This window comes from Nostoc sphaeroides (assembly GCF_003443655.1).
In the GTDB taxonomy this organism is placed as follows: Bacteria; Cyanobacteriota; Cyanobacteriia; order Cyanobacteriales; family Nostocaceae; genus Nostoc; species Nostoc sphaeroides.
In genome coordinates this window covers 4,006,968-4,468,340 of sequence record NZ_CP031941.1, presented here as the reverse complement: position 1 = coordinate 4,468,340, position 461,373 = coordinate 4,006,968, and the positions used below count along the sequence as shown (strand labels likewise).

404 protein-coding genes, 1 tRNA gene, 14 pseudogenes and 1 riboswitch (2 of these 420 running past the window's edge) are annotated in these 461,373 nt (G+C 41.5%); of the genes and pseudogenes, 205 read left to right on the top strand and 214 right to left on the bottom strand.

All coding sequences use genetic code 11. The features are described from left to right. Window positions 1–833, bottom strand: the 5' portion of a protein-coding gene (locus D1367_RS19895) for a M48 family metallopeptidase (RefSeq protein WP_118167913.1). 31 nt of this gene lie to the left of the window's left edge; the window shows 833 of its 864 coding nt (coding positions 1–833); the start codon lies at window positions 831–833; its stop codon lies beyond the left edge, outside the window. Between the two features lie 390 nt (window positions 834–1,223). On the opposite strand from D1367_RS19895, the gene D1367_RS19890 reads away from it, so the two are divergent. Further along, window positions 1,224–1,757 (top strand): DUF4330 domain-containing protein, encoded by a 534-nt coding sequence (locus tag D1367_RS19890; protein WP_118167912.1) that lies wholly within the window; start codon window positions 1,224–1,226, stop codon window positions 1,755–1,757. A gap of 95 nt (window positions 1,758–1,852) precedes the next feature. Here D1367_RS19890 and D1367_RS19885 read toward each other — a convergent pair whose 3' ends face one another. After that, window positions 1,853–2,845, bottom strand: a complete 993-nt coding sequence (locus D1367_RS19885) for a metal ABC transporter solute-binding protein, Zn/Mn family (RefSeq protein ID WP_118167911.1) — start codon at window positions 2,843–2,845, stop codon at window positions 1,853–1,855. A gap of 602 nt (window positions 2,846–3,447) precedes the next feature. Between D1367_RS19885 and D1367_RS30180 the strand changes: the two genes are divergently transcribed. From D1367_RS30180 to D1367_RS19855, 6 genes are all read left to right on the top strand, one after another. Further along, window positions 3,448–3,633, top strand: a complete 186-nt coding sequence (locus D1367_RS30180) for a hypothetical protein (protein ID WP_147337387.1) — start codon at window positions 3,448–3,450, stop codon at window positions 3,631–3,633. A gap of 45 nt (window positions 3,634–3,678) precedes the next feature. Next, window positions 3,679–4,014, top strand: a complete 336-nt coding sequence (locus D1367_RS19875) for a hypothetical protein (protein ID WP_118167909.1) — start codon at window positions 3,679–3,681, stop codon at window positions 4,012–4,014. 236 nt (window positions 4,015–4,250) lie between these two features. Next, window positions 4,251–4,601 carry a YtxH domain-containing protein gene (locus D1367_RS19870; RefSeq protein WP_118167908.1) on the top strand — a complete coding sequence of 117 codons (351 nt, stop codon included), beginning with the start codon at window positions 4,251–4,253 and terminating at the stop codon, window positions 4,599–4,601. 11 nt (window positions 4,602–4,612) lie between these two features. Further along, window positions 4,613–5,152, top strand: coding sequence for a DUF948 domain-containing protein (locus D1367_RS19865; RefSeq protein ID WP_118167907.1), 540 nt, complete (start codon window positions 4,613–4,615; stop codon window positions 5,150–5,152). A 452-nt stretch (window positions 5,153–5,604) separates the two neighbouring features. After that, window positions 5,605–6,414, top strand: coding sequence for a TPM domain-containing protein (locus D1367_RS19860; RefSeq protein WP_118167906.1), 810 nt, complete (start codon window positions 5,605–5,607; stop codon window positions 6,412–6,414). Window positions 6,415–6,539: 125 nt separating this feature from the next. Continuing rightward, entirely contained in the window at window positions 6,540–7,169 is a 630-nt protein-coding gene (locus D1367_RS19855; RefSeq protein ID WP_118167905.1) for a precorrin-8X methylmutase, read from the top strand. Window positions 7,170–7,428: 259 nt separating this feature from the next. Here D1367_RS19855 and D1367_RS19850 read toward each other — a convergent pair whose 3' ends face one another. The 3 genes from D1367_RS19850 to D1367_RS19840 all read right to left on the bottom strand — a co-directional run bounded on the left by D1367_RS19850 (window position 7,429) and on the right by D1367_RS19840 (window position 10,790). Beyond that, window positions 7,429–8,115 (bottom strand): phosphate ABC transporter permease, encoded by a 687-nt coding sequence (locus tag D1367_RS19850; RefSeq protein WP_118167904.1) that lies wholly within the window; start codon window positions 8,113–8,115, stop codon window positions 7,429–7,431. Window positions 8,116–8,146: 31 nt separating this feature from the next. Continuing rightward, window positions 8,147–8,983, bottom strand: a complete 837-nt coding sequence (dapB, locus tag D1367_RS19845) for a 4-hydroxy-tetrahydrodipicolinate reductase (protein ID WP_094350135.1) — start codon at window positions 8,981–8,983, stop codon at window positions 8,147–8,149. Between the two features lie 1,525 nt (window positions 8,984–10,508). Then, complete coding sequence (locus tag D1367_RS19840; RefSeq protein WP_181984894.1) at window positions 10,509–10,790, bottom strand: hypothetical protein; 282 nt, start codon at window positions 10,788–10,790, stop codon at window positions 10,509–10,511. 412 nt (window positions 10,791–11,202) lie between these two features. Here D1367_RS19840 and psbP point away from each other — a divergent pair, with 412 nt between their 5' ends. The 8 genes from psbP (at window position 11,203) to D1367_RS19795 (ending at window position 22,339) form a co-directional block, all read left to right on the top strand. Beyond that, window positions 11,203–11,748: a photosystem II reaction center PsbP gene (gene psbP, locus D1367_RS19835; protein ID WP_118167902.1), complete on the top strand. Its 546-nt coding sequence runs from the start codon at window positions 11,203–11,205 to the stop codon at window positions 11,746–11,748. Between the two features lie 152 nt (window positions 11,749–11,900). Then, a complete protein-coding gene (locus tag D1367_RS19830) occupies window positions 11,901–12,494 on the top strand; it encodes a Maf family protein (protein ID WP_118167901.1) in 594 nt (197 codons plus the stop codon). Between the two features lie 1,441 nt (window positions 12,495–13,935). Next, complete coding sequence (locus tag D1367_RS19820) at window positions 13,936–14,133, top strand: hypothetical protein (RefSeq protein ID WP_118167899.1); 198 nt, start codon at window positions 13,936–13,938, stop codon at window positions 14,131–14,133. A gap of 20 nt (window positions 14,134–14,153) precedes the next feature. Beyond that, window positions 14,154–15,938, top strand: coding sequence for a PRC-barrel domain-containing protein (locus D1367_RS19815; protein ID WP_118167898.1), 1,785 nt, complete (start codon window positions 14,154–14,156; stop codon window positions 15,936–15,938). A gap of 181 nt (window positions 15,939–16,119) precedes the next feature. Beyond that, window positions 16,120–16,863, top strand: a complete 744-nt coding sequence (locus D1367_RS19810; protein WP_118167897.1) for a phycocyanobilin:ferredoxin oxidoreductase — start codon at window positions 16,120–16,122, stop codon at window positions 16,861–16,863. Between the two features lie 1,776 nt (window positions 16,864–18,639). After that, window positions 18,640–20,064, top strand: a complete 1,425-nt coding sequence (locus tag D1367_RS19805; RefSeq protein ID WP_118167896.1) for an HlyD family efflux transporter periplasmic adaptor subunit — start codon at window positions 18,640–18,642, stop codon at window positions 20,062–20,064. Window positions 20,065–20,347: 283 nt separating this feature from the next. Continuing rightward, entirely contained in the window at window positions 20,348–21,502 is a 1,155-nt protein-coding gene (gene devC / locus D1367_RS19800; RefSeq protein ID WP_118167895.1) for an ABC transporter permease DevC, read from the top strand. 126 nt (window positions 21,503–21,628) lie between these two features. Next, entirely contained in the window at window positions 21,629–22,339 is a 711-nt protein-coding gene (locus D1367_RS19795) for a DevA family ABC transporter ATP-binding protein (protein ID WP_118167894.1), read from the top strand. 182 nt (window positions 22,340–22,521) lie between these two features. On the opposite strand, the gene D1367_RS19790 is transcribed toward D1367_RS19795, so the two are convergent. Beyond that, window positions 22,522–23,340: a hypothetical protein gene (locus tag D1367_RS19790; RefSeq protein ID WP_118171590.1), complete on the bottom strand. Its 819-nt coding sequence runs from the start codon at window positions 23,338–23,340 to the stop codon at window positions 22,522–22,524. 104 nt (window positions 23,341–23,444) lie between these two features. Here D1367_RS19790 and D1367_RS19785 point away from each other — a divergent pair, with 104 nt between their 5' ends. Next, window positions 23,445–24,242: an HAD family hydrolase gene (locus D1367_RS19785; protein WP_118167893.1), complete on the top strand. Its 798-nt coding sequence runs from the start codon at window positions 23,445–23,447 to the stop codon at window positions 24,240–24,242. 179 nt (window positions 24,243–24,421) lie between these two features. Here the strand turns inward: D1367_RS19785 and D1367_RS19780 are convergent, their stop codons facing one another. Then, window positions 24,422–25,120, bottom strand: coding sequence for a hypothetical protein (locus D1367_RS19780; protein WP_228674798.1), 699 nt, complete (start codon window positions 25,118–25,120; stop codon window positions 24,422–24,424). A gap of 170 nt (window positions 25,121–25,290) precedes the next feature. Beyond that, complete coding sequence (locus D1367_RS19775; protein WP_118171589.1) at window positions 25,291–25,719, bottom strand: YidH family protein; 429 nt, start codon at window positions 25,717–25,719, stop codon at window positions 25,291–25,293. Window positions 25,720–25,948: 229 nt separating this feature from the next. Between D1367_RS19775 and D1367_RS33365 the strand changes: the two are divergent. Further along, a pseudogene (locus D1367_RS33365) lies at window positions 25,949–26,002 on the top strand (hypothetical protein); the annotation flags it as partial. Between the two features lie 36 nt (window positions 26,003–26,038). Here D1367_RS33365 and D1367_RS19765 read toward each other — a convergent pair. Next, on the bottom strand, window positions 26,039–26,701 hold the full coding sequence (locus tag D1367_RS19765) for a hypothetical protein (protein WP_118171588.1): 663 nt from the start codon (window positions 26,699–26,701) through the stop codon (window positions 26,039–26,041). Between the two features lie 94 nt (window positions 26,702–26,795). After that, complete coding sequence (locus tag D1367_RS19760; RefSeq protein ID WP_118167892.1) at window positions 26,796–27,491, bottom strand: cadmium resistance transporter; 696 nt, start codon at window positions 27,489–27,491, stop codon at window positions 26,796–26,798. 365 nt (window positions 27,492–27,856) lie between these two features. Between D1367_RS19760 and D1367_RS19755 the strand changes: the two genes are divergently transcribed. Next, entirely contained in the window at window positions 27,857–28,825 is a 969-nt protein-coding gene (locus D1367_RS19755; RefSeq protein WP_118167891.1) for a LysR substrate-binding domain-containing protein, read from the top strand. A gap of 113 nt (window positions 28,826–28,938) precedes the next feature. Here the strand turns inward: D1367_RS19755 and D1367_RS19750 are convergent, their stop codons facing one another. Next, the gene (locus tag D1367_RS19750) at window positions 28,939–29,130 is read right to left on the bottom strand and encodes a hypothetical protein (protein WP_118167890.1); all 192 of its coding nucleotides are present in this window, start codon (window positions 29,128–29,130) and stop codon (window positions 28,939–28,941) included. Window positions 29,131–29,307: 177 nt separating this feature from the next. Here D1367_RS19750 and D1367_RS19745 point away from each other — a divergent pair, with 177 nt between their 5' ends. After that, window positions 29,308–29,673, top strand: a complete 366-nt coding sequence (locus D1367_RS19745; RefSeq protein ID WP_118167889.1) for a hypothetical protein — start codon at window positions 29,308–29,310, stop codon at window positions 29,671–29,673. Between the two features lie 395 nt (window positions 29,674–30,068). Continuing rightward, window positions 30,069–30,611 (top strand): REP-associated tyrosine transposase, encoded by a 543-nt coding sequence (locus tag D1367_RS19740; RefSeq protein ID WP_118167888.1) that lies wholly within the window; start codon window positions 30,069–30,071, stop codon window positions 30,609–30,611. A 491-nt stretch (window positions 30,612–31,102) separates the two neighbouring features. Here the strand turns inward: D1367_RS19740 and D1367_RS19735 are convergent, their stop codons facing one another. The 3 genes from D1367_RS19735 to D1367_RS19725 form a co-directional block, all read right to left on the bottom strand. Continuing rightward, entirely contained in the window at window positions 31,103–31,195 is a 93-nt protein-coding gene (locus D1367_RS19735) for a hypothetical protein (protein WP_244945027.1), read from the bottom strand. 233 nt (window positions 31,196–31,428) lie between these two features. After that, window positions 31,429–33,231 (bottom strand): SUMF1/EgtB/PvdO family nonheme iron enzyme, encoded by a 1,803-nt coding sequence (locus D1367_RS19730; RefSeq protein WP_118167887.1) that lies wholly within the window; start codon window positions 33,229–33,231, stop codon window positions 31,429–31,431. Window position 33,232: 1 nt separating this feature from the next. Continuing rightward, the gene (locus D1367_RS19725; RefSeq protein WP_118167886.1) at window positions 33,233–33,625 is read right to left on the bottom strand and encodes a Pepco domain-containing protein; all 393 of its coding nucleotides are present in this window, start codon (window positions 33,623–33,625) and stop codon (window positions 33,233–33,235) included. Window positions 33,626–33,958: 333 nt separating this feature from the next. On the opposite strand from D1367_RS19725, the gene D1367_RS19720 reads away from it, so the two are divergent. Further along, the gene (locus tag D1367_RS19720) at window positions 33,959–34,843 is read left to right on the top strand and encodes an RpnC/YadD family protein (RefSeq protein ID WP_118167885.1); all 885 of its coding nucleotides are present in this window, start codon (window positions 33,959–33,961) and stop codon (window positions 34,841–34,843) included. A gap of 131 nt (window positions 34,844–34,974) precedes the next feature. On the opposite strand, the gene D1367_RS19715 is transcribed toward D1367_RS19720, so the two are convergent. The 3 genes from D1367_RS19715 to ndhC are packed head-to-tail and all read right to left on the bottom strand — an operon-like array spanning window position 34,975 to window position 36,588. After that, the gene (locus D1367_RS19715) at window positions 34,975–35,505 is read right to left on the bottom strand and encodes an NAD(P)H-quinone oxidoreductase subunit J (protein ID WP_118167884.1); all 531 of its coding nucleotides are present in this window, start codon (window positions 35,503–35,505) and stop codon (window positions 34,975–34,977) included. After that, window positions 35,498–36,235: a photosynthetic/respiratory NAD(P)H-quinone oxidoreductase subunit K gene (gene ndhK, locus D1367_RS19710; RefSeq protein WP_118167883.1), complete on the bottom strand. Its 738-nt coding sequence runs from the start codon at window positions 36,233–36,235 to the stop codon at window positions 35,498–35,500. The genes D1367_RS19715 and ndhK overlap by 8 nt, the downstream gene beginning before the upstream one ends. Further along, a complete protein-coding gene (gene ndhC / locus D1367_RS19705; RefSeq protein ID WP_073644368.1) occupies window positions 36,226–36,588 on the bottom strand; it encodes a photosynthetic/respiratory NAD(P)H-quinone oxidoreductase subunit C in 363 nt (120 codons plus the stop codon). Before ndhC ends, ndhK begins: the two co-directional genes overlap by 10 nt. 1 nt (window position 36,589) lies before the next feature. On the opposite strand from ndhC, the gene D1367_RS32865 reads away from it, so the two are divergent. From D1367_RS32865 to D1367_RS19675, 7 genes are all read left to right on the top strand, one after another. After that, window positions 36,590–36,715 (top strand): hypothetical protein, encoded by a 126-nt coding sequence (locus tag D1367_RS32865; protein WP_267255641.1) that lies wholly within the window; start codon window positions 36,590–36,592, stop codon window positions 36,713–36,715. Window positions 36,716–36,937: 222 nt separating this feature from the next. Further along, entirely contained in the window at window positions 36,938–37,273 is a 336-nt protein-coding gene (locus D1367_RS19700) for a rubredoxin (protein ID WP_118167882.1), read from the top strand. A gap of 236 nt (window positions 37,274–37,509) precedes the next feature. After that, on the top strand, window positions 37,510–38,529 hold the full coding sequence (locus tag D1367_RS19695; RefSeq protein ID WP_118167881.1) for a photosynthesis system II assembly factor Ycf48: 1,020 nt from the start codon (window positions 37,510–37,512) through the stop codon (window positions 38,527–38,529). Window positions 38,530–38,818: 289 nt separating this feature from the next. After that, window positions 38,819–39,067 (top strand): cytochrome b559 subunit alpha, encoded by a 249-nt coding sequence (psbE, locus tag D1367_RS19690; protein ID WP_012411800.1) that lies wholly within the window; start codon window positions 38,819–38,821, stop codon window positions 39,065–39,067. Between the two features lie 9 nt (window positions 39,068–39,076). After that, window positions 39,077–39,214 (top strand): cytochrome b559 subunit beta, encoded by a 138-nt coding sequence (psbF, locus tag D1367_RS19685; protein ID WP_012411801.1) that lies wholly within the window; start codon window positions 39,077–39,079, stop codon window positions 39,212–39,214. A gap of 8 nt (window positions 39,215–39,222) precedes the next feature. Then, window positions 39,223–39,345 (top strand): photosystem II reaction center protein PsbL, encoded by a 123-nt coding sequence (locus D1367_RS19680; protein ID WP_012411802.1) that lies wholly within the window; start codon window positions 39,223–39,225, stop codon window positions 39,343–39,345. A gap of 70 nt (window positions 39,346–39,415) precedes the next feature. After that, window positions 39,416–39,535: a photosystem II reaction center protein J gene (locus D1367_RS19675; RefSeq protein WP_012411803.1), complete on the top strand. Its 120-nt coding sequence runs from the start codon at window positions 39,416–39,418 to the stop codon at window positions 39,533–39,535. 218 nt (window positions 39,536–39,753) lie between these two features. On the opposite strand, the gene psaI is transcribed toward D1367_RS19675, so the two are convergent. Together psaI and D1367_RS33115 are read right to left on the bottom strand one after the other, a co-directional pair. Continuing rightward, the gene (psaI, locus tag D1367_RS19670) at window positions 39,754–39,903 is read right to left on the bottom strand and encodes a photosystem I reaction center subunit VIII (RefSeq protein WP_118167880.1); all 150 of its coding nucleotides are present in this window, start codon (window positions 39,901–39,903) and stop codon (window positions 39,754–39,756) included. A 306-nt stretch (window positions 39,904–40,209) separates the two neighbouring features. Then, complete coding sequence (locus D1367_RS33115) at window positions 40,210–43,320, bottom strand: hypothetical protein (protein WP_323808682.1); 3,111 nt, start codon at window positions 43,318–43,320, stop codon at window positions 40,210–40,212. Between the two features lie 425 nt (window positions 43,321–43,745). Between D1367_RS33115 and D1367_RS19660 the strand changes: the two genes are divergently transcribed. Next, on the top strand, window positions 43,746–43,943 hold the full coding sequence (locus D1367_RS19660; RefSeq protein ID WP_118167879.1) for a hypothetical protein: 198 nt from the start codon (window positions 43,746–43,748) through the stop codon (window positions 43,941–43,943). Between the two features lie 81 nt (window positions 43,944–44,024). After that, entirely contained in the window at window positions 44,025–44,504 is a 480-nt protein-coding gene (locus D1367_RS19655; protein ID WP_118167878.1) for a Tic20 family protein, read from the top strand. A gap of 3 nt (window positions 44,505–44,507) precedes the next feature. On the opposite strand, the gene D1367_RS19650 is transcribed toward D1367_RS19655, so the two are convergent. After that, window positions 44,508–45,281, bottom strand: a complete 774-nt coding sequence (locus D1367_RS19650; protein ID WP_118167877.1) for a fumarylacetoacetate hydrolase family protein — start codon at window positions 45,279–45,281, stop codon at window positions 44,508–44,510. A gap of 399 nt (window positions 45,282–45,680) precedes the next feature. Between D1367_RS19650 and D1367_RS19645 the strand changes: the two genes are divergently transcribed. The 4 genes from D1367_RS19645 (at window position 45,681) to D1367_RS19630 (ending at window position 48,295) form a co-directional block, all read left to right on the top strand. Next, a complete protein-coding gene (locus tag D1367_RS19645) occupies window positions 45,681–46,256 on the top strand; it encodes an IS607 family transposase (RefSeq protein WP_118167876.1) in 576 nt (191 codons plus the stop codon). Between the two features lie 74 nt (window positions 46,257–46,330). Further along, complete coding sequence (locus D1367_RS19640; protein WP_228674799.1) at window positions 46,331–46,774, top strand: zinc ribbon domain-containing protein; 444 nt, start codon at window positions 46,331–46,333, stop codon at window positions 46,772–46,774. A gap of 270 nt (window positions 46,775–47,044) precedes the next feature. After that, a complete protein-coding gene (rpsF, locus tag D1367_RS19635) occupies window positions 47,045–47,419 on the top strand; it encodes a 30S ribosomal protein S6 (RefSeq protein ID WP_118167875.1) in 375 nt (124 codons plus the stop codon). A 312-nt stretch (window positions 47,420–47,731) separates the two neighbouring features. Further along, window positions 47,732–48,295 (top strand): Npun_F5560 family protein, encoded by a 564-nt coding sequence (locus D1367_RS19630; RefSeq protein WP_118167874.1) that lies wholly within the window; start codon window positions 47,732–47,734, stop codon window positions 48,293–48,295. A gap of 504 nt (window positions 48,296–48,799) precedes the next feature. Here D1367_RS19630 and D1367_RS19625 read toward each other — a convergent pair. Further along, window positions 48,800–49,153 carry an STAS domain-containing protein gene (locus D1367_RS19625; protein ID WP_118171586.1) on the bottom strand — a complete coding sequence of 118 codons (354 nt, stop codon included), beginning with the start codon at window positions 49,151–49,153 and terminating at the stop codon, window positions 48,800–48,802. Between the two features lie 487 nt (window positions 49,154–49,640). Between D1367_RS19625 and D1367_RS19620 the strand changes: the two genes are divergently transcribed. Further along, a complete protein-coding gene (locus tag D1367_RS19620; protein WP_118167873.1) occupies window positions 49,641–50,273 on the top strand; it encodes a DedA family protein in 633 nt (210 codons plus the stop codon). A gap of 248 nt (window positions 50,274–50,521) precedes the next feature. On the opposite strand, the gene D1367_RS19615 is transcribed toward D1367_RS19620, so the two are convergent. From D1367_RS19615 to D1367_RS19595, 5 genes are all read right to left on the bottom strand, one after another. Next, window positions 50,522–51,724 (bottom strand): argininosuccinate synthase, encoded by a 1,203-nt coding sequence (locus tag D1367_RS19615; protein WP_118167872.1) that lies wholly within the window; start codon window positions 51,722–51,724, stop codon window positions 50,522–50,524. 757 nt (window positions 51,725–52,481) lie between these two features. Beyond that, window positions 52,482–52,988, bottom strand: coding sequence for a PEP-CTERM sorting domain-containing protein (locus tag D1367_RS19610; RefSeq protein WP_118167871.1), 507 nt, complete (start codon window positions 52,986–52,988; stop codon window positions 52,482–52,484). A 120-nt stretch (window positions 52,989–53,108) separates the two neighbouring features. Further along, window positions 53,109–55,079 carry an alkaline phosphatase gene (locus D1367_RS19605; RefSeq protein WP_118167870.1) on the bottom strand — a complete coding sequence of 657 codons (1,971 nt, stop codon included), beginning with the start codon at window positions 55,077–55,079 and terminating at the stop codon, window positions 53,109–53,111. 39 nt (window positions 55,080–55,118) lie between these two features. Beyond that, entirely contained in the window at window positions 55,119–55,358 is a 240-nt protein-coding gene (locus tag D1367_RS19600; RefSeq protein WP_225892188.1) for a hypothetical protein, read from the bottom strand. 193 nt (window positions 55,359–55,551) lie between these two features. Then, a complete protein-coding gene (locus tag D1367_RS19595) occupies window positions 55,552–56,544 on the bottom strand; it encodes a cation diffusion facilitator family transporter (RefSeq protein ID WP_118167869.1) in 993 nt (330 codons plus the stop codon). 855 nt (window positions 56,545–57,399) lie between these two features. Here D1367_RS19595 and D1367_RS19590 point away from each other — a divergent pair. Beyond that, a complete protein-coding gene (locus D1367_RS19590) occupies window positions 57,400–57,702 on the top strand; it encodes a hypothetical protein (RefSeq protein WP_228674801.1) in 303 nt (100 codons plus the stop codon). A 226-nt stretch (window positions 57,703–57,928) separates the two neighbouring features. Here D1367_RS19590 and D1367_RS19585 read toward each other — a convergent pair whose 3' ends face one another. Then, on the bottom strand, window positions 57,929–59,395 hold the full coding sequence (locus tag D1367_RS19585; protein ID WP_118167868.1) for an IS1380 family transposase: 1,467 nt from the start codon (window positions 59,393–59,395) through the stop codon (window positions 57,929–57,931). Window positions 59,396–59,471: 76 nt separating this feature from the next. Here D1367_RS19585 and D1367_RS19580 point away from each other — a divergent pair, with 76 nt between their 5' ends. Continuing rightward, window positions 59,472–59,789, top strand: a complete 318-nt coding sequence (locus tag D1367_RS19580; protein WP_181984893.1) for a PEP-CTERM sorting domain-containing protein — start codon at window positions 59,472–59,474, stop codon at window positions 59,787–59,789. Between the two features lie 104 nt (window positions 59,790–59,893). On the opposite strand, the gene D1367_RS19575 is transcribed toward D1367_RS19580, so the two are convergent. Further along, the gene (locus D1367_RS19575) at window positions 59,894–62,056 is read right to left on the bottom strand and encodes a PhoX family protein (RefSeq protein ID WP_118167866.1); all 2,163 of its coding nucleotides are present in this window, start codon (window positions 62,054–62,056) and stop codon (window positions 59,894–59,896) included. A 505-nt stretch (window positions 62,057–62,561) separates the two neighbouring features. On the opposite strand from D1367_RS19575, the gene D1367_RS19570 reads away from it, so the two are divergent. Together D1367_RS19570 and D1367_RS19565 are read left to right on the top strand one after the other, a co-directional pair. Then, window positions 62,562–63,527, top strand: a complete 966-nt coding sequence (locus D1367_RS19570) for a glycosyltransferase family 2 protein (RefSeq protein WP_118167865.1) — start codon at window positions 62,562–62,564, stop codon at window positions 63,525–63,527. Between the two features lie 356 nt (window positions 63,528–63,883). Further along, window positions 63,884–65,758: a bifunctional serine/threonine-protein kinase/formylglycine-generating enzyme family protein gene (locus tag D1367_RS19565; protein ID WP_118167864.1), complete on the top strand. Its 1,875-nt coding sequence runs from the start codon at window positions 63,884–63,886 to the stop codon at window positions 65,756–65,758. A 675-nt stretch (window positions 65,759–66,433) separates the two neighbouring features. Here D1367_RS19565 and recG read toward each other — a convergent pair. Then, window positions 66,434–68,956: an ATP-dependent DNA helicase RecG gene (gene recG / locus D1367_RS19560; RefSeq protein ID WP_118167863.1), complete on the bottom strand. Its 2,523-nt coding sequence runs from the start codon at window positions 68,954–68,956 to the stop codon at window positions 66,434–66,436. 109 nt (window positions 68,957–69,065) lie between these two features. Next, window positions 69,066–69,911: a hypothetical protein gene (locus D1367_RS19555; RefSeq protein ID WP_118167862.1), complete on the bottom strand. Its 846-nt coding sequence runs from the start codon at window positions 69,909–69,911 to the stop codon at window positions 69,066–69,068. Between the two features lie 178 nt (window positions 69,912–70,089). On the opposite strand from D1367_RS19555, the gene D1367_RS32860 reads away from it, so the two are divergent. Continuing rightward, on the top strand, window positions 70,090–70,215 hold the full coding sequence (locus D1367_RS32860; protein WP_276469590.1) for a hypothetical protein: 126 nt from the start codon (window positions 70,090–70,092) through the stop codon (window positions 70,213–70,215). Here the strand turns inward: D1367_RS32860 and tsf are convergent. From tsf to D1367_RS33360, 3 genes are all read right to left on the bottom strand, one after another. Further along, window positions 70,172–71,116, bottom strand: a complete 945-nt coding sequence (gene tsf, locus D1367_RS19550; RefSeq protein ID WP_118167861.1) for a translation elongation factor Ts — start codon at window positions 71,114–71,116, stop codon at window positions 70,172–70,174. The genes D1367_RS32860 and tsf overlap by 44 nt on opposite strands. A gap of 217 nt (window positions 71,117–71,333) precedes the next feature. Further along, window positions 71,334–72,128 carry a 30S ribosomal protein S2 gene (gene rpsB, locus D1367_RS19545; RefSeq protein ID WP_118171584.1) on the bottom strand — a complete coding sequence of 265 codons (795 nt, stop codon included), beginning with the start codon at window positions 72,126–72,128 and terminating at the stop codon, window positions 71,334–71,336. 192 nt (window positions 72,129–72,320) lie between these two features. Next, window positions 72,321–72,449 carry a helix-turn-helix domain-containing protein gene (locus D1367_RS33360; RefSeq protein ID WP_225892456.1) on the bottom strand — a complete coding sequence of 43 codons (129 nt, stop codon included), beginning with the start codon at window positions 72,447–72,449 and terminating at the stop codon, window positions 72,321–72,323. Here D1367_RS33360 and D1367_RS32320 point away from each other — a divergent pair. Next, the gene (locus D1367_RS32320; protein ID WP_225892189.1) at window positions 72,398–72,586 is read left to right on the top strand and encodes an MAPEG family protein; all 189 of its coding nucleotides are present in this window, start codon (window positions 72,398–72,400) and stop codon (window positions 72,584–72,586) included. The genes D1367_RS33360 and D1367_RS32320 overlap by 52 nt on opposite strands. A 20-nt stretch (window positions 72,587–72,606) precedes the next feature. On the opposite strand, the gene D1367_RS19530 is transcribed toward D1367_RS32320, so the two are convergent. Further along, the gene (locus D1367_RS19530) at window positions 72,607–73,347 is read right to left on the bottom strand and encodes a Uma2 family endonuclease (RefSeq protein WP_118167859.1); all 741 of its coding nucleotides are present in this window, start codon (window positions 73,345–73,347) and stop codon (window positions 72,607–72,609) included. Window positions 73,348–74,749: 1,402 nt separating this feature from the next. On the opposite strand from D1367_RS19530, the gene D1367_RS19525 reads away from it, so the two are divergent. Continuing rightward, entirely contained in the window at window positions 74,750–75,901 is a 1,152-nt protein-coding gene (locus D1367_RS19525) for a pyridoxal-phosphate-dependent aminotransferase family protein (protein ID WP_118167858.1), read from the top strand. A 466-nt stretch (window positions 75,902–76,367) separates the two neighbouring features. Here D1367_RS19525 and D1367_RS19520 read toward each other — a convergent pair whose 3' ends face one another. The 5 genes and pseudogenes from D1367_RS19520 to D1367_RS19495 form a co-directional block, all read right to left on the bottom strand. Next, complete coding sequence (locus D1367_RS19520; protein WP_118167857.1) at window positions 76,368–76,595, bottom strand: DUF2949 domain-containing protein; 228 nt, start codon at window positions 76,593–76,595, stop codon at window positions 76,368–76,370. 506 nt (window positions 76,596–77,101) lie between these two features. Next, window positions 77,102–77,607, bottom strand: a pseudogene (locus D1367_RS19510) (DUF192 domain-containing protein). 190 nt (window positions 77,608–77,797) lie between these two features. After that, window positions 77,798–78,484: a response regulator transcription factor NblR gene (gene nblR, locus D1367_RS19505; protein WP_118167855.1), complete on the bottom strand. Its 687-nt coding sequence runs from the start codon at window positions 78,482–78,484 to the stop codon at window positions 77,798–77,800. 318 nt (window positions 78,485–78,802) lie between these two features. Then, on the bottom strand, window positions 78,803–79,720 hold the full coding sequence (locus D1367_RS19500) for an NAD(+) kinase (protein WP_118167854.1): 918 nt from the start codon (window positions 79,718–79,720) through the stop codon (window positions 78,803–78,805). 129 nt (window positions 79,721–79,849) lie between these two features. After that, on the bottom strand, window positions 79,850–80,848 hold the full coding sequence (locus D1367_RS19495; RefSeq protein WP_118167853.1) for an SDR family oxidoreductase: 999 nt from the start codon (window positions 80,846–80,848) through the stop codon (window positions 79,850–79,852). A gap of 54 nt (window positions 80,849–80,902) precedes the next feature. Between D1367_RS19495 and D1367_RS31020 the strand changes: the two genes are divergently transcribed. Further along, entirely contained in the window at window positions 80,903–81,106 is a 204-nt protein-coding gene (locus tag D1367_RS31020) for a hypothetical protein (RefSeq protein WP_181984892.1), read from the top strand. 40 nt (window positions 81,107–81,146) lie between these two features. Here the strand turns inward: D1367_RS31020 and petM are convergent, their stop codons facing one another. After that, entirely contained in the window at window positions 81,147–81,251 is a 105-nt protein-coding gene (petM, locus tag D1367_RS19490; RefSeq protein ID WP_118167852.1) for a cytochrome b6-f complex subunit PetM, read from the bottom strand. Between the two features lie 207 nt (window positions 81,252–81,458). On the opposite strand from petM, the gene pdxA reads away from it, so the two are divergent. The 3 genes and pseudogenes from pdxA (at window position 81,459) to D1367_RS19475 (ending at window position 83,217) form a co-directional block, all read left to right on the top strand. Further along, window positions 81,459–82,550, top strand: coding sequence for a 4-hydroxythreonine-4-phosphate dehydrogenase PdxA (pdxA, locus tag D1367_RS19485; protein WP_118167851.1), 1,092 nt, complete (start codon window positions 81,459–81,461; stop codon window positions 82,548–82,550). 39 nt (window positions 82,551–82,589) lie between these two features. Then, a pseudogene (locus D1367_RS19480) lies at window positions 82,590–82,928 on the top strand (type II toxin-antitoxin system RelE/ParE family toxin). After that, window positions 82,921–83,217 (top strand): helix-turn-helix domain-containing transcriptional regulator, encoded by a 297-nt coding sequence (locus tag D1367_RS19475; RefSeq protein WP_118167850.1) that lies wholly within the window; start codon window positions 82,921–82,923, stop codon window positions 83,215–83,217. Before D1367_RS19480 ends, D1367_RS19475 begins: the two are co-directional and overlap by 8 nt. 276 nt (window positions 83,218–83,493) lie before the next feature. Here the strand turns inward: D1367_RS19475 and D1367_RS19470 are convergent, their stop codons facing one another. From D1367_RS19470 to D1367_RS19460, 3 genes are all read right to left on the bottom strand, one after another. Continuing rightward, window positions 83,494–83,775, bottom strand: a complete 282-nt coding sequence (locus D1367_RS19470) for a protein rep (RefSeq protein ID WP_244945025.1) — start codon at window positions 83,773–83,775, stop codon at window positions 83,494–83,496. A gap of 207 nt (window positions 83,776–83,982) precedes the next feature. Beyond that, window positions 83,983–86,631, bottom strand: coding sequence for a leucine--tRNA ligase (gene leuS, locus D1367_RS19465; protein ID WP_118167849.1), 2,649 nt, complete (start codon window positions 86,629–86,631; stop codon window positions 83,983–83,985). A gap of 253 nt (window positions 86,632–86,884) precedes the next feature. After that, entirely contained in the window at window positions 86,885–87,262 is a 378-nt protein-coding gene (locus tag D1367_RS19460) for a hypothetical protein (RefSeq protein ID WP_100900715.1), read from the bottom strand. Window positions 87,263–87,390: 128 nt separating this feature from the next. On the opposite strand from D1367_RS19460, the gene D1367_RS19455 reads away from it, so the two are divergent. Further along, the gene (locus D1367_RS19455; protein WP_118167848.1) at window positions 87,391–87,588 is read left to right on the top strand and encodes a hypothetical protein; all 198 of its coding nucleotides are present in this window, start codon (window positions 87,391–87,393) and stop codon (window positions 87,586–87,588) included. A gap of 93 nt (window positions 87,589–87,681) precedes the next feature. After that, window positions 87,682–88,122, top strand: a complete 441-nt coding sequence (locus D1367_RS19450; RefSeq protein WP_118167847.1) for a gamma-glutamylcyclotransferase family protein — start codon at window positions 87,682–87,684, stop codon at window positions 88,120–88,122. A 23-nt stretch (window positions 88,123–88,145) separates the two neighbouring features. Here D1367_RS19450 and D1367_RS19445 read toward each other — a convergent pair whose 3' ends face one another. From D1367_RS19445 to D1367_RS31015, 3 genes are all read right to left on the bottom strand, one after another. Further along, a complete protein-coding gene (locus D1367_RS19445) occupies window positions 88,146–88,760 on the bottom strand; it encodes an anti-sigma factor family protein (RefSeq protein WP_118167846.1) in 615 nt (204 codons plus the stop codon). 154 nt (window positions 88,761–88,914) lie between these two features. Continuing rightward, entirely contained in the window at window positions 88,915–89,571 is a 657-nt protein-coding gene (locus D1367_RS19440) for a sigma-70 family RNA polymerase sigma factor (RefSeq protein ID WP_118167845.1), read from the bottom strand. 367 nt (window positions 89,572–89,938) lie between these two features. After that, window positions 89,939–90,088, bottom strand: a complete 150-nt coding sequence (locus D1367_RS31015) for a hypothetical protein (RefSeq protein WP_181984891.1) — start codon at window positions 90,086–90,088, stop codon at window positions 89,939–89,941. Here D1367_RS31015 and D1367_RS31010 point away from each other — a divergent pair. Together D1367_RS31010 and D1367_RS19435 are read left to right on the top strand one after the other, a co-directional pair. Further along, window positions 90,087–90,248: a hypothetical protein gene (locus D1367_RS31010; protein ID WP_181984890.1), complete on the top strand. Its 162-nt coding sequence runs from the start codon at window positions 90,087–90,089 to the stop codon at window positions 90,246–90,248. The genes D1367_RS31015 and D1367_RS31010 overlap by 2 nt on opposite strands. Before the next feature lie 97 nt (window positions 90,249–90,345). After that, window positions 90,346–91,368: a L,D-transpeptidase gene (locus D1367_RS19435; RefSeq protein WP_267255643.1), complete on the top strand. Its 1,023-nt coding sequence runs from the start codon at window positions 90,346–90,348 to the stop codon at window positions 91,366–91,368. Window positions 91,369–91,676: 308 nt separating this feature from the next. Here the strand turns inward: D1367_RS19435 and D1367_RS19430 are convergent, their stop codons facing one another. The 7 genes and pseudogenes from D1367_RS19430 to D1367_RS32315 all read right to left on the bottom strand — a co-directional run. After that, complete coding sequence (locus D1367_RS19430) at window positions 91,677–92,216, bottom strand: late competence development ComFB family protein (RefSeq protein ID WP_118167844.1); 540 nt, start codon at window positions 92,214–92,216, stop codon at window positions 91,677–91,679. Between the two features lie 122 nt (window positions 92,217–92,338). Continuing rightward, window positions 92,339–93,253 (bottom strand): M23 family metallopeptidase, encoded by a 915-nt coding sequence (locus tag D1367_RS19425; RefSeq protein WP_118167843.1) that lies wholly within the window; start codon window positions 93,251–93,253, stop codon window positions 92,339–92,341. Window positions 93,254–94,248: 995 nt separating this feature from the next. Further along, the gene (locus tag D1367_RS19415) at window positions 94,249–94,947 is read right to left on the bottom strand and encodes a DevA family ABC transporter ATP-binding protein (protein WP_118167842.1); all 699 of its coding nucleotides are present in this window, start codon (window positions 94,945–94,947) and stop codon (window positions 94,249–94,251) included. A gap of 105 nt (window positions 94,948–95,052) precedes the next feature. Further along, on the bottom strand, window positions 95,053–96,219 hold the full coding sequence (devC, locus tag D1367_RS19410; protein WP_118167841.1) for an ABC transporter permease DevC: 1,167 nt from the start codon (window positions 96,217–96,219) through the stop codon (window positions 95,053–95,055). A gap of 132 nt (window positions 96,220–96,351) precedes the next feature. Beyond that, on the bottom strand, window positions 96,352–97,548 hold the full coding sequence (locus D1367_RS19405; RefSeq protein ID WP_118171581.1) for an ABC exporter membrane fusion protein: 1,197 nt from the start codon (window positions 97,546–97,548) through the stop codon (window positions 96,352–96,354). Window positions 97,549–98,473: 925 nt separating this feature from the next. Next, window positions 98,474–99,715, bottom strand: coding sequence for a pentapeptide repeat-containing protein (locus D1367_RS19395; protein WP_228674803.1), 1,242 nt, complete (start codon window positions 99,713–99,715; stop codon window positions 98,474–98,476). Window positions 99,716–100,000: 285 nt separating this feature from the next. Further along, window positions 100,001–100,356: pseudogene (locus D1367_RS32315) on the bottom strand (response regulator); the annotation flags it as partial. A gap of 647 nt (window positions 100,357–101,003) precedes the next feature. Here D1367_RS32315 and D1367_RS19385 point away from each other — a divergent pair. After that, window positions 101,004–101,486 (top strand): hypothetical protein, encoded by a 483-nt coding sequence (locus D1367_RS19385; RefSeq protein ID WP_118167838.1) that lies wholly within the window; start codon window positions 101,004–101,006, stop codon window positions 101,484–101,486. A 177-nt stretch (window positions 101,487–101,663) separates the two neighbouring features. On the opposite strand, the gene D1367_RS19380 is transcribed toward D1367_RS19385, so the two are convergent. After that, a complete protein-coding gene (locus D1367_RS19380) occupies window positions 101,664–103,139 on the bottom strand; it encodes a pentapeptide repeat-containing protein (protein WP_118167837.1) in 1,476 nt (491 codons plus the stop codon). A 317-nt stretch (window positions 103,140–103,456) separates the two neighbouring features. Further along, entirely contained in the window at window positions 103,457–104,200 is a 744-nt protein-coding gene (locus D1367_RS19375; RefSeq protein WP_118167836.1) for a pentapeptide repeat-containing protein, read from the bottom strand. A gap of 226 nt (window positions 104,201–104,426) precedes the next feature. Between D1367_RS19375 and D1367_RS19370 the strand changes: the two genes are divergently transcribed. Next, a complete protein-coding gene (locus tag D1367_RS19370) occupies window positions 104,427–105,638 on the top strand; it encodes an FAD-dependent oxidoreductase (protein WP_118167835.1) in 1,212 nt (403 codons plus the stop codon). A 295-nt stretch (window positions 105,639–105,933) separates the two neighbouring features. On the opposite strand, the gene D1367_RS19365 is transcribed toward D1367_RS19370, so the two are convergent. Further along, entirely contained in the window at window positions 105,934–107,754 is a 1,821-nt protein-coding gene (locus tag D1367_RS19365) for a tetratricopeptide repeat protein (RefSeq protein ID WP_118167834.1), read from the bottom strand. 257 nt (window positions 107,755–108,011) lie between these two features. Here D1367_RS19365 and D1367_RS19360 point away from each other — a divergent pair, with 257 nt between their 5' ends. Both D1367_RS19360 and D1367_RS19355 read left to right on the top strand, forming a co-directional pair. Continuing rightward, a complete protein-coding gene (locus D1367_RS19360; protein WP_118167833.1) occupies window positions 108,012–109,838 on the top strand; it encodes a tetratricopeptide repeat protein in 1,827 nt (608 codons plus the stop codon). Between the two features lie 27 nt (window positions 109,839–109,865). After that, window positions 109,866–110,747, top strand: coding sequence for a hypothetical protein (locus D1367_RS19355; RefSeq protein WP_118167832.1), 882 nt, complete (start codon window positions 109,866–109,868; stop codon window positions 110,745–110,747). 123 nt (window positions 110,748–110,870) lie between these two features. On the opposite strand, the gene D1367_RS32310 is transcribed toward D1367_RS19355, so the two are convergent. Continuing rightward, window positions 110,871–111,056, bottom strand: a complete 186-nt coding sequence (locus tag D1367_RS32310) for a hypothetical protein (RefSeq protein ID WP_228674961.1) — start codon at window positions 111,054–111,056, stop codon at window positions 110,871–110,873. Here D1367_RS32310 and D1367_RS19350 point away from each other — a divergent pair. The 10 genes from D1367_RS19350 to D1367_RS19290 all read left to right on the top strand — a co-directional run bounded on the left by D1367_RS19350 (window position 110,983) and on the right by D1367_RS19290 (window position 120,950). Beyond that, window positions 110,983–111,180: a SemiSWEET transporter gene (locus D1367_RS19350; RefSeq protein ID WP_244945024.1), complete on the top strand. Its 198-nt coding sequence runs from the start codon at window positions 110,983–110,985 to the stop codon at window positions 111,178–111,180. The genes D1367_RS32310 and D1367_RS19350 overlap by 74 nt on opposite strands. 257 nt (window positions 111,181–111,437) lie before the next feature. Beyond that, window positions 111,438–113,093: a B12-binding domain-containing radical SAM protein gene (locus D1367_RS19345; protein ID WP_118167830.1), complete on the top strand. Its 1,656-nt coding sequence runs from the start codon at window positions 111,438–111,440 to the stop codon at window positions 113,091–113,093. Window positions 113,094–113,185: 92 nt separating this feature from the next. Continuing rightward, on the top strand, window positions 113,186–113,374 hold the full coding sequence (locus tag D1367_RS19340) for a CPXCG motif-containing cysteine-rich protein (RefSeq protein ID WP_012411100.1): 189 nt from the start codon (window positions 113,186–113,188) through the stop codon (window positions 113,372–113,374). Between the two features lie 19 nt (window positions 113,375–113,393). Further along, window positions 113,394–113,843 carry an SRPBCC family protein gene (locus D1367_RS19335; RefSeq protein WP_118167829.1) on the top strand — a complete coding sequence of 150 codons (450 nt, stop codon included), beginning with the start codon at window positions 113,394–113,396 and terminating at the stop codon, window positions 113,841–113,843. Between the two features lie 1,128 nt (window positions 113,844–114,971). Continuing rightward, window positions 114,972–115,733: a beta-carotene ketolase CrtW gene (gene crtW, locus D1367_RS19320; protein ID WP_118167828.1), complete on the top strand. Its 762-nt coding sequence runs from the start codon at window positions 114,972–114,974 to the stop codon at window positions 115,731–115,733. Window positions 115,734–116,043: 310 nt separating this feature from the next. After that, window positions 116,044–117,027, top strand: coding sequence for a 7,8-didemethyl-8-hydroxy-5-deazariboflavin synthase subunit CofG (gene cofG / locus D1367_RS19310; RefSeq protein ID WP_118167826.1), 984 nt, complete (start codon window positions 116,044–116,046; stop codon window positions 117,025–117,027). 354 nt (window positions 117,028–117,381) lie between these two features. Then, a complete protein-coding gene (locus tag D1367_RS31005) occupies window positions 117,382–117,789 on the top strand; it encodes a hypothetical protein (protein WP_181984888.1) in 408 nt (135 codons plus the stop codon). Further along, on the top strand, window positions 117,782–119,110 hold the full coding sequence (locus D1367_RS19300) for a P-loop NTPase family protein (RefSeq protein ID WP_118167825.1): 1,329 nt from the start codon (window positions 117,782–117,784) through the stop codon (window positions 119,108–119,110). The genes D1367_RS31005 and D1367_RS19300 overlap by 8 nt, the downstream gene beginning before the upstream one ends. Next, window positions 119,107–120,510 carry a tetratricopeptide repeat protein gene (locus D1367_RS19295; protein WP_118167824.1) on the top strand — a complete coding sequence of 468 codons (1,404 nt, stop codon included), beginning with the start codon at window positions 119,107–119,109 and terminating at the stop codon, window positions 120,508–120,510. Before D1367_RS19300 ends, D1367_RS19295 begins: the two co-directional genes overlap by 4 nt. Window positions 120,511–120,671: 161 nt before the next feature. After that, entirely contained in the window at window positions 120,672–120,950 is a 279-nt protein-coding gene (locus tag D1367_RS19290; RefSeq protein WP_118167823.1) for a hypothetical protein, read from the top strand. A gap of 120 nt (window positions 120,951–121,070) precedes the next feature. Here D1367_RS19290 and D1367_RS32305 read toward each other — a convergent pair whose 3' ends face one another. Beyond that, window positions 121,071–121,235 (bottom strand): hypothetical protein, encoded by a 165-nt coding sequence (locus D1367_RS32305; RefSeq protein WP_225892192.1) that lies wholly within the window; start codon window positions 121,233–121,235, stop codon window positions 121,071–121,073. 7 nt (window positions 121,236–121,242) lie between these two features. Between D1367_RS32305 and hflX the strand changes: the two genes are divergently transcribed. From hflX to gshB, 4 genes are all read left to right on the top strand, one after another. Next, entirely contained in the window at window positions 121,243–122,862 is a 1,620-nt protein-coding gene (hflX, locus tag D1367_RS19285; RefSeq protein WP_225892193.1) for a GTPase HflX, read from the top strand. A 357-nt stretch (window positions 122,863–123,219) separates the two neighbouring features. Further along, window positions 123,220–123,930 carry a hypothetical protein gene (locus tag D1367_RS19280; protein ID WP_118167821.1) on the top strand — a complete coding sequence of 237 codons (711 nt, stop codon included), beginning with the start codon at window positions 123,220–123,222 and terminating at the stop codon, window positions 123,928–123,930. A gap of 262 nt (window positions 123,931–124,192) precedes the next feature. Further along, window positions 124,193–124,465, top strand: coding sequence for a glutaredoxin 3 (gene grxC, locus D1367_RS19275; protein WP_118167820.1), 273 nt, complete (start codon window positions 124,193–124,195; stop codon window positions 124,463–124,465). A 236-nt stretch (window positions 124,466–124,701) separates the two neighbouring features. Continuing rightward, window positions 124,702–125,676, top strand: a complete 975-nt coding sequence (gshB, locus tag D1367_RS19270) for a glutathione synthase (protein ID WP_118167819.1) — start codon at window positions 124,702–124,704, stop codon at window positions 125,674–125,676. Window positions 125,677–126,579: 903 nt separating this feature from the next. Here the strand turns inward: gshB and ftsZ are convergent. The 3 genes from ftsZ to D1367_RS19250 form a co-directional block, all read right to left on the bottom strand. Further along, window positions 126,580–127,893, bottom strand: a complete 1,314-nt coding sequence (gene ftsZ / locus D1367_RS19260) for a cell division protein FtsZ (RefSeq protein WP_118167817.1) — start codon at window positions 127,891–127,893, stop codon at window positions 126,580–126,582. A 60-nt stretch (window positions 127,894–127,953) separates the two neighbouring features. Beyond that, on the bottom strand, window positions 127,954–128,238 hold the full coding sequence (locus D1367_RS19255) for a hypothetical protein (protein WP_225892196.1): 285 nt from the start codon (window positions 128,236–128,238) through the stop codon (window positions 127,954–127,956). A gap of 576 nt (window positions 128,239–128,814) precedes the next feature. After that, on the bottom strand, window positions 128,815–129,669 hold the full coding sequence (locus D1367_RS19250) for a cell division protein FtsQ/DivIB (protein WP_118167816.1): 855 nt from the start codon (window positions 129,667–129,669) through the stop codon (window positions 128,815–128,817). Window positions 129,670–130,436: 767 nt separating this feature from the next. Between D1367_RS19250 and D1367_RS19245 the strand changes: the two genes are divergently transcribed. Then, entirely contained in the window at window positions 130,437–131,768 is a 1,332-nt protein-coding gene (locus tag D1367_RS19245; RefSeq protein WP_118167815.1) for a P-loop NTPase fold protein, read from the top strand. 223 nt (window positions 131,769–131,991) lie between these two features. After that, window positions 131,992–137,043: a WD40 domain-containing protein gene (locus D1367_RS19240; protein ID WP_118167814.1), complete on the top strand. Its 5,052-nt coding sequence runs from the start codon at window positions 131,992–131,994 to the stop codon at window positions 137,041–137,043. Between the two features lie 124 nt (window positions 137,044–137,167). On the opposite strand, the gene D1367_RS19235 is transcribed toward D1367_RS19240, so the two are convergent. Next, on the bottom strand, window positions 137,168–137,515 hold the full coding sequence (locus D1367_RS19235) for a hypothetical protein (protein WP_118167813.1): 348 nt from the start codon (window positions 137,513–137,515) through the stop codon (window positions 137,168–137,170). A gap of 616 nt (window positions 137,516–138,131) precedes the next feature. Here D1367_RS19235 and psbO point away from each other — a divergent pair. Then, a complete protein-coding gene (gene psbO, locus D1367_RS19230; RefSeq protein WP_118167812.1) occupies window positions 138,132–138,965 on the top strand; it encodes a photosystem II manganese-stabilizing polypeptide in 834 nt (277 codons plus the stop codon). 1,474 nt (window positions 138,966–140,439) lie between these two features. Here the strand turns inward: psbO and D1367_RS19220 are convergent. Then, the gene (locus tag D1367_RS19220) at window positions 140,440–141,489 is read right to left on the bottom strand and encodes a tellurite resistance TerB family protein (protein ID WP_118167810.1); all 1,050 of its coding nucleotides are present in this window, start codon (window positions 141,487–141,489) and stop codon (window positions 140,440–140,442) included. 409 nt (window positions 141,490–141,898) lie between these two features. Between D1367_RS19220 and D1367_RS19215 the strand changes: the two genes are divergently transcribed. Beyond that, entirely contained in the window at window positions 141,899–143,827 is a 1,929-nt protein-coding gene (locus tag D1367_RS19215; protein ID WP_118167809.1) for an alpha-amylase family glycosyl hydrolase, read from the top strand. Window positions 143,828–144,167: 340 nt separating this feature from the next. After that, window positions 144,168–144,908, top strand: coding sequence for a hypothetical protein (locus tag D1367_RS19210; RefSeq protein WP_118167808.1), 741 nt, complete (start codon window positions 144,168–144,170; stop codon window positions 144,906–144,908). A gap of 331 nt (window positions 144,909–145,239) precedes the next feature. Here the strand turns inward: D1367_RS19210 and D1367_RS19200 are convergent, their stop codons facing one another. Next, window positions 145,240–145,647 carry a hypothetical protein gene (locus D1367_RS19200; protein ID WP_118167807.1) on the bottom strand — a complete coding sequence of 136 codons (408 nt, stop codon included), beginning with the start codon at window positions 145,645–145,647 and terminating at the stop codon, window positions 145,240–145,242. Between the two features lie 232 nt (window positions 145,648–145,879). Here D1367_RS19200 and ppsA point away from each other — a divergent pair, with 232 nt between their 5' ends. The 9 genes from ppsA (at window position 145,880) to D1367_RS32295 (ending at window position 159,039) form a co-directional block, all read left to right on the top strand. Beyond that, window positions 145,880–149,563 (top strand): phosphoenolpyruvate synthase, encoded by a 3,684-nt coding sequence (ppsA, locus tag D1367_RS19195; RefSeq protein ID WP_118167806.1) that lies wholly within the window; start codon window positions 145,880–145,882, stop codon window positions 149,561–149,563. Window positions 149,564–149,641: 78 nt separating this feature from the next. Next, window positions 149,642–150,076, top strand: coding sequence for an element excision factor XisH family protein (locus tag D1367_RS19190; RefSeq protein WP_118167805.1), 435 nt, complete (start codon window positions 149,642–149,644; stop codon window positions 150,074–150,076). Continuing rightward, complete coding sequence (locus D1367_RS19185) at window positions 150,046–150,405, top strand: XisI protein (protein WP_118167804.1); 360 nt, start codon at window positions 150,046–150,048, stop codon at window positions 150,403–150,405. Before D1367_RS19190 ends, D1367_RS19185 begins: the two co-directional genes overlap by 31 nt. An 867-nt stretch (window positions 150,406–151,272) precedes the next feature. After that, window positions 151,273–152,328, top strand: a complete 1,056-nt coding sequence (locus D1367_RS19180; protein WP_118167803.1) for an early set domain-containing protein — start codon at window positions 151,273–151,275, stop codon at window positions 152,326–152,328. Continuing rightward, on the top strand, window positions 152,241–154,322 hold the full coding sequence (locus tag D1367_RS19175) for a GMC oxidoreductase (RefSeq protein WP_220450963.1): 2,082 nt from the start codon (window positions 152,241–152,243) through the stop codon (window positions 154,320–154,322). The genes D1367_RS19180 and D1367_RS19175 overlap by 88 nt, the downstream gene beginning before the upstream one ends. Continuing rightward, on the top strand, window positions 154,322–155,458 hold the full coding sequence (locus D1367_RS19170) for a cupin domain-containing protein (protein WP_118167802.1): 1,137 nt from the start codon (window positions 154,322–154,324) through the stop codon (window positions 155,456–155,458). The genes D1367_RS19175 and D1367_RS19170 overlap by 1 nt, the downstream gene beginning before the upstream one ends. A gap of 51 nt (window positions 155,459–155,509) precedes the next feature. Then, window positions 155,510–156,766: a cupin domain-containing protein gene (locus tag D1367_RS19165; RefSeq protein ID WP_118167801.1), complete on the top strand. Its 1,257-nt coding sequence runs from the start codon at window positions 155,510–155,512 to the stop codon at window positions 156,764–156,766. An 89-nt stretch (window positions 156,767–156,855) separates the two neighbouring features. Beyond that, the gene (locus tag D1367_RS19160) at window positions 156,856–158,682 is read left to right on the top strand and encodes an alpha-amylase family glycosyl hydrolase (RefSeq protein WP_220450962.1); all 1,827 of its coding nucleotides are present in this window, start codon (window positions 156,856–156,858) and stop codon (window positions 158,680–158,682) included. A gap of 243 nt (window positions 158,683–158,925) precedes the next feature. Beyond that, the gene (locus D1367_RS32295; protein ID WP_244944953.1) at window positions 158,926–159,039 is read left to right on the top strand and encodes a GNAT family N-acetyltransferase; all 114 of its coding nucleotides are present in this window, start codon (window positions 158,926–158,928) and stop codon (window positions 159,037–159,039) included. A gap of 144 nt (window positions 159,040–159,183) precedes the next feature. On the opposite strand, the gene D1367_RS19150 is transcribed toward D1367_RS32295, so the two are convergent. Beyond that, window positions 159,184–159,486 (bottom strand): hypothetical protein, encoded by a 303-nt coding sequence (locus D1367_RS19150; RefSeq protein WP_244944952.1) that lies wholly within the window; start codon window positions 159,484–159,486, stop codon window positions 159,184–159,186. Window positions 159,487–159,564: 78 nt separating this feature from the next. Here D1367_RS19150 and D1367_RS19145 point away from each other — a divergent pair, with 78 nt between their 5' ends. After that, window positions 159,565–161,157 (top strand): dolichyl-phosphate-mannose--protein mannosyltransferase, encoded by a 1,593-nt coding sequence (locus D1367_RS19145; RefSeq protein ID WP_118167800.1) that lies wholly within the window; start codon window positions 159,565–159,567, stop codon window positions 161,155–161,157. A 45-nt stretch (window positions 161,158–161,202) separates the two neighbouring features. Here D1367_RS19145 and D1367_RS19140 read toward each other — a convergent pair whose 3' ends face one another. From D1367_RS19140 to sufB, 6 genes are all read right to left on the bottom strand, one after another. Beyond that, window positions 161,203–161,835 (bottom strand): Uma2 family endonuclease, encoded by a 633-nt coding sequence (locus D1367_RS19140; RefSeq protein ID WP_118167799.1) that lies wholly within the window; start codon window positions 161,833–161,835, stop codon window positions 161,203–161,205. 147 nt (window positions 161,836–161,982) lie between these two features. Next, the gene (locus D1367_RS19135; RefSeq protein ID WP_118167798.1) at window positions 161,983–162,582 is read right to left on the bottom strand and encodes a hypothetical protein; all 600 of its coding nucleotides are present in this window, start codon (window positions 162,580–162,582) and stop codon (window positions 161,983–161,985) included. A gap of 103 nt (window positions 162,583–162,685) precedes the next feature. Continuing rightward, a complete protein-coding gene (locus D1367_RS19130; RefSeq protein ID WP_118167797.1) occupies window positions 162,686–163,948 on the bottom strand; it encodes a cysteine desulfurase in 1,263 nt (420 codons plus the stop codon). A 57-nt stretch (window positions 163,949–164,005) separates the two neighbouring features. After that, complete coding sequence (gene sufD / locus D1367_RS19125) at window positions 164,006–165,388, bottom strand: Fe-S cluster assembly protein SufD (protein ID WP_118167796.1); 1,383 nt, start codon at window positions 165,386–165,388, stop codon at window positions 164,006–164,008. A 71-nt stretch (window positions 165,389–165,459) separates the two neighbouring features. Further along, window positions 165,460–166,251, bottom strand: a complete 792-nt coding sequence (sufC, locus tag D1367_RS19120; protein WP_118167795.1) for a Fe-S cluster assembly ATPase SufC — start codon at window positions 166,249–166,251, stop codon at window positions 165,460–165,462. Window positions 166,252–166,357: 106 nt separating this feature from the next. Further along, entirely contained in the window at window positions 166,358–167,797 is a 1,440-nt protein-coding gene (gene sufB, locus D1367_RS19115) for a Fe-S cluster assembly protein SufB (protein ID WP_118167794.1), read from the bottom strand. Window positions 167,798–168,038: 241 nt separating this feature from the next. On the opposite strand from sufB, the gene sufR reads away from it, so the two are divergent. Together sufR and D1367_RS19105 are read left to right on the top strand one after the other, a co-directional pair. Then, entirely contained in the window at window positions 168,039–168,722 is a 684-nt protein-coding gene (gene sufR / locus D1367_RS19110; RefSeq protein ID WP_181984887.1) for an iron-sulfur cluster biosynthesis transcriptional regulator SufR, read from the top strand. Between the two features lie 80 nt (window positions 168,723–168,802). Beyond that, complete coding sequence (locus tag D1367_RS19105; RefSeq protein WP_118167792.1) at window positions 168,803–169,063, top strand: hypothetical protein; 261 nt, start codon at window positions 168,803–168,805, stop codon at window positions 169,061–169,063. A gap of 105 nt (window positions 169,064–169,168) precedes the next feature. Here D1367_RS19105 and D1367_RS19100 read toward each other — a convergent pair whose 3' ends face one another. Continuing rightward, the gene (locus D1367_RS19100; protein ID WP_118167791.1) at window positions 169,169–169,801 is read right to left on the bottom strand and encodes a hypothetical protein; all 633 of its coding nucleotides are present in this window, start codon (window positions 169,799–169,801) and stop codon (window positions 169,169–169,171) included. Window positions 169,802–170,124: 323 nt separating this feature from the next. Continuing rightward, window positions 170,125–170,451, bottom strand: coding sequence for a YbjQ family protein (locus D1367_RS19095; protein ID WP_100900674.1), 327 nt, complete (start codon window positions 170,449–170,451; stop codon window positions 170,125–170,127). A 610-nt stretch (window positions 170,452–171,061) separates the two neighbouring features. On the opposite strand from D1367_RS19095, the gene D1367_RS19090 reads away from it, so the two are divergent. Next, entirely contained in the window at window positions 171,062–171,742 is a 681-nt protein-coding gene (locus tag D1367_RS19090) for a tetratricopeptide repeat protein (protein ID WP_118167790.1), read from the top strand. Window positions 171,743–171,804: 62 nt separating this feature from the next. Here the strand turns inward: D1367_RS19090 and D1367_RS33440 are convergent, their stop codons facing one another. From D1367_RS33440 to D1367_RS19065, 5 genes and pseudogenes are all read right to left on the bottom strand, one after another. Next, window positions 171,805–173,334, bottom strand: coding sequence for a hybrid sensor histidine kinase/response regulator (locus tag D1367_RS33440; RefSeq protein WP_476739227.1), 1,530 nt, complete (start codon window positions 173,332–173,334; stop codon window positions 171,805–171,807). Window positions 173,335–173,457: 123 nt separating this feature from the next. Further along, window positions 173,458–174,354 (bottom strand): annotated as a pseudogene (locus tag D1367_RS33435) (GAF domain-containing protein); the annotation flags it as partial. Between the two features lie 836 nt (window positions 174,355–175,190). Beyond that, window positions 175,191–175,442 carry a hypothetical protein gene (locus D1367_RS19075; protein WP_118167788.1) on the bottom strand — a complete coding sequence of 84 codons (252 nt, stop codon included), beginning with the start codon at window positions 175,440–175,442 and terminating at the stop codon, window positions 175,191–175,193. A 2-nt stretch (window positions 175,443–175,444) separates the two neighbouring features. Then, the gene (locus D1367_RS19070; protein ID WP_118167787.1) at window positions 175,445–176,293 is read right to left on the bottom strand and encodes a hypothetical protein; all 849 of its coding nucleotides are present in this window, start codon (window positions 176,291–176,293) and stop codon (window positions 175,445–175,447) included. 166 nt (window positions 176,294–176,459) lie between these two features. Further along, window positions 176,460–177,236 (bottom strand): RNA polymerase sigma factor SigF, encoded by a 777-nt coding sequence (locus D1367_RS19065; protein WP_118167786.1) that lies wholly within the window; start codon window positions 177,234–177,236, stop codon window positions 176,460–176,462. Between the two features lie 973 nt (window positions 177,237–178,209). On the opposite strand from D1367_RS19065, the gene D1367_RS19060 reads away from it, so the two are divergent. Together D1367_RS19060 and D1367_RS19055 are read left to right on the top strand one after the other, a co-directional pair. Further along, window positions 178,210–180,057, top strand: coding sequence for a serine/threonine protein kinase (locus tag D1367_RS19060; RefSeq protein WP_118167785.1), 1,848 nt, complete (start codon window positions 178,210–178,212; stop codon window positions 180,055–180,057). 532 nt (window positions 180,058–180,589) lie between these two features. Beyond that, a complete protein-coding gene (locus D1367_RS19055) occupies window positions 180,590–180,805 on the top strand; it encodes a hypothetical protein (RefSeq protein WP_118167784.1) in 216 nt (71 codons plus the stop codon). Window positions 180,806–180,835: 30 nt separating this feature from the next. On the opposite strand, the gene ribD is transcribed toward D1367_RS19055, so the two are convergent. The 3 genes from ribD to D1367_RS19040 all read right to left on the bottom strand — a co-directional run bounded on the left by ribD (window position 180,836) and on the right by D1367_RS19040 (window position 184,418). Beyond that, window positions 180,836–182,017 carry a bifunctional diaminohydroxyphosphoribosylaminopyrimidine deaminase/5-amino-6-(5-phosphoribosylamino)uracil reductase RibD gene (gene ribD, locus D1367_RS19050; protein WP_225892459.1) on the bottom strand — a complete coding sequence of 394 codons (1,182 nt, stop codon included), beginning with the start codon at window positions 182,015–182,017 and terminating at the stop codon, window positions 180,836–180,838. A gap of 521 nt (window positions 182,018–182,538) precedes the next feature. Continuing rightward, on the bottom strand, window positions 182,539–183,075 hold the full coding sequence (locus D1367_RS19045; RefSeq protein ID WP_118167782.1) for a DoxX family protein: 537 nt from the start codon (window positions 183,073–183,075) through the stop codon (window positions 182,539–182,541). Window positions 183,076–183,155: 80 nt separating this feature from the next. Then, complete coding sequence (locus D1367_RS19040; RefSeq protein WP_118167781.1) at window positions 183,156–184,418, bottom strand: NAD(P)/FAD-dependent oxidoreductase; 1,263 nt, start codon at window positions 184,416–184,418, stop codon at window positions 183,156–183,158. Between the two features lie 326 nt (window positions 184,419–184,744). Between D1367_RS19040 and D1367_RS19035 the strand changes: the two genes are divergently transcribed. Next, complete coding sequence (locus D1367_RS19035; RefSeq protein WP_118167780.1) at window positions 184,745–186,382, top strand: Alw26I/Eco31I/Esp3I family type II restriction endonuclease; 1,638 nt, start codon at window positions 184,745–184,747, stop codon at window positions 186,380–186,382. 8 nt (window positions 186,383–186,390) lie between these two features. On the opposite strand, the gene D1367_RS19030 is transcribed toward D1367_RS19035, so the two are convergent. From D1367_RS19030 to D1367_RS19015, 4 genes are all read right to left on the bottom strand, one after another. Next, window positions 186,391–187,590: a DNA cytosine methyltransferase gene (locus D1367_RS19030; protein ID WP_118167779.1), complete on the bottom strand. Its 1,200-nt coding sequence runs from the start codon at window positions 187,588–187,590 to the stop codon at window positions 186,391–186,393. Then, entirely contained in the window at window positions 187,587–189,260 is a 1,674-nt protein-coding gene (locus D1367_RS19025) for an Alw26I/Eco31I/Esp3I family type II restriction adenine-specific DNA-methyltransferase (RefSeq protein ID WP_118167778.1), read from the bottom strand. The genes D1367_RS19030 and D1367_RS19025 overlap by 4 nt, the downstream gene beginning before the upstream one ends. Window positions 189,261–189,319: 59 nt before the next feature. Continuing rightward, a complete protein-coding gene (locus D1367_RS19020; RefSeq protein WP_118167777.1) occupies window positions 189,320–189,523 on the bottom strand; it encodes a helix-turn-helix domain-containing protein in 204 nt (67 codons plus the stop codon). 129 nt (window positions 189,524–189,652) lie between these two features. Further along, complete coding sequence (locus D1367_RS19015) at window positions 189,653–190,252, bottom strand: MBL fold metallo-hydrolase (protein WP_118167776.1); 600 nt, start codon at window positions 190,250–190,252, stop codon at window positions 189,653–189,655. Between the two features lie 297 nt (window positions 190,253–190,549). On the opposite strand from D1367_RS19015, the gene D1367_RS31000 reads away from it, so the two are divergent. Beyond that, the gene (locus tag D1367_RS31000) at window positions 190,550–190,702 is read left to right on the top strand and encodes a hypothetical protein (RefSeq protein ID WP_181984886.1); all 153 of its coding nucleotides are present in this window, start codon (window positions 190,550–190,552) and stop codon (window positions 190,700–190,702) included. A gap of 209 nt (window positions 190,703–190,911) precedes the next feature. Here D1367_RS31000 and modB read toward each other — a convergent pair whose 3' ends face one another. Further along, a complete protein-coding gene (modB, locus tag D1367_RS19010; RefSeq protein WP_118167775.1) occupies window positions 190,912–192,723 on the bottom strand; it encodes a molybdate ABC transporter permease subunit in 1,812 nt (603 codons plus the stop codon). A 166-nt stretch (window positions 192,724–192,889) separates the two neighbouring features. On the opposite strand from modB, the gene D1367_RS30995 reads away from it, so the two are divergent. Beyond that, a complete protein-coding gene (locus D1367_RS30995) occupies window positions 192,890–193,039 on the top strand; it encodes a hypothetical protein (RefSeq protein WP_181984885.1) in 150 nt (49 codons plus the stop codon). A gap of 82 nt (window positions 193,040–193,121) precedes the next feature. Here D1367_RS30995 and D1367_RS19005 read toward each other — a convergent pair whose 3' ends face one another. Then, window positions 193,122–194,024: a class I SAM-dependent methyltransferase gene (locus D1367_RS19005; protein ID WP_118167774.1), complete on the bottom strand. Its 903-nt coding sequence runs from the start codon at window positions 194,022–194,024 to the stop codon at window positions 193,122–193,124. A 523-nt stretch (window positions 194,025–194,547) separates the two neighbouring features. Here D1367_RS19005 and D1367_RS19000 point away from each other — a divergent pair. Continuing rightward, entirely contained in the window at window positions 194,548–196,059 is a 1,512-nt protein-coding gene (locus tag D1367_RS19000; protein ID WP_118167773.1) for a hydroxysqualene dehydroxylase, read from the top strand. 107 nt (window positions 196,060–196,166) lie between these two features. Next, window positions 196,167–196,532 carry a DUF6464 family protein gene (locus D1367_RS18995; protein WP_118167772.1) on the top strand — a complete coding sequence of 122 codons (366 nt, stop codon included), beginning with the start codon at window positions 196,167–196,169 and terminating at the stop codon, window positions 196,530–196,532. Between the two features lie 68 nt (window positions 196,533–196,600). On the opposite strand, the gene D1367_RS18990 is transcribed toward D1367_RS18995, so the two are convergent. Together D1367_RS18990 and fmt are read right to left on the bottom strand one after the other, a co-directional pair. Continuing rightward, complete coding sequence (locus tag D1367_RS18990) at window positions 196,601–197,455, bottom strand: fatty acid desaturase family protein (protein WP_118167771.1); 855 nt, start codon at window positions 197,453–197,455, stop codon at window positions 196,601–196,603. A 332-nt stretch (window positions 197,456–197,787) separates the two neighbouring features. Further along, the gene (gene fmt, locus D1367_RS18985) at window positions 197,788–198,789 is read right to left on the bottom strand and encodes a methionyl-tRNA formyltransferase (protein ID WP_118167770.1); all 1,002 of its coding nucleotides are present in this window, start codon (window positions 198,787–198,789) and stop codon (window positions 197,788–197,790) included. A gap of 319 nt (window positions 198,790–199,108) precedes the next feature. Between fmt and D1367_RS32855 the strand changes: the two genes are divergently transcribed. Then, window positions 199,109–199,231 (top strand): hypothetical protein, encoded by a 123-nt coding sequence (locus tag D1367_RS32855; RefSeq protein WP_267255646.1) that lies wholly within the window; start codon window positions 199,109–199,111, stop codon window positions 199,229–199,231. 533 nt (window positions 199,232–199,764) lie between these two features. Beyond that, a complete protein-coding gene (locus D1367_RS18980; RefSeq protein ID WP_118167769.1) occupies window positions 199,765–201,090 on the top strand; it encodes a hypothetical protein in 1,326 nt (441 codons plus the stop codon). A gap of 403 nt (window positions 201,091–201,493) precedes the next feature. On the opposite strand, the gene D1367_RS18975 is transcribed toward D1367_RS18980, so the two are convergent. The 10 genes from D1367_RS18975 to D1367_RS32850 form a co-directional block, all read right to left on the bottom strand. Further along, on the bottom strand, window positions 201,494–201,781 hold the full coding sequence (locus D1367_RS18975; RefSeq protein WP_118167768.1) for a hypothetical protein: 288 nt from the start codon (window positions 201,779–201,781) through the stop codon (window positions 201,494–201,496). A gap of 589 nt (window positions 201,782–202,370) precedes the next feature. Beyond that, window positions 202,371–202,661: a cell division topological specificity factor MinE gene (minE, locus tag D1367_RS18970; RefSeq protein ID WP_118167767.1), complete on the bottom strand. Its 291-nt coding sequence runs from the start codon at window positions 202,659–202,661 to the stop codon at window positions 202,371–202,373. 36 nt (window positions 202,662–202,697) lie between these two features. Then, complete coding sequence (minD, locus tag D1367_RS18965) at window positions 202,698–203,504, bottom strand: septum site-determining protein MinD (RefSeq protein WP_100900385.1); 807 nt, start codon at window positions 203,502–203,504, stop codon at window positions 202,698–202,700. A 168-nt stretch (window positions 203,505–203,672) separates the two neighbouring features. Continuing rightward, entirely contained in the window at window positions 203,673–204,713 is a 1,041-nt protein-coding gene (gene minC, locus D1367_RS18960) for a septum site-determining protein MinC (protein ID WP_118167766.1), read from the bottom strand. A gap of 196 nt (window positions 204,714–204,909) precedes the next feature. After that, window positions 204,910–206,232 (bottom strand): four-carbon acid sugar kinase family protein, encoded by a 1,323-nt coding sequence (locus D1367_RS18955; RefSeq protein ID WP_118167765.1) that lies wholly within the window; start codon window positions 206,230–206,232, stop codon window positions 204,910–204,912. A gap of 175 nt (window positions 206,233–206,407) precedes the next feature. Continuing rightward, window positions 206,408–207,070, bottom strand: a complete 663-nt coding sequence (locus tag D1367_RS18950) for a hypothetical protein (protein ID WP_118167764.1) — start codon at window positions 207,068–207,070, stop codon at window positions 206,408–206,410. A 388-nt stretch (window positions 207,071–207,458) separates the two neighbouring features. After that, entirely contained in the window at window positions 207,459–207,926 is a 468-nt protein-coding gene (locus D1367_RS18945; RefSeq protein WP_118167763.1) for a DUF29 domain-containing protein, read from the bottom strand. A 225-nt stretch (window positions 207,927–208,151) separates the two neighbouring features. Then, complete coding sequence (locus D1367_RS18940; protein WP_118167762.1) at window positions 208,152–209,375, bottom strand: DNA-processing protein DprA; 1,224 nt, start codon at window positions 209,373–209,375, stop codon at window positions 208,152–208,154. Window positions 209,376–209,381: 6 nt separating this feature from the next. Then, window positions 209,382–211,505, bottom strand: coding sequence for a RecQ family ATP-dependent DNA helicase (locus tag D1367_RS18935; protein ID WP_244944951.1), 2,124 nt, complete (start codon window positions 211,503–211,505; stop codon window positions 209,382–209,384). Window positions 211,506–211,535: 30 nt separating this feature from the next. Continuing rightward, a complete protein-coding gene (locus D1367_RS32850) occupies window positions 211,536–211,667 on the bottom strand; it encodes a hypothetical protein (protein WP_267255647.1) in 132 nt (43 codons plus the stop codon). Window positions 211,668–211,963: 296 nt separating this feature from the next. Between D1367_RS32850 and D1367_RS18930 the strand changes: the two genes are divergently transcribed. Continuing rightward, complete coding sequence (locus tag D1367_RS18930) at window positions 211,964–213,082, top strand: Gfo/Idh/MocA family protein (protein WP_118167760.1); 1,119 nt, start codon at window positions 211,964–211,966, stop codon at window positions 213,080–213,082. A gap of 754 nt (window positions 213,083–213,836) precedes the next feature. Here D1367_RS18930 and D1367_RS18925 read toward each other — a convergent pair. The 4 genes from D1367_RS18925 to D1367_RS18910 all read right to left on the bottom strand — a co-directional run bounded on the left by D1367_RS18925 (window position 213,837) and on the right by D1367_RS18910 (window position 218,311). After that, window positions 213,837–215,126 carry a Glu/Leu/Phe/Val family dehydrogenase gene (locus D1367_RS18925; protein ID WP_118167759.1) on the bottom strand — a complete coding sequence of 430 codons (1,290 nt, stop codon included), beginning with the start codon at window positions 215,124–215,126 and terminating at the stop codon, window positions 213,837–213,839. A gap of 439 nt (window positions 215,127–215,565) precedes the next feature. Beyond that, a complete protein-coding gene (locus D1367_RS18920) occupies window positions 215,566–216,711 on the bottom strand; it encodes a beta-ketoacyl-ACP synthase (RefSeq protein WP_118167758.1) in 1,146 nt (381 codons plus the stop codon). Between the two features lie 88 nt (window positions 216,712–216,799). Continuing rightward, a complete protein-coding gene (locus tag D1367_RS18915) occupies window positions 216,800–217,597 on the bottom strand; it encodes a peptidylprolyl isomerase (protein ID WP_118167757.1) in 798 nt (265 codons plus the stop codon). Window positions 217,598–217,741: 144 nt separating this feature from the next. After that, window positions 217,742–218,311, bottom strand: a complete 570-nt coding sequence (locus D1367_RS18910; protein ID WP_118171578.1) for a photosystem I assembly protein Ycf4 — start codon at window positions 218,309–218,311, stop codon at window positions 217,742–217,744. Between the two features lie 1,162 nt (window positions 218,312–219,473). Between D1367_RS18910 and psbD the strand changes: the two genes are divergently transcribed. The 3 genes from psbD (at window position 219,474) to D1367_RS18895 (ending at window position 222,799) form a co-directional block, all read left to right on the top strand. Beyond that, the gene (gene psbD / locus D1367_RS18905; protein WP_118167756.1) at window positions 219,474–220,529 is read left to right on the top strand and encodes a photosystem II D2 protein (photosystem q(a) protein); all 1,056 of its coding nucleotides are present in this window, start codon (window positions 219,474–219,476) and stop codon (window positions 220,527–220,529) included. Next, window positions 220,513–221,904, top strand: coding sequence for a photosystem II reaction center protein CP43 (gene psbC, locus D1367_RS18900; RefSeq protein WP_118167755.1), 1,392 nt, complete (start codon window positions 220,513–220,515; stop codon window positions 221,902–221,904). Before psbD ends, psbC begins: the two co-directional genes overlap by 17 nt. A gap of 361 nt (window positions 221,905–222,265) precedes the next feature. Further along, window positions 222,266–222,799, top strand: coding sequence for an FG-GAP repeat domain-containing protein (locus D1367_RS18895; RefSeq protein ID WP_118167754.1), 534 nt, complete (start codon window positions 222,266–222,268; stop codon window positions 222,797–222,799). Between the two features lie 118 nt (window positions 222,800–222,917). Here D1367_RS18895 and D1367_RS18890 read toward each other — a convergent pair whose 3' ends face one another. Together D1367_RS18890 and D1367_RS32845 are read right to left on the bottom strand one after the other, a co-directional pair. Beyond that, window positions 222,918–223,073, bottom strand: a complete 156-nt coding sequence (locus tag D1367_RS18890; RefSeq protein ID WP_225892201.1) for a PIN domain-containing protein — start codon at window positions 223,071–223,073, stop codon at window positions 222,918–222,920. Beyond that, a complete protein-coding gene (locus D1367_RS32845) occupies window positions 223,070–223,204 on the bottom strand; it encodes a hypothetical protein (RefSeq protein ID WP_267255648.1) in 135 nt (44 codons plus the stop codon). The genes D1367_RS18890 and D1367_RS32845 overlap by 4 nt, the downstream gene beginning before the upstream one ends. 322 nt (window positions 223,205–223,526) lie before the next feature. Between D1367_RS32845 and D1367_RS30990 the strand changes: the two genes are divergently transcribed. Further along, window positions 223,527–223,706, top strand: a complete 180-nt coding sequence (locus tag D1367_RS30990; RefSeq protein ID WP_181984884.1) for a hypothetical protein — start codon at window positions 223,527–223,529, stop codon at window positions 223,704–223,706. After that, on the top strand, window positions 223,657–224,313 hold the full coding sequence (locus D1367_RS18885) for a Uma2 family endonuclease (protein ID WP_118167753.1): 657 nt from the start codon (window positions 223,657–223,659) through the stop codon (window positions 224,311–224,313). The genes D1367_RS30990 and D1367_RS18885 overlap by 50 nt, the downstream gene beginning before the upstream one ends. 34 nt (window positions 224,314–224,347) lie before the next feature. Here D1367_RS18885 and D1367_RS18880 read toward each other — a convergent pair whose 3' ends face one another. Together D1367_RS18880 and D1367_RS18875 are read right to left on the bottom strand one after the other, a co-directional pair. Continuing rightward, window positions 224,348–225,184 carry an SWIM zinc finger family protein gene (locus tag D1367_RS18880; protein ID WP_118167752.1) on the bottom strand — a complete coding sequence of 279 codons (837 nt, stop codon included), beginning with the start codon at window positions 225,182–225,184 and terminating at the stop codon, window positions 224,348–224,350. 99 nt (window positions 225,185–225,283) lie between these two features. Continuing rightward, the gene (locus tag D1367_RS18875; protein ID WP_118167751.1) at window positions 225,284–229,987 is read right to left on the bottom strand and encodes an SNF2-related protein; all 4,704 of its coding nucleotides are present in this window, start codon (window positions 229,985–229,987) and stop codon (window positions 225,284–225,286) included. 147 nt (window positions 229,988–230,134) lie between these two features. Between D1367_RS18875 and D1367_RS18870 the strand changes: the two genes are divergently transcribed. From D1367_RS18870 to ovoA, 4 genes are all read left to right on the top strand, one after another. Further along, window positions 230,135–230,698, top strand: a complete 564-nt coding sequence (locus D1367_RS18870; RefSeq protein ID WP_118167750.1) for a GNAT family N-acetyltransferase — start codon at window positions 230,135–230,137, stop codon at window positions 230,696–230,698. A gap of 3 nt (window positions 230,699–230,701) precedes the next feature. Next, the gene (locus D1367_RS30175) at window positions 230,702–231,091 is read left to right on the top strand and encodes a hypothetical protein (protein WP_181984883.1); all 390 of its coding nucleotides are present in this window, start codon (window positions 230,702–230,704) and stop codon (window positions 231,089–231,091) included. A gap of 53 nt (window positions 231,092–231,144) precedes the next feature. Beyond that, entirely contained in the window at window positions 231,145–233,301 is a 2,157-nt protein-coding gene (locus tag D1367_RS18865; RefSeq protein WP_118167749.1) for a polyribonucleotide nucleotidyltransferase, read from the top strand. A 431-nt stretch (window positions 233,302–233,732) separates the two neighbouring features. Further along, on the top strand, window positions 233,733–235,082 hold the full coding sequence (ovoA, locus tag D1367_RS18860) for a 5-histidylcysteine sulfoxide synthase (protein WP_118167748.1): 1,350 nt from the start codon (window positions 233,733–233,735) through the stop codon (window positions 235,080–235,082). A 232-nt stretch (window positions 235,083–235,314) separates the two neighbouring features. On the opposite strand, the gene D1367_RS30985 is transcribed toward ovoA, so the two are convergent. Then, window positions 235,315–235,470: a hypothetical protein gene (locus tag D1367_RS30985; protein WP_181984882.1), complete on the bottom strand. Its 156-nt coding sequence runs from the start codon at window positions 235,468–235,470 to the stop codon at window positions 235,315–235,317. A gap of 157 nt (window positions 235,471–235,627) precedes the next feature. Here D1367_RS30985 and D1367_RS18855 point away from each other — a divergent pair, with 157 nt between their 5' ends. Beyond that, on the top strand, window positions 235,628–237,211 hold the full coding sequence (locus D1367_RS18855; protein WP_118167747.1) for a mechanosensitive ion channel family protein: 1,584 nt from the start codon (window positions 235,628–235,630) through the stop codon (window positions 237,209–237,211). Between the two features lie 636 nt (window positions 237,212–237,847). Here the strand turns inward: D1367_RS18855 and ilvC are convergent. Further along, a complete protein-coding gene (gene ilvC, locus D1367_RS18850) occupies window positions 237,848–238,843 on the bottom strand; it encodes a ketol-acid reductoisomerase (protein WP_118167746.1) in 996 nt (331 codons plus the stop codon). Between the two features lie 395 nt (window positions 238,844–239,238). On the opposite strand from ilvC, the gene D1367_RS18845 reads away from it, so the two are divergent. The 4 genes from D1367_RS18845 to D1367_RS18830 all read left to right on the top strand — a co-directional run bounded on the left by D1367_RS18845 (window position 239,239) and on the right by D1367_RS18830 (window position 243,905). Further along, window positions 239,239–240,132 (top strand): DUF4349 domain-containing protein, encoded by an 894-nt coding sequence (locus D1367_RS18845; protein WP_118167745.1) that lies wholly within the window; start codon window positions 239,239–239,241, stop codon window positions 240,130–240,132. Between the two features lie 255 nt (window positions 240,133–240,387). Beyond that, window positions 240,388–241,725, top strand: a complete 1,338-nt coding sequence (locus D1367_RS18840; RefSeq protein ID WP_118167744.1) for an NAD(P)/FAD-dependent oxidoreductase — start codon at window positions 240,388–240,390, stop codon at window positions 241,723–241,725. Between the two features lie 193 nt (window positions 241,726–241,918). After that, window positions 241,919–243,154: an LL-diaminopimelate aminotransferase gene (locus D1367_RS18835; protein WP_118167743.1), complete on the top strand. Its 1,236-nt coding sequence runs from the start codon at window positions 241,919–241,921 to the stop codon at window positions 243,152–243,154. A 112-nt stretch (window positions 243,155–243,266) separates the two neighbouring features. After that, on the top strand, window positions 243,267–243,905 hold the full coding sequence (locus D1367_RS18830; protein ID WP_118167742.1) for a Uma2 family endonuclease: 639 nt from the start codon (window positions 243,267–243,269) through the stop codon (window positions 243,903–243,905). 459 nt (window positions 243,906–244,364) lie between these two features. On the opposite strand, the gene D1367_RS18825 is transcribed toward D1367_RS18830, so the two are convergent. Together D1367_RS18825 and D1367_RS18820 are read right to left on the bottom strand one after the other, a co-directional pair. After that, the gene (locus D1367_RS18825) at window positions 244,365–245,693 is read right to left on the bottom strand and encodes a voltage-gated chloride channel family protein (protein WP_118167741.1); all 1,329 of its coding nucleotides are present in this window, start codon (window positions 245,691–245,693) and stop codon (window positions 244,365–244,367) included. A 68-nt stretch (window positions 245,694–245,761) separates the two neighbouring features. After that, window positions 245,762–247,372 (bottom strand): cation:proton antiporter, encoded by a 1,611-nt coding sequence (locus D1367_RS18820; RefSeq protein WP_118167740.1) that lies wholly within the window; start codon window positions 247,370–247,372, stop codon window positions 245,762–245,764. 95 nt (window positions 247,373–247,467) lie between these two features. Next, window positions 247,468–247,552: riboswitch (Fluoride riboswitch) on the bottom strand. 95 nt (window positions 247,553–247,647) lie between these two features. On the opposite strand from D1367_RS18820, the gene D1367_RS18815 reads away from it, so the two are divergent. The 4 genes from D1367_RS18815 to D1367_RS18800 all read left to right on the top strand — a co-directional run bounded on the left by D1367_RS18815 (window position 247,648) and on the right by D1367_RS18800 (window position 254,255). After that, window positions 247,648–249,723, top strand: a complete 2,076-nt coding sequence (locus D1367_RS18815; protein ID WP_181984881.1) for a potassium channel family protein — start codon at window positions 247,648–247,650, stop codon at window positions 249,721–249,723. A gap of 294 nt (window positions 249,724–250,017) precedes the next feature. Beyond that, window positions 250,018–250,884 carry a zinc metalloprotease HtpX gene (locus D1367_RS18810; RefSeq protein WP_118167739.1) on the top strand — a complete coding sequence of 289 codons (867 nt, stop codon included), beginning with the start codon at window positions 250,018–250,020 and terminating at the stop codon, window positions 250,882–250,884. Window positions 250,885–251,509: 625 nt separating this feature from the next. Next, on the top strand, window positions 251,510–252,787 hold the full coding sequence (locus D1367_RS18805) for a M16 family metallopeptidase (RefSeq protein ID WP_118167738.1): 1,278 nt from the start codon (window positions 251,510–251,512) through the stop codon (window positions 252,785–252,787). Between the two features lie 607 nt (window positions 252,788–253,394). Next, the gene (locus D1367_RS18800; protein WP_118171576.1) at window positions 253,395–254,255 is read left to right on the top strand and encodes a fructosamine kinase family protein; all 861 of its coding nucleotides are present in this window, start codon (window positions 253,395–253,397) and stop codon (window positions 254,253–254,255) included. Window positions 254,256–254,469: 214 nt separating this feature from the next. On the opposite strand, the gene D1367_RS18795 is transcribed toward D1367_RS18800, so the two are convergent. Then, the gene (locus D1367_RS18795) at window positions 254,470–254,808 is read right to left on the bottom strand and encodes a TMEM14 family protein (RefSeq protein ID WP_118167737.1); all 339 of its coding nucleotides are present in this window, start codon (window positions 254,806–254,808) and stop codon (window positions 254,470–254,472) included. Window positions 254,809–255,025: 217 nt separating this feature from the next. Between D1367_RS18795 and D1367_RS18790 the strand changes: the two genes are divergently transcribed. The 5 genes from D1367_RS18790 to D1367_RS18770 all read left to right on the top strand — a co-directional run bounded on the left by D1367_RS18790 (window position 255,026) and on the right by D1367_RS18770 (window position 259,943). Then, window positions 255,026–256,378, top strand: a complete 1,353-nt coding sequence (locus tag D1367_RS18790) for an ATP-binding protein (protein WP_118167736.1) — start codon at window positions 255,026–255,028, stop codon at window positions 256,376–256,378. A gap of 90 nt (window positions 256,379–256,468) precedes the next feature. Next, complete coding sequence (locus D1367_RS18785; protein WP_118171575.1) at window positions 256,469–257,758, top strand: tellurite resistance TerB C-terminal domain-containing protein; 1,290 nt, start codon at window positions 256,469–256,471, stop codon at window positions 257,756–257,758. Window positions 257,759–257,846: 88 nt separating this feature from the next. Continuing rightward, on the top strand, window positions 257,847–259,175 hold the full coding sequence (locus tag D1367_RS18780; protein ID WP_118167735.1) for an ATP-binding protein: 1,329 nt from the start codon (window positions 257,847–257,849) through the stop codon (window positions 259,173–259,175). A gap of 125 nt (window positions 259,176–259,300) precedes the next feature. Beyond that, window positions 259,301–259,609 (top strand): type II toxin-antitoxin system RelE/ParE family toxin, encoded by a 309-nt coding sequence (locus D1367_RS18775; RefSeq protein ID WP_323808683.1) that lies wholly within the window; start codon window positions 259,301–259,303, stop codon window positions 259,607–259,609. Next, complete coding sequence (locus D1367_RS18770) at window positions 259,602–259,943, top strand: helix-turn-helix domain-containing protein (protein WP_118167734.1); 342 nt, start codon at window positions 259,602–259,604, stop codon at window positions 259,941–259,943. Before D1367_RS18775 ends, D1367_RS18770 begins: the two co-directional genes overlap by 8 nt. Before the next feature lie 253 nt (window positions 259,944–260,196). Here D1367_RS18770 and D1367_RS18765 read toward each other — a convergent pair. Both D1367_RS18765 and D1367_RS18760 read right to left on the bottom strand, forming a co-directional pair. Continuing rightward, window positions 260,197–260,406, bottom strand: a pseudogene (locus D1367_RS18765) (Uma2 family endonuclease); the annotation flags it as partial. 56 nt (window positions 260,407–260,462) lie between these two features. After that, on the bottom strand, window positions 260,463–261,644 hold the full coding sequence (locus D1367_RS18760; protein ID WP_118167733.1) for a n-acyl-d-glucosamine 2-epimerase: 1,182 nt from the start codon (window positions 261,642–261,644) through the stop codon (window positions 260,463–260,465). A gap of 286 nt (window positions 261,645–261,930) precedes the next feature. On the opposite strand from D1367_RS18760, the gene D1367_RS18755 reads away from it, so the two are divergent. Next, a complete protein-coding gene (locus tag D1367_RS18755; protein ID WP_118167732.1) occupies window positions 261,931–262,830 on the top strand; it encodes an aspartoacylase in 900 nt (299 codons plus the stop codon). A 232-nt stretch (window positions 262,831–263,062) separates the two neighbouring features. Next, window positions 263,063–268,507 carry an ATP-binding sensor histidine kinase gene (locus D1367_RS18750; protein WP_118167731.1) on the top strand — a complete coding sequence of 1,815 codons (5,445 nt, stop codon included), beginning with the start codon at window positions 263,063–263,065 and terminating at the stop codon, window positions 268,505–268,507. 119 nt (window positions 268,508–268,626) lie between these two features. Here D1367_RS18750 and D1367_RS18745 read toward each other — a convergent pair. Together D1367_RS18745 and D1367_RS18740 are read right to left on the bottom strand one after the other, a co-directional pair. Continuing rightward, a pseudogene (locus D1367_RS18745) lies at window positions 268,627–268,892 on the bottom strand (DUF2887 domain-containing protein); the annotation flags it as partial. Window positions 268,893–268,979: 87 nt separating this feature from the next. Beyond that, on the bottom strand, window positions 268,980–271,352 hold the full coding sequence (locus tag D1367_RS18740; RefSeq protein WP_118167730.1) for an NHL repeat-containing protein: 2,373 nt from the start codon (window positions 271,350–271,352) through the stop codon (window positions 268,980–268,982). Window positions 271,353–272,041: 689 nt separating this feature from the next. On the opposite strand from D1367_RS18740, the gene D1367_RS18735 reads away from it, so the two are divergent. Beyond that, window positions 272,042–273,208: a glycosyltransferase family 4 protein gene (locus D1367_RS18735; protein WP_118167729.1), complete on the top strand. Its 1,167-nt coding sequence runs from the start codon at window positions 272,042–272,044 to the stop codon at window positions 273,206–273,208. A gap of 75 nt (window positions 273,209–273,283) precedes the next feature. Beyond that, entirely contained in the window at window positions 273,284–274,444 is a 1,161-nt protein-coding gene (locus D1367_RS18730) for a glycosyltransferase family 4 protein (RefSeq protein WP_118167728.1), read from the top strand. A 91-nt stretch (window positions 274,445–274,535) separates the two neighbouring features. Here the strand turns inward: D1367_RS18730 and D1367_RS18725 are convergent, their stop codons facing one another. After that, a complete protein-coding gene (locus D1367_RS18725) occupies window positions 274,536–274,805 on the bottom strand; it encodes a hypothetical protein (protein WP_069069307.1) in 270 nt (89 codons plus the stop codon). A gap of 591 nt (window positions 274,806–275,396) precedes the next feature. Between D1367_RS18725 and D1367_RS18720 the strand changes: the two genes are divergently transcribed. Beyond that, a complete protein-coding gene (locus tag D1367_RS18720) occupies window positions 275,397–276,695 on the top strand; it encodes a cation:proton antiporter (protein ID WP_118167727.1) in 1,299 nt (432 codons plus the stop codon). Between the two features lie 257 nt (window positions 276,696–276,952). On the opposite strand, the gene D1367_RS18715 is transcribed toward D1367_RS18720, so the two are convergent. The 4 genes from D1367_RS18715 to D1367_RS18700 all read right to left on the bottom strand — a co-directional run bounded on the left by D1367_RS18715 (window position 276,953) and on the right by D1367_RS18700 (window position 283,283). After that, the gene (locus D1367_RS18715; RefSeq protein WP_118167726.1) at window positions 276,953–277,342 is read right to left on the bottom strand and encodes a hypothetical protein; all 390 of its coding nucleotides are present in this window, start codon (window positions 277,340–277,342) and stop codon (window positions 276,953–276,955) included. Between the two features lie 382 nt (window positions 277,343–277,724). Beyond that, on the bottom strand, window positions 277,725–278,831 hold the full coding sequence (locus tag D1367_RS18710) for a saccharopine dehydrogenase family protein (protein ID WP_118167725.1): 1,107 nt from the start codon (window positions 278,829–278,831) through the stop codon (window positions 277,725–277,727). A 363-nt stretch (window positions 278,832–279,194) separates the two neighbouring features. Next, window positions 279,195–280,709 (bottom strand): C-3',4' desaturase CrtD, encoded by a 1,515-nt coding sequence (gene crtD / locus D1367_RS18705; RefSeq protein WP_118167724.1) that lies wholly within the window; start codon window positions 280,707–280,709, stop codon window positions 279,195–279,197. 441 nt (window positions 280,710–281,150) lie between these two features. Next, entirely contained in the window at window positions 281,151–283,283 is a 2,133-nt protein-coding gene (locus tag D1367_RS18700; RefSeq protein WP_118167723.1) for a pentapeptide repeat-containing protein, read from the bottom strand. Window positions 283,284–283,563: 280 nt separating this feature from the next. Between D1367_RS18700 and D1367_RS18695 the strand changes: the two genes are divergently transcribed. The 5 genes from D1367_RS18695 to D1367_RS18670 all read left to right on the top strand — a co-directional run bounded on the left by D1367_RS18695 (window position 283,564) and on the right by D1367_RS18670 (window position 290,623). Beyond that, window positions 283,564–284,190 (top strand): chloramphenicol phosphotransferase CPT family protein, encoded by a 627-nt coding sequence (locus D1367_RS18695; RefSeq protein ID WP_118167722.1) that lies wholly within the window; start codon window positions 283,564–283,566, stop codon window positions 284,188–284,190. A 63-nt stretch (window positions 284,191–284,253) separates the two neighbouring features. After that, window positions 284,254–284,481 carry a hypothetical protein gene (locus D1367_RS18690; protein ID WP_118167721.1) on the top strand — a complete coding sequence of 76 codons (228 nt, stop codon included), beginning with the start codon at window positions 284,254–284,256 and terminating at the stop codon, window positions 284,479–284,481. Between the two features lie 477 nt (window positions 284,482–284,958). Beyond that, on the top strand, window positions 284,959–285,432 hold the full coding sequence (locus D1367_RS18685; protein WP_118167720.1) for a DUF29 domain-containing protein: 474 nt from the start codon (window positions 284,959–284,961) through the stop codon (window positions 285,430–285,432). A gap of 261 nt (window positions 285,433–285,693) precedes the next feature. Next, window positions 285,694–287,481: an aspartate--tRNA ligase gene (aspS, locus tag D1367_RS18680; RefSeq protein WP_118167719.1), complete on the top strand. Its 1,788-nt coding sequence runs from the start codon at window positions 285,694–285,696 to the stop codon at window positions 287,479–287,481. Window positions 287,482–288,124: 643 nt separating this feature from the next. Then, window positions 288,125–290,623, top strand: a complete 2,499-nt coding sequence (locus D1367_RS18670; RefSeq protein WP_118167718.1) for a CPBP family glutamic-type intramembrane protease — start codon at window positions 288,125–288,127, stop codon at window positions 290,621–290,623. A gap of 327 nt (window positions 290,624–290,950) precedes the next feature. Here D1367_RS18670 and pirA read toward each other — a convergent pair whose 3' ends face one another. Continuing rightward, the gene (pirA, locus tag D1367_RS30980; protein WP_181984880.1) at window positions 290,951–291,106 is read right to left on the bottom strand and encodes an arginine synthesis PII-interacting regulator PirA; all 156 of its coding nucleotides are present in this window, start codon (window positions 291,104–291,106) and stop codon (window positions 290,951–290,953) included. A gap of 111 nt (window positions 291,107–291,217) precedes the next feature. On the opposite strand from pirA, the gene D1367_RS18665 reads away from it, so the two are divergent. The 3 genes from D1367_RS18665 to D1367_RS18655 all read left to right on the top strand — a co-directional run bounded on the left by D1367_RS18665 (window position 291,218) and on the right by D1367_RS18655 (window position 292,619). After that, entirely contained in the window at window positions 291,218–292,066 is an 849-nt protein-coding gene (locus tag D1367_RS18665) for an SAM hydrolase/SAM-dependent halogenase family protein (protein WP_118167717.1), read from the top strand. Window positions 292,067–292,157: 91 nt separating this feature from the next. Continuing rightward, on the top strand, window positions 292,158–292,385 hold the full coding sequence (locus D1367_RS18660) for a type II toxin-antitoxin system HicA family toxin (RefSeq protein ID WP_118167716.1): 228 nt from the start codon (window positions 292,158–292,160) through the stop codon (window positions 292,383–292,385). Between the two features lie 3 nt (window positions 292,386–292,388). Next, the gene (locus tag D1367_RS18655) at window positions 292,389–292,619 is read left to right on the top strand and encodes a type II toxin-antitoxin system HicB family antitoxin (protein ID WP_118167715.1); all 231 of its coding nucleotides are present in this window, start codon (window positions 292,389–292,391) and stop codon (window positions 292,617–292,619) included. A 155-nt stretch (window positions 292,620–292,774) separates the two neighbouring features. On the opposite strand, the pseudogene D1367_RS18650 reads toward D1367_RS18655, so the two are convergent. Further along, window positions 292,775–294,377 (bottom strand): annotated as a pseudogene (locus D1367_RS18650) (peptide ligase PGM1-related protein). 673 nt (window positions 294,378–295,050) lie between these two features. Here D1367_RS18650 and D1367_RS18645 point away from each other — a divergent pair. Both D1367_RS18645 and D1367_RS18640 read left to right on the top strand, forming a co-directional pair. Next, window positions 295,051–295,932 carry an SDR family oxidoreductase gene (locus D1367_RS18645; protein ID WP_118167714.1) on the top strand — a complete coding sequence of 294 codons (882 nt, stop codon included), beginning with the start codon at window positions 295,051–295,053 and terminating at the stop codon, window positions 295,930–295,932. Window positions 295,933–296,149: 217 nt separating this feature from the next. After that, window positions 296,150–296,407 (top strand): hypothetical protein, encoded by a 258-nt coding sequence (locus D1367_RS18640; RefSeq protein ID WP_118167713.1) that lies wholly within the window; start codon window positions 296,150–296,152, stop codon window positions 296,405–296,407. 87 nt (window positions 296,408–296,494) lie between these two features. On the opposite strand, the pseudogene D1367_RS18635 reads toward D1367_RS18640, so the two are convergent. Both D1367_RS18635 and D1367_RS18630 read right to left on the bottom strand, forming a co-directional pair. Then, window positions 296,495–296,637 (bottom strand): annotated as a pseudogene (locus D1367_RS18635) (magnesium transporter); the annotation flags it as partial. 72 nt (window positions 296,638–296,709) lie between these two features. Next, entirely contained in the window at window positions 296,710–298,239 is a 1,530-nt protein-coding gene (locus tag D1367_RS18630; RefSeq protein WP_181984879.1) for an RNA-guided endonuclease InsQ/TnpB family protein, read from the bottom strand. 74 nt (window positions 298,240–298,313) lie between these two features. Here D1367_RS18630 and tnpA point away from each other — a divergent pair, with 74 nt between their 5' ends. Then, window positions 298,314–298,718 (top strand): IS200/IS605 family transposase, encoded by a 405-nt coding sequence (gene tnpA / locus D1367_RS18625; RefSeq protein WP_118167711.1) that lies wholly within the window; start codon window positions 298,314–298,316, stop codon window positions 298,716–298,718. 1,337 nt (window positions 298,719–300,055) lie between these two features. After that, window positions 300,056–303,100, top strand: a complete 3,045-nt coding sequence (locus tag D1367_RS18620) for a PA14 domain-containing protein (RefSeq protein WP_118167710.1) — start codon at window positions 300,056–300,058, stop codon at window positions 303,098–303,100. Window positions 303,101–303,213: 113 nt separating this feature from the next. Here D1367_RS18620 and D1367_RS18615 read toward each other — a convergent pair whose 3' ends face one another. From D1367_RS18615 to D1367_RS18605, 3 genes are all read right to left on the bottom strand, one after another. Then, on the bottom strand, window positions 303,214–304,764 hold the full coding sequence (locus D1367_RS18615) for a mercuric reductase (protein WP_118167709.1): 1,551 nt from the start codon (window positions 304,762–304,764) through the stop codon (window positions 303,214–303,216). A 273-nt stretch (window positions 304,765–305,037) separates the two neighbouring features. Next, window positions 305,038–305,757 carry a TVP38/TMEM64 family protein gene (locus D1367_RS18610; RefSeq protein ID WP_118167708.1) on the bottom strand — a complete coding sequence of 240 codons (720 nt, stop codon included), beginning with the start codon at window positions 305,755–305,757 and terminating at the stop codon, window positions 305,038–305,040. Between the two features lie 46 nt (window positions 305,758–305,803). Further along, entirely contained in the window at window positions 305,804–306,559 is a 756-nt protein-coding gene (locus D1367_RS18605) for a TVP38/TMEM64 family protein (protein ID WP_118167707.1), read from the bottom strand. Between D1367_RS18605 and D1367_RS18600 the strand changes: the two genes are divergently transcribed. Then, complete coding sequence (locus tag D1367_RS18600) at window positions 306,548–306,823, top strand: hypothetical protein (RefSeq protein WP_118167706.1); 276 nt, start codon at window positions 306,548–306,550, stop codon at window positions 306,821–306,823. The two genes, D1367_RS18605 and D1367_RS18600, sit on opposite strands and share 12 nt — an antisense overlap. 35 nt (window positions 306,824–306,858) lie before the next feature. Here the strand turns inward: D1367_RS18600 and D1367_RS18595 are convergent, their stop codons facing one another. Together D1367_RS18595 and D1367_RS18590 are read right to left on the bottom strand one after the other, a co-directional pair. Next, a complete protein-coding gene (locus tag D1367_RS18595; RefSeq protein WP_118167705.1) occupies window positions 306,859–307,569 on the bottom strand; it encodes a TIGR04283 family arsenosugar biosynthesis glycosyltransferase in 711 nt (236 codons plus the stop codon). Next, window positions 307,566–308,105 (bottom strand): CU044_2847 family protein, encoded by a 540-nt coding sequence (locus tag D1367_RS18590; RefSeq protein WP_228674815.1) that lies wholly within the window; start codon window positions 308,103–308,105, stop codon window positions 307,566–307,568. Before D1367_RS18590 ends, D1367_RS18595 begins: the two co-directional genes overlap by 4 nt. 134 nt (window positions 308,106–308,239) lie before the next feature. Here D1367_RS18590 and D1367_RS31830 point away from each other — a divergent pair, with 134 nt between their 5' ends. Continuing rightward, on the top strand, window positions 308,240–308,356 hold the full coding sequence (locus tag D1367_RS31830) for a caspase family protein (RefSeq protein WP_147337385.1): 117 nt from the start codon (window positions 308,240–308,242) through the stop codon (window positions 308,354–308,356). A gap of 16 nt (window positions 308,357–308,372) precedes the next feature. Here the strand turns inward: D1367_RS31830 and D1367_RS30165 are convergent, their stop codons facing one another. The 5 genes from D1367_RS30165 to D1367_RS18565 all read right to left on the bottom strand — a co-directional run bounded on the left by D1367_RS30165 (window position 308,373) and on the right by D1367_RS18565 (window position 310,918). Next, on the bottom strand, window positions 308,373–308,591 hold the full coding sequence (locus D1367_RS30165) for a hypothetical protein (RefSeq protein ID WP_147337384.1): 219 nt from the start codon (window positions 308,589–308,591) through the stop codon (window positions 308,373–308,375). 444 nt (window positions 308,592–309,035) lie between these two features. Next, window positions 309,036–309,518, bottom strand: coding sequence for a PIN domain-containing protein (locus D1367_RS18580; protein WP_118167703.1), 483 nt, complete (start codon window positions 309,516–309,518; stop codon window positions 309,036–309,038). A gap of 5 nt (window positions 309,519–309,523) precedes the next feature. Then, the gene (locus D1367_RS18575) at window positions 309,524–309,763 is read right to left on the bottom strand and encodes a hypothetical protein (RefSeq protein WP_118167702.1); all 240 of its coding nucleotides are present in this window, start codon (window positions 309,761–309,763) and stop codon (window positions 309,524–309,526) included. Between the two features lie 127 nt (window positions 309,764–309,890). Next, the gene (locus tag D1367_RS18570; protein WP_118167701.1) at window positions 309,891–310,457 is read right to left on the bottom strand and encodes a DUF2808 domain-containing protein; all 567 of its coding nucleotides are present in this window, start codon (window positions 310,455–310,457) and stop codon (window positions 309,891–309,893) included. Window positions 310,458–310,480: 23 nt separating this feature from the next. Further along, a complete protein-coding gene (locus D1367_RS18565; protein ID WP_118167700.1) occupies window positions 310,481–310,918 on the bottom strand; it encodes a DoxX family protein in 438 nt (145 codons plus the stop codon). A 140-nt stretch (window positions 310,919–311,058) separates the two neighbouring features. Here D1367_RS18565 and D1367_RS18560 point away from each other — a divergent pair, with 140 nt between their 5' ends. Next, complete coding sequence (locus D1367_RS18560; RefSeq protein WP_118167699.1) at window positions 311,059–313,230, top strand: DEAD/DEAH box helicase; 2,172 nt, start codon at window positions 311,059–311,061, stop codon at window positions 313,228–313,230. Window positions 313,231–313,421: 191 nt separating this feature from the next. On the opposite strand, the gene D1367_RS18555 is transcribed toward D1367_RS18560, so the two are convergent. Then, window positions 313,422–314,291, bottom strand: coding sequence for an SMP-30/gluconolactonase/LRE family protein (locus D1367_RS18555; RefSeq protein WP_118167698.1), 870 nt, complete (start codon window positions 314,289–314,291; stop codon window positions 313,422–313,424). Window positions 314,292–314,336: 45 nt separating this feature from the next. Here D1367_RS18555 and D1367_RS18550 point away from each other — a divergent pair, with 45 nt between their 5' ends. After that, window positions 314,337–315,071 carry a Uma2 family endonuclease gene (locus D1367_RS18550; RefSeq protein ID WP_118167697.1) on the top strand — a complete coding sequence of 245 codons (735 nt, stop codon included), beginning with the start codon at window positions 314,337–314,339 and terminating at the stop codon, window positions 315,069–315,071. A gap of 509 nt (window positions 315,072–315,580) precedes the next feature. On the opposite strand, the gene D1367_RS18545 is transcribed toward D1367_RS18550, so the two are convergent. Then, entirely contained in the window at window positions 315,581–316,519 is a 939-nt protein-coding gene (locus tag D1367_RS18545) for an NAD-dependent epimerase/dehydratase family protein (protein ID WP_118167696.1), read from the bottom strand. A gap of 277 nt (window positions 316,520–316,796) precedes the next feature. Between D1367_RS18545 and D1367_RS18540 the strand changes: the two genes are divergently transcribed. The 10 genes and pseudogenes from D1367_RS18540 (at window position 316,797) to D1367_RS18500 (ending at window position 325,663) form a co-directional block, all read left to right on the top strand. After that, the gene (locus tag D1367_RS18540; protein WP_118167695.1) at window positions 316,797–317,936 is read left to right on the top strand and encodes a glycosyltransferase; all 1,140 of its coding nucleotides are present in this window, start codon (window positions 316,797–316,799) and stop codon (window positions 317,934–317,936) included. A gap of 114 nt (window positions 317,937–318,050) precedes the next feature. Continuing rightward, window positions 318,051–318,806 carry an undecaprenyl-phosphate galactose phosphotransferase family protein gene (locus D1367_RS18535; RefSeq protein WP_118167694.1) on the top strand — a complete coding sequence of 252 codons (756 nt, stop codon included), beginning with the start codon at window positions 318,051–318,053 and terminating at the stop codon, window positions 318,804–318,806. Between the two features lie 720 nt (window positions 318,807–319,526). Beyond that, the gene (gene gmd / locus D1367_RS18530; RefSeq protein ID WP_118167693.1) at window positions 319,527–320,606 is read left to right on the top strand and encodes a GDP-mannose 4,6-dehydratase; all 1,080 of its coding nucleotides are present in this window, start codon (window positions 319,527–319,529) and stop codon (window positions 320,604–320,606) included. A gap of 23 nt (window positions 320,607–320,629) precedes the next feature. Then, on the top strand, window positions 320,630–321,574 hold the full coding sequence (locus D1367_RS18525; RefSeq protein WP_118167692.1) for a GDP-L-fucose synthase family protein: 945 nt from the start codon (window positions 320,630–320,632) through the stop codon (window positions 321,572–321,574). Window positions 321,575–321,641: 67 nt separating this feature from the next. Next, entirely contained in the window at window positions 321,642–322,220 is a 579-nt protein-coding gene (locus tag D1367_RS18520) for a 5-formyltetrahydrofolate cyclo-ligase (RefSeq protein WP_118167691.1), read from the top strand. 38 nt (window positions 322,221–322,258) lie between these two features. Beyond that, window positions 322,259–323,269 (top strand): catalase family protein, encoded by a 1,011-nt coding sequence (locus D1367_RS18515; protein ID WP_118167690.1) that lies wholly within the window; start codon window positions 322,259–322,261, stop codon window positions 323,267–323,269. Window positions 323,270–323,833: 564 nt separating this feature from the next. Further along, window positions 323,834–324,175 carry a hypothetical protein gene (locus D1367_RS18510; protein ID WP_118167689.1) on the top strand — a complete coding sequence of 114 codons (342 nt, stop codon included), beginning with the start codon at window positions 323,834–323,836 and terminating at the stop codon, window positions 324,173–324,175. Continuing rightward, complete coding sequence (locus tag D1367_RS18505; RefSeq protein ID WP_118167688.1) at window positions 324,172–324,597, top strand: HNH endonuclease; 426 nt, start codon at window positions 324,172–324,174, stop codon at window positions 324,595–324,597. Before D1367_RS18510 ends, D1367_RS18505 begins: the two co-directional genes overlap by 4 nt. Window positions 324,598–324,657: 60 nt before the next feature. Further along, window positions 324,658–324,780, top strand: a complete 123-nt coding sequence (locus tag D1367_RS32840) for a hypothetical protein (RefSeq protein ID WP_267255652.1) — start codon at window positions 324,658–324,660, stop codon at window positions 324,778–324,780. A gap of 47 nt (window positions 324,781–324,827) precedes the next feature. Further along, window positions 324,828–325,663 (top strand): annotated as a pseudogene (locus tag D1367_RS18500) (carbohydrate ABC transporter permease). 96 nt (window positions 325,664–325,759) lie between these two features. Here D1367_RS18500 and D1367_RS18495 read toward each other — a convergent pair. Both D1367_RS18495 and D1367_RS18490 read right to left on the bottom strand, forming a co-directional pair. Next, window positions 325,760–326,413: a sugar transferase gene (locus D1367_RS18495; protein WP_118167687.1), complete on the bottom strand. Its 654-nt coding sequence runs from the start codon at window positions 326,411–326,413 to the stop codon at window positions 325,760–325,762. Between the two features lie 454 nt (window positions 326,414–326,867). Beyond that, window positions 326,868–330,842, bottom strand: a complete 3,975-nt coding sequence (locus tag D1367_RS18490) for a hypothetical protein (RefSeq protein ID WP_118167686.1) — start codon at window positions 330,840–330,842, stop codon at window positions 326,868–326,870. 555 nt (window positions 330,843–331,397) lie between these two features. Between D1367_RS18490 and D1367_RS18485 the strand changes: the two genes are divergently transcribed. The 3 genes from D1367_RS18485 to cobT all read left to right on the top strand — a co-directional run bounded on the left by D1367_RS18485 (window position 331,398) and on the right by cobT (window position 334,597). Next, window positions 331,398–332,099 carry a Crp/Fnr family transcriptional regulator gene (locus tag D1367_RS18485; protein ID WP_118167685.1) on the top strand — a complete coding sequence of 234 codons (702 nt, stop codon included), beginning with the start codon at window positions 331,398–331,400 and terminating at the stop codon, window positions 332,097–332,099. A gap of 486 nt (window positions 332,100–332,585) precedes the next feature. Beyond that, window positions 332,586–333,326: a DUF2232 domain-containing protein gene (locus tag D1367_RS18480; RefSeq protein ID WP_118167684.1), complete on the top strand. Its 741-nt coding sequence runs from the start codon at window positions 332,586–332,588 to the stop codon at window positions 333,324–333,326. A gap of 83 nt (window positions 333,327–333,409) precedes the next feature. Further along, entirely contained in the window at window positions 333,410–334,597 is a 1,188-nt protein-coding gene (gene cobT, locus D1367_RS18475) for a nicotinate mononucleotide-dependent phosphoribosyltransferase CobT (protein WP_118167683.1), read from the top strand. A 98-nt stretch (window positions 334,598–334,695) separates the two neighbouring features. Here the strand turns inward: cobT and D1367_RS32290 are convergent, their stop codons facing one another. From D1367_RS32290 to D1367_RS18465, 3 genes are all read right to left on the bottom strand, one after another. After that, a complete protein-coding gene (locus tag D1367_RS32290; protein WP_244944949.1) occupies window positions 334,696–335,373 on the bottom strand; it encodes a hypothetical protein in 678 nt (225 codons plus the stop codon). Between the two features lie 38 nt (window positions 335,374–335,411). Further along, a complete protein-coding gene (locus tag D1367_RS32285; protein WP_244944948.1) occupies window positions 335,412–336,656 on the bottom strand; it encodes a hypothetical protein in 1,245 nt (414 codons plus the stop codon). Between the two features lie 518 nt (window positions 336,657–337,174). Next, window positions 337,175–337,543 carry a hypothetical protein gene (locus tag D1367_RS18465; protein WP_118167682.1) on the bottom strand — a complete coding sequence of 123 codons (369 nt, stop codon included), beginning with the start codon at window positions 337,541–337,543 and terminating at the stop codon, window positions 337,175–337,177. A 356-nt stretch (window positions 337,544–337,899) separates the two neighbouring features. On the opposite strand from D1367_RS18465, the gene D1367_RS18460 reads away from it, so the two are divergent. Beyond that, a complete protein-coding gene (locus D1367_RS18460; RefSeq protein WP_181984878.1) occupies window positions 337,900–339,072 on the top strand; it encodes an extracellular solute-binding protein in 1,173 nt (390 codons plus the stop codon). Between the two features lie 257 nt (window positions 339,073–339,329). On the opposite strand, the gene D1367_RS18455 is transcribed toward D1367_RS18460, so the two are convergent. The 5 genes from D1367_RS18455 to D1367_RS18435 form a co-directional block, all read right to left on the bottom strand. After that, window positions 339,330–339,857, bottom strand: coding sequence for a hypothetical protein (locus D1367_RS18455; RefSeq protein WP_118167680.1), 528 nt, complete (start codon window positions 339,855–339,857; stop codon window positions 339,330–339,332). Between the two features lie 86 nt (window positions 339,858–339,943). Continuing rightward, window positions 339,944–340,717: a class I SAM-dependent methyltransferase gene (locus D1367_RS18450; protein ID WP_118167679.1), complete on the bottom strand. Its 774-nt coding sequence runs from the start codon at window positions 340,715–340,717 to the stop codon at window positions 339,944–339,946. Between the two features lie 67 nt (window positions 340,718–340,784). Continuing rightward, window positions 340,785–341,507, bottom strand: a complete 723-nt coding sequence (locus D1367_RS18445) for a trypsin-like serine peptidase (protein ID WP_228674820.1) — start codon at window positions 341,505–341,507, stop codon at window positions 340,785–340,787. A gap of 96 nt (window positions 341,508–341,603) precedes the next feature. Continuing rightward, window positions 341,604–341,942 (bottom strand): hypothetical protein, encoded by a 339-nt coding sequence (locus D1367_RS18440; RefSeq protein WP_181984877.1) that lies wholly within the window; start codon window positions 341,940–341,942, stop codon window positions 341,604–341,606. A 611-nt stretch (window positions 341,943–342,553) separates the two neighbouring features. Then, entirely contained in the window at window positions 342,554–346,447 is a 3,894-nt protein-coding gene (locus D1367_RS18435) for a CHAT domain-containing tetratricopeptide repeat protein (protein ID WP_118167677.1), read from the bottom strand. Between the two features lie 299 nt (window positions 346,448–346,746). Between D1367_RS18435 and D1367_RS18430 the strand changes: the two genes are divergently transcribed. After that, window positions 346,747–347,370 carry a Uma2 family endonuclease gene (locus tag D1367_RS18430; RefSeq protein WP_118167676.1) on the top strand — a complete coding sequence of 208 codons (624 nt, stop codon included), beginning with the start codon at window positions 346,747–346,749 and terminating at the stop codon, window positions 347,368–347,370. Here the strand turns inward: D1367_RS18430 and D1367_RS18425 are convergent. The 5 genes from D1367_RS18425 to D1367_RS18405 all read right to left on the bottom strand — a co-directional run bounded on the left by D1367_RS18425 (window position 347,365) and on the right by D1367_RS18405 (window position 354,670). Next, window positions 347,365–349,938: a U32 family peptidase gene (locus tag D1367_RS18425; RefSeq protein WP_420845948.1), complete on the bottom strand. Its 2,574-nt coding sequence runs from the start codon at window positions 349,936–349,938 to the stop codon at window positions 347,365–347,367. The two genes, D1367_RS18430 and D1367_RS18425, sit on opposite strands and share 6 nt — an antisense overlap. 224 nt (window positions 349,939–350,162) lie before the next feature. Then, complete coding sequence (locus D1367_RS18420; protein WP_118167675.1) at window positions 350,163–350,912, bottom strand: HEPN domain-containing protein; 750 nt, start codon at window positions 350,910–350,912, stop codon at window positions 350,163–350,165. Beyond that, a complete protein-coding gene (locus D1367_RS18415; protein ID WP_118167674.1) occupies window positions 350,896–351,960 on the bottom strand; it encodes a ParA family protein in 1,065 nt (354 codons plus the stop codon). The genes D1367_RS18420 and D1367_RS18415 overlap by 17 nt, the downstream gene beginning before the upstream one ends. Window positions 351,961–352,078: 118 nt before the next feature. After that, complete coding sequence (locus D1367_RS18410; protein WP_118167673.1) at window positions 352,079–352,696, bottom strand: Uma2 family endonuclease; 618 nt, start codon at window positions 352,694–352,696, stop codon at window positions 352,079–352,081. A 165-nt stretch (window positions 352,697–352,861) separates the two neighbouring features. Beyond that, on the bottom strand, window positions 352,862–354,670 hold the full coding sequence (locus D1367_RS18405) for an ABC transporter ATP-binding protein (protein ID WP_118167672.1): 1,809 nt from the start codon (window positions 354,668–354,670) through the stop codon (window positions 352,862–352,864). Between the two features lie 627 nt (window positions 354,671–355,297). Here D1367_RS18405 and D1367_RS18400 point away from each other — a divergent pair. Next, the gene (locus tag D1367_RS18400) at window positions 355,298–356,020 is read left to right on the top strand and encodes a PPC domain-containing protein (RefSeq protein ID WP_118167671.1); all 723 of its coding nucleotides are present in this window, start codon (window positions 355,298–355,300) and stop codon (window positions 356,018–356,020) included. A 419-nt stretch (window positions 356,021–356,439) separates the two neighbouring features. Here D1367_RS18400 and D1367_RS18395 read toward each other — a convergent pair whose 3' ends face one another. Next, on the bottom strand, window positions 356,440–357,570 hold the full coding sequence (locus tag D1367_RS18395) for an aldo/keto reductase (RefSeq protein ID WP_118167670.1): 1,131 nt from the start codon (window positions 357,568–357,570) through the stop codon (window positions 356,440–356,442). 488 nt (window positions 357,571–358,058) lie between these two features. Then, on the bottom strand, window positions 358,059–358,556 hold the full coding sequence (locus D1367_RS18390) for a bifunctional nuclease family protein (protein WP_109012110.1): 498 nt from the start codon (window positions 358,554–358,556) through the stop codon (window positions 358,059–358,061). Window positions 358,557–358,896: 340 nt separating this feature from the next. Between D1367_RS18390 and D1367_RS18385 the strand changes: the two genes are divergently transcribed. After that, the gene (locus D1367_RS18385) at window positions 358,897–359,574 is read left to right on the top strand and encodes a riboflavin synthase (protein ID WP_118167669.1); all 678 of its coding nucleotides are present in this window, start codon (window positions 358,897–358,899) and stop codon (window positions 359,572–359,574) included. A 171-nt stretch (window positions 359,575–359,745) separates the two neighbouring features. Here the strand turns inward: D1367_RS18385 and D1367_RS18380 are convergent, their stop codons facing one another. Then, a complete protein-coding gene (locus tag D1367_RS18380; protein WP_118167668.1) occupies window positions 359,746–361,311 on the bottom strand; it encodes a M23 family metallopeptidase in 1,566 nt (521 codons plus the stop codon). 90 nt (window positions 361,312–361,401) lie between these two features. Then, entirely contained in the window at window positions 361,402–362,220 is an 819-nt protein-coding gene (locus D1367_RS18375; RefSeq protein WP_118167667.1) for a biotin--[acetyl-CoA-carboxylase] ligase, read from the bottom strand. A gap of 77 nt (window positions 362,221–362,297) precedes the next feature. Between D1367_RS18375 and pgeF the strand changes: the two genes are divergently transcribed. Then, the gene (pgeF, locus tag D1367_RS18370) at window positions 362,298–363,104 is read left to right on the top strand and encodes a peptidoglycan editing factor PgeF (protein WP_118167666.1); all 807 of its coding nucleotides are present in this window, start codon (window positions 362,298–362,300) and stop codon (window positions 363,102–363,104) included. Between the two features lie 236 nt (window positions 363,105–363,340). On the opposite strand, the gene D1367_RS18365 is transcribed toward pgeF, so the two are convergent. From D1367_RS18365 to csaB, 3 genes are all read right to left on the bottom strand, one after another. Next, window positions 363,341–363,793 carry a retroviral-like aspartic protease family protein gene (locus tag D1367_RS18365; protein ID WP_118167665.1) on the bottom strand — a complete coding sequence of 151 codons (453 nt, stop codon included), beginning with the start codon at window positions 363,791–363,793 and terminating at the stop codon, window positions 363,341–363,343. Window positions 363,794–363,870: 77 nt separating this feature from the next. Beyond that, on the bottom strand, window positions 363,871–365,334 hold the full coding sequence (locus tag D1367_RS18360; protein ID WP_118167664.1) for a glycosyltransferase family 87 protein: 1,464 nt from the start codon (window positions 365,332–365,334) through the stop codon (window positions 363,871–363,873). A 730-nt stretch (window positions 365,335–366,064) separates the two neighbouring features. Beyond that, window positions 366,065–367,117 (bottom strand): polysaccharide pyruvyl transferase CsaB, encoded by a 1,053-nt coding sequence (csaB, locus tag D1367_RS18355; protein ID WP_181984876.1) that lies wholly within the window; start codon window positions 367,115–367,117, stop codon window positions 366,065–366,067. Window positions 367,118–367,306: 189 nt separating this feature from the next. On the opposite strand from csaB, the gene D1367_RS30975 reads away from it, so the two are divergent. The 4 genes from D1367_RS30975 to hisA all read left to right on the top strand — a co-directional run bounded on the left by D1367_RS30975 (window position 367,307) and on the right by hisA (window position 369,193). Then, window positions 367,307–367,522, top strand: coding sequence for a hypothetical protein (locus tag D1367_RS30975; protein WP_181984875.1), 216 nt, complete (start codon window positions 367,307–367,309; stop codon window positions 367,520–367,522). Window positions 367,523–367,757: 235 nt separating this feature from the next. Then, complete coding sequence (locus tag D1367_RS18345; protein WP_118167662.1) at window positions 367,758–368,093, top strand: DUF2499 domain-containing protein; 336 nt, start codon at window positions 367,758–367,760, stop codon at window positions 368,091–368,093. Continuing rightward, window positions 368,090–368,383 carry a DUF3593 domain-containing protein gene (locus D1367_RS18340; RefSeq protein WP_118167661.1) on the top strand — a complete coding sequence of 98 codons (294 nt, stop codon included), beginning with the start codon at window positions 368,090–368,092 and terminating at the stop codon, window positions 368,381–368,383. Before D1367_RS18345 ends, D1367_RS18340 begins: the two co-directional genes overlap by 4 nt. A 36-nt stretch (window positions 368,384–368,419) precedes the next feature. Next, a complete protein-coding gene (gene hisA, locus D1367_RS18335) occupies window positions 368,420–369,193 on the top strand; it encodes a 1-(5-phosphoribosyl)-5-[(5-phosphoribosylamino)methylideneamino]imidazole-4-carboxamide isomerase (protein WP_118167660.1) in 774 nt (257 codons plus the stop codon). Between the two features lie 972 nt (window positions 369,194–370,165). On the opposite strand, the gene D1367_RS18325 is transcribed toward hisA, so the two are convergent. Both D1367_RS18325 and D1367_RS18320 read right to left on the bottom strand, forming a co-directional pair. Then, window positions 370,166–371,245 (bottom strand): coiled-coil domain-containing protein, encoded by a 1,080-nt coding sequence (locus tag D1367_RS18325; RefSeq protein WP_118167659.1) that lies wholly within the window; start codon window positions 371,243–371,245, stop codon window positions 370,166–370,168. Between the two features lie 53 nt (window positions 371,246–371,298). Continuing rightward, a complete protein-coding gene (locus D1367_RS18320) occupies window positions 371,299–372,282 on the bottom strand; it encodes a coiled-coil domain-containing protein (RefSeq protein ID WP_118167658.1) in 984 nt (327 codons plus the stop codon). A 522-nt stretch (window positions 372,283–372,804) separates the two neighbouring features. Here D1367_RS18320 and D1367_RS18315 point away from each other — a divergent pair. From D1367_RS18315 to D1367_RS18295, 5 genes are all read left to right on the top strand, one after another. Next, the gene (locus D1367_RS18315) at window positions 372,805–373,557 is read left to right on the top strand and encodes a response regulator transcription factor (RefSeq protein ID WP_118167657.1); all 753 of its coding nucleotides are present in this window, start codon (window positions 372,805–372,807) and stop codon (window positions 373,555–373,557) included. Between the two features lie 53 nt (window positions 373,558–373,610). Beyond that, window positions 373,611–374,927: a sensor histidine kinase gene (locus tag D1367_RS18310; RefSeq protein WP_118167656.1), complete on the top strand. Its 1,317-nt coding sequence runs from the start codon at window positions 373,611–373,613 to the stop codon at window positions 374,925–374,927. 29 nt (window positions 374,928–374,956) lie between these two features. Beyond that, complete coding sequence (gene phoU / locus D1367_RS18305; RefSeq protein WP_118167655.1) at window positions 374,957–375,625, top strand: phosphate signaling complex protein PhoU; 669 nt, start codon at window positions 374,957–374,959, stop codon at window positions 375,623–375,625. Between the two features lie 676 nt (window positions 375,626–376,301). Next, the gene (locus D1367_RS18300) at window positions 376,302–376,931 is read left to right on the top strand and encodes a Crp/Fnr family transcriptional regulator (protein WP_118167654.1); all 630 of its coding nucleotides are present in this window, start codon (window positions 376,302–376,304) and stop codon (window positions 376,929–376,931) included. A gap of 127 nt (window positions 376,932–377,058) precedes the next feature. Beyond that, window positions 377,059–378,753 (top strand): iron uptake porin, encoded by a 1,695-nt coding sequence (locus D1367_RS18295; RefSeq protein WP_118167653.1) that lies wholly within the window; start codon window positions 377,059–377,061, stop codon window positions 378,751–378,753. Window positions 378,754–378,857: 104 nt separating this feature from the next. Here D1367_RS18295 and D1367_RS18290 read toward each other — a convergent pair whose 3' ends face one another. Further along, window positions 378,858–379,118 carry a hypothetical protein gene (locus tag D1367_RS18290; protein ID WP_118167652.1) on the bottom strand — a complete coding sequence of 87 codons (261 nt, stop codon included), beginning with the start codon at window positions 379,116–379,118 and terminating at the stop codon, window positions 378,858–378,860. Between the two features lie 165 nt (window positions 379,119–379,283). Between D1367_RS18290 and D1367_RS18285 the strand changes: the two genes are divergently transcribed. Both D1367_RS18285 and D1367_RS18280 read left to right on the top strand, forming a co-directional pair. Next, on the top strand, window positions 379,284–379,889 hold the full coding sequence (locus tag D1367_RS18285) for a DUF3318 domain-containing protein (protein ID WP_118167651.1): 606 nt from the start codon (window positions 379,284–379,286) through the stop codon (window positions 379,887–379,889). 335 nt (window positions 379,890–380,224) lie between these two features. After that, entirely contained in the window at window positions 380,225–380,416 is a 192-nt protein-coding gene (locus D1367_RS18280) for a hypothetical protein (RefSeq protein ID WP_118167650.1), read from the top strand. A 213-nt stretch (window positions 380,417–380,629) separates the two neighbouring features. Here the strand turns inward: D1367_RS18280 and D1367_RS18275 are convergent, their stop codons facing one another. After that, window positions 380,630–381,028, bottom strand: a complete 399-nt coding sequence (locus D1367_RS18275; RefSeq protein ID WP_118167649.1) for a hypothetical protein — start codon at window positions 381,026–381,028, stop codon at window positions 380,630–380,632. A 712-nt stretch (window positions 381,029–381,740) separates the two neighbouring features. Here D1367_RS18275 and D1367_RS18270 point away from each other — a divergent pair. Beyond that, the gene (locus D1367_RS18270; protein ID WP_118167648.1) at window positions 381,741–383,489 is read left to right on the top strand and encodes an AIPR family protein; all 1,749 of its coding nucleotides are present in this window, start codon (window positions 381,741–381,743) and stop codon (window positions 383,487–383,489) included. 64 nt (window positions 383,490–383,553) lie between these two features. Here D1367_RS18270 and D1367_RS18265 read toward each other — a convergent pair whose 3' ends face one another. The 4 genes from D1367_RS18265 to fabF all read right to left on the bottom strand — a co-directional run bounded on the left by D1367_RS18265 (window position 383,554) and on the right by fabF (window position 387,994). Next, a complete protein-coding gene (locus tag D1367_RS18265; protein ID WP_118167647.1) occupies window positions 383,554–383,964 on the bottom strand; it encodes a type II toxin-antitoxin system VapC family toxin in 411 nt (136 codons plus the stop codon). Then, on the bottom strand, window positions 383,961–384,263 hold the full coding sequence (locus D1367_RS18260) for a hypothetical protein (protein WP_118167646.1): 303 nt from the start codon (window positions 384,261–384,263) through the stop codon (window positions 383,961–383,963). The genes D1367_RS18265 and D1367_RS18260 overlap by 4 nt, the downstream gene beginning before the upstream one ends. A gap of 122 nt (window positions 384,264–384,385) precedes the next feature. Then, on the bottom strand, window positions 384,386–386,413 hold the full coding sequence (gene tkt / locus D1367_RS18255) for a transketolase (RefSeq protein WP_118167645.1): 2,028 nt from the start codon (window positions 386,411–386,413) through the stop codon (window positions 384,386–384,388). Window positions 386,414–386,743: 330 nt separating this feature from the next. Next, complete coding sequence (gene fabF / locus D1367_RS18250; RefSeq protein ID WP_118167644.1) at window positions 386,744–387,994, bottom strand: beta-ketoacyl-ACP synthase II; 1,251 nt, start codon at window positions 387,992–387,994, stop codon at window positions 386,744–386,746. Between the two features lie 95 nt (window positions 387,995–388,089). Here fabF and D1367_RS30970 point away from each other — a divergent pair, with 95 nt between their 5' ends. After that, entirely contained in the window at window positions 388,090–388,254 is a 165-nt protein-coding gene (locus D1367_RS30970; RefSeq protein WP_181984874.1) for a hypothetical protein, read from the top strand. A gap of 21 nt (window positions 388,255–388,275) precedes the next feature. Here the strand turns inward: D1367_RS30970 and acpP are convergent, their stop codons facing one another. Then, window positions 388,276–388,530 carry an acyl carrier protein gene (acpP, locus tag D1367_RS18245; protein WP_118167643.1) on the bottom strand — a complete coding sequence of 85 codons (255 nt, stop codon included), beginning with the start codon at window positions 388,528–388,530 and terminating at the stop codon, window positions 388,276–388,278. A 422-nt stretch (window positions 388,531–388,952) separates the two neighbouring features. On the opposite strand from acpP, the gene D1367_RS18240 reads away from it, so the two are divergent. From D1367_RS18240 to lpxD, 3 genes are all read left to right on the top strand, one after another. After that, window positions 388,953–389,858 carry a CoB--CoM heterodisulfide reductase iron-sulfur subunit B family protein gene (locus D1367_RS18240; RefSeq protein ID WP_118167642.1) on the top strand — a complete coding sequence of 302 codons (906 nt, stop codon included), beginning with the start codon at window positions 388,953–388,955 and terminating at the stop codon, window positions 389,856–389,858. Window positions 389,859–390,136: 278 nt separating this feature from the next. Next, window positions 390,137–390,268 (top strand): hypothetical protein, encoded by a 132-nt coding sequence (locus D1367_RS32835; protein ID WP_267255655.1) that lies wholly within the window; start codon window positions 390,137–390,139, stop codon window positions 390,266–390,268. 157 nt (window positions 390,269–390,425) lie between these two features. Continuing rightward, window positions 390,426–391,478, top strand: coding sequence for a UDP-3-O-(3-hydroxymyristoyl)glucosamine N-acyltransferase (gene lpxD / locus D1367_RS18235; protein WP_118167641.1), 1,053 nt, complete (start codon window positions 390,426–390,428; stop codon window positions 391,476–391,478). A 551-nt stretch (window positions 391,479–392,029) separates the two neighbouring features. Here the strand turns inward: lpxD and D1367_RS18230 are convergent. From D1367_RS18230 to D1367_RS18220, 3 genes are all read right to left on the bottom strand, one after another. Continuing rightward, a complete protein-coding gene (locus D1367_RS18230; protein WP_118167640.1) occupies window positions 392,030–393,262 on the bottom strand; it encodes a BaiN/RdsA family NAD(P)/FAD-dependent oxidoreductase in 1,233 nt (410 codons plus the stop codon). 49 nt (window positions 393,263–393,311) lie between these two features. Further along, the gene (rd, locus tag D1367_RS18225) at window positions 393,312–393,476 is read right to left on the bottom strand and encodes a rubredoxin (protein WP_118167639.1); all 165 of its coding nucleotides are present in this window, start codon (window positions 393,474–393,476) and stop codon (window positions 393,312–393,314) included. 273 nt (window positions 393,477–393,749) lie between these two features. Beyond that, on the bottom strand, window positions 393,750–393,944 hold the full coding sequence (locus D1367_RS18220) for a hypothetical protein (RefSeq protein WP_118167638.1): 195 nt from the start codon (window positions 393,942–393,944) through the stop codon (window positions 393,750–393,752). Window positions 393,945–394,610: 666 nt separating this feature from the next. Here D1367_RS18220 and D1367_RS18215 point away from each other — a divergent pair. Beyond that, window positions 394,611–395,177, top strand: a complete 567-nt coding sequence (locus D1367_RS18215) for an SRPBCC family protein (RefSeq protein ID WP_118167637.1) — start codon at window positions 394,611–394,613, stop codon at window positions 395,175–395,177. A 241-nt stretch (window positions 395,178–395,418) separates the two neighbouring features. Here the strand turns inward: D1367_RS18215 and clpB are convergent, their stop codons facing one another. Continuing rightward, complete coding sequence (gene clpB / locus D1367_RS18210) at window positions 395,419–398,037, bottom strand: ATP-dependent chaperone ClpB (RefSeq protein WP_118167636.1); 2,619 nt, start codon at window positions 398,035–398,037, stop codon at window positions 395,419–395,421. A 593-nt stretch (window positions 398,038–398,630) separates the two neighbouring features. Here clpB and D1367_RS18205 point away from each other — a divergent pair. From D1367_RS18205 to D1367_RS18160, 10 genes and pseudogenes are all read left to right on the top strand, one after another. Further along, on the top strand, window positions 398,631–398,816 hold the full coding sequence (locus D1367_RS18205) for a hypothetical protein (protein ID WP_228674822.1): 186 nt from the start codon (window positions 398,631–398,633) through the stop codon (window positions 398,814–398,816). An 81-nt stretch (window positions 398,817–398,897) separates the two neighbouring features. Then, the gene (locus D1367_RS18200) at window positions 398,898–399,212 is read left to right on the top strand and encodes a helix-turn-helix domain-containing protein (RefSeq protein WP_118167635.1); all 315 of its coding nucleotides are present in this window, start codon (window positions 398,898–398,900) and stop codon (window positions 399,210–399,212) included. Between the two features lie 109 nt (window positions 399,213–399,321). Continuing rightward, complete coding sequence (locus D1367_RS18195; RefSeq protein ID WP_118167634.1) at window positions 399,322–399,696, top strand: hypothetical protein; 375 nt, start codon at window positions 399,322–399,324, stop codon at window positions 399,694–399,696. Window positions 399,697–399,901: 205 nt separating this feature from the next. Next, the gene (locus D1367_RS18190; protein WP_118167633.1) at window positions 399,902–400,156 is read left to right on the top strand and encodes a TIGR02450 family Trp-rich protein; all 255 of its coding nucleotides are present in this window, start codon (window positions 399,902–399,904) and stop codon (window positions 400,154–400,156) included. Window positions 400,157–400,779: 623 nt separating this feature from the next. Further along, complete coding sequence (bchL, locus tag D1367_RS18185) at window positions 400,780–401,646, top strand: ferredoxin:protochlorophyllide reductase (ATP-dependent) iron-sulfur ATP-binding protein (RefSeq protein WP_012410753.1); 867 nt, start codon at window positions 400,780–400,782, stop codon at window positions 401,644–401,646. A 32-nt stretch (window positions 401,647–401,678) separates the two neighbouring features. Then, window positions 401,679–402,512 (top strand): DUF5331 domain-containing protein, encoded by an 834-nt coding sequence (locus D1367_RS18180; RefSeq protein WP_118167632.1) that lies wholly within the window; start codon window positions 401,679–401,681, stop codon window positions 402,510–402,512. Between the two features lie 176 nt (window positions 402,513–402,688). Next, window positions 402,689–404,092, top strand: coding sequence for a ferredoxin:protochlorophyllide reductase (ATP-dependent) subunit N (locus D1367_RS18175; RefSeq protein ID WP_100901325.1), 1,404 nt, complete (start codon window positions 402,689–402,691; stop codon window positions 404,090–404,092). 166 nt (window positions 404,093–404,258) lie between these two features. Beyond that, the gene (locus D1367_RS18170; RefSeq protein WP_118167631.1) at window positions 404,259–404,507 is read left to right on the top strand and encodes an AbrB/MazE/SpoVT family DNA-binding domain-containing protein; all 249 of its coding nucleotides are present in this window, start codon (window positions 404,259–404,261) and stop codon (window positions 404,505–404,507) included. A gap of 9 nt (window positions 404,508–404,516) precedes the next feature. Continuing rightward, a complete protein-coding gene (locus D1367_RS18165) occupies window positions 404,517–405,458 on the top strand; it encodes a nucleotidyl transferase AbiEii/AbiGii toxin family protein (RefSeq protein WP_244944947.1) in 942 nt (313 codons plus the stop codon). A gap of 44 nt (window positions 405,459–405,502) precedes the next feature. Beyond that, window positions 405,503–405,658: pseudogene (locus D1367_RS18160) on the top strand (AbrB/MazE/SpoVT family DNA-binding domain-containing protein); the annotation flags it as partial. A gap of 202 nt (window positions 405,659–405,860) precedes the next feature. Here the strand turns inward: D1367_RS18160 and D1367_RS18155 are convergent. From D1367_RS18155 to D1367_RS18150, 3 genes are all read right to left on the bottom strand, one after another. Then, on the bottom strand, window positions 405,861–407,177 hold the full coding sequence (locus D1367_RS18155) for a hypothetical protein (protein WP_118167630.1): 1,317 nt from the start codon (window positions 407,175–407,177) through the stop codon (window positions 405,861–405,863). Between the two features lie 109 nt (window positions 407,178–407,286). Further along, complete coding sequence (locus tag D1367_RS32830; RefSeq protein WP_267255656.1) at window positions 407,287–407,418, bottom strand: hypothetical protein; 132 nt, start codon at window positions 407,416–407,418, stop codon at window positions 407,287–407,289. A gap of 28 nt (window positions 407,419–407,446) precedes the next feature. Next, window positions 407,447–408,574: a hypothetical protein gene (locus tag D1367_RS18150; protein ID WP_118167629.1), complete on the bottom strand. Its 1,128-nt coding sequence runs from the start codon at window positions 408,572–408,574 to the stop codon at window positions 407,447–407,449. Window positions 408,575–408,829: 255 nt separating this feature from the next. Between D1367_RS18150 and D1367_RS31825 the strand changes: the two genes are divergently transcribed. Continuing rightward, the gene (locus tag D1367_RS31825; RefSeq protein WP_228674824.1) at window positions 408,830–409,012 is read left to right on the top strand and encodes a type II toxin-antitoxin system Phd/YefM family antitoxin; all 183 of its coding nucleotides are present in this window, start codon (window positions 408,830–408,832) and stop codon (window positions 409,010–409,012) included. Between the two features lie 140 nt (window positions 409,013–409,152). Here D1367_RS31825 and D1367_RS18140 read toward each other — a convergent pair whose 3' ends face one another. From D1367_RS18140 to D1367_RS18130, 3 genes are all read right to left on the bottom strand, one after another. Further along, complete coding sequence (locus D1367_RS18140; RefSeq protein ID WP_118167628.1) at window positions 409,153–409,485, bottom strand: XisI protein; 333 nt, start codon at window positions 409,483–409,485, stop codon at window positions 409,153–409,155. Window positions 409,486–409,574: 89 nt separating this feature from the next. Beyond that, window positions 409,575–409,889 carry a XisH family protein gene (locus D1367_RS18135; RefSeq protein WP_323808684.1) on the bottom strand — a complete coding sequence of 105 codons (315 nt, stop codon included), beginning with the start codon at window positions 409,887–409,889 and terminating at the stop codon, window positions 409,575–409,577. A 125-nt stretch (window positions 409,890–410,014) separates the two neighbouring features. Continuing rightward, the gene (locus D1367_RS18130) at window positions 410,015–410,758 is read right to left on the bottom strand and encodes an amino acid ABC transporter ATP-binding protein (protein ID WP_118167627.1); all 744 of its coding nucleotides are present in this window, start codon (window positions 410,756–410,758) and stop codon (window positions 410,015–410,017) included. Window positions 410,759–410,962: 204 nt separating this feature from the next. Here D1367_RS18130 and D1367_RS33110 point away from each other — a divergent pair. Together D1367_RS33110 and D1367_RS18125 are read left to right on the top strand one after the other, a co-directional pair. After that, a pseudogene (locus tag D1367_RS33110) lies at window positions 410,963–411,025 on the top strand (hypothetical protein); the annotation flags it as partial. Window positions 411,026–411,034: 9 nt separating this feature from the next. Beyond that, a complete protein-coding gene (locus tag D1367_RS18125; protein WP_338042150.1) occupies window positions 411,035–411,331 on the top strand; it encodes a DUF4351 domain-containing protein in 297 nt (98 codons plus the stop codon). A gap of 111 nt (window positions 411,332–411,442) precedes the next feature. Here the strand turns inward: D1367_RS18125 and D1367_RS18120 are convergent, their stop codons facing one another. The 4 genes from D1367_RS18120 to D1367_RS18105 form a co-directional block, all read right to left on the bottom strand. Continuing rightward, entirely contained in the window at window positions 411,443–412,594 is a 1,152-nt protein-coding gene (locus D1367_RS18120) for an amino acid ABC transporter permease (RefSeq protein ID WP_118167626.1), read from the bottom strand. 31 nt (window positions 412,595–412,625) lie between these two features. Then, complete coding sequence (locus tag D1367_RS30965; protein WP_181984873.1) at window positions 412,626–412,892, bottom strand: hypothetical protein; 267 nt, start codon at window positions 412,890–412,892, stop codon at window positions 412,626–412,628. A 5-nt stretch (window positions 412,893–412,897) separates the two neighbouring features. Beyond that, on the bottom strand, window positions 412,898–413,815 hold the full coding sequence (locus D1367_RS18110; RefSeq protein ID WP_118167625.1) for an amino acid ABC transporter permease: 918 nt from the start codon (window positions 413,813–413,815) through the stop codon (window positions 412,898–412,900). 106 nt (window positions 413,816–413,921) lie between these two features. After that, window positions 413,922–414,998, bottom strand: coding sequence for an amino acid ABC transporter substrate-binding protein (locus tag D1367_RS18105; protein WP_118167624.1), 1,077 nt, complete (start codon window positions 414,996–414,998; stop codon window positions 413,922–413,924). 354 nt (window positions 414,999–415,352) lie between these two features. On the opposite strand from D1367_RS18105, the gene D1367_RS18100 reads away from it, so the two are divergent. The 3 genes and pseudogenes from D1367_RS18100 to D1367_RS18090 all read left to right on the top strand — a co-directional run bounded on the left by D1367_RS18100 (window position 415,353) and on the right by D1367_RS18090 (window position 416,696). Continuing rightward, on the top strand, window positions 415,353–415,559 hold the full coding sequence (locus D1367_RS18100; RefSeq protein ID WP_118167623.1) for a hypothetical protein: 207 nt from the start codon (window positions 415,353–415,355) through the stop codon (window positions 415,557–415,559). A gap of 47 nt (window positions 415,560–415,606) precedes the next feature. Next, a pseudogene (locus tag D1367_RS18095) lies at window positions 415,607–415,974 on the top strand (hypothetical protein); the annotation flags it as partial. A 77-nt stretch (window positions 415,975–416,051) separates the two neighbouring features. Next, on the top strand, window positions 416,052–416,696 hold the full coding sequence (locus D1367_RS18090) for a DUF3318 domain-containing protein (protein ID WP_094342488.1): 645 nt from the start codon (window positions 416,052–416,054) through the stop codon (window positions 416,694–416,696). 214 nt (window positions 416,697–416,910) lie between these two features. On the opposite strand, the gene D1367_RS18085 is transcribed toward D1367_RS18090, so the two are convergent. Then, the gene (locus D1367_RS18085) at window positions 416,911–417,708 is read right to left on the bottom strand and encodes a 7-carboxy-7-deazaguanine synthase QueE (protein ID WP_118167622.1); all 798 of its coding nucleotides are present in this window, start codon (window positions 417,706–417,708) and stop codon (window positions 416,911–416,913) included. A 197-nt stretch (window positions 417,709–417,905) separates the two neighbouring features. On the opposite strand from D1367_RS18085, the gene D1367_RS18080 reads away from it, so the two are divergent. After that, window positions 417,906–418,955: an anti-sigma factor antagonist gene (locus tag D1367_RS18080; protein ID WP_118167621.1), complete on the top strand. Its 1,050-nt coding sequence runs from the start codon at window positions 417,906–417,908 to the stop codon at window positions 418,953–418,955. Between the two features lie 508 nt (window positions 418,956–419,463). On the opposite strand, the gene D1367_RS18075 is transcribed toward D1367_RS18080, so the two are convergent. The 8 genes from D1367_RS18075 to D1367_RS18040 all read right to left on the bottom strand — a co-directional run bounded on the left by D1367_RS18075 (window position 419,464) and on the right by D1367_RS18040 (window position 426,862). Continuing rightward, window positions 419,464–420,921 carry a YcjF family protein gene (locus D1367_RS18075; protein ID WP_118167620.1) on the bottom strand — a complete coding sequence of 486 codons (1,458 nt, stop codon included), beginning with the start codon at window positions 420,919–420,921 and terminating at the stop codon, window positions 419,464–419,466. A 105-nt stretch (window positions 420,922–421,026) separates the two neighbouring features. After that, window positions 421,027–421,103: transfer RNA gene (locus D1367_RS18070), tRNA-Met, on the bottom strand. A 46-nt stretch (window positions 421,104–421,149) separates the two neighbouring features. Then, window positions 421,150–422,103 (bottom strand): asparaginase, encoded by a 954-nt coding sequence (locus D1367_RS18065; protein ID WP_118171570.1) that lies wholly within the window; start codon window positions 422,101–422,103, stop codon window positions 421,150–421,152. An 88-nt stretch (window positions 422,104–422,191) separates the two neighbouring features. Then, window positions 422,192–422,692: a CGLD27 family protein gene (locus D1367_RS18060; protein ID WP_118167619.1), complete on the bottom strand. Its 501-nt coding sequence runs from the start codon at window positions 422,690–422,692 to the stop codon at window positions 422,192–422,194. Beyond that, window positions 422,689–423,147, bottom strand: coding sequence for a ribosome silencing factor (gene rsfS, locus D1367_RS18055; RefSeq protein WP_118167618.1), 459 nt, complete (start codon window positions 423,145–423,147; stop codon window positions 422,689–422,691). Before rsfS ends, D1367_RS18060 begins: the two co-directional genes overlap by 4 nt. A 324-nt stretch (window positions 423,148–423,471) precedes the next feature. Further along, a complete protein-coding gene (locus D1367_RS18050) occupies window positions 423,472–424,602 on the bottom strand; it encodes a HAMP domain-containing protein (RefSeq protein WP_118167617.1) in 1,131 nt (376 codons plus the stop codon). Between the two features lie 28 nt (window positions 424,603–424,630). Beyond that, complete coding sequence (locus D1367_RS18045; RefSeq protein WP_118167616.1) at window positions 424,631–425,299, bottom strand: response regulator transcription factor; 669 nt, start codon at window positions 425,297–425,299, stop codon at window positions 424,631–424,633. A 6-nt stretch (window positions 425,300–425,305) separates the two neighbouring features. After that, window positions 425,306–426,862: a sensor histidine kinase gene (locus D1367_RS18040; RefSeq protein ID WP_118167615.1), complete on the bottom strand. Its 1,557-nt coding sequence runs from the start codon at window positions 426,860–426,862 to the stop codon at window positions 425,306–425,308. Window positions 426,863–427,285: 423 nt separating this feature from the next. On the opposite strand from D1367_RS18040, the gene D1367_RS18035 reads away from it, so the two are divergent. The 6 genes from D1367_RS18035 (at window position 427,286) to D1367_RS18010 (ending at window position 435,804) form a co-directional block, all read left to right on the top strand. Further along, window positions 427,286–428,563 carry a glycosyltransferase family protein gene (locus D1367_RS18035; RefSeq protein ID WP_118167614.1) on the top strand — a complete coding sequence of 426 codons (1,278 nt, stop codon included), beginning with the start codon at window positions 427,286–427,288 and terminating at the stop codon, window positions 428,561–428,563. Window positions 428,564–428,771: 208 nt separating this feature from the next. Then, the gene (locus D1367_RS18030; protein ID WP_118167613.1) at window positions 428,772–430,040 is read left to right on the top strand and encodes a glycosyltransferase; all 1,269 of its coding nucleotides are present in this window, start codon (window positions 428,772–428,774) and stop codon (window positions 430,038–430,040) included. 56 nt (window positions 430,041–430,096) lie between these two features. Beyond that, window positions 430,097–431,278: a glycosyltransferase family 4 protein gene (locus D1367_RS18025; RefSeq protein ID WP_118167612.1), complete on the top strand. Its 1,182-nt coding sequence runs from the start codon at window positions 430,097–430,099 to the stop codon at window positions 431,276–431,278. Further along, window positions 431,279–433,114 (top strand): ABC transporter ATP-binding protein, encoded by a 1,836-nt coding sequence (locus D1367_RS18020; RefSeq protein ID WP_118167611.1) that lies wholly within the window; start codon window positions 431,279–431,281, stop codon window positions 433,112–433,114. A gap of 64 nt (window positions 433,115–433,178) precedes the next feature. Further along, window positions 433,179–434,192 (top strand): phosphotransferase, encoded by a 1,014-nt coding sequence (locus D1367_RS18015; RefSeq protein WP_118167610.1) that lies wholly within the window; start codon window positions 433,179–433,181, stop codon window positions 434,190–434,192. Window positions 434,193–434,466: 274 nt separating this feature from the next. Further along, complete coding sequence (locus D1367_RS18010; protein WP_118167609.1) at window positions 434,467–435,804, top strand: iron uptake porin; 1,338 nt, start codon at window positions 434,467–434,469, stop codon at window positions 435,802–435,804. Between the two features lie 117 nt (window positions 435,805–435,921). Here D1367_RS18010 and D1367_RS18005 read toward each other — a convergent pair whose 3' ends face one another. Continuing rightward, window positions 435,922–437,193: a glycosyltransferase family 4 protein gene (locus D1367_RS18005; protein WP_118167608.1), complete on the bottom strand. Its 1,272-nt coding sequence runs from the start codon at window positions 437,191–437,193 to the stop codon at window positions 435,922–435,924. Between the two features lie 288 nt (window positions 437,194–437,481). Here D1367_RS18005 and D1367_RS18000 point away from each other — a divergent pair, with 288 nt between their 5' ends. From D1367_RS18000 to D1367_RS17975, 6 genes are all read left to right on the top strand, one after another. Further along, window positions 437,482–438,660: a DNA cytosine methyltransferase gene (locus D1367_RS18000; RefSeq protein WP_118167607.1), complete on the top strand. Its 1,179-nt coding sequence runs from the start codon at window positions 437,482–437,484 to the stop codon at window positions 438,658–438,660. A gap of 170 nt (window positions 438,661–438,830) precedes the next feature. Continuing rightward, a complete protein-coding gene (deoC, locus tag D1367_RS17995) occupies window positions 438,831–439,511 on the top strand; it encodes a deoxyribose-phosphate aldolase (RefSeq protein WP_118167606.1) in 681 nt (226 codons plus the stop codon). 117 nt (window positions 439,512–439,628) lie between these two features. After that, window positions 439,629–440,558, top strand: coding sequence for a DNA repair protein RecO (recO, locus tag D1367_RS17990; RefSeq protein WP_118167605.1), 930 nt, complete (start codon window positions 439,629–439,631; stop codon window positions 440,556–440,558). Then, entirely contained in the window at window positions 440,545–442,185 is a 1,641-nt protein-coding gene (locus D1367_RS17985) for an MFS transporter (RefSeq protein WP_118167604.1), read from the top strand. The genes recO and D1367_RS17985 overlap by 14 nt, the downstream gene beginning before the upstream one ends. Before the next feature lie 351 nt (window positions 442,186–442,536). After that, on the top strand, window positions 442,537–443,694 hold the full coding sequence (locus tag D1367_RS17980) for a glycosyltransferase family 4 protein (RefSeq protein ID WP_118167603.1): 1,158 nt from the start codon (window positions 442,537–442,539) through the stop codon (window positions 443,692–443,694). A gap of 298 nt (window positions 443,695–443,992) precedes the next feature. Continuing rightward, window positions 443,993–444,436, top strand: a complete 444-nt coding sequence (locus D1367_RS17975) for a DUF29 domain-containing protein (protein ID WP_118167602.1) — start codon at window positions 443,993–443,995, stop codon at window positions 444,434–444,436. Window positions 444,437–444,603: 167 nt separating this feature from the next. Here D1367_RS17975 and D1367_RS17970 read toward each other — a convergent pair whose 3' ends face one another. The 11 genes from D1367_RS17970 to D1367_RS17920 form a co-directional block, all read right to left on the bottom strand. Further along, window positions 444,604–444,840: a hypothetical protein gene (locus tag D1367_RS17970; protein WP_118167601.1), complete on the bottom strand. Its 237-nt coding sequence runs from the start codon at window positions 444,838–444,840 to the stop codon at window positions 444,604–444,606. Then, on the bottom strand, window positions 444,837–445,175 hold the full coding sequence (locus D1367_RS17965; protein WP_244945023.1) for a PIN domain-containing protein: 339 nt from the start codon (window positions 445,173–445,175) through the stop codon (window positions 444,837–444,839). The genes D1367_RS17970 and D1367_RS17965 overlap by 4 nt, the downstream gene beginning before the upstream one ends. A gap of 249 nt (window positions 445,176–445,424) precedes the next feature. Beyond that, a complete protein-coding gene (locus tag D1367_RS17960) occupies window positions 445,425–446,240 on the bottom strand; it encodes a peptidase (RefSeq protein WP_118167600.1) in 816 nt (271 codons plus the stop codon). A 10-nt stretch (window positions 446,241–446,250) separates the two neighbouring features. Further along, a complete protein-coding gene (secG, locus tag D1367_RS17955) occupies window positions 446,251–446,484 on the bottom strand; it encodes a preprotein translocase subunit SecG (protein ID WP_118167599.1) in 234 nt (77 codons plus the stop codon). A 155-nt stretch (window positions 446,485–446,639) separates the two neighbouring features. After that, on the bottom strand, window positions 446,640–448,238 hold the full coding sequence (gene gpmI, locus D1367_RS17950; protein WP_118167598.1) for a 2,3-bisphosphoglycerate-independent phosphoglycerate mutase: 1,599 nt from the start codon (window positions 448,236–448,238) through the stop codon (window positions 446,640–446,642). Window positions 448,239–448,736: 498 nt separating this feature from the next. Next, window positions 448,737–450,422, bottom strand: coding sequence for an ABC-F family ATP-binding cassette domain-containing protein (locus tag D1367_RS17945; protein WP_118167597.1), 1,686 nt, complete (start codon window positions 450,420–450,422; stop codon window positions 448,737–448,739). A gap of 155 nt (window positions 450,423–450,577) precedes the next feature. Further along, window positions 450,578–451,408 carry an Rpn family recombination-promoting nuclease/putative transposase gene (locus tag D1367_RS17940; protein ID WP_118167596.1) on the bottom strand — a complete coding sequence of 277 codons (831 nt, stop codon included), beginning with the start codon at window positions 451,406–451,408 and terminating at the stop codon, window positions 450,578–450,580. Window positions 451,409–451,442: 34 nt separating this feature from the next. Continuing rightward, window positions 451,443–451,940 (bottom strand): hypothetical protein, encoded by a 498-nt coding sequence (locus tag D1367_RS17935; protein WP_118171569.1) that lies wholly within the window; start codon window positions 451,938–451,940, stop codon window positions 451,443–451,445. 148 nt (window positions 451,941–452,088) lie between these two features. Then, window positions 452,089–452,799: a DUF4336 domain-containing protein gene (locus D1367_RS17930; RefSeq protein ID WP_118167595.1), complete on the bottom strand. Its 711-nt coding sequence runs from the start codon at window positions 452,797–452,799 to the stop codon at window positions 452,089–452,091. Window positions 452,800–452,907: 108 nt separating this feature from the next. Beyond that, window positions 452,908–453,366, bottom strand: a complete 459-nt coding sequence (locus tag D1367_RS17925; RefSeq protein WP_099101141.1) for a DUF29 domain-containing protein — start codon at window positions 453,364–453,366, stop codon at window positions 452,908–452,910. A gap of 306 nt (window positions 453,367–453,672) precedes the next feature. Next, the gene (locus D1367_RS17920; protein WP_118167594.1) at window positions 453,673–454,035 is read right to left on the bottom strand and encodes a helix-turn-helix domain-containing protein; all 363 of its coding nucleotides are present in this window, start codon (window positions 454,033–454,035) and stop codon (window positions 453,673–453,675) included. A 193-nt stretch (window positions 454,036–454,228) separates the two neighbouring features. On the opposite strand from D1367_RS17920, the gene D1367_RS17915 reads away from it, so the two are divergent. Beyond that, window positions 454,229–454,675, top strand: coding sequence for a hypothetical protein (locus tag D1367_RS17915; RefSeq protein ID WP_118167593.1), 447 nt, complete (start codon window positions 454,229–454,231; stop codon window positions 454,673–454,675). Between the two features lie 88 nt (window positions 454,676–454,763). On the opposite strand, the gene prfA is transcribed toward D1367_RS17915, so the two are convergent. The 11 genes and pseudogenes from prfA to infA form a co-directional block, all read right to left on the bottom strand. Then, window positions 454,764–455,861, bottom strand: a complete 1,098-nt coding sequence (prfA, locus tag D1367_RS17910) for a peptide chain release factor 1 (protein WP_118167592.1) — start codon at window positions 455,859–455,861, stop codon at window positions 454,764–454,766. 103 nt (window positions 455,862–455,964) lie between these two features. Then, on the bottom strand, window positions 455,965–456,207 hold the full coding sequence (gene rpmE, locus D1367_RS17905) for a 50S ribosomal protein L31 (protein WP_069070756.1): 243 nt from the start codon (window positions 456,205–456,207) through the stop codon (window positions 455,965–455,967). A 170-nt stretch (window positions 456,208–456,377) separates the two neighbouring features. Continuing rightward, on the bottom strand, window positions 456,378–456,794 hold the full coding sequence (rpsI, locus tag D1367_RS17900; RefSeq protein ID WP_104906415.1) for a 30S ribosomal protein S9: 417 nt from the start codon (window positions 456,792–456,794) through the stop codon (window positions 456,378–456,380). Next, the gene (gene rplM, locus D1367_RS17895) at window positions 456,794–457,255 is read right to left on the bottom strand and encodes a 50S ribosomal protein L13 (protein WP_114081992.1); all 462 of its coding nucleotides are present in this window, start codon (window positions 457,253–457,255) and stop codon (window positions 456,794–456,796) included. The genes rpsI and rplM overlap by 1 nt, the downstream gene beginning before the upstream one ends. Window positions 457,256–457,371: 116 nt before the next feature. Continuing rightward, window positions 457,372–458,221, bottom strand: a pseudogene (truA, locus tag D1367_RS17890) (tRNA pseudouridine(38-40) synthase TruA). Window positions 458,222–458,331: 110 nt separating this feature from the next. Then, complete coding sequence (gene rplQ, locus D1367_RS17885) at window positions 458,332–458,682, bottom strand: 50S ribosomal protein L17 (RefSeq protein WP_118167591.1); 351 nt, start codon at window positions 458,680–458,682, stop codon at window positions 458,332–458,334. A 31-nt stretch (window positions 458,683–458,713) separates the two neighbouring features. Next, window positions 458,714–459,661: a DNA-directed RNA polymerase subunit alpha gene (locus D1367_RS17880; RefSeq protein WP_118167590.1), complete on the bottom strand. Its 948-nt coding sequence runs from the start codon at window positions 459,659–459,661 to the stop codon at window positions 458,714–458,716. Between the two features lie 311 nt (window positions 459,662–459,972). Continuing rightward, on the bottom strand, window positions 459,973–460,368 hold the full coding sequence (gene rpsK / locus D1367_RS17875; protein ID WP_069070761.1) for a 30S ribosomal protein S11: 396 nt from the start codon (window positions 460,366–460,368) through the stop codon (window positions 459,973–459,975). Between the two features lie 54 nt (window positions 460,369–460,422). Beyond that, window positions 460,423–460,803: a 30S ribosomal protein S13 gene (gene rpsM / locus D1367_RS17870; RefSeq protein WP_099101135.1), complete on the bottom strand. Its 381-nt coding sequence runs from the start codon at window positions 460,801–460,803 to the stop codon at window positions 460,423–460,425. A 115-nt stretch (window positions 460,804–460,918) separates the two neighbouring features. Beyond that, window positions 460,919–461,032 (bottom strand): 50S ribosomal protein L36, encoded by a 114-nt coding sequence (gene rpmJ / locus D1367_RS17865; RefSeq protein ID WP_015129703.1) that lies wholly within the window; start codon window positions 461,030–461,032, stop codon window positions 460,919–460,921. A 118-nt stretch (window positions 461,033–461,150) separates the two neighbouring features. After that, window positions 461,151–461,373, bottom strand: partial view of a translation initiation factor IF-1 gene (gene infA / locus D1367_RS17860; protein ID WP_006276978.1) — the 3' portion only. 2 nt of this gene lie beyond the right edge of the window; the window shows 223 of its 225 coding nt (coding positions 3–225); only part of the start codon is in view: it crosses the right edge, with 1 base visible at window position 461,373; the stop codon is at window positions 461,151–461,153.

Below are 461,373 nucleotides of genomic sequence, written 5' to 3'. Positions count from 1 at the left end.
TTATAACTACCCTTATCCAAGCCATAATTTCCCTTACTAGGTTGAGAGTTAATCGCACGTCTGAGGCCATCAATGCGATCGCTAGTTCCGGGGTGCGTACTCAAAAATGTCGGGACAGAACCACCCTTTTTCAGCAGCTTTTGCATAAAAGTAACCATCCCAGACTGGGCATAACCAGCGCGTGTTAAAGTTCGCAGTCCTCTTTGATCAGCATCAAATTCATCTTGACGACTGCGGGGACGATTCAAGGCAAGTTCTACACCAATCCCTACAGCCGTATTGCGATCTAAACCAGTTGCTGTTGCTAAACCACTAGCGATCGCTCTTTGCCGCATCTGTTTAACCAGGTGTTTCCCGCCAATGTGACCAATTTCATGGGCAATAACACTTGCAAGTTCTGCTTCATTATCTGCGGCTTTCAGTAAACCTGTGTGGAGATATACATAGCCTCCTAAAGTTGCAAAGGCATTAATAGCATCATCATCAACTACTTGGAAGGTAAAAGGAAGGTTGGGGCGATCGCTACTAGCTACTAAACGCCGACCAATTTGTTCTACATAGCGATTAACTTCAGAATTCCGGTAAAGTTTGACTTGACTCCCCAGAATTTCCTGATTAATCTGTTTGCCAATATCAGTTTCCTGGCGATCGGATATATTAGAAAGCTGAAGTACCTGGACTCCCTGCAATATAAGAGGCAAGAAGTCTAAAGTTCTTCCAGGCAAGGGTGTACTCAGGCACAGACTTAGGGCGACTACCACCGAAATTAGGGGATAAAACCAGCGACGCCGCCACACACGGTAATTTGCAACAAAACCTTTCCAATTGAACATAATACGCTCTAAAGATTATTTCGGGAGAACATAAAATTATGGGACAAATTATGAGACGGATTTAGAGTATTCTAAGTTGCATTCTTAACTCAAGACCAAAGAAGTTGTGATCCAGCTAATGCTTACACAAATCTACCGAATTGCGGGGGGGTAAAGATTCTCTCTAGAGATAGGCTTAAACACTAGATATTACTTTCTCGGTGCGTCAGTCTTAACGGACAAAAATTTGGGCGTTAGCTGCTACCCCTGCAAACTTACGAACTCGTGATATGTCGCATAACCGCAACGCCCAGTCGCTTTGAGTTATTAACAAATAGGGAAAATTACTATTCCCATTGAAAACCTTCTTGCTACAATCAATTACTTCGTTATTACCTCGGAAAAGTTTTTATGGCTATTTTAGATTCAAAAGGCCGTTTGTTCGGCAAAATCAACCTCTTAGATTTAGGTGCGGCGCTGGTAACTCTGCTAGTTATATTTGTCGTCTCGTCTAGCATCTTATCTAGCTTGGGTGTTGCCCAAGTTGGCGAGAAACTAGTACCCATAGAAGTAGACTTAGTAGTTCGTGGTTTGAATGTCCGTGATCCTGAGCAATTATTCAACAACGGGTTAAAAAAAGGCGGGAAAACTAATGTGATTATCCGCAATCAACCCTACGGACAGATTGAGATTAAATCCGTTCAACAGCTACCTAGAACAGTCAATGTTTTCCAACCTGATGGCACTGTTAAAGAATTGCCAGATCCAAAAACCAACAATTTTAGTACAGATATGCTTTTGACCTTAGAAGGTAAAGCCAAAAGCACAGAAAGCGGACTAGTGCTAGGTAGCAGTAAAGTTAAAATTGGAATGCCATTTGAGTTGGAAGGCTTTAACTACAACTTTAACGCAACTGTTATTGATATCAGATTAAAAGACCAATAGGATTCACCTTTTCGTTTTCAAAAAAAAGCTGATAAACCGAATTTTATATAATCTACAAAAACTCGGTTTATCAGATTTATCAATGGATGTTATAACTACTTATCAGCTTTTGCTTGAAACATTAAATACGTGCCTCCTAAACCTTCTACAATTGTGCGTGTATTAGCAATCATCATTTTCTGATAAGTGTCCGCCTCGCTTCCTGGTTCACCAAGTCCCTCAGCATACAACTTCCTGTCAGAAATTTTAACTTCAGCTTGTCTTGCTACAGATTGAAGCAAATTAGGGTTAGTTGCCGCCTCTGGAAAAATTGTTGATACTTTAGCCCGTTTAATGTTTGTAACCAAATTTTTGACTCTTGCATCTGTCAGGTTTTCGTTATTACTAATACCTTGCAATCCCCCTGCTAATGGAATACCGTATGCTTTAGCGTAATAACTCAGTGCATTAGATGTTGTAACTAACTTACGTTTTTTGGCAGGAATACTAGAAATTCTTGACTTAATCCAGCTATCTAGTTGAGTGAGTTCATTGGTGATTCTTTTGGTATTGTTCGTATAAGCCTCTGCATCGTTAGATTCTAATTTTCTCAGGTTACTATTAATTAGCTCTACCATCCTGATAGTATTCTTGGTATTGTGCCAAAGATGAGGATTAGTTACATTCTTGTCGCCTTTCTGAAATTTTTGTGGCTTAGACACTGCAAGTTGACCAACAGCTATTTTCGGTGCAGTGTTTTTAGTCACTTTAATTAATTTGATCAGATTTGGTTCTAAATTATAGCCACTATAGAGAATAAGATTAGCTTGCTCAATGGCTCTACGATCTTCCGGCTTTGGTTTATAAAATTGAGGGTTGGCACTAGGGTCAATTAAACAGGTGAGGTTAACTGTATTTCCGGCAACTTGTTTGGTTAAGTCACATAATACACTTGTAGTTGCAACGACTCTGGGAAGATTCTCATTTACCGGAGTGGTAGTCTGAGTGAATGCAGTTCTTGCAGTTTGATTTCCACACCCAACAAATCCAATCGTCAAGGCAACAAGAATAGCTCGGAAGGAATTAGTTGATGGTAATTTTTTTGACATCCTAAACTCCTACTGGATGTATAGAAATAATCATTATCAGTAATGGATTAGTGAAATACCAGGTGGAAGCCTTCAGAGGTTAAAGGCAATACGCTAAGGCTTTGGCTTTAACCTCCCTAACCCGTCCTTAAAAAGGAGGGAATTAGAGCAAGACTTTTTAAAGGGAAAGAAATTAATAAACTTTCTGCTTTCCCCAACGCACATCCAGCAATTTTTGCTTGGTGAACCCCAAATTAGGTTTTTGCAGGCAAAATGTTAGTTGAGGGAACTCCAAAAAATAAATTATTCCACATTAAAGTCGTTGACTGTTGACTGTTGACTGTTGACTGAAAACTCGTGAACCGTCAACGGTCAACAGTGAACAATAGCAATGGAATATTTTTTTACTTGGAAGTCCCTAAGTTCAGGTAACAGACTGGAAAATTGCTAGAGGTAAAAGCACAATAATAAAGGTGATGCTGGAGAGCCTCCGGTAAAGAGTGTAGTGTAGTTCTCTCACCGTCTGTTGAAGGGGCTATACCATTGTGCTTACATTCCCCAAAGGTTGCAAATGATCTAGGATTATCAGGTTAAGGAGAGGAACATAGTAATGGTGGGGCTTATTGAGCATACGGGTTGATTTTGCCTTCCCGATTCGTGAATCTAAGGCAATTGTAGCTGTGGTTTTGCGAACTGTGGGCATCTGGTGGTTACAAGATTGGCGAATTGGCGATTTTTTAACCATCAGCCTTTGTTGGACTAAATTTTACCTTATAAAGCCTTTCAATATCGCTCAGAGCATCATCTAACAGATCGTTATTCCATAAAAAGCTGATATTTGGTGAAGATAAACAATGGTTATTTTAGTTATCCTCGTTAACACCCTCGTTTCGCTGATACTACTCTATGTGGCTTGGCGGGTGGGGCAACTCAAGCGACAGTTAGCATACATAGCAGATAGCTTAACCGTCTATGAAAGTTGTACCCATGCAGCACTGAATAAAGCACCCGAAAATATTTATCTCAGCCAGGAAAATATTTATAACTTACGGCAGAAAAATCAAGTGCTACAAATGCAAATCCAACAAGTGCGGCAAATTATCAGTCTACTTTTGCTAGGACAGCAAATCTGGCAGCGTTATTTTCGTAGGCTAGAGTTAACACCAGCGAAAAGAACTGTTGGAAAATGAGTTATGTCAACACATAAACATTTATAATTAGGGCTGACACAGGGACGCGGTGACACGTTGAGACGGGGACGCCGTGAGTTTTGAATTATAAGTAATTAGTAGTTTTGATATTTTAATGAATAAAAGCAACCTTTTTGGCTGATATTTTGTCACGATAGATTAACTGAATAAAATCGGTGGAGTCTTACAAGGAGAGAAAACCCACCTAAAATGGGTGTAAGGAGAGAAATAACAAGATGTCTAATAACCGTTCTGGAGTATTTTTTGGCGGTTTGATGCTGGGAGCTACCATCGGTGCTTTGACCGGTTTGCTGGTGGCTCCCCGCACAGGGCGCGAAACGCGTAAAATTTTGAAAAAATCTGCCAATGCTATCCCAGAATTGGCAGAAGATTTATCAACGAGTGTGCAAATCCAGGCAGATCGTCTTTCTGCGATCGCACTACGAAATTGGGATGAGACTTTAGATAGATTACAGGAAGCGATCGCAGCAGGAGTAGATGCCAGTCAGCGAGAAAGCCAAGTCTTGAAGCGGCAAACATCTGTTGAAGACTCCGATTCTCTTCCGCAGCAATTAGAACGCTCATAAATGACACAACCGTGATTGATTCCCTGTTTTGGTTGGGACTTTCTTTACTCTTAGTCGCCACAAGTTTGACTGCGGTTTTAGTGGCGGCAATACCTGCTTTGCAGGAGTTAGCACGCGCTGCTCGTAGTGCAGAAAAGCTATTTGATACACTCTCGCGGGAATTACCCCCCACTCTAGAAGCTATCCGCGTCACTGGCTTAGAAATCGCTGACTTAACTGATGATGTCGGTGAAGGTGTAAAAAGTGCTAGTCAAGTTGTCAAACAAGTTGATCAAAGTCTTGATAGTGCCAAAAAACAGGCTCAAAATCTGCAAGTAGGTACACGTACTATTTTTGTTGGCGTGAAAGCTGCTTGGAAAAACTTCACGCGCCAAAAACCCACAAAGCGAACAAGCGATCGCCTGCCAAGCAATGAAAAACCACCACTAACGTTGCGAGAACGAGAAGTGCTAAAGCAAGAAAATCGTCGGAGCAAAGCAGAAGTATACCGCGTTAATGACGGTTACAGCGACGCAGCTAGCTGGGAAAACAATTTCGATGATGAAGATTGAATAAAGCTGCTTTGATTTGACCGTAAATTATTGCTGTTTATTAGGTTGGGTTGAGGAACGAAACCCAACATTTTCAGGAATTTGTTGGGTTTCACTAAAGTTCAACCCAACCTACAAATCTTCAAAACCTACGCAGTATTGAGTCATCTCTCACCTCTAATCATTCCCCTTTTATTGTATGGGGAACTTCGCTATGGCTTAGTCAATTTTGAGTTGTTAAAAACATATATGATTATCATTTTTAAAAATTTTCAGTATTTAGACTGATTGACAAAATGCACTTTATCTGAAGTTATCACAAACGTTACTCTAAATCCCCACTCATCAAAAACGCTTTGCTTTGATCCCTTAGATTAGAGTAAAGTAAACAAGTGTAAAGAAGTATCACTTTTCCACTACTCTTTTAAAACAACTTGTTCGCTTTTACCGTTGATATTTGTATAAAAACGTCCATGCAATCTTGTTTTTGGCGACGAATTCTGGTATCTATTGCAGTATTTTTCCTAGCTGGGTCAATTTGGGTAATGCATTCTCCCCCAGCCCTGGCTTATGACAATCCTGAGTTACTCCCTAACACCTTTACCCCAGTTGTAGATTTAGCAAAATCTCTTCCTATCCTGCAAGAAGAAAAGCTTGTCAAAGATTTAGAGCAGTTTGAAGCCGATACGGGCTGGAAATTGCGAGTATTAACCCAGTATGACCGTACCCCAGGTAGGGCAGTTATAAAATATTGGGGTTTGGATGATAAAAGCATTCTACTCGTTGCTGATTCTCGTGGCGGTAACATCCTCAGTTTTAGCGTCGGCGATGCTGTTTATGAACTTTTACCCCGGACGTTCTGGATAGAACTGCAAACCCGCTTCGGTAATTTGTACTTTGTCCGCGAACAAGGCGAAGACCAAGCCATTCTGCAAGCCTTAGAATCGGTTAAAGGCTGTTTGCTCAAAGGTGGTTGCAATGTTGTCCCCGGACTGCCACGAGAGCAATGGATTCTCACCTTGATTACCTCAGTTATTGGTGGGGTGATTTGTGGATTTGCAGCTCAACCCCGCGAGAAAGGACAAATTTTCGCTTGGCAATGGGCTTTAATTTTCTCACCTTTGTGGGGAATCTTGTTTCTTGCCTTTGGCATTGGGCCAGTAGTGACACGTACAAGCGACTGGTTACCTCTAGTCCGCAATATCTCTGGGTTTCTTATTGGCGTCTTAGTTGCCTACCTATCTCCTGTTTTCAGTCGGTCTTCTTCCAGTAATGAGTTATGAGTGAGGAGTGAGGAGTGAGGAGTGAGGAGTGAGGAGTTTTTAATTAACTTATAACTCCTAACTCCTAACTACTCACTCTCTGAAGCTGATAAGCTGAAAGCTAATATTTGAGAAGCTCAACAAAAATGGAATGGCACGTAACTGATGCTCAAAGTTTAGCAATCATTGATAGTGAAATTGAAAATCATGTTTTTTCACCCGCAGAGTATGAGATTGTGCGTCGGGTAATATACTCTACGGCTGACTTTGAGTATAAGTCTTTGATTCGTTTCTCTGAGCGTGCCTTGCAAGCAGGAGCAGCAGCACTCGCCGCGCGTACCACAATTGTGGTAGATGTGCCGATGGTGCAAGTAGGTATTGCCTACGAGATTCAAAACACCTTTGCCAATCCCCTCTATTGCAGCATGGAAGCTCTGACACGTCCTCAAAAAGAAAAAACTCGGGCAGCATGGGGAATAGAAACCTTAGCAAAGCGTTATCCAGAGGGCATTTTTGTGGTGGGACAAGCGCAAACAGCACTAACAGCACTGGTGGATTTAATTGAAGCTGAGGAAATTAGACCTGCTTTGATAATTGCTACTCCAGTGGGATTTGTAGATGTTGATGAAGCTAAGAGACGGTTACAAGACTCCTTAGTGCCTAACATCACAATTGACAGCCGCAAAGGTAATGCAGTTGTAGCAGCTGCGATCGCTGATGGATTGGTAGACTTAGCTTGGCAAGCCTATGGACAAGATAGAAATCGCGGGAGTTAGGAACATCGGCTCTATCGGACTCTTTATGGCAAATACTATTTTAAAATATTGAAGATCCAGATATTTTTGTTAATTAGTGCCGAGCAAGGAGCCTGGATTCTCCCGTTCCTAAATCTTTTGATTGCTGACTAGTTTAGGGATTTCCAACAAATAAATTATCCAATCTTGTGGGGTGGACATCTTGTCCGCCTTTGGCTATGGGTTCTCGTGTCGCCCACCCCACAAGATGTAGTCGAGTATTTTTTTATTTGGAAGTCCCTTACTCTTCTATAGGACGACGCCGCCGACGCGGCTTTTGTTGTTGGTCTTCACGTAAGCGGCGACCAACTTCGTTAAAGAAGTCTCGCCGTAAATAAGGATAATCGCTAACCCATAGGTCACGGCTAGGAAAGTATATATCGCTGAATTCTTCAATACTGCTCAAATCTGGGCGATTTGACATCACTACCATTTCTGCAATTTGACCGCGAGTTATAACTTTGTGGGCAGGACGTAATGGTGCTACAAACTCAATGCTAAATCCTGTTTCATCACCAACTTCTAAGTTAATCTGTTTTTCTCGGTTTTCTACAATCACCAATTCGCCTTTGCTGTTGACTGTTTCGGTTTTGCCAATCAACTGGTCTGTAATCCACCAATCAAGAACTCGACCACGGAAAAAGCCGCCATACTTATAACGGCGGCATTGCAAATTCCGCATACTTGCTTGAAACACTGGATACCACAACCAAAAAAAAGCGCTAACTACCCCCACCACAAATACTATTGAAGCAAACTCAAGCTTAAAAACGACTGTCACAAGCAAAATAACAACTACGGCAACTACAGAAATTAACAGCCGTTGCAAAAAATTTGAGAACTTCCCCCAATAGTACTTGTACTGCAAACCAGTGCCTATTAGGGGGATAACTTGTTCAAATTTCTGGCGAGTCAGTGGTACTAACATGAGTCTGAGTGATGAATGAGCAATAGTTTGTTTAAAGTATCTTTTCTAATCCATATACTAACGACTTTAGCGCTAAGACTTTGCGAATCGCTAGTAGCACTCCTGGCATATAGCAAGCGCGATCGCTCGTATCATGTCGTAAAGTATAAATCTGTCCTGCTGCGCCAAAAATAACTTCTTGATGAGCAATCAACCCTGGCAAGCGCACGCTATGAATTCTAATCCCTTCATCTGCTATACTGCCCCTTGCTCCTGCTAATTTCTCCGTTTCTTCTACAAGAGCAGGGTTAAAAGTTTTACCCAATTCTCCTAATAACTGCGCCGTTTGAATGGCAGTACCACTGGGTGCATCAGCTTTTTGGTTGTGATGCAGTTCGATAATTTCCACATGGTCAAAATATTTAGAGGCTGCGATCGCAGCTTGTTGCAATAGCACCATACCAATGGAAAAATTAGGAATAATTAGACAACCAGTGCTAGCTTTGTCGGCAAAGTCTGCCAAGTCTTGAATTTGTTCGGGACTTAACCCAGTGGTGCCAACTACAGGACGAATACCATAAGCGATCGCACTGCGAATATTGTCATAAACTGAATCGGGATGGGTAAAGTCTACAATCACCCCTGGAGGAGACTGTCTGTCGCCAGCCACATACCCCAACATCGGTTCCAATTGATTCGTAATTGGCACTTCCAGGGGTTCGCTTAAACCTGCCAACTCTCCAGCGTCTTTATCTTGATGTTCTAAACTGTGGTCAATTGCACCCACTAGGTTTAAGTCTGGCGCTTGCGCTACTGCCTTAATCACCTCACGGCCCATTTTACCAGCAGCACCGTTGACAATAACCGGGATAGGAGCTTGATTCGTCATAGGTCGAGAAATATTTTTTGAGGTAACAAAGGAATTGTAAAGACTTTGGTGATCTAGTAGCTAGCTTCTCAAATCTTTGGCTTAATTCCAACTACCCTGATTTATAGCGTTTCCCGGCAAGCGTGACGTACACTCGTAGGGGCACGGCAGTGCCCATGATGCGTGTCAACTTAACGTAAAAGCCATGTCCCGCAAGGAATTAAAGTTCCTTGGCTTTTAGCTAAAGAACTTTAGTTCGAGGCGGGCGAGTCAAGCTGAAAGTTTTGCTACTTTTAGCTTAAGTTGACACGTATGGGCACTGCCGTGCCCCTACACCTTGCAATATAATTTTTTACCTGATCTGAATGGGAACCGCTATATACAGCTAATCACTCAGTTTTGTACTCTCTACAGCCGATCGGTTCTCATTTTCATCTCACTATCTTAGCCAGTAACTGTTTTATTTTCCCTACTTCACTCACCACACCTTGAAAAATAATCCTATACTGTCCCTGATAAGTAATTTTTATAAAAGCTATCAGTCTTTTTTTGTCAAGTCTAGTTGACTATTTGTAATGTTATTGTTATATTTATTTACATAAGTTAGCAAAGACCAAACTTAACTATTTAACTGGTGTTAGCTAAGAAAAAAAGATTTGGGCATCGGTATATTTCATTGACATTTGGAATTCTCCCATCTACCTCGGCTATCAAGTCGGGGTTTTTTGTGTTTTCAATTAGCCTTTAATTTCTTTAACTTTTCTTTAGTCATCTTTGAGATGACTTTCGCTATTAGCCGTAGGTTTCTAACCTATGGCGGGTGATGGTTCCGGCGCGAGATTGGAGATTATGTATTTGGCAACACTGTGCCAATTTTGGAATTTTGTGCGCTAAGAGCAAAAGCTTTTTCCGGTAAGGTGTAAAAGGGACTGGGGACTGGGGATTAGGCATTGGGGACTGGGTGTAAAACCCTTAAAATTATGGTGGGGGCTTTTACCCACCACCAAATTTTAAAAAACTTTTTCCCTTTCCCCCAGTACCCAGTCCCCAGTATTCCATAGGCGTTCCTCCCCCACCAACTTTTATGTATGCTGGGGGACTTCTCGCCGCGACCAGTTGAATGTTGTTATTACAAACTAAATGTGGAACAACTTAACAAACAAAATGTACCAACTATGTTGATGTTGGGTTGGAGTATTTCTATTCTGATAAGAATGGCAATCATCAAAAAAAAACCTGCGACATCTTCGCTCATCTGAGAAAGATATCAAGCAGGTGGAACTTAATAAGCTGTTCTACATTTAACTTGCATAATTAAAGCGGGCTTTTCGGGCCAGCCCACAAGAGTTTGATTTTATTTAATTATGCAATTTGAATGTTTTTCAGTTTATTTATAATTTGAAAAAGGGATTGATCGGACTAAATAAAGAGCGGGGTATTTATGCCCGCAAACATTTGAGAGTAGCAAAATAAAGAAATGAACATGCAAAGAAACTTGCACGCAACTTATGACTAGCTAAGGATATAGCGAGTTTGAAAACACGCCCTACAAAGCAGGAGGAAGAAATACTGGTACAGATTGAGTAGTTGTGCTGGTTCCAAAGTTAACGTTGAAAGAAGGAAACGATCCGGTAAGGGTGGAAGAACTAGTTGAATTAGCCAGTGTGGCAGAGCCGTTGGGGTTAAAGTTCGCAACGGTAGTTACTCCAGTTGAACTTCCTTGGAACACGGCTGGAGGTGCTGCTTGTCCTCCAACTATGTTTGCTTCTAATGCAGTTTCTAATTCTTCGTAGGTTAAATCTGCGATTATCATTGTGTGAATTCTCATGAATTGTTTGACCTGGACGCTATTACAATATCAGATTTTCAACTAATAGATCAAGCAAATAGATCACAATTGAATTAATCATGGTAATTAAACCTCATGCATCTTGAGAATTGGAGTTTTTCTAGAAAATAAATTCCTCTGAGTAAAGTAAATAAGTGTATCAGGAATGAACCAGGGATGCTCAAAGTAGAATGCGATCGCCCGAGCCAAAATCAGTAAATCCCAAAGTTTTTCTCAAGGGCGATGGCCAGTTCTTTTCTAAGTAGGCGATACATCAGGGAGTATTTGCCGACTTTGGGCATTCATCCCTCCCCATGTAATGCATCATCCGAAGCGTCCCGGTTGGTGGGAGAATAATAACGAGAAATGATACAAGCCTGGTGTTATCTCCAGCCCAAAGGAATCTGTAAAAATGTGGAAACGAATTATATTAATTTTGCTACTGGTGTTGAGCTTTAGCCTGAGTAATTCTGATGTAGCGGCAGCATCTGGACTTAAAAGCTTTGTAGACACTAATGATGGGTATCAGTTTTTATATCCTAACGGCTGGTTGCAAGTTAAAGTTGCCAACGGCCCAGATGTAGTTTTCCACGATTTGATTGAGGTGTCTGAAAATGTTTCGGTTGTGATTAGCCCAGTTCCAGAAGGCAAAACTTTGTCAGAATTGGGAACCCCAACAGAAGTAGGATATAAGTTGGGAAAAGCAGCCCTAGCGCCTCCTGACTCTGGTCGTTCAGCTGAATTAGTCAATGCTGCACAGCGAGAAGTAGACGGTAAAATATACTACCTTTTAGAGTATGAGGTTAAACTTGCCAATCAACAGCAACGACACAACATCGCCAGCGTCGCTGTTAGCCGTGGTAAAGTTTTTACCCTCAACGCCTCAATTCCTGAAAAACGCTGGCCGAAAGTTAAACGAATGATTGATGAGGTTGTAAATTCTTTTACTGTTTATTAATTGGGGAATGGGGAAGAAGCAGGGGAGCAGGGGGCAGGGAGCAAGGGAGAACAGTTTTTCCATCAGCAAAAGCTGCTTCTTGCCCCTCTGCCTCTTTTTAATGCCCACTGCCCCATGCCCTATTCCCAATTAGGAAGTTTGTCAGAAATATCATGAAAATTCCACCTTTTGTACTTGCCTCAGCTTCCCCAGCCCGACGCCGCTTGCTGCAAACTGTTGGTATTGAACCGATAGTTAGACCTAGTGACTTTGATGAGTCGCAAATTGAACTAAGTGAACCAGCAGAATTGGTCAAAACTCTTGCCCAATATAAGGCGCAAACTGTAGCCCCACAGTTTGAATCGGCTTTGATTATGGGTTGTGATTCAGTTTTGTCTATCAATGGTAAAATTCACGGTAAACCAGCAGACACAACTGATGCGATCGCCCGTTGGCAGATAATGCAAGGTAACTTTGGTGACTTGTACACAGGTCACGCCTTAATTGACATATCTCAAAATCGTACTATAGTCAAGTCTCAAGTTACAAGAGTTTACTTTGGCCAAATGAGCGACAAGGCCATTGAAGCTTATGTTGCCACAGGTGAACCCCTTAAGTGCGCTGGAGCCTTTGCAATTGAAGGTTTTGGTAGTTTCTTTGTCGAAAAAATTGAAGGCTGTCACACCAATGTAATTGGACTCAGCTTACCCCTGCTACGGCACATGCTAGAGGAATTGGAATACGATGTAACTGATTTCTGGCAATAGTCGTTTGTCCTTTGTCCAAAGTTAATGACTAATAACTAATAACTAATAACTATAGCGGTTCTCGACAAGCGTGAGGTACAACTTTGACCTCACTTCCATTCCTCTCTCCTTCTAGGCAACGGTGTACGCACAAGTCGGAAAAACTTCATCCACCAAAGATTCGTAGTGCATTACGCTGGCGTGACAAAGCTAAAACGCATTTGTTATTTCGGCGTACTCATTTGTTATTTCGGCGTACCCATTTGTTATTTCGGCGTACTCATTTGTTATTTCGGCGTACTCATTTGTTATTTCGGCGTACTCATTTGTTATTTCGGCGTACCCATTTGTTATTTCGGCGTACCCATTTGTTATTTAGGCGTACCCATTTGTTATTTAGGCGTACTCATTTGTTATTTCGGCGAACCCATTTGTTATTTCGGCGTGTCCATAACGCACCCTACAAAATTACTAGAAGAGTTGAAACCTATACTGGTCACAATACAGTTCAGTTAAGCCCAAAAACCTTGGTAAAGACGCGAAATTTCGCGTCTCTACAGGTCTAAAATTAGTACCAAAAATCCTTAACTGAACCGTATTGATACTGGTCATACTTGTGTGTACACCGTAGCCTTCTAGGGGAGAGGCTTTGAATTTTTCCCCTTCCTCCCCCTTCGGAAAGAGGGGCTACGTCTGTTTGCATAAGCTGTTGTGCCTTTAATTTGCACTAATATTTTTTCAAGATGATTGTGGGGTGAGCATCCTGCCCGCCCTGATAATGCAAGTTGTATACGTAACAGCTTACCTGCACCTCACCGGGTTGAAAATGGCTATAACCTAAGTTTTGTGTGATTTTCTAACCAAAATTAGTCTGACAATCTATAGGAATCATATTTGATTTTTGAAATTATCTATGTAGATGGGGAGTAGGGAATATGGAATCACGCTTTTCGAGTTTAGGGCAAGTTTTTTCAGAAATCAAATCATAGTCCTATACTGTTTCAAATCATTAGGACTTACGCCTCTAGTATGAAATTTAGGGGCAATTCATGAATTGCCCCTACGGCGAATCAAGGGTTTCCCTGCCTTTTTGCGTAAGTCCTAATCATGTTTCAGCGAACGTTTGAACAGCGTATGAGTTCTATAATTTTTGCGAAAAATTTAATTTTTAACGATAGCTTATAAAACATTAATTAAAATTATCTTGGAAGTACTACAATAATATTAAAGCTAAAAATAAAAATATTTATTCCTCAAAATAGATAAAAAAGTTGCATAAAAAATAGCGAACACATCGACTTTGAGAAATATATTTTTTTAATTTATTTCTTTTTGAATAGCCAAGTGAACGATGGGATATGTCGGTAGATAGAGATGTAAGTCTAATTAATATGGAAACAAACTTGTCTGATTTTCACCGCTAGCTTGGCGATAAAAAAACAATAATAAATAAGAGGAAAAAATGCCTAGACTCGTAGGACAACGCTCTAATACTGGAGCAAACATCACCGTTATGATCATCCTTGTCGCCATCTTTGGGGTATTCCTGGAATACTTTGGCGTTATTGACATCGTTCCTGGTTTTGGCAGAGAGGGACGATATTTTCAGCTAAAAATTCAGCCAACCAACGAACAAGTCACTGGACAACCCAATCAATAATAACTGTGAGGAATAGAGAAATGCGTAAAGGTAGTGATGTGATCGATAAAGTAGTTGTCACCTCTGACAAGGGTCAGAAAATTCAGCGAATTCTAGATTTAATTTTTGATCACAAACGCAATCAACTTTTGGGTTTCCTGGTTGAAGAGAAGGGAATGTTTCGGGATGCAAAAGTTATTCCCCTACAAGAGGTACAAGCGATCGGGTCAGATGCGATCATAGTTAAATCAAAAGAATCTATTGTTAAGGCACATCGTGTCCCTGCAATTAAAGAGATTTTGCACCAGAATATCGTACTCAGAGGAACGAGAATTCTGACCACTGAGGGACTTTACCTTGGTGGACTGGTGGATTTGTTCTTCGATGAACATAGTGGACTGGTGGAAGGATACGAAGTTTCTGGCGGTGTATTTGCTGATGCTTACTCCGGGCGATCTTTCGTTCCTGCTCCCGAAGCACTGACAATTGGTGACGATGTTGCCTTTGTGCCTCCAGAAACTGCTCAAATGATGGAAGAACAGGTCGGTGGTATTCGGGGAGCCGTCCAAGCAACTGAAGACAGGTTTCAAGAATCGGCTCAAACGGCTAGCCGCAGGCTACAGTCAGCCAGCCAGAATGCAGGTGAGCAACTACAAAGCTCAGTAGAGAACGTGAACCGCAGGCTACAGTCAGCAAGCCAGAATGCAGGTGAGCAACTGCAAAGCTCAGTAGAGAACGTGAACCGCAGGCTACAGTCAGCAAGCCAGAATGCAGGTGAGCAACTACAAAGCTCAGTAGAGAACGTGAACCGCAGGCTACAGTCAGCAAACCAGAATGCAGGTGAGCAACTACAAGCCGCAACTGATGCTACTAGCAGCAAACTGCAAGACCTCAATCGAAATGCGGCTGCCTCCCTGACAAATAATTTGGTTGACCCTGCCGAGCAAAAAGTATACGTGATTGGCAAACATGTTGAACGAGATGTGCTAACGCCAGACGGTAGTGTACTGCTACTACAAGGGCAAGAAGTCACGCTAGTTGATGCAGAAGCGGCCGCTCGTATGGGTATCCTTGATCAACTCTATCGAGCTACCGGTGGCAGTCTGACTGCAAACATCAGCCGCAATTTGCAAGCAGCAACAGAATCTACTAGCAATCGAATTGGCAGCGCAACGATGAGCAGTGCTGCTAACCTACGTCACTCTGTTAATGGGCTGGCAGCACAGGCGATGCAGCAGGCAAGAGGGCGCAGAATTCTGCAAACGGTGCGTGCTGACGATGGCTTAATTATTGCGGCATCTGGGCAGATTGTAACTGAATCCGTCCTTGCTCGTGCCCAGACTTACGGCAAACAAGCAGAATTACTCAAGGCTGCTGGTCTGGCTCTGGCAACCGCAGTTCGTTCTACCACAAGTGACACATGGTTAGAAACCAAAGTTCAACTGCGCCAGGGGACAAGCGTCGCTCAAGAGAACCTTAACACTTTCTGGCAAGCTTTGAAACAGAAGGCAGAAATGCTACAAAAACGTAGCACACGGGCGATGAGGAAGCAACGAATTGAACTTGCGCTGGGTCGTCCAGTTACCCGCGTCATTCTTGATCCAGAAGACAATGTGATTCTGAATGTCGGTGAATTGATTACGCATTGCGCTGTGCGTCAGGCTGAAGAAGGGGGAGTCCTGAATATCTTACTAAGTTCGGTCTATATTAAAGAGCCAGAAATCTCTGGTCAAGAGCTGCGTGCCGAAGAACATGGAATGGCAGCTTTGCCGCATCACCATAATGGGCGATCGCAACTTGAAGCCAAATCAATCTCAGTAATTTAATACTCGACTTTAATACCTTTTGGTCTTATAACTTTACCTTACTCAGTGTTGAGTGCCGAGTGCTTTTAACTCAGCACTCTTCATGTTGACTGGGTGCAAGTGTTTGCTTATATTGCAGACCATAACAGGTGTGGCACGACAGGTTGTAGACTGGCCAATAGATCGCATTCCCAACTAGAATATGTCATTTACTTCTATACCCTCGCTGCGTGAGCAACAACATCCCCTAATTCGTCAGCTAGCTGATTGTATTGAGGCAGCTTGGCATCAGCACCTGGATTTATCGCCCTACCATTTGCCTGATGAGTTGGGGTATGTCGAAGGTAGACTAGAAGGCGAAAAACTGACGATTGAAAACCGTTGCTATCAAACGCCCCAGTTCCGAAAAATGCACTTGGAACTGGCAAAAATCGGAAATATGCTCGATATTTTGCACTGCGTCATGTTTCCCCGTCCAGAATACAACCTACCGATGTTTGGTTGCGATTTAGTTGGGGGTAGAGGTCAAATTAGTGCAGCGATCGCAGACCTTTCTCCTATCGAATTAGAACGCACCTTACCAGAATCTTATAATTCTGCACTCACACAGCTAACAGTACTTAACTTTTCCCAACCCCGTGAATTACCTGAATGGGGAAATATTTTTTCGGATTTTTGCATCTTTGTCCGCCCCAGTTCTCCAGAAGAAGAAACAATGTTTCTCTCGCGGGTGCGAGACTTTTTAGACATTCATTGTACGCAAGCGATCGCCTCACATCCTGTTTCAGCTGAACAAGTTACACAAAATCTCGCCGGACAACACAACTACTGCACCAAACAGCAGCAAAACGATAAAACCCGTCGCGTACTAGAAAAAGCCTTTGGCCCAGCTTGGGCAGAAAATTACATGACCACAGTTTTATTCGACCTCCCAACATTAAAATAATTCGTAATACTTCGGCTACGCTCAGTACAAGTTCGTAATTCGTAATAACGCTCGTTCCGATGCTCCATAGCGAACGCGAGTGCGTCTCGTAGAGAAGCCTTAGCGACGTAGGAGTGTCTGACTCGCTAACGCTACCGCTAGGCTAACGTCAGGGTTATTTCATTCTCCGACAAGCCCGCCTCAGAATAAATTCTGAGGCTAACAGCATTCATTCGTCTAAAGACGACTAAAAGCTTTTATTAGTCGTCTTTAGACGACTTTTGCTATGAGCCTGGAACTTTAGTTCTGGGCGGTTTATGTCTAGAACGAAATAGCCCTGGCTAACGTAATTAAGTTTTTAGGACTTACGCACTGTACAAATGCATAGTGATGTGCATGAACGATTAATAGGTTGTTTTAGGCTTTTCTTAATTATCGTGTGATGCCTACGGCGGTAAACTACGTAAACAGACCATGCTGTAGGGGCACAGCATTGCTGTGCCCTTACGAAAGATATGGTTTTTAACCTTTATTCATATTTGGTATTTCTTGTCAATGCGTAAGTTCTAGTTTTGTAACAGGGATTTAGACCCCGCTACAAAACTTGTCGCTTGTTAGTTGCTCTTAACTTAAACCCCCAAAATTAGTTAATCATCTCCCCCATTTTCCCGATCTCCCCCATCTGTAGGCTCTGTTACGTTTTCGCGTAATGGATAAATGTAGAATTCATTCAACGAGAGTTTAATGGAGTTCCAAAACAGCAGCAGGGAGAATAGTAGGTCTTTGAAGCGCAATATCACAAAAAAATGGTTTGTTGTCTTGGTAGGTGCAAGCAACTAGAGACAGCTAACTCATTGACCAGAAAGTTAAGGAAACTCTAATGTTAGAAATGCTCAAGTTGACAGATATTTTTTAGTTAATTAATCCTTGATTCACTTAAGGAAGACTAACTTTTGTACCAAGATTGTATCCAGCAAAGGCAACAGTCTATTTTTGACGTTTCTTTTCAATAGTCAATGTAGCAGTACAGTACCGCATCATACCAATTTAGGATTTTGTGTAGAGACAGGATACATCGCCTCTCTACATTTAGATTCATACCAGAGCTATTTCATTCTCATCTAGCCCGCCTTAGAATAAATTCTGAGGCTAATAGCATTCATTCGTCTAAAGACGACTAAGAAAGGCTTTTAGTCCACTTTAGTGGACTTGAGCTAAAAGCCAAAGAACTTTAGTTCTGGGCGGTTTATATTTAGAACGAAATAGCCCTGAGATTCATACTGTTTGTGAATTCTGCTAACTTCCATTGCACTCATGTCTCAATAATACTCAGAGTTATTGAATAGCCAGCTACTATAGCGTTTCTCAGTTTCAATACAGACCTAACCCCCAGCCCCTTCCCTACTAGCGTTGGGGAGAAATATTCAAAGCCTCTCTCCTTTTAGGAGAGAGGAATGGAAGTGAGGTCAAAATGTATTGCATACAAACGAGAAGCACTATAGAAAACACCATTTTATAAGGGACTTCCAAGTAAAAAAATATTCCATTGCTATTGTTCACCGTTGACCGTTGACGGTTCACGAGTTTTCAGTCAACAGTCAACAGTCAACAGTCAACGACTTTAATGTGGAATAATTTATTTTTTGGAGTTCCCTAAAGCCATAGTGTTGAGCGTTTATCACACAATGGATTTTAAACTTTAAACCACTGTTGTTTGTCCTAAGCGGCTGGCTGTTGATTAAAAACCTTTTTATTTTTACTTCCATCAGCACAATTCAGGTAAATGGGCAACATACTATGTCAAGGGTGACTGAAAAGCCAAAGCCAAGTGAGCAGGCATTTAATCAAGAACAACCTAAGATTTGGTGGGGTATCGCTGTAGCTGTGCCAATAGTAATCGCGGCTGGGATACTAGGTACAGCTAAAATCGAGCAGTTAAGAAAACTAACTACATCCGTCCCCATAATGCCATCTACCAATAGCATTAGTGCTGTTGGGCGTTTGGAACCGCGAGGCGAAGTTGTTAAATTGTCTGCCCCATCATCAGGATTAGCACCATCGTCACGAATTCAGCAACTCTTGGTGAGAGAGGGTGAACAGGTAAAGCAAGGCCAAATTGTCGCAATTTTGGATAACCGCGATACTCAAATAGCCGGACTACAAGAGGCAAAAGCGAAAGTGCAAGAAGCCCGTGCGAATTTAGCGCAAATTAGGGCTGGATCTCCAAGAGATATTCAAGCCCAAAGAGCAGTTATTGCTCGCCTACAAGCACAGTTAATTGGCGAAAGGAATGCAGGGCAAGCAACGATCGCCCGGATTGCAGCTCAGTTAAGTGGTGATAAACTTGTCCAACAAGCAACCGTGAATCGCTTAGAAGCTGAACTGAGTGGGCAAAGAGATGCTCTTAGAGCAACGCTTGCACGTATCCGAGCCGAACAGCGCAATGCTCAAGTCGATGCCGGACGCTATGATTTTTTATACAGAGAAGGTGCTATTTCTCAGCAAGAGCGGGACAGAAGACGCTTGAGTGCAGTAACTTCTAATCAACAGGTGGCGGAAAGCCAAGCTACGCTAAAACAAACATTGGCAACTCTACGACAGCAAATTGCCGAAGCCAGAGCTACCCAAATACAAAATTTAGCAACTTTGCAACAGCAGCTAATCGAAGCCAAAGTTAACCGTGATCAAACCGTAGCAACTTTGCAAAGACAAATCGATGAAGAAAAGGCCAAACTGAGCAGAATTTTAGACGTTAGTCCTACCGACGTGCAAGTAGCGCAAGCCCAAGTTAGTAATGCGATCGCAAATATCAGAAAAGCCGAAGCAGAACTAAGGTTAAGCTACGTTCAAGCACCAATCGCTGGAGAGATTTTAAAAGTTTACACCAAATCAGGCGAAGCGATCGGTGCAAATGGCATTGCTGAAATTGGACAAACCAGCCAAATGTTTGTGATTGCAGAAGTCGCCGAAGACAGTATTAGTAAAGTGCGTATTGGTCAAAATGCCACTATCAGCAGCGATAATGGTGCATTTAGCGGCGAATTAAAGGGAACTGTTACTGAAATTGGCAGAAAAATTGGTAAAAAAGATGTGCTGAATACAGATCCAGCAGCAGATGTGGATGCCAGAGTCGTAGAAGTGAAAATTGCTCTATCTCCAGAAGATAGTCAGAAAGTTTCTGGTTTAACTTACGCCAAAGTTGTTGTCGATATTAATAACTAATCAAGTTATATAGCAGTCCTAAATCACTTGTGAAAGTTTTTGTTGATTCTTCTCTCTGTGTTCTCTGCGCCTCTGTGGTTCGATTAAAAAGTAATTTTCAAAACTCACATAGGATTGTTATAGGTGAGCATTCATATCAATTACTGATTTGATATTTTGGATTTACAATGCTCTTAAACGGCTCTTTTGTCAAGTCCAAAGACTTTATAAATTCGGTAAAAAATACCACGAATAGATTCAATGAAAAATCTAAAATTTTTAACTGTGCTTGGATGCATATAAAATGAGTCAAAAAATACCTCTGTCGTGGCTACAACTGACAAGAGAAAAAACTCGCCTAGCTGTGGCTTTAGCAGGAATTTCCTTTGCTGATATTTTAATGTTTATGCAACTCGGTTTTCGAGATGCCTTATATTATAGTAACGTTCGATTTCATAGCAGCTTACAGGGCGATATTGTTTTAATTAACAGTCAATCTAGCGCTGTTCTGGCGATGAGGAGCTTTTCTCAACGGCGATTATATAAAGCTTTAGAGTTACCCGCAGTCCAATCAGTACATCCGATATATTTGGACTTTACAATCTGGAAAAATCCTGTAACAGGCCGTCCTCGTAGTATTCTGATATTTGGCATGAACCCAGAGACTAACATAGTTAACTTACCTGGAGTTCAGGAGAATTTAGATAAACTTAAACTGCCTGATGTAGTTCTATTTGACCGTTCTTCTAGAGTAGAATATGGCCCAATTGCTGCTAATTATGACCAAGGAAAGACTGTAACAGCAGAAGTGCGAAGGCGGCGAATTAAAGTCGAAGGACTATTTACATTAGGTGCATCATTTGGCGCAGATGGTAATTTAATTACCAGTGATATTAACTTTCTGCGGATATTCAGCAATCGTCAAAAAGGATTAATTGATATTGGGCTAATTAGATTAAAGCCGGGAGCTGATGCTAATATTGTTGCCCAAGAATTACGAAAGTATTTACCTAATGAAGTAAATGTTTTAACCAAGCAAGAATTTATTGATTTTGAGCGGAACTATTGGGCAAATAGTACAGCTATTGGGTTTATTTTTACATTAGGGACTGTCATGGGTTTCATTGTGGGGACTGTGATTGTTTATCAAATCCTTTATACAGAAGTTGCAGATCACTTAGCTGAGTACGCTACTCTCAAGGCAATAGGTTATACACAAAACTATTTATTGACAGTAATTCTTCAAGAGGCTTTATTATTAGCAGTTTTAGGTTATTTCCCTGGTATAGTTTTTGCTTTGTTTATGTATAAAAGTGCCAGAGATGCAACACTTTTACCAGTTTTTATGAGTTTTGATCGGGCGGTAATGGTGTTGATTTTGACTATGCTAATGTGCATTATTTCTGGTGCGATCGCAGTCCGAAAATTACGTTCTGCCGACCCAGCAGATATCTTTTAATTAAGTCAACATTAATTAAAAATTCTTGCTGATAACTATAGTTTATAATCAATAATTAAGAAAGCTTGATTTTTGGTAGACACTACAGTTACGTTTCAAAAATATTAACTTGTAACTAATAAAAATATGCTCGAAAAAGAACCTGTAATTGCCATTAAAAATCTTAACCACTACTATGGCAAAGGGTCACTGAGAAAACAGATATTATTTGACATCAACCTAGAAATTTATCCAGGCGAAATTGTAATTATGACCGGGCCATCAGGTTCAGGTAAAACCACATTACTGAGCTTAATTGGTGGTTTGCGGTCTGTACAAGAGGGAAGTTTAAAATTTTTAGGTGAAGAACTCGTTGGCGTCAGTCAAAACAAACTGGTGCAGATGCGACGCAATATTGGTTATATTTTCCAAGCTCACAATTTGCTAGGGTTCTTGACAGCGAAGCAAAATGTGCAAATGGCGGTAGAATTGAATGATAATATTTCTCAAACAGAAGCAGTGGCTAAATCAAAAGCCATGCTGGGGTCTGTTGGTTTAGAAGAACGAGTTGATTACTACCCAGACAATCTTTCTGGTGGACAGAAACAAAGAATTGCGATCGCACGCGCCTTAGTGAATCGTCCCCCACTGGTGCTAGCAGACGAACCAACAGCAGCATTAGACAAACAATCAGGACGCGATGTTGTGGAAATAATGCAGAGTCTGGCCAAAAATCAGGGAACTACTATCTTATTAGTGACACACGACAACCGCATTTTAGACATTGCCGATCGCATCGTAGAAATGGAAGATGGTCTTTTAACGCGTAATTCCCCCAATACAGCTATTCAGTCATGATTCCAAAGTGAGAAATCACAACTGATAATTAAGCTATGACGCAAATAAACATAGCCATTTTACTCATAAGGATCATTCTTTGTCATTGGTCACTTGTATCTACAAAGGACTAATGACTAATGACTAATGACTAATGACCAATGACTAATAACTAATAACTAATGACTAATGACAACCATAATTTATTGTCTAGCCGAGCCTGATTTTTTCATTCCAGGTTGGTTTGGTAAACTTGGGGTATTTGATTGGCGATTAGTACGAAAAGTCACATTCACGCCTTCATTTGATTGCTCCAGAACTAGTAGAGGCGTAGGTTTAGCCTTTTGATCCCACTGCATAGTAGCAATCCGACCTTGAATTGTTGGTTGCCAACTATCTTCGTCTTCCGTAGGGCTTAGGTAAGTTTCTATACAGTCAATAATTTGACTAATAGTTGCAGAAGTCGCTTGCGTCGGTAACTTCATTAACCGGATTTGAATCCGAAATAGTACTCTTTTAGCACAGTTCGGCGGAGTACCAGTTTCATACTCTACATCAAAAATTTCATCTACTTGCCGTGCAGCGCTATTAGCAATTCCGACTGAGCCAAGTTGTGCTTGATTTGGACGCAGGGCTTGAGTAACTTTTTCTTTGATCTGAATCTTGATTTGATTAAGGATTGCAAAATGAAACACTTCCTCTGCCATCCGCATCCGCAGATAATCCAGGTTAAAGTCCCGTGAGTTGACCAAATCGGGATTAGTTTCCATTTTGCGAATTGTTTCCAGCGCCAGCTTAAACTTTTTCTCTAATTCTCGCGCACGGAATTGTTCAAACTTAAGTTTTTTCTCCAGCTTATCCTTCTGGAGCTTACCATATACAATCAAAGCAATCATCGCTAAAGCCAGTCCTCCAGAAGTTGCCAGCAATAATACTGGTATTTGAGGATTACTTGCTGGCACTTCCTGGGATGCTTTTTTAGGCTTTCCTGGGGTTTGGGCAAGAAATATCGAAGTGGGCATGGTTGGAAACTGAAAAACTTGACTCCTGATGTTTAGGATGCCCAAATTTTCCATGCCATCTTGCTGTATGATTAATATTTTTTACAGCCTTTTACAAACCACCTATGTCCAGACATCAGAACATCCCTGCCCTGTCTGAGTTTTCATCTACAAGCTTGAGCAATATTCGTCTGATAGCCACAGATATGGATGGCACCCTGACTAGACGAGGAAAATTTACTTCTGCACTGCTGCAAGCTTTAGAGGATTTAGCAGCAGCTGACATTAAGGTGTTGATTGTCACAGGACGTTCTGCTGGGTGGGTGAGTGGATTGAGTGCGATTATGCCAGTGGCAGGTGCTATGGCAGAAAATGGCGGTTTGTACTTTCCACCTGGAAACCAGAAACCAGTAGTCTTAACACCCATTCCCGATTTAGCTAAACATCGCCAGCACTTGGCTACAACTTTTGAGAATTTACAAATCAAATTTCCTCAAATCCAAGAATCTGCTGATAATCGCTTTCGCATCACCGATTGGACTTTTGATGTAGCTGGTTTGCGTCAAGATGAACTACAAACCCTAGACAATCTCTGTCAACAAATGGGTTGGGGTTTTACTTATAGCAATGTGCAGTGTCACATTAAACCCCAAGGGCAAGATAAAGCTGTGGGATTGTTGCAAGTATTGCGCGAATATTTGCCCCAGTACTCACCACAACAAATTATTACTGTTGGCGATAGCCCCAATGATGAAAGTTTATTTGATCGGCGTTATTTTCCTATTTCTGTAGGCGTGGCAAACGTACTTGAATATGTGAATCAGTTGAAATATCTCCCTGCTTATATTACTAACGCTGCCGAAGGGGAAGGATTTTGTGAGTTATCTAGTTATATTTTGAAAAGCTTGCACATCCCAAGTTAGAGGATGTTTGAAAAGTTTAATTTATTACTAGTTTTGGCGACAGCAAAGCAGTGGTATTGAACAAATAATTATTAATTCATAATTCATAATTCATAAATTTTAAAATGGGTACAGCAGCCCCCAATACGGTTCGGTTAAGCCAAAAGACGCGATAAATCGCCGTCAAGACAAAGGATTAATTATTGTCTTGACGGCGATTTATCGCGTCTTTGTGATTTAGAATTTTCATCAAAAGCTTTTTGTTGGAGAGAAGCTCTAGTTTTGGCGTATCTATCTCGAACCTCGTCTATTTGTTTTCCGTCCCACTTGTCCCCATTGCTAGTTACGGCTATGTCCCTACGCCCAAAATCCACACCAATAACATTGGTTGGTTTAAGTGGCTCAGGAACTTCATCCTTAGTTTGAATATGAATGTAGTAGGAACCATCCCGATGTTTGCACAACTGTGCCGATGTTGGTTTTCTACCTTTGAGTTTACCTTGCTGGTAGTTTCCCACATCCAATTTGATATGCTCCCTGCCTTCAGACAATGTAAGGCTTACAGTCCAATCTTTCTCTCTAAAAGCAAAAATCCTAGCATCGTAATCAGCGCTAGTTGGTTTAAAAATCAAGACTGGCTTATTCTTCTGTTTAGCAGTTTTGCGGTTAGCTCCTACTCTGGCACAAGCCCTGACTGCCAAATTAGCAGACAACCCAAACATCGAGCGCAAGTCTTGATAGACCATATTCTGAATGGTCGTTTTACTTGTTATCTGGGGTTTAACTTGCTGATTAGCATAGTTGCAAGCATCCGCAAACGCTTTCAATGTCGTCTCGATTTGAGCGATTTGTTCAGATGTGGGATTAAGCTTGCAAACCAGTGTCAGTACTTGTTCCATAAGTACGATTATATCACAGGTGACGAATATTTTTTGAAAGGCGAATAAATTCGCCTGCGCCTTACCCCCACGGATAAATCCGGGGGCTTCCACGGCGCGAGGAGCTTGGTGACTACTTCTGGTAAGTGCAATCGGTCGATTGTAATTGGTACACCAGGATTTAGCCTGTGTTACTCTGCAATAACTGGACTTGTTGGATCTAAAGAAGTTGTAAAAACAAAATAGATTACTCCAGCGCCGAGAATCATCACAGCGAGACTGAACAGCAACACCCATCGGTCTGTCGGTTCATAAGTATCTTCTTCGATATCACGACGGACAGCAAAATAGTGTGCCGTTGATAGCCACACCGTAATCAAACCCACCAGCGAGAAGACTAAACCTAACTTCCAGCCGTTGCCAGGACGGGGTATCAAAGGTACTTGGAAAGCACGCAAACGCACGATGACGACACCAAAACCTAAAAGAGCAATCCCTGTCCGCATCCAAGCGAGGTAAGTACGCTCATTTGCCAAGTGATCTCTGACTCTAGACGGATTCAGTCGTCCTGCCTTTTTTTTATCTTTATCTTCTTCTGTAGCTTTCAATTTTAACTGCATCAATAACACCCTTATCCCCAAAGCGGCTCTTATCAAAAAAATACGGAAGTAATAGCAAATCTCTTTCCAGATGATTTGCACCCAGCGCAATAGTTGCGCTAATGAAATATACTTGTTATGATTGTACATTTTTCTCAAAATTTATTTTAATGCAGATATCTAAATAAAACAAGCCTAAGATTGAGGATAGATAAATTAAAAAAACAGCCAATATCAGAGAGGTTTTTCACTAGTGCGTGTCCTGTTTATCCTCTTATTTTGGCTGTTACCCTATTTAAATTGAGAACAATCATTCAAAAATAGATTATGCAGTTCTATCTCAAGACTGATTGGTAGGTGCATTAGTAACTCGTGTATTTATGATAGCCTGCGATATATCTGGGATAAACCAATTAGCCGTTTTGCTGTTAACAACTTTCACAGTCGGAACATTTAAGTCAATCGCACCAGTATCTGGATTCGTCTTAATCACCAACTGAGTTCCATCAAGTATTTTTAGAGCAGCCGGCCCTGTCAATTCTTGACCTTGCCCATTAGGACTAGAAGTGAAATTTGCTACCTTAACATCATTCGCTAGATAGATGCCATCACAATCCCAGTTGTTTTTGGTGGACTGACCATTAGCTAAAAAATACAGATTATTGTCGTATACAGCATCTTCATCTTCTTCATCATTTGGTGTTTTGCCATATACAGCTATGGTATTACCTGTTTGGTTGTCGCATTGACCCCAGTTGATTCCCGTCTCTAAAGCATATTTTTGCAATGTTAATTCTTCGGTTCTCTTTTGAATTTGTTCTGGTGTAAGACCTTCAACTTGAGTTTGAGCATCTTTTGTCTTAGAGAGTTCTTTCAGAGCTTTAGTGACTTCGATATAGTCAGGGTTTTTGCTAAACTTTGGTCGATCAGCAAAAGAAGGTTGAGCAAAGGCGAGATTCACCAAAACCATTAAGACAATTAGCAGAGATTTCCAAATTTTCATGTTTTGACTCCTGTTGATAGGTAAGATATTTTGCAGTTTAGAATTCATTTTAGTGAGAAAATCCATGATGCACCTCTTCTTAGATACTTAGTTTTTATTGTTCTTCACTCGACGGCTGAGTGTTGAAACCTAAAATCAATGAAAATATATAACTAGAAACTACAGATAAAAGAGTCCAAGTAACATTTTCTGTAACAATAAATATACCGAGTCCAATCAATATACAAGGCACAAAAGTATTGCCATTCTCTGTTAAAAAGTTAGCGATCGCAGGCAAATAAGTTAACTTATAAGCGGTATAACACCATACACCCACCATTGTAAAAAATACACTTAGTATCACTAGCAGACTATCTAATTCCGAGTTGGCAAACAGGGGCACGTAGACGCTAATATTATCACTACCATTGGCAAAGGCGATCGCAGCTACATTGCATGTTTGCGGAGAGATAAAACTGGCAATTACAGAAGGACAAGACGCTTCGGTTTCTTCTTCGGCTTCAATGAGTGAATCTTCTTCACGTTTTAGTAAACTACTCACACCAATGATTATTGGCATTAAACCAAGTAGTCTAATCCAGTCTTGCGGTATAATTAGTCCACCGAAGAAGCCGGGAAGGCTAGCAATGATCAATGCAGCAAAACCGAGATACTGACCACCAAGGATGTGACGACTGCGGAACGTTTTATTTATTTGTGAAAAAAGCAACGTCAGAATCACAATATCATCGATGTTGGTCGCAGTGAATGCGGTAATCCCTGTGGTAATTGCAGTTACTAAATCGTTCATTTGTGGAAGTCCTTATTTTCATGCTTGGGCATGGTGCATTGGGCCTTAGGAGTGCTGAGTTAGGAGTTAGGAGCGATGCCCTGAGCAGTTGGACAAGCTCACTGTAACACCTGCCGTTCGCGCAGCGTCTCGTAGAGAAGGGTTAGGAGTTAGTATTATGTTCTCTCCCCATCTCCCGGTTGGTGAGCGAAGTCGAACCACATCTCCCTCTGCTTCCCCTGCTCCCTACTTGGTCGTTTGAGTCCGTGCCGAAGCTTTGATTTATACTTTAGTCAAACTAACCGATAGAATCAAATGCTTTTGTTTGTCAAAATGATAAATGAAAGTGATTAAAAATTTGACACCAAGTTGTAGGGATACCATAAATGGCAGGAATGACGCTTGAGCAGCTAAAAATTTTTCTGGCTGTGGCGCAGCACTTACACTTTACTCGCGCAGCAGAGGAGCTTTATATTACACAACCTGCGGTCAGTGCAGCGATCCACAACTTAGAGCAAGAATACGGTGTGAAACTGTTCCATCGGATTGGCCGCCATATCGAGATTGCTGAGGCTGGTAAATTATTGCAAGTAGAAGCACAGAAAATTCTCGATCAAGTTTCCTTAACTGAAAGGGGATTGCGGGAATTGAACAATCTGCAACGGGGTGAGTTGAAATTAGGGTCAAGTCTGACAATTGGTAACTACTGGCTACCAAGCAAGATTAGTGAGTTTAAAAGTCAGTATCCCGGTATCCAGATTAACTGTAGCCTTGCCAATACAGAAGAGATTTGTATGGGAACGGCGACAGGACAGTTTGATTTGGGTTTGGTGGAAGGAGATGTGAAGCCAGCACTTCAGAGTACTTTAGAGTACGAAATAGTGGGGAGCGATCGCTTACAAATTGTAGTAGGTCGAAAACATCCTTGGTTTGAGTGGGGAGAAATTGACTTAACCCAATTGACTCAAACCCTTTGGGTGATGCGAGAACCAGGTTCTGGAACCCAGCAAAGGTTTGAGGAAGCCCTACAAAATTGGGGAATCAATCTCAGTGAACTGGATGTAATTTTAGTATTCAATAGTGGAGAGATGACAAAAGCCGCGATCGAAGATGGTGTCGGTGCAATTGGAATTTCTGAGCTGATGGTAAAAAAAGAAATCCAGTTGGGAACTCTGCGGGCAATTCGAGTTATTAATAACAGAGAGGGTAATAGTGTGATGCCTAGTTTGGGCTACGCCTACGCAGAAATAGTTCGACCTTTTTTCAAACTCAAGCATCGTCAGCGTTTTCAAACTGCTCTTTCCAAAGTTTTTGAACAAATGTTGATATCATCTATGTTAGATGGCTCACATTAACGCTGAAACTGTTCTAGTTGTTTAATCCTACCTTCCAAAAGCGCGTGCTTAATGAGATTAATCTGTCTTTGTAGAGACGGCGATTTATCGCGTCTCTTGAACGTGTCAGTTTTTTAGACGCGATAAATCTCCGCGACATCAAAACTAGCTTTCGTAACTTCAAAACCAGCTTTTGCGACTTCAAAACCTGCTTTTGTGACTTCAAAACCTGCTTTTGCGACTTCAAAACCAGCTTTTGTGACATCAAAACTAGCTTTTGCGACATCAAAACCTGCATTTGCGACATCAAAACCAGCTTTTCTCAACAAATTTCAGCAAATATACCCGCATCTATCTAGTTGGCTAATGCCATCCAATGCTTTTATAATTCTGTAACTTCACTGTGGCTGGTGCATCTGCTTGTTGCGTATCTTGATGATATATAAATAACTCAGTGTATAAAGTCAGGGTTATTTATAAATAAATCCAAATAGGAAAACTATATGCAACGGAAACGAAACTCCATGTCACTGACTAAAGCTGAACGACGGATTGAAGGAATGCAGACAATTAACCCTCAGTTAGACTTTAGTAATGGGTTTTCAATTGCTACTTACAACACTAAACTAATTGAGTTACGAGAAAAGTTAGCCGCTTATAATCAAGCGCAAATAATAGTAGATAAGACACACAATGCATTAATAGAAGCAGAACGAGAGTTGAATACTTATTCTGAGCAAATGCTATTGAATGTTGCATCTCACTATGGCAAAAATAGTGATGAATATGGGATGGCTGGTGGAACGCGCAGGTCAGACCGCAAGAAACCACGCCCAGTAGTAAACCAAACAGTCCTAAATCAGTCGTGAACAATAAGATCCCCGACTTCTTTGAGAAGTCGGGGATCTGAGTCTCTCGATTTTCACAACTCATTTAGGATTGCTATAGATGGTTTGATATTTTCCCCTTACCTGCTATTCTGATTCCAAGCTATGCGGTTATGAGGTATACAAATCTTGCCAACTGCTGCACCAATTACGATGGAGATGCTGAGTGCGATCGCAGATAGACTAAAGGTATCGTCAAACTCTAAATCATAATCGTAGGTTGGGTTGAGGAACGAAACCCAACATCTACTTTAGTTTATTAGATTGCCCCTCACTCATTTCTTAACTCACATCTCAAAAACAATAAGTTGACGCTATCCTTTATAACCAATACTTTGGAATAAAGCCCGAAATATAACCATCATAAAATTAACTCAATGCAATATCGCCGAGCCACAATCGAAAGTGGCACTTATTTTTTTACACTCGTAACACATAAAAGACAAAGACTATTATGCTTACCTACTAACGTATCTTTATTGAGAAATATATTTCAGCATGTAATGCAACAACACCCATTTATAATTGATGCCTTTGTTTTATTACCGGATCATCTGCACTGTATTTGGAGATTACCACAGGGCGATTGTAATTTTTCTACTCGTTGGCGTTTGATCAAAAGCTATTTTAGTCGCCAGTGCATTACTCTATCACAGGAAAACCTATCTACCTCTAGGCAAAATAAAAAAGAGCGAGGTATTTGGCAGCGTCGTTTTTGGGAACACTTGATTAGAGACGAGGTAGATTTTAAAAATCACCTTGAATATATTCACTACAATCCTGTCAAACATGGTTTAGTGAAAGCTCCACAAGATTGGGAATATTCCAGTTTTCATCGTTCTGTTCGTCAGGGTATGTATGATATTACGTGGGGTGCTGGGCAAGAAATTGTATTTGACTCTGATATTGGTAAAGAGTAGATATCGCCTAAATTGTAGCTGAAATTGTAGGTTGGGTTAAACGAAGTGAAACCCAACATCAGCGTTGCGAAGATGGATAATGTTGGGTTTCGTTCCTCAACCCAACCTACGAATTACTACTAAATTGTAGGTTGGGTTAAAGGTCGTGAAACCCAACATCAGCGTTGGGTATTGTGATGGGTAATGTTGGGTTTCGTTCCTCAACCCAACCTACGAATTACTACTGAAATTGTAGGTTGGGTTAAAGGTCGTGAAACCCAACATCAGCATTGGGTATTGTAATGGGTAATGTTGGGTTTCGTTCCTCAACCCAACCTACTAATTACTCGCAAAATTAATTGAGTCGAACAACTGTTCGGTTTTGCAACCTACCAAGCTATCCGACTCGGTTTTATATTCGGAGGTTGTCGCCTTCCTCGCTGGTTCAGGTCTGGACTCCCTGGTGTACGCTCGATAAATTCCCACTTACCGACTCTGACTTTGGGGAGTACTCACGCCACAGCCACCGCCACCACGCGAAAACCAACATTGTTGTTACGATTCGCGCGCGCGTTCCTATTGCGATTGGCAGAACGGCAAAACAGGGCATTGTTGATCCAACTACCGCCACGCAGCAGCTAAAATCGACCTGCCCCATCCTCAAACTCTCAAACTAAGTGAGAAATTTGATAAAATGTAGTGTATAATAGTTTTGATATCAATACACCGCTTTTAGAAAAAAAACTTTTTATCCGCTTGTGGCGGAGAGGGAATAAGAAGGGAAAAGAAAAAGAAGTGTAGAGGGCAAAATGGGAAGAGGGTAAAGAGCAAGGAATCCTCACGCCACAGCCACCGCCACCACGCGAAAACCAACAAAGTTGTCACGATGCGCGCGCGCGTACCTACCGCGATTGGCAGAACGGCAATTCCAGGCAACGTTGTCCCAAGAACCGCCACGCCGCAGCTTTATGTCATTATCTTTACCAATAAGCCACGCACTACCATCTTTTGGCGCATCTTCTATGTAATTATCATTATACACATCTTCACACCATTCCCATACATTACCATGCATATCGTATAAACCGAAAGAGTTAGGCGGAAATTTTCCTACATCTGTTGTTTGTTTACGATATTCGCCCTTTGGTGCAGAGCCGTAAGGATAGTCACCGTTGTAGTTAACTAAATCTGTGGTAATTGTTTCGCCAAAATAAAACGGTGTCTTGGTTCCAGCACAACAAGCATATTCCCATTCGGCTTCACTGGATAGCCTGTAGGTTTTTCCTGTCTTCTGACTCAACTTTTTACAAAACTCTACCGCCTCATCCCAAATAACTTGTTCTACAGGTCGTTTTTCACCTTTGAAATGAGAAGAATTTATCCCCATAACGGCTTGATACTGTGCCTGGGTAACTGCATATTTCCCCATGAAGAACCCAGGCACTTTTACCTGATGCTGTGGATTTTCTCTTTTAAGTCTCTCTGCTTCCCCTTCTGGCGAACCCATCATAAAGGTTCCCCCTGGTATCTGCACCATTTCCAAGGTGACACCATTCCCTAAATCTTCTGCAAAATATTTCGCTTCCTCATTACGGCGATTGGTGATATCTCCTTTTGCATTTACCGTAACCACTTCAAATTGAAAAGTTTTTAAGGGATTTTTTTCAACTATAGAGATTCCCTTAATGGAATTTTCAATAATAGGACGAGGTGGTGAAGATGGTTGTTGAGATTCCCACCGCAACCTTTCAATTCTTTGAATTGCTTTGATCGCAACCGTATCTTGCCCTGAAGCCGCAGCTAATACCCGAATCCATAATTGCTCTGCTAAATCTAAATTCCTGTCAGCTTCCGCTTGGTAAGCATCATTTTTCAGCGTGGCGATATCTGTTTGAGTTGCATATCGTGGCACAAGTATTAAGTGGGATTTATCCACAGGTTCAGCAATAACATAAGGCGTTTGGTTTGTATTCTTATGCTGGCGAACCAGTTCAGGCACACGAAACTTGAGATACTCAGCCAATCGTTCAACAGTAGCGCATTTACCTTGAATTCCTAACCCTTCTAGTAGTGCAGTAGTAAAAGCACCTTGTTGTAAAGCCTCAATTTCATAAGAATACTCCTGTGGACTACAGGAAAATATGCTGATAACTCCTTGTTGACGTGCTTGTTCTGCGGTTTGTCGCCCAATGCCTTCGCCAGCACGAGTACCTAGACTACGACAAGCATCGAGAATGAGGACAACATTATCAGCACCGCAACGACGTAGACGTTCAGTCACAACGTTAATCGCAATTGCCGTACTTTCAACATCCTCTGGATCGCCATCACAGGGCATGAGATAATCACGGCCAGCGTGTCTCATCCCATGACCACTGAAGAAAAACCAGAAATTATCCCCTGCTCCCATAAAGGGATTGTCAAATAACTGTCGCAAGACTCGCAGCAAGTTAGTGCGAGTTGGGCGAGTAGATTTTCCGTCAACAGGAGGAGAGTCATCAGAGAAGAAAAATATCCGCTCAAATCCGGCTTCATTGCTCAAAAACTCTTGCATTAACAGTGCATCCCGCTTGGCATAGTTTAGCGGTTGCAGATAATCATACTGGTTAATTCCGATCGCGATCGCCCAATTTTTTGCCATCTCACTGTAATTCTTGGCGCTTAAACTTCAGCTTAATAGCTCCTTTACTCCCAGCTTTGACACCACTGCCAATTAATTTAACTTCCCCATCTGCACTAATTTCTACCGACAGTTCAATTTCATCTAGCTGCATCTTGGAGTTGACTTTTGCTTGCTGTTCAGCCTGACTAAACAAACTTCCCACGAGTTTGAGAAAGTGAGTCATATTTTGCTCTAATGTTTGAGCGCTAACCTTAACGGCATCTCCTACCCCTTTGCTACCAGTGGTATCCCTAGTTTCGTCTCGCCAACTGCCTGTATTAATACTCCCGCCTCTAGCACCATCAGGAATCGATATTTGAGGGGTATCATCCGTCACAATCCAAATGCGATCGTCTGGAGGTGTTTGTAACATATTATTTTAAATATTTACATTAAATTTTCCCACATTATGAATACAAAAGTAGAGATAGCGATTCCGATTACTAGGAAATTTTACTGAACATCTCTATTGCACCTCTATCTCTTCCTCCTCTGCGAACCTTTGCGCTTCCCTCAGCGCCCCTCTGCGTTAAAAAGTTTTCACTACCCAGGAATTGCGTAGGCAAAGCCCGTCATAGACATCGCACTCAAATTATCTCAGATTAGGTGCGATCGCTTTCTCTAAGTAGTCCAATTAAAAATCTGAATATCTGTAATCCAGTCTTAAGTACAATTATTTGATAACTTTGAGTGCGTTTACAACCCCATGATCAAACCCGCCGATGTCAGCACCAAACGCTTAATCAGCCTTGCACCTGATAACTGGGTAAAATGGGTAACACAAATTCCTGATATTGTTGCAGGCGAAATTCTCAACTCAGAATTTCAGTGGATAAGTCGAGAAAGTGATGTTTTAATCCGTGTCGAAAGTCCCCAGCATGGAAAATTTCTCGTTCTTAACGAATTACAACTGCGCTATAAACCAGAAATGCCGCGCAGGATGCGTGCTTATGCAGCACTTGCAGAAGAAAAATATAATTTGCCAACGTATCCAGTACTAATTAATATCCTCAAGGCAAGTGATGCTGAAATACCGACAAGTTATGAATTAAATATTGCTGGTTTACGTGCTATTCAAGATTACCGTGTCATTAACCTGTGGGAAGTTGATGTAAACATTGCCTTTGCACAACCATTACCATCACTACTTCCATTTGTACCCATCCTCAAAGGTGGTGATAACGAGTCTACGATTCGGGATGCATTGCGAATATTACGTGCAGATGAACAATTGAATCAACTAGAAACAGTATTAGGATTTTTTGCTACCTTTGTATTAGATAGTGCAATAGTTCAACAAATTCTGAGGTGGGATATGGCACTTTTAGAACAGTCGCCTTGGTATCAAGAAATTTTTAGCAAAGGGGAAGAACGCGGAGAAGCACGCGGAGAACTGCGAGGAAGAAAAGAAGAGTTATATTCAGGAATTGAATTAGCATTAGAAATTAAGTTTGGCAATCAAGGTTTAGAATTGATGCCAATAATCTCTCAAATTACAGATTTGCAGAAATTAAAAACAATTCAACAGGCAATTAAAACTGTAAATACAGTCAATGAATTACAGGAAATTTTGTCAACCAACTTGACATGAAACGCCAAAAACATAACCCCTCTCCGCCACCGGAAAGGGGTTAATCACTGCCGAAACTCAGCACTATCTTGTACAGACGCGATTCATCGCGTCTCTATTCAGCGATTCATCGCCTCTCTATTCAGCAATCTCTAATAAGCGTCCTGCAACTCATAAAAATCAGGCGAGATGTAATCCTTCCGCAAAGGCCAACCCACCCAATCTTCCGGCATCAAAATCCGCTTGAGATTTGGGTGTCCTTCGTAGATAATGCCGTACATATCGTAAGACTCGCGCTCTTGCCAATCTGCGGTCTTCCAAATCCAGTACACAGAAGGCACTACAGGATTTTCCCGTGGTAAGAACACCTTAACCCGCACTTCTTCAGGGCGATCGCTATTATCACCAACTTTAATCAAGTGATACACACTTACAAACTCCTGTCCTGGCCCAAGGTCAACACCACCTTGAAACTGGAGATAATTAAACCCATAAGCATAAAGGGCTGTAGCGGTAGGAAGCAAGAAATCTGCCGCCACCTTAATTATCTCTACACCATTCTTATCTGGTGCTAAAAACTCATGGTCAAAGCCATTTTCCGTCAACCACTGGGAAATTTTACCCGCTTGTACCAATGCTTCTTCTTTCGCTGCTGGTACTGGTTTAGATTCTTCTTCAGCCACGGGTTTGTTCCTCCTTTTGCGCCTTTTCTGTCAGTAATGCAGGTGGTATTGGCATACCAATCGCTTCCGTCAATTCCTTCGGTGGTGCATAGCGAGTTTCTGACTGCAAATACTTACCAGTTAAGATTTGCTCTACTGGCTTCAGGTTATGAGTCGTGCTGTAGTAGCGGTGGGTTTGCTTAATTTTATCCCGCTCTTGCATCGATTCATTGGAGATTTTCTTTCGCAGCTTAATGATTGCGTCGATAATTGCTTCTGGACGGGGAGGACAACCAGGCAAATACACATCTACAGGAATCAGTTTATCAACTCCGCGCACTGCCGTGGGGGAATCAACGCTGAACATCCCGCCAGTAATTGTACAAGCACCCATCGCAATTACATACTTCGGCTCTGGCATTTGTTCATAAAGACGCACCAGTTGGGGAGCCATCTTCATCGTAATAGTCCCTGCCGTAATAATTAAATCGGCTTGGCGGGGGCTAGAACGGGGAATTAGCCCAAAACGGTCAAAGTCAAATCGTGAACCAATTAAAGCTGCAAACTCAATAAAGCAGCAAGCAGTACCAAACAACAACGGCCACAGACTAGAAAGCCGCGCCCAGTCGTAGAGATCATCAACCGTCGTCAAAATGACGTTTTCTGAAAGGTCTTGAGTGATTGTAGTCCGCTCAATGGGGTTGATGATTCGTTCTTTGTCCTGGGTTGTTAAGTTAGAATTCAAGACCATTCCAAAGCTCCTTTACGCCATGCGTAAACTAAAGCGACTACAAGAATTGCAATAAAGACTAGCGCTTCAATAAATGCTAATAGCCCCAAACGGTGGAAAGCTACCGCCCAAGGATACAAGAATACAGTCTCCACATCAAAGACGACGAAGACCAGAGCAAACATGTAGTAGCGGATATTGAACTGAATCCAGGCTCCCCCAATGGGTTCCATGCCAGATTCATAGGTGGTGCGCCGTTCTGGGCTGTAACCACTGGGTCGTAGGAGCTTGGAAGCTGAGAGCGCTAAGGCAGGAACTAGGCTACAGACTATGAAGAAGCCTAGAAGGTACTCGTAACCGCTGAGGACAAACACAATGAGTATCTACCGCTTATGGAGTATTTTAAGTAGTCACTGGGGACTGGGGACTGGGGACTGGGGACTGGGAACTGGGGACTGGGAACTGGTAAATCCTTCTGAATTTACAATCCCTCATCCCTAATACAAAATTATTGACTTTTAATTCCCAATCCCCAATCCCTAGTCCCCAATCCCTTCAATTACGTTACTTTCTTTTACATTATATCTGTTTGGGTTTTCTGAAATCTGGGAAACAGATACACTTCAAGTATTTAATTAGCTTTTGATAGTGATAGAAAAGCCAAACAATTATGTCATAATTTGTAACGTATATTTCAGATTTCTTCTCTGTGAGGCCCTAGCCATGAGCGAACCAGCTGTTGAGACTACGGTGTTAGACCGCTACGAGTGTCGCGCCTGCGGTTATGTTTACGAACCTGAGAAGGGAGACGACAAGGATGATATTCCTTCAGGGACATCCTTTGCAGAACTGCCAACAAATTGGCGCTGTCCAGTTTGTGCTGCTAAAAAAACCGCTTTTGCCAACATCGGCCCTGCGGGTACTGCATCCGGCTTCAAAGAAAATCTCGGTTACGGTTTTGGTGTCAATAACCTAACGCCAACCCAAAAGAATATCCTAATTTTCGGTGCTTTGGCTCTTGGCTTCTTGTTTTTTATCAGTCTCTACGGCTTACAATGACAGCCGTTAAGCAATTCAAAATGACGCTCTCTACGAAACGCTAAAAGCGAACGCAGACTCGCTCTAAGCGAAGCCATGCCGTTGGCGTTCGCGTAGCGTCTCTGAAAGAGAAGCCTCTCGTAGAGAAGGCTTTACGCTGCGCTAACAAAATTCAAAATTCAAAATGAAAACCCAGGATTTTCCAGCGTCCTGGCTGCCAACTCTTACAGAAATTTAGAAATAACTAAGAAATACTGATGCATTCAATTGTGAAAAATTGGCAACGAATAGCTGCCTTGTTAATAGTAGTCATCATCTGCATAGGTTGTAGCAAAGTTCCTTCTGTTAGCTACAACCCTTGGAAAGTCATTTCTGTGCCAACAGACTCGAATTTATTGGATATTGCTTTTACTAAGAACCCTGAGCATGGTTACTTAGTAGGTAGCAATGCCACCCTGTTGGAAACCAATGATGGTGGTAATACCTGGAAACCAATAACACTGCAACTGGATGAGCAAAAGTATCGTTTTGACTCAGTAAGTTTTGCAGGAAAAGAAGGCTGGATTGCCGGAGAGCCTGGACTGTTGCTGCATACAACTGATGAAGGTGCTTCTTGGTCGCGTATTCCCTTGAGTGAAAAGCTACCAGGTAGCCCGATCGCAGTTAAGGCACTAGCAGACAACACAGCTGAGATGGCTACCGATGTAGGAGCCATATATAAGACCACAGACGGCGGCAAAAACTGGAAAGCCCAAGTGGAATCAGCAGTCGGTGTGGTGCGTAACTTAGAACGTTCTCCTGATGGCAAATATGTTGCCGTTTCCGCCAAGGGTAGTTTCTACTCGACTTGGGAACCGGGACAAGATGCTTGGGTTCCCCATAACCGCAATAGTTCTCGGCGCGTAGAAAACATGGGTTTTGCTGACAATGGGCAATTGTGGTTACTGGCTAGGGGAGGTCAAATTCAGTTTAGTGACCCAACTAAACCTGAAGAATGGCAAGAGGCAAAATATCCAGAGTTATCCACCAGCTGGGGTTTACTGGATTTGGCATATCGCACACCCGATGAAATTTGGATAGGTGGCGGTAGCGGTAATTTGCTACGGAGTGGCGACGGTGGCAAAACCTGGGAAAAAGACCGTGAGGTAGAAGAAGTTGCTGCTAATTTGTATAAAATTGTGTTTTTAGAGCCAGAGCGGGGATTTATAATTGGCGATCGCGGCGTTTTGCTTAAATATCTACCAAACCCTGAAACAACTTCTCCAGAAGCCGCTTAGTGGGAAAGGGGGAGTAGGGAGTAGGGAGTGGGGAGTAGGGAGGATGAGGGGATGAGGAAGAAATAAGCAAGTCCGAATGCCCCATGCCCACTTGCCCTGAGCGACTTGTGCCGAGCATCTCGACTTCGCTCGATGGAGCCGGAGCCGAGGTAAGTCGTTCGCGTAGCGTCTCGCAGAGAAGGGATGCCCAATACCTAATTTCTGAGAAGAACTTTGCAACTTGTAACTCTTTCTTAACTTTGTAGGATAATAAACTCAATAACACTCTATGTATAAGGTAGGGATCTAAATGTCAGGTACCACTGGAGAACGTCCGTTTTCGGACATTATTACTAGCGTTCGTTACTGGGTAATTCACAGCATCACCATTCCGGCATTATTTATTGCCGGTTGGCTATTTGTCAGCACCGGGCTGGCTTATGATGCTTTTGGTACACCCCGCCCCAACGAGTATTTCACACCAGCACGCCAAGAAGTGCCCATTGTGAAGAACCGTTTTGAAGCTAAAAAACAAGTTGAACAATTTATTGGAAAGTAGTTTGAGATCATGACTAGCGGCAATAACATCAATCAACCAGTTACCTATCCAATTTTTACCGTTAGATGGCTGGCAGTTCACACATTAGGTGTACCAACTGTATTCTTTTTAGGCGCGATCGCCGCAATGCAATTTATTCATCGTTAGGAGCAATTATGGTAGAAAGATCGCCCAATCCCAATAATCAACCGGTTGAACTAAACCGGACTTCGCTATACCTGGGACTATTACTAGTTTTCGTTCTGGGGATTCTGTTTTCCAGTTACTTCTTCAACTAAGTAGAAGTCCTGTTGTTAATCTTTGTTTATTTAACCTGTGTTGATTAGTTGTTAAGGGAGGAGAGAAGCTGTGTCTGGAAGTGGGAGAATTCCCCTGTGGGTCGTCGCTACGATCGCAGGTTTAGGTATAATTACAGTCTTGGGCATTTTCTTTTATGGTGCCTACGCCGGACTCGGTTCTTCGATTTAACATGAGTTAGTTTGAACCGAACACTATAAGTTAGAATTTTCCAGCATTTGTTGAGAAATCAACGTTAAAAAAACCGCCTGTCTCCATGAGATGGGCGGTATTAATTTTGGTCATTAGTCATTTGTCTTTTGTCCTACCCTGCGGGAAGCCGCTAGCGCGTCTATGTCATTTGTTTTTTACAAATGACTAATGACTAATGACTAATGACTACATCAGTATCAGTTGATATCACTGATATCGTCGCTTTCAATGTATAAAAACAGAGACGCGAAGACTATACCTGGCAAAACCCAACCAATTATGGGAACCAAGATAGAAGACAAGTACGAAGTACTAGCCAAGATAGAAGGCAAAAAAGAAGCTGCCATAGTAAAGGTTCCTATCAAATCACACTACAATTCAAAATGAGCTTACTGCAAATTCTGCCAAATTTTTGAAATTCTTTCATATTTTTAACACAGGGGACATTGGGACATGGGGGAGATGAGGGAGATGAGGGAGATGTGGTTCGACTTCGCTCACCAACCGGGAGATGAGGGAGACAAGGGGACAAGGAGATAAACAAAACTCCTAACTCCAAACTCCAAACTCCAAACTCCTAACTCCAAACTCCTAACTCCTAACTCCAAACTCCTAACTCCTAACTCCTAACTCCTAACTCCTAACTCCCTGAATTACATACCCAGGAGTTCATCTAGCTGCAAGTTTGGCAAGTCTGGAGGAATCACAGTTCGCACTATTGTAACTTTGTGACTCTCCTGTTGAGTTGTTAGATCAAGTGCGATCGCTTCTAAGCGAATTTCCAAACACCCAAAGGGAATATTTAATTGCGTCATCACTTCCAATCCTCCCAAGGCATTAGGTAGCAAATTTGTCAGTAAATGGGGCCCCTCTAGTAACCAGCGAGTTTGATAATCTTCAAGCCATAACTTGACAACAACTTGGGGAGGTGCTTCAGGCAGTACTACGCGCACTATGATAAATTTGCCAGCGATTAGTTCGCCGTCTGGTATATGCAGTTCTGGAATTGGCAAAGGCTCAATGGCTGCCGCAGTTATAGGTGAGGAAGAGGATAAACCTAACAGTGGTTGCTTCTCTTCTTCAAAAAAGTCATTCTTCGCCCCATTGGCTTCCAGTTCACTGTATGTATCATCTACAACGATTTCTTGCGCCAACCAAGCTGAGGCTATATTCATTTTTATTGGAGGAGGGGGGGGCGGTAGTTGTGTTACCGCCATTGAGAGTGTTGGTTCGGATACTTCTACTACCGTATCTTCCCTTGTTTCTAGATCGTCTTCCTTTGCTGTGTCTGCGTCTTCTTCAAAGTTCTCAAGATCAGAAACCGATTGAACTTCTTCCGATATCTCTGTGTCCGCATCCACGTTTAACGGCAAGTTGACATCAACATTGGCAGTTTCAGTACTAAGAGAAAGCTGGGTCTGCTGGGCTGGAACATAGCGATCGCGGTCTTCAGGTTCCAGTTCGTCGATGGATTCAGGTAAAGAGTATCCTTGGCTGTGCATCCACTTCCTAAGCAGGGGAGATGAGGAAAGGTTACCTGTTGTAATGAATTGTGCATTTGGCTGGGCTTCTACCTCAGCAACAGATTCTTCTTGGAATTGGGCATCATCTACTAATTCCAGTGTATTTTCATCAGCTACAGTTGTATCCAACTGCGGGAAGTCTTCATCTGCTGGAACTTCCAATGCATCTGGAGCATTGTTTTTTACTTCTTCTGTATCATCTGGCACAGCTTGTAGCCGTTTCAAGTATGGCAAAGTAGTGTCGAGTATTGGCGTTCGACGTTGCTTGATGACCAACTGCTCCAAGTTGATGGCAACCATAGTAGCAGCATCCGTTTCCACAACTTCCTGTTCTGTAGGGGGTTCTGCAACAACATCTGTGGGAGTGTTGGCATGGGTTTGAATAGGGGGCAGTTTCGGCAATTGAGGCGAAGTGCCTGAATTTTTTAAGTTAGATGCCCGCAGCGTGGCTTCTCGTAGAACTTGTAAGTTAATTTGCGGTGGTAAAGGTGTATTTGGGGATGGATTGAGTATCTGAGACTGGTCTGTTTTTGGAATCTTGACCAGATTGAATAGTTTCAAATCGATCCTTACAGCGCCCTCCGGCTCCGTGACAGCAGCAGACGAGTCCGATGGTGTTATGGGGTCATTTAAGGATGTACTAGGTGTTGCTGCGGCAGTGATTGCCAGTAATTGTGTTACATCTGCTGTAATGGTGAAGGACTGGCTGGCTAACCGGATGACTTCATCAACATCGGCGAATCTACCAGACAAACTGATATCTGCCAAAATTAACTTTGATTCAAAGTCAGCAGCAATATCAATTGAGGTATTGATGGTGAAGGGCAACTCCTGATCTGGTAAGGGTTGCCGTACCTGGGTCAATATTTTCGAGTTTTTGGGCGATCGCAGTTCAATTCCTAGTTCAAGCGCCCGCAGGCTTTTAGAGAATAATGTTTCAGCCTGATCTAGATTTATCTTTTCTTTGAGTTCTACGTGCCCATTGATTGTAAGAGGTTGTCCCCAACCAGCAATGTAAGTATCCTGGTCTAAAGTTAGCAGTAATGGGGGTGGTGGTTGTGTTGCTGGAGAATCTGTAACCTTTTCATCATTGAGCAGGGCTTCAGAATTGGGTAAAGCTAAATCTATTAAATTTTGTAAAATCTGCTCTGCCGTCTCACCTTTGAGCCACACAGAACTCACAGGCTCATCAATATCTTTTGCCGTTTCATCTAGCAGAACAGTGGTATCAGGATTGCTGTCTGTAGTAATTGCCTGTTCTGTAGCGATCGCTTGATCTAAGTTAATTTCGGGTTCATCTGGAGCAGTATATTCTAAGTTCCCTTCATCTAGCACAACAATAGTAACGGAGTTACTGTCTGTAGTAACCGCCTGTTCTGTAGCGATCGCTTGATCTAAGTTAATTTCGGGTTCATCTGGAGCAGTATATTCTAAGTTCCCTTCATCTAGCACAACAATAGTAACGGAGTTACTGTCTGTAGTAATTGCCTGTTCTGTAGCGATCGCTTGATCTAAGTTAATTTCGGGTTCATCTGGAGCAGTATATTCTAAGTTCCCTTCATCTGACACAACAATAGTAACGGGGTTGTCGTCTGTAGTAACCGCCTGTTCTGTAGCGATCGCTTGATCTAAGTTAATTTCGGGTTCATCTGGAGCAGTATATTCTAAGTTCCCTTCATCTAGCACAACAATAGTAACGGGGTTGTCGTCTGTAGTAATTGCCTGTTCTGTAGCGATCGCTTTATCTAGCGCAATTGCGGGTTCTCCTGGGAAAGTGAATTCCCAGTTTTCAGAAACAGTATTTGGGCGATCGGGTGAATTTGATTCTACATTCTCCCCCTGCTCCCCCTGCTCCCCCTGCTTCCTCTGCTTCCTCTGCCTCCCCTCTACTTCCTGGCACAATACTTTAAGTTGGATACTGTATTGCCAAGATTTACCGAGTAGCTCCGACATCAAATCGCCGATACAGCGCAACTCCCAAACTCCCGGATCGAAGTAGGTAAAGGGAATTATCGCCATTAAGCCTTCTGAATTAGTGCGACGCGATCGCTTGAAAATTCGCCGCTTTGGTAGAACTTCCTGGGTTGAAGAGTGAGTTACCCGCACTTCCACGTCTGTATTAGGAAGGTTAGAACGAGCCAAAACTCTATACTCCCCTTCCAAAATTTCCAAATTTGGCGATTCTAGGATATGCCACGAGCGATCGCCTTGTTTCTGTATCAGAAATTGCCAGTGTTCCATTGTGAGTGATGCCCAGACCGACCAGCCGCCCAATTATATTGTGTATTAACTTGCTTGCAAGTTTACCCCAGTATTTTGTAAATGCATCCCTTAAATGGCTATCTAGTTAACTGCCAACTTTTTCTGTATGATTTTTTACCAAAATTTCCATTTGCCATAGACACAACATACAATAAATGTAAGAGTCACTTGACAATTTTTATTAAAGTGTGATTGCCCCGATTTTTGCTACAAAAAGTTAGGATGTCGCTCTTAAGTGTGATTTGCGATCGCTTACTCTGGGTGCGAAGCGCGATCGCAAATCACAACACTTAACCGCGCAGCACGCGCTAAACCTACAAAGCAGCGTTTCTTTGAACCGCTACAAAGCGTATCCTCACCTGAGTGAAATGTGGGTGACAATAAGGATTTACAGGAGGGATTCCATGCTAGTCATTTTAATGGACGAGCAAATCCTTGCCCCTGAGCAAGTTTGCCAGTCTTGTTTACTCGCTGACAGGAGCGGTCAACCCCGTTGGCGTGGGGGTCAACTGCGTTGTGGTCAAGCCATTAGCAAACTCACTCAACAGCAGCCAGACCAGTATGAGTGTCTGATGGGTTTTCGCATCGCCCATATAGAATAGTTGAATTTGCCAGCAAGACCAAGCAACTGCGTTATCCTAAGCTCAAGTAACTATTAAAATTTAACCACAGGAGAACGCATAATGTCTTGGCGCGGATCTACAACAGTTTCAGATCGGATTTTTGCTTCCTTGCCTTATTTGCTGCCCCTAATTGATGGTTTAGTCTTTGGCAGCTCTTTGTTGAAGCAGTTTCCAGCACTACAAGTTCTGCTTTTACCACTGCAACCAGTGCTAATACTTTATGGTAGTTTAGGACAATTTGGACAAATAATTGTGTTCTTTGCCTTGTTACTATTAGTGGTAAGAAACGAAAAAATCAGTCACTTCATTCGTTTCAACACAATGCAAGCGATTCTTTTGGACATAGTTATATTTTTGTGTTCCATACTGGTGCGAGTTTTAGAACAGGTTCCTGGTACTGGCTTTGCAATAGAAACAGTAGCTAACACCATCTTTCTAGGCGTTGTAGTAGCAGTTGGATATTCCGCCGTTCAGTCTCTACTGGGACGTTATGCGGAAATTCCGGCGATTTCCGATGCAGTGTATATGCAGGTGCGTTAGAAATTAACGGGGCGCTACGGTGTTTTCCAGGCGACCAATACCTTCAATTTCGACGCGGACGCGATCGCCTGGATGCAATGGATTTACACCCTCCGGCGTACCTGTAAGCACCAAATCACCCGGTAGTAGCGTCATCACCTGACTGATATAAGAAACTAGAACATCGGGGGAAAACACCATTTGATCGATACAGGCAGATTGGACTGGATTGGTATCGTCATTCACAAAAGTTTGCAATCTCGCTCCTGGATTTAACTCCCGCACGATCCAAGGCCCCAAGGGACAGAAAGTATCAAAACCTTTGGCTCGCGTCCATTGACCATCGCGTTTTTGTAAATCCCGCGCTGTTACGTCATTGGCAATGGTGTAGCCCCAAATTTTGGTTTGGGCTACCTCTGGTGTACATTCAAAGGCGTAATCGCCAATCACTAACGCTAACTCTCCTTCGTAATCAACTCTTTGTGACTGGGGAGGATACTTAATTTCCTTATCAGATGGAATGATCGATGTGGGTGGCTTGAGAAAGATTAGTGGCTCAGAAGGGACTGGAGTTCCCATTTCGGCAGCATGATCTGCATAATTCTTACCCACCGCCACAATTTTTGAGGGAGCGCAGGGAGCCAGAATTTGGTAATTTTCTGGTGTCAAAGTTAAATCAGTGGGTTGTCCTTGTAACCAGGGCGGAGCATCTAGCACCTGCACATTCAGGGATAGTTGTAGTAACCCATAGTAAATCTGTCCTTCTTGATTTTGAATTCGCACATAGCGTTGCGCCATAACCTTAATGAATATCCTTTTATCTGCTTTTTTGTGGCTGTGAGCGGGTAGCAATCATCAGTTAGCTTTTTAGCGAACCGATTCGGCCTTGAGCCTGAAAGCGATCGCTTGCTATAATATATGTCTTAATCCGGTTCGGTTAATATGTTTGGCTAAGAGAGATCCCCTAACGCCCAATTTATCGGGGGGGTCGCCGCAGGCGGGGGGATCTTAAGGGAACCTAATATATTTCTTTAGGGAAAATACCCCAAAGCATTGCTGATAGCTCGATCAATCTTTTCAAAAAAAAAGACTACCTACGTTCACTACCGTCTCATCATTACCCTTGGGGGGTGAGTGAGAGGTTGAATAACAGTAGGTGATTTGCTAACAATCTCTAATATATGCTAATATTTAACTATGGCATATATACCACTCAGAAAAGCAGTCGAATTTCTGGGTTTGCACCCAAACACCTTAAGGAAGTACGCAGATGAAGGAAAGATCAAAAGCATCAAAAACGAAGCAGGGCAAAGACTCTTTGATGTCGAGTCCTACCAACGCGATGCAATTGAGTCTACCCTTGTTTGCTACTGTCGAGTTAGTTCACCAAAGCTTCGAGATGACTTGCAGCGACAAGTTGAATTCATGCAAGAGCGATACCCAAACGCCGAAATCGTCAAAGACATTGGAAGTGGACTCAACTTCAAAAGGAAAGGATTGCAAGCCTTACTGGTCAGATTTATGCGAGGTGATAAGCTCACAATTGTTATTGCCTGTAGAGACAGATTGTGTAGATTTGGATTTGAGCTATTTCAATTCATGGCAGAGCAAAACGGTGGATCAATCGTGGTTCTCTCAAATCCTATTCACTGCCCAGAGTCCGAACTCACGGCCGATCTTCTTGCCATCCTTCACGTCTTCAGTTGCAGAATGCACGGACTCAGAAGTTACACCAAGAAAATCAAAGAAGATGCGACTATTCCTAAACCCTGAACAGAAAGCTTTGTTTTCGTTTAGATAGGTTGGTTTCAAGGATATCTTCATCACCTAGTCAACAAAAAATAAGGTTGAGAAAAGCTGCAAGTAGACTTCGTTGCAAGATTAAAAACTTAGTTAAAGAGTTACATCACAAAACAGCTAGATTTTTGGTTGATAACTTTGATGTAATTTTGCTACCAACTTTTGAAACATCTCAGATGGTATCAAAATCACGTCGTAAACTACGAAACAAATCTGTTCGGCAGATGCTAACGCTTTCTCATTATGAGTTCAAGACTTTTCTTAAGTGGAAAGCTTGGGAACAGTCGAAAACCGTCATTGATTGCAACGAAGCTTATACCTCAAAAACAGTGTCATGGACAGGCGAGATCGTCAAGAATCTAGGTGGAGCGAGAAAAATTTTGTCTCTCTCTACTGGGCTAAAGATGAATCGGGATCTAAATGGTGCCCGTGGAATTTTCCTTCGGGCATTGGTTGATACGCCTTGGTTAAAGAGCCAATTAGCTCTTTAACTTGTGTATTTGTTAGTAAACATTAGCAAAAAAGTATCGGTTTCTTTTGGAATATAGCTAAAGAAATCTGGGGGCTGGGAAGCGACCTAGTTTTGATTAGGGACATCCAAAAAATTCAAATTTCGGCGATTTGACTAATGATTCAAATTTAAAACTGGTAAGATTATAGTTCCTTGTTGCTTCAGATGTTGATTAATACCGACATTTTGAACTATATTAGGTATAAATTAGCATCAGCAGCCATTTCTGTCCATAAGGAGACTGAAAAATATGACTACAAGTTACGAAACAATGTACATTCTGCGTCCTGACCTGGGAGACGAACAGGTAGAGCAAGCAATTACTAAATATCAGAATTTGCTTCGCGACCAAGGCGCCCAGGATATGCAAATTCAAAATCGTGGTAAGCGTCGTCTGGCTTATGAAATCAAAAAACACCGCGATGGCATCTACATCCAGTTAAACTACACTGCACCTGCAACTGCGATCGCCCCCTTTGAACGCGCCATGCGCTTGAGTGAAGAAGTGATTCGCTATTTGACAGTTAAGCAGGAAGCCGAAGAAGAAAAACCTCCTAAAGAGGAAAAAGAAAAACCCACTAAAGTAGCTGCACCTGCACCTGCACCTGCACCTGCAACAGTCTAAGGGAATAGGGAATAGGGGATAGGGATACGAGGAAGAAATAATTAATACCCAATGCCCCATGCCCACTTGCCCTGAGCGACTTGTGCCGAGCATCTCGACTTCGCTCGATGGAGCCGGAGCCGAGGTAAGCCGTTCCCGTAGCGTCTCGCAGAGAAGGGATGCCCCATGTCCAATCCCATTCAATAAAATTTTGTTTTTTCTTTTTTCGTAACTTGCTTGGGAATGCTAAATTAACAAATACTTGCCAAAGGTAGTACTCCCGCAGTTATACCTAAGAGTGGACAAGATTCTGAATGGGAGCTGTAAGCTACTGTGAGCCAATCTGATACACCCAATATTCAAATTCTCTCTACGGAAGTATCGCAGCTACGCCAAGAGTTGCAACTTCGTGATTCCTTAGTGCAACAACTATCTCAAGAACTTTTCCGGCTGGTAAAGGGTAATACTAATTTTATGCCCCAGCAGCCGGATCTTGAGCGCGATCTGACCCAGTTACAGGCTTTGCAAGAACAACTCCAAGCTGTAGAGCAGCAGGTGGCGTTCTACCAAGAGCAAATTACAACTCGTGACTCCGAAATTTACCAATTGCGACAGTCAGTTCAAGAACTCACCGATCGCAGTCGGATGTTGGAGCAAGTAGTACAAGAGTTGCCTCAAATTTATCGGCGGAAGTTTGAAGAACGGATGACGCCAGTCAGAGAAAAGGTAGCAATGCTACAACGGGAAAACCGCCAACTACAAGCAGAACTGCAAAGTGTGAGTTACCGTTTAGCACTTAAAACTCGCAATGCTAGTCACAGTGGCATTGATTTACCAAATTTCCCCCGCCCAGCATCCGACGAAGAAACTAACATTTCCACTCCCCAGAACGCCTAAAGTTATCATTCTGGTGGAATCGAACAGGTAAAAACTTGCCGCGAAAAAGTGTCTTGGATACATCCAACTAGTACACCAAGGCGGAAGTCAACCCCTACGGAGAAATCCTACAAAAAATCATTGTTTTGATTAAGTATTAACACTGGTACTTACTAGACTTTTAGCGTAGGCGTAGCCCGTCGTAGACATCGCTATTCAACTACCATTAGCCCCAAAAGTGTAATATCAGCGTACTACAAAGCGAAGTGCCGAATATGGGTTATAAATAACGCAAAGGCTGATAGTATAACCTTTCTTACGCCCTAGTAGATGGCTTCCGATAAGCAGGTTCATTAATCAGCTTATTGATATTACCTACGTCAAAGCATGAGTTTAGCTCAACATTCAACTCTATAAAAAAAGAAAATCAGCCTGCTAGTACCAGACTGTTCTCTTTGATTTGAGAATATGAAAAAATGCAAATATTGCTTGACTCCACCATCCATCTATAGGTAGATTTATTATCTAGGCTGCTAGCACCAGGCTGTTATCTTTAACGGTGGTAAAAATGTCTTCGTAAGTGGGAAAAATTTCAAACACTGAATCTAGTTGGGTGAGTTCCAAAATTAACCGTACAGGAGCTTGCACGTTGCATAGAACCAAGCGACAACCACTCTGACGTGCAGCTTTCAACCCTTTTACTAAAGGGACTAACCCAGAACTGTCCATGAAATTAACTTCTGCTAGGTCGATAACCCAGAGTTGATGAGCTTGGGGCACTACTCTAGCCATCTGTTCACTCAAAGTCTTACCGCCTTCCAAATCTATGCTTGCTTGGGGTTTAAATAAAATCACTTGAAGTTCTTGTGTGAGAATCATGAATTTAACAGGGTAGTTGGAACACTTGACAAAAAATTGAAAAAAGACATCAATACTCTTCTCTTTCAACAGCAAAATTACTGTTTTACCCAGATATTTGGGCAATTGCAGTGGTGCAGTTGATAGGGATTATTTCAGTATTCATGCCGTATAATTTGTGATAACTTTCATAAATATAGGCATAAACGCCTAACAATTTCGGTATCAACCGTATCTTTTACAAGATTTTTATCATTTCACGGGATATTTATAAATTTTTTATAAATATTTTAATTTTTTTGTAATAAATTATAAAGTTGTGGTATTTACCTCTAAAAAATGCATAGTTAATAGTAAAAAATTAATCGTTACCATCAACTATAATTTATGGATTATTCAGAATTAAACTAATGACTCAATGGCTCTATGTAGCGGTTTAATTGACACCCCGCGCATAAACAAGCAAAGATATAATAAAAGTAAAAATTTGTAAAGGCGGCGGTGCGGGATGTCTTTAGAGCTGATTTCACTAGAAAATATCCAGGAAGTCGCCCACACTTACGGGTATTGGGCAGTTTTTTTGGGAATTTTGCTAGAAAATTTAGGCATTCCCCTTCCTGGCGAAACCGTGACCTTAGTAGGCGGGTTTCTAGCTGGCAGCGATGAACTAAATTTCTGGCTGGTTCTCGGTGATGCAATTATGGGTGCTGTAATTGGTGGCACTTGTGGCTACTGGATTGGTAGAGCTAGCGGTTGGCCTTTTTTAGTAAAAGTTGCTAGCATATTTCGGATTTCCGAAGTGCGGCTGCTGACTATTAAAGATCAATTTAGTCAAAATAGTGCTAAAGCAGTATTTTTTGGACGTTTTCTGGCATTGTTGCGAGTTTTTGCTGCACCACTAGCTGGTATAGCCGAAATGCCCTTTGGAAAATTCTTTTTATACAACTTTTTAGGAGCGGTTGCTTGGGCTAGTTTGATGGTGACATTGGCTTTTTTTGCTGGCAAAATTATTTCTTTAGAGCAATTGGTTGCTTGGGTGGGTCAATTTGCGATCGCAGCGTTACTGATCTTGGCTGCCTTAATTATTGTGCCCCTGTGGCTAGAGTCTCGGCAAGTTAAAGAAGCGAGTAGTGAAGAGTAAAAAGTTAGGAGTTAGGAGTTAGGAGCGATGCCCTGAGCAGTTCGACAAGCTCACTGTAACACCTGCCGTTCGCGCAGCGTCTCGTAGAGAAGGGTTTGCAGTTTGGAGTTAGGAGTTTGGAGTTTGGAGTTAAGTAAAAAGTTATTTTTTTAATTTTTACTTTTTGTATTTTGCATTTTTAACAGACGCGATTAATCGCGTCTCTACTCCTAACTCCTGTACAGACGCGATTAATCGCGTCTCTACTCCTAACTTTTAATTTGCTGCGACCAAATACGAGTTGGTAGCCCCCAAATGTAGATAAAGCCTTCAGCAGCTTTGTGATCGAATTGGTCTTCGGCTCCGTAGGTTGCCAAATCGGGAGTATAGAGGGAATTATCGCTCGAACGTCCAACTATAGTAGAGTTGCCCTTGAACAACTTCACTCGCACGGTTCCAGAGACTCGCTCTTGTGTCTTTTGAATAAAGGCATCGAGGGCAACTTTCAGTGGACTGTACCACAAACCGTTGTAAACGATTTGGCTGTAAGTTTCTTCAATCCCACGCTTGTAATGGGTGACATCTGCCGTCAAAGTCAAGCTTTCTAAATCCCTATGTGCCTGAATTAACACTAACATCGCGGGTGATTCGTAGATTTCCCGCGATTTGATGCCCACCAGACGATTTTCGATCATATCGATCCGTCCGATACCGTGATTTCCTACCGCCTGATTGAGTTCTTCAATTAGTTCAACTGGCTTTTTAGCTATACCGTTGAGGGTTGTCGGAATACCACCGTGGAAGCCAATTTCGATGTACTCTGGCTCGTTGGGAGTATTAGCGATCGCTTTGGTCATTTCATAAATTTCTTCTGGTGGCTCAAATGACGGATCTTCGAGTAAACCAGCTTCAATACTACGACCGAGCAAATTTTTGTCAATGCTGTAGGGAGAGGATTTTTTGACTGGTGAGGGGATACCAAACTTTTCACCATAAGCGATGGTTTCCTCACGGCTCATTCCCCATTCTCTGGCTGGTGCGAGGATCTTTAGGTTGGGGTTTAAGGCGGTAACTGAGACATCAAAGCGAACCTGATCGTTACCTTTGCCGGTGCAACCGTGAGCGATCGCATCAGCACCATATTTTTCGGCTGTTTCTACTAATACCTTGGCAATCAGTGGACGAGCAAGAGCAGTTCCGAGAGGATAACGATTTTCATAAAGGGCGTTGGCTTGAATCGCCCCAAAGGCGTAATCTTTAACGAAGCTGTCTTTGACATCCGCTACGAGGGATTCACTTGCACCGGATTTGAGAGCTTTTTCTCGAACTGGCTCTAATTCATCTCCCTGACCTAAATCTGCTGCTAGGGTAATCACCTCTTCCACACCCCACTCCTGTTTGAGGTAAGGGATGCAAACGGAGGTATCCACTCCACCAGAATATGCCAGGACAACCTTTTTGGCGCGACCCATTAATTTCTCCACTTAGGACAACAAACAATGAGTCATTATTATATCTAAACAATCCATGTATATTTTATTCATGCAACAAGTAATCTGAGAATTCAGATCATGTGGAAAAGCTAACGATTAACCTAAGCCCCTAACCCCCTTCCCGACCCTCTAAGAGGGAAAATTCAAAGTCTCTCTCCTTAAAGGATGAGAGAAATAGAAGAGGGGTTTTCCACATACCATGAAAAGTCAGAACAACTAATAGGTTAATTAACTGCAAACCCAGACATTACTGTTAACTCTTGTCTGATGCTAATAAAACGATGTAGCAATCCTAAATTATTATGTGAATAACAAGATTCCCTAACTTTTTAGAGAAATTGGGAATCTGAGCTTTGAGATTTTTTGACACTCTCCGACCTAAAGGTACGGAGATTCTTAAGAGATTACGCTCTTAATATCCTGATTTATCAGGTTCCCAGGCTGACCACGTTTGCACTAAGTGCGTAGTCATATCTCCTCAAAAATATTTTGGGCGTAGACTTTCCCCCAGTCTGGGGGTAGGTTTTTAAATCTTGTACTGATTAGAATATTTTACCATGTTCTGAAACAAAATTGACTTAAGCCTAAAGGCTTGTGACTTGCTTTCAAAACGCAGCCTAAAGTACGAAGTTCGGACACTTGCGTGTCCTACTTTTCACGGGTTTTCAGCATTTCCCTATAATTTTAAAAATTTGCAGGGTGGATAATCCCACCCCGTTATTCTTGATAATTTGATTTAAGCTTTTGTGCTTGATGGTTTAGAAAATGCTATTTTTTTACTCAAGAACAAACTTAACCCGAATACAGACAATCCAAGCATTAAACTTGGCTCTGGAACACTGGTATAAGTAACTTTCTGAATACCCGTACTAGTTAAATCGTTCAGATTGATAAAATTTTCGCGGTAGACATTAAAAGCGCTAGGTGTAAAATATAACCCTAACCCCGCTTGGTTAAAAATTGTTCCCGAAAAGTCGGTGAAAACTGAAGCTAAAGGATCATCCGCTTCAGTGTATGACTGGCCACCATAGCTAGCAGAAATCTTTAAACCTTCTGCGATCGTTACTTCTTGATCGTCTGCTGCTGCTTGATCAAATGAAAAAGTACCTGTGAGAGTTTTATCGTCGTTGGAAAAATTATAAGTTAGGGCTGCTGCTTGAGCCGGGATAGTCTCCCCTAACGAAAAAATCAAAGCAGTTCCTACCGTTGCAGCTGCTAACTTCTTGAAGATGGAGTCAGTCATTTTTTCCCTTGATAAAAGAACAGGTGCAATAATACCGCAATAGTTTTTTGAGACAGAGACGTGTGTTACCACGTCTCTGCAAAACAAAGCTTTTCAGTTAGTTTTAGTGAAGCGGTGTATTCAATTCACAGGCTTGTTTGTGATCGCAGTTTTCATGGCTTGGAAGATATGACTTTGGTCAACCACGCCCCGAACACCAGGCACACTGTAAGTACCAGAGCTATCTTTAATCTGGAAGCCTTGTCCTAGCGATCGCGTCAAAGTTGATGCGTAAGCACCCTGGTAGTAAACAGGTACAACGCGGCGGCTATGGCTACCCCAGAGATATTTGTAATTTGGATCAGACCCCCAGAAGTGACCAGCATCAGTAGGATTGTGCTTAACGAAGGTGATGTCCTTGGCGTTATACTTCAAGCCTTTAGCCTGATTTGGGTTAGGATTGGGAGTCAATTTAGAGGCAAAGTCATTATTTAGAGTTAGGTAATGGTCATGGTCAGCAGTAACCAACAGCAGGTTCTTGCTCCAACCACCATGATGATCTACCCAACTAATGACCTGCTGGACTGCCTTATCAAAATCATTCATGGTACCAATCAGGTTATCCATGTTGTTGTCATGAGCAGCCCAGTCGATATCGCCTCCCTCAACCATCAACCAGAAGCCATCTTTGTCTTTACCTAAAACGGTTAAAGCTGCTTTGGTTAAATCAGCTAAAGTTGGATTTTCGTTAATCTCTTTAGCGATAAAGCTGGCATCAGTTTCACCGGGAGCCAGAGGACGAACAGTATCGGGTGCAGGAGCATTAGGAGCGATGGGATTACCAGCTGCATCAATGACAGGAACACAATCCCCAGCAGTACCAGTGATTATCTGACCTGATGGACAGGTAGCCGCAGTTCCAGGCTTGACAACAGAGGTATAGAGTGAGAAGTTGTCCAGACCTGTCAAACTATAGTCTCCCTTAGAAGAACTAACGGGAATGTTGCCATTTTGTCCACGCGCACCATACAGACCAAATAATCTGCCTCCCTTGTTGGGGTCAATTTTAGCAGCCGTTTTTAGCAGTGTCTTAGCTGCATTAGGGCCGCGTTCCAAAAAGGTATAGCCGTAACGATTGGACGTAGGATTATTCTTCAGATGCTGGTAAGTGTCTTCGGTAATGTACGTATACTTAAAGACGCCCTCTGCTGTACTTGTGCTTTCTCTATTTTCAAAATCTTTAGGATGACCGCCACCCAACAAAATATTGGGCTTAAAGTTCAGCAATGTTTGTTGCAAAATGCTGTCTTGGTTGGTCTTGCTGGGGTCGTAAACACTGTCATACTTGCTACGACGATTTACGAAAGAAGCCGCAGCACCAGGGGTTGCATGGCTAATAGGTACGGAAGTTACCAAGCCTGTAGACTTACCTTTTTCTTTGGCAATTTCTAGGATGGTTTTCAACTTCTTCTCGTAAATGTCTACCCCCATCGCATTGTTAAAGCTTTTTACCCCTGTATACAGAGTTGTAGCTGTATTAGCAGAGTCGGGATAACTGTACTTGATGTAATCTTTGTCATAAGTACCAGAATTAGCAGGGGTCAAAGGAACCCAAGGAACAGGGCCGCCCTTACTGATGTCATAACCCGCCAGATTACCATCCTCTAGGCTATTGCCATCAAATCTATTGCCAGGGTTAAAAGGAGTAGGCTGGAATGAGAAGTTAGGACGAACAGGACTTGCACCCGTGAGTGGATTAGAGTTATCTAGAGCAGAGTTACCTGTTAGATGGGGCTGGTCTGTTGGATTGGCTGGTGTATTTCCCTGAATTGTTGTGCCGTAAGTAGTCACCAATCCATATCCAGTGAGCTTTTGGAAGCTAAGACCTGAACCTTTACCACTTGTGTAAAAAGGCGCACCTTTGGCAACGGCTGCGGCTCGTGCCATTTCCCAACCCATACCATCGCCAATCATGATAATTACGTTAATTCCATTACCAGCAGCTAGGGTAGGCTGAAAAACAGAATTACCAAATACCAGCAGAACGGTACAAAGCAAGCCAGCCATAGTCAAGGCTAGAAATCGCTTGTACTTTTGCAAAAATGAAATCATTGCAGTGTGCCTTAAAGTTAATTGAGCAAGAGTTAGGCGTTAATTTTGATAAAAATTTGGTTCTAGATGAGTAGCACCAAAGTCTGAGTATGTTGCAGTCACATCTACCTGAGTAGGGGCTGCGGCATAACTTGGATTAGAGGCGGTTGCTGGTTGTTGATTTGATGTTCCTAAAAACAACAAAACTGTCAAAAGCAGACCAGACATGAACCAAGCCAAGGTGCGCTTGTACTGTTTAATTAATGAAATCATTGGGGATTTTTGAATGAAAGTCATCATCAGGAAACCTCTTAGTAAATAACCGAGTTGCAATCAGCGTAGGCGTAGCCCGTCGTAGACATCGCTATGCTTTGACAATTGCAATAATGCTAATAAGCATTATGTTTAAATAAGTTTTAAAAACCAAATATAGGTAGGATAAATTAGCAAAAATATTTTGGTATTTATAGCGGTAATTAGTAAAATTATGTATTTAGCTATGTTCTAGGGTTGAATTGTTTTTCCTTGCAGACAACATGAAAACTAAATCTTGGTTAAATAAAGGATGAATTGGCAACGCTGAAGGTTTTATAGAGCTAGTTAGCTGCAAAGTTATCTCAGCAATATTAAAAGTTTTTCGGATGTGAGTTTCTAACTTAGTAAGTAAGCGATCGCGTTCCTGGATAGTTGCACATTCAACTGTCAATTTGGCGCAAAGCATTACCTTATCTAAGCTAATTGTCCAGATGTGAAGTTTTTCTACTTCAACAACACCAGGAAAAGATTTGAGAGATATTTCCACCTCAAAAGGGTCTATTGATTCCGGTGCATACTCCAAAAAAATCTTTAAACTTTCTTGCACTAAAGGTAAAGCACTCAAACCCGTAAAGATTGCAACGAATATACTTATAGCAACATCTGCCCACCACCAATCCCAAAGATGAACTACTAAAGCAGCTATAATTACGCCAACAGAACTAACAGTATCGGCGATGACGTGAAGCAAAGCTCCCCGCAGGTTTAAGTCGTCGTGAGTGTGAGGATGAAGCAAAGTAATATTGAGCAGATTGACGATTAAACCTAATACTGCAATTGCTAACATTGGTATGCCTAAAATTGCTGCTGGATGTTGCCAGCGTTGAATAGCTTCCAATATGATAAAAGTAGCGATCGCAACTAAACCTAATCCATTCACTAAGGCTGCTAAAACTTCAATTCGTTGATGTCCAAATGTTGCTTTTTTATTAGCTGGTTGCTTTGCCAAAAAACTAGCAAGTAGCGATATACATAAGGCTGTAATATCTGATAATATGTGTCCCGCATCCGCCTGTAGAGATAAACTTTGACTCCATAAACCCACGCTCCACTCAGCAACAAAAAAAACAGCAAGTAAACCTACTGTTATCCACAAATTTTTTCCTTTCTGATAATTATTAACTACTTTTACCTGATTATCTGTACATCCACACCATTGAAGTGAAACCATTATTCAAAAACCTTTTTGTACAGTAGTAACTTCAAAAGTTCCCACCAGTCGTATTTGTGGCGAGGATTTTCTCAATTGGGAATGTATATCCTTAAATATTGTCTTTGAATAGGCTATGGTTAAAAACTTTTTCCCCATGCCTTTTTTATAAAATTACTTACCAATCTCAAAATATGTTTTTTTAGATTCAGAAATAGACGAATACTAAAAAAATAGGTGTCTATTAAAAATTTATCCTACTTAATTTAAGAAATGGTAATGCTTTTGTTAAAATTATAAATCAAAGCAGATTAAAACTTGCAATTTCCAGCAATCATCCTGTTAATTATTTGTTACTAATTACACATGAGTTTATTGGTAATCAAAACTTGCAATCAACTTCCTATTCTGCCTAAGAGGATGATAACCATTATCTTTTGGCATCCTAATGATATAGGTGATAAACAGCTTTTTGATGGGCGATATACTTGGATAAATATAGATTGAGAATAAGAATATTTTTTACTGATTTATCTAATTTTTGAATAAAATTTTAGAAATTATGAGCTTCAAATTTGTTTAATCACTTACTATTAATGAGGTTTGATGAATCATTTTCATATAATTTTATGACAATCTGACAGTAACAAAAATTTTATTAATGACAGCAATCTAAAGTCAGAGGTTTAAACTTTTTGCGTCTGAGTGGATGAGTTGAATTTTCACTTCACAGGAAATTTATATATATGTGACAAGCTTAAAGATTTGATAAAAATACTCTTTTGTTCGATATTTCTTAACCTGTACAGAGTGGTTAAAAGCTTATTTAAATGAAATTACAGGATTATTCATTTTTTAACTTTGGAGTATTTTTTGATGAAATTAGCTAAAAATCTTGCCATTGCTACTATTGCAGCTACCATCTCTGTTGCTGCTATTGGGGCTAAACCGGTGCAAGCTGCTTTAGTTAATTACGATTTCACTGTGAATGCCATATATGGCAATAATCCCGGTCAGTATTTCGGCTCTTTTCAATACGATGACTCGACCTTAACCAATACAGGTCTTGAGACATTGGGAGTTGAGAATGGATTAGCAGTTGCATTCAACTACTTAGTTGCTAACTATACAGAGGCAGATCCCGGATTTCTCACAAGCAATAAAAAATGTCTTACATGAGGTCATGTAAGACATTTTTTTTGATACACCATCAATTCAAATTTAGGTAGGAAAATTAATTAAGTATAAAACTTGATATTAAAGACAAAATTAGCACTATATTTTTATGATTACTGAAACCGAAATGCTCGGTTCATAAAATTAAGCATTTCAAAAGTAGACTTGGATCAAACCAAGCTGAAAGCATCATTAATTAGAGATGAGTGGAAATGCAGCAAAACTAATATTAAGCAGTATTTGGCAGCATTTTTAAGCATCTGTAAGCAGCAGCCCAAATATATTTAGAAGGACTTGAGCTACTAATTGCAATTAAAATTCGCTGTGCGCTTACAGTAATCACTGCGCCTAATTTCAGTAATTTAGTCCGAATAGTTCCGACTTGGGCGTTTTGTAGTTCTGTCTTCGCCAAACATTTTGACCGCAAGGCATTCATCAAAGCGTAAGCTATAGAAGAAAACCACAATCGTAACTGATTGCCCGCAAATGTGTGTGTACTGGTTCTATCGCTAAAAAGTTCCAGTTGTTGTTCTTTAAAGCGATTTTCCATCTCACCTCTAGGACAATATTTCTGGGTATAAAGTTCACCTGGAGCCATCTTATCTGTAGTAATTGATGTGACAACAAAACGGATATTGGTTCCCTTGACTCCAGACTCAACTTTACAGACAACACGGCGACTACGACTCCAAGATTCACGAGTCTGGTAGTTTAAAGATTTATACCAAATTGAGTTATTAATCAAGTTATAAGCAACTTCAGGAAGTTGTTCACCTGGGTTAAATACAGTTTCCAAAAATGAAACTACTGTTGATAGTTTCTGCTCATACTCAAGCGAGGCTCTGTTTTTAGTCGTGGTAGTCATCTGAATTAAACGACTGTTTTGCGCCAATCCAAAAACGTAATCAACTCCCGTTTGGGACTCACACCACTCCATTATGTTATCTCGTGAATAGGCACTATCTCCACGTACTAGAATCTGGACATTACTCCATTGGTCACGTATTTGTTTAATAACTCTTTGTAGCTCTTCTAATGCCCCTGCTGCTGGGTCTACATTTGAAGGTCGTAGTTTTGCTGCCAATAAGTGTTTGCCACAAAAAATATTTTGTGGAGCATAGCAGTATCCTGCGTAATAAGTATTGAAAAAAACTTGCTCCTGAGTTCCATGTACTAAATCATCAGTTACATCCAAGTCTAAAATAATTTGTCGTGGTTCTTTGGCGTAAGATTCTAGAAATATATCCACAAATAGACTTTCAATTTTTGATGGACAATGCCCGATTTTATGATAACGACTGTCTGCTCCTTGCTCTACATCTTCTGGACAATGTTCCAGCCTATTTAATGTGCTTTTGCCTGCTAATACAGTCAGTTCGTTTTCTATACCAATTCTTTTTTGTAATGCTAGAGCAAACATTGGATCATGACGTAACTCTTCATGGTCGTTCAAATCTTCGTATCCCATGACTAAGCCATATATCCGTTGTGCAATTAAGCTTTCGATAGGATGCAACATTCGGTTTGACTGACGGTAATCTTGGAAACATACTGCCAACCGTGATGTTATTTGCAGTTTTCGGTCTAGTTCCGCAATTAAGCTTAAACCAGCATCAGATGTTACCTGTCCCCCGTTGAAATTAACTACGACTGGGGGTGATTTTGGTTGTTCTTTCTGTTCTGTTTTGGGAGCGATCGCTCTGCTGGTCGAGTCATGCTTTAAAACTGCTAAAATGCTTGCTATATATAGATTTTAGCAGTTTTTGACTCTGGTGTTTTCAGACTTTGTGAGAAATCCGGGAGATGATACTGATTTCAATAGTTTTCCTATAGCCAGTTTTAATAATGGCGAAGTTCTGGGACTAAGCTATTTTGTTGCAGACCAGTTTGCGATCGCAAGTAATCCAAATACTCCAGATGTCGGAGGAAACAACTTTTATCTGATTGACCAATCAGTAAATACAACACAAGTAGGTACTGTCAGCTACACTAAAGTACCCGAACCGTTAGCTGTTGGTGGTACGGCTATTGCTGGTGTTATGGGATTGTGGATGCAACGTAAGAAGAGAGCAACAAAAGTTGTGGGTTAATAGTTATAAGTAAATCACCTTATCCTTGCCCGTGTTTCGGTTAAGGATTAAGGTGATTTAAAACTATTTAAAGCGATCGCTAAATAAATCTGTTCCTATCGTCTTTAAAGACCACCAACAACGCCACCGTCATTACGGGTAATTACTACCACTGATGAACGTGGGCGACCTGATGGGCCATACCCTTGACTGTTAGGCCAATTGCTAGCGATCGTGGGATTCGAGGCATCCCCGCGATCGCCTGGGTGCTGGATGTTGATAAACATAGCTTTGCCATCGGGTGTGCTGGTAATGCCAGTTACCTCACAATCTGTAGGGCTGGTTAAGAAGCGCCTAACTTGTTTGGTGTTGGGGTCAGCACACGACATGGTGTTGCTACCGATGTTTACCAAATCACCGATACCATCACCTGCGTGGTCAGTCTGAATCCAAAGGCGGCCGAAGTCGTCGAACCACAGACCATCTGGTGAACTTAAGTCGTCACCTTTAATGTTGCCTTTAAGATTTGGTTCGGGTCTAGTTTTGTCCCCAGCTTCAAAGAAGATATCCCATTTGAAAGTTGTAGCCGTAACGCTGCGTCCATCTTCGCGCCAACGGATGATGTGACCGTAACGGTTGTCAGGACGTGGGTTGGGAGGATTCACAGGAGGACGGGCACCGCCTGCTGCTGTTGTGCCGTCTGGCTGGTTGGAGGAAACTGGAGTTGTGCCCCGACGATTATTGTTGGTCAATGTGCAGTAGACTTCAATCTCTTTATATCCGCCGATGCGAGGACGCACAGCTACCCACTCTGGGCGATCCATCATGGTTGCGCCGACGCGATCGCCAGCTTGTCTTGTCTTGATAAGCACCTCAGCTTGACTTCTGAAACCGTTCTCTGGTGTCAAACCACGCTGACCGTAGACCAAAGGAATCCACTCACCAGTACCGTTGTCATTGAATTTGGCAACGTACAGAACACCGTTATCGAGTAAATTGTGGTTAGCAGAACGATTTCTGGGATTGAAAGGTTGGGCACAAACGAACTTGTAGATATACTCGTTGCGCTCGTCGTCACCCTGATAGAAAGCAACACGGTTCTTGTCATCAACAACAACCTGAGCGCTTTCATGCTTGAACCGACCAAGAGCAGTGCGCTTGACTGGTTTGCTTTGTGGATTGTAGGGATCAATCTCAACCACCCAGCCGAATAAATGGGGTTCGAGTGGGTTGGTGCTGGCATCGAAGCGTGGATCAACCTCAGGCCAGCGATAGCTAGATGATGTTGAAATACCGTACCGATTTTGTCCTGCCAGGATATCGGACTTTTCGATGCCTGGAATTGCAACTACATCTCGTGTGGAATTAGCAAAGTAGCCGTTCCAGTTCTCCTCACACGTTAAGTAAGTGCCCCAAGGAGTGTAGCCATTAGCGCAGTTGTTGAGCGTACCATAAGCGGTATAGCCGTCGTTTCGTGTGCCAGTATCAACGGAGCCAGTTGGCTGAATTGAAAACTTTTTCGATTTTAACAGTGCATTGCCAGCCGCAGGCCCTGATACTCGCATCTCGGTGTTGCCAGTAATGCGGCGACCATAACGCGAATTGCGGTTGAAACTCCACTCATTGCCGTTTTTGGAAATTTCTACAACAGAAACGCCATGAGCAGCCTGAGATTTACGTACTTTGGCAATTGTGACTACATCCAGACCATCAGGATGCAAAATTGATTCCTGGGTATATTCATGGTTCACGCACAGCAGACCAGTATTGATTGGCTTATTTACAAAGCCTCTAAGTGATCTTGCTTGTGAACTTACTGTCCGACCAACAACATTCCCTGGCTGTAAAGGGAAGTAGTGCATTCCATCATTGTGCATACCAAACTGCTTTCCTTGAGCAGCTGCATCTTGAGAGGCATCTGCTAGCCAAGTTGGGCCACCAGGTGCGATCGGATCTCCCCAAGCAATCAGTACTTTAGCTGTATAACCTTCAGGAACACTGACAAGATCCTTTTCCAGCAGCCCTGTAGCTGGGTTGAGTAGATTCGGTGGGATGCTCTTAAAGCCTATGCCAGCGAATCCAGTTCCTTTTGGAATCGGAGCTGCATCAACACTTTGGAGAAAGCCACCAATAGAAACATCGCCCAGAACAGTTAGCACCGACGTACCCACAGCCGTCATGATAAACCGCCGCCGACTAAGACTAACGCGGTCAATCACATCATGAATTGACTCGTTACCAGATGGGTTGAGGGTCAAATTGTTTTTAGGGTGAAAGCGTCCTTTCATTCTTTGTTCTCCACTTAAGGCTTATGAGGTTGCTAGTCAGTTCATCTCTCAATGAACATGAGTAATTCAGTAAAGAGAAACTCTAAATATTTACAGAAATTACTTAGATATTTATTGGAAGTTGATGCATCTTTCACAGCTAATAAATAGCAGTGAATAACAGATTAAGGTTGGCTGATGCTGCTTACGCAAAGAAGATTTATGAAGTTTCTATTAATTTATGTACTAAGTGTTAACATTAGGTTATATATTGATTAATTTGAATTTATCAGTTGTTATTTTTTACGTAAAGATAAGCTTTCAAAGTACAAATACTTATAAGTTTCAAAGCAAAATAATATTTAACAGATATGCAAAAATTTATATTTTCAGGTTTTAAACTTGGTAAGTTTATATAGCTGTTTTTAAATGTCTAGCAAATATTGCATCATCAGCAGATTGACTACTTCTGCCGCTAGAACCAGATAAGGAACAGTGTCAGCGTCTCATCTGTCCTATGCTGAAGATGGATAGTGTTGTGGGTGAGACTGTGTTTTTCAGCGTTGTGATACCGACTTATAATCGCCAACCGATTTTAGAAAAGTGCCTCCGCGCCTTGGAGGTGCAGGAGTTGAGTAAGTCAAGTTCGGTTACTGATTACGAGATTGTCTTGGTGGATGATGGTTCTACTGATGGCACATTGGAGTGGTTAGCAGGACACAAAGAAGAATTTCCCCATGTGCGCTGGTTTGGGCAAGATCATGCTGGCCCAGCTGCGGCGCGGAATCTGGGTGTAGAACAGGCGCTGGGAGATACAATTATCTTTATTGATAGCGATTTAGTAGTGCTAGAGAATTTCTTGCAAGCTCATGCTGAGGCGCTAGTGCAGGGACAAGAGAAATTGGGGAGCGATCGCTTTTTCACTTACGGTGCAGTTATTAATACTTGTAATTTCAACAACCCAACTGCTGAACCCTACAAAGTCACAGATTTTTCAGCAGCTTTTTTTGCTACGGGAAATGTAGCAATCCCTAAACATTGGCTAGAGAAAGCTGGACTTTTTGACACCAGCTTCCAACTCTATGGCTGGGAAGATTTAGAATTAGGTGTGCGGCTAAAAAAACTAGGTTTGACATTAATTAAATGTCCCGAAGCCGTAGGATATCACTGGCATCCAGCATTTAAATTAGAGCAAATTCCGCGATTGATTGACCAAGAAATTCAACGTGGGCGTATGGGAGTTTTGTTTTATCAAAAACATCCCACATTGGAAGTGCGAATGATGATTCAAATGACTTGGCTGCATCGCTTACTTTGGGGAATTTTGTCACTCAATGGCGCACTTAACGAACGCACAATGGCTCCGTTATTGCAATGGCTAATTAACTTAGGTAAACCGCAATTAGCTTTAGAAATTGCCCGAATTTTTCTCAACTGGTACAACGTGAAGGGTGTTTACCAAGCCTATACTGAGATGCAGCAAGCATCGTGAGTTTGGGCTTAATTTAGGCATAATTTTTATGTAATACCAATTAAAAAAAAGAATGCGACAAATACACCATTTGTAGAGACGCGATTCATCGCGTCTTTACCCAAGGATGTGTTGCAATCATTAATTGAATCGGTATAAAATCAAAGGTTTTTAACCCAGATCGGTGGGTTTTGTTTGTGTAGACGCGGTTTCTAACCGCCCGGTGAGTAATAAATTAGACTTAAAAAGGCAAGAGCCAAAGTCAGAGATGTTGCTCTTCTTTGCGCCTTTATGTCTGTGCGTGAAAACAATTATCTTGCCCTAACACCCAGAAATTTGGCACAATAACCAAAATCCCCACTACCAAGTCAAAAACCATGCCTACGACTGGTACAGTCCTCCGTAACCACTATAAAATCATCAAAATCCTCGGAAGTGGGGGATTTGGCGATACTTATTTAGCAGTAGACCTAGACTTACCCAACCAACCCCAGTGTGTAGTCAAACACCTCAAACCCAACTCCGACCCAGCAGTATTACAAATCGTTAGAAGATTATTTGATAGCGAAGCCCAGGTTTTATACCGCTTAGGTAATGATAGCGACCAGATACCGCGACTATTTGCCCACTTTGAAGAACAAGGTCAATTTTATTTAGTCCAAGAATTTGTAGATGGGGAAGATTTAAGCTATGAAGTTATTCCCGGTCAAAAGTTAACACAAATAGCAGTCACCAAACTATTAGAAGAAATCCTAGAAATATTAGCAGTAGTCCACAAAAAAAATATCATTCACCGCGACATCAAACCCCAGAACTTAATGCGTCGTCGGCAAGACGGTAAAATAGTGCTAATTGACTTTGGTGCAGTCAAAGAAGTAAACACCGTGATGGTGAATTCCCAAGGTCAAACTAGTGTCAGCGTTACCATTGGTAGTCTTGGTTATATGCCAAGTGAACAAGCAGGCGGACAACCAAAGTTAAGTAGCGATGTTTATGCGGTGGGGATGTTAGCGATTCAAGCTTTAACTGGGTTACAACCCCACGAACTACCAAAAGACCCTACTGACGGTGAAGTGATTTGGCGCAATTGGGCAAATGTCACTGAAAAACTGGCTCTGGTGTTAAATAAGATGGTGAGTTATCACTTTCGAGATAGATACCCTTCAGCAGTGGAAGCGTTAGAAGCACTCAAACTGTCAACGCCACAACAGCGACAATCAACACCAACCATAACAACACCAACCATACAAACACCACCGCCAACAAAAATAATCTCCCCGAACTGGTCACGGCGAAAGGTGATTCAAACTGTTGGGTTTGCGGGTGCTGGGTTGGGTTTGGCAATTGTATTACCACGTTTTTGGCAATCTGATTCAGGAGAAACTACACCAACAAGTAGACCAGCATCTACACCAGAAATCACAAGATTTGCTAGTAACCTAAAAACCTTTCAATTTGAAACGGTGATTGTGAATGCACAGGGAAATATCACTAATCGCCGTAATGAACAAGCGAACTATTTTGAAGAAGACTTGGGGAATGGTGTCACGTTGGATATGGTGCAGATACCAGGGGGAACCTTTACGATGGGTTCACCGGAAGGAGAAGCAGAGAGAGATAAAGATGAAAGTCCACAGCATCAGGTAAAAGTACCTGGGTTCTTTATGGGTAAGTATGAAATCACCCAGGCACAGTATCAAGCGATTATGGGGACAAATCCTGCCAAGTTTCAAGGTGATGGACGACCTGTAGAACAAGTAAGTTGGGATAACGCGGTAGAGTTTTGTCAAAAGTTGAGTCAGAAAACAGGAAAAAACTACAGGCTACCCAGTGAAGCCAAATGGGAATATGCTTGTCGTGCAGGGACAACTACACCGTTTTATTTTGGTGAAACCATTACCACAGATTTAGTTAACTACGACGGTAACTTTCGTTACGGTTCTGCTCCAAAAGGTGAATATCGTCAACAAACAACAAATTTAGGAAAATTTCCACCAAATTCTTTCGGTTTATACGATATGCATGGTAATGTATGGGAATGGTGTCAAGACGTGTATAATGATAATTACACAGGCGCACCAACAGATGGTACTCCGTGGTTAAGTGGTAAAGATAATAATATAAAGCTGCTGCGTGGCGGTGGTTGGATCTACGATGCCGGGGGTTGCCGTTCTGCCGATCGCCTCAGTTTCGCGCACGCGTCTCGTGCCTACCATGTTGGTTTTCGCGTGATGGCAGTGGCTCTGGCGTGAGTACTCCCTATTGTGAATAATTAGTAATTCGTAAAACCTTAATTTTCTATTAGTCTGCGGAGGCAGACTTAGTTCATGTAGTAACGTAAGTTGCTAGTTAGTGCCCCATAATGGTATCTAGATGATACAAAATCTTTATTTTTCAGTGTTGCTAGATACTAAATTTTAGGGTTTTGTACTGAAAAATAGGCGTTTTTTGATAACTAGCAACTTGGGTTAGTAGCGAATTGTATTCATTGGTGTCAACTTAAGCTTATTTGGCTTATCTTAGGACTTACGCACCGTACAAATTAATCATGGTATGCATTCACGAAAATAGGTCGTTTCAGGCTTTTATTGAGCGTTGCTTGATGATACATAAACTCGCGCTCTCAGGGCACAGCAATGCTGTGCCCCTACCACAGATGTGGTTTTTCAAGCCCAGCATATTTTGTACTTTGCGTCAATGCGTAAGTCCTATATCTGTTAACTTCCTCACCCGCCTTGGAATGAATTCCTTTGGCTTTTAGCTCAAGTCTACTGAAGTAGACTAAAGATTTTTGGAGATATTGTAGTCATCTTAATATGACTTTCGCTATTAGCAAGGAACTTCAGTTCCTTGCGGGACATAACTTTAACGTTAAGTTGACACGTATGATTGTATTAGCCCATACTTTTCAAACATCCTCTAAGATGTTAAGTCAAAATCGCCCCACCCATCAATCGCTCATACCGATATTTCAACTCTTCTTTCATCAAATACCAGCGCTCTAAAGTTGCATCCATCTCTATTATTTTCTCTGCTGCTTGCCGCGCTAAAAGTAAAACTTCTTCATCTTCAACCAAACTCGCCAAGGTAAAATCTGGCACTCCAGATTGACGGGTTCCCAGTACTTGCCCTGGCCCACGAAAACGCATATCCATCTCAGAGATGAAAAAGCCATCTTGAGATTGTTCCAACACCTTCAACCTTTGTTGAGCATCAGGACTTCTGGAACTGCTCATCAACAAACAGTAGGATTGAGCCGCACCACGACCGACACGCCCCCGTAGTTGGTGCAGTTGTGATAAACCAAATCGTTCTGCATTTTCAATGAGCATAACTGTAGCATTAGGTACGTCTACACCTACCTCAACAACGGTAGTAGAAACCAAAATTTGCGTTTGATTATCACGAAATTTGGTAATCGCTTCATCCTTATCGGCTGAACTCATGCGACCGTGGAGCAGCCCTACTTGAAAGTCAGGAAAAATGCTTTCTTGTAACTTTTGATGCTCCTCCACAGCCGATCGCAAATCCAGTTTTTCTGATTCTTCTACTAAGGGTAAAACCACATAAACTTGTCTACCTTGGGCAATTTCTCGCCGGATGAGGTCGTAAGCATGGTTGCGTTGCTGCCCTGATAATACTGTTGTCTGAATCTTTTGTCGTCCTGGCGGTAACTCATCAATCTGGCTCACATCCAAATCCCCGTGTATCGTCAGTGCTAAGGTTCGGGGAATGGGAGTGGCTGTCATAGTCAACACATGGGGTTGCTCACCTTTTTGCTGTAAACGCGCCCGTTGTTCTACCCCAAAGCGATGCTGCTCATCTATCACCACTAACCCAAGTTGATGGAAGTTTACAGGGTCTTGAATTAAGGCATGGGTTCCCACTAACAGAGGTAATTCACCAGTTCCTAACTGAGAATGTATTTGTCTTCGTTTAGCAGCTTTAGTAGAACCTGTCAGTAATTCTACTGGTAAATGCAAGAGGTTAAACCAGCTAACTAACTTGCGATAATGTTGTTCTGCTAAAACTTCTGTGGGAGCCATCAGCGCCGCTTGATAGCCAGATTGAATTGCTGCGAGGATAGCTAGCACGGCGACGACTGTTTTACCAGAACCAACATCACCTTGCACCAAACGATTCATTGGTACGGGTTTTTGCAAATCGTTGAGAATATCGTTGAGGACTCGTTGTTGTGCTACTGTCAGTTGAAAAGGTAGTATTTCGTGAAATTTCTCTACAAGTTGACCGCGTGGAACTAGGATGGCGCTGGTTTGAATCGCTCTTGCTTGCTGTTGACGTTGGAGTAACCCAAGTTGTAGGTAGAAAAATTCGTCAAAAACTAGGCGACGACGGGCAACTTGTAGGGCGGCGCTATCACTGGGAAAATGGATATTAGCGATCGCATCTTTCAATTCCATCAAACCATATTTTTTTCGTAAACCACTTGGTAAGGGGTCTTTCAGGTGAGCCGCAGCAGGTAAAGCAGCAATTACCGCCTGTCGCACTGTATTCGCCACTACGCCTTCTGTCAGCCCATAAATTGGCACTACCCGCCCAATATTTAGCGACTCAATCGAATCTCCTGGATTTGCCAAAACCTCTAGTTCTGGGTTATCCAGTGTCAAGCCGTATTTACTTTCTTTTACCAACCCACACGCCGCTAAAATACTACCTACTGGATAACGGCGTTTTAAACTTTCTTGCCAAGCGCGACTACTAAAGCGCGTACCTGCGTAAAAGCGACCAATTTTAATTTGACCACTATTATCTTTTACAACTAATTCTAAAATTGATAATTTCTGATTTTTAGGACTGGTAAAGCAGTTGCAACGCTTTACTGTCGCCACTATTGTCACCGTCTCACCCGCCTGTAACTCGCGGATATTCACCTGACGCGCATAATCAATGTGGTCACGAGGATAGTAGAAAAGCAAATCGCGGACGGTGTGTAAACCAAGCCTTGCCAAATTATCAGCTTTTTTAAAACCTATTTCTGGTAAATCGCTGAGTTTTTGCTCAATGTTCGGTGCAAGCCTCCGACTCACCTCAGCAACAATTGGAGATTTTGGGTCGCGCCTTTGGTGCGCTGGAAGCGCAACTTGAATTTTGGATTGATAAATTCTCCCCTGCTCCCCTGCTCCCATGCTCCTCTGCTCCCCCTGCTCTCCCTGCTCCTCTTGCTGTAGTTGTGAGAGATACCTACGAGTCTCTGCTACTAAATGTTGTCTTTCTTCAAGTGCTAGATGTGGATAACTAGCAAATTGCACCGCTAGTCCTTGCCAACGGCGGCGTTCAATTTGGGGTAAGCCTGTTGGGAATTTGCCCAAAGTTAGGCTAAGAAATTCACTGAAGCGGTATTCTCTGCCCACCAAGTCTGTAAAGCCGCGTTCGGCTTCTATTGCCAAGGCTTTGTGCAATCTTATCCAATCTGGTTTTTCATTAGTCATTGGTCAGCAGAGTTAGGAGTGAGGAGTGAGGAGTAGAGACGCGATTAATCGCGTCTCTACAGGAGTTAGGAATTAATAACTCATAACTCATAATTCATAACTCATAACTTTATTCAAACCAACTAGCACGCCATGCAGCTTCAGCTTCAGCGATCGCTCTTTCTCGATGTTTCTTTTGATACTCTCGTCCTAGCTTGTTTAGCTGAACTAAAATACTGCGAATTTGCCTGCGCTCAGATGAGAGTGTCACATCAGCAAATTCAATTTCTCCTAGCCGCAGGTTAATAGCCATAACTTGCGTTAGTCCAGAATCTTCTGACTGCTGCTCATTTTCAATTTCAATTACTAAGTTTAATAAGTTGGGTGGCCCTGGCATGACCTCACCAGACGCTTCTGATGCCGCCGCCGCAGCTGCTGCTAAAATCGGTTCTGGTAATTTTTTAGGTAATACCCCAGACTTTTGTATTAAAACATTAGCATCATGCGAAAGTTTTTTCAGTATCTCTTGCGTGACCTCTTCTAAGTTCTGTTGCCATTTTACTAGTTCTATAGGATTAGAGGTGTCGGCAGTGAAAGACTGAGAATTAGAAGTATCGAGAAGTCCAGAAAATAAAGAGGATGTTACTTCCTCATCTCCCTCATCCCCCTCATCCCCCTCATCTCCTCCAACTTCCTCACTTTTCATACAAGCAAGCAACTGCTCCGCAGCCACTTGCCCCAACTTGCGGATGGCTTGTTGCAATTGTTGACGCTGATTCAATGACAAATTCAGAAAGTTTTCAGGATACCCCTGAGTACAAAGGTGGTAACTCGCCAGAATCAACTGTTTTCGTACAGCTAGCCCCAAGGTGTTTAGATAACTAGCATAAGCGCTTTGTAGTTCTACTGCGATCGCCCGAATCGCTTCTTTTATTCCTGCAATATCCCGTTCAATTCGCTCGATTGCTCTTGCCATATCTTTTCGTTCTTGTCCATGTGAACTATTACATAGTACAAATGTACAAATATTTTAGGATAACTTTCCAGAGGATTTTAGATTTTAAATTAAATGCGATATTTCGCGTCTCTAATAAAAAAACACAGGTCAGGCTATTTGCTTGACCTGTCCTTTAAGCAGTTAGGAGTTAAAAATTATGAGTTATGAATTATCTTGTACAGACGCGATTAATCGCGTCTCTACTCAATACTCTTGTACAGACGCGATTAATCGCGTCTCTACTTACTGCCCATTTGTGCAGCAACTTCATCAGCAAAGCTAATTTCTTGCTTTTCAATGCCTTCGCCCAGTATATAGCGGACAAAGCGGGTCACTTGAATGTCTTCGCCTAGTTGCGCCTTCGCTTGCTTCAAGAGGTCTTCCACGGAAATACTTTGATCGCGAATGTAAGGCTGATCCAGCAAAGTCAGTTCTTTCAGGCGTTTTTCAATCCGTCCCTGAACAATTTTTTCTTTGATGTTATCTGGCTTGTTCGCCAAATCATCCTTGCCCATTTCAATGTCTTTTTCCTTTTGGGCAACTTCGGCGGGGATTTGGTCTACGTTCACATACTCGACATTTGGACAAGCTGCAACTTGCATTGCAGTATTCCGTGCCAAGGTTTGGAACTCTTGATTGGTAGCTGCTGACTCAGTTTGAGAACCCAGTTCTACCAATACACCAACTCGACCGCCAGTGTGAATGTAGCTGTCTACTACACCTTGCGTGTCTTCTGCTAATGCAAAATTGACAAAGCGACGCACTTGAATATTTTCACCGAGAGTGGCAATGGTTTGCTTGATGAATTCTTCTACAGTCGCATTTTCATTATCAATATAGGGTTGAACCAACAAAGACTCAACACTATCAGCAGTCGCTGCTTGCTTTGCTAGATTCTTAACTAAAGCTTTAAAAGCCTCGTTACGAGCAACAAAGTCGGTTTGGCAGTTTACTTCTATGAGTACACCCACTCGACCACCGGGCTGAATGTAAGTGTCTACTAGACCTTCTGCCGCAATGCGATCGCTTTTTGCCCCCGCCTTAGAGATGCCCTTTTTTCGTAGCCAGTCTGCGGCTTCTTCTACGTTCCCTTCAGTCTCTATCAGCGCCTTTTTGCAGTCCATCATGCCGGCACCAGTTTTTTGGCGTAGCTCTTGGACGAGTTTTGCAGATATTTCCGCCATGTTGCCTCAATTCCTAACTTGACCTCGAGTTGTAATCGCTCACGGGTGTTGAGTATTTCTATCTTACTCAGGGCTGGGGTAGAAAAAATAATGAAGTTATAAGGTATGACTTTTTTGCCTCTACCTTAGCCTACGATTTGCCGTTTTTCTAGGGCGGCTTGCTGCTAGTGTGCCAGCCACCGCCCTACTTCGGACAGTTCCTTGACCCCTGCTTTACTTATTCCTCTGTTTCCTCGTCGGGAATTACGGCGTCAGTATATTCGGTTTCTTCGTAGTCATCGTCATACTCGCTACCGTCGTAATCTTCGTAATCATCTTCAGCCTCAAGCTGACCGTGACGACCTTCATAAATGGCATCCGCCAATTTTCCGACTATCAGCTTAATTGACCTGATAGCATCGTCGTTTGCCGGGATGGGGATATCTACTACATCGGGGTCACAGTTTGTATCCAGCATGGATACAATTGGAATATTCAGCTTTTGGCATTCTTGAACTGCGTTATATTCCCGCCGTTGGTCTACAATTACCACGATATCGGGCACTTTCCGCATTGTTTTAATGCCGCCTAAGTATTTCTGAAGCTTCGTCATTTCCCGACGTAGCATTGATGCTTCTTTTTTCGGTAATAAATCTAGTGCGCCAGTTTCTTCACGGCGTTCTAAATCTTTCAGACGATCTACCCGTGTTTTGATGGTTGCCCAGTTGGTCAACATTCCGCCCAACCAGCGTTGGTTAATGTAGTGGGAACCACAACGGCTAGCTTCTTGGGCAATAATTCCAGCTGCTTGGCGCTTGGTGCCGACAAAAAGAAATTTCTTTCCTTGTTCTGCGTGCGATCGCATGTAGTTGTAAGCATTATCCATCAACTGGGCAGTTTGCACCAAGTCGATAATATGCACACCATTGCGGGAAGTATAAATGTAAGGAGACATTTTTGGGTTCCAACGCCGGGTCTGATGCCCAAAGTGAACCCCTGACTCCATCATTTGAGCCAATGAAACTACTGGCATATATTTTTCAACTCCGATTCGGGTTAAACCTCCATCCAAGTGCATTTCCCAACTGGGAAACACCCGAATTCTCAGATGTGCGAGATTAGTTAACTTTACTAGGTTAGCATATTCTGAATAGTTATAGTTGGTTGAGATGAGGGGCGAGAAAATAGCGTTCCCCACTCAACAACTGGACACGCCATAACGTTTTCATGTATGGCCTAAAATACTACTCGTTTCTTGCTGATAACGCTTGGGAGTTGTGTGTAACATTCGTTGAAACACAGATGTCATCTGACTCTGGTTACCAAATCCGGCTTCTGCGGCTACCTGTGCCAGCGATCGCTTTTGGTTTTGTAACAGTTGTTACCTATGGGCCATCACCGGGCAGGGCGATCGGTTTTTTTGGAACTTGGCTAGTTTATATCGTCGGTAGTCTGGCTTGTCTTTACTACAGCGTGCAGCAATTTTTATAGTTTAGGGATAACCCTGTGTCTTACTCAATAGTATCGGGGTCTACATTGAGCGATCGCAATCTTGCCTTTAATTGTTCTATCTGCAATTCTGCCTGTTCAGCTCGTTGACGTTCCTGTTCAGCTCGTTGACGTTCCTGTTCTGCCAGTTCTTCTGCTTGCTGTCTTGCTAAAATTTCCTGCCTTAAAGCCTCTACCAGTTCATCAGGTATCAGTAATTTTTCCTCTGTATCCTCTCTATAAAACCCAATTAGCCTTTCCTCAACTACCAAGCGTAGTTGTAAGGGTTCACTGCGTCCATCTTGTATAGATTCGTAAATTTCTCCTCGCAGACGATAGCCACGTAACTGTTGTTCCACCCACTCGCCTTTAGGGTCAAATAGCCAGTATTCTTTGACACCTAGTTGCTCATAGAGAGTCTTTTTGAAGATTTCGTCTTGTCCCTTAGTACTAAAGGATGTCATTTCAAAAATAACTATGGGTACTTGACCCTCTTCCCAAATTTTATAGTTGTCCCGACCGCCGGGTGCAACATCAAAAATCACCATCACGTCTGGGGCTACCCGCAACTTGGGAAAGCCTTGTGCATAGTAAAGAAATTGATTTCCCAATACTGTTGCCTGACGATTTGCTAGATACTGTTTCAGGACTTCTAAGGTAGTTAATAAAGCATAAAGGTGATCGTAAGTTTCTGCCACTGGTTGACTATCAGCACTGGGGTAGAAGATATCTGATTCGACACTAACAGGTAAAGTAGCGGTCATGGTTGTAAACTCAGTGCTACAAGATTATTGTAGAGCAAGCTTAGTTTTCCCTAATTTGGAATGTGCAAGCTTTTCAAAACATATACTAAAAACGGGTTAGAGCTTTAGTTCTAAAATCCCTAATAGATTAACAGGCAAAATTTTCTTTGCCCAGGCAAAAGTCCAGCAATCAGTCGTTTTGAGTATAATCAAATTTTTGGGTGTTCTTCTCTGCTTTGTCAACAAAATTAGAGTTGTACAACTCCTTGGGATTTTGAGGTATCTGAGCCTCACATCTCTATTATCTTCCAGAGAGTCGAACTGTTTTATTTATACACGAAAAAGCGCTTGAGAGTTTTGCTCACTCAAGCGCTTCCCCGTAAAAGCTTATACCAGCTCACTCGTTTGATGCAACATTTGAAATCTGCAACACTCCCTTGGCAGGGAGTATTGCGGGGATAACTTGTGACAAACATGTGGTGAAATGGTATCACTCCTTGCACTAACTAAGAATATCTCTTTTGCAAGAATACGGGGGATCTGGTGAGTGACAGTTTATGAACTGAACACTAGTTAAAAACGACTCACCATGAATGGTAACTAACAAGACAAAGCACGATTGTACCAATTTTCTAAGTATAGTATAAAAACTTATAGTTTATTAGCTATCGCCTACCACTGAGTGCAGTTTTAAAATGTGCAGCAATTAGCAGCATACATCTTTCAAAATTGGCAGCAAATGAACCGGAAAGCATCAGTAGAAAATTGCTATCGAGTAAGCCAGATAAGTTTTTGATCTTGGCATCGAAGCGATTTGGAGGGGAATAAATTATCAGATACTCAATGGATAGAAGTACTCTTTAGAGGATGGCAAGCTAAGAACAAATGTTCGACCCAAGCAGATTGAAAAGTTTGGGTTAGGTATCTTATATCTCTTAGCAAACGGCGACATCCAACCCTTCCGCATAGTGTAGGCGGTTACTTCCTTCGTTGAAGCAAAACACAGCTTTTTCACTGACGATTTCCGCGATATTCAAAATGATTTAGCATGTTTATATAAAAACAACAGAGGCGGATTATGGGTAAGATTTAAGAATTTACTATACCTGTGCCTCATCTAGATAGACGTTTCACCCTTGGTTATAATAGCCGCTCTCCTACAAGCAAACGCCTTAACCTGGCGTCTAAGTGTGTGGTAAGATTGCCTGGAACAGAGGTTTTATCTGAGTTGGAATCTCGTATAAATTGCAAAGGTCAAGCTGACCGATTGTTAACCACGATACTTTTCCTATAGATTTGGAAAATATACAACAAGGCTGGTGACGAACTGAGTGGAATTTGTAGATGAATATCTAGGATTTGCTACCAGAACTTAACCAACTTCCCACAATTTTGACTTTTATTTTACTTTTAGGATAGACACATGAACGATAAGCTGATGCTAATGATTCCAGGCCCAACCCCGGTGCCAGAAGCTGCCTTACTGGCATTAGCCAAGCATCCGATTGGACACCGCACCAGTGAATTTAGCAATATATTGGCAGAGGTGACGGAAAATCTTAAATGGCTGCACCAAACTCAAAGTGATGTACTAACGCTGAATGTGAGTGGTACGGGTGCTGTAGAAGCGGGAATAATTAATTTTCTCTCTTCAGGCGATCGCATTTTAGTTGGTTCTAATGGTAAATTTGGCGAACGCTGGGTAGAAATAGGTCAAGCCTACGGTTTGAATGTAGAAGAAGTTAAGGTGGAATGGGGAAAACCCTTAGACCCCGCAGTATTCGCCGAAAAACTCCAAGCAGATACTCAAAAGCAAATTAAAGCCGTAATCATCACCCACAGTGAAACCTCGACGGGTGTTTTGAATGATTTAGAAACCATCAACCGCCATGTAAAAGAACACGGTGAAGCTTTAATTATCGTTGATGCTGTCACTAGCTTGGGTGCGTTCAATCTACCTGTGGATGCTTGGGGCTTGGATGTAGTAGCGTCCGGTTCCCAAAAAGGTTATATGATTCCGCCGGGATTGGGTTTTGTCTCTGTCAGCCCCAAAGCTTGGGAAGCTTACAAAACTGCGAAGCTACCGAAATATTATTTGGATTTAGGCAAATATCGCAAAGCCACAGCCAAAAATACAACTCCATTTACTCCGCCTGTGAACTTGATTGTAGCGTTACACACCACGTTGCGAATCATGAAAGAGGAAGGTTTAGAGTCAATATTTGCTCGACACGAACGGCTGAAAAATGCTACCCGCGCCGCCATTCAAGGGTTAAATTTACCCCTGTTTGCAGCAGATAGTTCCGCTAGTCCGGCGATTACATCTGTCGCACCACAAGGAATTGAACCGGATAAGATTCGGTCATTCATGAAAAAACGCTTTGATATTGCCCTAGCAGGTGGTCAAGACCATTTGAGTAATAAGATTTTCCGCATTGGTCACTTGGGCTTTGTGAGCGATCGCGATATTCTTAGCTGTATAGCATCCTTAGAAGTTACCCTAAGCGAACTTGGCTACGAAGACTTCACCCCTGGATCTGGTATAGCGGCAGCAGTTAGAGTGTTTACACAATAGTCATTGGTCATTGGTCATTGGTCATTGGTCATTGGTCATTGGTCATTTGCAAAGGACAAAGGACAAATCAAAAGAGCGAGTTGATAATAAAACTTCGCTCTTTTAATTTGTATATAAATGAGTAAAAACAGCCAAAGTTAATAAACGTATATATCGACCTTTGCACAAGGTAGAGTGAGTGTGATACGTCCCAATTCTCATAAATTATACCAAGTTGCTCTAAATAGTATTATTTGCTCTGGAGACAGTCGGATACCTTATTTGACCCCAAACAAAACTAAATTTGGCAACTTAGCATGATACTAAATTGGTATAAATAGTATTCTTTCAGATTCTGATAACAGCCTTTTGGTAGAGACTTTTAATTTAAAATCCAAAATCCAAAATCCAAAATTATTATGACTTTTGACTCTTTTACCCTGAGCGCAGCCGAAGGGTGACTTTTGACTTCCCCAAAGGGGCTGACCTATGCCGTCTCCAGCCAATCATAAATTTGGTCTAATTGCTCTAGAGTAATCAAACCATACTGCCAAAGAATCATTGCCAAAGGGCCTGGGTCTTGCTCCCGATGCCGAAGCGCCACCGCCAGCGATGCTGTGGAAATTGCCAAATCTTCTTGCAAAAAATTAATCAGTCGAGAATATTTTGATGGTGCCATTTGTGTCTCACCTCCTTGTGCAGAATGTATTGTCATATATCAGTTCACCATTGCTTGGTAGCCAGTAGCCAGTATTTTATCTGTCACTTTGCCGTTATCGGCCATACACCCCAGCAGACTTTTTTTGATTTGGCTTTAACAGAGGCAAATCATAGAAACTCTGAAAAATAGAAATTTTCGTACAAATTATCTGCTCAATTTTCAAGCAGTATTTTTATTTAGTTAAATTGGCTCCATTTTGTTTACTTTTGTGCGTTATTTAATTACATAAGTAGTAACAAAGATTTCATAGCCTATACTCTCTTATTGGCGACTATTTACACTTACGCCCAAGGGAATATTTTTGCCAAACCTTAAGACTGCGATTTCAGGTTGGAGACAGTAGAATTTTACATTATTACCACAGTTTTTAAATAGTAGCGTTACAGATGGATTTTTACCATAGGACGTGCCATTTTTTACAAAAAAAATATAGATTCCGATAGTATAGGCTCTGAACAGAGCAATCATCCAAATCTTTATCCCTGCAAAGCACCGAAGTCTCAAGGCTCAATTTTGACAATATCGCCCACTTTCAAATTCAACTCGGCAGCTCTGCCAGAGCGAAGTTCAATCACCTTATCGATTGGTGTATTGGGCCCATAGGTAGGACAAGGATCACTTGCACAAGGAGGTGCAGCAGCCTGAATATATTTAACGACTCCGTTTTGTAAAAATACCATATCCAAGGCCACAGGTACATTCTTCATCCAGAAACTAACTGGTTGTGGTGAAGGGAACCCAAACAACATCCCCCGGTCATCTGGCAAAGCTGGTCGATACATCAACCCCATAGCTTGCTGTTGTGGTGTCTGCGCCACTTCTAACTGAATGATTGTGCCATTAGGAACAATGGCTTTAGCAGAAATTGGTAGTTTTGACCTAAACTTTCTGCTGCTGGAGTTTGAGAAGCAGATGTGGGGCTGGGAGGTTTAGCTGTTGTTGGCACAGAACAGCCCATCAGGAAAATACTCAGCAACATTGAGAGCAAACTTAGTCGATGAGTCATAATTATTTTTTATTTTGTAATTTAGATTTCAATTTTACAGAATTTAAGCTAGAAAACTCACGGATTTTATTCGTCCCTTCAGGGGGCCGCTCATAGCGTTGCCATGCCGTTGGCGCAGCGTCTCCAAGAGTTGGCTTTAGGCTACGCTATCTGCCTCCTATCTTCTTTTGTAAACTTCCGTCACAGTATACTAAGATTCTCTCAAAACGTATCCTACGCCTCGCACCGTTTGAATGAGGCGCTTTTGTCCTTCATCTTCAATTTTTAGGCGCAAGTAGCGGATGTACACTTCAATTACATTCGACTCGCCCAGAAAGTCATAACCCCAAACATTTTCTAAAATTTGTTCGCGGGTTAATACCTCACGGGGATGTTCCATTAAGAATTTTAATAGTTCAAATTCCTTCATTGTTAAGTCAATTGTCCGTCCGCTATGTATGGCACGGCGAGTTGCTATATCTAAAATTAGCTCCCCAAAGCGTAACTGCTCCGTGGTATCCAAATCAGGTTTTAAGTAGAGCCGAATCAACTTCAAAAAGTCTTCTGAGCGATAAGGCTTGAGGATGTAATCATCCGCTCCTGCTTCTAGACAAGCTACACGATCATCGACTGTATCCCTTGCCATTAAAATTAACACAGGCGATCGCATACCAGTGCTTCTCAGATTTTTGCACAATGAGAGTCCTGATTCTCCTGCTAGCATCCGGTCTAAAACAATTAAAGCAGGTTGGCGATCGCGGCAGTGTTGTAAGCCACTGGTCGCATCATGAGCCAAAATTGATTCATAGCCGGCTTCTTGCAAATCACAAGAAAGCTGATTTGCTAGGCTCTCATCGGTTTCAATCACCAAAACACAGGGACTTGGAGCAACTGTCATAACAATTTGGGATATTGGATTTGGGATTGTAAAGATATTCCAGAGAAAATCTTTACATCAGTTATAAAGTGCAATTACGAGTTTTTAGTGATGGAGCAATCCTGATTTGACACGCTGCTAAGAATCTTTTAGCACGTTCAGGTGTCACCCATCTAATTCTGGGATGCAATCTTAATAACTAAATCCAAATACCATCCTTACACCAGTAATTCTGGAAGGAAATCACCGAACTGGGTAGTGGAGAAGAGGAAAATGGGGAAAAAAGGGTAAAAATAACTCCCAACTCCCAACTCCCAACTCCTAACTCCTAACTCCTAACTAAGGCAATTCTACCGAAGTTGGTTTAGCGATATGTGGTAAACCCCAACCTAATTTTTCTCGGAGAATTCGGAAAAACTCAGGCGGTTGCAGGCGAATAAATCGAACACTATATTGCGATCGCTCCATATATACTCTATCTTCTGGTAGTACATAGCAGCCTCCATTACCATCCACCACCATTACCAGCCGAGGAATGTTGACTGGGTAAATGTTGACCGATTCAGTATCTGGAAATACTAATGCTCTAGAAGCTAGGGAATGGGGACAAATGGGTACTAGCTGTAAAACAGGTACGCCAGGGGTGATAACTGGGCCACCAGCACTCAATGAGTAAGCTGTAGAACCAGTAGGCGTAGAAACAATTACACCATCTGCTGCAATATCTACTGCTGCATGACGCCCTATGGCAATTTCAAAATGGCACATAGATGTCAAAGGTTCGCGGTGTAGTACCATTTCATTCAAGCAGAGGGCTTCCCAAAGCACTGCTTCTCCCCGAAATACTTTGACGGTGAGCATGGCTCGTTCTTCAATTTCATACTCACCCGCCATTGTCTGTTCTAGTGCTTGGGGCAATTGATTCAGGAAGGTTTCTGTCAAAAATCCCATGTGCCCAGTATTCACTGTTAGCAGTGGAATACCACAGGGGGCCACCTGACGGGACGCTGCTAAAACAGTACCGTCTCCTCCTAATACCACTGCAAACTCCATATCCGAGTCAAAACCAGGGGGCGTTAGACCGTCAATGGGGGTGTGGCATACAGGACTATCCGGGTTAGAGTAGCCCAATATTCCACCGATACTCGATGTGACACACACATCCCAACCGGCTGCGGTTAGCTTGTCTTTCAACTCGATAGCGACACGGCCCGCTATCGGTTTAACGTCATTGTAGATAATGCCTGCTTTCGGCACACTCAAATATCCAAGTTTAGGCGATGCTCTTTATTATGTAATCCTTACACATTTTGGTCATGTAGTCATTAATCTAGAGTCAAATATCCAGAGTCTAGAATTTAACGACTAATGTCTGTTTTGTAATGACTATTGACTATTGGCTTTTGAAGACTCTTTAAAAGGAGTTTTTTTAGGTTTCTGCTTTTTATTTTTATTTTTCTGGTAATCTAACTCTTTGAGCTTCTTCATTATTCGGCTGAAGTACTCTTGTAGATAGCTTTCTAGGGTTGTGGTTTGTTGCGGATCTAAGCCAAAAACTTTGTATACATCATCCATTGAAGCATTTAACTCTTTACCACTAGCCAATACTTCTGTAAATGCTAGCCTGTCTGCAACGTTCCATCCCCACTGAAAGAACCGCATTAAGCCCCGCACAGCACGTAGCAAGGTTATTGGCATTCGCGTTACTCTGGCATCTTTTCCAGATAAACGTTCGCATAGGTTGATGATTTCTTCTGCACTCCAAGCACGAGTACCGACTACAGGAAAAGCTTGGTTTTGCGTTTCGGGTACACTCAATGCACGGATTGCAAACTTAGCAATGTCCTGAGTATCCATATAGGCGATGGGAGAAGAATTACCAGTTACCCAAACTGGCTGTGATTCCAGAATGGGAATCCCGTACTGACCGATTAATCCTTGCATGAACCCAGCTAGCCGCAAGATGGTATAATTCAAGCCTGACTCAGCCAAGAAGAGTTCTGTACATCGCTTAATTTCCATTAGCGGCACTTCTGGGTATTTATCAGCATCTAATATCGAAAAGAAGATAAAACGCTCTACACCTGCTGCTTTTGCTGCTTGAATCAATGCTACTTTACCGTCCCAGTCCACTTGTTTGATACTCAGTGAATCTGTAGGACGAGATGTTGACGCATCAATAACTTGGGTTACACCAACTAAAGCTTCGGCTAAGGTATCGGGGTAACGCAAATTTCCGGGTACGAGTTCTGCACCCCATTCTTTGAGAAAAGCTGCTTTTTTACTGCTTCGGACAAGACAGCGTACTTTATATCCCTCATCGATTGCACGACGAGCCACTTGTCTTCCTAAGGTGCCAGTGGCACCGACGATTAATAATGTCATGAGGGTTGTAATAAATTTTAATGTTTTATGAAAAGAATGTTATCAGAATAACCTATGCAAACAAAACTTTACATCTTTTCTAAGAAAATCGTTTGTTATGGACAGACTCATGGGAAAATTGCTGTCCGTTTACCGGACAAGCTTTTTTTCATTTCGATCAAAAAGGGAGTGGGGAGTGGGGAGTGGGGAGTGGGGAGTGGGGAGTGGGGAGTGGGGGATGAGGGAGCAGGGGGAGCAGGGGGAGCAGGGGAAGAATAACTCCTAACTCCTAACTCCTAACTCCTAACTCAGCACTCAATTATTCTTCTGTGCCTTGAATTTTTAGTAACAACGCGCCTAAGCCCCAGCCTACGAAGATTAAACCGAAGGACAATAGAGCTGCATTCAAAAGTTCGCCGCCCATTGGTGTGATTCTCCTTATGCAAATTAGTGTGTGTAAACTAGGTCTATCAGAAGCTCTTAAATTGTTGCTGTAGAATTAGACCTGTGTAAATAATCTTAAACTAGTTTAGCAAGTAATCCCTACTCGTTTGGGGGGCAATCCCTACTATAGAGCGGGAGAACAAGGGATAGCGGGAAAGTTTAATGATAATAATTATGAATAAATTTTATGTATCAAAATAATTTCGATAATTTAGTGAATTTTAGCAAAAATAATCGCCCGCGTTTGGCGTTGACGTTGGGAGATCCGGCGGGAATTGGGCCGGAGGTGATTTTGAAAGCTTTAGCAGAACCGGAAATTAGTAAAAAATATGACGTGACAGTGGTGGGAAACCGGGATTTGCTGGGACAAACTTATCACAAACTGAATTTAATCGAGAATTTAGCACCTTTGGTAAATCCAGACGAGTTGTCAGTTATTCATGTGCAGTTAGATGGGGAAATTAAAGATCAAATTATTGCCGGAATAGGTAATGCAGCCAGTGGTGCGGCTAGTTTTGCCTATATGGAATGTGCGATCGCTCAAACACTTGCTGGTAAATTTGATGCTATTGTCACGGGGCCGATCGCTAAATCTGCTTGGAAAGCCGCAGGATATAATTATCCAGGGCAAACGGAACTTTTGGCGCAAAAGTCAGGTGTTGAGCGTTTTGGGATGTTATTTGTGGCGCGATCGCCCCATACTAATTGGACACTCCGCACCTTACTAGCTACCACACATATACCTCTACGTCAAGTAGGTGATACATTGACACCGCAGTTGCTGACACAAAAATTGGATTTGTTGGTGGAGTGTTTGGAGAAAGATTTTGGGATAGAAAATGGGAGAATTGCGATCGCAGGTTTAAATCCCCACAGTGGCGAACAGGGACAACTTGGACATGAAGAACAAGATTGGTTAATTCCCTGGTTGGAGCAAGAGCGGCAAAATAGACCACAATTACAGCTAGATGGGCCAATACCGCCAGATACGATGTGGGTTAAACCTGGTCAAGCTTGGTATGGAAATTCTTTAGTACAAAATCCTGCTGATGGCTACTTGGCACTTTACCACGATCAAGGCTTAATTCCTGTGAAGCTGATGGCGTTTGATCGGGCAGTTAATACTTCTATAGGTCTTCCTTTCGTTCGGACTTCACCAGATCATGGAACAGCATTTGATATTGCGGATAAGGGAATTGCTGATGCTACGAGTATGAAAGCAGCGATACATTTAGCTGCTGAGTTGGTTAATCAAAGATTGGCGGTGAGAAAACTATGAATTATTTCATGATTTATAACTAAACTTGTCCAAATAATCATGGAAGTGCAACCAAAAGAAATTAGGAATTATCTGACAGTAGATGGAAAAAATATTTTTGATGAGTGGCTTGATTCTCTGCGAGATAGAAGAGCAAAAGCTAAAATAAGAGCCAGACTTGACCGAGTTGAAGATGGTAATTTAGGTGATTGTAAGTCAATTGGATAAGGTATTTTTGAATTTAGAATCGACTATGGGCCAGGCTACCGCATATACTTTGGACAAGAAGGTATAACAATTATTATTCTTTTATGTGGTGGAGATAAAAGTACTCAGAAACAAGATGTTGATAAAGCTCAGGAATATTGGAAAGACTATAGGAGTAGAGATAATGCCTAAAAGTGCAAGCTATCACGAAGGACTAGTTAAACATCTCCAAGATCCATTAGAAGCAGCATCTTATATCGAAGTACTTCTAGAAGAGGGCGATCCTAAAATGTTAGGAAAAGCGCTCAAAAATGTGATTGAGGCACAGGGTGGAATTGAGCAGTTTCCAGCGCCAGTTAAGCAATGCTATGAGCAACTCGACTTGATGTTATCTGAGCAAGGAGAAATTGAATTTTATTGTCTGAAGAAATTACTCGAGGCATTGGGATTACAGCTAGCAGTAACAGTGAAGTCAGTATGAGGTGATTTTTTAAAGACAGTTTAAATCGCTCAGTCTTATACCTTACCAATTTATTTTTACAATTTATAAATTGCCTCTCGAAGTTATTTACTAATTTCGAGTGAAGCTAATTTGCATATCCCAGTCATTCACTAGTTGTTTGTCTGGGTTTTTTTGTTTCCTCATGTTGGAAGCTGTCATTTAACAGTATATATAAAAATTCTAATTTATTACTTTAACTCTTTGACTCTTTGACTCTTTGACTTTATCATCGAACCTATTCTTGTATCGCTGATGTCACTCTATATTAAATCTTTGTAACTTGCGCTCCCATCGGAAATACAAACTTTCTCCATCCACCTCGTCTGTCTCTTCACTTTCATCAATGAGGTCTTGGTTTTTCTCCTCTAATTCGCGCATATACTGCCTGAGTATACCCCCAACAGCGATCGCTCTACTTTTATGCAGTTGACGGGTTAACTCTAAAAACCATTCTCTATCACCCACCAAATCTGACTCTTTCACCTGATACTTGAGAATTTCTGGGATGAGTAGTGATGGGTTATGATGCTTTGCGATCGCGCTAGTATGAACAATTGGCTGGTAATCAATCCGTAAGCACTGCTGCCACTTTGTATCAACGCCCCAAAGTAACGCAAGTTATACGATCAAGCCTCAGTAAAAGTATTTAGGGAAATATAGCGGTTCCAGTTGAGTGAGGTACAATAACCCCACCCCCAACCCCTCCCCGCCCTCAATTCGCCACGATTTTATGCAAAGCTGTACTTAGCTAACTACAAAATTCACCAACTTTCCAGGCACGACAATTACCTTTTTAATCTCCTTACCTTCGATGTAACGTTGGGCAATTTCTGATTCACGGGCATATTTTTCCAACGCTGCTTTATCTGCTTTTGCTGGTACTTGAATCGAGCCGCGAGTTTTGCCCATAATTTGAATCACTAAAGTGATTTCATCAGCTACCAAAGCAACAGGGTCAAATGATGGCCAAGTTTGAGTGTGAACTGAATTACTTTCACCCAATAAATGCCACAATTCATCAGCAATGTGTGGTGCAAATGGTGCTAGCAATACTACCAAAGTCCGAATACCTTCTGCGTAAATTGGTGAATTTTTACCGTCAGCATCAGTTAGGGCGTTACTTAACTTCATCAATTCTGAAATAGCTGTATTGAATTGATATTCGTCTTCAACGTCTTCTGTCACCGCTTGAATAGCCGTGTGAATCGCCCGCCGCAATTCCTTTTCTGCCTTAGTTAAATCAGCGAGTTGGGCTTGCTTACGGGATACCCCAGCTGCAATATAATCTGTCACCAAACGCCAAACCCGATTTAAAAAGCGGAATTGTCCTTCCACATCAGCTTCATCCCATTCCAGGTCTTTTTCTGGCGGTGCTTTGAATAAGATAAACATTCGCGCTGTGTCTACACCGTATTTGGCAATTACATCTTCTGGCGCTACACCGTTACCCTTTGATTTAGACATGGTGGCGTAGAGACGTTGCAATGGTTCACCTGTATCAGGGTCGCGGGGGTCGGCTGAATTTACCAGATTAGAAGGAATCCATTTATCTTTGCCGCCCTTGTTGGGATTTAGGTAAGTTAAACCCTGTACCATACCTTGAGTTAACAGGCGTTGGAAGGGTTCATCAAAGTTCAATAATCCTCTGTCCCGGAGTACCTTAGTAAAGAACCGCGAATACAACAAATGTAAAATTGCGTGTTCAATCCCACCCACGTACTGATCAACTGGCATCCAGTCATTAATCTTACTGGAATCAAAAACCTGTTGTTCATTTTTAGCGTCAGGGAAGCGCAAGAAATACCACGAAGAATCAATAAAAACGTCCATCGTGTCAGCTTCTCGTTTGGCTGGAGTGCCACAAGTTGGACAAGGTACATTTACCCAGCTTTCCAACTGAGCCAAGGGTGAACCGCCACGTCCACTAAATTCTACCTCTTCCGGCAATTGTACTGGTAAATCTTTGTCGGGAACTGGCACTATTCCACAGTTAGGACAGTGAATTACAGGTATCGGTGCGCCCCAGTAACGCTGCCGCGAAATTAACCAATCCCGCAAGCGATATTGCACCCGCACTTTACCAAAACCTTGTTGTTGGGCGTATTCAATTATCGCTTGTTTGGCATCGGTGGAAGTCCTACCAGTAAAAGACCCAGAATTAATTAAAATTCCTGGTTCAGTGTATGCCTGGTTATATTCAATTTGGATGAGTTGTGTGACTCCATCAATTTCTGATGTTGGAGTTAAGTCAAAACCTGCAACATCATCTGGGGAAGCGATGACAAAATCAACTGGCAAGTCGTAATTTTTAGCAAACTTAAAATCTCGGACATCGTGGGCTGGTACACCCATCACTGCCCCAGTACCATACTCATACAGTACATAGTCAGCAATCCAAATCGGCACTTCTTCCCCTGTAAATGGGTTAATTGCCACCCCACCAGTGGAAATACCCCGCTTCGGTTTGTCTTCAGAGGTACGTTCCAACTCACTTTGATTGGAAACCTCTTTAATAAAAACTTCTACCGCCGCTTGTTGTTCTTTTGTGGTGACACGCTTTGTTAAGGGATGTTCTGGTGCTAAAACCAGGTAGCTGACACCATAAACGGTATCTGGACGTGTGGTGTACACGGCGATTTTTTCATCTATCCCAACGATGGGAAATTCCAAGTAAGCGCCTGTGGATTTGCCAATCCAGTTTGCCTGCATCAATTTGACGCGTTCCGGCCAACCTGTTAACTTATCCAAGTCATTGAGTAATTCTTCGGCGTAATCGGTAATCTTAAAAAACCACTGCCGCAACAATTTGCGCTCAACTATTGCGCCACTGCGCCAGGAACGTCCTTCGTTATCAACTTGCTCGTTTGCCAATACAGTTTGGTCAATGGGGTCCCAGTTTACTGCTGCTTCTTTTTGGTAAGCTAACCCCGCTTGCAAAAACTGCAAGAAAATCCATTGCGTCCACTTGTAATAATCTGGTGAACAAGTAGCAAGTTCACATTCCCAATCAATGGATAAACCAAGACGCTGCAATTGTTGCCGCATCTGGGCCATATTCTGATAAGTCCACTTTGCTGGCGGTACACCACGGTCAATGGCGGCATTTTCTGCTGGCAAGCCAAAGGCATCCCAACCCATTGGATGTATTACTCGATACCCTTGCATTCGTTTAAGACGGGCAATCACATCGGTAATGGTATAATTACGGACGTGACCCATGTGTAGGCTGCCCGATGGATAAGGGAACATAGAAAGAGCGTAGAATTTTGGCTTGTTGCTAGCTGTGGGCGTTTTATCTAAGCCAAGTTCTACCCATGTTTTTTGCCATTTTTCCTCAATTGCTGCTGGGTTATATCGAGAATCAACAGAATCACGTATTTCCAATGGTTTCATACCTGTTACACTTTACTTCTACTAATTTTCTAGTATTTGAACCTTACTAGTATATTTGAGCCACTATATTGAGGGAATTATCTGTCTAGTAATTTTCTAATTTAATTTACAAAATCAATTTACTATTTCTTTCTACTCCCTATTTGTATCTATCTTATATCTCTAAAGTTCAACAAGTTGAGGTATATAGGACATAAAAAAGTCCCTAAGCTTAGGATGCTGGGGACTAGATGTGTTATGGTTCTAAACTGATTTACTGGGTTAACAGTCCAATCGCCATTTCAAGGTGCATTTTAGCCTTGTGCAAGTTAAGCAAATTCTCTTGGTCGTATCTGTCAGGATAGCTCATAGCTTTGCCTTCCATCGTCAGCTTGATCAGCGCTGCTTGCTCATCAGTAGGTGAATTCATCTCATCTACAACCCCTTCAAGGAATTGAATAACGCTAAAACCTGGTGACTTCAACCCTCTTCCCTGTCTTAGTTGAGCAAGTGCTATCTGTGGGAATGCCATCAATGTGACAATCCAACTAGTTTTGTAGCCTCCATTCCCGGTAGGCTTTAATCCGTAACGCCTACACAAGTCTCTCAACTCAGCAGTGGTTTTGATTTCGAGTTCTGCACGTGTGAACATAAAATAGAATTACCCATTTGTAAAAGTGGTATCGGTAGGTAACAACTTTCCACGGTCTATTGCCTACCGTTTAAACACTCTAATGGTTTGTCTCCACATCACTCAAGCTATATTTACATCTCTCAATAATGCCTAACCCTAAAGGTAAACCTGAAAATTTAGAACCGATTAAGTCTGATAGAGAGAAACCTTTGCCAGAAAAACTTAGTTTCAGAGTTACCAAGGAAATGAAAGAAGAAGTGCAGCAACAAGATAACCCTCCTGAATTCTGTAGAGAAGCTATTCAAGAGAAGTTAGACAGGAATAAGGGCAAGAGTAGTACTTAATTGCTTAACTATTAATCTGAGTAAATAAAAATACCTCTAGAATTAATATCTAAAGGTATTCACTATGATAGGTTTTTATTGCTGTCGATTCAGATGGTTAAATCAAATATAAAATTTTCTGATTTGGTGCGGGTTTTTGTTTACGGCACACTCAAACCCGGTGAAGCTAACTACAAAAGATACTGTGCTGGCAAAGTAGTTGATGTCAAAAGAGCCTTTGTACAAGGCAAATTGTTTGCTTTGCCAATGGGCTACCCAGCGATGACGCTAGGAGATAGCCAAGTTCAAGGATATTTACTATCTTTTTCCAACCCAAGGATTTTAAATGAACTAGATGTGCTGGAAGATTACCAGCCCAATAGACAACCACCAGAAAACCTCTATAATCGACAAATTATCGAGGTTTATGAGCCACAATCGCTCTCTTATAGTTGGGCTTGGGTTTATTTAATGACTCTAGACCGAGTTAACCAATTAGGAGGCTTCCTCCAACCTGATGGCTGGTGGAGTGGCTATGGTTTAACCGCAAAGTAATTATCTGTGAACTGTTAATGCAATTAGTTTATGTCCTGTTTGGTGTCATGGCGTTGCGGCTGCACCGGATAGATTGGATTTTCTGGAGAAGCTACTGCTGCTTTCGGAATTTCAATTACCGGGTTATTTAGTCCCACCATCAACGGGGAAGGTGGAATTATCGACGCTGAGGATGTTTGTATCGGTTCTGTTTGTGGTCGTTGTGCCAGTTGCGGCGCTCTCGAACCAATAGGTACTAAACCAGATACTGCACCGATGACACAAGCAGCAACGGCTGCACTTCCCGCCATCCAGTTTAAACGGGAACGGCGGCGCAAACGTGTCAATACTTGCTCAACTGTTGCTTCTGGTGACTCTTGGGTTGTTGGGACTGGGAGAGTCCGCAAGCCTTGGCGCAGCTTTAAAAGTCGGGCATACAAGCATTGAACTGAGGCATCATTTGCCAGCCATTCTTCTACTTGCTTGCGTTCTGTGGCTGTGACTTCACCATCGAGATAAGCACTCAATAACTCGAAGCGATCGCGCTTCACCATATCCATAAGACCCGTTGATTCATTGGTATGATTGGCCATTCCATCTGACAAATCTTGAGGAAGTTGCAAAGGAGAACGGTCGGAAAACTGAGAATCAGTAGTCATCTTAACATTATTACCAATTCATACACGGGTAAACTGGGCGGGAAATTCGGAGAAATTAGCCAATTTTCCTCCTAAGGACAGAAGCAATCTACGTTGTGGGAATTCTTAATCTATGCTTAAATTCTGCCATTGGGCAGAGGCAAGATACTGTAAGTTAGGAATCTAGATAATTCTGCAAGTGAGCTTGCAGCCTTGTTCTAGCTCTGGCTATTCTTGACTTTACAGTTCCTAAGGAAACTCCAGTTATTTCGGCAATTTCTTCATAAGCCATGCCTTCGATTTCTCTGAGGACAATGGTAGTACGAAACACCTCTGGTAAATCCGCGATCGCTTCTCGCAGTTGCTCGTAAAATTCTCTAGTTGTCAGTTCTTCTTCAGGCCCTGGAGTATCGCCAGCGATTTCCCAATCCATCTCGCCATCCTCTAACGAACGCGGAGCATCCAGTGACAAAGGACTCATTACCCGCTTGCGTTTCCGCAACTCGTCATAAAACAAGTTGGTGGCAATGCGGCTTAACCAGCCCCGAAATTTGGCAGGCTCTTGTAATCGGTTAATATTCCGATAGACTCGAATCCAAACTTCTTGAGCCAAATCGGCTCTGTCAGCCCAATCTGGAGCCAGGTGATATAGAACTCTATCAACTTGACTTTGATAGCGGCGTAATAGTTCTGCAAACGCAACACGATCTGGTCGCAGTCCCGCTTGACAACGCAAAATTAAATCGTGGTTAGGGAGTTTGTCAACTTGCACTGATGCTTCTGGATACTTTGCATCAATCGTTGACCAGGATACAGAGATCGACTGACTCATAGATCATACTGGCTCTAAATCATCCCTATCTATTAGACCTGCTAATGGGACAGAAGTTCCATGCTAAGGTGACGGATTTCTGACTGGAACACTGAGGCAGACAATTTTGGCTACATTTATAGCAATAAGGAGGGCCACTTTTTCCTTATACTGCTGGCATAGCTGCCCAAAACCCATTAATTAATAAAAGCGCGGCAATATGCACATTTTAGTATTTTTCGCAACTGGGTATATACGCTTGATAAAAATAATTAAATCTGGTTATAAGGATGAAGATAAAAATTTTGTAATTCAAGCTTCTTGATACCTTTAAAGTTCAGGTATTAATTTCTGGAAGTTGGGTTGCTGTAGTGACTATAATGGTGATTTATTTTTTTGGTTTTGTTACCAGAATCGTTGCTGATTGTTCTGGTTGTAACCCATAGGTAGCACCATTATGTTGCTCTAGTACGCGAACTTGAAAAAGGAAATTAAGGGAAAATGTAATTGTGACTGCTAACAATAGTTTTTCAAACATGGTTTTTCTCCCACATACACCACTAATCATTGATTGCTACATTTCAAAAGTTGCACCAGAAAGTCTAAGTATTGGCTTACAACCCCCAGAAATTGGGAGTTTTGCTGCTGGGACAATTTGCATAGTTTTAGTTTGCCCAGAGGTGTTGGCAGATTTATAACGGAAATGATAAGTATTGATAAATTTTTGATAATCGGATGATGAACTCATCCAATTGCTCGGCTGGATATGTCAGGGATAAACAATAGGCGATGGCAATGGTAAGAAATGAATCTGTAGGGCGGATGGTAATGTTGCTCTGTTTTGGCACAGCATTTTTATCTTTAGCTGTCCATTGGCGCATTACTACGGCAGAACGGCAGTCTGATAAGTCTGCATCTACTGCGATGCGGCGAGATTCTACCCTAACCAATCCGAAGGGAAGCCGCCCAGAGGGAGTCTACAAGAATCTTTCCCAAGTGAGTTTAGGGGAAATTGCACTGGGTGCATCTGTGCCACCTGATGAAGTTGCCCAAGGCTCAACTGCTCAGAGGGCGTTTACACCAAAGTCCTCTGCTATTAAGCCTCAAAGTAAGTCGGAAATAATTAAGAAAAATGTAGCGAAAGCAACTACTCGCAGGGCTTCTACACTAAAGTATTCTGCTATTAAGCCTCAAAGTAAGTCGGAAATAATTAAGAAGAATGTAGCCAAAGGGACTAATGTCGGCGCAATTGTCCCTCAAACTCAGCCCCAAATCATTAAGAATAATGTAGCCAAAGAAGCTGATCTACCAACTAAGACGCGGCTGGTGGCGCAAGCAGAAAGACAAAATCCAGTTACAGATAGTTGGCCAAAAGCTCTATGGTCTAAGGCTTCAGCCCAACAAGTACCATCTAGTAGGGTAGCAGATGCCAAGACGCAAGTGGTGGTTGATTTAAGCGATCGCCGGACTTATGTATACGCAAAAGATGAGGTGATAGCCAGCTACCCAATCGCTATAGGTAAGAAAGGTTGGGAAACGCCCACAGGTTCTTTCCAGGTGATTCACATGCGACACTATCCAATTTGGCGTCACCCGATTACAGGTAAAGTATTTGAGGCTGGTACAGATAGCCCCTTGGGAGACAGATGGATTGGTTTTTGGTCAGATGGACGGAATGAAATTGGCTTTCATGGCACGCCGGAAATTGACCTGGTAGGAACGGCTGTATCCCACGGCTGCTTAAGAATGCGTAATTCTGATGTTCGATTATTGTATGAGCAAGTTAGTTTAGGGACAAAAGTGTTAGTACGTGAATAATTGTAAAGTCATTAGTCATGAGTCCTTTGTCTAAAACAAATGACTAATGACCATTGGTCACAATTTAAAATAGCATTAATTTTGTCAATTAGAAATTATGCTTAAGTTTTAGTACAGAATCAGGTATGAATTTGGCTACTGTACTGGGATTTTGATGCAAGTATGAATCATACGTATCAAAATTAGGCGATCGCTAACTCAAAAATTGTGTTCACAACCCCATTTTTTGACATCATTTTAAGCACAATTGCTTATTGACAAATAATTAATAACCTTAACTTGTTACCAATGACTAATGACTCTTAAAATTATAATTTTTGCTCAAAATTAGGTGCATAAGTTTGGAGTAAAGCACTAACCTGGCGGACAACTTCATTTCCAGTGTTTTTGCCCAAGGCTTGCCGTTCTGGGAAGAAATTGGGTCGATCGAGGTAACGGTTAATTGCCTCACTTACTTGCTGAGAAATTAAGTCTTGTAGTTGTGCCTGAGCCGTTTGGCGCTGGAAGCTAGCACCTTCTTCTGTAGTAGCATATAAAGGTGGTAGCCGATTGAGAGCGTAGGCAGCAATATCGCCGACATCTAGAGAACTTTCGCTGGTGGCTTCAATTTCTGCGACTCGGGCGATCGCTTCTGTCAGTACCAATTCTTCCATCACGTTAATGAATTGTTTGCGAGGTACCGCCACTACCTCACCAGTTAATAGCGCACCCATCAGCCGATCCAGCGCCATATACTCTTCAATTGAGAGTTCCGAGGCGTTGTCACATATTCTACCGACTTCTGCTTCCATTGCTGGTGTCAAATAACCATCCTGGAGAGCTTGTTCTACAATTTTTTCGATGCTCATAATACTTATCATCATTTATGTTAGCAAAGCTTGGTAGGGAAGGTATCAATTCAATTTATTTTGCCCAATTATCAGCAAAAAAAAACACAAATTATGCACAGACGCGATCAATTCCGCCTCTACTAATTAACGACCTTAGTTCGCCAAGGTGTTGGATCAACAGATTGTCCGTTGACATAGAGACCCCAGTGCAAGTGCGGCCCTGTAGAAGCACCTGTTGAACCTACTGCGCCAATTAGTTGACCAGCTTTCACAAAATCACCTTCTTTAACGTTAATACGACTCAGGTGCATGAAAATACTGGTTACTCCTTGACCGTGGTCAATGCCAACTACGTTACCGTGTACCCTAAACCCTTGGGATACCCTACCTACCAAAGCAACTCGCCCAGAGGCTGGGGCAATTACGGATGAACCGGCAGCCCCAGCGTAGTCAAGACCACGATGATAGTAGTCTTTTGCAAATGTACCATTATAGTAGCGACGTACACCATAGGTTGTACTCATCCGCCCTGCATTTGGCTTCAGAAATACTCCATTCCAATACTTTTCTGGTGTTCGTAGTGCCTTAAAAGCTGCCACGCGCTTTAGTTCATACTCTGTGGCATCCACTCCGGCTTTACCGGGTGGCAAAGTAATGCGTTGTACGGGGAACTTGCGATTAAGCACATTCACTGCTAAGTTTTGTACTTGACCATCTCCTGTAACCCGCAGTGTTCTAGTTCCAGCTTTTTCTAACGGAGTTGTAGGAACAAAAGCCCGATACTGATTGGGAGCAATTTCAAAGGCTGGGTATGTATTATTACCACTAGCTACTGTTAGATTTGTACTATTATCGGGATTATCTCGATTAATCTCCACCGAGATTGTATCCCCTAATTTAGGATTAGTTGGAATAATTTTGACTTGTAAAGCATCTACAGGCAATGCCAAGGTGAGAGGGAGAACAGCAAATATTCCCTTTAACACATTTATTGCTTTGACATTAAAATCGAGCAACTTCTTGTTTGAACTATTAGCGCTATTCTCAATAATCATAGAGCTACAAAAATCCCTTGCTTGTGTTGCAAAATAGACTAGCTTATTTCTACTAGTGTTTCCTGTTTGAAGTAGATGTTGTTGAAAACCATAAATATTAGGAAATCCATGGACACCCAGCTATTTTGTTTCAACTGCTGGTAATATTTCTACGAAAAATGTAATAGAGTACATTGCACACCAAAAAGATTAAATCGGAACACCGTAAACGGTGCTACTAGCCTTCATCAAGAGCCTGAAGTACGAGATACGGTGCTTACGCACCTGTCTCTCAGGGGTTTTCGGCATTTCCCTTATAAAGGCAGGGGGGAAGAGACAAGGGAGGATGATTTGTAACTGTAATTTAGTGAATTGGTGTTAACTCTAAATATCAAGGTGTATTACATTGGTAATAATCTTAAAATTTAACTAGATTGATGGCAAAGACGCTCTCGTGGCAGGCCACAAGGTATCAAATGTTAGGCAACAAAAGAAACCTGTTGGGGTTTAACCACTAGATAATAATACTTGAAGAAAATCTTGGAAGCAACTGGACACTTGTTCAACTGGACACTGATACTACACTGTAAGGTTAAATTTGGTGTAGGCAAATCACCCAAAGCAGGTAAACCAAGGGCAAGGGCAAAGTGTCAGAAATAACCCCAAAAGATTTAGGCAAGGCTAGATTTAGTAAGCTGTTGAGCATTTAATTTGCACAAGTAGGGTGGGCAAGATACCCCATTGGTGTCAACTTAAGCAAAAACTCTTTTAAAACCTTGTTTCCAGCCTCTTGCTGGAAATGCTTATTGTTGGGCTGCTTGCCGCAAGTCTTGAGGCGGAGCCTCTAAGACGGCATTCCCAGTCGGAGACTGGGAACGAGGGAACGAGGGAAGCTTTTTAAGCTCTGTCTAGACTGGTTTTTACGTTAAGTTGACACCTATGCAAGATGCCCACCCTATCATAGATTTTATTGATAGATGGTATAAATTATTTCTAGGATTTTCAGTTGATCAACTCTAAGGTGATAGTTTTACTTTTGACTTGAGTTTGCCATCTTCCATGTGAACGATGCGATCGGCAATGTCTAGGATGCGGTTGTCATGAGTAACCATCAAGATGGTACAGCCTTGTTCTTTTGCCAGTTTTTGCATGAGATTGACTACATCTCGTCCCGATTGACTGTCAAGGGCGGCGGTGGGTTCATCGGCTAGGATTATTTGAGGATGACTAACTAAGGCACGAGCGATCGCTACTCGTTGTTTTTGTCCCCCAGACAGTTTATCAGGATAGTAATGCAAATGATTTCCTAATCCTACCTGTTCTAGCATTTGGGCTGACTTAGCTAGCATTTTTTTTAACCCAAGATGTTTGTGCAATTCCAAAGCCATTTTGACGTTTTGGAGTGCTGTTAAACTACCATGCAAGTTATCTGCTTGGAAAATATAACCGTTACGGCGTCGCGCCTGAATTAGTGTTTCAGCACTAGCACCACAAAGTTCTCGCCCCAACACCCGCAAACTACCAGATTGGGTAGAACGCAATCCACCCACTAAGGTGAGCAAGGTAGTCTTTCCAGAACCAGAGGGCCCAGTCATAATAATAATTTCACCGGCGTTAATCTCTAAGTTTATGTTAGATAAAACTTGCTTACGGAGTGAGCCTTGACCAAAATGGTGGTCGAGATTATGGATGGAGATGACGGATTGACTAGTCATAAATAGATCGATTACTCGTGATGATCGTCATTGGTCATTTGTCCTTTGCAAATGACCAATACTTCGGCAACGCTCAGTACAAGTGACCAATGACGAATGACAAATTTAGAACATGTCAGCAGGATCGGTGGCTTGGAGTTTGCGGGTGGCGATCGCACCGGAAATTGCACACATAATGATAGTCAGCACTAATACCTGCAATGCTCGAATCGCAGTCATGTACATGGGCAAATTTGTGGCACTGCGAGTCAGTTGGTAAAGTGCTAAGGACACTCCTAATCCGGGGAAGAAGCCCAGTGCTGCTAATATCAACGATTCTTCAAGTACCACACCTAGCAGGTAATAATTGCGATATCCCATTGCTTTGAAGGTGGCGTATTCCCGAACGTGGGCATTAACATCGGTGGAAAGGACTTGATAGACGATAATCACGCCCACTACAAACCCCATTGATACACCCAGGCTGAAAATAAACCCAATTGGCGAATTTGTTCTCCAGAAGTTGTTCTCAAATTCAATAAATTCCGCGTGGGTTAAGACTCTGACATCATCTCTTAGGTAGGTTTTCAATGTTGCTGCTACCTTTTTCGGGTCATAACCTGGTTTTACCTTAATCAAACCTAAACTGACACTGCTGGACTGTCGCCCAGAAAATAGCCGCAAAAAGTTTTGATCGCTGGTAATCAAATTGCCATCAGAACCAAAGGAAGCGCCGACTTGAAATAAGCCACTAATGGTAATTGTGCGCCGTTCTATTTCGGTGGTTAGGGTTTTACCTTGGTCAATTTGAGCGATCGCTTTTTGATAATCTCCTCTAGCACCGCGATCGAATAAGACAGCACCTGGTAGCTTGATTGTCTGCAATTGCTGGTTAACATCGGGTAAATTAAAGGCTGGCTTATCTGGATTAAACCCAATAACTAACACCCCCGCCTCACGGTGTGTTTGGGGATTTTTCCAAATTGTGTTGTTGAAATACATTGGTTCTGCTGACTTCACCCCTGGTATATCCATTGCTTGGTAAAGTCGCCGCCGAGAAAATGTAGACAAGCTTGGCAAGTTACGGGCTTGGGGACTGGTTAAAACAATGTCTGCTTGCAAACTGCGATGTAGTCTAGTGTTACTGTCATACAGCGCAGTTTGAAAGCCCAGTTGCATGAACATGAGAAGATCCGCAAAGGCAATCCCTGACAATGCCACTAAAAGACGGCTTTTTTCATGATTCAGTTGCAGCCATCCAAGAGGGGTTCGCCGTCGCAGTTGTTTAATCACATTATAAAAAGTGGGGAGTGGGGAGTGGGGAGCAGGGGGAGCAGGGGGAGCAGGGGGAGCAGGGGGAGATGGAGAAGAACTTAAAACAATGCCCTATTCCCTATTCCCTATTCCCTATTCCCTATTCATAATTCATAATTCAATTACTGCCTTAACTTGCATATTGGTTAAGGTGGCGGCTTTTTGGCTGGAGGCTTCATCTAGTCGGATATGGACTTCGACTACTCTGTTATCGATATTGTTAGCAGGATCTGTGTTAATGACATTCTGCGGCCGCACTTGTAAGCCTTTGCGATCTACGATTCCCTGCAATTTAATGGAGAGGGAATCACCAAATACTCGCACTTGCTGCCCTGAACGCACTTTGTCGATATCGCTTTCGTAGACTTCGGCTATGACATACATCTGGTTGGTTTGTCCGATATCAGCAATGCCATCATTTGATATTAATTCGCCAGGATGGGTATGGATCTCAAATACCTGTCCATTTTGAGGCGATCGCACTTCGGCCTGTTTTAGATTGACTTTTGCCAAATTCATGGCTGCTATGGCACGATTGACTTCTGCTTGGGCAACTTCTACATCTACTCCTCGCACATCAGCAATTCCATTGAGTGTTGCTGTGGCTTCTTTTACCTTTTGCTGGCTAGTTGATTGAGTTCGATTTAACTGCGCTTGTGCTTCTTGCAGGTTTTTTTGGGCGGTTTCCAAGTTTAAACGCTTGTTATCTCGTTGAGAGGCAGAAATTGCCCCCTGTTGATATAGCTGCTGATAGCGTTCGTCTTCTGCTTGGGCGTTACGCACTTCGGCTTGGAATCGCTCAATTGTCGCTGCTTGGGTATTAATATCACCTTGGCGTTCTGCTTCTAAACGAGCGATCGCGGCTTTTTGGGCGGCAATTTCACCGGGTTTAGCACCTGCTTGGATGCGGTTTAAATTTGCCTGGGCTACTTTTACTTGTTCTAGTGCCTGTTCTAATTCTGCATCAGCGCGATCGCGGCTGTTCAAAATCGCAATCACCTGTCCTGCTTTTACTCTATCCCCTTCCTTCACTAACAACTTTTCTACCCGACTTCCTTCCGCAGACACCGCAGCAGATAGTTTAATTACCTTTCCCTGTGGTTCAATCCGCCCTAAAGCTGTTACCGTTTTTAACTGTGGCAATTGTGTTGCTGGCACTTGTGCTTCTGAATTTGCATAATTTTGCCAGCTTTTTAGTATATAAAAACTTATTCCGCCAATCGATAAAAATGCAATTATACCTATACCAACGGATAGACGCAGAATAGACTTAGGGAACGTTCTGTACCCTAGCTTTGAGTTTCGCACCATAGATTACCTCTTAACTAGTGGCGCAGAAAAAACTAAATATTTATCACTGATTTAACTGATTTAAGGATTTCACGGAATGAAGGATATGAAAGTTTTAGGATGAATCAGTTCAAAATTCAAAATAAAAAATAAAAATTCACTCTCCACCATTAATAGACTTATGTTTATGACGAAATACTTTTGTTGTTTTAAAGTACTCAGGTATAGTAAACGTTTTCAAAGCTGTCAGTTGTAACAGCGCCAACAATTAGAGAGAAATTCAGTTAAAAAAACACTTTTGTCAGAAAATACAAACAAATAAATTCTAATTTATAAATAATCTCTTTAAATTTGCTCTCTCTATAATTTTGAGTGATATATTTAACTCCTAAAAGTTATTTCTCCGAATTGTTTTTTAAATTAGACCTCTTGCATAAATTAAACAATTTGAACCCCACCCCTTGATAATGAGTGGGGTTTTAGGGACTTTTGCAAGAGGTCTGTTTGACAATCCCTTTGCTACCAATAGCCGAATTAGTATAAATTCAACATATAGCAGTCCTAAATCATTTGTGAAAATTATATATCTCTTTCTTCTTTCTTCCCTTTGCGTCCAACTCTTACGAGACGCTGCGCGAATGCATCCTTGGCGGTTCGTTTCCTTATCTATATTTTTCACGAATCAAATAGGACTGCTATAGTTAAAAGGGTTGTTAGAAACCGCGTTTATACAAAAAAACCCGCGCAGGCGGGTTATAAGTAGTCAGACAGAATTAATTACACAATGTCATTGCGAATGGAGCGAAGCGGAATGAAGCAATCGCAAGGGCTGGGATTGCTTCGCTTCTCTACGAGACGCTGCGCGAACGCTCGCAATGACTGTAAATATTTTTGTCCGACTACTTAACAAAAGGCTTAATTGACTGAAACTTTAGCTTTATTGTTATTTCCAGTGTTTGGGTATTTTAAAGTTTTCTGGTAGCATTGTTGTGCGATCGCCAAGTGCCTGTTCAATTTGCCGTAATTCAAGGTTTTCACATCCGCTCAAGTTTGCTCTAGAGAGGTTAGCTTCTTGGAAGTTAGCATCTTGCAGGTTGGCTGTACTGAGTAACACAGCTTCTAAGTTAGCTCCAGCAAGTTTTGCGTTTTGCAAGTTACTACCAATCAGGTTGGCATCTTGAAGGTTGCTATCCTCAAGGTTTACTTCTTCTAAGTTGGCATCACAAAGGATTGCTCCTTCTAAATTGGCACCACAAAGGATTGCTCCTTCTAATTTGGCATCACAAAGGATTGCCCCTTCCAAGTTGGCATCATAAAGGATTGCCTTCGAGAGGTTCGCTTTTCTGAGAACTACGCCTTGGAGATTGGCTTCTGGGAGCATTGCTTTTTGCAGGTTGGCTTCATATAAGATTGATCCACAAAGATAGGTTATTGATAAGTCTGCCTCTGAAAGATTTGCTCGGGTAAAATTGACCCATTGCAAGTTAGCTCCTACGAGGATTGCCCTAGAGAGGTTAGCTTCGGTTAAGTCTGCATTACTAAGGTCTGTATTGCGTAAATCTAGTTTCTGATTTACCGGATCTTTATGTGAATCGCGTCGTCCAATGACAGTCAAGGCTGTTTGAATATCTGTAGGAAGTTTTGATGAGTTCTGTAACTCGTCCTCATCTTTCTGATTTATTGGGGCATTCTCGCGGATAAACGCAGCAAGAATTTCCATAATTGTCCAATGGTCTTTGTGAGAATCCTTAGCAATTCGCTCTAATGCATAAATTGCAGCAAACCGCGTTTCAATCTTTTCATTTCCCAACTGTTCAATTGCTTTAGAAAAACGTTCTGGAATAATTTCTTCTAGAGTTTCTTGGGTGTTCTTAATGTCAGTGACTATGTTGTTGTCCCAAGCTATTTTTCCAGCAAGGAGTTTGGTTAACACACTCTGATTTTCACCAAAAGAGAGTCTGGAAGTATAGTAAGCATTAATTATTAATGCTAATCCTCCAATAATGATGGCAACTGTTGTTAATGCTTGATTAATATATTCTATTTTTTCTTGATTTGTAAATCCTGCAATGGTTTCAAAGAATGAAAAAATTAGAGTTAATGTGAAAATAAATATAATTGAGAGAAATACCAAGAAAGTCGTGAGTCCATTTGTCTTCATGAGAGACATGTCATAAGTCTTCATATCTGACTCCTTACGGAAGTAAATTTAGGTTGATTTTAAGAGGATATGCAAGGTTATGATAGAGTACAAACACGTAACTACTTGACAAGTTCTTAAATCTATTCCATAGAAATCATCTATAAAATCTTTGATAAATTATTTTTCAAACATCCCCGGAAGTGCCGTGTTTAGTGGCAGAGACACAACATGGCTATGCCTAAAACGAAGGTATTCCAGGCAATTGAAATGCTTGTATTATTTGTGAAGCATAGGTTAAAATTTGTAACATGAACGAGGTTCATTTAATTACTCAGGTTGATCACCAACACCTAAGTAGATTAGATTAGAAATCGCCATGAGCAATTCGTCTGGTGCTACAGGTTTAACGATGTACTGTTGAAAGCCTGCTTTTAGCGCTTGCTGCTGATTGATTTCGCCTGCATAAGCAGTCAGAGCGATCGCTGGAATCTGTTTTTCCCCTATTTCTGCTTCTAGGGCACGCACCTGTTGCATCAGCATATAGCCGTTCATTTCTGGCATCCCAATATCGCTATAAGTAAGATATCTGGCTTTGACTGTATTAGCACTTGTAATGCTTCATCTTTTGATGCTACTGCGGTGACGATCGCTCCAAACTGTTCCAGCACAAAGCTGAAAAAGTCGCAGCATTGCAAAAAAAAGAAGTAATATTTTCTTTTTTGTCAAGTACCTAAAGATAGTTGTATTAGAGAGATTTTTCAATGAAACTATCTTTAGATAGATATTTTATCTACCTTAGCCTGTTTCTTTTCCACAAGTTGCATGAAAGTTTTTTACAGCCGATGGCCCGTGATGGTTGTAAAAAACATTTATTTTTCTTTAAAGAAATAGCTTTCTGAATATTTATCTAAATATAAGCACAAACTAAGTAAGTCGGTGAGAATAATTCAAACTATATTAGGGAACTCCAAAAAATAAATTATTCCACATTAAAGTCGTTGACTGTTGACTGTTGACTGTTAACTGTTAACTGAAAACTCGTGAACGGTCAACAGTGAACAATAGCAATGGAATATTTTTTTACTTGGAAGTCCCTTAACTAATGTAAAAATTTTTGGAATTAGTTTGTAGTGTTCGCGTAGCGAACACTACAAACATGCAAATTATTTACGCCGTTCTACTTATAACGCCTTTAACTAACTATCGTGTCTTGTCAGCATGGACATTGGGTTGCGTAAGCCGTGGCCCAATCGGAGAGTGCTTCAACTGAATGCTTGTAAAAGCTTATACAGGGCTGTTTTGCCAAGAATAAATACTAAGAGGATATTTTATGAAAACTAAATTTAGCTCACTCGTCATCAAATCAGTGGTTATTTCTTTTGCAACTACTCCAGTTAATATCCAAACTCATACTTATAAACCTTTAGCGGATCTATTTCCTTTACTAGTAGGGACAGAAATATTTCCAGAACAAGAAGAACACTTAGTTGAGCTTCACCATGAGATTCGCTTTCAAATTAATAAAATTTTTACTCCTACACAGCAAAGTCAGTTTGAAGCTACCTTAGAAGAAGGTGGAAATTTTAGAGATGCTTTCTGTGCAATGAATCTTTCTTCACAAGAACAAGCGCAATTGCGTAGAGTTTTTCAGTTGTCTTGCATAAAATTAGCTAATCTGCTTACCCCTCAACAAGAAATAAAAATTCTGCAAAATTTACAGGATCGTTATAGAAACGAAAGTATTAAGAATAAGGAAATAGTAAAGCTGTTGACAGGTTTATTGGAGATTTCTTGGCAACCATCCACAGTCTGAGGGTAAGCCTCAACCTTGAGGTTCTGAGGGTGAAACTTAAGCTTTCCAATGTTTGGGTGGTTGAAGATTTTCCGGTAAGATTGTTGTGCGATCGCTAATCGGAGACTTTTGGTAAAAACTATAGCACTAAGTGAAACTGGTAGAATGCGCCCAAATAACTAATGATGCTGCGATCGCTCAACTTGATTGTCGCCAATCTGTCGGTGCTTCTATATAATCAGGTAGACGAGTGGTGCGATCGCCAAGTGCTTTTACAATCTGGTGCAACTCTAAGTTTTTCGCCCCTGTTAAAATTGTCCCCTCCAGTTTGACATCACTAAGGTCAGCTTCGGAAAAGTTAGCTCCCATCAGGTTTGCCTGAGTCAAGTTAGCTTGATAAAATGTCGCCCTATACAGGTTAGCTCCGATGAGGTTTGCTTGATACAGGTCAGCTTCCGTTAAACTGGCTTCTGAGAGGTTGGCAAAATAGACTTCTGTTTGGTGGAGTTTGGCTGCATTCAAGTTAGCCCCAGAAAGGTTAGCACCATTTAAGTTAGCCCCTGAGAGGTTGGCACCAATCAAACCCGTCATACACAGATTGGCTTTACCCAATTTTGCTCCTTGCAAGTTAGCTAAAAATAGCTTTGCCCCTGAGAGGTCGGCCATTTTTAAGGTCGCTTGTTGTAAGTTAGCTTTATAGAGGTTTGCTCCTTGTAGATTAGCTACACGCAGACTTGCTCCAGAGAGGTTGGCTGAACGCATGTTTACCCCACAAAGATTAGCACGGTTGAGATTAGCCCAACAAAGGTTTGCTCCACAAAGGCTAGCTTTTAGTAATTTGGTTTCATAGAGAATAGACCTAATGAGTTTAGCGCCGTTTAAGTCAGCCTCGCTCAAGTCCGCTCCCCGCAGGTCAGCCCCACTCAGGTCAGAACCACGTAAGTCTGCTTGTTGCAGATTAACTCCTAGCAGGTCTGCCCTTCTAATGTCGATATTACGTAAATCAAGTTTTTGATCTTTTGGGTCTTCGAGTAAATTACGTCTGCCGATGACAGTTAAAGCTGCTTGAATATCAGTGCGGATTTTGGGAAATTCTTCATGGAGATTTTGCTCCAACTGCTGTGTCGGACGCGACCCACCTCGACGCCTACCTGAGTAAGCTTCTCCTTGATATTCCGGGTTTTGTTGCTCTACCCTCACCTGCTGGAGGGGGGCATTCTCTCGCACAAAGGCAGTGAGAATTTCCATAATTGTCCAGTGTTCTTTAGAAAAATCCTGAGCAACTCTTTCTAATGCATAAATTGCACCTGTGCGGGTTTCAACTTTTTCATGACCAAGCTGGGCAATTGCCCCCATAAAGCGCTCTGAAATCAATCTGTCTTGATTAACTTTTGCATTTTGAATGCCAATTTCCAGGTTTTTCTCAGCTGCGATCGCATTTTTCTGCATCGCTTGGGCCCGCTTTGCTGCATAATAAGTATTAAACATTACTGCCGATGCCAGAAAAACTATTGCAGTAGTTGTTAATGCTTGGTTTCTATACTGAATTTTTTCCTGAATTGATAACTCTTTAATACTGGACAACGCGAAAAAAATTACAGTCAATGAGAAGCCAAATATAACTGTTATAGTTATCAACCAATTCAAAAGAGTGTCTGTCTTTTTAGAAGACATGGTAACGATTTTCCTTACAACCTAGAATTATTACTTAGATGGTGAGGAAAAATAGTATAGCATTTAGCAGAAAATTATAATAGGTGTCAGCGAAGAGGCAGGGGGAGATAACCGCACCAATAACTGCTTCTTCGTTGAACAATCATAAAACTTACGCACAGGTAAGGAAAAATCGAACCACGGAGGCACGGTATTTCGACTTCGCTCAATAACCGAACACAGAGTAATAAGAGTTTGAGAGGTATTTTGCGTAAGTCCTGAATCATTTAAAATCGGTGATTTTTTACTTTTGACTTCAGCCTTGTAAGAATAGTGTTTTACTCAGAGAATTTAGCTTCTCTGAGGTTTGCCCCATCGAGTATGGCATCGTTGAGAACTGCCCCATGCAGCCCAGCTAGATATAAGCTTGCACAATGGAGGTTAGCTCCTTCTAGGTTAGCTCCTGTTAGATTAGCTGCACTGAGAATTGCTCCTTCTAGATTAGCTAAATATAAGTTAGTACTTTCTAAGTTAGCTGCACTGAGAATTGCTCCTGCGAGATTAGCTTCTGTGAGGTTAGCTCCAGCAAGATTAGCTTGATAGAGATTTGTCTGTTCTAGGTTCGCCCGATTCAGATTTGCTCCTCTCATATCCGTGTGACTCAAATCAAGTTGCTCATTTTTTGGGTCTTTGTTTACATTTCTTCTAGCGATAACAGTAAGGGCTGCTTGAATATCTACACGAACTTTTGTTGACAGGTTGCTCGTTACTTTCTCTTGGGGCATGTAAGGAGCATTTTCTCGGACAAAAGTAGTAAGAATGTCCATAATTATCCAGTGGTACTGTGGATGATTTTGGGCAATTTGCTCTAAATCATTAATTACAGCTAGACTGGTTTCTATTGTCTTATTACCTAGTTGTTCAATTGCTATTCTTAAACGTTCTTTTGGCGACTGATGCTGAGTTTGGTTAACTTCTCCCTGAAAAGCATGTATCCTCAGACATATTTTTGATAACTGACTGTCATTTGTCGGTAAAATATTTTTTATGCCATGAAAAGCATTAATAATTACTGTCAACATTTTTAAGTGATAAAATGAGGTTTAAAAAATTACTTGTACTTACTACTCTTCATTCTTCACTATCAATTAACCCCGATCGTGATGATTTTGATTGATGCCTGTGATCAAGCATCCATAAATAATTTATGAAAACCACTAATTATAAAGGATAGCCTTATTTTCCCAGATCGGCTACGCAAACAAAAAAAAATTTACAACTCAAACAATATTGTTATTAACTACTTCAATGCAGCAAAAATTACAGCCTATAGTTAAAGATTTAGTGCTGATTGGTGGCGGTCACAGCCATGCAATTGCCCTGAAAATGTTTGGGAGAAAGCCTTTAACTGGTGTCCGTTTGACGTTGATTACCGAAGCCAAAAATACAGCCTACTCTGGAATGTTACCAGGACACATTGCCGGATTTTATAGCCACGATGAATGTCATATTGACTTGCGACCTTTAGCGAACTTTGCTCAAGCACATCTGTATATTGACAAAGTAGTTGCCCTAGACTTGGAAAATCACAAAGTTCTTTGTGCTAGCGGGCTTGTGGTAGATTTTGATGTGCTGTCTATTGATATTGGCAGCACTCCGGCCACAGTGTCTGTATCAGGTGCAGCAGAATATGCGATCGCAGCTAAACCAGTATCGCAGTTATTGGAACATTGGTATGAACTAATTGCAGCTGTAGGTAAAAATCCTCAAGAACCAATTAGGATTGCGATCGCAGGTGGAGGCGCTGGCGGTGTAGAATTGGCGCTGTCGATGCAATCTCATTTACATCGCATTTTACGTCAAACTCAACAACCAATTCAAAATCTGGAAGTTCATTTATTCCAGCGTGGCACGGAACTGATGCCCAATTACCATTCATCAGTCCGCCATCAAATTCAGCAAATTTTAACTGAGCGAGGTATTAAGCTCCATCTTGGGGAAACTGTGTGTAAAATTGCACCTACACCACACAGCGAAACTAAAGAAATATTTGAGATTAAATGCGAATCTGGCTTGACGGTAGAGTGTAATAAAATTTTTTGGGTAACACAAGCGTCAGCGCCCGAATGGTTAAAAATGGCTGAACTAGGAACTGATAAGCAAGGTTTTATTTTGGTAGAAGATACATTGCAATCTCAAACGCACCCGCAGATATTTGCTACTGGTGATATTGCCACAATGGTAAATCATCCGCGTCCGAAAGCTGGGGTATTTGCTGTTAGGCAGGGTAAACCTTTATTTGAGAATTTGCAGCGAATTTTATTAGGTAAATCGCTCAAACCTTATATACCACAGAAACAATATTTGAGTTTAATTGGTACAGGAGACGAACGAGCCATAGCCACACGAGGTATCATTACTTTACCACCTCATAAACTCTTGTGGCGTTACAAAGATTGGATTGATCGGCGCTTTATGGAACGCTTTCGCTTTGAAAAAATGAGTGATATGTCGGCTTAATCACTTATTAAACCTGGAGAACCCCACCCCGCAGGCTAAGGTATACACACAAGTCAATTACCCCCCTTAATCCCCCCTTATAAAGGGGGGAAACAAGAATCTAGTTCCTTCCCGAATATATCGGGAAACAAGAATCTACTTCCCTCCCGAATATATCGGGAAACAAGAATCTAGTTCCTTCCCTAATAAGGGGAAACAAGAATCTACTTCCCTCCCGAATATATCGGGAAACAAGAATCTAGTTCCCTCCCCTTTATAAGGGGAGGGTTAGGGTGGGGTAAAACGTGGGGTTCTTTTATTGAAGCTGTTCAATTAGCTCCATAATTTGTTGATAATACTGGATATTTCCTTCTTGGTAATACAAGTCTGCGGATTTCTGGAAATCCGCAATTGCTCTTTGCGAGTCTCCCAGATTTTGGTAGACATCTGCCCTCAGAATGTAAGCTGAAGCCCAATGAGGCTGACGCTGTAAGGCTTGGTTTAAGTCTGCAAGCGCTCCTTGTAAGTCTTTTAATAAAGAACGGCTACGACCCCGATTGTACCAGTCTTCAGCAAAGCTGGGGTCGATCGCGATCGCTCGACTATAATCTTCTATTGCCTCTTGATAATCTTCTAGGGCATAGTGAGCATTACCGCGATCGCTGTAAAATGCAGCAGATTGAGAATTTATTTGCAATGCTTGGGTATAATCTGCGATCGCACTTTCATATTCTTCTAAAGCATAGTAGGTTGAACCTCGGTTGTAATATGCTTCAATTAAATCAGGATTAATTTTTAATGCTTGATTATAATCTGCGATCGCTCCTTGTTCATCCCCCAAAAGACGACGAGCATTTCCGCGATTGCAGTACGCTTGCGAAAATTCAGGAACTAACTCTATTGCTTGAGTGTTATCATCAATTGCTCCCTGTAAATCTTGCAGGGCTTCACGAGCAATCCCCCGACCGTAATAAGCTGCGGCTAAGTTATCATTAATTTGTAATGCCCGATTGTAATCTTTAATTGCTCCTTTATAATCTCCTAAAGAACGACGAGCCGCCGCGCGATCGCAATATCCTTCTGCTAAATTAGGATTGAGTTGTAATAGGCGATTGCTATCTTCAATTGCACCTTGATAATTTCCCAGTCGGTGCAGAGCGTTCGCCCGAAAGCCGTATACTAAAGCTAGAGTCGGATTTTCTTGTAAGGCTCGATCATAATCTGCGATCGCACCTTCATAATCCCCAAGAGTACTACGAATAAGACCCCGTTCAGAATAGGCTTGCACATCATCAGGATTGAACTTTAACGCTTGGTTAAAATCCTCAATTGCTCGGTGATATTCTTTGAGATGAGCAAGAACCAAACCCCGATTGTAATATGCTCCGGCAAACCTGGGATTTATTTCTAATGCGCGGTTGAAATTAGCGATCGCACTTTGATAATCTGCTAAAGAGTAGTAGGCATTACCTCGATTATGATAAGCCTCCGCCAAGTTTGGATCTAATTGTAATGCTCGGTTGTGGTCAGCGATCGCTTCGTTAAAATTTCCTAAGATATGGTGAATATTACCTCGATTGCTGTAAGATGCGGCAAAATTAGGATGCCATTGTAAAGCTTGCTGAAAATCAGCGATCGCTCCTTGATGATCACCGCTTTCAAAACAAGCTACACCCCGATTATGATAAGCATTGGCAATATCAATATTGATATTATCAGCTAACTGGGTACTAGTTTCGATTGTTTGGATATAATCAGCGATCGCTTTGTCATATTTTTCTAAGGCAAAGTAAGCATTACCCCGGCTGTGGTAAGATTGGGCGAGATTTGGATCGATTTGTAATGCTTGGTTATGATCTGCGATCGCTCCTTCGTAATCGGCTAAAAAGTAACGTGCATTACCTCGGTGAGAGTAGGCTGTGGCAAAATTGCGATTGATTTCTATAGCGCGATTAAAATTAGCGATCGCACTACGATAATCTTTAAGTTGACCACTTAGAATAATGCCTCGATTATGGTAAGCTTCAGCATAGTTAGGATTGAGCTTGATTGCTTGGGTGTAAGCTGCGATCGCCCCTTGATAATCCCCTTGCAAATTGTGATTTAATCCTTGGTTTAATAATTCTTCAGCATTCATATAATTTTTTGCGATTTCGACATTCCCTAGCTTTCAGCCAACGGTATTTTTAACGATATGTTTTGAAAATCGTTCTAGTTACTATTGTGCCTCTTGCTAAGATTTTAATTCCTGATTTTCTGTGAGCTTAGATCAGTGTGACGTATTTCAGGCGACTTAAACAGCAGCAACCACCGCAAATAAGAACAGTGGGTGTCTGACTCGCCGTTTTGTACTGTTATTGCTATAGTAGCGGATAACACATTTAACTAAGTGCTATGACTACTGCTATCAATACAGAAAAAGAGTACCAAAATCGTTTAAAACACTTTACTAGCCTAAAGTCCAAATACCAAGCAACTAAATATAACGATTCATCACCCTCTAGTCTTCTGTATCTTATATTGCGAAAAGTTGATTTAGGAATTGAGTTAACTGAATTAGAGTTCTCTTGGTTGAGAGAGCAAGAACTTTTTAAAACAGTTGAAATCGTTTGCCTACAGCAGCAATATAAGTTAGAAGAACTTAGAAACTTAGAAAATGAGTTTTCCCTTCTCAAATCTCAGTATCAAGTCCCTAAATTATCAGGAGCTTTCAAAAATATCTCTATTATTCTATATCCAATCCTTTGGAAGTTTCATTCAGGGAATCCACTAACGGATTCAGAGATTGAATGGCTAAAAAATAATGGGCTTGGTGCGACAGTAGCACTTGTTAATAAAATGGAATTGGAGAGGCATTTTTTTGCTTTGAAGGCAAAGTATAAAGCTACTAAATACCAAGGTTCATCAATTAATAGTCCACTATATAAAATTCTCAATAAACTAGAAAGCAAACAAAGAATAAGCACCCCTGAATTAGAATGGTTGATAAAGCAAGAGCTATTTGAGACAGCAGAAACTTTTAGGCAACAGGAATTAAAAAAAGAAGCTCAGTTTGCTGAGTTAAAAGATAAATACCAAGCGATTAAACATTCAGACTCATTCTTATCCAGTCCGTTATATCTAATACTCCAAAACATTGACGCTAAAAATAATTTGAGTGAGTCAGAAATTAACTGCCTAGAACAGCAAGGACTTAGCGAAACAATTGCCATTGCTCAAGAATTGGAACAAACACGAGAATTTGCTGCCTTGAAAGCTAAGTATAAAGCAACCGAGTATCAGGATTCAACGCCTAAGAGTCACCTGTATAAAATTCTTAAAAGGCTTGAATTGTCCAATCAGTTAGGTGAACAGGATATTAACTTTCTCAAAAAACGCAAGCTGAGTGAAATTATAGAAATTGCAAATGAAAAATACACCTCTACCCTAAAATCTAAAATAGATTTAGGAGAACTACTTAATCAATCAGAAATTGAGTGGCTGAAAAATAATAGACGTGAAGACATTATTATTCTCGCTCAACAAAAGCACTTTGCTATCCTCAAGAGAAAATATAAATTGATAGATCCTTCACTTCCGCTAGAGCCATTTTACGCGATTATGGTCAAACTAGAGAAAAAAGAACGGCTAGATCCTAAGTTGGTTTTACAGCTTATGGAAGAGGGACTATTATCTAATGATGGGAAAATTGCTCTTGCATATTCTAGACTAGAGGCAGAATTTTACGAGCAGGAATTTCACCGCACTGGGCAGAAATGGCATATTCCCACAGCTAGTAGTTATTGGCGCAAAGCAGAGGAACCTGAGCAGGCATTAAAACTTACTAACTTAGACTTAAGCCAAATCAGAGAAAACAAGCTAAAATCAGCAATTTTAGTTACGAGAGGTGCAGCATTCAGATATATAGCTAACTTAGCTGATGCAGAAATTTGTGCGAAAACAGCTATGGAATTTCACCCTAATAGTCATCAACCTTATACCTTAATGGGTGCTATCTGTTATGACAGAGGTGACTATCCAAAAGGAGACTATTGGTTTGAAGAAGCCATTCAACGTGGGGCGGAAATTGAAGATATAGATGCTGAAAGAAAACGAGTAATCAGGAGTACAAAAGATGAGAATAAACGACATGAAGCAGCAGAATATTTACTGAGAAAAGATTCAAAACGATATGTTTGGGCTAAGTCTTATCTCAAAAAATCGTCAGACAATGGTAAATAAACTGGTTTGCATCATCAAACTACCAACATGATCAGATTTATTCACGACCAATTTGCCAAAGATTATCTCGAACAATTACTCATTCCTTACGGCGAAGTCAAAGCAGCTAGACGAGTCGCAGGAGAAGTTAGAGAAATTGACGTTTATTTCATCCCCAAACCACAACCAAGTAACATACCAGAAACACTCCGATTATTAGGTCAACTTGTCACTACCCCTTGTCTACTTGAACCATTTCGTAATGCAGCATCAGCTACAGAAATTTGCGATTGCCTCTTAAAATTATTAGAGGTACGTGGCGATTTACAACGACAGTCCAATCGAAATAAAACACGGATTTTAGAATCTGACTTACCAAAATTATGGATTCTTACCCCCACAGTATCAGCGCAACTCTTATCAGGATTTGGTGCTAACCCAAAAGTTGGCTACCTGCCTGGAATCTACTTCATGCCAGAATATTTACGTACTGCGATAGTAGCAATTCATCAGTTGCCATCTATCTCAGAAACCTTATGGCTGAGAATCATCGGTAGAGGGAACGTTCAAAAGCAAGCAATTGACGAACTAGAAGCGCTTACTCCTGATAATCCTTTCCGAAAAGCAGCGTTAGAATTGCTGTACAACTTGCAACAAAACTTACAAGTCACCCAAAATCAAGACGAGGAAGATAGGGAATTACTTATGCGATTAGCACCACTTTACCAGCAAGACCGAGAACAGGCTAAACAACAAGGAATTCAGCAGGGAGAACGCTTGGTGGTGGAAAACTTGCTCAAAGTTCGCTTTGGTGAAATAGATAATAAGCTTCAAGCAATTATTGAACCTTTATTGACGTTACCACCAGAAGAGTTTACGCCTTTACTCTTGCAGTTATCCCGTGAAGAATTAATTGATAGGTTTTCCTAGTGTCAATCACATATCCTTTATTGATCAGGGAAAAGATTTAAACTCTTTTCCCTTTTTATTTTTTCCACTTTCTACCCCACTTTACAATGTAAAATTTAAGGCATTAATCCAGTTTTATCATAGTCAATTTATAAGTTTTTTAACCAATGAAAACTTTATTTTATAGGTTTGCATCGCAATGGATTTTCTGACAATTTTAGGATTAGCGGCTGCCACAATAACCACAATCTCTTTTTTGCCACAGATGTTTAAAACCTGGCAAACAAAATCAGCAAAAGATGTTTCTCTGGTGACGCTAATTACATTCATAACTGGTGTTTTTTTGTGGCTAATCTACGGAATATATCTACAATCCTTGCCAATTATTCTTGCTAATAGCGTGACATTGTTTTTTAACTTGATAATTCTATGGCTTAAAATTAAATATAGATAAAGAAGCCCTGGCGACTATAAATCGCGGCTACACAAACTCTCGTCAGCCTACGCGGACTAAAACGAAACACCTAACCCCCTAGTAAAATTCAAAGTCTCTCTCCTCAAAGGAAGAGAGATTTAGAGAGAGGTTTTCCAGATACCGTGAAAACCCACGTTCGCGTAGCATCTCATAGAAAAGAGAAGCAAAAGTGGTTTTTGCCTGTGTAAGCGTGAATTCCATGAAACTCTATTATTCAAACACCCTAAGAAACACCTGTGACATCATCTGTATTTACCTCTGAACGCCTCCTTTTCACCCCCGCTAACCCAGATACCAACGCTATCCCCATCATTTTCGCCTTTCCCAATGAGTACAGCGTAGGTATCACCAGCCTCGGCTATCAGGTAGTTTGGGCAACTTTGGCTATGCGTAATGATGTGCAGGTGAGTCGCCTGTTTACAGATACTCACCAACAACTCCCCAGAACGCCGGAAATAGTCGGATTTTCGATTTCCTGGGAACTGGATTATGTGAATATTTTAAATTTGCTGGAATCTTTAGAAATCCCTATTTTGGCAACCTCTCGTGATGATTCTCATCCGATAATTTTTGGTGGTGGCCCTGTTCTCACAGCTAATCCCGAACCTTTTGCAGCTTTTTTTGATGTAATTTTACTGGGAGATGGCGAGAACCTACTAGGAAATTTCATTGAGGCGTACAAAGAAGTAAGAAATGCCTCAAGACAAACTCAACTAAAAAGACTTGCACAAATCCCAGGAATTTATGTACCGAGTTTGTATGAAGTCGAATATCACAGCATAGATGGTGCAGTAAAGTCAATTAAACCAATTTCTCCCGAAATTCCCGCAGTGGTGCAAAAGCAAACTTATCGGGGAAATACTCTATCGGCATCAACTGTAGTTACCGAAAAAGCCGCATGGGAAAATATTTACATGGTAGAAGTGGTGAGAAGTTGTCCAGAAATGTGCCGCTTTTGTTTGGCGAGTTATCTCACACTGCCTTTTAGAACAGCCAGTCTTGAAAGTTCATTAATTCCAGCGATCGCAAAAGGTTTAGAAGTCACAAATCGGCTAGGATTATTGGGGGCTTCTGTAACTCAACACCCAGAATTTGAGACTTTGCTAGATTATATTAGTCAACCAAAGTACGATGATGTCCGTCTCAGTATTGCCTCAGTGCGAACCAATACCGTAACAGTCCAGTTAGCAGAAACTTTGACGAAACGAGACACGCGATCGCTTACCATTGCAGTAGAGAGTGGTTCTGAAAAAATCCGCCAAATCATCAACAAAAAGCTGCATAACGACGAAATTATCCAAGCGGCGATAAATGCCAAAGCTGGCGGATTAAAAAGCTTGAAACTCTACGGAATGGCAGGAATTCCTGGTGAAGAAACAGAGGATTTAGAACAAACCGTGGCGATGATGCGTAATATCAAAAAAGCTGCGCCAGGATTGCGGTTAACATACGGATGCAGCACCTTTGTACCCAAAGCACACACACCGTTTCAATGGTTTGGGGTGAATCGGCAAGCAGAAAAGCGGTTGCAGTTTTTGCAAAAACAGCTAAAACCACAGGGGATAGAATTTCGCCCAGAAAGCTATAATTGGTCGATTATACAGGCTTTGTTATCGAGAGGCGATCGCAGAGTGTCCCAACTACTCCAACTTACTCGTGACTTTGGCGATTCCTTGGGTAGCTACAAACGTGCTTTCAAACAACTCAAAGGACAAATCCCCGATTTAGATTACTACGTCCACGCCGAATGGTCAACAGAACAAGTATTACCCTGGAGCCACTTGCAAGGGCCTCTGCCACAGTCTACACTACTAAAGCATTTGGCTGAAGCTAAAAGTTATATCAATCCATCCCCCAAAGAACTACAGCCAGTACTGGGGACTAGGAACTAAGGACTGGGGACTAGGAATTAAAAGTTAATACCCAATACCCAGTCCCCAGTACCCAGTCCCCAATAGCCAATCCCCAATACCTTGAAAACTTGATGCAAAACACAGCCGAGTATTACTGCGCCTATTGCGGCGAACCGAACTTAACTTTTATTGACTTGAGTGCTGGAGGACAGCAATCTTATGTTGAAGATTGTCAAGTTTGCTGTAACCCAAATATTTTGTATGTTCGCGTTGATGAAGATACCCTAGATATCGAAATTGATACCGAATCCGAAAGTTGAATTTTAGGTCTTTCTTTCCATGCTGCACTTTAAACATTCCTCAGTAATTAATGCCTCACCAGAAGTAGTTTGGAAATTTCACGAACGGCCAGATATTTTGCAACTGCTGAATCCACCTTGGCAGCCAGTCCAAGTGGTTCGTCGTGAGGGGGGGCTAAACGTGGGCGCTATCACAGAATTTCGCCTGTTTCTCGGCCCACTACCCTTAACTTGGTTAGCCCGTCATACTGAATGTGAAAAATATCGCCTGTTTACCGACGAACAGATATCTGGCCCCTTTGAATCTTGGATACATCGACATGAATTTGAACCGGAAGCTGGCAAAACTAGGCTGACTGATGCTATTTCCTTCTCTATGCCTGGTGGAGGTACAGTTGAATTTGTCAGTGGTTGGTTAGTGCAAGTGCAACTAGAAGCAATGTTTCGCTATCGCCACTATGTAACGAAACGAGAATGTGAGTCACAATAACAGAATCTGCTGGTAGCTAGAATTAATTATCCTGATTCTTCAACCTTTGCCGCGAAACCCACTTTATCAAATCAGGAAACAAGCGATACAAAGCTTGCGAGAAATTCCAAGACCAACCATCGTACCTATAATCAGTACTGTAGGAGTCATACTTGAAGTTTGAAAAACCTATTTACTGTTTATTCCTTTGGTTAATAACACTCTAGAAAGCTTCTAACTTTCGTTAGATTTTTTATCATATTCAAAATAGTTTTTTATTGATATTACAAGTTTTCATTAAGGCTTGTTTGGTAAAAATACCTCTGCTTTATAGGTCAATACGCTTGGGTTAGCGCCAAAAACCTTAAAATGTGTAGGTTGGGGAGCCACTGCGCCCTTGCGGGTTTCCCGACTTGTTCGCGCAGCGTCTCCCCTTGGGAGAAGTAAGTGGCGTTTGAGGAACGAAACCCAACATTTTGGGACTTTGTTGGGTTGCGCTTTGCTTAACCCAAGCCTATAGGCTAGTAAAAGCTATTATTGAACTTTTGTTGGATAAATATTTCCTAAACTCCTTAAAATCTCATTCTTTAGAGTTGCTTCTACTTTGAAACTAGAGACAGATAGCGTCAAATGGTTAAGTTAAGTAATATGAAGAATGTAACTAGGTTCTTAAGGAAATTTAACAATGGCACTTTATCCTACTGATAAGATAACTCCTCAGTCTGAACTTTGGAGCGATCGCTTGGCTATAATTGGTTTTCTAGCTTACCTACTTTGGAATCTCATGGTTCTAGCCTAGTGCGGGACGTACTTCACCTCATTTCCTAAACTCCCCGCTAATTATTGACTATCTTTGGTGCAGGCTTAAATTATATCCAAAGTATCAAAGTCAAAACCTGGCTATATTCACTACTAGAAATTATAGTATATTTACTTAGACTGCCTTACCTTCCAACCGAAAACAGTTTTTAGAATAGCAGTTGCTTGTGCAATAATAGTTCAAGTATCTTAATATTTATACATATTTTCTATCCTTGGCATTGTCCAGTGTAAAAAATTGACCACTAACAGAATTTCTCGGTTAGTTGTTTTTGTCATAACTATCTATATTTTTGGAATTTTCACCTGAATACTAGGCGGAGTAAAAGCGTGATCCAGTTAGAACAACCACCCAGTCATCAAATAAAATTGCCTCCAGTAGTGAGACGTAAATCTCAGTTTAAGGGGCTTTTTATTGCTATTGTCATTGTTAGCGCATGGGTTATTAGCCTGAGTATATTACTTTCCCTTGACATCTCCAAGCTGAAATTTTGGATGTTATTGCCTGTTATACTATGGCAGACATTTTTATATACGGGATTATTTATTACATCTCATGATGCCATGCATGGTGTAGTATTTCCCCAAAACGCTAAAATTAATCATTTTATTGGAACATTGACCCTATCTCTTTATGGTCTTTTACCATATCAAAAACTACTTAAAAAACATTGGTTACACCACCACAATCCTGCAAGTCAATTAGACCCAGATTTTCATAACGGGAAACACCAAAATTTCTTTGCTTGGTATTTTCATTTTATGAAAGGTTACTGGAGTTGGGGACAAATCATTGCGTTGACTATTATTTATAACTTTGGTAAATACATACTCCATATCCCAACTGATAATCTAACTTACTTTTGGGTGCTACCCTCGCTTTTAAGTTCATTACAATTATTCTATTTCGGGACTTTTTTACCTCATAGTGAACCAATGGGAGGTTATGTACAGCCTCATTGTGCCAAAACAATTAGCCGTCCTATTTGGTGGTCATTTATGACGTGCTATCATTTTGGCTACCATGAAGAACATCACCAATATCCCAATATTTGTTGGTGGCAGTTACCAGAAATTTACAAAGCAAAATAATTATTGTTTATCTATAGCGGTTCTCAATTGCATAGAATACAGATCATTTGTAGGGGCACAGCAATGCTCATTGGTGTCAACTTAAGCTAAAAATAGCTTAACTGTTAGCTTCCTCACCCGCCTTGAACTTCAGTTCCTTGCGGGACATGCCTTTTACGTTAAGTTGACACGCACGAGCAATGCTGTGCCCTATTGTGTATTGCTTCCATTCGAGAAGCGCTATAATATCATCGCAAATGGCAGCAACAGTCACACTGTAATCTATATAGTTTGAACAAGACATTTTTTTAACTAATAGATTATCCTGCTTATGCCAATTAATAATTCTCGTCTTGTCACCTACAGCCCTGCTTATACAATCGTTCCTACTTACGAGTGCTTTAATCGGTGTAGCTACTGCAACTTTCGCAGCGAACCGGGTAAAAGTCCCTGGATGAGTCTTTCAGATGCAGAAAGTATTTTAAAGCCACTTCAAAACGAAAAAGTCTGTGAAATTCTCATCCTTAGCGGTGAAGTACATCCCCATTCGCCAAGGCGTGAGGCGTGGTTTAAGCGGATTTATGATTTGTGTGAATTAGCGCTTTCAATGGGGTTTTTACCGCATACCAATGCGGGGCCATTAAGTTTTGAGGAAATGCAAAAGCTTAAGCGTGTAAATGTTTCGATGGGGCTGATGTTGGAACAGTTAACGCCAACATTGTTAAATAGTGTACATCGGCACGCACCGAGTAAATTACCAGAAATTCGTTTACAACAATTGCAATGGGCGGGAGAGTTACAGATTCCCTTTACAACGGGGTTGCTGTTGGGAATTGGGGAAACTGTAAATGATTGCTGGGAAACCTTGGAAGCTATATCTCAACTGCATCAACGTTATCACCATATTCAAGAAGTTATCCTGCAACCTCATAGTCCAGGACATCAGCAAACTTTTGATGCACCACCTTTTAACCCTCATCAATTACCAGAAGTAATTTTTAGGGCGCGTCAGATTTTACCGCCAGATATTACTATTCAAATTCCGCCGAATTTAGTTAAAGATAACCAATGGTTACTCGCTTGTATCGAAGCTGGTGCGCGAGATTTGGGTGGAATTGGGCCAAAAGATGAAGTGAATCCCGATTATCCTCATGTTCAGGAACAGGCATTAAGAGAAATTTTACAACCTGCGGGGTGGGAATTGGTGGCGCGTTTACCAATTTATCCGCAATTTGATAGCTGGTTATCGGGGGAATTGCAACCAGCAGTGAAGCACTGGCGAAAAACTAGACCTCTTGCAAAAAAAAGCCCCTAATACCCCACCCTAACCCTCCCCTTAGAAAGGGGAGGGAACTAGATTTCCAGTCTCCCCTCTTTATAAGGGGGGATTAAGGGGGGTAATTCGATGACTTGTGTTTAACAAGGGGAGGGGAGACAAAGCGTAGCTTTGGCGGGGTGGGGTTCAAATTGTTTGATTTATGCAAGAGGTCTACTCTAACCCCAGTTTCTCTTTATATAAGAACAGGGAAGTAGAAATTTCCCTATTTGGTAGTTCGCTAAACAAACTTTACAAAGTTCGTTGTGAGCGGCTCCAGCCCTCAAACGCAGGACTAAAGTCCTTACTACGAACTTATTCAGGCTACTACTAGTTGACGAGTATTTGAACTGGATGAATCCACCTCTGAACTCCGTTGACGAGTATTTGAACTGGATTAATCCATCTCTGAACTCCGTTAACGAGTCTTTGAACTGGATGAATCCACCTCTGAACTCCGTTAACGAGTCTTTGAACTGGATGAATCCACCTCTGAACTCCGTTAACGAGTCTTTGAACTGGATGAATCCACCTTTGAACTCCGTTAATGAGTATTTGAACTGGATTAATCCACCTCTGAACTCCGTTAATGAGTATTTGAACTGGATTAATCCACCTTTGAACTCCGTTAATGAGTATTTGAACTGGATGAATCCACCTCTGAACTCCGTTAACGAGTCTTTGAACTGGATTCATCTACCTCAACTCTGTATAATCTCGATTATTATGAGCATCATTGCTATATTTTTTACCTATGGTTAATAGTACTGACTTACTCGCAAACCTCTACAACGCCTTTAACCCCTTTGAACCCTTACCCGCAGGTGATCCAAAATATGTAGATTGTCAGGATGTGCGGGGAGATGCCGATATTTTGCAAGAGTTGGGAAATCGGATGCAATTGGCAAATACAAATACTTGCCAATTGTATTCTGGTCATCGGGGTGCGGGGAAGTCTACAGAATTACTCAGGTTAAAGAAGTATTTAGAAAATCGGAAATTTTATGTAGTCTATTTTGCGGCTGATGAAGAGGATATCGATTCTGAAGATGCCCAATATACAGATATTCTCCTCGCCTGTACCCGCCGTTTGCTCAAAGATTTAAAAGGAATTGCCAGCCCTCGTCCAATACTAGACTGGTTGAAAGATCGTTGGGTAGATTTAAAAGATTTGGCGCTGACTCCCATAGAGTTTGAGAAGATGGCTGTAGAAGTGCAGCTTGCTCAATTCGCCAAGTTGACCGCAAATTTAAGAGCTGTTCCTGAATTACGCCAGAAGATTCGCCAAAAAATTGATCCTCACACCGTCACTTTAATTCAGGTGTTAAATGAGTTTCTCGTGGATGCAAAACAGCACTTACCTAATGGCTACAATAAACTGGCGGTAATTGTCGATAATTTAGACCGGATGGTGTTAGTCAAAGACGGTGATGGTCGCACCAACTATGAGGAAGTCTTTTTAGACCGTAGCGAACAACTCCAAGCTTTAGATTGCCATTTGATTTACACTGTCCCCATTTCAATGGTCTATTCTACCAGGGCAACAGACCTCAGAGATATCTACGGCGACCCCCAAATTTTGCCGATGATTATGGTAAACACTCTCAAGGGGAAAGTTTATCAGCCAGGACTCAAGAAAGTTAAGGAAGTAATTAAGAAGCGAGTCCGGCAAATTGCACCGGAATTATCACTAGAAACGGAAATTTTCGACAGTCCCCAAACCTTAGACAGACTTTGTTTAATGAGTGGAGGTCATGTGAGGAATTTGCTATTGTTAACTCAAGATGCCTTTGGACGCACTGAAGAATTACCTGTTTCAGAAAAGGCGGTGCGACGAGCAATTACTCAAGCCAGAGATACTTATCGCCGCGCTGTGGAAAATCATCAATGGTGTCTGTTAGCGGAAGTGTCTTGTTCTAAGCGCATTATTAATGATGACTTGTATCGGAGTTTGATGTATAATCGCTGTCTTTTAGAATACCGCTATTTGGATGATGATGGAGAGATGCAGCGTTGGTATGATATTCATCCATTGATTCAAGGAATTCCAGAATTTAAAGAAGCCGTAGCGAAACTTTCATGAACCCAAATTTAAGTGATTGGGATGATGATTTACCCCCAGAACCAGAAGAAGCTTATCAAGACTTGCTTCGCGCACTGAAGCGAAAATCAGGATTTGGTTTGTTTTTTGTCCAATGTACACCTGGGGAAGCAGACAAGTTTATTGTCAAACTTCCCCAGGAGATTCCGCAGAAAAAGATTGCAGTTTTGCGCTTTGTCGAGGCGATTGATAATTTATATCAGCCAGTAGCAGAGTTTGTTAAAGACAAGCAAGTTGATATTTTATTAATTAAGGGTCTTGAATATTCTTTATATAAATATGAAAAAAGAAGTTTTGGGGAAATTACAGAAGGACAATTTAGCAATTTAACTAGTGTTCCGCATATTTTAAATCACTTAAACCAACAGCGAGAACGCTTTAGAGATGATTTCCCAATTAGCTTTGTTTTTCTTTTGCGTTCATTTTCGATCAACTATTTTATTCATCGCGCCCCAGATTTTTTTGATTGGCGTTCTGGGGTGTTTGAATTACCGACAACGCCAGAAGTGGTAGAACAAGAATCAAATCGTCTGCTGTTGGAAGGAGACTATGAGGAATATTTAAAACTTAGCGCCGAACAAAAAATTGAGAAAGTCTTGGAAATTCAAGAGTTGCTGATCGACAAACATCAGCCAGATAATCAGAAGCCACCTTTACTATTTGAACTGGGAAATTTATTGCTTACTGCTAGTGAATACGAAGCAGCGATCACATCCTACGACCAAGGACTGAAATTTAAACCGGATGACCAGGAAGCTTGGTACAATCGGGGCAATGCGCTACGCAATTTAGGACGCAATGAAGAAGCGATCGCATCCTATGACCAAGGACTGAAATTTAAACCGGATGACTACAAAGCTTGGAACAATCGGGGCATTGCGCTACGCAATTTAGGACGCAATGAAGAAGCAATCACATCCTACGACCAAGCACTTAAATTTAAACCAGATGACTACAAAGCTTGGAAGAATCGGGGCACTCCGCTAAATGATCTAGGACGCAATGAAGAAGCGATCGCATCCTATGACCAAGCACTGAAATTTAAACCTGATTACGACGATGCCTGGAAGAATCGAGGCAATGCGCTATTTAATTTAAGACGCTTTGAAGAAGCGATCACATCCTACGATCAAGCGCTGAAAATTAAACAAGATGACTACGAAGCTTGGTATTATCAGGCGGCTGCATTAATGAAACTAGGTCGCTGGAGAGAAGGAAATAGTAGTATTAGCAAGTTGATTGAAATTAATCCAGATTTTGCAAGAGAAATGTTTAATATCCAGAATAAACGAATTCTCACTAGTTTACTGCGAAAATTGGGATTGCAAAAATTAGCTAAAATTGGGACAAATTTATTGACAAGGATTGGATTTAGGCGCTAATAGAGCGACATTATTATTAGAGTTTATAGTTAAGATGATTTTAACTCATCTTAATGTAGCGATCGCCTTCACACATTGACTGAAAATACTAACTGAAATTAAAAGCGATACTGATACATTACTAAATATAAAATTAACCCATCTTCAGAAACACAAATGAAATGTTAGAAAACGGCCAAGAGCAAAAACAGCTATCTCTCCAAAAAATTGCTAGCCTTTCTTTGGCAGAACGTCACAAAATACTAGAACCTTTTATCGCTGCCATAGCCGAAGATTTTTTGAACGACCCTGAATTAACAGAATTCTCGGTTTTGGATGGTGAAGATTGGGAAACTGAGAATGACAACATAATTCATGTGGAAGAACCCGAAAGCATCCGCAGCCATGACGCTTTTTTGAACGGCTACGCACCAGAAGACGAAGGGCTTTATGACGATTGAAATTAAAAGCGGTCAAATCAATACCCACCGTGAACTAATTCACAATGCATCCCTCAAAGGAGATAGATAGGAGCCTAAACCCTGTTGTAAAATAGACATATAAGGATTCGGGGGGCCATTTTACTGGTCATAAACGCCTATAGAAACTATTTTTGGAAATCTCCAAGGTCTGAAGTCCAGCCAGCTGAAGCAACTACAGCGACTGTACCACCAGCGCATACCAGGCGATCGCATCACCACACCTGATTTTTCCCAGCGTCTGGCAGCAATTAGCACAGAAGTCAATCAGCCTGTGTGCGCCTACATCAACCGTCGCGGACAAGTGATTCGCGTCGGGGTAGGCACACCGCGTCAAACACAAATACCACCCCTAGAATTGCCCCGTTACGGTGCAGAACGACTCAGTGGTATTCGTTGCATCGCCACCCATCTCAAGGCAGAACCGCCCAATGAAGCGGCACTCACGGCTATGGCACTGCAACGCTTAGATGCCCTAGTTGTCCTAAATATTACCGGAACGGGATTTACACGACGGGGAGGCGGTGCGACTGGGTATGTGAAAGAAGCTTATCTAGCTCATCTGACACCCCAAGACTCTCGCACTCTGATTGCTAGTCCTGCTGCTGTCAAAGTAGAGGAAAGCCAATTCGGCTTCGCTCATAATAAACAAATCCAATCCCCAAGCTGGAATATATCGCCACCTCTGGACTTGGATGATCTGGCAGACCAGGATTTAGTAGACTTGGTAGAAAATCTGGAAGCGGAATTCCAGCGCGAATTTATCGCCCAGGAAGTAGATTCTGACCACGATCGCGTGCTAATTGTAGGGCTGATGACCAGTGAAATAACTCCCCTACAATTCCAAGATACCCTAGTAGAATTGGCGCGTTTAGTTGATACTGCTGGGGGAGATGTATTACAGACAATACAACAAAAGCGATCGCGCGTTCATCCCCAGACGGTAGTTGGCGAAGGTAAGGTGCAAGAAATTGCCCTAACTGCCCAAACACTAGGAGTTAATCTCGTCGTCTTTAACCGCGACCTCTCACCCTCCCAAGTCCGCAACTTAGAAATGCAAATTGGTATCCGGGTGGTTGACCGCACCGAAGTAATTTTGGATATCTTTGCTCAACGCGCTCAGTCCCGTGCCGGTAAGTTGCAAGTAGAACTAGCACAGTTAGAATACATGCAACCGCGACTCGCTGGTAGAGGTCGCACCATGTCCCGATTGGGTGGTGGTATTGGGACTCGTGGCCCTGGTGAAACCAAACTGGAAACTGAACGCCGTGCAATTGGGCAGCGCATTTCCCGACTGCAAAAAGAAGTAGACCAGTTGCAAGCCCATCGTTCGCGGTTACGCCAACGACGACAGCATCGAGAAGTTCCATCAGTGGCTCTGGTTGGATATACTAACGCTGGCAAGTCTACTTTGCTGAATGCTCTCACGAATGCAGAAGTTTATACAGCCGACCAGCTATTTGCCACTCTCGATCCTACTACCCGCCGTTTGGTAATTCCTCATGGCGAAGCTGATGATAAACCTCAAGAAATTCTGATTACAGATACAGTAGGGTTCATACACGAATTACCTGCATCATTAATGGATGCCTTCCGCGCCACCTTGGAGGAAGTCACAGAAGCTGATGCCCTACTACATTTGGTGGATTTGTCTCATCCGGCTTGGTTGCGTCATATTCGCTCAGTTAGAGAAATCTTGGCGCAAATGCCCATAACTCCTGGCCCCGCGCTAGTTGTTTTTAACAAGATTGATCAAGCCGATAGTGAGACACTAGCTTTAGCTAGAGAAGAATTTCCCCTAGCGGTGTTTATTTCTGCGAGTCAGCGCTTGGGATTAGAAACCTTACGCCAGCGTCTTGCCCAACTAATTGAATATGCCGTTGACTCTCGGTAAATGCTGTTATTTAAATAATTTCTAATTTTAATCCAACCCAGTATTGCTACTGGGTTGTTTATTATATAACAATACCGTTCAGTTAAGCCCAAAAATCTTGGTAGAGACGCGAAATTTCGCGTCTCTACAGGTTTAAAATCAGTACCACAAATCCTTAACTGAACTGTATTGTATTATATAAAGCCAAAAATAAAGTCTTTTTGAATTAAGGCTGGTATTATAGACAACTTTTAATTGAGTCTCTAGAGTTATAAAAGGCCGTCACTGGATGCATCTGATTTTACATGGATAGCAAACAGCAAAATTCCCATCATTAGCAACTGAATCTTACCATTTTGTTTTGCAAACATTATTAACATGAAACATCCATTTTCCAGGGCAGCAATACCTTCCTTCTTAGCTGCTACTGCTGTTGTGATATCATCTTCTATCTTTGCCCCTGCAAATGCCGCTTCGATGAGTTTCACTATCAATGACTTCACCGGTGCAGATACTCAGGTGAAGTTTACTTTGGATGACGCAATAGCAGGGTCTGGCAAAGTTAAGTTTAAAGTAGATTATTTATCCACTGGCAGCAACACAATTGCTGACATCCGTGGTGTTTTCTTCAACATTTTGGACAATACGCTTATCAATGGTCTGCAAGTAGTAGGTACAGATGTAACAAGCAAACAATTTGATCCTAATGGAAAAATTGACTCTGTTGGTAGCAGTAGTAACAATCTAAACGGTGGTGGCGGCTCCTTTGAGGCTGGGGTAGAAATTGGTGAAGAAGGTATAGGTCAAGGAAAAAGCGACATTCAATCTACCATCTTTACCCTATCCCATAGTTCCAAAGCTTTAACGTTGGCTCAGTTTTCTCAGCAAAATTTTGGAGTGCGCTTAATGAGCGTCGGTTCTGGAAGCAATCGTAACGGAAGTAGCAAACTCAAAGGACAAGCACCTTACTACACACCCCCACCACCTCCACCTAAAAAAGTACCTGAGTCTAGTGCAACAGTCGCTCTTGGTTTATTTGCTTTAGGTGCGCTGAGGGTTGCCAAGAAAAAGCCTCTAGTCTCAGCTTAAATGAGAACTTGAGTGCTAACTGACAACTGAGTTACGCTTTATAAGCAATTCTCACAATTAGATAATAGCCACTCTGTTTTTTAACAAAATTGTTATAAACATAATATCTTAGTCAAGAGTCCAGACTTTATCTCTTGACTAATTTTTTTTGATATAAACCACCACGTTAGCCTTATAAGGATAAAGACAAACCAAGATAGGGTGTCTAGAATCAGTGGCAAAGTTCTAAAATTAAAAAGTATTAAATCAATTTGAGAAGATTATGGCTGCCAAAGTAGAAATTTACACTTGGAGGACTTGCCCCTTTTGCATTCGTGCCAAAAGTTTGCTGAAGAACAAAGGGGTTGAATTTATCGAATACAGCATTGATGGAGATGAGGCAGCCAGAAATAAAATGGCTCAAAGAGCAAATGGACGGCGTTCTTTACCGCAAATTTTCATAAATGATGATCATATTGGTGGTTGTGATGATATCCACGCTTTAGACAATCAAGGCAAGCTAGATGAGCTACTAACTTCTAGCAATAGCCTGTAGGTTGAGAAGATATTGCTAGAAGCTAGCGACAAGCCGCTACGCACGGCAGTCGCTACAACTCTCTTCGAGTAACGCGCTGCCTTATTTACAGACTTTTTTCTCACAAAAGCCATATCTGTCCACAAGAGTTTACCGCCAGGTTCCACTCAGCAGTACATATATACGTCAATTGGTGAGAGCATCAAGAGATAATAATTGAATAACCATTTAATTTCTTGGTGATTGAGGTATAAAGGGTGAAACTGGCTTTTATCATTGATCCCATCCATCTGCTTGACCCGTGTCATGATACCAGTGTTGCCCTAATTGAAGCAGCGCAAATCCTGGGACACGAAGTTTGGATAACTCAGGTAAATCTGCTGAGTGTGGTGGAAAGCAAAGCTTGGGCTTTCCTACAGCGAGTTGAAGTTGTACCAGTGCAGTTGGTAGAGAGACGGTGGGTAGCGGCGAATCCTTGGTATAAGTTGAGCGATTCTTGCTTAACTTCTTTAGAGACAATGGACGCCGTATTTATGCGGACAGATCCACCTGTCAATGATTCCTACCTCTATGCCACCTACATTCTGGATTACATTGACCAAAATAAAACCCTGGTAATTAATAGTCCTAGAGGCATCCGAGGGGCAAATGAAAAAATGTACGCCCTCCAGTTTACCAAAGCGATTCCAGAAACGATTGTCAGTGCTGATAAGGAGTTGATTCGGCAATTTGTGGAAGCAAAGGGGGCAGCAATTCTCAAACCACTAGGTAACAAAGCTGGAGAAGGTATTTTATTTTTGCAATCAGGCGATCGCAATTTTAACTCTATTGTCGAACTCAGTACCCTCCAAGGTCGAGTGCCTGTAATGGTGCAAACCTATTTACCGGAGGCAAAAGCAGGAGATAAGCGAATTATCCTACTCAATGGCGAACCAATTGGTGCGCTCAATCGCCTCTCTAGTGGAACTGATTTTCGCAATAATATGGCAACTGGTGGTACAGTCGCTCAAACCGAAATTACCCCAAGAGAGGATGAAATTTGTACCCAAGTAGCCGAACAGTTACGCCAAGACGGCTTAATTTTTGTGGGTATTGATGTTATTGGTGGCTACTTAACTGAAGTTAACGTCACTAGTCCTACTGGAATTCGTGAGATTGATCGCTTAGATGGGACTCACCTTGGCCATCAGGTCATTCAATGGATTGAACAGAATTTAAAAAGCAAAAAATAATTTAGGGAACTCCAAAAAATAAATTATTCCACATTAAAGTTGTTGACTGTTGACTGTTGACTGTTGACTGTTGACTGTTGACTGTTGACTGTTGACTGTTGACTGAAAATTCGTGAACCGTCAACGGTCAACAGTGAACAATAGCAATGGAATATTTTTTTACTTGGAAGTCCCTTACATTTATTTTTTGCCTTATCTCGTTCCCAGTCTCCGACTGGGAATGCCCGTCCTTGAGGCTCCGCCTCCCGAACTCGCGGCAGAGCCGCAATTGATCTGCATTTCCAGTCGGACACTGGAAACGAGATTTGAAAAGGATTTTAGCTTAAGTTGACACCTATGGGCATTGCGCCTTGCTCCTACGATAAATCTATATGTATCAGGATTTTCGTGAATTGGTATTACCCACGCAATTTAATTTAAGTAAATATATTTATTTATGCCGTATATGAGTTTAATGCATCGCGGGGGTAGATGTAGCGATGACTACGAAGGGCTATGACGCTCTCTACGAGACGCTGCGCATAGCTTGCCTGTAAGGGTACGAAAACTCACTAACGCAACTTTTGGAGACGCTAGGCGTAGGAAGATACCCGTAGGGATACGCTATCGGCGTCGCATCTGTATTTGGGTAGATATTCTTCTTTATTTGTTCCAAAAGCAAAGCTGGACATGTGAGCCACCAGACTCCTGCCCAAGTTCATTGTATTTCTTTGATACTCCCGGCGATAAATCGACTGCCCTTAGTAAAACCCTGAAACTAGCAGATTTTATACAGCACTCAGCCTAACCTGAGACTGCTAATTTAATCTAAAATCTCAACTCGTTCGACTGAGCGACTTGTGCCGAGCGGACTTGTACTGAGCGTAGCCGAAGTAGCCGAGGTAAGCCGAAGTCCAAAATCTTTTAATTCCTTGGTGTACGTCGGTTTCTTAGGAAATCAGGTATGTCCAATCCAGGTTTTTCTTTTGGTTCTGGAATTGGAGTTGGAGTTGGAGTTGGAGTTGGAGATGAGGTTTGGGGATTAACTGCGGGTTGCTGTGTTGGTCGCTTCGAGGTATTAGGTGCTACTCGAACGTTAGCCACGCTTTGTTGTTGCACAGCTTGTATTTCACCTGTAAATCCGGTGGCAATTACAGTAATTCTTACCTCACCTTGGAGTCTGTCATCAATTACAGCTCCAAAAATAATATTGGCGTTGGGATCAACTACCTCATAGATTGCTTCTGCGGCTGCATTTACTTCATGCAAAGTCAGGTCAGTACCACCTGTAATATTAAAGACAACCCCTCTGGCACCTTCAATAGAACATTCTAGTAGTGGTGAAGAAATAGCTGCGATCGCAGCTTCTCTGGCTCTAGATTTTCCAGAGCTAACGCCAATTCCCATCAATGCCGATCCCGCATCTGCCATTACCGCTCGAACATCAGCAAAGTCAACGTTTACCAATCCGGGGATCGTGATGATATCAGAAATACCTTGCACCCCTTGACGCAGTACATCATCTGCATAACGAAAAGCTTCTTGCACAGGTGTTTGTTCGGGGATCACTTCCAGCAGTTTGTTGTTGGGGATAATGATCAGTGTATCTACTCTACTTTTTAGTCCTTGAATACCTTCTTCGGCTTGGCTGGTACGGCGGCGTCCCTCAAAGACAAATGGACGTGTGACTACACCAACAGTCAGAGCGCCCATTTCTTTGGCTACTTCTGCCACTATCGGCGCTGCACCTGTCCCAGTGCCACCGCCCATCCCAGCCGTGATAAATACTAGGTCTGCACCCTCTAAAGCTGTAGCAATTTCGTCTCGTGATTCCTCTGCTGCCTTTTGACCGATAGCAGGATTACCACCTGCTCCTAAACCCCGTGTTAGCTTCTGTCCAATTTGCAATCTACTGGGAGCGCCAGCTAAGGTAAGAGCTTGGGCATCAGTGTTAATTGACCAAAACTCTACCCCAGAGACATCAGATTCGATCATGCGGTTAACGGCATTGCCACCGCCACCACCTACACCAATCACTTTGATGTTGGCAACCCGCCCAGGAACAATCTCGCCAATTCGGCTATTTTCCGCAGAAATCTTCTTATTATCGTGATTTTGTCCGAAGTTCAACCCAGAATTATTAAAGGGATTGGTCGAGTTAACTGCCAGAGAGAACCCCGGCTGTCCCGTAGATTGGGAATTTTTATAGTTAAGTCCTTGGTTATTATCAAGTGTCATTGGATTTGTCAAAGGGTAGATAAACGACTTTTTCAGGTGTTATTCACCTCAGAGTCAACTTTAGTTTGACAGTGCCACAATACTAGGGCACTGTTCTTTATTGTTTTCACTACTGCCAAGCCTAACAGAATTGGCAGTGCGAAAATTTGCTATGGGATAAGCTTTCAGGGCAGCCGATCGCACAGCCAATTCTAGAGAAGTATACCTACATTTATCTAAAAGTGATCTGTATAACATCAAAGAGACATTAATCGCTTCATTATTCTTACCAGAGGGCAGAACTTGTAAAGATACACCACAGCGCATCTGATCTACCTCAATAATATTGTTAATAGATTTCACCATTAGAGATAGCTGCAACTTTAGACACAAAATTTAGCTTACACTTACTTATCCCTAAGGTTGAAGTAAGCCAGAATTTACTTTGTCAGACTATACCTGATTAATTTGTTGTTTGGGGGGTCTTAATGGACACTGTGCTTGAGCAATAGTCTATCTTACAAGAACCCTCACTAATGTGGTCAACAAATCAAGATTTTTCCAGAGGTTTCGTAACCCAATAGGAATTACGGCACCGGGAACTAGTCTAAACTGATTGCCCAGAAACAATGCTTACGCAACTTTGGGCGGCATTTTCCTTTACAGATTGAAAATAAAGCTAAACTGTCTTTGGAATAGAAGGCGTTTTGCACACCATAGCCCATTATCAGATTGTCGGACATCTTGCACCCTACTATTAGATGTTAGGGGTCATAATTGAAAGTGTTCTACTCGCAATAGAGATTTTATGATTTATCTTCTCATTTTAATTAGAAGTTAATGCAGATTTTCGGGCGGTTTGCTCGAAAATTGAAAATAATAAATATATTTATCAGCATAAAGCTTCTTAATTTACTAGGAGCTATGAATACATTAAACACGCTAGATGTTTTTAGGGATTTTGGGAGTTAATTTTTGGTCTTTTTGGTTCATCTGTACTAATGGAATTTCGGGATTTTTCAGATCAATATACTCTATTTGGCCAGAATTAAGTTTTGCTGCTAAAGGACGCATTTGGGCGAGTACTTTAATTTGTTCAGACAACTGGGGGCCTGGAACACCGAGATGCACATTTCCTAGTTCTGTTTTCAAAATTAAATTCGCTGGATTTTGGCAATCAATTTCCATTACCTTGACGGGACTTTGAATTACAGCTTGATGAAGTTGAGTCCAGTAGAGGCAGTATTGTTTGGGCAATCCAATGACTCTGAGATTGGGTAATTTCTTAGTGGGATTGAGTGATGTGTATTTTTCTAAAGGCATCCAGGCCCCGCTTGCATCTAGTAAGCCGATTGTGATTTTTTTGTTGCCAGTGCCCTGATTTTGAACACTTGGTGTCTGAGTCACGGCTACAGGGACTCGTTCTTGGATTTCGATGTTTAATCCTGGAGGAAACAAGCGGCGTCTAACGATCGCTTCGGCAATAGTTGGTTGTTTCTTCAAAGAGTTAGCGATCGCTGTCGGTTCAATCCGCCACAAAGATTGGGGGTAAGCTAGCACCAACAGGGATTGAGTTGTCTCATCTGACAGTAACTGATTGCCTGATTTCATCACCACTTGTTTGGGAGTTTTTAGCACCCACACTGGTTGAACTGCCATCCACAGCAATCCACCCGCAAAACCGGTAATGGCAAAAGTTCGCCAAATAGCCTGAATAATTCTCATCTGCCTCTGCCGACGTAATTTCTTACGACGCTGCGCTAAATTTGTGCGGGAAACTGATATTATGCCAGCCATTCAAACCCCTTTCTGGTTACAATCCAAATTCCTTGACACGAAGTATCAACATTCAAGCCCCCGCATTTATGCGTGGGGTAATAATTGCGAATTGCGAATTGCGAATTGCGAATTGCTTTGACGCGCTTGTATCATTATTAATCTTCAGTAAACACTGTCGGCATCTGTTAGCCGCTCTCCTCAAGACTTTTTTATTTTTAGTAACACTTTACAGTAACTACACAAAGAACGTGGCGCTAGTTATCCTTCCAATTCAAGTTTCCGGTGTCCATTCTTAACTTACTGTTGTCTTTTCGACAAGCGATCGTCAAATATTTTTTCAATGCAAGATATTTATGATTTTGTTTTCTTGACAAATAGAATATTAAATGATACCTAATTCCAACCTGAATCTCTGTATAGCTTGCTATAATTCATACCAGTCCTGATCATCAGCTATACAAACTGGGAACAATACAATTTAGTAGCTTTTTTGACTGATTAACTCAAGCCTACAAGGTTTGTGCCAGGTCAAGCAAAAGCTACAGATTGTCAAAACCTCAATAGCAGGTGTAAAAAGGACAGACATGCTTAAGGTTATTAGGGTCAACTAAATCTCTACCATACTACTGGCAGTGATCTGTAACAAGTGCTGTCTTTTGCAAGATACTACCAGCTTGCGAAGTAATTGTCTGCTTACATCCAGGTTAGAGATTTTTTGTATAAAAAATACGAATTAACTGCATCCACACACATCTACACACGCATCTACATACACCTCTAGATACATGAAAACGACATTAAATTTATCACGTTTTTATAAAGCATGTAACCCAAGCTACACGCTTAATATAAGTAACGTGCTAGATCGCCAATATTACATAGATTTTGCTGATGTCCGGGGTTGCAAGATTGTCGAAGAATTGCAACGGACTATCGTTCGGATTTCTCCTGATGAGCCAACCTGCCAGTTATTTACGGGTCACATTGGCTGCGGGAAGTCAACGGAATTGCAACGCCTGAAGACAGAACTAGAATTAGCGGGATTTCATGTAGTTTACTTTGAATCCAGTCAAGACTTAGATATGGCGGATATTGATATCAGCGATATTCTGCTGAGTGTAGCCCGTCAAGTCAGTGCCAGTTTAGAAGGCATTAACATCAAACTCAAAGGTGGTTACTTTACCAATTTGTTTAAAGAAGTAGGCGATTTTTTGCAAAGCCCGATAGAGCTTTCTGGACAAGCAGAGTTGTCGTTGGGTATTGCCAAAATTACCGCTAAAACCAAAGATAGTACCCAGGCGCGGAATCAACTAAGGCAATATCTGGAACCACGTACCAATAGTATTTTGCAAGCGATTAACGAAGAAATTTTAGAAAAGGCTGTTGAACAGCTGAAGCAACGGGGTCAAAAAGGGCTGGTAGTAATTGTAGATAATTTGGATCGAGTCGATATGCGTCCCTTAGCATCGGGGCGATCGCAACCAGAATATCTTTTTATCGACCGAGGCGAACAGCTACGCCGACTCAAATGCCACTTAGTTTATACAATTCCCCTAACGTTAATTTTCTCCAATGAGTATGAGACACTAAAAAATCGCCTGGGGGGAGGAATTGCGCCAAAAGTATTACCGATGGTATTAGTGCGCCAAAGAGATGGCAGTGACTACGAACCAGGGATGTCACTAGTGCGCCAGTTAGTCTTAGCAAGAGCTTTTCCAGAAGTTCCTTTGAATGAAAGGCTTTTATTAATTACAGAATTATTCGATCACTCCCAAACTTTAGATCGGATATGTCGCGTTAGTGGTGGTCACATTCGTAATTTATTAGGTTTACTTTATAGCTGCCTGCAACGACAAGATCCACCTTTTTCTAAGGACTGCTTAGAAGCCGTGATTAAAGACTACCGCGACGATTTGCTATTAGCTATTGATGAATCCCAGTGGGAATTATTGTTTGAAGTAGTGCAGCAGCAGAGAGTTAAAGGTGAGTCTGACTACCAAAGCTTACTAAGAAGCATGTATCTGTTTGAATATCGTGATCCTCTGGGGCGCTGGTTCGGCATCAGTCCAGCCTTAGGAGAAACAGAAAAAGTTTTAGCTTGGCAACAAAAAAAGTAACACTTACGGTGAGTCATTAGTCCTTTGTCCTTTGCCATTGGACTAATAACTAATACCCAATATAGGGGTTCCCATTCAGATGCGGTACAACATTATATCGCGAGGTGTAAGGGCACGGCAGTGCCGTGCCCCTACGGGTGTACCTCACGTAAACGAGAACCGCTATACCCCATTCCCAATGCCCAATACTTCGACTTCGCTCAGTAAAAGTGCCCAATAACCAATGACTACTGACAAGCAGCTACAAGTCTACACAAAAGAAAATCAGCATACTTTGCAAAGACTGATTAGAGCGATCGCACTTTCCGAAGGTCAATTTGCCCTAATTTTAGTTCGGTGTAACTATAGGCAATTACGTGAGCAAATGTTAGAAAATATTCGCTCCATCAGCAAAGACATCTATATTAGAGAAGTCGTTCTGAATCCATCAACTACTTCCTTACACAACACAATAGTCTCAGATTTATCTTTAGATAATCCTGCTGTCCTTACAGACTCTTTACCATCATCTGTGATGGTTTTCGGTATTGAGTCAACTATCAACTTGGAAAACTTACTTACAGGCATTAACCAAGCAAGAGACATATATGCCGCGACTTTTCCATTTCCAGTGGTATTGTGGTTACAAGATGATGTGGCATCATTGCTTTCAAGATTAGCACCTGATTTTAAAAGCTGGGCTGCAACCACAATTAAATTTGAAATGGCAAAGGCAGATTTAATTGCTTTGATCCACCAAGAGGCAGAATCTCTATTTACCAAAGTTTTAGAAGCAGGTGCCGAAACATTTTTATCTAACGCCTCCTTAGATTTAGATCCTAAGTCTCAACACCGCCACGAAATAGAATCAGCCCGTAATGATTTGCTGCGCCTTTACGGCTTTCAATTAACACCAGGATTAGAAGCTAGTTTAGAATTTGTTTTAGGGCGAGATAAATACGCTAACGATCAAATTAATGGTGCTTTAGCCAATTATCAAAGAAGCCTAGCATTGTGGCAGCAGGAAACGAAGAGAGTCGCAGCATGGGAAAGTAATTCTTCTTTACGCCTCTCATATCTTCACCCTATCCCTCACTCATCTTTACTCAAGCAAGCAATAGTACTATTCCATTTAGGGCTGTGTTATCACCGAATGGCAGACTTACACCAGAATAATAATAGTAGCTATTGCGAACATGCTCTGTTGTGGTTTAAACAATGCCTAGAAATATTGGAGGAGGTACAAAGAGAAGACTTAGTTGCTAAATTTATTTTGCCTGCTTGTGAAATGCTGCAACGTTTACAAGCCTGGGATGACTTAAAAGAATTAGCTCAAAAGTCATTACATCTACATAAAACCTATGGAAGTCCTGCACAAGTTGCTCAAGATTATGGCTTTTTGGCAAATGTGGCAGTTTCTGGGTCGAATTGGATACTGGCTCATGAATTAGCAAATACAGCACTTTCTATCTCCGAAGAAGTAACGCAAGCTTCTCTGCAAGACGCTTTGCGAAGGCGACGACAAGAAAGTTGGTATCTTCTCTTGCTTGCACGTACACAAAGGCATCTAGGTGAGCCAGAGGAGGCTATCAATAATCTGGAATGGGCGAGGGTAGTTTGTGAGCTACAACATCAACCATCCCTTTATTTAGAAATTTTAGAAGAATTGCGATCGCTTTACTTTTTTGAGCGTCATGACTATACAGAAGCCTTTAAGCTCAAGCAAGAAAAAATTCAAATAGAACATCAGTATGGCTTTCGTGCCTTCATTGGGGCAAGTCAATTGCAGCCGCAACACTCTAAAATTAACCCAGCATTAGAACCTCAAAAAATACCGTTTATTTCTGAAGGAGTTGCCCAAGAAATATCTGCTTCTGGACGGCAGCAAGATGTCAATCGTTTGATTGAAAGAATTAGTCGTGCAGACTACAAGCTCACAGTCATTTATGGGCCATCCGGTGTAGGTAAAAGTTCAACTCTCAAAGCTGGTTTAGTCCCAGCGCTCAAAGGTAAAGTTATCGGTGAACGCATTCCTATACCTATTGTTTTGTCTGTTTACACTGATTGGCTCACAGTCTTAATTAGCAGTTTAAATCAAGTGTTGGCATCCACAGGAATACCAGTTAATCTTGACTCTACACCCACTATACTGCTAGAAAAAATTCGGTTAGCAGCCGAGCGCAATTACACAATAATTATCATCTTAGACCAGTTTGAAGAATTCTTCTTTATTAGTAATCTTCCTACGGACAGAATAGAATTTTATCAATTTTTTAGTGAATGTTTAAATATTTCTTATGTCAAAATTATTCTGTCATTAAGAGAAGATTATTTACATTATTTACTAGAATTTGAACGGTTGAGCCAAAAAAATACTATTGGTCTATATGATTTAGGCGTAATTAATAAAAATATTCTCGATAAGGATATTCGCTACTATCTAGGAAAATTCTCTAGCGAGGATGCTAAAGCCATAATTCATAGTCTGACTCAGCGTTCCCATTCTGAATTGAGTGATGAATTAATTAACCGATTAGTCCAGGATTTAACAGGAAAACTAGACGAAGTACATCCAATTGAATTACAAATAGTTGGCGCTCAACTACAAATAGAAAACATTACCACACTCGCACAATATAAGCTTTGCGGCGGCTCGACAAAATTGGTGGAACGCTGGCTTGGGGAGGTTATTAAAGATTGTGGTCAGGAGAATGAAGAGTTAACTTGGAAACTATTATTTGAGTTAACAGATGAAAAGGGCACGCGACCGTTAAAAACTAAAGCTGATTTAGCAGTTGCACTAGTTAATAATCATGATATAGATACAATATCAAGCTTTGACACAGTTGGGGAACTGATTTTAGAAATATTGGTGGGTTCAGGTTTGGTGTTGCGAGTTAGAGAAGAGTTAGGCGATCGCTACCAGCTAGTTCACGATTATTTAGTTGAACCAATTCGCCAAAAGAACAATTATGGTATGCTCGCGGAATTAGAAAAAATTAAACTTGAAAAAACTCAAGCTGAAGTCGCCCAACAACTTAGTCAAAAGCAACTCAATTTGGTATTACAACGGCGACTGCGGGAAGCACGAATAGCAGGCGCAGTGCTGGCAATCATGGGGGGAACAATAGCAGCATTATGGTGGCAAGCCGACTTGCAAAAAAGAGCAGCAATCCGCCAAACTCTACGAGCTGAACGCAGTGAAAGCAACTTGCACATTAGTGCGATCGCTGCTGCTAGTGAAGCTTTATTTGCCTCTAATAAAGAATTTGATGCCCTATTAGAAAGTTTGCGGGCTTGGAGAGAACTTAAACAGGCTGATGGAGTGCAACCAGATACCCGAATGCGGGTGGTGACAGCCCTCGAACAGGCAGTTTATGGGGTAACAGAGGCTAACCGCTTAGAAGGGCATACTGATATTGTCTGGGGAGTAGTTTTCAGCCCAGATGGTCAGTTGCTAGCATCAGGTAGCCAAGATAACATGGTGAAAATTTGGCGTCCTGACGGTACCTTACTCCAAACCCTCAAAGGTCACACTAATGCCGTAACTTGTGTAACTTTTAGCACTGATGGTCAATTTATCGCCTCCGCCAGCCTCGACAAAACAGTGCAAATCTGGCGCAAAAACCGGGTTACAGGTGAATTTGACCGCAAGCCATATAAAACCCTCAAAGGATACGGTGATTCTGTTGACAGCGTTAGTTTCAGTCCTGATGGCGAGTTGTTAGCTACCGCCAGTCAGGATAGAACCGTAAAAATCTGGCGCAAAGACGGTAGTTTAGTAAAAATCCTGAAAGGACATCAAGGCTGGGTTAACTGGGTAAACTTCAGTCCCGATGGTCAATTCATCGCCTCCGCCAGCGACGACAAAACTGTAAAAATCTGGCGACGGGACGGTAGCCTCGTTACAACTTTGCAGGGACATCAGCAGAATGTGATGATGGCTGTTTTCAGCCCCAACGGGAAACTGTTAGCGTCAACAGGGCGAGATAAAACAGTGAAACTTTGGCTCAGGGAAATTAACAGCACTAAAGACGGTTTTGACTTTCGTCTTTACAAAACTTTACGCCACCATACTAGGAGAGTATGGAGTTTGAGCTTTAGTTCTGATAATCAAAAGTTAGCTTCCGCAGGCGAAGACAACACCATAAACCTCTGGAGTATTACTGGTACCTTACTCAAAACCTTCAAAGGACACAGCGATGCTGTTGTCAGCATCGCTTTCAGTCCAAATAACAAATTTCTAGCTTCAGGAAGTTATGACAAAAGCATAAAACTATGGAGTTTAGATGCGCCAAAACCGTCTATTCTTCAAGGGCATCAGAGGCGAGTTTTGAGCGTTGCTTGGAGTCCCGACGGTCAGATGCTAGCTTCTGGTAGTAGCGATCGCACTGTCAAACTTTGGCAACGATACACCAGTAGAGGTGAGGTCAAAACCCGACTTTACAAAACTTTAGTCGGGCATACAAATCAAATTCCTAGTGTCAGTTTTGACCCCAAGGGTGAAATGCTGGCCTCAGGGAGTTATGACAAAACTGTGAAACTTTGGCGGCTTGACGGTACTTTAATCATGACTCTCCACGGGCATACCGATAGTGTGATGAGCGTAAGTTTCAGCCCCGATGGTCAATTTTTGGCATCAGCTAGCAAAGATAAAACAGTGAAACTTTGGAACCGTGAGGGCAAGTTGCTCAAAACCTTAGTGGGGCATGAGGGTTGGGTAAATAGTGTAAATTTTAGTCCTGATAGTCAGATTTTAGCTTCCGCCAGTGATGACCAAACTGTGAAACTGTGGAGTTGGGATGGTACTTTGCTCAAAACTTTTTCGCCCCATGACAGTTGGGTGATGGGTGTTAGCTTTAGTCCCACTGACGAGTTACTGGCTTCTGCCAGCTGGGATAACACCGTGAAACTGTGGCGGCGGGATGGGACGTTGTTAAAAACCTTATTAAAGGGGTACAGCGATAGCATCAATGCCGTAACTTTCAGCCCCAATGGGGAATTACTCGCCGCCGCCAGTTGGGACAGTACAGTGAAACTCTGGAGCCGTGAAGGCAAATTAATTAAAAGTCTCAATGGGCATCGCGCTCCGGTATTAAGTATCAGTTTTAGCCCAGATGGTCAAACACTAGCATCAGCCAGTGATGACAACACGATCATTCTGTGGAATTTACATCTTGATGATCTGCTTGTTCGTGGTTGCGACTGGGTGGGCGATTACCTGAAACACAACCGCAATCTTGAAAAGCGCGATCGCATTCTTTGTGATGGCATAACCAATACAAACCCTTTTTAATTACGAATTATGAATTAATAATTATGAATTAAATTGAAGCCTCAATGGGCAACCGCTCTTGGTTTAGCGGTTGATGAGGCGATCGGAGTTGTTAATTCAAAGCTAGAAATTTATTTCGAGATGATTAGCCGCATGAGCGATCGCTCTCCAAAACTTCATGGTTATTTTCTGCGGGAGCCTCTTGTGGCAAATTCGCTAAAAAGGCCTCTAGTCTCATACGCTCAATATAAGGCCAGCCTCCCTCAGACTCAATATCCTTCAGTAGTGAGTAGAGTTGCCGACGGTTAACAGGCAAACTCTCTTGAAAAACCCCATCCCGGATATCTCGGTGTAACTGCTCCAATTGCCTAAGCATTGCTAAAAGAGCTTCAGTATCGCCTTGACAACCTTGAACTGCATCATACACTACAGTTGCGATCGCTTGCAGTTTACAGGACAACTCCCCTGATTCAAGATTTTTGTTATCGTTCATGCCATCCTTTGCGTATAAATGAGGTCAACTCAAATTTACCGGAGATTTTTAATTTTCCCTAGTTTGCCAATAGTTCTTCTAGAAAATGAAGCTTCTGTAAGCTTCTAGAATCTCGCTTTCCCCCTGCCCCCTGCTCCCCTGCCTCTTGCTAAGGGGTGAATATAACTAGATTTGTATCTTTATCAAAAGCAATTGCGATCGCTCGTAAAAGAGCGTAGTAACCTTTACCATAGCCTCCACGGCAGCTAGATGCGATCGGGATCAGACTTTCTTGGATTTTGAGTACTTTGATTTTGAGTTAAAAAAAATCGTATGATCTGGCTAATTTACCCATCAAACAATGGGCTGTATGTAGTGACGCCACATACATGATACAAAAAGACTTGGGCGACGCCGCTTTTGCTATAGCAAGAGCAAAGTGCGAAGCAGCGACACGTTTAAGTACGTTTAGCAGAGAAAAGTTTGAGTGGCGACTGCCAACCTATACCCCCGGACACTTGTTTGAACTCTAAGAAAGAGCAATGCAGTGTCCGATAAAGGATGGCTTCTCGTCAAAGATCAAAGCTTCGATGCAGTTTTAGAACTTAGATATTAATTTTTGAGATTGAGGTTGACCATGAGGTATCGCGCTTTAATTGTTGCATTTTTGGCTTTGTGCCTGGGGCTAATAACTGCTTGTAGTGATGCTCCTGCTACTAGTAGTAGAGATGTACTCACTTACGATCAAATTCGCGGCACTGGTTTGGCGAATAAATGCCCCCAACTAGCAGAAACAAGCCGTGGCTCCATTCCCATTGATTCTAGCCAGTCATACACCATCAAAGAACTTTGCTTAGAACCAACTAGCTTCTTCATCAAAGAAGAACCTGCTAATAAACGCCAACAAGCAGAATTTGTTGCTGGCAAATTGTTGACCAGATACACTTCCACCATTGACCAGGTGCAAGGCGACCTAAAAATCAACCCAGATAGTAGCCTCACCTTTGTGGAAACTGATGGTCTTGACTTCCAAGCCATCACTGTGCAACTTCCTGGTGGTGAGCGAGTACCTTTCCTCTTCACCATCAAAAACTTGGTTGCTCAAACCCAACCCAGTTTGAGCAGTATTAACACCTCTACGGACTTTGAAGGCACCTTCAAAGTTCCTTCCTATCGTGGTGCTGCCTTCCTAGATCCAAAGGGTCGTGGTGTCGTTAGTGGCTACGATAATGCTGTGGCTCTCCCCGCCCAAGCGGATGATGAAGAACTTACCCGCACTAACGTCAAGCGTGCTGAAAATCTTAATGGCAAGATTTCTTTGCAAATCGCTAAAGTCGATAGCTCTAGTGGTGAAATTGCTGGTACTTTCGAGAGCGAACAGCCATCTGATACTGATTTAGGTGCTGGCGAACCTAAAGAAGTTAAGATTCGCGGTCTATTTTTTGCACGGGTTGAACCGGCTCGTACCTAAACTCTCTGAAGTTAGGTAAGCATCAGGTTTCATCACAAAAGTTAACTTCTTTGCCCCCATTTTCAGGGCTGTTTCATTCCTATAAAAGCATCACAACGACGAAAAGAGACAAAGGTTCAAGGGGAGACAAGAGAAAAATTCTTCCTTCCCTTGTCCCCAGCTTTTCAAGAGGCTTTTAAAGAATGAAACAGCCCTGCCTTTTTTTAGCGATGCGTTACCCACATCTTTCTTCACAATCGTGAAAACATTGTTATATAATTGGCAATACTTCGACTGCGGTTCCATCGAGCGAAGTCGAGATGCTCAGTACAAGGGACTTCCAAGTAAAAAAATATTCCATTGCTATTGTTCACTGTTGACCGTTGACGGTTCACGAGTTTTTCTATGCTTTGAATCATAATGTGAGAAAAATTTTGATCCATAAATTAGAAAAAAGTTAACGAAAATTCAGGCTTTCGCGCTAATCACAAATTAAAACTTTGCATTCATACATGAGTGAGAGTTGAAATTCTGAATCATAACTAGAACGGGAGTTGAAAAAACACAATTGGACAAAACTTGCACAAAAAATCCTTGACAAAATTGGTCTAATTTAAACTTTCAATTCAAAATATGGTTCAAATGCCCATGTTATGGTTTACAACTTTTGTTTTAGTAGATATCTGAGTAAAAATCAAATATTTCATTGTCCAAGCGTTCACGAAGTGTGCCGCAGGTATCGCCCAACAACAGAGCGATCGCCTACTCAAATCGTAGCTGATTAATAATGATAATCAAGCCGAAGGATTTATACGAACGTTGCTCTTATCAGTCTTTTTATGCCTTACACGATAATCATTATTGGTAAAAAACTCGAAAAATAAAAGTGAACTATAAACTGGATACTCATTTTTGAAGCATATCATGAGTTAAAATCTCATTTTTTCTTTCAAATCACATTTTCAGTCAACAGTCAACAGTCAACGACTTGAAGGTGGAATAATTTATTTTTTGGAGTTCCCCAAGTTCGCTTTTTCGCCCATTCGCAATTAAGAAACTTAGATGCAGCAAGACTTTCCTGATTTACATCTGTTGCTTCATTTTAGAGAATTGGTATTACGCACAAGAGATCCCCCAACCCCGATAAATTGGGGGCTTTTAAAATCCCCCCCCTTTTTAAGGCTACCGTGTATACACAAGTCGGCAGACCTCTCCCCAAACCCCTCTCCGACGCAAAGAGGGGCTTTGAAGATTGGCTCCCCTTCCCTCTCTACGAGACGCTGCGCGAACGTAGGGAAGGGGGTGGGGGTTAGGTCTGAGAGCGCTTTGAGCAAAATAAGTCACTTGTGTATACACCGTAGCCTTTTTAAGGGGGTTAGGGGGGATCGAGATTTCAGGTTTTCAATGCGTAAGTCCTAAGTCTACTGAAGTAGACTTTAGCTAAAAGCCAAAGAACTTTAGTTCTAAGCGGGTGACAAAGCCAACATTTTGTACCCTAAGTAAACTCTATAGTCTCAACAAACTCTAAAATACTCTTCTTAATATCTTCAGCTTCTTCTTCAATGGAATCGGGAGTTTCGCCGTCAATAAAGCTGTGCTGACTACTAACTATATACAAAAATTCACCACTGATAAAGGTAAGCAGCCCCCGGTAAGCGTCTAATCTGATTGCAGTTCCATTATTTTCTTGCTTAGAAATCGTGGAACCTTTCGGCATATCGATTAACACGTAGTAAGCGCCTCGCAAAGTGTCTGCCAGATATTCGGTATACTCCACAGAAGCATCTGGGACATTGGCAAAAATCGCCTGGGGTACATACTTGTCTACTAAAATTGTTTGTAAATATTCTTCTTGTCCAACAGATTCCAGTTCCTCTAACTGTTCTATAGGGAAAGGATAATAATCGATTCTCAGCAGAGTACCCATGTCATCAGAAAAGCCAACTACTCCTTCCTGACTTTGAATTCTACCGCCCTGCTGTGGATCAACAGGAATCGGCACGGTAAAATTACTTAAAGGCGATTCATAGCTCTGTTCACTAAAATCTTCTATAACTACTGTCTCATCTTCATCGTCTTCATATTCTTCATCTTCTGCTTCTTTAAAGGCTGCAATTACTTCTTTAATGATTTCCTCTGCTTCTTCATCTTCAAGTTCCAAGGCTGCTTGTAGCTTTTTGAGGTAGGGTTGTTTCGATTTCGGGATGGCGAGTTCATCATCTAAAAGCACTATCACCCCAGCAGCAAAACCATCCAGCACTAATTCATCTGAGAGAGATACTTTGGCGACATTAAACAAAGGCCCAATTCCCTCTTCTTCGGCAATGGAGATCAGTCTATCAACAATTTCGGTGATTTCATCTTCTGAGTATTCCTCGAAAACCTCGAATTCCCAGAGGATACCCGCTAAACTTTCTGCATCGACATCTTCAATCACTGAATCAGCGATCGCAGTCACAGTTGCGATCGCCGCCACTGCTTCCTCTGGACTCAGTGATTCCTCTGATGTCTTTGGTGAGTTAAAAACCTTGTCATATTTGGTCATAAATGATACCTAAATTAATTCCTTGATAGTAATAACAGATTGAAAGTGACAATGGTCAGTTTACCAATGGAGCGAATCTTCTAGAGAAAAAGTTGACTAATCCGTGGTTTACTCAGTATTGCTCAGGTGTAGCTTATCTCCAGCGCTAAGTGAACACGAGCTAGGCTTAATCTAAATATTGTAAATTTTTGTGATCAAGCAATTACCATTAATAACTGCTATATTTGTTTGTTTTTATCCTCTAGCAGATGAATTATATCTATCGATAGAATTATAAACTAGCTAACGATAGATACCTACACCGTGGGCCGGATGTCACAATATCAAAGTTTGTAGTGACACACAATACTCGAAATCTTTGTACTGTTAGTTCTACAAATATGAATTACATTAAATTTTGAGTTCTTTTATGGTACAAACCCCTCCATCTCAGTTTTCACCAGATCAATATAAGGTTGATTCTGCACAAGAAAAAGTAGACGCTATTATAGAAACACCACCATCAGAAACTGAGATTGACTTAGAGTTTCTTTACACCAGAGATATTGAATTTCGTCAAGAAACTATTTACTTTCTTGTGGTCGATCGCTTTTATGATGGCGATCCAGATAACAGCGAAGGGGCAAACTCAGAACTGTACGATCCAAATAGACAAGATTGGGGTAAGTACTGGGGTGGCGACTTGCAAGGTGTCATCGATAAATTAGATTATCTCAAAAACATGGGAGTGACAGCCATTTGGTTAACTCCACTGTTTGAGCAAGTTGAAGAGTTATTTGTTGGAAATGCAGCGCTACATGGCTATTGGACAAAAGACTTTAAGCGGATTAATCCTCGCTACATTGCTGATGGCGAAAATCCTTCTTTAAACGCTACCCAAGAAGAAAAAAATACGACCTTTGATCGGTTAGTTACAGAACTGCACAAGCGGAATATGAAGCTGGTGCTAGATATTGTCTGCAACCATAGCAGCCCTGACACTAGCGGTAGCAAAGGGGAATTATATGATGATGGCGTCAAAATTGCTGATTTCAATGATGATGTCAATCATTGGTATCACCACTACGGCGAAGTGCAAAACTGGGAAGATGATTGGCAAGTACAGAACTGTGAACTATGTGGTCTAGCAACCTTCAATGAAAACAATACTGAATATCGTGAGTATATCAAATCAGCTATTAAACAATGGCTAGACCGGGGTGTAGATGCACTACGGGTGGATACTGTCAAGCACATGCCGATCTGGTTTTGGCAAGAATTCACTGGCGATATGACCAATCACAAACCAGATGTATTCATTTTTGGTGAATGGATTTACAGTAATCCTACTGACGATCGCTCGGTGGAATTTGTTAACCATTCAGGCATGACACTGCTAGACTTTGGCTTGTGTGTGGCAATTCGAGCCGCACTGGGACAAGGTTCAGAAATGGGATTCCAGACAATTCAATACATTTTTGACCAAGATTATCGCTATAACGGGGCAACAGAGTTAGTTACCTTCATCGATAATCATGATATGTGCCGCTTTCAATCGCTGAACCCCGATCCAGCGATGTTGAAGGTTGCGATCGCTTTAATTATGACCTGTCGCGGTATTCCCTGCATCTATTACGGTACAGAACAATATCTGCATGACGACACCGATGGCGGTAACGATCCCTATAACCGCCCGATGATGGAAAATTGGGATACTGAGAGTGAGGTTTATCGTTGCATTAGGCTGCTATCTGGCTTACGACGACTGAATCCAGCCGTATCAATGGGTAGCCACTGGCAAAAATACTTAACAGCAGATGTTTACTGTTATGTACGTCGCTATCGTGACTCTGTGTGTTTTGTAGCTTTAAACCGGGGAGGAGAAGTTACTTTACCAGAAGTAGAAACAGAATTACCCGATGGCGAACATACTTGCGTAGTGACTCGCAATAAATATGAGGTAAAAGACGGCAAGATTTATAACTTGGTATTAGAAGAACGGGGAGTGCTTGTTTTCAGCCACGTAGGGGAACGGATCAAAGCACAGACAATTGTGCGCGTACAACTTAATGGCGTGGATACCCAACCCGGCGAAACCATTGTAGTGACAGGAGATTGCCCAGAGTTAGGCAACTGGGATATCAGCAAAGCATATCCTTTAGAGTACATCAATTCAAATACCTGGTCTGCGGAGATTCCCTTTGATGAGAGTACTGGTAAGCTGATTGCTTATAAATATGCCATGTGGCGGGAAGGGCGATCGCCTCTGCGCGAAAATTTGGTAAATCGTCGCTGGGTGATTGCCAAAGAAGGTACTGTAAAATGGCGTGATACCTGGGCATCGGGAAGAGAATCATAGGATAATTGTAGGTTGGGTTGAACTTTAGTGTTACCCAACAAATGCTCGAAAATGTTGGGTTTCGTTCCTCAACCCAACCTACGCAAATTTATTTTTCTGGCTCAACCCAAGCGTATTGCAGTATATATATTTTAGTTTACAGTGATCTGGATCACACTATTTTCTGAGTAAAATATAGATAATATCAAGCACATAAATACCTAATAACTGTCAAAAAGAGAGCGAAGAGGCTCTACTTTTACAGAAGCAAAGGATGCATAATACCTTTATGAGCAATAAACTCACCAGTTTTTAATTCTTAACCAAGTGATCTAAAAAAATTAGAAAAAGGTAAATAGTAATGCTCGACCTCTTATTAAAAGATAAATTAAGTGCTAAAAATACACTAAAAGTCAAAAAAGAAATTTTAGCACGAGTTCAAGGTCGGGAACTAGAAAGTTTAAATGCCGAAATGAATTTTTATAAAACTGAATTACTTCCTTATTTTATAAAGTTGAATCAATACAATCCTGTTGTTAGTGTTACAGAGCAATTACGGCTTTTATTGGGTGTTTGGACACCAATCTGGTCTACCATATCGTTTCATGAAAGTTTACCACAAAGAATACAAGAGCAGTCATTCCAAATTTTCCAGCATGATGGTTACTGTGCGAGTATAGCTCGCTATATACTGGGAAAAGAGTCATCTTTATCCGATAATTTTCAATCGAAATTACCAGCTTATGATTTCATGATCCTCCAAAAATATGGAGTTAAAAATGGGAAATGGGATCTTCAAAACATTGATAGATTTCAGGCTTTTAAAAATAGAGAAATTCCTTTAACGTTAGAATCAGTCTACAACTGGTTTACTAATGTAGTTAATACTAAAGTAAAACTGAATGCGTCAAAAGAGGATTTGCCTAAAGCCCTCAAATTAGAAAATCTAGAGATAAATCATGCTAATGAATTTCAAAAAACATACTTAGCAACTTCTCAAGTGTTTGAGCATTTATATATAGATATTGACTGGCGACTTGTGAAAACTCAAACAGATGCCTCATATCTACCTAGTTACACAATTTATGTGAAGAGGCAATAAGAAATAATAATTTCTGTAATTCAAACACTTTTGGTAAGATGCCAGGTATAGTCCAATACGCTTGGGTTAGAGCCAAAAACCTTAAACTGCGTAGGTTGGGTTGAGGAACGAAACCCAACATTTATCAGAATTTGTTGGGTAACACTAAAGTTGAACCCAACCTACGATTATCCTTAACTGAACTGTATTGAGGTATAGTCCTCAATCTAAAAATAAGCATAATCAAAAATTTTACTATTTGTTGAGTATTAAAGACAGATATTCCACCGTGCAATGCTGTCTCATCGATTGGTGAATGCCTCAGCTACCTGTTTGATTCAGACAACGATTGTTACTTATTCGGTTGGGCAATACGCGCTTCAATATCTTCCAATGTTTGTAACAATAGACGACTTGCCTGCAATTGCCAACCCCATTTCTGAATTCTAAAAGCTAATACAGTTCCAACTATAGCAGCTAACAAACAGATGGGTTGATTTAAAGAAATTCCGAATAACAAACCCAATCCAGCAATTCCCCAAAATGGTAAAGCTGCTGCTTGTCTTTGTTCTTCCACAATTTGACTAATCATATTAGAAGATTGCTTACTAGCGAGTAATGCCTCTTTGACTTGTCGCTGTTCGGCTGCGGACACTGACAAACCTATTTTGCGCCGTAGTTTTTCAATTTTGCGGGCATCTGTGCTGTACTCAGTTAGCTCATCTTCTGCCATTTTCAGCAGTCGTTCTAGTTGGGCCATTGTGCATTGCATCCAATATTACGATATAGCCATTATCCCGAATAATTGTTATTTATGGACTATAGGAAGCATATTTGATTTCTGAAAAAATATCGGTAGTCTTGTAGTAGTGCGACAATCCCTAAAGAGCTTATTCTATAATACTTTTGACTTTTGACTTTTAATTTTTGACTTCCGCTTTGCGGTTAGTGGTTACGCACTGAGAAACTAAGTATAAATTTAAAAGGTAATTATGACTACAGTATCTAAAAGCACATTATCTCAATCTTCCCAAGAGCGATCGCTCATCTTGTGGTTTGATGAAGTTGGTATTGCTGATATCCCGGTAGTTGGTGGTAAAAATGCCTCATTGGGCGAAATGATTCAACAGCTAACGCCCAAAGGGATTAACGTTCCTACAGGATTCGCCACCACTGCTTATGCTTATCGTTATTTCATTCAATCAGCAGGTTTAGAAGCAAAGCTACGCAAACTCTTTGCTGACTTAGATGTTGAGGATGTCAAAAATTTACGAGAACGGGGGAAAAAAGCGCGATCGCTATTAATTCACACCCCATTTCCTGTAGAATTGCGAGAGGCGATCGCTAAAGCTTACCAAAGTCTTTGTGAACAATACAACGCAGAAACAGATGTTGCAGTCCGTTCTAGCGCCACCGCCGAAGACTTACCAGATGCTAGTTTTGCTGGACAGCAGGAAACTTACCTCAACGTTGTCGGTGCTGAAGGAGTTTTAGCAGCTTGTCATAAATGCTTTGCTTCCATATTTACCGATCGCGCTATTTCTTATCGTCACACCAAGGGCTTTGACCACTTTAGCATTGCTCTGGCTGTGGGTGTGCAAAAAATGGTGCGCTCTGACTTAGCAACCTCTGGGGTAATGTTCTCCATTGATACAGAAACCGGATTTAAGGATGCTGCACTAATTACAGCCGCCTACGGTTTAGGTGAAAATGTTGTCCAAGGGTCTGTAAATCCTGATGAATATTATGTTTTTAAACCAACTTTAAAAGCTGGTTTCCGCCCAATTATCGATAAAAAATTGGGTAGTAAAGAACTGAAAATGATTTATGATGACGGCTCCAAATTTACGAAAAATGTGTCTGTTTCGCCCAGTGAAAGAGGCAAATTTGCCCTGAGTGATGAAGAGATTTTACAACTAGCAAATTGGGCATGTTTAATTGAAGATCATTATTCTCAAGTCCACGGCATTTTCACTCCAATGGATATTGAGTGGGCAAAAGATGGAATTACAAATCAACTTTTTATTGTGCAAGCGCGTCCCGAAACCGTGCAGTCGCAGAAGACAGGAAATGTGTTGCGGAGTTATCGGTTGTTATTGGGGAATAGGGAATGGGGAATAGGGAATGGGGAAAAAACTTCCCAATCTCCACTTCCTGATTCCCAATCCCCAATCCCCCTTATTACGGGGCGGGCGATTGGGGAAGCGATTAGTCAAGGGAAAGCACGGCTAATTTTAGATGTTCAGAAACTCGAACAGTTCCAAGTTGGGGAAGTTTTGGTGACAGAGAGAACTGATCCCGATTGGGAACCAATTATGAAACGCGCCAGTGCAATTGTTACCAACTCTGGGGGTAGAACGTGCTTTGATGGCGAAACCAAAATATTAACTAATAAAGGGTTTATGACCTTGTGCCAGATTTATGAGCAAGGTTATGAAGGTTTGCTAACTCTATCATTAAATACCCAGACAAACAAAATAGAGTGGCAACCAATTCTTGATTCCATGAAAAGACAATCAAAAATGATTAGTGTCAGCGTCTCGCAAACAGGTAGAGTGACTGATAACTACTTACGCTTAACACCAGATCACAAAATGATTAATATCAGAGGTGGCGAATATCTAAAAACTGAAATTCAAGATATGCTTGCAGCCCAAGAAATGGTGGTAGTAGCAGAGAATATTCCGCAGTTGAGTGTAACTGAAAAAGAGAATATCAAGATGGCTTATTTATTAGGGGGTATACTCACAGATGGTTCTATTTATAGAAGCCGTACTCATGGAGAGGTACAGTTTATCCAAAAGGATACTTTGCCGAAGCAGCAATTTATAGCAGCTATGCAGGAATGCATGAATACAGTTCACGATAAACCATTTGTTGCTCATCTCAAAAAAGCATCTTCTGGCTCAATAAGAAGTCAATTAGTAGTAGGTCAAGCAACAGCTTCTAGACTCTACTCGAAAAAAATAGCCTACGATTTGCATGAGAAAGAGCAAAATATAGTGAGTATGTTGCTCAATAACTCTGTGGAATTTGCTTATAATTTTCTGGCAGGTGTGATTGATGGAGATGGTTGTTATTTCAATAATCGCATTCATATATATGCGTCAGAAGAACTGCTATTACAAGCTATAATTGTGGCTTGTTTAAAAATAGGGACTGTTCCTCAAGTGACTAAAAATCGAGGAATACATAATGTCCAGTTGGTTGAAAAATTAGCAGAAATATTGCAATTTACCAACAGGGTTAAAGGAAAAGTTAGCGATAGAGTAATACAAACACGCTTCTTTGCTACCAAACAACTATTTGATGAAAATGCCACAGGACAGATAAAACTCAGAAGAGATAATAATTTCCTGATTTCTGACAAACAACTACATACAATTGGCAAATTCAATCGCCTACTTGCAGGCGATATTCGGATGCATCGGGTGGTTGCAGTTGATGAAAAGATTCATGATGATGTGTTCAATATTACAGTTGCCGAACATCATAACTATGTTGTATTCACCAGCAAATATACACCAGTGATTGTCTGTAATTGCCATGCAGCAATCATCGCGCGAGAATTGGGTGTACCTGCGATCGTGGGATGCGGCAATGCTACAGAAATTTTAAAACCTGGTCAAGAGGTAACAATTTCTTGCGCTGAAGGAGAAGAGGGAAAAGTTTATCCAGGCTTATTACCTTTTGAAGTGGAAGAAGTTCCTTTAGAGAACTTACCCCGTACCCGCACTCAAATTTTAATGAATGTGGGTAATCCCCAAGAAGCATTAAGTTTATCGGCAATTCCCAACGATGGCGTAGGTTTAGCACGGACAGAATTTATCATCGCTAACCAAATCCAAATTCATCCAATGGCGTTGATTCATTATGAATTATTAAAAGATGAATTTGCCAAAGCTAAAATTGCTGAAATTACCGCACTTTACGACGATAAACCCCAGTATTTTGTAGATAGATTAGCCCAAGGCATCGGTAGAATTGCGGCGGCATTCTATCCCAAACCAGTAATTGTGCGCATGTCAGATTTCAAAAGTAATGAATATGCTAATTTGTTAGGTGGGCGACAGTTTGAACCCCATGAAGAAAACCCAATGCTCGGTTGGCGGGGGGCGGCGCGTTACTATGATGAAGGCTACAGAGAAGCTTTTGCCCTAGAATGTGATGCTATTAAACGGGTACGCGAAGAAATGGGTTTGACAAATGTTATCCCGATGATTCCGTTTTGTCGTACTCCCGATGAAGGGCGGTTGGTTTTAGCAGAGATGGCAAAAAATGGTTTAAAGCAGGGTGTTAACGGCTTGCAGGTTTATGTGATGTGCGAGTTGCCCAGTAACGTTATTCTGGCTGAGGAATTTGCTGAGGTATTTGATGGCTTCTCGATTGGTTCTAATGATTTAACTCAGTTAACGCTAGGGATAGATAGGGATTCGGCGTTGGTAGCCAGATTGTTTGATGAACGCAGTCCAGCTGTGAAACGAATGGTAAAAATGGCCATAGAAGCGGCGAAAAAATGCGATCGCAAAATCGGCATTTGTGGACAAGCACCGAGCGACTATCCAGAATTTGCCCAGTTTTTGGTTGAATTAGGAATTGATTCAATCAGTCTGAATCCAGATTCGGTTTTAAAGACAATGCTGGAAGTGGCAAAAGTCGAAGGTACTAATTCGTAATGACGCGACGCACGAGCGTCGCTAACGCTTCGCGATCGCGGACTCGCTACCGCTACGCTAACGTAATTCGAGTAATTTATGCCAGCTAAAGACCGTTACCACCAGAACGTCAAAAATGCCCTAATCAAAGATGGCTGGACGATTACCGACGATCCATTTCATTTGAAGTGGGGAAAAAGGGATATGTATGTTGACTTGGGTGCAGAGAAATTGATTGCTGCTGAAAAGGAAGGACAGCAGATAGCCGTTGAGATTAAAACTTTTCGCAGTGTATCGGACATGACTGATCTCGAACACGCGCTGGGACAGTATCTTGCATACCGTTCTGTGATGAGTAGAACCAATCCCGATCGCGTCCTCTATCTCGCCGTTCGTGACGAAGTATATGCTGATATCTTTGATGAACCAATTGCTAAACTTTTGATAGAGGATTACAAAGTCCATATCGTTGTATTTCAACTAGAGCAAGAGGTTATTTTCAGATGGATACCTTGGAGCAGTACAGGCAATTAATTCGGAATATTCTGATTGAGCATACAAAAATCCCTTTCAGCATTGGCAATATTCAATTTGAAACAGTTTTCGACGGCGAACAAGACCGTTACTTGTTGATGATTTTGGGAAGAGAACCAGCCTATGATTTATCTCCTACTGTGACTCGTCGCGTTCACGGTTGTCTGATTCACATTGATATTATTGATGGCAAAATTTGGATTCAACGTGATGGTACTGAAGAGGGAGTAGCAACGGAACTGGTTAGTGCTGGTGTATCGAAGGATCGGATTGTATTGGGATTTCGGTCTGAAGAACTGCGGAAAGATTCAGAATTTGCGATCGCATAACCAAGGGTAGTTACAATACTGTTCGGTTAAGGGGAGATAGGAGGTGAAGTCAAAGATATTTTGTTTGCGTAGATATTACGATAACAAGAGAAGGGAAAAAAGTTGCTTATACCTTACTATTGGCACGCTCAAAAAACTTAATTGTTAATTGATGAGAATATCTTTAAACTGTGGAGCTATAAATTGAGGATGAAAAACTTAGAACTCAAGACCAGCCCTATAAATATTGACAAATAACCAATACCTTTGCCAATTTACGAGGGTAAGTTTATGTATTAACGTCCTTTCCTCTAGGGTTGGGCAAAAATAATAAGCCCTAAAAATTCCTTCCCGATTTATCGCAAGGCTTTTTTTGGCGTACTGTCGTATTATCAAGGGTTTGAGCCTCTAACCTACCTTGTAAGCTCAAGGCTTATGTATCGGTTATTTTGCCATTTTTGCCAAAATTTTTTTACCCTCTTATTTTGGCGAAGGTATTGATAACAAAATTGTCTATTTTCTTCAGATTATTTAATATCGTAAATATACTCATACTGCTAAAATGTATTTAAACGTTGACATGAGAATTTGCACGAATAACAACCTTAAAAATAACGGCTATGCGAGTTAGTATTTTTACATTGCAAACTTCAGTGGTATAGGAGCTAATTTTAGATTTTTGAATTCAGGGAATACTAAATTTACTTTTCCATTCACTATCCAGATAACGATTAGCTAAAAATACACTTTAACTCCCTTAGTAAGAATTAATGGCTAAAAACTTGGCTCTTAGTACTTCTAGCTATTTGAATTGTTTTTCTACCATAAAATTAGCGGAATAACCATATTTTTCTTAATTCATTATACCAATAGATTTAGTGTGAACTTATGCAAGTAAAAATTTTGGACACAGATCATCAATATATTTTAAATCATTGTACTAAATACCTCGCAAGATCAAACACAGATATTCGTCATAACTACAACAATCAATTTGGTGCAAGTGATCCACGAGGACGTATTTGTGAAGCCTGGCGTTTCCCTATCATTGATAGCTATACAGGCAAAGATACCCAAGAGTCTATTGTTGATTACAATCGTGTTACCTTCATTTATTTTTCATTAAGTTCAGATTTACCAAACTTTGTCGGAGTTACTGGAACCTTTGACAAGCTCTACAACGTGATTGCTCTTAATGAGATCAAATTTTTAGGAGAATCAACGGGATACTATGCAGTAACACTTGTTATTCCTAAAGGAGAGGTACATACTTATAAATTTGTTATCGATAATCAAGTAATACTTGATCCTATTAATCCACAGCAAAAAGTTCTCAATAATGGACAGACGTGGTCACAATTCTTTACTCATCAGTCTACTGATCTTCTTAGTCTACAATCATGGGAAGCCCTAGTATTAAAGCGCTTGACAGATCATATTTTGCCTTTCCGAACAGAAGAAGGGCAGCGTTTTCTAGATTTTTACTATAACTCTCTAGATCGTCAATCAAAGGACAACCAGTTTTTATACGTTTACAAATTCGATCAATCGATAGGTGTGGTCAATTTTATTGATAAGCTCTTAACGAAGGAAGAACGACATCATTTAATTGACTATCAAATTTGTCTTGATATTATTGACAAGCTTTTACGCCAGCGAAATCGTTTTATAGAGCCTGGCTTGATGTCTAAAGAAATGTATGCCGAACTATACGATCAGATGTTTATTGGCGATGTTCCAGGCTGGAATTATAGTCGTTACCAAAGCCCTAAATATTTTTTGCAATTATTGCGTCGTCATTCTTTTACTGGGGCTTTTTCGCATCCTAAATATGGTGGTAATGCTGGCGGTGCAGGTTGGGCGTATTTAGCAGAACGCTATCCATTCAACTGGCGACAATCAGTAGAAGCACCTTTGGGTACAAACCCAGACTATCGGGGTTAAACAAACAACAGAAATATCAATATGCTCTGTTGAAACAGTTGCGATCGCAACCATTAATGGCTACTGGATATTTATTAACTACCATTGGACATGATTTTATGAGTGATTTTGATGTGATCATTATTGGTAGTGGTGCTGGAGGAGCGCCAATTGCCAATAGAATAGCCAAAAAAGGAAAATCAGTTTTAATTTTAGAAAAAGGGCCTCTGTTTCGTCCTCAATATCAAACTAAAGATGGGCTGAGTGATTTCAAACGAGATGAGTTATTCTCCACAGGGACAGAAAAGCGGTTGCAAATCTCTCAAGTAGCTAACAACAATGGGGAATATTATTCTAGTCACGTAGAGCCGGATATTAATGATGAACCGCATATTTATAGGGAAAAAGATGGTAGCGATCGCGCCACTATTGAAGGATATACAGCACAAGTTGTAGGTGGCGGAACTCAGCTTTATGGAGCAGTTCACCTGCGCTTTACAGCAGTAGATTTGAAGTTGCAAAGCTTCAATGCTGGCCGTACTGATATTAAAGCCGATCCCAACGGTGATATTGAACGCGAAGCTCGTGACTGGCCCATTTCTTACGAAGACTTAGAACCTTATTACTGCGAAGTTGAAGAGTTAGTAGGAATCAATGGAAGCGCCGAAAATCAGTTAAAGCCATTTAGCAAAAACTTTTTACAAACACCACTCTCACCCAATCCCATTAGTGAATTTGCGCATAAGGGGATGGTGCAACTGGGTCAAAACTATACTAATCAAGGCAAAACCATTCAGCCTTACCGCACTCCTCTAGCCGTCATCACTCAGGATCATGCACCCAGTGGGCGGAAAATACCACAAAACCCAGAAACGATTAAGACCAGTTATGTTAATCGTTATGGCGATCCTTTAGGGTTGAAATCTAGTACATGGGTTTCTCTGCTGAGTCCAATTGAAAATTTACCTAATTTCCAAATATGGACTAACTGTGTTGTCACTCATCTTGACTGTGAAGGGAGTCGAGTTCATCGCCTCTATTACAGAGATCCGGCGGGACGAGAAAAAACTCTAACAGTTAAACCAGGAGCTATTGTCATAGTTGCTTGTTCGGCTATCGAGTCTATACGATTATTAAAACTTTCGGCGGCGGCTAATCCAGAGTTTGATCGGCGTATTCACCAAAATGACTTGCTGGGCAAGTATTTCCTCACACACTGCTTTGGCGGAGCAGAGACTATTGTTGTTGGCGATCAGCAGCAATATCCACCATTAAAGTTTGATAAATCTGTGAGCCTGGATAGTGATTGGGCGATTGACTACACCTCTAGTGAAGCGTTCCTTAAAGAGAACGGACTATGGGCTGGAGCAGCAATCTACAACAATACTTCTGATCAAGCCTTGCCCATTTCCTTAGGACGTACTCATGGGAGTCAAGACCTTGATACTTTCTGGAAAGCTTTTGATTCAGGTTATTGGGGTTCGATAACTGGTCAAAACAATCCCCGTTTTCTGCATGGACAGGGCATGGTGGATTTCTTTAATGAAAACTTTGGCACTCGCTTATCCGTCAGTTTTATGGCTAATCAAGTTCCTCTCAAGAGCAACCGTATCGAGTTACATCCAACAGTTAAAGATAAGTGGAATCGCCCTGTGGCTTACATTCTTAAAGACTGGCATAGTCACGATAAATACTTAATGGATGTAATGGCAAAACAGTGTGAAGAAATACTGCGTTTAGGAGGGGCAAACCCAGATAGAGACGCAATAGAAGAGGGGGGTATTTATTTAGCTGAAAACGCATTAACTCGTATTGCTAATCACATCTTGGGTGGAGCGAGGTTTGGCAGCGATCGCAATGATTCTGTGCTGGATATCAACTGCCGTGCCTGGGACTTCGATAATCTTTACGTAACAGATGGTTCTTTTATGCCCACCTCTGGTGGTGCTAATCCCACTCATACGATTGAAGCTAACGCATTTCGTATTGCTGACCACTTATTGGCAAGAATTTAATGGCTGACCCTCGATTTAACGAAATTTTTACCCGTCCCGAAAACGACATTTTTCATGTCGTCTTCTTTCCCGATCGCATATATCATGCCCAGTACCTCAATGCAACTCGTAGCCCACGTTACCGATATAATGTTCAAGAAGTTCGAGGTCAACTTGATATTAACGTCCTCAAAGGCGAAGTCTATCTTGATGGCAAATTTTTGTGTAATTTCTTACGAGTAGAGTATCGAGCCAGTCGCTTAATTGAGCAAGCCCGAATCCGTAATCGTTTTGTTCAGGGTGAATTGATGGCTTACATCAATCTTTTGCCAGAAAATTTACCTCCTGTCGGTGCAACTATTAAGCTGAGGCATTGTCCTTGGATTGATGCCCATCAAGTAGAAATTTGGGAAACGCTAGAACCACCTGCCAACACTGACCATGATGTCAAAGTTCTAGACATGATGGGACATCAGGGTTCAATAACAAGAATTTCTGCTTTCAATCCTGCTCTCAAGAATATAAAACAACTCAAGCGCATAGAGTTATCCTTTCGAGAAAATGATCGCGACCTGCCCTTTGGTTTTACGATTGGCAATCCGGCTTGGGACAACAACTTCCGCCGCTCATTCCAAGTTCCCAATACACAAACGCCCAGTTCCCCACAAAATACAGTTGATGTCCTCAATTATTTAATTGATTTCCAGAGGGGATGGTATCTCCAGGCAGATCAGACTAACCCAGTCCGATACCTCAACGCCATGATGAACGATGGCGATCCAGAACGAGCTAGTGAAAACATTATAGAAATGCGCTGGCTTTTGCAGCGTGAATTTGGTAGCTCAGTGGTCTTTTTCCATGAAGTCATTATTCCACCTGGTAAGGTGGAAGGTACTCATCAGCATATTGGCTCAGAAGAACTCTATTACATAGTAGAGGGTGAAGGCATTGCTTATATGGGAGTGGGGGATGACCCACAGACTGAGACATTTCCCACAGTCGAACGCAACATCTTTGGTATTGGTTTCAAGGAATGTAAAGAACTACCCGTAAAACCTGGCAGTATTATTTTTACAAAGAGTGGAGGTATCCACGGCATTCGTAACCCTGGTACTAAGCCTTTGAAGTTCGTTGCTTTTCTTTACCACAGTAGTTAAGCTGCTTCACACCACAATAACTTTACCAAGTTTTTTACTACTACATAAGCTATGTTTATCGTCCATTCTGACCAAGTATTTCGTGTTGAGCCAAACACAAAACCAGATTATAGAAATAATAATCCTCTGTTGAGAGTCATGAGTTTAATACAGCAGGCTCAACTGGCTGCGGAACGTGAATACTATCTTCATGACACTTTACAATATCTTTTTCCCTATAATTATTTACAGCTTTATAACCCCAGTAGCCCTGCTGAAACTAATAATGTAGACCCAACAACTCAGGATGATAAGAATGATTTTCAAAAGCAAAATATCCGCGACTTTCGTACCACTGATACTCATTTGATTCGTGGTTGGATTATAGCCAATAATATAACTTTTCCTTTTCTGCGGGTTTCCTATCGAGGTGGCCCCGACTCTAAACTTTCTCAAGCCACCAATCATAAATTAGGCGACACAATTAAGTTGTGGATTAAAGTGGGTGCGGTAGCAACTTCCTCACTAATCACAGTGCCTTATAACGAAAGAAGCGATCGCTATGAGGTAGAATTTTGGGGCTATACAGGTAACAATCTACGTGATTTACTCGATAGCAAAGGTCGAGCAGCAATTGATCGGGGAGAATTGCAAATTCGCACTGATTTAATACATGGTAGCCTCAATGATTTTAGCCGTGATGTGGTTGCCAATCAGGATATGCGCCAAATTGCACCAACAAGTTCGATGCACCCGATTTTACCGCTTCATATAGAGTTATGTTGGGCAAATTTCCCACAAACAATCTGGGATTCTCAAAATGGAGCTAATTATCATTACGAATTCAATATGATCCAGCGAGGCTGGGATCAATATTTACAGGTCGGCATTAGTCCTAACCCACATGGTGGTTTTGGCTTTTTAGAATTTCGTAACCTGATGTCAAACTACTTTGATTTTAAAGGTAGTGGCGAACTTGCAAGACAACTAGAGTGGTGGAATCTGGATGCTTTTGGCAAGAAGGTGATGGAAGGGAAACGGCGAGAGGAATTTATGGCCGTTGACTACATGGATTTGCATATTCTCAAACCAGAATGTGGCATTGGTTTACATCGTCACCGCGATAATCAAGAGATTTTTTTGATGATGTCTGGGCGGGGCTATATGGTTGTCGGAGACTGGTGTAAGTTACCAACACGGGAACGGTGTTTTGAAATTCGTACTTTAAAGTCGGGTAGTTTAGCAATGCTGAAAGGGGGAAATTTACATGGTCTGATGAATGCCACAGATGAAGATATTTCCCTATTTATGTTTGGTGGATACGATTAATTGCTCACCGCCTAAGATAATTCAGGGAAACTGAACTTGGAAATATCTTTGGCAGATATAGATTTTTTCAAAAAAGGAATTGAGTCAACATGGTTTCTTCTCAGTCTGGTATGGGAGCAATTCCCTTTGCTAGTGGAAGTGGTGTGTCATTTCGTGTTTGGGTCCCTAATGTTGATGGTGTTAGCGTTGCAGGTGAATTTAACAGTTGGTCTCCCACAGCACACCCGTTAGATTCAGAAAATAATGGATTCTGGTCTACTGAGGTAACTGTTGCATCTGTAGGGCAACAATATAAGTTTGTGATCCATGAAGGAACTAACTCAGTTTACAAGAATGACCCGTATGCAAGAGATGTTACCAGTTCAGTAGGTAATTCAATTATTGTTGACCTCAACTTTAATTGGACATCTACCAACTTCTCCATGCCAGCATGGAACGAATTAATCATCTACGAAATGCACGTAGGTACTTTTAATGATGATATTGATCCAGGTTTAGGAACCTTTCGCAGTATCAAGGCTAAACTACCAGATTTGCAAGCTCTAGGGATAAACGCGATTCATGTGATGCCAGCAGCAGAGTTTCCTGGTGATTTATCTTGGGGATACAATCCATCTCATCCTTTTGCGATCGAGAGTGTGTTTGGTACACCTTCAGACTTTAAGGATTTTGTCCAAACTGTTCATAATTTTGGCATTGCCGTCATTGTTGATGTGGTTTATAACCACTTTGGCCCCCGTGACCTAGATATGTGGCGATTTACTAGTTGGAATCAAAATAATAAAGGAGGTATTTACTTTTATAATGATGACCGAGACAGGACTCCTTGGGGAAATACCCGACCCGATTACGGTCGTGGAGAAGTACGCCAATATATACGTGACAATGCTTTGATGTGGTTAGAAGAATGCCGTTGCGATGGTTTACGCTTTGATGCAACTGCCTTTATCCGTAATATTTTCGGCAATAATAATGACCCTAGTAATGATATAGCTGAAGGCTGGAGTTTAATTCAGTGGATTAACAACGAGATTAATGCTCGACAGCCTTGGAAAATTACAATTGCCGAAGATATAAGAAACAATGAATGGATTACCAAAGATACAGGCGCAGGTGGTGCTGGCTTTGATACCCAGTGGTCTCAAGAGTTTGTGCGTCCAGTCAGGGATACGTTAATAACTCCTAATGATCGAGACCGCAATATGTTTGCAATCCGAGATGTTATTTATCATCGCTATGGAACTGATGCGTTTGAGAGGGTAATTTACACCGAATCCCACGATGAAGTGGCTCGTTCTTTGAATCCTCAAGAAAGACCTGACCATTATCGACTTCCTGAAGAAATTTGGCGAGGTAATGCCGATAGTTGGTTTGCTAGAAAGAGATCAACTTTGGGGGCTGTGTTACTGTTTACAACTCCAGGGATTCCTATGATTTTTCAGGGACAGGAGTTTTTAGAATGGGGCAGCTGGGCAGATAATACTCCCTTGGATTGGAGTAAAAAAGATCGATTCAAGGGGATTTGGGATCTTTATCAATCTCTAATTCGCTTACGCCGCAACTGGTTTAACAACACTCGTGGGCTGCGTGGGCAAAATGTGAATGTTTTTCACATTAACAATAACGATAAACTTATTGCTTTCCATCGTTGGGAAAATGGTGGTCGTGGAGATGATGTGATTGTAGTGCTTAATTTTAGCGATCGCAATTACGACAGCTATACTATCGGTTTTCCTAGCCCTGGAACTTGGTATGTTCGCTTTAATAGTGATTGGCAAGGTTTTAGCCCAGATTTTGGCAATTTTCCAGGCTACAATACCACCGCAGGGAGAGCAATTTGGGGAGATACAGATGGATTAACTTTTGCAGGTAATGTAGGAATTGGTGCTTATAGTGGCCTTATATTTTCCCAGTAAGGGTTTGGGGGCGTTGCATAATAACCCTCTTGGGAAAGTTAGAGGGTCAAAAACTAGTGTCGGTTAAGAGAAAAGAGCCCATCAATTATTGTTCCTAATGCTGTGGCCGCGTGATCAATCACGCATTAGCATTGGTAGGGGAATAGATTGACTACCTTGCCATGAGTAGACCATACCTGCAAGTGGTAATCGCGCTGCAAACATAAGCTAATTTTAATTGTAGGAACTATCCTTCTCAAACAATTGCCCGACAAAGATGGTTTACCCACTCAAGATTATGAGGTAGGCTGGCACTTGAGGCGAGCTTCTTGGGGTAAAGGGTATGCAACAGAAGCAGGGCAAGTTATGCTCAATTAAGGATTTAGTGTTTTGAACTTGCCAGTAATTTATGCCGTAGTGAAGCCAGAAAATCATGCTTCAATCCGTGTAACAGAACGATTGGGTATGAAACCAATAGGGCGAACAAACAAGTATTACAATATTGAACTACTCCTGTTTCAACTAGATGCACCTGAAGAGTGGAGGGAGAACAGGGGAGCAGTTCTTCAGCAGAGGGTAGGAGGGCAAAGGAGTGGAGTTCAAAGACTCATCGCCGAGTATCAAAGACTCGTCGCCGAGTATCAAAGACTCGTCGCCGAGTATCAAAGACTCGTCGCCGAGTATTAAAGACTCATCGCCGAGTATTAAAGACTCATCGCCGAGTATCAAAGACTCGTTCACGAGTATCAAAGACTCATTCACGAGTATCAAAGACTCATTCACGAGTATCAAAGACTCATCGGCGAGTATTAAAGACTCATTCACGAGTATTAAAGACTCATCCCCTATTCCTCATGCCCAATGCCCAATGGCTAATGACAAATGACAAATGACAAATGACAAATGACAAAAAAGTGGTTCCGAATTGGGATGGTGAGTATATTTCTTTTGTCACTCGCCTTAAGGTTTTGGGGGCTGGAGCGATTCAACACTCTGGTATTTGATGAAGTTTACTTTGCCAAATTTGGTAATAATTATCTCACGCATACCCCATTTTTTAATGCTCATCCGCCGCTAAGTCAATATATGATCGGCATCGGCATTTGGATTGGCAGCCACATTCCTTTTTGGCACGATACGGTAAATGGGCTGACAGGTTCATTGCGATCGCCTTGGACTTATCGGTGGTTCAATGCCCTTACTGGCTCATTTATTCCTTTAGTTGTAGGTGCGATCGCTTATCAATTAAGTTATCGTCGTAGCTTTGCAATCCTTGCAGGTTTGTTCACAGCTTGTGATGGCATTTTTCTAGTTGAGTCTCGCTATGCTTTAAGTAATATTTATATCGTCATCTTTGGTTTATTAGGACACTGGTTTTTATTATTAGCATTAGATAACCAAAATCGGCGACGTTCTTTTTGGTTAGTTTTTGCTGGCATTGCTTTTGGTGCGTCAGTCGGTACTAAGTGGAACGGTTTATGGTTCCTCTCAGGTGCTTATTTCATTTGGATAGCAGCTTGGGTAATCCATTTGATATATTCTTTTCTTAACTCCAAACTTCTTTTTATATCCCCTTCATTGAAGGAGGCAGGAGTAGAGACGCGATTAATCGCGTCTGCACAAGAGTCAGGAGTAGAGACGCGATTAATCGCGTCTGTACAAGAGTCAGGAGTTAGTACTTATTCTCCCCCATCCTCATCATCACCCCCATCAGTTTCATCTCAGACACCACTACAAAACCTAACTCAGCTAAACATTTTTCATATCCTGTTTTATCTAGGAGTTATCCCAGCTTTGATTTACAGCATCATCTGGATTCCTCACCTTCAACTAGATAAAACTTATGGATTTATTGCAGTACATCAGCAAATTTTGAAGTTTCACTTACAGCTAGGTGGCAATAGTTCTAACGTCCATCCTTATTGTGCTGCCTGGTACAAATGGCCGTTGATGACTCGACCAATGGCATATTATTATCAAACGGCTAAAAGTATCACCGAACCCTTACCTGTGATGGGCCCGCCTTTGCCTGCTGGTGCTGGACAAGTTATTTATGATGTCCATGCAATGGGCAATCCATTTTTGTGGTGGTTTGGTGTTGCTGCCATGTTGTTTTTAGTAGGGATGCTGGTGTCACAACCCGTAATTCTTTGGGTAAAAGAAAAGCGTTTTTCAGTGCCTGCAACTCTTAGTGTTGATACTTGGATTGCCTTGTATTTAGTTATAAATTATGCTGCTAATTTATTACCTTGGGTGAAAGTAACAAGGTGCGTTTTTATCTACCACTATATGTGTGCAGTGGTGTTTGTATTTTTAGCGATCGCTTGGTTTGTTGATCAGTGTCTTCGCAGTTATTATCAACAACTCCGGGCGCTAGGTGTCACCATTACTTTTATCATTCTAGTTGCTTTTATTTTCTGGATGCCCATTTATTTGGGTTTACCCCTCTTACCTCACGATTATAAGCTGCGAATGTGGTTCAACTCTTGGATTTGATTAAAAAAAATAAGCCAGTAATTATATTTATCAATTAGGTAAACTTTAACCTATCTTCCCCTGCACCCAAGCGCGGAAGGATTGCACCAAATCAATTTCATCCATAGTTTTACTTTGCTGGATAAATCTATTCATATCACTAACAGAAATTAAAGGGAAAGCGATACTCGACTTAATTTCAATATATTCACTTGCTACTAGCTGATAAAATTTTAAACCTTCACCGTCATATCTCCATAATTCTGCTACACCTAAAGCCGCATAAATATTAAGCTTATTAACAGCACTGCTAGTAATATCAATTTCAATTGCTAAATCCGGTGCTGGATCTGTTGTTAAATCTAATTCTTGTTTACCTCTAATTAGCGGCTCATTTTGAATATAATAGCAAGTATCGGGTTCTATTCCCTTTGTTATTGTTTTACGTTTTAATGTTGTAGAACCAGCACTTCTAATTTTAGTTTTTAATTCCACTGCTAAAGCGAATATCAATCGGTCAAACTGAATTTTAGGATTTTCGTGTTCCAAAAGTGGAGTCATGATTTCTAAAACACCGCAGTCATAAGCAAACAGAGAACCTCTATCTTCACCTGTATCTCTCAGCAAGGCTTCAAAGGTTTCCCAACTAACGTTGTGTAAGACTGTTCTTTGTTCCGCAGGCGTTGACTTGACAAGCATATTAAAATAATTCGTAATGGGCTACGCCCCGCTTCTCTACGAGACGCTGCGCGAACGCGAACGTAATTCGTAATTCGTAATTAAGATTTCTAACGGTATTTAGACCTACCACAAAACTTGTTAAACCTCCAGAATTAATTAAAATACTTATTCTGTCAGGATGTGAGATAAAATTCCGATAATTTTACCTATATCATTAATATAATACTCGTTCAAGTCAATTTCAATCAGTTGCTCAATAAGTTTCAAAAACTTCCAGTTAGTTCCAGTGGTGACAGTTCCATAAATTGCCTGAATGTTATTACCCTCACGTTCATTAAATAATTTAGCTGCTAACATCTCTGCTACACACTGACCTAATCCGGCATTGATATTTTCTTTTTTAGCTTCTACAATTGTGATAACTGGTGCGTTCAGAATTAGTAACTCTGATGAACGGCTAATAATAAAGTCGCAATTTCCATTTAAACCTTGTGCTGAGTCAACGGTAAAATCGATGCCAGAAAATAAACTTATTTGATTATTTAAATATTTTCTTAAAGCAATTAAAATAGGCGCTATAATCATCTCTGAACGGGATTTTTCCGTATTACTAGCAAGAGCTAAAGGTACATTTTCCCGCAAGACTTCTGCAAGTAATGGTGGACATTCTACTTCATGTACAGATGCAAATATATCAATTTTATCAGAAATAGTTAGGCTAAAGGTTTTTCTAACTCTGTCTAAAGTAAAGTCACTGTATGACACTTTAGTTGCTCCTGTAAAAAATCCAGATAATTAAATTGTGCCAACTATTAGCAAGATATGTTGCTGATATTTGGCACAGTTAGTATCTGAATATTTTGTAACTTTAAGCAAGGAAACCTGCAAAAAAGTCGAGAGTTTCTTTCAGTGCTTTGATGAAAATATCAATTTCTTCACGGGTGTTGTAGAAAGATAGACTTGCTCGTGCGGTTGCAGCAAGACCTAAGTAACGGTGTAATGGTTGTGTGCAGTGGTGTCCAGAACGAATGGCAACGCCTTCTTGATCTAATAATGTAGATAAGTCGTTGGCGTGGACTTCTCCGGCTGTGAACGACGCGAGAGCGGCTCTCCCTTCACCTTTTGCATTGGGTTTGGGGCCGTAAATTCTAATTTGGGGAATTTGCTCTAATTGTTGGAACAAATAAGCGGTTAATTCTGCTTCGTAGGCGTGAATTTTATCCATGCCGATACTGCTAAGATAATCTATCGCAGCACCAAGTGCGATCGCTTCTCCAATTGCAGGTGTCCCAGCTTCAAATTTATGTGGCAATTCTGCATAGGTAGAATGGTCTAAATACACCTCTGCTATCATCTCACCACCGCCAAAAAATGGTGGCATTGATTCTAGTAATTCCAACTTGCCATACAGAAATCCTATGCCAGTTGGAGCGCACATTTTATGACCAGATGCTACCAACCAGTCACAATCTATTTTCTGCACATCAACAGGGAAGTGGGGAACACTTTGGCAAGCATCAACTAAAAATTTAGCACCATATTTGTGAGCGATCGCACCAATTTCTTCCACTGGATTAATGCAACCCAAAGCATTAGAAATATGTACCACTGACACTAACTTTGTTTTTTCGGAAATCAGCTTTTTAAACTGCTCAAAATCAAAAGTTTCTTCTGGTGTTAATTCTACAAATTTCAGTACTGCACCTGTTTTTTGCGCCACCAATTGCCAAGGCACAATATTACTGTGGTGTTCCATTACCGACAGAATAACTTCATCTCCCGGCTGCAAATTGTTCATACCCCAGCTATAAGCGACTAGGTTAATCGCTTCACTTGCGTTGCGGGTGTAGACAATTTCCTGACGCGATGCAGCATTGATGAATTTGGCAACTTTATCTCTAGCACCTTCATAAGCATCGGTAGCTTTAGCACTCAGAGAATGGGCACCTCGATGCACGTTAGCATTATATTGCTCGTAATAATCCCGCAGGGTATTTAATACGAACAAAGGCTTTTGCGATGTCGCAGCATTATCAAGATAAACCAGGGGTTTACCGTTGACTTCCTGATGCAATATCGGGAAGTCAGCGCGAACTTTATCAGCAAGGGTTTTGGTAGGAGTAAAAGTCATTGGTAGATTAGTTATTATTCAGTAGAGACGCGATTAATCGCGTCTGTACAATGGTCATTAGTCATTAGTCAGGGACTTAAGATTATTGACTGTGTTTAAAAGGATTTCTCGCAGAGAAGGAACTGGTATTTTGTTGATGACTTCAGCAGCGAAGGCGTTAATTAACAACTTTCGAGCATCGTTTTCATCAATTCCCCGGCTTTGCAGATAGAATATTTCATCATCTTCCAATTGGCTAACGGTAGCACCGTGGGCGCACTTTACGTTATCCGCAGTGATTTCCAATTGGGGTTTGGTATCAACTCTGGCTTTAGATGATAGTAGCAAATTGCGATTCAACTGAGTTGCATTTGTCAACTGCGCTAGTTTGGGTACAAAAACTTTACCATTGAACACCGCATGAGCGCGATCGCCTACAATACATTTATGCAATTGGTCACTTGTACCGTGGGGATAGTTAAGTGCGATCGCACTGTGAGTATCAGACAACTGCTTACCAGAAATTATCGTCAAACCATTGAGAGTAGTTTGTGTCTGCTCACCAGTTTGCAAAATCTCCAAATTGTGCCGTGACAACTTCGCACCTAAAGTTATGGCATGACAAGTATATCGACTATCACGAGCTTGTGCGATCGCAGTTTTGCCAATATGAAAAGCCTCTGCACCTTCCCACTCAACCCTAGTGTGACTCACCTCAGCATTGTCACCAACCCAAACTTCCGTAACCGCGTTAGTTAAATAAACTCCGTCCTCCGCGCTCTTGGCGTCTTGGCGGTTCGTATACTCTTCAACCAACGTTACCTGCGAACCACTTTCCGCCACCACCAAACAACGCGGCTGCGAAATCATCGCCGTCTCACCCACAACCGAAATAAACACCAAATGAATAGGCGTTTCAACTACCACATTCTTCTTCACCCACACCACAGCTGCATCAGTTATTCCAGCCGTATTAAGAGCAGTAAAAACTTCCTGCGCTCCCTCAGCTTGAGCTAAATACTGCCGTACACCTTCCTGCTCAACCGCAGACAAACCAGCCAAATTACTCACCACAATTCCAGATGGCAAATTTGAAACTGCGGATAACTCCGGCGCAAAAACGCCGTTGACAAATACCAAACGACTATTAGCTGCTTCTGGCAAAATATCAAATTCTACAGACGCGACAGACGCGAAATTTCGCGTCTCTACATTAAATTGCACCTTTCGTAGAGACGACAAATCAGTAAATCGCCATTCTTCCTCGCGGGTAGTGGGAATAGTCGAGTGGCGTACCCAATTAGCAGCACTTTGGCGTAATTCCTGCAACCATCCCTCTGTTTTGGGTGCAGTTACCTGATTTAACAATTCAGTTAGATAGGTATCTTTATCTAACAAAGGAGATATCAAACTGACTAAATTTGAATTAGGTATTGGACTGGGAGATACTTGAATACTCATTAGATACTCGTAAACTGGTTTACAATGTTAAGTAGTGCTGGAATTAAAAATCCCTATCAGGGATTGAAACATTACACACCCACCTCAGCAGCTGCAAATTCTTCCAGCACCCAGTCATAACCGCGAGACTCTAATTCCAGCGCCAGTTCCTTACCGCCACTGGTAATAATTCGCCCCTGTGCCATCACATGGACAAAATCAGGCACAATATAATCAAGTAATCGCTGATAGTGAGTAATCAAAATTGTCGAATTTTCTGGACTTGCCAGTTGATTTACCCCATTCGCCACAATTCGGAGCGCGTCAATATCCAAACCCGAATCAGTTTCATCCAAAATTCCCAACTTTGGTTCTAGCAACGCCATTTGCAGAATTTCATTCCGCTTCTTCTCACCACCAGAAAACCCTTCATTCAAACTCCGACTGAGAAAACTGGCATTCATCTTCACGACATCCAGCTTTTCCTCAATCAAATCGTCAAAATCAAAAGCGTCTATTTCCTCTAAACCTTGCGCCTTCCGCCGCGAATTGTACGCCACCCGCAAGAAATCCAAATTGCTCACACCCGGAATTTCTAACGGATACTGAAACGCCAAAAATACACCACTTCTGGCTCGTTCCTCCGGCTCCAACTCCAACAAATTCTGCCCCTGAAAAATTACCTCACCACCAGTCACCTCATACGCCGGATGCCCAGCCAACACCTTAGAAAAAGTACTCTTACCAGAACCATTCGGCCCCATGATCGCATGAATTTCACCCGATCGCACCTCCAGATTCACACCTTTCAAAATCGGTGTCCCATCAACATTAGCCGTCAGATTCCGTACCGACAGCACAACTTCACTATTTTCAATAATCATCTTCTCTCCTTCTCTTTCTCTGCGCTCTTGGCGTCTTGGCGGTTCGTCATTCTTCCAAAAGATAAACACAGAACCCCGATGTCCCTGTGTTTATCCTTCCTTCCACTTATCCCACACTGCCTTCCAACTTCAAACTCAACAACTTATCAGCTTCCACAGCAAACTCCATCGGTAGCTGATTAAAAACATCCTTACAAAAGCCGCTAATCATCATCGAAATAGCATCTTCCGAAGAAATACCCCGTTGAGCAAAGTAAAATAACTGATCTTCCCCAATCTTAGAAGTAGAAGCTTCATGCTCCACCTTCGCACCGTTATTTTGCACCTGAATATAAGGGAAAGTGTTGGCATGGGCATTATCCCCAATCAGCATTGAGTCACACTGAGAATAATTTCTCGCCCCTTTAGCCGTCGGATTGACTTTCACCAAACCCCGGTAACTATTACTAGAATTACCTGCCGAGATTCCTTTAGAAATAATTGTACTGCGGGTATTCTTACCAACATGAATCATCTTACTACCCGTATCAGCTTGCTGCTGGTGATTTGTCAGCGCCACCGAGTAAAACTCACCCACAGAGTTATCACCCACCAACACACAGCTAGGATACTTCCAAGTAATTGCTGAACCTGTTTCTACTTGAGTCCAAGAAATCTTGGAATTTACGCCCTGACACAAACCGCGCTTGGTGACAAAGTTGTAAATACCGCCTTTACCATTAGCATCGCCAGCGTACCAGTTTTGCACAGTGGAGTATTTGATTTCGGCATTGTCGAGGGCGACAAGTTCCACAACTGCGGCGTGTAACTGGTTGCTATCATACATCGGTGCGGTGCAACCTTCGAGGTAAGAAACATAACTACCTTCTTCAGCAACAATCAAAGTCCGCTCAAATTGTCCCGTATCACCAGAGTTGATGCGGAAGTAGGTAGACAGTTCCATTGGGCATTTTACGCCTTTAGGAATATAGACAAAAGAACCATCGCTAAATACGGCGGCGTTTAAGGCGGCAAAATAGTTGTCAGCAATGGGAACAACGCTACCCAAGTATTTTTTGATCAGTTCTGGGTGTTCTTGCAACGCTTCCGAAAACGAACAGAAAATAACGCCATCTTCCGCTAGCTTTTCTTTAAATGTAGTAGCGACAGAAACGCTATCAAAAATTGCATCAACGGCGACATTAGCCAGCCGTTTCTGTTCAGATAGAGAAATGCCTAACTTCTCGAAGGTTTCTAAAAGGGTTGGATCAACTTCATCCAAGCTGTTTAGTTTTTCTTTCTTGCGTTTTGGCGCTGAATAGTAAATGATATCCTGATAATTTATAGGCGGATACTTGACATTCGGCCAAGTTGGTTCCGTCATTTTTTGCCACTGGCGATAAGCTCTGAGGCGAAAGTCCAGCATAAACTGTGGCTCATTCTTCTTAGAAGAGATCAAGCGGATAACGTCCTCGTCTAGTCCACGCGGAATAGTGTCGGCTTCAATATCTGTAATAAAGCCGTACTTGTAGGGTTGGTTGACTAAGGTTTTGACAGTGGCACTCATCAGTAATAATCTCTCGTGTTCGGAACTCTTTTAGGATGGGAGGCGGATTGCGGCTAACCGATTCCCATCTCCCGTTACGGAATGGTTACACGGCTGCTAGAATAGTGGTGGAGAGTAAAACAACAGCTATGTTGTTTAATCTATCTTCATTTTACGCTAAATTAACAACAACAATGTTGTCAAAGTCAAATTTTCAAAAAAAATTTTGTGATGTTCGCTGAACGTCTCGCACCACATGAAGATGGCGACTACCCACCAATCCTCAACCAAGCAAGATATCCTTGAGTATCTGCACAAACACGAAAAAGCAACGGCTTTAGAGCTAGCTGAAGTTTTAGACGTTACCCCCCAAGCTATTCGTCGCCATCTCAAAGATTTGGAGACGGAGGAGCTAGTTTTGTATTCGACATCAGTGCAGGCGGCGGGGATGGGGCGTCCGCAACATCTTTATGAACTGAGTCGTCAAGGACGCGATCGCTTGCATCGAACAATGAGCGATCGCTTTGGTGATGGACACGGAAATTTTGCGGTTTCGCTGCTAGACACCTTAGCCGAAACGATGGGACACGATCAATTTAAATCGATTTTAGAAAAACAGTGGCAGCGCAAAGCCAAAGAATACCGCGATCGCGTCGGTAGCGGTTCACTACGAGAACGGGTAGCCAACTTAGTAGAGTTGAGAAAAGCTGAAGGCTTTATGGCGGAGTATCACGCTGTTGATGTGAATGACTCCTTTGAGAGCGATCGCTTTATCTTAATGGAGCATAACTGTGCCATTTCCAACGTTGCTGAGTCTTTCCCCAGCATCTGTGGTCACGAATTAGAAATGTTTGCAGCCGTCTTACCAGATTGTACCGTAGAACGCACCCACTGGATTATTGATGGTGAACATCGTTGTGGCTATTTAGTACAAATTCGTCATTAGTCATTAGTCATTTTCTAACACCCAATGCCCCATGCCCCATGCCCCATGCCCAATAATCAACTAAATTTGAGATAGCGTTTATGGACATACCACCACAGCAACCATCAGCACAATTTTTAACCCTAGAAGAGTCAGCAAAAGTAGATGCGGCGTTGTTGTCTTCCCCAGAAAAGTTTTTAACAAGATTGACTATTTCATCACTGAAGCTTTTGAAGCATATTGCCCAAGAGTACAGTGTTGCTATTGAAGATTTGACAGCACAGCAAGTAATTGCCTGGTTTGAAAAAGATGGCAAAATTCGACGTGAGCAGGGAATTGAAGGTTCATATCTGAAATGGTGATCGGCGCTAGTAAAGTTTTCGTTGCATTTTTTATAAAAATAAAAAGCACCTTGAAAAGGTGCTTATATTTGAAAATAAATAACATTTGATTTTTCAAACAATTATTTAAGTATTGTAAGTGTTAGTCCGAGGACTACGAGCGCCAGTTACGGCTCCAATCATTGAGGCTATTAAACCCAACAAAGAACCAAACACAAACCACCACAATCCCGAACGTAAATTAGCTGCTGCATCACGAGCTTGTCGGACACTGATGTTTGCTTGTGGTACATTAATACCACCTTGCTGTTGTACCTGGTTTATGACTTCTCCAGCGTTAGAAGCAGCAACGCCAAAAGCACCAGATACTCCGCTTGCTAACAGCCATGAGCTAACTGCTAAAGTCGTTGCCCAAAGAATTGCACCGTTAAGAAGAGCTGTATTGCGGTTCATCGGCCCACAAGCACGGGCTGTAACCCAACCACCAGTAAATAGGGAAATAAGTAAAGCGATAGTTGACCAAAGCCCCGCATTCCCCGCAGCGTTAGGGGCAATTGATCTAGGTGCACTTGAACCTTCAACTGTGCCTGCCGCAACTGCACCAATTATAGCGCTCAAAATTAATTGGGTAGCTAAGGAAACCAACAAACCAGAAATAATTGGCCCCCAGCGAACAAGATCATGATATTCACTTACTCGACCTGATATCACAGGCTCAGTAGCAATACCTTCATTACCTGTTCGATTTACGTATGACATAGCTTATGTTCTCCAGTGCTGTTTCAGCAAAGTTGCTGCTTAGGTATATTCATGTTTATGCTTAAAATTAAATAGCTAAATCATCTACTCTTATATCTATCAACAGAAGGAGTTGATAGGTATATCTTTAGTGAGAAAAAACAGATTTTTTTTAAAAAATTTTAATATTTAATTTTGTCATTAAATAAATTTTCAAAATTAAACTTTTTAAATTAAAACACAATTAATTATTAAGTTTTATGAAAAACCAGCTTTAATTGTGTATGCAACTAGACTTAAGACAAAACTTTATAATGATTGTCAAAAGTAAGGATAATCAAAAATTAACGCATCCTCACAGCAGTACCTGTAGCAGTAATCAGCAAAAGAACTCCTGACTGGTCAAGATTGATTGTGCCAGTATCAATTTCAATCCCGATTACAGCATTTGCTCCTAAACGTTGTGCCCGTTGTTCTAATTCTTCTAATGCCTTGCGTTGACCCTGCTCAAATAGACGCTCATAGCTACCAGTGCGTCCACCAATAATATCTCGAATACCTGCCAAAAAATCTCGCAAGAAATTGCTACCGTAGACTACTTCTGCTGTCACAATGCCTAAATATGACTCAATAACGGCTCCTTGAATCACATCAGTGGTAGTTATAATCATCAGTTAGCCTCCTAGATGGCATATAGGTTGATATTTATTATCAGAATACATACACAAAACTAGTTTGCGTTGATACAAGCTTGATAAACATTCTCTCACACTATTTTAGATTGCGATCGCATTTGCGCTCTCACTTACTGGCTCAAAACTAGCATTTGAAGCAACATTTACCTTGTTAAATTTATCTTACCGTGTAATGTCCAAAAAAGGATGTAAATGACTAGATAGCGGCTTCCTAAAGGGTAGGATCAAAGTGTGAATAATTTAATACAGAGTCAGCAAATTATTAAATAAAACAACTGAAATTGGTGGGTCGCTTTCTAAAATTAAGCTAAATGCCTGTTGGGTTTTTATGACTAGCACGTATAACTACTGACAAAAAAAGTGTTATTTTGCTAGTCTACGGATTTACATGTAAGTAACTTCATCTAAACTTGATATCTTACACTTCCTCATTCAGTAAAAACTCTGTAATGTGTGCCGATTGTAAAGGAAAGAGTTAATGAATTATTAACATCTTAATTAATACGAAGAAATACAGTTTTCAAAAGTCTATATTTTTGTTTTAATGTACAAGAAAAAAGTCCTCTAAAATTTCAGGAAATTTACTGTGTACAAGCCAACATCATTTGTGCTGAGTGTGGTGTTATTAGGATGTTTTTCCTTGACTATACCTTCAGTGGCTCAGGCTCAGGTATTAGTGGCCCAAGGTAAAAACCCAGAGTTGAAGCAACTACTAGAAGAAGGACGGAGGTTAGTGGATACGGGCGATTATGGTGGTGCGATCGCAGTTTATCAGCAAGCAGCTAGGCTGGATGCCAAAAATGCTAAAATTCATTCAGGTATTGGGTATTTATACGCTCAACAGGGAAATTACCAGGCAGCATTAACAGCTTATCGTCGGGCGATCGCTATCAACCCTAACAATAGTGATTTTTATTACGCGGTGGGTTACATCAAAGCGAATTTGGGCGACACGCGTGGGGCAAAAGAAGGCTACCGTCGGGCCATACAGCTAAACCGTAACAACGTTAATGCCTATTTAGGATTGGCTGTGACGCAATCTCGGATGGGAGACTATACTGCTGCTAGCTGGGCATACCAACAAGCAATTGACTTGGATAAGAACAACGCCCAGACTTATGAGTTAATGGGTTCTATGTATAAACAGCGACGACAAACCAAACAAGCAAACAGCTTGCTTCAGAAAGCCCGTGACTTGTACAAGCGGCGCAATGACTCAGATGGCGTTAACAGGGTAGAAGCCATGCTGCGACAGTTAGGAGGATGAGGTTAATCTAAATCCCCCACTTTCTTGTTCTGACTCCTGAATTCTGACTCCTGAATTCTTCTTCAATTTCCCTTGGCGATTATATCTAGAATGACTGCAATTAATGTGTCTGGGTCTATTGGCTTGGCAACGTGCTGCTGAAATCCGGCATCTTGTGCTTGCTTGCGATTAACTTCTCCAGCATAAGCCGAGAGGGCTAAAGCCAAAATTTGCCCACCTTGTTCGGGTGGCATGGCTCGAATTTGTCGAATCAGCATATAGCCATCCATCTCTGGCATTCCAATGTCACTCAACAAAATATCTGGTGGTGATTGCTCTATCGCTTGCAGTGCTTCTATTGCCGATGTCACAATACAAACCTCTGCTCCTGCCTGCTCAAGGACAAAGCCCAAAAAATCACGGATATCTTCATCATCATCAACAATTAGTAACCGTATTCCTGTCAGAGGTGAGGTGTTAAAAGTAAAAAATGAGGAGTCCTTTTGTACTTTCTGGCTAGAACCTTGTGCTTTCATCAAAGGAAACCTGACATTAAAGGTGGCTCCCTGTCCTTCTCCAGGACTGTCTACTTGAACAGTACCTCCATGCAGTTCAACTAGATGACGGACGATCGCTAGCCCTAACCCTAGTCCGCCAAACTTCCTAGTTGTTGTCGCATCTGCCTGACGAAAGGATTCAAACACGTAGGGTATAAAGTCTGGATTAATACCTTTACCCGTGTCGCTAACAGTAATTTGAGCCTGCGAGTCTCGGCACTCTAAGCGAATTTCAACCCGTCCACCAGCGAAACTAAATTTTACAGCGTTAGTAAGCAAATTCCAAAATACTTGCTGTAAACGAGCAGAATCTCCCAAAATTTGCCCAATATTTGGGTCAAATAGTCTCTGAATTTCAATTGACTTCGCTTCTGCTGCTAAACGCACAGTTTCAATAGCCGCTTCAATTGTCGATGCTAAGTTAACAGGAGCCATTTGTAAATTGAGTTTGCCAGACAAGATGCGAGAGATATCTAACAAATCTTCAATTAATTGTGCCTGGAGTTTGGCATTGCGCTCGATTGTTTCCAAAGCAATAGCCGTTTTTGCGGCATTTAATGTCCCATTGCGAAGCAACCTAGACCAACCCAGAATAGGATTGAGGGGCGATCGCAATTCATGTGATAGCACTGCCAAAAACTCATCTTTAATCCGATTCGCTGTCTGAGCTTGTTCACGCGCAGCTTGCTCACGCAAAAAAAGTTGTTCGCGTTCAGCTTCCGCTTGCTTTTGCTTGGTAATATCGCGTGAGACGACTAAGAGTTGTGCAATAATTCCTGATGCATTTCGGACGGAAGTAATAATCACATCCCACCACTTCGACTTCCCCTTTGCTGTGGCACAGTAGCCTTGAAATTGACCGACATTACCTATTTTGGCCGCAGCGATCGCCGCAGCGGCATTTTCTCGGTCTTCGCCTTCCCATAAACTAATCCACTCGGCGTTATGAAAGGACGCAGGATCATCAATTTCTAGAAGATGCAGCCCGCCTTGATTCAAGTAGAGTACCCGCCCATCTAACGTTAAAACTTTGATACAATCATGACTGCTGTCCAAAATTCGTTGCTTTAACTCTTCACTTTCTCGTAGGGCGGCTTCGGCAAGTTGGCGTTGCGTAGCTTGCTGATAGGCATCGCTGATATCCTTGAAAAGGACGGCGACTTGTCGCTGCTGTGGCTGCCCAATGCGGAATGCATAAACGTCGAACCAACGTTGTAGGGCAACAGCGCGCTCCTCAAAGCGAATGGGTTCGCCCGTCATGGCGACTTTGCCGTAAATTTCAAACCAATGCTTGTCATGATTCGGAATTAGATCACGTATCCTTTTGCCTTGTACGTCTTTGAGTCCCGTTTGTTTTTCAAAAGACGGATTGATTTCTAAAAAGCGGTAATCGTTCGGCGTGTCGTTTTCATCAAACAGCATTTCGATCACGCAAAATCCTTCGTCGATCGACTCAAACAGTGTTCGATAGCGTTCCTCAGATTGGCGTAAGGCAGATTCTGCAAGTTTTTGCTCACTAATATCTGTGCATTGGGCTTTGGCTGGAAGAATTCCGTTTAATTCGGTTAATGTCTCTTTCAGTGGCGACAGCATCAGCGTTAGGGGAGTGCGAAATTCGTGGCTGATGTTGTTGAAGAAGTTGGTTTTGGCTCGATCCAGTTCTGCTAGTGCCTCCAGTCGCTTGTGTTCTTCTTCATAAGCACCGGCATTAGCGATCGCGATCGTCATGTTACCTACCACCAAATCGAAGAACTTTCGGTAATCCTCCTCAAAAGCTCTGTAGGAATTGATGCCCAATACTAGCAATCCAAAAATTTGTTTTTCTCCAGCTGGGACGAGCGGCACGACCCAAGCAGCAGAGGGGGGCTTGTCCCAAGCTCCTGTGGGCAAAGCTCCAAACCGAGTTGTCAAATCATCAACGATTGCTGCTTCCCCGGTATGATAAACTTGTGCGAGTTTCCATGCATCGCTGTGTTGAGTTAAGTTCACTCTTGATGGAATTGCTTCTGTTTGCTCCATTTGAGTAGTTCCAACCAGCTTTGCACTGCCGCCATCTGTCTCCACCTGATACAGCATGGCAAAAGGGATATCATGAGAATTAGTTGCTAAGGCTTGAATTGCAGACAGACAAGCCGCTTCTGTGGTCTTTGCTTGAGCCTCCCTACTTAGTAAGCTCAGGGTTTGTAAACGGCGATCGCCCAGCACTCGTCCTGTTGTTTCACTAACAATGCAAAAGACTCCGCCAACTTTCCCGCTTTCATCTCGCACGGGGTCGTAGGAGACATCGAAGTAAGTTTCCTCAATGTAACCGTGTCGATTCAGGAAAAATAAATGGTCTTGCGCCCAAAATGCAACTCCTGTCGCCACAACTCCCTTGAGTAAAGGTTCTACAACATTCCAGGCTTCGCTCCACGCTTCATGAGCAGGGCGACCGAGCGCCCACGGATGTTTTGAGGCAAGGACAGGGCGATAGGCATCGTTATAAATCGTGATTAATTCCGAACCCCAGAAGAGGCAAATCTGAGCTTTAGAAGCTAGCAAGATGCTAATGGCACTCCGTAAGCTCTGGGGCCAATCAGCCACATAACCTAAAGCAGTCTGTGACCAATCGAGCGATCGCATCAGCCTTCCAATTTCGCCACCTTCAATAAAAACACTATTAACAGCTATACCTTCTTCTTCAGGTGCCATCGCTGCTAGTTCTGATTGCTAAAGTATTTGGTTAACAGGTTTTCACCTGGTTCTCCCATATTATTATGTAACAATTTTTCAATCTGCTTGAGCGCTAGAGAAATTGGTCTACTTCGTCCATTCTCCCATCGATTGACTATAGCTCTACTTCGTCATTCGTGAACAAAAAAATTCCCGACTTCTCAAAGAAATCGGGAATCTAAAATTTGAATTTTCACAAATCAGATAGGATTCATATAGCGATTTTGATAGTAAGCCAAAATTTGGTTAACTCGTTGCCGACTTTCTGAACCAGAGTTTGCTGTCCACGAGATACACAAGCCACCAATTTGACTTTGATTGTAATCAAACTCTTGGGATGACTGGGGAATTAAATCCACTTCTACCCCTTCGACTTGATGTAAATGAGCTGCTATCTCTCTATAGACAGCTAAAGGCAAACCAGCGAATTCAATTTTTTCCTTAGTCTCCATCTTTATGAAGCTCCAACGTTAAAAGGATTTGAGGGTGGCGTTGTCACTGAAACAGGATTGCCGCTAGCAGATGCAGCTGACGGCGTTGAATTGACAGCACCTTCCCCTACCATTTTGGCAACTTCAATACCATATTGTTCCAGAATCACGATGGGGTTGTAGCCCTGATTCATTTCGATCCGTTTAACCAGTACGCCATTTGCTAATCGCTGTCTTGCTTGCACATAGCGACTCGTCGGCTCATCCGGTACTTTGATAATTGCCTGTGGTTCCTTACTAATTAGAACTACACCAGTGACAACAACTGCCTTTGCTAACTCAGGTTGTGCTGGCGTTGGCAATACAGATACTAAAGATGGGTTGGGGACAACTTGAGGCAAAACCTTAGGTAAGACTGAAATCAAAGTAGGATTGACTTTTTTTGGTACAGAAGCAATCTTATTTTTCTTTTGATTTAAAGCTATGGTGCGTGTTGGAAGTTTTCGGACTGTTAGCGATGGAGTAGGTAGCTTAGGCAACACGGGAACAGGTCTTCCAGATGTTATACGCATTCCGGGAGTCTGCCCGAAAAGTTGTGCAAACGGGTCAGCCCGGTCTTTTGATAGCTGAACAAACCGTGCCCGCTCTGTAGCATTAGTGGATTGAATCAAGGTAGCAGATGCAGGAGTAACTTGTGAAACCTGTTTGGCTGGGATCACTGGATTCTTAAAGGATTGAGCCGTTGGTGGCGACTTTGCTGCTATTTTGGGAACTGGCGTAGGATTGATCGCTTGTGGTGTATCTTCAGAAGCACAGCCAGCGATCGCCAAAGTTAAAATAGCTGCAATTGTAATTTTTAAATTTCTGCCCATGAGCTGTTCTCAAAAGCCATTGAAAAATTGGAAAGTGGAAATTAACATGCCTGAAATTTATATCAAAGGCAAAGTATCTTCCCTTTATAACCTAATCTTTTACGTTTTAAGGGTTATTTTTAGCACTGCCTATTGGGTATAACTGCGGCTTGTTGTTTATTTGCAGTCAATCTTCTGACACACCCATAAGCTGTTTCATCAAATCCAGACCTTTCTTCACTCTACGGGAAACTGTTACGACACTGATTCCTAGATGTTCTGCAACTTGTTTTTGTGTTAAATCCTGTAAGAACACACATTCCAACACATCGCGGGTGCGTTGTTCTAGCTGAACCAATGCTTGTTGCAAGCGAAGTTGGTCTTCTTGTACTAGTTGAAAGCTGCGATAGTTAGGATCTGGAACTAATTCTCCCAAACAGGTAGAGCCTTCTTCTCCATCTTGGATTGGCACATCGAGACTCAAGGGAGCGCGATTTATCCACGCTAATTTAATTTCTTGCCATTCGTTTGGAGAAATTTCCAGTGCTGTTGCTAATTCCGAGTCTGTTGGTTGGCGATTATGCTTTTCCCGCCAAGAACGTGACACTCCTATTGCTTGTTGTTGCAGTGCTAACCATTTGCGAGGAATTCGCACAGTGACACCTTTATCTCGGAGATAGTGTTGAATTTCACCCCGGATATAGGGCAGAGCATAGGAACTAAAAGCATGTCCCTTGGAAAGTTCAAATTTTTCAATCGCCCTGATTAAACCCAAAGATCCAACCTGAAGCAAATCATCGTAGGTTTCATGACATTGATTCGTCCAGTAGTGAGCTTCTTTTCTCACAAGTCCAAAATTAAGTTTTACCAGCTTATTGCGAACATTTTCTGACGGATATTGCTGATATTCTCGCAACAACTGCCAAATTTCATGTTTCAGTTCATTGGTGGTTGTGGTAGGCATAGACCTTTGTTTATTAAGTAAATCAACAATTAATTTTTCTCTTTTAAACTCAGCTGCGATGGCGTACCCGCCCTTTCCGGTGGCGATCGCGCGATATCAAAGACAAGATCGTGCTGTATGCCTTAGCAAATTCTCTGGTAGATAACAACGTTTTTCTAAATAAAACTCCATAGACTTGCTTGACAATCGAGCAAAGTTTAAATAAGCAAAATCAGTATTTGTTGGTTATTGATCTTCGGTATGATCTGTAGCTGTTTTTATAACTACATAGAAATAAAATATAAAATTAGTTACCAAATATCAAACCGAGATTGTACTTAACTTTAATTAATTAATGCTGAAGCTAATTTCTATAAACAAAACAACAGTAGCCGGAATTTTGTTGGATAAGCAAAAGTTTGATTTACAGTAAAATTACGTATTCATTAAACCAAAATCGATCCAATAAATTAAAAATTACTAATAGTTTTACAAAATAGTAAGTGAATTTACTTAACTTGATATAAAAAAAGCTATCTATTACCCGGATTTTTCTTAACATTTACGAGAGTATTGACTCACGTTTTTATAATCCTTATTCGTTCGTTGTTCATTCTCAATAAAAATGCAGTTTTAGCGAGAATATTAAAAGCGAATTTGTCAAGTATGCCTAACTACTCAGTGTCTAAGACACTTGTATCAATACGCTTGGGTTAAGCAAAGCGCAACCCAACAAAGTCCCGAAATGTTGGGTTGAGCAACGAAACCCAACCTACACATTTCAAGGTTTTTGGCGCTAACCCAAGCTATAAGTCCTAAAGCAAATGCGATCGCTCAACCTAACTTTTCACAGGATGTGGAAAAGGGGATAGACTTTTGCAAGAGGTCTAGTATCCATAACTCATGAACTCATCTGATGTACATTTGGAAAGGGCCATGTCTGACGACAAGCCCAGAGGCAAAATGTCTCCGGTGTCTACGCTTGTGATTTTTCATGACTTTAACCCTGCTAAACAATCGCTATCAAGTTATCCAGGTAATCGGCGCTGGTGGGTTTGGCGAAACCTTTCTGGCAGAAGATGTCCACATGCCTTCTCGCCGTCGCTGTGTAATCAAGCAACTAAAGCCGATAACCAATAATGATCCGCAAGCCTACCAACTTATTCAGCAACGGTTTGAACGGGAAGCAGCAACCTTGGAGTTTTTGGGTGAAAGTAGTAACCAAATTCCGAAACTCTACGCCTACTTTTCTGAGAGCGGGCAATTTTACCTCGTTCAAGAATGGATTCACGGGCAAACCTTGACACAAATTGTCGAAGCCAAAGGATTTGAGAGTGAAACTGCTGTTCGGCAAATTCTCTTGAGTCTGCTTTTAGTTTTAGATTATGTCCACAGCAAAGGCATTATTCACCGGGATATCAAGCCTGAGAATATTATTCTCCGTTCTGTTGATGGCAAGCCAGTTTTGATTGATTTTGGTGCAGTCAAAGAAACAATCCGTTCAGTGGTGAGTTCTCCAGGATACCCCACGCGATCACTTGTCATTGGTACGCCTGGTTATATGCCTAGCGAACAAGCCGTTGGCCGTCCAGTTTACGCCACTGATATCTACAGTTTAGGTTTAACGGCAATTTATCTGCTGACTGGCAAACACCCGCAAGAATTACCAACTGATCTCAAAACTGGGGAAATACTTTGGCAAGATCACGCCCCTCATGTCTCTTCCCAATTGGCTGGGGTACTCAATCAAGCAATTAAGCCTCATGCTGGCGATCGCTACAGCACTGCCAGTAAAATGCTACATGCCTTGCAGTCTGCTACTAATATACCTCCTGAGTTAGCTGCAAATACTCCCACAGTTAGTTTTTCTCCCACGACATCCAGACAAACTCAGCCATTGTATTCTCCGCAAAAAAATTCTGCGTTAGCGCCATCTTCCAGGAGTGGAAACTGGCAAAAACCTGCTGTGATTCTTGGTAGTTTGCTTATAGGCGGCTTGCTTAGTGCAGTAGCAATTTCTAACATGACTCGTCAGCAACAACCAGAAACAACTATTGCCACAAGTTCCACCCCATCGCCAGAATCTTTGCCCACTCCTGCATCTACTGAACCGCCTGTTTCTTCCCAAATTTCTCCAGTCCCAGTTGTACCGGACTCACAACCAAAACGGCGAGTAATTCCCGATCCTTTGCCTACCTTTAATCCCCCAGTTGTATCCACACCACAGCCAGAAAAGGAACCTGTAATTTCAGATACTCCAGCGCCAGTAGTATCCACAACACAGCCAGAACTAGAGAATGAGGCAATGCCTGCTTTGGGCAATGCCAGCCCAGTTCCCACACCAGAAATACGTTCCACGCCACAGAAGAAGCCGCGTAGTAAATTAGCTGCCACTACCAGCAAGCAAAGCGTTCCCGCATTCCCTACAGGTACACCAAGAAACATCGTAGAAGCTACCCTCGGCAAACCAAATCGAGATTTAAGAGGCGCATGGGGTAATACCCGTGCTGTCGTTTACAAACTAGTGCCAGACAAAATTGACCTTGGCTACTTATTTGATCGTAATTCTAAAGTGCTGCGTCAAACTGAGGTATCTTTTGCCGATTCGGTAGACTCGCAGGTAATGGAGACTACCTTGAATGGAATGTTAGATGGGCAAGGCACTGAAGATATAAAGCAGGGACTCAAACAAGTACAACAGCGTCAATCTGATAATTTTCGTTTTAATAATGGCTCAGTCAAGGGTCAGATTATCCGCCAACAATGTAATTTTATTTACATCAGCATTTGGGATGAAAATTTACATGATTTTGTGAGTCCATCTACAGCCAAAAGGTGTTAAGTAAGTCGGTGAGAATAAATCAAACTAGATTAAGTAATGTAAAAAATATTGAGATTAGTTCGTAGTGAGGACTAAACTCCTCTCTACGAGACGCTGCGCGTAGCTTGCTTCCCCGCAGGGGTACACTACAAACCTCTTCATTATTCACGCTGCTCTACTTAATTTCGTAATAAACATTGTCTGAAAAATTGAGATTTTTGTATTTTACAACACAGATTTAGGATTCAATATAGTTAGTCATTAGTCATTTGTTAAATGATGAGTCCTAACTAATTGCAAATGCCCAATACTTCGACTTACCTCAGCTACTTCGGCTACGCTCAGTACAAGTTCGCTCGGCACAAGTCGCTCAGTACAAGTGCCCAATACCCATTTTCAAAACTGAGTTTCAAATTCTTAATCTTCATAAAGTTATAAATACCATTATTAAGTTTTTAATAATACTTATCTCAGCTTCTACATTAATGTCGTAAAGTGCGATCGTAATTGTGTAATCTGAAGACAGCGAAGCTAATTATTCAATTGAGGTCTGATGACTCCTAAAATCATGCGTCAGCTTTGGTCAGTGGTTGAAACTGCCCAAGCCAAGCTCCTCTTACAACTGGATGATGCTAGCTTGGTGCAGTGGTTAGTGAAACAAACCGAAACACAAGTGTTGTTAGATTCTAACGAAACTGATTATCTGTGCAACTACATCCAATCTCGGCTAGCCCTTATACGTGATATTGCCCATGAACGTCAGTATTGATGAGCAATATCATGATGAATTGATTGATAGTCAAGTGTTAATTACTATTGGTTTTTGGGGAAAATAACCTTCCACTAAGCAGTCAGAGCCGACTACACGCCAACGAACACGTTCTAGAGACAACGCCTCAGTCATGGTAGTAAAACCTAAATCGCCCACAGGTGTGGGAGCAATGCTACCACCAATGATTTTTGGGGCAATAAATGCCAAAACTTTTTGTACTGCTCCTTGAGCGATCGCACTAGCAGCTAAGGTTCCACCACATTCCCACAAGACGCTACAAAAACCGCGCTCATACAAATACGCCATTGCCTTATCTGGTGTAAGTGATGTTAATTCCACCACCTCCACTCCCTGCTTGAGCAACAGTTCTTGGAAGTCGGGATTGGCACCCTTCTCTGTCAACACCAAAGTTGGAGCATCCGCAGTTTGCCACAGATGGGCATTTTCCGGTAAGTTGAGATGGCGACTCATTACCACCCGCAGGGGATTATGTGCTTCCACCTGACGGGTGGTTAAGTAAGGATTATCTTGTCGAACTGTATTACCGCCGACAATTATTGCATCGCAAGCCGCCCGCAGTTGATGTACTTCACTGCGGGCTTCTTGGCTTGTTACCCAGGCGCTATGACCAGAGGTAGTAGCAATTTTGCCGTCTAAAGTCATGGCATATTTTAAAATTCCCAAAGGTCGTTTGTAGAGAATGCGATGCACAAAAGCTTCATTTAGCTGATGACAAGCTGATTCTTCTACTCCTACCAATACCTCGATCCCCGCCGCACGTAAACGGGCAATACCACCTCCAGCGACTAGTGGATTGGGATCAACCATACCCACTACTACTTTTGCCACCCCTGCTTGGATCAATCCTTCCGAGCACGGGGGAGTACGCCCATAGTGATTGCAAGGTTCTAGTGACACATAGATTGTTGCACCACGAGCGCGATTCTCCTGGGGAGAGGCTGCGCCAACGCCTGCTGCTCTCAAGGCAAACACTTCTGCATGAGGCTCACCTGCACGAGGATGAAACCCTTCGCCCACAATCTCGCCATCCTTGACAATCACCGCTCCTACTAGCGGATTTGGCGAAGTCCGTCCTAAAGCGCGGCGAGCAAGTTCCAAACACCGCAGCATCATGCGAGAGTCAAAGTCACTTCCGATCTTTTCCTTTGGTGGTGAATTCAATCCAACTGCTGGCTCCACTAGATGTATATCCTGAGTGTAATTTGCTAAGGATGCATCTGCTTGAGCGACCACTGGGGAATTATCCTTGACATTCTCCGCACCTTTATGTGCGGAGATTCTTAAGACCTCACAGCCTTAATATCCTGTTTACATAGGTTCCCAGGCTGACCACGTTTGCCCTGTATGGCGTAGTCATATCTCCTAAGCAAGTGTTTTGGGCGTAGACTTTCCGCCAGTCTAGGGGTAGGTTTTTAAATCTTGTACTGATTGGACTATTTTACCATGTTCATCAACAAAATTGACTTAAGGCTAAAGGCTTGTGAGTTGCTTTCAAAACCTAGCCTGAAGTACGAAGTTCGGACACTTGCGTGTCCTGCTTCTCAGGGGTTTTCAGCATTTCCCTTATAATTTTAGGCAACATTGTAAATATTCTGCACGCGATCGCGCAGCCTTTCCACAGGAGAATCGCGCTTTGCTCAGGGTAATGTTCCTTTAAGCGATCGCATCCATCGCCCAAGACGGGCTAACCATTCTCTTAGTAGCAAATTTTACTTAAATAAATGATTCTGTAGCCGACGTTTTATCCAAAAGTTATTCCTAAAGAAGTTGACCCTATTTTGTTCACGATCCGCTCTTGAGTCTGCAAGGTTTTGTTTATTTTTTCTCCAGTGATCGAGGGAGTAAATATTAAAGCTGCTACCTGCAAGCAAAATAAACAGCACAATCCCATAAGAAAGCATAGAAGTAGCTGCACCCCAGTTTTGTATCGATGTCACCCCTAACTTTAAAATAATCATCAGGGCAAAGGTGACAATCAAAGCGCTTCTGGTTGCTAACCCAAGTGTGATTAACACGCCCACAATTAACTCTATAGGGGGCACTAAGTAAGAATTGATTCTCACCAGAAATTCTGGGAAATAAGAATTTGCTAGTTGTTTGACAGTATCTTCAGCGAATCCAGGGATGTTAAAAATGCGAGTAAATCCGTGATTAAAGTAATTCACACCGATGAGAATTCGCAGCAATAAATAGGCGATCGCAACATCCTTTGATTTGAGACTAATGTAGTTTCTATTTTCATTCATTGCCTTAACTCCAACTATAGTACGTCAACGGTGATTGATTTCAATTGCAGGAATTGAGAAATACTTGGCGGTTTTGAGAGCTAACGTTCTTTCATAGACAAAATTAAGCGAACTGAGCGATCGCGTAATAAGTAAGTGTGAAGCCAAGTAAGCAATACTAGCAAACGACTGCGATAGCCAGGAAGATATACTAAATGAACTCCTAGCCACATCAGCCAAGCCAAGCATCCTGTAAAGGCAAATGCGCCAATTTTTCCCACACCTGAATAACAGCCAATAATCGCTAATCTTCCCTTGTTGAAATAGCTAAAAGGCTCTGGTGATTTACCTCGAAATTGCCGCTGAATATTTCGGGCTACAGCAACACCCTGCTGAAGTGCCTCTGGTGCAACCCCAGTTAATGGTTTACCATGCTGTTCCATATATGCCAGATCCCCGATGGCATAAATATTGGGTTGCTCTAGCAATTGTAGGGTGGGATGAACAAGTAACTTTCCTTTATTTGCTGAAGATACCTCCTCTGATGTTGTGGGATAATTTGCCTCTAACCCCGCAGTCCAAATGACGGTTGCAGTTGGAATTATCTCATCGTTTTGCAGATGTAAAGATTCAAAAGTCACTCTAGTCACTTTGGAAAGCAGATAAACCTCCACTCCTAGCTGATGTAATCTTTTGTAGGTGTAAGTTCCCAACTTCTTTGGCAAATCGGCCAATAGGCGATCGCCAGATTGCACGAGAATCAACCTTACTTGCTGCCAAAGTGTCGGATAATCTCGACGCAAGTGGCCTCGAAGCATTTCAACGAAAGCACCTGCAACCTCAACACCCGTTGCCCCACCGCCGACAATGCTAAACGTCAGCAGTTGTTGGCGTCGTGATGAATCAGATTCCTGGATTGCTCCCTCAAAACAAGAGTAAATTTGATTTCGGATTGCTATTGCTTCTTCTAATGTTCTCATCGAGAAAGCATATTCTAAAGCTCCAGGAACTCCTAAAAACTGGGTTTGGCTGCCAGTTGCCAGCACAAGAAAGTCATAGGTAATTACACAACTATCTGTTTCAACAGTTTGCCCCGAAAAATCAATTTGCTCAACCTCAGCCATCAAAAACTGAACCTTAGACTTATTCCGCAGGAAAGAGAATCGCCGTAATATCGTGCGGATAGGGTAAGCAATGTACTCAGGTTCCAATTGACCTGTCGCAACCTGATACAACAACGGGACAAAGGTGTGATAGTTGTTGCGATCAATTAACAATACATCTGCACCAGAATCAGCTAAAGATTGGGCAGCTTGCAACCCACCAAATCCAGCGCCAACAATGACAACGCGGCGACTGTTCATCCTTCCCCTCTTGATTTAGCTAGCAGTCAAGTTATTAACTGTTAATATATTGATAACAAATTATCGATAGTGTCATCAGCGCTTAGATCAAATAAATGACTTTATGATTACGCTTCGTTTATTAAAGAATGGGAATAAGTGTAGATACAAAATTCTTATTCTGTCTCAATCCAGTCTCTAAACCATCTGAGTTTATAGAGGTTGACGGGATAGGACGATCGCACTCCATGTAGAGTTTGGTTGCAGAGAGCGATTATTCCTGTAAATAGTGGGAATATTGAACGTCATTGGTTCAACAAAGTGTTTTTAGGACGCTCAGGCTCATTATGGCAGATAAATCAAAGTATGGCAGCAAAGGGGAAGTTTGGCATCCTAAGTTTATTCAATACATGGAATTCATTGCTAACCATGAAGTCTACGCAGGAATGCCAGATGCATTTACTGATGGCGACAAGATCCAATGGGAGGCACCTTCAAACAGAACTTCTGGAAAACATAAAGACACTCATCGTAAGCGAAGTGAGTGGTGGCGTAAAAAAGCCATCTCAATAGGAATTGACCCAAACCCAACAAAGTGGATTAGCAGGACAGCAAGACAGATTCATCCAACTTTGAAGAAGCCTTGTAAATGTTGTGGAAAAGTGATGGAGTTACGGTTTGTTTATCCGTCTAACTCTCTACTGCAAAGGCTTGAAAAACTAGGTTACATTGATGAAAATTTTCCGATTGAGCCTTTTGAAAGAATTACAGACGTAGTAACTCGTTTAGTGGAGGTATTTGGAGATTCTGTCTTTTCCAATATTCCACAGCTTCTCAAAACAGGTGCAATATCACCACCAAATCTGGAAGCAAACTTAGAAAGCTGGCTCAATTGGATTGAAAGAGAATATATTCCACAAGAACCAAGTGTACTCAGCCCTGGTGCTATGTCAAATGCACCAGATCGCTTTGATGGGTTTCATTCATTTAACCTATGCTGTCGTCAAAAGGCTGACAAGGGACGTAGCAAATCGAACTTAATGTCATATACAACTGATCGCCGTGTCTTTGAGTACTGGACAGAGGGTGATTGGATTGCTGCAAATCGCTTAATGGGAAAAATTAAATCTATCTTTGATAAAGAGTATTGTCTTAATGGACATCCCGGCCCCTGTTCCGCAGATCATATTGGGCCTTTGTCATTGGGTTTTACCCACCGACCAGAGTTTCAACTCTTGTGCAAGTCATGTAACAGTGCAAAAAATAACCGTATGTCGCTTCGTGAAGTAGTTCATTTACAAGGAGTTGAAGCAACTGGTGAGACAGTAATATCATGGCACACCAAGGCTTTATGGAATTTACGAAAAAGGGATGTTCTAGATGATGAAACAGCCCTACGTTTGAGCAAATTGCTACGAGATAACCGTCATACTCTTATGAGTATTTTGCAAAAAATTAACGATGCGGGTTACTTTACCTTCTTAGCAACATTTCTTGAACTCAGTTACGCTGAACGTAATGTTCAGTTTCTCAATCTTCGAGTGGAAAAGCATATTACACAATTTGATCGGATCAACTATACATCTCGTGAAACAAAGTATGTAGAGGAGCAAAAATCCCGTCGTTGTAAGGTTGCATTTGAATCGTTACGAGACTACTTCACTAAAGGAAACCGTAATGCCTGTGTTGTATCCACAGAAATGATTAACAGGAAAGTTAAGTCTATTTTGAACTTACTACAAAGCTCCTCTTCTGCAATTCAATTAATTGATAATCAAATAGCAGCAATTTTGTCAAGTAGTAGTGAAATTCCTATCAATGAAGGATTTAGAGTAGTGGTTAGTAGTCTTCCTGCTACTCTTCCTCCAAACTTCATGGCTGCTAAATCAGAATTAACTGATGTCATGGGGTTAGTAGCAGTTGAACTAAGCAATAAATGGAAGAGTGAACGTTATATCAGAGGAGAGTTAAATCTCGATTTTTGAGTCATCTCCTACAGAGAAATGACTTGTGGATAGTGAAGCTTTTGAAGATATTGCATTGGCGAGATTACATTTCTCATGAAACACTGATAATCCGTCACTGGTGGTGTGATGTAGTCAAGATTTTCTCCATCTTGAGCAGACTTTAAGGGTGGTAGATCATCTAGAGCTTCTGAAACAGTAACTACTGGTGCAAGCCCTAGAAGATAACTTCCAGTTGCTTCGCATACTGGTGGAGGCGGCGGAATACTATTCGATTCTTGCTGCCGTCCTACTAGAATAATCCGCTTACGTCGTTGCGGAACTCCATAATCTGAAGCATCAAGTTTCCAGATTGACAGTTGGTGAGTGACTGAACTAAGAGCGGATTTAATTTGCTCAAAAACATATCCACGCTCCATGTTTAATAATCCCATTACATTTTCAAAAACAAAGCCGTCTGGTTCAATTGCCTCGATAATTTGTTGATAGTTCTTGAATAAAGAATTACGTTCATCACTCATAGTTCGAGCCTTGCCTGCTGTAGAAAATCCCTGGCAAGGGGGGCCACCCAACACAAAAAGTTTTAGATTTGGATTAATCCGTCTAGCTGTCTTAGCGACTGATATGATGTTTGAAAAAACTTCAGGATCGCGAATGTCTCCAAGGACTACAGAACGGTCAATATTCCTGGCATAGGTTTCCAAAGCTATAGGCATAATGTCATTTGCTACCACTGGTTGCCAACCAGCCCACTTGAATCCTAACGCTAAACCACCTGCGCCCGAAAAAAGATCAATGAAAATTCCAGGCATACCTAAATGCAGAGCAATCTGGTAAGCCAAAAGTGGTGGAACAGCATTACCAATTTGTGTGCTAACTGCGCTACGTGAACCCAAGAAGCCGAAGCTATCTGGAAAGCTTTGGAGTCTTGCTGCCTCTCTTTGGCTAATTACACGATGCTGCCCTCCAGCATAATCATGGTGAAGGTGACAGCCATTTCCGGGACGGCCAAAATAGGTGTTAATTGTGTAAGCAGGCGTATCGGGGCGGAGTCGGCCATAGTAAGTAGACCGGCTTCCCTCACCCTTGGCATAACTTTCTCTAATTTGAGCCAATCGTTGGGAAGGAATAGAGGTTGGGATATTCTTCCAATTGCCTCCAGGAGGAATATGCACAACCATAGATAAATCAAGCTTACTGAGTTTTGGCGAATAGTGATTTTGAATCACGACTCCTCCCAGAGTGGTTGTTCAAGTATAGTTTGACGTTCTTCAGTAGTGAGCTTGGGAAATGAGTTCATAATCTCAGCAAGGTCTTTGCGATTCAGACCGTATGCTTGAGCAACAACAACCTCCATTTTGGCTTCTGCTGCTAGGTTTCCAGCGAGTCTCTGTTCAACGAGGGGAACCAAAATTGCAGAAAATTGAGAAGTGATTAAGGGTATACGAGTTTTACGCAGAACGCCTACAGAAACATGAGCAGTTGATAACATAGAGCGAACTTGAAACTCAAAAGGTAACGAGGACATGATGCCAAGTAAGGTATGGAGTTTTGATTGATCATCTGTCCTAAAATGTGCAACGCCTAGAGAGTTACCTGTAACCCATAGAGCAGGAATAATGGTTGCTTGAACTCGTCGCTTTTGAGTGGGTCGACTAACATCCCGCCAGACCAGTCGTGGATACTTAACCGAAGGAGGGATAGTGAGTCCATTTTCTGGATTGATAAAGAAATTAGACTGACTAGCTTTAGTCAATCTCTCGACCATTTTTCCTTTGAGAAAAGCGTAATAGCCCTGTGAAGATAGGTAACTTTTGTGACCTGTTTCATCTAACTCTCGACCAGTCCATAATTCTCCTTCGTCGTTGCCTTGTAAACTTCCAAGCGTCGGTAGTTCGGAGAAGCGTAATAGTTGAACAAGTTGAGATTCATTGGTTGAAATAGGAACAATATAACCATTTGCCTTCAAGAAGGTTTCAGGTAGTTTAAGCTCTTGATGATACTCAGTAAAGCGCAATGCTTGATCAAATTTGTATAAAAAAATCTTTTGTGGGGAAGTTTTGGACTGAATGGTAATATTCACACAAGCTTGATCAACGCCATTAAACAATTTAGTTTCGGCTGGAAAGTAGTCAATATATTTAACTGCATGATTAGTTAATAACCACTTCCTCAACAGTTCGGAATTTTGGTCACTAAAGAAAGAGGCTGGTGAAACAATTCCTATAACACCTTCACGTTTGGTTAGACGAACAGCCACTTCCAGACCAACACGGGCAAGATTGACTCCCCATCCTGAAAACATTTTTCTTGGCATCGATAAGGGGAAGCATATTTCTAAATTTTTTGAAAATTTTCTGAGTGAGTCAATATAAGCAGACCCCGTATCTTCATCCAGTACCTCAATATCACGTCGATCGGGTTTCACGACTTCCCAAGGAGGATTAGTAACAGTGATATCAAAGCAAGTTTCATCATCATTTTTTTGATTACTTAAGCGTGATATTACGTGGGTAAAGCTGTCTTTAACCAGAGCTTTTAGGCTGTACTGTAATCCAATTTGATTAGCGATATGTCGAATATTGTGTTCTGCTAACTTAACTGCATCTGCATCACAGTCCCATACTTCAATCCGCCACATTCGATCCATAAGACTGGAAAACATTTGAGCATGTTCTATCAACCAAGTAATCAGTCGCCCATCACCACAAAACGGGTCAATAACAGATAGCTCTCCTTCCCTTTCTAGACGAGTCGCAATGGTTAAAACGCTATCAATCAGACGTTCACCAATAAACTGTGGAGTATAAAATTTGCCAGTTGTCTTTATTAAAAGATTGTTACGTCCATCTCCCACTTGAGCGGCAGGAGTAGACTGAAGTATCTCAAAGTGATTCACAGTTGATTCTCAAGCTAATGATGCTTATGGTGAAAATTATATTCCATTTAGAATATAAATCAAGTAAATGGTTTATCAGGCTTAGGGCCTGGTTTAGGAACATTATCTATGTAAGTTCGCAGACTAGAAGCTTCAATTAGCCAAATTCCTCCAGCCCGTCGACCGCTAACTGATCCTTGCCGGATCAGCAGCCTAATATGCTGAGGTGTATAACCAGATAGTGCAGAAGCCTCCGAAACAGTAATTAGCTCAGAGTCCGTCATTGCGTCATGGAAATGTCATTAATGATTATTTATCTTGATGATCTCATTGCTGGGTAGCGATCGCCCCTTAACCTCTACTTTTCAAGCTCCCAAATCTTGACTTTGCTGATAGCGATCGCCCCCACCCATTTACAACGTGGCTACAAGTTCCTTTAAGCGATCGCGTCCATCGCGGAATACTGGCCAACCATCCCCCACCAGCACTGCTTCTACCCGACTCAGTTCTGCTAACCTGCGAACCGAAGCAACAGCTTCCTCTCGATTCAGCAGCTTGTCATCTGGCAATATAGTTAAACTACCTGCTTTGCGTGCCCTGACTAAATCCCCTGTGATCAAAGTTGTTTCCTCCAGTAATAGAGCTAATTCACCAGGAGTTTTTGAGCCTTGGAGTTCAATTACCTCCAGTCCTGGCACAAATTCTTCACCGTCAGACAGCCAGCGATCGCAAGGTATAGGGAAAGTATCTTTTTCTGCCACAGGGCCAGCTATTTTAGCATAAGTTTGATCGGCAATTTCTTTACTTGCCCTGATATGCTCAGAATTCGTCAGCACAATCCAAACTACACCACCGAGGGATTTGAGATGATTCCAATCATGGTTTGATAGGGCTACTGGGTCAATCAAGATGTTGCCATCTGGGCGAATCCAGGCAATCCCATTGAAATCAATATTTCTTGCCGGATTGAAATTAGACCAGCTATACAGATCGGGACGGTGCAAAGATTTCATGATGATTCTGGATCGGTACTTCAGTAATTGACTATTTATATCAATAATTAAGTATATAGATAATAAGAGCATTGGGGATTGGAGATTGGGCATTGGTTATTCTTCTCATCTCCCTAATTTTTCCTCTGGATCTGGAATTTGAGCTTTTGTCATTAATCAAGCTATTCGTTCCTTTGTAGCTACTTCGCCTTGGCTAAACCCGTTGTTTAGTATACATAAGCAAAACTAACAATTTGAAGACAAATGTTAGGGTAGCTCCGCACCAGAACAATGTTCTGGTGCTGTGTCTTAGAATTTTTGTCAGGACTTACGCAACTGGCACAGGGCGATCGCACCTCTATTTTTCTTTTAAGGTATGGAAAAAGCGATCGCACTCCACCCAATACTACTCGGTTAAGCATTTTGAACTCAGAATTTGGTTTGGGGAAAAGGTTACTGGGGTTGGGTTAAAGGTTTTTTCTTTCCCTTTTCCCCTTCCCCTTTTCCCCTTAACCGAGAAGTATTGGCACTCCACCTATCGCAGATTGCAGGAATTAGCGATCTATAATATCGATTTGTAACAAAGTTAAATAGATAATTGCTCACAATTTCGCCCCACTGTTTTGGAGCGATCGCGCTCTTACAATCACAATAGTAGCTTGATACGTATATCTCTGCGTTCATTCCATCAAAATCAAGCGTAGAGGATCTAAACGCACATACCAAGGGAAAGCTTGGTCTTTCATAGTCGCCCATTTTTCTTTGAAAACTTCAGCTTGCAAATGATAATCTTGAGAATTCTTGCCAGCCGAATGTAGTTTGAGAAACAACGTCATCCGGTGAGGCGTTTCACTTGTTCGCACTAACCAGCAGGGAAAGGTATTTTCTTGTGATGAGTCGTTGGTAAAAATAAACTGATGGGCACGAATGCCGATGTGGGATAATTCGCTTTTGACAGGTTCAATTACTTGAAGAGTACAACCCCAATCAATCGCTTCCACCTGTTGTGATGACTGAAGAACAGCACGGGAGAAGTTTTTACATCCGGTAAGTTGGGCGACACTCACAGTAGCTGGATGCTGGAAAATATCATGTTTGCTGCCATAATGAACAGCTTTACCATGCTCCAATACCAATAGATTCGGGCAAATTCGATAAGCTTCTTCCATATTATGGGTGACCAATAGAGTCACACCTTGGTAGTCAGCTAGAGTTTCTGTCATTTGCTGCTCTAATTGACTACGCAGATGGGTGTCAAGTGCTGAAAACGGCTCATCTAAAAGTAATGCTTCCGGTTGACTTGCTAATGCTCTTGCTAAGGCTACCCGTTGTTGTTGGCCTCCAGAAAGTTGGTGCGGATAGCGATCGCCTAATCCCTGCAACTGCATCGCTATTAGTTGCTCCTCTACCTGCACTTTAATACTCCCAGGCGATAGTCCTTTGGGCAAGCCAAAAGCGATATTTTGCGCCACACTCATGTGGGGAAACAGAGCGTAATTCTGCACTAAAAAACCGATGCGGCGATCGCGGCTGGGTAAATTAATTCTTTGTTCTGAGTCAAACAGAACTCTGTCATTTAAAACTATCCGCCCATTTGTGGGCGTTTCTATCCCCGCAAGACAGCGCAAAATCATGCTCTTACCTGCTCCCGAACCCCCTAACAATCCCAAGGGTTGCTCATCAGTAGTAAAAGTAACTTTTAAATCAAAGCTAGGAAGTATTTTTTCAATGTTGACTAACAATCCACCAGATTCAAAACTAGAGTCCAACGTATAAAGATTTTCTCCCCCTGCTCCCCCCACTCCCCACTCCCCACTCCCTACTCCCCCCTTCTTTTCCCTCAATTCTTGCCAGAAGTTGACTGCAATAATTCCAGAGAGAGAAATCACCATAATTGCGATCGCCCAGAACCACGCCTCATTCATTGCTCCCCCTTCCACAGCAAAATAAATCGCCATTGGGATTGTCTGCGTTTGTCCTGGAATGTTACCAGCTAACATCAGCGTCGCCCCGAATTCTCCCAAAGCACGGGCAAAAGCGAGCATTGTGGCGGCTGCGATTCCGGGTAATGCTAGGGGAAAACTGATGCGCCAAAAGATTGTGGTTTCAGTGGCACCAAGGGTTCTAGCTACTCGCAGCAAATTACCATCTATTTGTTCAAAAGCTCCCAATGTAGTTTTATACATTAAAGGGAAAGCAACTACGGTAGCTGCGATCGCAGCACCATACCAAGTAAAGACGATGGTGAAGTCAAAAGCCTCCATGAGTTTCCCTACAGGGCCATTTTTGCCAAAAAATAGCAGCAACAAGAAACCAACAACCGTAGGTGGTAAAATCAGTGGCGCAATAAAGATACTCTCAATCAACGATTTCCCTTTGCCACGATATCCCAGCATCCAGTAGGCAGCAGCGATACCCAAGAAGAAGGTGATAAATGTAGCAAGTAATGAAGTTTTGAGTGATATCCAAAGAGGCGATAAATCCAATGGCATAGTTGCAAAGGGAAGAATTAGCTCAACTAATCCCTAATTTACCAACTTTAGTTAAAACATGTTGGTAAAAGTTGGTAGATTACATTTATTGTCAAAATAAAAGCACAACATTGTTGTGCTTCCGTAGTTCCTTTGTATTCTGACAATTCATTGCTATTGTTCACTATTGACCGTTGACGGTTCACGAGTTTTCAGTCAACAGTCAACAGTCAACAGTCAACAGTCAACAGTCAACAGTCAACAGTCAACAGTCAACAGTCAACAGTCAACAGTCAACAGTCAACAGTCAACAGTCAACAACTTGAATGTGGAATAATTTATTTTTTGGAGTTCCCTGAGGTTTTTCACATGGACTGAAAAGTTAGGTTTGTATTCAGTTCATTATGACAACACCTTAATTAGTCCAGTTGAGTGCTGTAGGCACTAAAACCATAAGCCAAAGTTTCCTTTAAACTATCTGATGGCTTAAGACTTCTATTAATAGCATTAGCAAACGGCAGTGGAATTCCTTTAATGGTTTCCGGCAAAATTGCATATTCTTGCGTTGGTTCGACACTGTATTGGGGACACTTAGCTTTTATCCCAGCAGTCGCCAACATTTCATTTATTTCAGCAGATGTATATTGCTTGAGATAAACTGGATTTCTCACAAATGGATTCAGCCTTCTGATAAAATTATGGATAATATGAGAAGGACAAGACTTGTTGTGAAAGGAATGATTAAAAACGAAAATTCCACCGGGTTTTAGTACACGAGATATATCAGCCAACAAATTTCTTAATTGTGCATCTGGTATATGCATAAAGACGCAGTTAGAAATTACCAAATCTATAGAATTATCTTCTAAAGGCATTATTTCAGCCGAATTGCAAATTAAGTTAAATTCAGCTTCAGGAAAAAAATTATATTCTTGTTTAACCTTGATTAACCGCCGCAACAAAGGTTCAGAAATATCAATACCATAATATTTTTCGCATTTCAAATTTTTAGCTTTAGATAGATGTAAAGGTGCGCGACCATAACCACAACCAATTTCTAAAATAGAACCAACAGATTTATTCAATGGAAATTTGTTCCAAGTACCTCCAGGTGTGCCAGTTAATAGAGTGTAATCTTGTTTTATGGGCGATGTATCTGCAAGTTTTTCAACTTTTTGGGAACCATAGTATGTTTTACCAATTGCGTCCCATCTTTTTTTATGTTGAGTATTATTCAATTGTTCATAGTCGTTAGGAAAATAAATGCCATCTCGTAATTCAAAGTCATTCAGACTGGATTTTATATTTGCTAATTGAGACATTATGATTATTCCTCATCAATAGTTAAATCTGTTTCCTGTTATACTCTTAACTCAGCATTAACCGCAAGTGATTTTTACTGAATTACTGCACCTTAGCCTTTCTTTAAAGTCTATAACTGTTTTGAATTCGATGGCTATATAGCGGTTCCCATTCAGATTTGATACAACATTACATCACGAAGTGTAGGGGCACGGCACTGCCCATTGGTGTCAACTTAAGCTAAAACTCATTTAAAACCTCGTTTCCAGCCTCTGGCTGGAAATGTTGATCGTTGGGCTGCTGCCGCGAGTTCGGGAGGCGGGAGCCTCAAGGACGGGCATTCCCAGTCGGAGACTGGGAACGAGACAACTCTCCTTATTAGGAGACAGACTTTGAATTTTCCCCCTTAGAGAGTCGGGAAGAGGGTTAGATTTTTCGTAGCCCTTTCCACATTGAATTGTTAGCTGTAATAGCAATCCATCGCCTGATCAGAACACAAGTTCGTATACATTAGTTGATAGACTGCAACAATCGGAGGCTGGGATGGTAGAAGGGTCACAACAAAAACGGGTGGTAGTTGTAGGTGGTGGTTGGGCTGGTTTAGGAGCAACCTACCATTTGGCAAAACAAGGTTATGATGTGACGCTTCTAGAAGCAGGCCCCTATCCCGGTGGATTGGTGGCAGGTTGGCAAACAGCCGCCGGAAAATCTGTTGAAGCTGGCATTCATGGCTTTTGGTATCCTTACAAAAATATTTTTTCCCTAATCAATGAATTGGAAATTAATCCTTTTACTACTTGGACTCGTTCTTCGCAATATTCGCCAGCAGGTTTGGAAGTTGAATCACCGATTTTTCAAGACTTACCACGGCTTCCCTCGCCACTGGGAACTTTTCTCTACACTCAATTTAAGCGCCTGCCACTAATTGACCGTCTGAGCGCCTTACCTTTACTTTATGCTGTTGTTGATTTTGACAATTCTGATGCAGCTTGGCGGCGCTATGATTTTGTAACTGCCCGTGAATTGTTCAAAGACTTTAACGTTTCTGCACGGCTTTACCGCGAGGCTTTTGAACCAATGTTATTAGTGGGCTTATTTGCCCCTGGCGAACAATGTTCAGCCGCAGCAACTTTAGGGATGCTTTACTTTTTTATTCTGGCTCATCAACCAGATTTTGATGTAGTTTGGTGTCGAGGAACTGTTGGAGAAAAAATATTTCGTCCTTGGGTGGAACGTATCGAAAAAGTTGGGGCGCGAGTATTACCCAAGCGCCGAGTTACAGATTTAATTGTTGATAGTAATCATCGAGCCAAGGGTGTGGTTTGCGGTGATGAAGTAATTGAAGCAGATGCGGTGATTTTTGCAGTTGGAATCACGGGGATGAAGAAAATTGTCTCAACTAGCCCTAGTTTACAAAGCCGTGAAGAATTTCGTAATTTGAGCAATTTGGGAGCAATTGATGTTTTAGCAACGCGATTATGGTTTGACCGCAAAATTGATATTCCTCGTCCTTCTAATGCTTGTTTTGGATTCGACGCAAGTACAGGTTGGACGTTTTTTGATTTGAATGCTCTACATGATGAATATCGAAATGAGCCAGGAACAGTTATTGAAGCTGATTTCTATCACGCGAATCAGTTTCTCAATTTGAGCGATGAGGAGATTTTAACAATAGTTCAGGGTTATTTAGCAACTTGTATACCAGCCTTTCGGGACGCAAAGATAATTGATAGCAGTGTAATTCGGCTACCGCAAGCGGTAACTCACTTTGCACCTGGTAGCTATCGTTATATGTTGCCCGCTAAGACAAGTTTTGAGAATGTGTTTATGAGTGGGGATTGGATTGTGAACGGTCATGGTTCCTGGTCACAAGAAAAGGCTTATGTTACTGGTTTGGAGGCGGCTAATTTGGTGGTGTCTTATTTAGGAGAAGGTCAGCCATCTGAGATTTTAGCTGTAGAAGAGGATGAAGTGCATATCCAAGTGGCGCGATCGCTCAATCAAACTTTGCGTGACTTAAGCAAATCTATCCTACCAGAATTTTGGTTGCCCTAATCCGTAGGGACGCGAAGAGTTAATCAATAATTGTAATCTAAATTCGGTAAGCTAAAGAAAGCGATCGCGATACCATCTTTATAATGTAAATCAAATCACATAAGCTTATGGAGCCAGACTCTTTACAAACCGAGGTGATTCTGACACATCCGCGTGAGTCTCTCGGTAAAGTGCAACTTGATTGGACACCCCAACCAGGAAACTATCTCGATTTTGAAGGTAAAACCTACGCGGTTTTAGAACGCCGCCATCGATACCAACTTAAAGGTGGGCGCTACCGCTTGCATAATATTGCCATTTATGTACAGTCTGCTAAACGACCATCTGAGAAAAGTTTGGTTGCGGGACGTTGGGTAGTTGGCGATGCTACCTGTTCCTACAATGCTCATTCAGAAATTATGCGCTGTGCAGTCAATCCAGATGGCCCTTGCGAATCTTGCCGCTTTTATGAAAAGTTAGAAGTTACAAGTTAGGAGTCAAAAATTTCAAACATGGTTTTGTAGCCGAGTCAGGAGGATGACCTCCTAACTTAGGCATCTACTTAACTGCGTGATAATTGTCTTGATAACTGTCTATAGACATCAAATAAACCGTATGAAATGTCTGAACTCTCTGGACACAAAACCTCATGTGACTCTGGGAGTTTGTACCAAGGAATAGTTGGGTAAAGATGGTGAAGATAGTGATACCCAGTATTATGAGTTAAAAAATTAATTATCGAGTTAAGGTTTGATCTCGTACCGGATACAGTATTAAAGTGTTCATGTACCTCAGACCAACATGAATAGCAAGAATAACACCATACTAGGGGGATAAACCAGTACAACAGTAGGATTTTGAGATGTCCTGATAAAAAGAAGCTGAGAACAACAACGAACCAAAACAGAAATATCTTAAAGCTGCTCTTGTACGGACGCCAGTCCAATTCTTTCATGTGAAGGTAGGCGTCTTCAAAGAAGAGATAAACGCCAAATCCCATTATAGGTTTAATAAATAAGACAAATAACAAGTTTTTGTTTGGTTTGTATAAGCCCAACATTTCATAATATTTAGGTATGTAATCTTTATCGCTCCCAAAATAATTATGATGAGGAAGGTGGTGTTTACGATAAGTAGCTACTGTTCTAAAGACAGGTAGAGCATAGAGAAACTCTAAATTTTCATTCCAGATTTTTCTCTTAAATAAATTATTGTGTGTTGCTTCATGTACTAATCCTTCTCCGATAGCAAATTGAAAAAGGCCGATCGCCCATACTGAAATTAAATAGACAAATATATTATTTATCCAAATGCTAAAAGCAGCAATCATAAAAATTGCAATCCAGTCTCTTAGCAAAGCTACGAAAGCTTTAATATCGTTTCGTTCAATAAAATCAATTGGTTTATTTTGATACATCTGTGCGTTTTTTAACAAATCAAACTACTAAACTGCTGAAGGCTAAGAGGTTGTCTGAAAAGTCCTATTTTAGATATCAAAACGTTTTAGATCCTCCTAAATTCCCCGATAAATTGGGGGACTTTGATTCTTCCCCCAATTTATCGGGGGGTTAGGGGGGATCAATAAGTACAAAGATACAGCAAAATACTTTTCAAACAACCTCTAAGACGAGGGCAATTAAGAAATAGCATACTATTATATACTGCTAGATTCTGTTGATGCCAACTAAACTGCTGTCAAAAAAGGATTCCATTCAAAATTGCTACTGGTTTCAATTGACTAACTCCCCCTCAACTTCCCGCACCAAAAACTTCTCCCACAGTTAAGCGGCTACCATTCACAAAATCCCATCCCGACTGGGGACGTTTACCTGCTAGCTGAACCTCTCGCAACAGCAATAAACCTTCCCCAGTCTGGACGATCGCACCAATTCCTTTAATGATACTTACTATAACTCCTGGTTTGTCTGATGTATTTGACAAATCAGGCAATTTATGCAGTAAATCTTGTAATTCTGGTGGGACGTGATCGCCTACAGAACCAAGCGGAGCAGAAGCGGTGATTTTCAACAGGTTGTTACGAAAGGTAGCGGTGCAGTTAGGGTAAAAGCCTCTGATTTGATTGTGTAATTGGATCGCGCTTTTTGACCAATCCAAAGCATAATCTTGTTTTTGAATCAGAGGTGCATAAGTAGCTGCTAAATTATCTTGGGGAATTGGTTGAATTTCCTGGCGTTCCAACTTCAACAGAGTTTCTACCAACAAATCCCCACCGATCGCAGCTAGTCTGTCGGCTAAATCTTGGGCAGTATCTAGTAATCCAATGGGTGTAGTGGCTATTTGTAGCATTGCCCCGGTATCCATTCCCACATCCATTAACATTGTCGTGATCCCCGTTTCCTTCTCACCGTTGTACAAGCACCACTGAATCGGTGCTGCACCGCGATATTTGGGTAAAATCGAGCCATGCACATTAATGCAGGCTAATTTTGGCATATTTAGGATTTTTGACGATAATATCTGTCCATAAGCGACAACAACAAACACATCTGCATCTAACTGTTTGAGTTTGGTTAAAGTCTCGGTGTCTTTTTTAACCCGTTCCGGTTGCCATACTGGTAAGTTGTGAGCAGTAGCGATCGCTTTTACTGGCGTTGGCGTAAGTTTATTTCCGCGCTCCCGGCGTTTATCTGGTTGGGTGACAACTGCCAACACCTCAAATTCTGGATGATTCAATAACTTTTCCAATGTGGGTACAGCAAACTGCGGTGTACCAAAAAATACAATTTTCATTAATAATTAGTTGTGAATCGTTAGTAATTAATTAATGGTAAATAATATCGGCTGTTTGGTGGTACAATAATTTCGTATTGGTGAAACAAAAGGCTGCAACATTTAACTTAATAGTTAAGTTGACAAGTGTAATAACTAGTATCAGCTGCATCTACCTTTAGTGAGCCTAATAGTTTAGTGGTGTCTCGTCACGAGCCGCTAGAGCATCTACCGAGTAAGTTTTGTTGTGTTCCCGATAATTTGCTCCAAATTGCCTTTAAATGCATTTGGGTTTCTAAAATACTAAGCTGTTACGCAAATAATATTGTACATTTACCTGATGACTGTTAACCGTCAACAGTCATCAGTCAACAGTCATCAGTCAACAGTCATCAGTCAACAGTGTTTATATATTTTAGACGCGCATCAGCCTATTGCATCTTCTAACTATTTCTGTAGTTAAGATTGCAGTTTATAACTTTAGGTTGCTGACAGCAGTATTTTCTGAGTATGATGTATTGTGCGTCTGCCTTAAGAGATTTTCACATAACGCCTCACATTTACCATTATGAGGGTTTGCCCTCTTATATTAGTGTGTAACCTGGCTTGTTTGTTGTGTACTAGCGATCGCTAGTACGATCCCCAATCGCCGATTTATTTCACTCTTGGTTGCCAGGGTTATTATGCGCTGAATATCCTTTGACTAATACCTGTTTTTGGTGTAGTTAGGTATAGCAACTAGCAACATATATTGTGTAGTAATTACTGACTCGTCAGCATACTTACTATACTCGCATATTCTTGTAAAAAAACATCCAGTACCTGAGTAATAAAAGGTGTTGACAATGATACTTAATTTTTGTAAAACTCTGCGAACTTTGAAGTAAAATTCCCGTCAAAGTTTTTAGTTTCTTGTTATACATATAATTACCGCCTGCCCATTGCTGCATAGGTATTGCTTCTCACATAGCAACCGCCCCTCTAGAGAGTCTACAAATGCTTAAACCCCTTTTGCTGTCAGGATGGTTCCGCGCCCAACCATTTCTAAATTATGTTGTTGTTGCAATACTGATTGCACCCTTACTAGGGGCATCAGCTCACTCATTTCAGGTAAAATCCGAAGTATCTAAACTAACTTCGATAACTGGAGATTCTGACTCAGTATCAAAGGAAATAGCTGTAGTAGGGGAACCTGAGATAGCTGAAATATCAAAAACAGAGCAAACCGACTTCTTAATAGAAGAATTGGACTCTGTGCCAACACAAAGTACTACTGTCCAGGAACCGCAAATATTACCAGCCGATAAAATAGAGTCTTTGGCTCAAATACATAGTTCTCTGTCAAGCAGCGATGTAACTATTCCTGATTCTTTGGCAGCAGTTGAACTCGCACCATTAACAGATGTTCCTGTTAGTCAGCTTAATTTAATCCAAAAACTCAAAGCTGCTAATATCAAATCTTTAAAAGGACGAGAAAATTCTCTCTCTAGAGAAAAGTCTTTAACTGAATCATTGACAGCAACTCAAGTAGCACCAACTCTTAGAGAATCAGAACCAACCACAACAACGGAAATACCTGTTTCTGAACCCCGTGATGAGTCCCAAGCAGAACAAATAGATCCCATCGGTAGTCCTCATCCAATTCCTTGGAAATGGATTACAGCAACTCAAGAAGCTATTGGTTCCAAGGGTGGTTCGGGAGTGCGTCACTACCGCAGCATACCTGTGGTTTCTCCAGATGGTAAATATGCAGTTTATAGCCGGGTGCAACTGGAGGTAAAATCAGAAATGTACAACAGCCGTGTCACCAGCGTGCTGTTTGTCCAAGATATGCAAACCAAGAAGTTGTGGGTGATGGCTTCAACTACTCCTGTTAGCGATCCTTTATTAAAGGTAAAGGCTGTAAAGAGGGAGTCGTCAGAAGAAACTGATCCGAGTGGTAAAATTGGGGTATTAGTTCCAGTTAGCTGGTCAGAAAAAGGCGATCGCTTCTTAGCACGCAAGTTTCAGGGTATATTTAATACAGGTGATTCTACAGATAGTGCAGTGATTTGGGATCGGCTAAAAAATCACGCTAATACAGTTGCTCCTGCTAATGCTAATGAGGAAGAACATGACAAAATTGCAGTGTTGTTAGGTTGGAGTAAAAGGCAACCGGATCATGTGTTGTTCCGTGCAGGTGAATTGGGCGAGGAAAACTGGCCATTAATGCAAGTTGCTAATGATGGCAAGACTGTAACGACAACAGACGAAGATCAGCCAATTACTTTTGGTAAAAAGGTTACAGAAATTTGGGCAGGGCCACAAGTAGCCTACCGATAATTTATTAAATATCTTATATACTCCCGTTGTCGTCACTGCTGACAACGGGATTTTTTTTGGCGTTGCATAAAATAGAGATGATTCTTCTGGGGTGGGTATTGAGTCGAGATATGACCAAAAACCTGCAAGATGACCTGGAAAAGCTTGATTTTACGTTGTAAACAATGGTTGAAAAACTTAGATGTAGTAAATTTTCAAACCCAGACAGGATACAATACTGCTCGGTTAAGGAAAAAAAGTAGGCTGAAACCCTTGAAATATCGTTGTCCATAATGCCCAAGAGAGGCTTAACCGAGCAGTATTGAGACAGGATAAAGTTTTTCAGACCATCTTGCAGGAAATTACACGGTTTTCGGTTTCATGCCTAGTTGATATGTTTAACGACATCTATATCAACCCCAAACTATTTGTCAAGGTGTAGTGTAGTTGGTTGGGTTAAAATTTCAGATGAAAGTTGATTAGAGTCAGGATGAGATAGGGTAGAGTTAAAAGCTACTAGCATTGTCACAACAACAGAAAGTTGTAACAAACATATAATAATTGATTCTCCAATGGAGGTAGGTGTTTCAACCTTTAAAAAATTACTTAATAGTGACTTTTGGTTTCTTGAACCCTGACTTGCAGCACAAGCACCACCTAATGAAGCACTGTTGGAGCTAGTTGAGGAAGCGCCATTGTTAGAACAGTTCATAACCATTTCCTTAATTTTGGGGACTCAATTGATATAGGAGTTTATAGGTCAAATATACTTCCAAATCGCTGGTCATAAATTTACAGGACTTACGCAAAAATTGCCAAAAAGCTTAATTTATCGAACCGCCAAGACGCCAAGAACGCCAAGAATTCGTAGAGCGTGCGTAAGTCCTAATTTAATTTCATTAATTCTATGACAACGTTCTTTCTTTGGCTGGCTAATGATTTGAATCAATCGCTCATTCCAAGCTGCATACGGACTATCAAAGAAAATAATTTCAGGTTCTGGTATGCCTTGTATCAGGTAAGCTGCTTTGACTGATTCTATGGCTTTTTGTCCGTCAAGTAGTATTATTGAAAGCGCAATTATTCTCCACTTTTCCCTATAGGTATTGAGCCGAGATGTGTGTAATTTCCGGCAAGATGGACTCTTAACACCTATCCTGTGTGGGTTTGAAAAATTGCTACATCAAAGTCAAAAAAGACGTTATTTACAACGGAAAATCAAGCCTTTTCAGGTCATCTTGCAGAAACTTAACTATAAACTCCAATAAAAATTATTGAATCTCGATTAAAACTATAAAGACTTATTTATCATCCCTTTCCCATTCAGGTATGGCTCCTTTGACTCGGCGGATGGGCAAATTAGCAATTAAAGCTGTCGTTCGTTGGTTGCTTTCTAAGGAGAACTCCAAGCCCTCCGTGTCAACTTCGACATAGCGACAGACTACATCTAAGATTTCTTTCCGCATTTTTTCCAACGTTTGAGGATCTATATCAGCGCGATCGTGAGCAATCACCAATTGCAGGCGACGTTTGACTTGAGTTCGACTGCTATCAGTACCGCGAGAAAAAAGTCGTTCTAGAAGTTCAATCATTACGAATAGGTCTGGCGCGGAGACTGGAAAAATAAGTTAAACAATCTTTGTCCTGAACAACCTTCGTATCCGGGCGAAGATGCTGTCTTGGGACGAGTCGATCTCTAGAAATTCGACACTTTCCCCTTCTAATCTACGAGCAATGTTCTCAAAGGCTGTGGCAGCTAAAGAGGGATTTTCCGCTAACACTAAGGGTTCGCCGCGATTGGTAGATACAATAACACGCTCGTCGTCAGGGATTACCCCGATCAGGGGAATGGCGAGAAGTTCCTGAACATCTTGCACTGACATCATATCATTTGCCTGCACCATTGCGGGTCTTATACGGTTAATTATTAAATGAACACGCTTGATACCTTGTGCTTCAAGTAACCCCACTACCCGGTCAGCGTCACGAACTGAGGAAATTTCTGGTGTACTGATAACTAGCGCTTCTTTTGCCGGCCCGATCGCATTTTTAAACCCATTCTCAATACCGGCAGGGCTATCGATGATTACGTACTGATATTTTTGCGCCAGTGCATTCACCAATAACTTCATCTGTTCCGGCGTGACTGCATCTTTAGAGCGATTTTGGGCTGCCGGCAAAAGTACGAGATTAGGTTGGCGCTTATCTTTCACCAAGGCTTGTTCTAAGCGACACTCTCTGGCTAACACTTCCACCGCAGTATAAACGATGCGGTTTTCCAGCCCTAGCAGCAAATCCAAATTTCTCAGACCAAAATCCGCATCAACCAAGGCAACTTGACGCCCCATTTTGGCTAAAGCCATGCCCAGATTTGCTGAAACTGTGGTTTTACCCACTCCTCCTTTGCCGGAGGTAATCACAATAATGCGAGTCATGATAGAAATACGGTCAATAAGGGTTCAGAAAATATAAAACAGTAAATTGCAGTATAAAGTATGAAGTATCGTATCAACTATGAAGAAATATCTGTTCTCCCTGATCAGGGCGAGGCATGAATATTTGCTTTATTTCATCTTTATCTACTTCATCCTTTAAGTAAATATCTATGGCTCTTGATTGCTCTTGGTAAATTGGTTTCTGGAAAAATCAGTAGCCCTAGCGATACGAATTCCTTGGGGCGTAATATGTGCCACCTCTGGAGAAAACTGCATTGGCGGTTTTTCTGGTGCCCTAGCTACAGCATCTGCAATCCGTAATTGAGTTGGTTCCATTTGCAAAGCCATAATCAGACACTCACGATTGCCTCCAGCACCAGCATGAGCGATCCCACGTAGGCGACCCCAGATGATAATATCTCCATCTGCAATTACAATACCACCTGGATTTACATCTCCCAAGATAATTACTGTACCAGGATGACGAATTTCTACTCCAGAACGGACTGTCATTTCCAAATAGAGCGCATCTGCCTGGGGTGTGGCTGTAGCAGTTGGTTCGGAATTCAGGGAAGTTACGGGCTGTAGTTGTTCTACAGAATACCCCGATGTCACGGCAGCGATCGCAGTTTGCCGACGACTAGTCGAGACTGAGATAAGCCGCAGTTGCACTTCAGTCAAAGCCTCGGCGAGTTCTTGGAGTTGTCTGGCATCTACAAGGCGGTCTTGTGCCATTAAATGCACAGGAGTATTAGAAATACGCAAGCGATCGCCTGCATTCAAACGCTGTCTTATTTGTTGCCAAATATCAGACCAACTCAGTTCTGAGGCAGATAGTTGAGATTCTAGGGGCAGAATTAATAACAGCCGTCCCTCCTGACTTTTCAACTGGACTTGACTATTGTCATTTACGCGATACCCTGATATCACTGACTCATTGGGATTTAAATCAGTAAGAATAAAATCTGATGCCGGATCAGCATTTGACTCGACATCTGGGTTAGCAGGATTTGACTCTATATCCTCAAGGACAGTATTTGATTTTAAATAAAGGAGGACAGAATTTAACTCCGCATCCGGGGGGATAGAATCTGACTCTACATCAGAAACAGTAGGATTGACCTCTACCTCAGAAAGGATAGAGTTTGGTTCTGCATTAGGAAGTGCAGAATTTGACTTTAGATCGGGAACCGCAGAATCATAAGTCATGCATTACTAGCCAAAAGACAAAGAATACACAGATTTTGAATTTTAAATTTAGGATTTGGGATTTGTATTACCTACAAGGAGTGAAAGTGCGTAGCAAGACGTTAGTCTGGCATGAACCAAAAGATTATTTAATCTCAAATCGTTCGACTGAGCGGCTTGCCTTGAGCGAAGTCGAAAGGAGCCGAAGTCTTAAATCTCAAATTGGCAGGGTTAACCTCTGATAAACTGTCCCCAAGGCATCAGCATCGCCGACATTACCGGGAAACAGCACCACAGGTAAATCAGGAAACTGGGGATGATCGGATGGCGTTAACACCATTGAACAACCAGCTAAAATTTGACCGAGTAAACGGGCTGAAGTTAAAGCTAGTCCAGTACTCAAAACATCATTAGAAGTAATGCCACCCTTGCTGATTAAGAATCCTATATCAGATGGTAAACCGCGGACAATATCCATCAATAAACTTGAAACTTTTTCCCCAAACTCCAATCGTGTCTTGACATCTTTAAAATTCAGTTCCTGACGGCTAGTATAAACCACTGGTGTTTTGCCAGCTTCGTGTGCCGCCCGTGTACTTTCTTGAATTTCAGTTAGTAATGCCGCAGATTGATTTGCATCATCAAGTAATCGCGCTACATTCACTTCAATTCCCACCGTTCCCTCTACTTGCAATAGCGCCTCTAATTGCTCAGTAGTCTTTTTCACATGGGAACCAACAATTACCGCACCTGGTTTGCTTTCTCGCACGTACTGAGCCATGTTTTCGGCGGCAATGGGTTGGGGTGGTAAAGCGGCTAAAGCCGTTAAAATACTTGCTGCACTGCGAAACAGAAAGCGTTTCCCTTGACTTGCGGCGGCTAATATGTCTACTGCGAAACGGTTGAGATCATCTTGAGTTTCACCATCTACAACAGCGCACTTATTACCACTTAGTTGTAACAAACGTTCCAAACTACCAGCGCGAATATCAGCTAACAGAAACCTTTCTACAGCTTCAGCATTAATTTGTCCTTGAGTCTTTTCTTCGACGTACTTGGGTAAATAACTGTGATGGTAGCTGAAGACTGAATCACGGGCAAATTCAGTTTCATGGACTGGAGTGGGTACACCGCCGATAATTAAATAATGAACGCTGTCGCGGGTGATGCGTCCACCCTCAAAAAATGCTGGTACGAGAAAATGAGCATCAAAAGGGCCAAGTTCTTGGGCGATCGCATCAGTTTCAATGGGATAATGACCTCGCAAAGTAGAATCAGAACGGCTGACAATCAAAAAATCGTCAATTCCTTCCGCATTCAAAGCTATTTTCAGGTTCTGGCAAACTTCTTTGGTGACAGATGCAGCTGACTCTGGCGTTAGCGATCTAGTATTAGTCAGCACAAAGAAAATCGGCGAATCATCCTGCAACCCGGTGCGTAGAGTGTCTACATCCCAGTGCATTAGCAGCAAGCAGCTGTGGACTGTTTGAGAACCCGTAGGGTCATCATCAAGGACAATTATTTTTGGTTTGTTGCTCATTTAGGTCAACGGGGCGATTGTTTTTTGGGAAAGTTAAAAGGGCGGTTAAAAACCGCGTCTACACAGGCAAAGTCCACCTCCGTGGACTAATAAATCAATGGTTTTCTAACCTGCGGAGGCAGGTTTTGTCTGTGTAGCCACGAATTCTATTCGCCCAAGATTTACAAACATCCACTCAGCCTTTGTGCAATTTTCTGATTTCTGCTTGTACATCGATCGCAATTTGCAATGATTGATTTAGCAGTTGAGCATATTCGCCTGCTTGACTACTAACTTGTAAAGCTTGCAGACTGGCTAAATTATTCACAAATAACTCTTGGTTATTAGCAAGCAGTTTTTTATTATCCCGCAAAATTCGTTCCGTTTTCAGAGCGCGGACTAAATCTTCTCTAATTAGTTGCAAGGCGGCGGTGACTTGATCTCGGTCATGGAAACTGCTTTCTACGTTTCCTGATGCTGCCAATTGGTCATTAATATCTATAGCGCTAATCAGGTCATGATATTTATCAACTTCATCTAAAAGTATTGTCAGTCCTTCAGGACAGGTTAATTGTCGCCACAGCCATCGCCCCACTAATATCGGCATTGGCACTAAAATGAGTAAAAGAATTCCGAATTTAATTGAAGAACCAATTGTTGGCAGAATAATAAACGCATAAATAAAACCAACAATTATTGGCGTTAGCGCCAGCGTCACCAGCATTTCATTGATAAAAAACCCTAATCGCTTTTTGCTATCTCGCAAAACCGAGGGGCGAAAAACGTCTTCTGGATCGAATCCAGTTAAACGTCTCAGTTCCCCCTTACTAATTTCCAAGCCTATTAAGTCCGGCTGCACGGCTGGATAACTCCTATGGAAGCCCAAGTTGCGTATTTATTTTAATCGGGTTTGGTAGATAAGCAATGGATGGTTACGTAAGTCCGTGAGAATAAATCAAACTAGATTAAGTAATGTAAAAATATTGAGATTAGTTCGTAGTGAGGACTTTAGTCCTCAAATGATGGCTGGAGCCGCTCACTACAAACCTTGAATTATTCACACCGCTCTACTTACGTATAGTTATGATAAAAAGCAGACTGTGGAAGACGATTAAATCAAGCTAAAAAGCATTTGCACTTATTTTCTGCTCTATTTTGGATACAATGCGATACTTATGTAGGCGATCGCCTTTAAGCGCACATCATGTTGAACAAATGACAAATGACAAATGACTAATGACTAATGACTAATGACTAGAAAACCAGTTTTCATCTAAAATTTCTTCTAAAGAGCCAATAATTGTAACAGGGAATGTATCGATGGGAAGTTGAGAGCGATCGCTTGCTTCTTTCCTTGCATCTTGATAACATTCATCAAATATTTCTAAAATGTAAGGTTTTAAGCTAGGACTATCTTTAAGAGCTTTTTTAATCTCTCTACGAAAAGTCCTGATTTCTCCTTTCCAATGTCCTTGATTACGTTCTCGTTCTTCATCCCAAAACTTGAGTTTTAGTAGATGTTGAAGAAGCTTAATTAATAAACTTTCAATTGCTCGCTTCTGGCTCCTACCCATACTTTCTAATTCTTCTAATAAATTATCTAAATCAACAGCAGAAAACTGTCCAGCACGAAGTTGATTGATAGTCGTCATCAGCCAAAGGTAATAATCTTGGTCGTATAAGCTTTGAGTTGCTGGTTCTCTTTGTATCACCATACACTTGTTCAACTCCTATTATTTGTATGAGAAAATGTGTGTTTTATATACCAATTTGCTTCAGGTTTTGAATACTCAGAATTGCTTCTAATCTCTCACCAATAGGACTTACGCACGCTCTACGAATTCTTGGCGTTCTTGGCGTCTTGGCGGTTCGATAAATTAAGCTTTTTGGCAATTTTTGCGTAAGTCCTGACCAAAATAAAAATACCCTCTGTAACACCATCATAATAAAGAAAGTTGAGTTGTTGGTTGATTAATTATATAAGCGACTGGTCTATTAATTTTTCTCACCTTACCTTCATTCACAGCCCTATTTAACCAATCCTGCATTTGAGATAGTCTGACATCCAGACATTCCGCCAGAGATTTTGCATCTTTTGGTTGCTGTAAATGATTAAGAATAAAAGGTAAAACAGCTTGATAGATATCTTGTGAATGAACATCCAAAACAGTATTTTGAGTTGTTGATTCTATCTCAGTTTGTACCGATTCAACCAAAGAAGCTGCTTTTGTCAAAAGTTCTTTCAACGAATCATTCCAGGGTTCAGCCGGAAAAGGTTTTGCGCCTTGTTTGTGCAGTTGCTGATTACCTTCTGACACAGCCCCATCCAACCGGGCAAAAACTGGGATATCTTGAAGTTTAGAAAGTGCTTCCACTGCACCCGCCCAAGTACCGCCTTTACCGAAAGAAGAACTGACTACAAGGGCATAATCCGCTAAAGCATAAATATATTTATTTCGCCCCATCGCATTACCAGTATTGAAACCAGCTTCGGGGTCGTAACTAGAAACCAAGGTAAGTCTACCCTCTTGAATACTAGAACGATACTTGCTATTAACTGCCGCTTTAGTCAAACTATCCGCCAGTATACCGACAGATGTTCCTCCTGCGTCCAACATTCCTAGCATTGCGGCTTGGTCTACCCCACGCGCCCCACCGGAAATTACCTGCATTCCTTGTACAGCGATATTTTGTGCAACTCTTCGTGTATATTCAAGTATCTCGTCATCGACATCACGAGAACCAAGAATTGCTAATCCTCCTAGAGATAGCAGTTCTATATTGCCAACTCCATAAAGAATTGCTGGTGCTGAATGTCTTAGTCTTTGCTTGAGACGTTTAGGATAGTTTGTGTCACTTCGTCCCAACACCCACAATCCCTGATTAGTCCACTTCTCAACCGCTAGACTCAGCATCATACCCCGTTCTAGTAAAGCTAAAAGCCTGTCAGGGTTAAGTTTATTAACAGTAATTTTTTGTAACTGTTCTTTGGCTGTAGATTCTAGTAAATCTGCTGGGCGCATCTGGTTTTCTCGCAACCAGTCTGTTAAAGAATTATATTCACTTAAGGTCAGGGGTTGTGATTCAATTTGCCGATTTTGACCAAAGCTGGCACACAACAGCAAAATTGCTTGAGTATCTGGTTGCAGGATGTGAGTTAACATAATTTTCTAATCCCCTTGACCTAATGAATTGAGTGCCAATGCTACAGGAAAAACCATCCCACTGTTAGCACGCCGCAAAAGTGCTGCAATTACAGTAAAAGTCCAACGGGAATCAACTATATCATCAACCAAGAAAACAGAAGCACTCATTCCTTTCCAAGAATCAACAGCAAAAGCACCATCCAAATTATGAGCTTGTTGGTAACTGTTGCTCATCTTTTTTTGTAACTCAGTTTGGTGAACTTTCCGCACAATTGGTATAAAGGGTAAGCCTAATTTTTCTGCTAGTCTTTGAGCAAAATTTGGTACAAGTTCTGGACGATTCAACGAAGGGACACAAGTTACCCAAGCCGGAAAAGGTTGTGGTTGCCAATGTTGAATCATCTCAAAAGCACCCTGCACCAAAGCATCGTCAAAATGATTATTTTGATATTTACCCTGCTTGACTAATTCTCCCCAACCTGCATCACCCCATAGAGATAATGCCCTTCCTGGTTCTGCTTGTAAATTATTTTTAATATTGCCTGAAAAGCCATAATTAACCAATGCTTGTGATGGCCATCTTTTGCGTTGTTCAATGATTTGGTTGCTACGGCGTAAATATTGAATTGCTTTATTTACAAGTTCGATTGAGCAAGTTTCTGTTAATAATGGTTTATTCAAGCACACAGCACATTTGCCGCAAGCAGTTGGATGAGGATCATCTAATTCTACCGCCAGAAAACTCATCAGGCATTGTTGGCTTTGCATGTATTCCAACATTCGAGCTTGTTCTTGGCGGCGAATTTGTGTGAGTTTTTCAATTTTATCAGTGTCAGGTTGATAAGATACTGCGGTAAGATACCATTTTGAATCTTGCTTAGTTACAGGTGCAGGAAATTCCAGTGATAGCAGTTTTAAAACTTTATCAATTTGTCCTCGTGAAAGATTTAGTTGCTGCTCCAATTGTGGAACAGAAAAGCCGTCTACAGCTTCGTTGAGTGTATTTAAAATCTGTTGCGTATGTATCTCTGGAGGAAAAGCTGTATTGATAAAGTAGTGAGTGATATCATCATCTTCATCACCGCTTAGAAGAATTCCGTAAGCTTTTTCTACTGCTCTACCTGCTCGTCCCACTTGCTGATAATAGTGGACAACCGAGCCAGGACGCTGGTAATGAATTACAAATCCTAAATCTGGTTTATCAAAACCCATTCCTAATGCGGTAGTAGCAACTAAGGCTTTAATTTTATTTTGAAGAAGTTCATCTTCTAATATTACACGATCATCACTCTCTAAATTACTATGATATGCTTTAGCATTAATATTCTGAGTTTTTAACCAATCAGCAACTAGTTCAGCATCTCTAACAGTTAATGTGTAAATAATTCCACTTCCAGGTAAGTTAGGAAGCTGTTGAGCTAACCATGCCATTCGTGCTGCTGGGCTAGGGATAGAAATATTTTGCAGATGCAAACTTTCTCTGGTTAAATTTCCTCTGGAAACACGCAAATTTGAACCCAATTGAGCAATAATATCATTTACAACTCGATTGTTAGCTGTTGCGGTTGTTGCTAATACTGGAATATTTTGTGGAAGTGCTTGTAAAATTCTGACAATCCGTCGATAATCAGGGCGAAAATCATGTCCCCAATCAGAGATACAATGGGCTTCATCAACAACAAATAAACCAATACGTTGAGATACTGGCAAAAGAATTTTTTCTCGAAAATCTTCGTTACCTAGTCTTTCGGGAGAAATAAGCAGAATATCTACTTCTGTTGCTAGCAACTGTTTTGCTATTAATGGCCATTTATCTGTATTGCTGGAGTTAATTGTTTCAGCTTTTACACCAATGCGTTGGGCTGCTGCAATTTGGTTTCGCATCAAAGCTAGTAATGGCGAAATCAAAAGAGTACAACCAGCGCCTTGATCTCGTAACAAGCGAGTTGCTAAAAAATAAACTAGACTTTTTCCCCAACCAGTGCGTTGAACAACAAGTAAGCGCGATCGCTCCTGGAGTAATTCTTCAATAGCTTCCCATTGTCCAGGGCGAAAGTCGGCTGTGGAGTTATCAAGCGCTTGACGCAGAAGCAATAATCCTTGTTTGTAGAGGTTTGTTTCCATATATACTAAGTATTTGTTTGCCATTTCTGTTGTAACATCAAAGACAAACAGAAATTATTTGTATTCAAGACTCCCACCACTTCTTTGTGAGTCTGCATCAAGTAAATGTGTGGGAATCTTCAACTGGTGTTCTAGGTTTGGATCGTAGCCTTGGGCTGCTAACGCTATATACTCAGTATCCATCATGCTGAGGTTATGAATTTCAGTTAAGGTGCAATAGCGCAAATATTCCTTAAGTCTAAAGTAAAGCTTACTGAAAGAATGAGGTTTTAATTTACCAAGTCATTGAGAATATACGAGATCCCATTCATCAACCTCCAAATTCTCAACCCGATAAATTGATTATTACTGAGGTAAAAAAATGGCTAAAACTAAAGCAACAGACATTCTTTCATTAAAGTTTGCATAAGCATTTCATCATGATTTGCACTTAATTAGTGCATGAAAATTACAAAAGTATTCCTTCATTAGAGAGTAGAAAAATGACTGCTACAAATGAGAAGCGCAAAATTCGTTACGCCGTTGTTGGTTTAGGTTGGTTTGCCCAAGAAGCTGCCTTACCTTCTTTTGCCAACACCGAAAACTCAGAATTAGTGGCACTGGTTTCAAATGACCCCACTAAAAACGAAGAACTGAGCAAAAAGTATGGTATAGAGCATACATATTCTTACGAAGAGTATGAGGACTGTTTGGCAAGTGGCGAGGTTGATGCAGTTTATATTGCGCTACCCAATCATTTGCATTGCGACTACACTGTACGGGCTGCTAATCAGGCAATTCATATATTGTGTGAAAAGCCAATGGCAGTTAGAGAAGAAGAGTGTGAGGCAATGATTAAAGCTGCCAATGATAATAATGTGAAGCTGATGATTGCCTATCGGTTACATTTAGAAGAAGCCAATTTACAAGCAGTTGAAATTTTGCGTTCAAAGCAAATTGGTGAACCACGAATTTTTAACTCGGTTTTTACTCAGCAAGTAGAAGGAGGCAATATTCGTTTACGAGATGTTACAGGTGGTGGCACGCTCTATGATATTGGCATCTACTGCCTTAATGCTGCACGTTATCTATTTCAAGATGAACCAATTGAAGTATTTGCTGTAGCTGCCAATAATGGAGAACAACGCTTCAGCGAAGTGGAAGAAATGGCTAGCGTTATTTTGCGTTTCCCGAATGAGCGATTGGCAACATTTACCTGTAGTTTTGGAGGAGCAAGTGTTTCAACCTATCAGATTGTAGGTACTCAAGGCGATTTACGAGTAAACCCTGCATATCCTTGGCAGGGAGAAATCAAGCATTACCTGACAATTAATGGTGAAACTCAAGAGCGTACCTTTGAAGATCACGATCAACTAGCGGCTGAATTTACCTATTTCTCTAATTGTATTCTCGAAGATAAAGACCCAGAACCATCTGGGACGGAAGGGTTGATTGATGTTTCGATCATTCAAGCACTTTACGAGTCAATTGAAACGGGTAAACCTGTACAGATTCAAACTAGCGCTCGCCATCAACGCCCCACATCGGATCAAACTATTGAGCGTCCTCCTAGTGACGAGAAGCCAGACTTGATTCATGCTGCTGCACCTTCTGGGCAATGATTACTAATACTAATTCTTGGTGAAGTTGCACAAAATCAACCTTAGTGAGATAAAGAATGTACTAAGTGGATGATTGTTGGATAACAGACACTTAGTACTAGTCATTTTGTAGCGATCGCTTAATAAAAATACTCGCTATTAATAATATTAGGACTTACGCAAAAACCCTCTAAAACTCTCATTTCTCCGTGACCTCTGCGCCCTCTGTGGTTCGTTTTCCGTTACCCGTGCGTAAGTCCTAAATATATAAGGCAATACAGTTCAGTTAAGCATTTATTTATTCTCTCAGTGTCCTCTGCGCCTCTGTGGTTCGTTAAAAAACTTGACTCTGCCAAAAGGTTTTAGCCTTAACTGAACAGTATTGTGTTATCCAAGTCAATTTTTTAACGAACCGCCAAGACGCAGAGGACGCAGAGAGAAGAAAGAGAAGGAAAAAATTGCTTAACTGAACTGTATTGATATATAAGGCCACAATATTATATAGCAATACAGTTCAGATAAGACCAAAACACTTGTAGAGACGGCGATTTATCGCGTCTTATAGAGACGGCGATTTAGTAGAAATAGCGCTTAACTGAACGGTATTGTATTATATAGCGGTTCCCATTCAGATGCGGTACAACATTATATCGCAAGGTGTAAGGGCACGGCAGTGCCGTGCCCCTACGGGTGTACCTCACGTAAACGAGAACCGCTATATTTTTGTGCCCCTACATATTTATTCAATTAAAAACCTGCTATGTATGCCTAAATCCTAAGGATAAAGACCTCTATCAGTCAGCGCCTGAGCCACTCTACCAACCCCCAATGTGTAAGCTGCTAACCTTAAAGAAATTTGCCGTACCTCCGACTGGTGAATCACCTTGCGGTAGGCTTGCACCATCAAATGCTCCATTTCGCGGTTGACGCGCTCCTCATCCCAAAATACGTAGGAAAGACCCTGTACCCATTCCAAATAACTGACTACCACACCGCCAGCATTGGCCAAAATATCTGGTAACACTGTCACACCCCGCGCCTCTAATGCCAAGTTAGCCTCAAGAGTAACCGGGCCGTTAGCTGCTTCTGCGACAATTCGCGCCTGTACCTGATTCACGTTTTCTTCAGTGATTTGGTTCTCCAAAGCTGCTGGTATTAAGACATCACAGGGTAAAGTTAATAAATCTGCATTACTAATTGGTACAGATTGCGGGAAACCCACAATACTCTTGCGATTTTCAGCAGCGTAGACTTTCAACTTGGGAATATCAAGACCAACTTCGGAAAATATTCCCCCAGCACCAGTTGAAACAGCAATGATTTTCGCGCCTGCTTCATATAGTAACTCTGCTGCGGCACCGCCAACGTTACCGAAACCCTGAATAGCTACTCGCACTCCTGCCAAGGATTTACCTTGATCTGCTAGCGCCTCACGGACAATAATCATCGTGCCACGTCCGGTTGCCATTTCTCGCCCCAGCGAACCACCAATAGAAAGCGGCTTCCCAGTTACAACCCCTGGTACAGCATGACCAACATTTACAGAGTAAGTGTCCATCATCCAAGCCATCTCACGGGCAGAAGTACCCATATCTGGGGCAGGAATATCTACGGAAGGCCCAATATCTTTAATCAACTCGCTGATATAACGGCGGCTGATTCGCTCTAATTCGCCAACACTGTAGCGTTTGGGATCTATAGCAATGCCACCCTTACCACCACCGTAAGGAATACCTAATAAAGCACATTTCCAGGTCATCAGCATTGCTAGAGCGGATACTTCGCGCAATGTCACAGCCGGATGGAAACGAATTCCCCCTTTGTATGGGCCTAAGACATCAGAGTGCTGTACGCGATGTCCAGCAAGAACCTGTATTTCCCCATCATCTAGCTTCACGGGAATCGAAACCGTAACAACCTTACGCGGATGGCTGAGAATTTCCAGCAAACCCTGATTTAAATTTAACTCTTTAGCTGCCGCTTCTAAGTAGCTACAGGCTTGATCAAATGGGCATATATGCGCTGGAGAAGCAGGTTCTGACAGCAACGAGGATTTTGAAATCATAAATTTTCTCCTAATCACGGTATCTTTACGAACCGGATATCATCTGTAACTAGCTTATCCTTTCTTTGGGGATAATAGGAATATTGTAGTTATTGTTACAGTTTTATTTTTTATATTCTGGTATGGAAAATTATTCAAAAATCACTGTTTGTAGGGGAGTACAGATGTGTATTGGTGTCAACTTAAGCTAAAAGCCTTTTCAAATCTCGTTTCCAGCCAGAGTCGGGAAATGCTCTTCAATTGCGGCTCTGCCGCCTCCCTTTCTGGCGGCAGAGCCACCAGGACGGCATTCCCAGTCTGAGACTGGGAACGAGACAACCAGACAAGTAAGACAATATCTAAAAGCTGGTTCTAGGCTTGCTTTGACGTTAAGTTGACATCAATGACAGCTGTGCGCCCCTTAATCAAAATTTATATATTATGATAAACCCACTAGTTTCTACCTTGCTAACGCGATCGCGGCATTCTGTCCCCCAAAACCAAAACTGCAACATAATACCTGGCGAATTTTACTTAGACGTGCAGATGTAACGATATTTAAATCAAACTCTGGCTGCTGCAATCCTACACAAGGTGGTAATATTTGATGCTTTAATGCCATGAGAGAAAAAGCTACACCTAAAGCTCCAGATGCCCCTAGTGTATGGCCTGTGCTTCCTTTGGTGGAACTAACTGCCACCCCTTGAGGAAACAAACCCTGGATTACCATGCTCTCCATTTGGTCATTTAGCTGGGTAGCTGTGCCATGAGCATGAATATAATCAATATCGCCTGGTGAGAGACAACTACGTTCTAGACATTGTTTGATAGCAGCGATCGCACTTTTCCCTTCAGGTTCTGGTGAGTTACCATGATATGCGTCGTTAGTCAAGCTAAAACCGAGAATTTCACCATACACTTTTGCTTGACGCTGTTTTGCTAACTCTGCTGATTCTAAGACAAACACAGCTGCGCCTTCGCCCAACACTAAGCCTTCCCGGTGCAAATCAAAGGGATAAGCCCCAGTTTTCGCCAAAGCACCCATCTGCTGAAACCCAGCTAAAGTTAGGGGTGTAATCGGCGCTTCCACTGCGCCAGCGATCGCTTGTTGACATTGCCCAGTTTGGATAAGCAAAGCTGCTTGAGCGATCGCCCAAATTCCAGTTGCACAAGCTGCCATCGGTGCCAAAACTATACCTGATGCACCAATTTGTCTTGCAGCTGCGATCGCGTTCATGTGAGGTAATGTATCTAGCCAATTTCCAAAAGAGGACACAGGCAAATTCGCCGCGTCTTCATACATTTGCCGTGCCAGAATTTCCCAAGATGCTTGATAAGAGCGACTCGATCCAATGACTACAGCACAATCAGCTGGATATGAAACTAACCCAGAATCTTGCAAAGCAGAAGCAACAACCATCTGAGTTAATATTGTCAATTCAGAGGGTTGTTGAGCAATCAAACCTAGAGGAAGTGGTGTAAGTTCTGGAAATGGTTGATGCAACCGAATTCCAGATTTACCTGCAATTAAATTTTGCCAACTATCCTCTAAGCTTCCACCCAAGGCGGAAATTAAACCAATACCAGTGACACAAACCTTAACCAATTTAGGAGTTAGGAGTTAGGAATTAGGAGTTAGGAGTTAGGAGTTAGGAGTTAGGAGTTATTTTCCCCCTGCCCCCTGCCCTCTTCCTCTACTTCCCTGGTATTTTCAGATTTTCAGCACCTTGGGTGACTTTAGCGGAGTCAATGCGATCGCCTTGCTGAATTTCGTTCACTACATCAAAGCCTTGAGTGACATTGCCAAACACGGCGTAGTTACCATCTAAGAATGCCAAATCTGCTAAAACAAAGTAAAACTGGGCAGAAGCGGAATCTGGTGATTGCGATCGCGCCATCGCTACTGCACCCTGCTTATGGGGCAATACGACAGGTTGAGCAGTAGCATCAAATGGTTTATTGTAAGTCGGAGTATCTGAACCTTTTGCCTTAACTTCTAAAGGTATATAACGAGCATTTCCCGTTTTTGGGTCAATATAGCTACCGGTTCCCAGGCTATCTGCTGGAACTTTCGGATCTTTGCTTTGAGGATCGCCCCCTTGAACTACAAACGGTTGGGGTTTGCGTACAACTCGATGGAAAGCTAAACCATCGTAGACACCCTTCTGCACTAAATCTACGAAGTTGCCAGCTGTAATAGGGGCATCAGTGCCGTCTACTTCGATAGTAATCGGTGAGCCTTTAACCGTGAGTACCACAGTAGCCCGGCCTTCGAGCCTTGGTAAATCTGCCAGTCCAGGAATATCACTACTAGTTTGAGATACAGATGTTGCTTCAGTAGTTGTCTTGCTGCTTGCCTCGCTTGTGGTTGAGGTAGCTGTCGAGATTGGAGAAGACGCATTAGAAGCGACTTGCTGTGTTGAACATCCTCCCAACATCAAAGCACTGATAATCGCAAGAGAAAGCAAAAATTGTGAAATTTTTAACCGCATTGCCTGTTACCGATTTAACCAGAGTATCTTATCGTTTTGAGGGGCAGTTATCAGTAAATATCAGTTATCAGTTATCAGTTAAGAAAATCGTCTGTGATAACTGTTCACTGATAACTGTTAAGTGATTTGAGTCTCCCCACTCCCTTACAGCCCTTCTAATGACACTCCCAAAAAGCGGGCTAATTTTGCGCCTTCTGTTTCCAATTCTGTTAAAGATAACGGTTGTCCAACCCGTGTTAAGGGTATATCTCGCCGGCCCTTAATGCGTAGATAGAGGGCGCGAAGGGGATTAAGACCTTCTTTAACGGTTATTCGCACGGACTGCACATCTTCTATGCGTCCATCAATCTCAATTCGGCGGTTTTTGCCAGGAAATCCCCAACGAAATATTTTGATTGTGCCAGTTTCCTGATTAAATTCGTTGTAACCGCCTCCCACGTCCCATAAGATTACTAGCCACAGGTATGTGGCTAATAGCAAGCCAGCAGTACCATATAAACCCATCACCAATCCTTGGGGGACGAATACCAGTTGAGTTGGATCGGAAACTATGAGTAAATTAACTTTTAGATAACTGGATATACCAGCCAATAAAAAGCCGCTTGCTCCCAACGTAACGATAGTTGCCCAGCAATAGTTACTGAACCGACGAGAACCGAGAACATTTTGATGCAGGAGGCGATCGCCTTTGTTAATCGTTGTTGATGCCGTCATTGAACTACCATTGCCCCGTGAGATACTCGCTGTCACATACATTGCACACTGAATGCTCTTGCATAGAGTGTTTGCTTCTGTACCAATCCGGCTATTGCTTAGAAGGCACAGAGAGCTATGTTTTAAGTCCACGGCATACTTTACCGCAGCCGATGAATTGTTTACCCTGTACCCTACAAATTTTACTGTCCCGGATCATGGCTTACTTGTGTTACAGGACAAACCACTTAGGCTATTTGTATGAGTCAAGATGTGCCAACTTCTTTTGCCTTGTCCAACGTTTCACATAGTTTTTCCAGAGGTGTATCAACGACTGTGGCGGCGAAGTAACCATTGACATTTTACCAAACATTATTGACAAAAACTCAACTGCGCCCTTCCCTGTTCTTGCTACTCATAATAATTTAGGATTTACGTATTGACAGAAACATCCAACTGTGTATTTTATCCTTACAAGGCTCTGCCTTGTAATGCTCTTGTGCGAGGCTCTGCTCCTGGTTTGACGAAAGGCAGAGCTTTCTTAATCGCATTACTAATCTCAGAGTGGGAACGAGGCAGGGCAAGACTTTTAGCTGAACAAGGCAGTCGAATCATATTATGGTCAATTTGTAAAGAGTGTAAGTCTGATAATTTTATAATTTGTTAGGGCACTAAGTCCTAAATTCTTCACTCAATGGCTGTTGAAGGAGGCAGGAGGGAGAAGTTCTTTAATTTTGAATTTTGAATTGACTGCTTTCTGCTCCCTGCCTCTTTTTCACCTTTTGGGAATGAGTTCCTACCTACGTCCATGTAGACTAATTTTTTTTACATTTCTGAGAAAAGTTGTGTCAAATTGTAAAATTTCTGATATTCATATTATTTATAAGGTTTGTGTTTCATGACTGATTTGCTTCTGTGTATCAGGCAAAAACCCTGAGTAGTATGATAAGTTAAGAATCATTAAGTTACCACAAGCTAGATTACTAGCCGATGGTACGTGTAATGGCATAAAGAAAGAGAAATGCTGATTTCAGTGGTCAGCAAACTCTCAGAATCTCAGTTGCTTTCACGCTGTTGAGATTGTCAAAAAAAACGTTAATTCCTCACGGCAGTCGGTTACACCGACTCTCCGTACTTCCTAACAAACGTTGCAATTTTAGTAAAAAAAGAGGATTTTAGTCCGATGACCATCGCAGTTGGACGCGCCCCCAGTAGAGGGTGGTTTGACGTATTAGACGACTGGCTCAAGCGCGATCGCTTCGTATTCGTAGGTTGGTCAGGGATACTATTGTTCCCCTGCGCCTTCCTAGCACTAGGCGGTTGGCTGACCGGTACCACCTTCGTCAGCTCTTGGTACACTCACGGGTTAGCCTCGTCCTACCTAGAAGGCTGTAACTTCCTAACAGTGGCAGTATCCACCCCCGCCGACAGCATGGGACATTCCCTATTGCTGTTGTGGGGGCCAGAAGCCCAAGGCAACCTCACCCGTTGGTTTCAATTGGGTGGCTTGTGGCCATTCGTGGCTCTGCATGGAGCCTTTGGCTTGATTGGCTTCATGTTACGCCAATTTGAAATTGCCCGTCTAGTAGGTATCCGTCCTTACAACGCTCTCGCCTTCTCTGCTCCCATCGCAGTATTCGTCAGCGTATTTTTGATGTATCCTTTGGGACAATCAAGCTGGTTCTTTGCACCTAGCTTTGGCGTAGCGGCAATTTTCCGGTTCCTACTATTCCTGCAAGGGTTTCACAACTGGACACTCAACCCCTTCCACATGATGGGTGTTGCGGGTGTATTGGGTGGTGCTTTGTTGTGCGCCATTCACGGTGCCACAGTCGAAAATACCTTGTTTGAAGACGGTGATGGTGCTAACACCTTCCGCGCCTTCAATCCAACCCAGTCTGAAGAAACCTACTCAATGGTGACGGCAAACCGTTTCTGGTCACAGATTTTCGGTATTGCCTTTTCAAACAAACGCTGGTTGCACTTCTTCATGTTGTTCGTGCCAGTCACAGGCTTATGGATGAGTGCCGTCGGCATCGTCGGTTTAGCACTCAACCTACGGGCTTATGATTTCGTCTCCCAAGAATTGCGGGCGGCGGAAGACCCTGAGTTTGAAACCTTCTATACCAAAAACATTTTGCTGAATGAGGGTATCCGCGCTTGGATGGCTCCTCAAGATCAACCCCACGAACAATTTGTATTCCCTGAGGAGGTATTACCACGTGGTAACGCTCTCTAATAGACCAAATATATTAGGCGGCACTGGACGCGACCAAGAATCTACTGGCTTTGCCTGGTGGTCTGGTAACGCGCGTTTAATCAATCTATCTGGCAAACTACTGGGTGCCCATGTTGCCCACGCTGGTTTGATTGTATTCTGGGCTGGAGCGATGACTTTGTTTGAAGTCGCTCACTTCGTTCCTGAAAAGCCCATGTACGAACAGGGCTTGATCCTGTTACCTCACCTCGCTACCCAAGGTTGGGGCGTTGGTGCTGGTGGTGAAGTTATCGACACCTTCCCCTACTTTGTTGTTGGTGTACTCCACCTAATTTCCTCAGCCGTCCTTGGCTTTGGCGGTATCTATCATGCCGTCCGTGGGCCAGAAACCTTAGAAGAATACTCTTCTTTCTTTGGTTACGACTGGAAAGACAAGAACAAGATGACCAACATCATCGGGTTCCACCTGATTATTTTGGGATGCGGTGCGCTGCTGTTGGTGCTAAAGGCAATGTTCTTTGGTGGTTTGTATGACACCTGGGCACCAGGCGGTGGTGACGTTCGGATTATTACCAATCCGACATTGAATCCAGCTGTTATCTTCGGTTATGTAATCAAGTCTCCCTTCGGTGGCGAAGGCTGGATTGTCAGCGTCGATAACTTAGAAGATGTGGTCGGTGGTCACATCTGGATTGCCTTTATCTGTATTGCTGGCGGCGTTTTCCACATTCTTACCAAGCCTTTTGCTTGGTCACGTCGTGCATCCATCTGGTCTGGTGAGGCTTACCTCTCCTACAGCTTAGGCGCTCTGTCGTTGATGGGCTTTATTGCCTCGATCTTTGTTTGGTTTAACAACACCGTTTACCCCAGCGAATTCTTCGGCCCTACTGGCCCAGAAGCTTCTCAAGCTCAGGCTTTGACCTTCTTGATTCGTGACCAACGCTTGGGTGCTAACGTCGGTTCTGCCCAAGGCCCCACAGGATTGGGTAAATACCTGATGCGCTCTCCAACTGGTGAAATCATCTTCGGTGGTGAAACCATGCGTTTCTGGGATTTCCGCGGCCCTTGGTTGGAGCCTCTACGTGGCCCCAATGGTCTTGACCTGGAAAAAATCAAGAACGATATTCAGCCTTGGCAAGCTCGTCGCGCTGCTGAATACATGACCCATGCTCCTCTGGGTTCTCTGAACTCCGTGGGTGGTGTGGCTACCGAAATTAACTCCTTCAACTACGTATCTCCTCGCGCTTGGTTGGCGACTTCTCACTTCGTACTAGGATTCTTCTTCTTAGTTGGTCACTTGTGGCACGCTGGTCGCGCACGGGCTGCGGCTGGTGGTTTTGAGAAAGGAATTAACCGTGATACTGAACCAGTGATGTTTATGGACGACCTAGATTAGGTTGTAAAGTTTATTTCATCACTGACAACTAAATAATTTAGAGGCTCTTGCATAAAAGCAAGGGCTTTTTTTGTAGGAAAATTAGTAAATAGACCACGCGTTAGGGGCACAGCAATGCTCATACGTGTCAACTTCAGATAGTTGCAGTCCTACCACAACGAAGTTTCAATGCTTTTAACTGTTAAGCAATGTTTCGCCAACAGTATCTTCGCTATCCTTACCCCTCTTAAATCATTAACGTAAAACGTTGTAACCAGTGCGTAATTTAAATAACTGGATCTGAATAGTATAATAGCTGGCTACATTTAGCACTCTCTTGTCAACTCGACTTTTAAAAATCTTAAATCGAAGAGTGAAAAAAATGAAACGTAATGTAATTTGCAGATTTCTCCTATCGCTTTGTTCAAGTTTGTTTGTAATTCCAGTAATCCCTAGTAATCCTGTTTTAGCCGGGACTTGGTGTACGCATGGTGGTGCGTACAGTTTAGTTGGGGACTTTAATGGTGACGCTGTACCAGATATTTTATGTACTGATTATACAGGTGGTAAGTGGATTAAGTACGGCTTCAATGGTGCTGAATGGTCAATCAGAAATAATTGGTGTACACACACTGGTGCAAGAGTTTATGTCGGCGATTTTAACAAAGATGGTCGTAGTGATTTATTGTGTCATGATCGTACTGGAGGTAAATGGATTGCTTATGCAAATTCATCTGGCAACTTTGGTGATTTCAATATAGGATGGTCTACATTTTCATTGTGGTGTACTCATCCAGGCTCAGTTCTCTCTATTAATGATTACAATCATGACGGTAGAGATGACCTTGCTTGCACTGACAACTCTCCTTTAACTTGGGTAGTGTACGCAAATCCAAGTGGAACGCTTAATTTTTAGCCTCGCCACAGTTAAGGATAATCGTAGGTTGGGTAGAACGTAGTGAAACCCAACAAACCCACGAAAATGTTGGGTTTCGTTCCTCCACCCAACCTACGCAGATGAAGGGTTTTTGGCGCTAACCCAAGCGTATTGCCTTATACTCTGCTATAATTTCTGCCGATACAACCCACTCAAAATCAGAATTAGCAATCACAAATAAAATTACTACCTCTGGATTTTTATCAGCTATAGCAGCAGAGACTACGATATTAGTATCAATAATAACTTTCATTCTCCTCGTCTATATGCTTCAATTTCTCCTGTTATTTCTTCATCAGTCAAAGGATTATCTACGTGTATGGCTTGTATTTCTTTGAATAACTTTTTTAATTCTTCTGCTAAACTAGCCCTATAAGCCTTCATGATTTATCCTGTTACTCAACTTTTATCTAACGTTTAATTTAATGCAAATATTATATATATTGTAGGCGATGGCAGTATGGAGAAAGTAGAAGAGTATTCTGCGATCGCTATTTCAGTGATGAGCGTTTTATTAGTCTAGTGGTCTATGTAGGCGATGGCAGTATGGAGAAAGTAGAAGAGTATTCTGCGATCGCTATTTCAGTGATGAGCGTTTTATTAGTCTAGTGGTCTATGTAGGCGATGGCAGTATGGAGAAAGTAGAAGAGATCGCTATTTCGGACGAAGATTTAATATAAACAAGGCTAAGATTATGGGTAATTGTATGAAGCCATTTTACAAAACTTTGATTACCTTGGGAGCGATCGCTGGGGAGCATCCTAATTTTGCAAAAATACCGAACGACTATAAGTCGCAGCTAGAAGAACTTATAAAATATTCTGGAGGTCGTAACAATGACAGTCGCCAAAAATCGAGCAGACCGAGTAATGCTTTACGACATTAGCTGGCAACAGTTTGAAAATCTTCTAAAAGACTTAGGAGAGCATCGGGCAGCGAGGTTAGCTTACGATCGCACTACCTTAGAAATTATGACACCTTTACTTGAACACGAACATTACAAAGAGGTAATTAGTATTGCAGTTCAAGATATCGCGGAAGAGTTGGCTATAGACTATGAAAGTTTTGGCTCGACTACTTGGAAGCGAGAAAGCCGAATGGCAGGGGTAGAATCAGATAATTGCTTCTATTTCCAGAATGAAGCTGCGATTCGGGGTAGATTGGATCTGGACTTGAGACAAGACCCACCGCCTGATTTTGCACTGGAAATTGATGTTACCAGTAAGTCCCTAAATCGTTTTCCCATCTATGCCCGTCTGGGAGTACCAGAACTCTGGTGTTATGACTCCGGTGAACTAAAGATTTACCACCTACAAAATGGGGAATATGTCGAGTCCGAGAACAGTTTAGTATTTCCTACTTTAGCAATTCGATATCTACCAAAACTGATTGAGCAAAATCGGGCAAATGGCAGACGGGCAATTCGTCAGGCAGTGCGCGAATGGGTAAGAAAAGGCGGAAAAGGTGAACTATCTAGTCAATATAATTCATAATTACGAATTACGAATTACGAATTACGAATTATTATCAGCTTCCTCCCACATTCATTGCTGCTAAAAAAGCCTTTTGGCTCACATCTCTGTAAACTGTATTCAAAGACTTCATTACCACATCACTAGAAGTTGAATTTACTGCATTTTCCTCTTCCTTCGCTAGGGGGATTGCTCCTAATACATCTAATACCATCTCATTAGTGGACGGCGCAATCACTACTAATGATGACTCTAATGGCTCATTATATTGCCAGAAAGAGTCAATTTTTACTGAGTATTTGTTATTAGGAATTGACTGTTGAATATCAGGTGTTTCTGTGGTATTAGGTTTAATCTTGGCACTGCGTAATTGACGTAAATCGCTGATAATTTGCTCTTTAGTGCGTCCACGCAATTGAAATAGTACAAAGGGGTCTTCACTGAAGCGATCGCCTAACTGATAGTACAGGGCACCAATGTGTTTACAGGGATTTGCTTTATCAGGACAAGAGCATTTACTTTGGACATCACCAAGGGTAAATGGAAATATCGAAAGACCATTAGCTGTGAACACTTCTTCTATATTTTGTGGCATTTCTCCTGCTAGTAATTTGGCAGCAAAAATTGCCTTTTGGGACATGCTTTCAATTACATAACCCCACTGTTCATCACTAAAGGGTTCAAGGGAAAGGGAAACTTTATAAGGTTCTATTTCACTACCTTGCACTCTAGCCAATACTTTCGCACCTTTAAATTCGATGCTCAAAACATTTCCTTGACGAGCATAATTTCTCGCACGTTCTAAACGCTTTTTAAAACGATAGGAATCTAGTAAATCTAGCCATTGTTGTGACCACCATTCTCGACTAGCTTGTAATGTATAATTAGTCATAATCAATTCAAAATCTTAGTAATGTGCTGTGCTAATTTTGATGGGTTCGTAGTGAGCGCTTTAGCGCTAAATTCAAGGACTAAAGTCCTTACTACGAAATTATTCTGAATCATCGTCAATTACTGCACTGCGATCGAGTATTAGTAAGTTGCGAAGTTGGTCTGTATCTAGTTCAGTTAACCATTCTTCACCAGCGCCTACAACTTGTTCAGCTAGTTGTTTTTTACTTTCAATCATGTCATGAATTTTTTCTTCTAAAGTGCCTGTACAAACAAATTTATGTACTTGCACATTCCGAGTTTGACCAATCCGAAATACTCTATCTGTGGCTTGATTTTCTACTGCTGGATTCCACCATCGATCAAAGTGGAATACATGATTTGCTCGTGTTAAATTCAGTCCGACTCCACCCGCTTTTAAAGAAAGAATCATAATCGGTGGCCCTTGAGGATCGTGTTGGAAACGGTCGATCATTTCCTCTCGTTGTTTTTTACTGGTGCTGCCATATAAAAAGAATATTTCTCGCCCAAGCTGTTTTTCTAAATAGGGTTTAAGTAATTTACCCCACTCAGCAAATTGTGTGAAAATTAAAGCGCGATCGCCTTCTGCTAAAACTTCTTCTAACATTTCTTCTAGCCGCAGAAGTTTGGCTGAATTATGTTGATCTAATGTCGCTTGTTTCAAATATTGGGCTGGGTGATTGCAGATTTGTTTAAGTTTAATTAGTAAACCCAAAATCATCCCCCGACGTTGCAATCCTTCCGCAGATTCTATCTCTACTAAAGATTGTTCTACAATTTGTTGATAAAGTGCAGCTTGTTCACCAGTTAAACCACAAAATACGGTCATTTCTTGCTTATCTGGTAAATCTTGAATGATGTCGCGATCGCTTTTCAATCGCCGCAGTATAAATGGTTGAACTAATGAACGTAATTGAGTCAAAGAAGCTGTATCACCATACTTTTCAATTGGCATGGCAAACCGACGCTGGAAAAATTGCTTGTTGCCTAAATACCCTGGATTAAGAAAATCCAAAATAGACCAGAGTTCTTGCAGTCTATTTTCTACTGGTGTCCCCGTCAACGCAATGCGAAATGTAGCTTCTAATTGCCGCACTGCTTTTGACTGTTTCGCCTCTGAATTTTTCACATTCTGGGCTTCATCTAAAACAATTATCTGCCAAGAGACGCTTTCTAATGACTTAATATCTCGATGAAGCAGTGAGTAGCTGGTAACAATTAAATCATGTTTTTTTACTGCTTCTAAAAACGCTTTCCCTTTTGGGCGTTTGTCGCCGTGATATTGTAAAATTTTCAGGCTTGGTGCAAATTTATTGACTTCCCTTTCCCAGTTACCTAAAACAGAAGTTGGACAAACTAGCAGTGTTGGATTTTCTAGTGCATCCTCTTCTTTCAAGTGCAGCAGAAAAGCAATGAATTGGACAGTGTTATGGCAAATAATATTGTTAGCGACAAAATTATGAAGTTCGCTAACTTCAAAGTCATAAACCCATCCATCATAATCTATCTCTTCTATTGATTCTATCCGGCAATAAAATACCTCTTGGTCGAGAAGACATTGCAAAGACTGTCTTGTTAAGCTCAACTGTTCTACATCTAAGTTGCTACATGCTGTAAGGGTTTGAGTTGTCCACTTGGAAGGTTTTAGTAGCTGATATTGTTCTTGGGCTTCTCCACTGATAATGCGGTTCATCCCAGCTATTACTCGTTGTAAACTATCTCTAGAAAATTGCTGTGAACCATTAATGTAAACAGTGTTGTGCATCCCAAAATGCCGCACTGGGAGTCCCGTTGCTATGACTGTTTGGGCAACCATATCAGAAGCAGGAATTCCTTCAATATTTGTGTTACTAACCAGTTGACAAATTTGTTCTAATTTGCTCTGTTTTTCTGAGTTATTAAAACCAATTTCTTGGATAAATCTGCGGGCAGAATTACCTCCAACTACACCAATATAGTAAGTGCGTAAAGTACGAGTTCCATTAGTGGCACACTTCAGTTTGGGTGATATTCGCAACCAAATGCCAAAACGACGCAGCAGTGCAGAAAGTTGCTGAATCAGTAAAGCTGAAGCTGTAGAAATCTCAATACTCCCCATACTCAAAACAACAGCAGATTCAGCATCAAAATAGTTTTGTAAAAATATCCGCACACTATCCAAGTCTGCCTGCATAATGAAGGGCGGAATAGATTTTTCTGCCGATAGTTTACCCCAAACATAACCTTTAGCTTCTAAGAATTGTCGATAGGCTTGGCTGTTAACTCGAAGAGCAGAAACTCTGTTAGGGAAGGTAGAGATATTGGGGCTATTAATTTTGAGGTTATAGCGCTTTTGAATGCGTTGGCAAGTCTGGAGTAGATCCTCTAATACTCTGGTGTCTTTTTGGGATATTGTGACTCTTCCCACATCGGGTAGTTCATGCCCTTCAGCAATTTGCCAAGCAAGAAACTTAACCAAGTCAGGGTCTTGTGCTTGTCCATTCCAGAGCGTTTTACCTGGTACACAAATATAATCACCCACCTGTAAGTTATTTGTCCAACCTTTACTTGTCAGCAGCTTGTGACGATGAGTAATTGTGATATTGCTACCATCTTCTAGCGTGATTTTTCGTAATTTCTCACGGACTTGCTGCCGATACAACCGTCTAACATTAGCTTGGACGATTTTGCCAGTTTTTTCATTTATGGAATTAACTAGTAATTCCTCAGTGGGGTTAGTCCAAAATCCTTCGCCGTCAAATTCTATTTCTCCAGCATGAGTTGTCCAGATTGCCTCGGCTGTGCGTAACAGTCCATTTACATTTACTAAAGTATCATTTGCTACGCATTTGCCCAATCCCATATCGTCGGCGAGACACGCGCCTAAGCCCCAACGTTCTAAGAAAGATAGCCAAGCAGCACCACGTTCTTGATAAGGTCGCAACTGCCCTTTAAAGCCTGCTGGTGTGGGTAAAGGTGCGATCGCTTGATTATTGTTTAACGCCCCAATCAACTCTTGCAACGCCCCAGATGCCTCAAAGCTAACCACTGGTAATTTTTCAATTACTTGAGTATCCCCTGTACTAAAACGCAAGGCATCTTCTAAGGAAAGCGCCATTTGGTCTTTGCGAGTGGTAAAAAAAGTTTGGGCTGTTTTGATATCTTGGGGGCGCAATTCCACCCACTCGCCATTAATTTCTACTAGCGGACTATTTAAAGCCACAAGTTTATCAAACTCAGCTTTAGAAATAGTTTGTCCACCAATTGCCAATTGCCATTGGAAATTTAGCAAACTTTGCAATCCTAAACGTCCCTGCTTTTTCTTTGGGGTTTCGGCAGTAATTTTTAAACCCAAACGGTTTGCCCATCCTTCACGGTTCGCTAAACTGGGAGGCAAAATTACTCCTAAACCACTGTCTTCTAACCTCCAAGCTACAGCTTTGATAAACTCATAAGCTTGCATGGGGGTGATATTAGAAAATTGGGGATATTCGGTTTCAAAACTGGGTGCGATCGCTGGATATAATCGAGAAGCTAACCCCAAACCTCGCAAAAATGTTTCTTGTGGTTGCTCAATTGTCCGATTTTCATAAACCAAACGTTCAACTGGATTGTTCCAAATAGTTGCCGCATCCACCACAAACTCAGGATCATCAGCCGCTTGCAGAAAATATGCTAATGTCCAATCTGTTTCGCCAGACTCTGGAGAACGCAGTTGAAAACAAGTACGAAATAGAGTTTTAAGAGTTAATTGGTATTGTAGCGGCATAGTCCAAGCCTTGAGTGCCGCTTCCAGTCGTTCGACTTCAATTGCATCTGCATTAACTATATGAGATGCACTGGTTAACCCTTGCAACCACTGTCGCACCGCAGCTGGTAAAGATGCGATCGCCTTAGCTTCAATTGGAGGTTGAGAACTCACCATTTCTCGCACTTGGGCATCTATTGTACTGTTGAGAAATCCCAAAAGTAATTCTTGAGCTTCGGTAGGAAAGTTTACATAGATTGGGCATTGGGCATTGGTTATTAATTCTTCTCCCCCTGCTCCCCCTGCTCCCCCTGCTCCCTCATCTCCCCCCACTCCCCACTCCCCACTCCCCAGTCCCTCCTGATAAGTACGACAAACCAACGGCATGTTCGCAGAAAATTTTTCTAAACGGGTTCCATCTACTGCACTGTCTAGAAGTACTTGCCACTTAGCAGCAAATACACCATCTGATTGTCGGTCAATTGTTGGTAAAAACTTACACCGTGAGATTAAATCTAAACTCCATCGGGCAACCTGCGACCAAAAACGTAAATCTCCTCCTAAAAAGGCATTTTCCCCTTTAGCAGCATTTAGGGGAATAGCAGCAAGAAATTTTACCGCCTCGCTGGGGTTAAGACAAAAACCCTCAACTCGCCACGGTTGCAAATATTGCGGGGAGTCTGTATCTAACCCCAAGCTGGCAGAATGCACAGGGAAAATCGCTACTGTTCCTTCACTACTGCCTTCTGGGATATAAGTTGGTACAGCAATTATTTGCGAATGTGTTGGTATTATCTCAGTGGCACTGGCTGCTTTGCGTGTTCGCCCAGTAGTAGCGATCGCAACTTGAGATTGCTGGATAAAGTTGGTAATTGCCATGTTCTGGGAAGGCAACCACTCACTCAACTCAACTGATGTCATTGCCAACGGATGTAGTGGGATATCTCCAGATCCATTAGACTCGGAATTGACTCGTGGCGATCGCCAAGTTTCCCCCCAAATAAATAAACAACCATTTTGATTTTTTCGTAACCAATTACAGTGTAAAATCGCCATTTGCTAATTACTTATATATATTTTCCCAAAAATCAAGAATTAAAACCGCAACTATTCTACCTTTTGCATCTTATCAAGGAGATTTATTAGCCCAATATTGCATATAATAAACATTTAAGTAAATATTCAATATAAACATTGTAAGAAATGATTTTTCCTCTAATTAAAGTTTTAAAAAATGGAATATTAGTAGAACTAGATTATATACATTTTCAAGAACAGGAGGTTGTAAGAGCATTACTAAATATTGTAATTATTGAAGGTAAAACTTATCCTCAAAAGCAACCTCTATCTCAGGCAGAATTTACAGCTTACTGGTTGAGTAAGGATGCCTTTGTTGTCAGGACATCTGTTCAGGATGGTACACACAAACCAAAAGAAATATTAGGGGCGTTTTATTTAAAACCAAACTTCCCCGGTCGGTGTTGCCATATTTGCAACGCTGGTTTTATTGTACAACCTGGGCTACGCGGTCAGGGTATCGGGCGGTTCATGGGAGAGGCGATGCTCTTGATAGCAGCAAACCTGGGCTATGAAGCAGTAATGTTTAATTTGGTCTTTGAAACTAATATACCTTCAATTACACTTTGGCAGTCATTAGGATTTGAGATCATTGGGCGCATTCCGGGTGCAGCCAAGCTAGGGGATGAACAAGTGGTAGACGCGCTGATGATGTATCGCACTTTGGATTTGTTAACTGATGATGGTTGACGGTTGACGGTTGACGGGTTTTCAGTCATCAGTCATCACTCATCACTCATCAGTTATCAGTCATCAGTCATCAGTCATCAGTCATCACTCATCAGTCATCACTCATCAGTCATCACTCATCAGTCATCACTCATCAGTCATCACTCATCACTCAACAGTCATCAGTCATCACTCAACAGTCATCAGTCATCAGTCATCAGTCATCAGTCATCACTCAACAGTCATCAGTCATCAGTCATCAGTCATCAGTCATCAGTCATCAGTCATCACTCAACAGTCATCAGTCATCAGTCATCACTCAACAGTCATCAGTCATCAGTCATCAGTCATCAGTCATCAGTCATCAGTCATCAGTTATCTTTGTATGTACTAGAAGTCAGTCATAGTGCATAAATGTTAGGATTGCCACAGAAAGAGAATAGCGAAAGAGAAGGAAAAAAAACTGAATGGCAGAAGTTGATAAGTCAATATCCTTCGATGGAAGGGATATTCGACTGAAAGTAGGCCTACTAGCTCCCCAAGCTGGTGGGTCGGTTTTGATAGAATCAGGGGATACATCCGTTTTAGTGACGGCTACGCGATCGCAAGCCAGAGAAGGCATTGATTTTCTTCCGCTTACAGTAGATTATGAAGAAAGGCTATATGCCGCTGGTAGGATTCCGGGAGGGATCATGCGCCGCGAAGGTCGTCCACCAGAAAAAACAATTCTCACTAGCCGTCTTATAGACCGCCCCATGCGTCCCCTGTTCCCCTCATGGCTACGGGATGACTTGCAAATTATTGCCTTAACGCTGTCGATGGATGAGTTAGTTCCACCCGATGTGTTAGCAGTTACAGGCGCTTCCATCGCTACCCTGATTGCCCAGATTCCTTTTAATGGGCCAATGGCAGCAGTGCGGGTTGGTTTAGTGGGAGATGATTTCATTATTAACCCCACTTATGCAGAAATTGAAGCCGGAGACTTGGATCTGGTAGTAGCAGGTTCACCACATGGCGTGATCATGGTGGAGGCGGGAGCCAATCAATTGCCAGAGCGAGATATTCTCGAGGCGATTGACTTTGGTTATGAAGCAGTGCGGGACTTAATCAAAGCGCAGCAAGATTTAGTAGCAGAACTGGGTCTAGTAATAGTGCAAGAAGCACCACCAGAAGTAGACCAGACGCTAGAAAATTATATCCGCGATCGCGCTAGCGGCCAGATTAAGAAAATCCTCTCTCAATTCACCTTCACCAAACCTGAACGTGATGCCGCTTTAGATGTCGTCAAGGATGAAATTGCCACGACGATTAAGGAACTGCCAGAAGAAGACCCAATTCGAGTTGCCGCAACTGCAAATAGCAAGGCCCTTGGTAACACTTTTAAAGATATTACCAAACACTTCATGCGGCGGCAAATCATCGAAGATAATGTTCGTGTTGATGGTCGTAAACTCGATCAAGTGCGACCTGTTTCTTGTTTAGTTAGTGTCTTACCAAAGCGAGTCCACGGTAGCGGTTTATTTAACCGAGAACTGACTCAGGTATTATCCGCTTGTACTCTGGGTACACCTGGGGATGCCCAAAATCTCAACGATGACATGCAGCTAGATCAACACAAGCGTTATCTACATCATTACAACTTCCCACCGTTCTCAGTCGGCGAAACCAAGCCAATGCGGGCCCCAGGAAGGCGCGAAATTGGTCACGGCGCATTAGCAGAACGAGCGCTATTACCTGTGCTACCCTCAAAGGAACAATTTCCCTACGTGATTCGCATCGTATCGGAAGTACTTTCCTCCAACGGTTCCACCTCAATGGGTTCAGTCTGCGGTTCCACCCTAGCCTTGATGGATGCTGGTGTACCAATTACCAAACCCGTTAGTGGCGCAGCAATGGGTCTGATTAAGGATGGGGACGAAGTGCGAGTCCTCACCGATATTCAGGGCATTGAAGACTTTTTGGGCGACATGGACTTCAAAGTTGCTGGTACAGATACCGGGATTACCGCCTTGCAAATGGATATGAAAATATCTGGTTTGTCGTTGGAGGTTATAGCCCAAGCCGTTCACCAAGCCAAAGCAGCCCGGTTGCACATTCTGGAGAAAATGCTCGCCTGCATTGACACGCCACGGACTGAAACCTCACCTTATGCCCCACGTCTGTTAACAATCAAGATTGATTCAGACATGATTGGTCTGGTCATCGGGCCTGGAGGCAAGACTATTAAGGGAATTACAGAGGAAACTGGTGCAAAAATTGACATCGAAGATGATGGCACCGTAACAATTTCTGCTGTGGATGAGAACAAGGCTAAGAGAGCCAGAAATATTATCCAAGGCATGACCCGCAAGCTGAACGAAGGGGATGTCTACGCAGGACGCATTACTCGGATTATACCGATAGGTGCATTTGTGGAATTTCTGCCTGGAAAAGAAGGGATGATCCACATCTCACAACTAGCTGACTACCGCGTTGGCAAAGTTGAGGATGAAGTAGCGGTGGGCGATGAAGTGATTATCAAAGTGCGCGAAATTGATAACAAAGGTCGGATTAATCTCACCCGCTTGGGTATCCACCCAGATCAAGCAGCAGCAGCAAGGGAAGCTGCGGCGGTGAATCGGTAACTCGATTTGGGATTTTAGATAAAATCTAAAATCCGCGATGCCTATCGTGAAGGCATCGCCGTATGCTTCTCTAATTAGTTGCACAAGATTTATAACAGACAGCAATAGTAATCGAATCAATAAAACTTAGTCATGATAATCCTTATTTCGAGCGATGAATCCCTCCCTAAGAACTAGGATTTTATTTTATTTTTAACTTAACTGTAAATAAGTGAATACAAATAAAACTAATTAATGAAGGTTGTAATTTCTCATTGGTAATAATTTTAATAATCTTGACTTTTAATAATATTAGATATTGGATGTGCTACAGGGTTATTAGGTCGATAATTCAGGTAAAGAAACCTAACACCAGAGACGGAGAGTGTTAGATTGAACACACCCTATAATGAATTGGTTCCATCGTCCCATAACAGCAAATTAGTCACAGCATGAATAGTCTACAATCTGCTAAAGCTCCAAAACTTGATAGTTGCAATAACCAAGTTATCCTCGATTACTTTCAGAATGCTTGGCAACTAGAAGATATATTATTAAAAAGTCTGGTTGGGGAAGATACATTTTATCTCAATCCTGACCCTTTGAGAAATCCTCTAATTTTTTATCTGGGACATTCGGCTGTTTTCTACATCAATAAATTAATCCAAGTGGGATTATTAGAAAAACGCCTCAATCCAGATTATGAAATATTGTTTGAAATTGGAGTTGATCCAGGAATACCAGAAGAATTGAATGAAGCGATCGCTCATCTGCAATGGCCGCAGGTTGCACAGACTTGGGAGTATCGAGAACAAGCATATTCTGTAATTTATGAACTAATTAAAACAACCCCAATTAGTCTGCCAATTCATCCTAATCATCCCCTTTGGGCATTAATAATGGGGATGGAACACCAGCGCATTCACATTGAAACTTCTTCAATGTTAATTCGCCAACTGCCAATTGAGAGAGTAAAACGCCCCCAAAACTGGCAATATGCCCCTTTTAATGGTTACACTCGTCAAAACCAAATGATAGAAGTTGCTGGTGGAGTAGTAAAACTCGGAAAAGCCTTTGATGATTCGACTTATGGATGGGATATTGATTATGGCGATCGCACTGTTGAAGTTGCACCCTTTTTCGCCAGTAAATATCTGATTACCAATGCCGATTTTATTTATTTTGTCAAGTCTGGCGGCTACGAAAATCAAGAAAATTGGCATGAAGAATCTTGGAATTGGAAAACTCGATACAACATTCAAAGTCCCAAATTTTGGCTACATGAAAATGGTAGTTACAAATATCGAGCCATGTTTGATGAAATCGACTTACCCTTAGATTGGCCTGTAGAAGTCAATCATTATGAAGCAATGGCTTATTGTCGGTGGCAAGGTAAAGATACTCGCTTAATGAGTGAATCAGAATATCATTTAGCAACTTATGGTGATAGTTCATTAGATGATGTAGCAAATTACAATCTTAATTTAAAATTTGGCTCACCTAGTCCTGTCGGGATGTTAGAAACAGCCAAAAGTTATTCTGGATTGTATGATTTACGGGGTAATGTTTGGGAATGGTTGAGTGATAATTTAAACCCCCTCGCCGGATATAAACCTCATTTTCTTTATGAAGATAATTCTGCCATATTTTTTGATGATAAACATCAAATGATGTTAGGAGGATGTTGGATAACTAATGGTACAGAAGCTTTAAAATATTATCGCAATTGGTTCCGTCCCAATTTTTATCAGCACGCTGGTTTTCGGATTGTTCAAGATTTGAAGAATAATTCTGACTTCTGAATTATTCTTCAATTGGAACTCCCTTAACAGAATATGCCTAAGTCACATATAGGACTAGTATTTGATTTATGAAAAAATCTAAGTATATGTAGGGTGTGTTACGGCTTCCGTAACGCACCAGAATCTTCGGATGGTGCGTTAGCCTACGGTATAACACACCCTACTGAAATATTTTCAGAAATCAAATATGATTCCTATACTAAGTAAAATGGCTTAAATATAGCCTTCTCGTTTACGTGAGGTACACTCGTAGGGGCACGGCACTGCCCATTGGTGTCAATTTAAGCAAAAACTCTTTTAAAACCTCGTTTCCAGCCTCTTGCTGGAAATGCACTTCAATTGGGCTGCTGCCGCGAGTTTGGGAGGCGGCAGCCCCAACGATGGGCATTCCCAGTCGGATCAGGGGAACGAGACAATCTAAAAGCTTTGTATAGACTGGCTTTCACGTTCTTAATGATAGAATTTTTCTTACTCACTATTGGAACCTTAGTCAGTTTCCTGATTGAGAAAATAACCCTTAAATTACTTTATTTTTATGCTCAGACATGAATATATTAATCATTTTGGCTGAAGTCAGCATTGTAATATTTGTTTTTTTATTACTGAACTGGCTGATCAATAAATTATTCAAAGTATTTAATAAGACATCTATAGTTAAGAGCGAAAATAGAAGTATCAAAACCCTCCGTCGGAATATCACAGGGTTATTGTTACTTAGTTGCTTGGTGGCGTGCATTCTGATTGTGGGTGCTAATGGTTATCTCATTTATCGGGGTGAAAACCTTCAGCAATATACGTTTTCATTAATTAAGCGTATCCCATCAGGATTTTGGGTAACACTAGGAATTGGCATAGTTAAGAGCATTGGCACTTTGATTATAGCGGCGATCGCACTAAAATTTCTGAAATATTGGCTGAAGGTAGCTAGCACTCGCGCCAAAAACTTAGAAAAAAATACTGCCGATGATGAAAGTATTGATGCTTTTTTTACCGCACTCTATCACAGAATCAGTGGTGCAATTTGGCTGTGGGCTGTCATCTTGTCTGCCCAGTTTCTGAAATTGCCAGCAACGGTTACGGAATATTTATACATCGCGTTACGGATTTATCTAATCATTGCTGTTGGGTTGCTTATACTCAAAGCAGTCGCTGCGATCGTTGATAGCCTAGATGCTCTCAGCATTAGATACTCTAACCCTGATAACCTGCTGAGATTCTACGATCGCCTCCGACACCTGATACCCTTTTTAAAGCGGTGTCTGGAATTTGTGATTTATGTCTGCATGGCGACATTGGTGATTCAGCAGGTGCAGTTAATGGCCAATATCGCCGCTTTTGGCCCGCGAATTATCAAGATCACTGGCATCATTTTCATTAGTCGTGTGTTATTTGAGGTCGTTTACTTATTTGTTGAAGAGGTGCTATTCAAAGATCAGAATCTAACTGATATTCAAAGAAGTAGACGGCTGACACTCGTTCCTCTGTTTCGTAGTTTTTTACAATACTTAGTTTACTTTAGTGCTGCTATCTCCATTCTCTATACTGTTGATATTGATCCAACTCCCATACTTGCAGGTGCTGGTATTGTCGGCATAGCTGTGGGTTTAGGGGCACAAACACTGATTAACGATATAGTCTGCGGCTTCTTTATTCTGTTTGAAAACTACTACTTAGTGGGTGACTATATCGAGGCTGGGAAAGTCGAAGAGAAAGTTGTTGAAGGTATTGTTGAAGCGATTGAACTGAGAACCACCCGGATCAGACATCCCAATGGTCAATTGCAGATTATTCGTAATGGGGATATTGGCTCAATTACTAATTATTCCAAACAGTACATCTTTGCAGTGGTAGAAGTTGGTGTGCCTTATGATTCCAACTTGACGCATGTGTACAAAGTGATTGAGGAAGTGGGACAGCAGTTAAAAGCAGATTACCCAGATGTACTCGAAGGCACACAGGTGGATGGAGTCGAAAGTCTCGGAAAGTCTAACTTGTTGCTGCGGACATTGACGAAAGTGAAGCCAGGAAAACATCTTCAGATTCAGCGCGTTCTTCGGAAGATTTTTACAGATGCCCTGCTGCGGGAAGGAATTGTAATTCCTGTTCGCGCCGAAAGTGCTGAAGGCTAATTTGGCAATATTTGTTCAGTTGCGCGATCGCTACGGGGAATACATTGCAATACGGTTCAGTTAAGGCTATGCAGTGCTTGAAACAACAAACACCAATACAGTTCAGTTAAGCCCAAAAACCTTGGTAAAGACGCGAAATTTCGCGTCTCTACAGGTCTAAAATTAGTACCAAAAATCCTTAACTGAACCGTATTGGAATACATTGCAGATTATAGGGAAATGCTGAAAACCCGTGAGAAGTAGGACACGCAAGTGTCCGAACTTCGTACTTTAGGCTGCGTTTTGAAAGCAAGTCACAAGCCTTTAGGCTTAAGTCAATTTTGTTTAAGAACATGGTAAAATATTCTAATCAGTACAAGATTTAAAAACCTACCCCCGGACTGGGGGAAAGTCTACGCCCAAAATATTTTTGAGGAGATATGACTACGCACTTAGTGCAAACGTGGTCAGCCTGGGAAGAGAGAGAAATCAGGATATTAAGAGCGTAATCTCTTAAGAATCTCCGTACCTTTAGGTACGGAGAGTGTCAACTTAAAATCTAAAGCAAATGATGTTTAGACATCTTCAGAAATTAAATATGCTGTAACCATAACCCTTGTAGAGACGTAGCACTGCTACGTCTCTACATTCTTTTGCTTAAGCTTTTTTCAACCAGCTAAACATAGCGCGTAAATCTTTACCAACTTCTTCAATTTTGTGTTCAGCTTCTTTGCGACGCATGGCGGTAAATCCTGGTTTACCAGCTTGGTTTTCTAGAACAAATTCTCGGGCAAATTGTCCAGATTGAATTTCGCTGAGAATCTTCTGCATTTCAGCTTTGGTTTGTTCGGTAACAATCCGTGGCCCACGGGTATAATCACCATATTCAGCTGTATTAGAAATACTGTCCCGCATTTTGGCTAAACCACCTTCTACAACCAAATCAACAATTAGCTTGACTTCATGCAGACATTCAAAATAAGCCAATTCTGGTTGATAACCAGCTTCTACCAAAGTTTCAAATCCAGCTTTGATTAAAGCGCTCAAACCACCGCACAATACTGCTTGTTCGCCAAATAAATCGGTTTCAGTTTCTTCACGGAAAGTCGTTTCCAGAACACCAGCGCGAGTCCCACCGATACCTTTAGCATAAGACATGGCGCGATCGCGTGCCTGACCACTGGCATCTTGATAAACTGCAAACAGTGCTGGTACACCTTCCCCCTGTTCATAAGTCCGCCGTACTATATGTCCCGGCCCTTTGGGTGCTATCATCACCACATCGACGTTAGCCGGTGGTACAACTTGCCCAAAGTGAATATTGAAACCGTGGGCAAAGGCTAACACATTCCCTTCTTGTAGATTGGGTTCAATCTCGTTTTTGTAAATCGTTTTTTGGACTTCATCAGGTAACAAAGTCATGATGAAATCAGCAGCATTAGCAGCATCTGCAACATTTTTCACAGTTAACCCAGCAGCTTCAGCTTTTACGACTGACTTACTACCCGGATATAGTCCCACAATCACATTCAAACCACTATCTTTGAGATTGAGAGCGTGGGCATGACCTTGGGAACCATAGCCAATGATAGCAATAGTTTTTCCAGCCAAAAGGTCTAAATTGGCATCTTCGTCATAATACATCCGGGCCATAGAAGCATCTCCTGTCAGCAAGCATCGTCATTAATTGGCAGACTTTCGATTGTACCTCAAATTGAGTAACCAAAGATTAACTATGAGCGATTGAATTTATCCCTTTGAACTCATACCAATTCTGTATGAAGATGCACAGAATATTAAACGAACCGCCAAGAGCGCCAAGAATAGAGAGTTACTCATTTAGTGCAGATGCTCATAAACCTTTCTCTCTTTCTCTCTGTGTTCTCTGTGCCTCTGCGGTTCGTTCTTTAACCCCGCCACAGGGGGGCAGAGGGGCAAAAAATAACTATGCCCAATGACTAACCCTGTTACATAAATTGCAACAATGCAGGCTTTGACTTTTAATTCGGTAATACTGGGGTTAACTTCATCCATCTGAGGGTAGATTTATGTACGCTTCGATTAAATTACCGCGCACATTTGCTTTATTTGTGAGTGCGTTATTAGGAGGGGTGATTTTCACCAGTTGCGCCTCTTCCCATCAGTTAGCAAATAAGCAGTTACCTCAAATTGCAGCCGATGGTGCGGCAAATCCAGCATCTGCACCTGCTCGTGAAAACAGTCTTTCCCAAAAGGCGGAAACTGCACCAATAACTCGTTCTCGTCCCCAACTCATTAAAAAAGCCGCAATGTCTTTGACTGTCAACTCTGTAGAGAAGACTATTGATGCCGTTTCGCAAATTATCAATCAACAGCAAGGGGATTTGATCGGGTTGAAACAACAACAACCCAAAAGCGATAACCCACGTCACACAGCAACAATCCAATTGCGGATACCAGAGAATCTGCTGGAACCTACCTTAGAACAACTTGCTAAATTGGGCACTGTTGAAAGTCGTAATATCACTGCCGAAGATGTAGGCGATCGCCTGGTGGATTTCCAAGCTAGATTAACCAATTTGCAAAAAACTGAAGCCAATTTGCAAAAAATTATGGATCGGGCAGGTTCTGTTAGAGATGTGCTTAGTGTTTCCCAAGAATTGAGTAATGTCCGACAAACCATAGAACAAATTGATGCCCAACTAAAAAACCTCAAAAATCAAGTTGCTTATTCCACCATTACGCTAAACCTAGAAGCAGCAGTTTCTAGCACCAGTCCCCAACCTGCTTTCGGTTTGCAAGTTCAGGAAACTTGGAATAACTCTACCCATTCTTTAAGTGCATTTTCAGTTGGCTTACTCAAGCTGGGTATTTGGTTAATTGTTTACAGTCCCTATTTGTTAATTTTTGTTGCTCTTGTGTATGGCTTTAGCCGTTGGCAGCGAACTCATTCACCACGTTGAACACAAACACCAGAGTCAACTATTTCTGAGTGATCTTGCATAAATCATACATCTACCTTTGAAAAATTTACATAAAAAGAGTGATTCAAATATTGCCAACTCTTATTGTCTGCACCTCCATCTTCAATATCTTGTAGTTTTGATCACTTTAATACTTTTTCAAATGTAAACAGGAATACAAAATATATGATGACAATTTTGATACAAATTTGTTAAGAATAGTTACAATAGTCGGCATACACGATAATATTTCTTATGGTAAATTCACTTGACAATAATCCACCCCATCAAGTAGTTATTGTTGGCGGGGGTTTCGGTGGACTTTATGCAGCAAAAACACTCGCCAAAGCAGCAGTAAACGTTACTCTGATCGATAAACGTAACTTTCATCTATTTCAACCCCTTTTATATCAAGTTGCCACAGGTGCGTTATCTCCTGCTGATATCTCCTCACCGTTGCGTTCTGTCCTCAGCAAGAGCAAGAATACGAAAGTGTTGCTGGGAGAGGTGAATAATATCGATCCAGAAGCGCAAAAAGTGATTGTGGGCGATGAAGCGATAGCTTACGATACGTTAATTGTTGCCACAGGTGCGAAGCATTCCTACTTTGGCAAAGATAACTGGGAAGAATTCGCCCCAGGCTTGAAAACAGTAGAAGATGCCATAGAAATGCGTAGCCGGATTTTTTCGGCCTTTGAAGCCGCAGAAAAAGAAACTGATGCCGAAAAACGCCGTGCTTGGTTAACCTTTGTAATTGTCGGTGGTGGCCCAACAGGTGTAGAATTAGCTGGTGCGATCGCAGAATTGGCAAATCAAACTCTCAAAGAAGATTTCCGCAACATCGACACATCAGAAGCCAAGATTTTGCTATTAGAAGGTTTAGATCGGATTCTGCCACCCTTTGCACCAGAGTTATCACAAGAAGCCGAAGCATCCTTGACGCGCTTGGGGGTTGTTGTGCAGACAAAAACATTGGTAACGAATATTGAAAATGATACTGTTACCCTCAAACAAGGCGATGAAGTTAAAGAAATTGCTTCAAAAACGGTATTATGGGCAGCAGGTGTAAAAGCTTCAGCAATGGGAAAAGTGCTAGCAGAACACACAGGTGCCCAGTGCGATCGCGCTGGACGGATTATTGTAGAACCTGATTTGAGTATTAAGGGACATCCGAATATTTTTGTAGTTGGCGACTTAGCAAATTTTTCTCATCAAAATGGTAAACCCCTACCTGGTGTTGCACCTGTAGCAAAGCAAGAAGGCGAATATGTAGCAACATTAGTTCAACAACGGCTTGCAGGTAAAAGTTTACCACCCTTTGCTTATGTTGATCATGGTAGTTTAGCGATGATTGGGCACAATTCTGCTGTGGTAGATTTAGGCTTTATCAAGCTGAAAGGTTTCGTTGCATGGTTGTTTTGGCTGGTGATTCACATCTACTTTTTAATTGAATTTAACAACAAATTAGTAGTAATGATTCAGTGGGCATGGAACTATTTCACTCGTAATCGCGGAGCAAGATTAATTACAGGACAAGAATCGCTCACGGAGTTTGTAATTTCAGCCGATAATAAACAGCCTGTAAATGTCTGATTGGGCTTTGTTAAGTTAGGAGTTAGGAGTTAGGAGTTAGGAGTTATTTCTCTCCCTGGAGGAAGGTGAAGCTACATCTCCTCCAGTCTTTTTCTTCAATTTTGAATTTTGAATTTTGAATTTTGAATTGATTTCTCCCCGCCCTCATAAATTAGCAGTAAGCTATTTGAGGGCGTTTTTCATAATCTACATAATGGCAACTATTAACGACAACTACCTGAAACTGAAAGCGGGTTATCTGTTTCCAGAAATTGCTCGGCGGGTGAATGCCTTTGCAGAAGCCAACAGTAATGCTAAAATCATCCGGCTGGGCATTGGTGATGTTACCGAACCTCTGCCGGAGGCTTGCCGCACAGCGATGATTAAAGCTGTGGAAGAAATGGGCGATCGCAATACCTTCAAAGGTTACGGCCCAGAGCAAGGCTACGCTTGGTTACGGGAGAAAATTGCAACTCAAGATTTCCAAGCACGGGGAGCCGATATTGATGCTTCCGAAATCTTTATCTCCGACGGTTCCAAATGCGACACTGGCAATATTCTGGAAATCTTTGGACATGACAACACTATAGCCGTTACTGACCCAGTTTATCCGGTATATGTAGACACTAACGTTATGGTGGGTAATACGGGAGATGCCAACGATAAAGGCGAATTTGAGGGCTTAGTTTATTTACCAATTACGGCTGATAACAACTTCATTGCCGAAATTCCTTCAAAGAAAGTAGATTTAATTTATCTCTGCTTTCCCAATAACCCCACTGGCGCAACTGCAACCAAGGAATATTTGAAGGCATGGGTGGACTATGCCAAAGCTAATAACTCGATTATTTTCTTTGATGCAGCCTACGAAGCTTATATTACCGATCCATCACTTCCTCACTCAATTTATGAAATTGAAGGTGCAAGAGATGTTGCGATCGAATTTCGGTCTTTTTCCAAGAATGCAGGTTTTACAGGAACTCGTTGCGCCTTAACCGTGGTACCGAAGACACTCAATGGAATTGCCGCCGATGGTTCCGATGTGGAACTATGGAAACTCTGGAATCGCCGCCAGTCTACCAAGTTTAATGGTGTTTCTTATATTGTCCAACGGGGAGCCGAAGCGGTTTACTCCCAAGAAGGACAAGCGCAAATCAAAGGATTGGTGAATTTTTATCTAGAAAACGCCAAAATTATCCGCGAGAAACTCACAGCCGCCGGATTATCAGTTTATGGTGGCGTGAATGCACCTTACGTTTGGGTGAAAACTCCTAATGGTTTATCCAGTTGGGAATTCTTTGATAAGTTGCTGCAAACTGTCAACGTTGTCGGAACGCCTGGTTCTGGCTTTGGGGCTGCGGGTGAAGGTTACTTCCGCATTTCGGCGTTTAACAGCCGGGAGAATGTTGAAGAGGCGATGAAGCGGATTACTGAGAAGTTTAAAGTGTAGAGCGATCGCTTTTGTTAAACTCATTCTATTAGTCTAAAGGTTACGGTGGGCTATATCATCCACCGCAACCTCATAGATAATTATCGAGATTCAGCTTACTTGTATTTTGGTTATGACTGCTGCTATACCCGTTTTTAAAGCTGTTAGCCGGATGCAGTTAGCACCTGGTAGCACGGTGACAATTCCTGATGTTAGCTGGCAAGAATTTGAATCTATTTTAGAAGAATTAGGAGAAAAAAGAACTACCCGAATTGCCTACAGCCAGGGTACTTTAGAAATTATGGCTCCTTTACCAGAACATGAAATTCCCAAAGATTTAATTTCTGATATTGTCAAAATATTGCTGAAAGCTAAAGATATCAGATATCAACCTTTTGGTTCCACCACTTTTAAACGGCAAGGTGTAGCAGGAGTTGAACCTGATGCTTGCTTTTATATTCAAAATTATCAACAGATGATTGGCCATCGCCGCTTACAACCTGATGATCCACCACCAGATTTAGCGATTGAGACTGATGTCACATCGAAAACTACTCTTGATGCTTATGAAGCCATTGGAGTCCCAGAATTATGGGTTTACGATAGCGGAAATCTTTCTATTTATTTGCTGAAAGAGGGGAAATATATAAAATCTAACACCAGTCCTAATTTTGCAGATATAGCTATTACTGAGATTATCCCTGCTGCTGTGGAACGTAGTTGGCAAGTAGGAAGTTTTCAAGCTTTAAAAGAATTGGAAGCGATGATTTAGTAAATGATTAGCTAGGCATTGCTCATTGTCAGTTACTGTCAAATTATGATATTGCTATATGTAATATTCCGTCTTCACCTACATAAGAAACCTGAGTTCGGGATAAGAAATCCTCAAAAGCCTTGAATTATCGTTGTTCGGTCTAAAGCTCTGTTTTCATCTATTGTCAATAAGACATATTGCTGAGATTAGTTTCATTTGTGAACCTTATTGACAAAATAATTCCACTTTTATCCCTGCTTTGATCAATTTCAGTTTTATTCAATCCTGACAGAATAAGCTTTTTAGCTTCTGGCTTAACCCGAACTCAGGTTAAGAACGTATTTTGATACTTCGCATACTCTAGCTCTCTGCCATTTGATTAAATATAACAAATAACCGAGTCTGTTGGATTTAGAAAAGTAACTAGTTTGCCAAATCCATGATTCTTCATCAGTATCCATTAATTACATTAATAAATTATTCCTGAGAATTACTTCCTCTTTCTTCACTATCATCGGGTAAATCAATTTTTGGTTGTCCATAATTAGCCAAAGTCACCCCTTCTTCTAAATATACAGCAGAGTATTTACTCAACCGAATACGTTGTGCAGAGTAAATTCCTGAATGACCTGAAAATAAATAGCTTACTACACAGCCAATAGCAATAAATACTCCCGATTCCAGACCAAATAATTCAATTCCCATTAAGGTTGATGCTATAGGTGTATTTGCTGCACCCGCAAACACACCCACAAATCCCATTCCTGCTAACAGTGGTGTAGGTAATGCCAAAACTAACGACAAAGCATTACCTAAAGTTGCACCAATAAAAAACAAAGGTGTTACTTCTCCTCCTTTAAAACCTGCTCCTAAAGTTAGAGCAGTTAGACCTAATTTTGCTGCAAAATCCCAAGGAGGTAGCTGGGTGAAAAAAGAATCAACAATAGTAGGGATACCAAGCCCAATGTACTTGGTTGTACCACTCAATCCAACAATTGCTGCTATCAACGCCCCCCCTATCAAAGGACGCATTGGAGGATAAGATATTTTGCTTTTAAAGAAGTGACTAATTTTGTGAGTTACTTTAGCAAAAAATCTCGCTACAATTCCAAAGATTGTACCTGCAATAATGGCAGCAATCAGCCCCCAAATTGTCAGCGTCGGTATAGAGGGAGCGTGTCGGTATGCGGTATGATGCAAACCCAATAACAAAGTTACTTGATTTCCAACGATCGCAGCAATCAAAGAAGGAAAAAGAGCATCATAATGAATTTGACCAATTGCTAAAACTTCTAGACCAAATACGGTTCCAGCTAAGGGAGTACCAAAAACTGAAGCAAATCCTCCACTGATACCTGCTGTTAACAGAACTCGCCGATTAGCCCCTTTAAAATGTAATATTTTAGTTAGCTGATCTGCCAAAGAAGCACCCATTTGCAACGCTGTACCTTCACGACCGGCTGAACCTCCAAATAAATGAGTAAGGTCTGTTCCTAGCAAAACAAGAGGAGCCATCCGAAAGGGAATAACACTTTTGGGGTTATGGATTTCTTCTAGTAAAAGGTTATTCCCGGCTTCTACAGTCTGACCAAATTGATGATAAATCCAACCGCTCAAGAAGCCGCCAAGGGGAAGCAAGGCAATAATCCAGCGATGTGATTCCCGCCAATTAGTTGCCCATTCCAATGATACTAAAAGAGCCGCAGAAGCAATTCCAGCAATAATTCCAGCTACAACGGAAATAGGCAGCCATTTGATTAGATGGGGTAAGGCAATAAAAGGTTCAAATTGACGTAGTTGTTTCATATTAATTTGTAATGACGCTCCTGCGTCGCTAACGTAATTCGTAATTAAATTGAGTTGGGTTCACAGTTTTATAGCAAGATTACAGGTATTGGGCTGGCTTCTAAGACTGCTTGTGATACTGAGCCAATCAGCACTTTTTCCCAAGGTTGATGTCCGCGTTTGCCCATAACGATCGCAGTGACACAATACTCTTGAGCAATGCGAATAATCTCTTCTGGCACTGCACCTGTAACAGTCACAAACTCGTACCTGATATCAGATAATAACTGTTTGGTTTGTTCTTTTATTTGTTGGATATCTTGCTGATTTGAAGTGTTAATTACATGCAAGACGATCGCTTCCCCATTACTGCGGCGTGCTAAATCTGCGACTTTGGTTAAAACTTCTGTGGCTAAACTCGATGTATCCACTGCTGCCAATAACAAGGTATGGGTAGCAATTGTGACTTTGGTGGGGTCAACTTCGCCTTTGGTGAGTAATTTAGGAGCAAAAGTCATGGTTGCCCAAGCTCCTAATGGTGCTGTGATTAAAATTGAAAGAGCTGCGATCGCTAAAATTATCTCACCTCCAGCAATTCCTTGGGAGAGGGGTATTGCTCCAATGGCAGCTTGGACTGTAGCTTTTGCTGAGTTTCCTGGGAGCAGAAATAATCTTTCGCGCCAATTCCAATTACTACCCAAAGTTGAGAGATACCAGCCCAGCATTCGACCAATTAGTAAACCAATTGCCAGAATTATCATCCCAGGTAATAAAATTTTTTCTAATACTTGCAGTTGAATAGTTGCCCCTAACAAAACAAACAAAAAAATCTCAGCTACTATCCATAAACTGTCAAATCCGCCGCGTAATCTTCGGGCTAGGGGAGCATCTAATTCAATTAAGAAAAAACCCATAGCCATTGCTGCTAAATAACCAGAAAAGTAAGGCAATGCATGAGCGGAAATTACTAGGAATAAAGCTAAACTGGCAGCAATCACAGTATCTTGAACAGCATTCAAAGTCCAGTTTTGTTTGGTTAATAGTGAAACTAACAAACGAGCTGCTAAATAGCCAAACAATACTCCCAGCAATATTTGCATAATAATTTGGAACGGCAGCAGTTGGAGAGCAGTGAAAGTGAATCCCCCAGGTAAGACAATCTGCTCAACACCTCCGTCACCTAAGAAACTCAGCAGTAGGCTGAAAACTAGTAATAGCAGCACATCAGATAAAGCACTACCAGTCAAAATTGCATCGGGAATTCCTTTAGTCACGCCCCAGCCTAAACTTTTCAACCTGAGCATTCCTGGGACAATTACAGCGGGGGATTCAGCGCCAATTACACAGCCCAACAGTAACGCAGTGGGGAAGTCAAATTTAAAAATTATCATAGCGGTAATTGCGATCGCGATCGCTTCTGTTGCTGCTGGCAAAAATCCCAAACGTAGCGCCACTGTTCCCTGTTGAGCTAGCTTGTCTCGATCTAACCCCAGTCCAGCTTTCATTAAAATAATCATTACCGCCAAAGTTCTTAACTCATCAGCAGCACCCAGCACATCTGAACTGATGACATTCCAAACTTGGGGGCCAAGAATAATCCCCACTAAAATCATGCCAATTAAAGGCGGAGCCACTAAACGACGGGCAAGTTGACCGGCAAAAAAGCCCATCATTAAAATCCACAATACACTAGCTAACATCCCATGACTCCTTGAGGCGCGATTTGTAGACTTACACTTTCTACAGGGGAGTCAGGTAATGCATTTAGCCAAGCCCTACTCTCCCGCAGTTAGCGAAGAAAGTAGGAACCATCAGCCTTCGATATCAGAATTTATCCGTTTGGAAAGGCGGTTTTGGCGAGTTCCATCACCATTGATAGTTTTTCATTAAATTGATAATACCATTTTTGCTGTCAGTCAATATCTTTGGTATTCTACGATATAGATAAATAATGTGTATCATTGGCGGTATTATTATGCTGCCATCATCAGAAAGTAATTACCAGCCTGTTGAAGATTCTCAGACAAAACTAGATCAGTTTTTAGTTTGTGGGCTAGGAAGTTTGGGTCAGCATTGCGTTGCAGTACTAAAAGAGTATGGTGCTGTTGTTAATGCTATTGATCAAGAACAACCCCAACATTTGGAAATACCAAATTTATTAAGTTTATTAGAAAACTTATTCATCGGAGATTGTCGTCAGAGCAGTGTTTTAGAACAGGCAAACATTTCTCAGTGTCAAACTGTACTTTTAGTAACTAGTAATGAACGGGTAAATATAGAATCTGCCTTTGCGGCAAGGCTTTTAAATCCTCAAGTGCGCCTGGTTGTACGTTCTGACAAACAAAATCTCAATGAACTGTTAAGTCAGACTCTTGGTAATTTTATTGCCTTTGAGCCAAATCAAATTTCCGCTTCTGGCTTTGCTCTTGCAGCCCTTGGAGATGATAATCTCGGATATTTCCAACTGGAAGAACGCCAATTTCGGGTAGTAAAGCGTCAGATAAAAATAAGTGATAACTGGGCGAATAAATGGCGTATACATGAATTAAATACCTTATATCGTCGGGTATTAAATTACGCTAATGATTCATCTCCTTTGCCTAAAGAATTTCATCAGTGGGAACCAGAGGCGACATTAAACCCAGGTGATACGATTATTTATATCGAAGTTACAGAGCAGCTTAAAAGTTTAAAAAAAATTGCTCCTGTGCCTAAATACAACTGGCAGCAGTTATGGCAAGAGATTGTATTAGGTAGAACCTGGAAAAATTTAAAAAATAAAATAGCATATCTCTTGCGGACATTCTCTCGTTATCAGAGTTTGCGGGTGGCAATTATCTGTGGAATTACAGTACTTTTCCTTTGGTGTTTTGGAACAATTATTTATATCTTAAATTATCCTGAAAGTAACATAATAGAAGCATTTTATGCTATTGCTGTCTTACTTTTGGGAGGATATGGAGATGTCTTTGGCGGTGTGAATTTTAAAACGCCACCAGAGACGGCTGAAAGTATGCCAGGATGGTTGCGATTGTTTAGCCTCGCACTAACTGTAACTGGTATAGGTTTTGTTGGGGTTTTATATGCGTTGCTCACTGATGCTCTATTAAGTTCAAGGTTCCAGTTTTTTAATAATTACCAGCCATTAATCCCCCAAAAAGACCATGTTGTACTTATTGGGTTAAATCGAGTTGGTCAGCGAGTCGCGGCTTTGTTACAAGAATTCAAGCAACCTTTAGTGGGTATTAGTAGCACAGCAATTAACGCAGATTTTATCAACAAAATTCCACTGATTATTGATAATATTGCCGATGCTTTAGACAAGGTAAATCTCGCTAATAGTAAAAGTGTCGTTGTAGTTACGGACGATGACATGGAAAATTTGGAAATAGCTTTGATGGCATACGCTAAAAGTCCTAAAACTCGTGTGGTCATTCGGACTTACGACCGATACTTTCGTGATAATGTCGCACGATTGTTTCCTTATGCTCAAGTTATTTGCACCTCTGCTATTTCAGCAGAAGTATTTGCTGCTGCGGCTTTTGGAGAAAATATTCTCAGCTTATTTAACTTCGATACTCAAACTATTTTGGTAGTAGAGTACATGATTGAAGCTGGAGATACACTGAATGGATTACTATTGGCTGAGGTTGCCTATGGTTATGGAGTTGTACCAATTTTATATCAAAGTCTCAGGCGATCGCCTGTTAAGTTCATGCCTTCTGATCATACACAACTTGCTGTTGGCGATCGCCTGATTGTTCTAGCAAATAGTCATAACCTCCAGCAGATTGAACGAGGTGAAATGTTTCCTCGAAATTGGCAAGTACAGATTGAGAAAGTTTTAGCTCAAGATGCTATTTTTGATGGTGCAAATGAAATCAGTATAATATCAGGATGCAACATTGGCATAGCTAGAGAGTTAATGCATAATTTGCCAGCACCGCTACCAGTAGCATTATATAAACAACAAGCTCTATTACTAGTGCGAAGGCTCAGTAAATTAAGAGTTACAGCCCACTTGAAACCATTTGTTCAGGATACAAATTGAACTGGGGATTGGGGAAGAAGCAAGGTAGCGCAAGTAGTCGAGATGCTGATCTAGCTAAAATAAGACTTACGCAAAATATCTCTCAAACTCTGATTTCTTTGCGCTCTCTGTGCCTCTGCTGTTCGTTATTCCGTAACTCATGCGTAAGTCCTATAAAACTTAAGTAGGAAAACCGTACTTCTTTGATAGGTTTTCTGTACCATATATCTAAGTTTAGCTGGATACAATGAAAATGTAGCTTAATGAATGCTGTTTAAGAGAAAAATAAGACAGCATTAGCAGGAGAGCAAAAACATGACAAATCAATTGAAAACGGCTGCTTTGCTAGCTGCATTAAGTGGTCTTTTAATCGCAATTAGTTACTGGGTAATTGGCGGTTCTAGTGGCTTGATAATAGGGATAGGTTTAGCAGCAGTAACAAACCTATTTTCCTGGTATCAATCAGATAAGATTGCTCTGGCAGTATACCAAGCCCAGCCGGTGAGTGAAGGGGAAGCACCAGGACTTTATCGGATGGTGCAGAGATTAAGCGATCGCGCTAACATTCCCATGCCTAGAGTTTACATTGTTCCAAGCCTTGGTGCAAACGCCTTCGCTACAGGGCGCGATCCAGAACACGCTGCTGTGGCTGTCACCGAAGGCATTTTGAAGATATTGCCAGAGGACGAACTTGAAGGCGTTATCGCCCACGAACTTACCCACATTATTAATCGTGACACCCTGACACAAGCCGTTGCTGCTACTGTTGCTGGTGCAATCTCATTTCTAGCGCAAATGGTTAGTTACAGCTTATGGTTTGGCGGTGGTTCACGAGATGACAACAAAGGTGCAAATCCTTTGGGAGTTTTATTAACAGTAATGCTTGCGCCAGTGGCTGCAACGATTATTCAGCTAGCAATTTCGCGCACACGAGAATTCTCTGCTGATGCAGGTTCAGCTAGATTAACTGGTAATCCCCGCGCCTTAGCTAGGGCACTACAACGTTTAGAAGCATCAGCAAAACAGATGCCTTTAAATGCTAATCCAGCTTATGAGCCGTTATTAATTATTAATTCTATCTCTGGACAGTTTATGGGTAACTTATTCTCTAGTCACCCTGCTACAGAGGTGCGAGTTGCAGCATTACTGAAACTAGAGCAACAACTGTCAACAACGGTTTAGTCATTAGTCATTTGTGAAATTTACAATGGCTTATTTTTAGCTTGCTTCCCCGTAGGGGTACGAAGTGAAACCCAACAAAGCCTTGATAATGTTGGGTTTCGTTCCTCAAGCCAACCTACACCAGTTTTATTTTTTAGCCTTAACCCAAAAGGCTACAAAAAAATCCCCGACTTTTTAGAAAAGCCGGGGACTTTGTTTTTTTACATCTGACGGTTCAAAATTTCTCAGTAATTTTTTCAATATTTTTATCTAAACTTCATACTTTGACTAAATTCAATAAGCAAAATCCGCAATTACTTACTCAAAAGAAGCTTTGACTTACTCAAACCCCAGTTTGCTTTCTGATTTTGGTGTTTTCCGCAAGTAAAAGAAGCTTTTGCTTTTTCAAACCCCAGTTTGCTTTCTAATTTTGGTGTTTTCCCCAAGTAAAAGAAGCTTTTGCTTTCTCAAACCCCAGTTTGCTTTCTAATTTTGGTGTTTTCCGCAAGTAAAAGAAGCTTTTGCTTTCTCAAAATGCCATTTGACTTACTCAAACCCCAGTTTGCTTTCTTCCTGCCCCCTGCTCCCCTGTCTCTTCGGTCACGGATAAGATAAAGAGGTAACATAGCTCCTCATACAAGTAGCAATGACTTCAACCTTGCGGAAACTTCCTCGCCTTAATAGCCCAACCTTGCATCAGTTACCCAATGGTTTGACAATCATAGCGGAGCAGATGCCAGTTGAAGCTGTAAACCTCAACTTATGGATTAAAGTTGGTTCAGCCGTAGAATCTGATAGCATTAACGGCATGGCTCACTTTTTAGAGCACATGATTTTTAAGGGAACAGAACGACTGGCTAGCGGCGAGTTTGAACGTCGAATTGAAGAACGGGGTGCTGTTACCAATGCTGCTACTAGCCAAGATTATACTCATTACTATATAACCACTGCCCCTAAAGATTTTGCCGAGCTTGCTCCACTACAAATAGATGTAGTATCCAATGCGAGTATTCCTGATGATGCTTTTGAACGGGAGCGATTAGTAGTTTTAGAAGAAATTAGGCGTTCAGAGGATAATCCCCAACGGCGGACATTTAGGCGGGCGATGGAGACAGCCTTTGATAAACTACCTTATCGCCGTGCAGTATTGGGGCCAGAATCGGTGATTGCTGAACTGAAACCCCAGCAGATGCGAGATTTTCATACTAGTTGGTATCAACCCCAGTCAATTACTGCTGTAGCTGTGGGCAATTTGCCTGTGGAAGAATTAATTGCGATCGTTGCTGAAGGATTTACAAAACTCAGTAGAGACACGATTAATCGCGTTACCCACTCCCCACTGCCCACTGAGCAACCATTTACAGAAATTGTCCGTCGAGAATTTGTAGATGAAAGTCTCCAGCAAGCAAGACTAGTGATGGTTTGGCGGGTTCCAGGAATGGTTCAGTTAGATCGCACCTATGGACTAGATGTTTTAGCAGGAATTTTGGGACATGGACGAACATCAAGGCTGGTGAGGGATTTACGAGAAGAACGGGGATTAGTTTCTTCAATTTCTGTGAGCAACATGAGCAATCAGCTGCAAGGGACATTTTATATTTCAGCTAAATGTGCAGTGGAAAATTTAGCAGAAGTAGAAGATGCGATCGCTCAACATATTCGCACAGTCCAAACTGAGTTAGTCACAGAGTCAGAAATTGCCCGTGTACGGCGGCGAGTAGCGAACAGATTTATTTTTAGCAATGAAACACCAAGCGATCGCACAGGGTTGTATGGTTATTATCAGTCTTTGGTGGGAGATTTAGAACCCGCCTTTAACTACCCAGATCATATTCAGAGCCAAGATGCAACCGACTTGATGCAAGCAGCCAAAGAGTATCTTTCCCCAGATGCTTATGGTGTAGTTGTCGTCAAGCCATTGTAAAGTTAGGAGTTAGGAGTTAGGAGTTAGGAGTTAGGAGTTTGGAGTTAGGAGTTAGGAGTTAGGAGTTAGGAGTTAGGAGTTAGGAGTTAGGAGTTAGGAGTTAGGAGTTTGGAGTTAGGAGTTTGGAGTTAGGAGTTTGGAGTTAGGAGTTAGGAGTTTGGAGTTAGGAGTTTGGAGTTAGGAGTTAGGAGTTTGGAGTTAGGAGTTTGGAGTTATGAGTAAAAGACCATGATTGTGTCTCCTTACTCCTAAGTTTGATTTAACTCCTCACTCCTCATTTCTCACTCCTAAGTTTGATTTAACTCCTCACTCCTCACTTCTCACTCCTAACTTTGATTTAACTCCTAAGTTTGATTTAACTCCTCACTCCTCACTTCTCACTCCTAACTTTGATTTAACTCCTAAGTTTGATTTAACTCCTCACTCCTCACTTCTCACTCCTAACTTTGATTTAACTCCTAACTTTGATTTAACTCCTCACTCCTCATTTCTCACTCCTAACTTTGATTTAACTCCTAAGTTTGATTTAACTCCTCACTCCTCACTTCTCACTCCTAACTTTGATTTAACTCCTAACTTTGATTTAACTCCTAACTTTGATTTAACAATGTGGACTCAAATAGATGCTCAAATTAGCCAGGTGACTGGTGAAAAATTTCAGAGTCAGCAACGGCGATCGGTTGGTGGCGGATGCATCAACCAAGGTTATGCTATCTCTAATGGTGAGATAACCTACTTCCTTAAGATTAACCAAGCATCCCAAGCTGCGATGTTTGAGGCTGAGGCAATGGGTTTAAAAGAAATGCTAGCAACAGCTAGTATTCGCGTCCCAAATCCTCTAAGCTGGGGTGTAGCTGACAATTCTAGCTACATCGTGCTGGAATGGTTAGAACTTGGTAGCGGTAACAGCAATTCGTGGGAAGAGATGGGGCGCAAGTTGGCGGCGATGCATAAAACTAGCAGTAGCCAAGGTTTTGGTTGGAAAATTAACAATACTATTGGTTCCACGCCCCAAATCAATACTTGGACAGCAGACTGGACAGAATTTTATATTAAACATCGCCTGGGTTATCAATTTCAGTTGGCAAGGCGAAAGGGAGGAAATTTCCCCTCTTCAGAAAAATTACTAGCTGCAATCCCTGAACTATTGACGCATCAGGTGCAACCTTCTTTAGTACATGGCGATTTATGGGGCGGAAATGCCGGGTGTACTAACTCAGGAGAACCAGTAATTTTTGATCCAGCAACTTATTTTGGCGATCGCGAAGTTGATATAGCCATGACAGAATTATTTGGTGGATTCCCCGCAGCATTTTACCAAGGTTATAACAAAGCCTTTCCCCTAGATCCAGGCTATGAGCAAAGAAAAACACTTTATAACCTATATCACATTTTGAATCACTTCAATTTATTTGGCGGCAGTTATGCTTCCCAGGCGAACCGAATGATTGACCAAATTTTGCGCTAACTACAACTTTGCGTACCTCCGCGCTTCCCTTTGCGTCCCTCTGCGTTTAAATTTATACCAATTCAATTAATGATTGCAACATATCCTTGGGTAAAGACGCGATGAATCGCGTCTCTACAAATGGCGATGAATCGCGTCTCTACAAATGGCGATGAATCGCGTCTCTACAAATGGTCTATTTGTCGCATTCTTTTTTCCAATTGGTATTAAACTCTCAATTCCTCACCATTTGACTAACCATCACCCCCAAAGCCAACATACCCAAAATCGTCATTAATCCCGCCGGCATAAACTTGCGTGTTTTAGCCAGCCGAATTGCAAAAACGACTACCAAAACAGCAGTAACTATCACCGCTAAAATCGACCCCCAGCTTTGCCCTTGGAGTTGAAAGAAAGCCGCAATTACTAGTAATAAACCGCTAATGCTACCACTTAAGAGTGAAACCTTACTTCTAGCTTGAATGTAGCCCATGATGCCACCAGCGTAGGCGTAGCCCGTCGTAGACATCGCTAAGATGCCGTAGGCAAAAGCAGCAATTATACTTAAATTCATTGTTGAAACCTATGTAGACTTTGACTTTACTGCCAGTGTCAGCAGACAATTTACCATAGCTATTTAGCTATAAGCTGTTACGCATTTAACTTGTACATTTACCTGATGACTGTTGACGGTTGACTGATGACCGATAACCGTCAACCGTCAACCGTCAACGATTATAAAGAATGTTTATATAATTTAGACGCATATCAGCTTACCACACAGTTTATTGATGGATAATCGAGTAATGCCAATAGCAAATACTTCCTCATATACAAAGGTTCAATATCTCCAGCGCCAAGCAGCCTCACTTTTACTGTACCAGTCTGTTCTGCAAGGCGAAGTGGGGACGGCATTTCTGGAACTGTTGCAAGCTATACGTTACACTGATGCCGATGCGCGGGGTTGTCTGCAAGCCTACGGTAGTTACTTCCACGCTTTGGCTGCTAAAAATCAAAATTGGGAAGACTATTTAATTACTCAACTTCTCTTCTCTGATAATCCTTTTACAAAGCTTGCTCAAGTGCGAGAATTTGAGGATTTACCCCCAGCAATAGTTGCAGCAGTTCGGCATGATTTACAAATATTGCAAAGTCTCTATGAATGTAGCAGCGCTTCTTTGAGTGAGTGGATACAAGGCGTAGCTCACATGCCTATTTCGCCAGTAGTGTGGTATAAAGAGCAAGAATTGGTAGGAGGAGAGACATTCGCTACATATCTACAAGAGTTAGATAATTGGGGTGATGCTGTAGAAAAGTTAGCGGCTTATTATCGGCAATATGGCTCTGGTTTATTTGCAGAATATCGCGCTTTCCGTTGGCAAGCTGGGCAGTTTATCGGTATTCGGTATTCCGATCCAATTAAGCTAAGTGCGCTAGTAGGTTATGAGTCTCAAAAAGATGCTTTGCTGAAAAATACAGAGTTTTTATTATCAGGAGAGATGGCACTGCATGTATTACTTTACGGTAGTCGGGGTTCTGGCAAATCTTCTTTAGTAAAATCTTTGTTAAATGAATATAGTAATCGTAGCCTCCGGTTGTTGGAAGTGGCAAAATCTGATTTAAAAGACCTACCAAAAATTGTGGAACATTTACGAGGAGTGTCACAAAAATTTATCATCTTTGTCGATGATCTTTCCTTTGAAGAAGATGATGATGCCTTTAAAGCGCTTAAGGTAGTTTTAGAAGGTAATTTAACGGCGCGATCGCAAAATGTAGTTGTGTATGCTACTTCCAATCGCCGCCACCTGATTCGGGAGTTTTTTGTGGATAGACCTACCCCCAAGGATAACGAGGAAATCCATGCTTGGGATACGATGCAGGAGAAACTTTCGTTTAGCGATCGCTTTGGTTTAACCTTGACCTTTGAACCAGCCGATCAGAAAACTTATTTAAAAATTGTACAGCATCTAGCGGCACAAGCTGAAATTAATATTACCCAAGAAGATTTGGAATTTCAAGCATTACAATGGGCAACTCGCCACAACGGTCGTTCTGGACGCACAGCGCGGCAATTTATTGATTTTCTAAAAGCAGATTTAAGACTTTTGCATGAAAATAACAATACATCCAACACCGAGCAGTAAATATTTATCTATGTCTTTTTTAATTACGAATTACAAATTAGTATGAGAGCTACTTTTTCTGATAATTTAACTACGCTAAAAACCAGCAATATGCAATCAGTAACGATCAGCAATCGATTTATACTAGGGATAGTTGCCTTTAGTGTGAGTTTTGGTCTTAGCCTCGTCCCCAACTGGGATTTTAATAAAGCCTTTCTCACAGGTTTAATTACTGCCGTTACTATCTATGGAGCAGCATTATTCGTAGATAAGCGACGCAGAAATTATGAAATATTTATTTTAGGTTCTATCCGCAAGCGAATTAAAGAAATGGAGGAATTGAAAGCTCGTGTCGTCAGAGAAATAAATCAAATAGAAGAACATCATAATTTATTATATGCAGAGTCACAACAACTGCAAAGTCAAGTAACAGAAAGCCGTAACCAAAGGGATAGTTTACATCGAGAACTAAGAACATTTGCCGGACAAAAAAAACAGTTAGAAACTGAAATCAATAGCCTGCAAACTGAAATTAATAACTTGCAGAAAAATCAAACAGAATTGAACAATGCTTTTTCTGTCCTCACAACAGAAAAGCGCCGTCTAGAGTCTAATTGTAATGTATCTCGTAGTGAAATCACCCATTTGCAAAGTCAAATTTCCGAACTCCACCAAGAGAAACAAGAAATTGAAAGCAATTTAACTCTTTTAGGCAGACTTAAACCCCAATTAGAAGAAAAATTATACGAACTGCGAATTGCAATTCAAGAGTTAGAAGTTGAGACAACCAAAAAAAATCAATTGCTGGTAGCGACAAAAGCCGAAACAGAAAATATCCAAGCTATCCTGGATTCTTCACAAACCCAACTAGCAGAACAAAAAGCCGAATTCCAGCAATTGCAAGGGCAAGTTTCACTATTGCAAGAAGAACGAGATTCATTACAAAATCAAGTATGGGAATTACTTCAACAAATAGAAACATTCAATCCAGAACATTTGTCTGATAATTCCAATGAAGATGATAATGAATTGTTTCCATTTTCTGAGATAATGGAAACTACAGCAATCATCAAAACTTCGGAAGCTGATACATCGGATAATTTACCTGAAGAATGGACTAATTTCTTAGAAAATCTTCCAGGATACGAACTACAAGTATTAAAAGCTATAGTCGAACAAGATAATCCTAATGCTGCTATTAAAAAAATTGCTGAAGCAAACATTACTATGCCAAATCTATTAATAGATTCTATAAATGAACGAGCAAATGATACTATTGGTGAATTAATAATTGATTCAAATTCGGAAAGTCCAGAAGTTTACCCTGAATATATGACGCATGTAAAAAAAATGATTGCAATGTATGAAGACCTGATGGCTAGACATGCTTCGTCAAATTAAATTATTATTGCCGTCGTAAGGTAGTAAGGTGAATATGTACCGTACTTACAGCGTGCTTCTGCGTTTACAAGAAAGTGAAGTGTAATACATGGCAAAGCTCAAAATCTCGAAAAAAATCTCCACTGCTTTAATTAATTCTCTTGGTGCGGGAGTAGTACCAAGAGTGGGAGTTGAATATATAGCAGTAGGGCGAGAAAAAGAACTCAAAAGCCTATTACAAAATCTCGATGATATTGCAGAAGGTGTAGCAGCATTTCGCTTCATAATTGGTAACTACGGTTCTGGTAAAAGTTTTTTATTACAACTAATTCGCAACCATGCTCTGGAGCAAGGTTTTGTAGTAGCTGATGCTGATTTATCCCCTGAACGTCGATTAGCTGGAAGCAACCATGAAGGTGTAGCGACTTATCGAGAATTAATGAGCCACCTAGCTACAAAAACTCGTCCTGATGGTGGTGCTTTAGTCTCAATTTTAGAAGGGTGGATTAATAAAATTCAACAAGAAGTTGTTAAAGAAACTGAAATGCGTCCGAATGACGATGGTTTTGATGACCAAGTTGAATCGAAAATTAGGGAAGTAGTTCAGTATATTGAAGATTTAGTTCACGGTTTCGATTTTGGTAGCGTGATTATTGCTTATTGGCGTGGCTACCGAATGGATGATGATAATTTAAAAAATGCGGCGATGCGCTGGTTGAGGGGAGAATTTACTACTAAAGTTGAGGCGAAAGCAGCTTTAGGAGTGCGGGTAATTATTGATGATGATAGTTGGTATGACTATATAAAACTGTTTGCTAAATTTGTCGCTGAGATTGGCTATAAAGGACTGTTAATTTTAGTTGATGAAGCTGTTCATTTATATCAAATATCTACCACAGTCACGCGGGAAAAAAATTATAATCGACTTCTGGCAATGTTTAACGATACTATGCAGTGCAAAGCAGAACATCTTGGCATTGTCGTTGGTGGAACAACGAAGTTTTTAGAAGACCCTAAACGAGGACTTTTTGCAGACCAAGCTTGGCAAAGACGGACAAAAGAAAGTCGTTTTGTTGCACAAGCTAATGTTCAGGAACATTTAGGGCCAGTGATTCGCCTAAATCCGTTGAGTGAAGCAGAAATATTGACCCTTTTGCAACGTTTAGCTGAGATTCATGCACTCAATTTTGGGTATGAACAGACTTTGAAAAATAGTGAGTTGAAAGAGTTTGTGCAAGAAATTATTAATCGCTTAGGTGCAGAAGCATTACTTACACCAGGGGAAATTGTGCGAGATTTTATGAGTGTGCTGAATATTCTTCACCAAAATCCAGGAATTGTGTTTGGTGAATTAATTCATGGCTCTAAATTTAAACCTACTGGTGTGGGTAAGGATGCAGATGTGTATGAGGATGGCGCAGCCGAATTTAGTTTGTGATATTATCATTAATGAAGTATGCCAAAACTAGCATCTTGCAAAAGATGAGTCCTTTATTAAAGCTAGTCGAGTGGGTTGGAAGCTCGCTTGATGATTTAAGAGAGTTTCCAGAATAAGTTCAACAAATGATGGGTTATGCTCTGTATTTGGCTCAGTGTGGTGAAAAGCATGATTCAGCAAAACCCCTCAAAGGATTTAAGGGTGCTGGGGTATTGGAAGTTGTAGAAGACTTTGATGGTGACACTTACAGAGCTGTTTATACAGTTAAACTTGAAGACGTTATTTATGTTTTACATACTTTTCAAAAGAAATCCAAACACGGTATTACTACACCAAAACAAGACATCGAATTAATTAAAGCAAGGCTTAAGCGGGCAAAAGAACATCACGCACAAAACTATAGCCGGAAACAAAAGGAAGAGAAAAATGACTGAAGAAATCAGTATACAAAGAAGTAGCGGCAATGTGTTTGCAGATTTAGGTTTAGCGAACCCTGATGAACTACTTGTCAAAGCAGAACTTGCACGTCAAATCAGTGAAATCATCGCTAAACAGGAGATGAATCAAGTTGAAGCGGCCGCACTATTGGGAGTCGATCAACCTAATATTTCTGCTTTAATAAGGGGAAAACTATCAGGTTTTTCAACAGAACGACTGTTCCGATTTCTAAATGTTTTAGGTTGTGATGTGGAAATAGTGGTGAAGTTGAAACCAAAATCTCAAACACAGGCTCAAACAAAAGTTAGTAGTTATGTATTAGAAAACTGAAAAATGCTTAATTACAGCATAGACAGAACAGGGTAAGCGCATCTAATTTTGTAGCTCTTGATACAGATAAAAAGCTTAAAACTCTATCTTAATATCAATTTTCCATTCAAAATAGGACAAATTGTCGTAAATAATTGAAAAAACATAGTTCAAATAGTTTTTTATGTTTTTAACCACATAAAGCCGAAAATGTCAATCCCACCCCTTGGCTCAGTATACTAATTTTGAACTTACTTGTGCTTTGGGTGAACCTTTGTCCACGGATGACTGCTTGATCGCCTAAAAGCCGATCTAATTGACGGCAGATGAGAGAACTACAAACTGTATGAGGCGTTCCCTTTGCTGTCATTTGAATCAGTTCCCCTCGAATCAATTCAATACGATCGCCCTCTGTCAGAAATCCGAGTTCAATCAATTGATGGTATTCTGCGATCGCAAATCGTTTAGGCGTCACAGCATTCATGAGACATCTTTCCAATACTATTTGTACACTAGCAAAGATTAAACTCACTGCGTTATTTACTGCCGCAGGCGTTGCAATGACTCAAATTGCTGCCAACAAAGATACAATGCACGCGGTACGTGAAAACATCCTTTCCATTTGCCACCTTTAAGGTTCAACAATACTTCTCCACGGCGATTGAGATAGCCAAACCACTCACCGTATTCTGAATCAGCAAAGTGTGACCAAGTGTAATCGTGCATCTTTTCATACCATTCCCAACACTCTTCACGCCCACTCAAGCGATAGCCCATCGCTAATGCAACCAAAGATTCTAGGTGAACCCACCACAGCTTTTGATCCCATTCCAATTCTTGTGGGGGATGACCATCTGCATCCATAAAGTAATACAACCCGCCGTACTCGCTATCCCAAGCAAAATTCAGAATATTTAGCACCACATCAACGGCTTGGTTAATAGTTTTGGTGTCGTTTTGGCGACATGCGATATCCATGATGAACCACATCGCTTCGATACCATGACCGGGGTTAATCAGCCGTCCCTCAAAACAATCTATGTGAGAACCGTCAGGGGTAACGTTTTCGTACATTAATCCCCGTTCTTGGTCAAGAAAATCGGTCATCACTTCGCGGACTGTCTCAGCTAAGACATTCTCTAGTGTTTCCTTTGGCAGCAACCATTCCATTTCTAGAGTCAGGTTGGCTAAAATCATTGGTACAGCCAATGATTTCATCGGGCGTGTACCGGGATAGGTTTTATTATATTTGCCCTTGGGGTTATCCTTGCGGCGTAATACGTTGTTGTAAGCCTGCATTGCCACATCCTTTGCCCATTCTTCGCCGCCAGCGAGTGCATATTTACTAAATGCCATTGCTGCAAAGCAGTCAGAAAAGATATTGTAAGGCTCAACCAGTGGTTTTCCTTCGCTGGTGAGGGCAAAGTACCAGTTACCATCGCTATCTCTGCCATGTTGGGCGAGAAAATTAGCGCCGTTGCTAGCAACTTTTAACCAGTTTTCGCGTTTTTCTAGCTGATTGTAAAGCATCGAAAAAGTCCACACCTGGCGATTTTGTAGCCAGATGAATTTGTCTGTATCATAAATTTTGCCTTCGCGATCGAGGCAGGTAAAATAGCCGCCTTGCTGCCAATCGAGAGAATATTTTTCCCAAAATGGGAGTACGTCGTTGAGGAGAGCGTTTTTGTAAAGTTCAGCGATTGCTTGAAAATTATACTCCATAAATTTCCTCCCCTTTTGTGCTAAAACCAACAGCTTAACAGTTATCATATTTTGACTCGAACATGGAGCGACGCCGATAGCGTAGCGTTAGCGACGCAGGAGCGTCATAGCCCGCACTTCGGCAAGCTCAGTGACCATCGTAGACATCGCGTCAGTCTTTTACAAGATTTAGTCAGCAGCAGGTATGATAAAACTTTAAATAAAATATAGTCTAACCGATACTTCTATCTTGTATCTTGCACCATTATCAATAACCGTAGGGTAGTTTTTTAGAGATGAGGTTGTTATGAGTCAGATTGAACGAGTTGCGATCGTTGGAGGAAACCACGGTAATGAGTTAACAGGAGTACATCTTGTCAAAAAGTTTCAGCAGTATCCAAATTTAATCAACAGAACAAGTTTTGAAACTCTGGCATTACTTGGCAATCTCAAAGCTATTGAAGAAGGTAAACGATACATTGATAAGGATTTAAATCGTTGCTTCACTAATCAAGGCTTACAAAATTCTCAACTCTCAAGTTATGAAGATACGCGGGCAAAAGCAATTCAACAGATATTGCAACCGCAAAATCAGCCCTTTGTAGATGTAATTGTTGATTTGCACAGCACAACTGCCAACATGGGATTAAGTCTAATTTTTTGTGATATGCATCCTTTTTTACTTCGGTTAGGCGCTTATTTAAGTTCTATAAATCCGATGGTAAAGGTTTTTGTTAATCAACAATCTAGAGAAGGTGGTTTTCTCCGTTCTTTGTGCGAATTGGGTTTTGTTATAGAAGTTGGCCCTGTGGCTCAGAATATTTTAAACGCTGAATTATTTCAGCAAACAGAGCAGCTTATCTATGGAATTTTAGACTATTTTGAAGGTTGCAACCAAGGCAATATTCCGCAGAAAAACAGCACGCTTACACTCTATCAATACATTAAAACTATCGATTATCCGAGAAGCGATGACTACGGTGGGCTGCACCTACGCCGGGAGATTCAAGCTATGATTCACCCTAACCTTCAGTTTAGGGATTATGAACCTTTGAATCCAGGCGATCCGATGTTTCTGACTTTTGAAGGAAAAGACATTTTCTATGAGGGAGAGTCTACTGTTTATCCTATTTTTATTAATGAAGCAGCTTACTACGAGAAAGGAATTGCAATGCATCTAAGTCAAAAACAACAAAAGATAGTTTAAAAGGCGTTGCATAATAATTCATAATTCATAATTCATAATTCATAATTCATAATTCATAATTCATAAATTTTAGAAGGGGTACAGTAGCCCACACTCAATTAAAAATCCAGTGGTAACGGCATGGCAACTCTTAGAGACGCACTCGCGTTCGCTTAAAGCGAGTCTGCGTCCCTTGTGCGTCTCGTAATATATCTGGGAATACTAAATCTGTAAATCATTAGGATTTAGCAGTATGGTTAGCACCCTTGTGAATATTCCCGGATATCAAGTCAGCGAAGAACTCTACAATGGTTCCAGAACGCTGGTTTATCGAGGGTATCGAGAAACTGACTCATTACCAGTAGTGATTAAACTACTGAAAAATCTTTATCCGAGTTTTAGTGAACTCTTGTCGTTTCGCAATCAGTATACCATTGCTAAAAATATTAACTCACCTCTGATTGTCCAAACCTACAGCCTGGAACCTTACCAAAATGGCTATGCGCTGGTGATGGAAGATTTTGGAGGGATTTCTCTAAAGGAGTGGGGAGACGCGATTAATCGCACTAGGGAGTGGGGAGTGGGGGGAAGCGTAGAATCTTTGATGGAGTTTTTACAAATTGCGATCGCACTATGCAATACCTTAAATATATTGTATCGAGAGCGGATTATTCATAAAGATATTAAACCCGCCAATATTTTAATTAATCCCGAAACAAAAGAAGTTAAATTAATTGACTTTAGTATTGCATCTCTGCTACCACGAGAAACCCAAACACTAATTAATCCCAATGTTTTAGAAGGGACACTTGCTTATATTTCTCCAGAACAAACAGGCAGAATGAATCGGGGGATTGACTACCGAACTGATTTTTATTCTTTAGGCGTGACATTCTACGAATTACTAACAGGAAAGTTACCATTTCAATCAAACGATCCAATGGAGTTAGTACATTATCATATTGCGAAAGCATCGTCCTTAGCCCATGAAATTAAGCCAGAAATTCCATCTGTACTATCAGAAGTCGTCAAAAAGTTAATGGAGAAAAATGCTGAATCCAGATATCAGAGTGCGTTGGGACTGAAATTTGATTTAGAAAATTGCTTACATCAGCTACAAGTTACGGGTTCGATTGAGAGTTTTGAAATTGCGAGTAGGGATGTGTGCGATCGCTTCATCATCCCCGACAAACTCTATGGACGAGAAACCGATGTATCAACTCTACTCCAAGCATTTGAAAGAGTCAGCCTTGGTGCAACAGAAATGATGCTGGTAGCAGGTTTTTCTGGCATTGGTAAAACCGCAGTTGTTAACGAAGTTCATAAACCGATTGTGCGGCAACGCGGTTATTTTATCAAAGGTAAATATGACCAATTTCAACGGAATATTCCCTTCAGTGCATTTGTGCAAGCTTTCCGGGATTTAATGGCGCAATTGCTCACAGAAAGTGATGCTCAAATCCAGCAATGGAAAAGCAATATATTAGAGGCTGTGGGGGAAAATGCACAAGTAATTATTGAAGTCATCCCCGAATTATCTAGAATTATTGGTATCCAACCAGCAGTACCAGAATTATCAGGAACTGCTGCCCAAAATAGATTTAATTCAATATTTCAGAAATTTATTAGCGTTTTTACAACTCAAAAACATCCCTTAGTGATGTTTTTGGATGATTTACAGTGGGCTGATTCGGCTTCTTTAAAACTGGTTGAATTATTGATGGGTGAGGGTAGCGGATATTTATTATTAATCGGTGCTTACCGGGATAATGAAGTGTCTCCAATACATCCTTTGATGATGACTTTAAAGGAGATGCATAAACTTGGTGTAGTTATTAATAGTATTACATTGCAAGTTCTTAGTGAAAATACTTTAAATCGACTGGTTGCAGATACTTTAAATTGCATACACGATCTAGCCACACCTTTGACGCAGTTAATATATCAAAAAACTCAAGGAAACCCATTTTTTAGTACACAGTTCCTCAAGGCTTTGTATGAAGATAATTTGATTGTATTCAACCCTGATCTTGGATGCTGGCAGTGCGATATCACCCTAGTTAAACAAGCTGCATTGACTGATGATGTGGTAGAATTTATGGCACAACAGTTACAAAAGCTGCCTTTTTCAACCCAAGGGATTTTAAAGTTAGCGGCATGTATTGGCAATCAATTTAATTTGATGACCTTAGCAGCTGTTTCTCAACAGTCAGAAAATGAAACTGCTGCCGCACTTTGGAAAGCTTTGCAGGAAGCTTTGGTTTTACCGGAAAGTGAAATTTATAAGTTTTATATTGCCGATAAAGAAGCAATTTATCAACAAGAAATGTCCCATGTTGTTAATTACAAATTCTCCCATGACCGTATTCAGCAAGCTGCTTATTCATTGATTATTGATGAAGATAAACAAGCAACTCATTTACAGATTGGACGTTTATTATTATCCAATACTTCAGATGGCGAACAAACAGATAAATTATTTGATATCGCCAATCAATTGAATATGGGAATTTCCCTGATCGCCGATGATGTTGAGAAAATTAAAGTTGCCCAAATTAATCTCAGTGCTGCTGAGAAAGCGAGAAGAGCAACGGCATATTCTGCGGCTTTTAGTTATGCAGAAAAAGGGATGAGTTTGTTAGATGATAATAGTTGGCAACGGCAATATAATATTACTCTTGGTTTGCATAATATTGCCGCAGATACAGCATTTCTGATGGGTAGGTTTGCAGAAGTTACTCAATTGATGCAGGTAGTAAAACTTAATTCCCAAACAGTAGTAGATAACCTTGCTGTTTATGAGGCTCAAATTCAAGCTTATAGTGCCCAGAAGAATTATCAAAAGTCGATTGATACGGGTTTAGAATTTCTCCAATTGTTAGGGATTAAATTACCATCGCAGCCAAGTAAATTACAAGTGTTGGCAGAATTAATCAAAACTAAGGTTTTATTGCGTGGTAATTCCTTAGAAAAACTGTTGCAATTACCTGTGATGACAAATCCAGAAACTATTGTCGTACTGCGAATGAGCAATTTAATTTCCTATCCAGCATATTTCTGTTCGCAGCCATTAATGGCACTATTGGCATTTCTGGGTGTCCAAAAATCCCTTCAACAGGGTAATTCTATCTGGTCATCTAGTTTTTATACAATCTATAGCATTATTTTATCAAATTTGCAGGAATTAGAAGCAAGTTATCAAATGGGGCAATTTTCCCTCAAGTTACTAAATAAATTACCAAACCTCTACATTGAAGGAAAAATAAAAGTAAGCATAGCAATCTTCAGCCAAATGTGGCAACAACCACTCAGCAACAGCTTACACTTGATTCAAGAAGGCAAACAGGCAGCCTTGAATTGTGGAGATTTTGCTTTCGGAGGTCTGGGATACTTCAGTGAAATTAATGTAGGCTTCTTCTTAGGAAAGCCACTCACTGAGTTGTTACCAATTTCTGAACTCTACCATCAAGCATTGACAACGGAAATACCAGATGAAGTGAGTCTACAACAAATTAGTATACTGCGGCAGGTAATGCTAAATCTGACGGAGGCATCCCCCCAACCCCATATATTAGTTGGCACAGAGTGCGATGAAACACAGCTAATTCCCCACTTTCAAGCCAGTAATGATGCTGTCTTTCTTTCTATTATTTATTGCTTCAAAGTACTTGTTGCATACTTGTTTAGTAATATCTCAGTAGCACTTGATGCAGCAGATGCTTCCCTTCCCTACGAACAAGAATTAATTGCCGTCTGTGGTATTATATCTGCTTGGTTTTATGATGCCTTAACGCGATTGGCTGCTTATCCTAACTCCTCACCTCAACGAAAAAAGCAGCTACTCAAACGAGTTACCAAAATTCAGCACAACCTAGAACGACGGGCAAAATTAGTTCCTACCGACATTAAACACAAATGCGATTTAATTAGAGCAGAACGCGATCGCATTCTCGGCAATAAACTTCAAGCACAAGAATATTACGACTTGGCAATATCAGGGGCAAAACAAAACGGCTATATTCAAGAAGAAGCTTTAGCAAACGAACTCGCGGCTAAATTTTACCTCGAATGCGGTAAAGAAAAAATCGCTCAAGTCTATATGCAAGAAGCATACTACTGTTATGCCCGTTGGGGAGCAAAAGCCAAAGTTACCGACTTAGAAAAACGCTATCCCCAACTACTCCAATTTCTCCTGAAACAACAAAAACTTAATCTCAATCTCAATCCCCTAGAAACTATTGGCTTTGGTGGGACTTTCTCATCTACTTACACGAATACTACTGTCGGCACCAATATTTCCGACGTTTTAGATTTTACCTCTGCCCTGAAAGCAGCTATTGCTATTTCCAGTTCTCTGGAATTAGATACACTCATCGCCAGTCTCACCCGGATTATCTTAGAAAACTCTGGCGCGAGAAAAGCTGTACTGCTGCTTCCCCAAGAAAATATTTGGCAAGTACGAGCAATTACTTTTATTGATCATGAGAAAATACAAACGAGCCTCAGCCCAGAATCACTAGACAATTGTCAAGATATTCCTGTAAATATTATCCATTACGTCAAAAATACCCAACAAACAGTGGTTATAGACAATTGCAAAACAGATATTCCTGGTTTAATTGGGGAATATATGTTGTCACATCAACCCCAAAGTGTATTTTGTACTCCGATTATTAATCAAGGGCATTTGGTGGGGATTCTCTATTTAGAAAATCAAAGGATTCAAGGGGTATTTAACAGCGATGGCTCCGCCAACGCCAAGGGCGAACGCCTCAGTATAATTAACTTACTTTCTTCCCAAGCAGCAGTATCCCTAGAAAATGCTCGACTGTATCAACAAGCAGGAATTGCATTACAAGATTTACAACAAGCCCAATTACAAATTGTCCAAAGTGAGAAAATGTCTGCATTGGGTAACTTAGTTGCTGGGGTAGCCCATGAAATGAATAATCCTTTGGGCTTTATTTCTGCCAGCCTTCAACAAGTTAAACCCAGCCTTGCGGATATTGTTAAACACTTCAAACTCTATGAAGAAAGTTTCCCCAATCCAGGTGATGAAATTATCGCTCATGCCGAAGAAATTGACTTGGATTATACCTTAGAAGACTTGCCCAAGATAATTGATTCAATGGTGATGGCGTGCGATCGCCTGGAAAATATCAGCACTAGTTTAAGAACTTTTTCCCGCGCTGATAAAGATTATAAAGTGCCGTTTAATATCCACGAAGGTCTTGACAGCACAATTCTCATCCTCAAACATCGCCTCAAGGCAAATAAACAACATCCTGTTATTGAAGTTGTCACTAACTATGGTGATTTACCTCAAATTCAATGCTTCCCTGGTCAATTAAATCAGGTCTTTATGAATCTTCTAGCGAATGCCATTGATGCGTTAGAAGAATCTAATCATGGACGCAGATTTGAGGAGATTAAAGCCAATCCTAACTGCATTACAATTACAACCTCAGTCGAAAATGAAAGCGTTAAAATCGCCATTGCTGATAATGGTAATGGGATGAATGAAGAAGTAAAATCAAAAATATTTGACCATTTATTTACTACTAAAGCTGTTGGTAAAGGTACAGGCTTGGGGTTGGCGATCGCTTGTCAAATAGTTGAAGAAACCCACGGCGGCAAATTGAGTTTTAACTCAGTTCTGGGTCAGGGTACAGAATTTATTATAGAAATTCCGGTATGATTTTTGGCTCGGAAACTATAGAAGTGATGCCTACTCTACGTTCGCGCAGCGTGTCGTAGACAGAAGCTACGCATAGCAAAATCCCCGTAGCCCCTACGGTAATCCTGCGGAACACTGCGCGATCGCTCAAGTAAATATCTAGCTTCTTGTGGTGCTTGTTCTTCTTCCACAGTAGTTAACACCATTAGCGCTACCCATAAAGGTAATTGGCGAATATCCCCTAATATACTCAATGTACTTGTTCACTGTTCAGTAATGAACGATGGGGATAAATATCCCTTTGTTCAAGACTACGAGATGGGTAAATTATCACTGCTTGCCAGTCGCTAAATCTAATCCGGTTGCGGTAGAAATATAGTGAAGATTCTGCAAATACTCTTTCGTAGAAGCATTATGCTTAATTTATTCAACCTGCGATATATTTAATCACATATCTCCATACATATAGCAATCCTAAATTATTCGTGAAAAGTCAGGGCAGCTGATAGATAATTACTTTTCCTTTCCAATTTTCTTCGACAAATACCAGATACTCACCATTTGAACGACGAAAAGCACGGATACCATAAGGTATATCAATCCAGCCACTTTCGCTGCCAACTTCTGGGCCTGGTTTTAACTGTTGTACTTGCGCTCCCGTTTTGGCATTATAGACATATACCTCTGCGGTTTTAACTGTCACTGCAAATACATTGTCTCCCGCAACACTGATTGCAGCTGTAGACACTTCGCGCTTGCCAGTGGTGTCGTAGGGAATCACAGTTCGCCAACTGGGAGTACGATTTCCTTTACTCCAGTTGTCAAAACGGGCAATCTCAGATCCAGCAACTCCGGTATCGTCACCGAATGCAGGGTGATCTCCTGTAAACCCTGACAAATACATAGTATCTGTTTGGGGGAAATATTCGATTCGCCGCAAGTCGTTAAATATTTTGGGAGTAGTTTGCTTTTCCATCGAACTATAGCTGTAGATGGGGTTGCCTTTAGCATCTATTCCCTGTAAAGGATAGTGGCGGATGCCATCTTGTGTTCGCAAAGTTTTCCAAACATCTCCTTTGCTGTCTACCCACCAGCCGCCGATATAGGGATAATCTTTGCTGGTATCATATTCGTTCTTTTCAAATTTGCCATTACTGTTGCGATCGCGCCAGATCCATTCCCCTTGTTTTGGTTGATGCGGTGGCCAATTTCCCTTAAGAAATGGTTTATCTGCGCCATTGCTACCGACAAACATTCCGGCTGGAATAGCTATTTTACCATCTGTGTCTGGATTAAAACGATATATTTGCAGAAAGCTGCTATACATATCTGTGAGGAACAAAAACGGCTTCCCTTGGATGCGGCGAACAAAGGTTCCATCTGGTGATGTATGCAGTCGGGGATCTTGAGGATATTTGAAAGGATTTAAAGTGTAGGCTTTGTAAGTCCATTGCTTACCAGCAGGCTTACTGTAGTCCATCAGATAGTGTTCTTGTTTGGTGAATAAATCTACACCATCAGTTTTCGGATCTGCATCTGCATTATCGACGAATATCAATCCCAGCGATCGCCATATTAGTTTTGCCGATGGCGAAAATTTCCGCAAATCTGTGCCTGATTTGTTGAAACCATTACTATTGATATAGATATTGCCTGAAGCATCTGCACCAACTCCGGTAAGTCCATAAAGTTTCAAATCTCGAACTTCACCAGCAACTCCTGCATAGATACCACCTTTAGAACCAAAACTACCCACCTGCGTCGGCTTATCTTTGATGTCATAAATCAACATTTGCTGACGTGGGCCATTTTCTGCCACCAACAGCTTACCTTGATGATCGATTGCGATCGCAGTTGGTTCAACAATATCTGCAATCTGTTGGGGTAATTGCTTTCCACTCTGCGAATAATGTAAAATCTTGGCAGGTTTACTACCATTTTTGCTTTGAATAATCCAGAGATTTTTTTGTGGATCAATAGTTATTGCTCCCGGATTAGCAACGGTAAAGCTGCGGAGTTCCTTCATCGTATCAGTATCATAGACACGAATCTTGTTAGCAGCAAAATCACTCACATACAACTCACTTCCCACAGTTGCTAATCCAGTGACTTCACTTTTAGTACTAGTAATCATCATACTTTTATCCCAGCCACGCCCATTAGGAAAAGGCGCAGGTTTTCCCGACAAATCATAGCGTCTAACGCAATGCCAAGTTGTTCCTTCCGGTGGGTAATCTTCATTTGTTTTGCCCCTGGAACCTTGAGTCATGGCAATGTAAATATATTTACTATTTGCTGTTACAGCTATGCCACCGCCACGACTCCAGCCGTGAGTATCCCCAATCGCGCCAATAACCTTACCATCCTTATATATGGCTGCCTCCATTCCCGCCTCATCCCAATGGCTGTTAGTATAAACTGTGCCATCAGAGGCAACATACATTGCCTCAATATTGTTTTGTACCCGCAGATTTCCACTGCCAATCGTGTTACCTATCCACGATGTTTTATAGGTAGGTGTGGATGTTCTTGTATTGTTTTGTACTAGCAGATTCTCACTGGCAATAGTATTACTTATCGATAATTTTTTTTGTGTAAGCGTGGGTGTTTCAGTATTATTTTGTATCGGCATTTCACTGCCAATAGTATTACTTATCGACGATGTTTTGTAGATAAGCGTGCGTGTTCCATTTGTTGCCCAGTCTGTTGTAATTCCAAGAGTAGTAACAATTACTCCAACAGTCAGACTGAGTAAAAATTTCAAAGGTTTACTTTTTTGTATATATCTAATTTTAAATATTTTTTTGAGGTGCTGGTTGAATTGGTGATGGAGTTTTACTAACTGCGCCAGTAATTTATTTTTCATATATGTTTTAAGCTTTTAATTATTTATATACAATCATTTTTTCGGTAATCCGCAAAAAATATAATTATTATAAACAACCAACTACTTTACATACTCTTTACAATATTTACCTTATGATTGTGATTATTCAGCTAATATATTGACATCCTTCTTCAAGGTATTAATTTTTACTGAAAAGCAAGTTTGTCTGGTAAATATTAATACAGAATAATTCCATAATGATGAATTTATAGTGGTTTTATCTAGGATTCACCTTCGTTAATTGGCAGGTATCAGATGTCTCAAATTCAATGTTATGTAGTTAATAAAAACACAAGTTTTTATTCGTTGTTGACGTTGACATATAAATAGTTTATAAATTGGTGTTCTATATATAAGTCTTGTTGGTAATGTGTATTTATTCTAGTGATTTAGCTTAAAAACATGCTGTAGGGGCGTACAGATGTACAACTTAACGTAAAAGCGATGTCCCGCAAGGAACTGAAGTTCCAAGAATAATAGCGAAAGTCATCTGAAGATGACTAAATATATATCCAAAAATCTTTAGTCTACTTCAGTAGACTTTAGCTATTAGCCTTGAACTTTAGTTCCAGGCGGGTGAGTCAGCCAACAGTCAAGCTATTTATAACTTAAATTGACACAAATGATAGATGTGCCCCTGTTTTAATACATTTATAGGAGATATATCGGTGAAAAATAAACCAGAAAATTTTGCATCATCTGCATCTATTCTCACCCTTGGATTAGGCTGGTTTCCCAAAAATCCTGGAGGATTAGAAAGGTATATTTATGAACTAACTCATAAATTAGCTGCAAATAAAGACCAGGTTGAATTATGCGGAGTCGGTTTACCAGAAGCTGAAATAAATTCGCCGATTAAGTTGACTAACTTAGCGAGTCCCGACAGTGCTATTTGGCAAAGATTATGGTCGATTCGCAGTAATTTTCAGAAAACAAGAACAAGCAAACCAGATGCTATTAATTTGCACTTTGCATTATATAGCTTTCCTCTTTTAGATATTTTACCAAAGGGAGTACCAGTTACTTTTAACTTTCATGGCCCTTGGGCTTCTGAGAGTCAGCAAGAAGTGGTTAATAAAAACCTTAGCCTTTTAATCAAGCACTGGCTAATAGAACAAAACACTTATAATCGCTGCGATCGCTTCATTGTTTTGAGCAAAGCATTTGGTAAAATTCTACATGATAAATATCAAGTACCGTGGAGCAAAATTAATATTATTCCTGGTGGAGTTGATATTAACTGGTTTGGGCCAAATTTATCACCCCAAGAGGCTTGTACAAAGCTAGGCTGGCCAACTAATCGCCGGATCATATTTACATCACGCCGCTTAGTGCATCGAACCGGAGTTGACAAATTATTACAAGCACTGGCTATAATTAAGCCCAGAATACCAGATGTTTGGCTAGCGATCGCAGGTCGTGGTCACATCCAAGCTGCACTACAAAAACAGGCTACAGAATTAGGACTAGACGACAACGTTAAATTTTTAGGTTTTCTACCTGATGAGCAATTACCTATAGCTTATCAAGCTGCTGAATTAACTGTTATGCCTAGTCAATCTTTTGAAGGATTCGGATTAGTAATAATCGAGTCTCTAGCCTGTGGTACTCCTGTTTTATGTACCCCAGTTGGAGGAATGCCAGAAATTTTATCAGGATTTTCACCCGATTTAATTACTACTTCAACAGAAGCCTCAGCCATTGCTGAAAAATTAGAGCAAGTGCTTTTAAAAAATATCCCCATACCTTCACGAGAAGCCTGTCGCCAGTACGCTACCACAAACTACGACTGGAATCAAATCGCCCAACAAGTACGGAATGTTCTATTAAATTAAACTAGAGACGCAAAAATTGCTTTGTAGAGACGCGATTTATCGCGTCTGAATCTTATTGTATTATAAGGAAGTTTTATGAGAATTTTTTTCCTAGACCAAAGTGGTAAACCAGGCGGCGCAGAATTGTGTTTAATAGATATTGCTAAACCTTATGGCCTTGGCAATGCCAGCCGTAGGCATCGCGCTTTGGTAGGTTTATTTGCAGATGGGTCATTTAAAGATATACTACAGCAAAATAATATCCCAGTAGAAGTTCTTGCAACTCAAGCAATCGAAGTTCGCAAAGAAAGCAGTTTAGTGCAAGGATTAAAAAGTTTGGCACAACTTGCGCCTTTGATTACTAAGGTAGTTAAAATAGCGCGTGAATACGATTTAATTTATGCCAACACTCAAAAAGCATTAGTTGTCGGAGCATTGGCAAGTTTTTTCAGTCGTCGCCCTCTAGTTTATCATTTACATGATATCCTTTCCACAGAACATTTTAGCCAAACTAATCTTCGTATTGCTATTAACTTAGCTAATCGTTTTGCATCATTAGTAATTGCTAATTCTCAAGCTAGTCAAACAGCCTTTATACAAGCGGGAGGACGCACAGACATCATCGAAGTTGTTTATAACGGCTTTGAACCAAAAAAATATCAAACTGATCAGTCTGACATTAATCAATTACAGCAACAATTAGGATTGCAAGGAAAATTTGTAGTCGGACACTTTAGCCGTCTTGCACCTTGGAAAGGGCAGCATATTTTAATTGATGCCCTTGCCAAATGTCCGCCAGAAGTGACAGCGATTTTAGTGGGTGATGCACTATTTGGCGAACAAGATTACGTCCAACAGTTACACCAACAAGTTGCTGAACTGGGATTAGAAAACCGCGTCAATTTTTTAGGATTTCGTTCTGATATTCCTCAGTTAATGGCAGCTTGTGACTTGGTAGCACATACCTCTACTTCCCCAGAACCTTTTGGCAGAGTTATTGTTGAGGCGATGCTGTGTGGAAAACCTGTAGTTGCAGCAAAAGCCGGAGGTGTAATGGAATTAGTAGAACATGGACTTAATGGTTTTCTAGTGACACCAGGAGAACCCCAAGAACTTGCACAAGTAATTATCACCTGTCTTCAAGAGACGGAAATAACTGCAACTATAGCTAATAATGCCCGGACTACTGCTAGTGGGCGTTTTGATGTTGCAATTATTAATCAGCAAATTGCCCAACTGCTGTCCCAAAGATTCTAGTAGTCTCATTAATTTTGATGAGTTCGTAGTAAGCACTTAAGTGCTTAAAAATCCCGGACTAAAGTCCTTACTACAAACCCTTCTTAGCTCATCAAGCCGCTTCCCGCAGTTGTGGTTGTGACGGCACACTCACCTCTGGAAATGAAAGCGAGAGTTGTTCGGCTTGAGGGACTGCGGCTTGCTGCAAAACTTGAACTTCGATATTCACGCTCACTAAATAACTGCCTGTATCAGCACCAACCGCTTCAGCAATTAATTTGGCAATGTCTGGGCGTTTGGCAGTCAACGGATCACGTAAAATACACCGATCCCATTCATGCTTGGCAGTCGGATTGAGGTTGAGAATGTAATGCTTCATCATCGAACTAACCCTTGAATCCATCTTCCAGAAGGTTTTCACACAGCCGTTATATATTTGGCTAGGCTTTGTGAACGCTATCTATATTATAGTATATTTGTACTAAAATTGGCGATATCTGAGTGAGAAAGTAGGGAATATAGACCATTGGTAGGAGCATACAGGTGTGTATTCTGACAATTCATGTCTGTAGAGAAGCTAACGATTAACCTAACCCCCTAGCCTCCTTTCCGACGCTCTAAGGGGGTAGGCTCCAGTGTACACACAAGCCTTGCCCCGGCTGGCCATATCTTTATTAATAAATCTCGTACTGCGTTTCTATCCTGCCTCGGAATGAATTCCGAGTCTCATAGCCCAAGTCCACAAAGCGTGGACTGAATTGATTATTTAGTCCACGCTTTGTGGACTTTAGCTATCAGCCCTGAACTTTAGTTCTGGGCGGGATGTGGGTGAATATGACAGTTTCACTCTGACAAAAATGTGGGTAGAGGATTAATCTCCAATTCCAGAAAATCTGCCCATAGGTAATTTCTAATACCAAGCTATTACAACTATCCTTACAAAGGAACCCGTAATTTCTATATAAATAGCTATATGGTAGATATCTATATTATTGACCTATTTGTGATTGGTATACTTCTGTTGGTGGTCACATTAGGGTCAGGTTGGATTGCTCGTTTACCTCTTTCTTTTGCCCTTATCTATCTCCTAGTTGGTATTTTGCTAGGCCCTTATGCCTTTGGGCTGATTCAATTACGTCGAGATGAAGTTTTTAACGCCGAACTGCTAGAAAAAATAACAGAACTTGTAGTAATTATTTCTGTGTTTAGTTGCGGCTTAAAAATTGTTCGCCCTATAAGATTGGGGACTTGGGATATTACGGCGCGATTGATTGGATTTCTAATGCCAATTTCAATTTTTGCTCTGGCTGTTGTGGGTAAATTGTTTTTAGGGATGAATTGGGGAGAAGCGATTTTATTAGGAGCAATTCTTGCACCTACCGATCCAGTATTAGCATCAGAAGTACAACTGACCGATATAAACGACCAAGATGAGTTGAGATTTGGTTTAACTTCTGAAGGTGGGCTAAATGATGCTTTAGCTTTTCCCTTCGTTTATTTTGCCCTTCATGCATTAAAAGATGATAACTGGGATAACTGGTTTAAACAGTGGATTGCGGTTGATTTAATTTGGGCGATCGCAGCTGGTATTGTTATGGGAATTGTTGTTGCAAAATCTATAGTTTGGATTGAAGAAAGAATTCAAAAACGCCGTCGTGCCGATGAGTTAATGGAAGATTTTATTGCTATCAGCACAATTCTAATAACTTATTCTTTAACAGAAATGGTTAATGGCTATGGATTTTTGGCAGTATTTGTTGCTGGTTTAGTTGTCCAACGCAGTTACAGAAACCATGAAAAAGCGCTAGCACAGTTGGAATTTGTTGAGCAAGTTGAAAAACTGCTGGAAGTTGGAACAATTTTACTATTGGGATCAATATTATTATTCAAGCCAATGCTCAACTATGCTATGCAATCTTTATTAGTGATAGTTTTATTATTTTTCATAATCCGACCTGTAGGAGTTTGGATTAGCACAATAGGCAAACGTCCTGTAGAATCGCACCGCCGAACCTTTCATCCAGGAACTAGATGGTTGATGGGATGGTTTGGTATTCGTGGTGTCGGCTCTTTATATTATCTCGCCTATGCCTTTGGTAATGGCTTAAAAGGTGAAGCTGCCGAACAAATTGCTTGGATAACTTACACTACTATTGTCGCTTCTGTAATTATACATGGCATCAGTTCAACTCCATTAATGAAATGGTATGAGCGCAATATTGCTAATAAGATAAAGGCTAATACTCCTACCACAATAGATGAATTTGAGTAAAAGCAATTTTTGTTTTTGTAGGGTGTATACCAAAGGCTAACGCACGAATAGCACTAAGATAAGCCCAAAGTCTTCGTTCCCTTGTTCCCAGCCTCCAGGCTGGGAACAAATTCTAAGAGGCTCTGCCTCTCATCAAGTCACTGGAGGCGGAGCCTCCCAGAAGCGGTTCCAAGCCTGGAGGCTTGGAACCAGTCAGGGCAAACCAGTCAGGGCAAACCAGTCAGGGCAAGGACTGTGTTTTTAGGTCTATATTTACTCTATTTCCCTGTCACCTTTTCAATAACTTCTTTCGCTTTTTCACCAAACGTTTCTGGGGGATTTTGTTCTTGTTCAGCCTTCAAATTCCTTTCGTAAGTTTTCTCTATAGTAGTAAGGTTTTTTGAATCTTTTATTGCTTGCTCATAAGCTTCTTGTCGTTCTTCTTCTTGAACGCCAACACCAGGGTCAAATTCGTTAGCACGATTAATTTTTTCTTCAGAATTTGGTTTAGACTCTGGCGGTATTAGCTTTAATTCTTCAAGAGTAGTTGCATAACTAGCTTGCTGAACGAAAATGAAAGAACCTGACAAGCTAATGAAAATAATTAAACCAACGACCAAAAAGCTTGAACGTAATGCTTGTTTTAAAGTTAATAGAATTTTTTGCACAAAAAAATGCTCCTCTTTTTATTTTATGAGCCGTGGTGATGTATAAATATATTCAAGATTTCAGGCTCACAGGCATCCTAAATGTTTAGGTACAGTTTTTCCTTCTATCGCAAGGTATATTAATTTTCACCTATAGTAAGGGCGTACAGATGTCATACGTGTCAACTTAAGCTAAAAGTAGCAAAACTTTCAGCTTCCTCACCCGCCTCGAACTAAAGTTCAAGGCTCATAGCTAAAGTCTACTAAAGTAGACTAAAGATTTTTAGGAATATTTAGTCTACTTCAGTAGACTTTAGCTAAAAGCCAAGGAACTGAAGTTCCTTGCGGGACATGACTTTTACGTTAAGTTGACACCTAGTGTATTTAACCCAAGCCTATTAACCTATAACCAACTGTGATTAATTTTAATTCCTCGGCTTTGCATTACTTCTTCAAATAAATCTGTTGGTAGCGCTTCTTCTACAGCAAAAACACCTGGTTTCTTCAGTTTACCTTCTAGCAATAACTGAGCAATACTACCTGTACCGCAACCAGAAGCCACGGCTGTATTTTCATGCACAACAGTTGAACAATAAACGGCGGTTTCACCATCTTTTTGCCCTGTAACTTCTGAACGAACTGCTACACCAATCCCACTAAAATTATTAGTGACATCTGTCATTGAATGGCTGACATGAGACAGAAATTCAATCATGTAACGACGCTGCATTAACCACTTGGGAAAAATATGTGCCGCAATCCAAGTTAGATGATTGTAAAAATCGGGAACAGAGCCAAACTTTGTAATTACAGTTTTTACTGATGGGAAAGCTTTGGGCAGTGTAAAGGTTTCTGGCATATCAAACCAGTAAACTCCGGTGCGTCTATAAGGCGGTGGAAAATCAACTAATTCTCTTTCACTATAAGGCTTAATTATCTCCCATTTTCCATCTATCCAAGTCTCAAAGGGATACTGCAACCCCAGAAAAGTTGTCCGCATCACTGTAATGCCAGCACCGCCAGAACCGGAAACTAAATAACTTAAATGGATCTTTTCTGGTTTATCAAATTGTTCAACACCTTGACGCACCATGCTGTTAGAAATACCAGGAAAAATACCAGTATTAATAATTGCCGTTACACCAGCAGCAGCAGCTTGTTCACTAAAATTGAGGGCTTTGCTGGTATAAGAACGATGGTCACTGACATCTACATAATTAACGCCTTGAGCAATACAGGTTTCAAGAACATTAGTATCTCGATAGTGAAATGGGCCAGCACAGTGGATGACTAAGTTAGAGTTTGCGATCGCATCTTGCAATTTGTCAACTTCTGCCAAGTCCAATACCAAAAACTGTACTTGTCCTCCTGAAGACAAGCTAACAGCCTTGCCAAACTCCGCAGAACGTCCAGTAATCGTAATTTGAGCCTGCGTATGAGTAGCGAGATCCTGAGCAACACTGCTACCAATCCGCCCCCGTCCACCAAGAATTAAAACTCTGTCTGTCATTACTCCAGATTCGCAATACTAACCTTATTTCATCAGTTTTGCGTCCTGTTTGCCATCGGTTATAAGTATGATTTATAGCATTTAATAAAATTTCTGCTCTATCTAACGGTACTTAAAATAATTCGTAATTCGTAATTCGTAATACCTCGACTTCGCTCGGCACAAGTTCGTAATTAAGTTTTGTGATAGCGAGTCTTCGAGCGTCCGAGGATTTAGACCCCGACCCAAAACTTGCGCGATTTTGAACCGGGGGATTTAAACCCACGATACTCGGTTAAATAAGTTCGTAGTCAGGACTTTAGTCCTTATTTTCTAAGCACTAAAGTGCTTACTACAAACCTTCAAAAATAACTTGACTTTGTACTACATTTGCGCTTCAATTTGTCTGACTACCGTCAGCGCCGAATAACTCACCCCAGCAGTACCTTCACCGGGATGGGTGGAATCACCAACTAACCACAAATTCTGGATGGGTGTACGATTGGCGAACCCAAAGGGGCCAAAGGTAGGAATTCTTTGACCAATACCGCCAACTATACCGCGATCGCGTCTAGTAAAATGAGCAAAGGTGCGCGGTGTTGCGGCTTCTTGATGAATAATCGTTTCTGGTTTGAGATAAAAGTATTGGGCAAGACGTGCGATCGCTTCTTGGGTAAACTTTTCTTTTAGTCCTTCATAATCTTCAGTCTGCCACCACTGTGCAGGATCGACAAATGAGGAAGCAATAATTGTCGCTTTCCCTTCCGGTGCGCGACCATCTCCAGGATGACTGACGGAAACAAATAGGGAATTATTCTCACCAATGGGGCCATTGACATCGTACAAAAATTGTAGATGGGGAGGACATTCAGGCGGAATCGCGCTAGCATCTACACCTAAATACACCACAAACGCGCCCGATGCTTGGGGCAGTTTTTCCACCCGGTTTTTATATCCAGATGGCGCTTGTTCTCCCAATAACTGCACCAAGTTTTGCACGGTGACATTGCTAACTATGTGGTCGGTGGCTTCTGTCCAGACTTCGCCAGTTTTCTGATTTCTAATTACAACAGCAGTAGCTTTGCCGTTTTCTACTTTGATTTCTTCTACAGTGTGGCGCATCAACAATTTGCCGCCATCTCTTTCTAAGGATTGTACCAGGCGATCGCTTAATACTTGCATACTTCCCTGGAGGTGAAACAATCCTTGGGGCAGTTGGGATACACTCAACGCTGTTGCAGCATAAAGTAATGCTGTCTCATCTGCATTAACTTGGGAATACAACTTCAGTTGCAAATCCAAAAAAGTTCTCAGTCGTTGGTCATTTCCCAACCCACATAATCGTAATGCATCTCCTACCGTAAACAAAGTGAAGGGGACGGTAATTAATGTACTGGGACGCACCGCTTGCGCTAGTTGCCACAAATCCCATAAATTACGTGGTGGTAGCACCGGGTCGCGTCCTTGAAATTCCCAACTGGCATTAAATAAAGTTGCCATCAATTGCCAAAACGGTTCGCTACCGGGGAACTGTTTTTGTCGTTCCTCTTGCCATTTCTCTTGGTCGCGCCAGACATTAATCGGTGTGCTTTCCCCAGGTAAATATACCGCACAAGCAGGGTCACAAGGCGTTGCTTGCGGTAAATCTATTTCTAATTCTGAGAAAATGCGGTGGTGAATTCCCCCTGGTTCCAACCCCGCCACCTGAGTTGCGCCTACATCAAAGGTAAATCCCTGGCGTTTAAACGTCGAAGCACAGCCTCCTGGTACAAGGGCTTGATCCAAAATTAAGACGCTGTAACCTCTATGAGCTAATAATGCTCCAGCAGTCAGTCCACCTATTCCTGCACCAATAACGACGACATGAGAGTTACTTTTGTCAAGAGAAATGCTGGACATTGATTAGTTTCTTTAAAATTCTTAATACTTTTACTTATAATTTTACCTTAATCACTAAGTTGAATGGGGTGTGATTTCTGAGTTGATACAATACAGACCTAACCCCCAACCCCTTCCCTACGTTCGCGCAGCGTCTCGAAGAGAGGGAAGGGGAGCAAGATTCAAAGCCGAATGGCACTAAGAAAAGATACAGCCCTTGCTCTGACTGGTTCCCAGCCTCTAGGCTGGGAACCTATTCTGGGAGGCTCCGCCTCCAGTAGCTTGACAAGAGGCAGAGCCTCTTTAAATACATTCCCAGCCTCCAGGCTGGGAACGAGACGACACAAGCTTTTGGGCTTTTCTTAGTGCCATTCGATTCAAAGCCTCTCTCCTCTTAGGAGAGAGGTTTGGAGAGAGGTCAAAGAAGCGCTATATTATCCCGCGATTTGAACCACGGGCAGATCATCCTAAACCCAAAAAAGTTGAAATCAACGGCAATAGATTGCTGCAATCTTCAACCAACTTTGTAGCACTGGGTAAACTAGCGATCGTCCCTTTTAAAATCTTTATAGCCGTTTTCGCCGCCTTTTGCATTGCCCCTTCTTGAGGATTTTTCCCGGCTTCTGCTAAGGCTTTTACCTGTTCTAACGCCTCAGCTTTATCTTCTGGCGCTAAATTTGTATCAGCCTCGATCGCTGCTTGCAATTGCGTCAATAATTCCTTAATTCCCAGTTTATCAGGTTCGGGAGATGCCGCTAACTCGTTGATAGTATTTGTTACCGTACCACTAATATCACCCAAATTCAAAGCTTGTCCACTTGCATTAAAATCTCTGCCAACACTGCCAATTTCAATTTTGCGGCTGGCATCATTGCTGTTAGTCATATTTTTATTCTCTACTTTGTTGTCAACTTGAACATTAATCGACTTATTCGCTAATAATTTGACAATCTCTGCCATCTCTCCACTTGTTTGGCGATAAATGACTATCTGCTCATCTTTAGCTTGTAATTGTGCTTTATATTTTTCTTCTACAGCTTGCAGTGCCAGTTGATAATTTTGCGTAAAATCGCTATGAATCTTTTCTTTATCAGCACCATCAGGTACACCGACTTTAACGACAACAACCCCGTCACCTTTATTTTCAATACTCTGTAGAGCTAATTCTGTCCCTTCATTTTGGTTTTGTACTGTTTGGAAAGCATTAACAAAAGCTCTCCAGTCTATGCCATCGCGGAAAATTAAATCGACAGTATTTAAGACTTCTTCAAACAGCTTGCTAAATTCTCCTGGTTGAAATTCGCCACTACTGGGACGGCGTTCGCGGTCATCTGTTTCAGACTTGGGGTTTTCGAGAAGATAGATAAAGCGACAATCTACATTATCTAATTTGGTTGTACTTTCAATATTCCACGCTTCCACACAAGCACCTGTCATTTGAGCGCTAGTGAAGTTAGTACCTACAGCTTGAGCTAGAGTAAGATTTGCCCGTTCTAAACAAGCGCCTTGGAAGGTGGCTTCTGTAATATCAGCATCTTTTAGATTCGCTTCTTTTAAATCTGCACCGATCAGATTTGCACCTTTTAATTTAGCATCAGCATAAGATTTTCCTCTACCATTGCCAGTTACTAGCAAATTGAGAACACCTCGGTTAGCTAATATTGAGTTGTCTACTCTAGCAAAGTCTAATTTTTTAGCTTCATAAAAACGAGTGCGTGTGAGGTTGGACTTTCTCAAATCTGTATTTTTAAGAGTTGCACCAGTAAAATCAGCATCAGTTAAATCAGCATTACAAAAACTTGTACCACCTGTGGCTGCAAAAGCGATCGCAATACTGAAAATGAAAGCTTGATTTTCATCTCCACGTACTGCTTCCCAAGAAATCCAAGCAGACACTACTGCCACTAGCACTGCCACTAGCACTGCCAGTAACCCTCCCATTCTCTCCGCTAATAGCACCGCCACTGTTCCCGCTAATACCACTACTACTGTTCCTGCCATTACCACTGCGGTTATTGCTGCCACTTTCCCTGCAACTGCGTCCACAATTACCCCTGCTACCGCTCCAAACACTACTGCTGTTGCTACCGCTGTCACAATTCCAGCTATAATTGCAAAGACTGAGCCATCTGCAGAGACTTTGCCATCTGAGTTATTAATTCCTGCTATTACTACTACAGCTGCTAACAATAGTGGTGTTACTCCAGCAGCCACTACCAAAACCTTAGAAGCTGCTACTAAACCCTGGCGGATGCTAAAAATCAAAAAAATTGCCAACACTATTAAGCTGATCACAGCGGCAAAGTCAGCAAAATCATTGCCATCCCTGCTATTAGATAAAGTAACCCCTACCAAAGCACCACTCGCTGCTGAGATAAATCCTGATACTAGCAATAGCAATAATGAAACTATCACTAAAATAATTTTCCAACGCTTTTGTAGCCCAGCCATAACACCTGTGAAGTCAGCATCTTTAAGAATTGCGTTGGTGAAATTTGCTCCTCTAATATCCGCCTTGCTAAAGTTTGCCCCAGTCAGGTTTTGACCTTTAAAAGAGCGACCTTGGAGATTTTGACCTGAGTAGTTTGGCGGCATAGTTTGTAATTCGTAATTCGTAATTCGTAATTCAGAAAGTCAGAAAGTCAGATTAAATCTGGGTTTGGGGGTTTGAATCTGGTGACGGATTTTAGAGAATTGGTATTACTGAGATTTTATACAAGTTTGCTGTGCAATATTTCGGATTTTGGCAAAATAAGGAAAAATCTCTACCTCAGCCAATGCCTCATGGCTGAGGTAGAAGCTATTTTCAATTGCCGATTCAAGGTTTTAGCCTTAACGTGGAACTGCTAACTACTATATATATTGAGGAGCGATCATGGGGCAGACACAGGAGCTAGGACAGATTATCATCCTGAATGGTGCCCCGCGATCGGGAAAGTCGAGCATTGCCGCAGTTATCCAGGAGACATTTGATGGTCTGTGGATGAACTTGGGTGTCGATAGGTTTATGCAAATGACTCCTGCACGATACCTGCCTGGGATTGGTCTGCGACCAGGGGGAGAACGCCAGGACATCGAACCCCTTGTCCCCATTCTGTACAGCGCCATGTATGAGTCCATCGCCGCCCACAGCCGCTTGGGTCTGAATGTCGTGGTTGATGTTGGACACCATGACGCCTACGCAATCCCGCGAGGCATTCTGGCCGATAGTGCGCGGCGTTTGAACGGTTTGCCGGTCTTGTTCGTAGGCGTTCGTTGCCCGATTGAGATCATTATGGAACGGCGACAAAAGACGGGGGGAAAAGTGGGAAGTACAGCCTACTCGTTAATGCCACATCCGGTTGAGTTATGGCAACGTGAAGTCCACATCCCTGGTATCTATGATTTTGAAGTCGATACCTCGTTGTTAAGCCCAGGTGCGTGTGCCGAGATTATACGCCAGCACCTTGCAGATATTCCAGCGCCGTCGGCATTCCAACGACTTGCTGCACACCATACTTAAGCTGTAGTTATCAATATTGCAACTGTAGCGGTCTTCGGTTTCACGGGAGCGGTTCCCAAACTTATGGGAGCAGTTGCCGAACTTATAGGAGCGGTTCGTAAACTTACGGGAGTGGTTCCCGAACTTACGGGAGCGATTCCCGAACTTACGGGAGCGGTTCCCGAACTTACGGGAGCGGTTCCCAAACTTATGGGAGCGGTTCCCAAACTTACGGGAGCGGTTCCCAAACTTACGGGAGCGGTTCCCGAACTTATGGGAACGGTTCCACAAGTTACAGAAGAGTTAAATTAAAGATATGCTTTTCTAGGCGAAACAAAGTATGCGCTATAGCGGTTCCCATTCAGATGAGGTACAAAATTATATCGCAAGGTGTAGGGGCACGGCACATTGGTGTCAACTTAAGCTAAAACCCTTTTCAAATCTCGTTTCTTTCCAGTCTCCAACTGGAAATGCTATTCTATTGGGCTGCTGCCGCAAGTCTTGAGGCGGCAGCCCCAATGAGAGGCATTCCCAGTCGGAGACTGGGAACGAGATAATCTGTTAAGAGCTTTCTTGCTTACTGGTTTTTACGTTAAGTTGACACCTATGGGCATTGCGCCTTGCCCCTACGGGTGTACCTCACGTAAACAAGAACTACTATAGGACTAATATTTGATTTCTGAAAAAGCTCGGGTTCTACTCGAAAAGCCTAATTCCCTACTCCCCACTCCCCACTCCCCACTCCCCGCCTACGTAGATAATTTCAAAAATCAAATACGATTCCTATATATGAACAATCAACTGTACGAACGAGATTTTAATCTGTGGCGAGAAAGCCTTATTGAGCAGATTAAAGAACATCGTTTTAATGATATAGATTGGGAGCATTTGCTTATAGAATTAGAAGACATGGGAAAGTCAGAAAAACGGTCATTTATTAGTAATTTAACAATCTTGATTGCTCATTTACTCAAGTTAACCGTTCAATCTGATGCTCCTGAGATGATGAAAGGAAGCTGGTATAGTTCTGTTACAGAACATCGTTTTCGAGTAAAAAAGGATTTAGAAGAAAATCCTTCTTTTAAAAACTATATTACTGAAGTTATTTCTCAAGCCTATGCTGATGCTCGCAAACTGGCAATCAAAGAAAGTAAAAAAGCTAAATTAGGAGTGAGAATACCAACGGACGCAGAATATCCTCTCGATTGCCCTTTTCTGATAGAACAATTATTAGATGAAGATTTTTATGGAGACAGCGATTAACAGTTATTAGTTGTGTTCCATAGTTAATTTACACAAAAGACTATTGTAAAAACGGAAACATTATATTACGGAAAAATGTTGGTGCCAGGACAGATCGCGTCTTCTTTGAGCTTTTGCGTCTCACCCACTGCCCCAATCGACCTTTGCCAAATTGGCGTGAGATTATTGTATGTTTATTACTACAATTACTATTGATGCTAGATAATGGGAAAGCTTTGACATTTGCTTGCCAATCTAGCCCGGAAACAATAACTAAGACTTATGCGAACTCACTATTGCGGCGAACTCCGAAAAGAACATATTGGAGAAACTGTTACCTTTTACGGATGGATAGACCGTCGCCGCGATCACGGTGGTGTGATATTTTTAGATTTACGCGATCGCTCTGGAATAGTCCAAATCGTCAGCGATCCGCAACGCACCCCAGATTCTTACGAGCAGGCGAACGCCCTGCGAAATGAATATGTTGTCGAAATCACTGGTAGGGTAACACAGCGTCCCGAAGAATCGTTGAATACCCGCATCCCAACAGGCGAGGTGGAAATCTACGCCGATAAAATTGAACTCCTGAATGCTGTTCGCAAACAGTTACCTTTCCAAGTTTCTGTAGCTGACACCGAGACAGTGCGGGAAGACTTGCGGCTGAAATATCGCTATTTGGATTTGCGACGGGAACGCATGGCGCAAAATTTGCAACTGCGTCATCAAATTGTCAAAGCCATGCGTCGTTATCTCGAAGATTTGGAAGGTTTTATCGAAGTCGAAACCCCAATACTTACCCGTTCTACCCCAGAAGGGGCGCGGGATTATGTTCTACCCAGTCGCGTCAATCCTGGTGAGTGGTATGCTTTGCCGCAATCACCCCAGTTATTTAAACAATTGCTGATGGTATCCGGCTTAGATAGATATTATCAGATTGCGCGTTGCTTTCGTGACGAAGATTTACGCGCTGACAGACAACCGGAATTCACTCAGTTGGACATGGAAATGAGCTTCATGTCCCAAGAAGAAATTATTGAACTGAATGAAAACTTAGTTTGTCATATCTTCAAAACAGTTAAAGGCATTGAGTTACAGCGCCCTTTCCCCCGTCTGACTTACGCTGAGGGGATGGAACGCTACGGGAGTGATAAACCAGATACCCGCTATGGTTTGGAATTAGTTGATGTCTCAGATATTGTCAAAGACTCTGGTTTCAAAGTCTTTCGGGATACTGTTACAAATGGTGGTATCGTCAAAATCTTGCCCATTCCTAACGGTAACGATGTAATTTCTAATGTCCGTATTAAACCAGGTGGTGATTTATTCAAAGAAGCCAGCGAAGCCGGCGCTAGAGGTTTAGCTTATATCCGTGTCAGAGATGATGGCGAAATTGACACCATTGGCGCGATAAAAGATAACCTCAGCGAGGAACAAAAACAAGAAATTTTACGCCGTACAGGTGCTTCTTCTGGACATTTGTTGTTGTTTGGGGCAGGGGAAGCTGCTACAGTTAATAAAACATTAGATAGATTACGGCAAGCGATCGCTAGAGAATTTAACTTAATTGATCCAGAAAAAATCAACTTACTCTGGATTACAGATTTCCCCATGTTCGAGTGGAATGCTGACGAAAAACGTCTAGAAGCACTCCACCACCCATTCACAGCACCACATCCTGATGATTTGAGCGACTTAAAGACTGCACGCGCTCAAGCTTACGACTTAGTACTCAACGGCGTAGAAGTTGGCGGCGGAAGTCTGCGGATTTATCAGCGAGAAATTCAACAGCAAGTGTTTGAAGCGATCGGTTTATCTCCTGAAGAAGCACAAAGTAAATTTGGCTTTCTCTTAGAAGCATTTGAATATGGTACACCACCGCATGGTGGCATTGCCTACGGTTTAGATCGTTTGGTAATGTTGCTAGCTGGCGAAGAATCCATTCGAGATGTAATTGCTTTTCCGAAGACACAACAAGCACGTTGTTTGTTAACAGATGCACCTTCGAGTGTAGATGCTAAACAGTTGAAAGAATTGCACGTTGCTTCAACTTATAAACCAAAGTCTTAGTGAACTAGAGAATTGTCTAATACCAATTCTCTCTCAATTTGTACTAAATAATTCGGCGTTGCTGAATCGAGGTATGAATTTGGATCTAGAGACGTAAAATTTTACGTCTCTACAAAGATTTTCACTTCCTTCTCTTTCTTTGCGTGCTTTGCGTGCTTTGCGGTTCGTTAAAAAAAATCACTTTGACAAAGAGTAAAGCCTTAACTGAATCGTATTGGCTCATAGCGTTGGCATACTTAAATGCTGTCAACAACGCCACTTTGTTGCACGCGATCGCATCAATTGAGTGGTAACAAGCACAGATCACTCGATAACCCGCAACTTGGGTTATTATTTACAAGGGTTTCATCACTTTGGCAAAACTTAGGCTAATGAAGCAGCGATGGCGCAAGCGCCCGCCTTCGGCATCGCAAACTGAGAGTTGCAGATTATTCTGATTCCCGACCTTAAAACTATTAGTTTTCTAAACCCCTTGCCAGGCAAGTATTTCAGCTTTTCTTAGTGCCATTCGGATCGGTTTCTTCGTATTCCACAGGTAAGGCGACCCAGGTTTGAATGCCATGAATGGTAGCTTCATTTTGACGCCGCCCACACGACTGGCTCCCCTACGTATCTTTTCAGAAATAAAACCGGATTCCTATATATGATTTGGCGTGGATTGAGTTTAAAAATCAGGCTAGTGTTTACGATATTTTTACTCCTAGTATTTATAGCAGTAATCATGGTGCAGGAACTTTCTGCAAGAGAACCCCAGCTAGTACCAAAAGAAAGCAATTACGCGATACATACTCGACAAAATTTTAATCAATCTAGTTTTTATCCAGTTGCACAAATTCCATCTGCCAAACTTTACAAACCTATTGGTGACTGGGTAGGAAGATTAATACTACCAACAAAACAGCAATTACAAGATGGTTTAGATTGGGTATGGATCGAAGTGCAATATGCACCACCGACATCACAAAATTTGCTAGGAAAGATTGTGCGTCTAGAGTGGAAAAAGAATGAAGATTTGCTTGCTAAAGTTAAAGCTGTAACGCGAGATATAAATTTCACTTCAGAAGTAATTAAAAGTCAAAACCAAGGTAATATTCATCCTTTTCGACTAAATGGAGTTCATCAAGTAGGGATTTTACGCTCCTTGGCTGGTGCAAATCCTCATGATGATGCAATTGTTGCTTTAGATGCAAATACAATCATCAATGCAGATGGAGAAAAATCTATTTTGCAAATTGAACGTGAACCTGTTTTAGCGACTGGTAGATTTTATGGATTAGTAAAAATAATTAACCCGGTTACATCTAATTTCTTATCTACAAAAGATAAGCAGGATAGCGATTATTTTTCTGTCCAGCACTATAACCCTAACTCAAATAAATTTGATGGCATTCAAGAAACTATTCGTATTCCCCAACAAGTAATAGATACGCGAGACTTTGCGCCTTCAAGTCCGCAGCAAATCGAAAAATCACCTGCGGGTGAAGATGGTTGGTATATTTATGGTGCTAAAGATGCAAATGCTGTATTTACAGTAAGCGCCCTTGCACCTCGTTCTCTATTTCAAATTCAACCCCGTCAAATCATTACTGGGAAAGAATTAGGGCTAAATTATATCAAAGAGGTAAATTGGCAAAATACTGATAAAAATAAAGGTAAATTAAATACTGCCTTGTTAAAACCTGTAGAAACATCTATATCAAAATGGCAACAGGGCGATAAAGCGATTGTACTACACTTATTCGGTGGAATTGGCGGACGTAAAGCTGAAGCGATCGCAGTACCTTATACTATTACCGGACATTTTGCTTTTGGAATCGCAGAAGTTGTCCGCGACGAGTTTACTAACGAATTACGTTTTGAGACTAAATACCATCAAATTTATGCCCATAACCCTGATGGAATTATTGCCGGAACGCATACATGGGCTGATTCTATGGGGAATTTGCAACGTGGCTGGCTGGCAACACGTCCAGTATCAGATATTCTGATTAAATTCGATCCTGTAACGCAAGATTATGATTTTGATGGTATTAAACTTTCGCTTTTAAAGCAATTCCAGCAACAATTACAGGTAACAATGGCACGTTATCGCGTTGGCGATGGTACTGGGGGGGCAATGGTATCACCTGGTACATCATGCGTCCAAGACTCAAGCCAAGCACTTTATGCTGCGATAATGGCAATTAAAAACCAAGTTGCTAAAACTCCTCAAATTCAAACTTGGGTACGCGCAAACCCTAATCATCCACAAGCATTACGCTTTCAGCAGCTAGTTGAATTAGGTAAATCTTTAGAACAACAATTAGCACCCTTGGGGATAATTCGTGCTGATTGGCAGAGTCAAGCAGGTATACTCGCAGGTACGGGAATCGGAAAAACGACGAAACCATTTCAAGACGGTAGTATTTGGGCTGGTTTGACAACATGGCGAACAATAATGCCACGACAAGTACACGACGACCTCGCCACAATATTTTTCAAACATGGTGCAACTATGCAAGTATTGCGAACCAATCAAGTAGGTGGTTGGCAATCCGATATTATACCCATTGCACCAACATTTTTTTTAGGACAATTTAAGATACCCTTTACTAATATTTCACCACTTTCAGTTATTTTAAATCGTGTTCTAGCGTCGTTAGCAATTCCTACACAACAAGATTGGTTAGTTCTTGTTTTACTGCTGATAGTTTATAGTATTATTGCCATACCTTATGGCTGGAAAACCGGATTTTTACAGATAAACATTTGGTCTGCAAATTGGATTGAAAAATGCTTATTAACGTTACGTTGTTTGTTTACACCTGCGATTATTGAAGAACTCTTTTTTCGAGTTATTTTGCTTCCTCATCCTAGCGAAATCACCAATTGGTTAAAATGGAGTTTATGGGCAGTAGTGAGTTTAGTCTTGTTTATTTTATATCATCCATTGAATGCTAAACTATTTTTTAAAGCTGCAATTCCCACATTTTTTAATCATGTTTTTCTTACTTTAACTTCATTGTTGGGAATTATCTGTACTGTTGCATATACCTTAACAGGATCTTTGTGGGTGATAATTTTAATTCACTGGGTAGTAGTAGTAGTTTGGTTAATTGTTTTTGGAGGAATCACAAAATTAGATAAAAATCAGAAAGCTTAGAGCCGATTTCTAAACTAAAAATAAAATTATTGTAGGGTGTGTTAGGTGCATATTTAGATATTATTTGCCACAAAAATATGACAATCGCGCCTAATGCACCCTAAATTTACGTGAATTATATCATGTTAGCTTGATTGCTTATTAAACCCGAAGAACCCCACCCCCGCCAAAGCTATGCTTTGTCTCCCCTCCCCGCAAGCGGGGAGGGGTTGGGGGTGGGGTTCTTTTCTTATGGGTAATTTAGCGGACATAATATGATTTGTCTAAAAACAAAAAAAACCCGCCGTAGCGGGTTACACAACAAACTAAGAACGTTGAAAACTTGATTTAGCCCGAATACCTCATCTCAGCTTCCAGTTGACGAATCAGCTGTTCGTCGCCCTTTGCTCTGGCTACTTGCAAGCGATGCTCTAGGCTTTTTTGAATATTCTCTCTGTGAGCTTCTTGCGCTTTTCTGGCACTTTGTAGTCTACTTTGATTCATAGTGATTACCTTCTTTAATTTTTCGTTTTATGTCTTCTCTTCTTAACATAACATAAGTTTTGTAGCTGTTGCTACAGAAATTTCTAACTTAATGTAGATTTAAGCAAAAATATGCCTAAGAAGCAGATAGGTGAACAACGACTCCTAACTTTACTGAGCGATTTCGGCGATCGCGATGTTTATGTAGGCATAATGAAGGGTGTGATAGCCCAAATCAACCCCAGACTGACGGTGGTAGACTTAACGCACCAAATTCCGCCGCAAGACATAGCCGCAGCCAGATTTTCTTTGATGAATGCTTATCGCTATTTCCCAGTTGGGACAGTGCATGTGGCAGTAGTAGATCCGGGTGTGGGAAGCAAGCGACGAGCGATCGCTGTAGAATTTGCTCAAGGGTTTCTCGTCGGGCCAGATAATGGTATATTTAGCGGCGTACTTAGTCAAAGTCTGGCGATGTCTACGACGGTCACTGAGCGCAGCCGAAGTGCGGGCTACGCCTACGCAGCCGTTGAACTTACAAATCTTAACTATTGGCGAACTCCTCAACCAAGTAAGACTTTTCACGGTAGAGATATTTTTGCCCCAGTGGGAGCTAATCTTGCTAGTGGTGTCTCTCTTAAAGAGCTAGGACAAGAAATTGATCCAGCAAGTTTAGTAAAACTGGATATAGGCGAGTGCCAGCAAACAACCACTGGTGTAGTGGGTTGCATTCAATATATTGACAACTTTGGCAACTTAGTGAGCAACATTGCAGGGAGTTACGTACAAGGCAAAACTTGGAGTGTGCAAGCCGCTGGGTTAAGTATACCAGGCTGTGAAACTTACAGTGATGTCAAAGTGGGAGAGATCATAGCAATAGTAGGCAGTCACGGCTGGGTAGAAATTGCCATTAATAGCGGCAATGCTCACTCCAAGTTGCAGTTAAATTTGCAAGAAACCCTTCAAGTTGTACTAAGTTAAATACTGCATCTGGTGAGTGCCACATCAAAAGAAACATCAAAAGCGATCGCTGAACTTATAGTAAGCTTGAACTGGTAAACTGTGAAAACCAATGCCTAAGAAAATTAGAGAACTCAAGGCAATGGTAGCGAAAGCTGGATACATTCTTCAGCCAGGTCGAGGAAAAGGAAGTCATACCTATTGGAAACATCCGTTGCTACCTGAAGAACCTCTCACCATTCCAGGGAAGGACGGAGATGATGCTCCGCTATATTTAGAGAAGAACATTCAACGGGTACTCAAAAGCTTAGAAGACTTTGAAAACGACGAAGGTGAATAATAGATGAGCTATCACTACAGCATGGTGATTCAATGGTCAGAGGACGATCAACTCTTCCTAGTACATTTGCCTGAGTTCCCCTGGCAGGAGTTTCATACACATGGCAAAACCTACGAAGAAGCCGCTAAAAATGGGCAAGAAGTAATTGAGGCGTTTGTTGAGATGCTTCAAGAAGAGGGTAAGCCATTACCAGAACCCAGGATGCTTCCTACACGACCATTACAGGTTGCTTAGTCAATTGTCAAATATACAATCTGTCTATTAGACATAAGAGTAAAAATGACGTAGGCACAATTCATGAATTGTACCTACCAAAGATTTATGGCAACGCATAATTAATTTGACCAGATGTTTAGTGGCGATCGCTATCGACACTTAGGCGGGATAGTTCAGCTATATTCATCCCAAGCCACGGGAAAGGAATAATCTGAAATCGCCGATAAATCACGATTTTCGCTGCGAGTTTCTTCATCCAGAACTTTCACGACTTTGTTATAAATATCTTGTGCTTGTTGGGGGGAATCACCGATACTGGTTAATCCCAACTTGCCAAACTGCGAAAGGCAACCCATCAGATGAAACACTGTGCCCGTTTCTGTACCACTGTCAAAATGCAGTCTGTGATGAGCAATAATATCCATCAAATCATTAGGTAATAATCCTTGATAGCGCTCTTTTTGCAAATTATCAGTGGCAATATAATATTTTGGACGACCTTGCTGACTATAAAATAAACCTGTAGAAAGGTCATAGCGACCGTTCGTTAATAATTTCAAGGTCATGAATGGATGAGTTGTACCACCTTTACGCAGGTTAATTTCAATTGCCTGAATATCCCACTCACCGTTACCATTGTCAACGGCGATAAAATCTACACCAAATCGCTCTAAAGTGCCTTTTTCTGCTAACTTTCTGCCAACTTGTAGCCCCAATTGCTGTAATTGTAATCGATATCTTTCATCAGCCGGAAAGCTACAACCAAGATAAATCTGACCGTCTGGGCCTCCGAGAATTTGGTCGTGGGTTGAAAGGATTTCCACTTTGCCCTGAGGTGTAATCCTTCCTTGAACACTGGGCGAATCGCTTAATTTCCCCTTCCACAAATGCTTCGACAATTGCCCCCAACTCAGGGATTCTTCCCGAAAAATTGTCCCAAGTCTCTTTTTTTGCTTGAAAGCGCATTGTTAAGAAGCGATCGCTAATTGCTGCTACCCTTTCGGCATGAGTCCCTTTACTTGGTGCTAGATTCTCAATCGGTCTAAAATCTAACAGTGCATTCCCTTCTCCAGAAATACCTTCGTTGAGTTTTACCACTACCCGTTTTAATGTCGGTTGTCGTTCCCACAAATCGCTGGTAGCTTCTGCTAAATCTGTGTGGTTCCAAATTTTTTCGCTACCATCTGGATGCGGTACTCCACTTTCGGTGAAGATTTTCCGACTGCCACTTTTTGTCCCCCAAATCTGTAAATCTGGTGCAGCAGCATACAGAGGTACACCCAATTTTACAGACAATTCGCCTTCCCAGTGCGAAGAGTTGTAGCAGATCATAAATGATTTATCTAGCCTCAAAGCTTGATGAATCCGCTTTAGCAGGCGGGGGCGTTCTAAAATCTTTTGACTCAGGGGTTTAAGCGAAGAATCGTAAGTAGAAAGTAGCAGCAAACGGTTGCGAGCATGAGAAAAGGGAATTCCTGGCAACAGTTGCAAGTAATAATCAATGATACTAGGATGCAACGGTACTGATGTTACATAAACCAACCGAGTTCGGGGATTCTGCAACCGAATTAAGGAAAATAGTAATCTTTCTTCATAATGTTCGCAACCTTCGATCTTTTGGAGTTCGCGCTGGTCGAGACTCAGGGAGGGAATAATTAAAATATCCGCTTCATTATTATCAAATGACTCGCTCGTTTTCCAGCGATCGCTCAGGGTTAATTGTAAGTGGTGAAACTTTTCAACCTGTTCTGACTCAGAAATATTTAGTATTGCCATAACCCCTACCCTCTAATAATCTCAATGTAGCGTACCACGCAGGCTTTTGGGCTATTATGCAAACTAGTCGTCAGATACCTTTTAGTCTGCAATAACGCAACTATGCAGATATCAGCCTAAATAAATATTAACATTAACAAAAATTGATGGTATGAAAGTAAGTATTTTTGCAACCACGAAGTGAGAAAGTATAAATCTTGATATTCAAATAGATCAATTATTTAGGCACAATAAATGATTATAGACTAATTTAGTAACTCTCATTATTTAATTTGTTTTACGTCTTAAGGTTGAGCAAATTTAAGTTTGTTTTACCTCTATGGAGCGATAAAGTATAGCAAAATAATAGTTAACTTAAAAGCAGATAAAAAGAAGAAATGCTTCCTCGCATGAAAATTGTATCCTTGTTTTTGGTGGTTAGATGAATAGCGTGTGTCAAGTGTGAGGATAAATAATGTCAGTCGCGTACAATTGCAAGTCCCTAAGTACGTGTGGAAAGTATCTGTGGTATAAACGCCTAAAATTGCAAATGGCTAGTGGGAGCCAAAGCAAAAAATAAACCTTGGGTTGAAGTTTCGATCCAAGGTTTACTTTTGAAATGGGAACTAGAGACTGGAAATGGCTTTTCCCAACATTCAGTTACATTCAATATTAAATTACCGAGACAAAATCTATGGCTAAATCAAAAGAGCAAAAAGAGAAAAAAGAGCAAAAACTACAACCGCCACAGCAACAAGAAACACCAGGTGTTGAATCAGAAATGACACCAAAACCTCAAGCTGATGATGCCCAATATCGGGGTAGTGGCAAGTTAAAAGATAAAGTAGCATTGATTACGGGTGCAGATAGTGGTATTGGTCGTGCAGTAGCGATCGCATTTGCTAAAGAAGGTGCAGATGTGGCGATTCTTTACCTCAATGAACACGATGATGCTAAAGAAACAAAACATTTGGTAGAAAAACAAGGGCGTCGTGCAGTAACGATTGCAGGTGATATTGGCGATGAAACTTTTTGTCAGCAAGCTATTCAACAAACAGTTGGGGAATTTGGCAAACTGGATATTCTCATCAACAACGCCGCCGAACAACATCCGAAAGAAAGTATCGAAGAAATCACCGAAGAACAACTAGAGCGAACTTTCCGCACTAATATATTCTCAATGTTTTTTATGACTAAGGCTGCACTCAAGCATTTACAAGCAGGCAGTTCTATCGTCAATACTACATCGGTAACAGCTTATAAAGGTAGTCCACAGCTACTAGATTATTCTTCTACAAAAGGTGCGATCGTTGCTTTTACTCGCTCCTTATCAAAAAATTTGGTATCAAAAGGAATTCGCGTTAATGCTGTCGCACCGGGGCCAATTTGGACACCTTTAATTCCCTCAACTTTTCCCGAAGAGAAAGTTGAAAATTTTGGTAAACAAGTACCAATGGAACGAGCCGGACAACCAGAAGAAGTTGCTCCTAGCTATGTATATTTAGCCTCTGATGATGCTTCTTATGTCTCTGGACAAGTGTTACATGTCAATGGTGGAGATGTTGTCAATGGTTAAGTGAAAAATTTAGTCATTGGTCATTAGTCATTGGTCATTGATACAGAGTTTTTGGTACTTGCCTCGCCCCTTGTGGGCGTGGTATGTCTTAAACAAATGACAAATGACAAATGACAAATCAATCTACCCTCACGCTCTTCCATTAGAGGGATGAGTAAATGTGAGAATATTGATAGTCTATCTAGCAGCAAACATTTAAGAAATAATAACTACGTCTATGGCATCTCCTACACCACTGCATGGCACGGAATTAGTAGATTGTGCTAGAGCAAATGCCAAAGAAGGAATTGAAACTGCTGCTTATCAATGTGGCTATGGTCAAGACCTCAACAAATTTGCACGAGAACTGAGACAAGCTTGTGAAGAAATGAATTTACAAGTAAAAGAACTTAGTGGATTGATTACTGACCAAGACATGATACTGCAATTGGGTACTGGCGAAATTGTTGCTCCAGATACGGAATCAGAATTGTAAAAGTTAGTCATTTGTACTTTATTCTTCACTAATGACCAATGACTTTTGACTTTTGACTTTTGACTTCCCCTAAGGGGCTGACTCTTTTCACAACTTTAAAATTACCCACGCCAAATTGAAGTAAATCAAAACGCCCACGACATCAACTGCTTTAATGCCGGATCTAAACGGAGATAGCGAAGTAGAAACGGCAGTGCTAAACCGGAGATAGAAGCTAAAATACTTGTCGCCCCCCGACTGCACACCACCCAAGACGTAGATATCTTCGTTGACACTCCCCGCCCTAAAGGGAACGGGGATTCTTAATCGAACAACTGTAAAGACAACTGCTCGAATAATATCCGCTTTTCAGGAATAACACTTCGACTACGCTCAGTGCAAGCCTTAGATGTACAGTTCTTGCCCTGATCCCGTTTGCCACGAATGGCGGAATCATCTCTGACAAGCGTAACTTTTCGAGAGTCCCCCGATAGGTTTTTACGTCTTATACTGACGAATTCTAAATTAGCTCTATGCAAAATTGTACGAGATGCTTGAGTATCCGCATGATCAATATGTCCACAGCTTTCACAAATAAACTTCTCACCATCTCTGTTAGCCTTGCTTACGTGATGACAAACTGAACACTCTTGGGATGTGAACTTAGGATTAATTGCTAATACTGGCTTACCAGCTTTCAGTGCCAACCAAGCAATCTTAGAAAATAACTCCCCCCAACTAACATCTGATATAGAACGGTTCAATCCACGTTTTGCAGATTGTCCATTAGCCATGAACCGTCCCTTTTCTCTTTTGGGTTTGCATCGGGACTTCATGGCTTTGACATTTAGATCCTCTTGAACAATCGCCGCAGCAGTGCCAACAACTTTATTGGCTGCAAACCATTGATGATCATTCCGTTTGTCAGCAATTTTTTTATGCAGCTTGGCAACTATTATGCCAGCTTTTTTACGATTCTTAGAACCCTTAACTTTACGATTAACTCGGCGCTGCCTAATTCTTAATTGACGGCGAGTTTTCTTGTTAGTTCCAAACTTAGGATTTTCAACAAACGAACCATCAGTGAGAGAAATTAATTTATTAATCCCTACGTCAATACCTACTGCTGAGGGTACGGTTTTAATATCTGGGACTTCTGGTAACGCTTTTGGCTCTTTGAGCAATACACTCATATACCATCCGTCAGCTTCTTTAATTACTGTTACGGTTCTAATGTCAGCATCCGTTGGGATAGTGCGACTATCCAAATATCGCATACTCCCAATTCCAGGGAGGTAAACATGAGAGTAACAACGCTTTTTCTTAGATGTGCAGTTAACTGTTAACTTTGCTTGCCCTGGTTTAAATTGAAAGCTTTTGAAATTAGATGTTTTGCGAAACGCGGGGAATCCTCTCTTGTGCTGGAAAAATCCATTGTAAGCAGTATCTAGTTTAGCTAAATTGCCTTGCAAAACATCTGAATTAACCCGACCATACCATTCAGACTCAGCGCGTAATTCAGTTGTCCTCTTGCTTTGAATATCAGATGCGTTACCCCAAGCTAGACCATGTTTTTTGCTGCTTTTTGTTAATTCAGCAGACATTACCCCATGTTTCACAACAGGACAAGTCAAAGGACAATAAGAACCGTATTCAGACCGACTATTTAAATCACAAAATGCACCATATTGGTACATCACTTGTTCGTCTGACTTCTGATTATTCGTTTCAAAAGCACGCTGACGTTCTGCTAAACAATAATTCCTATGTTTGCGTAGAGTAACAAGCCACTCGGACATTAGGGCTTGTTGCCCAATATTCGGTTGTAGCTTGAACTTCCAGCGTATTTGCACGGGCTTATTGTGTTGATATAGTTAATTGTATCAACATATAATCTACAATTAAAAACAAGTCAAGCCTGAATATTATGAAAAAAAGCTCTTACGAATATCGACATTACAATCACGCTGTTGGACTAAGCGTGATTCATTTAGTTTGGATACCTAAACGACGGAAGAAGGTACTTGTTGGGAAAATTAGGGATAGAATTTTTGAGATATTTTCAGAACTGGCTATTGAAAAAGACTGGAATATTCGCGCACTAGAAGTCGCACCAGACCACATTCATTTATTTGTAGAGATTCATCCAACTGATGCAATATTTCAAGTAGTCAAAGCATTCAAAGGACGTTCGTCAAATTACTTAAGAAAGGAGTTTCCAGAATTAAAGAAGTTACCATCACTCTGGACTAACAGTTATTTTTTCTCAACTGCTGGAAACGTTGCGGCTGATACTATAGAAAGATATATCAATGATCCTCATCATGGGTGAGAATATTGGAGGCGAATAAATTCGGCATTTGTCGGCTTTCCCCTTCGGTCTAAAGACGCGAAGCTCCCAGCCTTCCCGCTATCCCCTGGTGGTTTCCTGTTGCAGAATATCAATCACATCATCCACGGTGACAATATCTACTAGACGCTGTTCTCGATCTACCACAGGCACAGCGTTGGGTAACGCTAAAGCTTAACCCAACAAAGTCCCGAAATGTTGGGTTTCGTTCCTCAACCCAACCTACACATTTCAAGGTTTTTGGCGCTAACCCAAGCGTATTGTACTATAGCGGTTCTCGCTTGGGTGCAATACAGTTTTGACCTCACTTCCTTTAAGGAGAGAGGCTTTGAATCTTACTCCCCAACGCTAGAACGGAAGGGGCTGTTCTTGTTAGGTCTGTATTCCATGCAATTGGGAACCGCTATATATCTGCTGTGTCTTGTAACAAAGATATGAATTTATATCATGTCCGGTAAATTAGTTGTGATATGTCATTGCGATCGCCCCTGGCGTTCCCGTTGGCGCAGCCTAAGAAGAGAAGGGTACGGAATCAAAGTGCAGTGAAGCAATTTGCTTGCGGTGTTGGGATTGCTTCCCTTTTCTACGAGACGCTTTGCGAACACTTGCAATTGACTTGATTTTACCTGACATGATATTACACTCAAGATGAAGCATAGATAAACAATACTTGTTCAAATCTTTAAATATTAAAACTTTCTTTATCCAATTTTCATATAATTCCTAACTATGTAAATAAAAATATCAAGCCTATCTGGTATATTAGTAGTTTTTATTCAAAATTCATGAAAACTTTGATATATCTTTAAAAAAGATATATCAATATGAATCTTTAAAAAAGTTCCATAAAGAAGATAGACATAACACCCTGATCTATTGTCAAATGGGAAATTGATTGATGCCATAAAAATATTTAAATTTAATATGTAAAGATATCAATTTAGCTACTTAGATATGTATCTACCCCGATTGGGGTTGCTTTACTTCAACTTCATACACATTTTTCTCTATACCTACTTTTAGTGAAGATAAAGCAAGGTATATCACTTTATACTGTTTTATTTTTAGGTTGATACAAATAAATAGCATAGATCGTAAGAAAGTAAATTAGCAAAAAAGTAGAAAAACGTATCAGCAATAAAGTGAAATAGTATTAATATTAACAAACAGAATAATCAGCTAATTTTGCTCATTAATTAATCTGTTTGCAACGAGAATTGTTACGCATTTTTTTAAACTTTTGAATATAAAACTGATTCTGTAACATTGATTATTGATTATGGAATTAGTTTTAGCACTATTGTAAGGCATATATTTCAATGACTGATTCACAAAATCAACAGTTGTCAACATCTCCAAGTCAAATAATTAATGCTCAATCATCTTTACAAAGCATTGATCAGGCACAACCCAGTATTTCTGCTAGCGCTAGCGTGCTTTCTCAGGGAGATGGACTCAAAGCAGAGTATTACGACAACATCGACTTCACTAATTTAAAGCAAACTCGCACAGATCCGACAGTCAACTTTAGCTGGGGTCTTGGTTCTCCAGATCGATCCATCGGTGTAGATACCTTCAGTGCGCGTTGGACAGGTCAAGTAGAAGCCAAGTACAGCGAGACTTACAACTTCTACACCAGTGCTGATGACGGTGTGCGACTGTGGGTTAATGGTGAGCAAATCATCAATAAGTTTGTCAATCAATCTGCCACAGAACACAGCGGCGCGATCGCACTGGTTGCAGGACAGAAGTACGATATTAAACTTGAGTACTACGAAAATAAATACGATGCAGTTTCTCGACTGGCTTGGTCAAGCTTCTCTCAGACCAAAGAAATCATTCCCCAGTCGCAACTTTATAGTAATGTCAACACACCTAGTAATGGCAACGGACTCAAAGCCGAATACTACGACAACATCGACTTTACCAACTTAAAGCAAACTCGCATAGATTCGACAGTCAACTTTAGCTGGGGTCTTGGTTCTCCAGATCCATCCATCGGTGTAGATACCTTCAGTGCGCGTTGGACAGGTCAAGTAGAAGCCAAGTACAGCGAGACTTACAACTTCTACACCACTGCTGATGATGGTGTGCGACTGTGGGTTAATGGTGAGCAAATCATCAATAAGTTTGTCAATCAATCTGCCACAGAACACAGCGGCGCGATCGCACTGGTTGCAGGACAGAAGTACGATATTAAACTTGAGTACTACGAAAATAAATACGATGCAGTTTCTCGACTGGCCTGGTCAAGCTTCTCTCAGACCAAAGAAATCATTCCCCAGTCGCAACTTTATTCACCAGATATTCAGACTATTATTACATTGGGATCATCTTCCACCACTGTAAACGAAGGCGACGGGACTGTTACCTTAACTGTGCTGCGAAGTGGTGATCTCAGAGGTACATCTTCAATTAAATATGCTACTCAAAGTGCTACTGCAAAAGTAGGGAATGACTACGGCAATGCAGGCGAAGAAGTTGAGGGGACACTCACCTTTGCACCAGGACAAATTAGCAAACAGGTGGCAATTCGGATCATTGACGATAACCTAATAGAAACAGATGAAGCCTTTAGTTTCCTTATTGACCAGCCAGAGGGGGCAACACTAGGAACCCAAAGAACTTTCGGAATTACGATTAAAGACAATGATGGTCAAAGTCTGAATTTCACTCAGTTACAAGTTAATGAAAATGTCGGTAATGCGACGGTAACAGTTACACGGACTAACGGTTTGGGGACTGCAAGTGTTAACTATACAACCGTCGATGGAACTGCTAAAGCTGACTCTGACTACCAAGCTCTATCTGGAACCTTGACCTTTGCACAGGGAGAAACCAGCAAAAACATTTTGATTCCTATTAAGGATGACACCATTCAGGAAGCAAATGAAGCATTTACTTTGATGTTTAGTAACGCAGTTGGGATGGCACTGCCTAATAATCCGGCAGCAGATGTAGTTATCTTGAATGATGACTTGAATTTTCATAAAAACACTTTGGTTTCTGGGTTGGAGCAACCCACAGAGTTTGACTGGTCAGCTGACAATAAGCTGATGTTCATTGCCCAAAAAGATGGGATAGTCAAGGTGTTTAACAGCGTTACCAACTCCTTAGAAGCACAACCATTTATCGATATTTCTTCACAGGTAAATAATGTGAACGATCGCGGTTTGTTGGGCATGGCTGTACATCCAGATTTTGGTAAGAGTCCGAATGGCAACAACTACATTTACCTGTTATTTACCTACGATCCAGTAGAAACTAATGCAAACCATCACAAGAACAATCACAATAGCAACTTAGACAATCCCGATCAAGGAGGTAACCGTGCAGCCCGGCTAGTTCGAGTGGAAGCTGATCCAAACACCAGTTACAAGACTGCGATCGCAGGGAGTGAAGTGATCCTATTAGGCAAAAATAGCACTTGGGACAACATCAGCCGCCCAGATACTAACAGCACAGTGGTTAATCTTACTGACGAAACAAAGAACGCTGGGCCATCAGGTATTAAAAACAAAACCACTGGTCAGCTATTTGCCAATATCGAGGATTATCTCAACGCTATCAAAAACAACAACATCACCAACGTCCAGGATTTTATCGCTACCGATAGTTCAACTCACTCTGTTGGTAGCGTCCGCTTTGGTAACGATGGGACTTTGTTTGTGAGCCTTGGTGATGCTACTTCCTATAACCGAGCAGATCCCAGAGCAGTTCGCGTCCAGGATATCGATAATCTGTCCGGCAAGATCCTGCACATTAACGCCATTACTGGTGAAGGTTTATCAACGAATCCTTATTACAACGGTGATCCCAATAGTAATCGTTCTAAAGTTTATAACTTAGGTGTGCGTAATGCCTTCCGCATCGCCATAAATCAAGAAAGCAATATTCCCTTTGTCGGCGATGTCGGCTGGTACTCTTGGGAAGAGGTGAATACTGGTGGGCCCGGCAAAAACTTTGGCTGGCCATACTTTGAGGGTGGATATGATGCAAATGGTAATCTTGTCAACCTCAAACAATTCGTTTATTCTAAACTAGATTCAGCGACAGACTTCTACAATAATGCTGGCAAAACCGCTACACCACCAATTTATGCCTATGATCATTCCAACGGCGCGACTTCGATCATTGTAGGTGATTTTTACACGGGCGGTGGTTTTGACAATGCTTTGTTTATCGGTAATCCCACCAAAGGAACTATCACTGCTTTAACCTTGGACAATCAGGGTAAAGTTGCCTCAACTACACAGTTTGCTTCTACTGGAGGGGCCCCTGTGGATATTAGGGCTGGAGATGATGGCAAGCTGTACTACGTAGACTTGGCATTAGGTAAGATTGATAGCTGGGAACCTTTTTAGAGGTCAAAAATCTAATAGGAGTCCCATAGGATCATTTTGATGAAAAGGGTGTAGAGGATAGGGTGTGGGAGAGCGTTCTGAACCTGCAACCTCACACCCCACAACCTTCTTGGTCAAGATAACTTTGTTAAAAATCCCAACAATTTTTTGGTATTTGATGTCAGCAGGGTTCGACGATAAGCATCAGCAGCTTTTTTAATCGCTTCGGCTTGAGTGGGATAAGGATGAATTACACTGCTTAATTTACTCAAACCGATTTTATTCACCATTGCCGTAGTGACTTCTGAAATCATCTCACCCGCGTGACTAGCGACAATAGTTGCACCGATAATTTCATCAGACCCCTTTTTATGGTGGATTTTGAGAAATCCTGACTCTTCACCATCTGCGATCGCTCGGTCTACACTACTAAAAGGTATGTTAATTGTCGTCACCTCAATACCTAATTTCTGCGCCTCGTGTTCGTACAAGCCTACATGGGCAATTTCTGGATCAGTATAAGTTACCCAAGGCATCACCAGACTACTGAGTTTCGAGCGTCCGATGCCAAAGGGAGAAAACAGCGTATTTTTAATCACAATTCGCGCCGCAGCATCAGCAGCATGGGTAAACTTCCAGTTCATGCAGATATCGCCAGCTGCATAAATTTTGGGATTGGTCGTCTGGAGATAATCATTGACCTTCACGCCTTGCTGCAAGTCATATTCTACACCCACTGCTTCTAAATTTAGATTTTCTACATTTGGCGATCGCCCCGCACCCACTAAAATTTCATCTACTGTCACCGAATCTCGATGACCATTGGAAGAAAAGTAAAGCCGTTTCCCCTCAGTAACAGTTACCACTTCTTCTAATTTGGAATTCAACACGACACGAATTCCTTCCTTAATCAAAACCTTTTGCAGAATTTTAGCCGCCTCAGCATCTTCTTTATTTAAAAGATGAGAACCGCTATGGAAAAGTACCACCTCAGAACCTAAGCGGCGGAAAGCTTGCGCCAATTCGCAACCAATGGGGCCGCCACCAATTACCGCTAAACGTTCCGGTCGTTGAATCAGGGAAAAAACCGTCTCATTAGTTAGATAACCCGCCTTTTCAATTCCCGGAATCGCCAATTGTGCGGCTCTTGCGCCTGTCGCAATTACAGCTTTTTTAAACCGGAGGGTTTTGTCGCCAACTTCCACGGTATTTTTAGTTGCAAATCGACCGCTACCCAAAAAGACATCAACACCCAAGTTTTGAAACCGTTCCGCCGAGTCGTTATGGCTGATACCAGCCCTTACCCGTCGCATCCTTGCCATGACTTTGGGAAAATCAACATCAATATTATGTTGGGGAATATTAACACCCAAGTTTTGAGCATTCCAAATTTCGCCAACAACGCGAGCAGAGCGAATAATAGTTTTAGATGGTACGCAACCAACATTTAAACAATCTCCACCCATGAGATGCTTTTCAATTATCGCCACTTTTAAACCCAAATCTAGACCAGCCGCACCCGCAGCCACCACTAACCCCGCAGTCCCAGCGCCAATTACTACCAAATCGTAAACATCTGCCGGTTGAGGATTAACCCAATTCGGCGGATGGACGTAAGACACCAACTTTTGGTTATACTCATCCATTGGGCGAACTGTAACTCTCTCTAAATCTGAATTGGTCATTGGCGAAACCTCTTTTATAAATTGAAAATACTAAAGTCAACTGCCTTTTGGGAGTATTCAAAATTAAAAATTAAGAATCCTGATAAACTTAGGCGGTTCAGTCTTTTATTTTTTATGCTCGTTTAATAAAGAATTTAGTACCATTCAATACAGCCTTTGAATTGTTTTGTCGGTTTGGGAATTGACAGATACAAATAAACATTTTAGCAATCAATAATTTACAGCAATTTGCAGTTGAATAGACCAGAGTCAGGGTGTACAAGTTGTGCGCCCTTACAATTCTTCTTCTAAAGCTTTGCGTGCAATCCGGGTGACATAAACTGTAACGGCGACTGTAGCAATCAAACCTAAAATCCGAATTGCCCATTGTAAAGTCGGGTTGGTAGGTTGAGTTTCAGTACCAATCATGGCAAGATTACCTCCAAGGGAACCAATATAAACGTACATCACAGTTCCGGGAATCATGCCTACAGAGCCGATGAAGTAATCTTTAAGTGAAACTCCTGTGATACCAAAGCCATAGTTTAATAAATTGAAAGGAAATATCGGGGATAGTCGCGTTAACAGCACAATTTTTAATCCTTCTCTACCAACCGCTTGGTCAATGGCGGCAAATTTTTTGTTATCTGCGATTTTACCAGCAACCCAGTCCCTTGCTAAATAACGTCCCACAAGGAAAGCAGCTGTAGCGCCAAGGGTTGCACCAATGAACACGTACAAAGAACCCCAAACTACGCCAAAGATAACACCAGAACCTAATGTGAGAATAGAACCTGGGAAGAAAGCGACGGTAGCGATAATGTAAAGTGCAATAAAAGCGATCGCTCCCACTGTACCAAGACTATCAATCCACTGCAACGCGTCCCGTAAAATTGCTTGGAGATTCAAAGAATTGGTATTTACAGATTCTTGTGCTAGAGCAAACTCTGTATTTAACAAAAAATCAAAGCTAACTACTAACAATATTAATCCAATCAATCTAAAACTCCTCATCTTCTCTGTGCCTCTGCGTCTCTGGGTGAAAAAAATATCATAATTATTACTCTAGCGATGAATCTGGTTTCTCTAAATGACTTATTTCTGCTATTGCCACACTTTGAGCTAAAGCTTTCTGAGCAATTTTTGTAATATAAATGGTCACAGCAACGGTAGCAATTAATCCAACTCCTTGCATTATCCATTGCCAGATTTGAGTTTCTGGAGCAATTGGTTGATTATATGTGTTAATCATGGCAATATTCCCAGCTAAAGAACCAATATAAACGTACATCACAGTGCCAGGAAGAATCCCAAAAGAACCTAATATATAATCTTTGAGAGAAACTTGTGTGACTCCGAAAGCATAATTCAATAAATTGAAGGGAAAGATGGGAGATAGACGAGTTAGCAAGACAATTTTCCACCCTTCTTTCGCAACTGCTAAATCAATTGCTTTAAATTTAGGATGTTTGTCCATTTGTTGGCAAACCCAATTTTGCGAGAGGTAACGTCCAATCACAAAAGCTAAGGTAGCTCCGATTATGGCAGCAATTAGTACATATATTGATCCCCAAAATACTCCAAATAAACAACCACCTTTGAGAGTTAATAGGGAACCTGGTATAAACAATAATGTAGCTAAGTTGTAGATGACTATGTAGGCAATAGGCCCGAAGATGCCAAGACTCTCAACCCAAATAATTAAGGTGTGTAAAAGTCCCTGAAAGTTGAACTGTTTAGCTGCAATTATAAGAGTCACAACCAAGCAACTTAACACTAGTAGTTTGAGTTTGGAATTTAATAAGTGCTTCTTCATTTTTATAAATTTGACCTTTTGAGGCTCAACTTTGAAACTTATACCAATTCAATTAATGATTGCAACACATCTTTGGGTCAAGACGCGATCAATCGAGACGCGATCAATCGAGACGCGATCAATCGAGACGCGATCAATCGAGACGCGATCAATCGAGACGCGATCAATCGAGACGCGATCAATCGAGACGCGATCAATCGCGTCTCTACAAATGGTGTATTTGTCGCATTCTTTTTTCCAATTGGTATTACACCTCGAATCTAATGCCACTAAGATATACTACCGACATGAGAAACACCTTAAATCTTCTTAAATTTTTCTCGCCGATACCAGCGACGAATTTGTTTAGGTGAAACGCCAAGTAAATAAGCAATAATTACTATTTGATTGAGTAGTGTAGTTTTAAACACTCCCTTTTGCAACCATCTACGGGCTGAGGTAACAACTGGTGTGGAGATAATTGCAATACGTCCCTTCGCTTTTAGACGGCGCATGAGTTCAAAGTCTTCCATGATGGGCAATTCAGGAAAATTGCCAATTTGTTGAAATACTGCTTTTGTTAAAAAAATTGCTTGGTCGCCATAAGGCATTTGGTAAAAATGCGATCGCAAATTTACACCCCACTCCACCCATCGTAAACTTAAAAGTGACGCATCAATCCGCAATTTAAACGCACCAGCCACAGTCCCAGGCTGTTGTAGGGCTGTGCAAATCATCTCATCAAACCCAGTAGGTAAACGGGTATCTGCATGGAGAAACAGCAAAATCTCGCCAGTAGCAGCTACAGCACCCGCGTTCATTTGCATAGCACGACCGGGAGACGATGAGATAACTTTGACATTTAAAGACTGAGCGATCGCTACAGTATCATCACTAGAGCCACCATCGACTACAATGACTTCTATATTTAGATTGGCTTGAGTAGTAGCAATGGCTTTTTTAATATTACCCGCTTCATTAATAGCCGGAATAATAATCGAAATTTTAGCAGCGCCAATACTCTCACTCATGATTGCTGAGTTTTCTTTTCCGGTTGGTCAGGAAATGAACACTCTACCGTTATCTTCAGATTACTTTCAGCCGTCCCTTTAGTCACGTAAGGTATACCTGCTTCACCGCCAACTTTGATGCCAAATTCAAGAGTGACTTTATCAATATTAGCAACAGGGATTTTCTTAAAAGCATTGAGTGAATAAACAGTGTAAGCCCGAATTGTACCTTCAATTGCTTGGAAATTTTGCACTATTTGCTTTTGTGCAGCATCAGCATCCCATCCCTTATCGATTAGTGCTTCTTCCTCTCCCTCTGGAGAAACTTCGGTAATGACTGGTGGTGCATCTACATTAGGGAACTCCAAAAAATAAATTATTCCACATTCAAGTCGTTGACTGTTGACTGTTGGCTGTTGACTGAAAACTCGTGAACCGTCAACGGTCAACAGTGAACAATAGCAATGGAATATTTTTTTACTTGGAAGTCCCTTATCTGTGGCTTCAATGTAAATAATCGTGCCATCTTCTAACTGAATAGGTGTGAGTTGAGTCATAGGGTAATTTTGCCTAAAAGAATTGCGTCTAGGGTAGCCCAACTGTGATTATCTACAAAATTTTACGGAAAATGCGGTAAATTTCTTGTAGAAGCTGGAAATAATTCGGCACAACTATCATAGGGCTTTACAGGATGAGTCGAGACGCTTTGGTGGTGGGAATTAATACGTATGACCGCTTAAAGAGTCTCAACGCACCAGCTGCCGATGGTGAAGCGATCGCACCAAACAAAGACGAACCCTGCATCTAGTCTGAAAAAATGGTGTTTAAGAGCGATCGCACTTTTCGGAGATTGCTTTGATGGAAATGAGTTTTATAATTAAGCGATCGCACCAAACAAAGACAAACTCTGCATCTAGTCTGAAAAAATGGTGTTTAAGAGCGATCGCACTTTTCGGATATTGCTTCGCTGGCAATGAGTTTTTATAATTAAGCGATCGCATTAAACAAAGACGAACTCTGCATCTAATCTGAGAAAATGGCATCAAAGAGCGATCGCTCTTTTCGAGATTGCTTTGCTGGCAAAGAGTTTTTATAATTAGGCGATCGCATTAAACAAAGACTAACCCTGATCTAGTCTGAAAAAATGGTGTTCAAGAGCGATCGCACTTTTCGGAGATTGCTTTGCTAGCAATGAGTTTTTATAATTAAGCAGCAAACAAAAACCAACCCTGGAGTCACTACCGTCAACCCTGGAGTCACTACCGTCAACCCTGGAGTCACTACCGTCAACCCTGAAGCCACTACCGTCAACCCTGGAGTCACTAACGTCAACCCTGGAGTCACTAACGTCAACCCTGAAGCCACTACCGTCAACCCTGGAGTCACTAACGTCAACCCTGAAGCCACTACCGTCAACCCTGGAGTCATTAACGTCAACCCTGAAGCCACTACCGTCAACCCTGTAACCACTCCCGCCAACTCTGCATCTAATCTGAAAAAATAGTATCAAAGAGCGATCGCTTGACTCTGAAATTCATTGCTAGGATGTCTTGATACAATTGGTCTGTGCTACTGATGGTGATTTTGCCATCTACCTGAAGTTTCTTGATGACTGCTAAGGTTCCCTTAACATTTAATCCCAATCGAGTTGCTTCTTTTCTGGCTGCGAAGTCATCTAAAATTATGTAATCTGTTTGTAATTCAGTGCCTAAAGCAATAGCTTCTGATTCTCCTCTCCCTAGTCGCATATTTAAACGATTGGCTAAGGAAAGTAATTTAATTTCTTTGACTAACATTTTATCGGCATCAATTAAAGCTTTTATCTGCTGACTAGGTGCATCAGATTTAGCACTGATTTCTTCTGCAACAAAATTTGGTAAATAAAACTCATCGGAAGAATCTAGAAAAATATCGAGAAATTCAAGACGCGATAAAAAGATTAATGGAGAAGAGTTAAAAACAATCTTCACACACCCTACCAATCCTTTTCTATAGCGATATCTTGTTCAGTCAAGTAGGAAAATTCCAACCCCATCAAATCTAATAGTTGAAGAAATACATCAGGCTCTATTTCCATGATTTCTGCGGCTTTTTTCAAACTAATAACTCTCGAAAATAACGCCCCAATCACAAACAAAAATGTTTCTTTTTGCTCAATATTATTAAATAATGGAATTTCTGAGGCAACACTTCTTAATTCTTCCTTACTAGTCATAGGTATTTCAAGCTACCGACTGAATATCTTCTAGATTATCCCAAACTTCTGCAAGCGATGTCTACCGACAAGTCAACTTAACGTGAAATAGGCAGTTAGAAACCTCGTCTACATAAACTCGTGGTATTTATGGAAACCACCAGCTGCTTCTATTGCTGTAAAACTGAAACCGTCCAAAGCCGAGAAATTGTCCGTGGGATTTCTCACCCACCGGAAAGGCTGTCACACCCAATAAGTAGACACCAGAAAAGCTAGGATTACTCACAGGGCGAAGGGCGATTGTAATTGTCTGTCCCGGAGTCACAGGCGGATTAAAGTTCACAGTAACAGTTTGTGTATCGCGTTCTGCTGTGACTGCACCTAGTGTTAGCCGAGATTCTTTGCGATCGCTCGTTCCGACAAATGCGCGGGTATCCTTAAGCTTGTAGTCGATGTTTTCTGCTCCCTCCTTCTGTGCGATCGTTACCTTCTGAAGGGATTCTCCAGCATTCTCCGGCACATTAATAGTAAAATAATAAGTCCCGCCCCAAACATTCACTTCTTTGTAAGTAGTCGTCGCGTTAAGAAGTTTCGGCGGTTGGACAAAGTAGACTATGCCATCTCTAAGCTGCACCGCTTGAGTCACCCGAACAGCAACTCCTCCAATGCTTATTGCTAACGAGAGTGTTATTCCAAACAAACTTGCAACGCGCATAATTCAAATATAAAAAAACGCCCTCATTTCAATTCTAATTCTTTGGGAATCAGCGACTTGGGAATAATAGAAGCTTGTTTTTCCCCATCATAAGATTTGGTGTACCACCAAGCCCAAGCAATTAAAACTGCTTGAAAGGGAAGCCTGACTACCTGTACCCAAGGTGAATCTGGTATATGTTCTAGCTGAATATGATTAACCGCCATGTTGATATTGGCAGGGAAAACCGCAATAAAAAGAGCAATAAGTCCCCAAGCAGCAGCTTGACTTACAGGCGGGACTAATAACCCAATACCACCCAAAATTTCATAAAATCCACTGAGATAAACTAATTCTAAAGGGTAAGGTAGTTGCGGTGGCATAATTTTGACATACGGTTCTGGAATAACAAAGTGTGTCACTCCAACCACAATGATGGATATAGCAAGGATGACACGTAATATTTCCTTATACTTATTCATGGTTTTTGCCTGATTATATACTTGTCCCTATTATTTCAGTTTGATTTATGAATGTTAATCTGTCTTGAGTCAACAGGAGGAAAAATCGGCGATGTCAATCCGTGAAATCCAAAAAGACAGTTAAATCAGTGATAAAAAACATGAGCGATACCTTTAGCCGACTTGCACCCTTCATCCAAGAATATATTTATCATCACCAGTGGACTGAATTACGACCAGTTCAAATTGCCGCTTGTCAAGTTATCTTTGACACTGAGGCTCACTTGCTAGTTACTGCTGCAACTGCTGCGGGTAAAACAGAAGCAGCATTTCTACCAGTTTTGACTCTGTTACATGCCAACCCTGCTGCAACTGTAGGGGTATTATATATTAGTCCAATCAAAGCTTTAATTAACGATCAATTTGAGCGTCTCAACGACTTACTCAAAGAAGCAAATATTCCCGTTTGGCACTGGCACGGTGATGTTTCTCAAACTCGAAAAAATAACCTTTTAAAGAATCCTCAAGGCATTTTACAAATTACACCAGAATCTCTAGAAAGTTTATTAATCAACAAAAATAACGACCTACTTCGCTTATTTGGTGATTTAAGATTTGTCATCATTGATGAAATTCACGCTTTTATGGGTTCAGAACGCGGTTGTCAAATTATTTGCCAATTACAACGTTTAGCAAAGTTGACGCAAAAACAACCGCGCCGTATTGGTTTATCGGCAACTCTTGGTGATTACTCAATAGCGGAAGATTGGTTGCGTTCGGGAACAGATAAACCAGTGATTACACCGGAACCTGACGGGATAAAACGCCAACTAAAATTAGCTGTAGAACATTTTTATATTACTGATGAAGTAGATGAATCAGAGGCAACAGCTTATGAACAATATATTTTCAACCTCAGCAAATCTCGCAAATGCCTGATATTTGCTAATAATCGCACGCAAACTGAATCTGTAATCGCATCTTTGCGACAAATTGCCGCAGAACAAAGGCTACCAGATATATATCATGTGCATCATGGAAGTATCTCTGCTAGTTTGCGGCAAGCAGCTGAAAATGCGATGCGTGAACCCAAAAATCCAGCAGTTACCGCCGCCACTCTGACTTTAGAATTAGGCATAGATATCGGTCATTTAGAGCGAGTTATTCAGTTAGAATCACCCTTGTCTGTAGCTAGCTTTTTACAGCGTTTAGGACGTAGTGGTAGAAGAGGTGAAGCTGCCGATATGCGCTTAATTTGCGCTGAAGAAAAACCATTATTAGAAGCTTCTCTACCAGAGCAAATACCCTGGCAACTTTTGCAGTCTATTGCTATTATTCAACTTTATTTAGAGGAACAATGGATTGAACCAATCAGACCGATTAAATATCCTTTGAGTTTGCTTTATCACCAAACAATGAGTATTTTAACAGCAGCAGGGGAAATTTCACCTAATGCCTTAGCTAAACAAATTTTTAGCTTACCGCCCTTTGCTGCTATTTTAAAAGAAGATTTTCAATTATTACTACGTTATTTAATTGATATTGGTCATATTCAGCATACTGAACAAGGTAAATTAATCCTGGGTTTGGCAGGAGAAAAGATTGTGAGAAAATTCCAGTTTTATGCTGTCTTTGCTGAACAGCAAGAATATATTGTTAAGCAAGGTGCAACGCAAATTGGCAGTATTGTCACGCCGCCTGCTGTTGGAAATCAATTTGCTTTAGCTGGGAGAACTTGGGAAGTTGTAGAAGTTGACTTTAAAAAGAAGGCTATTTTTGTTAAACAAGCCGAGGGTAAAGCTAGTATTTATTGGCGTGGTAGTGGTGGCACTATTCATACCAAGGTTTTGCAACGAATGCAACAGGTTCTATTGGAAAATGTCGAGTACAGCTATTTGCAAAAAAATGCTTTGCAACGTTTACGTAAAGTTCGCCAATTAGTGCAGCAAGTTGGATTAGATAAACAAAATATTTTGCAATTAGAAAAAGGTAAATGCTGCATCTTTCCCTGGATGGGTACGGTTGCTTATCGCACTTTAGAAAGATTACTCAACTCCTACTGTCGAGAATCATTGGAAATTACAAGTATTGGCGGAGTAAATCCTTATTATTTAACAATTAAATTAGGCAAGGATAAATTTAAATATCTGTATGATGAAATTGCTTCCTTGTGTGAGCAAAGAATTACCTCAGAAGATTTACTCAGTAGTTCAGAAGCACCAGAAATTCAAAAATATGACCAATTTATTCCTCATTCACTTTTACGAAAAGCTTTTGCTAGCGATGCTTTAGATATGAGAGAACTTAAACAACAAGTGGCACTTTGGAGATAATATGGTTCGGTTAAGAATATTTGTAGTTTGGGTTGAACTTTAGTGTTACCCAACAAATCCTGTAAGATGTTGGGTTTCGTTCCTCAACCCAACCTACATATTTTTATTTTTGGGCTTCAACGAACCATATTGACTGTGGAGATAATAAACAATAGTACAATGGTTAAATTACCTGAAAATTGCCATAATTCCTAAAAATCATTATTAGGTAATCCAGTAACATCAGTTTGGAGAGCAAACAAATCACCAGAGTAAAAGCTTTTTTCGATCTCTGCTTGGCTGAGTCCAACTGAAGCAGTGGTAATATAAAGTGTTTGCAAATCTTCGCCGCCAAAAGTACAGCTAGTTGGCAATTGCACAGGTAGCTTTATCCGCAATATCTCTTCACCCTTGGGATTGAAACGAATTACACACCATCCATCCCACATAGCTGACCAAATATGTCCTTCACTGTCTATTGTCAACCCATCTGGATGGAAGGATTCATGAGTTAAATCAACAAAAACCCGACGATTACTAATATTTCCTGTTACTGAGTTAAAGTCATAAGAATATATCTTTTGCTGCGGAGAATCTGCTAGGTAAAATGTCTTTTGATCGGGACTCCACCCCAAACCATTAGAAATAGTCAATCCTGTTTCCATTACATGCAATGAACCGTCTTTATCATAGCGATAGAGGCTAGCATGGGGTTTTTCTAAAGAACACATTGAGCCAAACCAAAAACGTCCTTGAGGGTCACATTTACCATCATTGAGACGGTTATCTGGTAAATTTCCTTCAATTTCCAAAATGGGGGTAACTACACCTGTCTGGGTGTCGAGGAATGCCAGGTGATGACGCAGTGCCATAATTAATCTATCTGCACCTGCTGTTGCGATCGCACCTACGACATCTCCCACATCAAAAAAGCTGTTTTCCCCCGTAGCAGGGTTGAACTGATGCACCCGATGGTTATAAATATCAACCCAGTACAGTAGGCTTTTGCTAGAATCCCAGATGGGGCCTTCACCTAAGCGGGCCCTGGCTCCTAGAACATTCTGGAGTGGATATTGTCCCATAACCAGTTAATTTAAATATTAAATCTTCAAAAGTATATACCTAATATGTACCAAACAGACCCGCCGCGCCCTCCAAAAGAAACTCTACCCACCATGTATGATCTTCCCAGTGAATACCCGGAGGACTCTGGTTTGCCTGACGAATTTCACCTTTTTCAACCCCAACTTCTGCGCGAAACCTTCTGTCCACCTAACTATCCAGCAGAGGAGGTATTTGTTGCCACTGACTTAAACCTTTACTATGATCTCCGGCATACACTGTGGTACAAACGCCCGGACTGGTTTGCTGCTGTGGGAGTTTCGCGTCTCTACGAACAGCAAAACTTGCGTCTGAGTTATGTCATCTGGCAAGAAGGGGTTGCTCCTTTTGTCGTGGTAGAATTGCTTTCTCCTGGCACTGAAAAAGAAGACTTAGGACAAACTCTGCGGGAGATTAACCAACCGCCGACCAAATGGGAAGTTTATGAGCGGATTTTGCGAGTTCCTTACTACATTGTGTTTGACCGCTACACAGATAAACTTCAAGCATTCCAATTAATTGCAGATAGTTACAGCGAATTAGACTTGACTACCCCACGAGTGTGGATGCCGGGTTTGGAACTGGGCTTAGGACTTTGGCAAGGTTCTTACCAACGAATTGAGCGATTGTGGCTACGTTGGTATGATGCATCTGGGAATTGGCTTCCCACACCCCTAGAGAAACTAGAACGAGAAAGTCAACGTGCTAACAGATTAGCAGCACAACTGCGAGAGTTAGGCGTTAACCCTGATGAGTTGTGAAAGTGCGATCGCATCATTAAGGGCACACAGCGATCTGACTTTTCACGTTATGTGGAAAAGCTAACGATTTACCTAACCCCCTAACCCCCAACTCGTCGCTCTAAGGGGGAAAAGTCAAAGTCTCTCTCCTAAGAGGAGAGAGAAATAGAAGAGAGGTTTTCCAGATACCGTAAAAAGCCAGACACAGCGATGCGCCCCTAAACATATTTACTCACCGAATTTTAGATTTTATATTTTGAATCTTAAATCCAAAATATAAAACAATACAGTTCAGTTAAGGATTTTTGGTACTGATTTTAGACCTGTAGAGACGCGAAATTTCGCGTCTCTAGCAAGGTTTTTCGGCTTAACTGAACGGTATTGAAATATAAAATATAAAGGGGTTTGAGAGAAAGCGAATTCAAATGCGAGAATAAATCTAAAATCCAAAATCCAAAATTTTTAATTGAAGCCCCTGCATTCATACATGGGGTCAATTTAAAATCCAAAATCTAAAATCCAAAATTGACTTACAACGCTTGTAAAATCTCTTCATCTACAGAGAAATCAACATCAGCTTTATCTTTTGCATTAGCTAAATAGTCATTTTCTAGAGAATCTTGTAACCCAGAAATCAAATCATATTCAGGATGCCAATTTAATTCTGTTTGTGCTTTGTTCACCGAAGCAAAGAAATGCTGCACCCGCATCGGAAAAGCTTTGCGTTTGCCAAAATCAAACTTTTTCGGGTCGTAATGGACGATTTTTACAGCATCGGGTGATTTGCCAGCCGCTACAGCACTAGCACGGGCTAAACCATCAAAAGTGACAAAGCGATCGCCAGAGATATTATAAATCTGTCCTATGGCTTGTTTATTCCCCAAAACCTTAGTCAAAGCTTGTGCCAAGTCTTTTACATGACCTAACTGGGTGATATGCAAGCCATTTCCGGGGATGGGAATGGGGCGATCGCGCACAATTCTATCAAAAAACCAGCCTTCTAACTCATTATAATTACGAGGCCCGTAAATATAAGTAGGACGAATGGAAGTAAAAGGTAATCCCAATTGAGTTAGATAAGCTTCTGTTTCATGTTTACCTTTATGGCGACTTTTAGGATCTACTGAATCGCCTTCTACATGGGGCAATTGGTCAGATTTGAGATATACCCCCGCAGAACTCATATAGACAAAATGTTGCACTCGGTCTTGAAAAATCTCTGCTAGTGGTTGAGTATCAGTAAGTTCCCGCCCATTATTGTCAAAAATGACATCAAAGTTTTCTTCTGATAACTTTGCCTTTAATTGAGTAGCATCAGTGCGATCGCCTATAATTTGTCCTACTCCCTCTAAAGAAGGTGCTGGCCGATTTCCCCGATTGAACAGCACCACCTCATGTCCTTGTTCCACTAGTAGTTGAGTCAAATAGACACCAATGAACCGAGTACCGCCCATAATCAGAATTCGCATAAATTCGCCCTTTCTATATGATTTTTCATCAAGGGGGTGGAGATTGGGGATTAGGAACTAGGGACAGAAGGAAATGCCCCATGCCCAATCCCCAATCTGAGATTATCAGGTTGCAGCATCCATCTGGAACCTCTAAGCGAAAGATTGCGTCCCATTTGCTAATCTAGGGCACTTTCCATTAATTATTAATCACAAGAGGAAAAATTTTCAGTCGGAGTCTAAGAAAACTATCTTCAATTTTGAATGCCTGAATGCGTGAATTTTGAATTGTTTAGCTGTGCCCTTGAAATATGCTCTGGTTCATGAGTGGCTGACACCCAAAGCCACCGGTGGTTCAGAACTCGTTGTCCGAGAAATTTTGAATCACATTGATGCTGATTTGTATGCCCTCATCGATTTTGAATCCAGTAATCCTGAAAGTTATTTATATAAGCGTCAAATTGGCAAGACGTTTCTCCAGAACTTTCCATCTGCCCGCAACGGTATACAAAATTACTTGCCTTTGTGGCCTTTGGCAATTGAACAACTTGATTTGCGGCATTATGACGTAATTCTGTCTTCATCCCACGCTGTTGCCAAAGGAATTCTTACCACTCCCGAACAGATACATATTTGCTACTGTCACAGCCCTATGCGCTATGCCTGGGACTTGACTTTTGATTATCTACGCCACAGCAAACTAGGCAGTGGTTTTCCTGGATGGGTAACGCGATATTTATTACATAGTTTGCGTCAGTGGGATGTATTAAGTGCCAATCGAGTTGATTACTTCATTGCCAACTCGCAACATACAGCTCGGCGGATTTGGCGTTGCTATCGACGAGAAGCAACAGTCATTTACCCACCAGTGAATATTGCTCAATTTCCATTTCTGTCTGAAAAAGACGACTTTTATCTGACTGTTTCCCGCTTAGTGAGTTATAAGCAAATATCGTTGATTGTCAAGGCTTTTAATCAACTAAAACGACCATTAGTAGTCATTGGTACAGGAGATGAAATGAACAAGATTCGTGAAATGGCAAACTCTAATATCCAAATATTAGGATGGCAACCCGATAATGTGGTAAAAAAATATATGTCTAGGGCTAAGGCGTTTGTATATGCAGCTTGTGAAGATTTTGGTATTGCCCTAGTGGAAGCACAAGCCTGTGGCACGCCAGTGATTGCCTACGGTGCAGGGGGTGCTTTAGAAACAGTGCGAGATATTCGCTCTTGTGCGGATACAGGGACAGGTATATTCTTCAAGACGCAAACAGAGGCGGCTTTAGTGGAGGCAGTAGAAAAGTTTGAAGTGTATGAGGGTTCGTTCAGTTCTGAGTATATGCGATCGCACGCCGCGCAGTTCTCACCGCAGATTTTTGCAGATCGTTATTTAGATTTTGTAAACAAATGCAACGAAAAAAGACCATTTTTATAATGATGGTCTTGAATAACGTCTTATTTTTTTAGGCTTTTGGCAATTTTCCCCAGAAGCACCTCATTTTGGCTTTAATATTGGGACTATGTGTGGTGTGGATTATTAAGGAGTATGATGACTGCCCAGAGCTCACTCCTCTCCGGCAAACGAGGCGTAAGGCAAGACACCAGAGCGTCTACGCGTTTCTTAAAACGCCCTCAAAAAACGAAAACACCAAAAGTTAAACCCAAAGGTTTATCTTTTCAGGGTTTAAACGGAGAGTTTGCTAAACGACTGTTCGATATAGTGTTTTCGCTGTCGGTGTTAATTTTGTTCTTCCCCGTCTACTTAATTTTGGCCTTGCTGATTGCTTTCAGCTCACAAGGCCCAATTTTTTATATCCAGGAACGGGTAGGGAAAAATTACAAAACGTTTAATTGTATTAAATTCCGAACAATGGTAAGCAATGCGGACGAAATCCTCATGCAAATGATGGAAACATCCCCCGAATTGCGAGAAGAATTTGAAAGCAGTTTTAAGCTAAAAAAAGACCCCCGGATTACCGAAATTGGCCGATTTTTGCGAATTACTAGCTTAGACGAATTTCCCCAGTTCTGGAACGTTTTAAAAGGGGACATGAGTGTAGTCGGCCCCCGACCCTTAGTAGCAGAAGAACTGCCAAAATACGGTTCTTACATTGATGAGATTTTAACGATCCGTCCAGGAATTACAGGTTTGTGGCAGGTGTCTGGGCGTAATGATATACCCTACCCTCGGCGAGTCCAAATAGACCTGCATTATGCTAGGTTTAGGAATTTATGGCTTGATTTATGGATCATCTTGAAAACTGTTGATGTAGTCATTCTGCCCAAAAATAACGGGGCATACTGAGTAACTACTTAGGGTCAATTCTGTGGGGCAGTTAATGCCCCTAAATACCAATTCTTTCCCTAAGAGTAAACGATTGGTTCTTCTTTATTTATTAAGACTTACTCAAAATATCTCTCAAACTCCTATTTCTCCGTGTCCGGTTATTGAGCGTTCGCGTAGCGTCTCCAAGAGTTGTCGAAATACTGCACCTCTGTGGTAGCCTGCGGCAAGCCACTTAGTGTCTACGTTATTCCGTAACTCTTGCGTAAGTCCTATTTATATAGCAATACGCTTGGGTTAGAGCCAAAAACCTTAAACTGCGTAGGTTATCCTTAACTGAACTGTATTGATTTATATAGTTATTTATAATTTATGGGTTTCTACTTAGCTTAGACTTCTTCGAGTGTACATGTGTGGTTCGCTTTGCTCTTATTCTGAATTTTTATTGTGGGGTGGGCATCTTGCCTTTGACTATGTGCTCTCGTGTCGCCCACCCCATAAGATTGGATAATTTATTTCTTGGAAGTGCTTAGTAAAAAAATATACAGAATGAAACAATCTTGATATATCTAAGTTTAATTTACATGTTAAATTACTTTTTATTAAGTATATCTATTGATGGAGAAAGTCTTTTAAGAACAATAACTCGTAGGTTTCCCATTAGCAATTCAGCAATTAGCTGCTAAGTTGTATCAGATTGGCTGTAACTTTTTAATCAAAGACAATAAGGGATAATTGAGCATGACGCAACTGAAGCGAGCGTTGATTACTGGTATTACTGGTCAAGATGGTTCATATCTAAGTGAGTTTCTGTTGGAACAAGGTTATGAGGTTCATGGCATTATTCGCCGGACTTCTACCTTTAATACAGACCGCATCGATCACATTTACGAAGACCCCCATAAAGAGGGAGTGCGGTTATTTCTTCACTATGGTGACTTGACAGATGGTACAACGTTGCGACGCATTTTAGAAGAAGTCCAGCCAGTAGAGATTTACAACCTGGGCGCTCAATCCCATGTCAGAGTAAGCTTTGATTCACCAGAATACACGGTGGATGCTGTCGGAATGGGTACGCTACGTCTGTTGGAAGCAATTCGGGACTATCAACACCGTACCGGAATTCAGGTGCGATTTTATCAGGCGGGTTCTTCAGAAATGTACGGTTTAGTACAAGCAATACCTCAAACTGAGACAACGCCCTTTTATCCCCGCAGCCCTTATGCCTGTGCGAAAGTTTACGCCCACTGGCAAACTATAAATTATCGTGAGTCTTATGATTTGTTTGCTTGTAATGGCATACTTTTTAACCACGAGTCACCACGCCGGGGTGAAACCTTTGTAACTCGCAAAATTACTAGAGCAGTGGCTGGTATCGTTGCTGGTAAGCAGAAAAAAATTTACATGGGTAATTTAGACGCCAAGCGAGATTGGGGCTATGCAAAGGATTACGTCAAAGCAATGTGGTTGATGTTGCAGAAAGACCAGCCAGACGATTACGTAATTTCTACTGGTGAAACCCACTCGGTGCGAGAGTTTTTGGAACTAGCATTTAGTTACGTAAATCTCAATTGGGAAAATTATGTAGAGTTTGATGAGCGTTACCTCCGTCCATCTGAGGTAGAGTTGTTGATTGGTGATTCTTCCAAAGCCCGCCAGAAGTTGGGCTGGGCACCATCAGTAACTTTTGAAGAACTAGTTTCTTTAATGGTAGAAGCAGACTTACAAGCATTGGGTCACACTTCACCAAATGGAAATGGTTCGCAATTTCCATTAGATATTGCTACTAGTCGTCAACAACTCGGCGCTTTGCACTTCTGATTCGCACCACAGAGGATAAAAATATGACCGCCTTAGAACTAAATAATAAACGCATTCTCGTCACCGGTGGGTCGGGGTTTCTAGGTCGTCAGGTGATAGATCAACTGTGTATTGCAGGGGCTGATCGTGAGAAGATTACAATCACGCGATCGCGCGATTGTGATTTACGTGTTTGGGAAAATTGCCAACGCGCAGTTGACCAGCAAGACGTAATTATCCACCTAGCAGCTCATGTTGGGGGTATCGGTCTGAACCGTGAAAAACCCGCAGAGTTGTTCTACGATAATTTGATCATGGGAACGCAGCTAATTCACGCTGCCTATCAAGCTCGAGTAGAAAAATTTGTTTGTATTGGCACAATCTGCGCCTATCCTAAATTTACTCCCGTGCCATTCAAAGAAGATGATCTTTGGAATGGCTACCCAGAAGAAACCAACGCCCCCTACGGAATTGCAAAAAAAGCCCTTTTAGTCCAATTGCAATCTTACCGCCAGCAGTACGGTTTTAATGGGATTTATCTACTGCCAGTGAATTTATATGGCCCAGAAGATAACTTTGACACAGGAAGTTCTCACGTTATTCCAGCATTAGTTCGCAAAGTTCACGAAGCCCAAATTAAGGCAGAAAAGCAACTTCCAGTTTGGGGTGATGGCAGTCCCACCCGTGAGTTTTTGTATTCAGAAGATGCCGCGCGGGGGATTGTTATGGGAACTCAATTCTATAACGAATCGGAACCAGTTAACTTGGGAACAGGTTATGAAATCTCCATCCTTGATTTAGTAACTCTAATCTGTGAATTGATGGAGTTTAAGGGTGAAATTGTTTGGCAAACTGACAAGCCAAATGGTCAACCCCGCCGTTGTTTAGATACTGAACGGGCAAATCTTGCCTTTAATTTTACGGCTCAGGTGGGCTTTGAGCAAGGGTTAAAGAATACCATTGAGTGGTATCGTCAACACGCTGCATAACAATGTACTGGTGAGTGTAGAGTGATACAAGCTGGGTGATGCCCAGCTTATTTTTTGGACTATTTTTATGGACAAAGTTAATCATCAATTAAATAAGGCAGAACTACGGCGCACTCTACTCAAAACACGTCAATCAATGCCCGTTCAAGAGTGGAGAGAAAAAAGCGATCGCTTATGCTCTCATTTACAAAACTCTACTTTATTCACCCAAGCAAAAACAATACTAGCTTATTTCAGCTTTCGCCAAGAACCCGATCTCAGTCCACTATTTGCAAACACCAAATACCGTTGGGGATTTCCTCGCTGCATTGATAAAAAATCCCTATCTTGGCATATTTCGACACCGAATGATTCTATCCAAAGCGGCGCTTATGGCATTACTGAACCACACCCCGACGCTCCCCTATTAAATCCGGCTGAAGTGGATTTGATTCTTGTCCCCAGTGTCGCTTGTGACTATCGAGGATATCGCCTGGGCTATGGCGGTGGATATTACGATCGCTTGCTCAGTTTACCGCAGTGGCAGACAAAGCCGACTATCGGAATTGTCTTTGAGTTTGCCTATTTGTCTGAAATACTTATAGAACCTTGGGATAAACCACTACAAGCTGTTTCTACGGAAACCGGATTGACTCAGAAAGGCTGAAGCATTCAGGATAATGAAGACACATTATCAAATGTTTTATGACTAACCCAACGTCATCTACCACTGAGCAAGAAGCAATCATCGACGACATTATAGCAGGTAGTCTCCAAGCTCAACAAAAAACCGGCCCAGACCTCCGCCAAATTCATAGCAAAAGTCATGGACTCCTTTCGGGAGAGTTTATTATTGAACCCAATCTTTCTGAAGACCTGAAAGTAGGTTTATTCAAAACGCCCCAAACCTATCCTGTGTGGATTCGTTTCTCTAATGGTGGTGCGCCTCAAAAGCGTGGTCAATTCAACTCCGATAGCCAACCTGATGTTCGCGGTATCGCCATTAAGGTGATGAATGTGGACGGGCAAAAAGTGCTGGATGATGAAGAAAAAACTCAAGATTTTATACTCAACAATTATCCTATTTTCTTGACTAAAGACGTTCGTGATTATGCTGATCTTTCCAGAGCAGGTAGTGGAGAACTTACCCCAGAGCGGCTGGAGGAACTTGGTTACGCCTTTGCTATCTTGCAAAAAATTGGCAGCCATAAGATAGGAAATCCACTTTTGATTCAATATTGGAGCATGGCTCCGTTTAAGTTTGGTAGTCGCATTGTAAAATTGTCTGTCAAATCTCAACAGCCGGAACAACAACCAGAAACACTTCCAGAATCAGAAAATTACCTCCGAGAAACGCTGGTAAAATATTTGACTGAAGAAGGGAAAGAAGCGTCTTTTGACTTTTTAATTCAGTTTTATGTAGATGATGAAAAAACACCGATTGAAGACCACGTTAAAGAATGGCAAGAAACAGATTCCCCGTTTATTAAAGTTGCAACTGTCCGCATTCCCAGCCAGAAATTTGACTTTGAAGAACGCAAACGTTTAGACGAGGGTATATTGTTTTCCCCTTGGCATACACTGCTAGAGCATGAGCCTGTTGGAAGTGTAAATCTATCTCGTAAGAGGCTTTACAGCGAACTTGCAAAGTATCGGCGAGAACAAATTGCCCAACGTTTGCGGGAACCACAACCTTATGTAGCGGTTGAAGATTAACTACTGTGAATTAGCTTAAAATTACCAGTTAAAAATTCAAAATCGTTGCATTAAAGACATTTTCAAAGGGGGATTTAAACCCCTACTGAAAACGAGCCAAGTCGGAACCACTCCTTCTCAGAGGTACGTTTATGGTTGGGGTATTAGAACCCTTTAATTTACAATCAATGCTTAACGGAACTGTATTCTGCTATCAGGGCTATTTCATTTTCATCTAGCCCGCCTCAGAATGAATTCTGAGTCTAATAGCGAAAGTCATCTAAAGATGACTGAGACTCATGTTCTAGTCCGTTAAAACGGACTTTAGCTAAAAGCCAAAGAACTTTAGTTCTGGGCGGTTTATGTATAGAATGAAATAGCCCTAATTATGCTATTGAATTGCTCAGGACTTATGCAATAACTCTCTGAAACTCTTATTTCTTTGTGTCCTTTGTGTCCTTCTCCCAAGGGGAGACGCTGCGCGAATGCGGTTCGTTTTTTCATTATTTTGCGTAAGTCCTGTTGCTTTAACAATATTTTTGGTGATAGATTACTATAAAATTAATCAAATTCTTAAGTAAAGCCATGTCTGACTCAGTTCAGTATGTCACTAACGCAGAGGGAAAAAAAGTTGGAGTACTGTTAGATTTAGAAACTTATCAAAAGCTAACTAACTTATCTGTAGATTCTGAATTATTGATGGGTTTAAATCTAGATGAATTGCAAGCTTTGGCAGAAAGTTATTTATCTCCCAAAGCTCAGATACAGTTACAAGAATTATTAGTTAAAAATTCTGAGAATGATTTGTCACATGACCAAACTGAAACCTTAGACAGATTATTGGCACAGGTTGACCAATTAAATATTCTTAAAACTAGAGCTAGATATACCTTAAATATTTTTCAAAATAAACAGCAACTAGCGTGAGTGTTTACATTCCTGTTGAATTAAAAAAGGAAATTCGTAATTATTTTGCTGATTGTTGTGCTTACTGTCGCACTGCTGAAGCTTTAACAGTCACTACCTTTGAATTTGAGCATATCATTCCCTTGTCTGCTGGAGGGAAAACTATATTTGAAAATCTCTGCTTGGCTTGTCCATCTTGTAATCGTTATAAAGCAACTCGCCAAACAGCAATTGACCCTAATACTCAGAATGAGGTTAAATTATTTAATCCACAACAGCAACTGTGGGCAGACCATTTTACTTGGAGTGAAGATGCTACAGAAATTGTAGGACTTACAACCATTGGTAGAGCAACAATCTATACTTTAAAAATGAATCGTCTGCAATTAACTCGTGTGCGGAAAATGTGGGTGAAAATGGGTGAGTATCCACCAAATATTTGAGCAAGTGCAAAATATGTAAAGCAAGTTGTAGTCTCAATACGGTTCGGTTAGGGTTTTTTGATGAAAATTCTAAATCACAAAGACGCGATAAATCGCCGTCTCTACAAAGGATTAATTATTGTAGAGACGTCGATTTATCGCGTCTTTTGGCTTAACCGAACCGTATTGGTTGTAGTCTTATAAATAAAATTGTAATAAATATTTACAAATTTCGGAAAGTTATTAATCAAATGCTGAACTGGAAAAAATCACGATCGCAAATTCTGTTAATGTATGCGCTATTGGGAGCGATCGCACTGGTGATGCTCTTTCCTTTACTATGGCTAATTAGCACAGCCTTAAAATCACCCACGGAAAATATTTTACAGTCGCCGCCACAGTTATTGCCTGCCTCACCTACACTAGATAACTTTTTTAGTGTGTGGAACTCTTTACCTTTTGGACAATACCTGTATAACAGTACTTTGGTGTCAGTGCTGACTGTGGGCTTAAATCTGCTGTTTTGCGCTTTAGCTGCCTATCCGTTGGCAAGATTATCATTTGTCGGGCGAGACTGGATTTTTGTGGCGGTCGTCTCTACGATTATGATTCCCTTCCAAATCGTGATGATTCCCCTTTATATTTTGACAGTCCAGTTGGGTTTAAGAAATAGTTATTTAGGGATGATTTTTCCGAGTTTAGCTTCTGCCTTTGGCATTTTTCTGTTACGCCAAGCTTTTATGAGCGTACCCAAAGAGATAGAAGAAGCCGCCCGCATGGATGGCAGTTCGGAGTTAGGTTTGTGGTGGCATATTATGTTACCAGCAATTCGCCCAGCATTGGTAACTTTAGCTATATTCGTATTCATTGGTGCTTGGAGTGACTTTTTATGGCCTTTAATTGTCATCCAAGACGAAAATTTATACACTCTTCCCTTGGGAGTCGCAAAGCTAGCAGGTACATTTTCTCTTGACTGGCGCTTAGTAGCTGCTGGTTCAGTAATTGCGATCGCTCCAGTATTATTACTATTTTTGTTTTGCAACGTTACATTGTACCCACGGAAACTGGTAGCGGCGTCAAGGGTTGAAGAAGAAGTTAGAACAAGAAAGTGGTAGATGAGGGACAAGAATTAATAACAAATAACAAATGACAAATGACAAATGACAAATGACAAATGACAAATTCAATAAGCCCCAGTCTTTTTCAAGACTACCCAAATAGTTTTAATAATTAGACTCAGGTCATAAGTTATAGACCATTTGCGTTGATAATCTATATCCATCTTGACAATGGTTTCAAAGTCTGTGATGCTAGAACGCCCATTAGCTTGCCATTCTCCAGTAATACCTGGTTTAACTCGCAATCTATCCCAATGGTGTGGATCGTAATGGCTGACTTCATCAGGAGTGGGTGGACGAGTACCAACTAAACTCATGTCCCCTACGAGAACATTCCAAAATTGGGGAAATTCGTCTAAACTAGTACGCCGCAAAAATTTACCCACAGGAGTAATGCGAGGATCGTCAGCAGATTTAAAGATGTGACCTTTGGCTTGGTTTTCAACCAAATGCTTGAGCTTATCAGCATCGACGATCATCGAACGGAATTTCCAGATGCGGAAAGTTTTTCCGTTCAAACCACAGCGAATTTGGGAATAAAATATTGGATTTGGCTCATGAACAAAGGTAACAATTGCTACAAGAATTGCTACCATAAATGTAATTATCAGCCCCACAATGGCTCCAACAATGTCAATTAATCGTTTTCTCACGCTTAAGGTTGACGGGTGGAAAGGCTGTTGCGAACAATTAACTGAATAAAGATAAAGATGATTCACAACGACTAACTTATCTACAACAGGACTTTTTGAATCAGTAGTGTAGACATGAACATAATTCTTAGGCGATTTTTACTGCTTTTGTCGTTACCACTGAGTGTTAACATACGCAAAAATCAAGCAATATAAAAACCGAAAACCCAAAGTTTACAGAATCTTTTAATTAAGGTGGAAATTTGTAAAATTACAGTATTTCATAGCATCCAATAAAAAAATAGTGTTATTGGTACACATGCCAAATATTACTGTGTTGAGAGCAGAAAGCCCATCAGTATCTTCGCTACTTAGAAAGAAACATCCGTGATGTAAGTAAAACGGCGTAAATAATTTGCATGTTTGTAGTAAGGACTTCATTCCTTCTTTTAGGACTAAAGTTCTTACTACGAAATCGATTACACTAATTTTACATTACTAAACATATTTCGATTTATTCGCACCGACTTACTTACTAATCTCAATGATTAACCTCTAAAGCGAAATTCACTAAGTATGCTTCCTCCAGTGATTGCTGATTACTAGCCTTGATTGCATCTAGATAGCGACGCAAAGACAACAGTTGTTGAGAATTAGGACGATAAGTGAGATTGCCTTGTTTCTCAAAAAGTGGTGCTGTAGCGATCGCCTGATAGTCAGGATTTTCTTGGGAACTCTGAGTCAGCCAAGCCGAATCTATAACTGAAGGTATCAAACCGGAAGGCAGTTCACCTTCCAAAAAAGCCAGCAGGCGTTGCTGACAAGTGCGAGTATTGATCCCACGACCCTCAAATAACTGGATAACTTCACCGAAAGACAAAGATCGGTCTGGTAGCAGCCGCAGCAATTCTGTAAATAGGAAATAATCAGTGTATTGTTGTCTGGGTATATCTAATATCTGGGGATGCAAAGGCAGCATCGCCAAACCATAAGCAACGCGACTGCAATGAGGAGCGCCGTTTTCGCCGAGATATAAATCTTGAATAATTTTAGCGCTGGGGAGTTTTTGCCGTAGCCAACGATTCACCGTCCCGACACAAGCCACCCCACCAGTCAGGATAGCTTGATTAATGGATTCTGTGGGGATGCCACGAGCTACCAATAACTTGTTGAGTTCTCGGTTCAGGCGACGCACAAAGGGGATAAATACCTGGCTTTCTAAATCTCGTCGCTGCAAAATCCATTGCTGATCGGCCAATTCTAGGGTGAAAGACTCTTGGTGTTGCAATATCAGCTTTAGAGCTAATGCCGCATCTAATACCGCCTGTCCCAGCAGGGAACTTTCTAGACGCTGCTGGAGGCGAATCCGAGTGGTGATATCTGGTTCTCCGACTCTGGGTAGTTCTAATTGTTCCAACCCTAAACTCTGCCAGCGCATTTGGTCTAAACCGGGAATTGACGATTGCCATTGCCAAGGATTATTGGTGGTAGTTTTGCGCTCGCTTTGTGTTTCTTTTCGTAATTGCCGAGATTTCGGTGGCAATAGCAGCTGGCAGATTATATCTTGTTCAATTCCCTTACCAGCATAAGCAAAACTGTGGAGCATGAAATCATTGTATGTCAATTCCTGCAATGTTTCTGGGAGATTTACCAACAACATTTCTGTGGCAGCTGTGCCAATGTTAATCACAAGGGTATTGCCAACAATGGGATCTTCGCTGGTTTTTGCCGGATGAGAACCCTGATGGTTGCTTAATTTTACTTGCTCACCGTTAGCAGCATCGAGTTCTGGGAGTAAACTAGCGATCGCTTCTTCGACGAAAAAGACTTGCTGCGGATGTTGGATGAGTTTACTGGTGAGTAAAGCTTCTCGCACGTTAAAGCGGTATTGTTCCGACCAACTAGATGGACAGGTGCAAATTACACCAGCAATATTATTGATAATCTTGGGAAAATCTTGTTCGCTGATCCCCATAGCAGCAGCCATTAAACTAGGGGTGGTACTAGTTTTTTCGGATTTGAGGGTTAATAATAACTTAGATAGCGATCGCACAACCCAAATTAAAGGGCCTGCGGAAAATTCATTTAATTGCAAAACAGGTTCCCATTTCTGCCGTTCACTCTTGTAGGGAATGGCTACTTGTAAATAAGGCTTCAACTGTGCCGAGTAGAGATTATTTGTCGTCGCATCTGTTGTTGATCGTGTTGCAGGAGTGTTGTCCGAGCGATCGGGCACTTTATCTTGGGCAACAGCCGCAGGTGCAGTCCGCTCATGTACTTCTATACTTTCGTTCTCTCCGTGGGGTACAGAAGCTGTAGGCAGATAAACCTCTGTTGGTAAACGAAATGATTGCTGGAAGGAAGTTTTTCCCGGCGGATTTTCTGCTGACCAATAGATAGGATGTACAACAAAAGTAGAGCGATTTAATAAGGCGGCAGAAATTCCTGTTGTACCTAAATCAATTCCTAAATACCAGACTGATTGTAGAACATTGAGCGATTCTGGATTGTTAATGGAGTTGGAAATTGGAGGTAAAGAACTTTCTTCAACAGGAGTAGTGACTTCATTTTGTTGTTCAGTTTCTACCTGGGGAACTGCCAAAGTAGAGAAAGCAGTAGTTGAGGTATTTTCTGTTAGCGGCTCAGGGGAAGTTATGGGAATTATGTCTTGATTTTCATCAAGTAGTTCTGAGAAAATATCCAAGTTGGTAGCTGGCTGCAACTCAGAATTTAGCTGCCGATCAAAATTAGCCAAATCCCGATCTAATTGCTGCAACTGTTCTTCATCTAAAGAAATATCAGGTACGGCTGGAGCCTGGTTTGACTCAACAGCAAGTAAGTTTTCTTGTGGCGAAGCAGCAATGTAGTCATCTGAAAACGGTTCTGGTTGCTCGTCGTTAATTAATACTTCCGGTTTGGCAATCGCAATTTCCGCAATTTCCGCTACTTCTGGAGTAGCTGGTGCTGTAATTGTGCCATTATCCTCATAAAATGATACTTCCAGCAGTTCCAGATCGTTACCTGTATCTGGCAATAGCTCAGTTAGAGTATTAATTGTATCAGCGCTAGCTGGCTGATTGCCGATCTCCAAGCTGTCTGTTGCGGAAACTGCTTGTGGTGTAGAGAAATTAACAAACTCTAGGTCTGTATCTTCAAAAAATAGTTCTTCCTGTGAATCTGATGAATCTATGGTTTCTACTGGAGTCTGTTGGGTTGTTTGTGGGTTAACGTTGCTCAGATTGAACAGATCCGTATCTGCTGTTACAGCCTCAGAATCCCCAGTTGGAGGGACAGATGCGCCCTCAGCGATGTTCGACGTTGATTCTGAGGCTGGGGAAACCTCAACACTTAGATTATTAACAGCACCAGTACCAAACAAGGTGGCGTAAAGTTGGTCTACTTCATCACCAATTAAAGCAGAAATATCTTGTGGTAACTCGGTCTGCTGGGAAGATTGAGACGAGTCTATACCAAGCTGCAACAGCACTGTATCTAAATCTTCTGCGATCGTAGTATCCTGTTGCTTAGGATCAATTGTGAGTGAAGATGTTTCTGGCTGTATAAGCTCCAACGGTTGAGTTGCAATTCCAGCAGTAATCTCGGCTGGGTCAGGCAATGATGGTGATGTATCAGATTCTACCTCAAGGAAAGATAGCTGGGAACTAGGCGATCGCTCCTGCAAATGCTGGGTCAAATTGTTGAGAAAGCTGGCCATCAACTGTTCGCCTTGCATCCCCTGGCTATGCATTCTTGCCAATCCTTGCGACAGCGACTCGTGATAAGTATTAATATTGCGTTGTAGTGCTTCAAATACTACATTCACAGTCCCATCTAGTGATAATAAACGTTGATCCAACTCCCTGGCCAGGTGAGTTAAACGCTCTGTAGGGTCTGGGGATTCTAATAACGGTTGAGTTGCCGAGATTCCTGGTTCTGAGTTTGCACTATTTGCTCCTGAAGAACTGGCGGAATTTTCCCGCGTTTGTGCTAGCAGTGGCGTTAAAGTTGGCACAAGACGACTCATGAGTACCTGTAAAAACTCGGTAATCATCTGCTCCTGGTTTGTCAACTGCTGCGCTAAGGAGAAATTTTGCAATCGCCTTTGCTCTAGCTGCTTAATTTCCTGTATGAGAGCGGCTCGCTCTTGCAAGAGCAATTCTAATTCCGATCGCAATGGCTGGATCAAGCTCGAAAATTCACTTTTTAATTGTCTTGCGCCAACAGTACTGTGTTCCTGATTGAGTTCGGGCTGGGGTAGTGGATACTGGTTATTACCTTGATCAATAAATTTTGTTAATAAAGGCGATCGCGGTTCTTCAGAAGACTGATTTGGGATGCCATTCTCTAATGCTTCTTTTTCTTCTAGCCTCACCAAGAAGTTGCGAATTCGTTCTAAAACTTCTTTAGGCTCTTGCGCCTGACCAGACAGAAATCTAGACACACGCTTGCCACCACTGGCAAGTAAGTTGTCAATGTCTGCGATCAACTTTTGAATTTCGTCTGCACTGGAAGTCACTTTTCCTACCTTACCTAGAGATGTATGTCAACTAATCTGACAATTACTTTACAATCACCGTACCCCTATGGGCGACGCTGCGTGTAGCAAGATCCCCATAGGAAAAGTTTTGAGTGGCAAAAGCCGTTTTGGACTTGTGACTGTCATTATGTTATGGATTACCGGGAGTCGTGGCAATCTTCGGTCAGCTTTTGTGTGAGAAGCTTAGTTTTACAGATCATTAATTACCTATTGCATGAAAATCGCTAAAATACCTGAGCAATAATTTACTCCCTTTAGTATCATTGATGTTGTTTGCCTATATTCTGAACTAATCAAGTTTGCAGTGCAGCTAGTGCCTAAGCTATACAATTGCCGGCTATAAACTACTTTTTGCAAAACTTTTACCCCGTTTAAACTTATAGGTAAAGATTATTTAGAAAAACGTTCTTGTCGCTTTCTTATGTAGCATAGTTTAGTTTTCTTTTTGAAAGGGAGCTGTGCAATGATAGCTTAGGCAGAAAATGGCGCTCTTGTTTGTTGTGTGTATATAGCCGCTTGAATAAAGATGTCGTAATGGAAGACCGATATAGCTTGCAAGCACAGGCTAATTCCTGGATGATTGCCTCGGCTCCCTTTTTTCAAGGGTTGCCAGAAACTGCTGTAGAATCAGCCCTCATCCATCTTGTTACCCGCACTCACCCAGCCAATCAGGTAATTCTGCTAGAAAATGACTGGGGCGGTTCTGTGTATTTTATTCTGGACGGATGGGTAAAAATTCGCACCTACAATCTGGAGGGAAAAGAGATAACGCTGAATATTCTTGGTAAAGGGGAATTGTTCGGCGAAATGGCGGCGCTAGATGAAGTGCCTAGATCCACAGATGTGATTACCTTGGCCCCAACGATAATCGGTAGTATGCCTGCTCAGGATTTTGTCAAGTTACTTCAGATAGAACCCTTAGCGGGAGTTCGATTGGCGCAACTAATGGCACGACGTTTGCGGCAAGTAAATCGCCGATTGCGGTTGCGGGAATCTGATAGCCAGTCACGGGTGGCAGATACGTTGGTATTTTTGGCAGAAGGACAGGGAAAAAAAGGGCAAACAGGAACTGAAATCCCCAATTTACCTCATCGGGAATTGAGTAGTTTGAGCGGACTGGCGCGGGAAACTGTAACAAGAGTATTGACAAGACTAGAAAAAAAAGGCTTGATTAAACGGGATCAAGATACTATTTGTATTCCCGATTTGTCAGCCTTAGAAAGAATGATCGTGTAACCTAACCCGCCGTAAGACGGACGTAGCTCTCCCAATTCATCGGGAACAGCCTCCAGAACTCCGTAGTTTTTTTGGTCTTACATTCCCTCCTCTTGTCAGAAGTCCTGGTTCCCAAGACCCAAATATTTTTCTTGCTACACTTTACCTATACAGCTTGGTTTTCGCTTACGGCATTGGTGGTCAAGACCCAACAATTCTAAGCTGATGTGCGCCTAAATTGTATAAACACTCTTTACGGTCGTTAACTGTTAACTGTTGACAGGTTTTCGGTTATCAGTCATCAGTCATCGGTCATCAGCCTTCATGTAAATGTTCAAGTTAAATGCGTAACAGCTTATCAGTTTATTTTGGGGATTCGTCATACATCTGATATTTGTTAATGCTTGGCAAGAAATCAATATCAGATGCAATCCTCATCCCCCGCTCTTTATCCCCACAGAGATGAGTACATTGAAGGTGGGGACTTCCGTGACACGTTAAAAACTTATGAGTATTTTAGATTCTCTGCCAGATGAGCCGGAGGAAGATCCATCCCCTGAATCTCCAACTCCCCACAATCATTGGTTAGACAAAGAACAGCAGTTAATGCCTCCTCAACTCAAGGCTGATGCACCTTTGAGGATGGTGGAAACAGCGTTTTTAGCCAGTGCCGCTAGCTTGATTTGGTTTATTAATTTCTACTTTCCCTTAGGCCCAGTTTTGCGGATATTTTTTCCGGTACCGATCGCTCTAGTTTATCTGCGTTGGGGCAGGCGTGCGGCATGGATGGCAGCACTCACCTCTGGGTTACTGCTGACGGTACTGATGGGGCCAGCCCGCAGTTTGCTGTTTGTCATGCCCTACGGGTTTATGGGCGTACTTTTAGGAGCGACATGGTGTCGTCGTCGTGTTCCCTGGATTGTTTCTATAACCTTGGGTACGCTGTTGGGTACTTTGGGAGTCTTTTTTCGGCTGTGGTTGTTGTCTGTTTTGTCAGGTGAAGACCTGTGGATTTATGTAATTACCCAGGTGACTGAGTTCATAGAGTGGGTATTTTTGAAGCTGAGTTTTTTGGCGAGTCCCAGCGTGTTTTTGATTCAAGTGGGAGCGATCGCTTTAATTGTACTCAACAACTTTATCTACCTTTTTATGGTACACCTGGCAGCATGGTTGCTTTTTGATCGGCTGGGTAACCCCATTCCCCCTCCACCACGCTGGGTACAAGTCCTTATGGATTATGAAGGATAGTTAGGAGTTAGGAGTTAGGAGTTATGAATTAAACTCCTAACTCCTAACTTCTAACTTCTAACTTCTAACTTTTAACTTTCCAAATGATTAGTATTTATACGCAAAAAGAACAGGGTGAAGAATGGCTACGACGGTATCGTGGCTGTCTACCCGTATTTGCCTGCGTTTTAGGATTTACTGAAACTGGTTTAATTCCAGGGATTTCAGCAGCCGGTCGCACTCCAGAGGATCGGAAATATACTGCTTGTGCCGATGCCGAGTTTTTGTATTACGGCCCAGAACATAAAGCCCAATATCCCTTACCACCATTAGCTGCTGGGGCTTCACCTGTGCTGATTTCTCGCGCTGTTTTTGAGTCGCTAAAGATACCAGTTAATTTGTTTAATGCTGGTTTACCCCAGCCTCCGGCTGTGCCAGTAATTGATTTGGGCGGCATGGCTGCTCGGTGTTTAAGTAGTGGTGCTGCTATGGAAATCACAACAGTACACCAATTGTTTAAACAAGGGCTACTTTGGGGAGAACGCCTTGCTGCCAATAACCAACATAAGTATGTGATTCTCGGTGAGTGCGTCGTTGGAGGCACTACAACTGCCCTGGCAATCTTAACTGGTTTGGGTATAGATGCTGGCGGAAAAGTTAACAGTAGCCACCCTATTTGTAACCACGCGCAAAAGTGGGCACTAGTGCAAGCTGGGCTGGAGAAGATGAGGGGGAGTAGGGAACTCTTAGCAGGGGGAGCAGGGGGAGCAGGGGGAGAAAATTTTACTTTGTCCTCCTCAGTTAACCCCTTGCAACTTGTCGCTGCTGTGGGCGATCCGATGCAAGTGGTGGTAGCTGGGATGGCGATCGCAGCTAGTCGGAGTTGTGGTGTAATGTTGGCTGGTGGGACGCAAATGCTGGCGGTTTATGCGCTGATTAGTGCGATCGCTCAAACTTACGCCTTATCATGGCAACCAGAAGAAGTAGTTGTAGGCACAACTCGCTGGGTAGCAGAAGACCCAACTGGCGCTACAGTTGACTTAGCCCTCAATTTAGGAAAAGGCAGCTTAACTAAGAGTGGAAGAATCCCTCCCCTATTAGCAACTCATCTGAGCTTTGCTGATTCTCGTTATCCCCAACTTCGAGCTTATGAGCAGGGCTTTGTCAAAGAAGGTATAGGTGCTGGAGCCGCTTGCATAGCCGCCCATCTTAGCCAAGATTGGCAGCAACAACAACTTTTAGCAGCCATTGAAGCCCAACTTGAACGCTTACAGCTATTTTTAGTTAAATAGACCACCCGGTAGGGGCTTTAGCATTGCTGTGCCCTTACGACAGATGTGGTTCAAATAAATGAAAACTGCTGTAACCTACGATATCAGCCGTAGCTTAATTAAAAACTTCCAGGATTGTCATCAAGTGCCAGCAAGAAATTAATCAGGTCTGCTTGCTGGTTAGAATTAAACCCAGCCTGTCTATCCACGTAGAACTCATGACCTGTGCCATCAATGTTACTAAACACTAATCCAGGGTTAGCTTTATTGGCTTTTATAACTAAGGCACGCAGATCACGATCAACTAAAGCACGCAAGCTGCTAGCAGCATCGGCTGCTATACCTTGGTTGAGAGTGCCAGTTAACCCTAATCCACTCTTGTCAACTACCGTAAAACGACCATTTGAGTTAACGTTCAAACTTCCTGCCCTTACTGCTACACCACCATCATGCAAATATGGTGCGCTTAAATAAAGACCACGCAAGGAAGTAGTTTTATAACCGCCTTTTGGCAATATACCTTTGGGTAGAGTTGTGGGAGTATCAGATATACCCTGCGTTGGTATATCCAGCACTTCAGCGTTAGCAGGTATGGGAACTGGAGTATTAAAAGTGTATAACTTGGATGGCACTAACAATTTATTCAGCGCCAAGCGAGACTGAGCACGGGCTGGGTTAGTACGAATTTTATCAAGTGGATGAATTTTGTTGTCGGTGAAAAATGGTGAAATATGACAAGTAGCACAATTAGCTTTCTCAAATACTTTTGCGCCACGCTTAACAGAATTGCTATTCAACGCTTGCCAGTTCTCCGAAGTCTGGTTTGCAGGTGGTACTAAGCTATTTGAAAAGCAGACATAGCATTGTTAGCAAATAGGAAAGTGCCGCTAGCAATATCTCCAGGCTTTCCACTATTGGGGCTAAAAACCAAACCGTTGCTTGTAAATAGATTGATTTGCAGATTTGGATAAGTTCCTGTACCAGGGGCAGCAACTTGATCTTCTAATTCTGCTTCTGTAGGATTCGGTGCGATCGCTCCCCGCAGCCACTCCGAGGGTTTTAGTGTCACACCTTCTGGTAAACGGAGGCTAGGAACGGCAGCATTCTGAAGAAATGTACCAATATAAACTTCTGGGTCAATACCAAGCGTTTTTGAACTTAATTGAGCAGCTGCCAACAAGTTAATTTCTGAAGAATGGACAGCGCTGGTGAGAGAAGTCAGTCCCCCAAAGGGGCCAACAGCCGCAGATCCATCTGCACCATAAGGCTGACTCTTAAATGTGAATAAACTGGGAATTTGGGTGGTGTTATTAATACCATCTGGTGAACTCTCGAAATTACCAGAAGGTAAACCTAGTAAGGCATCATCAAAAGCTTTTTCAAACTTTTTCGGATCTGGTAATCTGACTACATTACCTTTACTGTCAATAATAGTTTTGCCATTACCTTGATATTGTGGGTCTAGAGGGTTGAATTTTGCCCGCGCAAACGCCGCCGCTGAATTTGGTGCTAAGGCAAGCAAAAAGGGAAAAGCAAGTTCACTATTGGGGACTCCCGGAAGACGTTTACCTTCCTTGGAAAGAGTTACATGACAAATTGCACAAGTAATGTCGCCATTAGGCGCACTTCCGAGAATATTCCCTCCTTTGTCCACTTTTAAGCCTGTATTAATAACAGTTCCTTTGAGAAAAGTCCGACTACCTAAAGGGATATCCTTCAAAAGGGTAATTTGCAAGTTGTTTGTTGGCTGACCTTGCAAATTATAAACTGCTCTCGTATATTCTTCTGCAAGAATAGCAGAGCCTTGCCCAAGACCGAATACTCCTTGTAAACCAAATGTGTCGCCAATTTTCCGGTTGAAGAATATATCTTCACCTTTTGCGATTAATTCCTGAGTAATTTTAACTGCTCCTACCCGTTGATAGGAAATGGGATTTTTTGGGTCGAGTCCTTTATTTACAACTAGTTGTGATGCTTCTTGAGGACTCAGCAGTTTACCGAAATAGTCGTAATAGCCTAGCGGTTGAGTCGGCGCAGGTTGCAAAAGGTCAATTTTTGCAAAAGCTGTCTGGCTTGTCATCAACCAATTTGATAACAAGATGCCAAAAACACTAATGACAAAAACGCAGATTAATAAGAAAATCTTGGTTTTTGAACGAAACAAAACCCTAAAGACATCAGTCTTAGGGTTGTTGTGTTTTGGTTTCATAGTGAGGTAGTAACTAAAAGTCTATAGGTAGGTATATCACACTATTACGTAGATATATGCAATAGTGTGTTTAAGTTTTTTATCAATTTGATGGCTGGATTAGTTGCTGATACTTAAATATATGCCCACAGTGCGATCGCTCCACATTCAAATAACATGCTCTTATGTTGTTAACGCTACACTAACGTAATTAAGTTTTGTAAGGAGATTTATGGCAAAATTCAGAGCGCCGATTTTTGGTACTCTGAATTTTGTAAGAGAGAAAGAGCTACAAAATTTGCCAAACAGTTAGTTGCTATGCAACTTAAACTTCCAAAATTAGTTAAAACTAAAGCTTTTACTTCCCTCTATCCAGCCATTTTTTTTAATTCGTTGAACTCAGGCTAAATTTAATGAATTCTCTCTCTGAGTAATTGTTCTTCCAAGGCAGCAATGCGATTGTATGCTGCTGTTAATTGCGCTGTTAGTCGTTGTATTTGAATTTCTGGTGTTATATTATCTCCACCTTGACGATGCATATCTAGATAAATGCCATCTATCAAGACATCTTTGTGTTCCATTTCTGGATTTAAATTGTTACGTCTGAACTGGTAGCCACTAGCTGCGCCATTTTCCTGATAATTATCCTTTGGTTGTGTATTCGCTAAAGAACACTCTGAGAAAGCTTGAGCAACTTTACTGTCAAGCTGCTCAATCACTTGGCAGAGCGCATCCAGTTTTTCGCTTAAAGTCAGGATTTGCTTCTGTAATGGCTCCATTTAATCCCCTCATCCGTACATTTTCTTTATGTTATTCAATTTACTCTCAATCTTAACTATACTTAGGGATTATTTAAGTATTGATAATTTTTGATGCAAATCTGACATTTAAATCATTACTTCTAAATATAAGTAAAGTTTGACTATAAGTACTATTAAGGAAATTTAAGTAGTAAAATTAATCTTTGGGTAGTTATTTGTCGAAAAACTCGCTATTTTGAGCCAAATACTCAAATCTGTCGGTATTAACAAGAATAAATATCGGTAATTTTCCAATTTTACTTTTTAAACTAGTCAGCCTCTGGTGAATCTCTGCTTAATATTAGGTATAATCAAAAATCTCAAATCCAAAATCAATGGATCGACGGTCTTTTTTGCTAGGTACAAGCACACTGGCACTTTCACAACTGCTTTTTGGCTGTGGTGGAAACAACCAGACGCAACTAAAAGTACAGTTATTAAAAGGTTCTATACCTGGTCAGGTGGTTAATCAGTTCCACAAAGGTTTGCAGCAACAGGTGCAGTTAAAGTTTACTCCAGTTGAGCAGATACAAGGTTTATTTCAGCAATTACAAAATTGGCAGCAGAAACCAAAAGCCACTGATGAGCAGGGATGGAAACGCTTTATACCCTTTATGCAAGGTCAAAAAACAGCTGATGCAGACCTAGTGACATTGGGAGATTACTGGCTAAAAGCAGCTATTGAGCAGAAACTGATTCAACCACTGCAAGAGGTACAGGGAAACCAATTAAAGCAGTGGTCTGCTTTAGATGAAAAGTGGAAACAATTGGTAACGCGCAACGACCAAGGTAACTTGGATACTCAAGGGAAGGTGTGGGGTGCGCCTTATCGGTGGGGTAGCACAGTAATTGTTTATAACCGTGACAAGTTGCGAAAATTGGGATGGACGCCCAAAGATTGGAGTGATTTGTGGCGAGATGGAGTGCAGCAGCAGATTTCTCTACTTAATCAACCACGAGAAGTTATTGGTTTGGTCTTAAAGAAGCTAGGAAAATCTTATAATACAGAGAATCTTGACCAAGTACCAGACTTGGAAAAGGAATTACAGACATTAAATCAACAGGTAAAGTTCTACAGTTCCAATAACTATTTAGAACCTCTAATTATGGGAGATACTTGGCTAGCGGTTGGTTGGTCAAGCGATGTATTGCCTGTTCTGGGACGTTATCCGCAACTTGGCGCAGTTATTCCCCAGTCAGGAACAGCAATCTGGGCAGACTTGTGGGTACGTCCGGCAGGTATTACTACTAAGAGTAGTTTATCAGATCAATGGATTGACTTTTGTTGGCAACCAAGCACAGCTAAACAAATTTCGGTGCTGACCAAAAGTAATTCGCCAATTTCTACAAATATTACTGCTTCTGATATCCCAGAACCATTATGGAGTTTGTTAGAGAGCGATGTCTACGACGGGCGCGAAGTTTTTGATAAAAGCGAATTTTTGCTTCCCTTACCCCCATCAGCAATAAAACAATACGAGTCTTTATTCGCCAAAATTAAGGTTTAATTGGGTATTGGGTATTGGGTATTGGGTATTGGAATTTTCCCATCTCCCTCATCGCCCCCAATTTCTAACTCCTAACTCCTAACAGACGCGATTAATCGCGTCTCTACAAACTTCTAACTCCTAACAGACGCGATTAATCGCGTCTCTACAAACTCCTAACTCCTAACAGACGCGATTAATCGCGTCTCTACAAACTTCTAACTCCTAACAGACGCGATTAATCGCGTCTCTACAAACTCCTAACTCCTAACTATTTACTAGAGTAAACGCTCTAACCCTATCTTGTTCTTAACAGTCGTTTGGATACTGCATAAAGCTGGACTTGTACTAAAGTTGCAAGTATAGGTTGCTAAGGGTTCTTTTTGATAATTAAATACCCGGATGTTGTAACCAAAGTTCCGTGCAGTGCTACCCAAGCGATTTACGAAGTCGTAGCGCTCTACATAGTCTAGTAAGCTCCAAATTTGCTGATTCACGATCAAGTCTACTCGTGCAGGTTCTTTTTCAGAAGCTGGATATGCTATCCAATTATCCAATAGCTTTTTCTCAGAGTTTGCTTGTGCCCACCATAAACTAGGAACGGTTAATCGTTCTGGGTTTATGGTGTTAGCTGTGATTACATAGTCTTTTGGCTTGGTCAATAAGTCTAGTTCCAGAGGCGCATTAGAAGGCGATGGTATGCGGGGGGTTTGCGCTAGCGAGGGGGGGACTAGTAAAGTGGTGAGGCTAATGGTTAGTAATAATGAAAGTGATCTCTGGCGATCGCACAATTTAGGTATATGCATAAATAATTCGTAATTCGTAATACTTCGGCTACGCTCAGTACCAGTTCGTAATTCGTAATTAAGGCAATAGTAAAAATTCGCACAATTTAAAGTTTAATGGCAACGATGCGAATTCTTCGATAATCTGCTGTCCAAGTTCCTTGTTGATACAGTGTTGGCTTAAGATACTCCTCAACGACGCGAATTACTTGTATTTGTTGCTCACCAGACAGTCCTGCTAAAAAAGTGCTGGCGAACATCTCAATCCAGTTTGCCATACCTGCTTCTCCTTCTGCTAAAGGAGTTGGACGAGCAAAAAGCATGGCATAAATGACATCAAAGCCTTGCTGTTCTAGTAAGGTTGCGTATTCACCAATACTAGGGAAATACCACGGATTTAGGGCTTGTGTGGAGATATTAATTCCTTGTAAGGCACTTTCTAAAGCTGTGGCGATCGCTTGTACATTTCCCTTACCACCAAATTCTGCCACAAAACGGCCTCCGGGTTTTAGGGATTGATGGATGGAAGCGATCGCACTATCTGCTTCTTTCACCCAATGCAATACAGCGTTGGAAAACACAGCATCTAATGGCTTGTCTACTTGAAAATTTGCCGCATTTGCAACATCAAAGCGGATATCGGGATAGTTTTCTCTTGCCTTTTCAATCATTGCAGGTGCGCTATCAATTCCCCATACATCAGCACCAGCTTGGGCAATTTTTTCTGTGAGTTGTCCCGTACCACAGCCGAGATCCAAAATGGATTCTCCTGGCTGAGGGTTGAGTAATTGCAATAAGTCTTCGCCATATTGCCAGACAAAGGCGTGTTTATCTTCGTAAAGGGAAGTGTCCCAATTATTGCTTGTCGAAATATTATTCATAAGATTTTATGGTGTGTAGAGACGTTGCATTGCAATATCTCTACATTAAATTAGAGCGATCGCTGGTTTACTTTCTACCAGTCAACTTATCCAAGAAATCCATTTTCACTGCAAAGTTGATAATATCTTGCCCTGTGATAAGATTTTTAGCCTCACCATTATTCAAGGCGACAATATACGGCAGACCATCAATTACATCGATAATGGGGCCACCTGAAGAACCGCTTGCGGTGGCACAATCATGATAGAAATGGTTTGACTCCTCACCAACAATGCTACAACCATTTTCATAACCAGCTGTCCAGCCTTTGCCGGCAGTCAAGAATTCATAGCCTTCTTTGCTGGGGTCTGGATAGTCACTAGAGTAACCAACAAAGAACAGTTTTCCTCGCTTCTGTTTAATCAAAGTAGAAGCAGGCACAGATTGCCATCCTAAATAACCATATTTACGACCCAATGGCTGATTAATTACGATCAATGCCCAGTCATTGCTTTGATTTTGGACGTTATCAAAGCCGCCATTCTTGAAGTCTGTACCATAAAGTACGTTTTTCGCAATATTTTGTACTGTAGCAATATCTTTAGAACTTTGGGACTTGCCATTAATAGCATTGGGTATAAACCGAAGTTCTTTACTGAGTTGATGAGTTTCAGGGTCAATTACACAGTGAGCGTTTGTCAAAACTATATCACTAGCAACCAGTGTGCCTGTACAATAATAGCTTTTAGCATCGGCTGCTGTGCCTTGCACTCGTCCGATAGTTGACCATTTTTTGAATTCAAAATTCAAAATTCAAAATTCTGTTAGGAGTAAGAAGAATAATTTTGAATTAATTAATTCGCTCTTTTCTTGCCCCCACTGATTCAAAGAATCAGTGGTCTACAATCAGTGGCGGGTTTCAAGCCCCCACTGATTGTAATAATGAAATTGATAATTTTGAATTTTGAATTGTTTTGACCAAGGATAATTTCTACTCAGCATGGGGATACGGTTATCTATACCTGTGGGGATACCGCGATCGCTATCATAAGGTTTTTCCGACTGTTCGAGATCATCAGGTTTGAAGGGTTTACCATCCCCTACCAAATTCAGCTGTTCTGTATTTGGCGATATCGGTGATTCTGTTTCTGCTTGGACTGATATCCAACCACCTAAAGCGGTAAAACCGACAATTCCGGCGATAAAGAAAGCAAGCAGTTGTTTGTAAATAGACGGTTTACGCATTGATTTTACTCCTGAATTCAAAGTGAAAATTTGAGATTAGGGATTTCCAGCAAATAAATTGCTACTAATTGTGGGGTGGGCATCTTGCCCGCCCAATCGATATGGCGGGCGAGACGCCCACCCCACAAGAAATAATTGAATATTTTTTCTTTGGAAGTCCATTAGACCTCTGTTTTGCGAGGAGATAGGCTTTAAATTGCGTTTTCTTTCAGTTCTCTCTCCTTTTAGGCTACGGTGTACACACAAGGACTTTCGTTCAGAACACAAGGACTTTCGTTCAGAACACGAGGACTTTCGTTCAGAACACGAGGACTTTCGTTCAGAACACGAGGACTTTCGTTCAGAACACGAGGACTTTCGTTCAGAACACAAGGACTTTCGTTCAGAACACAAGGACTTTCGTTCAGAACACAAGGACTTTCGTTCAGAACACAAGGACTTTCGTTCAGAACACAAGAACTTTTGTTCAGAACACAAGTATTTTTTGAGCCAATGAGTGAATGAAACAGCTTTGCTTTTCAAGAGGGGTTGGGGGGATTAAAAGTCTGTGGAGCCACTCTAAAAGACTTGTGTGTACACGATAGCCTAAAAGGAGAAGGTCAATTAAGTATTCATCGCCACTCACCTTGGAGGGTGAAAGCCGCCCAATAACGGGGATGTTTCCATTCTGGATTTTTCAAATCCTTTCCTTGAAAATCTTTCCCTTGCCACATTTGGCGTTGGGCGACATTAAGGGCGGCGGCGGGAGATTTTTTTTGTTCCAATATTTGTTTGTAGAATCCAATCATTAACTCCTTGGTAGATTGATCGTTCACGTTCCACAGAGACACGGTAACTCTAGCTGCACCTGCATACATAAAGCCTCTTGTCAAGCCCACCAGCCCTTCACCTTGGACATCATCGCCTAGTCCACTTTCACAGGCACTTAGCACTATCAACTCTGCTGGTAAGTCGAGGTTAAAAATATCATTGAGCCGCAGGAAGCCTCTGGTTTGGGGTTTACCTTTTCTATCTACGAGAGACAGCACGATACCTGATGAGGCTGGGTTTACAGGGTCGAAAATGCCGTGAGTTGCAAATAGCAGATAGCGATATTGGCTCAACTGTTTACTAGTTGCAAAGTTGTAGTTAGCATCAAAGTCAAAGGCGGAAAGCTTTTCACCAGGAGAATTAACCAAGCCAAGAATCGCCTCTCCTTCGTCTTTTGTACCTGGGAGTGGGTCTAATTTGTCTTTATTGATGTTTCTCAAAGACGTTTCTAAAGTTGAGCGATCGAGGTTGTTTTCTACAGTTGAGGGTTGACTATTTTTCAACCGTCCATCATCAACAGTAAACACAGGATTAGCGAGAACGGCTAGAGTTTTGGGTGCAATCTTGCGTCCTTTGAGTTTCTTTCTGTGAGTTGCGAGACTAGATATTGAAGGGAGATTGACAATTTCATGATTCACAACTAGGGGTTGATATTCTGCACTGGCTGGCGATTTTCTCAGTTCGTTTAAAGCTGCGAATGGCACTTGATGCAAAATTCCATCAGCAACGATAACTAAACGTTTATTACCCAACTTCCCAGCTACTGGTGCGAGGATAATTTGACTGAGTGCGTCTGCTGCTTCCCCTGTATTTGCAACAGCTTCGGCGTTGTCTTCTGCGGTTGCTCCCTGATTTAGTGGCTGCTTTACAAAACTGTTAAATTTCTTTGCTGCTTTCGCTATCTTTTCTTGTCCTGGGAGTTCGTAGCTTTCCAAAGAGTTAGGAGTGACTACCCACAGATAACTGCGTTCTTCACCCAAAGAATATTGCAACATTACGGTATCTTGATCTAGTTGTTGTTGAATTCCTGACAATTCCAGTACGTCTTTTGGGTCAATTAATTCTGCACGTTCTGGGTTAGTCGCCCTGATTTTTTCAGAAATTGATTGCGATTCTTGGATAATATTTGTAATTTCTTGTTTGGTTTTTGCGATCAGTTCGGTGGGTGGTTCATTTCGACTCAATAAGTCGGATAAAAACTTATCTTTGGCATTCAATTTAAAATTTAAACGGCGTTCTTCTGCTAATAGTTGGGGATCAACGTCTTTACGGAGATTGACATTACCTTCTTTTAACAGTTCGACTAATACCCTGGCGCGAGAACGTTCGCTAATGTGCAATGCTAATGCGTTGTATCCTTTTGATGGGCCTTTTTTGTGCAACTGCATCAACAAGTCGATGTAGAATTTGTAATAATCTTGCACTGTGGCGAAGTATGAAGAACGTAAATCATCGCTGTTGACTTTGCTGCGCGTATTCTCAATGATGTTTATGACAGTTTCTATGTGCGTCTTGGCTTGGTTGAGATTTCCTCTGTCGCGCTCAATGATGGCTATTTTATAAAGTGAATGAGTTTGGTAATATATTTCACCAGTTTTCTGCCTTAGCTTCAGTTCTTGGTTGTAAGCCTCTATCGCCTGCTGCGGCTGCTTCATAGAGGTGTAAATCTTACCTCGGATTCTGTAGGCGGTAGCTTGTGATGATACATCTCCTAGCTGCTGGGATACCAATAAATGTTGTTTGTTTGTATCAAGGGCATTTTGATAATCTCCTGCACCTTCATAGGCGGTGCTTAAAGCACGAAGGGCAGTCCTTTCACCTTCTTTGATATTCTTTTTATGAGACAGTTCTAAAGCTTGTTTAGCCTTAGCAATAGCTTTGGGATATTCCTTTAATAACTCATAAGCCCTGACAGTAGAAGAAAGAATATAATTTTTTATAAAGTATCTTTCTCCGGCATACTTTAACGCATCCTCAAAATATTTCAATGCTTGATGGCAATCTTCTGCTTTTTTTTGATAAAAGCAGAGTTCTAGATAAACAGTGGCTATCCTATAAAAACCAGTTGCTATCAAACTCGGATTGCTTTGCTGATATATCTTCAAAACTTCCTTATACTTATCAATGCTTAAGTCATAGGCTCCTAAATTTTGGTACACCCCAGCTATCTCATAGAGAGTCTTTGATTCTAGAATAGGATTTTGCTGTCTTTTAGAAATTTCTAGTGCTTGGTTAAAGAGTATATCTAGGGCTTGTTGAAATTCACTTGAATTTGTATGAATAGAGGCAATGCTTACAAGTGTTTTAGCTTCTCCTTGAGAATCATGAATGTCGCGTTGAAGCTTTAGGGCTTGATTGAGATTCTCAAGAGCTTTTTGTGTCTCACCTAATTGATAGTACGCCCTACCAATACTGAAAATAAAATTTGCTTCCTGCTTGAAACTACCTACCTGACGAGCGATAGTTCTTGCTTTATTTAAGTAGACAATCTGCTGCTGTATATCACCCAGAAGCAAGTAGCTAGTGGCAATTGAATCGAAAATACTCATTTGGCTATCAAAAAAATCTCTACGACCAAATGGATTTTTTGTGTCCTGCTCTATTTGTCTTGCGTTTGTCTTTTGTAACTCTAATCCCTGCTGAAAATATTTCTCGGCTGAAGAGCGATCGCCCCTGGAACTGTAGACTAAACCTATATTTATAAATGTCTCTGCTTGTCCAAGTAAATCTTTAGTTTGACTGTATATTTTCAGTACTTGCTGATAGGAATCAAGCGCTTTATTTGTTTCACCCAATAGGCCGTAGTTTATAGCAATAACCCCAAGCGTCTTTGCTTGCCCTGGTAAATCATCATTTGCCTTTTGAATTGCCAAAGCTCTTTCTAAAAACTCACTCTCTTTTTTCGGTTCGCCAAATACTTTATAAACTACAGCAATGCCAAACAGTACATGAGCTTCTTCTTTGGGTTGTTTGTCAGCATGATATAGTGACTGTGCTTGGTTATAAGCATCAATCGCTTTTTGCTTTTCCCCTAATTCTTGATAAACATAACCAAGTGATGTTAATAATAAAGGTTTCCATTCACGAGCCTGTGATTGCTGTAATTCCTGCACAATAGCTAATGCTTGCTCCAAATATCCCACAGCTTTTGTGTTTTCTGTTAGGTAGTTGTAGATAATACCAATGTTATAAAGTGTAACAGCCTCTTGAAAAGGTGCTTCTTGAGGTTTTGCTGCACGCACTTCTGGTAATCTCCAGATTTTCAACGCTTCTTCGTATTTAGTAATTGCCTGTCGTACTGCTGCTGCTGATGGTTGATTCTGTAGTTGATCTCCTTCTTTTAACAGTTGGTGTGCTTTATCCCAAAGCGGCTTAATTTTAGCCTCGGCTTCACTTGGCGCAGGGTTTGTATTTTGTGGTTTTGCATCTGGCGACTGCGCTATTTTGACGTTAGCAGAGACTTTTTTCGCTATTTTTTCTGAAAACGAATCTGTATACCCTTGTTCTAGTGCAGCATCAATTGACTTTTGCGAGTCAGCTTGCATCTGTTGTCTTATCTGCAACCATCTACTTATCGATGTTGCACCTACCGCATCAGACAGAAAAAGCACACTCAGTAATACAGTTAAACTATAACGAGAAACCTGAGAAAATGAGCAGCAAAAATTACACTCAAACTTAGCGTTCTTCTTCATGCTGAAGCCTCAATCACCTTTCAGTTACTTGGGTTTAGATATTTATGGTTGAATTGCTTAAGGAATCTTTCTGTGATTCCAATGTTGAGTTTATAACGTTCATGAATCTGAACTAACATTGTTACCAAATTAGATACAAAATTTTGTCAAATCTTCTAGATTCCTCGTTTTGACGTTATTTAGCGAGGTTTTATGTACACAGAGATCCCCGACTTCTTTAAGAAGTCGGGGATCTGAGGGTCAAGTGAGCAATACCAAGTAATTTGCTAAACTCTAAACCAGAGTCAGGAGTAAGTGTGATGTTTCAAGCCTTACCAAAAGCGATCGCTTTTGAAGAATTCCTCAATTGGAAGCCAGACGGCGATCGCTATGAACTACACGATGGGGTAATTGTTGAAATGCAGCCAGTAGGAGATCATGAAGAGATTAATGGTTTTTTAGCGGGTGAAATCACTTTAGAGTTCAAACGATTAAAACTCCCATACATCATACCCAAGCAAGCACTAGTTAAGATTCCTGACAAAGAATCAGGTTATTCGCCCGATGTAATAGTGATAAATCAAAATAATCTTTCAGCAGAACCGATGTGGAAAAAGTCATCAACGGTTACTGAAGCTGCGTCGGTTCCCTTAGTTATTGAAGTCGTCAGCACTAATTGGAAAGATGATTATGCACACAAACTGGTTGACTACGAAACTTTTGGCGTTCCTGAATACTGGATTGTTGATTATTTAGCTTTGGGCGGTAGAAGGTACATAGGTAATCCTAAACAACCGACTATCTCCGTTTACTGTTTAGTTGATGGTGAGTATCAAGTTAACCTGTTTCGGGGTAGCGATCGCATCATATCGCCTACATTCCCAGAATTAAACTTGACTGCTGAACAGATTTTTCAAGCTGGGCGATCGCAAAATCAATTATGACCGCAATGCAGATACTCCCATAGGGCCACGAGTTACACCCAATTGATTTTGCAACTTCAACTCGCGCCAAAGTTGGGAACCTGTAATCTCACCTTGCAATAATTGACTATAAAAATGTATTGTTTTACTCACTTGTTCTGGTGTTTCATTGACAAACTCAATGCGGAAGTGACGTAACCCCAGTTCTATGAGGCGCTGTACGTACTCGGCTCCCGTTTGAGCAGTGCCATTAAATACAGTATTGCGGCAACCTACATCTGCTTTGAGAACGTGTTCAGTACCTACACGGTCTTTTAATTTAACTTCATGCTTATCACAAGGTCGTCCACAGTTAGTGTAGTCTGTACCCGTCGATAGAAAGGCACAAAATACACAATGCTCCATGTGAAACATTGGGATATGCTGATGGATTGTCACCTCAAACCACTGGGGTGGGCAACTGGTGAGCAGGTCTTGCAGTTGGGTAATATTCAGGTCATAAGATGCCGTCAGCCTTTCTAAACCAAAGCGTTGCTGAAAGTAGTCTGCTGTTAAGGCATTAGCAACGTTGAGCGAAAAATCTCCAATACAACGGTCTGCTGCAAAGAATTGCAGTTGGTCATAGTTCCGTATCAAATAGCCATCTGCTTCACAAGCACGTACTTGCTGCAAAATCCAGTTTTCTCCTGGTTTGGTAATTCGGGGTGGTGCAACCCAAATTGTGGGGAGTTGGGAGTTAGGAGTTAGGAGTGCTGAGTTATGAGTTAAAAGTGAAGAATTTTCTGCTTTGTTTTTTTGCTGTTGCTGGCGCACCATTTGCACCGCTTCTTGGTAGGCACGGGGGTCTTCAAATTCACAATACAGTGTTTCAACACCAGCTTTGAGGGCGGCTTGGAGTTGCTTGAGGTTACGTACTAAGACTATAAGTGAGGGAGGTGAGGGAGATGAGGGAGATGAGGAGGGGAGTAAGTCTTGGAAAGAGACATGAGAATGTAATTGCCAGCGTTTGGGTTGACTCCGCAATTCTTCCAACTGCACGACAATTTCCCGTCGCATCCGGTTTAACTCACTTACGGGTAGCATAATTGCACCGATGAGGTGGTTGGTTAGGGTTCCTAAACAGAAGGGGGTGTTACCTAAACGACCGAATTGTTCTTGTAAACGGTTTGTATCTAAGGGTTTGGTGTGCGCCTCCACCAGGGAAATTGCAGACTCTACTTGGACAATATTACCGAATTTATCGCGGGCGATCGCAATTAACGCCTGACCAACTTCTCCATAAACCTCCAAGTCAATCGGACGTTGAAATTGGGGATTTTCGCCAGCAAAACTCTGACGTAGTTGCTTATCTAATTCTGGATCGCTGGTTTTCCAAATGCGATCGCCTGTATGCACTCGCCGCAGGTTCAAGTCATTTCGACCAAAGGTCAGCATGGTTTCTTTACCTTTGGACACCACAGCATAAACCCGGCCGCCTTCTTCCTTCGCCTCTGGATGACCGCAGTCAAACACAATTCCATCTCCCGGTTTAACAGGCGCTTCCAGTTTGACTGTTACTTGTTCGTTGTGAATGCGGCTAACTTCACCTAAATAAACCCCACGTTTTTTACCAAAGCGGGCGTGAACTAGTTCCTGATTATTAATCCCGCCAAACCAACCCGTGTAGAGTCCGCGAGAAAATGCCATTTCTAGGTTGTAGTGTTCTTGATCTGTTTGACCTCTCCCCCAGCCCCTCTCCGAAACGGAGAGGGGAGTCTTTATTCCCCCAACGCTAGTAGGGAAGGGGGTTAGGGGGTTAGGTCTTTCCAATTCCTCCATCACGCTATCCAAAGCTTGCCGATAAACGCGGGTGACATTAGCAACATACTCTGGGGCTTTCAAACGACCTTCAATCTTGAGACAAGTTACTCCTGATTTGACCAAATCTGGTAGAACATCTAACCCTGCTAAGTCTTGAGGACTGAGTAAATATTTGCGTTCTTTTAAATTTACAACTTCACCATCAGCGATTAAATCGTAGGGCATCCGGCAAGCTTGGGCACATTCACCTCGGTTTGCAGAACGTCCGCCTAAAGCCTCGCTAGTCAAACACTGACCAGAATACGCTACGCATAAAGCACCGTGAACAAACACTTCTAAGGGCAGCGAAGTTTCTTGTTGGGCAATCTGCTGCTGAATTTTATTGATTTCCTGAAGAGAACATTCACGCGCCAACACTACCAATTGACAACCGAGGGACTTGGCAAATTCCACTCCCGCCGCACTGGTGATGGTCATTTGGGTGGAAGCATGGATGGGAAAATCGGGCGACAGGTGACGGATGAGACGGCATATACCAATATCTTGAACAATTACCGCATCTACACCTGCTGCAATAATTGTGCAGAGATATTGCTGTGCTTCTGCTAGTTCTTTGGGAAATATTAGCGTATTGACGGTGACATAACCCTTTACGCCCCGACGGTGCAGGAATGTCATTAATTGGGGTAAGTCTGCCTCAGTAAAATTTTGTGCCCGCATTCTGGCGTTGAAGCGATTCCAAACCGAAGTAAATCGCATCTGCCCCATTTTCCACAGCAGCTTTAGCACAGTCCCAGTTACCTGCTGGCGCGAGTAGTTCAGGGCGTTGAAGAGAAAGAGGGGGAGAGGGGCGATCGCTTTTCATTAGATTTAGGGTTAACTAGCACCATAGTGATTTTATCGAAGTTGGTGGGGGATGGTGGGGCGATCGCAGTCTTCATCTCTCCACAACGATTGCCTGCCTATCTTACCCAACCAGTTAGTCAATAATATCTACTCTTGATTCACCAAAGCTACAAAATTTGATGAATACTCTCAACAAGCTGCTCAAGAAAATCAACTGTATCACCAACCATTGATTCGTCGATATACCAGCGATTACCTATGTTGAGGGTAGGATCTATATCTGCTTCATGAGCAATTTTGTTTCTGCGATCTACAATCAAACTAAGTTGTTGCTTAATATCTTTAGGAGATTTGCTCATTTTAGTAGCAACTTCATCCCACAATTTTTTATCTGAAATTTGTCTAATTGCATCAGCTATTTTGTCAGGTTGCTGGAAGCTTTGATAACTTAGACGTTCTCGAATCTCGTCTTCTAACCATGAAGTATTATTTAATCTGTTCAAAATACTATTTGATAGAACTGGAATTAAACCAGAAATAGTATAAGACTGCTGTAAAAAGTTAGCGCCATAAACTTGCTGTATGTCAGTCTCTATCCAAGAGGCGATATCTATAGCTATTCTCCTATCTTCACGAGCGCTTCCCAAGGAAACTTGAAAACGGGAAAAGGCTGATTGAGTACTATTACCTGAAGGTGCTGGTTCAGTACGTTGCCCTCGATGAATTTCCAGCATACCCAACGTGACAACTTCATGAATATAATAATCTAAAGCGCTAACAGTTAGAACCAGAGCAGCTCGTAAAATATCTGAAATATCTAGGACAGCAGTAGCTTGAGCCTTAACTGAATTATGAATAGCAATCATATCTCGAACGCGCTGAATACTAATACGAAATTGATCAAGCGCTGACTGCATAATTCTTGGATGATAGTGCAATAATTTTATCTGCTAAGTCAGAAAAAGTTTTTTTAAACTCCTCTTGCTTTGCTTGATTATTATCTAACACCTTGCCTTTTTGATCTAACTGTTCAGGTGTTAGCGCATAAATTGGTGTACTATGTTCCTGCGATAAGGCAATTAAACTGTTAAAGTTAGAAATCTTTGTCAAAGTGAAATTACCATTAATACCTTGGTTAGTATAGATATTATTAGGTAACAGCAGATTATTATCACGTAAAATTGGAATTAATTTAAAAGCAACTCTTCGCTCAATTTTTTCTATCCATGATTGAAATGCTGCTGTTTCTTTACCTCGTATAATTCTATAATTCTGAACAATAGTTCCTAAAAAGCGTAATGTAAATTCAGGAAAGGGATAAGCTGCTTCTTTTAATATAGGAAGTGAACTCGCCATCTTTGCCCAACTACACCATCTAGGTAAAATTCTAGATAGAGAATCAATTGCCATTACAGAGAAGAAATCAGCAGTTGTAGGCACTAAGAAAAAGTCACTGGTCATTAGTAAGTTCTGATTAATTGCTCCTAAACTTGGACTCATATCAATTAGAATATAGTCAGCATCAAATTTATTAGCAGTTTTTTCCAAAAGATCAGAAATAGAACCTGGCAGATTTTTAAGCGTCTGAATTGAACCACTAAGTTCTTGGGCGATACCTAATGTTACTTCGTATTCAGCAAACCCAACATGACCTGGTAACAAAAATAGACCCTCTTGACCTTGTATTGGAATACAATCTACAGCTTCGATAACCCTTGGTTGTGACTCAAAAGCAGGAGCTAAACCAGTCTTAATATTTGAAACTGTGTTGTAGATGTTTTCTATCCTTGTCTCATCATCTTCAGTTTCCTCTTTTAGAGCTATCCCTGTAAGATTACATTGTGGATCGGTATCTACAAGGATAACTCTCTTACCTTTGGAAGCAAGCATCCAACCTAAATGAAAAGTAGTTGTGGTCTTGCTGACACCACCCTTGTGATTAAATAAGGCAATCTTACAAACCATTTTATTTTACCTTTAAAACTGCTGAGTTTTTTGATGTACGTATTATTTTAAAGCCTGCATGACTTAAATATAGCTTTTAAAAAGCTTACATAAGACAAATGGATTTAGGAATTGCAGCTTACCCCAATCCCTCAACATCAGCACTTTCCCCTTCCAACTCAACAGGCTCAAACTTAACTTTGTTGTATAAATCCTGTAAGGAAATCTCAAAGGGTACGGTTACAAGTGCGATCGCTTCATCTTCTTCATCATATTCACGAAGTGCCCATTGCTTTTTCCCAGTTTTAGAAAATTGATCTACATGAATCTGAGTTTGGTCAATTAACAGGTATTCTTGGAAAGTGGAAATAGTGCGGTAAGCCTGAAATTTATCTTCGCGATCGTAGCCTTTGGTAGATTTTGATAAAACCTCAACAATAATCTGTGGATTCAGAATTATATCCTTTCGGTTGTTAAAAAACTCTGGTTCATCCGCCAGAATCATCACATCTGGATAAGTGTAGGTACGCTTTTGGGTTATCCATAGACGAACATCACCCATAAAAACCCGGTAGTTCTGCTTTTTAAAAGCGAAATTTAACTCAGTACTTAAGTTGAGTGCTATTTGATTATGATTTACTGTTCCACCCGCCATAGGAATTATTTCCCCATCAATATATTCACTTTTGTAGTCAGCAGCTTCTTCTAGCTCTAAATATTCCTCTGGGGTATAGTATCGCTGTTTTGTTATTTGCATAATTTTATCAGGGAGCAATGTTTAACGATACGGAGCGTCTAGTGACCCATATTTACTGAACAGTTTAACGTGGTTAGATAGAGTGTGCTTTGTACAAAGTGAGCGTAGGCGCAGCCGACCGTAGGCATCGCTATCTCAATTCACAAAGATTGCTAGCTTCTTTTCCTATTGATAACCAGCTGCTTGTAACAAAAACAATTTGGCATAACGTCCTCCTAGCTGTAACAGTTCTTCGTGAGTTCCTTGTTCTATAACTTCCCCGTTTTCTATAACTAGGATTTTGTCAGCCATTCGTACCGTTGAGAAGCGATGGGAAATCAAAAGTACCATCTGATTTTGAGTAATAGCGCGAAAATGATTGAAAATCTCAAACTCAGCTTGGGCATCTATTGCTGATGTTGGTTCATCTAACACCAAGATATCTGCTTGCGATCGCATAAAAGCACGAGACAAAGCAATTTTCTGCCACTGTCCCCCAGAAAGTTCCTGTCCTCCCTTAAACCAACGACCAAGTTGAGTCTGGAAGCTTTGAGGTAATTGGTCAATAAATGATTGGGACATGCCTTTTTCAGCAGCAGTTCGCCAGCGAGTTTTGTTTTCGAGATGTTCTACATCTCCGACGCCAATATTCTCCCCCACAGTGAACTGGTAGCGGACAAAGTTCTGAAAAATTACACCAATGCGACGCCGCAATACATCCACATCCCATTCTTGCAAATCCAAGCCATCTAAGAAAATTCGCCCAGAGTCAGGGGTGTAGAGTCGGGTAAGTAGTTTGATTAAGGTAGTCTTACCGGAACCGTTTTCACCGACAATTGCCAGTTTCTCTCTCGGTTTCAAATGCAGCGAAATGTTTGTCAACGCTGGCTTGGAACTTCCTGGATAAGTAAATGATACGTTCTCAAAACGGATACCATCTTGGGAATTTAAACCAATGGTTGCATTACCCCAAGATTTTGGTACTTCTTCTTCGAGAAAATCGTAGAGATTTGATAAATATAGGTTGTCCTCATACATCCCTCCAATAGAAGTGAGGGCATTGGAAAAAGTAGATTGTCCTTGGCGAAACACAGTGAGATACATTGTCATATCTCCCAAGGAAATCTTACCTTGCACTGTTTCCAGTACAATCCAAGCATAAGCTAGGTAAAAAGCACCAGTACTAACTAAACTTAGGAGATACCCCCAAAATCCTCGCCGCAGAGTTAAATCGCGGTCTTCGCCATAGAGTTGATTGAATAGGTTGCGGTAACGCCCTAGCAACATCTCTCCCAGTTGGTAGAGTTTGACTTCTGTGACAAAATCTTCTCTTGCTAGCAGATTTTCTAAGTAGTGCTGTTGACGAGTTTCTGCCGCACGCCAACTAAATAAGCGAAAGCCTTCTCCAGCAAACTTTGTTTCGGCAATAAATACAGGCATAGCTGCCAAAATCAGCACCACCACCGCCCAACCTGAGAAATTTACTAGCAAAATACCGTAGGTGAATAGGGAAAGAGCATTTTGCACTAACCCAAAGGTGCGGTTTACTAAAGAAAGGGGACGAACTGATGCTTCTCGTCGCGCATTGGTCAATTTGTCATAAAATTCTGAGTCTTCAAACTGCCTAAGATCGAGTGTTAGCGCCTTTTCTAAGATGAGTACATTCACTCGCTGACCCATTAGTGCCCGCAATAACGACTGACAAATGGTGATTCCTCGCTGACTGCCTGCTAGTAAAATTACAGCGATCGCTTCTAATCCTACATAAGATAGAGAAGGATAAATATTGACAAAACCATTGCTTTGTGAATGAACTTGAGAGGCAAATACCACTGCATCCACAATTAACTTACTGATGTAGGATATCGCCGCCGGTAAAAGACCAGCCACCAAAGTTAAACTCGCCAGAAGAATAGTAAGCGATCGGCTAGTAGTCCATACTAGGCTTACAGCCCGTCCACTGTAGCGAAAAACCGTCAGTGATTGGCGCAGGATATTTCTTTTTTTTTAATCTTCATCTTTCTTTGCGCGAGATACCCCAGCTTGGGCGGATTTTCCTAACTCTATATTAATCTTTATAAATTTTACCAATAAAGAACTCACAAGCCAGGAGTCAGAAATTTTATGATGAACTGTAGAGCGTAAGTAGTCGGACAAAAATATTTACAGTCATTGCGAGCGTTCGCGTTAGCGTCTCGAAGAGAAGCGAAGCAATCCCAGCCCTTGCGATTGCTTCATTCCGCTTCGCTCCATTCGCAATGACATTGTGTAATTAATTCTGTCTGACTACTTAGGTAGAGTATTGCACTTTTAAATGAACGCCAAGATTTGATAATTACTTACAGCACATACAATGCTAAAATTATGTTGCTAACACTCTAATTAGCAAGGGCAATGCTAAAAAGTGGGGTGCTAAAAATTAGGTCTATAAATCATCTATTTAATAGTGCATAGGCATAGCCCACACGGGGCATGGCAGCGAAATAGCTGTTTTTATTAAGAATATAGCTATGTCACTGTGAATGAAAACTGGATTTAACTTTGAAGCATTGCTCCCTTGGTTTTTCTATCTGCTTGGTATTCTGTATCAAAAATCATTTAGAATATCTCAGGAGTAAAAAAATGGCAGCAGAATTTAGCCTTGGTACACTCAGTAATACCCCAACCCTTGTTAGTAACTTTGTTGGCAATCTCGACCCGCAAGACACCTTTAGTTTCAGCCTACCTAGTAGCGATGGTAACATCAATGTGGCTCTCACTGGCTTGAGCGCTAATGTTGATGTCACAGTGTTCAAGGACTTGAACAGTAATGGAATTGTTGATGCTGTTGACACGCAGCTTGGTACTTCATCTCGTAGTGGCACCTCGGATGAAGCAATTAACATTGCAAACCAGGCAGCAGGAGCTTACGTAGCTCAAGTTAATCGGTTTTCTAGTAATAACAGTGGATATAATTTGAAGCTATCAACCACTGGCCTTACCTTACCCAGTAACCTCCTGACCAGCGATATCCCGGTTGGCCCTCTAACGAGTTCAAGAAGCTTTAAGGACTCCTTGAGCAACAATGATACCTCTGATATCTATAATTTCGTTGTGAACACGGCTGGCAGTTTCAGGTTTACTCTCGATCCGGTCGAGTCTGTTGATCCCGATCTCCGACTTATTCAGGATATTAATAGCAATTTAGTGGTTGATCCTGGCGAGGTTATTGCCATCTCATCTGTTGGTTCCGGCTCAAATGATGTAATTACCAATTTTTTGAATCGTGGTGATAACTACTTTGTCCAGGTCTATCAATTCTCCGGCGACTTGATTAACTACAGCTTGACTGCGACTCCTGTATAGCTAACGGTGAGATGATGTTTGAAAAGTAATAAAAAACCCCCTTGGAATCACCTATTTACACCTCAAACATCCCAAAATTGAATCATCATTGAATTTACTACAAAAAGGGAGAGGTTGCCGTTGGCAACCTCTCCCTAATTAATAATGATTATCATTTTAATTATCTTAGAACTTACGCACTGTACAAATTTATCGTAAGTTCAAGGGTTTAAGACCCCTACATCTATATGTAGCACCAAGGTGGTTTCATACAACCAGAGAAAAACTAAAACTGGGTTTCAAAGCCTCTCTCCGTTTCGGGGAGAGTTTAGAGAGGGGTAAAAAGCCATGCTACAAAACAAGAAATCAAGGCTTATGTATATTTTATTTTCTGAAAGTCCCTTAACGGATATTCTGAATTCTGACTCCTGTTTACATTTTTATCCCCACAATCTCCTACCTAGTTTCCCACTTAATTTTTGGTGAGCATCTTCCAACAAAGCTGGAATATCTAACTTTTCTGGACACCGAGGTAAACAGTCTCCGCATTCTGTACAGCGATCGCCTTTCATTCCAGGGAACCAATGACCAGCATTTTCAAACATTCCGTAACGATATTGCCCATAGTCAGTCATATCGTATGCCACTGCAAGATTTCGTAACCGCAACACCTCTGGAATATTGATATTTTCTGGACAGGGCAAACAAGCATAACATTGGCTACACTTATCATTTTTTAAAGCAACTTTTTGGTGATTTTCTAACCGTTCAAAAGCAGAATTTTCGGCTGATGTTAACTCTCCATCATCGTCAGCGATTCGCAAAGGTTCCCTTAATTCATTTGGGTTTGCTGGGCCGATACTCAAAGTAGTAATACGGCTATCAGCAAGTAAAAAGCGATAGTTTAATTCTAAGGGGAAATACGGTGAACAGAGGTCTTTTAGAGTTTGGGGTGGTGTGTAGAGCCGCCCTCCCTTATCAGCAGGGGAAATAATGAAAATGCCCATGTCCTTTTCGGCAGCTAGTTGAATCGCTGGTGCGTGCCGTTGGAAAAAATAGTAATAATGCAGATTGACAAATTCAAAATAATCTGTATTTATTGCAGCCTGAATTAGCTCTAATGACCCGTGGCTGGAAAAACCAACGTGCTGCACTCGACCATCAGCAATAGCTTCCTCTACGGCTTGCATACAGCCATTTTTGGCTTGCACCCACTCTAAATGCTGCCAAGTGTTCAAGCCATGAATACCTAAGCAATCTAAATAATCTAGCTGTAATCGTTCTAAGGATTCGTCGATGCACCGACGCATGGTGTCAGCATCTGCTGTGGCTGAAATTTTGGTAGTGATATAAAGCCTCGTTCGGGGTACTGACAACCCAGCTTTTAACGCCCTACCAAGATACTCCTCACTTTTGCCGTAACCTCTGGCGGTTTCTAGATGATTAATTCCTAGCGCTAAGGCTTGTTCAATGGTCTGGTGAGCATTTTCAAAATCAGCCAAGTAGCGCATTGTTCCCAGAGAAAAAACCGAGAGGTACAGATTCGTTTTTCCGAAGCGTCGGTATTGCATCTTTAAAAAGAGTTAGGAGTTATGAAGTTAGGAGCGATGCCCTGAGCAGTTCGACAAGCTCACTGTAACACCTGCCGTTCGCGCAGCGTCTCGTAGAGAAGGGTTAGGAGTTAGAAGAGTTAGGAGTTAGAAGTTGAAGGAAGTAATTCATAACTCTTAACTTTTAACTTTCAGGACTTACGCAAAAATTGCCGAAAAGCTTAATTTATCGAACCGCCAGACGCTCGATGACTCGCTACCGCTTCGCTATCGCGCTTCGCGTCTCCAAGAGTTGACGCCATCGCGCAGCGTCTCGTTAGAGAAGAACGCCAATAATTCGTAGAGTGTGCGTAAGTCCTAACTTTTTTTGCTTAGGAGTTAGGAGTTGAAGCAAAATCACTCATAACTCATAATTCATAATTCATAACTCATAATTCATAACTCCAAACTCCTAACTCCTAACTTCTAACTCCAAACTCCTAACTCCAAACTCCTAACTCCTAACTTTTTTAACTGTCGTCATTACCAAAGCGCTTAATCAAATCTTCAGGACGGAGATTGGAAACAAATTCACGGAAGGCTTGCTGTTCGGCTTCATCTGCATCACGATCAACAGGGATAGAAGCATCGGCAATCACTTCTTCCATTACCCAGATGGGGGTATTTGTACGGAGGGCAATAGCGATCGCATCGCTAGGACGCGCATCAATTTCTTTTTTGACCTCGCCTTGCTGAACTATTAAAGCTGCATAAAATGTATCCTTTTGCAGGGAATGAATGATCACCTTTTCTAGAGTCATATTCCAAGTCTCTAGAAGATTCACAATCAGGTCGTGGGTTAAAGGTCTGGGAGGCTTTTGATTCTCCAGCGCACCCATAATTGCCCTTGCTTGTTCCTGACCAATGTAAATTGGCAAAGCCCGCCGATCTGAAGAATCTTTCAAAAGGACGATCGGGCTGCGGGTTATGGCATCTAATGCTATGCCAGCGACTTTCATTTCAATCATTGCCTAAGCCTCTACAATGCTTTGAGAGCCTTGGATGCTATGTAATAAATAGCACCCATTTTGAGGCGGTTTTGTGACAGTAATAAACATAAGCATTCGTTCTCTATAATTGCTTCTATTAAACTCCGAACTTGGGGTGAAAACCAGAGTAAGTCAAATTGGTCTTCTTAGACAATAACCTTCTTACCCAAGTATGCCCTGTGAAGGATGCTAATGTGTTAATATCCCTATACAGAAAAAAGTCAGAAAATATACTTGGATGTTCAAGATTTCTGTGACAATTACCAATTGATTTCAAGCAAAAATAGGCAATAACTAGAGTTAGTTTGACAAAAAAGCCGTGTTTACAGGATTAATCCAAGCATTAGGAACGATGGAACCCTTGGGGGGCGATTCTTGGCAAATTACTTGTGTAAGCCATTCGTGTGAAGTAATTATGCAAGATTTGGCTTATGGTGACAGTGTTGCAGTAGATGGTGTTTGCTTGACAGTTGAAAAAGTTTTAAAAGACGGCTTTATTGCCACGGCTTCACCAGAAACGCTAGGCCGCACAACGTTGGGAGGTGAGCAAATGCAACAGAGATATGTCAATTTAGAAGCGTCGCTAAGGGTGGGCAGTAAAGTTGGCGGTCATTTTGTGATGGGTCATGTAGACGGCATCGGTCGATTGCTAGTGGCAGAACAAACAGCTAGTTCTTGGGAAATGACCTTTATTGCATCCAAGGCGATCGCACGGTATATTGTCCCCAAAGGTAGCATAGCTGTCAATGGCATCAGTCTCACAATAGCCGCTTATGAGCCAGAACTCTCTCAATTCAAAGTGGCAGTAATTCCCCTCACTTATGCCGATACAAATCTTCGCTATTTGGTTTCTGGAAGTTTGGTGAATCTAGAAGGGGATATTCTCGGCAAATACGTCGAAAAATTCCTTTCCCCTGGCAACCCACACATCACCACTGATGAAACTAGTATGGATGGCATTACACCCGCATTTCTAGCAGAACACGGGTATTTGTAATTAAAAAAGTTAGGAGTTAGGAGTATTGAGTTAGGAGTTAGGAGTATTGAGTAGAGACGCGATTAATCGCGTCTGTACAGGAGTATTGAGTAGAGACGCGATTAATCGCGTCTCTACAGGAGTATTGAGTTTTAAATTCATAACTCTTCACTCCTAACTCCTAACTTTCTTCTAACTTCCTGGTTCTCGGCTTACCTGAGCAGTTTGTAAGCCTCGCACTAACTGGCTGAGGGCGCTTTGTAATTGCACGCCTGGGTCAGTAGCAACCCACCCGTTCGGTGTCAGATGCCGAACTTCAAAGTGCAGGTGAGGGCCTGTGGAATTGCCGGTACTGCCAACTCGACCGATGACAGTTCCAGGTTGTACCCACTGACCAGGTTGAACAAAGATTTCTGACATGTGACCGTAAAGAGTTTGTTCAGCCGATTTGTGATTCAGGGTAACAGTTAAACCATAACCGCCCAACCAGTTAGCAGTTTCTACTTGACCAGCAGCAGCTGCTAAAACTGGCGTACCCGTAGGCGCACCTATGTCTGTACCAGCATGGAAGCGTTGATTACCTGTGATTGGATGAATTCGCCAACCAAATACAGAAGTAATGGTAGCGGGTATAGACAATGGATACATCATTCCCGTACCACTATATGCAACTCTTCCCGTGTAGGGAATTTGCGGCAATACTGATGCTAGTGAGAAGTCGTAAGCTACGTTGCTGGGACGGGGTGCAATGTTGCCATCTGCCATTGGTGGAGGTAAAGTACCGCCGCTCGGTGCGATGGGAGTTGCACTCACTCTCGTGGGGGTGAACTCGCTAGGACTTGGTATAAACCGATTTGGGTTAAATCCGCTCTTGGTGACACCGCTAGAACCACTTTGAGTTGGAGTAGCACGCCATCTGCTGGTGTTGGCAGTAGAAGATGCAATCTGCCGCACAGGTGGAACTACTGGTAATTGTGCATTTTGACTTCTTCTAAGCCAAGTAGGTGCTGGTTTACTATTAGAATCAGCTACACTCCTTTGGGGTGCTTTGGCGCAAACGCCGCCTAATACACTTTGCCCTGATGGCAAAATGGCTCGACAACCACTAGAGCGTTCTGTGAGAATTACAGAATTTGGTGCTTGATAAGTACCTGTGGCACCACTGTCATAACTATTAGGATCAATATAGGCGTTATTATAATCCTTGGTTTTTTCCGCCGTTGCACTGACAGGGCTGTTCGAGTTATTTGATGGTTGAGCAACTTCTGGAAGTTTTTCAGGTGCATAGCGCAAAGGGGTATTAGGTTTTTCCTGTCTCACCCGTGCAGGAGTAACCTGGGAGGCTTCTACCTTGGGTTTTGACTGTCTGATAATTACAACAGGTTCGGCAGCTTCGATTTTGGGTGTAGACTGCCTAATTGGCTCTTTTGATTGAGCAACCTCTGGCTTGGCTAATCTCTTTCTGAGTCTGGCTCGCCGTTGGGAAAATTCCGGTTGCGCTTGAGCCGCTTCCGGTGCAACAGCCTGGTTTTTTACTGGATTTGTAACTGCTGAAGGCTTGGAATTTTCAACTGTGGGAACTATGTTGTCTATTTGTGTTTCCGTTTGGGCAAACACAAAGCCGCCGCTAAGGAGGCTGACGCTACTCAGCCAACAGAGGCTCTGGGCTGGTAGTGTTGAAGCAAAACGTTTTTTTGTTAGACCTTGCTGCCATAAGTAATGCAAACGATGAGGGGCAGAATTATTGCGCTGCGTCATTTGTTCTCTCAGTTGTGTGTAATTAGCCTAAAGAGATGATGCTAGTGGTTTGTCTTGCCCAAAGAGCGGAATTTTGAACAAACCTCAAATTTAAACGGAAGATTTATGGTATCCCAAACTGATTGTACCGGGTTCAATATAAATTTCCGGTGTAATTAGTTCCTTTGTATTGTATGTTTCTAAATCAACTCGTAAATTTCCTTGAGATGTCACCCCAACTACTGTACCTGAAAGATTATTGATGTAGACGCGATCGCCCATGTTTATAAGCAAATCTAAATATCCAGACAAGAGTATGCTTACTCCTTCTTGAAAAAGACACTCCATACCGGATTCTATTCCCAGCAATACTTTAGAGGTGAGCATTTCTAGACAAGTAATCGGTCTGAAATCTTGAGAAGCTTGCCACGATTCCAGATTGATTCCAGTTTCGGGTACTGGGTTTGTCCAGTTAATACCAACACCAATTACTGCTTGAGTGATTTGTCCTTTGTTTACTTTGGTTTCTGTCAAAATGCCGCCTAGTTTGCGACCATTTAAAACTAAATCGTTGGGCCATTTTATCCCAACATCTACACCGCATTGGCGCAATTGAGACGCAATTCCCCAAGCAGTAGCAAAAGTTAGCTGGTAGCTGTCAGTAGCCTCTATTTTGTGGTCGAAAGAAATCGCCACGGAAACATATAATCCGCCAACCGGAGAAATCCACTCACGGCCCCATTGTCCCCGTCCAGCAGTCTGCACAGTTGCGATTACTACTGTTCCTGAAATTGCCCCTTGATTGAGTAAGTTCCAGAGGGTTTGATTTGTTGAAGAGACACTTTCAAAAAAGTGGAGGGAAAATGGTAAATATGTATACTTACGCGCTGCCTTCAAGGCTGCTTCCAAGTTTTGCAAATTAAATCCCACAGCAGTTAACCCAAATTCCGTTGTTCAAGTTAGCATTGATTGGCTAATGAGTGATTTCTGTTTAGGTTTGGTTGAAGATGCACACTTGGCACTGGCGCAATTGGGAAGGACTGCCCTATCTAACTTGTAGTATTCTGGAACATTGGCATCACGGCTTCTTTACCCAGCAGTTTTGGCCGCGATCGCCACAAGTTATCACAGAAGTATTGCAACCAGAGGCATCAGTCTATCGCTTAAAGCAGGTTCATGGCAATACTGTTCTCACCCCCCAAGAAGTTGAGAGCTTCTTAAGCTCTGCTGAGGAGGATTTAGCATCGGCAGATGGTTTAGTTAGCGAACAGCCTCTCCAAGCCGTTTGGGTAGCTAGTGCAGATTGTACACCCGTGTTGATTGGGGATGTGCAAACTGGACGGGTAGCAGCATTACACGCGGGTTGGCGAGGGACTGCTAAGAAGATTGTCCCATTAGCGATCGCTCGATTACAATCTCAAGGCAGTAAATTAGATGATTTACGTATTGCGATGGGGCCAGCGATCGCTGGTGAGGTTTACCAAGTCTCTATTGAAGTGGCTGCCGAAATCGGAGCTAGTATTATACCATATAACGACGAAGAAAAAATTGTTCAAGCATTACATCAATTACCAAATTCACCCTTACTAGAAGACCCCAATCCAGGAAAGGTAAGGTTAGATGTGCGGCGAGTCAATACCTTACAACTAGAAAATATGGGAATTAGTGTAGAACAAATTGCGATCGCACCTTATTGTACTTTCCAAACTCCAGAGCATTTCTTTTCTTACCGCCGGGAGAAAGAGAAAAAAGTTCAATGGTCAGGAATTGTTAGCGGTAAAACAAGTCAAAATAATTCGTATGCTCTGAAATAATGATGCTATGCTATGAGTTTTTATCAGGACTTACGGAAAAACTCTCTGCAACTCTTATTTCTTGGCATCCTTGGCGGTTCGTTTTTTCATAATTTTGCGTAAGCTCGACTTTATCCATTTTTCGGCAACGCTCAAGTTGACGCTGAAACCTTATTGATGAATCAATTTGCTCTGTACCTATTTAATTACGAATTACGAATTACGAATTACGAATTACGAATTATTTAGTTACTATCCTATATTCTCATCACAGGATAGTTAGGATGCTCAGGATTCGGAATAAGTCGCTGATTTCTACAGTCCACCAGTAAATCCAGCGTCTCAAGCACCGTTTGTCCAATCAAGACTATATCACCTGTAACCAATGTTGCTTCGGTAGTTTCTCGTCCTGTCAATTCAATAATTACGGGTTCAGTCACGCCTATAGATTCTTCGCTACCATTGGCGTATTGGGCAATCTGCTGCCCTCGAATTCTCAAACCAAGTTGCTCAACAATAGACATGGGTAGTACAGTACGTACTGCCCCAGTGTCCACTAATGCTTCAGTTTCATACACCCGCAACATATTTGGATTGAGCATTCCTCGGCTGACAAGCGCTTCATCAATGGCATTAGTGAGCTTGACTTTGACTCGAACTGCACCCATAGGTTGATTGCTGGCAGAATGGTAACGATTGAGATTTACCATAATCTGTATGTTTTGGAAAATTCTTTAATCTGCTTCTATAGTATCCCATGCTGCCCAAGCCTTTACTTGCTTTACACTCAATTCAAAGATTCATATTTCATCACCTGTTTTTGACGAACGGAACTAATCGCTAAAACTAAAATACTCAAAGTGATTCCTAAAACTGCATAACTCGGTAGGGCGAAGATAGTTATTTTCATAATGTATGGCAATTCCCCTGCTTTCACGTTCCATCGGTTTGCTAGAGAGTGGATAAGCCAGCCATGAATAACTGCTGTTTGCACTGCAAGACAGCAAACCCCTGCTATCCAAACAGACATTCTTCTCCTAGAAAATTTACAATTTCTAATCTGATACAGCAAATCATTTAGCAAAAAAACAACAGCAGATATTAACATAACAGAACTAGTTTCCTGCGAATAGGTGATGCCAATACTCAAGCAAGAAACTATTACCATTTCTGCTAAATATATTTTTTTTGACCAGTCGGTGAGAGATTGCTGTAGATACCAATACCAACCCGCCAAACCAAGAAGTATCAAAACAATTAAGTTTGACAAAAGCTTGGCAAAGAATGGGTTATTGGGAAGTAATCTCGGCCCTACAACCATCAAATCGAGACGACTAATCGATATATAAGGGCTAACTGCGGGATCGTTTTGCCAGAGGGAAAATCCACGAAATGCATCCGACACGAATTGTGTCAAAGAATTACCTGTCAAGGCTAGACCTAAAAATGCTAGACAAGTTACTGCGATCGCAGATACAAAAACTAGAGAGAACCGTCTTTTAAGTAGAAAATACAGAACGAATAATGCAGCTAATGTTGGTTTAAAAAGGGCAACTCCTAAGCAAATTCCTGCTGGAATATCCTGATTTTTTCTAGCTAATATAAACATCCATAAAAGAAGAACTGCAATAAAAATTGCAACATTCCCAACTTGAAGATCCCGAACTACACCATAAATCAAGGCAACCGAAATTGTGCAAATACTTCTGAAGACTCGTGACTTTGACTCTAGTAATATATTCGCTCCCCATAAGGCTAAACCGATTGCTAATATATGCATTAAAATCGAGATTTTAAATGCAGTATTCATCGAAAAATAACCGAGAAACCAGATAAGAGGAATAATATTAGGTGGATAGACAAACGGTGGAAGAGAGCCACACACTGTAGTTATGCTACAGAAAGTCTGATTAAAAATCTCGACATTAAAAGGACTCACATGCTGATGAGCCAATTTACTCGCCACATAATACCACTGAAAATCCCATAAAGGTGAATTTGGCTGGTTTAGGAAATAAAGTAGCCAACCTGTATAACAGAGGAATCTTGTAACGACTAATACAACACCTGCTTGGAGGAGGAAGTTAACAATTGGCTGACGAAAAAATTGTATCAACCGTTGCATCACTGAAGATTTTAAGAATAAAGAATTTTTCCAGGCTGCCTTTTCTTCGTCTAATCGCCAATTATTTTGGAGAACTACAGCAACTAAAATTACTATAATTAGGTTCCAAAAACCAAAGCTTATCATTATAATTATTTTTGCGTTTAGTAAATAATATCGCTAAAGTGAATTTGAATAATAAATATGAGATATTTTTATAACTACTTCATAAAATTTTTATAATTACTCACTTTCCGCCAAAAAAATGATTAACAAAAGCCGGAAAAGAGGTATTTAGGTAGATAGACAACATGATTATTTTGTACAGTGTTTAAATTCTATAAGTAGCAGGGCTATTTCATTCTCATCTAGCCCGCCTCAGAATAAATTCTTAGGCTAATAGCACTCATTCGTCTAAAGACGACTTCCAAAGGGTTTTAGTCCACCAAGCGTGGAGTTAGGCTAAAAGCCTGTGAACTTTAGTTCTGGGCGGTTTATGTCTAAAACGAAATAACCCTGCTATAAGGGAACTCCAAAAAATAAATTATTCCACATTCAAGTCGTTGACTGTTGACTGTTGACTGTTGACTGTTGACTGTTGACTGAAAACTCGTGAACCGTCAACGGTCAACAGTGAACAATAGCAATGGAATATTTTTTTACTTGGAAGTCCCTAAGTAGCCCTTTCAAGGTGACTGGTAAAATCTCTTTTTTTTCTCTCTGTGCTCTCTGTGCCTCTGCGGTTTAAAAGTGATTTTTCTAACCTTATTAGGCGCAGAGAACACAGAGTAAATAGATTAAAGAGGAATTTTTTTACCTATCTTGAAAGAGCTAGTTTTATAAGTTTTGCATTTTCTTCGCTCTACATTGTTTAACTTTACTTATTACATAAAGTGTCACTTAACAACTCGCGGTGCATAAATGCTCTATCTACTAAAAATTGTATTTGGTCTGGTGATAACGGATCGCCATTAGCGTAATGCTCCATCCAAGTCAGACTAATCAAATTCGGGTCATCTGGTAAACTAGCTAAATCCCATCCAGGCATTTGCAAGTCTTCCATGAGACGATTTACTTTAGGATCGTAACTAAGAGCAAAGCAGCGACAACCAACAGATGCACCCATAATCAAGCTGTGTAAACGCATCCCAATTGCCATTTCCACGCCGCGAAACACACCTTTTAAAAGTTGCGGATCTGACAAACACAAAATCTTGCTAACATCTTTAAGGTGTGGTTGAATGGCTTCGGCAATACTTAAATCTTCACTTTTTTGAAATGGTAATAATAAAATAAAAGTTTGCGTAGCTTTTTGGAAGTCAACCAAAGCACGAGTTAAGTTTGCTAGGCGTGTTTCTGTAAGTTGGGGATGCGATCGCAACGTTACCGCAACTCTCGGCGCAGGTAAATCCCAAAGTCCGGGAACTGGCTTAGATTCCAACGCCCAAACCGGGTCAGGAGCTATAATACAAGGAATTTGCCACTCAGATAATAAAGCCGCACTGGCGCGATCGCGGACACTAATTTTGGTACAATTGCCAAAGGTTTGCCGTGCCAGCCAACGAGTTTGCGGACGCACTAACGGGCCAATCCCCTGCGCCCAAGCAACAGTTTTCAAACCCATTTTCTGCGCCAATGCCATCAGTCCCCCATAATAAAACGGGCTAATGGTGCTGGTAACATCTTGGATGAGACTCCCGCCGCCCCAAATCAAGGCATCACTTGAGCGTAAAGCTTGCAGTACAGGTAAAAGAGCCATGCGATCGCAAGTTTCTACATTGTAGCGATCGCGCGTTTCCTCTGGATTACCCGAAAGTACCACAGGGGTTACATGAGATGGTAACATTTGCAAAAGCGTTGCCAACAAAGCTTCGTCACCACCATTACCTTTACCGTAATATCCAGACAATAACGCCCGTATCTTGACCATTTTGGATTTTAGATTTTAGATTTTGGATTAATAGTTATTGTTAAATGAATCTCTGTCCCCGATACAAATGGTAAACTCATTCCCAACTTCTACTTTGAATAGTGCAGAAGATAGTTAGAACCCCCTCTGAACTCGGAAGTTGAGCCTCTGAACTCGGACGTTGAGCCTCTGAACTCGGACGTTGAACCTTTGAACTCGGACGTTGAACCTTTGAACTCGGACGTTGAACCTTTGAACTCGGACGTTGAGCCTCTGAACTCGGACGTTGAACCTTTGAACTCGGAAGTTGAGCCTCTGAACTCGGAAGTTGAGCCTCTGAACTCGGACATTGAACCTCTGAACTCGGACGTTGAACCTTTGAACTCGGACGTTGAACCTCTGAACTCGGAATCTTTAAAATTCTAAAAGAACAAGCAAAGATTTTGTCTAAACAAATATAAAATTCAAGCTACATATCACCTTGACACCGCTACTCCTAACTCTTGTACAGACGCGATTCATCGCGTCTCTCTTGTACAGACGCGATTCATCGCGTCTCTCTTGTACGATTCATCGCGTCTCTCTTGTACGATTCATCGCGTCTCTCTTGTACAGACGCGATTCATCGCGTCTCTCCTAACCCCTAACTCCTAACTTTCTTATGCACGCCCTTTCGATTCCCACCTGGATTATTCATATTTCTAGCGTTATTGAGTGGATTGTCGCCATTTGGTTAATTTGGACTTACGGCGAACTCACCAATAATCGCAATTGGTGGGGATTATCCCTTGCCATGTTACCAGCTTTAGTCAGCGCCATGTGTGCTTGTACCTGGCATTATTTCGACAACGCCGAATCTCTAGAATGGTTGGTAACGCTTCAAGCTACCATGACCTTAGTTGGTAATTTTACGCTTTGGGCAGCAGCGTACTTGATTTGGCGTTCTACCAAGTCTCCTAATACTGTCGAACCAAAACCTATTAAATCAGAGCAATGATTTCTAAAGAAACCCTGTTTGCACTTTCACTGTTTCCCTATTTGGGTTTCTTGTGGTATATCAGCCGCAGTCCACAAATGCCGCGTTTAGCGCTGTATGGATTTTACGGCACTCTCGTCTTTGTTGCCATCACCATCCCAGCCGGAATTTATGCTGTATTGCATTATGGCGAGTCTTTAGCCAATGTAGATTGGTTGCACGGTGGTGCAGAAGTATTTTTGACCCTTTCTAACATCTTGCTTGTGATGGGTTTTGGGCAAGCTGTAAGGCAATTAAAAATGAAAAACTAGTGTTTGATTGCATTGAGTTATGAGAGGAAAAAGTAAATGGATGTAATTCCAGCGATTGATTTATTAGAAGGTCGCTGTGTGCGACTATATCAGGGAGACTACGATCGCTCGCAAGTTTTTAGCGAAAATCCTGCTGATGTTGCCAAACAGTGGGTAGATCAAGGTGCTACCAGATTACATATAGTTGATTTAGATGGTGCTAAAGCAGGTAAAGTAGTAAATCTAGGGGCAATTGAAGCGATCGCTCATGCGGTATCAGTGCCCATTGAAATTGGTGGAGGATTGCGCGATCGCACCAGCGTGCAACAAGTATTCAATCTAGGCATACAGTGGGCAATTCTCGGAACCATCGCCGTAGAACAACCCCAGCTAGTGCAACAACTATGTGAAGAATTTCCTGGGCAGATTATTATTGGCATTGATGCCCGTAACGGCAAAGTAGCAACTCGCGGTTGGTTAGAAACCTCAGAAGTTTTAGCAACCCAACTAGCTGTACAAATGCAAGAATTGGGTGCAGCCGCCATCATTTACACAGATATCCACCGTGACGGTACACTTATCGGCCCCAATTTAGAAGCTTTGCGAGAACTTGCAGCAGTAATTTCCATCCCGATAATTGCTTCTGGTGGGGTAAGTTCTGTCACCGATTTGTTGAGTTTGTTGGCGTTAGAACCTCAAGGCGTAACTGGTGTCATTGTCGGACGTGCCTTGTATACTGGGGATATTTTACTCAAAGAAGCATTACGAGCGATCGGGCCTGGCCGGATTCAGGATATCCCCCCCAATCTCGGTTTTTCTACCTTTGCTTGACATTTTTTGTCTTTGGTGAAACACTCCACACACTGTACTCGTTACTCCGAGTACAGTAGTGGTTCTCTGAACAAATTCTGGGGGTTTAAGTTGCATAGCTTCTAACAAGCGGTAAGTTTTATGGCGGGATATAAATCCCCCTTGCAAAACTTAATTACGAACTTGTGCCGAGCGAAGTCGAGGTATTACGAATTACGAATTACGAATTATTTTAACCAGTCCAGCTATTTGTTTTAGCTACATAGTGAACGGTACGGAGGATGAAATGGTTGTTACACTGCAACTGCGCCAGAATCGACGTTCAACCAGAGCAGTGCTTGACATTGCGCGAGATCAGTTGGGTAGAGTTTGAAGCAATTCTAGAGGAACTTGGAGAACAGTGAAGGTTTCTACAGGGGTAACATTAAGTACTAAGTTTTTTTAGTTAAACTTAAATTTTTTGTGATATATTTCTGTAATCAGCAATACCCGTGATGTAGATAATATTGTAGTAAATTTTAAAATTTAATATTATGTCTAGTCAAGAACAAAATTCCAATCAAGCATTTAAGCAAACAAAAGCTACCGGAACAAAGAAGAAGAAACCACAGCCTCCCGCAGACATCAAAAAACCAAGCAAAACCGAATAAAAAGCATTATATAGTGTTTTCTAATCATCATATAAGGTACATCATAAGCCCCCTCTCAAAGAGCTTACGGTGTACACACAAGTCTTAATCCCCCCGATACATTGGGAAAAAATAATAAATCTAATTCCCTCCCCTTTATAAGCGATGCCCTGAGCTTGTCGAAGGGGGGAGGGTTAGGGTGGGGTAAAACCTTGGTTAATCAGCTATTTTAAACTTGTGTGTACACCGTAGCTCCAAGAGCAGGGGTGAGGTTCTTTAGCTACTCAACCGAGAACAGCTATAGTTACTTGTAGAGACTTAAATTAAATTAAGTCTCTACAATTGTCATCAAAAATAAATTAGCTTATTTGTTTTTCGCTTGAGTCTTAGCTTGCTCTAAAGCTATTTCTTTAATAGCCTGATATGAATTAACATTTGAAGTACCTTCAATAGCTTTAACTGCCAAATCCTGAACTTGTTTGAGAGCAGATTCAAGTTGTTTAGAAAGATTTTGAATCCGCGTCTCTTGATTAGTAATAGTTTGTTCTAGAGATTGCAGTCTTTGTTCATAGAAACGCTTTTGCCCTTCCACTTCTTTAGAATATAAATCTGATTTTACTTTAGCTTGATAGTGGGCGATGCCTTTACCTTCTTCTGTAGCTTTTTTGATAGCTGCTTCTTTATCTTTCGGAAAAGCCTCTACCTTTGCTTTTAATTCTTCAAATTGTTTCTCTCTCTCAGAAATTGCTTTCTCCCGTTCAGCCCACTGTTTTTCTGTTTCTTGTAGTAATTCTTCCAGTTGCTTATATAGCGCTTTCTGCTCTTGTTCGTATTCGTCACTTTGCAATTGTCGCTGGAGTTCTAAATTATACTTATACTCTGACGCATCGCGTTGCCGAGTTTTATTCAAATTTTCATTCCGTTGTTTTATCGCCCGTTGCTGTTCCTCTTGTTCTTTTCCCCAAGTATTCTTTTGCTCTAATATTTCTTGAAATAACACTTCAGAACGCTGGCTATATTCTTCCTGATAAGCTTTAGTATTATCTTCATAAGCTTGGATGAGAGTATCTAAAATATCATCAGAAATTTCTAAATTATGCAGTTGTGTTAATTGTTGAATTTCTTCTTCTAAAGTTCGCCTAATTTCTTCTAATTTAGAGGCTTTTGTGGTTAGCTGTTCTGATAATTCATTAGCAGCACTGCCAAAACCTAATTGAATCTTCGCCAAGCTTTCAATTGTATTGTTCATCTTCTGTTGGACACTAGAAAGCTGATTCATAGGTGTTTTTTGTTCTAATTTAGGCTGTTCTTGAGTTCCAGACTGGTTTTCTTTAGCAACTTGTTCGAGTTGCGATTTCAGCGCTGCTTTTTCTTTAGCTAACTCCTCATACGCCTGAAGAATTTCTACTTTAGTATTTTTATCAGTCGGCTTTTTCACCACCACAACAAACCTCCTCTTCAGGAATTAAAAATTATTAAGATGCTACAGACTAATAACTACTTAGGATTAGAACTACCAAAAGCCCTCATAGCTAAGTCTTGTGCTTGTTTTAATGCAGTTTGCAATTGCTCAGAAATACCTTCTATTTGCTCAGACTGTTTCTTAATTATTTCTTCCAAAGATTGAATTTTTTGCTCATAACTTTGTTTATTGGCTTCCCATTCCTTTTCAAATAAATCAGCCTCAACTTTAGCTTTTTGGCTGGTTTCTTTAATCGCTTCTTCCCTAGCTTTTTTAATGGCTTCTTCTAGTTCGTTAGGAAATTTAGTTACCTTTTGTTCATAGTCTGCAAAGAGTGGTTGACGTTCAGCCAATATCTTTTCTCGTTCTGCCCAATCTTTCTGTTTATTTTGAGAATTTTCTTGTATTTCCCTTTGTTGTTGGCGCTTTATCGCTTCATAGCTATCTGTATTTAGTTTACGATTAGTTTCTAACTTATACTGAGATTCTTCTTGTTCTTGCTGGCGCTCTTTGGCTAATAAATCGTTATATGCTTGAAGTTTCTCTTCATACTCTGCTTGCTCTTTTTGCCATTCTTTCCGCCTGATTGTAATTTCTTTCTCTAGTGTTTCCCTTTTGCTGATAGTATCTTGTTCTAGGGTTTTTAATTTTTCTTGGTGTTCTTGACTTAAAATGTCTAGAGTATCTGCTACAATTCTGATTTGTTGAAGCTCTTGTAGGCGTTGAGTTTCAATTTCTATAGCTCGGTTCAATTCATCTAACTTAGAATTTTCCTGAGCTAGTTTTTCAGATAATCCATTGAGAATACTGCCAAACTCCAATTGTAAATCAGCTAAACCTTTGACAATACTATCAACCGTATATGCAGAAGCTGTTTGCAGAATTTCTTGACTTTTTGCCTTTTCTGCTTCCTCTTGTTTGGTTGCTATTTTAGATTCGAGCTTTTTTCTTTGGATAATAATTTGTTGAAATGCTTGCATTAGTTGTTGTTTGCTGTCCTTGACTCCAACTGTAGTCATCTTCCAACTCCCTTCAATAGGCAATGATTTATTGGGTAGCAAGCCATACCAATGACTACCCTATGCAGACATCAGAATAGCTTTAAAATCTACATTTTTAACGCAGTGTAAATACTGAAAGATCAGCAGAGGACACTTAGGTAAGCTGTTGGACAAATAACCTTGCATATTATCTGGAAGTAAAACTATTCTGGGGTGAGCATCTTGCCCGCCCTGGTTATGCAAATTAAAAGTACATTAGCTTATTACATACAAACGAAAAGCGCTACAGTTTTCTTTTTGAGATTTTATAGTATATTTGTACTAAAGTAAATATACCCAACTTAATCTGCTTTTGTCAAGACAATTAAAAGCTTGCAGCCACAGTGATTTTTGATTTAGCAAGGTGCTGTGGCTTATGTTACTTTTTGTAAAGAAAATCTAAAGAATCAACCCTAGTAGAAGCGTGGTTGCAGTAAAGCTAGATAATAGATTCAATCATCCTAATTGATACAAGCACAGTCCTAGACTTTTGTGATATCAATGTATACCACTGAATCGACCAAATATTCTGCTAGAACGGAGATTGGGCAAACCAGCCGAATTCTAGTAGTAGAAGATGAAGAATTAATCCAGGAAATGCTAGCTGTAGCCCTTGAAGAGGAAGGTTATGGGGTGACAACAGCACCCGATGGGCGGTCTGCTATCGAGTATCTCAAAAGTTTTGAAACCAATTCGGGGGAACTTCCCTTTGATTTGCTCATTCTTGATTTGATGCTGCCGCAAATTAATGGGCTAGATATTTGCCGTTTGCTGCGTCATCAAGGAAACCCAGTACCAATTTTAATGCTGAGTGCTAAGGGTAGTGAAACTGACCGCGTTTTGGGGTTAGAAGTGGGAGCAGATGACTACCTGACCAAACCCTTTAGTATGCGCGAGTTAGTGGCTCGTTGTCGTGCTTTACTCCGCCGCCAACGCCTAAGTAATTTACCACAAGTACCAGTATTAAAATTCAAGGATATCACCTTGAATCCCCAAGAATGCCGGGTGTTAGTTCGTGGTACTGAGGTGAATCTTTCCCCCAAAGAGTTCCGCTTGCTGGAACTGTTTATGAGTTACGCCCGCAGGGTATGGTCACGGGAACAATTGCTAGATCAAGTTTGGGGGCCAGATTTCGTTGGCGATAGTAAAACTGTAGACGTTCACATTCGCTGGTTGCGCGAAAAATTAGAGCAAGACCCCAGTCATCCCGAATATCTTGTGACTGTACGAGGTTTTGGCTATAGGTTTGGATAATTAGTTGGGATAGTTGTTAGTTTTTAGTAGTCACCAAGAAACTAACAACTCAAATGCTTTTATTGGGATTTTTTCTGGGTTTAGCGGTAGGCATTGGGTTTTGGATTTGGCAACAGGTTCAACTTAACCGCTACCTGGGGCGCTTACTCGGGCCGTTAACCTCGCATTCTTATAAGATGGGACTGCTGCTGATTCCGGGGTTGCGGCAGAAAATAGCGATGGTGAAGCAGCACCAGCAAGATTTGCAGCAGTCGTTGCAAACTTACCAAGACCTCCTAGATTTTGCACCAGTGGGATATTTGCAGGTGGATGAGGAAAATCAACTGCTGTGGTGCAATCAACAGGCGCAGGAAATTTTATATTTGCACTGGAAACCAGAACAGGTGCGTTTGTTACTGGAGTTAGTAAGGTCTTATGAACTTGACCATTTAATTGAGCAAACTCGTGATTTGCAAAAACCACAGACGGGAGAATGGATATTTCATCCATCTTGTGATGATGCAGCAGAGATGGCAACAATAAAATCTTTGGCTTTGCGGGCATCTAGCTTGCCTTTACCCAATGGACAAGTAGGAGTATTTTTAGAAAATCGTCAACCCCTATTAGATATAAATCAAGTACGCGATCGCTATTTTTCTGATTTAGCACACGAACTCAGAACGCCACTAACCTCAATTCGCTTGGTTGCGGAAACTTTACAAACCCGCTTGGAAGCACCTTTAAATCGTTGGGTTAACCGCCTAATGCAAGAAGTTGACCGGCTGATTAACTTGGTGCAAAGCTGGCTAGACCTCACCCAAATGGAAGCAAACCCAAACATGCAATTGCAAGCCAAAGCTGTAGAATTGCGATCGCTAATTACATCGGTTTGGGAAACACTAGAACCCTTAGCAGTGCGTCAACATCTGTCTCTTTCTTATTCTGGCCCAGAAAATCTTTGGATTAAGGCAGATCAAGCCCGGATTTACCAAGTTTTTCTCAACTTGCTAGACAATAGTATTAAATACAGTCTTCCTAGTACAAGTATTCACATTGAAGCGAAAATCTTATCAACAAAGGATAATGATGTTGCTTCCCCAATTATCGAAATAAATCTTATTGATTCTGGAGTCGGATTTTCTGAGGTAGATTTACCCCATGTTTTTGAGCGATTTTATCGAGGAGATAAAGCGCGAACCCATTCCTTACAAGATGGTAAGTCTATAGGGGCGATCGTTGGCAATGGATTAGGATTAGCGATCGTTGAGCAAATTATTCTCGCCCACGGTGGTTCAATCAAAGCGATGAACCATCCAGAAACTGGTGGTGCGTGGATGCAACTTCAATTTCGTGAAGTTATGGCAAACTTTTTAAGCCAAGACTATAGTTAATAGTAATCTTCACCTTTAAGATAACAAGTGTGAAAGCTGTCCATTACAGTTCTAATCCTCAAATACCCGAACTAGCACGCGCCATTAGGCGCTTAGAACGGGATGTATTACGCATGGGTGCTTTGGTAGAACAATCATTTCGCCTCAGCCACCAAGCGTTATTTGCTCGTAACTTAACAGCAGCTGAGGAACTTCCGCGATTAGATAAAAAGATCGATCGCTTTTATCGTCAAATTGAATCAGACTGTACGGCGATTATGACGCTACAAGCGCCTACGGCTCAAGATTTGCGCTGCTTGAGTGCCTTTATGCAGCTGGTGCGCGACTTAGAGCGCATTGGCGATTATGCTGAGGATTTAGCTGAGATTGCGATTAAAATTTTTCCTTACGCGCCTCATCCGTCAATGCCCGACATTGAAGCTATGTCCCTTCACGCGCAGTCGATGCTAGCAACTAGCTTGAAGGCTTTGGGAGATTTAGATGAAGGTGGTGGACGCCGTTTAAAGCACTTAGATGATACTGTAGACGATGCGTATGATCGCGTTTATCAGACCTTAGCCCAACAACGCGATGTACCTGGTGTAGTCGAGCCTATTGTACTGCTAGCACTGGCAATTCGTTGTTTAGAACGCATGGCAGATCATGCCACTAATATCGGTCAAAGGGTATCATATATTGTCACCGGTCAACGCTCTTAATTGACGCTTCATGAATCCACAGGCTTTAGCCACTACCTCTACAAACAAAGGCTGACGAAAGCTACTTAGTACAGCTTTGCCTAAAGCCGTGGCAAATTAGTTAAATGCTCCAAAAGCGCAGACTTTTTAAAATTGATTGGCTACGAATTTATCAAATTCTTAAAAATAACTCCAATGTAGGTTGGGTTGAGGAACGAAACCCAACATTTTCAAAGATTTGTTGTGTAACACTAAAGTCATTGGTGTCAACTTAACGTAAAAGCCATGTCCCGCAAGGAACTGAAGTTCCTTGGCTTTTAGCTAAAGAAATTTATTTCTGGGCGGGTCAGGAAGCTAACAGTTAAGCTATTTTTAGCTTAAGTTGACACCAATGGGCAGTGCCGTGCCCTTACACCTCGCTCAATAAGTTAACTAAATATTTTACTAAAAGCTTACCTATTCTTAAACTAGCACAATTAGAGTAACAGATAAACAACTGAAAAATTCAGGTCTATCTTACTGATAAATACCTCAATCTATAAGTTGTTTCTAGAAAAAAAATTTAGAGTTAGTCTCTAGCTCTAATTAAGAAGAATACACTGCAAATTACATAGGTAAAAATTTATACAAATTATTAGAGTGTCTTAATGATTGGAAATAGCGAGATTCCCTGATAATTATTGTGTAGTTACCCTTAATGATGTATTCCACAACTCCTACTTCAAACTCTTCTGTCCTGTCAAACAACTCTGCTTTGGGCGGACAATTACCCCAGCAGATATTTACCCGTAGAGAAGTAATTCCATTTCAAAATGATGTACTTTGGCGGATTGAGCATGGTGCAGTTCGGACTTTAACCTGGAGTGAAGATGGAACATTTATCACTCTCGGTTATTGGGGACTAGGGGATCTGATTGGCTATCCTTTATCTAGAGTCAAGCCTTACCAGATTGAATGTCTCACAGGCGTGGAAATAAGCATTGTGCCACCTCATTTGTGGCATCAATATATTAATGGTTTGTTGTCTCATATTCAACAGGCAGAAAATCTACTAAGCATTGTGCATAGAAAACCAATTTCGCTACGCTTATGGCAGTTTTTAGTGTGGTTAAGTGAAAAATTTGGACGTGATGTAGAGAAGGGTAAGCTAATTGATTTAAATGTTACCCATCAAGATATTGCTGAAGTGTTAAATACCACGCGAGTAACAGTTACCCGACTCCTACAACAGTTGGAGGAAGAAGGAACAGTTTTACGTCATAAACGCCGTATTATTTTGCGCTTACCAAATAAAATAATTCAAAATTATAGTTCAGCACTAAATTAAAGGACTTGTATTTATCACAGTATAAAGGTATAATCATCACTGTGATTGTGTGTAGAATCCCCGGAAATAAAGTGCTATAAGCATTTTATGATTACTGGATTATGTAGGTGTGAGTGAGAGTAATAACATGACAAAACGATTCTGGAATCTTTGTAAGGCTAGTCCGGTTGTTGTAGCTGCTGCATTTTTCGCTGCGAATAGCGCTGTAGCTGCTGAAGTCAACGAACAGGTAACAAATGTTGCCCAGTTATCTGAAGCTCAAGATAACAACATCGGTCAGGTAACATCAGTTTCGCAATTTTCGGATGTGCAGCCCACAGATTGGGCATTCCAAGCTTTACAATCTCTAGTTGAGCGCTACGGCTGTATTGCAGGTTATCCCAACAGTACCTATCGTGGGAACCGTGCTTTGACCCGTTATGAATTTGCCGCAGGTTTGAATTCCTGTTTAGACCGAGTTAACGAACTGATTGCTACAGCTACTGCTGATTTGGTTACTAAACAAGACCTGGCTACTTTACAGCGCTTACAAGAAGAATTTTCTGCTGAACTAGCAACCCTGCGCGGTCGCGTGGATGGACTAGAAGCCCGCACTGCTGAGTTGGAAGCCAATCAGTTCTCCACTACCACCAAGTTGGTTGGGGAAGGAATTTTCGCCGTATCTGATGTTTTTGGTGACAATAGAGCAGTTATTCCTGGTGCTGCGCGTCAAGACTTGAATTATAACACCACTTTTTCTGACCGAGTGCGTTTGAACTTGTACAGCAGTTTCACTGGTACAGATCAGTTGCAAATCCGTTTGAATGCTGGCAATATAGTTTCCAATGTTGGTAGTAATGCCGTTGCTGCAACTGCTACTACACCTGCTATACCTGTTAGTGGTACTGGTACTAACATGACCCGCTTGGGTTTTGATGGAGATAACAGCAACTCGGTTGTGATTGATAAAATTAACTATGCTTTCAACTTTGGTGCGGTGCGTGTCAAAGTTGACGCTAGTGGTGGTGAATTATACGAAAACGTTAATACTTTCAACCCTGATTTTGCTAGTTCTGGTAGAGGTGCCCTCTCTCGCTATGGACGTTTCAGCCCAATATATCGTCAAGGTCAAAATGGTGCTGGTCTGACAGTTACTTTCAATCCTGGCGGCCCTCTCAGTTTGACTGGTGCTTATTTAGCACCTACAAGTAATACTGGTACTACTTTCTTTGGTGCTAATAATCCCGGTCTTAATAACGGGCTATTGAATGGTGATAACACCATCTTTGGTCAGTTATCTTTCCAACCCAGCAAAGCCTTGAATATTGGTTTAACTTACGCCCGTAGTTACTTCGCTGGCAATGCTGCTAACAACCTCTTCCAAAGTACAGGTAGCGCTTTTGCAAATAATCCCTTTGGAACTGGTACTCGCACTGAATCCAATAACTACGGTGTACAGGCTACCTTCCAACTTAGCTCTGCGTTGGCTATTAGTGGTTGGGGAGGTTATACAACTGCTGATAGTAGGACTGGTGCTAATGCAGATGCAGATATTTGGTACTGGGCTGGATCACTTGCTTTGAAAGACTTTGGTGGAGAAGGCAACGTCTTAGGTGTTATCTTTGGTCAACCACCCAAAGTTACTGGTGGCAGCATAAAAGATGTCGCCGCTAATATTAACCGAGACGATGATACATCTTATCACTTAGAGGGTCTTTACAAGTTCAAGCTTTCCGATAATATTCAGGTAACTCCTGGCGTATTAGTAATCTTCAATCCAGAGCATAACGATGCTAACGATACCATCTATGTAGGTACTCTACGTACTACCTTCACCTTCTAAAATTGGTGATGAAATTTGATTGCTGAATCTTGTTTGAATAAAGCTCAGAATTAGATAAACAAAACCCCATCTTTAGGTGGGGTTTTGTTTAGGAAGAAAATTGGCTATGTAGGATTATAATCTGGCTGATTGGATATATCTTTTGGGGGGCGATCGCTACTCCAAGCCCACCACACAGAACCACAGTGACAGTAGTAAAACTCTTGCCATTTGCGACGACGGTCTTCTGTAAGTACAGGCGATCGCCGATTTAGCCAAACTTTTTCAGCTTCTAAGCTACTTGAGCGGCAGTTAGGACAGCAAAACTCATAAGCGTGTATTGCTTGATTCGTCCATTCAGGCGGGATGGGAGCAAAAGCGTCCATGTAGTTAAAAGTGGAGTCTCAACGCTTATTCAAAACTTTGAGTTTTTGAACTTGGGGGGAAACGGATACTATAAAATCCCGCCACAGTATCATCAAAGATTAACATGAAAAGTATATTTTTTACAAAACTAATTACCATGCACATTATGGCTAATAATTAAATTTATGGAGCCAAATGTTGAAATTCGTCGTTTGTTAGATGTGATGCCTGCTTCTGGTCGGATGACGACAAAAATCGTTAGTAAGCCAGAGCAAGCAAAAGTGATTGACGCCTCCTTTCCCCAACCGTGGAATCAGGCGCGACCGATATATATTAATTTCGATTTGTGGCGTCGCTTGACAAAGCCGCAACGAGACTTACTGCTGTTGCACATGGTTAGCTGGTTGACGGGGGTGAAGTGGTTTAAACCCGACATTTATCAAGGTGTAGTACTGGCGGGACTGTTAGGCGGATTATTAGAAGCAGCACAGTCAGATGTGGTGGGTGTAGCCGTAGCCGGGGGATTAAGTGCGATCGCCACAATTCGGATCTGGCGCACTAATAAGTCTCTTGAGTCAGAGTTAAATGCCGATGCAGCAGCGATTCGCATAGCACAACGGCGTGGTTATGCAGAAGCTGAAGCAGCGCAGCACCTGTTATCTGCAATAGAAGCGGTAGGCAAAATTGAAGGGCGTTCTGCTTTAGATTTTACCGAGTTAATTCGTTGCCAAAACTTACGAGCGATCGCGGGTTTATCAGCAGTAGGTATGCCAGAAAGTTATAACAAGTGAAAATAAACGTCTGTGCTGCTCATTTTTAGCACCTTTAAAATAAATGCAGATAACAACCTTACATAAATTTTTGACGGCGAACGGTGCCAAAACATCTAAGTTTATGATGAGGTTTGGGATTTTTTTACGTGCTTTTACGTAGCTTGCTACCAGTGATAACTAGCTGCGATGCGTGAGGCTAATCTACACTGGAATAAGAGAATGTGTCTTTAACTAACTTAGATGTTCGAGGCTAAGGAGTTTAGTCATACCTTCTCGGTGTTGGTTATGATGTGCTTACCTCATCTGGTAAAACTTAACTTAAATTCTGTCAGTTACTAACGGAGTTGATAGGAATGGGTAACTTTATTATTTTTGCCTTGATAGTAGTTTACGGAGGCGGCGTTTGGAAGTTTTGGAATGGGTTTGGACGGACTAATTTTAATCCAACTTTGACCAATCGCATTGGTTTATCTTTGCTATGGCCAGCTTTGTTTATTACAAATCAATCCTATCGTCGAAACTTTAGAAAGGCGTTGAAGGGCTAGAGTTTACTATTAAGTTTAAAGTCATCTGAACCTGATGGTGGCATATATCCCAATATAAATCTAACCCACCAACCCCCTTTACCTACTAGGGAAAGGGGGTTGTGTTTGCTCATCCTAGAAGGAGAGGAATTAGGGGAGGGATAAGTTCGTAGTTTTTACAAAGCAACCCGTTAGCAGTTGGGAAGTAGTGTAGCTGATGAATTTACGAATTATTTATTTGGTTAGCAGATGGATTGCTGCACCTACAGCTGCACCATCAACAGCATTCCCAAGGGTATCTCTGCCATCGCCAGTAATTACGCCAGTTACTGCGCTAGTGCCTGCACCGACTCCGACATCTTGACCAATGTTCCGGTTACGGCGATTGCGAGTGTTTCTCAGACCATTTGCACCATTGACAGCTGCACCAGTGACACCACCTTTAACAGCATTGCCTAATACACTACCATTTCCCCTAACTGCTCCGGTGACTACATTGGTAACAGCCCCAATACCTGCATCTCTTAATACTTGGTCATCAGCAGCAGCCGGTTTAGAGGGAACTAATGTGACACCAGCTAAACTTGCAGCCATGAGGCTGGGTAGAAGTGTGCGTTTTAGGATATTATTCATTGTGTTACCTTCTCAAAACATCAAACAATTGGATAAATCTAAAGTTACTGGAGTCAAAGAAAATCATATTTTTTCAATTGGACAACAGCAACTATCTATTGTTTGAGGACATATACATAATCGCATTTCTAAAGTCATAACTGCATCCACTGAAAGCATGAATCTAAATTAAGTCCTGAGAAGGCCTTGCTGATTCATTAGGCGATACTGGAGATTACGCATTGACAAAATAAACTAAATATGCGGTATAGATTTTTAGATATGACAGTTTGATTTTTCCAGTACTAGCAAGCGATTTCTGATGATAAATCGCGTACTGTTTACCCTATCTATCTAAAGATAGTTGCCAAAATAACTAAATCAACTAGGGTTAATATTTAATTCTGTTAGTTTAGCAGCCAAGGGTTGCGATCGCAGCAAGCAGAAGCGCGATCGCTCCCATCTGTTTATAACAAATTACCCTGATTATCCTACGTGGTAGCTGCGTATGGTCTGGTAGTGTTGATTCAATGCCTAATGGTGTTTGTACTCAGGTCATGGGAACCTTCTAGATGTAGGGGGTTAATAATTAATTAATAGGGCATTTTTTATAGTTGATTGCGACCTTTTCAATGCAATCATATCCAAATTATGTTAAAAATAGTACACCTAACTATTAATAAATCAAGCTAATCCAGCTAGGTGAAGTTCAATATTTTTGGAGGTAGGATAAATGGCAACTAACGATAGCATAGTTCTCGATACTATTCTTAAACAAAAAAAGAGTCAGATTGCTGATTCTCTACCTGATGATGATTATTTTGAAATATTCACCTTTGAGCAGGTTTTAAAAAAATATGATCTTTCATATGAAGAGTTAATATCTGGAAAAATGGGAGGAAGTGATGATGGAGGAATTGATGGATTTTTCACATTTATTAATGGGGAACTACTTGATAAAAATACTAGTTTAAATGATTTTAAAAGGTATCCATCTATTGAATTATTTTTAATTCAATCTAAGCGTTCACCTTCATTTTCAGAAACTGCTGTTGAACACGTAATTAGATCAGCAATGAATATCTTTAATTTAGAAAAAGATTTATCCATTCTTCAAAAAAACTATAATGTGGAACTTATCGATGAAATTTCATCTTTTAGAGAAGCTTATCTTAAATTAATCTCAATTCATCCTAGTTTAAAAATTAATTACATATATGCTAGTAAGGGTGATACAAAAAATATTCATAGGAAAGTATATAATAGTGCAGATAACCTCAAAGAAACAATTCAGAGTTATTTTAGAGGAGCTATAGTCACTACACAATTTATTGGCGCACGCGAATTAATTGATGCTTCTCGACTAGAGAAGAATTATAATTTAAAGCTTAAATTTATAGAAAATTATATTTCAACTAGTGAAGATAATTATATTGTACTAGCCACATTAAAAGATTATTATGATTTTGTAACGGACGAAAATAGCGAGTTGAGACAATATATATTTACTTTTAATGTACGGGACTACCAGGGCAATGTAGAAGTAAATAAAGATATTCACAAAACACTTGAATCAGATAATAAGCTAGACTTTTGGTGGCTTAATAATGGTATAACTGTCCTGTCATCTAAAGCTACCGTCGCTGGTAAAATTATTAGTCTTGATGATGTACAAGTTGTTAATGGATTACAAACAACTAATACAATTTATAATTATCTGAAAAATAGCTCTGGTGATGATGAAAAAGATAAAAATAGATCCATTTTGATAAGAATTATAGCGACTAATGATACAGAATCTATAAATCGGATCATCAAAGCAACCAATTTCCAGACTCCTATACCACCCGCTTCATTGAAAGCAACTGATCCAATTCAATCAGATATAGAAAATTATTTTTTAAGTAAGAACTGGTACTATGATCGCCGTAAAAACTACTATAAAAATATGGGCAAGCCGATTGACAGAATTATTAGCATTCCCTACTTAGCTCAATCAGTAATGGCAATTGTTCTTCGTGAACCTGATATTTCTAGGTCTAGACCATCTTCGATTATAAAAACAGATAGCGAGTATAAACGTGTGTTCAAGGAAAAGTCCAACCTTGAAGTCTATATGTTTTGTGTGGAAGTGATGAAGCAGGTAGAATTATTTATACGCAGCACAGTTTCTGAGAAATCAAAACAAGACAATGACACTTTTTGGAGGCATACTTCGCCACTTCGCATTCTAAGTTTTCACCTGGCAATGCTTTTTATTGTTAAGTTGCTTTGCAAAAATGACTACAATCCTACGGATATAGAAAAAATGTTACAAGGGGAATTAAAATACGAAATTATTAGTCAAACACTATTTGAACTAATTGAGTTGACAGATAAGTACGTAAATTCTCGTTCTTTATTATCAATCAATACAATTGTAAAACAAAAAGAGTTCGTTACATACTTACTAGAAAACGTGAATTTATCTACTACTAGGTAATTAACAAACTTCCAATTAATCTTGCATTTTTCAGGATGTTTGCTTTCTCGTCATAACTGCTAACTCAAGGTTCTGTTCTTGCCCAATTCTCTAAATTAATCCCCTGAACTCTCAGCAAATCAGAATCATTAGAAACCAGAATTAATCCGCGTGCGATCGCTGTAGCTGCTATCAATATATCTTGCTCTTGGATAGTAAAGCCCCTGCGTTGTAAGTCCACATATATTTCACACGCTAGCTCAATAATCTCTAAATCATCTATTAATAAAATTTTATAGGTTTGACAAAATTTATTAAACTCAGCTAACTGTCTAGTAGCATTGATAGCTAAAAGACCTCGTTTGACTTCATAGTAAGTTATACAACTAATAAACACATCTTCTTTCAGACGGCGAACTTCCCTAAACTTCTGATCTACAATTACATTTCTCTTCAAAATATAACTAACAATATTTGAATCTAGTAAATAACTCACCTTATTGGTCTTCCTTCTACCACTGCATCAAAAATAGCTATTTGCTCCGGTGTTAAATCATTTAACGTACCTGAAACTGCCTCTAAAACTAAAATACTATCAATTCTGTCTGTCAAATCATCATCTTTAATTTCACTCATTTCTTCTGGTGAAAATTTCCCAAATAGTTCAACTAATATTTGGATCATTTCCCGTTGGTTTAACTTTACTTGATATAAACTATTACCTTGAAATAAATTTTCCACAATTGGCGATATCCGATTGATAAGTTCCTGGTGATAGCTAGAAACTTCTTGCATAACTTCCTACCAATATTTAACTAATTACCTCAATTATAAACAATGTTTCTCAGCACCTCTCTGCGAAAAAAAGGCGGGCCTTTCAGCCCACCCTACAAAATTTTGAGAACATTCTGTTGCTATTAACCCAACAATTGTTTAGCTTTAGCTAATACATTATCAACGCTAAAGCCAAACTTCTCTAAACAAACATTGCCTGGAGCCGAAGCACCAAAGCGATCGATACTAACGCAATCGCCTTCAGTACCCACATACTTGTGCCAACCGAAACTGCTACCAGCTTCTACAGACAAACGCTTGGTGACAGCTTTCGGCAGAATGGATTCTTTATAAGCCGCATCCTGTGCTTCAAACAGTTCCCATGAAGGTAGGGAGACGACACGAACTTTCTTACCTTCGGCTGTGAGTTTTTCGGCTGCGCCAACGGCGAGGCTCAATTCTGAACCAGTACCAATCAAGATGATATCAGGTGTACCTTCGCTATCAACTACTGTGTATCCACCCTTCGCCACACCCTCAACCGATGTACCTGCCAAGTTGGGGACGTTTTGACGGGTGAATGCCAACAGAGACGGAGCGTTTTGCTTCGCTTTCTCGATCGCTACTTTATAAGCGCCAGAGGTTTCGTTACCGTCTGCGGGACGAAACACTAATAAATTAGGAATGGCTCTCAAGGAAGCTAGAGTTTCAATGGGTTGGTGTGTGGGGCCATCTTCACCTTGTCCAATGGAATCGTGAGTCATTACCCAAATCGAACCAGCTTGAGAAAGGGCGGATAAGCGGATGGCAGCACGCATATAATCTGAGAAGATCAAGAAGGTAGCACCGTAGGGGATTAAGCCTGAAGTGTGCAGCGCTATACCATTACAGATTGCGCCCATAGCATGTTCCCGCACACCAAAGTGGATGTTGGGATTTTGGTATTCTCCTTTTTGGAAGTCGCCCTTACCCTTGATTTCGGTCAAGTTGGAGTGGGTTAAGTCAGCCGAACCACCAATCAATTCAGGTAAAACTGCCGCTAGTTTGTTGAGGCAGGTTTCTGAGTGTTTGCGGGTGGGTAATCCTTTGTCTTCTGGGGTGTAGGTGGGTAGTACTTTATCCCAACCGTCGGGTAGTTTGCCGCTTATGTAGCGTTCTAATTCAGCCGCTTCTTGGCCATACTTAGCTTTGTAGTCGGCAAAAGTTTTGTTCCATTCGTCTTCGTAGCTTGCGCCGCGTTCCACTGCTTTGCGTGTGTGGTTGAGAGCTTCTTCGGGTATTACGAAAGGCTCGTATTCCCAACCCAAATGTTTCCGAGTCAAGGCAATTTCGTCTGCACCCAAAGCAGCGCCGTGAACGCCAGCAGTGTTTTGTTTGTTGGGGGAACCGTAACCAATTGTGGTTGTCACCTTAATCATTGATGGTTTATCGGTGACAGATTTAGCTTCTTCAATCGCTTTAGCGATCGCTTCTAAATCAGTATTACCATCTTGGACATGCAAAACGTGCCAACCGTAAGCTTCAAATCGCTTGGAAACATCTTCGGTGAATGCCACATCTGTGGAACCGTCGATGGAGATGTGGTTGTCGTCGTACAGAGCAATGAGTTTGCCTAATCCCAAGTGTCCTGCGAAAGAAGCAGCTTCCCCGGAAATCCCTTCCATGTTGCAACCGTCACCTAAAATTACGTAGGTGTAATGGTCAACAATCTTGGTATCGGGTTTGTTGTATTTAGCGGCAAGGTGGGCTTCGGCGATCGCTAAACCAACTCCATTGGCAATTCCTTGACCCAAGGGGCCAGTTGTGACTTCCACGCCTGGGGTCATGAAGTTTTCGGGGTGTCCAGGGGTTTTAGATTCCCATTGACGGAATAGTTTGATATCTTCAATGGTGACGCTATCGTAGCCTGTGAGGTACAGTAGGGCGTACAGCAACATCGAGCCATGACCGGCAGACAAGACAAAGCGATCGCGGTTAAACCATTTGGGATTCTTGGGATTAAACTTCATAAAGCGATCCCAGAGGACAAAAGCCATCGGAGCCGCGCCCATTGGTAGTCCTGGGTGTCCCGATTTTGCTTTTTCTACGGCATCAACAGCCAAGAAGCGGATCGAGTTAATAGCCAGTTCTTCGACGGACAATTCTTTGGCGGATTGGGTTGCAACAGTCATAATCTCTTGTTTTTAACGACGGGTTAGCACTCTTGGTAGCTTCTCTTGTTGGGGTTATTTTAGATTCCCCACACTATCCTCATCATCCCACTCCCGCTTGTCCATCGACAAGCGGGATCTCCTGAGTTTATGGTGATAAATCAAGCTGATAATTGGGTCATGTTGAACGCTTAAGTTATATCGGAATGATATTTCTGATACTTTGGGCATGGGGCATTAGGCATTGGGCATTGGGCATGGGGCATTGGGCATTGGTTATTAATTCTTGTCCCTCACTCCCTCATCCCCCTCATCCCCCCCTGCTCCCTGCTCCCTGCTCCCCTGCCTTTTTTAGACGTATTTCTTAAAGGCCAGTGTGACATTATGACCGCCAAACCCAAAAGAATTGGATATTGCCACCTCGACTTTTTGAGCGCGGCTATAGTTGGGTACGTAATCTAAGTCACACTCTGGATCGGGATTTTCCAGATTTATTGTCGGTGGAATTTGGTCATTAGCGATCGCCAGTACTGTTGCGACTGCTTCAATACCTCCAGAACCGCCCAATAAATGACCTGTCATTGATTTAGTGGAGCTAATTGCCACCTTATAAGCATGTTCTCCCAAAGCTTTTTTGATGGCTGAGGTTTCAGTTGAATCATTAGCTGGGGTACTAGTGCCGTGAGCATTAATATAGCTAATCTGTTCGGGAGTTATGCCGCCATCTTTGAGCGCTAGTTCGATTGCTCTAGCGGCTCCGAGTCCACCGGGGACGGGGGAAGTTATATGGTAAGCGTCACAGGTCATACCATAGCCGATCATTTCGGCATAAATGTGAGCGCCGCGACTGAGGGCGTGTTGCAGTTCTTCGAGAATTAAAATTCCTGAACCTTCACCCAAGACAAATCCATCGCGATCGCTATCAAAGGGACGGCAAGCTTTATGCGGATCGTCATTGCGAAAAGAGAGGGCTTTGCAGGCGGCAAAACCAGCCATCGATAATGGTGTCACAGCTGCCTCTGTTCCGCCGCAAATCATCGCCTGGGCATATCCCCCTTGAATTAAGCGAAAAGCATCGCCTACAGCGTTAGAGCCAGCAGCGCAGGCAGTTACTGGGCAGGAATTTGGCCCTTTAGCACCCGTGTGAATTGCCGTTAATCCTGCTGCCATATTGGCGATCATCATCGGTATCATGAATGGACTACAGCGATCGGGGCCACGGTTGAGGTAGATAGTTTGCTGGTCTTCTAATACCTTAATGCCGCCAATGCCAGAACCGATCATGACACCTACCTGTTCTGCATTCAGTTCATTAATAACTAACTGCGCGTTAGCTAGAGCCTGTTTTGCTGCCGAAACCCCAAATTGGGCAAATCGATCCATGCGCTTGGCCTCTTTGCGCTCCAAGTAATCATGTGGATCGAAGTTTTTTACTTCACCAGCAATGCGGCAATCATGGCGAGACGCATCAAAAAATGTGATGTGGTCAATGCCATTACGTCCACTCAATAATCCATCCCAATATTCTGTTGCTGTGTTACCGATAGGTGTAATCGCGCCAACACCAGTTACAACAACGCGTTTACGTGTATAATCTGTCATGATTCAGTTAAAGGTGGCGAAAAAGCAGCCGGCATTAAACAGTGCTGAGTTCTGTTAGCGTTAGCGGGGCGTTGAGCCAGTCCGAGTTCTGAGTTTTGGAAGCACCCAAAGATGGAGAAAACTCCGAACTTTTGCCTCCGAAAACTCTAACTCCTAAACCCTGTACAGACGTGATTAATCGCATCTCTCAGCACTCAGTAAAAAGTCAAAGCAGTGGTTTTTGCCTAGATGCCCCTGAGGGGCATGGCATTGCCATCTAAACTTCAAAGACTCAAAACTTTTTAAGCTGATGCGGTAACTTTGTTATTGATGTAATCTACTGCGTCTTGAACCGATACAATCTGTTCGGCAGCTTCGTCAGGAATTTCGATATCAAATTCTTCTTCCAAAGCCATCACCAGTTCAACGGTATCTAAGGAATCTGCTCCTAAATCTTCCATAAATTTGGACTGGGGAGTTATTTTGTCTGGATCTTCAACACTCAGTTGTTCGGTGACGATTTTCTTGACCTTATCAAAAAGTTCCGTTTGGCTCATAAATAATAAAAGTCCTTAACCAGTTGCTAGGTTCTGCTCTTTACGGGAAACATTGTTTTGAGCATATACATCTTATCGTCAAGCGCGATCGCCCGTATACTACCAAGGGTTTTTCTGTTAGAAAATCCCTCCCCTTACTCAAAAGAATCGGGTAAGTTTTCTTAGAATTGGGTATAGGAGCGGACTATGGCATTGCCAACAGGATGTAAATGTTTCGGTTGTCCAATTATTGCTAACTTTCTTTACAATGTCTCGCTCAGTACTTACAGCCTTGCTAGCAATCAGAATATATAGACGCTGCGGCTTTGAACCTAGACGGTTAAAAAGACGGTGAACGTCAAACATACCTAGCTTAGGTGCTAACAAGGAATAATAAAACAGTTATTGTTTTAGAGCGATCGCTCTAACCCAAATATACCTCTATGCTATCTCAGACACTCAAATACGCTTACTTCCCCGGATGTGTTGCTCAAGGGGCCTGTCGGGAACTTTACCAGTCAACTCAAGCGCTTACCCAAGCACTGGGCATTGAACTAGTTGAACTTAAAAAAGCTGCTTGCTGCGGTTCTGGCACATTTAAAGAAGATTCTACACTGCTAGAAGATACAGTCAATGCCAGAAATATTGCCCTAGCAGAAGAATTAAATTTGCCCTTACTTACCCATTGCAGCACTTGTCAGGGTGTTATCGGTCATGTGAACGAACACCTGAAAGAATGTAAGACAAATGATCCGGCGTACATTCAACAGGTTAATGGCTTACTGGAAAAAGAAGGCTGTTCACCTTATCGCGGCACTACCGACGTTAAACATCTTCTCTACGCCTTGGTAACAGATTACGGTTTAGAGGAAATTACTAAACGTGTCACCCGGAAGTTAACTGGATTAAAATGTGCGGCTTTTTATGGCTGTTATCTCCTCCGCGCCCAAAAATCTATGCCCTATGATGACCCGTTCAAACCGGAAGCGATGGAAAATATGTTTCGGGCGGTGGGTGCCACACCAATTTATTACCGAGGCCGGACGCAATGTTGTGGTTGGCCGCTTTCTAGTTATGCCACTACCCAATCTTTCAAGATGGCGGGGATGCATATTCAGGATGCTTTGACTTCTGGTGCTGACTGTATAGTTACACCTTGTCCTCTGTGCCACTTAAATTTAGATTCGCGTCAGCCAGAGGTAGAAAAGGTGATTGAGCAAAAATTAGGTTTACCAGTGCTGCATTTACCGCAGTTGATTGCTTTGGCACTTGGGGTTAGTCCCAAAGAACTGGGTTTAGATCGCCACGTTGTTTCTACAAAGCCAGTATTAGAGAAATTAGGATTTTAATAGGACTAGTAGTCTGTCCCATTAATTTTGCTGGGTTGTAGAGACGCGAAATTTCGCGTCTCTACAGGGTTTTGGTAACAAACTAATCAATCATAATTAATGAGACAGAGCACTAGCCCTTTCAAGGTGAGTCGTAAAATAAGATTGTTTTTTCTCAGCGCTCTCTGTGCCTCAGCGGTTTAAAAGTAATTTATTTAACCACAGAGGCGCAGAGGACACAGAGTAAAGAGCTTAAGGGACTTCCAAGTAAAAAAATATTCCATTGCTATTGTTCACTGTTGACCGTTGACGGTTCACGAGTTTTCAGTCAACAGTCAACAGTCAACAGTCAACGACTTGAATGTGGAATAATTTATTTTTTGGAGTTCCCTAAAGAGGAATTTATTGACCAAAATTTTTACCCACCTTGAAAGGGCTAGTACCGCTACGCAAAAGTCAAAAGTCAAAAGTCATGTATTTTAGGGCTTTGAAAGATTGAGAATGGTATTTTAATTTTCGCCAAGCTGTACTAGTACTATTTAGTTTGTGTTTGCCACTCTACGAAATTACTTTTGAATCTACCCAACAATGAAATTCAGCGAAATCCTCGGCCAATTTGGTGATGCCGCTACCAATCATAGTTTGACTAGCAACCCAGACCATGACCCAGAAATTACAGGGGTAGCAGCCATTGATGAAGCTACTATCGGTACTCTAAGCTATGTAGAAGGGGCAAAATTTGGGTCTTTTATCGGCAAGACCAATGCTAGTGCTTTAATTTTGCCCCAGGATGAAAAATTACAAGTGCTTGCACAAGAGAGCGGTATTGTCTGGCTAGCAACCCCAGATCCGCGATTATTGTTTGCCAAAGCGATCGCCCTTTTTTACCAACCATATCGCCCCGTCCCAGAAATTCATCCCACTGCTGTGATTCACTCCACCGCAAAAGTTGGTAGTGATGTTTATATTGGCCCCCATGCTGTGATTCAACAAGGGGTAGAAATTGGCGATGGGGCAATTATTCATCCCAATGTGGTGATTTATCCAGATGCCAAAATAGGCGATCGCACCACCTTACACGCTAACTGTACCATCCACGAACGCACCCGCATCGGTGCAAATTGTGTGATTCATAGCGGTGCTGTCATTGGTGCAGAAGGCTTTGGTTTTGTTCCTACTCGGACTGGTTGGTTGAAAATGGAACAATCTGGCTGTACAGTCTTAGAAGATGGCGTGGAAGTTGGCTGCAACAGTGCCATTGACCGCCCAGCCGTTGGAGAAACACGGGTAGGCAGTAATACAGTAATTGATAATTTAGTGCAAATAGGTCACGGTTGCCAAATTGGTGCGGGCTGTGCGATCGCAGGTCAGGTTGGTATGGCCGGAGGTGTTAAGCTGGGAAATCGGGTTATTTTAGCTGGACAAACAGGAATAGCCAATCAAGTGAAGATCGGAGATGGGGCGATGACATCTGCTCAAACTGGAATTCACAGCGATGTTCCACCAGGAGAAATTGTCTGCGGATCTCCAGGCATTCCTTACAAACTATATCTCAAGGTATGTGCTGTTTATAATCGCCTGCCAGATATGTATCAATCGCTAAAACAATTGCAACGTAAATCCAAAAATAGCAATCAGTGAAGAAGGTATGAGGTTGGAATTGCCTACATTTTTGTAACATTCTCATCTAGTCCGCCTCAGAATGAATTCTGAGTCTAATAGCGAAAGTCGTCTAAAGACGACTAACAAAAGGTTATAAACCAATACAGTTCAGTTAAGCATTTCTTTATTCTCTCAGTGCCCTCTGCGTCTCTGTGGTTCGTAAAAAAAATTGACTTTGACAAAGAGTTTTAGCCTTAACCCAAGCGTATTGGGTTATAAGCCAATACGCTTGGGTTAGAGCCAAAAACCTTAAACTGCGTAGGTTGGGTTGAGGAACGAAGCCCAACATTTATCAGAATTTGTTGGCTAACACTAAAGTTCAACCCAACCTACGATTATCCTTAACTGAACTGTATTGGTTTTTAACCTTAATTCATATTTGGCATTTCTTGTCAATGCGTAAGTCCTAACCCAAATAAACGAACCACAGAGGCACAGAGAACACAGAGCAATGAGGAGGAGAGAGTTTTTTCGTCAAATTTTTGGGTATTTTTTTATTTGGAAGTCCCCAATTGAAAGCTGACAGACTACTAGTCGCTAGTTGCCATTGCTATGCCTGCTAAATACCCAGTTGTCCAAGCACTTTGGAAGTTAAATCCACCGGTAACGCCATCAATATCTAAAATTTCTCCGGCAAAATAAAGACCAGGTACTAACCTACTTTCCATCGTCTTAAAGTTGACTTCTTTAAGGTTGACACCGCCACAGGTAACAAATTCTTCTTTAAAGGCTCCTTTGCCACTGATTAAATATTGTCCCTGAGTAAGTTCTTGCAACAGTTTATTTAAAGTTTTACTAGATATTTCTGCCCAACGGTCTTCTGTGGTAATGCCTGCACGGGCAATGATATATTGCCAGAGACGATGGGGTAGATCAACGCCACGATGTAATGCGATCGCTTTCTTTCCCCATTCATCTTTAACTGCTAAAACTTTTTCTCGCACTTCTTCTTGGTGCAAATCAGGCAGCCAATTAATCAATAATGTGGCTTGATAGCGTTTTTCATGGAGAACTCTTGCACCCCAAGCAGAAAGCTTCAGAACTGCAGGGCCACTCAAACCCCAGTGAGTAATTAGCAATGGCCCAATTTGTTGTAATTGGGATTTTCCGCCCGCAGATAACCGCAATTGCACTGGGTTAACGCTAACTCCAGCTAGAGCTTGCAATTGAGGATCAGCAATATTGAAGGTAAACAGAGAGGGGACTGGCGCTTCTATTTGATGACCTAACTCTTTGACAATTTTATAACCTAGAAGGCTGCTGCCGGTCGCAAGAAGTAGGCGATCGCATTTAATCGTCTCCCCCGACTTCAAAAGAATATCAAACCCTCCATCTGCTGCGGTCACCGAAGTTACGTGTGTACCGATACGGAGTTTTACTCCAGATGTCGCCACCGCTTTAATCAGACATTCCACAATGGTTTCTGAAGTATTGGTGACAGGAAACATCCGCCCATCGGCTTCAGTTTTTAGATAAACTCCACCAGCAGCAAACCAAGCTACTGTATCTTGAGGCCCAAACCGAGTCAAAGCACCCCGCAAAGCTTTTGCACCTCTGGGGTAATTTTGTACTAACTCTTCAGGTAAAAAGCAAGCGTGAGTAACGTTGCAGCGTCCGCCACCAGAAATTAGCACTTTCGCTAGGGGTTGGCGACTGGCTTCGAGTAATGTAACTTGGGCATCAGGATTGGCTTTAGCACAAGCGATCGCGCCAAAAAATCCTGCTGCCCCACCCCCAATAACTACGATTCGTAACGGTAGCAAGTTCTAAAATTTCTCAATAGCACGTACTTTACTAGGCTAGCCCTTATCTTCACTCTTCAACTACTTCAAATTGATCTTTTGTCGCACCACAAGTTGGACATACCCAATCATCTGGTATATTTTCAAAGGCTGTCCCCGGCGCTATATCGCTATCTGGATCGCCTACTTCTGAATCATATTCATAGGCGCAAACAGTACATATATACTTTGCCATGTTCGTTTTCCTTTAGTAAATTGTTGGCTTTGCTTCAGTATTAAATACTTCTGCTAGTTAGTCAAAATAGGCTTAGTCATTAGTCCAAAAGAAACCACGCCACCCAACGGCAGAGCTACGAGCATCCCTTGGGACGTGGTTTTAATTAGTTCGATATAAGAAAGTTTTTTTCGCCCAAGAGTGGCGCGGTATATACCAAAAACTCTTGTATCTTAGACTAATGACAAATGACCAATGACCAATGACCAATGACCAATGACAAATGACAAATGACTAAAAACGCCACCAAGTCCTTTGGGCGTAACTGATAATTGCCACAGCGATCGCGCCTAGTAGCAGTAGCCAAATTATTCCACCTGGAATAAAAGTGAGAATACCAAAACCTCTCAGTACCCAAACGGCTACGCTAATGCCGAGAAGGATACCGAAAATCTGGATTAATCTACGATTTAAAGAAGATTGACTCACCTACTTTTCCTCTCAACTCAACAGAGATTACACTTGATAATTGATAATTCATAATTGATAATTCATAATTATGTAACAAAAAGTGGATTTAAACCCCACCTTAAACAGGACTAGCATCATGATATAGCGGTTCTCGTTTACGTGAGGTACACCCGTAGGGGCACGGCAGTGCCGTGCCCTTACACCTCGCAATATAATGTTGTTCCGCATCTAAATGGGAACCGCTATAGCTGGGGAATCAACCCTATCTTAATTATGAATTATGAATTATGAATTAAGTTGATATTGACAATAAAATATGAAGTTACGATGAAGTTGTAGTTTCATCAGAAATAACACGTAAAAATCTAGAGATGCTATCCAAATGTTGGAGTAAGATACTTGATATTAGTTAGTGTTTGTGCCATTCTAGCTGTTAAGAACTTAGTTTTTAATTTATAAATACCGCTATTATAAAGTTTACTTAAATCTTAATTGTGTTAATTGTGATAAGAACTACAGTTTTTGCAGTAGAATAACTGAAATAATTACCAAAAACTCGCCGTTTCTGGAAAGATAGGCATTACACTGGAAATAAAATTTAGTGGGTTGGATCTAAATCAAGTTTTATGGCTTGTAGTTTCAACTCCATTTAGGTGGATGAGTTGAGGAGTAACTAAAATCATGATGTCTGCGTCTCATATCTCAGACTCAATTATTGCAGGTTCAGATATGGCTTGGAGTCAAGACAAGCAAAAGTTGCTGGTACAGGGTGAAATTTTCATAGAAACGCGATCGCACAAAACCTGGGGTGGCGCGGTGACAGCCTGGATGTATTTGCCGATGGTGCGATCGCAAGTCTGGCAGCAATTAACTGATTACCCCCGGTGGGTACAATATTTTCCCGATATCACTAAAAGCGAGATATCACACAAAGGTGAAGTCAAACGCCTGTATCAAGCAGCACAAAAAGCCTTTTTCTTTTTCACGGCTCAAGTTGAAATTTACCTCAACGTCGTAGAAGTGCTGGGGCAACAAATCCAATTCCGTATGGTAAAAGGGACTTTTGAGGATTTTAACGCCAATTTAGAACTCAAAGATTGCGGTAACGGCACAATACTTGCTTATACTGTGCAAGCTACACCTCTGATTCCAATTCCATCAGTGTTCATTCAACAAGCAATGAATTTAGAGTTACCTGCAAATATGCGTAAAATGCGACAAGTGATTTGTAAGGGCCAAGATAATTCGTAATTCGTAATTCGTAATTATTACCTTACGAATGCTTATAAAAAAACGCCAAGATGCTCTTGCTTGACTTGGGGTTTTGCCGTGAGATGATCTTCAAGGAACAGGGAAAAGGACAAGGGGAATTGAGGACAAGGGGAAAGACTTATTTGTTGCAAGTTCTCACCTTGTCCCCCTGCTCCCTGCTCCCTGCTCCCTGCTCCCTGCTCCCTGCTCCCTGCTCCCTGCTCCCCTGCCTCTTTCTCAATTAGCTGGTAAACACCTCAACGGGTAAGCGACTAAAAGAAAGACGCTCATTTTGCACATCTACAAAGATAGTGTCGCCGTCGGCGAATTCACCGCGCAAGATGGCTTTGGCAATTTGAGTTTCTAACTCTCGCTGAATCGCCCGCTTTAGTGGACGCGCCCCATATACTGGGTCATACCCTACTTCGGCTAAAAAGTCAAGTGCAGTATCCGAGAGCTTGAGGGATATTTTGCGATCGCTCAATCTTTGGCGCAATCTCTCAACTTGCAATAGCACGATATGCCGCAATTCCTTCTTATCTAAACCGTGGAAGATGATGATTTCATCAATGCGGTTGAGGAACTCTGGACGGAAGCTATTTCGCATTGTCTCCATGACTCGACGGCGCATTTCGTCGTAGTGGGCGTTATCTCCGGCGACATCAAGAATGTACTGCGAACCGATGTTGCTGGTCATGATGATAATAGCGTTCTTGAAGTCCACCTTATGACCTTGGGCATCAGTGACGCGACCATCATCGAGAATTTGCAAGAAGATATTAAATACATCGGGGTGTGCTTTCTCGATTTCGTCGAAGAGAATCACTGAGTAAGGACGGCGACGAATCGCTTCTGTAAGTTGTCCGCCTTCTTCGTAACCCACGTATCCGGGAGGCGCACCGATTAAACGAGAAACGGCGTGTTTCTCCATATACTCCGACATATCAATTCGTACTAGCGCATCTTCGCTATCGAACATATACGCCGCCAGCGCTTTCGCCAACTCGGTTTTACCCACACCCGTAGGCCCAAGGAAGATAAAGCTAGCAATAGGACGATTGGGATCAGCCAATCCAGCCCGCGATCGCTGAATTGCATCCGCTACAGCTGTGACAGCTTCTTCTTGTCCAACCACACGACGGTGCAATTCATCTTCTAAATGCAGCAGTTTTTCTTTCTCAGATTCCACTAATTTACTAATAGGAATTCCTGTCCATTTAGAAATAATTTCGGCAATATCAGCTTCTGTGACTTCTTCTCGTAACAGTGATTTACCACTTCTTTGAGCGTTTGCCAATTCAGCTTCTACTGCTTCCAATTGACGGTGCAAACTGGTTAAATTGCCGTATTTCAACTCCGCAGCCCGGTTAAGGTCGTAGTCGCGTTCTGCTTGCTGAATCTCTAAGTTGACCCGTTCAATCTCTTTTTTCACCGACTGAATTTTGTCAATGATATCTTTTTCAGACTGCCATTGAGTATTCAGCGTTTTTTGTTCTTCTTTGAGATCAGCAATTTCCTTTTCCAATCTTTCTAGACGTTCACGAGAAGCTGCATCGCTTTCTTTTTTCAGCGATAGCTTCTCCATTTCCAATTGCAGAATCTTACGATCAATTTCGTCAAGTTCTTCTGGTTTGGAGGTGATCTCCATTTTTAATCTAGCTGCGGCTTCGTCTACCAAGTCAATGGCTTTATCTGGTAAGAAGCGATCGCTAATATATCGACTCGACAAGATCGCGGCTGCAACTAAAGCACTATCCGAAATCTTCACCCCGTGGTGGTTTTCATAACGTTCTCTCAACCCGCGCAAAATCGAAATGCTGTCTTCTACACTAGGCTGATCGACATAAACTTGCTGGAAACGTCTTTCTAGTGCCGCATCTTTTTCGATATATTTGCGGTATTCATCCAAAGTTGTCGCGCCAATACAGCGCAGTTCGCCCCGCGCCAACATTGGTTTTAATAAGTTACCCGCATCCATCGCGCCTTGGGTTGCACCAGCGCCGACAACGGTGTGAATTTCATCAATAAATAAAACAATATTGCCGCCAGATTCAGTAACTTCTTTTAATACTGCTTTCAGGCGTTCTTCAAATTCACCCCGGAATTTTGCCCCTGCAATCAAAGCACCCATATCTAAAGCGATTAGCTTGCGGTCTTTGAGAGATTGAGGTACATCACCTGCAATAATACGCTGTGCTAATCCTTCAGCGATCGCAGTTTTACCAACACCTGGTTCACCAATTAGCACAGGGTTATTCTTAGTACGGCGAGAGAGAATTTGCACAGTCCGACGAATCTCATCATCTCGCCCAATCACTGGATCGAGTTGACCTTTACGCGCAGCTTCTGTGAGGTCACGCCCGTATTTTTCCAGTGCTTCGTATTTGCCTTCTGGATTTTGATCGGTCACTTTTTGACTCCCTCGAATTTGTTTAATAATATTTTTGAGTTTGCCTTCGTCTAAACCAAACTCTTGGAATAAAGCTTTGCCAAAGCGGTCATCTTTAGCGTAAGCCAACAATAAGTGTTCAATTGAAATATATTCGTCTTGAAACTCTTTGCGATATCCGTCTGCTCGATCTAGAAGTGTATCTAAGCTGCGTCCTAAGTATACTGAGGTACTATTACCTGATACTTTCGGCTGACGTTGAAAAAATTGTTCAGTGCGATCGCGCAGTTTTTGGAGGTTAACACCCGCCTTAGTGAGAATCCCAGTTGCTAGACCATCTTGTTCTAGCAGCGCTTTCATCAGGTGTTCGCTTTCAATTTGCTGTTGTTGATATTGTTTAACAATATCCGGGGTATGGGCGATCGCTTCCCAGGCTTTTTCTGTAAATTGGTTAGGATTAGTAGGTTGCATAGGCTTTTTCAGGAACGTAAAGGCGTAGTGGTGAAGCAGCGCGGTCTTGGGGGTTTCCCCCATGAGCGACTGCTGTTAGCGAAGCGTTAGCGACGTAGGAGCGTCACCCGGAGGGCTTGTCGCAGGCTACCACCAGAACACCAAGTAAAGAAAACTTCTATTCTTAATAGATATTGTATGAAGAGTAGAGCGATCGCCTAGATCGGTGTTCACGTCTTGTAAAAGTCGTATTTTCCCGTAGTTCCGATTTCCTATTGATTGTTGTGCTGTACAACTACGGAAACAAACTCAAGCGAATCCATAATTGTCGGGCTGCCACTTGAGAAGCACTGTTCATGTGCAAATATTCTATAGCAGTCCTAAATCATTTGTGAAAATTCTATATCTCTTTCTTCTTTCTTCCCTTTGCGTCCTTGGCGTTCTTGGCGGTTCGTTTTCTTATCTATATTTTTCACGACTCATTTAGGATTGCTATATAGTGACTCTTCCAAGGGAAGTAACGGCTTGGGCTTTAACCGTTTTTGAACTCACAGGAGGCGATCGTTAAGCTACTGGCGACAGCTATAGTATATCAGATATGATATAAAAATGGCATGGATAACGATGATAAACCTTTAGTCTGGCTACGCGGCGAGGTTAAAACTCCACCTTTTAGTTATGAAGCTCGTGTTGAGGTAGGTTTTCTGTTGAGGTGGTTGCAGCAAGGTGAGAACTTAGAATTACCTCACTCACAACCAATGCCAAGTATTGGAGCGCATTGCCATGAGTTACGCATTTGAGACGCGAACAACACCTGAGCAAGTAATTGAGAATTGTAAAAAGCGATTGAGTAAATACGATACAGATACACAGAATTAGTCATGGATCAAGTTAAAAAGGAACGTTTAGAAGCAAGGGATTGGAAGGTTGGCACAGTTTCAGAATTTTTGGAACTAACGCCAGAAGAAAATGCTCTGATTGGAATCAAACTAGCACTCAGCCGGAGTTTAAAAGCACGACGACAAAAAGTAATGACCCAAGTTGAATTAGCCGAGAGAATTCATTCAAGTCAACCGCGTGTTGCTAAGGCAGAGAATGGTGATGCATCAGTTTCAATTGAACTGTTGATACGTGCGATGCTGGCAACAGGTGCAACCCTTCAAGAAATTGGCAAGGTTATTGCCGAAGCTAGCTGAAACTCAGCATAAATCTAAACACGTATACTAAGCATGACGTATTAAATTTCTTCTACCTTGCCCCCACCCAGAGTTACCATAATCCCAGGTCGCCTAGTGAATGCTGAAAATGATTGACCCCTACGACTTTGAAGATGATGACTTTGACTTTGAGGATGAAGATTTCTTGAAAATAAAACCCATCAGCCAAATGACTGAAGGGGAAAAGCTACAAAGGTTTAAGCGGTTCTTCGACAGCAGCAGCCGTGCGATGTTGCAAGACTGTCTATTTCGCATCGTCAATTACGAAGATGGTACAGGCACGTTAGAAATTCTTTGTCCTAATGAAGTCGTAAGACAACGCCTTTCTAAGAAAAAGCGCAAAATTACCAACAACATCAACACCTGCTGGAGTCATATCAGATGGTTTTCGCTATGTGTCCAGCAAGATAATGAGTTGGATTGTCAGAAGTTTACCCGTAACGGTGATTTGGTGACATCTTAAAAGAAGGGGAGTGGGGAGTGGGGGGATGAGGGAGCAGGGGGAGCAGGGGAGGCAGGGGAAGAATAACAATGACTAATAAGCTAAAACACATCTAAATTTGCATATCAAAATTTTATTAATATCTTGTGGGGTGGGCAACATGAGCGCCCTGATTATGCAACTTGAATTCCGATTAGCTTAACAAATGACTAATGACTAATGACTAATGACTAAAAAACAAAAATTTCCTTACCTAGTTGGTTCTAAATGGACGGCACAGCAAAAAGTTGATGGCTGGCGGCACTTTCAAGTAGTCAATCGGAAAAATCAGGCTAACTGGGTTTACGCCGAAATGGTTGCTGCTTGCGATCCGAAAGTCCGTTTTTGGATAAATGCCAAATTATTACAAGATAACTCCCAGTGGCAAGCTGGCTGGCAAACATTACACGAAATCCACGGACTTGAAACTGAGGTGTCCTAATTAGCCTCGTTCCCAGTCTCTGACTGGGAATGCCCCTCAAGAGGCTCCGCCTCCTAAATTTGGTAATTTAATAAATTTTTACAAAACTAGAGTAACTTACTCTCAAGCAGCAATTAAATGGTTGTGACTACCGACTGAAAACTGGCAATTTATCTGCGATACCTTCTCTACGAGACGCTACGCTAAGGGTGAGCTACGCTAACGCAAATTCCAGTAGTATTTCAAGCATCAGGCTGCATATACCTCTCTTTACCCTTGACAGTGCGCCCCAATGCCTTGAAAACACGTTGTCCGACCATCAGCTAATTCTATAAAAAGCATTCAAAAAAGCCGATTTCAGTTTTTTGTATTTTGTAACTATTTTTATAAAAATAAGTAATAAAAACTGTTTATTTAGGTTTTTTAGAGCAAATAAAGTCTTTAATGCTCATAAAACTCCAAATAAATATAATTGTGATTTAATTCATCCGATAAGACCGTTTTCCAAATTAAGAGCCACTTTCTTTTCTAGGTAATTTGCCCAATAATGACATCAACAGACCTCACGCATCGCCATCTCAGGACAGGTGAAGGCAAATGTTTGAGCCACAAGTTTGACAAGAAGCTATAAGAGGCAAATAAAAGTGAAACTAGCAGTCTACGGAAAAGGTGGTATCGGTAAATCCACAACTAGCTGTAACATATCAGTCGCCCTAGCTAAACGTGGCAAGAAAGTGCTGCAAATTGGTTGCGACCCCAAACATGACAGTACCTTTACCCTGACTGGGTTTTTGATTCCGACAATTATCGACACCCTCCAAGAAAAGGACTATCACTACGAAGATGTCTGGCCGGAAGATGTAATTTATAAAGGCTACGGCGGTGTGGATTGCGTAGAAGCTGGTGGCCCCCCTGCGGGTGCTGGATGCGGTGGATACGTAGTCGGTGAAACCGTGAAATTACTTAAGGAACTCAACGCCTTTGATGAATACGATGTAATTCTCTTTGACGTTCTGGGTGACGTAGTTTGCGGTGGTTTTGCAGCACCGCTCAACTATGCAGATTACTGCCTAATCGTTACAGACAACGGCTTTGATGCTTTATTTGCTGCCAATCGGATCGCTGCTTCAGTCCGCGAAAAAGCAAGAACTCACCCACTGCGTTTAGCTGGGTTAATTGGCAACCGTACCTCCAAGCGCGACTTGATTGAAAAATATATAGAAGCAGTGCCAATGCCAGTTCTAGAAGTTTTACCTTTAATTGAAGATATCCGTGTTTCCCGCGTGAAAGGTAAAACTTTGTTTGAGATGGCAGAGCAAGATCCTTCCCTAGACTACGTTTGCGACTACTATCTCAACATCGCCGACCAAATTCTAGCGCGTCCAGAAGGTGTTGTGCCTAATGACACACCAGATCGTGAGTTGTTCTCTTTGTTATCCGATTTTTATCTAAATCCGGGTAAACCCCAGGTTCCTAATTCAGAAGAGGAACTAGACTTGATGATTGTATAAATCACCAAGTTCTCAGGATGAGGGACAATAACATGGCATTCTTTCACAGCTTTACAGACTCATTAAAGCAAAAGTGGTTGCAATTTTTCCAGAACAATCGGGACTGGATCACGCTGCACATGCAAGTGGAATCGGTGTACACACCTGATGGCGGGAAGCGACCACCTTCTTACCTCATCCTGGGAGTAGTTAACGCCCTAGAGCCAAAACTAGCGCAGTTAATGTTGCCCTTCGCCAAACTCAATCCTGATGCTGATACCCTGATTGAAGTGCTGGATTTGCATTTTGACCCAGATTTTGCTCTTGGTAATCGCTTCGTCAACCCAGAAGTAGAGAGATTTGTAGAAGAAGCAGTAGCTGTCATTGACGAAAAGCCTGAATATGAAACATTGACACATTCTCATACAAAGAGCTTTGCGGCGGTGGCGGTAGTTCAAGAAGTCACAATTGGGGATTCTGAGGAGCAAAGCCTAGAACTCAGTGATTTAGAGGAAACGGAAGGTGCCTTTGGTGATATTTCCTTAACCAATGGAAACGACTCACAAGAAGATGCCTTTGGCGATATTTCCTTAACCAATGGAAACGACTCAAAAGATGAGTCTCTCGAAACCTCTAGTTTAGAAGCAGATGAGTTTGGGGACATGGGCTTCGGTACAACAGATGCAATGGAAATCAAGCTCGATGAAGACGAGGCGCTTGAAGATAGTTCACTAGATGAGAATGCGTTTAAAGACGTGTTGTCAGATGTCTGGAGTGATGAAACAGCTTTGCAAAAAGCTGAAGAAAGTAACGATTTTTTAGGGGAAGAACTGCCAGCAGGCGTTTTTGATGAATCAGAAATTGCCCGTCTCTTCCCCAACGCTTAATATTGCCGTTCTTCGCAGTTTTAAGTTTTAGATTTGGGATTTTGGATGAGGAATTAGGGAAATTGTCGTTAGACAGAGGATACTTTTGTTGTCCCAGCCTTCAATCCAAAATTATCAATTTAAAATCTAAAATTCGTTGAGCTGCCATTAAATATCAAAGGGGAGAAAAAACCAAAATGACTGTCGCTCAACAACCAGAAGCTTTAAGCTTTGAATGTGAAACTGGAAATTACCATACCTTTTGCCCAATTAGCTGCGTGGCGTGGTTATACCAAAAAATTGAAGATAGCTTCTTTTTGGTGATTGGGACAAAAACTTGTGGCTACTTCCTGCAAAATGCGATGGGGGTGATGATTTTTGCTGAACCCCGCTATGCAATGGCAGAGTTGGAAGAGGGCGATATTTCAGCACAACTGAATGATTATGAAGAGTTAAAGCGGTTGTGCTTGCAAATTAAACGCGATCGCAATCCTAGTGTAATTGTCTGGATTGGCACTTGCACTACCGAAATTATCAAAACAGATTTGGAAGGTTTAGCACCAAAACTAGAATCTGAAATCGGGATTCCCATCGTTGTAGCGCGGGCAAATGGTCTAGATTACGCCTTCACCCAAGGGGAAGACACGGTATTAGCCGCAATGGCTAACCGTTGTCCTGATAAGGCTCCGGTGGCGGAAACAGAGAAAAGTGAACGTAATGCGATCGCTAAATTGCTCAACTTCGGTAAAAAGAAAGAAGATGTCGCCCAAGATGAATCTGAATACGTGGATCATCCACCCTTAGTTCTCTTTGGCTCCCTTCCCGACCCCGTAGTTACTCAGTTAACCTTGGAACTGAAGAAACAAGGCATCAAAGTTTCCGGCTGGCTACCCGCGAAGCGCTTCACAGAATTGCCAGTATTGGAAGAAGGGTATTATGTCGCTGGTGTCAACCCCTTCCTCAGCCGCACAGCTACCACCTTAATGCGCCGCCGCAAGTGTAAACTCATTGGCGCACCCTTCCCCATTGGCCCCGATGGTACTCGCGCTTGGATTGAGAAAATCTGCTCGGTGTTTGGTATAACTCCCAAGGGTTTGGATGAACGGGAAGCGCAAATTTGGGCAGGCTTGGAAGATTATGTGAAACTGATTCGCGGTAAGTCTGTATTTTTCATGGGTGATAACTTGCTGGAAGTTTCCCAAGCAAGATTCTTAATCCGTTGCGGGATGACTGTTCACGAAATCGGCATTCCCTACATGGATAAGCGCTATCAAGCTGCTGAGTTGGCATTGTTGGAGAAAACTTGCCAAGAAATGAATTCACCCCTGCCAAGGATTGTAGAGAAGCCGGATAATTACAATCAACTTCAACGGATTTATGAGTTGAAACCAGATTTGGTAATTACTGGTATGGCTCACGCTAATCCATTGGAAGCACGCGGTATTAATACTAAGTGGTCGGTGGAGTTCACTTTTGCTCAAATTCACGGCTTTACGAATGCGCGTGACATGTTAGAGTTGGTAACTCGTCCGTTGCGTCGGAATAATAATTTGAAAGATTTGGGTTGGGATAAGTTGGTGAGAGAAGAAGCGAAGATTTAGATTTTGGTTTGGATTGAGCAACAGAATAATAGTATGTTAGGGGCGAACTTTTGGGTTCGCCTTTTTTTACGAACCGCAGAGGCGCAGAGAACGCAGAGGAAGAATTGAGAATAGTTAAAAGTGCTAAAATTTATTTATTAGTCTTAGTTTTTTAGTTCTAAATATTATGGAAATTACAAAATTGTCTCCTCAAGGAGAAGTAATTATTCCCGAATCTTTGCGGGAAGCTCATCAATGGGAAGTAGGTCAAGAATTTATTATTATTGATATGGGTGATGGAATTCTTTTAAAGCCTAAGAAACCTTTTCCAGAAACTAAATTAGATGATGTAGCAGGTTGTTTAAAATATCAAGGAAAACCTAAAATTCTTGAGGATATGGATAATGCAATTCGCCAAGTTGTAGAGGAATCGTAGCGTTTTTAAATGCAAAGAGACGCAGAGTCAGCGCTTAATTTTATGCTCAATCCACAAAAGCTACCATTTCTAGAGTCTATTGGTTGGCAGCTAAAAAATGTATATGAAATGAGTGAGAAAGAAATTGTTCAATTGTATCAACGGAATTGGCATCATCAAACTACTTTCAATAATTTAAAACAAGAAGAAAAGGATTTTGTTCATTATTTAGCAAAAAAATATAACTCCTGGATATTACCGGATTTTGAAATGTTTCATCTCGATCATCATAATAATATACTTAAAATCCTTAATGCTTTCAATCCAGAAGTTTTCAAAAAAGCTTCTGCATACTTTGGCGGTGGTACACTCTTAGCTTTAGAATATGATGAATACAGGCTTAGTAAAGATATTGATTTTCTCTTCCCTTATGGAACTGAAAATTACAGATATTTAAGAAATTTGATTTGCGATGAAGGAATTGTAGCATTATTTCAAAGTACAACAGATATCGAATTAGGGGACAGTACAATAAATCAATATGGTATTCGTTTCCTTGTTGTAGTCAATGAAACAATTATTAAAGTAGAAATTGTAGCCAATGGTATTTTTACTTTGGACTCTCCTGTTTATCCAGAATGGACAAAAATACCTTGTCTGAGTATAAGCGATAGATTTACATCAAAACTAATGGCTAATGCTGACCGATGGAACGATTCAAGTACACAATCTAGAGATTTGATTGACTTAGCAATATTGCGTGTAAATAACGAAATACCCGCACATGCGATCGCTAAAGCTGAAGAAAGCTACGAAGTAAAAAAGCCATTAATTAAAGCCATCACTAATTTCACTGAAAAAGAAAAGTATAGAGAGAAATGTTTTCATGAGTTCAACATACCTGAAGAAAAATTTCCCATAATAATGGATGGAATAAATTGGCTTCTTGTTGACTTTGAATCTATGAATTAAAGTAATTTAAAATGCAATCATCACTACCAAACAAGCAATATTTTATTATTGATATGGGTGATGGAATTCTTTTAAAGCCTAAGAAAGCTTTTGTAGTAACTAAATTAGATGATGTAGCAGGGTGTTTAAAATATCAAGGTAAACCTAAAACTCTTGAGGATATGGATAATGCAATTCGCCAAGGTATAGAGAAATCGTGATTTAAAAGTAGAAAACTGGCTCAAACCTGATTAAAAAAGCTAACAAGTTTCTATTCCCTAACTCCAAAACTCACACTCCCTTCCCACCATAAGATTACCTATCTTTTCCTTTGCGCTCTTTGCGTCCTTCTCTAACGAGACGCTGCGCGAATGCGGTTCGTTAAAAAAAATTTAGGTATTCTTTGAGCGGGAAGGGAGTAGTTCAGATGGAAGGTTGTAACTCTAAAGGTTTGAATGGGATTATATACATTAATTCTGCACCATCTGGTTTAATTTCTGTAGACGGACTTAATTTAAGCCAATCATGAAAGCTGATTCCTAATTGGGAAATTGCTTGTATTTCTGTTTGATATGCTTCAAAACGGCGATTGGTTTCAATCATAGATTGCATTACTTCAAATACTTGTGGAAGACGTTTGTAAGCTTCTTTTTCAAATCTCCCTGTGAATGGTGTTGGATTTCCTCCGAATATGCCCCATTGAATTTCACTACGATCTACAATTGCCGATGGAAGGGAAGACAGCCATTCATCATGACTTTGAGTCAGTTTAAACATATTCTCGCGTTGTATCTCGAAAACTGTATTTTCATTAAAATTCGGGTCAATCCATTGGTAAATTTGGGTTAGTTTATGCAAATCAATCTGACCTTTAAATTGAGGATGTAAGTATGCTGCTGGATTAGAAGTAAGCATGAGTTCAATATATTTTTGAAGCAGCAACCTAATAAATTTTCCCCCTTCTTGAAAACGACGAAGTGCTGTTTCATGTTCTTCTAGTTCTAAATGACAACGTGCTTCTGCAATATAGGCTAGAGATAATGTCAGTATATATTTGTCAATAATTGGGCTTTTCTGCGAAAGTTCATTAACTGTGTAATCTTTGTAAATATGTTCTGCTTCTAAGAAGCGATTGATAGCTTGTAAGGCGCTGCTTCTACGGTTTTCAATTCTAGTCATCGTAAAGGCATTAAGTGCTAATTCGATTCCAGCATGGAAGTTAGCATAGAAACTGAGGTCAATTTTGCGATTAATTTTACTTAACAATTCTCCTGCTTGTTTTAATTGGTTTTCTATCTCATTGAGACGCTGCGATATAACAGCAAAACCCATCACAGATACCCCCAGATTAAGTACACTAGCAGCAGTAGTTATCTGCAAAAGCTCTGGACTTATTTGTAAAGGTTTTCCAATTGCTTGAATTTGATTTTCAATATTACTTAGTTGCTGGTTAACATCACTAAATCCATTATCTAATCGCTGGTTTACATTGCTAAATCCCTTAGCTGACACCGCTATATTTGCTCCTGAAGTTAGCAAGTTTGCACCAGAAATAATCAGGTTCAGTACGTTATTAGGGGAACTCGTAGGGGTTGGAGTTGTTCCTCTTAAAAATCCAATGATATTATTATTTTTTACAGTATCCAGAATTATACCCCCACATACTGCATATACTCCCTGAGCTAACCCTTTAGCGATATGTGGTGCAAGTGCGAAGGTAATTTGAACTGGTAAACTCATAATTTTTTCCTAGTTGATAAAACTTCCGTCGCAAGGTATTTAGTTACAAGCAGCTTTGCATCTAGGCAACAAATACTCCCGCTTTACTAAGTATTCCCACTTCGAGTATCTATTTATCAACTAGCGCTAATTCACACGGAAGGCTATAAGGGAACTCCAAAAAATAAATTATTCCACATTCAAGTCGTTGACTGTTGACTGTTGACTGTTGACTGAAAACTCGTGAACCGTCAACGGTCAACAGTGAACAATAGCAATGGAATATTTTTTTATCTGGAAGTCCCTAACTCTAAAGGTTTGGATGGGATTATATACATTAATTCTGCACCGTCTGGTTTAATTTCTGTAGACGGAGTTAATTTAAGCCAGTCATGAAAGCTGATTCCTAATTGAGATATTGCTTGCAATTCTGTTTGGTAAGATTCAAAACGGCGATTGGTTTCAATCATAGATTCCATTACTTCCAAAATTTTAGGAAGACGTGCATAAATCTGCGGCTTAGGATCATCCCAAATTGCTTTTCCTACCCAATCTACTTTAGAATCCCAAATTGCTGCTGGTATCGATTCTACCCACTTCGCGTTATTCGGGTCTTGAGCCAACATGAATAGATTCATCCGTTGCCTATCAAAGACTGCATTTTCATCCAAAGTTGGGTCGAGCCATTGGTAAATTCGGGTTAGCCTCCGCAAATCAATCTGACCTCTGAACTGAGGCTGTAAGTATGCTGCTGGATTAAAAGTAAGCAGAATCTTAATATATTTCTGAATACGAGAACGAATAACTATTGCTCCTTCTTGAAAGCGGCGAAGTGCTGTTTCGTGTTCTTCTAATTCAAGATAACAACGTGCTTCAGCTAAGTAGGCTAAAGATAAAGTCAGTAGATATTTATCAGCAATTTGGCTTTTTTGCTCAATTTCGATATCGGTGTATTCAGCATAAATATGCTCTGCTTCTAAAAAACGGTTAATAGCTTGTAGGGCGCTATTTCTACGATTATCAGTTTTGGTCATTGTAAAAGCATTATTTGCTAATTCGATTGCAGCACGAAAATTTGCATAGAAACTAAGGTCGATTTTACGATTAATATTATTTAACACTTTTTGTGCTTGTTGTAGCCGTTGCTCTAATTCTTTTAAGCGTTGTGCTATTACAACAAAGCCTATAACTGAGACACCCAGGTTCAATATACTGACTGCACTAGTTACCTGCAAAATTCCTTGAGTAGCTGAAAATATTTCTTTATAAGGTGGTGAATCAACCTCTCTTAACCAACTAATTACTCGCTTACTGCCTACTTCCCTAATTACACCTCCAACCCGTTCAAGAGTTCCATCTGTTAGCCCTTTGACAATCCAATCAGCAAGCATAAAGGTTACTGTAACTGGTAAACTCACAATTTTCTCCTAGTTGCTAAAATTTCCGCAGCGTGATGTCTGGTAGATAGTCGCTTCGATTCTGCACAGCAAATACCTGCCCTTGACTCAGTATTCCCAATTTGAGTTGTAGTTTATGCAATAGCGATCGCTCTTTTTAACGAACCGCCAAGACGCCAAGCACGCCAAGAAAGAAAAGCGATCGCTCAAATTAATCTCACTCAGATACAGTTACAATAGGGTGGGAAAGATGCGAAAGATTTCGTACAAGTCATTATGTTAGTTGAACCACCATCTGAAGAAGACGAAACTACTTATCTTCTAAAATCAGAGACGAACAAAAAACATCTAATCAAAGCTTTAGAAAATGTAAAAAAAGGTAACTTAGTTTTTGTTAATTTAGATGAATATGAAAAAATTGTCTTTGAATCCCAAACTTATGAATTTGAAGAAGATTGATTATTTTGACTTGCAAATATCATTATGAACAATAAAGGTTATTAAGGCTGGGATATTATTTTAGTTAAAGCGATCGCTATTTTTTAACTAGAGGATATGAAGCAAAACAAGAGAGCGATCGCTATTTTTAATAAGTTCAATTAAGTAACAGCAAAATCTGTATATTTACGCACAGAAGGTAACTGAAAACCTAAAACAATATCTTCTTTTGGGACACCTAATTCAACTAATTCATTAGCAATTCCTACCTCTGTTCCATCTTGCTGAATCCAGATTTTCTCGTCAATAATATCTAGATGCAGAACAGGCCCATATATGCGGTCTTGCTCGCGCCAACCTACATAAACCAATTGATAATGATCGTGTTCTGTATCATAAATTATCTGTGCTTGAATGCGATTATCCCAAACAATACTCGCGTGTTGTTGAAGCAAGTCCTTAATATATTGTCGATATTCGTCTAGCTTTGCCATTGGTCTATTGCCTCCTGTTCAATATTATAAATTAGTAAACAGAGTTGATTAGTTTGAATGACATATTGAATAAATGGAAGTATAAAAAACTAATTGTAAACAGTACTAGGAAGGGCTAAATATAAAGTGCGATTGGCTTCTTGTTTTTGTAAAGCAATTCGGTAAATGATAAATTGCCCTAATGCAGCATAAAGTTCTGTTATTTTTGATGGACTTAGAAAACTTTTAATTTCAACAGCTATTTTTTGTCCTTGTTTTTCGGCTGCAATAACTTTTTCTGCTCCTAAATCAACATATAGCTCAAGGGTTCCCGCCTGGAGAGCATAAGGATCATGAGTGATTAACCACCCTTCTTTCTCAAGTGCTGTTTTGACAACTGTATGAAAAGCATCTTTAGCAGACACGGGTTTAATTCCAATTTATGGCGGTGCTTGATTTAATAATTTCCATTTCAATAATACATTGACAACTTAGCGAAACAACAATTAGAAGTGAAACGCAAAGGTAAGCGCAAAGTAGCGCGGAGGTTTTAGAGAATTTGTGACAAAAATTTGCGTGTTCTTTCTTCTTTGGGGTTGCTGAAAAAGGTGTCTGGGGTGGCTGACTCGACGAGGGAACCGCTATCCATGAGAATAACTCGGTCTGCGACTTCACGAGCGAATCCAACTTCGTGGGTGACGACTACCATTGTCATTCCATCACGGGCGAGATTTCGCATTACATCCAAAACTTCTCGTACCATTTCTGGATCTAAGGCTGAGGTGGGTTCGTCAAACAGCATGATTTTGGGTTGCATGGCTAAAGCACGAGCGATCGCTACTCGTTGCTGTTGTCCACCAGATAACTGTCCTGGATATTTTTGCGCCTGTTCTAAAATTCCTACTCTTTCTAATAGTTGCATTGCCAATTCTTCGGCTTTTGCCTTTGGCGATCGCCGTACCCAAATTGGTGCTAAAGAAATATTTTGCAGGACTGTGAGATGAGGAAATAAATTAAATTGCTGAAATACCATTCCCACTTCTTTACGAATCGTTTCAATATTTCGCAAGTCATGGCTGAGGGTAATGCCGTCGATTTCAATTTTTCCCTTTTGGTATTCTTCTAGAGCGTTAAATGTGCGGATAAAGGTAGATTTACCTGAACCAGATGGCCCCATCAACACTACTACTTCTCCACGATTGACTGTCAAGCTCACACCCTGAAGAGCGTGGAATTTTCCATACCACTTATGAACATCTTCAGCAATAATTATTGGCGCTTGTTTTGTTGTCACAGATTTGCACCTCCGAATTTTTTAGTAAATTAGCGATCCCTAACGGTAAGCTAATGGAGTGATTATCAAGTAATTGATGATTTTAGATAGCAATAATAACTTGTGGACATAGCGATCGCTTATCAATATTAGTAAGATTTTACAGTGCGATCGCCTATCTGATATTTTGCCAGGGAACAATACCACCACACCACAAAACCGTATTTGTTAAGCAGAACATATCAAGAAGTACCCGAAGTATCAAGTCGCGCCATAATAGAATTGGTAACGACTATAATGGTGTACAAATTTGAGCAATTAAGCCGAGCCGAGGTTGAAATCATGTTAGGGATAACTTTACAGCAAACGAGAGTTTATCGAGAAATTAAGGAAGAAGGACGACAAGAAGGAGAACAGGAAGCAACTGTTAAATTAATTGTTCGACAATTAACTAAGCGTCTTGAGCAAGAACTGTCTGAAGAAATGCAAGCAACGATTTCTCATTTACCCTTAACAGTGCTTGAGAATCTAAGTATTGCTCTGTTGGATTTTACCAGCTTGGCGGATTTACAAGCTTGGTTAGATGCACAATAAATTATACAACTGACCAAAAAAGGCAAAAGTTAAAAGGGGTCAGGATACTAGAATCATTCTAAATTATGGCTCCTGATTTTTTTTGGTAATTTATTTATTAAAATCTCCTAACTACTGACTTAACTGTTTTTCTAACCGTCGAGAAGCTAACGACATTGAGTAACAAAATACCCAATAAATAAATCCAATAAATAGATAAACTTCTGCATAACGTCCGAGAAACTGTGGTTGCGCCAATATTGAACGCGCAATACCTGTGAGTTCCACTAATCCCACCAATGATAAGAGAGAAGTGTCTTTAAATAAGCCGATAAACTGACCAACGATCGCAGGAATCACACTACGCAATGCTTGAGGTAAGACGATTAACAAAATTACCAAGCCTGTATTTAATCCTAGCGCTTTCGCTGCTTCAATTTGCCCGCGAGGAATTGATTGGAGTCCACCGCGCACGTTTTCTGCCATGTATGCAGCACTAAATAAAACCAATCCAGCAATTGCTCGTAATACCCGATCTAGACGCACATCTGCTGATAAAAATAAGGGAAGCATTACCTGAGCTAAAAACAAAATTCCAATTAGTGGTACTCCCCTGACGATTTCAATGTACAGGATAGAAAACCAACGTACTACGGGTAAATTGCTTGTGCGCCCTAAAGCCAGTAAAACCCCAATGGGAAAGGAAAGCACAATACTGATTGCTGCCATTAGTAGGGTAAGTAGCAAACCATTCCACAAATTTGTAGATACAGGCTGCAATCCAAATCCACCGCCAAGTAGCGAGAGAATGACGGGGAAAGACAGTAACCATAATAGGGAAAGCCAAGAAGTTAGTACCTTAGTAAATTTTCCTCCAAGCCAAAAACCTACATATAGTAAAACTGCAATTAACAATAACCAAAGGCGGGATGTAAAGTCTAGTGGTAAAAGAACTAACAAAATGCCGATGATAAAAGCAAACAAAGCAATTCCAGGCTTTGTTAACTGCTGTTTACCAAAGAATACACCCGCAGTTATAGCGCCTAAAGTTGAAGCGATCGCCAGTACAATCCAAGTTCGCCAATATAGCGTTTGTGGAAATCTACCAACTAAAAATAAACGTAAATTAACCTGAATTACCGCCCATTGTGCTTGAGTAGTTGCCCAAGTTAGAATTCCTCGCACTACCCAAAATAACAACACCAAACAGACAACAGTTAACAAGCTGTTGTACCAAGTACTGAACAGGTTTTTACGTAGCCAAGTTAATTTGTCATTTGTCATTTGTCATTGGTCATTGGTCATTGGTCATTTGTCAAAACTCATATTTCAACCTTAAAGGTGCAACTTCCGAGTTCAGAGGCTCAACTTCCGAGTTCAAAGGCTCAACTTCCGAGTTCAAAGGCTCAACTTCCGAGTTCAGAGGCTCAACTTCCGAGTTCAGAGGCTCAACTTCCGAGTTCAAAGGCTCAACTTCCGAGTTCAAAGGCTCAACTTCCGAGTTCAAAGGCTCAACTTCCGAGTTCAAAGGCTCAACTTCCGAGTTCAAAGGCTCAACTTCTAAGTTAAACAGCTTCCTCATCCCCCTCATCTCTCTTTAATTTGCACGCTGCGATTGAATAAATTCATAACTACAGAGATAGTCAAACTCAGGGTGAGATAGGTGAACATAATCAGTAATATCACTTCTACGGCTTTCCCGGTTTGGTTAAAAGTCGTGGAGGCGACAAAATAAATATCGGGATAGCCGATCGCGATCGCTAAACTGGTATTTTTCGTCAAATTAAGATATTGACTCGTCAACGGTGGAATAATTACCCGCAAAGCTTGGGGAAAAACCACCAGGCGCATAACTAACCCTGGTTTTAATCCTAGCGATCGCGCTGCTTCCCATTGTCCCTTCGGTACTGATTGAATCCCACCTCGAACAATTTCCGCAATAAACGCGCCTGTGTAAAAAGTTAATCCCAACAGCAAAGTCGAAAACTCTGGTGATAGGTTAAACCAAGGAAGTTCTAAGCCATTTTGACTAATCCCAATAAAGCCCCAAAGAGATATCTTATTTTCTGTTTTGGGGAAACTGAGAAAAACAGCAAAGTACCAAAACAGCAATTGCAGCAGTAAGGGCGTATTGCGGAAAACCTCTACATAAACCATTGCGATATTTCGCACCAGCCAGTTGTCAGAAAGTCGAGCAATCCCAGCACTTATCCCGACAATAGTTGTCAGAAAAATCCCTGCGATCGCCACTCGCAAGGAGTTAATTAACCCCACCCACAAGGCATAACTGTATGTATCAGTGGGTTTGTAACTAATCAGCGTCTCGCCAATATCAAAAGATGCTTGTTGCTTAAGAAAATCAAATCCAAACGGAATACCCAATTGCCGCAAATTGCGCTGGAGATTGCCCCACAGTATTACTACTACAACTGCTGCTAAAAATACGGCAACTAATTGCAAAGCAATTCTCCAAAAACGGACATCACGCCATATAGAATTAGTCATTTGTCATTTGTCATTTGTCAATAATTCTTCTTCCCCTACTCCCCCTACTCCCCCTGCTTCCCCTACTCCCCCTGCTTCCCCTGCCTCCCCTGCCCCCTGCCCTCTTCTACCGGAAGGGGGGAGAATAAAGCAGTCCGCCTTTGCTCCAGAGTTGATTTTGACCACGAGCTAAATTGAGTTTTGTCTTGGGGCCGAGGTTGCGATCGTAAATTTCGCCGTAGTTACCAACGTGCTTAATTATTCTGGCTGCGAAGTCGTTTGTTAAGCCGAGTCCTTCGCCAAGGTTGCCTTCGGTTCCTAAAAATCGCTTAACATCTGGATCAGTACTAGTAGCGAACTGACCTATATTCTGGGAAGTAATGCCCAATTCTTCCGCTTTTACTAGAGAATAAACCACCCACTTAACAGCATCTCCCCATTTAACATCTCCTTTAGCAACTGCTGGTGCAAGGGGTTCTGAAGATATTACTTCATTGAGAATCACATTATCTTCTGGTTTGGGTAAAATTGTCCCCCGCGAAACTAATGCTGATCGATCAGCCGTAATGCCATCGCAACGACCTTCGGCATAGGTAGCAAAGGCAACGTTAACGTCTTCAAAGACAACGGGTTTGTAAGTGATGCCCCTTTTCCGCATTTGGTCTGCTAAGTTCTGTTCGGTAGTCGTACCAGTTTGAACGCAGATTGCTTTATCCTTCAGGTCTGCCAGGGACTTAATATTGCTATTTTTGCGAACCATTATGGCTTGTCCGTCGTAAAAGACCACAGGTGCAAATTCTAGACCTACGGAGGTATCACGGCTAAGTGTCCAGGTAGTGTTGCGGCTGAGAACGTCTACTTCCCCAGTTTGCAAAGCTGTAAACCGCTCTTTGGAATTGAGATTGCGAAATTCTACTGCATCTGGGTTGTCAAATAAAGCTGCGGCGATCGCGCGACAGACATCCACATCAATGCCGCTATATTTACCATCGGTTCCCACAAAGCTAAACCCTGGCACTTCACCACTGACACCGCAAATTATCTGGGCACGTCTTTTAATGTTATTCCAGCGATTTTGAGTTGCTGGCGCTGCTGGATTACTGCCTGGAGTGCCTGATGTACTTGCTGTTTGACCTGAATCACTACAAGCAGCGATCGCGCATACTAGAGGTGCGATCGCTAGAATTAAAGCTGAGTTACGCATAAACTTCATAACTTACTAGATAATCAAAAATCCATTGCTCACTACAATCATTTAGTGAAAACAATTTGTAGCTTGTAATATAAAACTCTACCAGTCTTTGTGCTATATTTATCCACTTTTAAAAGCGGTGGTTGAAGTATTTTACTTATCTTTTCAAAAGCCTCAGATGCTTACAAAAACTATCTCAACTTGACTTCAGCTTCCAAAATTGATTGAAAATACTGTCACGATACTTGATCTAGCAATACATTTATTAAACCTATAAGAGAATACTAAAATTTTGGTGAGTTAGTGCTATATCCTTCACTGCCTAAGATTTGGAAAAAAGTGGTTCTCGTTTATTTAATAATCAGCATGAGTCTTTCAGAAAATATCATTCACAGCGCCGAACGATCATCTATTTTTCCTATCCTCAATGCCCAACACCTAGAGATTGGGGACTGGGGACTAGTGACTGGGATATTTTTGCTAATGCCCAATCCCCAATCCCCAATCCCCAATCCCCTTGCATACTTCTATGCGATCGCTTGTAGCCACCCCAACCTAAACAACTACCCCTAGCAGGTTAAACTAGGTCTGGTAACAACTGCTCCACGTTCGTTATCAGAATTCAAGACCACCCTCACAAGGCAGCTATTCTACAGACAATGCTTGCCTTTCCTGGGAAACCAAAATGTTGCAATGGGAGTATGACCCATCCGATGGCGAAATCCGTGCCATTATTGAGTTTCCTCTAGAAGACTCGATTCTCACAGAAAAACAATTTCACCGTTGTCTGAGTGGGTTAATTCAGATTGTGGATAGTATCGCAATACCTCGCCTGAAAGAAGTGATGGCAACAGGTTTTGATCCGGGGAATATAGAACTTGGGGAAAGACTGTTACTCAGTATCCAAGAAGAAGCCCCAGGATTGTTAGATTTGCTAGAAAAAGCAATGGAAGCGCGAAAAAAGCGAGGAAGTTTTAAGAGCGAGTGAGACGGATCATCACTTAAATCGCTATACTCCAAAGTGATACCCTCACTATATACTGAAATTTTCTGGGGCTGGATATTATGACATCCTATGCAACCTCCTCTGCCAAAGCGGAAATGAGTGAACTACGGCGGTTGAAAGGCTTATTACCGCCAGAATTACAGAGCTGGGTCACGGTTGAAGGCACAACTGAGGTCAATCCACCCCTGGTTCGTTGCGAAGAAATTGGTAAAGACCAGGTAGAAATTCAAATTGACTTGGTGAAATGGGATGCCCTCGCAATGGATCAGCGTAATCTGCTGTTCTGGCATGAAGTTGCTCGCGTTCAAAATGACACAATTCCTAAAGATGGTTGGGAAATGGCAGCACTAGCCATCGGTTTAGGTGGTGCTGTAGGCGAATTGTGGGTACAAGATGGATTGCTTCTGGTGTTAGCTTTGTCGCTTTGTGGTGTGTCAGGCTGGCGACTGTACCAAAAGAATAGTGGGGAAAAGCAACTGAGAGAATTGCTCAATGCTGATGAGAAAGCGATCGCTTTGGCAACTCGTTTTGGTTATAGCCTCCCCAATGCCTACAAGAGTCTCGGTAGCGCCTTAAAAACCCTGATTGACAATACTCCTAGTAAGCGCCAACGGTCGAAATACGAAGCAAGGCTCTCTGCCCTCAAACGCAGTGCCAATAAGGCAAAAGCTAAATCCAAAACTCCAGACGAAGGCGGGTTGTAATTTAGTTAGGAGTAGAGACGCGATTAATCGCGTCTGTACAAGAATATTGAGTAGAGACGCGATTAATCGCGTCTGTCCTCGTTCCTCCGACTGGAAATGACTACTCAGGGGGCTGCTGCCGCTAATCAGGCAGACAGCAGCCCAATAACGATTTCATACAATCTTACTTTTTTCTTGACTACATCTTTATCAAACTCAAATTTTACAAGAATTTTTACAGCTGGTTCAGCATTTTATGCGTCTGAGGGATCACACGCACATGCTTGACAAAGCCCTTCATCAAAGCTTGCCACGTCAAAACTTGATCAGGCGTAGGGGCAAGCGCAGGTATTGGGGAGAATTGTTCAGATACTGGCAAAGGCGTAACAGGTTGTAAAAATACTGAGATATCTGGACTAACCTCTGCCACCAGCGAAGCTGAACGTTCCAACTCGCCTGGATCTGTGTTTTGAGACACAATTATCTTGACAAAAACATTTAAATATGAGTCATGACATAATTGGAGAAATTTCGCATGTTCTTGCCAATGACTTTCGCCGCTAACACTGGGCAATTTCAAATCCATACCTACAGAGTCTAAGTAAGGGAGAATCATCGCTAGTTGTTCTGGGCGATGTCCGCCAGTTTCTAAGTATATAGGTAGACCAGTTATGGCTCGCACTTCGGGTAGAAACTGCATTAAAAATGGGGCATGAAGAAGTGGTTCGCCCCCAGTTAAGCTAATGCTATCGTGGAGAGAAGGTACATTTTGTCGTTCCACCCATTCAGTTAGTATGGGTAGAGAGACAGGGTTAGAGTGGATTTCAAAGTCGCGCAATCCAGGCGATCGCTCTATCCGACAACTAGCAGGTGCATTCCAAGTGTGGGCACTATCACAAAATTGACAGCGCAAATCACACAAAGCAAAACGAATAAATATCTGACGCGTCCCTACATTTAGTCCTTCCCCTTGAATGGCAGAAAAGATTTCAATCAGGCGTGCGGTAGGTGTAACCGTATTTTTAGCAATCATTTCATGAGAGCAACGCGATCGCGCTGCGTCGGCACAACAACAAGGATGTTTTTTGGCTTCTTGTTCTATTGTGAATCGTCGCTAGCGATCTCCAATCTCAGCCCCCGTAAATCGAATTAGTCCTTATTACTACTGATTCCAATATTAGGTTAGGTAATTTTCTAGGACAAAGTAATGTTTGGCAGATTACATTATACATGGCAACGAAAGTGCAGAGCTTCATGACTAGCCAACCGACAGAGGTCGATTTTCCAGTGAATTCCCTAAACGACACGGCTATAGTGCAGATGCCTAAGCGGTTGAGTGTGCTGGAGGCCTTAGGTTTTAAGCAAACCTGCCAAAGCTTAATCCAGCCCAATTCACATCCTAAGCAAATCATTATTGACTTTCACCAAACTACTTTTATGGATAGTAGTGGCTTAGGTGCGCTGGTCAGTAATTTTAAATATGCCCAGACTCAAGGGATTACATTAACACTGCGGAATGTAACACCTCAAATAATGGCAGTCCTAAAACTCACGGGATTAGATCAGGTTTTTCCCTTAGAGCTTGTAAATGATGAGCCGCTAATCAAACAGGAAGACTCAGTAGATAATCGCAAGACAACTTCCCGTAAAGTAGAACAGTTACCCACTACTCACCCTTCTGTGGCATCTTGGATGAAACGGTTGTTAGACATTGTGGGGTCTGTGGTCGGTTTATTAATTACAGGAGTTTTATTTATTCCGATTGCGATCGCTATTCAAATTAATGATCCCGGGCCCATTTTCTTTAGTCAAATCCGTTGTGGTTGGATGGGGAAACGGTTTAAGATTTGGAAATTCCGTTCTATGTGTGTGGATGCAGAAGCGAAGAAATCCCAAGTTCAAAACCAAGTACAAGGTGCTTTTTTCAAGAATGAGAATGACCCCAGAATTACCAGAATAGGGCGCTTGTTACGGCGAACTAGTCTTGATGAATTACCCCAATTTTGGAACGTCCTTAAAGGAGAAATGAGTTTAGTAGGTACTCGACCACCTACACCCGATGAAGTGGAACGCTACGAAGTACCAGAGTGGCAACGTTTAGATGTAAAACCCGGTATGACTGGCGAATGGCAAGTAAACGGGCGTTCTACAGTCCGTAGTTTTGAAGATGTAATTCGCCTAGATTTGCAGTATCAAAAAAATTGGAGTTTGGTGTACGATTTAAAGCTAATTTTCAAAACTATAGCTATTCTGTTTAATAGAAACAGTGGTGCTGTTTAGCTAATTACCCTTATTCACAATTTTTTGTTAACTCCCAATCACAATAATTGTTAAATACACCCAAGCCTAAAAAATTAGGCTTGGGTAAATTTTAGGTTTACCTACAGCTAATTTTGGATTTTAGATTTTGGATTTTAAATTTTAGATTGATCACACGGATGAATCATCTTTATTTCAATAAGAGTGTTCCAAAAAATAAATGATCCAAAACCCGTCATTGCGAGGAGGAACGACGAAGCAATCCCAGTCTTTGCGATTGCTTCGCAACTCTTGGAGACGCTGCGCGTAGCTTGCTTCCCCGGAGGGGTACGCTCGCAATGACAATTGGGCATTTTTTTACTTGGAGTACTCTAAAGATGTTTATTTAGTTTGTATCCCCAATTAAAATTGAGGCATTAAAACCAAGTTTAGATTTTGGACTTTGAATCATTCAATCCAAAATAGTTCGACTTCGCTCAGTCGAAGTCCAAAATCTAAAATCTAAAATTTGGTAATCTTCTGCATCAGATTATCCCACCGCTTTCTGAACACCAACTACTTCAACCTGCTGTGCTTCTGGCAACAAACGCTTCACGCTTTGCTTAACAAACCCCTGCAAAAAACCAATCTGCTGATTTTGCTGAAATACCTTTTGCAAAGTTTGCCGCAAATTCTCCAAATTTAAACCAGTCCCAGAATCTATCGCTATTTCCTGCTGTTGGAAATACTCAACTAGACTTAACCCTGCAACTCTAGTCAGATAAGCTGCACTTACTCCCTGCACTACGCCACCAGCAACAAAGGTAACGGCATTACTTTTCAGAACAGTACTAATAGCATTCGTAGAAAGTTCAACTAAACCCAGTTTCAGCATCAAACTTCCCATTGTTCCAGCTACGGTTTGTGCTTGTTCTACGGAAAATTTCTGTTGATAGATATTACCCAAATCCATTACCATCTGAGCATTAATTGCCGCAGTCGCTAGGATATCAAGGGCTGGGACTGGGTTAGCAAAGGCAGCAGCAGCAGCTATCCATTGATATTGTTCAATAATTGGGGTGGCGCGATCGCGTCTGGTTCCATTCAACCAGTTTTTTGCCTCAGCTTTCAACAAGCCGGCTTTTCTGATGGTTGTTACCCAAACTAGCCGTTGTCCCTGCTGTACCAAAACTTCACCCAACTGCTGTGTTAACTGCTGGATATCTGGTGCTGGTTGTTCCATCCACTCTTGCACAGAACCATCAGCTTCATGCTTTCTGACTTTGATAGGAATGGGAGAGGCCGCAGTTGCAACTACATTTCCTTGCATCCGCTGTTTTAATGACAGCAAGACGCTGGCGCTTTCATCGGCTAAATACTGGTCTTGTTTGTTCAAAACCACGATTGTGGGCTGATTTGCTGCTTTTAGCTGCTGTAAAGCTTGAAATTCTGAGTCTGTCAAATCACCGTTTGTCAAGAACAGAACAAAATCAGATTTTGCTACTTCTGCCAAAATAGCTGCATCTGAATTGTCACCCGCTTCTCTAAATAAAGGTGCTGTCTCTTGTAAAGACACTAAATTTCGTGTCTCGACATTTTCCTTTAACACTTTAATTAAAGTGCTTTTACCTACGGATTTACTGCCAGTCACAGCAACTTTAATTTCTTGTCTGTCTAACTCCAATAACAATTGGGCAACTTGTTCTCTGAGTGTCTCTAATGCTGTGTGGTTTTCTGATTCTTGTGCCAGTTGGTTAATTACAGTTTCAGTTTTAGCGATCGCACTTTCTACAGTCGCCCGATCGATTACCATACTATCTAGCTGCTGTAAACTGTCTTTTGGGCGATTTTTTTGGAATAACCACAAACCACCGCCTACAGCTAAAGCACTCAATAAACCAAACTCACCCACCTGCACTATAGAATCGTGCCAACTGTCCAACATCCATAGAGAAAAGGACAGTCCCAATCCTCCCACTAAAATTGGTCGCTGCAACTTCACAACCATGATTCTCCGCGCCTTTTAGATGGCTATTTCTTCCAGAATAGATCAAAATAAAACAAAAACCCTTCAATCTTCACCGATTGTAGGGTTTTTATTTTATCTTTTATTTGGTGGCGGGAAGTGGATTTGAACCACTGACCTTCGGGTTATGAGCCCGACGAGCTACCAGGCTGCTCTATCCCGCGTCGCTCTTGACCTTTTTATCATAACCTATAGTCAAGAGTTTGGCAACTACAAAAATGATAATTCTCCAATTACTTCTAAACGCTTGTATTTTCCTAAGGTGACAAACTTTTCACAGAGGCTTTCGGCGGCGCTGGGACTAATCCAACCCATTTGCTGGAGTAAGTGAATAGCAACGGCGTATTTTGCTCGTTTTGCCCCATCCATGACTTTGATTGCCAATCCCAAGCCTTCACCGAGTCTACCAATGCACTGCACTCCTTCGGCACCAGTTTTACTGACCAGTTCTCCTGGAGTTAAGCGCATGAGTTCGGTATCAAATTCTCCATCTCCTGCTACCATCGCGGGGTGGTGAGTCATCGCCCGGACAATGCGCTCCATATCCAAGTTGGTACTAGAGGCTAACAGTGCATACAAAGATGCCATGTGACCGAGTTGCATCAGATAAGTTGGTGCGCCACAGTCATCATGAGCGCTGATAAATTCTGCTGCTGGCATTCGCAGCAACTCTGCTACTTTGCCCAAAATCAACTGCTGTATTGGGTGCTTGCGATCCAAGTAGTTATTTAAGGGCCAATGGCGTTGCTGACAAACGGCTAACATTCCCGCATGTTTACCAGAGCAATTGTATTCCAAATTACTCCGCTTACCTTCAGGAATTGGACACTGGAGTACAGTCGGGTCAATATCAGCCCGCCAAAGGATGTTAAATACCTGTCGGACTTGATCTATTCTTCCTTTATGGGAACTTGTGATAATTGCTAAGTCGCGATCGCTGAGGTCATAGCGTTCCAGTGTACCTGTGGTGGTGACTGCGAGTGCCTGAAATGGTTTGAGCGCTGAACGGATAAATGCAGCAGTTTCAGAATTTCCGGCAACGGTTAGAACCCGTCCTCGTTCGTCGCATACAACAGCCTGGACTATATGCCTGGATTCAATAATACCTTCCCGCAGTAACCGGACTTCCAGTGCTGTGGCTTGAGTTCGTTTTCCCATTGTCATGGGTTTATATTTATTACCTTTTTTAATTAATTTAGTCATTGGTCATTGGTCATTAGTCCTTAGCTAATCACTAATGACCAATGACTCTTTAAAACAAATGCCAAACTATAGTACCAATAACGTACATTCCCGCCAACCCAGCAATGGTAAATTGTAACCGCCGCAGAATAGGTTTAATTTCGTATGCGACAATTAAGCGATCGCGGTTAAGGATTTCCTGTGGTTTTGTCCAAGTTTGACCGTCGTACCAGCCGGACTCTTCATAAAAGACTGTGGGACTGCCAAGGCGATCGCACACGTAAAACCAGCCTAAGTATAACCTTACCAGTGCCAGCACTACGCCAACACTCGCGGCGGCCGCACCACAGAGGATAAAATGTGCAATATACTTGTGAGGGGGAAAACTTGCTGCTGCCACAGGCCCTGCGACCAGCCAAGATAAACCCCAAATCCAAGCTATTTTCGTGATATACTCGCGCAAATCTAAAGTGCTATCACGAAACAGCCAGGAATTTTTTAACTCTTCGTACTCATTAAGCGGTTGTTGGTCTATGGGAACTGGGCAATTTGAAACCGAAGACCTAATCATGTTGGCTTACCCTCACCTTCATCAGATTCTGGAAGGGAAATACGCTCTGCATGAATCCAGAACGCTTCTAAATTATAAAACTCCCGTTCTTTGGGCATCATGATGTGAACGATCACATCACCGTAGTCTTGTAGTACCCAACTTCCCTCAAGTTTTCCTTCTGTCCGTATGGGACGCCTTTGCAACTCAGTTTCGACTTTTCCTTCAATTGCTTGAGCGATCGCCCTGACTTGTACCTTAGAATAGCCAGTCATCATCACAAAGTAATCAGCTAGGTAAGATACCTCTGCTACTTTGAGCAATATAATCTCACCTGCTTTCCGGTCTGATCCAGCTTCTGCGATCGTTGCAGCTAATTTTCCGCTCTCCTCTTCGGTATGGGCGTGGCTCTTTGCCACACTCTTCGTCAGTGGGACAGATTGTAATGGGAAATTTCCTTGGAAATAATCAGTCATTAAACCTCAGGTGCTTTCTTTTGAAACAATTGTTTACATTTACTTACAAATCACAAACAATTGATCTGAAAATGTGTCAATAGGTTTTTTTGAATACTAACAAAAAAACGGGTGTCTATGGGGCTAGTACCGCAAGGCGGAAGTCAAAAGTTAAAAGTCAAAAGTCAAAAAGCTTAGAATACAGGCTTTTGAACGATTTGAAATAGTTGCTTTATTTATACCGTGCTGTACAGCATTTGATAATTGGCTGCTTAGATTTCGACATTAGTAATCAGCAGTTGCGGATTAATATTTAGCATGTTTTCAGCTAAAAAGATTAATTTTTCAGGTTTTATCGCTATTATCCTCAGTTTCTCCGAGTTGAGCTTGAGTACACCGCAATTCCTCTAATGCCATTTTTAAGCTGAGATTTTTCTCATTTAACTCCCGTGTTCGTTCGCGTACTTTCTCTTCTAGTACTTGGCTGTATACTTCTAGCTGTTCGTTAGCATCATTTTGGACTGTGATGAGTTGCTGAACTTCCAAAATTAAACGATTAAGGGAAGTAGCCAAGATACCAACTTCATCATTAGTTGTTACAGGTGCTTGTAAATCAAAATTAGATTCCTCTGTAACCTGTTGGGCAACATGGGTGACTGCTTGAATAGGACGGGCAATGGCCCGACTAGTGTAAATTGCTAATAATGTGGCGATCGCGATCGATAGTGACAGGCTACCTAAAATAATATTTAGACGTAATTTTTCTGCCCTTTGCAGTTCCCAATTTGCTTGCTGATACTCCTGGGCTATGACTTCAACAAGATTGGTGATGTCATCAAGAAAATCATCAATCATAAAAATTGATGAGCTATGCATGAAATTGAAGAGTTTTGTTTGTGCTGTCCTAATTTCGTTTGGTGATAATTTACTGGGATTGTTATCGTGAAACAGAGCCTCTGTGCGCTGTAAGTAAGTATCAAAGCCTTGGTGGGCCTGCAACAAGCGGTGAACTGCTTCTTGTTCAATTACAGAATCATATAGGTTCGGGTTCTCAATGCTGTAGTTAGTTTTGAACTCAAACCAAACTTGTCTAGCTTGCTCAACATAGTTAAGTAACAAAGTATATTGTTCTTGCCATCTTTTTGGTTGATCCATGTATAAAATCAGCTTGTGTTGGTTGGTACGAACACGAAACACGCTGGTTTTCAGTTGATACATCTTATATAACTCTTCAATCGCCGCTTCTTCCCGCTTTTGCGCTTGTCGCTGGTAATGATCTGCAATCAGAAACCCAATGCTAGTTCCCAGTACAGCGATGCTCAAAATCAGTGCATATCCAATGCCAATCTTTTGACCAACCTTCAGATGACTGAACCAATATCTAGAATTGCTTGTGTTTGGACTGGAGTTAGTTGATTGCAAAGGGCTATTTAACTGGCCAAAAGCCAGTTCATCGAAGTTGTGATGCTGTTTCATATTGAACCTCAAGACTCAGCACTCAGCACTACTTTCGCAAACGATAACCCATGCCTCTAACTGTCTCAATTAGTTTGCTACCTAGTTTCTTACGGAGATAACCGACATACACATCAACAATATTAGAACCTGGGTTATAGTCGTAACCCCAAACGTAATCGAGGAGTTGTTCTCGACTGATGACTTGTTCTGGGTGGCGGCAAAACATTTCTGCCATAGCAAATTCACGGGCAGGTAGTTCTATGAGGCGATCGCCTATTTTCACCTGTCGAGTTCGCAAATTAAGCTCCATATTACCAGCTTTGAGGATAAACTCTTGGGCATCTCTGGCAGGTCTAGTACTTCGCAACCGTAACCTTACCCGCGCCAACAGTTCTTCAAATCGGAAGGGTTTGGTAACATAATCATCTGCACCCCCTTCTAGCCCAGCAACCTTGTCGTGAATATCACTTCTAGCAGAGAGGATAATCACAGGTATGTCTTCTCCCTGTCCGCGCAGTTCTTCGAGTACTTGAAATCCGTCTTTTCCAGGCAACCCTAGATCCAGAATTAATAAGTCAAAGGTTCCACTTTGGATCACATCCAGCACATACAACCCATCTGTAACGATTGTTGTTGTGAACCCTTGCGATCGCAACCCTTTTTCAATAAATGAGGCAATCCTGGGTTCATCTTCAACGATGAGAATGTTGGGCATAGACGCTTATTTATTGGGGGGATCGAGCGGTAAAACGATGGTAAACATCGAACCTGCTCCTAACTGACTACGAAGTAATACTTGACCAGAATGAGCCTCTGCGATCGCTCGGACGATAGAAAGCCCTAGCCCAGCCCCCTCTGAACGACGGCGACTTTTGGAAGATCGGGCAAAGCGTTCAAAAATTCGTTTTTGATCAACCAGTGGAATGCCTTCGCCTGTATCGCGTATCCAGAAGCGCACCTTTCCTTTGGCGATCGCTGAACCTATGGAAATAGTATCACTCTCCTTAGTATGCTGAGTAGCATTCTGGGCCAGATTTATTATGGCTTCGGTAATTCTTTGTCGGTCAACAACAATCTGACCTTTAGCTACAGAGTCTAGTTGCCAGTCCCTTTCTGCTAATGCTTGAGCTTTAACAAATAATTCTTTGGTTAAATCTGCCACATTTACTGTTGCTACCTGTAAAAAGTCGGCGCGTTCTGCTTTTGCCAGCAAAATCATATCATCAACTAAACGGCTCATCCGGTCTAGTTCTCCGATGACCAGTGCCACGGTTTCCTGTTGTTCTTGGGGATCATCTCCCATCAGTTCTAGATGTCCGCGAATAATAGTGATGGGAGTTCTCAGTTCGTGTCCAGCATCGTTGACAAATTCACGCTGGCTGGCAAAGGCTGCTTCTAATCTGTCCATCATTTCGTTGAATGTCTTCGCCAGTTCCCCCAGTTCTCCCTTACCTCGCGCAGGCAAACGCTGAGTTAAATCTGACTCACTGATGGCATGAGATGTAATGAGAATTGTCCGTAAAGGAGAGAGTATCCGCCCCGCAGCTAACCAGGTAAGGATTAACGACACCAAAAACACTAAGCTGAAAACTTCAATAATCTCAGTGACTGCTTCTAAGGCTTCTGTCCTTTCCCCAGTGCTATTGTGGGCAACAACAAAGACTCCTCGTGTTTGTCCATTAATCTTAATCGGTTCCACCATGTAAATAATATTACTAGCATCCGGGGCGGGAAATTCTTGTTCTCCCTGTTCTGGTTGGGTCTGTTTTGCCCACCGTCTCATAAGTAGTGAGTCTCTGGCTAGAAGCTTAGGGCGGGCGCTAGGACTAGATTGGTAGAATTCACCATCGAGAAAAGTGATAAAGTAGGATTCATCTTCCGGTCGCCGATACAACAAATAAGCTCTAAAAAGTTTGATTAAGTCTTCTACGGAGGCTGGAGCAGTGATTTGTTCTTCTCCAGACAGTATTGACTCGTTCAATATCTCTTCTGAGTCATCAGTGAGTCTATTCTCTGTAACCAAATTTTCGCCCTTAATCAGTGCCTTGAAAGCCATCATATTTCCTTCCATATCCTGACGAACACGCTCATCAATACGCTGGTATAGCTGATAGCGAAATGCCGGAATAGCAGTGAGAAACGTTATTCCTAAAATCAGCAAGTACCAGAGCAAAATCCGGGTGCGTGCTTCTCCAAATAGTTGCTGCCAAACTAAAAGCAACTGAGATATTTTGAAGCTAGAGATGCGATCGCAAAAACGGTTTATTACCCTGCTCATTTTTACTCATCCTCATTTAAGACGGTTTAAATTTATCAAATCCTCGGTTTCAGTCTCCAATCCTCTAGTTAATTCTTGATGAGAGAATTTTCATTATTTTCTCATGCACGGTTCATGAGAAATTGATAGTTTATAAAGTAGCTTTTAACTTTTGTTAACAAAATAATAACCTAATTTTAATTTTAGGTTTAGAAATTAATAACTTTTTAAAATGAAAAATATTAGTGTTAACGAAAAGAATAAGTAATTTATCGGAAATAAACTATGAATATTAGGAAGGACTTTATTCCATGTAATTTATAGAGCAAAGTTATGATGAATTAATCAATTTATCTCAATATTTAAAATTTAAAAAGTAGATAAAAGTGCTAACTCAATTTGCAAGTCGTCAGCCCCCGGATGAAAATTTTGTCAGGAGTACACATGAAAAAATTCGTTAAAGAAATAGCACGAACGTCGGGTAACATAACGTCTTCAGAGGTTAGTATTTTATCTAGAAATCCTCGTAAATGGCGCATTGCTTTATATTCGCATGACACAATGGGACTGGGACATAAGCGCCGTAATTTGTTGATTGCTCAAACTTTAGGATGTTCAGACTTAGAAATTGATGTTTTGCTGATTAGTGGAATACAGGATGCCAGCAATATAACAACACTACCAGGAGTTGATTGTTTGACTTTACCTGCTTTGCACAAAAATATTGATGGGCAATATCAGGCACGAAGATTGGATCTATCATTGCAGGAAATTATTACACTGCGATCGCAAGTTATTCTTACCACCATCAAAACTTTTAAACCCGATATTCTGATTGTGGATAATGTACCGCGAGGAGCGGTGAGAGAGCTAGAACCAACACTAAATTATTTACGTACCCAAGGAAAAACGCACTGCATTTTAGGTTTACGGGATGTGTTAGATGACCCTACATCTGTGCATCGAGAGTGGAAAAGAATAGCTAATGAAGAGGCGATTCAAACCTACTATGATGCAGTTTGGGTGTATGGTGATCCAGCCATCTATGACCTAGCACAGGAATATCGCTTCAATCCAAAGACTTTAGCAAAATTACGTTACACTGGCTATCTTGACCAGCGTAACCGCCTCAAATTCGTAGATATGGATAGCGTTCAGGCATTGAAATCACTTAATCTGCCATCTGAACGATTCGTGTTGTGCTTGGTGGGAGGCGGACAAGATGGAGCGCGTTTGGCAGAAACATTTGCTTGTGCTGAACTACCACCAGAGATGAACGGCATCATCTTGACGGGGCCGTTCATGCCGCCAGAGGTACAGCAACGGCTTCAGAAATATGCTGCTAAACGTTCTAATTTACGGGTGTTGAAATATTTAGCTGAACCGACGCTATTGCTGAATCAGGCTGAACGCGTCATTGCTATGGGTGGTTACAACACAACTTGCGAATTGCTGTCATTTCAAAAGCGATCGCTTATTGTACCCCGAATCAAGCCCCGTCGAGAGCAGTTGATCCGTGCCGAACGCTTAGAGGCACTTGGTTTAGTTGATATGCTGCACCCGCATCATCTGAAACCTCAAGCATTAACAGATTGGTTAATGCAAGAAGGAGAGCCGCCACAAGTCCGTAATTGTATCGATCTTGATGGACTTAGCCGCATTCCGCAATTCCTAAATGAAATACTCACGTCTGCTCATCATTCATCCCAACAAGCTTCTTGAAAGGAGATGAGGGAGCCTAAAAACAACCTTCCTAATTAGGGACTTCCAAGAAATAAATTATCCAAATAAACGAACCACTCCAGACACAGAGAACACAGAGAGAGGAGGAATAGAGAGAGTTTTCGCGTCAGTTTTGGAACATTTTTTTTATTAGGAAGTCCCTTACGCTTCTTAATTACGAATTACGAATTACGAATTACGAATTATTATGTCAGTCCGTATTGGTTACATTCTCAAACGTTATCCTCGCTATTCTGAAACCTTCGTCGTCAATGAAATTTTGGCTCATGAAGCGGCTGGTTTAGATATTGAAATTTTTGCTTTGAGGCCACCGTGTGACACTCACTTTCAAAATATTATTTCCCAGGTACGTGCTACCGTCAACTACATTCGTAAGCCAATTCAAGGTCGAATGAGTGAATCCCTTAATAGTCTTGTTCCCACAGCAGCAAGCTATTTTTGGGCAGAATTACAAGAAGCCAGTAAAGTTATTCCAGATTTTTGGTCAAAGTTGGCTTATGCTCAAGGTGAACAAGCTAGCACCGTTTACCAAGCTGCATGGCTAGCACGGGAAGCGCGACTCAAAGGAATCACCCATTTTCACGCTCACTTTGGCACTGTTGCAACCAGTGTAGCTCGGTTAGCATCTCACTTCACGGGCATTCCGTACACCTTCACCGCTCATGCTAAAGATATCTTTCATGAAAGTGTTGAATTGGAAGATATGCAGCGCAAGCTTAAAGATGCTGCCACTGTGGTAACTGTCAGTGACTATAACCTCAATTATTTGCAAAAAACTTATGGTGCAGCCGCAAAGCGAGTTCAACGTATCTACAATGGCTTAGATTTACGACAATTACAATATTCTTCCCCGGCTGATCGTCCCCCATTGATTATTTCAGTCAGTCGATTAATTGAGAAGAAAGGGCTATCTATATTGATAGATGCTTGTGCGATTTTGAAGCGAATAAATTGTGATTTCCAATGTCAAATTGTGGGTACTGGAGCATTAGAAGCTGTATTGCAGCAAAAAATCCAAGATTTAGGACTGCAATCTACTGTGGAAATTGTCGGGCCACGTCCCCAAAATGATGTATTTAAATTGGTGCAGCAAGCTGCTGTGTTTGCCGCTCCATATATTATCGGACAAGATGGCAACCGAGATGGTTTGCCGACAGTTTTACTAGAAGCAATGGCATTGGGAACGCCCTGTATAAGTACAGATGTGACTGGAATTCCCGAATTAGTGCGCGATCGCCAGACTGGATTAATTGTCCCACAACATGATGCCGAACAATTAGCGATCGCACTTCAACAACTCCTTACTAATCCAGCCTTGCGAGTTAAATTGTCAAACCAAGCCAGACAATTAATTGAATCTGAGTTTGACATTCATTGCAATAGTGCAGAATTACGAGCAATATTCGATGCGGCTGAACCTATGACGTTAAAAGAATTCGTAATTCGTAATTCGTAATTAAAGAATGTTTGCGAATAACTAATTATTTAAAAGTAGTTCAGGAGGTGTAAAGCGTGCGAATTGCTTATGTTTGTGCCGATCCAGGAATTCCTGTATTTGGGCAAAAAGGATGCTCTATTCATGTCCAAGAAGTAATTCGAGCATTGCAACGGCAAAATATCCAAGTTGAATTGTTTGCTACTCGTATTGGTGGAAAGCCACCCGCAGATTTAACTAATATTTCAGTTCATCACCTTCCAGCCATCCCAAAACTGGAACGCGCTGTGCGAGAGCAAGTTGCCTTATCGATTAATCCTGATTTGCGTTTGGATTTGCAGAGGTTTGGCCCATTTGACTTAATTTATGAGCGTTACTCGCTTTGGAGTTATGGCGCAATGGAATTTGCTCAAGCAATGGGAATTCCCGGATTATTAGAAGTCAATTCACCTCTGATTGCAGAACAGGCAAAACATCGCGGCTTGATTAATTACCACAGCGCCCAACAGGTTGCCAATCGGGTTTTTCAAGCGGCTACTGCACTTATTGCTGTTTCATCTGAAGTGAAAAATTATTTAATGAATTATGTCAAAAGTAGCAAAATTCATGTTATTCCAAATGGTGTAAATCCTGATCGCTTCTCTGCTTTTAATCGTGCATTTTCAACGGAAACAGAAACCTTTACAGTGGGATTTGTCGGCACATTAAAACCGTGGCATGGATTGCCAATTCTCACAGCAGCTTTTGCTCAACTGCATCAACAAGTTCCCAATGCCAAACTTTTGATTGTTGGCGATGGCCCGGAACGGGAAAATCTCGAAGCCGAATTATTGGCACGAGGATTACACTCTCATACTAAATTCACCGGAGCGGTGAATCCTGATGAAATTCCGAAATTATTAGCAGCAATGGATGTTGCTGTTGCGCCTTATGCGGCTGAATCCGATTTTTACTTCTCACCGTTGAAAGTTTATGAATATATGGCGGCTGGTTTGCCAGTAGTTGTTAGTGGTATTGGGCAATTACTTGAGCTAATTGACACAGGGGTGAATGGGATTCTTTGCCCACCAGGTGATGCGATCGCCTTAGCAGAGGCATTAGAAAAATTGTGGCGATCGCCTCATTTGCGCCATTCTTTGGGACAAGCGGCGCGGAAAACGGTTATAGAACATCATACTTGGGAGGCGATCGCGCAACGGATTTTGCATATAGCTGGATTAAATACTCCACCTCAATTCCAAGTAGAGGTAAGAGGATAAATGGGACGTTCAAAGCCACAGAAAAAAGCTATTCCCGGTTTATGGGGAGTACTACGTTATTTCTGGCCTTACATTCAAAAACAGTATGGACTACTTTTGATTTCTGCGATCGCTTTGGTTGCGGATGTCGGACTACGGGTGCTGGAACCGTGGCCCCTAAAGTTTGTCTTTGATTACGTTTTAATTCGAGGCGATCAACCTACCAATATTCCATTCATTAATCGCTTAGAGCCAGTTACATTACTGACAGTTTCAGCAGTTACAGTCCTTGTGATTACAGGGTTACGCGCACTTGCCGCCTATTGGAGTACTGTCGGACTAGCAACAGTAGGTAGCCGAGTCATGACTGAGGTGCGTAATCATCTGTATTGTCATCTTCAAGATTTGTCTTTGTCTTACCATACCAAAGCTCGTAGCGGCGATTTAATTATTCGTGTGAGTAGCGATGCTAGCCGTCTGCAAGAAATTATGATCACGGCAGCATTACCATTGGTGGTGAGCATTCTGACGCTGTTTGGCATGATTAGCGTGATGCTTTGGATAAATCGCAGCCTCACCCTACTTGCACTGCTCACTTTACCGTTGTTTGCATTAGTCACAAATCGGCTGAGTCAGCGAATTCGAGAGTCTTCATTAAAGCAACGCAAACAAGAAGGGGCTGTGGCGGCGACGGCGGCTGAGTCAATTGCTGCGATTAAATTAGTCAAAGCCCTCTCCCTACAAGATGCCTTTGCGCGAGTTTTTTCTCAACAAAATCAGCGTAGCCTGAAGGAAAGCGTCAAAACCCAACGTCTTGCGGCTCATCTCGAACGAACCGTTGATGCTGTAATTGCACTAGGAACAGCACTTGTTCTATGGTACGGCTCCTGGCTGGCATTGCAAAATGCTCTGACACCGGGTGATGTGCTGGTGTTTCTCACCTATCTCAAAAATGCCTTTAAGCCTGTTCAGAACTTTGCTAAGTACACCGGAAGACTTGCTAAAGCTGCTGCTTCTGGTGAGCGAATTTTAGATATATTATCACAGCAACCTGATGTCCGAGATTTGCCGGATGCGATACCGGCTCCAATTTTCCGAGGTGAGGTTTGTTTTGATCATGTTCACTTCGCCTATGAACCAGGACAAGTTCTGCTGGAAGATATCAATTTAACCATTCAACCAGGGCAACAAGTAGCGATCGTTGGTACATCCGGCGGTGGTAAATCTACCTTAGTAAGTCTATTATTACGACTTTATGACCCGACAATGGGTAAAGTCATGATTGATGGGCGAGATATCCGCGAGTACACACTGGAATCATTACGCCCACAAATTAGTGTAGTTTTGCAAGACAGCCTCTTATTTGCCGCTACCATTCGAGAAAACATTGCCTACGGTATTGCCGGCGTGTCGGATGCAGAAATTGAAGCAGCCACTCGTCTAGCTAATGCTGATGATTTCATCCAAGCTTTACCCCAAGGATACAACACACTTGTGGGAGAACGAGGCGCAACCCTTTCAGGTGGACAACGCCAACGAATTGCGATCGCCCGCGCTGCTATTCGTCAAGCTCCAATTTTGATTTTAGATGAACCCACAACTGGGCTAGATCAAGGCAACGAGAAAGCGATCGTTGATGCTCTACAACGGCTCTCGCAAAACCGCACCACCTTCTTAATTACTCACGATCTGTATCTTGCAACTCGTGCAGATATAATTCTTTACATTGAAAATGGGCAGGTGCTAGAACAAGGCACTCATCAGGAATTAATGCAACAGAATGGTCGCTATGCGGCATTGTATCAAATGCAAACCGCAATCCGAACTGAGGAAAAGTCAAATCCTTTGATGACATAACCCAATTATGGCGCTGCATATTGTCCAGAGAGAATAAAAATTTTTAGATTTACACCCAATAAATATGACTGTTTTCGTTAGCGATCGCTTCAACAGTGTAACTGATCTCAAAATGCCATTTTTGTCAGCCGCTTTTGATCCATTGGAAGTACAACAACGATTCACTCAGTACTTGCCAATTTTTCAAAATGCTCAACTGCAAAAAATCGAAGTCATTCGCCACAAACCAGGGCGGCGTTGTTTGATTGAATATGAATTGCTCAATAATCACGGGCAAACCATTACCCTAATTGGCAAAATCCGAGCTAAAGGAACAGACTTTAATAGTTATGAATTACAAAAATCCTTGTGGCAAAAAGGATTTGCAGATGATAGTGCTGATGGAATTTCAGTACCGCAACCTGTAGGAATAATTCCCGAATGGCAGATGTGGTTGCAGCGAAAAGTTCAAGGAGCGATCGCTACTCAATTCTTAACTCAAACCAACACCATTTTCCTAGCAAAACTAATTGCTGAAGTTGCCCATAAACTTCACCAAACTAACATTCCTCCTCGCCGTTCTCATACCATGTCAGACGAACTGCGAATCTTGAATGAAAGAATTCCATTAGTGATACAACAATATCCAGAATTGAAAAAACGCTTAGAACAAATATTAGCAGCATCTAATCATTTAGGAGAAAATACTCCAGAACTAAAAAACTGTGGTATCCATCGAGATTTTTATCCCGATCAAGTGATTATTAATGGTTCTCGTTTGTATCTTATCGACCTTGATTTATATTGTGAAGGTAATCCGGCCATTGATATCGGTAACTTCATTGGTCATATTAAAGAATACAGCCTTCGCATCCTGGGCAATTCAGAAGCATTAAGCGATTGGGAAACTGCCCTAACTGAAAGATTTCTCCAACTTACAAGCGACAAATTCAATACTGCAATTCAATCCTACGTCACCTTAACACTAGTGCGACATATTCACATCAGCACACAATTCTTAGAACGTCGTCCTTTTACAGAAGCATTATTAAATTTATGTGAACAACGTTTACATATAGCAGTCCTAAATCATTTGTGAAAATTATATCTCTCTTTCTTCTTTCTTCCCTTTGCGTCCTTGGCGTTCTTGGCGGTTCGTTTCTTTATCTATATTTTTCACGACTCATTTAGGATTGCTATATTAGAAATACATTATGATTTCAACTCTTAGTTTCTGCATAAACAACATTCTATAACAATCCTAAATCATTCCTAAAAATCTCTCCTTATTCTCTCTGCGTTCTCTGCGCCTCTGCGGTTCGTCTTGATATTCAAATTCCTATATTCTACGTGCTAATTTTCAGGAGAAAGCATTGTTAGCTTCAAGTTATTGGCGAAAATTTCGCTTAATTAGTTTAATTCTCTCATGCAATTTGAGTAGCATAACTCCAGCTATTGCAACATCCATTCCCGACAAACCTAATAACTTCAGTGAATATAATACTGATAATCATGCATTAAGTAAAATCACATCAGTTTCTGAATTATCGGCAGAATTAAAACCCCTTGAAAAACAAGTTACTTCATTAGAAACCAACATCGCTGCATTAGAAACGCAACAGTTTTCCCCCCATGTTGAGCTTGAGGCGGAAGTCATCTTTGCTGTGACTGGATTCGCTGGTGAAAAGAGAGCCAACAGCAGTAAACCAATAAATGAAAATTTAGTATTGAGCGATCGCGTCCGTCTGAGCTTCGTAAGTAGTTTTACTGGAAAAGATAAATTAGAAGTGCGCTTACAAGCAAGGAACACACCAGCATTAGAAGATGTAACTGGAACTCAAATGACAAATTTGGGATTTGATGGTGACGATGACAATGAGGTGGAAGTAGATGAGCTAGAGTACAGATTTCCGCTAGGTAAAGAAACCCGCATGACTTTGTACGGGTTGGGAGGAGGATTAGGCGACTTTGTTCCTAGTGTCAATCCTCTTTTTAGCGGTAGTGGAGACGGATCGATTTCTACATTTGGACGAGAAAATCCCATTCGCCGCCAAGGTAGTGGCGCAGGTATCGGTATTTCTCATAATTTGAATAAAGTTTTGAATTTGTCATTAGGATATATCAGCAGCAATGCAGCTAATTCAGAGAAGGGGATTTTTGCTAGCCCTTACGGAGCGATCGCTCAATTAACCCTCGAACCCACTAAAACAACAGAACTCAGTTTTACCTATATTCACTCTCATAATAACTTGAAGACGGGAACTGGAAGCGAATTAACCAGCGATCCATTTAATGATCAGGCAGATGCGATCGTTGCTAATTCATTTGGTGCAGAAGCTGCTTGGCAACTTAGTCCAGTTATTACTCTCGGTGGTAGAGTTGGTTTTATTCATGCAAAAGCAGAAGATTTACCAGCAAATCCAAATGCGTCCATTTTCACATGGGCAGTGCTACTAGCTCTCAGAGATATCGGACGAAAAGGCAGCTTTGCGGGATTTACAGTGGGTCAACCTCCCAAAGTGACTCATAATAGTTTCGGTGATGACTTCAAAGATCAGGATACGTCTTTACATCTGGAAGCCTTTTACCATTTACAAGTCACGGATAATCTGGCAATAACTCCGGGACTGTTTGTGATTACAAGTCCAGAACATAATGATAGTAATGGTAGCATTTATGTTGGTACTGTTCGGACAACATTTACTTACTAAGTACAGCCCACCGTCAACAGGGTACGAAAATCACGCTGCAACAGCTAGAGCAACTGGAGCAGAACCGTTGGGATTTTGAGTTTAGCACTTTGTGTAATTTAACCTCACTGCTGTAGATTAAACTTCTTGTTTAGTGACTCTTGTGGACTGAATTGCCCCACGTTCTGCCGTCAATGAGTAACACAACGACTCATACTGATTTAAAGCTTGTTCAAAAGCATAGTTTTCAACGGCATATTTGCGACTTTTATAACCTAAAGTTTTGACTTTTTCGGGGTTTTGATACAAATCTAAAATTGCCATAGCTAAAGTTTGGGGATCTTCTGGAGGCACGATAACTCCGCCGCCACTTTGTCTGATAGCTTTTGCTGCCGTACCATTATCGGGAACAGAAGCAACCAAAGCTCGTCCACTGGCAAGTAGCACTTGAATTTTTGACGGCATATTGAAGGATACAACATTTTTCTTTTGCACCACTAAACCAACATCAGCAGCTGCTAACATTTGTGGCAAAGATTTCCGGGGTTGAAATGGCAGTAGCAAAACATTATCTGCGCCGCAGTCTAGACATTCCTGTTGCAATCGCTGTAACCCTTTTGCCTCTCCAACGATGACAAAAACAATATCTGGGATATGGCGTAACACAGAAGCAGCTTTGACAACGCTTTCTAAGCCTTGGGTTAGGGCAATGTTGCCAGAATAAAGTACTACAAATTTGCCATTCAGGTTATGTGTGGCGCGGAAGGGGTTATTTTCTTTAGGCAAAGGGCGGATAAAATTGACATCAACCCAGTTGGGAATTTGCACAATTTTGTCAGATTCTACGCCCTTAGATCGCAAATTTTCCACAAACCCATCGGCGATGACGCTAATTTTACTGGAAGTGTGGTAAGCAAATTTTTCTAACTCTGTAAATAACTTTATAAGCAATTTATTTTTCAGTAGACCGACATGAACGGCTGCTTCTGGTAATATATCTTGTAGATTTAAGATCACAGGGCAAGCACGTAACCATCCTAAAAGAGCAACTGGTACACAGCTTGGCAAGGATGGCGATGTTGAGAGAATAACATCTGGACGCCAACCAATGAGGGCGGGCACAAAACTAGTGACAACGAAACTAGCATCTAGTAAGACTCGATCTAATAGGTTGGGTTGGGGACGAATCCAAACGTAACTGCGTTGAATTTGAACGCCATTTTTATATTCGTTTAGATACCACTTGCCCCGATATTCTTGGTAAATTTGACGCTCAGGGTAGTTGGGCATAGCGGTGACTACGCGCACTTGATGCCCACGCTTTACTAGTCCCTCTGCTAATTCAGTCATCAATGGGGCAATACCAATTGGCTCTGGATAGTAATTGTAGGAGTAAATTAAAATTCGCATAAAAATTAGTCCGAAGTACCCCGGTTTTTTATTTAATGACAAATATTCGTCTTAAACATGATTTGGAGTTTTCAAACTCCTATATTTATTAATTGTGACTTCAGACTCTTTTTCTGTCAGGTATTTTCCTTAAAGATTGAGTAAATTTTGATATTAAACACTTAGAGTAAGTGTGAATTTTTTTACTATTTAAGCAATCTTAAAATTGTTCATTTTTTATTGGTACGTAAGTATAAACCCTATATCTTAAGATATTAATTAAGACTGTTTCACGGCAGTAGTTATTGAATGAGCGATCGCCCTTGTATCTTTTCCTTTTTTGCTGGTTCAGGTTTTTTAGATTTAGGTTTTGAAACCAGTGGTTTTAAGGTTGTTTACGTCAATGAAATTTTTCCCCCATTCATGACTGCATACCGCTATTCACGGCAGGTTCTCAATCTACCGTTACCAAAATACGGGTATCATGATGGACAAGTAGGAGATGTAACCCAACTTCTCGAAGGCTTACAAACACAACACCTCCGGGAGTTAGTACAAGACTGCCGTAAATCTAATAATATTGTGGGCTTCATTGGCGGGCCTCCCTGCCCTGATTTTTCTATTGGTGGGAAAAATAGAGGACGTTTAGGATATAATGGCAAGCTTTCCGCTTCTTACGTTGAATTAATTTGCCGCAATCTTCCAGATTTCTTTTTATTTGAGAACGTTAAGGGATTGTGGAGAACAAAAAAGCACCGTTTATTTTTTGAATCGCTCAAGCAACAATTACTGGAAGCAGGCTATATATTAACAGAGCGATTAATTAATGCTATCGAATATGGTGTACCCCAAGATAGAGAAAGAATTATTCTCATTGGTTTCCGAAATAGTTTTATCAAGGATATAGGAATAATAAACGGTAGTGAAAAGTTCCTAACTGAGGAAATTTTTCCTTGGGACAATCATATTTTATATCCTCAAACAAAGGTTTTTGCTTATCCTTGGCGGCAGTGCGAACCATTCCAAGAAAATTCCATCATCCCTTGTCCTGACGGCATCCCTCAAGAATTAACAGTTGAATACTGGTTTAGAAAAAATAATGTCCTGAAGCATCCCAATGCTGAAAACTGTTTTCAACCAAGGGCAGGGATCACAAAATTTGCTGCTATTGATGAAGGAGATGATTCTAAAAAGTCTTTTAAGCGTCTGCATAGATGGCGTTACTCTCCGACAGCTTGCTATGGAAATAATGAAGTACATTTACATCCCTATAAAATCCGGCGAATATCTGTGGCGGAAGCTTTAGCCATACAATCTTTGCCTGCAAATTTTGTGCTTACAGAGAATATGTCGCTCACGAATATGTTTAAGACTATTGGTAATGGTGTACCATATTTGGCATCGAAGGCGTTAGCTAAAACTATTTTAGACTTCTTAGGAACTGGTGTGAAAAATGCTGTTGATATTTATAAGCCTACTATTGCCTAATGTCAACTTAAACACTTACAATAATTCCGCAACATCTACAAAGTTGACATCCTAGAAAAGTTAGCAGCTTCTTTTCAGAATAAACTCGTAATAAATATGGTTTAATATATATATAAGAAATGGTTTAATTTTTTATAAAGTTTAATAATCAATCACTGGCAGAAGACACGATGGCAGCAGACTATCCAAACATTGATATTGCGCCATTTATCGATCACTCCCTCTTAACGCCAACTGCTACTCCTGAGCAGGTTGAGCAGTGGTGTGAAGAAGCATACAGATTCAATTTTGCGGCGGTTTGCCTATTTCCCGCCTATGTCAAACAAGCAGTCGAACTCCTCCACGGCAAAAACCCGAAAGTCTGTACTGTGATTGGCTTTCCTTCTGGTGCGACGACTTCAGCAGTGAAACTGTATGAGGCTCAAGAAGCGGCGGATAATGGGGCTACTGAGTTGGATGTGGTAATGAACTTGGGCTGGTTGAAAGCGGGTAAAACTGAAGAAGTCCACCGGGAAATTGCCGAAATTTGTGAAGAGACTGGGCAAACTGTCAAGGTCATTTTGGAAACCAACCTGTTGACAGATGCGGAAAAAAAAATAGCTGCTGAAATAGCTATGGAAGCGGGAGCGGCATTCTTAAAAACTAGTACAGGTTGGAATGGTGGTGCAACAGTGGCAGATGTACGACTTTTGCAGGAATTTGCCAAAGAAAAAGTAGGAATTAAAGCCTCAGGTGGTATCCGCACTATCAATCAAGCTCTAGACTTAATCGTAGCGGGTGCTACTAGATTAGGCACATCTCGCGGTATCGATTTGATCCGCCAGCGCGATAACCTGGGAAAGGGTGAATAGTCATTTGTCATTTGTCATTTGTCCTTTGTCATTTGTCCGAAGCTAATGACCCTTGAACAGACGCGATTAATCGCGTCTCTACTGACCAATAACCAATGACTAATGACTAAATAACTAATGAGTAGAACCTACAAGGCAACGGGAATTAATCTTAAAACCCAAGTGCTAGGAGAATCGGATAAAATAGTGACGATTTTGACACCAGAATTCGGTCTGATTCGAGCAGTGGCTCCAGGGGCACGCAAGCACAACTCCAGCCTGGGCGGCAGGAGTGGTATGTTTGTTGTGAATGAACTATTGATTGCGAAAGGGCGATCGCTTGATAAAATTACCCAAGCACAGACGTTAAAAACTTATCCTGGTTTAGCTAAAGATTTGGGAAAATTGGCTGCCAGTCAGTATTTAGCAGAAATAGTCTTGTGTCAAGCTTTGAGCGAACAACCCCAAGAAGAACTTTATGAGTTGTTCAATGAACATCTCCATCGGTTGGAGGCGTTATCTAGTGCAAATCCATCTGGGGTTTTGGCTCATCTGGCTCATGGGGTGTTTCACCTTTTAGCATTAGCAGGAGTAACGCCACAAGTGCAAGTCTGCTGCCTATCTGGAAACCTGCTCAAGCCAAACTTTACAGACCCAAACTGGCAGGTAGGATTTAGTATCCCTGCGGGTGGAACGGTTTGTTTAGAAGCTTGGGAACGTTTGCGAAGAGAGGGTGAGAGGGAGAGGGAAATACAAAGAAATTCATCTTTTTCTCCATTACCCAATCACCCCATTATCCCATTACCTCCAAAACCTGGCTCCCAAACAGTTGTTGTGCATCGGCAAGAAATACCTGTGATTTCTAGTCGTCCGGGTGCTATGGAACTGGCTTTACTTCAACATCTGTCACAACCAGAGATAATGCAAATTGATGGTGCTAGAGATTATGACTGGTTATCTGTTGAACAGATTTTGCGCCAGTATGCTCAGTATCAATTAGGTCGCCCTATTCGCTCTGCTACCTTGATCGACTCTTATTTTGCTGCCAACCATGATGCAACCGTCTGATTTGGATAAAAAAATCCTGCCTTTGTCACCAAGCCTTGCCAAAAAACAGAATAGGGTATCAGATCCTACAGTCAGGAATCACTTGAGTGCTGTTTCAAAGTGTACACCTAGTCAAATAAATGGCCAAGAAATGTCCCCAAAAGACGTTTCTCATAACGAGCAAAATTGCACAGCCCAGATACCACCAAAAACGGATGTTTCAAGTGAATCAGAAACACAATCTGAGGAAAAATTAACCACTGCCCAAGGAAGTAGCAATGGGCATTTGCCAGTAGCTACTATCCCAGAAAAAGAACCATCAACATTAAATGGATCTGGTTCTGGTGGAGAAGCTGTTTCAGGAAATCTTAAACAGCAGGGGTTTTTGCCTGTATTAAAAAACCCTAATTTTCTAGCTCTTTGGGGCGGTCAAGTTTTCTCCCAACTAGCAGATAAAGTTTATTTGGTGCTGATGATTGCTTTGATTAATACTCAGTTTCAGGGTAGTAATCAAAGTATTAGTGGTTGGGTGTCAGTATTAATGATGGCTTTTACCATTCCAGCCGTATTGTTTGGTTCCGTTGCTGGCGTGTTTGTCGATCGCTGGTCGAAAAAGGCTGTGCTGGTGGCAACGAATATTTGGCGCGGCATCCTGGTTTTGTCAATTCCCTTTCTGATGTGGTTGACTCATGACTGGAAACCCATAGGAGTCTTGCCAGTTGGTTTTTTGATCATTCTGGGTGTGACTTTTTTAGTTTCTACGCTGACGCAGTTTTTTGCACCGGCAGAACAGGCGGCAATTCCCTTAATAGTAGAAGAACAGGATTTACTTTCGGCAAATTCGCTTTATACGACAACGATGATGGCATCGGTGATTGTTGGGTTTGCTGTCGGGGAACCATTGTTAGCGATCGCCGATGGACTTTGGCTGCAAATTGGTGGTAGTGGTAGTTTGGGCAAAGAATTTTTAGTAGGTGGTAGTTATGCGATCGCGGGAATAATTTTATTCCTCCTAGCAACTAAGGAAAAACACTACCACCCCGATACAGAATTCCCTCACGTATTCTCTGATTTGCGAGATGGTTTTGCCTACCTCAAAGCAAATCATCGCGTCCGCAATGCTTTGCTTCAGCTAATTATCCTGTTTTCTGTTTTTGCAGCATTAACTGTTCTAGCCGTTCGCATGGCGGAAATTATTCCCAACATGAAAGCCTCCCAGTTTGGCTTTTTGCTAGCAGCAGGTGGTGTTGGCATCGCTGCGGGAGCAACACTTCTCGGTCAATTTGGTCAACGCTTCTCCTACACCCAGCTAAGTCTGTGTGGTTGTATGGGCATGGCAGCATCGCTCATTGGTCTGTCAGTATTTACCACTCAACTTTGGCTAGTCTTGTTACTAGTGGCACTATTAGGTATCTTTGGGGCACTAGTGGGAATTCCCATGCAAACAGCGATTCAAACAGAAACACCTCCAGAAATGCGTGGTAAAGTTTTTGGTTTACAAAACAATGTAATTAATATTGCTCTCTCCTTACCTTTGGCATTAGCAGGTGTAGCAGAAACCTTTGTAGGATTACAGGCAGTTTTTTTGGGATTAGCTGCGATCGTCTTTTCAGGAGGCATATTAACCTGGTATAACTCACACAAGTAGTTATCAGGTAACAGGAGCTATTATTAATTACTTAAAAGTAATTAATATTTACTTAAAGATTTTCTGTTCATGGTAAACTATGGTCAGTGAAAATTTATCACATACTTGCGGGATATCAATCTGACATTAGTCAAAATAAGTTGTTTGAATATCATAAATTAACAACTTATAAGTAGAATAAATAAAGCCATAAATCCACTGGTTTAATCAGCTTAAAATAGGCTTTTTAAACTAGATACTTTTGGAAATCTGTAATAAATAAAAACCAGCAAGTATAGCTAGATAAAATAAAAATCACCAAGGACACATAAGTAATAGATCAAACCCGCTTTTCTCACAGCTAAATAAAGAATGCGTATAGCCTGGATTGGAAAAAAATCACCCTTTTGCGGCAATGTCACCTACAGTCGAGAAATTACAAATGCCTTGCTAGACAAGGAACATCAAGTTAGCTTTCTTCACTTCGCCCAAGAAGAGTCTGAACCTGACAACTGGCCAAATCTTCGAGAGGTTTCCCTACCTTTCATTTACAAGTCCCAGGTTTATACAATTCCCACTTTTAAAGCGACCAAAGTTTTAACTGATTCGTTGCGAGAAATCAAGCCAGATGTAGTCCATGCTTCCTTGACGTTATCTCCTTTAGACTTTTTTCTACCGGAAATCTGTGAGGAACTGAGGTTGCCCCTAGTTGCCACTTTTCACACGCCGTTTGCTGGAAAGGGGGCAAAGCTGGTATCGGGAACACAGCTTTTGGCTTATCAGCTCTATGCACCTTTTTTAGTTAACTACGATCGCGTGATTGTATTTTCCCAAATTCAGCGAGAATTATTAGCAGGGATGGGCGTGAGGGAAGAGAATATTGCTGTAATTCCTAACGGTGTTGATCCCGTCAAGTATTCTCCAGGATTTTCTCAAGTCAAAGCAGAATTTAAAGCCGAACGTTTGTTTGTCTATCAGGGTCGTATAGCCCCAGAGAAAAACGTCGAAGCCCTCCTCCGTGCTTGGAAGCAGTCGGCAATGGGGCCTGGTACTAAGTTGCTAATTGTTGGCGATGGGCCTTTGAAGTCGTCTTTAGAGCAATTTTATGGTTCAGAATACGGCATTATCTGGTTGGGATTTGTCGCTGATGAAGACCGACGGATCGAAATTTTGCGGGGCGCAGATGTATTTGTTTTGCCTTCATTGGTAGAGGGTTTGTCCCTATCTCTGTTAGAAGGAATGTCATGTGGGTTGGCTTGTTTAGCAACAGACGTGGGTGCAGATGGAGAAGTATTAGAAAAAGGTGCAGGTATAGTTATTAATACTAAAACAGCGCGATCGCAATTGAGAACGCTCTTGCCAGTGTTGCAAGACCATCCTGAGTTAACAACTTTACTGGGGCAAAAAGCTAGAGTGCGTGTATTAGACCGCTATACCCTTAGTAAAAATATTACTCTACTGGAAGAACTTTATAAAGAAGTTTTAGCACAACGACCTCTACCGCTAAGATACTTCTCGCCTAAGCTTTAAAAAGCTGGGAAACTAATAGTAGTGCATCATCTCACCCAAAGCAATGCCATAAAATGTAAATAATTATCGGCAAAAATTAATAAATTAGTTAACATGAAATAATAAATAAGTAGAGCGGCGTGAATAATTCAAGGTTTGTAGTAAGGACTTTAGTCCTAATTTGAGGGCTGGAGCCGCTCTCTACGAGACGCACTCGCGTTCACTATGAACTTATCTCAAGATTTTTTACATTACTTAATCTACTTTGATTTATTGTCGCCTACTTACTTAACAGTAAATTAAAGCTACAAATCAACAAATGACTGCAATCATCGATATAAAAACATTATATGAATCCAATTACCTGCAATGGTTAGAAGAGACTATTAAATCTCTCAAAAATCGACAATTAGCAGACATTGACTATGAAAATTTAATAGAAGAATTGGAATATTTGGCTAAAAATGAAAAAAGGCGAGTAAGAAGTTTGTTGGAACAAATTATTAGGCATTTATTACTTTATCAATATTGGGATTTAGAAAAGCCAAGAAATGCTAATCATTGGTCAGGAGAAATTATTAGTTTTCGTAATCAAATAAATGAAGATTTAAGTGCCAATTTACGCAAACATTTAGAGGATAATTTCAGCATAATTTATAGCAATGCCTTAGATTATGTTAAGGCTAAAACAAATTTAACCAATTTACCCGAATTATGTCCTTATACCTTAGAGCAAATTTTAGATAAAAATTGGTTGCCTTAATCTTAAGTTTTTATTCTTTGCGCTAAACATATTCATATTTTAACTCAGCAACACCAATAGGACTTACGCAAGAACTCTCTGAAACTCTTATTTCTCCGTGTCCTCTGCGCCCTCTGTGGTTCGTTTTTTCATGATTTTGCGTAAGTCCTGACCAAAAAATTAAGTCACTACAATTTGTCGTATTCTTCTGGTTCTACGTTAGGCACTTTATTCAAAACTTGCTGAAATTTTTCCCAACTACCGCTTTTGGCTTTTTCTTCCAAATAGTCTTTGGTCATCCATGCGGAAACTTGTGCAGATAAGGCAATGGTTGCAAGTTGTTCAATAGAAATATTTTCTCTGGCTGCTAAAGCTTCAATTTGTTTATATAAAGATTCGGGTAGCTGTACATTTAAGTTAGTCATGGGATTTCTCCTACTATTTGCAAGAATTCTTTGGGTGAAACTACCCTCACTCCGAATTTTTGGGCTGCTTGTAAATCTTTTTGATTGTAAGTAATGATAAAGTCGGCTTGGCATTTAACAGCTAAATCGATGAGAAAATCATCATCAGGATCGCGTGCTACTGGCCGCCATAAATAGAAAATGCTACATCTATTAGCGATTCTACAAAGAGTTTCAATAACGTTGTCAATATCTTCATCGATCAATCCAAGCTGCTCTTTTTCTCGTTTGAGAATTTCTTCATACTCGAAGACTAAGGTGGTAGAGACATTTAACTGCCAACGTCTATTATTCAGAATTGTTACAGTTTGTAAGATGCACGACGGTTAGATCGTAAACCAGTAAGCAGTACATTAGTATCAAGTACAAGTTGGTACGCATTTGTCATTATTTCGCTATTAGTAGCATTTTTAAGCTGTTATGTATACAACTTGCACAATCAGGGCGGGCAAGATGCCCACCCCACAACCATGTTGAAAAAATATTAGTGCAAATTAAAGGCGCAACAGCTTACCGTAGTGACGAGCTTATAGTCTACCTATCGATCAATTAATTTTTGAATTATCCCCTAAAGGCCATCCTAAATTGGTTGGCTGTTCATAAACCCGCTTTAGAGTATTTACATCTCTAGAAGAAATAGGGGGCGGGTTACGAACTTGAGAAAAGTATAGCGCATCAGTTTGTAGCGGACTATGACCCCAAATTCCCAGTGCATGGCCAAATTCGTGGCGGCTAGCTGCTATGAGATACTCACCTGTTTGACTAGGGCTTAACAAGATGGTGAAGCGGTGGGATAAAACTTTGTTGTTGGTGTATAACTCGTAAGTAGTTTGTGCCGATCGCGCACGGGTTATATTACTACTAGGGGAAATTTGTAGAGGTGGCGCTTTTCGCACAATCGTAATATCAGCAATTTCCGGCTGTTCGACTATTGTTAAAGGTAAATAATTACTCCACTCCTGTACACCTTGTAATACAGCGTTAATCCATGCTTGAGCTTGTTTTTTAGTGATTGATATTGGTGATTCTACGTAAACTCGAATCGGAAATTGCGACCAAACTAAGTAACCTACTTGGGTTGTTGTGACTTGGGAAAAGTAGTCACCACTGTTTGTGCTATCTTGCCACTGTGCAAGTGTGGGCGGTAGGGGATGGGGTTTTGGGGAAGATGAGGTGGGGAGAGAGATTATTAAATCTGAATATGCAGATTTTGGTTTTATTGTCAACCCATTACTTGGCGGGAGATTAGTAAAAACCATTGACAGCCCTGTGCCAATAAACAAGGCAAGAGCTGTAATTAACCGTCGTGAAATTAAATTTATTATGGTGTTAAGTATCGGGTGTTGGGTTTTTTTCCCCATTTACCTATCCTTATTTAGGCAGCCAACCAGCACTTAAAACGACTGTTAAACCGAGAAAAATTACTGTCAATGCCCAAGTAATTCGGTTTAATGTGTTTTCTGCACTTTTGGTGCTACTAAATAACTGGGCTTGTCCTCCAATAGCTCCAATACCATCACCTTTAGGGCTATGCAGTAAAACTAAGATAATCAAACCAGTGGCGGAAAACGCCCAAATGCCTTGCACAATATTACTAACTGTCATGGTAGGAATCTCATTTATAAAAACTTTCAAAAAACAGGAGTTGGGAGTTAGGAGTAGAGACGCGATTAATCGCGTCTGTACAGGAGTTAGGAGTTAGGAAAGTTTGAATTCATCACTCTTTACTATTAACTCTTAACTCCTTACTATTAACTGTTTTACAGTCCCACTTGTACGGGGGTGCGAGTGCGTTGCAACTCATATTCTGCTGTTTTTAGCAGCGATCGCCCGGTCATTTCTGGTGGCTGAGGCAGCTGTAAAATCTCTAGAATCGTGGGAGCGATGTCGGATAGCTTGCCATCGGTTCGCAGTTCGACATTTGTACCATATCCAGGGATTTTGACTTTCTCGCCTTCTACCAATATAAAGGGGACTGGGTTAGTAGTATGGGCTGTCCAGGGATTACCCCCATCATCTAGCATATACTCAGCGTTGCCATGATCGGCAGTAATAATTGTTGTACCGCCGGCTTTGATAACGCTTTCTAACAAGCGTCCCAAACAGCGATCAACTGTCTCAACTGCTGTAATGGTAGCTTCAATTTGACCAGTATGCCCTACCATGTCTGGGTTGGCATAGTTAATCACAACTAGGGAATATATACCCTTTTGAATCGCAGCGATCGCAACATCTGTAACTGCTGCTGCTGACATCGCTGGGGCGTGATCGTAAGTCGCTACCATCGGGCTGCTTACCAGTTCCCGATCTTCTCCAACAAAAGCTTCCTCCAGGCCCCCATTAAAGAAATAGGTAACGTGGGCATATTTTTCTGTTTCGGCGGTGCGGAACTGATTCAGACTGTGATTGGCTATGACTTCTCCCAGAATGTTACTGAGATTCTGAGGCTCAAAGGCTACAGCCACGGGTAAGTCTGAATCATACTGCGTAAACGTGACAAAAGACAGTGGTGTGATTTGCTGTCTTTCAAAACCGTTAAATGTGGGACTGACCAAAGCTTGAGTCAGTTGTCTGGAGCGATCGGGGCGGAAGTTGAAAAATATCACCCCATCCCCTGGTTCTATTGCGCCGGGTGCAATTCGGATGGGGTTGATAAATTCATCTTTTACCCCTTCGGCGTAAGATTCTTGCAAGATTTCCACAGCCGTGCGATTATCACCTGTACCATCTTGGGTCATTACGTCGTAGGCGCGTTTGACCCGATCCCAGCGATGATCGCGATCCATCGCGTAGTAGCGACCGCTGAGGGTGACTATGCGCCCAATGCCTGTACGGTCTATATAATCTTGCAGCATTGTGATTGCTCTTACACCGTCAGTTGGGGCGGTGTCACGACCATCGGTGATGGCGTGAATACAAACTTCTGGAATTCGCTGGTCTTTGGCTAAGTCAAGTAGCCCGAATAGATGGGTAATATGCGAATGTACCCCTCCCTCAGAACAAAGGCCTACTAAATGCAGCTTGCCATTCCGAGAGCGAACTTCCTGGCAAATTTTGACGAGTGCTGGGTTTAAGGCAATAGAACCGTCTTCGACCGCATCAGAGATGCGTACCAGTTCTTGCGGTACAACTCGCCCAGCACCAATGTTCAAGTGACCTACTTCCGAGTTGCCCATTTGACCTTCTGGCAACCCTACGGCTTTTCCTGATGTGCGGATGAGGGTATGCGGGTAAGCTGTCCATAAACTGTCCACAATGGGAGTTTTAGCAGCATTAATAGCGTTTCCTCGCTTTTCCTCGCAGTAGCCCCATCCGTCTAAAATGACTAGCACCACAGGAGCAACAGGTGCTTTGGTCATAGTAAAATTGCCCTTTACTTTTTGTAATACCCGAATGATACCATTGCTAATCCACGCCGCAAGGAGAGATATGCTTATTAAATTCTTTTATTAATTACTTTAGAGTTTTCTTAAATTTTTCTTAAGCTTGTTGAATCTTGTGTATTCTATAATTTTTAAATTATTGATTAGTTTATGAGTAGCAATTGCTACTTTTAAAGTATAACATTACTTAGCTTTAGAATTGCTGTGTTTGTATTAGCACAATACATTAGTAAGCAATACTTAAGTAAAAATTGCTCAAAAAGCTTTCTTGCTTTCTGATAAGCGAATGATACCAGTGCTAATCCACGCTGCAAGTGAATTTTTGCTTATTAATTTCTTTTATGAAAGACTTAACAGTTTTTTGAATTATTTTTTAAAATTTAACAATTTTTCTGTAATGTTGTTGATCGCTAATAACAAGTAATTACTTAGTAGTAGCATTTTAGCACTACTACTAAGCCCGTATTCAATCTCTTATTTCTTTTTACTGGAAGCTTTTGCAGCTTTTTTAGCAGCTTTTTCAGCAGCGATCGCAGCTAACTTTGCTTGTTCTTTTTCTTCGGCAATTTTCTGGAGATAGTAATGATAGTCTCCTAAGTAAACGCGGAATTCACCATCACGGATTTCGACGATTTTATTAGCTACTTGAGAAATAAAGTAGCGATCGTGGGAAACTACAATTGCCGTACCGTCATAATTTTTGAGAGCTTCTTCCAGCATTTCCTTCGCTGGAATATCTAGGTGGTTTGTCGGCTCATCTAAAATTAGTAAGTTCGCGGGACGTAAGAGCATTTTTGCCAACGCCAGACGAGCTTTTTCTCCTCCACTTAATGCCCCAACTGCCTTAAATACAGTATCACCAGTAAATAAGAAGCGTCCCAAAAGCGTGCGAACTTCTTGATTATCCCAGTCTGGAACTTCATCATGAATGGTTTCCATGACAGTTTTCTTCAAGTCCAAAGCTTCAGCTTGATTTTGCTCAAAGTAACCAGGAATAACGTTGTGATCCCCTAATTGAACAATACCTTCTGTGGGTGGTTCCATACCCATGATGACGCGCAGAAGGGTAGATTTCCCAGCACCGTTGGGGCCAAGAAAAGCAATGCGATCGCCTCTTTCAATTAGGAGATTTGCAGATAAAAACAGGATTTTCTCACCATAAAGATGAGTTAAATCTTTAATTTCCACTACCTCGCGTCCACTGCGGGGTGCGGGGGGAAAACGGAAGTGTAGAGTTCTTACCCCAGCAATAGGTGCTTCAATGCGCTCGATTTTGTCGAGTTGCTTTTCCCGGCTTTTTGCCTGGGTACTGCGGGTAGCACTGGCGCGAAATCTATCAACAAAGGTTTGCTGTTTCTCTAATTCTTTTTGCTGACGTTCGTAAGCGCTAAGTTGTGCTGATTGACTTTCGGCTTTTTGTTCTAAATATGCCGAGTAGTTACCAAGATAGGTACTAGAAACGCCACGTTCCGTTTCCACAATTTGGTTGCAGAGGCGGTCAAGGAACTCACGGTCATGGGAGACTATTACCATCGGCGTAATCAGCCCTCGGAGGTAATTTTCCAACCACTCTATGGTTTCTAAATCTAGGTGATTAGTCGGTTCATCCAGCAGCAACAAGTCGGGTTTTTGCAGCAAAATTTTACCTAAACTCATCCGCATTTGCCAACCACCACTGAAGGCACTGACGAGGCGATCGCCATCTTCTAGCCCAAACCCCATCTCTGGTAAAATTTTCCCGATGCGTGCATCTAAGTTGTAGCCATCCAAGGCTTCAAATTTACGTTGCAACCGATCCAACTTATCTATCAGCCGATCCAGTTCCTCTGGGCTAGCCGTTTCCATCTCTTGTGGTATATGCGCCAGAGATAACTGTACTTCGTTGGCTTCTTGGAAGACAGTCCAAAATTCTTCTCTAACGGTGCGGGTGGGGTCTACTTCAAACTCTTGGTTGAGGTAGGCTATATGTAAGCTATTAGGGCGAATGATTTCGCCGGCGGTGGGTTCCATTTCCCCAGAGATGATTTTGAGTTGGGTGGATTTTCCGGCACCGTTGACACCGACTAAGCCAATGCGATCGCCTGGTTTAACTTCCCAGTTGATATCTTTGAGAACTTCGCCTGTGGGATAAATTTTACTTATATGTTCTAGTCGCAGCATTAAGTTTCTCTCAGGTAGGGAGTGGGTGGTTGAGGACGAAGTACTAACACCGCCTCTAATATTAACAAAAATTAACTATAAATTCGTCGTGATCAAGTTTGGAAGCCGCAAACCAAATTTGGCTTGAGCCACGGATAAAATTTACCACATCTATCTCAAGGTTGACTTTGTGCTACTTGTCTGACTTCTTCGACACTCAAATCTAGCGCCTGTGCTACTTGTTCTACAGTCAACCCGGCTGCTAACATTGCTGGTACTGCTTTGAGTTTACCTTGCTCAATGCCTTGAACCCTACCTTGTTCAATGCCTTGAACCTTACCTTGTTCAACACCTTCCTGAAAGGCTTCCTGATAAAATCTGGTTTGCTTTAACTCGCTTAAGCCAAACATTTCCTCCATCTCCTCCCTACTCATTGTGGGAAATTTGTAAGCCAAAATAGTTTCTATAAATTGTAATAATTGCTGCTGTTTTGGTGGTGAGTTTATCTCTGACTTGGTTCTGTCTATCAACTCCTTTGCTTGTGCGATCGCTATATCATCGGTTGCAATTACTAATTTAGCAGTTGCAATGCCAATTGGAAGCGATGCAGCGTCACCTAATTCATCCAAATAAATGCGCCTGACGCGCCCACTTGTGAAAAACTCACGGTAATGTTTAATATTGCCTGTATCTACATTCCTGTTTGGGTATAAAACCACAGCACCCCAATCATTTAACGGTTGATTCTGACGGAGGTATAAACATATTTCTGCAATTAGCCGTGAATAAATTTCCCCATCAGCTTGAAATTGCACTTCAACAAAGTAAATCGGGTTCTCACTTCCTTGTGTCGGTAGAAACACACCATCGATTCTGAAGGCTGTTTGTTTGATTTCAACTGATGAAAATTGATAAAGACTAGCTGATTCTGGAGGATTCCCAATAAGTTCAAAAAAGATATCAGGGAATTCTTGAAACAGCCGATAAAAGATGATGTCTGTTTTCACAATTTTATATCAACTGAAAATTTTGATTTGCTATTCATGTGTTACTTTGTTCTTCAGAACCATCTCGCACTTTCAGCAATTGCTCTTTTGCCATCCCTAATATACGTGATAAGGGCGCTAACAAACTATCATCAAATGCTTCTCCAGCATAAATATTATTCAGTTCCGTAGGGGATAATTTAAAGGTATCGCAGAATTTAGCAAACTCCTGGTTACTCAAATCAAGCTCTTTTTGCCTATCCTGAAGTAAAACTGCGATCGCTCTAGTTCCATGCTTTGGACGCTCACTAGTTTTTACATATTTTTCCATTAAATAATTAACTTTTCTGGTATCGCCACCGATTTTTTTAATTAAATCAGTACAAGCCATTTTCAGCGCTTTTTTTAAAACTTCTTCTTCATTTAAAACTTTAATAATTTCACTGGCATATTCTGGTTTAAAAAATCCCACCAAATTCCCTTGATGATAAACTGGTATATAAGGATTATTCGTTTCAAGCTGCCAATCTAAAGGCTCATTGCGTAGCGACATAGCTGCACCCCTAAATATTTTAAGATTGCACCATTTTAAAACCATTTATTGCTTAACTGCCAGTAGTTCTATTTGGTCTAATACCAAATCTATGTGAGGCTACCTTGTGCTGAAACTATCTCCCTCAAAACTGCGGTGGTGCGTGCTTTTAAAGAGATTCCCCTAAAAACCACTCGTACCCTTCTTTAAACTGCTTCTTCGCATCATGCTCTACAATGCTGCCATGAGCCACAATAACTCTTCTAAAGTCCCATCGCAGTACCTTTTGAACTGATTGTTTAACCTTCTCCTTTTCTTGAGTAGCCAACTGTTCTAACAATGATGGTCTAAGTTTCTTGTACCCTCCGATTATTTTGGATACTAATTTTGTTGTCATTGGGAAACTTTCATCAAAGTAAAAAGCTGTGTCTGTCAAAACCAAAGTTTGACTTTCAGCATGAAAAAAAATATACTCATTTAAAGGTAATGCTCCACTTGGAAGAAAGGTTTTGAACCCTTCAAATAATAAACATTCAAGTTCGCCTAAAAGATTTTCGCCATTATCCTCTAATGCTTGATCAATAGATATCTCAGGTCTTTTAGCCTTTAATGCCGATACAGCATAGACCTTTGCTTGAGGATAGAGAGCCTTAAAGTTAGATAAGAACAGATAGTGAAAAAGATTTGGGGCAATAATATACTTAACATTTCCAAGCTGATTGAGTTGCTTAGTAGTTTCGTCATCAACTTGGATCGGAGAGATAACAGCTAATTCACCATTATTGAAACGAATTACTGTCATTCTTGTACCGACACTCAATCCAAAATACTTTAACGGTTGCTCGGCGATCCAAATATTCTTATCAATTTTTCTGAGCATAACTAATTCTAACAGTGGCTTTGAACGGTTATGTGTGGCGAACTGACAAGGCTCAATAGTCGATTCTGTATTAAACTAAAAACTTATAATCCAGAAAAATTGTAGTAATTATCCTTCCCAGTCTTGACGAGTATCGCATAGAAAATTGTCTGCGATCGCATCATCAAATAAATACGGGCAATGCTCTGGAAAAGTTCGTAATGGTAAGTTAGTTTCTCGTAGCGCCAAATCAACTCCCGCTTCAAAGCCATCTAACAAAGCTTCTTCTATTCGAGACTTTAAGCTAGGGTTCTGTCGCAAATGTCTATGAATGGCGCGGCGCTGTTCTCGAATTGTTAAAAACCAACTGCGAGAGCGTTGTTCGGGTTGATACTCCCACTTCAAGAGATGACCAAGTAATACACTCAGACGACTTACGAGTTCCCGATATTCCTGTCTCCCCAAAGCTTGAATTTCCTCTTGCAGGTGTTGCCAGTCTAGTTCCATAACTAGCCTCTGCTCTAAGGCTTTAGCCTGCTGCTGTGTCCAGCCATAGAAATCTTGGTCATACAAAAAAGGTTTGTCCATAGAGTTGAATCTTGATAGCAAGAAACCACGAGCTAGTTTGAGCCAATTTTATGCTAGGGACTTCCAAGAAATAAATTATCCAAATAAACGTAGACGCTGCATCGGCTTGCCGCAGGCTACCACAGAGACACAGAGAACACAGAGGGAGAAGATAGAGAGAGAATTTTTGCGTTAGTTTTGGGATATTGTTTTATTTGGAAGTCCCCTAAATCGCCCTTAAAAAACTTTATTACGAATTACGAATTAGGTTGCCGAGCGTTCGCGTAGCGTCTCGTAGAGAAGCCGAGGTACGAATTATTTTAATATTCAACTTGCTTTTGCTTCATCTCCAGATGCTTCAGCCACAGCCGCCAATCTATCTGCCGCAGCTTGGACAATTTGAGCCACTTGTGCCAGAGGCATGTGCTGGATTTGTCTCAGAATCAGACTCAAATCGGAAGTTTCTGCAATTGGCTTGCCATCCAGACAGCTAAGTAACTCCTGGAGTGTGTAACCCGCTCTCGCTGCGATTTTTGCTAAATATTCCGTATCTGGCACATTCACACCCTTTTCCCACAACTGAACAGCAGTAGCAGAAACTCCCAAAAGCTTGCCAAACGCTCGCTGGCTCATTGAACCACGAGCTAGCTTGATGATTTCAATCAGTTTTTCTCTGCTTTCGATGTTCACTGCTTATATAGCTAGCCAACTGTATTTACAAGTTTAGTGATGAAATCCTAAAAGTTAAGTTTTAAATTGACAAGCTTCATTGTTAATGGTAATTTAAAATGATTATTGTAATCATGCAATGAAAATTGCAATATTGACATAAAAATTTCAATCACGTTATCGGTAGTAATGCCGACAATATAAAGGGTGCATCATGTTTGGCAAGCCACGCAAAACTAATCAATATCGCCGCAAGGGTCGAAATCTTATAGCCACTAATAAAATTAAACCAGAACAGTGGCAACTTTCACACGCTGAGGTAAAAGAAGCTCTGAAAGCCAAAGGTCATGATGTTAAGCAAATCAAAAAAATCCACCGTCTGAAGCATCAAGTGTGTATTTCCTACTGGGATGCAAAAGGCAATATATGCAGCAGCTTTTTTAGCTACCGGATTTTTGCACGTTGGCAAGAAGAAGCCCAAAAGCTAATTTATACCTGTCAAACTCTAAAGGAATGGGCGAAGTTAAATTACGTTATGAAGTACGAATTTGCCTATTACCATTATTCCAGTGAAATAGAAGATGCACTCCACGCGATATTAGAAAACCACCTATGTGTGTTAAAAGCAACAGTACACCAAGTGGTTTTACAGGATATTTAACAACAAAAATTATGACCATTTGTAGAGACGCGATTCATCGCGTCTTTATCCAACCAAAGATGTGTTGCAATCATTGATTGAATTGGTATTAGTTAGCGGCAGAAGTCGCTAATTCCGCCAGCCGTTCCTGTTGGTCTAGAGATATACAAGATTGGATAAGCGTCTCTAAATCACCATCCAAAACAGGGGTAAGAGAATAATTCTGACCTAACCGATGATCGGTAGCGCGGTTATCTTTATAATTATAGGTGCGAATTTTTTCCGATCGCGATCCAGTACCAACCTGCGATCGGCGCATGGAAGTTACTTCTGCTTGTTGTTCGCTTAACTTGATGTCATACAACTTCGCCCGCAGAATTTGCATCGCCCGTTCTTTGTTTTGCAACTGGCTGCGTTCTTCTGTACAGAAAATGCGTATTCCCGTCGGTTTGTGCATCAAGTCAACGGCTGTTTCCACCTTGTTGACGTTTTGTCCACCAGCACCACCAGAACGGGCTGTAGTCATTTCAATATCTTTCGGGTCAATATGAATTTCCACATCATCCACCTCTGGCATAATTGCCACGGTAGCTGTGGAAGTATGAACCCGTCCCCCAGATTCAGTTGCCGGTACGCGCTGCACACGATGCACTCCAGCTTCAAATTTTAACTGGCTGTAAACGTCATTACCTTTAATTTCAAGAATGACCTCTTTCCAGCCGCCCATTTCTCCGCGAGATTCGCTCACTAGAGAAACTTTCCAACCTTGAGTCTGGGCATAGCGGGTGTACATCTGCATCAAATCGCCAGCCCAAATACTTGCTTCATCGCCACCAGTACCAGCGCGAATTTCCAACATGATATTCTTTTCATCATTGGGGTCGCGTGGTAGCAGTAAAACTTTCAAGCGAGACTCTAAATGTTCTATTTTTTCTTCAAGTTCTTTGACTTCCAGTGATGCCATTTCTTGCAACTCTGGATCACTTGCAGATTCTTTGTAAACCTGACGCGCTCCGATTAAGTCTTCTTGGGCTGTTTTCCAAATTTCATAAGTATTAACTACCTCTTCCAAAGAAGAACGAGACTTAGCAATTTCTTGATACTCATCAGGATTGCTAGCGGTATCGGGGTCGCCAAGACGACGTGTTAATTCATTAAAAGTTTGTTCAACGGATTTTAGTTTGTCCAGTAAGTATGATTCAGCCATGACGATTGCGATCGCTCCTTAAAAAATAACAAATTGGCTCGAGCATATAAATGAAAATCGACCCAGCTGATGCAGGGCCGTCGTTAACAGCAGAGCCAACTCGCTACTTTTTGTCTTGTTCGTCGCCAGATGTTTGAGTGCTGCTCATACCATACTTACGGAGGAAGCGCTCTACTCGACCCTCAGTGTCAATAATCTTCTGAGTGCCGGTGTAAAAGGGGTGATTTCCAGACCAAACATCTACGTGCAATTCTGGCTTCGTAGAGCCAATGGTCATAACAACTTGACCGTTGCAGTAAACTTTAGCATCTGGATACCACTTGGGGTGAATATCAGCTTTAGCCATTGTTCCTTGTGTGATGAATCTATATAAATTATAACTTTCAGCGTTCAATTGCAGCTAGGGAGTGGGGAGTGGGGAGTGGGGAATGGGGAGTGGGGAGTTAGGAGTTAGGAGTACTTTTTACCCATGCCCCATGCCCCATGCCTAATGCCCAATGCCCCATGCCCAATTCCCTAACGCTTAGAGTACTGAGGCGCTTTCCGAGCTTTATGTAAACCATATTTCTTCCGCTCTTTTGCTCTGGGATCGCGAGTCAAATAACCTTCGGTTTTCAAAGGTGGGCGGTTGTCTGGGTCTAGTTGGCACAAAGCACGAGCAACTCCCAAGCGAACAGAATCAGCCTGTCCGGTCAAGCCGCCGCCTTCTGCTTTTACCAAAATGTCATATTCGTTTTCTAATCCCAGAGTTTCCAGGGGTGCTTTAATCACTCCCAGGTAGTTGGGGTTGAATTGGAAATACAAGGTTCCATCTTTACCGTTCACAATCAATTGACCGGTGCCTGGAACCAAGCGTACCCGTGCTACCGCATTCTTACGGCGGCCAGTACCCCAGTATACGGCGCGACCGCTATTAGCATCTGCTACTACCATTAATTTTCTTCTCCAGGAATTGTATTAACTTTTAGTTCTTTAGGTTTTTGAGCATCGTGGGGATGCGTAGGCCCAGCGTAGACTTTCAGCTTGGTGAACAACTGCTTACCCAGGCTATTTTTAGGTAGCATACCTTTAACAGCTTGTTCTAAAATTCGCTCTGGTATGCGGTCTTGCAGTTTAGCGAAAGTTTCGGTTTTCATCCCACCGGGACGACCAGAATGGCGGCGGTAAAGCTTTTGAGTGCGCTTTTTGCCTGTGACTGCTACTTTCTCGGCATTGATGACAATTACGAAATCACCTGTATCTAAATGAGGTGTATATTCGGGTTTCTTTTTGCCTCTCAATACCTGGGCGATTTCACTAGCAAGGCGACCGAGGCGTTTATCGGTGGCATCTACTATGTACCACTCGCGCTCAAGGGTTGCTTGAGAAGGAAGGTATGTTTTAACTGTTGTCATTTGTCATTTGTCCTTTGTCATTTTTAATTTGTCATTAGTCATTTGTCATTTGTCCTTTGTCAGTTGTCCTTTGTTATTCACTAATGACCATTGTACAGACGCGATTAATCGCGTCTCTACTGACCAATGACTAATGACTCTTGACTAGTGACGAACTTTGGCAAGGTGTCGTACCAAATCTCTTTTGGAAAGGGAAAATCGGGATAGCCGACTCGCAACAAGCACAAGCCTTGAGGCGGTGCGGCATATTTCACTTCTTCCCGGCGTTCTTCTTTCCAGAGTTCGGTGAAGCTAGAAAGTGTTCGTTGTCCAGAACCTACTTCTACCAGCATCCCTACCAACAGCCGTACCATGCCATACAAAAATCCATCTGCCTGTATTTCAATATGGATAAATGGCCCACTGCGACGACACTCTACTTGCTTGCACCTCAACCCAGGAATGCGATCGCTTTGAGCCTGCACGGTGAAAAGCAGCTAAGTGATGCTTTCCCAAGAGAGGTTTCAAGGCAGCTTGAATTAAAGATTCATCCAGGGGTGCATAATAATAATGCCAACTGAAGGGTCTTACAAACAAGTTAAGCCGATCTTCAGTATATATTGTGTAGCGATACCGTCGATAGGCTGCACTAAAGCGAGCGTGCCAACGGTTATCGACACTAGCTGAAGCCCTGATTAATATATCTGGCGGCAGGTAGCTGTTGAGGATTGTTGCCCACTTGTGAGGCGGAATAAAACCTGTTGCTTCAAAATGGGCTACTTGAGCAGCAGCATGAACTCCTGAATCGGTTCGCCCAGCACCATGTAGTGTTACATGATGCCCAAGAATAGTAGCGATCGCAATTTCAATCTCTTCTTGGACTGTCCGTTGTTTTTTTTGCCGTTGCCAGCCATGAAAATGAGTGCCCAGGTATTGAATTACCAAGGCTACTCGATAAGTTTGTGTAGGCTGGTGGCTTTCTAACATACAGATTTTGTCCTTTGTCATTTGTCTTTTGTCATTTGTCCTTTGTTATTCACTAATGACCTTTGTACAGACGCGATTAATCGCGTCTCTACTGACTAATGACTAATGACTTAAACCAATTCAATTATTGCCATTTTTGCATTATCACCCCGACGCGGTACGGTATGCAGGATGCGGGTATAACCGCCCTGGCGATCGCCGTATCGAGTTGGAGCTTGCTCAAATAGAGCGTGAACCAGTTGTTTGTCGAAGATATAGCCAAGAGCTTCCCGACGTGCTGACAAGGAGCCATTTTTGGCTAGGGTAATCATTTTTTCCACTTCACTTCGGAGAACTTTCGCTCTAATTAAAGTGGTGGTGATCTTACCATGACGGATCAGCTCGGTGGCGAGCGATCGCAGTAAAGCACGGCGTTGATCGGCTGGTTTACTGAGTTTTTTGACGCGACAACGGTGACGCATAATTATGCACTATGAATTATGAAGGTTTTTCTTAAGGGTGTTTAGAGCCTCTTTCCATTGGCAGGGTGATGCCCAAGCGTCGCTGCAAAGCTTCCACGACTTCTTCTGCTGATTTCTGCCCAAAGTTCTTAATTTCTAAGAGGTCTTCTTGGGTATAATCCAACAAATCTGCCACAGAGTTAACTTGTGCCCGTTTGAGACAGTTATATGCCCGCACAGAAAGTTGCAACTCTTCGATGGGTATCTGGGCAGTTGGATCGTCTGGAATATCGGAACCTGTATCTGTTGGTTCTAGGGAGATGTCTTTCAACGGGTTGAATAAATCTACCAAGATCGCAGCAGCAGAAGATAGTGCTTCTTGAGGGGAAATACTGCCATTTGTCCAAACTTCCAACAGTAGTCGGTCTTTTGGAATCAAGCCTTCCCCACGAGATTCTTCAACACTGTAGTTGACTTTTCGCACTGGCATAAATATCGAGTCGATTTGGAGGAAATCCAACGATGTGGCTTCCTCACGTCCTCGCTCTACAGTGCGATAGCCTTTGCCTTTCTCGATCCGAAATTCCATTTCCAGCTTTCCACCCTCAGCGATGGTGGCTACATACTGAGTCGGATCAATGACTTCTACTTCACTGGGCAAATCAAAATGCGCCGCAGTGATTGTTGTTGGGCCGGTAACGAGTAATCTCCCAATCTGAGGCTGCGAAGAATAGTTTTTGAGGATAACTTCCTTCATTTTCATGAGGATTTCCAGAACATCTTCCCGCACGCCCGGAACTGTGGCGAATTCATGTGAAACGCCTGCAATCCGCACTGCTGTAACTGCTGTACCTTCTAGATTAGACAGCAAAACCCGCCGCAGTGCGTTGCCAACAGTTGTCCCTTGACCGCGTTCTAGAGGTTCCAATACAAATTTACTGTAATGGTTCCGACTTTCTTCGGTATTCGACTCTACACATTCAATTTGAAACTGCGCCACGGATGAGCCTCCCTTTTTCTAAGGTGCTGCTAGCAGACAAATCAATTGCCTCCAGAATTGAATTTATGTCCTGTAGATTATTAGGTCTATCAAACTATTAGTATAAAATTACGGTATAGTTTGACACTCCCATTCAGCTTGCAGGCGCTAATAATATTTTGGGTAGCCCGAAGCTTAACAGCTTTCCCGGCGGGAAAATCTGACACGCTTCTGGTTGCCCAAGCTTTCACTTAATGACAGTTTTAACGTTAGACGTTCAAGCGGTCATTGCTGGCTGTAACCTTTCGTCCTCACTGCCCAAGTTTTGGTATTTAAACTCGACGGCGCTTGGGTGGACGACAACCATTGTGAGGAATGGGGGTAATATCCCGAATCAGTGTAATTTCCAGTCCTGCTCCTTGAAGCGCCCGGATAGCGGTTTCTCTACCTGCTCCTGGCCCACTGACCATTACCTCAATTTGGCGCATTCCTTGATCGATAGCTCGACGGGCTGCACTTTCAGCTGCGGTTTGTGCTGCAAAGGGAGTTCCCTTTTTTGCTCCCTTAAAACCGCTAGAACCAGCGCTAGCCCAGGAGATGACATCTCCATTTTGATCGGTAATGGTGACAATGCTATTGTTGAAAGTAGACTGGATGTAAGCCATTCCACTGGGTACATTCCGTTTCTGCTTCTTGCTCCCGGTTTTTTTAGTTGGTTGTCTCGCCATACTTGTTTAGTTGATTTAAGGTAAAACTTGCTCGGATTAGCAAGCGTTGCAAAATTATTTCCCTGGAGCCTTCTTCTTCCCGGCCACTGTTTGCCTTCTGCCTCGACGGGTTCTGGCATTGGTGCGAGTTCTTTGTCCTCTGACTGGTAAGCCCATGCGATGACGACGACCTCTGTAGGTACCAATGTCAACTAAGCGCTTGATGTTCAAAGACTCCAAGCGCCGCAAGTCGCCTTCAACTTGATAGTTGGTTTCTATTTCCCCTCGTAGGGCTGTTACATCGGCATCACTTAAGTCCTTAACGCGAGTATCTGGGTTCACACCAGTTGTCGCTATAATTTCTTGAGCGCGTGATAACCCAATTCCGTAGATGTAAGTCAGACCGATCTCGACGCGCTTATCGCGTGGAAGGTCTACTCCGGCAATCCGTGCCACAATGAACTCTCCCTATTGTTTTCGCAATTATTGTTGGTTGGAAAAACGTGATTAATCCCGTCTTTTCGTTTTAATGATGATATGCGTCCTGCAACTGGCTCTGTTGGTAAGAGCGTTATCCTTGACGTTGCTTGTGCTTGGGGTTCACGCAGATCACCATGACGCGACCACGACGTTTGATCACGTTACACTTTTCACAGATTTTCTTGACTGAGGCTCTAACTTTCATGCCTTTTATTTTTTGACTCCAAATATAAAATTATAGCATTTATAGGGAAATTAATCCACTTAAATGACTAATAATATAGTCAAAAAAATGGTTTTATGGTAAAATTCTCTACATATACTTACTTCTTGCGTAGTCGATAGGTGATTCTGCCTTTGGTCAAGTCGTAGGGAGTTAACTCCACCTTGACGCGATCGCCGGGCAAAATCTTGATATAATTTCGGCGAATCTTGCCGGAAATGTGTGCTAGCACGTTAAAGCCATTGTCCAAGTCAACGCGAAACATCGCATTGGGCAAGGACTCTGTAACCGTGCCTTCCATTTCAATCAAATCTTGCTTAGAC

Bases quoted from the DNA above. Each gene is read 5' to 3' on its own strand.
- D1367_RS19890 (WP_118167912.1), top strand. From the start codon at position 1,224: ATGGCTATTTTAGATTCAAAAGGCCGTTTGTTCGGCAAAATCAACCTC.
- D1367_RS19885 (WP_118167911.1), bottom strand. From the start codon at position 2,845: ATGTCAAAAAAATTACCATCAACTAATTCCTTCCGAGCTATTCTTGTT.
- D1367_RS19875 (WP_118167909.1), top strand. From the start codon at position 3,679: ATGGTTATTTTAGTTATCCTCGTTAACACCCTCGTTTCGCTGATACTA.
- D1367_RS19870 (WP_118167908.1), top strand. From the start codon at position 4,251: ATGTCTAATAACCGTTCTGGAGTATTTTTTGGCGGTTTGATGCTGGGA.
- D1367_RS19860 (WP_118167906.1), top strand. From the start codon at position 5,605: ATGCAATCTTGTTTTTGGCGACGAATTCTGGTATCTATTGCAGTATTT.
- D1367_RS19855 (WP_118167905.1), top strand. From the start codon at position 6,540: ATGGAATGGCACGTAACTGATGCTCAAAGTTTAGCAATCATTGATAGT.
- D1367_RS19850 (WP_118167904.1), bottom strand. From the start codon at position 8,115: ATGTTAGTACCACTGACTCGCCAGAAATTTGAACAAGTTATCCCCCTA.
- dapB (WP_094350135.1), bottom strand. From the start codon at position 8,983: ATGACGAATCAAGCTCCTATCCCGGTTATTGTCAACGGTGCTGCTGGT.
- D1367_RS19840 (WP_181984894.1), bottom strand. From the start codon at position 10,790: ATGAGAATTCACACAATGATAATCGCAGATTTAACCTACGAAGAATTA.
- psbP (WP_118167902.1), top strand. From the start codon at position 11,203: ATGTGGAAACGAATTATATTAATTTTGCTACTGGTGTTGAGCTTTAGC.
- D1367_RS19830 (WP_118167901.1), top strand. From the start codon at position 11,901: ATGAAAATTCCACCTTTTGTACTTGCCTCAGCTTCCCCAGCCCGACGC.
- D1367_RS19820 (WP_118167899.1), top strand. From the start codon at position 13,936: ATGCCTAGACTCGTAGGACAACGCTCTAATACTGGAGCAAACATCACC.
- D1367_RS19815 (WP_118167898.1), top strand. From the start codon at position 14,154: ATGCGTAAAGGTAGTGATGTGATCGATAAAGTAGTTGTCACCTCTGAC.
- D1367_RS19810 (WP_118167897.1), top strand. From the start codon at position 16,120: ATGTCATTTACTTCTATACCCTCGCTGCGTGAGCAACAACATCCCCTA.
- D1367_RS19805 (WP_118167896.1), top strand. From the start codon at position 18,640: ATGTCAAGGGTGACTGAAAAGCCAAAGCCAAGTGAGCAGGCATTTAAT.
- devC (WP_118167895.1), top strand. From the start codon at position 20,348: ATGAGTCAAAAAATACCTCTGTCGTGGCTACAACTGACAAGAGAAAAA.
- D1367_RS19795 (WP_118167894.1), top strand. From the start codon at position 21,629: ATGCTCGAAAAAGAACCTGTAATTGCCATTAAAAATCTTAACCACTAC.
- D1367_RS19790 (WP_118171590.1), bottom strand. From the start codon at position 23,340: ATGCCCACTTCGATATTTCTTGCCCAAACCCCAGGAAAGCCTAAAAAA.
- D1367_RS19785 (WP_118167893.1), top strand. From the start codon at position 23,445: ATGTCCAGACATCAGAACATCCCTGCCCTGTCTGAGTTTTCATCTACA.
- D1367_RS19780 (WP_228674798.1), bottom strand. From the start codon at position 25,120: ATGGAACAAGTACTGACACTGGTTTGCAAGCTTAATCCCACATCTGAA.
- D1367_RS19775 (WP_118171589.1), bottom strand. From the start codon at position 25,719: ATGCAGTTAAAATTGAAAGCTACAGAAGAAGATAAAGATAAAAAAAAG.
- D1367_RS19765 (WP_118171588.1), bottom strand. From the start codon at position 26,701: ATGAAAATTTGGAAATCTCTGCTAATTGTCTTAATGGTTTTGGTGAAT.
- D1367_RS19760 (WP_118167892.1), bottom strand. From the start codon at position 27,491: ATGAACGATTTAGTAACTGCAATTACCACAGGGATTACCGCATTCACT.
- D1367_RS19755 (WP_118167891.1), top strand. From the start codon at position 27,857: ATGGCAGGAATGACGCTTGAGCAGCTAAAAATTTTTCTGGCTGTGGCG.
- D1367_RS19745 (WP_118167889.1), top strand. From the start codon at position 29,308: ATGCAACGGAAACGAAACTCCATGTCACTGACTAAAGCTGAACGACGG.
- D1367_RS19740 (WP_118167888.1), top strand. From the start codon at position 30,069: ATGCAATATCGCCGAGCCACAATCGAAAGTGGCACTTATTTTTTTACA.
- D1367_RS19730 (WP_118167887.1), bottom strand. From the start codon at position 33,231: ATGGCAAAAAATTGGGCGATCGCGATCGGAATTAACCAGTATGATTAT.
- D1367_RS19725 (WP_118167886.1), bottom strand. From the start codon at position 33,625: ATGTTACAAACACCTCCAGACGATCGCATTTGGATTGTGACGGATGAT.
- D1367_RS19720 (WP_118167885.1), top strand. From the start codon at position 33,959: ATGATCAAACCCGCCGATGTCAGCACCAAACGCTTAATCAGCCTTGCA.
- ndhK (WP_118167883.1), bottom strand. From the start codon at position 36,235: ATGGTCTTGAATTCTAACTTAACAACCCAGGACAAAGAACGAATCATC.
- D1367_RS32865 (WP_267255641.1), top strand. From the start codon at position 36,590: ATGAGTATCTACCGCTTATGGAGTATTTTAAGTAGTCACTGGGGACTG.
- D1367_RS19700 (WP_118167882.1), top strand. From the start codon at position 36,938: ATGAGCGAACCAGCTGTTGAGACTACGGTGTTAGACCGCTACGAGTGT.
- D1367_RS19695 (WP_118167881.1), top strand. From the start codon at position 37,510: ATGCATTCAATTGTGAAAAATTGGCAACGAATAGCTGCCTTGTTAATA.
- psbE (WP_012411800.1), top strand. From the start codon at position 38,819: ATGTCAGGTACCACTGGAGAACGTCCGTTTTCGGACATTATTACTAGC.
- psbF (WP_012411801.1), top strand. From the start codon at position 39,077: ATGACTAGCGGCAATAACATCAATCAACCAGTTACCTATCCAATTTTT.
- D1367_RS19680 (WP_012411802.1), top strand. From the start codon at position 39,223: ATGGTAGAAAGATCGCCCAATCCCAATAATCAACCGGTTGAACTAAAC.
- psaI (WP_118167880.1), bottom strand. From the start codon at position 39,903: ATGGCAGCTTCTTTTTTGCCTTCTATCTTGGCTAGTACTTCGTACTTG.
- D1367_RS33115 (WP_323808682.1), bottom strand. From the start codon at position 43,320: ATGGAACACTGGCAATTTCTGATACAGAAACAAGGCGATCGCTCGTGG.
- D1367_RS19660 (WP_118167879.1), top strand. From the start codon at position 43,746: ATGCTAGTCATTTTAATGGACGAGCAAATCCTTGCCCCTGAGCAAGTT.
- D1367_RS19655 (WP_118167878.1), top strand. From the start codon at position 44,025: ATGTCTTGGCGCGGATCTACAACAGTTTCAGATCGGATTTTTGCTTCC.
- D1367_RS19650 (WP_118167877.1), bottom strand. From the start codon at position 45,281: ATGGCGCAACGCTATGTGCGAATTCAAAATCAAGAAGGACAGATTTAC.
- D1367_RS19645 (WP_118167876.1), top strand. From the start codon at position 45,681: ATGGCATATATACCACTCAGAAAAGCAGTCGAATTTCTGGGTTTGCAC.
- rpsF (WP_118167875.1), top strand. From the start codon at position 47,045: ATGACTACAAGTTACGAAACAATGTACATTCTGCGTCCTGACCTGGGA.
- D1367_RS19625 (WP_118171586.1), bottom strand. From the start codon at position 49,153: ATGATTCTCACACAAGAACTTCAAGTGATTTTATTTAAACCCCAAGCA.
- D1367_RS19620 (WP_118167873.1), top strand. From the start codon at position 49,641: ATGTCTTTAGAGCTGATTTCACTAGAAAATATCCAGGAAGTCGCCCAC.
- D1367_RS19615 (WP_118167872.1), bottom strand. From the start codon at position 51,724: ATGGGTCGCGCCAAAAAGGTTGTCCTGGCATATTCTGGTGGAGTGGAT.
- D1367_RS19610 (WP_118167871.1), bottom strand. From the start codon at position 52,988: ATGACTGACTCCATCTTCAAGAAGTTAGCAGCTGCAACGGTAGGAACT.
- D1367_RS19605 (WP_118167870.1), bottom strand. From the start codon at position 55,079: ATGATTTCATTTTTGCAAAAGTACAAGCGATTTCTAGCCTTGACTATG.
- D1367_RS19600 (WP_225892188.1), bottom strand. From the start codon at position 55,358: ATGATGACTTTCATTCAAAAATCCCCAATGATTTCATTAATTAAACAG.
- D1367_RS19595 (WP_118167869.1), bottom strand. From the start codon at position 56,544: ATGGTTTCACTTCAATGGTGTGGATGTACAGATAATCAGGTAAAAGTA.
- D1367_RS19590 (WP_228674801.1), top strand. From the start codon at position 57,400: ATGAAATTAGCTAAAAATCTTGCCATTGCTACTATTGCAGCTACCATC.
- D1367_RS19575 (WP_118167866.1), bottom strand. From the start codon at position 62,056: ATGAAAGGACGCTTTCACCCTAAAAACAATTTGACCCTCAACCCATCT.
- D1367_RS19570 (WP_118167865.1), top strand. From the start codon at position 62,562: ATGGATAGTGTTGTGGGTGAGACTGTGTTTTTCAGCGTTGTGATACCG.
- D1367_RS19565 (WP_118167864.1), top strand. From the start codon at position 63,884: ATGCCTACGACTGGTACAGTCCTCCGTAACCACTATAAAATCATCAAA.
- recG (WP_118167863.1), bottom strand. From the start codon at position 68,956: ATGACTAATGAAAAACCAGATTGGATAAGATTGCACAAAGCCTTGGCA.
- D1367_RS19555 (WP_118167862.1), bottom strand. From the start codon at position 69,911: ATGGCAAGAGCAATCGAGCGAATTGAACGGGATATTGCAGGAATAAAA.
- D1367_RS32860 (WP_276469590.1), top strand. From the start codon at position 70,090: ATGAGTTATGAATTATCTTGTACAGACGCGATTAATCGCGTCTCTACT.
- tsf (WP_118167861.1), bottom strand. From the start codon at position 71,116: ATGGCGGAAATATCTGCAAAACTCGTCCAAGAGCTACGCCAAAAAACT.
- rpsB (WP_118171584.1), bottom strand. From the start codon at position 72,128: ATGCCAGTAGTTTCATTGGCTCAAATGATGGAGTCAGGGGTTCACTTT.
- D1367_RS32320 (WP_225892189.1), top strand. From the start codon at position 72,398: ATGTCATCTGACTCTGGTTACCAAATCCGGCTTCTGCGGCTACCTGTG.
- D1367_RS19530 (WP_118167859.1), bottom strand. From the start codon at position 73,347: ATGACCGCTACTTTACCTGTTAGTGTCGAATCAGATATCTTCTACCCC.
- D1367_RS19525 (WP_118167858.1), top strand. From the start codon at position 74,750: ATGAACGATAAGCTGATGCTAATGATTCCAGGCCCAACCCCGGTGCCA.
- D1367_RS19520 (WP_118167857.1), bottom strand. From the start codon at position 76,595: ATGACAATACATTCTGCACAAGGAGGTGAGACACAAATGGCACCATCA.
- nblR (WP_118167855.1), bottom strand. From the start codon at position 78,484: ATGACAGTTGCTCCAAGTCCCTGTGTTTTGGTGATTGAAACCGATGAG.
- D1367_RS19495 (WP_118167853.1), bottom strand. From the start codon at position 80,848: ATGACATTATTAATCGTCGGTGCCACTGGCACCTTAGGAAGACAAGTG.
- D1367_RS31020 (WP_181984892.1), top strand. From the start codon at position 80,903: ATGCAAACAAAACTTTACATCTTTTCTAAGAAAATCGTTTGTTATGGA.
- petM (WP_118167852.1), bottom strand. From the start codon at position 81,251: ATGGGCGGCGAACTTTTGAATGCAGCTCTATTGTCCTTCGGTTTAATC.
- pdxA (WP_118167851.1), top strand. From the start codon at position 81,459: ATGTATCAAAATAATTTCGATAATTTAGTGAATTTTAGCAAAAATAAT.
- D1367_RS19475 (WP_118167850.1), top strand. From the start codon at position 82,921: ATGCCTAAAAGTGCAAGCTATCACGAAGGACTAGTTAAACATCTCCAA.
- leuS (WP_118167849.1), bottom strand. From the start codon at position 86,631: ATGAAACCATTGGAAATACGTGATTCTGTTGATTCTCGATATAACCCA.
- D1367_RS19460 (WP_100900715.1), bottom strand. From the start codon at position 87,262: ATGTTCACACGTGCAGAACTCGAAATCAAAACCACTGCTGAGTTGAGA.
- D1367_RS19455 (WP_118167848.1), top strand. From the start codon at position 87,391: ATGCCTAACCCTAAAGGTAAACCTGAAAATTTAGAACCGATTAAGTCT.
- D1367_RS19450 (WP_118167847.1), top strand. From the start codon at position 87,682: ATGGTTAAATCAAATATAAAATTTTCTGATTTGGTGCGGGTTTTTGTT.
- D1367_RS19445 (WP_118167846.1), bottom strand. From the start codon at position 88,760: ATGACTACTGATTCTCAGTTTTCCGACCGTTCTCCTTTGCAACTTCCT.
- D1367_RS19440 (WP_118167845.1), bottom strand. From the start codon at position 89,571: ATGAGTCAGTCGATCTCTGTATCCTGGTCAACGATTGATGCAAAGTAT.
- D1367_RS31010 (WP_181984890.1), top strand. From the start codon at position 90,087: ATGGTTTTTCTCCCACATACACCACTAATCATTGATTGCTACATTTCA.
- D1367_RS31015 (WP_181984891.1), bottom strand. From the start codon at position 90,088: ATGTTTGAAAAACTATTGTTAGCAGTCACAATTACATTTTCCCTTAAT.
- D1367_RS19435 (WP_267255643.1), top strand. From the start codon at position 90,346: ATGGTAAGAAATGAATCTGTAGGGCGGATGGTAATGTTGCTCTGTTTT.
- D1367_RS19430 (WP_118167844.1), bottom strand. From the start codon at position 92,216: ATGAGCATCGAAAAAATTGTAGAACAAGCTCTCCAGGATGGTTATTTG.
- D1367_RS19425 (WP_118167843.1), bottom strand. From the start codon at position 93,253: ATGATTATTGAGAATAGCGCTAATAGTTCAAACAAGAAGTTGCTCGAT.
- D1367_RS19415 (WP_118167842.1), bottom strand. From the start codon at position 94,947: ATGACTAGTCAATCCGTCATCTCCATCCATAATCTCGACCACCATTTT.
- D1367_RS19395 (WP_228674803.1), bottom strand. From the start codon at position 99,715: ATGAAGACTTATGACATGTCTCTCATGAAGACAAATGGACTCACGACT.
- D1367_RS19385 (WP_118167838.1), top strand. From the start codon at position 101,004: ATGAAAACTAAATTTAGCTCACTCGTCATCAAATCAGTGGTTATTTCT.
- D1367_RS19380 (WP_118167837.1), bottom strand. From the start codon at position 103,139: ATGTCTTCTAAAAAGACAGACACTCTTTTGAATTGGTTGATAACTATA.
- D1367_RS19375 (WP_118167836.1), bottom strand. From the start codon at position 104,200: ATGTTGACAGTAATTATTAATGCTTTTCATGGCATAAAAAATATTTTA.
- D1367_RS19370 (WP_118167835.1), top strand. From the start codon at position 104,427: ATGCAGCAAAAATTACAGCCTATAGTTAAAGATTTAGTGCTGATTGGT.
- D1367_RS19365 (WP_118167834.1), bottom strand. From the start codon at position 107,754: ATGAATGCTGAAGAATTATTAAACCAAGGATTAAATCACAATTTGCAA.
- D1367_RS19360 (WP_118167833.1), top strand. From the start codon at position 108,012: ATGACTACTGCTATCAATACAGAAAAAGAGTACCAAAATCGTTTAAAA.
- D1367_RS19355 (WP_118167832.1), top strand. From the start codon at position 109,866: ATGATCAGATTTATTCACGACCAATTTGCCAAAGATTATCTCGAACAA.
- D1367_RS32310 (WP_228674961.1), bottom strand. From the start codon at position 111,056: ATGAATGTAATTAGCGTCACCAGAGAAACATCTTTTGCTGATTTTGTT.
- D1367_RS19340 (WP_012411100.1), top strand. From the start codon at position 113,186: ATGCAAAACACAGCCGAGTATTACTGCGCCTATTGCGGCGAACCGAAC.
- D1367_RS19335 (WP_118167829.1), top strand. From the start codon at position 113,394: ATGCTGCACTTTAAACATTCCTCAGTAATTAATGCCTCACCAGAAGTA.
- cofG (WP_118167826.1), top strand. From the start codon at position 116,044: ATGCCAATTAATAATTCTCGTCTTGTCACCTACAGCCCTGCTTATACA.
- D1367_RS31005 (WP_181984888.1), top strand. From the start codon at position 117,382: ATGAATCCACCTCTGAACTCCGTTGACGAGTATTTGAACTGGATTAAT.
- D1367_RS19300 (WP_118167825.1), top strand. From the start codon at position 117,782: ATGGTTAATAGTACTGACTTACTCGCAAACCTCTACAACGCCTTTAAC.
- D1367_RS19295 (WP_118167824.1), top strand. From the start codon at position 119,107: ATGAACCCAAATTTAAGTGATTGGGATGATGATTTACCCCCAGAACCA.
- D1367_RS19290 (WP_118167823.1), top strand. From the start codon at position 120,672: ATGTTAGAAAACGGCCAAGAGCAAAAACAGCTATCTCTCCAAAAAATT.
- D1367_RS19280 (WP_118167821.1), top strand. From the start codon at position 123,220: ATGAAACATCCATTTTCCAGGGCAGCAATACCTTCCTTCTTAGCTGCT.
- grxC (WP_118167820.1), top strand. From the start codon at position 124,193: ATGGCTGCCAAAGTAGAAATTTACACTTGGAGGACTTGCCCCTTTTGC.
- ftsZ (WP_118167817.1), bottom strand. From the start codon at position 127,893: ATGACACTTGATAATAACCAAGGACTTAACTATAAAAATTCCCAATCT.
- D1367_RS19255 (WP_225892196.1), bottom strand. From the start codon at position 128,238: ATGGTGAAATCTATTAACAATATTATTGAGGTAGATCAGATGCGCTGT.
- D1367_RS19250 (WP_118167816.1), bottom strand. From the start codon at position 129,669: ATGGCTGGCATAATATCAGTTTCCCGCACAAATTTAGCGCAGCGTCGT.
- D1367_RS19245 (WP_118167815.1), top strand. From the start codon at position 130,437: ATGAAAACGACATTAAATTTATCACGTTTTTATAAAGCATGTAACCCA.
- D1367_RS19240 (WP_118167814.1), top strand. From the start codon at position 131,992: ATGACTACTGACAAGCAGCTACAAGTCTACACAAAAGAAAATCAGCAT.
- D1367_RS19235 (WP_118167813.1), bottom strand. From the start codon at position 137,515: ATGAACGATAACAAAAATCTTGAATCAGGGGAGTTGTCCTGTAAACTG.
- psbO (WP_118167812.1), top strand. From the start codon at position 138,132: ATGAGGTATCGCGCTTTAATTGTTGCATTTTTGGCTTTGTGCCTGGGG.
- D1367_RS19220 (WP_118167810.1), bottom strand. From the start codon at position 141,489: ATGACCAAATATGACAAGGTTTTTAACTCACCAAAGACATCAGAGGAA.
- D1367_RS19215 (WP_118167809.1), top strand. From the start codon at position 141,899: ATGGTACAAACCCCTCCATCTCAGTTTTCACCAGATCAATATAAGGTT.
- D1367_RS19210 (WP_118167808.1), top strand. From the start codon at position 144,168: ATGCTCGACCTCTTATTAAAAGATAAATTAAGTGCTAAAAATACACTA.
- D1367_RS19200 (WP_118167807.1), bottom strand. From the start codon at position 145,647: ATGGCCCAACTAGAACGACTGCTGAAAATGGCAGAAGATGAGCTAACT.
- ppsA (WP_118167806.1), top strand. From the start codon at position 145,880: ATGACTACAGTATCTAAAAGCACATTATCTCAATCTTCCCAAGAGCGA.
- D1367_RS19190 (WP_118167805.1), top strand. From the start codon at position 149,642: ATGCCAGCTAAAGACCGTTACCACCAGAACGTCAAAAATGCCCTAATC.
- D1367_RS19185 (WP_118167804.1), top strand. From the start codon at position 150,046: ATGGATACCTTGGAGCAGTACAGGCAATTAATTCGGAATATTCTGATT.
- D1367_RS19180 (WP_118167803.1), top strand. From the start codon at position 151,273: ATGCAAGTAAAAATTTTGGACACAGATCATCAATATATTTTAAATCAT.
- D1367_RS19170 (WP_118167802.1), top strand. From the start codon at position 154,322: ATGGCTGACCCTCGATTTAACGAAATTTTTACCCGTCCCGAAAACGAC.
- D1367_RS19165 (WP_118167801.1), top strand. From the start codon at position 155,510: ATGTTTATCGTCCATTCTGACCAAGTATTTCGTGTTGAGCCAAACACA.
- D1367_RS19160 (WP_220450962.1), top strand. From the start codon at position 156,856: ATGGTTTCTTCTCAGTCTGGTATGGGAGCAATTCCCTTTGCTAGTGGA.
- D1367_RS19145 (WP_118167800.1), top strand. From the start codon at position 159,565: ATGACAAAAAAGTGGTTCCGAATTGGGATGGTGAGTATATTTCTTTTG.
- D1367_RS19140 (WP_118167799.1), bottom strand. From the start codon at position 161,835: ATGCTTGTCAAGTCAACGCCTGCGGAACAAAGAACAGTCTTACACAAC.
- D1367_RS19130 (WP_118167797.1), bottom strand. From the start codon at position 163,948: ATGACTTTTACTCCTACCAAAACCCTTGCTGATAAAGTTCGCGCTGAC.
- sufD (WP_118167796.1), bottom strand. From the start codon at position 165,388: ATGAGTATTCAAGTATCTCCCAGTCCAATACCTAATTCAAATTTAGTC.
- sufC (WP_118167795.1), bottom strand. From the start codon at position 166,251: ATGATTATTGAAAATAGTGAAGTTGTGCTGTCGGTACGGAATCTGACG.
- sufB (WP_118167794.1), bottom strand. From the start codon at position 167,797: ATGAGTGCCACTGTCAAAACCTTAGTCAACCAACCCTACAAGTACGGC.
- sufR (WP_181984887.1), top strand. From the start codon at position 168,039: ATGGCGACTACCCACCAATCCTCAACCAAGCAAGATATCCTTGAGTAT.
- D1367_RS19105 (WP_118167792.1), top strand. From the start codon at position 168,803: ATGGACATACCACCACAGCAACCATCAGCACAATTTTTAACCCTAGAA.
- D1367_RS19100 (WP_118167791.1), bottom strand. From the start codon at position 169,801: ATGTCATACGTAAATCGAACAGGTAATGAAGGTATTGCTACTGAGCCT.
- D1367_RS19095 (WP_100900674.1), bottom strand. From the start codon at position 170,451: ATGATTATAACTACCACTGATGTGATTCAAGGAGCCGTTATTGAGTCA.
- D1367_RS19075 (WP_118167788.1), bottom strand. From the start codon at position 175,442: ATGGAGACTAAGGAAAAAATTGAATTCGCTGGTTTGCCTTTAGCTGTC.
- D1367_RS19070 (WP_118167787.1), bottom strand. From the start codon at position 176,293: ATGGGCAGAAATTTAAAAATTACAATTGCAGCTATTTTAACTTTGGCG.
- D1367_RS19065 (WP_118167786.1), bottom strand. From the start codon at position 177,236: ATGCCTACCACAACCACCAATGAACTGAAACATGAAATTTGGCAGTTG.
- D1367_RS19060 (WP_118167785.1), top strand. From the start codon at position 178,210: ATGACTTTAACCCTGCTAAACAATCGCTATCAAGTTATCCAGGTAATC.
- D1367_RS19055 (WP_118167784.1), top strand. From the start codon at position 180,590: ATGACTCCTAAAATCATGCGTCAGCTTTGGTCAGTGGTTGAAACTGCC.
- D1367_RS19045 (WP_118167782.1), bottom strand. From the start codon at position 183,075: ATGAATGAAAATAGAAACTACATTAGTCTCAAATCAAAGGATGTTGCG.
- D1367_RS19040 (WP_118167781.1), bottom strand. From the start codon at position 184,418: ATGAACAGTCGCCGCGTTGTCATTGTTGGCGCTGGATTTGGTGGGTTG.
- D1367_RS19035 (WP_118167780.1), top strand. From the start codon at position 184,745: ATGGCAGATAAATCAAAGTATGGCAGCAAAGGGGAAGTTTGGCATCCT.
- D1367_RS19020 (WP_118167777.1), bottom strand. From the start codon at position 189,523: ATGACGGACTCTGAGCTAATTACTGTTTCGGAGGCTTCTGCACTATCT.
- D1367_RS19015 (WP_118167776.1), bottom strand. From the start codon at position 190,252: ATGAAATCTTTGCACCGTCCCGATCTGTATAGCTGGTCTAATTTCAAT.
- modB (WP_118167775.1), bottom strand. From the start codon at position 192,723: ATGCCATTGGATTTATCGCCTCTTTGGATATCACTCAAAACTTCATTA.
- D1367_RS19005 (WP_118167774.1), bottom strand. From the start codon at position 194,024: ATGTCTCAATTAGCAAATATAAAATCCAGTCTGAATGACTTTGAATTA.
- D1367_RS19000 (WP_118167773.1), top strand. From the start codon at position 194,548: ATGGTAGAAGGGTCACAACAAAAACGGGTGGTAGTTGTAGGTGGTGGT.
- D1367_RS18995 (WP_118167772.1), top strand. From the start codon at position 196,167: ATGGAGCCAGACTCTTTACAAACCGAGGTGATTCTGACACATCCGCGT.
- D1367_RS18990 (WP_118167771.1), bottom strand. From the start codon at position 197,455: ATGTATCAAAATAAACCAATTGATTTTATTGAACGAAACGATATTAAA.
- fmt (WP_118167770.1), bottom strand. From the start codon at position 198,789: ATGAAAATTGTATTTTTTGGTACACCGCAGTTTGCTGTACCCACATTG.
- D1367_RS32855 (WP_267255646.1), top strand. From the start codon at position 199,109: ATGACTGTTAACCGTCAACAGTCATCAGTCAACAGTCATCAGTCAACA.
- D1367_RS18980 (WP_118167769.1), top strand. From the start codon at position 199,765: ATGCTTAAACCCCTTTTGCTGTCAGGATGGTTCCGCGCCCAACCATTT.
- D1367_RS18975 (WP_118167768.1), bottom strand. From the start codon at position 201,781: ATGAACTGTTCTAACAATGGCGCTTCCTCAACTAGCTCCAACAGTGCT.
- minE (WP_118167767.1), bottom strand. From the start codon at position 202,661: ATGATTGAACTTCTAGAACGACTTTTTTCTCGCGGTACTGATAGCAGT.
- minD (WP_100900385.1), bottom strand. From the start codon at position 203,504: ATGACTCGCATTATTGTGATTACCTCCGGCAAAGGAGGAGTGGGTAAA.
- minC (WP_118167766.1), bottom strand. From the start codon at position 204,713: ATGACTTATGATTCTGCGGTTCCCGATCTAAAGTCAAATTCTGCACTT.
- D1367_RS18955 (WP_118167765.1), bottom strand. From the start codon at position 206,232: ATGAGCAACAAACCAAAAATAATTGTCCTTGATGATGACCCTACGGGT.
- D1367_RS18945 (WP_118167763.1), bottom strand. From the start codon at position 207,926: ATGGTGATACAAAGAGAACCAGCAACTCAAAGCTTATACGACCAAGAT.
- D1367_RS18940 (WP_118167762.1), bottom strand. From the start codon at position 209,375: ATGTTAACTCACATCCTGCAACCAGATACTCAAGCAATTTTGCTGTTG.
- D1367_RS18935 (WP_244944951.1), bottom strand. From the start codon at position 211,505: ATGGCAAACAAATACTTAGTATATATGGAAACAAACCTCTACAAACAA.
- D1367_RS32850 (WP_267255647.1), bottom strand. From the start codon at position 211,667: ATGATGGATACTGAGTATATAGCGTTAGCAGCCCAAGGCTACGATCCA.
- D1367_RS18930 (WP_118167760.1), top strand. From the start codon at position 211,964: ATGACTGCTACAAATGAGAAGCGCAAAATTCGTTACGCCGTTGTTGGT.
- D1367_RS18925 (WP_118167759.1), bottom strand. From the start codon at position 215,126: ATGATTTCAAAATCCTCGTTGCTGTCAGAACCTGCTTCTCCAGCGCAT.
- D1367_RS18915 (WP_118167757.1), bottom strand. From the start codon at position 217,597: ATGCGGTTAAAAATTTCACAATTTTTGCTTTCTCTTGCGATTATCAGT.
- D1367_RS18910 (WP_118171578.1), bottom strand. From the start codon at position 218,311: ATGACGGCATCAACAACGATTAACAAAGGCGATCGCCTCCTGCATCAA.
- psbD (WP_118167756.1), top strand. From the start codon at position 219,474: ATGACCATCGCAGTTGGACGCGCCCCCAGTAGAGGGTGGTTTGACGTA.
- D1367_RS18895 (WP_118167754.1), top strand. From the start codon at position 222,266: ATGAAACGTAATGTAATTTGCAGATTTCTCCTATCGCTTTGTTCAAGT.
- D1367_RS18890 (WP_225892201.1), bottom strand. From the start codon at position 223,073: ATGAAAGTTATTATTGATACTAATATCGTAGTCTCTGCTGCTATAGCT.
- D1367_RS32845 (WP_267255648.1), bottom strand. From the start codon at position 223,204: ATGAAGGCTTATAGGGCTAGTTTAGCAGAAGAATTAAAAAAGTTATTC.
- D1367_RS30990 (WP_181984884.1), top strand. From the start codon at position 223,527: ATGAAGCCATTTTACAAAACTTTGATTACCTTGGGAGCGATCGCTGGG.
- D1367_RS18885 (WP_118167753.1), top strand. From the start codon at position 223,657: ATGACAGTCGCCAAAAATCGAGCAGACCGAGTAATGCTTTACGACATT.
- D1367_RS18880 (WP_118167752.1), bottom strand. From the start codon at position 225,184: ATGACTAATTATACATTACAAGCTAGTCGAGAATGGTGGTCACAACAA.
- D1367_RS18875 (WP_118167751.1), bottom strand. From the start codon at position 229,987: ATGGCGATTTTACACTGTAATTGGTTACGAAAAAATCAAAATGGTTGT.
- D1367_RS18870 (WP_118167750.1), top strand. From the start codon at position 230,135: ATGATTTTTCCTCTAATTAAAGTTTTAAAAAATGGAATATTAGTAGAA.
- D1367_RS18865 (WP_118167749.1), top strand. From the start codon at position 231,145: ATGGCAGAAGTTGATAAGTCAATATCCTTCGATGGAAGGGATATTCGA.
- ovoA (WP_118167748.1), top strand. From the start codon at position 233,733: ATGAATAGTCTACAATCTGCTAAAGCTCCAAAACTTGATAGTTGCAAT.
- D1367_RS30985 (WP_181984882.1), bottom strand. From the start codon at position 235,470: ATGCCCATCGTTGGGGCTGCCGCCTCCCAAACTCGCGGCAGCAGCCCA.
- D1367_RS18855 (WP_118167747.1), top strand. From the start codon at position 235,628: ATGAATATATTAATCATTTTGGCTGAAGTCAGCATTGTAATATTTGTT.
- ilvC (WP_118167746.1), bottom strand. From the start codon at position 238,843: ATGGCCCGGATGTATTATGACGAAGATGCCAATTTAGACCTTTTGGCT.
- D1367_RS18845 (WP_118167745.1), top strand. From the start codon at position 239,239: ATGTACGCTTCGATTAAATTACCGCGCACATTTGCTTTATTTGTGAGT.
- D1367_RS18840 (WP_118167744.1), top strand. From the start codon at position 240,388: ATGGTAAATTCACTTGACAATAATCCACCCCATCAAGTAGTTATTGTT.
- D1367_RS18835 (WP_118167743.1), top strand. From the start codon at position 241,919: ATGGCAACTATTAACGACAACTACCTGAAACTGAAAGCGGGTTATCTG.
- D1367_RS18830 (WP_118167742.1), top strand. From the start codon at position 243,267: ATGACTGCTGCTATACCCGTTTTTAAAGCTGTTAGCCGGATGCAGTTA.
- D1367_RS18825 (WP_118167741.1), bottom strand. From the start codon at position 245,693: ATGAAACAACTACGTCAATTTGAACCTTTTATTGCCTTACCCCATCTA.
- D1367_RS18820 (WP_118167740.1), bottom strand. From the start codon at position 247,372: ATGTTAGCTAGTGTATTGTGGATTTTAATGATGGGCTTTTTTGCCGGT.
- D1367_RS18815 (WP_181984881.1), top strand. From the start codon at position 247,648: ATGCTGCCATCATCAGAAAGTAATTACCAGCCTGTTGAAGATTCTCAG.
- D1367_RS18810 (WP_118167739.1), top strand. From the start codon at position 250,018: ATGACAAATCAATTGAAAACGGCTGCTTTGCTAGCTGCATTAAGTGGT.
- D1367_RS18805 (WP_118167738.1), top strand. From the start codon at position 251,510: ATGACTTCAACCTTGCGGAAACTTCCTCGCCTTAATAGCCCAACCTTG.
- D1367_RS18800 (WP_118171576.1), top strand. From the start codon at position 253,395: ATGTGGACTCAAATAGATGCTCAAATTAGCCAGGTGACTGGTGAAAAA.
- D1367_RS18795 (WP_118167737.1), bottom strand. From the start codon at position 254,808: ATGAATTTAAGTATAATTGCTGCTTTTGCCTACGGCATCTTAGCGATG.
- D1367_RS18790 (WP_118167736.1), top strand. From the start codon at position 255,026: ATGGATAATCGAGTAATGCCAATAGCAAATACTTCCTCATATACAAAG.
- D1367_RS18785 (WP_118171575.1), top strand. From the start codon at position 256,469: ATGCAATCAGTAACGATCAGCAATCGATTTATACTAGGGATAGTTGCC.
- D1367_RS18780 (WP_118167735.1), top strand. From the start codon at position 257,847: ATGGCAAAGCTCAAAATCTCGAAAAAAATCTCCACTGCTTTAATTAAT.
- D1367_RS18775 (WP_323808683.1), top strand. From the start codon at position 259,301: ATGATGGGTTATGCTCTGTATTTGGCTCAGTGTGGTGAAAAGCATGAT.
- D1367_RS18770 (WP_118167734.1), top strand. From the start codon at position 259,602: ATGACTGAAGAAATCAGTATACAAAGAAGTAGCGGCAATGTGTTTGCA.
- D1367_RS18760 (WP_118167733.1), bottom strand. From the start codon at position 261,644: ATGGAGTATAATTTTCAAGCAATCGCTGAACTTTACAAAAACGCTCTC.
- D1367_RS18755 (WP_118167732.1), top strand. From the start codon at position 261,931: ATGAGTCAGATTGAACGAGTTGCGATCGTTGGAGGAAACCACGGTAAT.
- D1367_RS18750 (WP_118167731.1), top strand. From the start codon at position 263,063: ATGGTTAGCACCCTTGTGAATATTCCCGGATATCAAGTCAGCGAAGAA.
- D1367_RS18740 (WP_118167730.1), bottom strand. From the start codon at position 271,352: ATGAAAAATAAATTACTGGCGCAGTTAGTAAAACTCCATCACCAATTC.
- D1367_RS18730 (WP_118167728.1), top strand. From the start codon at position 273,284: ATGAGAATTTTTTTCCTAGACCAAAGTGGTAAACCAGGCGGCGCAGAA.
- D1367_RS18725 (WP_069069307.1), bottom strand. From the start codon at position 274,805: ATGATGAAGCATTACATTCTCAACCTCAATCCGACTGCCAAGCATGAA.
- D1367_RS18720 (WP_118167727.1), top strand. From the start codon at position 275,397: ATGGTAGATATCTATATTATTGACCTATTTGTGATTGGTATACTTCTG.
- D1367_RS18710 (WP_118167725.1), bottom strand. From the start codon at position 278,831: ATGACAGACAGAGTTTTAATTCTTGGTGGACGGGGGCGGATTGGTAGC.
- crtD (WP_118167724.1), bottom strand. From the start codon at position 280,709: ATGTCCAGCATTTCTCTTGACAAAAGTAACTCTCATGTCGTCGTTATT.
- D1367_RS18700 (WP_118167723.1), bottom strand. From the start codon at position 283,283: ATGCCGCCAAACTACTCAGGTCAAAATCTCCAAGGTCGCTCTTTTAAA.
- D1367_RS18695 (WP_118167722.1), top strand. From the start codon at position 283,564: ATGGGGCAGACACAGGAGCTAGGACAGATTATCATCCTGAATGGTGCC.
- D1367_RS18690 (WP_118167721.1), top strand. From the start codon at position 284,254: ATGGGAGCAGTTGCCGAACTTATAGGAGCGGTTCGTAAACTTACGGGA.
- D1367_RS18685 (WP_118167720.1), top strand. From the start codon at position 284,959: ATGAACAATCAACTGTACGAACGAGATTTTAATCTGTGGCGAGAAAGC.
- aspS (WP_118167719.1), top strand. From the start codon at position 285,694: ATGCGAACTCACTATTGCGGCGAACTCCGAAAAGAACATATTGGAGAA.
- D1367_RS18670 (WP_118167718.1), top strand. From the start codon at position 288,125: ATGATTTGGCGTGGATTGAGTTTAAAAATCAGGCTAGTGTTTACGATA.
- pirA (WP_181984880.1), bottom strand. From the start codon at position 291,106: ATGAATCAAAGTAGACTACAAAGTGCCAGAAAAGCGCAAGAAGCTCAC.
- D1367_RS18665 (WP_118167717.1), top strand. From the start codon at position 291,218: ATGCCTAAGAAGCAGATAGGTGAACAACGACTCCTAACTTTACTGAGC.
- D1367_RS18660 (WP_118167716.1), top strand. From the start codon at position 292,158: ATGCCTAAGAAAATTAGAGAACTCAAGGCAATGGTAGCGAAAGCTGGA.
- D1367_RS18655 (WP_118167715.1), top strand. From the start codon at position 292,389: ATGAGCTATCACTACAGCATGGTGATTCAATGGTCAGAGGACGATCAA.
- D1367_RS18645 (WP_118167714.1), top strand. From the start codon at position 295,051: ATGGCTAAATCAAAAGAGCAAAAAGAGAAAAAAGAGCAAAAACTACAA.
- D1367_RS18640 (WP_118167713.1), top strand. From the start codon at position 296,150: ATGGCATCTCCTACACCACTGCATGGCACGGAATTAGTAGATTGTGCT.
- tnpA (WP_118167711.1), top strand. From the start codon at position 298,314: ATGAAAAAAAGCTCTTACGAATATCGACATTACAATCACGCTGTTGGA.
- D1367_RS18620 (WP_118167710.1), top strand. From the start codon at position 300,056: ATGACTGATTCACAAAATCAACAGTTGTCAACATCTCCAAGTCAAATA.
- D1367_RS18615 (WP_118167709.1), bottom strand. From the start codon at position 304,764: ATGACCAATTCAGATTTAGAGAGAGTTACAGTTCGCCCAATGGATGAG.
- D1367_RS18610 (WP_118167708.1), bottom strand. From the start codon at position 305,757: ATGAGGAGTTTTAGATTGATTGGATTAATATTGTTAGTAGTTAGCTTT.
- D1367_RS18605 (WP_118167707.1), bottom strand. From the start codon at position 306,559: ATGAAGAAGCACTTATTAAATTCCAAACTCAAACTACTAGTGTTAAGT.
- D1367_RS18595 (WP_118167705.1), bottom strand. From the start codon at position 307,569: ATGAGTGAGAGTATTGGCGCTGCTAAAATTTCGATTATTATTCCGGCT.
- D1367_RS18590 (WP_228674815.1), bottom strand. From the start codon at position 308,105: ATGACTCAACTCACACCTATTCAGTTAGAAGATGGCACGATTATTTAC.
- D1367_RS31830 (WP_147337385.1), top strand. From the start codon at position 308,240: ATGAGTCGAGACGCTTTGGTGGTGGGAATTAATACGTATGACCGCTTA.
- D1367_RS30165 (WP_147337384.1), bottom strand. From the start codon at position 308,591: ATGCCATTTTCTCAGATTAGATGCAGAGTTCGTCTTTGTTTAATGCGA.
- D1367_RS18575 (WP_118167702.1), bottom strand. From the start codon at position 309,763: ATGACTAGTAAGGAAGAATTAAGAAGTGTTGCCTCAGAAATTCCATTA.
- D1367_RS18570 (WP_118167701.1), bottom strand. From the start codon at position 310,457: ATGCGCGTTGCAAGTTTGTTTGGAATAACACTCTCGTTAGCAATAAGC.
- D1367_RS18565 (WP_118167700.1), bottom strand. From the start codon at position 310,918: ATGAATAAGTATAAGGAAATATTACGTGTCATCCTTGCTATATCCATC.
- D1367_RS18560 (WP_118167699.1), top strand. From the start codon at position 311,059: ATGAGCGATACCTTTAGCCGACTTGCACCCTTCATCCAAGAATATATT.
- D1367_RS18555 (WP_118167698.1), bottom strand. From the start codon at position 314,291: ATGGGACAATATCCACTCCAGAATGTTCTAGGAGCCAGGGCCCGCTTA.
- D1367_RS18550 (WP_118167697.1), top strand. From the start codon at position 314,337: ATGTACCAAACAGACCCGCCGCGCCCTCCAAAAGAAACTCTACCCACC.
- D1367_RS18545 (WP_118167696.1), bottom strand. From the start codon at position 316,519: ATGCGAATTCTGATTATGGGCGGTACTCGGTTCATTGGTGTCTATTTG.
- D1367_RS18535 (WP_118167694.1), top strand. From the start codon at position 318,051: ATGACTGCCCAGAGCTCACTCCTCTCCGGCAAACGAGGCGTAAGGCAA.
- gmd (WP_118167693.1), top strand. From the start codon at position 319,527: ATGACGCAACTGAAGCGAGCGTTGATTACTGGTATTACTGGTCAAGAT.
- D1367_RS18525 (WP_118167692.1), top strand. From the start codon at position 320,630: ATGACCGCCTTAGAACTAAATAATAAACGCATTCTCGTCACCGGTGGG.
- D1367_RS18520 (WP_118167691.1), top strand. From the start codon at position 321,642: ATGGACAAAGTTAATCATCAATTAAATAAGGCAGAACTACGGCGCACT.
- D1367_RS18515 (WP_118167690.1), top strand. From the start codon at position 322,259: ATGACTAACCCAACGTCATCTACCACTGAGCAAGAAGCAATCATCGAC.
- D1367_RS18510 (WP_118167689.1), top strand. From the start codon at position 323,834: ATGTCTGACTCAGTTCAGTATGTCACTAACGCAGAGGGAAAAAAAGTT.
- D1367_RS32840 (WP_267255652.1), top strand. From the start codon at position 324,658: ATGAAAATTCTAAATCACAAAGACGCGATAAATCGCCGTCTCTACAAA.
- D1367_RS18485 (WP_118167685.1), top strand. From the start codon at position 331,398: ATGGAAGACCGATATAGCTTGCAAGCACAGGCTAATTCCTGGATGATT.
- D1367_RS18480 (WP_118167684.1), top strand. From the start codon at position 332,586: ATGAGTATTTTAGATTCTCTGCCAGATGAGCCGGAGGAAGATCCATCC.
- cobT (WP_118167683.1), top strand. From the start codon at position 333,410: ATGATTAGTATTTATACGCAAAAAGAACAGGGTGAAGAATGGCTACGA.
- D1367_RS32285 (WP_244944948.1), bottom strand. From the start codon at position 336,656: ATGACAAGCCAGACAGCTTTTGCAAAAATTGACCTTTTGCAACCTGCG.
- D1367_RS18465 (WP_118167682.1), bottom strand. From the start codon at position 337,543: ATGGAGCCATTACAGAAGCAAATCCTGACTTTAAGCGAAAAACTGGAT.
- D1367_RS18460 (WP_181984878.1), top strand. From the start codon at position 337,900: ATGGATCGACGGTCTTTTTTGCTAGGTACAAGCACACTGGCACTTTCA.
- D1367_RS18455 (WP_118167680.1), bottom strand. From the start codon at position 339,857: ATGCATATACCTAAATTGTGCGATCGCCAGAGATCACTTTCATTATTA.
- D1367_RS18450 (WP_118167679.1), bottom strand. From the start codon at position 340,717: ATGAATAATATTTCGACAAGCAATAATTGGGACACTTCCCTTTACGAA.
- D1367_RS18440 (WP_181984877.1), bottom strand. From the start codon at position 341,942: ATGCGTAAACCGTCTATTTACAAACAACTGCTTGCTTTCTTTATCGCC.
- D1367_RS18435 (WP_118167677.1), bottom strand. From the start codon at position 346,447: ATGAAGAAGAACGCTAAGTTTGAGTGTAATTTTTGCTGCTCATTTTCT.
- D1367_RS18430 (WP_118167676.1), top strand. From the start codon at position 346,747: ATGTTTCAAGCCTTACCAAAAGCGATCGCTTTTGAAGAATTCCTCAAT.
- D1367_RS18420 (WP_118167675.1), bottom strand. From the start codon at position 350,912: ATGCAGTCAGCGCTTGATCAATTTCGTATTAGTATTCAGCGCGTTCGA.
- D1367_RS18415 (WP_118167674.1), bottom strand. From the start codon at position 351,960: ATGGTTTGTAAGATTGCCTTATTTAATCACAAGGGTGGTGTCAGCAAG.
- D1367_RS18410 (WP_118167673.1), bottom strand. From the start codon at position 352,696: ATGCAAATAACAAAACAGCGATACTATACCCCAGAGGAATATTTAGAG.
- D1367_RS18400 (WP_118167671.1), top strand. From the start codon at position 355,298: ATGGCAGCAGAATTTAGCCTTGGTACACTCAGTAATACCCCAACCCTT.
- D1367_RS18395 (WP_118167670.1), bottom strand. From the start codon at position 357,570: ATGCAATACCGACGCTTCGGAAAAACGAATCTGTACCTCTCGGTTTTT.
- D1367_RS18390 (WP_109012110.1), bottom strand. From the start codon at position 358,556: ATGATTGAAATGAAAGTCGCTGGCATAGCATTAGATGCCATAACCCGC.
- D1367_RS18380 (WP_118167668.1), bottom strand. From the start codon at position 361,311: ATGACGCAGCGCAATAATTCTGCCCCTCATCGTTTGCATTACTTATGG.
- pgeF (WP_118167666.1), top strand. From the start codon at position 362,298: ATGCACACTTGGCACTGGCGCAATTGGGAAGGACTGCCCTATCTAACT.
- D1367_RS18365 (WP_118167665.1), bottom strand. From the start codon at position 363,793: ATGGTAAATCTCAATCGTTACCATTCTGCCAGCAATCAACCTATGGGT.
- D1367_RS18360 (WP_118167664.1), bottom strand. From the start codon at position 365,334: ATGATAAGCTTTGGTTTTTGGAACCTAATTATAGTAATTTTAGTTGCT.
- csaB (WP_181984876.1), bottom strand. From the start codon at position 367,117: ATGGTCAAGATACGGGCGTTATTGTCTGGATATTACGGTAAAGGTAAT.
- D1367_RS18345 (WP_118167662.1), top strand. From the start codon at position 367,758: ATGCACGCCCTTTCGATTCCCACCTGGATTATTCATATTTCTAGCGTT.
- D1367_RS18340 (WP_118167661.1), top strand. From the start codon at position 368,090: ATGATTTCTAAAGAAACCCTGTTTGCACTTTCACTGTTTCCCTATTTG.
- hisA (WP_118167660.1), top strand. From the start codon at position 368,420: ATGGATGTAATTCCAGCGATTGATTTATTAGAAGGTCGCTGTGTGCGA.
- D1367_RS18320 (WP_118167658.1), bottom strand. From the start codon at position 372,282: ATGACTACAGTTGGAGTCAAGGACAGCAAACAACAACTAATGCAAGCA.
- D1367_RS18315 (WP_118167657.1), top strand. From the start codon at position 372,805: ATGTATACCACTGAATCGACCAAATATTCTGCTAGAACGGAGATTGGG.
- D1367_RS18310 (WP_118167656.1), top strand. From the start codon at position 373,611: ATGCTTTTATTGGGATTTTTTCTGGGTTTAGCGGTAGGCATTGGGTTT.
- D1367_RS18300 (WP_118167654.1), top strand. From the start codon at position 376,302: ATGATGTATTCCACAACTCCTACTTCAAACTCTTCTGTCCTGTCAAAC.
- D1367_RS18295 (WP_118167653.1), top strand. From the start codon at position 377,059: ATGACAAAACGATTCTGGAATCTTTGTAAGGCTAGTCCGGTTGTTGTA.
- D1367_RS18290 (WP_118167652.1), bottom strand. From the start codon at position 379,118: ATGGACGCTTTTGCTCCCATCCCGCCTGAATGGACGAATCAAGCAATA.
- D1367_RS18285 (WP_118167651.1), top strand. From the start codon at position 379,284: ATGGAGCCAAATGTTGAAATTCGTCGTTTGTTAGATGTGATGCCTGCT.
- D1367_RS18280 (WP_118167650.1), top strand. From the start codon at position 380,225: ATGGGTAACTTTATTATTTTTGCCTTGATAGTAGTTTACGGAGGCGGC.
- D1367_RS18275 (WP_118167649.1), bottom strand. From the start codon at position 381,028: ATGAATAATATCCTAAAACGCACACTTCTACCCAGCCTCATGGCTGCA.
- D1367_RS18270 (WP_118167648.1), top strand. From the start codon at position 381,741: ATGGCAACTAACGATAGCATAGTTCTCGATACTATTCTTAAACAAAAA.
- D1367_RS18260 (WP_118167646.1), bottom strand. From the start codon at position 384,263: ATGCAAGAAGTTTCTAGCTATCACCAGGAACTTATCAATCGGATATCG.
- tkt (WP_118167645.1), bottom strand. From the start codon at position 386,413: ATGACTGTTGCAACCCAATCCGCCAAAGAATTGTCCGTCGAAGAACTG.
- fabF (WP_118167644.1), bottom strand. From the start codon at position 387,994: ATGACAGATTATACACGTAAACGCGTTGTTGTAACTGGTGTTGGCGCG.
- acpP (WP_118167643.1), bottom strand. From the start codon at position 388,530: ATGAGCCAAACGGAACTTTTTGATAAGGTCAAGAAAATCGTCACCGAA.
- D1367_RS18240 (WP_118167642.1), top strand. From the start codon at position 388,953: ATGCTATCTCAGACACTCAAATACGCTTACTTCCCCGGATGTGTTGCT.
- lpxD (WP_118167641.1), top strand. From the start codon at position 390,426: ATGAAATTCAGCGAAATCCTCGGCCAATTTGGTGATGCCGCTACCAAT.
- rd (WP_118167639.1), bottom strand. From the start codon at position 393,476: ATGGCAAAGTATATATGTACTGTTTGCGCCTATGAATATGATTCAGAA.
- D1367_RS18215 (WP_118167637.1), top strand. From the start codon at position 394,611: ATGTCTGCGTCTCATATCTCAGACTCAATTATTGCAGGTTCAGATATG.
- clpB (WP_118167636.1), bottom strand. From the start codon at position 398,037: ATGCAACCTACTAATCCTAACCAATTTACAGAAAAAGCCTGGGAAGCG.
- D1367_RS18205 (WP_228674822.1), top strand. From the start codon at position 398,631: ATGGATAACGATGATAAACCTTTAGTCTGGCTACGCGGCGAGGTTAAA.
- D1367_RS18200 (WP_118167635.1), top strand. From the start codon at position 398,898: ATGGATCAAGTTAAAAAGGAACGTTTAGAAGCAAGGGATTGGAAGGTT.
- D1367_RS18195 (WP_118167634.1), top strand. From the start codon at position 399,322: ATGATTGACCCCTACGACTTTGAAGATGATGACTTTGACTTTGAGGAT.
- D1367_RS18190 (WP_118167633.1), top strand. From the start codon at position 399,902: ATGACTAAAAAACAAAAATTTCCTTACCTAGTTGGTTCTAAATGGACG.
- D1367_RS18180 (WP_118167632.1), top strand. From the start codon at position 401,679: ATGGCATTCTTTCACAGCTTTACAGACTCATTAAAGCAAAAGTGGTTG.
- D1367_RS18175 (WP_100901325.1), top strand. From the start codon at position 402,689: ATGACTGTCGCTCAACAACCAGAAGCTTTAAGCTTTGAATGTGAAACT.
- D1367_RS18170 (WP_118167631.1), top strand. From the start codon at position 404,259: ATGGAAATTACAAAATTGTCTCCTCAAGGAGAAGTAATTATTCCCGAA.
- D1367_RS18165 (WP_244944947.1), top strand. From the start codon at position 404,517: ATGCAAAGAGACGCAGAGTCAGCGCTTAATTTTATGCTCAATCCACAA.
- D1367_RS18155 (WP_118167630.1), bottom strand. From the start codon at position 407,177: ATGAGTTTACCAGTTCAAATTACCTTCGCACTTGCACCACATATCGCT.
- D1367_RS31825 (WP_228674824.1), top strand. From the start codon at position 408,830: ATGTTAGTTGAACCACCATCTGAAGAAGACGAAACTACTTATCTTCTA.
- D1367_RS18140 (WP_118167628.1), bottom strand. From the start codon at position 409,485: ATGGCAAAGCTAGACGAATATCGACAATATATTAAGGACTTGCTTCAA.
- D1367_RS18125 (WP_338042150.1), top strand. From the start codon at position 411,035: ATGGTGTACAAATTTGAGCAATTAAGCCGAGCCGAGGTTGAAATCATG.
- D1367_RS18120 (WP_118167626.1), bottom strand. From the start codon at position 412,594: ATGACAAATGACAAATTAACTTGGCTACGTAAAAACCTGTTCAGTACT.
- D1367_RS30965 (WP_181984873.1), bottom strand. From the start codon at position 412,892: ATGAGGAAGCTGTTTAACTTAGAAGTTGAGCCTTTGAACTCGGAAGTT.
- D1367_RS18110 (WP_118167625.1), bottom strand. From the start codon at position 413,815: ATGACTAATTCTATATGGCGTGATGTCCGTTTTTGGAGAATTGCTTTG.
- D1367_RS18105 (WP_118167624.1), bottom strand. From the start codon at position 414,998: ATGCGTAACTCAGCTTTAATTCTAGCGATCGCACCTCTAGTATGCGCG.
- D1367_RS18100 (WP_118167623.1), top strand. From the start codon at position 415,353: ATGAGTCTTTCAGAAAATATCATTCACAGCGCCGAACGATCATCTATT.
- D1367_RS18090 (WP_094342488.1), top strand. From the start codon at position 416,052: ATGACATCCTATGCAACCTCCTCTGCCAAAGCGGAAATGAGTGAACTA.
- D1367_RS18085 (WP_118167622.1), bottom strand. From the start codon at position 417,708: ATGATTGCTAAAAATACGGTTACACCTACCGCACGCCTGATTGAAATC.
- D1367_RS18080 (WP_118167621.1), top strand. From the start codon at position 417,906: ATGGCAACGAAAGTGCAGAGCTTCATGACTAGCCAACCGACAGAGGTC.
- D1367_RS18075 (WP_118167620.1), bottom strand. From the start codon at position 420,921: ATGGTTGTGAAGTTGCAGCGACCAATTTTAGTGGGAGGATTGGGACTG.
- D1367_RS18065 (WP_118171570.1), bottom strand. From the start codon at position 422,103: ATGACAATGGGAAAACGAACTCAAGCCACAGCACTGGAAGTCCGGTTA.
- D1367_RS18060 (WP_118167619.1), bottom strand. From the start codon at position 422,692: ATGATTAGGTCTTCGGTTTCAAATTGCCCAGTTCCCATAGACCAACAA.
- rsfS (WP_118167618.1), bottom strand. From the start codon at position 423,147: ATGACTGATTATTTCCAAGGAAATTTCCCATTACAATCTGTCCCACTG.
- D1367_RS18050 (WP_118167617.1), bottom strand. From the start codon at position 424,602: ATGAAACAGCATCACAACTTCGATGAACTGGCTTTTGGCCAGTTAAAT.
- D1367_RS18045 (WP_118167616.1), bottom strand. From the start codon at position 425,299: ATGCCCAACATTCTCATCGTTGAAGATGAACCCAGGATTGCCTCATTT.
- D1367_RS18040 (WP_118167615.1), bottom strand. From the start codon at position 426,862: ATGAGCAGGGTAATAAACCGTTTTTGCGATCGCATCTCTAGCTTCAAA.
- D1367_RS18035 (WP_118167614.1), top strand. From the start codon at position 427,286: ATGAAAAAATTCGTTAAAGAAATAGCACGAACGTCGGGTAACATAACG.
- D1367_RS18030 (WP_118167613.1), top strand. From the start codon at position 428,772: ATGTCAGTCCGTATTGGTTACATTCTCAAACGTTATCCTCGCTATTCT.
- D1367_RS18020 (WP_118167611.1), top strand. From the start codon at position 431,279: ATGGGACGTTCAAAGCCACAGAAAAAAGCTATTCCCGGTTTATGGGGA.
- D1367_RS18015 (WP_118167610.1), top strand. From the start codon at position 433,179: ATGACTGTTTTCGTTAGCGATCGCTTCAACAGTGTAACTGATCTCAAA.
- D1367_RS18005 (WP_118167608.1), bottom strand. From the start codon at position 437,193: ATGCGAATTTTAATTTACTCCTACAATTACTATCCAGAGCCAATTGGT.
- D1367_RS18000 (WP_118167607.1), top strand. From the start codon at position 437,482: ATGAGCGATCGCCCTTGTATCTTTTCCTTTTTTGCTGGTTCAGGTTTT.
- deoC (WP_118167606.1), top strand. From the start codon at position 438,831: ATGGCAGCAGACTATCCAAACATTGATATTGCGCCATTTATCGATCAC.
- recO (WP_118167605.1), top strand. From the start codon at position 439,629: ATGAGTAGAACCTACAAGGCAACGGGAATTAATCTTAAAACCCAAGTG.
- D1367_RS17985 (WP_118167604.1), top strand. From the start codon at position 440,545: ATGCAACCGTCTGATTTGGATAAAAAAATCCTGCCTTTGTCACCAAGC.
- D1367_RS17980 (WP_118167603.1), top strand. From the start codon at position 442,537: ATGCGTATAGCCTGGATTGGAAAAAAATCACCCTTTTGCGGCAATGTC.
- D1367_RS17975 (WP_118167602.1), top strand. From the start codon at position 443,993: ATGACTGCAATCATCGATATAAAAACATTATATGAATCCAATTACCTG.
- D1367_RS17970 (WP_118167601.1), bottom strand. From the start codon at position 444,840: ATGACTAACTTAAATGTACAGCTACCCGAATCTTTATATAAACAAATT.
- D1367_RS17960 (WP_118167600.1), bottom strand. From the start codon at position 446,240: ATGGGGAAAAAAACCCAACACCCGATACTTAACACCATAATAAATTTA.
- secG (WP_118167599.1), bottom strand. From the start codon at position 446,484: ATGACAGTTAGTAATATTGTGCAAGGCATTTGGGCGTTTTCCGCCACT.
- gpmI (WP_118167598.1), bottom strand. From the start codon at position 448,238: ATGACCAAAGCACCTGTTGCTCCTGTGGTGCTAGTCATTTTAGACGGA.
- D1367_RS17945 (WP_118167597.1), bottom strand. From the start codon at position 450,422: ATGCTGCGACTAGAACATATAAGTAAAATTTATCCCACAGGCGAAGTT.
- D1367_RS17935 (WP_118171569.1), bottom strand. From the start codon at position 451,940: ATGTCGCTACGCAATGAGCCTTTAGATTGGCAGCTTGAAACGAATAAT.
- D1367_RS17930 (WP_118167595.1), bottom strand. From the start codon at position 452,799: ATGCTCAGAAAAATTGATAAGAATATTTGGATCGCCGAGCAACCGTTA.
- D1367_RS17925 (WP_099101141.1), bottom strand. From the start codon at position 453,366: ATGGACAAACCTTTTTTGTATGACCAAGATTTCTATGGCTGGACACAG.
- D1367_RS17915 (WP_118167593.1), top strand. From the start codon at position 454,229: ATGTTTGGCAAGCCACGCAAAACTAATCAATATCGCCGCAAGGGTCGA.
- prfA (WP_118167592.1), bottom strand. From the start codon at position 455,861: ATGGCTGAATCATACTTACTGGACAAACTAAAATCCGTTGAACAAACT.
- rpmE (WP_069070756.1), bottom strand. From the start codon at position 456,207: ATGGCTAAAGCTGATATTCACCCCAAGTGGTATCCAGATGCTAAAGTT.
- rpsI (WP_104906415.1), bottom strand. From the start codon at position 456,794: ATGGTAGTAGCAGATGCTAATAGCGGTCGCGCCGTATACTGGGGTACT.
- rplM (WP_114081992.1), bottom strand. From the start codon at position 457,255: ATGACAACAGTTAAAACATACCTTCCTTCTCAAGCAACCCTTGAGCGC.
- rplQ (WP_118167591.1), bottom strand. From the start codon at position 458,682: ATGCGTCACCGTTGTCGCGTCAAAAAACTCAGTAAACCAGCCGATCAA.
- rpsK (WP_069070761.1), bottom strand. From the start codon at position 460,368: ATGGCGAGACAACCAACTAAAAAAACCGGGAGCAAGAAGCAGAAACGG.
- rpmJ (WP_015129703.1), bottom strand. From the start codon at position 461,032: ATGAAAGTTAGAGCCTCAGTCAAGAAAATCTGTGAAAAGTGTAACGTG.